The following is a 449127-nucleotide window of genomic DNA, read 5'->3' on the forward strand; positions in this document are numbered from 1 at the left end:
GAGTCCGCGTCCCGTGCGGTCGTCTGGACCGATACGGGCTCGGACGGTGCCGTGCCGACTACGGATTCGGTATCACTCACCGTCGGAAAGTTACTAACCGTTGGCATCTGCGACAAGGCTACCCACACCCTTCAGTCCTATCGCAACCCGTCCGTGTCTGCGGATCTGGATTTGCGATTAATCACTGACCAGAAAGTCGCCAACCAGGTCGGTCTTGTTAACGAGGTCAAGCTAACGACTTGGCAACTTAGTGTCGCGGCGCAAACGGCAAGGAGACGGTTAAATCCGCCATCGGATCGACGGTGCGCGACCGTGCCGTCACCTTGCGCTCAACTGCCAACCCTCTGCGACGAAAGCGGCGGGGTTTCGTTCACCGTCGAGGAGTGATCGGCCGCTCTCGGTGACTTTCACACCGTCGACCGAAACACCGCGTCCCGTGTAGTTCGGGTCGGTGCTGTAACGCCAGCGGAGGCTCACCGACGCGCCCTGGGGCAGCACGCCGCTCGCCTTCCACCAGGCACGGTGTCCGTGTCCGGAGAGCGACGTCACATCTCCGGAGGGTGCACCCGGCCCGGAAACCGAGAGCGCGATCGGTTGCCAGTTCACCCCGTCGGTGGAGGTCTGCAGCTGTAATGGATCAGTGCTTCCCTCGGTGTCCACGAAGGCGTAGAAGGACACGCGCGCTTGATCACTTTGCGTAGTAAACGGACGCGTGCTCAGCGTGGCCGCGCTCGCGTTACCCAGCGTGCTCGTCCACGCGTCCTTCCCGACCTCGGGCTTCACGGCCATGGCCCTGGCCAGCGACGTCGCCCACACCTGGCGCGCGGTGTTGATCGAGCCCCAATTGCGGCTCGGGTGCACGCGGTTGGTCAGCAGGATCGCGAAGGAGCGCGACTCGGGGTCGATGACCAGCGTCGTCCCGGTGAAACCGGTGTGCCCGGCGGTGACCGGGGACGCCAGCGCGCCCATGTACCAGGGCTGGTCGAGCTCGAAGCCCAGGCCGTGCGCGTCGTCCGGGAACTGCTGGTTGTAGTTGGTCAGCATCATCTGCCGCACGGTGTCCTCGCCGAGGATCCGGTGCCCGCGGTAGCTGCCGCCGTTGAGCATCGTCTGGGCGAGGGTGGCCATGTCGTTCGCGGTGCTGAACACCCCGGCGTGCCCGGCGACGCCGCCGAGCGACCACGCGTTCTCGTCGTGCACGCTGCCGCGCACCATCCCGCGTGGCGGGTTGGCCTCGTACTCCGTCGCGGCCACCCGGTTCAGCTTCGACGCGGGCGGGTTGTACCCGGTGTCGACCATGCCCAGCGGCGCGGTGATCCGGTCGTGGACCACCTTGTCCAGCGTCTGCCCGGTCAGCTTCTCGACGATGAAGCCGAGCGTGAGCAGGTTGATGTCGGAGTAGAGGTAGGTCGTGCCCGGCTTGTTCTTCAGCGGGCTGTCGAGCACCGCCTGCCGGCGCGACGGGATGTCCGGGTAGCCGGCCCACAGCGACGGGATCGGGTCGGCGTCGAACCCGGAGACGTGCGTGAGCAGCATCTTGATGGTGATCGCGGCCTTGTCGCCGGTCGCGAACTCCGGGAAGAACTTGCTGACCGGGGTGTCGATCGTGAGCTGACCGCGTTCGACGAGCTGCAGCACGGCGATCGAGGTGAACAGCTTCGAGATCGAAGCCATGTCGAAGATGGTGTCGTTCTTCATGGGGACCTGCTGGGCGGGCGGCAGCTCGGTGCCCGCGGCGTCGGCGTACCGCACCGCGCCGCCGACGGCGTACCGGTCGACGACCACGCCGTCGTGGGCCAGCAGGCCGACCGCGCCGGAGAAGTGCGGGTGCCCGGTGGCGTCCGGCTTCGTCCAGCTCGCGAGGAAGTCCTCGGCGGCCTTGATCGGCGCCGGGTCGAGGTTCACCTCCCGGGGACTCGCGGTGCGCAGCGTCGTCCACGCCGGGGCGAAGCCCTGCTGCGGCCGGTCGAAGCGGCCCGCGTCGTCGTGGTGTCCGGTGATGGCGCTGGCTCCAGAGGTCAACGTGGTCAATGCGACCAGCACTCCGGTGGCCGCGGCGATGACCTTCCTAGCACGCACGAGTGCCCCCTCAGCGGTAGAGCAGGTAGTGGCGACGTCTCTTGTCGAACTCGGCGAGCTCGGCCCGCCAGGCCCCGGTGACCTCGTCGACGCCCGCGCCGGCGTCGACCATGGTCCGGAGCCGGTCGGACCCGGAAAGCTTGTCGATGTAGTTGTCGGGACGCCACGCGAAGACGTCCGGGTGCAGTGCCTTCGCCGTGACGAGCATGGCGACCGCGGTGCGGATCGCGTCGAAGGCCCGCGGGTCGTCGACGCTGACCTGCACACCCCCGCAGGTCTGGTTGACGAACTTGCTGAACGTCGGCACGAAATAGATCTCGCGGAATTTCGCCCCGGGCAACCGCAGGTCTTCGAGCTTCTCGCGCCAGCGCCAGTCGAGCCCGGGCGCGCCGATGATCTCGAACGGCCTGGTCGTGCCGCGGCCTTCGGAGAACACCGTGCCTTCGAACATCCCGGTGCCCGGGTAGACGAGCGCCGTGTCCGGCGTCGGCATGTTCGGGCTCGGCAGCACCCAGTTCAGCCCGGTCTGCGCGAAGAGTGTGTCGCGCTGCCAGCCGCGTACCTGGACGACTTCGAGGCGATCCAGCTTCACGCCTTCGCCGGGGAGGAACTCTTCGGCGTAGAAGCGCGCCAGCTCGCCGACGGTCATGCCGTGCTGCTGGACGATCGGCTTCTTCCCGATCCCCGACGAGAACTTCGGGTCGAGCAGCGGGCCGGCCGCCCGGCCACCGATCGGGTTCGGCCGGTCGAGCACGACGAAGGCGGCCTTGACCTGCGCCGCGGCCACCATCGCCGTGTAGAGCGACCAGATGTAGGTGTAGAAGCGCGCGCCGGCGTCGGCGATGTCGAAGACGACCGTGTCGACGCCCGCCTTGGTGAACAGCGAAGCGAGCTTCGTCGCGTCGACGCCGTACGCGTCGTACACCGGCACGCCGGTGCGCGGGTCCGTGTAGTCGCCTTCGGAGCCGCCGGCCTGGGCGCTGCCGCGGAAACCGTGCTCGGGCCCGAAGGCCGCGACCGGCCGCACGCCGGCCGCGACCATCGAGTCGACGATGTGGTCGCCGTTCAGCAGGACCCCGGTCGGGTTCGACAGGACGCCGAGCTTGCGGCCCTTGAAGGACCGCCAGCCCTGCGCGGCCAGCTGCTCGGCGCCGGTGAGGACCCTGGTGGGATGCGCTTGGGGCTCGGGCTGGGCCCCGGCGACGGCCGAGCCGCCCGCCAGGAACGGCACCGCGAGCGCGCCCGCGCCAAGGAAGTGACGCCGGTTCAGGTTCACCAGGTCAGCCCGTGGCCGAAGGAGTACTTCACGGTGTTCACGTCGGCCCCGGCGGGGATGTCGACCGGCAGCTTCCCGACCGGCTTCGTCTCGCCGAGGATGACCTTGGCCAAGGCTTCCAGCGTCGGCCCGATGTAGCCGTAGGTCGCCAGCCACGTCTTCACGGTGCTTTGGTAGCCCGCGTCGTACGGGATCTGCGCGGCGACCGCGACGACCGGCTTCCCGGTGGCCTGCAGGGCGTCGAGGAGCTTGGTCTGCAAGGGGAAGCCGCCGATGTTGTTGGTCAGCACGACGACGAGGTCGGCGTTCTTGGCGTTCGCGACCGCCTGCGCGATCTGAGCGTCGGTTGGAGCCTGACCGGTCTGGTACGCCGTCGCGGCCGTGCCGTGGGCGGTCAGCTTCTGCGCGAGCGTCGCGGTCGTCGAGACGCCCCAGCCGGTCACGAGCGCCGTGGCGGGCTTCTGCTTCAGCGGCAGGACGCCGGCGTCGTTGGCGACGGCCGTGATGCCGCGGTCGGCGATGTCCTGCGCCGTCTTGAGGTTCGCCGGCGTGCCGACGGTCTTCATCACCCGGTTCGGGTCGTTGAACGGCGAGAACAGGATGCCGCGTTCGAACTTCAGCTTCAGCACGCGCAGCACGCTCTGGTCGATCCGCTGCATCGGGATCTCACCGGACTTCACGGCGGCGAGCACGGAGTTGACGGCGACGTCGAGGTGCACCGGCATGAGCAGCTGGTCGACGCCGGCTTTGAGCGCGAGGACCGGGATCTCGGCGTCGCTGTGCATCTCGCGAACGCCCTGCATTTCGAGGGAGTCCGTGATGACGACGCCGTTGTAGTGCAGTTCGTTGCGCAGCTTGCCGGTGACGATCGGCTTCGACAGCGTAGCGGGCTCCAGCGACGGGTCGAGGCTGGGGAACTGGATGTGCGCGGTCATGATCGAGTCGATGCCGGCCTTGATGGCGGCCTTGAACGGCGGCACGTCGATGTCGCGCCACTCCTGCTCGGTCCGGTCGATCCGGGGCAGGCCGGTGTGGCTGTCGGTGGCCGCGTCACCGTGGCCGGGGAAGTGCTTGGCGGTCGCCGCGACGGTCTTGGCCGGGAAGTCGGAGTCCTGGTAGCCCTTGACCTCGGCGGTGACGAACTGGCTCGCCAGGCCGGGCTGCCCGGCGAAGGAACGTACGCCGATGACCGGGTTGGCGGGGTTCGAGTTGACGTCCGAATCGGGCGCGAAGTCCTGGTTGATGCCGACGGCACGCAGCTCGTGGCCGAGGATCGTCGCGGCCTTCGTCGCCCTCGCCGTGTCGCGGCCCGCGGAGATGGCCATCGAGTTGGGGAACTCGGTGGCCGGCGCGCCCATCCGGGTCACCGTGCCGCCCTCCTGGTCGGCGCCGATCTGCAGCGGGATGTGCGCCCCGCTGCCGATGGCGGCCTTCTGGAGGCCGTTCGACAGTTTCGCGACCTGCACGGGGTCGTCGAAGTTGTCGCGCGAGTCGTTGTTGAAGTAGATGACGCCGCCCAGGTGGTACTTCTGGATCACCTGAGCCGGGGTGTCGACGCCGAAGTCCGTCTGGTTCTTCGGGTTCACTTCGTCGGCCGACTTGCCGTTCACCCACGTGACGAACAGCTGCCCCACTTTTTGCTCGAGCGTCAGCCCGCGCAACGCCTGCGACGCGGCGGCCTCCGCCTGCGCGTCGGCGCTCACCCGCGGTGCACTCGCCGCGGTCGCGACACCCACACCGGTGAGGGCGAGCACCCCCGCGACGGGCAGGGCGAGCGCATGGAACCTCCGATTTCGGGTCGTCACGACCAGCCTCCCAGAAAGTTGCGGGCGCTCGGCGGACGTCAGAAGTCCACTCGGAAGCGCCAGTATCGGGAAGCTACTCACCGAATCCGTCGATGTCCATCGACCGACAGCACCAACGGACCGTTCGTACCCGGATCGGTAAGAAAGTCGCCGTTCGCAAGGTGCGAGAGGGGCCGAACGGGTGGTGGGGCGGTACTTCGCGCCGGGGGACTGCTGTCCACGCGACGGCGTCCCGACCCCGGGCATAAACGAGGCGGCGCCCGTGGCCAAGGGCCAACGGGCGCCGCCTGCAAAGCGCGATCCTCTCGGGCGACCAAGCGTGCAACTCTGGTCGTACCTACATGGACTCGGCGTGTGGCGTCCCACTACGCAGTCCCTAGACGACGAGCCTCCCGCGGCGCGCTGCGCGTGGGTACCCGGAGTCCGCGCACGGAGGTTTGCCGGGGTGGAACAGGCTTCTCTTCTACCTGCTCCCTGGCCGACCGAACGTCCGCACCTACTTTCTACGCCGTGAGCCCGGTCACTTCAAGTGCGCGGACGGGTGCACCGGTACAGAGGCTGGATCGGGTGACACGGGCACCCTGCGCGACGGACACTTCGGGGCTGGGGCAAGCAAAAGCGAGGCCGTACGGCCGTGTGGGTGGCGGCCGGGCGGGCTACCGGGACCGACGGCGACGATTGAGGCCGTACCAGGTCGCTCCGGCGGCAACCGCGCCGACGCCGAGGGCCACCATTCCCGCCGATCGTGTCGGGATCCGGCTGCGCAGCGACATCGGCCGGTCGAAGGCCAGGATCGGCCAGCCGCGGTCGAGGGCCTCGCGCCGCAGCAGCTTGTCCGGGTTGACCGCGTGCGGATGGCCGACGACCTCGAGCAGCGGGATGTCGGTGCTCGAATCGGTGTAGGCGAAGCACTCGGCGAGGTCGTAACCGTGGGTCGCGGCCAGCTGCTTCGCGGCGACGGCCTTGTTGGCGCCGTAGCAGTAGAAGTCGACTTCGCCGGAGTAGCGGCCGTCGACGATCTGCATCCGCGTCGCGACGCTGCGGGTGGCGCCGAGCATTTCCGCCACCGGCGCGACGACCTCCTCGCCGGTCGCCGACAGCACGATGACGTCGTGCCCGTCTTCGCGGTGCCGCGCGATCAGCTCCGCCGCCTCCACGTACACGAGCGGATCGACGACGTCGTGCAGGGTTTCGCGGACGATCGACGAAACCTGTGCGACGTCCCAGCCGGCGCACAGCGCGGAAACCTCGGCCCGCAGCCGTTCGGTCTTGTTCTCGTCGGCGCCGGCGAGGGAGAACACCAGCTGCGCGTAGGCGCTGCGCAACGCGGCGCGACGGTTGATCAATCCTTCTTTGAGCAATGGTTTGCTGAACGCCAGCGCGCTCGAGGAGGCGATGATCGTCTTGTCCAGGTCGAAGAACGCGGCCACCGCGTGCTCCGAGTCTGGCTTCCGGATGCGCGACGGCGCGCTGCTCGGTTCGGCCACGTACCCAGGATAAGAGCTTGATCGCGGCGCGTCCCGTTGATCCGGCACCCGCGTGGCGCGGTAGGCGGAAAATCCATGACAGGAAGGCACTTCCGGCGCGCCATGCCGTTATAAAACTGTATGCGTTGCCCGGCGCGCGAACCGGCCACCGGCGGAGTTACAGTGAGGGAGCCCGGTGTCCAACCGGGCCGGTTCAGTCCGACCCCCCGGGGCTGAACCCACGGCGGCCCCTGTCCCTCCCCCCTGGCAGGGGCCGCCCTCTTAACCTCCCCCTTGCCTTTCGGTTCGTGCGGTCGTTTTGCCTTCCGCTCACCTTTCTCGATTCCGTTTCCCCTCATTTGTTCGGCGCGGCCGAAATCTTCGGGTGCGGGTATTCCCCGGGTTTTCCGCCGCACGTGCGTCGCGGGCGGGCGCGACCCTGCCACAGCCCACCGACAGATCCGGTCCGCGAGCCGTCCGCGGCCGGCAGTTGTCCACAACACCCCGGTTGTCCACAGCCGGCCGTCCGGCCCGTTGCGCCCCCGAGCCGCCCACCGCGACGGTGGAACCCGGGCCACCACGGCCCGCACCGACGACGGGGAGGAACACATGACGGGGGAACGACCGATCGTGGTCGCCGCGGACGAAACCGTGCTCGACGAGATCCTGCGGGTGGCCGCGGTGGCGGGCTGCGAGCTCGACCGGGCACCGGACCTGATGGCCGCCCGCGAGCACTGGGCCCGCGCCCCGCTGGTGGTCCTCGACGAAGAAGCGGCGCGGCTTTCGCCCGTCCTGCCCCGGCGGGCCGGGATCCTCCTGGTCTGCAAGGGCAGCCCGGGCACCCGGACGTGGGAGCACGCGTTCCGCGTCGGCGTCGAGCGCGTGATCTCTTTGCCCGAGGAGGAAAGCGAGCTGGCGGGCGCGTTCGCCGACGTCGTCGAGACCCCGGCGGAGGAAGCCGGCCTGGTGCTCGCCGTGGTCGGCGGCCGGGGCGGCGCGGGCGCGTCCGTCTTCGCCGCGACGCTGGCGCTGGCGGCCGACCGGGATCCGGGCGGCGCACTGCTGGTGGACTGCGACCCCCTCGGTGGCGGTCTGGACCTGTTGCTGGGCCTGGAAAAGACGCCCGGGCCGCGCTGGTCGGAGGTGCGGCTGAGCGGCCGCGTCTCGGTACCGGCGCTGGCGGCGGCGCTCCCGCAGCGAAGACATCGCGGCGGCAGCCTGCCGGTGCTGGCTTGCGGCCGGGAGGGCGAGGGCCCGGCGGTCGAATCCCTGTCGGCGGTTCTCGCGGCCGGCCGCCGGTCGGGTCGCACGGTGGTCTGCGACCTCCCGCGCACCTTGGGCGACGCGGCGGCGGAAGCGGTCGCCGTGGCCGACCTGGTGGTGCTCGTGGTGCCGGTGGAGTTCCGCGCCTGTATGGCGGCGAAGCAGGTGCTGCGGCCCCTGTCGGAGTTGACGGCCCGTCTGGGCGTGGTCGCGTGTGGACGGTCCAGGGCGGGCGTCTCTCCCGTCCGGACGGCCGGTCTCCTCGGCCCGCCGCTGCTGGCGTCGATGGTCCTGGAACGGGGCCTACCGGTGGCGATCGAACGCGGCGAGTTCCCGACCAAGCCTTCCGGTCCCTTGACGACGGCGGCAGCGGACGTCTTGGCGGTAGCGCGTCGCGAGGCCCGGGCGGCGGCCCGATGAGCGCCCGGCTGCGCCCGCCGGGACCGCCGATCAGGGTGGCCGAGCTCCTGCTGCCCACGGTCCTGACGCTCGCCGGCCGCGGCCCGGTGAGTGCGGAGAGCTTCCTGGCCGTGCTGGCCGGCACCCGCGTGACGGCTCACCACACGCGGGCCAAGGCGGCGAACCCGTGACCACGGACTTCGTGGACCGCGTCCGCAACCGCCTGGCCGGCGACCGCCGCCAGGCCGACCCGGTCGCCGTCGCGACGGCGGTCCGCGCCGAAGCCGGCGGCGCCCTCGGCCATGACGCCGTGCTGGAGGCGGCCCGCCGGGCCCGCGACGAGTTCGTCGGCGCCGGCCCGCTGGCCCCGCTCCTCGAGAACCCGGCGACGACCGACGTGCTCGTCACCGGCCCGGCCGAGGTCTGGACGGACGGCCCGGACGGTCTCACCCGCACCGGCATCCGGTTCACCGGCGGCGAAGAAGCCGTCCGCCGCCTGGCCCAGCGCCTCGCGCTCGCGGCCGGCCGACGGCTCGACGACGCACAGCCCTATGTGGACGGCTGGCTGCCCGGTGCCGGTCCGCACGGCCGCATCCGGGTCCACGCCGTCCTCCCGCCGGTCGCGGCCGGCGGCACGTGCCTCTCCCTGCGGGTCCTCCGCCCGGCGACGCACGACCTCACGACGCTGCAGGAGCTCGGCGCGTTCGACGCGAACGGCGCGAAGCTGCTGCGGGACGTCGTCTCGCGCCGGATGGCGTTCCTCGTCACCGGCGGCACGGGCGCGGGCAAGACGACGCTCCTGGCCGCGCTGCTCGGCGCGGTCGACCCGGCCGAGCGCATTGTCTGCGTTGAAGATGCCGGTGAGCTGCAGCCCGCACACCCGCAGTTCGTCAGCCTCGTAGCCCGCCCGGCCAATGTGGAGGGTGCGGGCGCGGTGGGCCTGCCGGAGCTGGTCCGCCAGGCGCTGCGCATGCGTCCGGACCGGCTGGTGGTAGGCGAGGTCCGCGGCGCCGAGGTCGGCGCCCTGCTGACGGCGTTGAACACGGGCCACGACGGCGGCGCGTGCACGGTCCACGCGAACTCACCGGCCGAGGTACCGGCCCGCATCGAGGCCCTGGCGGCACTCGGCGGCCTGGGCCGCGAAGCGGTCCACAGCCAGCTGGTAGCAGCGATCCGCGTAGTCCTCCACATGCGACGCGAGCCAGGCGGCCGCCGACGTCTGGCGGAGGTAGGTGTGCTCCGAGCAGAACACGGCCGGGCCCGAGTAGTCCCGGTGTGGCGCGCGGGCCGCTGGACGATCGACCGCCACCTGTTCGCCACAACGGGAGCGATCACGTGCTGACTCTGCTGCTGGTGCGCATCTCGTTGCTGGTGACCATTTTCCAGCGCCGCGGAAGAAGGCCACGATGATCACCCCATGGGCCCCGCTCTGCATCGGCGCAGCCCTGGCGTGCTGGCCCACGGCCCCAACCCGCCTGCAGGCGGCGGTCGAGCAACCAGCACCGGTCCGCGTCCCGGACGTATGGGCGGTGGTCCGCTGGCTGCTTCCAGCGGCCCTGGCGGGTTTGCTAGCGGGAGTAGGAGGCGCGATCGCAGCGGGAGTACTGACGCTGGCATGGCGCCAGGAGCGGCAGGCCCACGTCAGGGCAGCAGCGGCCCTGGAAGCAGCGGCCCACACGGCAACGGCATTGCGCACAATGGTGTCCGAGCTGAGGTCCGGCGCCCACCCGGTAACAGCAGCGGAAGCGGCAGCAGAGGTAGTCCCGGCAATATCGGACGACCTCCGAGCATTGGCAACATCAGCCCGCCTAGACGGCGAGCTGCAGGCGCCAGCCCTCCCCGAGCTGGCAGCGGCCTGGACCCTGGGCAAGCGCCACGGCTTGCCAATGGCCGAAGTCCTGAACGCAGCCCGCCGCGACGCGGAAGCAAAGCTGACATTCGCCCGCCGAACCCGAGCAAAACTGGCAGGGCCCCAGGCAAGCGCGGCGGTCCTTACCGGCCTACCCGCCTTGTGCATATTGCTCGGCCAGGCCATGGGCGCATCCCCACTGGCGGTGTTGACGGAGAGCGCACCAGGCCAGCTGCTTCTGGTGGTCGGCAGCATCCTGCTCTGGGCAGGAACGGCCTGGTGCCGAGCCCTAACAGGCCAGGCGCGAATCCGATGAACCCAACAGCGCTCCTCCTCGTCGCCGCGGCTCTCCTCTCTTGGCCGAGCGACACTGCCGCCGCACAGCGCTTCACCTGGCTGGCCCATCGGTCGGATGCGGTTCCGGCGAACGCAACCGCGCTCCTTCCTCTTCCGGCGTGCCCATCAGTCGGAGGCTGGTCAGGTGAACGCGACTGCGCTCCTGCCCGGCGATCCCATCGGTCAGAGGTGGATCCGATGACCGCCGCAGCAGCCCTGCTCTTGTCCGGCGCGCCCATCAGCCGGAGGCGAGTCCGACGAGCACAGTGGCGCTCCAACTCTCCTGGCGGGCCCATCAGCCGGGGGCGGGTCCGGTGACCGCAGCGGCAGCCCTGCTCTTGTGCGGCGCGCCCATCGGCCGGAGGCGGATCCGGTGAACGCAACCTCCCTCTTCCTCTTCGCCGCGGCCCTCCTCACCTGGCCGAGCGACACCGCCGCCGCTCAGCGCTTCACCTGGCTAGCCGGCAGCACAACCCCCGAGCCACGCAACTGGCCCCGAGCAGTCCCACACATCGCGGCCACCCTGGGCGGCGTATCGACGGCAGTGCTCATCGGCGGCCTGCCCGGAATGGTCGTAGGCGCCCTGGTGACCGCCACCGGATGGTGGGCGATCCGCGGCACCCGACGGCCGCGAGCACCCGCCGTCAACCTGGCGGCCAAGCTCCGGCTCGCCGGAACGCTCGATCTCCTCGCGGCGTGCCTCCGGGCCGGACTGCCGGTCCCCTCGGCCCTCGACGCGGTGGCCGGCACCGCGCCGACCGAGGCGGGCGCGGCCCTGTGCTCGACCGCCGGCCTGCTCGCCCTCGGCTCCGGTCCGGGAGATGCCTGGGCTCCGGTGCAGGCCATCCCGGGCCTCGGCGAGCTGGCGGCCGCGGCCATCCGGACGTCCCGCTCGGGCGCGGCCTTCGCCGCGGCGGCCGCCGACCTGGCCGGACGGTTCCGCGAGGAGCTGGCCACCGACGCAGAGGAGCGCGCGGAACGAGCCGGGGTGGCGCTCGCGCTACCGGTCGGCCTGTGTTTTCTGCCGGCCTTCTTCTGCCTGGGCGTGCTGCCGGTCGTCCTCGGCCTGGCCGGCCGCCTCGGCCCGCTCTTCTGACCACCGACAAGTACTGAAGGGAAACCCATGCGCGCGTCCCACCGCCGGCCCGGCTCCGACGACGGCTCCACAACGGTCGAGTACGCGATCGTCACGGTCGCCGTCGCGGCCTTCGCGGCTGTCCTCTACACCCTCCTCACCGGCGACTCGGTGGTCTCGTGGCTGACGAACTTGGTCATGAAGGCCCTGACGGTGCCGTCGTGAGCCGCAAAGACGAAGGTGCGGTGACGGTCGAAGCGGCGCTGGGCCTCGCCGGCTTGACGGTGATGACCGTTCTGCTGCTTGCAGGCGTCACAGCGCTGACAGGCCAGCTGCGCTGCACGGACGCGGCTCGCGAGGCCGCCCGGCTCCTGGCCGGAGGCCAGCCCCACGAGGCCGCGGCAGCGGTCCACCAGATAGCCCCGGCGGGCGCGAACTTCGACATCCACCGGGAAGGCAACGAGATAACGGTCAAGGTGAGCGCTCACCCGGCAGGCGACCTGCTCCCGGCGATCAACTTGCACGCAACGGCGTACGCGGTGGCCGAGCCGGGCACGGAGGCCACCGATGCCGCCGGCTGACCCGCGCTGCGGCACCGGAGGCCAGGCGGACAGTCCCGACAGCGGCGTGGCCACGATCTGGACAGCGATGGCAGTGGCCGCACTGGCCGGGGTGGCGGTCCTCGGCTGCTGGCTGGGCGCGGCGGTCGTCGCCCGCCACCGTGCAGAGAGTGCCGCCGACCTGGCCGCGCTCGCGGCGGCATCACACGCCGCGGAAGGCCCGGCCCGAGCCTGCGAGCGCGCCAGGTGGATCGCCGACCGGATGGCGGTCAGCCTCCTGACCTGCCGATGGCAGCGGCTGGACGCTTTCATCGAGGTCCAGGCGCCAAACCTCGGCTTCGCCGGACTGCCAGGCCCCTCAGCGAGGGCTCGCGCCGGACCCACCGGCCGGTCACCATGAGCCCGGCAGCCCGGCAGCCCGGCAGCCCGGCAGCCCGGCAGCCCGGCAGCCCCGGGTCCACGGCGCACTCACGTGCCTCCAGGGCTGCGCTTACCCGGGCTTTGGCTCCCCGAGAACACTTGCGCCCAATCCCGCTTCGCAGCCCGCAGCCTCGGCGCACTCGTACGCCTTCAAGGCCGCGATCACCCGGCCCTGACCCCGAGAACACGTGCGTCTAGCCCGGCCACCACCTCGGCAGCCCGGGCACATGGCGTATTCACGTGCCGTCAGGGCTGCGGCCACCCGGCCCGGACTCCCGCGTTCACCCCGGCCCCATCCCGGCAGCCCGGGGCCCACGGCGCGCTCGCACGCCTTCAACGCCGCGATCACCCAGCCCGGGCCCCCGACAACACGCGCGTCCAACCCGACCCGGCAGCCCGCACGACAACCGGCGCCCACCCTCATCACCGCTCACCGGGACACCCCAACCGTCACCCCTCACCACCACCGACCGGCGGACGCCGACCGGTCGGTATGCCACGGTGACCGGCTGATCCGCCCGGGCGCACGATGAGCGGCCGGTGGTCACGGGCAGCGGTCGGTCGTGCACGGCGAGCGGTCGAAACCCCCGCTCACCTGGGCCGATAGGACGCCCGCCAGCCGCCGAAAGCGTGGCCGACAGCCGGTCTGTCCTGGTCATCAGCGCGACGAACGGTCCGTTGGCGGCTGCCGTTCACCGTCGATCCGCGCCGTCGGGTTCGGTCGGGCGGTAGGGACTACCGGGCGTTCATCGCCGCGTAACCACCGGTTGTCGCGTGGGGGTTCCGGGCAATGTGCAACTTGCCGTTAAGTGAGATGTGCGACACCGCGACAGGGTTTAACGGGTCGCAGAGAACCTGAACCTAAGGCAGGAAAGACAATGTTGGACGCGAATTGGCCGGACAGCTGGCGCGGCGCCTTCCGCATCGAACTGCGGGCGGAGGCGATCGGTCTCGCCTGGCGTGGCTGGCCGGTGCTCCCGGGTGTCGACCCCGCTCCGCTGGGCGGCGACGACCTCACCTGGCGACGCCCGGTCCCGGCCAGTGACAACTGGCGCGAGCAGATCGGCACCCACGCCCACGAGGTCGCCACCTGGTTCTCCGACCGCACCCACAGCCTGCTCGTCGCGACCGGCACCGTGCTCGACGCCGTCGAGGTCGACGACGAACTCGGCAAGCGCGCCTGCCGTCTGCTGCGCGCCCTCGGTCACCCGGCGCCGATCATCGCGCTGCCGAACGGCCGCTGGCTCTTCCTCACCACCGTCGCCGACCACATCCCGGCCGAGCTGGCGACCCGCTCCTCGATCCAGTGGCACGGCAAGGACAGCTACATCCCGCTGCCCCCGTCGCCGTTCCAGCACGGTGTCGTGCACTGGCGCGTCAAGCCCGAGGTCTGCGGCTGGCAGCTGCCGGACGCCGCCGAGGTGCACGACGTCCTCGTCCGCGCGCTCGCCGGCGAGCAGGTTCCGCAGCTGGTCCACACCACCGCGGCCTGAACCACCGAACCACCGCCGACGGCCGGTCCCAACCCGGCCGAGGCGGAGCAGGGCACAACTCCATGAACCACCAAAGTGGCCGTACTAGGCACCGTGTTGACGCAACGCCCCGAGCACGGTGTCCAGGACAGCCACTGCACCTGCCTTGTCCAGCGGATCGTTGCCGTTCCCGCACTTCGGCGACTGGACGCAGGACGGGCAGCCCGTCGGGCACTCGCAGGAGACGATCGCCTCCCGCGTAGCGACCAGCCACGGGACAATCGCGGCATAACCGCGTTCGGCGAATCCCGCACCCCCGGGATGGCCGTCATGCACGAACACCGTCGCCTCCCCGGTGTCTTCGTGCCACGCGGTACTCACCCCGCCGATGTCCCATCGGTCGCACGTAGCGAACAGCGGTAGCAGGCCGATCGCCGCGTGCTCGGCGGCATGCAGGGCACCGGGGACCCGTGCCGGAACCAATCCGGCACTCCCCGGTGCCCTGTCACCCTCGTGAACGGGCCCCCGACCGTTCGCCAGGGTTTCCTCTCCGGTCCCCACCGGCCCCGCAGATTCGGTCCCCACCCGATGGCCCCCGGTCCCCGCCTCGCCATCAGCCGAAATGCCCGGCCCGAGCAGCTCCGACGAGAGCGTGTACCAGACGGCCCGCGTACGCAGGCTCTGCTCCGGCAGGTCGAGCGGCGTGTGGTCCAGCACCTCACCCGACGGACGTCGCCGCAGGTAGCCGACCACCTGGGACGTCACCGCCACCTCGCCGAGGCACACGCTCACCCCGCCGAAGTCCTGCTTCTCCTGCGTGCTCAGCACCGCGATGTCCACGATCTCGCGCGGAGTCGTCGTCCAGTCCGGGTTCTCCGCGTGCACCATCGCCAGCCCCTGATCCAGGTCCAGCTCGTCGACCACGTACGACGACCCCTGGTGCAGGTACACCGCGCCGGGGTGGACCGCGAAGCACGCCGACCCCGGGTCGACCGTTCCCAGCATCCGCCCGGAGTCCGACTCGACCACCGCGATCTGTTCGCCGCCCGTCCCGCGGATCCCGACCTCGGCGTGCGGCCGGTCGCGTGATGTCCAGTACCAGCCGCTCGACCGCCGCCGCAGCAACTGCTGCTCCGCCAGTTCGGTCAGCACCTCCTGAGCAGCCGCGCCGCCGAACATCTCCAGCTCCGGGAGCGTCAGCGGCAGCTCGGCCACGGCGCACGCGAGCTGCGGCGCCAGCACGTACGGGTTCGCGGGATCCAGCACCGCCGTCTCCACCGGACGGTCTAGCAACGCCGCCGGGTGGTGCACCAGGTACGTGTCGAGCGGATCGTCCCGCGCCACGAACACCACCAGCGCTGAGTCGCCGGACCGGCCCGCCCGCCCGGCCTGCTGCCAGAACGACGCGAGCGTGCCCGGGTAGCCGGCCAGCACTACCGCGTCCAGCCCCGCGATGTCGACGCCGAGCTCCAGCGCGTTGGTCGTCGCGACGCCCAGCAGACGCCCCGACAGCAACGCCGCTTCCAGCGCCCGTCGCTCCTCCGGGAGATAGCCGGACCTATACGCCGCAACAGTTTCCGTCAACGCAGGGTCCACTTCGGACAGTATGCGACGCGCACCCAGCGCGGCCAGCTCCGCGCCCCGCCGCGAGCGGATGAACGCCAGTGACCGCGCGCCTTCGACGACCAGGTCGGCCAGGATCCGTGACGTCTCCGCGCCCGCCGAACGCCGGACCGGCGCGCCGTTCTCCCCGGTCAGCTCCTCCAGCAGCGGCGGCTCCCACAGCACCACAGTGCGGGCCCCGCGCGGAGAGGCGTCGTCCGTCACGGCGGCACAAGGCACCCCCGTCAACCGCGAAGCGAACGAAGCAGGCGAAGCCGTCGTCGCCGACGCGAGCACGAACACCGGCGAAGCGCCGTAATGCTCGGCAACGCGCCGAAGCCGGCGAAGCAGCAGCGCGACGTGCGAGCCGAAGACGCCGCGATAGCTGTGACATTCGTCGACGACCACGCAGCTGAGCTGCCGGAAGAACCGCGCCCACCGCCCGTGCTGGGAAAGAATCCCGCGGTGCAGCATGTCCGGGTTGGTGAACACCCAGTTCGCGTGTGCGCGCACCCAGTCGCGCTCCACCATCGGCGTGTCCCCGTCGAACGACGCCGCGCGGGCGCCCGGGACGTCCAAAGAGGACACCGACCGCAGCTGGTCCGCCCCCAGCGCCTTCGTCGGCGACAGGTACAGCGCGTTCGCCTTCTCGCCCGCGGCCAGCCGGGACAGCACCGGCAGCTGGTAGGCCAGCGACTTGCCCGACGCCGTGCCGGTCGAAATCACGACGTGACGACCTTCGTACGCGTGCGAAGCCGCCTCCGCCTGGTGCTCCCAAGGAGCCGAGACGCCGCAGTCACGCAGCGCAGTCACCACGGCCGGATCGGCCCACGACGGCCACTCTGCGTAGCGCGCGTTCCGACCCGGCAGGTCCGCGACGTGCGTGACCGGATCCTCGCGCGACGGGATGCCGGCGGTCACCCGCCCCAGCAGCCGCCGCCCCCGTGAGTCTTCCACCAGCCGAGCTTGGCACAGGGGTCCGACAGTTCTCGCCTCCCCGGACGATCCCCAACTGCCCCAACGGATCGGCGATCGAGTGATCGATCAAGTGAGGAGCCTCACAAGGTAACGGAATGTACCGTCACCGGGACGGCGTGAAGACGCTGGTTGCGATACCAATACACTCCCGCAATCCACACCCTCTGTGGTGAGCGTCATGTGAGACGTGCGTTGCTGCCCGGCTAGCGTGTCGCTCCGTACAGGGTCCATGCCAGCGCCGGCCGTGTCGAACCCTCGGCTTGCCGTCGACGCTGGCGATCGGCGACGTCTCCTGGAGGACGAATGTCACGGCAGTTCCTCGCGGAGGGCGCAGGCAGTATTGCGCTCACCGGAGGTGGCTACACGATTGTCGGTGTAGTCGCCGTGGTCGCGCTTGCCGCACTCGTCATCGGCTACGTCCTGCTCAAGGAGGTGCTGGCCGCGGGCCAGGGCACCGCCAAGATGCAGGACATCGCCAAGGCGGTGCAGGAAGGCGCGGCCGCTTACCTCAAGCGGCAGCGGAACACCCTCGCCATTTTCGGCGTGATCGTGTTCCTCCTGCTCTTCGCACTTCCCGCCGACGACTGGAACGAGAAGATCGGTCGTTCGATCTTCTTCCTGGTCGGTGCGGCGTTCTCGTTCGCGATCGGCTATCTCGGCATGTGGCTGGCGACGCAGGCGAACCTGCGCGTGGCCGCCGCGTCCCGTGAAGAAGGCGGCCGCGAGGTCGCCATGCGCGTGGCGTTCCGCACCGGCGGTGTCGTCGGCATGATCACCGTCGGCCTCGGCCTGTTCGGTGCCGCGGTCGTCGTGCTGGTCTACACCGGCCAGGCGCCCAAGGTGCTCGAGGGCTTCGGCTTCGGCGCCGCCCTGATCGCGATGTTCATGCGTGTCGGCGGCGGTATCTTCACCAAGGCCGCCGACGTCGGCGCGGACCTGGTCGGCAAGGTCGAGCAGGGCATCCCCGAGGACGACCCGCGCAACGCCGCCACCATCGCGGACAACGTGGGTGACAACGTCGGCGACTGCGCCGGCATGGCCGCGGACCTCTTCGAGTCCTACGCCGTCATGCTGGTCGCCGCGCTGATCCTGGGCAGCACCGCCTTCGGCGTGCACGGCCTGATCTTCCCGCTGATCGTGCCGGCCATCGGTGTCATCACCGCGGTCATCGGTGTCTACATCACGAAGGCGCGCGTCGGTGAGCCCGGCCTCGTCACGATCAACCGCTCGTTCTACATCTCCGCGGTGATCTCCGCGGTGCTGTCGGCGATCGCGGCGTTCGTCTACCTGCCGAGCAGCTTCGGCGACTTCGGCGCGGAATTCGCGGGCACCACGGGCAACCCGGCCGTCATCGCGACCATCGCGGTGATCATCGGCATCGTGCTCGCCGCGGTCATCCTGAAGCTGACCGGCTACTACACCGGCACCGAGTACAAGCCGGTCAAGGACGTCGCGCAGACGTCGGAGACCGGTGGCGCGACCGTCATCCTCTCGGGCATCTCGGTCGGTTTCGAGTCCGCCGTCTACACCGCCCTGGTGATCGGTGCGGCCGTGTTCGGCGCGTACCTGCTGGGCGGCGGCGTCGCGCTGTTCGCCGTGGCACTCGCCGGTACCGGCCTGCTGACCACCGTCGGCGTCATCGTCGCGATGGACACCTTCGGCCCGGTTTCGGACAACGCGCAGGGCATCGCCGAGATGTCGGGCGACGTCGACGAGAAGGCCGCGCAGATCCTCACGGAGCTGGACGCGGTGGGCAACACCACCAAGGCCATCACCAAGGGCATCGCGATCGCGACGGCCGTCCTCGCGGCGACCGCGCTCTTCGGCTCCTACTCGGACGCGATCACGAAGACGCTGGCCGGCATGGGCAACGGAGTGGTCACCGGCATGGACGCGGCCAAGTCGTTCGTCAACACGATCGTCAGCCCGAACACGCTGGTCGGCGTGATCGTCGGCGCGGCCGTGGTGTTCATGTTCTCGGGCCTCGCCGTCAACGCGGTGTCCCGTGCGGCCGGCGCGGTCGTCTACGAAGTGCGCCGTCAGTTCCGCGACATCCCGGGCATCATGGAGGGCACCACCCGCCCCGAGTACGGCAAGGTCGTCGACATCGTCACGCGCGACTCGCTGCGTGAGCTGACGACGCCGGGTCTGCTGGCGGTCTTCGCCCCGATCGCGGTCGGCTTCGGCCTGGGCACCGGCGCGCTCGCCGGCTACCTGGCCGGCGCGATCGCCTGCGGCACCCTGATGGCGATCTTCCTCGCCAACTCCGGTGGCGCGTGGGACAACGCGAAGAAGCTGGTCGAGGACGGCAACCACGGTGGCAAGGGCTCGTCCGCGCACGAGGCCACCATCATCGGTGACACCGTGGGTGACCCGTTCAAGGACACCGCCGGCCCGGCGATCAACCCGCTGATCAAGGTCATGAACCTGGTCTCGGTCCTGATCGCGCCCGCCGTCGTGCAGTTCTCGATCGGCCCCGACGAGAACGCCGCGGTCCGCATCATCATCTCGCTGGTCGCGGTCGCCGTGATCGTCGCGGCGATCGTGGTGTCGAAGCGGCGGGGGACGGTCCTCACGGACACCCCCACCGAGATCAAGGCCTGACGCAGTACCCGTTCCCGGGCCCGGCACGCAGCGTCGCGTGCCGGGCCCGGGGCGTGTCGGGTAATCCCACCCGGGCTCGGCGACTTGCGAAGCGGCACCGAGTCGGTACCGTCGGGCGTTCCGGGACGTCGTCGAGCAGGAGGTGTTCAGGTGCGGCCGCGGTCAACCGTCTTAGCCGCCCTATCCACGACGATCACCATCGGCCTCGCCGGCTGCGGGCAAGCCGCCACGCAGTCCCCGGCGCGCGACCAGGGTCTGTCAGTGACGACCGTGGTGCCGCAGGCCGATCCGGCGGCGAGATGGGCGGACGGCTACTGCGGCGCGGTGACGCACCTGGTCCGCACGCTGGCGGCACTGCCCGCCGTCGACCCGAGCACGCCGCAGCAGGCGTCCCGGACCTCCAGTGACCTGCTCTCCTCGGTGGTCGGCGGGCTCGACCAGAGCCTCGCCGGGCTGAACGCGCTCGGCGCGCCACCGGTGGCGTCGGCGGACGGCGGGCGCGAGGACGTCATCGGGCAGTTCACCGGCATCCGTGAGCAGGCCGAGAACGCGCGTCAGCGCATCGACGCCGTGCGCGGCGACGCGGCGGAGACCAAAGAGGCCCTGGGCGAGGCCAAGGCCACGCTGGACCGCATCGACGCGCTCGACTACCTCAAGGGCCTCAAGGACGTCCCGGCCCTGGTAGCGGCCGAGCAACGGGCCCCCGCGTGCCGGCAGCTGGATCAACCGCCTCGGTGAAGATCGGCGTGACCCTCGCCTCAAATCGAACTTGTGTTCTAGTATGGCGCGGTGGATCGGACGATCTCCCTCTTCTCCGCCGAGGCCAGCGGGCCGGGTCTGGGCGACCTGGCCGGGCTGCTGTGCTGCCACGGCCAGATCACCGGTTTCGGGCGCACGGCCGCCAGGCTGTCGGTGGTCGTCGAGGAGCCGTGGCGGGCACACCTACTGGCGCGCGAGTTCCGCTGCCGCGGCGCGGACGCCCAGGTCTCGAAGGCCGACTGCGGCAATCCACAGGTCCGGACGTCGTTCCGGGTCGATCTGCTCCCGCTGGCCCTGCGGTGGCTGCGTGAGGGCTGTGCGGGCCCGATCGAGGACGATTCGGGCAAGGCGGTGCCGGACGGTTTCCGGCTGAGCGGGGCAATGCTGCGGATGTGGGCGCTGGCCGGCGGCCGGCCCGGCACGCAGGGCTACCTGCTGGGGGTCGACCCGCTGGCACCCGGCATGCACGAGCGGCTGGTCGAGGCGCTGACGCCGTTGGGCGTCGCGGCGAAGCTGACCGGCCCGAAGGTCGAGGTCCCGGCCGTCAAGGTCACCGGGAAACGCCGGTTGGAGGCGCTGCTGGAGCTCATCGGGGAACCGCCGCCGGGCGCCGAAGCGGTGTGGCCCGGGGCGGCGCCGCGGCCGGTCCCGCACCCGGAGGCCGTCACGAGCACGGCCTGACCGGGCGCGGGCGGCGCGTCAGGGCCGGGGCAGCGTGCAGCCGGCCTGGGTGAGGGCGATTTCGTTGGCCGCGGTGAGGCACGCGGGAATGCCGTAGGTCTCCTGGCCGTAGTTCGTCTTGTAGTGGACGGTCACGTTCCCGGCCTGGTCGACCTCGCACGGGTTGTTCTCCGTGCAGCGCGCGCCGTCCTCGTTGCCGGTGTTGTTCACGCCGACGACCTTGCCGCCGGAGACGATCGGCGAGCCCGACGTGCCGCCGATGGTCTGGCAGGCGGACGTGTAGCGGATCGAGTCCTTCCAGGTCCAGCTGCCCTCCTTCAACCGGTAGACGAAGCCGTCCACGTTGCAGGAGTAGATCCGCTTCCAGTAGCCCGAGACGACGTCGATCGCGGCGCCGGCCGTCGGGTGGGCCGTGGACAGCTCCAGCGGCGAGATCCCGTAGCTCGACTTGATCTGCGCGTAGGTGGTGGTGAGCTGGTAGAGCGACACGTCGGTGTCGGTCATCGTCCCGTAGACGATCTTCTTGGCCCGCAGGGTGCCCGCGCTGCCACCGCTCGCGTTGAGCAGCGTGAACGTCCGGCTGGACGTCCGGTTGGTGATGACCTGGCCGGGGCCGGGGAAGCCGGTCTCGAGGCAGTGCCCGTTGGACATGACGAGCGCGGGTGCGGAGTCGGGGGTCGCGGCGGGCTTGACCACCGAACCCGAGCAGTTGGACAGGGCGACCGTGCCGGCGAAATTCGCCGCGGCCGCGCTCGCCGGAGTGGTACCCAGTAATACTGTGGCGGTCGCGGCGGTGAGCAGGGCGCCGAGGAGGCGTCGAGTCATGGCGGATCCTTTCGGCTGGGCGGGGAAACCAGTGAAGCGGTGACGTCCCGCGCCCACCACCGTCGAACGGAGGGTATCCGGACGGTCACGCGCTAGGCTGCGCGGGACGTGGCCGAAATCACGTGGCAGGTACGTTGGGGAAACATCGTCGAGGTCAGCGGCGATGCGCTGGGCACAGGACCGGCGGCGTGTTGGGCCACCTCCGCGCCGTCCGGGCCGGAACAGCGTGCACACTGGCAGGTCGAGACACGGGCCCGGACCCTCAGGGGGACGGGGCGCGGTGCAGTCCCGCGGCGGTGGGACGAGATGAGCGGAGAGCAGGACAGCGTGGCAGGAGCACGGACCAAGAAGAACGGAGCCTCGGCGGACAACGGCGCCGGGCACCGGCGGCTGGTCATCGTCGAGTCGCCGACGAAGGCCCGCAAGATCGCCCCCTACCTGGGCGGCGGTTACGTCGTCGAGTCTTCCGTCGGGCACATCCGCGACCTGCCTCGTGGTGCCGCCGACGTGCCCGCCCAGTACAAGGGCGAGTCCTGGGCGCGCCTCGGCGTCGACGTCGACAACGACTTCAAGGCCCTCTACGTGGTCACCCCGGACAAGAAGTCCAAGGTCACCGAGCTCAAGAGCCTGCTCAAGGACGTCGACGAGCTCTACCTCGCGACGGACCCCGACCGCGAGGGCGAGGCCATCGCGTGGCACCTCCTCGAGACCCTGAAGCCGAAGGTCCCGGTCCGCCGGATGGTCTTCCACGAGGTCACCGAGCAGGCCATCCTCGCGGCCGCCGACTCGACCCGTGAGCTGGACGCCGACCTCGTCGACGCGCAAGAGACCCGCCGCATCCTCGACCGCCTCTACGGCTACGAGGTCTCGCCGGTGCTGTGGAAGAAGGTCATGCCGAAGCTCTCGGCGGGCCGCGTGCAGTCGGTGGCGACCCGGATCGTCGTCGAGCGGGAGCGCGAGCGGATGCGCTTCACCTCGGCGTCCTACTGGGACGTATCCGCCACGATGGACGCCGGCGAAGAGGCTTCGCCGCGCAACTTCTCGGCTCGGCTGGTGGCCGTCGACGGCGCTCGCCTCGCCACGGGCCGCGACTTCGGCTCGGACGGGCAGCTCAAGGCGTCGAACAACGAGATCCGCGTGCTGGTGGAAGCCGACGCGCGGCGCCTCGCCGAGGGCCTCGAGCAGCGTGACTTCAAGGTCGCGAGCGTCGAGGAGAAGCCGTACACGCGGAAGCCGTACGCGCCGTTCATGACGTCGACCCTGCAGCAGGAGGCGGGCCGCAAGATGCGGTTCACCTCGGAGCGCACGATGCGGATCGCGCAGAAGCTGTACGAGAACGGTTACATCACCTATATGCGTACCGACTCGACGACTCTCTCGGAGTCGGCGATCTCGGCGGCGCGTAGCCAGGCCACGCAGCTGTACGGCAAGGAGTACGTCTCGCCGTCGCCGCGCCAGTACACGCGCAAGGTCAAGAACGCGCAGGAGGCGCACGAGGCGATCCGCCCGTCGGGCGAGGTCTTCCGCACGCCGGGCCAGGTCGCGAGTGAGCTGGACACCGACGAGTACCGCCTTTACGAGATGATCTGGCAGCGCACGATCGCGTCGCAGATGGCGGACGCCAAGGGCACCACGATGTCCGTGCGCATCGTCGGCACCGCGACGTCGGGCGAGGAATGCACCTTCGCCGCTTCGGGCCGCACGATTACCTTCGCGGGCTTCCTGAAGGCGTACGTCGAGGCCGTCGACACCGAGACCGGTGGCGAAGCTGACGACAAGCAGAGCCGCCTGCCGGTGCTGGAGAAGGATCAGGCGCTCACCGCGACCGAGCTGAACCCGGACGGCCACACCACGTCGCCGCCGGCGCGGTACTCGGAGCCGAGCCTGGTCAGCAAGCTGGAAGAGCTGGGCATCGGCCGCCCGTCGACGTACGCGTCGATCATCAAGACCATCCAGGACCGCGGCTACGTGTGGAAGAAGGGCTCCGCGCTCGTTCCGTCGTGGGTCGCGTTCGCCGTGATCGGCCTGCTGGAGCGGCACTTCGAGCGGCTGGTCGACTACGACTTCACCGCCGGCATGGAGGACGAGCTCGACCGCATCGCGTCCGGCAACGAGCAGCGCGCGCAGTGGCTGTCGAAGTTCTACTTCGGCGGCGACATGGGCGTCGACGGCTCGATCGGCCGGCTGGGCGGCCTGAAGAAGCTGGTCGAAGGCAGTGTCGAGGACATCGACGCGCGGGAGATCAACTCGATCCCGCTGTTCAGCGACGCCGACGGGCACACCGTCGTGGTCCGCGTCGGCCGCTACGGGCCGTACCTCGAGCGTGAGGTCAACGGCGAGTCGCAGCGCGCGAACCTGCCCGAGGACCTGCCGCCGGACGAGCTCTCGCAGGAGATCGCGGAGAAGCTGTTCGCGACCCCGCAGGAGGGCCGCACGCTGGGCGCCGACCCGGTGAGCGGGCACGACATCGTCGCGAAGGAAGGCCGTTTCGGGCCCTACGTGACCGAGGTGCTGCCGGAGATCGAGCTGCCCGAGGACGCGACGCCGGCGCAGAAGAAGGCCGCCAAGGCGAAGGCGCCGAAGCCGCGCACGGGTTCGCTGTTCAAGTCGATGGACATCGAGACCATCACGCTCGAAGACGCGCTGAAGCTGCTTTCGCTGCCGCGCGTGGTCGGCAAGGACCCGGAGTCCGGTGACGAGATCACGGCGCAGAACGGGCGTTACGGGCCGTACCTGAAGAAGGGCACGGACTCGCGCTCGCTCTCGACCGAGGACCAGCTGTTCTCGATCACCGTCGAGGAAGCGCTGAAGATCTACGCGGAGCCGAAGCAGCGCGGCCGGTCCGCCACGGCGAAGCCGCCGCTCAAGGAGCTCGGCGAGGACCCGGTGTCGAAGAAGCCGATGGTCGTCAAGGAAGGCCGGTTCGGCCCGTACGTGACCGACGGCGAGTACAACGCGACGCTGCGGAAGGGCGACGAGATCGAGTCGCTGACCGCCGAACGGGCGTCCGAGCTGCTCGCGGAGAAGCGGGCGAAGGGCCCGGCGCCGAAGCGGAAGGCACCGGCGCGGAAGCCGGCGTCGACGACGGCGAAGACGGTCAAGGCGGGCACGAGCAAGACCGCGAAGGCCGCGGCCGCGAAGTCCACCACGACGAAGCGCAGCTCGACGGCGACGAAGGCCAAGTAAGACTGCTCGTGAAGGCCTCCTGACCGGCTCTTGTGGCTGGTGAGGAGGCCTTCACGGCGTCCGGCCACACTTTCGGGTGACACCTCGAACGGATGTTCGGGAAATTGTCGGTGGTCCCGGGTTTCATGAACGCGTGACCACAACACCACGCACCGTGCACACGGTGACCACCAAGATCCTCAAGCCGGTCCGGGCGGCGGCCGCCGGCAGTTCCACCGCCACGGACCTGGTCGACTCGCTCCCCGGCTTTACGGGCACCGGCGGAGTCTGCGGCGTGGCCGTCGCGGTGTTCGGCGAGCCGTGGACATCGGCGTTCTTCGACGACCGGACGCGGTTCGGCGTCGCCGCGGACGGTTTGCGCCTGTCCGGGCCCTCGCCGGGTTCGGTCGCGGAGTTCCTCACCTTGGCGTTGACACGGCTGCCGCCACACCCGCCGGCGCCGGGCGAGGGGCTGTACCTCGACGCTGACGAGCGCGGAGTGCTCGAGCCCGAGCAGGAGTGCTTGATCCTCGACCTGATGGACGACCTGCGCCGGCCGCGGCTCGGCACCGTCCAGCTCGACATCCTCCGCGACGGGGCGCGGCAGCCGTGGGAGATGCTGGCGTTCGTCGACGACGACCGCGGCCGGCACCTGGCGGCGCTGGGCAGACGCCAGGGCGGCCACCGCCGGTTCTGGTGGCTGCCCGGAAGCGTGGACAGGCTCGGGGAGCTCGTCGAAGGGCGGGTGCCGGAGCATGCCTGAGCCGCTCGACGACCGCTCACCGAACGATGTCGCCCACTCGAACATATGTGCGAGAAATTGTCGGTGCCAGGGTGTTCAATCAAGGGGTGAACACTTCAGTCGCCGTCTTCGACGTCATCGACGAGGTCATCGCCCCGCTGTCGGCCGAGGTGCCGGAGCGGCCCTCGGTGATGGAGTTCTACGACCCCCAGTTCGAGATCCCGCCGGTGCTGGCGGACACCGAACCGCTGCCGGGCCGTCGCTCCTCGCCCGCGCGGAGCCTCGCCGACGAGGTGGAGCAGTACACCCGGTTCGTCGCCGGGATGGCCGCCATTGGCCTGGCCCCGGGCGGCGAGGTCACGCCGGAAGCAGTCGGGCTCTACCGGGCGCTGCGGGGCGGTTTCATCCGCGGCGTGGTCACCGGCGTCTTCCCGGCCCGGCGGGAGCCGTGGGAGGTGCGGTTCTTCGGCGACGAGGACTACACCACGGTGCTGCACAAGCTGGGCAACCGCGCGCGCCTGCGGTCCGGCTTCCTGAGCGAGCTGCCGGGCTGGGTGTTCGACGGCCTGCCCGACCGGCCGCCGGGGCCGGGGCAGCACGTGCGCATCGAGACCGACGAGGGCGGGCTGATCCCGCGCCGGTGCGAGCGGGCGGTCGAGCTGATCCGCGAGTGCGCGGCCCGGCCGCGGCTGGGCACGGTGCTGGTCGACCTCGCGGTGCGCGACGCGATCTTGGCCGAGTACCCGCACGGCGCGTTCGGACTGGTGGACAACGACCTGGGCCGATACCAGTTCAGCGCGGCGGTCGGCCGGACCGGGCGCTGGACGGTCACGTGGGGTCCGGCGTCGCGGAGCACGGCCGAGCAGTGGATCGTCGAGGCGGTCCAGAGCCATGCGTGAGCACGGGTCCCCGGAGGGGGTGGACGAAGAGGTGGAGCCGGCCCGGCTGGGCCTCACGGTGCGCGACGCGATCCTCGCCGCGGCCGAGCTGATCAGCGACGTGCCGATCCCGCGGAGTCCGGCGGCGGGCGGCCAGGGTGAAGCGGAACCGCGACCGGGAGAGGCGGCGCGAAGGCATGGTTGAGCGCACGGCGGCCCGGGAGCTGCTCGAGTTGGCGGCCGGCCCGGTGCTGGTGGCGATGCCGGACCGCGAGCCGGTCGACCGGCTCTACAACCCGGAGGTCAGCGACCACGACATCCTGGTGCACGGGCCGGTCTCCGACGACCCCGCGGACCTGGTCGAGGAAGTCGAACGGCACACGGCGTGGGCCGCCTGGATCGACGGCACCCCGTTCGGCGTGGACGGCGAGCTCAACGAGGTCGGCTTCGAGGTGGTGTCGCTGATGCTGCGCGGTTCGGTCCGGGCGGCGCTGTGCGGCGTGTTCGACGAAGGACCGGAGACGGCGGACATCCGCTGCTACGCGGATGGCGAGCGGGCTTTCATGATGGGTTCGCTGCCCGGGCGCACGGCGATCCACCTGGCCGACTTCGAGGAGCTGCCGGAGATGCTGGTGGCAGAGCTGCCGGAGGCCCCGTTCGGCGCCTCACCCCGCGCGATCTGGCTGTCGGTGGACGCCGACGGCCTGGTCCACGACGGCCAGGACGCCGACGTGGGAGCGATACGCGAGCTGCTGGGCCGTCCGCGCTTAGGCACGGCGGTGCTGGACATGCTGGCCTTCGGCGGGCTGTGCGCGGAGTTCCCGGACCACGGGTTCGTCCTGGTGGACACGGACCTGGGCCGTTTCGCCCTGGCGTCCCTGGACCGCGGCGACGGCCGCCGCCAGCTGGTCCTGAGCCCGTTCAGCCGCGGCATGCTCCGCGACTGGTGCCGAAAGATGGTCGACCTGGGACAGGAGGAGGTGTCCTGAGAAGAGGGTGAGGCGGTTCCGTGGGCGGAGGCGATGCGGTCCCGGCTGCGTTGGCGCTACGCGGACCAAGCTGGCCAGGTAGTGCGGCCGGTCCGGCATCGGACGGACAAGCGGCGCCGAGCGGGTCGTGCGGCCGACTGCAGCCGGGCGTGCGCGGTGTGCGGCGTGACGCGGCCGGCCAGCGTCGGGCAGTTCGGTCGCGCGGGCACGCTGGCGAGCGCAGCCCGACGAGGTCGCGCCAGCCGAGGCAGCGACTCACCGGCTTCGGCGGCATGGAAACAGGGAGTCACCACCTTCCCGCGAGCCGATGCTCCGACCGGCCGCAGCCGACCCGCCGACCGGCGCACCGCACCCACCCGGCGTCTCCAGGCAAACCCGTCCCCGACTCGACCGGAACCCGGCAAACTGGTCACCTCCGGCCCGCCGCTGGCCAGTCCCACCCGACGGCCCCTGTGACCCGACTCACTACGATCCGTCACCATCGGCGGTCGACTGAACCACCGTCGGACTGGACACTGCAGGGGGTTCGGGCACAGGCTTGCGCTGCGTGACCGACCCTCCATTACAGACAGAGCCATTGGGCGGATGCGTTATCCGCCATCGTCGCTACCCTGGAAAGGCGAGGACATTCAGTAGTGAGGTGGTCACCATGAGCGCGAACGGTGAGGCTCCCTTCTTCAATGCCCCCGAGCTCACTCAGCGCGACGGCACGTTGTCCGAAGCCCCCGGCGAGATGTTCGCCGATCCCGTTTCGGGATTGGTCACGGCGGCACCTGAACCACGCGCCGCGGTCGCCAATGGCCACGAGCCCGCTGCCTTCCCGGTAGCCGGGCCCGTGCCGCACGACGAAGAAGCCGTGCGCCGGATGGTCGAGGAAACCCTCCGGGAGGAGGGCGGCGAGACCCCGAGGGCGATCCCACCGGCCGGCACCACCAGCGGCGTCGGCGGAGACGCTGGAACGCCGATGGGGCTTCTCCCGCGTCAGCGGACCCGGCGGCGTACCTGGCCGACGCGGCCGCCGTTGCTGCAGCGGCCCGTGCGGCAGAGGGCACCCGCTGAGGACGACTTCGACGAAGACCTCGAAGTCGTGCCCGTCAAGCGGCGGAAGCTGCCGGCGATGTCGATGCCGGCCTTCAACCGGCCGTCGTCGAGTGCGGCCGGGGTCATGCTCGCCGTGGCGTTGCTGATCGTGTTCGGTTTCGTCGCCATCGAGCTGGTGTCCAGCCTGGTCAGCAGCGTGACCGGACTCTTCGACTAGCGCTCGCTCGCTGTTCCGCGCACCACCGTGACCTCGGGGCCGTCCGCGAGGCAAGGGCCGATCGGGCTACCCTGAGTTCACGGTCGGGCGACCTCATGAGGGCGCCCGGCACCGCGGTGACTAGTGGGGTGGGCGTATCAGCGAGGGCGTGCGATCGGTACCCGGGGCCGGCCCGGGTAGGTCGTCGGGCGCCGAGGCGTCCACGATCAACCGGGTCCGGCGGGTGCTGGCGATCAAACCGTTCCGGCGCCTCTGGGGCGTCACGTACCTGTGCAGCGTGGCCGACTGGCTGAACATCCTCGCCCTCACCGGCCTGGCCACGAAGCTGACGAACAACTACTTCGCGCAGAACTTCGCCTTCGTCGGCGTGGTGCTGACCGGCCTGGCGCCGGGGCTGCTGTTCGCCCCGGTCGGCGGCCTGCTCGCGGACCGGTTCGACCGCCGCAAGGTCATGATCGTGGCGGACCTGCTGCGCTGCGGTTTCCTGCTGTCCATCGCCTTCGTCAGCGCGCCGTGGTGGCTGCTGGTCGGCAACTTCCTCGTCGGCAGCGCGGCGAGCATGTGGATCCCCTCGAAAGAGGCCGCGGTCCCGAACCTGCTCCGCCGGCCCGACCAGGTCGAGACGGCCAACCAGCTCGGCATGGTGATGACGTACGGCCTGGCCGTCGTCACCGCGGCCGGCGCGAACGCGATCATCACCGGCGTCAACACGACGTTCCACCTCTTCTCCGGCGATCCGAGCCTCAACATCGCGAAGCTGGTCGTCGTCATCACCGGCCTGCTCTACCTGGCCAGCGCGATCCTCATCGCCACCCGGATCCCCGAGCTTTCGCTGCGCAACGTCCACGCGCTGCCGGAACAGAAGGTCCAGGCGGCCGACGAAGAGAAGCTCGGCATCGGCACGATGATCGCCGACGGCTTCCGGTTCATCCGCAGCACGCCGCTCGTGCGCGGCCTGCTGGTCGGCGCGTTCGGCGCGTTCGCCGCGGGCGGCGCCGTCATCGGCTCGGCCAAGCCCTACTCCTCGAGCCTGCTGGCCGGCGACTCGGCGTTCAGCCTCCTGGTCCTGGCCATCTTCGTCGGCCTCGCCTCCGGGATGGCGTTCGCGCCCAAGCTCTCCCGGCGGCTCCCGCACGACCGGCTGTTCGGCGTCTCGATCATCGCGGCCGGGCTGTCGCTCGCGCTGGTCGCGTTGTCGCCGCACCTTTCGGTCTCGCTGATCACCGTCGTCCTGGTCGGGTTCTGGGCCGGGACGGCGTTCCTCACCGGTGTCACGATCATCGGCTCCCGCGTCGAAGACGCCATCCGCGGCCGGATCAACGCGATCTACCAGCTGATGATGAAGCTGGTGCTGTTCGGCACCACGGTCACCGTCCCGGTGCTGGTCGGCGTGGTGGCGCCGCGCACGATCAACGTCTGGGGCAGCCCGGTCACGATCGACGGCACCCGGCCGATCATGCTCGCCGGCGCCGCGATCGCGCTGGTCGCCGGCATCTTCGCCTACCGACAGATGGACGACAAGCGCACCGAGCCGATCCTCTCGGACCTGCGCAACGCGCTGCGCCGCACGCCGAGGCGCGTCAACGGCTTCCTCATCGCCGTCGAGGGCACCACCGCGATCAACACCGCCATCCAGGCCGTCAACCTGGCCGACTGGATGCGGGGCGGTACCCGGCCCGTCGTGGTCGCCGCCGATCCGGCCCTCGACGACAAGCGGCTCACCGCGCTCGTCTCCGGTGCTTCGCTGACCGGAGCTCGGGCCCAGGCGCTGGCCGCCGCCGCGGTGCGGGCCGACATCGTCGAGCGGCACGTGCAGCCGGCGCTCGACGCCGGTTCGGTCGTGGTGATGGAGCGGTTCGTCGACTCGCCGCTGGCGCACCTGTCGGCCGTCGCCGGGCTGGACAGCGACGAGCTCGAAGGCCTCGCCGACTGGGCGACCGGGCGGCTGCGGCCCGACCTGACCGTCCTGCTGGACTCCGCCCCGCCCGGCGCGCCGCGCGACCGGGCGACCGTGATGAACGACCAGTGGCGCGTCCAGCACCTGCTCACCGAGATGGCCGCGGCCGACCCGGAGCGGTACGTCGTGATCGACGCCGACGGCACCGACGCCCAGGTCGCCGAGCGCATCCGCACCGCGCTGCGGGCCGTGTTCATCGGCCGCCTGTCCGCGCTGGCCCCGGCCGCCGACGCACCGACCAACGAGAACCCCGCGACCACCGACGGACCGGCGACGGACCGGCCGTCGACCCTGCCGCTGGACCTCGAAGACACGATCCCGGAAGAGCCTCGCGTGGAGGCGAAGTGACGACGACCGAACGCATCGGTGTCTGGAACCAGCTCGTCGGCCAGGAGCCGGCGGTCGAAACGCTGAGCGCGGCCGCGGCGGCGGCCGCGAAGATCGTCGCCGGCGAGCCCGCGCCGCCGGGCGCGATGACGCACGCGTGGCTGCTCACCGGCCCGCCCGGGTCCGGCCGGTCGGTGGCCGCGCGGACGTTCACCGCCGCCCTGCAGTGCAGCACCGGCACCGGCTGCGACGCCTGCCCGGGCTGCCACACGACGATGGCGGGCACCCACGCCGACGTCCGGCTCGTGGTGCCGGAAGGCCTGTCCATCTCGGTCGCCGAGATGCGTGCCCTGGTGCAGGCGGCCGCGCGCCGGCCGACCACCGGCCACTGGCAGGTCGTGATCATCGAAGACGCCGACAGGCTCACCGAAGGTGCGTCGAACGCGCTGCTGAAGGCCGTCGAGGAGCCGCCGGAGCGCACGGTCTTCCTGCTCTGCGCGCCGTCGTCCCACCCCGAGGACGTCTCGGTGACGATCCGTTCGCGCTGCCGCCTGGTGACGCTGCGGACGCCGCCGCCGGAGGCGATCGCGGACGTCCTGGAGCACCGCGACCACGTCGACTCGGAGCGCGCGCGGTGGGCCGCTTCGGTGTGCGGCGGCCACGTCGGCCGCGCGCGCCGGCTCGCCACGGACGAGGCCGCGCGGCAGCGCCGGGCGACCGTGCTGCGGATCCCGCTCGGCCTGCGCCGCCCCGGTGACGTCTTCACCTGCGCCGACCAGCTGATCAGCGCGGCGGAGGCCGACGCGGGCGAAGCGAGCAAGGGCCGCGACGAGGACGAGCGCAACGAGCTGCGGACGGCGATGGGCGGCGACGGCGTCGGCAAGGGCGTCGCCGGCGCGAAGCGGGCCGCGGAAGCGGCGGTCAAGCAGCTCGAGAAGAAGCAGAAGTCGCGCGCGACGCGCACCCAGCGCGACACGCTCGACCTGTCCCTGATCGACCTGGCCGGCTTCTACCGCGACGTCCTGGTGACGACGACCCGCTCCGGCGCGACGCTCAACCACCCCGACCACGCCGACCAGATCGCCGAAGCGGCTTCGGCGTGGACACCGGAATCGACGCTTCGCCGGCTCGAAGCGGTGCTGGAATGCCGCGAGGCGATCGACCTGAACGTCAAGCCGCGCATCGCCATCGAAGCGATGGTCACGACGCTTCGCCAGGGCTGAAACGAAGAAACCCGCCAAGAAGCTCTTGGCGGGTTTCTCCACTGCCCCCGGGGGCTGCTTCAGGTCACTCGCGCGGACGCGGTGACGGCTTGAACGGCTTCTCTTCGACCGCCACGGCCAGCGGACGACGTCGCGAGCCCGGCATCGCGGCCACCATGACCACGCCGAGCAGCAGCATCGCGGTGCCCGTCCAGAACAGCGGCACCGTGTCGTACGCGCCGCCGGTGTAGGCGAGGTTCTTCACCGGCCCCTTCGGAGCCTGACCGCCCGCGGGCGGCGTCGACGTCGTCCCGCAGATGACGCCGCCGGTCGGCGCATAGGCCCGCGCGACCTGCTCGCCGAGCGACAGCTGGGCCAGCGACGACGGCAGGTTCTTCGCCTGGTCGGCGGGCAGCAGGCTCTTGAGCTTGGTCGTGGGCAGCAGCTGCAGGTCGAACAGCCGCGCCGAGGCGCCCAGCTGGAAGCCCTTGAACGGCGTGGTCATCTGCGCGGACTTCTGGTCCAGCCCGGCGATGCTCAGCCGCAGGACACCGAGGTCCAGCACGGTCCCCGCGGTGTTGCCGACCTGCTGGATGCCCTTGGTGAGCGTCGAAACCAGGCCGCCGACCACCGGGATGTCGTTGAGCTGACCGAACTGGTCGCTCAGCCCGGTCAGCGGCAGCCCGATCGGGATGTCCTTGGTCGGGTGCGCCGCGTCCAGCGTGTACAGCGTCTTGCCGGCCGCCTCGATGGTCAGCACCGGCGCGGTGTAGTCCACTTTGGACGTCTTCGCGTCGCCGGTGGAGGTCACCTTCAGCGTCGGCTGGCTGGCCACCTTGATGCTCAGCGCCAGCGGGGTGCCCTTGAGGATCTCGATGTCCGCGGCCTGCAGCGTCGACGTCGACTGCACGGCCTTGTTCTTCGAGCCCGGGAGATCGACCAGCTTCACCTGCGAACGCGACGAGAGCGTGTTCGGCAGGCTCAGCAGCGAGCCGGTGCCGTTCGCCGCGGTCTGGCCGCCGCCCTGCAACAGCCCGCCGAGGCTCTGCAGGCCCTTGGTGAGGTCGAAGCCCTTCGCGAGCGTGCTCGGGTCCAGGGCGAGCTTGTCGAGGCCCAGGTTCGGCATCGACGGGATGACGTTCAGCAGCGACAGGCTCGCCACCGACGTGCTCGCGTCGGCGATGGTGTCGACGCACGGACCGAGCGTCGGGCTCCACCGCGCGTGCGCGCTCCCGTTGAGCAGCCCCACGTTCAGCAGCGGGTTCGGCGGCGCGTTCAGCCCACCGCTGATCGGCTGCGGGTTGTCCGGCAACGCGGTCTGCACGACGCTGCCCGGCGTCTGCGGCGCGTTCCCGCCCACAGACAGCCCGAACGGCGACGCCTGCGCGATCGACTTCTCGTAGCTCAGGTAGGCGTCGGAGTTCGCCGACGCGTTCGAGAGGCCCATCCCGGCTTCGAGCGCCGACTGCTTCGGCAGGGTGTCCCCGAACCCGGGCAGGATCGTCTTCGTCGGCACGGCGTTGGGCAGCAACCGGATGATGCCGAGCGCGGTCCCCGCATCCCCGACGGCCTGCCCCAGCGGCTGCGGCCCGATCGGCGCCGAGATCGGCGCCTGCCCCGGATTCGCCGGCTGCGGGATCGGCGTAGTCGGATAGGTCGGATCGGCGTTCGCCGGCGCCGCGCTGAACAGGAGCAACGCCGCGGCCGCGGGCAGGGCCACCGAACGGGGCAGTCTTCGCCGCATGTGCCAGAGCCTCCAGATAGGTCGATCGGGGGATGAGACCGACGTCATAGGGCCCTAACGACAGTCCCCCCGGAAAGTGACGCTGACAGCCTCCGCTACACTTGAGCCCGTCGCCAGCGCGAGCCGGAGACATGCCGCCTTAGCTCAGTCGGCCAGAGCGATTCACTCGTAATGAATAGGTCAGGGGTTCGATTCCCCTAGGCGGCTCCGCAGGTCAGGCCCCACCCGAGACACCTCGGGTGGGGCCTGACTGGTCTGGTGGGTGACAAAGTGAGTGACTAAGAGCCTGCCGCAGGGAAGCTTGGCGGGTTGTCAGGGATCTGCCTCGTGACTGGTGCCGGACGGATTGTGGGCATCGGCGGCGCCGCCAGCTCCGAAGCACAGACGCGGGTGGACAACTAAGTCCATCGGTAAGCGCCTGTCGACGCCGCGCTCGTCTGATCAAGGACGTGCCCTAGCCAGTCTATCCGGCAAAAGCATATGCCGGGCTGTGACGATGGCTCCTGATGATGCAACTGCTCAGGTGAATCGATTCACGGCTTCCATTGCTGCCTGCCGTACGTCTTCGTCTTGGTCGGTGGTGGCGCGCTCACGGAGCCAGGGCAGGGTGGCGAGGTCTGTGGGCCAGCCTGTCGCCACGGCTCGCAGCGCGGCTTGGCGTACGTCTTCGTCTTGGTCGGTGGTGGCGCGGTCGCGGAGTAGTGGGAGGGTCCCGGGGTCTGTGGGCCAGCTTGTTGCCACGGTCTGCAGTGCGGCCTGGCGTACGTTTTGGTCTTGGTCGGTGGTGGCGCAGTCGCGGAGTAGTGGGAGTGTCCCGTTGTCTGTGGGCCAGCCTGTTGCCAAGGCTTCTACTGCTGCCTGTCGCACTTGTTGATGGTGGTCGGTGGTGGCGCGGTCGCGGAGTAGTGGGAGGGTCCCGTTGTCTGTGGGCCAGCCTACGGCGACGGCCTGAAGGGCCGCTCGCCGTACGTAGTCGTCTTGGTCGGTGGTGGCGCGGTCGCGGAGTAGCGGGAGGGTGTCGGGGTTCTCCCGCCGGCCTGCGGCCAAGGCTTCTACTGCTGCCTGTCGCACTTGTTGATGGTGGTCGGTGGTGGCGCGGTCGCGGAGTAGCGGGAGGGTGTCGGGGTTCTCCCGCCAGCCTGCGGCGACGGCCTGAAGGGCCGCTCGCCGTACGTAGTCGTCGGGGTCGGTGGTGGCGCGGTCGCGGAGTAGTGGGAGGGTCCCGGGGTCTGTGGGCCAGCCTGCGGCCAAGGCTTCTACTGCTGCCTGCCGTACGTTTTGGTCTTGGTCGGTGGTGGCGCGGTCGCGGAGTAGTGGGAGGGTCCCGGGGTCTGTGGGCCAGCCTGTCGCCACGGCTTCCATTGCTGCCTGCCGTACGTCTTCGTCTTGGTCGGTGGTGGCGCGCTCACGGAGCCAGGGCAGGGTGGCGAGGTCTGTGGGCCAACCTGTCGCCACGGCTCGCAGCGCGGCTTGGCGTACGTCTTCGTCTTGGTCGGTGGTGGCGCGGTCGCGGAGCCAGGGGAGGGTCCCGGGGTCTGTGGGCCAGCCTGTTGCCAAGGCTTCTACTGCTGCCTGTCGCACTTGTTGATGGTGGTCGGTGGTGGCGCGGTCGCGGAGTAGTGGGAGGGTGTCGGGGTTCTCCCGCCAGCCTGCTGTCACGGCCTGTAGCGCGGCCTGGCGTACGTCTTCGTCTTGGTCGGTGGTGGCGCGCTCACGGAGCCAGGGCAGGGTGGCGAGGTCTGTGGGCCAGCCTGCAGCCACGGCCTGCACCGCTGCTTGTCGCACCATCCAGATCTGGTCGGTGGTGGCGCAGTCGCGGAGTAGCGGGAGGGTGTCGGGGTTCTCCCGCCGGCCTGTTGCCACGGCCTGTAGCGCGGCCTGCCGTACGCTTTCGTCTTGGTCGGTGGTCGCGCGGTCGCGGAGTAGCGGAGGGGTGTGGGGGTCCATAGGCCAGCCTGTCGCCACGGCCTGAAGGGCCGCTCGCCGTACGTAGTCGTCGGGGTCGGTGGTGGCGCGGTCGCGGAGCCAGGGGAGGGTCCCGGGGTCTGTGGGCCAGCCTGCGGCCAAGGCTTCTACTGCTGCTTGTCGCGCCCCCCAGAACTGGTCGGTGGTGGCGCGGTCGCGGAGTAGTGGGAGGGTCCCGGGGTCTGTGGGCCAGCCTGTCGCCACGGCTTCCATTGCTGCCTGCCGTACGTCTTCGTCTTGGTCGGTGGTGGCGCGCTCACGGAGCCAGGGCAGGGTGGCGAGGTCTGTGGGCCAGCCTGTCGCCACGGCTCGCAGCGCGGCTTGGCGTACGTCTTCGTCTTGGTCGGTGGTGGCGCGGTCGCGGAGTAGCGGGAGGGTCCCGTTGTCTGTGGGCCAGCCTGTTGCCAAGGCTTCTACTGCTGCCTGTCGCGCCCCCCAGAACTGGTCGGTGGTGGCGCGGTCGCGGAGTAGTGGGAGGGTCCCGTTGTCTGTGGGCCAGCCTGTCGCCACGGCTTCTATTGCCGCTCGCCGTACGTCTTCGTCTTGGTCGGTGGTGGCACGCTCACGCACCAGCGCTCCTGTGTCGGGTTCGCCGCGCCAGTTCACGGCTAGGACTTCCAGTGCGGCTTGCCGTACTTGCCAATGTTGGTTGTCGGTAGCTTGGTTCTGTAGCTGATTACGGGATGTGGAAATCCCTGCGGTGAGCACAGCATCGAGTCGCGCAGCCAACAATACGGTCGAATTAGTATACAGCGATGATTTAATAAACTGACCGCGGACGAGGAACCAATTATGGTAGCGGTCACGGCCAGACCAATTTGAACCGAGAGTGGAAAATACGGGCAACGTGGCCTGCTCGATGGCTTGAATCAATGATCGATTGCTGTCACCAAATGCACGTTTGCTGGCTGTCTCGAGCAGAGAGATGGCAACGTCGGCGACTGCCCGACTCTGGTTCGACAGTGCGCCGAGTTTGCGCACTTCGCCTATGCATCGTATTGCGAGCAGTGCGTGGCGGGGAAGCTTGGCGGAACTTAGGTGCCATAGTGGGTCGGCGTGAAGCAGATGGTTGATCGCTTTGGCGGCAAACCGCTCATTGATCATCCCAGTGATTAAGAGTAGGACTTCCTGCCAGGCGGGGTCAGGCCAGCGCCGGCCGAAAACATCGTTGATGAGCTCTTCCTCGGTCAGGGTTCGTTCATTATTGAAGCGGTTCACGATGTCTGCGGCTGCGAGGTATTCGAGGAATGCACGATGAACGAACCCATAAACTTCGGCGCCGAAGCGACTGAGGATGAAGTTGCGTTCACGGAACTGGTCGAGCATTGCTTGGGCGGCAGGTTTCGCCCGATCAGGAGGCAGCTCGTAGCGATCTCGGAGATAATTGTCGAATTCGTCGATCAGATCAGGACCGGGGATATGGTTGCCCGCAAGGCCCGCGGGCGCGTCTTGCATACGTCGGGCGACTGCCTGCAACAACTCCCTCTTATCGGCCCGATCAATGTAGGGCATCCCCTGGTCGACGCGGGTGTCGAGCAGGTGCTTGCCGGGGTCCCAGTGCTGGACTAGGACGGCTACGGCGTGGTCGTACACGTCGCGCCGGTCGCGAGGGAGTTCCCGGCTACGGCCGATGATCGCCAGGATTGTCAGCAGCATGGGATTGCCGGCCAACTCACGCACGGCCGCTGAGTCGTCGACGGCGGTGAGCAGTCTTGAACGCAGCCGGGTCGCCTCGGGCGCGTTGTCTGGGGACGCGATCTGGTACCAGGTGCTGACGAACCCGTCGATCTGGTTGCGGTCGAGGTCTTGGAGCATGTGGTGGGCGAATCCGGCGGTGTCCAATATCGTGCGACGATAGCCGATCACCCGGGAGGTCACCACGATCCGGGTCTTCGGATGTTGGGCGGCGAACCCGGTGATCCGATGGGTGATCGTTTCACGAAGCTTCGGGTCGAATACCTCGTCGAGTCCGTCGAATATGACAACGGCGCGTCCATCACGTCGCAGGAACTCTTCAACAACGGGTTTGGTTAGTCCTAAGCCCTCGGTCGCGTGCATGTGGTGGATGAGGTCCAGAAAGGTGCCATCCCGCCACTGCGGATCGGCGTAGGTGCGCAGTTCCACTAGTAGTGGCAACCAACCGGCGAAGGTGGCCAGCGCTCCGCTCGCGACTGTGTCGGTTAATTTAAGGGTCAAGTATCTTGCCAGAGTCGACTTGCCCGCTCCGGGATCGCCAAGCAGGACTACCTTCGCCTGCGTGGCTAGCACCTCCAAGACCGGTTGCGCCGGCCTGGCCTGATACTGCTGCTCAACCCTGGCGAGCGTTTCCCGGTCCACCCCGTCTGGAAGGTCGGCCGGGTCCAGTTCGCCGACTTCTGTCAACCGACGCCGCAGCTCTCTGGGTAATTCCACCGGCGGCGGGTCCGCCCTCACTGCTTGCGCGACAAACACGTCGCGCAGCTCCATAGGCGGATGCTCGTCCGGCTCTGTCAACGGGGTCAGGATCGCCAGGTCTACCCGTCCGTAGCGTTCCCGCAGTCTCGCCGTGTAAGCGGCTCGCTCCGCCGCGAAGCGGGCATCTGGCGACCGCGGACGTTGCTTCTTGGGATATGCGGTGTCGTAGCGGGTCTGCCATGCGGCCAGCTCGAACGTGCCAGGCGACATTGGCACCTTATTTGCCGTGGCGTAGCCGGTACAGGCGGTGACGAACGCCTCAACGGTGCGCCACCGCGGCTTACTCGTTCCGTAGAGCAGCGTCGTGATGGTCTGCTTCGGTAGCGAGAAGCCCCTCAGGTGGGCCTGCGTCGTCAATTCCTTGTAAGCCGGTTCGCCAAGCCTCTTGTACAGCTGTCGCAACTCGACGCGCACCTGCGCCCTCCTCATCGTCCCGACAGCCTTACGAAAGGCGCCCAATGCCCGACAAGCCTGTCCAGTCTTCCAGCTTGTCCATAACGGCGTGAACCAGACACACAGACATCGACGGTTGGCCCCTCACCGTTTCTCCGACAGCAGGGAGCCTGATGTTCTCCATGATCATCGCCGCCGCACACACGATCTGGGACTGGCTACCCCAGCTCACCACCGGCCTGCGGTTCGCCACCGCATCAATCGGGTTCTGCGCTACCGTGACCACCACCTACGGGCGCATCCGGCGCTGGATCCATCAGCGTAAGCGCGCATCCAGGTGAAGTCACAGCCCGGTACTTAACAAAAGACGGTGTGCTGGGCAAATATCGGTGACGAGTCCGGCGGCTCCGGACCCGTCACCGGAGGACGGACCGCAGGTCAGCGGTCCGGTTTCCCACCAGCCTCTCCCGCGACAGGGCACTCCTGCCGCGGGAGAAGCTGGTCCATTGCGGTTGCGCCCGACTCTACGACTGGGCGAATCTGCTTCCGGTAGACCAGCTCCGTCACGGCGGTGCTGCTGTGCCCGACCAGCCGCGAGATCTCCTCGATCGGCATTCCGCCGTCCGAGAGGATCGAGACGAAGCTGTGCCGCAACTCCCGGGGCGTCCACTGCGTCGGGTTGAGCCCAGCCGCCTTGATCACCCGGCGGAAGTCCCGCCGGACGTTGTTGACGTCCCGCTCGGTGCCGATGTTGGTTGCGAACACGAGTCCCTGTTCGTGCCAGTCGTTGCCTGCGACCGTCTTTACCGTCTTCTGGGCCTCCCGGTGCGCCTCCAGCGCCTTGACGGCTCGTTCAGGCAGTGCCAGCGTGCGCCGGGACTTCCTCGTCTTCGTCTCGCCGCGGGCGCGGACCGAACGCCACACCTTGACGTTCGGCGGGATCGCCGGCGTTGCGTCCGGCCTGCCCGCGAGGTCGACGTGGTCCCACGTGAGGGGGCGCATCTCCTCAGTCCGCGCGCCGGTCAGCAGCGACACCACGATGTAGGCACGCATCGGTGACGACTCCGCCGCCGCGAGCACCGCTTCCGCCTGTGCGAGCGTCAGCGCCTTCGAAGGCCGTCCGGTTCCCTTGCCGGCTGGCAGCTCGTCACACAGCAGCACCACGTTGTACCGAACCCGCTTGCGCACCTGAGCGCGGTTGATCGCCCGGCGGAGGATGGAGCGGAGATTGCGCAAGGTCGAGGTCACCAACACTTCGGCTTTCTCCGCCAGCCAGTCTTCGACGTCGTCGACTTCGAGCTTCACCAGAGGCCGGGCGCCGATCGCGGGCACGATGTGGTTGTTGACCAGGGACCGGACGGCCTTGACGGTGTTGGGGTCTCGCTCGCCGCGTTCGTAGCTCACCAGCCAGTCGTTAACCGTCTGCTCGACCGTGTACCCGGTCGACGCGTGAGCGGCGCCCTCTTCGACGTCACGGACCAGCTCCTTGAGCTTGTCTTTGGCTTCGGTCTTGGTCTTGCCGCTCGCCTTGCGGACGATCCGCTTCCCGTTCGGCCGGTAGCCGGTCGTCAGTTCGGCGATCCAGCGCTGACGACTCTCCGACCAGTAGAGCCCGCCGTCTCCACGGCTACGCCGTTTCGTCATAGCTGACCTCGGCTTCCTTCATCAGCAGCTCGACGTACTGCTGGATGGCGACGGCCGGCACGAGCCGGGCGCGTCCCTGCTTGACCGAGCGCAGGCGTCCCGAACGGAGCTGTTCGTAGATGACCGAGCGGCTCATCGACAGCAGGCGCATGGCCTCGGTGATCCGGTAGAGGTGCCGTTCGGGCACGGCGACCGGCATGGGTGCGGCGTTCATCGATCCCCCTCGGTGTCGTGGTCCGGCTTGGTAGGCGCGACGTCCGCGACCACCGCGACCGGGCTGGTCAGCACGGGTGCGAGCGGCTGTTGGGTGCCGCGACCGTCCGCGACCCCGGTTGCGGAGGTCGCGGCAGAACCCGGCGCCGCCGCGACGCCAGATGCGGCGTCGACCTGCGAGGTCGCGGTGGTCGCGGACGTCGCGCCCGCTTCGGGCGGTGGGAGGTAGCGGCTCCAGGCGTCGGCGAGGCCGCCGTCGCCGTCGATGCGGTAGCCCTTGAGTGTCTTGCCGCTGATCTTGAGGTCCTTCGGCCGGACTAGGTACCGGTCGAGTTCCTTCGCGAGACGTCGGCTGTCGAGGAGCTTGCCTTGGACGTCGGTCCACGGACCGTCTTCGATGGCGTGTAGCTCGCGGATCAGCTCGGCGGTGACCATGCGGTCGGTGTTCTCCGCGGCGAAGATCTGCCGGATGTCCGCCAGCAGCCGAACGCCGATCGAGGCCGGTTGCGCGGTTGCTTCGAGCACGAAGTGACGGCACGCCCTGCGTGCGGTCTCCGGCCAATGGCCGCCGGCAGCGTCGGCGATCGCCAGGAGCGGCCGCCAGATCTCGGCCGCCCGGTCGCGCACGCCGTCCGGGCGGTCGGGCCGTGCGCGGCTCACCTCGTCGCCGACGCGCCCGACCCACTCCGCCAGCTCGGCGCGCACCGGCGCCGACTCGCGTTCGACGTCCTCTTCGATGAACTCCTCGACCACCTCGTCAAAGCGGCGCTTGCGCATGTGCACGGTGATCGCCCGTGTGGTGATGGTGTCCGGCATGCCGCCGGCGATCCCGGCGAGCGCGACCGGTGCGTAGACCGGGAACCGTGTGACGTTCATGCTCTTGGCGTCGCCGACGCACCGCGTCACGGTCGCCGAGCGCTTGTAGCCCGCGTTCAGCAGCGCGCGGAGGTCCTCGTTGTTCCCGCCCGTCTTCGGGTTGAACACAGCATCGATCTCGTCGAACAGCAGCGTCATCGGCCCGTCGGCGAGCATCCGGAAGATCGCGGCCGGCGTGATGCTGATCGTCATCTCCGGCTTGGCCACGAGGTACTGCGCGACCTCCAGCACACGCGTCTTGCCGCTCCCCGGTTCCGCCGAGTCGAGGATCAGCCTCGGCGTTACGTAGAGCCGTTCGGCGACGTGGGTGTGGGCGTACCAGAGCGCCAGCGTCGGTGCGGCGTGCTCGTTGGCGAATGCGGAGAAGCGCGACACGAACGTCACGACCGCGTCGAGGACCTCGTGACCCGGCTTCGCGAAGGCGCCGGCGGGGACCGGTCCGAGCCAGGTGAGCGGGTTGACCGGCACGGTCTCCGGGAGCGACTCGCTCGGCTGGGCGCCGCCGTCCTCGGCCGGCTTCGCCGCGACGTGGCGGCCTCGCCAGACGCGCTGGCAGTTCTCCGAGCAGAAGTCGCCGGACGGCGAGTCACCACGCGGTCGGTCGCACTGCTGGCAGTTCGGCACAGGCTCTTCGGAGATCACGAAGTCGATCACGGACAGGGTGTCGTCGAATCCGGACATCAGGCAGCCACCTCCAGGCGTGCGGTCGGTTCGTCGTCGCCTCCGGCCTCGCGGTAGCGCCGCCACAGTTCGTCGAGCCGCTCGGTGTCGTCGAGCTGGTTGCGGACGATGTCCGTTGGCGAGTCGTCTTCGACGGCCTGCACCAGGCGGGCCGCGTGCTCGCGGACGGCGCGGCGGTAAGCGTTCTTGAGCACGACGGCCTTGAGCCAGGCGCCGTAGTACGGCGGCGGCAGGATCGGGCCGTCGGTGTAGGTCTCGACGATCCAGAGGCCGAGGCTGTGCAGTCGGTGCGCGCCGCCGGACCGCGGTTCGGTCGCCGTCCGCTCCCGGGCGTGATCCATCACGGCCATCGGGGTCGGTGCGTGGCCCGCGCCGGTCAGCTCGATGACCAGCTGGAACACGCGGGCGGCGATCGGCGAGCCGAAGTCGTCGGCGCGCATGCCGCCGAGCAGACGCCGGGCTCCGGTCAGCCGGACCTGCATCACGCAGCCCAGGAACTGACGCTCGGGGTCGAGCAATGTGGTCTTCATGGGGTGGCCTTTCGATTGAGCTACGCGTCAGCGGCTGTTGTCGCGGCGGTCGCGGTCGCGGAGATCGCGGTACGACCGGCGAGCACGGAGGCAGGAGTTGTAGGCGCGGCGGCCGGCGCGGAGCGTGCGACCGGTGCCGCCGCACCGCCGACAGAGCCGGATCGCGCGGAGCACCGGCGAGCGGAAAGCGCCGAAGCCCCGGCAGGAGCGGCACGGCTTGTACGGGTAGACCGCGCACGACCACGAGTAGCCGAGAGTGACGATCATGAGAAGGATCAAGAGCACGACGGTCGGGTTGCTGAGGGGGTTCAACGAAGCCTCCGAGGCTGTTTTTGGCCGCACTCGGCCCGCGCCTCTAGGTGCTAGGGCGCTGATCAGCGGTGTTGTTGTGGTCTAGGGAGGGCTCTAGGTCTAGAGGGGCGAGGCTCTAGACCTAGAGCCCTGTGGGAGCTAGCCGCTCTTGCGGTTCCGATCACGTTCGGTCAGCGCGTCGGCGATCCATTCGCGCTTGACGCCCATCCGGTTGGCGCCCTTGCCGGTGTCGAGGTCGTTGCCCCACACCTGCTTCGTGGGGATCCCGAGCGGCTTCAGTGCGGTGGAGAGCTGGGTTGCCTTCGCCGCCCCGGTCGGCAGCTCGGCCCACGGGCCGTAGACCGCCGGCCGCAGCTCGGCGAGCCGGTCCACGATCCGCTCCGACCACGCCTTCTCGGCGTCGCCGATCGCGGTCAGCACGTCGGCGAGCAAGGTGCTCGTGTCCTCGTCTTCCTCGGACGTGAGGTCGAGGCCGGCGGCGTAGCCGGTCAGCCGTCCGGCCGCCAGCCGTGCGGTTCGTGCGCGGGCGGCGAGCTTCTCGGCGTCTGGGCCGTCGATGTACACGCCGCGGGTGATGCGCGGCTCGTCGCCTTCGCCGGCCAGGTACCCGATGCCCTTGTCCCGAAAGGACAGCGTGGTGGCTCGGATGCCGTTCCGGTACGACGAGGTGCCGAGCACCATGTCGTTGGCCTGCTGGCCGGTGACCTTGAGGCAGAACCGCATCACCGCGTTGTCGCTGATCGCCGTCGGGATGCTCTTCGCGTCCGGCCGCTGCGTCGCCAGGATGATGACGATGCCCAGTGCCGGGCCGCGCTTCACGAGGTCGGTGCAGACCTCCTCGATCTCCGCGCCGTAGTCGGGGTGCTCGAACCACTTCTGACACTCGTCGACACCGATCACGATCGGGTGCAGGCCGAGCGACTTCTTGCCGGCCAGCTCCGGCGTGACCTTGTTCTCCGGGCACAGGTCCTTCGGCAGTTCCCGGATCACCTTCGCGCGCCGCCGCAGCTCGTCGGCGAGTGCCCGCAGGTCGGCGACGGCGTACGCGATGTCCTCCGGCTCGTCGCCGGCGCGGTACCGGTGCGACACCGGCGCCAGCGGCGAGAGGTCGCCGGTTCCCTTGAGGTCGAACGAGTGCAACTCGGCCCTCGGGTCCAGCGCGGCGATCAGCAGCAGCTCTCGTAGCGCGAACGTCTTACCCATCCGTGGGATCGCACCGATGATCATCGAAATGAACATCAAGGTGATGTCCACCCACCGGCCACGCTGGTCGGTGCCGAACGGCTGAGGCTTGAACAGGTCCACGGTGCCGGGCTTCCGCAGTGGCCAGGCTGCCTGTCGCGTCTTGGACAGGTCCTGATCGCCGACCCAGAGGACCATTCGGCCGGGGTGAACCTCGGCGTTGCCCTCCGGCCAGACGCAGCCGAGGGGACGGCCGAGGCCGGACGCGAGCTTCGCGCGCCGCTCGACCACTTCGGACACCGTGACGCCCGGCGGAAGGTCGACGTCGGCGCGCCAGCCGGGGCCGTCGCGAGTGATCGGTGCCGTGAACCCGATCGCGTTCGGGTTCTTGGTGAGGGCCTGGTTGATGCCCGTGATGCCGAGCACCGACAGCGCCTGAACGACGTTGTCACTCGTTAGCTTCTGGACCTGCGTTGACAGGACGGCGCGAGAGGACACCACCGGGTTGTCCCGGGTGGACCCGAGCTTTCCGAGCAGTCCTACCGCGATGGCGCCGCAGGCCCAGATCACCCACTCCGGCAGGACTTTCGGCAGCGTGAACACCAGGACCAGGCCGACCGTCGACACGAGACCGAGCTGAATCAGCCGGAGTACGACTCGCCGATCCCGCTGCTGTGACAGCTTCAGGTAGAGATCGGCTTTGTCGGCAGTGGCCGTCTCCGAGCGGGCCGGGCGCCCCTCAGCGTCGGTCACGTATCGGCCGGTCGCCGCGAGCAGGAGGAAAAGGCCGCGAGGGGAGCGCACCGCGAGCCGAAGCGCGTAGAGCGGCGACCGGGCAGCGTGGTAGCCGGCCTTATGCGCGTAGTGCTTCCCCACCCACTTCGCGGCGTCCTTCGCGTCGGCCGTCGACTTGAGGTAGCCGGGGATGATCGCCTGGCGGTTCTGTGAGCGGAGGCGGTCCAGCCAGGACGAGCCGTCCGTGACCGGGCGGTCGACCGGGACGGCCGGCGACTGCTCCGCGGCCTCGTCGCCGGACTCGGCGTCGATGACGAACGGGTCGGCCTCGACGGGGGCCGTGCTGGGGAACGCGATCACGCGGCCGCTCTGCGGTTCGTTGGTGGTGCTCATCAGTCGTTCACCTCCTGGTCGGTGGTGTCGCGTACGAGGTGTGCGAGGGCGGCGCCGCAGCCGAGGACGACCACCGGCAGGCAGGAGACGAGCGTGGTCACCGGCCAGGGAGCACGTTCGACGTCCGCGGCGGACATCAGGTGATAGGCGACCTGGCCGACCATCCCGAGGACGAGCGAGCCCAGGGCGGACCACTTCGCGAAGTTGCGGACTCGGTGGGTCCGGGTCGCCGGGGACAGCCAGACCCGCAGGGCGAACGCCGCGTAGGTCTCGACCCCGATCGGGAGCGTGATCGCCGAGTTGATCGTCAGGTGGTCCCAGATCCCTGGCAGGAGCTGGATCGGGCCGAACCCGGTCAGCCTGCCGAGACCGACCCAGCCGCTCCAGACGGCGACGAACGCCGGCAGGGCCAGGAGGAGCACCGGCCAGAGCTTGATCCGCCGCACCTTCTCCGGCGTCACGCCCGGGTCTGCGGTGACGTTGACCTGCGCCTCTGCGTCATCCGAGGCCGGTTCTGCCGGAATCTCGGACTCCTGATCCGAGTCCTCGACCTCGGCGGGTTCCGTCACCGCGTGCAGCTTCCGCACGGGCTCGGTGTCGGCCTCCTCGTTCAGCGCGGCGAGGATGGCGCGGGCCTTCGGCGCACCCACCTTGAACTCGGTCATGATCCGGTTCCGCGAGGGGCACTCGCCCAGGTCCGCGGCGAACTCACGGACACGGGGCAGCAGGTCGGTGACCGAAGGCGGGTACGCGCTTCGGGTGTTCGTGGGCGTGTCGAGCCCTACCATGGGTGTTCTCCTGACTGGCTTGGAAGTGGTTGGGAGAAGCCCGGTCCGGCGGGTGGTTCTTGGCGGTTCCGTGCGCCGGGCCGGGGCGGCTTCAAGCGGCCGCGCCGGGGCTGTCCAACCGGCCCCGGAGAGCCGAGCTGACGGTCTGGCGGTTGATGCGCCGGACGTGTCGATGCGTCGCGGCCCGGTCCGTGCTCGGCGCCAGGCTGGCGCTCTCCGCTTTCTGGTCGTGAGCCGTCACGAAGTACTCGGCGATCATCGCGTCGATGTCCGACTCGGTCAGTCCGTCCGGGGCGTAGCTGGGCAAAGGGATGAGGTCATCCATTGGTGTGAACTCCAACGACTTGTAGGTCTCCCGCTCGGGAGCGGCCGGTGTCGGCCGGAACTCAACGTAAGTCCTGTCTATTAACTCTGTCAACTGACATGGGAGAACTGACTTAGCCAACTGACTTGGCCTACGCTGGTGGTATGGCATCCCTGAACCCGGACGACCCGCGCGCGCCGTTCTTGCAAGTAGCCGGCGGTCTCCGGGCCGCGATCCTCTCGGGGGAGTACGCCCCCGGAGCGCAGCTGCCGACCTACCAGGAACTGGCCGATTCCTGGGGAGTCGCGGTGAACACGGCCAAGAGCGCCGTTGCCCACCTCAGGGAAGAGGGCCTGGTGGTGATCCGGCACGGCAAGGGCTCGTTCGTGCGCACCCAGCCGGCCGAAGGTGACTCCGGGGTTCGCTCCGAGGCCTCGGGAGACGAGCGGGTCTGGCAGGCCATTGCCGAGATCAGGAAGCGTCTCGGCGAGATCGAGCGGAAGCTGGGGGAGAACTAGCCGAACAGGGCGCGGAGGAACGTCACGACGCCGTCGATCACTGCGCCGACGCCGTGAGCCGCTCCGCTGGCCCAGCTCGCCGAGTCAGCCGGGTACTTGACGATCAGCACGATGATCGCGAGCCCGATCACCAAACCGATCGCTTTCCCGACCAGGCCGCTCCCGCTCTTCATAACCGGGAAGTTGCTCTTCGCCATCACGGTCTCCTTTCGCTCTGCGACGGGCCTGGAGGCCGATCCGGATCGGGGTTTCGATCCGGCGTTGTCGCTGATGAACTCAGGAAACCGCGCAGGGGCGGGGGTGCAGCAGCGTGCACGCGGGGGTGCATTTCTGCACGTGGGGGGTGCACGGGGGGTGCTTTAATGACCTTCGGAGGTACCGGTGGTCGACAAGGGGAAGCAGCCGAACGCACTTCTAGCTGCGGTTATGCGACAGGCGGGGGCGACTAACAAGGGCTTCGCTCGCCGTGTGCGCGAGCGCAGCCAGAGAGACGGCGGCGGGCTTGTCAGCGCGGATCACGTGTCGGTCAAGCGCTGGCTCGACGGCACGAAGCCGCACCCGCGCACCTGCCAGCTGATCGCCGGCGTCCTCGGCGAGCTGCTAGGTCGGCCTGTCAGCTTGGAGGAGCTCGGCTTTGGCGGTGGCACTGAGACCACCTCGGACGACGTCGGCCTGGAGTACCCCGAAGAGATCGCGCACAGCCTGGTCGCGCTGGGCGCGATCACCGAACTCGAGCTGCGGACGCCGAAGCGGGTCGGTCCACTGGCCGTTGTGCCGGAAGCATGGAGCGGCCTGGTCATCCGGTGGCTGACCGACTCCGACAACGAAGGATCGCGGCCGCCAGCCGAACCGCGCTCGATCACCGTCGTGGACGTCGAGGCGGTGCGTGAGGCAACCGCGATGTTCAGCAGCTTCGACTACAAGTACGGCGGGGGCCGGCCGAAGTCGCTCGTGGCGTCGTTCCTCGACCAGGAGATCTTGCCGAACATCGGGCACGTGTCCCCGCAAGACCCGGTCGGACGGGAGTATTTCCGAGAGGTCGCGGCCCTGACGCGGCTCGCCGGCTGGACTGCGTACGACACGGGCGCGCACGGGCTCGCGCAGCGGTACCTGACGCAGGCGTTCCGCTTGGCGAAGGCGGCCGGCGACAAGCCGCTGTGCGGTCGAATCCTCGCGGGTATGTCTCATCAGGCGAACTTCCTCGGACACTTCCAACGCGCCGTCGACCTGGCACGAGCCGCGTACAAGGGCGCCAACGGCTACGCCACTCCGACGACGATGGCGCTCTTCCACGCGATGGAAGCAAGGGCGCTCGCGTCGCTCGGTCGTCAGGAGGACGTCACGGCCGCGCTGCTCACGGCCGAGCGTTGGCACGGCCAGGGCAACCGAGACAACGACCCCGAGTGGATTCACTACTTCGACGAGGCCGAGCTACACGCCGAGTTCGCGCACTGCTTCCGCGACATCGGAAACGCCGAGTTGGCGAACCATCACGCCGCCGCGTCGATCGCGGCCTCGGAGTCGACCTACGTGCGGAGCCTCTCGTTCTGCCGGACCGTGCTCGCCACGTCGCACCTGCAAGGCGGGAACCTTGAAGAGGCGTTGGACGTGGCCAGGGCCGTCGTCGAGACCGCGGCCAAGCTGAAGTCCTTCCGCGTCATCTCGTACCTCGACGACTTCCGCGGACGGCTGGGCGGACATGCCGGCGACCCGCTGGTGAAGGAGTTCCTCGACTTCGCCAGCATCCACCTGCCGTCAGAAGACCTTCCAGTGGCGGGGCGCCTGGTCGTCGCGTAGGTCGGCGATCCGCTTCTGCACCTCGGCCTTGACCTCGGTGGACTCGTCGACGGTCTGCGAGAGCCACATGGTCATGTTCAGCTCACGGGTAGCCCTGACCACGGGGAACCCGTCCCAGCTGATCGGGTCGAACCCGTACGCCTCGGTGTACGAGTCGTACTCGGCCTCGGAAGCCCAGCCAAACGCCTGGTGACGGACCGAAAGCACGGCCGCGTCCCACTCGCGCGGCCCGTAAGCGAAGTCCTCGAAGTCGATCAGGTTCAGCGTCCCGTCCGGGGCGCGCATGACGTTCCCGGGGTGTGCGTCGCCGTGCACGGGGCCGGCGGGGAGCGGGAACTCAAGATCTTGGAACTTCTCGGCGAGTTCTTCGTATCGCTCGCGCAGGAAGTCGAGGTCAGCCTCAGGGAGCTTGCCCTTCAGAGCCTGCAGGCGCGGTTCCACCTTCGGCATCGGGGAGAACGCCGGAAGGCGGAAGTCCTTCGGATGGGGGAGCGCGTGCAGGTCGTGGAGCAGCTTCCCGAACTCCGCCGGCGTGATTGGGGTGTCGTCCTCTTCGAGGCAGTTCCAAAACGTGACGGGTAGCCCGTCCTCGATGAACGGCTGTTCGGCACTGCGTAGCGACGTGGCCGCGGGGAACGCGTTCTCCGCGAGCCAGCCGGCGACAAGCACTTCTTTCGTCGCCGCGGGGATCGAGCGTCCGACGCGGACGACGGCCGAGCTGTCGGCCAGGCGGAAGATGGCGTTCTCCCCGAACCGGACCCGCTTCGCGCCGGCCGCGTCCAGCCCGGCGAAGGCGCACGCTGCCTCGAAGACGGCTTGTGTCCGCTCTGACGTGAAGGCCTTCGTCGTGGTCATCAGACTCCTCTATCGGGGTGCCTCAGCCAGGCTAGAGCTTCGGCGGGAACGTGTGCGCGGCGAATGACGCGTGGGTGGAACCCGGCCAGCGCGCCGCCTGGAGGAAGGTCAGGACGCGCTGGCCGGGAGCTGGTTAACGCCATCCGGTGTCGGTGGCGTGGCGCTGTAGCGCCTTAGCGGTCTTCCTGTAGGCCGTCACGGTGTCTTCGTGCGTGATGAAGACGGCTCCGCGGTGGTGCGGCACGGCGACCGTGAAGGCACCAGCACGGTTCTCGTACAGGGTGAATCGCTCGACCAGGCCGGGCGGGCACTCGACTGCCGGAACGAGACGGACGGACACACACGGACGGCGTGTCAGAGCGACCACCGCGTCGAGCTGGGCGCGAAACTCGTCCGCCGAGCCGAAGTCGGAACGAGTAGCGGCCTCGCCGATCAGGTAGGTGCGTCGCGGCTCCGTGCCCGACGGCGAAGTGAGTTCCTGGACAGTTTGGGCGAGCGATCGGCGACCGGCGTCGGAGCTGGGCTCGACCAGTCCAGTATCCCGCAGCGCGCGGGCGTACTCGACGGTCTGCAGAGCCTCCGGAATCAGGGTCGGCGACCACTCGAAGACGTGCGTCGACCGCTGCTCATACGTCGTCCGCAGGAGGTCTTCGGCGCGCCCGGCGTGGTCGATGAAGTCTCGTTCGTGGGCTCGACGGGCGAGGTCGACGAGCTGATCGCACACGGCGTTCGGCGAGCGTAGGACGCCGAGGATGTGCGCCACGGTCGTGTCCGGCGGTACGCGTTTGCCAAGTTCGAAACTCGACAGCACTCCCGGGTGAAGATTGATCATGTCGGCGAGCCGGCGGAGGCCGACGCCGCGGCGCGTACGGGCGTCGCGGAGGCCGTCTGCGAGCGCGATGAGGGCAGGTCGGGGTGCAGCGTCGGTCACGGTTCAACCCGCTCCGTTCAGTCGTTGAGCGTCTTCGCTCGGGGCGTCCAACAGCTTCACGAGATCGACGTCGCCGCCGTCCAACTCGCCGGCGCGCCGAGCCAGCGCGGCGCCGGCTTGCGCCAGCTGACAGGCGAGTGTGCGCAACGCCGCCGCATAGCGCGCGTCGTTGGGCTGGAGGGTCAGCAGCTCGACCGTCACGCTCCCGATCCTGGAGTTCATCTTCGAGAGGCCGGCCAGCAGTTCGCGATCACGCGCGTGCACGCGGCACCTCGATTCGCCGGTGCTCGTTCTGGCTCGCACAGACGGGGCATATCCGGCCGGGTTTCGGGATCACCCGACCGCGGCTGACGCTCGGGCGGTCGTGCTCCAGCGGAAACGGATCGTTGATCAGACACCAGGGCAGCAGCAGCACGAGCCGCGGGTTCGCCATCTCCGAGTGCAGGTACAGGTGCGCCCAGCCGTCGCCGTCGGTGAACTCGTGCCACTCCCAGAAATCTCGCCGATGGCCGGCCGTTTGCCTCACCGGGCGGTCTTCCAACGTGGTCATCGAAGTCCCCGCTCGACCTCGAACGTCCGAAGCGCAGCGGCAGCCTGCTCCCAGTCGGCATCGGTCATGTCAGCGTGCGTCTTCGGGTGCTGGTTCGTGTTCCAGTCGATCTCGTTGAGCCGCTGACCGCCGGTGTTGAACAGCGAGCCGCCGCACCAGAACGTCGGCCGGTCCTCGCGTCCGGTCGAGCCCCCGTCTTGTGCCGTCACCTGATCAACTGTCGTCGAACTTGGACACCCAAAACACAGCCGGTAACCACGATTTCAGCAGGTCAACGTGCACGAACTAGGCGTGAAAGGCATAGATCAGCGGGACGTCGCTCGCCGCCGGTAGCCTCGCCTCGTGGACTTGCTCCCCTTCGACGAGTACGTGCGCTCGCTCAACCGCAAGCGCATGTCCGCAGGCGTCCTCTTCCGCGACGAGGCCGACCGTGTGCTGTTCGTCGAGCCGTCGTACAAGCCGCACTGGGACATCCCGGGCGGTGCGTGCGAGGAAGGCGAGCCGCCCTGGCGTACGGCAGCTCGGGAGGTCGCTGAAGAGGTCGGCATCGATCGGCCGCTCGGCAACCTGCTGGTGATCGACTACATCCCGGACGACTCGCGCATGCCGGAGGGGATGGCGTACGTCTTCGACGGCGGTCTGGTCGCCGAGGCCGAGATCAAGGCCCTGACGATCACGGACCCCGAGATCCTGTCGGTGGAGCTGCTGCCGCTCGACACCGCGGCATCGCGCCTGAAGCCGATCCTCGCGCGCCGCATCGCGGTGGCCCTCGACGCCGCACGCGCCGGTGAGCTGCTGATATGTGAAGACGGCAGGCGCATAGCGCAGTAGTCTGGTTACTGTGTGCACACAGTCGGAGGACGGATGACCGCTCGCAACCCGCTCGCCGAGAACCTGACGCGCATCCGCAAAGCCCGCGACTTCTCCCAAGAGGGACTCGCCGAGGCTGCGTCGGTCGGCGTCGACACCGTGGCGCGCATCGAGCAGGGCACTCGGACGACCAGCCGACCCGCCACCCTCCGCAAGCTCGCGGCCGCGCTCGGCGTGCCGGTCGAAGTTCTGCTCGGCACGCTGCCAGCGCCACACTCACGCGACGTCGATGTGGCTCCTCTTCGCCGGGCGATCACCGCGGACGCGTCTATCCCCGGTCTTGACGACCTGGCCGACACCCGCGAGCTGCTGCCGCTCCCGGAACTCACGGCCAGCGCGCATGCGGCCTGGAGGGCGTACGTCGACGGCCGCCACACCGAATTGCTGCATGCGCTGCCGGTCGTCCTGGCCGACGCCCGTCGAGGCGTCCGCGACACCCGCGACGAGGAGCGCGCCGGCGCGCACCGTGTCCTGTCGACCGCCTACCGACTCGGCGCCGGCATCGCAGGCCGACTCGGCTTCGACGACTTGGCGTACACCTCCGCCGCCAGGGCGATCGCGGCCGCGGCCGAGTCGGACGCTCCCGAGGTCGAGGCTGCGATCTCGCTGCGGTACCTCGCGTGGACGTTGGTCCGCCAGGGCCGGGCCGAGGATGCTGAGCGCGTCGCTACGCAGGCCGCGGCCGCGATCGAACCGCGGATGCTCGACCGCGACCCGGTACGTGCGGGCGTCTTCGGCAACCTGCTGTTCAACGCCGCAACCGCAGCCTTGCGTACTGGTAGCGCTGGCCGCGCCGAGGACCTCCTCGCAGCGGCGCATGCGGCTGCGATCCGATCGCGGGGCGACACGGCTTCGGAGGCCGCAATCTTCGGCCCGCGCGTCGCGGCACTCCAGAACGTCGAACTTGCGGCGCGGGCAGGCGACCCCGAACAAGCTCTCCGCCTGGCGGCCGCCGTACCGGACACTGCGGGCGACGTCCCTGCCTTTTGGGAGGCTGGCCACAGGCTGCTTCTGGCGGCCGTGGCGACGGACCTTAGGCGTGACCGTGATGCGCTCGGTTGGCTCGCGGAGGCACGAGATCTCGCGCCGGACTGGGTGCGGTACCAGCCGCTCGGCAAGAAGACGATGCGGTTGCTAATTGATCGAGCGACTCGTCGTCAAGGTCAGCGGTTTGCCGAGCTTGCTACTCACTACGGTGTAGTCGCCACAGCGAGCATTTGATGTTTAGCCTGCGCGCCCGATAAGTTTTGCGACTGCGTCCAAGCGATCCGCGACAACCCGATTCTGGCGCGAGGTGTGTGAACGGGACTTGTCTCGGCTCAAGTTATCGCGGACGTGAGCGGGAATCATTCGGTGCAACTCTTCAAGGGCGGACTTCTTCTGGCTCGCGGATTCATTGGCGGCACTTTTGCTTGTCCTAGCCACTTTCGCTGCACCCTTTCTGTGTCGATTAACCTCGAATTAGGCCTAGTAAACCGCAGTTTTGATTATACCACTGTGTGTCAAGGCCCAAGACGGGTTCAATTCCGCAGGGAAGTAATGCTTGCGCTTGAGCCAGACGAAGCCGTCTCCCTTGGATATCAGTGCAACGTCGATCGCGCCGCCTACGGTCTGCACCTCGTGAATACTCATTCGCTGTTTCAGGGATGTCAGGTTAACTAAGCTTTCGGCTACGACGGCAATCTCATCTTTGGGTAGCAACGCTATGCTCTGCCAGATTGGCGCGAGCAGTTCTCTGTCCTGGTGCTTTTGCATCTCGGCAAGGAACTTGTGCACATTCTCGTGAGCGTGTTCAAAGAAGGACTCTGCTAGCTTGCCTGCAAGCTCGGCTGATACTCCGTCTACGTTTAAGGCTGCTTCTAGAGCATTCTCTCGCGCGCTCTTCATCCAATTCTGCCAGTAGCCAATTATTCTTTCTCGTACTGCGGAGTTCGCTCCGCTGAGGTAAGCCTTGGCTTCTTCGTCTTGGGCAAAAGTCTGCACGTGAGAGGGGTTAGAGACGGAAATCTTGCCGTCATCCCCCTTGAGTGTCATCAGGTGATTGTCGAACCTGCCTCGCAGGGTGATTTCGTAGCTGCTTGGTAAGTATTCTGTGCTGCCGAAGCCTGCGACAACGAGGCCTGTTTCGGCGGGGTCGATAACGTCTTTCGTGAGATACATCAGACACAGGTTGACCAGACGTCCGATTAACTTATTTGTCAGGTCGAACGCTGAAAATAGCTCCTTGACGAGAGTCTGTATCTGAGGTGTGCACTGCTTCGATATGGTGTCGATTCCGAGAGTGGTAGCCCAGGTTGAGTCGTCTACCTGGCTGAGCTCGCTCTCGGCTTGGTCGATTGCTTCGGTTAGAACGGCCTTAACTCGACTTTTAACGATCCGACCGGTCGACTGAATGCATTCCTCGGAGTGGTCGTCAAAGTGACGAAAGACGGGAAGTAGTGCATTATAAGCACCGTTGTTGATGGTGTAGCTATCTGTCTCGTCGGGAAACATCGACGTATTGGATTCAATGTACTTCTTGAGATCTTCGACGTAGTCGGAAAGCTGAGGGAGGGCTTTGTGATTCCGGTCTTCCCGGTAGCCTTTGATGATAGTTTCCCAAGGAATTCCATTTAGCTCGGCATTGGCGTAAATCATGACTCCGACAGGTTGCCCTTTAGCAAGTTCGAAGAGTTTGTTGACCGTGTCGTAGGTTTTGGCCCCTCGCGGTCCGCCGGAGATTGTGACCGCACTATCAGCCGCCATGGCGATTGCCGACTTGTTCATGACGATTGCTTCGGCGGTCACGGAAGCCTCCAAACGTACGAAATGCTTAGATCAGGAGTCGCGAGTCAGGGGCTCCGGGTTACGCGCGGTTAGTAACAAATTGGTTACCGTGTGAACAGTTCACCGATGTTGCAGAGGGTGACCGAAGTCAATCGAGCATGTGGTAACTCTGTGTTACAGGCTGACCAAGTCTGTCGAGGGTGGCTGAGTGCGAGGTCTATGAGTGCGACCTGAGGTCGTAGCTGGTCAGGGCTCGGTAGCCTCGCGAGAGCGACTGCGGCCGGAGTTGGAACACGATGTCTACTCGCGGCCGGCGTTCACGGTAACGCTGCCATGGTGATCATGGCGGTACTCTGCGGTGGAATCCCTTGTCCGACGGCGCGTGTGTACGCGTCCGGCCCCGGATCTTCGGTCTCTGCGATGCGAGGTTGGTGAGTGTCAGTCTGAGTGACAACTGGCCTAACTGATCATGGACGTTCATGGACGCTCATGGACTGCGTACCTGCAGGTCGACGGGTTGCAGCCAAGGTCAACAAGTGACGAATTGCGCTCGTAATGAATAGGTCAGGGGTTCGATTCCCCTAGGCGGCTCGACAAGGTGCTAGGCCCTTGCCCCCAGTGGGCGGGGGCCTTTTTCCTTGTCTCGCGTATCTTGCGGGGCTCCGCCCCGCACCCCGTCCGGCGGGCTCCGCCCCCGGCCCCCCGTCGTGGTTACGTTCGCGTTGTGGGCGCGGATTTTGTTCTTGGGAACCACCCTTATGGGTCAAATCCGCACAGCGAAGGCCGCCTCCCGCGGGGAGGCGGCCTTCGCTGGGGGCTGGGGTCTTACTTCGGTGGGGTTACCTTCAGCACTGTGGCCTTGGCGTCGCCTCGGGGGGTTCGGTAGGTGATCTCGTCGCCCGCCTTGCGGCCTACCAGGGCCAGGCCCAGGGGGCTGTCGGACGTGATCGCGTCCGCGTCCTCGCCTGGGACCGTCACCACCTGGAACGTCTCTTCGTCGCCGTCCGAGAAGCGGAGGGCCACCGTTGTGCCGTCGGGGAGCTGGGCGTTGCCGTAGCCGCCGTGTTCCATCTTCGCGGCCAGATCCGCTATCTGGCGGTCGAGCCGGGCCGCCGACTCCGCGCGGTCGATCACGTCCGCCTGGTCCGCCGCGTCGCCGGTGCGCTCCTGCTCGCCGGGTTGCGGCGCGAGTGCTGCCCGTTGCGCGCGCAAGTTCGCGATTTCCTTCTCCAGCTGGCTGCGCGCGGCCGAGCTGAGCCCCTTGTCCCCTGAGATCACCATGCGCGCATTGTCCGCTGCGCGGACCGGGGTGGCCAATCCGGTTTTTCACCCGAAGGTCATCCGCAGGACGTCTGCCCTAGGATTCGGGGCTGCCGTCCAGGAAGAAGGTAACGAGAATCACCGTGAGCGCAGTCCCCGGTCGCAGCGAGCGGCTCTCTCCCAACCAGCTGGCCAAGCAGGAACAGATCGTCGAAGCCGCCCGCGTCGTCCTCGCGCGCGACGGCCTCGCCGGGTGCACCGTGCGGGCCATCGCCGACGCCGGACCGCTCACCAAGAGCGCGATCCACTACTACTTCGCCGACATCGACGTCCTCATCGACCGCGCCATGGCCGCGCACATCACCGCCTTCGCCGCGGGGCTGCGCGAGGTCGCCGCGAAGCACGACGAGCCCCGTCGACGCCTCTTCGCCGTCCTCGAGGAGTACCTGAGCGTCTTCGCCGCCAACCCGAACGCGGCCTTCCTCTGGTTCGAGTACTGGATCGCGGCCGGGCGCGCGCAACACCCGCAGGCCATCGACGTCATGCTCACCTCGCTCACCGAGCTGCTGGCCGAGCTGCTCGCCCCGCTGGACGTCGACGACCCGCGCGCTCGGGCTCGCGCACTGCTGTCGTACCTGCTCGGCACGGTCGTCCAGCAGCGGGTGCGCCCGCGGCCGTTCGCCACGCTGCGTGCCGACATCGAGGCGCTCTGCTTCGCCAACTACGGCTAACAACGCCCTATAGATCCGTAGACGTACGGATTGCGCACTACGTCCGGCTCCGGCCACTCTCGATGGACCCCCGAGAGCAGGAGACGTGATGCGCTCACGAACGTGCCTGGCGGCGGCCGCGGCCGCCCTCTTGATGCTCACGACCGGCGGCGTCGCCGTCGCCCAGCCCGACGCCGGGCCGCAGGTGTACGAGGTGACCGGCACCGGCACGGCCCAGCTGCGGACCGAAGTCGCCCGGACCGGCGCCGACATCCTCGACAGCACGAACGGCACGACGACGGTCATCGCCAACCCGGGCGAAGCGGCTCAGCTGCGCGCGCTCGGCTTCGGCGTTAAGGCGCTCGGCGCGGTCAACCGGCCGCAGGGCACCGCGACCGTCGAGGACTTCCCGGCCGGCTACACCGGCTACCACACCTACGCCGAGACCCAGACGGAGCTGCAGAAGGCCGTCGCGAACTACCCGTCGCTGACGAAGCTGGGCAGCGCCGGGACGTCGTACGAAGGCCGCGCGCTGTCGCTGATCAAGATCTCCGACAACGCCGCGACCGACGAGAACGAGCCCGAGGTGCTGTTCACCTGCAACCAGCACGCGCGCGAGCACCTCACCACCGAGATGTGCCTGCGCATCGTGCAGCGGCTGACCAGCGGGTACGCGACGGATCCCGCGATCAAGCGGCTCGTCGACAGCACCGAGATCTGGGTCGTCCCGAGCGTCAACCCGGACGGCTCCGAGTACGACATCTCCGGCGGCACGTTCCACAGCTGGCGCAAGAACCGCCAGGGTCCCGGCACCGACACCAACCGCAACTGGGGCTACAAGTGGGGCTGCTGCGGCGGCTCGTCGGGCTCGACGTCCAGTGAGACCTACCGCGGCACGGCGGCGTTCTCCGCACCCGAGGCCAGGGCCGTCTCGAACTGGGTGAACTCGCGCGTGGTCGGCGGCGTCCAGCAGATCAAGACGCACATCGACTTCCACACCTACTCCGAGCTCGTGCTGTGGCCGTTCGGCTACACCTACGACCGGACCGCGCCCGGGCTCACCGCCGCCGAGGCGACGAAGTTCGAGACGCTCGGCAAGCAGATGGCCGCGACCAACGGCTACACGCCGCAGCAGTCCAGCGACCTCTACATCACCGACGGCAGCGTCAACGACTGGATGTGGGCGACGCACAAGATCTGGAGCTTCACCTTCGAGATGTACCCGAAGGGCAGCAGCCCGGGCTTCTACCCGCGTGACACCCAGATCGTCCCGCAGACCACGCGCAACGACAAAGCCGTCGACATCCTGATCAACGCGGCGATCACCGGCTGAGCGCGCGGGGGCGGTTTAGGGTGCGGGCATGCCTCTGTTCTCGTTCGAAGGGCTCAGCCCGCAGGTCCACCCGGACGCCTTCATCGCCCCCACCGCCACGCTCATCGGCGACGTCGTCGTCGAGAAGGACGCTTCGGTCTGGTACGGCGCCGTGCTGCGCGCCGACTTCGGCAAGATCATCGTGCGCGAAGGCGCCAACATCCAGGACAACTCGGTCGTGCACGTCAACATCGGCAAGGTGTGCGAGATCGGCAAGAACGCCACCGTCGGCCACCAGTGCCTGGTGCACGACTGCACGGTCGGCGAGCAGGCCCTGATCGGGAACGGCTCCACGATCCTGGACGACGCGAAGATCGGCGAGCGGACGCTGGTCGCGGCCGGCGCCACCGTGACGCCGGGCACCGAGGTGCCGTCCGAGGTGGTCGCGATGGGCAGCCCGGCCAAGAAGTTCGTGCCGCTCACCGACTCCGCGCGGCTGTGGGTGGAGCACAACGCGCCCGTCTACCAGGACCTGGCGAGGCGGCACAAGGCCGGCGCCAAGCCCCTGGATTGAGTTTGACTCTCCAGTAACTGGAGACTCTAGCTTCGGGGCATGGCTCCGAAGAAACTCACCCACCAGGCCACCCTCGAACTCGCCGCGGGCAACGCCCCGGTCGTCGACCTCGGCAAGATGCTGGGGCAGACCGGGGTCAACCTCGTCGAGATCAAGAAGGCCTACGACGCGGCGACGGCGGCCCAGCGCGGCGACATCGTGCCGGTGGTCGTGTCGGTGTTCGAAGACCGCTCGTTCGCGCTGCGGCTCAAGACGCCGCCGACGGCGTTCCTCATCAAGAAGGCTTTGGGGGACAAGGGTTCCGCGCGGCCGGGGCACGAGGTCGCCGGCAAGATCACGACGCAGCAGCTGCGGGAGATCGCCGAGCGGAAGCTGCCGGACCTCAACACCGCCGACGTCGAGATGGCGATGCGCACGATCGCGGGCACGGCCCGGTCCATGGGCGTCGTGGTCGTCGACTGACGTGCGCAAGCACGCGATCGTGCCGCCGTTCCACGCGCTCGACCCCGAGCTCGGGGTGGCGGAACGGTTGCTGCGCAAGGGAAACCCGCGGCTGTGCGGGATCGTCGCGCAGCTGCCCGACGAACACGCGGCCGCGCGCCGCCTCAACGCCGTGCTGGCGGAGGCCGGGGCGCGGCCGCGGCTCGTCGACACCGGCGCGGCCTGGCGGATCGTCTACGTGACGCCGCGGCCCGGCGCGAGCGAGCTGGCCGCGGCCGCCGCGGGGCTGGCCGAACTGGTGACCGTCGGCGGCTGGCGGCGGGTGAAGCGCTGCGCGACCTGCGACCGGCCATTCTGCGACCGGACGTCGGGCTGCACCCGCAAGTGGTGCGCGGAACACCGTCGAGCCTCGAGCGCCGTGGACTAGGCTCTTCCCGCAGCAGCGACTGGCGCCATCGAGGTGGAGCACCACCGGGAAGCGACGACGAGGCCGGCACCGCGCGCCTGGGTGAAGGCCACTCCAGAGCCGGAGTACGCCATGACACACCAGCCGAAACTGAACGCACTCGCCGCCGCCGACCCCGCCATCGCCGGGCTCGTGGAGGACGAGGCGAAGCGCCAGCACGACAAGATCCGCCTGATCGCGTCGGAGAACTACGTCTCGCAGGCCGTGCTCGAGGCGACCGGCACCGTGCTCACCAACAAGTACTCCGAGGGGTACGCGGGCAAGCGCTACTACGAGGGCCAGCAGTTCATCGACCAGGTCGAGCAGCTCGCCATCGAACGCGCGAAGGCCGTGTTCGGCGCCGACCACGCGAACGTCCAGCCGTACTCCGGTTCTCCGGCGAACTTGGCTGTGTACCTGGCCTTCGCGCAGCCCGGCGACACCGTGCTGGGCATGGCGCTGCCGGACGGCGGCCACCTCACGCACGGCTGGAGCGTCTCCGCGACCGGCAAGTGGTTCACCCCGGTGCGCTACGGCGTCGCGAAGGAGACCGGCCGCGTCGACCTCGACCAGGTGCGCGACCTCGCGCGTCAGCACCGCCCGAAGCTGATCTTCGCCGGCGGCACGGCGATCCCGCGCACGATCGACTTCCCGGCGTTCGCGGAGATCGCGCGCGAGGTGGACGCGGTGCTCGTCGCCGACATCGCGCACATCGCCGGGCTCGTCGCGGGCGGCGCGCACCCGTCGCCGGTCGGGCACGCGCAGGTCATCACGACCACGACGCACAAGACGCTGCGCGGCCCGCGCGGCGCGATGATCCTGTCCGACGCGGACCACGCGAAGGCCGTCGACAAGGCGGTGTTCCCCGGCCTGCAGGGCGGCCCGCACAACCACACGACGGCTGCGATCGCCGTCGCGCTGGGTGAAGCGCAGCGCCCGGACTTCAGCGACTACGCGCACACGATCGTCGCCAACGCGAAAGCGCTGGCCGACGCGCTGCTCGCGCGCGGCTACGACCTCGTCTCCGGCGGCACGGACAACCACCTGCTGCTGATCGACCTGACGAACAAGGCGGTCGCGGGCAAGCCGGCGGCGCAGGCGCTGGACCGCGCGGGCATCGAGCTGAACTACAACACGGTGCCGTTCGACCCGCGCAAGCCGTTCGACCCGTCGGGCATCCGGCTCGGCACGTCCGCGATCACCACGCGTGGCCTCAAGCCGGAGCACCAGGCCCAGGTGGCGGAGTGGATCGACCGCACGGTGACGGCCGCCGCGGCCACCGACGAGTCGAGCCTGGACTCGATCGCCGCGGAGATCCGCGAGTTCCTGGCGCCGTTCCCCATCCCGGGTTATTCCGCCTGATCCTCGCCCGTTGAAGGCCACTTCCGCAGGTCGGAGGTGGCCTTCAGCGCGTCCGGGAGCCGGGAGACGCGGCTCACAGAAAACTTGATTGCACCATGCAAGCTTCCGAGGAATACTTGGTCGAGGCAAGTAGTTGAGAGGTACAAGCAACTACAGCGAAGGCTGACCGAGGGAGACCACCATGAGCGACACCACCACGGCGGAAGGAGCAGCCGCTACGAACGGCAAACTGTCCCACCGCCAGATCCTGACCGTCCTGTCCGGGCTGATGCTCGGCATGTTCCTCGCCGCACTCGACCAGACGATCGTCTCGTCGTCGATGCGCACCATCGCCGATGAGCTCCACGGCCTGTCACTGCAGGCCTGGGCCACCACGGCGTACCTGATCACCGCGACGCTCTCGACGCCGCTGTACGGCAAGCTGTCCGACCTCTACGGCCGCAAGCCCATGTACCTGACAGCCATCTCGCTGTTCCTGGTCGGTTCGCTGGCCAGCGGTATGGCCACGTCGATGTACGAGCTCGCCGCGTTCCGCGCCTTCCAGGGCCTCGGTGCCGGTGGCCTCATGTCGCTGGCGCTGGCGATCATCACCGACATCACCGCGCCGCGTGAGCGCAGCAAGTACCAGGGCTACTTCATGGCCGTCTTCGGTGTCTCGAGCGTTCTGGGCCCGGTCGTCGGTGGCTTCTTCGCCGGGGTCGACTCCTTCGCCGGCATCACCGGCTGGCGCTGGGTCTTCCTGGTCAACGTCCCGATCGCGCTCGCCGCGCTGGTCGTCGTCACCAAGGTGCTGAACCTCCCGCACACCCGCGTGAACCAGAAGGTCGACTACTGGGGTGCCGTCGCGCTGGCCACCGGGCTGGTGCCGCTGCTGATCGTCGCCGAGCAGGGCCGTGAGTGGGGCTGGGGCTCCGCCGCCTCGATCGCCATGTACGTCGTCGGCGGGCTGGGTGTGGCCGCGTTCGTCTGGATCGAACGCCGGATGGGCGACGCCGCCCTGCTGCCGCTGCGCCTGTTCAAGCGCCCCGTGTTCCGGATGGCCACGCTGGTCACCGTCGTGCAGGGTGCCGGGATGTTCGGCGCGATGATGTCGCTGCCGCTGTACCTGCAGATCGTCAAGGGCGCGACGCCGACCCAGGCCGGCCTGCAGATGCTCCCGCTGACGCTGGGCATCATGGTCGCCAGCCTGACCAGCGGCCGCCTGATCTCGAAGACCGGGCGCTACAAGATGTTCGCGGTGGCCGGGATCGGCCTGATGGCGGCCGCGCTGTTCGCGCTCTCGACCATCACCGTCGACAGCTCGCTCGCCCTGGTCATGGTGATCGCCTTCGTGATCGGCCTCGGCCTCGGCGCCTCGATGCAGACGCTGGTGCTGGCCGCGACCAACGACGTCCGCCCGCAGGACATCGGCGTCGCCACCTCGGCGGCGACCTTCTTCCGGCAGATCGGCGGCACGGCGGGCACCGCGGTGTTCCTGTCCATCCTGTTCGGCACGGTCGGCGACCGGATCGCGAACGCCATCCGCTCGGCGATGACCACCCCGGCCTACGTGTCGGCGCTGGCGCAGCACCCGGAGTTCGCGAAGCAGATGCAGAGCGGCCTGGACGTCAACGACACGTCCTTCCTGTCCTCGCTCGACCCGACGCTGGCCCGGCCGATCCTGCAGGGCTTCGCCGAGTCGATGAGCACGGTGTTCCTGGTCGGCGGGATCGTCCTGACCGTCGGGTTCGCCCTGGTGTGGTTCCTCAAGGAGAAGCCGCTCTCGGACAAGTCGGCGATGGAGCAGCGCGCGGACGCCGAAGCGGACGGCGCTCCGGCCCTCGCCCTGGCGCACTGACCGCGTGAAAAGGCCCCCTCGGGAGATTCCCGAGGGGGCCTTTCACGTGCGGGCTAGTGGGCCGAGCCGCCGTTGGCCGCTTCCTTGGCCAGGCGGTCGGTCTCGCGCTCGTACGACCGGGCGATCTCCGCCTCGGCCTCGGTGCGGCCGACCCAGGAGGAGCCTTCGACGCTCTTGCCGGGCTCGAGGTCCTTGTAGACCTCGAAGAAGTGCTGGATCTCCAGCCGATGGAACTCGTTCATGTGGTGGATGTCGCGCAGGTGTTCCAGGCGCGGGTCGGCGCTCGGAACGGCGATGACCTTGTCGTCCGGGCCCTTCTCGTCGGTCATCCGGAACATGCCGATCGCGCGGCAGCGGATCAGGCACCCGGGGAAGGTCGGCTCCTGCACGAGCACCATGACGTCGAGCGGGTCGCCGTCCTGGCCGAGGGTGTCGTCGATGAAGCCGTAGTCGGCCGGGTACTGCGTGGCCGTGAACAGGGTCCGGTCCAGCTTGATGCGGCCGGTCTTGTGGTCGACCTCGTACTTGTTGCGCTCCCCTTTGGGGATTTCGATCGTGACGTCGAACTCCACGGCGTCCTCGCTGCTTCTTTATAGATCCGGGCGTGCCCGCACGTCGCGGGCGGCAACCTTAGCGACTGTCTTGACGTCTCCTAGTGTGGACTACGCCCTGCCTCGGGGCCGCATCGATGTCGGCCCGGGGGCATGTGAGCTTGGCCCCTCCTGGGGCAGGTGAGAAGGAGTGGTGGGTGCCGGAAAACGACCAGCCGATGTGGCCTTCGTCGGACGAAGACCGCTCGTCGTCGGGCGCGCGGAAGACCACCCCGATGTCGCTGCCCGACCCGCCGGCGAGCGCTTCGGAGCCGTCCGGCGTGCCCAAGGTCACAGGCAGTGAGGCGCCGAAGGGATCGTGGTTCGCGCCGAACGTCGAGCCCGAACTGGTCCCCGGCCTGAACGTGCCCGCCGAGGAGCCGCCGCCGTCGCCGCCCCCGGCAAAGCAGGACCTCGCCGACCGGCTCGGCTCGCGCGAGCCGAAGCCGAAACCGGCCGAGCCCGAGCCCGAACCGGCGCCCGAGCCGGCACCGGTCGCGGAGAGCACCCAGTACATCGACGTGAAGAAGGCCGAGCTGAAGCCGGACGCGCCGGCCGGGGAGAGCACGCAGTACATCGAGGCGAAGCCGGACACCCAGAGCACCCAGCAGATGGAGCCGTCGAAGGTGCCGGTGGTGCCGGTCGAGCGCAACGTCTGGCCCGGTGAGCAGAAGGACCGTCACGACGAGCCCCAGCCCGACAAGCCCGAAGCGCAGCCTTGGCGGGAAGAGCTGCAGCTGTGGCGCGAGGAGCAGTCGCGCCGCGAAGAGCAGCTGAAGCGCTCGGAGTCGCAGCGTCGTGAGGAGCCTCCGCAGCAGCCTTGGGCCCAGCGCCTCGACGTGCCGGACGACCGCCGTCCCGCGTTGCCGCCGGAGCCACCGCGCGGGGTCGTTCCGCCGGCGTCCGCCGGGTCGCTGGCCCGGCCGATGCGGATCGAGCCGGACGGCCAGCGGTTCGACGCCGAGGCGACCGTCGGGATCGAGCGGCCCACCCAGTTCCCCGGGGCTTTCCGGCAGCAGCCGCAGCCGCGCACCGAGCCGCCCGCGGAGCCCCCGCCGCCGCCGGCCCAGCCCGCGGCCGCGTCCGCCGAGGAGCCGCCGAAGAAGAAGCGGCGCAAGGGCAAGATCATCGCGCTCGTCGTGGTCGTCCTGCTGGTGCTGGCCGGTGGCGGGATCGCCGCCGCGATGCCGAAGGTGTCGAACCGCCTCGGCCTGCCTTGGGCGCCGAACGCGCCCAAGGGCGACAGCCCGGAGCCCGTCGCCGCCACGCGCCAGCTGCAGGGCCCGGACACCGCCGGGCAGGCGCCGACCGCGAACGGCGTCAAGTCCGTGCTGACCGGCCCGGCCGGGAACAGCGCGCTCGGCCAGCTCAACGGCAGCGTCGTCGACCCGGTCAGCGGCACCACGCTGTGGGACCACAGCGCGGGGACGGCGGTGACCCCCGCGTCGACGACGAAGGTGCTGACCACCGCGGCCGCGCTGCTCGCGATGGACCCGAACACGCGGCTGTCGACGAAGGTCGTCCAGGGCGCCGACCCGGGCACGGTGATCCTGGTCGGCGGTGGCGACGTCACCCTGACCTCGCTGCCGCTGGGCACCGAGTCGCCCCTGTACCCGGGCGCCGCGCACGTCGACGACCTCGTCGCGCAGGTGAAGAAGGCCAACCCGAACGTGAAGAAGGTGCAGGTCGACCTGAGCCTCTTCAAGGGCGCGACGACCGCGCCGGGCTGGGCCGCGGGCGACGCGCCGTCGACGTTCGCGACGCAGATCGGGTCGGTGATGGCCGACGCCGGGCGCCAGGACCCGAAGAACAACAACTCCATGCGCGTGCCCAACGCGGGCAGTGCGCTGGCCTCGACGATCGCGTCGAAGCTCAGCGCCTCGGGCGGCGGCCAGGCGTCCGCGCCGAAGGACGCGAAGGTCCTCGCCGAGGTCAAGTCGGCACCGCTGACCGAGCTGGTGTCGGACACGATGGAGCTGTCCGACGACGTCCTCGCCGAGGCCCTCGCCCGCCAGGTCGCGCTGGCGACCGGCCAGGAGGCGACCTTCGCCGGCGGCGCCGCGGCGACGATCAAGGTGCTCAAGGACCACGGCTTCGACACCAGCGGCGTCAAGCTGTCCGACGGCAGCGGCATCTCGGGGGAGAACAAGATCCCGGCCAAGCTGCTGACCCAGCTCATGGCGGCCGCGGCGGCGCCGGAGGGCAAGAACCCGAACACCGCGAAGCTGCGCGCGATGCTGGCCGGCCTCCCGGTGGCGGGCGGGTCCGGCACGCTCGCGGACAAGCGGTTCGAGACGGCCGCGTCGCAGGCCGGGCGCGGCTGGGTGCGGGCGAAGACGGGCACGCTCACCGGCGTCAACACCCTCGCCGGCCTGGTCCTCGACCAGGACGGCCGGGTGCTGGTGTTCGCGTTCATGTCCAACGGCTCCGACCAGCAGCCGGGCCGGGACGCGATCGACGCCCTCGCGACGAGCCTGCGCAAGTGCGGGTGCTCGTAGCCGTGCACTGCTCGGACGCCGAACCGTACGAAGATCGTGGCCGGAAACCCACCACGGGCAGGTAGCGTCGGAAGGGTGAGTCAGGAAACCGAGACCCGGCCCATGGTCGACTGGGCGCTCGCCGCGCAGACCGGCGCGCTGCTGGTGCGCGGCGGCCCGCAGGTTCCGCGCGAAGAGGCCGAGTCGGCCGTCACCGATCTGCGCGAGCTGACCATGGAGGCCGAGGGGCACGTCCGGGAGCTGACGAACCTCGGCCTCGACCTGCCGCTGCTGCCCGGCGAAGTCGTCGACCGCCCCGGCTGGGTGCGCTCGGCCGCGGCCGGGCTCGACGCGCTCACCGGGCGCGCGCTGCCGCAACAGGGCGGCCCCTTCGGGCCGATCCTGGCCGGCGGCGCCGGCGTGCAGACCGGGCTGGTGCTCGCCTTCCTGGCCAGCCGCGTGCTCGGCCAGTACGACCCCTTCGGCGGCCCCGACCGGGAAGGCAGGCTGCTGCTGGTCGCGCCCAACGTCGTCGCCGCCGAACGCGCGATGGACGTCCCGGCCCGGGACTTCCGGCTCTGGGTCTGCCTGCACGAATGCACCCACCGGCTCCAGTTCACCGCGGTCACCTGGCTGCGCGACTACTTCGCCGACGAGGTCGAGCGGCTCGTCTCCGGGCTCGCCGGCGGCGGCAGCGACGGCCTCGCCGACCTGGTCGGCCGGCTGCCCGAGGCGATCAAGCAGGGGCCGAAGCTGAACCTCGCCGAGCTGCTCCAGTCGCCGAAGGAGCGCGCGGTCTTCGACCGGCTGCTGGCGCTCTCGACGCTCCTCGAAGGCCACGCCGACTTCGTCATGGACGCCGTCGGCCCGCGGGTCGTGCCGAGCGTCGACACGATCCGCGCGCGGTTCACCGCCCGGCGCAAAGGCGGCGGTGTCTTCGACCGGCTGCTGCGCGCGCTGCTCGGCGTCGACGCGAAGATCCGTCAGTACGAAGAAGGCGCGAAGTTCACGAAGCACGTCGTGGACGCCGTCGGCATGGAAGGGTTCAACGCCGTCTGGCGGTCGCCGAACACCCTGCCCTCGCGCGCCGAGATCGCCGACCCGGCCGCGTGGGTCCGGCGCCTGCACGGATGACCGGGCCGGCCGTCGCGGCCGTCCGCCGGGCCGTCCGCGCCTTCCTGGACGCCGTCGAGGCGCCGTCCGAACTCTGCGTCGCGGTCTCCGGCGGCGCCGACTCCCTCGCGCTGGCCGAGGCCACGGCGTACGTCGGGCACCACCGCGGCCACCGCGTCCGCGCGCTGGTCGTCGACCACGGCCTGCAGGAGGGCTCGGCGAAGATCGCGCTCGACGCCGCCGCGGCCGCGAAGTCCCTCGGCGCCGACGAAGCCGAGGTGCGCCGCACCGACGTCACCGGCCCGGGCGGCCCGGAAGCGGCCGCGCGCAAGGCCCGCTACCGCGCGCTAGGCGGTCACGACCTCGTCCTGCTCGGGCACACCCTCGACGACCAGGCCGAAACGGTCCTGCTCGGGCTCGGCCGCGGCTCCGGGCCCCGCAGCGTCTCCGGGATGCGGCCGCACGACCCGCCGTGGGGCCGGCCGCTGCTCGCCGTCGCGCGGGCCACCACCCGCGCCGCCTGCGCCGAGCTCGGCGTCGAACCCTGGGACGACCCGCACAACGCCGAGCCGCGCTTCACGCGGGTCCGGTTGCGGACCGAAGTCCTGCCATTGCTGGAAGACGTCCTCAACGGCGGCGTCGCCGGCGCACTCGCCCGCACGGCCGCGCAGCTGCGTGAGGACAGTGAGGCGCTGGACACAATGGCGGACATGATCTTCACCCGCGCGGGCGGCTTCGAAGGTCTGGATGTCGGCATCCTCGGTGCCGAGCCCGCGGCCGTCCGGCGGCGGGTTATCCGCAGGTGGCTGCTGCAATCGGGTGTGCGCGAGCTCACCGACGCGCACCTCCGCGCGGTCGACGAGCTCGTCGCCCGGTGGCGTGGTCAGGGCGGTGTCTGGTTGCCCGGCAACTTGGAGGCGCGGCGGGCGCATGGCAGGCTCTGCCTCACCTCCCAACCCACCACCCGAGGGGAATGACCCGTGTACGAGGGCGAAATCGCCTCCGTGCTCGTCACCGAGCAGCAGATCAAGGACAAGATCACGGAGCTGTCGGCGCAGATCGCCGCCGACTATCCGGCCAACGGGCAGGGTGAACTCCTGCTGGTGGGTGTCCTGAAGGGCGCGGTCATGTTCATGACCGACTTCGCCCGTGCGCTGCCGCTGCCGACGCAGCTGGAATTCATGGCCGTCTCCTCCTACGGCTCGTCGACGTCGTCGTCCGGCGTCGTCCGGATCCTCAAGGACCTCGACCGCGACATCGCGGGCCGGGACGTGCTGATCGTCGAGGACATCGTCGACTCCGGCCTCACGCTTTCGTGGCTGCTGAAGAACCTCGCCAGCCGGAACCCGGCGTCGCTCGAGGTCGTCTCGCTGCTGCGCAAGCCGGAGGCGGTCAAGGTGGACGTCCCGGTGAAGTACATCGGCTTCGACATCCCCAACGAGTTCGTCGTGGGCTACGGCCTGGACTACGCCGAGCGCTACCGCGACCTGCCCTACATCGGGACGCTGGACCCGAAGGTCTACACGTCGTAGTGCATCGGTCGAGTTCACCGACCGTTCACCGCAACTACCGCTTTTGCGGAACCCCGGCATCGCGGATTGCGTCATAGGCTCTGATCACGTGCGTTAACCTATGCGAAGACCATTCGTGCCCGCGGTGACCGGGTCGGGGGAACGGGAGAGAGCTCAGATGGCGAACAGCAGCGCTGCCGACGCGAACGCCTTCAAGGCCGCGGCCGTGGCGGGTCAGGTCGGGATCGACCCCGACGCCGCGCAGACCGTGCTGAACAAGATCCGCACGGGCAAGGACGCCGTCGAGGCCCTGCTCAGCGGTGCGGGCACCCTCGCGCAGCCGCCGAAGCTCGGGGACAACCCGGTCGGCAACGCGATGGCCGCCAAGTTCGTCCAGCGCGCCGACGGCGGGAACGACTCCTACGCCTCCGCGCTGCAGAACCTGCTCGACCAGTACACCGCCGCCGAAGAGGGCATCGTCACGGCGATGTCCCGGTACCACGAGATCGACCAGGCCGCGGCCGACCCGTTCCGCAACGCCTGAGCCCAGAGGGGGATTTCGAATCATGGCTCCGAACCACAGCGACCAGCCGTCGGGCTCCACTGACCCGGGCTCGATCGTCCCGCTCGGCGACAACTCGGCGTCGCAGAACATCGTCGCGGACGCCCGCGGCCGTTCCGACGGCTTCGACATGGGCAGCGACCGCGCGATCGCGAACCCGCCGAACTGGAACGCGCAGGCCAGCCAGCAGCTGTACGAAGGCGCGGTCAACAACAACGACCCCGGCACGGCCGAGGCGACCGGGCACGCCTGGACGCACCACGGCACGGAACTGAAGCAGGCGTCGGACCACCTGTACAACTCGATCGCCGAGCTGGGCAACGCGTGGGTCGGCCGGGGTGCCGCGGGCGCGCAGGGCGCGCTGGTGGCCATCGCCAACTCGGGCTCGCAGGCGTCCGAGGCCGCCCACACGATGTCCGACCGGCTCGCCCGGCAGGCCGCGGCGGCCGCCGAGGTCAAGAAGATGCCGGCCCCCAAGGACTACGACCCCAAGCAGGCCATGGCGGCCGCGCTGGCCGGCGGCCCGGCGGCGCTGGTCGCCGACCAGAAGGCGCAGGCGGACGCGGCCAACGACGTCAAGGCGCAGCAGGTCGCGTTCTTCAACGCCTACACCCAGGCGATGAGCGAGGTCGACGGCTCGACCCCGAGCTTCGGCCCGGAGTCGCTCGGCATGAAGCCGACGGGCACGCACAACTCCATCTCCTTCAGCGGGATCAGCAGCGTCGGCAGCACGGGCCCGGTTCAGGGCCTGTCGGGCGCGGGCGGCGCGGTGTTCGCTTCCGGCGGCTCGGGCTTCGGCGGCCACGGCGGCGCGTTCGACGCGCAGCACGCGGGTGTCGGCCCGAACGGCGTCCACGGCGCCGCGGCCGGCGGCTTCGGCCAGGACGCGGCGGCGTTCGGCGGCGACGGTTCCGTCCCGGGCGCGGGCCAGGGCACGGGTGCGGGCACGAGCACCGGTGCGGGCCACGTCGGCTCGGGTGCCGGGCAGCCGAGCGGCAGCAACCCGCTGAGCAAGATCGGCATGGGTCTCGGCCTCGGCGGTGCCGCCGGCGGCCTCGGCGCGCTGGCGTCCCGTGCGCTGGGCAAGGGCAACCGGTCCGGCGCCAAGTCGGAGAACGAGACGTCGCTGGCCTCGGCCGACGGCCAGGGGCAGAGTGCTGCGTCGGCTCAGGCGCCGCAGCAGGGTCTCGTCTCGTCGGCGGGCACCATCGGCGGGCAGACCCCGCCGCCGATGAACCCGGGCGGCATGGGCGGCATGGGCGGCATGGCCCCGCAGGGTGCTCAGGGCGAGCAGGACGAGGAGCACACGCACGCGTCGTTCCTCATCGAGGCTGACCCGGACGCGGCCTTCGGCGCGAACCAGGCGACCCCGCCGCCGGTCATCGGCGCGTGGTCCGAGGACGACGAAGACCGCTGATCCTTCGGGCCGGGCACGCCGAGGCGGGCCCGGCCCGGTTTCTCTTGGGGGTGGCTCGATGCCGAACGCTGAGCTGCTCACCCCGGTCGAGGTGGACTTCCTGTGGGAGTCCGCCGGGCTGGGCGAGCTGCCGTACCCGCTGCGCATCCGTTCGCACGGCGAGACCGTGGACGAGCGGTCGTTGCTGCGTCAACGCACGTTGGAAGGGCTGGCCGCGCGCGGGCTGGCCGACGGCCGCGGCCGGCCGGAACCGCACGTCGAGGACTACTTCGGCGTGCTCGCGCAGGCCGAGCTGAGCCTGGACGCGGTCCAGCTGATCGCTCCGGACGCCGAACCACTGCTGGCGATCGCAGGCGTGCTGGGCGGGCAGGGGCTGCTGGCGGTGCAGGACACGCGTGGTCTCCACCTGCAGCCGTGCCCGGTGGACGGGCTGGCGAGCGCGATCGTCTCGCTGCTCCCGGGCGCCCCGCGCGGTTCGGAGAAGTCGGTCACGGTCCCGCTGGAGCAGCTGGTCGGCGCCCACGGCGTCGATTTTCTCTCGCGCCGGGGCAATGGTGACGAGCGCTCGTCGGCCGACGAGGACCGCAAGGCGCTGGCGAAGCTGCACGCCCAGCCGCGGCTGCGCGGGGGCCAGATCGCGGCCAACGCGCGTTCGCGCATGGGCGGCCGCACCCGGACGCCGGTGCTGAGCTGGTTCGACACGGAGACGGGCCGCTACTTCACCCAGGCGACCCGTGGCCGCGACGGCCGCGACTGGATCAGCATCGCCCCGGCCGACGCGGCGACGCTGCGCCACCGGCTCGGCGAGATGCTCGCGGGAGCGACGACGACCAGCACGGTCTGACGCCGCGGCCGTTCGCGCTCTCTGCCAAGATCGGGCTCCGGTTTCTCCGAGCGTGCCCACTCGATGATCACTTTTTGTCGGTGGTGCGGGCTACGCTGAGCAAGAGTCTGATCCGGGAGAGTAGTGATGCAAGAGTTCTTCTCGCCGCTGGCGTTCGACTTCCTCTGGGAGTCGGCGCAGGTCGGCGAGCTGCCGTACCCGCTGCTGGTCAGGTCGCACGGCGCGACCGAAGACGAGCGCGTCTCGCTGCGCCACCGCGTCGACGCCGAGCTGAAGGCCCGCGGCATCCGCGAGTCGCGCGGCAGGCTCGCGCCGCCGATCGAGGACGCGCTGCAGCTGCTCGCCTTCGCCCCGCTGACCATCGACGCCCTGCACATCCCGCAGTTCGAGGCGCCCACCATCGGCGTCCTCGCGGCGGCCGACGACACTAAGGGCGTCCTCGCGGTGCAGGACGCCGACGGCATCTGGCTGCGGGACGTCCCACCGGACGGCCTGGTCTCGGCCGTCGTCGGGGTGCTCCCCGCAGGCCCGCGCGGGAGCGAGGCGTCGGTCACACTTCCGCTGGACGACGCCCTGCGGACCGCTCCGATCCGGGTGCCCGTCTCCCTGCCGTCGAACGCGGCCGAGGAGCGGGGGAAGGCCCGCCGGACGCCGCTGAGCGAACGCATCACGGCCGACCCGCGGGAGGCCTACGGCCGCATCTCCGGGCAGCCGCGGCAGCGGGGCGGTCAGCTGGCAGCGAACAGCCGTTCGCAGGTCGGGGCCAAGCAGCGGTCCCGGGTGCTGGCCTGGTTCGACACCGCGACCGGGCGCTACCTCAGCCTCTCCCGCGCAGGTACGGACGGCCGTGAGTGGGTCACGGTCGCCCCGGCCGACCCGGCGACGCTGCGGACCCGGCTGGGCGAGATGGTGAACAGTGTGTCCGACGGCACGCGATAGCGTGACCGCTGTGGACGCCGGGCGGGAACCCGGGCGCGGTATCGCCCGTTGACCTGCGAGAGGCTCACAGGGGATGAACGCGGCAGCGGACGGTACCCTGATGGGACGGGTGTCCAAGGCACCGCGGGTTTGTCAAGATCGTGATGGCGGGTATCACAGGAGCCGCCCAACCAGGGAGGGTCGAGGCCACCAGGGCCGAGTCGTATGAACCGGAAGAGCGTGCTCAGGAACCCACTGCTGTGGATCGTCGCGGGGTTGCTGGCGTTGTTCGCGTACAACACGATCTTCGACAGTGATCGTGGGTACACCCAGGCACCCATCTCGGTGGCGAACTCCCAGATCTCCTCGAACAACGTCAAGGAAGCCAGCCTCGAGGACAAGGAACAGCAGCTCAAACTGCTGCTGGCCAAGCCCATCGACGTGGACGGCCAGCAGGTCACCCAGATCATTTCGCAGTATCCGGCGGATGCCACCCGCCCGATCTACGACTCGCTGACCGCGGCGAAGACCGGCGGCCAGCCGATCAAGTTCACCACCAAGGTCACGCAGCAGGGCGTGCTGACGCAGATCCTCATCTTCGCCATCCCGCTCGCCCTCGTGCTGGGCCTGCTGATGTGGATGATGAACAACGCCCAGGGCGGCGGCAACCGCGTCCTCAACTTCGGCAAGTCCAAGGCCAAGCAGCTGAACAAGGACATGCCCAAGACGACCTTCGGGGACGTCGCGGGTGCCGACGAGGCCGTCGAAGAGCTGTACGAGATCAAGGACTTCCTGCAGAACCCGGCGCGCTACCAGGCGCTCGGCGCGAAGATCCCGAAGGGCGTCCTGCTCTACGGGCCGCCCGGTACCGGTAAGACGCTGCTCGCGCGAGCCGTCGCCGGCGAGGCGGGCGTGCCGTTCTACACGATCTCCGGCTCGGACTTCGTCGAGATGTTCGTCGGTGTCGGTGCGTCGCGAGTGCGTGACCTGTTCGAACAGGCCAAGCAGAACGCGCCGTGCATCATCTTCGTCGACGAGATCGACGCGGTCGGCCGCCAGCGCGGTGCTGGCCTCGGCGGCGGGCACGACGAGCGCGAGCAGACGCTGAACCAGCTGCTCGTCGAGATGGACGGCTTCGACGCCCGCGGCGGCATCATCCTGATCGCGGCGACCAACCGGCCGGACATCCTCGACCCGGCACTGCTGCGCCCGGGCCGGTTCGACCGGCAGATCCCGGTGTCCGCGCCCGACCTGCGCGGCCGCAAGGCGATCCTCGAGGTGCACTCCAAGGGTAAGCCGATCGCCCAGGGCACCGACCTCACCAGCCTGGCCAAGCGGACCGTCGGCATGTCCGGCGCCGACCTGGCGAACGTGCTGAACGAGGCCGCGCTGCTCACCGCCCGCAAGAACGGGCACGTGATCGGCGACGTCGAGCTCGAGGAATCGGTCGATCGCGTCGTCGGCGGCCCCGCTCGCAAGAGCCGGATCATCTCCGAGAAGGAGAAGAAGATCACGGCCTACCACGAGGGCGGGCACGCGCTCGCCGCGTGGGCGATGCCGGACATCGAGCCGGTCTACAAGCTGACCATCCTGCCGCGCGGCCGCACGGGCGGGCACGCGCTGCTCGTCCCCGAGGACGACAAGGACCTGATGACCCGCTCCGAGATGATCGGGCGGCTGGTCTTCGCGATGGGTGGCCGCACGGCGGAGGAGCTCGTCTTCCACGAGCCCACCACCGGCGCGTCCTCGGACATCGAGCAGGCGACGAAGATCGCCCGCGCGATGGTCACCGAGTACGGCATGAGCGCGCGGCTCGGCGCGGTCAAGTACGGCCAGGAGCAGGGCGACCCGTTCCTGGGCCGCTCGGCCGGCCGTCAGGCGGACTACTCGCTCGAGGTGGCGCACGAGATCGACGAGGAGGTGCGCAAGCTCATCGAGACGGCGCACACCGAGGCGTGGCACGTGCTCAACACCTACCGCGACGTGCTCGACGAGCTGGTCATCGAGCTCCTGGAGAAGGAGACGCTGACCCGCAAGGACCTGGAGCGGATCTTCGCGACGGTCGAGAAGCGCCCGCACATCACCGTGTTCAACGAGTTCGGTGAGCGGACGCCGTCGGACAAGCCGCCGATCAAGACCCCGGGCGAGCTGGCGATGGAGCGCGGCGAGCCGTGGCCGCCGCCGGAGAAGGAGAAGCCGGTCCTGAAGCCGGAGCCGACCCCGGTCGGCACCGCCCAGGGCGCGGGCGACCTGCCCGGCGGCCCGCCGTACCCGGCGCCGGTCGACCCCAACGCCAACCCGTACGCCGCACCGCAGCCGGGCGCCTACCCGAACGGCGGCCGTCCCTACGGCGGCTCGAACGGTGGCCCCAACGGCACGGCGCACTGGCCGCAGAACCACGGCAGCCAGCAGGCCGGCGGTTACCCGGGCGGTCCGGCGGGCCAGAGCGGTCCCCCGAACTACGGTGCCCCTCCGGGCTGGACGCCCGCGACCTCGCCGGGCGGTCAGCCGGGCCAGTCGTGGCGGCCCGGTGGTGAAGAACGCTCTCGCGAGCACGGCTGGTTCGCCGACCAAGCCGGCAACCAGCAGAGCGAGGGGGAGCGTCGTGACGTGGATGGACCAGAAAAGCCCCAGTGACGCCGACCGCCCGGTCTTCGACCACGACCGGGCGGAGAAGGCGATCCGCGAGCTCCTTCTGGCATGCGGCGAAAACCCGGAGCGGGATGGTCTGAAGGACACTCCCGCCCGGGTCGCCCGGGCCTACCAGGAGATGTTCGCCGGGCTGTACACCGAGCCGGACTCGGTGCTGGACAAGACGTTCGACGAGTCCCACGAAGAGCTGGTGCTGGTCACGGACATCCCGATGTTCAGCCAGTGCGTGCCGAGCAAGCAGACGGTGAACGCCGTCGGCGGCCGCAAGCAGGCGGCCGAGGTGCGAGTGGGCGACAAGCTCTGGACGCTCGTCGGCGGCAACGTCGAGGAGACCGAGGTCACCGAGATCAGCTCGCACCAGACGCGTGAGCTGGTCGAGGTCAAGACCTCGGTGGGCAAGTTCCAGGTCACTCCCGACCACCCTTTGGCCACGCCGGAAGGCTGGAAGGAAGCCAAGGACGTCGAGGGCTCGTTCATCGAGTGGACCCATGCGAAGAAGCTCTGCCGGGACCGCTGGCGGCCGACCCTCGGGTACGACTTCGGCTATGTCGTCGGCACGGTCTGCGCCGACGGCACGGTCGCCGAGCGATATGTGTCGCTGGTCGTGAACGACCGGGACTACGCGAAGAAGTTCGCGGAGTCCCTGCACCGTGCGTTCGGGATCGACGCGAAGATCGAACCGATCTCGCGGCCGTCGGGATATCTCGGCCGCGACCTGCCCGGCTTCCGGGTTCGAGTGGTGTCGTCGTTCCTCGCCGACTTGATGCGGCAGTACGTCGGCGGCGACGCACACCATCAGCGTCAGCGGTTCCCGATGGTCGTCCTCAACGACTTGTCGACCTTCAACGGCTTCCTCGACGGATACGTCGACGGGGACGGACACCGCAGCAAGCATTCGGCGGGGCGCATCATCGCCAGCGCGAACACACCGTTCCTCGAGGACTTGGCGACGGTGATCGGTGCCCGGTTCACCGCTCGCACGGGTGAAACCGCCTCGCGGTTGTACGTCGCGGACAGCTGGTTCCGGAAGCACGGCTTCCCGCAGGACGACTACGCGACCGACCTCATCGAGTCGGAGTACGTGCAGGTCGAGTCGGTCACGCCCGTGATCGCGTCAGGAACCAAGCCCTATACCGTCTACAGTTTCAAATGCGATCCGCATCCGACTTTTTTGATTGCGGGACATTTAACGCATAATTGTGAACACCATCTGGTGCCATTCCACGGCGTCGCGCACGTCGGGTACATCCCGAACGCCGCCGGGAAGGTCACCGGGCTCTCCAAGCTCGCCCGGCTCGTCGACCTCTACGCCAAGCGTCCGCAGGTCCAGGAGCGCTTGACCTCCCAGGTCGCCGACGCCATTGTGCGGAAGCTCGAACCGCGCGGTGTGATCGTCGTGATCGAGGCCGAACACCTCTGCATGGCCATGCGTGGCATCCGGAAGCCCGGCGCGCGCACGACCACCTCCGCCGTGCGCGGGCAGCTGAAGAACTCCGCCTCCTCCCGGGCGGAGGCGCTCGACCTGATCAGGGCGCGCCGGTGAGCGTGGGGCTTCCCGCGCCCGGCCGTTGCGTCGTGATGGGCGTGCTGAACGTGACGCCCGATTCCTTTTCGGACGGTGGCCGGTACCTCGGGATCGAGCAGGCGCTCGAGCACGCCCGCGAGATGTGGGCGCGTGGGGCCGACCTGATCGACGTCGGGGGTGAGTCGACCCGGCCGGGGGCGGCCCGGGTGGACGCCGAGACCGAGCTGGCGCGCATCCTGCCGGTGATCCGGACGCTCGCCGGTGAAGGGGTCGCGCTGTCGGTCGACACCACGCGTGCCGCCGTCGCCGCCGCGGCGCTCGAGGCCGGGGCGAACGTGATCAACGACGTCTCCGGCGGGCTGGCCGACCCGGACATGGCGCGCGTCGCCGCGGAGTCCGGGGCGCCGTGGGTGCTGATGCACTGGCGCGGTCACAGCCGGGACATGCAGGCCCTCGCCGAGTACGAAGACGTCGTCGCCGACGTCCGCGGCGAGCTGCTGTCCAGAGTGGACGAAGCGCTGGCGGCGGGAGTCGCCGAGAGCGCGATCGTGCTGGACCCCGGGCTGGGCTTCGCGAAGAACGCCGGGCACGACTGGGCGTTGCTGCGTGGCCTGGATTCGCTGCTCTCCCTGGGTTTCCCGGTGCTCGTCGGCGCTTCGCGCAAGAGGTTCCTCGGCCGGCTGCTGTCCACAAAGGACGGCACGCCGCGTCCGCCGGACGGCCGTGAGGACGCCACCGCCGCCATCTCCGCGCTCGCCGCGGCCGCGGGGGCGTGGGGCGTGCGGGTGCACGAGGTCGGGGCGTCGCTGGACGCGGTCGCCGTGGCCGCCGCTTGGTGGAAGGGATCGCCGGATGTCTGACCGGATCACGCTGACCGGCCTGCGGGTGTTCGGCCGCCACGGCGTGTTCGAGCACGAGAAGCGGGACGGTCAGGAGTTCGTCGTCGACGTCACCGTGTGGCTGGACCTCGGGCCGGCCGCCGCGTCGGACGACCTGACGAAGACCCTGCACTACGGCGAGCTGGCCGAGCTGGTGGCGGGGATCGTCGCGGGCGAGCCGTACGACCTCATCGAGAGCGTCGCGGGCAAGATCGCCGACGAGGTCATGCGTGACGAGCGGCTGGGCGCGGTCGAGGTGACGGTGCACAAACCTTCCGCGCCGATCCCGCTGACCTTCGACGACGTCGCGGTCACCGTCAAGCGAGAGCGATGAGCCGCGCCGTCCTTTCCCTCGGGTCGAACCTCGGCGACCGGCTCGGCTTCCTGAAGCTGGCGCTGGACGCCGTGCGGCCCGCGCTGGTCGCCGTCTCGGGCGTGTACGAGACCAAGGCGTGGGGCGTCGAGGACCAGCCGGACTTCCTGAACGCCGTCTGCGTCGTCGACGACCCGGCGCGCGATCACTGGGCGTGGCTGCGCGCGGGCCAGGCCGCCGAGCAGGCCGCCGGCCGGGTGCGCGAGCTGCGCTGGGGCCCGCGAACCCTGGACGTCGACGTGGTCACGGTGGACGGCGTCACGTCCGACGACCCGGAGCTGCTGCTGCCGCACCCCGGGACGCCGGACCGCGCGAGCGTGCTGGTGCCGTGGGCGGAGATCGAGCCGGCCGCGGTGCTGCCGGGGCACGGCCCGATCGCCGGGCTGCTCGCCGCGCGCCCGGCGGACGAGGTCGCCACGGTCCGCCGGACGGCGCTCATCTTGAGCTGATCGCGTCAAGCCCCGGGATCGGCGGATCGCCGAGTTGTCCTCTCGGCTCGGCGAGTGCCGGGCCCGGTCAGCCTCGCAGGGCCGCGATCATGAAGCCGACCGCCGGCCGGGTGGTCGGGAACGGAGGCCAGCCGTTGATGATCCCCAGCAGCCTCCAGTAGTGCTCGGCCCGCGGGTCGCCGCCCGCGGCGAAGCGGTCGGCCAGTTCGCGGCGGAACTCCGGTGACGCCGGGTCCTGGTCCGGCCGGGCCGAAGCCGCCGCGATCTCCGTCGCAAACGCTTGCCCCACCGTTGACGTCGGGCTTTCCCCCGCGTCGACGGCTTCCTGGGCGCGGGCCATCCACGCGTTCCAGTGCTCCCGCCAGGCCGAAGACGGCTGCTCGAACTCGCCGTCACGGATCTGCCGGGACTGGGTTTCGCTCATGCCGCGGATCAGCGCCCGGAAGTCCGGGTCTCGCACCAGCTCCGCGAACTCGATCCAGGCTTCGAGCTGCTCGGGCGTCGGGTCGTCGGGCAGCTCCGGCTTGCCCGCCCGCATGCGCTGGTAGAACTGCTCGTCGACCTCCAGCCCGGCGACCATCTCGTCCCAGAACTCGTCGACCAGCCGTTTGCGCTCCTCGTCGGACATCGACGCGAGACGGTTCATCAGCTTCACTTCCTCCAGTTCGGATCCACGCTTGGCCACCGCGCGCAGCACCGCCCGGCGCAGCCGCAGCCGCCGGATCTGCTCGTCCAGCGCCTCGACGTGCCGGGTCGCCAGCTCGCCGACGGTCGCCGGCTCCGTCAAGGCCGCGGAGACGTCGGTGAGGCCCAGGCCCAGCTCCCGCAGCGTGCGGACCAGCTCGAGCCGGGCCATCGCCGCCGCGTCGTAGAGCCGGTAGCCGGCGTCCGTCCGGTCGGTCGGGGGCAGCAGGCCCTCGTCCGAATAGAAGCGGATGGTCTTGACCGGCAGACCGGTCCGCCGGGCCAGCTCGCCGATGGTGAAGGTCGCGGTGGTGCCCACAAGACGCATGGTGAACTCTCCAGTCGGGGGAGAGTCAACCCTCCCACGGTACGGTTGACGTATGCACTTCACCCGGCCCCGTGACCTGGTGGTGGCCGGGCTGCTCGGCCTCGTCCTCGGCTACCTGCTCTTCCTGGCGGCGTACGGCTCGCTGCCCCAGCTGCCGACGTTCGCCGGCGTCACGTTCGCCGTGCTGGCCGTGGTCGAGGCCGGGATCGCGTTCTCCATTCGCTCCCGGATCAAGAACGGCCGCGTCGTTGCCGCTATCGGGATCGCCCGATCGGTGGCTCTCGCCAAGGCCTCGTCACTCGCCGGAGCTTTCATGGGCGGCGCCTGGCTGGCCGCGCTCGCCTACCTCTTCCCGCGACGTGACGAACTCGTCGCCGCCGTTCTCGACACCCGGGCCGGCGTGGTCGGCGTGGTGTCGTCCGCAGCCCTGGTAGCAGCGGGTTTGTGGCTCGAGCACTGCTGCCGGACCCCTCGTGACCAAGAGCGTGAGCGCACCCGGGGGTCGACCGGTTAGCGCTGGAATCCCACCGCTCAAGGGACCGAGTAGGTCTCGTTCGGATTACGAGCAGGTACGGTGTCAGGCATGACCGGCGTGGGTGACGACTCGCGCGGCCGCCTACTGGGCAGGCCGTGGCTAGTCGTCGGATTCGTCCTCGCCATCGGAGCCACCCTCGCACTGGTGCTCAGCGACGATCTCCGCTATCTCAGGCTCGGGATCGTCGCGGCCCTCTGGGCTGCCCTGATCGGCGCTTTCCTCGCCGTGAAGTACCGCAAGCACGCGGCACAGAGCGAGGACGCTGTCTCCGAGGCGCAGGCTGTGTACGAACTGGAGCTGGAACGCGAGATCGCGGCCCGGCGCGAATACGAGCTGGAGGTGGACGCGGAGAACCGCAACGAGTCCGACTCCCGCAGCCGCGAGGAGCTGGAGGCGCTGCGCGCCGAGGTTTCCGCGCTGCGCGACAGCCTCCAGTCGCTGTTCGGCGGCGAGGTGCTGCTCGAACGCGTCGCGCTGACCGCGCAGGCGACCCGGATGCGCAAGGTCTCCGACGACAACCGGATGATCCCCGACGCCGCGCCGAAGAAGAAGCCCGCTCAGCTGATGGCCGGGAAGAAGCCGGCCGAACAGGGCGAGCGCCCGACCGAGCTGATCGACCGCGTGCTCGACGAGCGCCGCCGGAAGGCGTCGAACGGGAAGCCCGCGAACGGCAAGGGCCTCGGCAAGGGCAAGGGCTTCGGCGGCAAGCCGGCCCCGAAGAGCCCGGCGAACGTCAACGCGCAGAGCACCCAGCAGATCGCCCGGCCGGCGCCGCTGAGCGAACGCCGTCCGCCGGTGCCGGCCGTCGACCCGGCCCTGAACGCCGCGCAGCGTGAGCTGAAGGCCGCCGAGCTGCGCGCCGAGGCGGCTCGCCGCCAGGCCGAGTCGCAGCCGATGCGGCTGCCGGACCCGGCCGAGGTCGCGAAGCAGCCCGAGCGCCGTCCCGAAGCCGCGGCCGAGCCGACGCGCCAGGTGCCGCGGCCCGACCCCAAGACCGAGATCCGCCGCGCCCCGGAGCCGAAGACGGAGATCCGCCGTCCCGAGCCGCCGCCCGCGCGCCGGGCGGAGCTGTCGCGGCCCGCGATGCGGCCCGCCGAGGTGTCGCGTTCGGACATTCCGCGGGTCGAGCGGTCGATGCCGGCCATGCGCCCGGCCGAGGTCTCGCGCTCGGACATCCCCCGCGTGGAGATGTCGCGTCCGGACATCCCGCGGGTGGAGCGGTCGATGACCGACATCCCACGGGTCGAACGCTCGATGCCGGCCATTCCGCGCGTCGAGATGTCGCGTCCGGACATCCCCCGTGTGGAGATGTCGCGGCCCGACATCCCGCGCGTCGAGATGTCCCGGTCGGACCTGCCCCGCGTCGGCGGCCAGCCGAACGGTGCGCGTCCCGAGCCGCGCAAGGCGCCCGAGCCGCCGCGGCCGGCACCGCCTCGCCCGGCCCCGCCGGTGAAGCCGTCGGAGATGTCCCGGTCGGACCTGCGGCCGGTGACCGATCTGAGCGCGGCGTTCCAGAACCGTGACGACTTCGCCGAGCGGCAGCGGCCGAACCGGCCGAAGCCGCCCGAGCCGAAGGCCCCGCCGATGCCGAGGGACGCCTCCGCGTCGCGTCGCGACCTGCCCCCGATCATCCCGCCGACGACGCCCGTGCCGAACAACAGGCCGGCCGTGGGGCCGCCGTCGCGCACGAACCTGCCGCCGGTGGTGCCGCCGACCACGCCGGTCCCGGCCGCCGACGGCCGCCGTCCGTCGCGGCTGGAGCAGTTCTCGCGGGCGGACATGTCGCCGATCCTCGACGAGCCGGCCTCCCGGCACGGCGGCTCGCACCGCGCGCCCGCCGAGGCCGCGCAGGCCGCCGGGCCGATGGCGAACCCGACGCTCCCGGAGTCGGTCCGCGACTACCAGGGCCGCTCGGGTGGCCGTCGCCGCAAGCCGGACGAGTCGCAGCAGATGCCGGCGGTGCCCGCCCCGGAGCCCACGGGCGGCGGGCGTCGCCGTCGTCCGGACGGCGAGCCCCCGGCGTGGGAAGGCATGGTCGCCGAGCGGGCGTCGATGTCGCGCCGCAACATGGCCCCGGTCGACCCGGCGGACGTGCCGCAGAACGGTCACAACGGCAACGGCCACAACGGCGCGAGCAACGGCCACGCCCGCAACGGCCACCGTTCGCCCGAGGCGGCGCCGCCACCGGGCAGCGGTTCGCACACGGCGGGCCGCTCGGTGAGCGAGCTCCTGGCGGCCAACGGCGGCACGGGCTCGACGCCCCGCCGTCGCCGTCGCGCGGAGGACTGAGCCCGGCCCGCGCCGCCCCAGCTGCAGGCTGCGCGCGTGGACCGAGGCTCGGCGCGCCGTGTGTGCCAGGTGGCGTTCCGGTTCCTGTCCGGTCTGCGTAGGGTGACCGGCTGTGAGCGGAACCCTCTCGCCCGCGACGGGACTCGATCGCGGACGGCGGCCTCGCCGGATCACCGTGCTGCTGCCGGTGCTCGGGCTGATCGTGGTCGCCCTGTGCGGCCTGTTCCTGTTCGGCCTCGCCACCGCGCGGGTCGGCCCTCTCGCCGTCACCATCGGGGTCCTCGCCGCGCTCGTGCCGGTCGCGGGCGTGGTCGCCGGGTTCCTCTGGGTCGACCGCTGGGAGCCCGAACCGGCGAAGTTCCTGCTGCTCGCCTTCGCCTGGGGCGCCTGCATCGCGACGATCACCGCGCTGCTCATCAACACCACCGCGGAAGCCGTGGGTGACGAGCTGCTCGGCAAGGGCAGCGGCAACACCGTCGCCGCGCTGGTGTCCGCGCCCATCGTCGAGGAGGCCGCGAAGGCCCTCTTCGTCGTCCTCATCCTCTGGCGGCGGTCCAGCGAGTTCGACGGCGTCGTGGACGGTGTCGTCTACGCCGGGTTCAGCGCCGCCGGCTTCGCGTTCACCGAGAACATCTACTACTTCGGCCGCGCGTTCGCCGATTACGGCTTCGGGGACGGCCACAGCCAGGGCGTCATCACGGCGTTCTTCCTCCGCGGCGTCCTCGCGCCGTTCACGCACCCGCTGTTCGCCGTGCTCACCGGCATCGGGATCGGCATCGCCGCGCGGACGACGACGAAGGCGCTGAAGGTCCTGGCGCCGATCGCCGGCTACCTGGCCGCCGTCTGCCTGCACGCGCTGTGGAACAGCGCCGCGCTGCTCGGCGGGTCGAAGTTCCTCACCGTCTACTTCCTGATCATGCTGCCGCTGTTCCTCGGCGTGGTCTACCTGGTCGTTCTCCAGAGACGACGTGAGCAGCGGATCATCGCCACCGCCCTGCCGCACATGGCCTCCGCGCGCTGGATCGCGCCGTCGGAGGTCGACCTGCTGGCCAGCCTGCCCGGCCGTCGGGCCTGGCGGCGGCAGGCGAAACGCCAGTCCGGGAAGCGTGCTGCCCGCGCCGTCGCCGTCTACCAGGCGAGCGTGACGGAGCTCGCGTTCCTGGACCGCCGCGAGCTCACCACCGACTCCGACCGGCAGCGCCAGCAGGAGCTGCTGCGCACGCTGAAGGCCGCCCGGGCGGAGGCGACGCGCCTCGCCGACGAGGCCGTCCGAGGGTGACCCGGTCCGGGTGAAGCTGGTCACCGGGTTCAACGCGGCGCGCCCAATCGAGTTAGTCTCGCGCCGTTCGTCCGGTACCCGGAGCGGGACTGGAACGAGAGCAGAGGGAGTCTGCGAACCATGAGCGTCCACAGGCGCACGCCATGATGAGGCCCGCTCGCCTCGCGGTCGGTGTCGTTTCCGCCGGCCGGGTGGGCAGTGTGCTCGGTGCCGCGCTGGCCAGGGCGGGACACACCGTGGTCGCGGCGTCGGGGCTGTCCGCCGCGTCGCTGGCCCGGGCCGAACGCCTCCTCCCCGACGTGCCGCTGCTGCCGCCCGACGAGACCGTCCGCTTGGCGGACCTGGTGCTGCTCGCCATCCCCGACGACGCGCTGGCCGGCATGGTCCGCGGACTCGTCGCGACCGGGTCGCTGCGGCCGGGTCAGATCGTCGTGCACACCTCCGGCGCGCAGGGCATCGACGTGCTGGCGCCCGCGGCCGAGGCCGGGGCGCTGCCGCTCGCGCTGCACCCGGTGATGACGTTCACCGGCCGCGAGGAGGACCTCGAGCGGCTGACGGCGTGCAGCATCGGCGTCACCGCGGCGGCCGACGACGACGCCGCCTGGAGCGTCGGCGAGGCTCTCGCGGTCGAGATGGGGGCCGAGCCGGTGCGCATCCCCGACTCCGCGCGAGCGCTCTACCACGCAGCGTTGACCCACGGCGCGAACCACCTGATGACACTGGTCGCCGACTGCGCGGAAGTCTTGCGCGAAGCGGGAATCGCACATTCCGAACGCCTGGTGGCGCCACTGCTTTCGGCGGCGTTGGATAATGTGCTCCGACACGGCGACCGCGCGCTCACCGGCCCGGTCGCGCGTGGCGACGCCGGCACCGTCCGCAAGCACCTCGAGGTGCTGGCGGACCGGGCGCCGGACGTGGCGCCGGCCTACCGAGCGTTGGCCAGGCGCACGGTGGCGCGTTCGTCGGCTGCCGGGCTGCTGGACACCGCGGCCGCCAAAGACCTCACCGAACTCCTCGACGATCCCGCCGAAGGGCACCAAGACCAGTGACCACACCGAAATTCAGCCGCGGCACGCTGAACACCTTCGCGTCGCCCGAGCAGATGAGCCAGGTCAGCAAGGCCCTGCACGGCGTCGGCCGCAAGCTGGCGCTCGTGCCGACCATGGGCGCGCTGCACGCCGGGCACCGCGAGCTGATCCGCCGCGCGAAGCGGCTGCCGAACAACGTCGTGGCGACCTCGATCTTCGTCAACCCGCTGCAGTTCGGCGAGGGCGAGGACTTCGAGGCGTACCCGCGGCCGCTCGACGCCGACCTGGCCGTGCTGACCGAGGACGGCGTCGAAATCGCGTTCACGCCCAGCGCCGACGCCCTCTACGGCGAAGGCGCCATGGTGACCGTGCACCCGGGCAAGCTCGGCGACGAGCTGGAGGGCGCTGTCCGGCCCGGCCACTTCGCCGGCGTGCTCACAGTCGTGGCGAAGCTGTTCAACCTGCTTCGCCCGGACTACGCGCTCTTCGGCGAGAAGGACTACCAGCAGCTGGTCCTGATCAAGCGGATGGTGCGCGACCTGAACATCGACACGCACGTCATCGGCGTCCCGACCGTCCGGGAGCGCGACGGGCTGGCGCTGTCGTCACGCAACGTCTACCTGACGCCTGAGCAGCGTGAAGACGCCGTCGTCCTGTCGGCCGCCCTCACCGCGGGGGCGTTCGTCGGGCGCGACGGTGCGGACGCGGTCCTCGAGGCCGCGTGGAAGACCCTCGCCGCGCGTCCCGCGGTCGAGGTGGATTACCTGGAGTTGAGGGGAACCGACCTCGGGCCCGCGCCCGTCGATGGTGAAGCACGACTGTTGATCGCGGCCCGGGTGGGGAGTACCCGGCTGATCGACAACGTTCCGGTGCTGCTCGGCGCGGCTGTCGAGCACCCGGCGCGGCTGGACGCAGGGGAATAGGAGTCCACTATGTACCGCACCATGCTCAAGTCGAAGATCCACCGGGTCACCGTGACCCAGGCCGACCTGCACTACGTCGGCTCCGTGACGGTCGACGCGGACCTGATGGAGGCCGCGGACCTGCTGCCGGGCGAACAGGTGTCCATTGTGGACGTCACCAACGGCGCGCGGCTGGAGACCTACGTCATCAAGGGCGAACGCGGCAGCGGCGTCCTCGGCATCAACGGCGCCGCGGCGCACCTGGTGCACCCGGGCGACCTGGTCATCCTCATTTCGTACGGCCAGATGGACGACGCCGAAGCCGCGACGTACGAGCCGCGCGTGGTGTTCGTCGACGCGGACAACCGGATCGTCCACCGGCACGCCGACCCGGGGTACGCGCCCGAGGGGTCGGGGCTGCTGTCCGGCACGGTGACCCTGCCGCCGGAGGAGGAGACGGCGGTGTTCCCGGTCGCGGAGACGGCGGACGCCCGCCGCCTCGACGCGCTGCTGCACGCGGAAAGCTGACCCGCTTGCTGCTCACCGTCGACGTCGGCAACACGAACATCGTGCTGGGGCTGTACTCCGGCAGCTCGCTCGTCGGAGATTGGCGCATGCGCACGGACGCGCGCATCACGGCCGACGAGCTGGCGTTGACGGTGCGCGGCCTGCTGGGCCCGCACGCGGACTCCGTGTCCGGGATTTCCGCTTTGTCGACGGTGCCGGCGGTGCTGCGCGAGCTGCGGGTGATGCTCTCGCGCTACTACGACCGGGTTCCGAAGATCGTGGTGGAGCCGGGAGTCCGCACGGGCGTGGCGTTGCTGGTGGACAACCCGAAGGAGGTGGGCGCGGACCGCCTGGTGAACACGCTGGCCGCGCACCACCTCCACGACACGGCGTGCGTGGTGGTCGACTTCGGGACGTCGACGAACGTGGACGCCATTTCCGCCCGCGGCGAGTTCCTGGGCGGCGCTTTTGCCCCGGGCATCGAGATTTCCGTGGACGCGTTGGCGGCGCGCGCGGCGGCGTTGCGGAAGGTCGAGCTGGTACCGCCCCGGTCGGTGATCGGCAAGAACACTGTGGAGTGTCTGCAGTCCGGGATCCTGTACGGCTTCGCGGGGCAGGTGGACGGGTTGGTCCGCCGGATCGTCCGGGAGCTGTCCCCGAGCGGGACGGAACCGGTGGCGGTGCTGGCCACCGGAGGTTTGGCGCCCCTGGTGATCAGCGAGTCGGAGACGATCACGGACCACGTGCCGGATTTGACGCTGCTCGGGTTGCGGCTCGTCTTCGAGCGCAACATCCGTTCCTGACCGGGCCGGTTGTCCACAGCCGGGTTCGGATGTGGATGAACGGGGGCCGGGCGGGGCTTTTCGGGTCTCTTCGTCGTGCGCCGCGGATACGCTGGAGACGGGGCGGCCCCCAAGGGGAGGGCGGGCCGCGCTCCCGGGCGGATGTGTGGCTTGGTGCTTGCTCGGTGAGCTCGGGTCGGGACGCCGAAGAGTGACGCCAAGGTCGCCCCGCGTCGAGACCTTCCCGGCCCGAAGGCCGGCGCCGCAGCTGCCACCGGCTCGTGACCTCGGCGCGAGTCCCAGGCTCAGCGTTTGCCTGACAAAAAATGTCTTATCGACGCCGCGCGCGCAGTGCCCACGTGATCAGCGGCAGGTCGAACTCGCCGTCCGCCGTCGCCGGATTCGTGGCGAGGAACTCGCGCATCCGCGTCAACAGGGCCGCCGACTTGTCCGGTGCCGACACGATCACCATCGAATACGTGCCGATCGTTTCCAGCAGGCTCTCCGCCGTCCGCCGTTGCACATGGCGAAACCGGTCGTTTTCGAACGCGTCGAACCCCGGGTGCGACACCTCGCGCAAATCGTCCGTCCCGACCGGCTTGCGCGCCCCTTCGCGACCCAGCGCGGTGAACTCCGCGACCCACGGCACCGAATCGTCTTCGTAGTTCCACATCGGCACCAGCACGCCGCCCGGGCGCAGCACGCGGGCGATCTCCGTCATCGCCGCCGGTACGTCGAACCAATGGAACGCCTGGCCGACGAAAACCGCGTCGACATCGGCGTCGGGCAACGGGATCCGTTCCGCCTGGCCCGCCAGAGACGTCGCCGAAGGCACCTTCCGCCCCAGTTCGGCGCGCATTTCCGCGTCGGGTTCGACCGCGGTGACGTCGAGTCCGAGGCCGGCCAGGCCGAGGGTGAGCTTGCCCGTTCCGGCACCCAGGTCGAGCACGCGCCGAGGTGTGTCGCGAGCGCCCGAAAGGCCCCATTCGATCGCTTCTCGCGGGTAGTCGGGCCGGTGCTCGGCGTATGCGGCGGCTCGGCTGCCGAAGGAAGAGGCCCGCTGGGCGCGTGTGGGGTCACTCACCGGGCCAGGTTAATGGACGGAAAGGAAAGGTAATCCGGTTGGCGTAGCGCGTGGCCGGGTTCGTACCCTATGGGCCATGACCGAAAACCCCGCTTCCACCAGCGACCCCGCCGAAGACGAACTGCCCGAGCAGATGCGGGTGCGCCGGGAGAAGCGCGACCGGATCCTCGCGGAGGGTATCGATCCCTACCCGGTCGAGGTCCCCCGCACGCACTCGCTCGCCGAGGTGCGCGCGGCTCATTCCGGTCTGCCCGTCGACACCGCCACGGGTGAGACCGTCGGCGTCACCGGCCGGGTGATGTTCCTGCGCAACACGGGCAAGCTGTGCTTCGCCAGCCTCCGCGAGGGCGACGGCACCGAGCTCCAGGCCATGATCAGCCTGGCGAAGGTCGGCGAGGACGCGCTGGCGGCGTGGAAGTCCGACGTCGACCTCGGTGACCACGTGTTCGTGCAGGGTGAGGTCATCACGTCCAAGCGTGGCGAGCTCTCCGTGATGGCCGACGCCTGGCGCATCACGTCGAAGGCGCTCCGCCCGCTGCCGAACGCCCACAAGGAGCTCGCCGAGGAGACGCGGATCCGGCAGCGCTACGTCGACCTCATCCTGCGCCCGCGCGCGCGGGACGTGGTGCGCACGCGCGCCGGCGTGGTCCGGTCGCTGCGGGAGTCGTTCCACCGCCGCGGGTTCACCGAGGTCGAGACGCCGATGCTGCAGACGCTGCACGGCGGCGCCGCGGCTCGCCCGTTCGTCACGCGGTCGAACGCGTTCGACATGGAGCTGTTCCTGCGGATCGCGCCGGAGCTCTACCTCAAGCGCTGCGTCGTCGGCGGCATCGAGAAGGTCTTCGAGATCAACCGCAACTTCCGCAACGAGGGAAGTGACTCCTCGCACTCGCCGGAGTTCGCGATGCTCGAGTATTACGAGGCCTACGCCACGTACGACACGAATGCGGTGATGACGCGGGAGCTGATCCAGGAGGCCGCGCAGGCCGTGCTGGACACCCAGGTCATCACCCTGCCCGACGGTTCGGAGTACGACCTGTCCGGCGAATGGACCACACTCGGAATGTACGAGTCGTTGTCCGATTCCCTCGGCGAAGAGGTCACGCCGGAGACACCCGCCGCCAAACTGCACGGATTCGCGCAGGCCAGGGGCCTGGAAGTGGATCCGAAGCTGGGTCACGGCAAGCTGGTCGAGGAACTGTGGGAACACCTCGTCGGGGATCACCTGCACGCCCCCACGTTTGTCCGTGATTTTCCGTTGGAGACGTCGCCATTGACGAGGCAGCACCGCTCGCGGGCCGGGGTGGCCGAGAAGTGGGACCTCTACGTGCGCGGATTCGAACTCGCCACCGGATACTCCGAGCTGGTCGATCCGGTCGTCGAACGGGAACGGCTCACCGAACAGTCGCTGCTGGCCGCGCAGGGCGATAGCGAAGCCATGCGCCTCGACGAGGATTTCCTGAGGGCCCTGGAGTACGGAATGCCGCCGAGCGGCGGCGTCGGAATGGGGATCGACCGGCTCCTCATGGCACTGACCGGTCTCGGTATCCGGGAGACGATCCTCTTCCCGCTCGTGCGACCCGAATAACCCGGGTGTGTCGTTTACCGCAATGAGATTTGCGCTGTCCTCCAGAAGCGGGTACTAATGTTCTAGACAAAGACTTCTGTCCCGGGGCTCGCCCCGTAACCAGATCATTGAGCAAGTCCCCGCAGGAGGAATCGGATGGCACAGAAGGTGCTCGTCTCGCTGGTCGACGACCTCGACGGCAGTGAGGCGGAAGAGACCGTCGAGTTCGGTTTGGACGGCGTCAGCTACCAGATCGACCTCTCTTCGGATAACGCCGAGGAGTTGCGGGACGCCCTCGCCCAGTATGTCGAGCACGCGCGTCGCGCGGGTGGCCGGAAGCGCGCTTCGGTGCGCCCGGTCGCGGGCAAGGGCCCGTCGCGGCCCGCCGCCGTCGACCGCGAACAGAACCAGGCCATTCGGTCGTGGGCGCGCAAGAACGGGTACGCCGTTTCGGACCGGGGCCGGATCCCGTCCGAGGTCGTCGAGGCCTACCACAAGAAGAACTGAGGATCCTTCAGCTGTCCGGGTGTCCGCAGGCCACCGGGGCGGCTGGGGAATCTCCTCGAAGCGGGGCTCCAAGCCGAAGCCGCCGGGCGAATTCGCCCGGCGGCTTTGTTCATGTCCGATCACTGTCCGGTGTTCGCCCGGCCGTCCGGGCGTACTCGGCCGGCGGCTGACCCGTCACCGTGTGGAAATCGCGGATGAAGTGCGACTGGTCGCTATAGCCCAGTCGAACCGCCAGTCCGGCGTAATCCGGCTCTCCTTCCGCGGCGATCCGCTGTGCCGCGTCGTTGAGGCGGTATATCCGGATCGCCCACTTGGGTGTGCAGCCGACGTGTTCGGCGAACAACCGCTGTACGGACCGGGTGGTCAGTCCAGTATCCGCGCACAGTTGCGCCACCCGGGTAATTCCCGGATCCCGCGCGATTGATTCCACGGCCTCGGCGGCCCGCCGCGCGGCCGCCGACAAGCCGACGGGATTTGCGATCAGCAAGTTGTCGATCGCGTGGACCATTTGCGCGTCGTCGGCGGCGGTCTGCACCGATTCCGCGGCTTCGATCGCCGTCGGCCCGAAAACGTCCGTGAGCGGGACAGCGCGGTCGGCGATGTCACTTACCGGGCCATCGAGGAACGCGCGGAAGCACCCGGGCCGGAAACGCACGCCCAAGCCCTGGACGCGGCCGTCGAGGTGGTGGGAAAAGACGTCGTGGGCCGGGCCGTACACACCGGACGCGCGGGGGAAGAACGTCGCGTGCACGGCGAGGTTCGGCAGCACGCGCTGTTCGTGGGGCGGTTTGCCGCGCAGGTCCCAGCGCAGCACCCAGTGGTACTCGACGAGCTCCGCCAGCTCGGGCGCGGGTGCGTGCCTGGTCAGCGTGAACATCGTGCGCGCGGTGGCCTCGGCCACGATGCCGCGCGGGATCCGGTGCTCGCCCACGCGTCCACGGTAGCTGTCGCGTTCCTTCAAGACGGCTCCTCCGGCCGGAGGATTGGATCGCCGGATGACTGCCGAGCTCATCCGGCCCGCCGCGGCCGAGTTCCTGCGGGTCGCCCACGCCGTGGCCGACCTGACCGTCCCGACACCCTGCGCCGGCTACGACGTGCGCGGGCTGCTCAACCACCTTCTCTACTGGGGCCCGTGGCTCGTGGCCGCGGGGCGCCGCGAGGACCCGCCGTCGCCGGGTGCGGGCGAGGCGGAGGCGGCGCTGGTCACCGAGGACTGGCACGCGGCGCTGGAGAAGCAGACGGAGACGCTCGTGGACGTCTACGGGACGCCGTCCGCGTGGGCCGGCATGACGGCGCTGGGGACGGCACGGATGCCGGGGTCGGTGGTCGGCGACATGGCGCTGGGCGAGTTCGTCCTGCACGGCTGGGACCTGGCCCGGGCGAGCGGCCAGGAGCTGCGGTGCGCGCCGGAGGCAGCGACGGCGGTGCACGAGTCCGCGGTGGCGATGGGCGAGCAGGCGCGCTCGATGGGGGTTTATGGGCCGGCGGTGGCGGTGCCTTCGGACGCTTCGGCGTTGGAGCGGGCGTTGGGGGCTTCGGGGCGCGATCCGGGCTGGGCGCGCTGAGGGCCGGCTAGCGGGCGCAGGTGCGGGGGCAGCCGTCGCACTCGGGCTCGGCTGGGAGCAAGTACGAGAAGCAACAGCTCTCACGGCGCCTTGTCCACTCGCGGTCCGCTAGACGCAGCGTCGAGGCCGACGTCAACGGTGGGTACCGCTCGTCGAGCACCAAAGCCGCGTCGGCGACGCCCGCGCCCTCCGCGTCCGGGGTGCCTCCCGCCCGGCCCGCTCCCCACAGTGCGTTCTCCAGCGCGTCGGTCGCCGCGGCCCAGAGGGTGCGGCTGCCGAAGCGGCTGTGCGGCCCGTACGCCTGGATGAACCACGCCGCGTGTCCCGTGTAACGGGCACGCAGGACCGCTGCCAGCGCTCGCTCGTCACGGACCGCCGTTGCTCCCGGAGCCGCCGAGGCCGGGTCCGTCGGCAAGCAGCAGAACTCGTCGCCGAGTACCGACAGCGCGTCCGGGTACGGCTGGGCCGCTCCGATGCGGAAGGCCAGGTCAGCGGGCCGGAGTGCGGGCACCCGGCGCTCGTGGTGCAGTAGGAGCGCGCCGATCTGGGCCGGGATGTGCAGGTACCACGCGATCAGGTACGCATCGACCGTTCGGGGCGGTGCCTCGCCGTACTCGCGCCGCAGCCAGCCGGTCAACCGCGTGCGCCACTCCTCGAAAAACCCAGGGGCCGTCGAGCAGCGGATCCAGCCCTCCGGGACGTCCCGTCGCAGGTCGAGCCGTCGCAGGGACGGCGCGAGGCCGTCCGCTGTCTCGCGGGTGCTCGGCTGCGTCAACGGTGTCCTCCTTAGGTCTGCCTAACCTAACAGGACTCCGCCGATCGGGTGGCAGTCGGCTCGGTCACTCTCAGGGTGCGGACCTGTTCGCGGTGAGCGGACACCGCGCGGATGGCGGAATCCGGGTGGCCGCTCGCACGTTGGGGTTGACGTAAAGGTGCAGGGCAACCTGATGATGGAACCATCCGGAAGTCGTCACGTCCGGGTGCGGAAAAGGCCGCGAACAGCCGTAGTGGTACGCCAGCGCGACCGCTTGGCTACTAGAGTGGTCTCACGGTGCTGAATCCATCGCGGTGAAAGCACGATGGATAACGGGCCGCCGGCGCAGCAGTCGAGGGAGTGCACATGTTTGAGAGGTTCACCGACCGCGCGAGGCGGGTGGTCGTTCTGGCTCAAGAAGAAGCCAGGATGCTCAACCACAACTACATCGGCACCGAGCACATCCTCCTGGGTCTGATCCACGAGGGTGAGGGTGTCGCCGCCAAGGCGCTGGAGTCGCTGGGCATCGCCCTGGAGGGCGTGCGCCAGCAGGTCGAGGAGATCATCGGCCAGGGTCAGCAGGCGCCGAGCGGGCACATCCCGTTCACGCCGCGGGCGAAGAAGGTGCTGGAGCTGTCGCTGCGCGAAGCGCTGCAGCTCGGCCACAACTACATCGGTACCGAGCACATCCTGCTGGGCCTGATCCGCGAGGGCGAAGGCGTCGCCGCGCAGGTCCTGGTCAAGCTGGGAGCGGACCTCAACCGGGTCCGTCAGCAGGTGCTGCAGCTGCTCTCGGGCTACCAGGGCAAGGAGTCCACCGAAACCGGTTCCGGCGGTCGTGGTGAAGGCACCCCGTCGTCGTCGCTGGTGCTGGACCAGTTCGGCCGCAACATGACCGTGCTCGCCCGCGAGGGCAAGCTGGACCCGGTCATCGGGCGCGGCAAGGAGATCGAGCGGGTCATGCAGGTCCTGTCGCGGCGGACCAAGAACAACCCGGTGCTCATCGGCGAGCCCGGCGTCGGCAAGACCGCCGTCGTCGAAGGCCTGGCCCAGAGCATCGTCAAGGGCGAGGTGCCCGAGACGCTCAAGGACAAGCAGCTCTACACCCTCGACCTGGGCTCCCTGGTCGCCGGCTCCCGCTACCGCGGTGACTTCGAAGAGCGCCTGAAGAAGGTGCTCAAGGAGATCAAGACCCGCGGCGACATCATCCTGTTCATCGACGAGCTGCACACGCTGGTCGGGGCGGGTGCCGCCGAGGGCGCGATCGACGCGGCTTCGATCCTGAAGCCGATGCTCGCCCGCGGTGAGCTGCAGACGATCGGTGCGACCACGCTCGAGGAGTACCGCAAGTACATCGAGAAGGACGCCGCCCTCGAGCGCCGGTTCCAGCCGATCCAGGTCGGCGAGCCGTCGCTGGAGCACACGATCGAGATCCTCAAGGGCCTGCGCGACCGGTACGAGGCGCACCACCGCGTCTCGATCACCGACTCGGCGCTGGTCGCCGCCGCGACCCTGGCGGACCGGTACATCAACGACCGGTTCCTCCCGGACAAGGCGATCGACCTGATCGACGAGGCCGGCGCCCGGATGCGCATCCGCCGGATGACCGCGCCGCCGGACCTGCGCGAGTTCGACGAGAAGATCGCGAACGTCCGCCGCGACAAGGAGTCCGCGATCGACGCGCAGGACTTCGAGCGGGCCGCCCGCCTGCGTGACGAGGAGAAGACCCTCCTCGGCCAGAAGGGCGAGCGGGAGAAGCAGTGGAAGGACGGCGACCTCGACGTCGTCGCCGAGGTCGACGACGAGCAGATCGCGGAGGTGCTGGCCAACTGGACCGGCATCCCGGTGTTCAAGCTGACCGAGGAGGAGACCACCCGGCTGCTGCGCATGGAGGACGAGCTCCACAAGCGCATCATCGGCCAGGAGGACGCGGTCAAGGCCGTCTCGCAGGCGATCCGTCGTACGCGTGCCGGTCTGAAGGACCCGAAGCGCCCGTCGGGCTCGTTCATCTTCGCCGGCCCGTCCGGTGTCGGTAAGACCGAGCTGTCGAAGGCGCTGGCGGCGTTCCTGTTCGGCGAGGACGACGCGCTCATCCAGATCGACATGGGTGAGTTCCACGACCGCTACACCGCTTCGCGGCTCTTCGGTGCCCCTCCGGGCTACGTGGGCTACGAAGAGGGCGGCCAGCTGACGGAGAAGGTGCGTCGCAAGCCGTTCTCGGTGGTGCTGTTCGACGAGATCGAGAAGGCGCACCAGGAGATCTACAACACGCTCCTGCAGGTGCTGGAGGACGGCCGCCTGACCGACGGTCAGGGTCGCACGGTCGACTTCAAGAACACGGTCCTCATCTTCACGTCCAACCTGGGTACGTCGGACATCTCGAAGTCCGTCTCGCTCGGGTTCGCCGGTGGCAACGACACCGGTACCCGGTACGAGAAGATGAAGCAGAAGGTCAACGAGGAAATGAAGAAGCATTTCCGCCCGGAGTTCCTGAACCGGATCGATGACATCATCGTGTTCCACCAGTTGACCAAGGAACAGATCATCATGATGGTCGACCTGATGATCAACCGGGTGGAGAAGCAGCTCAAGGCCAAGGACATGGAGCTGGAGCTGACCGAGAAGGCCAAGTCCTTGCTCGCGAAGCGCGGCTTCGACCCGGTGCTGGGTGCGCGGCCGCTGCGTCGCACGATCCAGCGCGAGATCGAGGACCAGCTGTCGGAGAAGATCCTGTTCGGCGAGGTCGAGCCGGGTCAGATCATCCTGGTCGACGTCGAGGGCTGGAGCGGCAACCCCGAGGACAAGGACGACCAGGCCAAGTTCACCTTCCGCGGTGAGCGCAAGCCGTCGTCGGTCCCGGACGCCCCGCCGGTCAGCATCGGCGCGGGCCACGAGGAGCAGGGCGGCGAAGCCGAGAACGAGTGATCGGCTGAGCTAGAACGCAGGTAGGGCGGTTCCCCGGAAGGGGAGCCGCCCTTCTGCTTTCCTGCCGCATGAGACGATGCCCGCGGGGCTTGGGAGGGGAATCCGCGTGGACGTGCTGTCGATCGACTTCGGGACTTCCAGCACCGTCGGTGTCCTCTCCGCCTTCGGGCGGGGGCCGCGGGCGGTCGAGGTCGATGGGTCCGTCACCCTGTCCTCCGCCGTCTTCGCCGGCGATGATGGCCTGCTCGTCGTCGGGCAGGACGCCGAACGGCGGGCGCGGCTCGATCCCAGCCGCTTCGAACCCAATCCCAAGCGGCGCATCGACGAAGGCGTCCTGCGGCTCGGTGATTCCACGGTGGACATCACCGATGCCTTCGCCGCCGTCCTGCGCAGGATGGGCGAGGAAGCCGAACGACAGCTCGGCCGGCCGCCCGGGCAGACGCGGATCTCGCACCCCGCCGGCTGGGGCGTCACGCGGCAGGAGGCGATCCGGACCGCCGCCGCCAAGGCCGGGTTCACCGACGTCCGGCTCATTCCCGAGCCGGTCGCCGCGGCCGCGCACTACGCCAGTGTCGGCCACCGTCACCTCGGCCCCATCGGCGTCTACGACCTCGGTGCCGGCACCTTCGACTGCGCCGTCGTCGGCGTGTCCCGGCAGGGCTTCGCCGTGCTCGCCGAGGGTGGCCTGCCCGACCTCGGCAGCCTCGACATCGACCAGGCGCTGCTCGTCCACATCGGACGCTCGGTCTCGCACGCCGATCCGGCGCAGTGGCAACGGCTCCTCCGCCCACAGTCCACAGCGGACCGCCGCAACCGGCGCGCGCTGCTGCAGGACGTCCGGGACGCCAAGGAAAGCCTTTCCCGGCACACGCAGACCCACGTGCCGATGCCCGAGCCGTTCGGTGACGTCCTGGTCAGCCGCGACGAGCTCGAAGCGCTCGTGCGGCCCAGCCTGCTGCGCAGCGCCGAACTGCTCGCCGCGACGATCCACCGCGCCGGCCTGACCCCCGCGCAGCTCGCCGGCGTCTACCTCGTCGGCGGGCCGAGCCGGATGCCGCTGCTGGCCACGCTGCTCGAGCGCCAGCTCGGCGTCGCGCCGACCACGCAGGACCAGCCCGAGACGGCCGTCGCGTTCGGGCTCCACCACGTGCCGCTGGAGAACACCGCCGACCTCACCGTGCCCGCGTTCGCGCCGGTCCGCCCGCCCGTGACGCCGCCGCGTCCCCAGCCCTGGCAGCAACCGCAGCACCAGCCGGTCCCGCCGCCTCGGTACGCGCCGCCGCCGGAGCCGGAGACGAACACCAAGCTGTGGTTCATCGCGCTCGCGGTGCTCGTGGTCGTCGCGATCACGGTGACGGTGGTCGTGCTCGTCGTCTGACGGCTTACCAGGCCTGGTCCATCCGCGGGCCCTGGCGGTAGAAGTCGTCATCGGCCAACGGTCCCGGCGGCGGTGCGACGGCCGGGGCCTCGGCCGAACGGTCCTGAAGCACCGCGTCGTCCCGCTCGGCACGCCGCGGCGCGGGAGACGGCGCCGGTTCGAACTGCGCCCGCCAGCGCAACCGGTCCATCAGGTAGCCGCCGCTGCCCAGGGGCGCCAGCAGCTGCCCGGTCCGCTTCGCCGAGTCCCGCTGCGCTTCGACGTAGGTCCGCAGCACGGCCTCGGCGATCTCGTCCGGCGACATCCGTGAGACGGCGTCGCTGAGCCGCAGGCGGGTCAGCACGCCGTCGGTGTTGACCGACAGCGAGACGGCGCCGTCGGCGGACGTCGCAGTCGCCGTCAGTGCGGCCAGCTCGCTCAGGAGGGACTCGCGGTCCGGTTGGTCAGCCATCGTCACCTCTTGTTCCGGGCGGGAGTCTCGCCATGTAAACACCGTTCAGTCGCCCGTCAGGGTGATTCACGGATGGTGTGCCTCAGATCACGGAAACGGCCGCCGTACCGCCGAACGGGCGAATGTCGTACGTGTCAGGGGTGGCCGGCGCTCCTACCTGCATGAGCACACTCACGAAGCCCCGCGCGCCGACCGTGCGGAGGCAGCTGCGCGAGGCGAAACGCTTCTCCTGGACCGGGTTCGGGGTCACGGTCGCGGCGTCGCTGCTCGGCACGCTCGTCCCGGCGGCGATCGGTGCCGGGACGACCGCGACGCTGGTTTCGACGCTCGTGGTCACCGTGCTGGCGGCCGGCGGGTTCACCGCCAAGGACGGCAGCGCCGCCCGCGGGATCAAGGCGATCGCGATCGTGCTGCTGGCCGCGGGCGCGCTGGTCCTGACGATCACCGGGGTGACCGTGCTCGACGTCGTGCGCGGCGGCCCGGCGACGTTCCCGGTGGTGCCGGCCGCGGACCCGGCGGCGGTGCTGGTCCCGGAGTCGGTCGCCTGCGGCACGACGCCGGTGCACACGACGACGACCTGCGCGGTGGCGGTCCGCAGTGTCGGCGCCGGCCCGCTGCGGGTCAGCGGGACCACGCTGGACAGCGAGGAGTTCGCGGTGGACGCGAGCGAATGCGTCGGCGCCGAGGTGGCGCCGGGCAGGCGGTGCACGCTGGTCGTGAGCTTCACCCCGGCCGGGAGCGGCGACCGGGTGGCGGACCTGACGGTGCACCACAACGTCCCGGGCCCGGCGGCGTTCGTCGAGCTCACCGGCCGCGGTGGCTAGTCGACGCCGATCCGGGCCGTCCGCGCCACCCAGACGTGCAGGAGCGCGGAGACGGCCGCCAGCAGCAGGATCCGGTAACCGCCCAGGATGCCGGTGACGTTGTAGACGACCGCCAGCGCCAAGGGCGCCAGCGTGGCGGTCAGCACGATCGGCACCTTCGGCCACATGCGCGTCAGGCTGACGACGAACCAGGTGACCAGCGCTGACCCGGCGACGGTCGCGAGGAAGATGACCAGGCCGAACAGCCAGATGGCGAACGCGCACATCGAGTTGCCGTCGGCGCACAACCCGTCGTAGCGGCCGGACATCGCGACCCAGAAGACGCCGGTGGCGGCGCCGGTGAGCAGGCCAGTCACCCCCACCGCGACGAGTACCCGCGAGTCGGCGGGCCGGGTGGTCAATGCTCCGCGCCCGCGCTGACGGCGAGGTCCTCCGAGGTCTTCAAGGCCGTGTCCACCAGCACTTCCAGCGCGTCGGCGATGCGGTCCACCCCCAGTGACGGCGCGGCCTTGCCGGACGCGGCCACCTGCTCGGGGCTGAACGGGACGTGGACGAACCCGCCGCGCACGTCCGGCAGTGTCGACAGCAGGTGCATCAGCCCGTAGAAGACCTGGTTGCACACGTACGTCCCGGCGGTGTGGGACACCGAAGCCGGCACCCCGGCCGCGCGCATCGCCGCCACGCACGCCTTCACCGGCAACGTCGTGAAGTACGCCGCCGGGCCGCCGTCGACCACCGGGACGTCCACCGGCTGCGCGCCCGCGTTGTCCGGGATGCGGGCGTCGAGCAGGTTGATCGCGACGCGCTCCGGCGTCACCTCGAGACGCCCGCCCGCCTGGCCGACGCAGACCACCAGCGACGGCCGGTGCTCCTCCACCGCCTGCCGCAGCGTGGGCAGCGACGCGGCGAACTCGCACGGCAGCTCCACCGCGGCGACGTCGTCCCGGCGCGCGCCGAGCAGCGAAACCGCCTGCCACGACGGGTTCACCGACTCCCCGCCGAACGGCGCGAACCCCGTCAGCAACACCCTGGCCATTCGTCCTCCCCAAAACGCCGTGAAGGCCACCCTACGACCGCGGGGTGGCCTTCACGAAGAGACGAACTCAGGCGGCGGGCTTCAGGTCGCCCGGGAATAGGTACTGGTCGGCGGGCTTGCCGGCGCCGTACACCCACGCGTCGAAGAACCCCTGGAGGTTCTGGTGCGCGACCTTCTCGGTGTACCGCTGGAACTCCTGCATGCTCGCGTTCCCGTCCCGGTGCAGCGACGGCCAGGTCTTGATGACCCGGTTGAACGCGGCCTGGCCGACGTAGCTGCGCAGCGCGTGCAGCATCATCGGGCCCTTGGAGTAGACGGACGTGAACTCCTTGCCGGCGCCCATGTCGTACAGCTTGCCGTTCCAGAAGTTCACGGAAGCCTTCTTGACGTCGTCCGCGTACTGCTTGTTCAGGTCGACGCCCTCCTTGGCCTCGTCCCACAGCCACGTCGCGTAGGAGGCGAAGCACTCGTTGAGGCAGACGTCGCGCCAGTGCGACACGGCCACCGAGTCGCCGTACCACTGGTGGGCGTTCTCGTGGACGATCGTCGGCACCGTGCCGGCCCAGCCCGCGGAGTAGATCGGCCGGCTCATCGTCTCCAGCGAGAAGCCGATCTGCTCGTTGAGGAAGATGCCGCCCGCCGCGTCGATCGGATACTTGCCGAACTTCGACTCGAGGAAGTCGAGGATCTCCGGCAGCTTCGCCTCGGCCTGCTTCGTCGAGTCGGGCACGCCAGGGGCGAACGCGCTGACGATCGGGGTGCCGTCCTTGCGCTTCTGCTTGTCGAAGGTCCACTTGTCGATCGCGACCGTCGTCATGTACGGCACGATCGGCGTTTCCTCGGCCCAGACGTGCGTGGTGCCGCCGCCCGGTGCCTTGAAGGACGGCTTCTCGCGGCCGTTCGCGATGACGCCCCACTCGTCGGGCACGGTGATCGCGAGGTGGAACGTGGCCTTGTCGAGCGGGGTGTCGTTGACCGGGTACCAGGTGGCGGCCGACTTGGGCTCGCCGGCGGCGAACGCGCCGCCCGCCTGGGCGTACTGCCAGCCGTTGTTGCCGAGCGACGGGTCGTCGATGGGCTCGGGCACGCCGTGGTAGTCGATCTTGACCTCGAAGTGCGCGCCGCGTCGCAGCGACCGCGACGGCGTGATGACCAGCTCGTGGTCGCCGGTCCGGCTGAACTTCGCGCCGCGGCCGTCGACCTTCACCGAGTCGACGGTCAGGCCGCGCAGGTCGAGGTTGAACGAACTGAGCGACTGCGTGGCCCGCGCGGAGATGTCCTGCGTGCCCTTGAGCTGGTGCGACGCGGGGTCGTAGCTCACCCGCAGGTCGTAGTCGGCGATGTCGTAGCCGCCGTTGCCGTCCTGCGGGTAGTAGCTGTCGCCGGCGCCGTCACTGCCCGGCTGCGCGGCGCCCCAGTCGTTCCCGGCGGCCGCGACTCCGCTGCTCAGGCAGATGCCGGTGAGCAGCGCGGCGGCGAGGACGACCGGTTTCTTGCCCCTCATGAACGCTCCTGTCCGTCTGGGTGGCCCTGGAACCGCAACGTATCGTCACGTACGTGCCACGCGGCGGTGTGACGTCGCATTTGTCCGGATAATCAACACTTCCGTCGGTGCCGCTCCGGCCATCCGCCCCCGGCACTCAGGTGCGGTCTGGAAAGCTGGACGCATGCGCGTTGCGCTGCTGGGCCCGTTGCGGGCGACCCACGACGAAGGCACGCCGATCGACATCGGCGGTGCCCGCCTCCGCATGCTCCTGGCCAGGCTCGCGCTGGACGCCGGACGGGCCGTCCCGGCCGACGCGCTCGTCGACGGCCTCTGGGGCGCCGAACCGCCCGCCGACGCCGCCAACGCCCTGCAGTCGCTGGTCTCGCGGCTGCGGAAGGCGCTGCCGGTGGCCGTCGAGTCGGGTCCGGGTGGCTACCGGCTCGCTGTTGCGCGCGAAGACGTCGACGCCGAGCGGTTCGAACGGCTGGCCGCCGACGGCCGCCGGGAGCTCGCCGCGGGCCGGGACGCCCGCGCGGCCGAGCTGCTCGCCGAAGCTCTCGCGCTCTGGCAGGGCGGCGCGCTCGCCGACGTCCTCGACGCGCCCTTCGCGCCCGCGCCCGCCCGCCGGCTCACCGAGCTGAAGGCCGAAGCGGCCGAAGACCGCTTCGAAGCGCTGATCCGGCTGGGCGAGCACGCCGGCGTCCTCGCCGACCTGACCACCGCGGCCGACGCCGACCCGCTGCGCGAGCGGCTGGCCGGGCTGCGGATCCGCGCGCTGTGCGCGGCCGGGCGCCAGTCGGAGGCACTCGCCGTCTACACCGGAATCCGCCACACCCTGGCCGACCAGCTCGGCGTCGACCCGTCGGCCGAGCTGCAGGAGATCCACCTGGCCGCGCTGCGCGGCGAGTTCGCGCCGCCGTCGCCGGTGACCGACCGGCTGCCGACCCGCCTGACCACGTTCGTCGGCCGTGACGACGAGCTCAAGCTGCTGGCCGAGCTGCTCGGCGGTGCTCGCCTGGTGACCCTGGCGGGCCCGGGCGGCGCGGGCAAGACGCGGCTGGCCACCGAGGCGGCGTCGCGGCACCCGGCGCACGCGCGCGGCCGCGTGTGGTTCGTGCCGCTGGCCGGCGTCCGCGACCCCGGCGACGTCGGCGGCGCGCTGCTCGCCGCGCTGGAGGTGCGCGACATCCGCAGCGCCGAAACCGAGGTGCGGCGGCGGCCGGACCTGCTCGGCCACGCCGTCGAGGTGCTGGCCGGCGGCGAAGCGCTGCTGGTGCTGGACAACTGCGAGCACGTCATCGACGCGGCCGCGACCCTGGCCGACGAGCTGCTGGGCCGCGTGCCCGGGCTGCGGATCCTCGCGACCAGCCGGGAGCCGCTGGCCATCACCGGCGAGGCGCTCTGCCCGCTCGGGCCGCTGCCCGTGCCCGCCGAACGCGCGGCGCCCGCCGAAGCCGCCGAGCTGGATTCGACGCGGTTGTTCCTCGACCGGGCGAGCGCGGTCCGGCCGGACTTCGTGCTCGACGAGTCCACTGTGGACGACGTCGGCCAGATCTGCCGTCGGCTCGACGGGATGCCGCTCGCGCTGGAACTGGCCGCCGCGCGGCTGCGGTCGATGACGACGGCCCAGATCGCCGCCCGGCTCGGCGACCGGTTCCGGCTGCTGACCTCGGGCAGCCGCACCGCGCTGCCGCGGCAGCGCACCCTGCGCGCGGTCGTCGAATGGAGCTGGGACCTGCTCACCGAGCCGGAGCTGGTGCTCGCGCGGCGGCTCGCGGTGTTCCCCAGCGGTGCGCCGATGGAGGCCGTCGAGCGGGTCTGCGCGGACGAGCTGCTGCCCGCCGCCGACGTCCCGTACGTGCTCGGCACGCTGGTCGAGAAGTCCATCGTGGACACCGTGAACCGTGGCGGCGAGCCGCGGTACCGGATGCTGGAGACCCTGCGGGCCTACGCCGGCGAGCGGCTGGCCGAGTCGGGCGAGCAGGACGCGTTCCAGCGGGCGATGGCGAACTACTACGTCGGCCTCGCCGAGTGGGCGGAACCGTTGCTGCGCACCGGCGACCAGCTGTCCGCGATCGACCTCTACGAGGCGGAGTCGGCCAACCTGACCGGCGCGCTGCGCACGGCGATCGAGCGGTCCGATGTGGACACTTCGGTGCGGTTGCTGAACGGGATGTTCTGGTACTTCACCATCCTCGGGCAGGGCGAACGGGCCGAGGAGTTCATCGACGCGGTGCTCGCCTTCGGCGACCGGCTGCCGCCGGACGTCAACGCGGCCTACCGCGCGATCGCGCGGCTGTTCAACCAGGTGCCGTCCCGGCTCCCGCTCGAAGGCATCCGCGAGCTGGTCGACGACTGCGTCCGCACCGGTGCGGTGGGGAAGTACCCGGGCCTGGCCGTGGCGCTGCCGATGCTGGCGTTCCTCGGCGGCGACCGCGAGCTGGCGATGCGGGAGGTGCACCGCGCGCAGGCCGACGAGAACGTCTGGATCCGCTCGGGCGGCTACTGGGTGGAGAGCTTCCTGCTCGACGACACCGGGGACGTCGAGGGCGCGGACCAGGCCCGTGACCGGGCGTACGCGGGATTCCGCGAGGTCGGTGACCGCTGGGGCACGGCGATGACGTTGAGCTTCAAGGCGAACGCGCTGTCCCAGGCCGGCGAGGGCGAGAGTGCGATCGAGGTGTACCAGCAGGGCCTGGCGCTGTCGATGGAGCTGCGGTCGACCGAGGACGTCGTGCAGCACTGGTGGCGCCTGGCCGTCGAGCGCAGCCGCCTCGGGGACCTCGAGGGCGCGTGGCGTGACCAGGAGGCCGCCGAGCGCTACGCGCAGGGCAATGAGAACCCGCAGCAACGGGCGTTCCTGCTGTTCGGCCGGATCGAGCTGTACCTGCGCGGTGGGCAGCTGGCCGAAGCGCGCGGGGCGCTCGCTCAGCTCAAGGCGCTGACGTGGGAGGTCGCGTTCCCCGAGGGCATGGGCGAGGAGTGGGTCGGCGCGTTCGAAGGGCGGCTCGCGCTGGCCGAGCACCGGCCGGACGCGGCCGCGGCGCACCTGACCAAGGCCATCTCGGCGACCGGCGACCGCGGTGACATGCCGGACCTCGCCGGCGCGGTGGAGCTGCTGGCGCTGGTGCGCGGGCAGCAGGGCCGGCCGGTCGAGGCGGCCCGCATGCTGGGCGCGTCGGCGCTGATCCGCGGCCGGTTCGACATGGGCAGCCCGGAGGTGCGCGAGCTGATCGCCCGGCTGCGCGCGGAGCTTTCCGACGCGCGGTACGAAGAGCTGATCGCCGAGGCACGCGCGATGTCCAAAGAGGACGCCATCGCGGCCGTCCACGCCGGAATGGGCTGAAGGGGACGTCCGCGCGGACGTCCCCTTCAGCTCCCCTGGCGCGGGACACCCCCGTGCCCCCGCGCCTCACACCCGCCGGCGGTAGGCCCAGGTGGCCAGCGGGAAGAACACGATGACCGCGCCGGCCATCCAGGCGAGCGCGCCGGCCAGCGGACCGGCGACGGCGCCGCCGTTCATCAGGCCGCGCAGCGCGTTCGCCATCAGGCTCACCGGGCTGATGTCGGCCCAGGCCCGCAGCCAGCCCGGCATCGTGGACGTCTGGACGAACACGTTGCTGCCGAAGGTCAGAGGCATGATGAAGACGAACATCAGCGCCTGCGCCGCGCCCGGCGACTTCATGATCATGCCGACGAACACCGAGCCCCAGCAGAAGCAGAGCCCGAACGCCAGCGCCAGCAGGATCGCCACGGCGAACTCGCCGGGGCTGGTCGCGATCCGGTAGCCCATGATCGTCGCGACGACCATCAGGACGGTCAGGCAGACGACGTAGCGCACGACGTCGGCCAGTACCGCGCCGATCAGTGGTGCCGACCTCGCGATCGGCATGCTGCGGAAGCGGTCGAACACACCCTTGGTGATGTCGGTGTTGAGGTTCGTGCCGACCGTGAGGCAGGCCTGCAGGATGTTCATCACGATGATGCCGGGGACGACCATCTGCAGGTAGGCGTCGGTCGAGCCGGACAGCGCGCCGCCGAAGAGGTACACGAACATCACCAGGAAGATGATCGGCATCAAGGTGACGTCGGCGAGCTGCTCGGGGTTCTTGCGGATCTTCAGGATGCCGCGCCAGGCCAGCGAAAGCGCGTGCTGGAAACCCTTGGCGGGGCTGATGTGCCGCGGCGGGGCCGGGCGGTCGAGCGCCAGCGTCGTCATGCCAGGCTCCCTTCGAGGGTCTTGTCCTCAGTGGACTGTTCGGCGGTGTGCCCGGTCAGGGCGAGGAACACCTCGTCGAGGCTGGGCAGCCGCAGCGCCAGCTCGTCCGCGGTGATCCCGGCTTCGTCCAGCTTGCGGACCAGGGTGGACAGCAGCACCGGGTCGTTGACCGGCGCGGTGAGCAGCCCGGTCGCGTTGTCGCGGGTCGGGTGCACGCCGGTGAGGTCGCCGAGGATCCGGTTGACGGCGTCCATGTCGGACAGCTGGGTCGGCCGGACCTGCAGCGTCTGGCCGCCGACGCGGCGCTTCAGCTCGTCGGCGCGGCCGTCGGCGACGACGCGGCCGTGGTCGAACACGGTGATCTTGTCGGCCAGCTGGTCGGCCTCCTCGAGGTACTGCGTGGTCAGCAGCACCGTCGCGCCCTCGGCGACGAGGTTGCGGACGACGTCCCAGACCTCGTTGCGGGCGTGCGGGTCGAGCCCGGTGGTCGGCTCGTCGAGGTAGAGCACCTCGGGCCCGCCGACGAGGCTGGCGGCCAGGTCGATCCGCCGTCGCATGCCGCCGGAGTACGTCCGGATCGGCCGCTTGGCCGCGGCGGTCAGCTCGAACCGCTCGATCAGCTCGACGGCGCGCGCCTTGGACTGCGCACGGGAGTGGCCGTACAGCCGTCCGATGAGGACGAGGTTCTCGATCCCGTTGAGGTCCTCGTCGACCGACGCGTACTGCCCGGTCAGGCCGATCAGGCTGCGGACCCGCATCGGGTCGGTGACGACGTCGAAGCCGCCGACGGTCGCTCTGCCGGAGTCGGGTTTCATCAGCGTCGCCAGGATGCGGACGGCCGTCGTCTTGCCCGCGCCGTTGGGCCCGAGCACCCCCACGACCTGCCCGAACGGGACCTCGAGGTCCACCCCGTCGAGCGCCTTGGTGTCCCCGAAGTGTTTGACCAGGCCCTCGGCCTGGATCGCGTGCGACATGGGCGTTCCTCCTTCGCTGTCGCTTCCTGAGGATGACTTTGGACGACGGCGCTGGTAAGCCGCGCACAGCTCGCTGGCAGCGGCTGGCAGGCGCTGGTGGAGATCTTGTGGAGGTGTCGCCGGCACTCGGGTGGGGCGGCCGTCACATCGGCATACTCGGCACATGACCGTTGCGGAAGAGACGCGCGTCCGGCGGAAGTATCCGCTGGTCACGGCCCTGCTGGTGGTGCCGCTGGTACTGCTGGCGGCCCTGGTCGCGCTGCGCCTGATCGGCTACGACGGCGACTGGTACACCCTCGTCGCGCTGTCGCTGACGCCGTACGTGGCGGCCGCGGGTGCGCTGCTCGGCGGGCTGGCACTGGCCCTGCGGCGCTGGTGGGTCGGCGGGACCGCGCTGGTACTGGCGATCGTGCTGGCCGTCCTCGTGCTGCCCCGGCTGTCGGCGAGCGACCAACGCGAAGTGCACGGAAAGACACTGCGTGTACTCGCTTCGAACCTGCTCTACGGCCAGGCGGACCCGAAGGCCGTCGTCGACCTGGTGCGCGAGCAGCGGATCGACGTGCTGAACCTGGTCGAGCTGACACCCCGCGCGGTCGACGGCCTGACCGCGGCCGGGCTGTTCCAGGCCCTGCCGTACCGGGTGCTGCACCCGGCGCCCGGCGCGTTCGGTTCGGGGATCGTGTCGCGCTTCCCCCTGAAGGAGGTCAACCTGACGGGTGATTCGGCGGCCAAGCAGCCGGGCGCGCAGGCCGACCTCGGCGACGGCGTGGTGGCCGAGATCGTCGCCGTGCACCCGATCTCCCCGGACGTCGACACCCCGCAGTGGGAGCGCGAGATCAAGGACCTGTCCCGCGCGGCCGGCGAGCACGGCTTGCGCATCCTGGCGGGCGACTTCAACGCGACGCTGGACCACGCGGCGTTCCGCACGGTGCTCTCCCGCGGCTACAACGACGCGGCGGAGGAGCACGGCTCGGCGCTGACGCCGACGTGGCCGTCGTCATCGCCGGTGGTGACGATCGACCACGTGGTGGTCGACAACCGGGCGGCGGTCCAGGACTACCGGGTGTTCGACGTCGCGGGCAGCGACCACCGGGCGGTGTTCGCCGAAGTCCGGTTGCCTTAGCCCTGCGGTTCAGACGCCTCGGGCTGCGCTACGACCGGACCGAACGCAGCCGTCGGTGGGGCCGCCCCTTCAGAGGCGTTCGATGCGGTCGGCCTGCGGGCCCCGGTCGCTCTGACGCACCGCGTACCGGACCCGGTCACCCTTCTGCAGCGGCTCCGACCCCATGATCACGGACGCGTGGGCGAAGAGATCGTCGCCGCCTGCGTCCGGGGTGATGAAGCCGAAGCCGCGGTCGCTGTCGTAGCGCGCGACGACGCCCTCGCCGCCTCGTGCGGGCACGTCCCGCGCCGGCGGCCCCGCGGCCGCGGCAGGTGCCGACCGCTGCGGCGCCGTCTGGGGCTCGGCGCCCCGGACCAGGTGCACGTCGCGGGCCTGCGGGCCCTTGTCTCCACTGGCCACCTCGTAGGCGACGCGGTCGCCCTCCGCGAGCCACGTCAGCCCCTCGGCCAGGGCCCGGGCGTGAACGAAGACGTCCCCGGCGCCGGAGTCGGGGTTGATGAAGCCGAAGCCCTTGTCCTCGTCGTACCAGGCCACCGTGCCGTCAGCACCGTCCGCGACACCGGCCGCAGCGGGTGAGCCGGCCCCTGCTCCCAGCGGGATCACGTGCTCGGCCTGCGGGCCGCGCTCGCCTTCGACGATCAGGAAGGCCACCCGCTGCCCCTCGGTGAGCACGCCGCCGGTCACGATGGCGGAGCTGTGCACGAAGATGTCGGCGCCGCCGCCGTCCGGCGACGCGAAGCCGTACCCCTTGCCCGGCTCGTACCAGTTGACGGTGCCGAGCAGGCCCACGGCGCTGCCGGTGGCCGCATCGGCGGTGACGCGAACGCGCAGCGCCTGGGGCCCGCGGTCGTTCTCGCCGACCTCGAACACGACGACCTGACCCTCGCGGAGCAGTTTCGCGCCGCCGTCCCCGACGATCTCGGAGGCGTGCACGAACACGTCCGGCGAGCCGTCCTCGGGCGCGAGGAAGCCGAAACCCCGTTCGGCGTCGAACCAGCGGACGGTCCCTTGCGGCATCAAAGTCTCCAGGTCGAGAGGGCGGGCACTGGCCCCCAGTCTCTCTGACAGACCTCCGGTCCGTCGCGCCGGGCCCACCGGCGGGCGGTGCGGAGCCAGGGGCGGGCCGTTGGTTCACCTGGCGACACGCCGAGTTTTGAGACCAGGTCTTAGCCGAGGAGCGCGGTGAGCGTTTCCAGGGCGCCGGCCGCGATCGAGACGCCCCGGTTGTGCCGGATCTCGGGTTCGCGGGGGTTGATGCGGATCAGCGCGCCGCTCGCCGCGCTCGCCAGTTCGGCGTAGCGGCGGACCGTCGGGATCGCCTGGCCCGCGCCGATCTCCACCACCACGAGGTCACGGGCCGTGCGGCGCCACGCGGTCAGCTCGTGGAGCTGGGCCTGGCCGCGGTCCGGGACCCACGCGTCGTCGCCGAACATCAGGATGTTGGGGCGCGCCAGGCCGCCGCAGCGGGGGCACGACGGCAGTGGCGGTACCGCGCGCATCGTCTCTTCGTCGATCACGACGTCTTCGGCGGGCGCCGGCCAGATCTCGCGGGTGCACTCGCTGAGGCACTGCAGGTGGTGGATCGAGCCGTGCACCTCGGAGACGAGCCCGAAGCCCGCCTCCTGGAACTGTCCGTCCACATTGGACGTGAACACGCCGGTGCCGCCGGGCAGGCGTGAGCCCAGCTCGAGCAGCAGGCGGAAACCCTCGTGCGGCACCGTCTTCCGGTAGAGCGCGAGCCGGTGGCCGTAGAACCCCCAGGCCAGCTCGGGATCGTCGGCGAAGTGCCGCGGGTCGGCCAGCTCCTCGAACCGCAGCCCGAGGCGCGCGTACGGCGGATACGCGCGCCAGAACCCTTCGCCGCCGCGGAAATCCGGCAGCCCGGAGTCGACGCCCATGCCGGCGCCGGCGCAGATCAGCAGCGCGCCGGCGCCGTTCAGAAGCTCCGCGGCCCGCCCGAGAGCGTCACTCACCCGGCTGCGAACCGAGGACGACCTCGAACTCGAGCAGGTTCGCCCCGGTGGACACCGGCTTGGCGCGCTCGCCCGAGTGCGCCGCCGCGGCCGGGCCGCCCTTCGCCCACGCCTGGTACGCCTCTTCGGTCTCCCACTTCGTGTAGACGAAGTAGCGCGTCTCGCCGGAAACCGGGCGCAGCAGCTCGAACCCGAGGAAGCCGGGCTGCTGGTCGACGGCGTGCATCCGCCCGGCGAACCGCTTCTCCAGCTCGGGGCCGGCGCCTTCGGGGACCTCGATCGCATTGATCTTCACGACACTCATGGGTCCCACAGTAGTTGGACTGGAAGTGTGACCCGTGCCACTGTTGATGTCATGGGGAGTACCGAGCGCGACCTCGCCACCGATATCGCCCGGATCGTCCGAGCCACCGCCGACGAAGTCGCGGACGGCCAAGCCAACGAGCTGATCGAGCGGGTGACCGGCCACCTGGGGGCACCGCTGCCGGAAGTGGTGGTCGTGACCCGCAACTGGCCGATGTGGGAGCACGCCAACATCCAGCGCGGGGTCGACGCCTACCTCGCCGCGCACGGCACGGCCGTGGGCTGGTTCGGCATCGCGGGCGGCCAGCGCACGCACGAAGACCTCATCGGGATGCTCGCCACCGCGCGCAGCAGAGGGATGTACGAGCTCGGCTCGGTGGACTACACCACCACGGCGACCGGCCCGCACGACGCGACCGAAGCCGTCCAGCTGGGGCTGGTCGGCACGAGCGCGCCGGACGGTGAGCCGGTGCTGCTCGCCATCCGCGGGGCGACCCCGCAGTGGGGGCTCGAGCAGTGCCGGCTGGAGGTCCTCGCGACGTCCCGGGCGGTCGCCACCGAAGTCCGCAACCACGTCGAGCTGCTGATGGCCGAACACGACCTGCTGCGGGGGCAGGTGCTGGCCTTCGGCACCAGCGAGCACCGCGCGAACGAGCTGCTCACGTTCCTCCCGCGGCCGGCGTTGACCGGCGAGGAGGTCGTGCTGCCGGACGGCGTGCTCGACGCGATCGAGCGCCACACGGTCGGCATCGCCGAACACGGCGAGCGGCTGCTGGCCGCGGGCCAGCACCTCAAGCGCGGGCTGCTGCTGCACGGCCCGCCCGGCACCGGCAAGACGCACACGGTCCGCTACCTGATGGGCCGCCTGCCGGAGACGACGGTGATCATCCTGACCGGCACGGCGATGCGGTTCGTGGGCAAGGCCGCGGAGCTGGCGCGGCGGCTGCAGCCGAGCGTGGTCGTGCTCGAGGACGTCGACCTGGTCGCGCAGGACCGCAGCTACGGGCCCCAGGTCCAGCCGCTGCTGTTCACCTTGCTCGACGCGATGGACGGCGTGGGCGGCGACGCGGACGTGACGTTCCTGCTGACGACCAACCGCGCGAGCGAGCTGGAGCGGGCCTTGGCCGACCGCCCGGGCCGCGTCGACCTGGCGGTGGAGATCCCGTTGCCGGACGCACCGGGCCGGCTGGCGCTGCTCCGCCTGTACTCGCGAGGGCTGAAGCTGACGGCGGACCTGGCCCCGATCGTGGCGGCGACGGAGGGAGTGACGGCGTCGTTCGCGAAGGAGCTGTTGAGGCGGGCGTCGCTGCTGTCGCTGGCGGCCCGCCCGGACGAGGACGTCGTGGTGGGCGACGAGGAGCTGACGAGGGCCCTGCGGGAGATGCAGGACGCGCGAAGTGCGCTGACGCGGTCGTTGCTGGGCGGCTCAGCTGCGCAGTGAGCCGGGGAAAAGATCAGCGTCCGCGGGGAGCTTCGTCCCGCGGAACCACTCGTCGAAGAACGCCTTCAGGTTCTGCCCACTCACCTGCGTGGCCATCTTCTCGAAGTCGGTCCAGGTCGCGTTGCCGTGGCGGTAGTGGGATGGCCAGTCGTGCAGGAGGTGGTTGAACGCCGGGTCGCCGATTCGGCGGCGCAACGCGTGCAGCGCCAGGATTCCCTTGTTGTACACGCCCTCGAACTCGTGGCCCTGTCCCATGCCGACCAGCTTCTGCGCCCAGAAGTCCGTGCTGCCTCGGGTGATCTCGATCGCCGCTCGGTAGCGGTCGTCCAGGGTCTGGCCCTCGCGCTCGGCCCACAGCCACTGCGCGTACGACGCGAAACACTCGTTCAGGCAGATGTCCGACCAGTTCGTCAGCGACACCGAATCGCCGAACCACTCGTGGGCGTTCTCGTGCACCAGCGTCGGCAGGTCCGCCCACTTCGCGTACGTCGGCCGGGTCTGCGTCTCCAGCGAGAAGCGGACGTCCTCGTTCAAGAAGATCCCGCCGGCCGCCGACTGCGGGTACGGGCCGAACTTGCTGCTCAGGAACGTGAGCACCTCCGGCAGGCGGTCGCCGATCGCGCGGCGGGCCTCGGTGCCGGGTGCGTACGCCGTGACCACCGGGGTGCCGTCCGGCAACGTCGACCTGTCGACACCGAACTTGCCGATCGCGATCGTCGTCAGGTAGCTCGCCACCGGGTTCGGCTCGGTCCACGTGCCCGGCGGGCCCTCGCGGCCGTTCGAGATCACCGTCCACCCGGCCGGGACGTGCGCGGTGAGCGTGAACGACGCCTTGTCGCGCGGGGTCTCGTTCACGGGGTACCAGAACGCCGCCGAGTGCGGCTCGCCCACCATGTACGCGCCGCCGTCGGACGAGTGCTGCCAGCCGTTCTCGCTGCCGCCGTCGTGCGGGGTCTTTGCCGGGTCGCCGCCGTAGCGGACGCGGGTGCGGAACGTCGTCCCGGCGCGGATCGGCGCCGCCGGCGTGATGACCAGCTCGAACGCCTTCTCGCGGGTGAAGCGGGCCGGCTGCCCGTCGACCTCGACGCTGTGGACGTCGAGCCCGCGCAGGTCGAGGTCGAACCGGCTGAGGTCCTGGGTGGCTTTCGCGGTGACCGTCGTGTCGCCGTCGAGGTGGCCGCTCGGCGGGTCGTAGGTCGCGTCGACGTGGTAGTTCAGCGCGTCGTACCCGCCGTTGCCGTCCTCCGGGTAGTACGGATCACCGGCGCCGGACGCGCCCGGCGCCGGGTGCATCGGCGCGGGCGGGGGCGGCGCCGTGACGGCGTCACCGCCGCAGGCCGCGGCGACGATCACCGCGGCGCAGACGGCGAGGGCAGTCAGTCGGCGGCGCATACCGACCACCTTAGGTGATGGATTGCGATCACTTGGTCACGTTCCGCACCTGCGGTTTTGTGGTTAGGTGGCCGCGTGCTCTGTTTCGGCGGCACCGGCGTGCCGATCGTTCTGCTCCACGGACTGATGGGCCGCGCGCGGACGTGGAGCCGCGTCGCGGAGTGGCTCCGGCCGTACGGCGCGGTGTACGGCCTCGACGCGCGCGGCCACGGCAGCGCGCCGCGCGTCGGGCCCTGGACGACCGAGCGGTTCACCGACGACGTCGCGGACGCGCTGCGGACGCTCGACGCCGGCCCGGCGGTGCTCATCGGGCACTCGATGGGCGGCCTGCACGCGTGGACGACCGCCGCGAAGTACCCGGAGCTCGTGCGCGCGGTGGTGTCCGAGGACTTCGCGCCAGACCAGCGCGGCCGGACCGTCGAGACGTGGCGCGGGTACTTCGAGAGCTGGCCGGTGCCGTTCAAGTCGCTCGACCACGTCCGCGAGTTCTTCGGCGACGCGGGCGAGTACTTCGCCGACTGCGTCGAGGAGCGTTCCGACGGGTTCCACCTGGTCGCCGACCTCGAGGACCTGTACGTCATTGCCGCCGAATGGGGGCGCCGGGACTACTGGGACGTCGTCGACGCGATCCGCTGCCCGCTGCTGCTGGTCGAGGGCGAGCACACGGCGATGCCCGCCGGTCAGCAGGCGGCCGTCGCGGCGCGGGTGCCGGGCGCGAAACACCTGGTCGTGCCCGGGTCGGCGCACCTGCCCCACGACGAAGCCCCGGAGATCTACCGGGGTGCCGTGGAAGCCTTCCTGAGCCAGGTCCTGGCTCGCTAGGCGCGAGACAGGTCCGCCCGCCAAGCCGCCGTCGAACGGTCCGAGGGCACGATCAGCGGCCAGACGTCCGCGCCGAGGAAGCCGGTCTCGTCCGTCGCCTTCGTCGCGGTGCACGTGTGGCGCGGCAGCCCGGCCTGAACGGACAAAGCGGCCACCGCGTCCTTTGTGGACTTACCGAACACGCCGTCGGCCGGCACGTCGAACCCGGACGTCCGCACGAACCGCTGGGCCAGCTGCACCTGACGACCCGCGTCGCCCGGCTTCAGCAGCGGCCACTCGGCTTCGGCGCGGGCCACCGAGACGCCGAGGACGCGGCCCACCGCCGTCCGCAGCTCCGGGAGCCGGTTGTAGAGCACCGTGCCGGGGCACTCGGTCGAGTTGAAGTCGCGGTGGCCCTTGATGAACTCGGGCGCGATGCCGTACTGGTGCGCGATGTAGGCGACCAGGCCCACCAGCGAGTCCCACAGCGCCTGCGGCACGTCCACCGTGCTGTACAGGCCCTCGTTCTCGATGCCGATGACTTCGCTGTTGTGGTTGCCGACGTTCGCGCCCTGCACGTGCTGCGTGCCGCCGCGCAGGATCTCCAGGCTGCGGTGCCTGCCTTCGGTGACGAACCCGCCGCGGCTGTTCGTGAACTGCTGGCCGCTGTCGATCCAGCCGTTCTTGTCCATGTGCAGGTCCTGGATGAACTTCGCGACGTAGAACGCGCGCGCCAGCGAGAAGTCGTTGTTCATCGGCGGATCGACAGCGTGGTGCACGACGATGTAGGTCGGCTTGTGGTTCTCCACGACGATCGGGCCGGTGGCAGCCCGCGCGCCCCACTCGGAGGTGGGGTGGATCGTCGGCGTCGGCACGGCCGCGGCGGCCGTACCCGTGGTCGTCATCCCCAGTGCGCCGGCCGCGGTCGCGGTCATCCCCGCCTTGAGCAGGGTCCGGCGGTCAACAGTGACCATGCGGGAAAAGGTAGCTCCGCATCGCGCCGATGACAACTATTGACCAACTTTTGTTGTAGCGCGTTAGTGTTCGCCCGGTAGTGCGAAGAGCCCGTCGCGGGTCTGTTCGAGCAGGCCGTCGGCGAGCAGGGAGTCCAGGCAGCGGTCACGCTGGCCGCCGTCGTGCCACACCAGGTCGAGCCGGGCCTTCTCCACCGGGCCCTCGGAACCGCGCAGGACGTCCAGCAGCAGCCCGCGGACCTGACGGTCGGTGCCGGCGAACTTCTGCACGGGCTTGGCCGGGCCCGCGTACTCCGGGCGGCCGGCGAGCTGCCACGCGCATTCGTCATAAACCGGGCAATCGGCGCACCGCGGGCTTCGCGCGGTGCAGATCAGCGCGCCGAGCTCCATGATCGCCGCACTGAAGCGAGCGGCGGGCGCGTCGTCGGCCGGCAGCAGCGCCTCGACGTCGTTCATGTCCCGGGTGTTCGACGCGGGACCGGCGTCCCCGGCCCCGTGCACGGCCCGCGCGACGACCCGCCGCACGTTCGTGTCGACGACCGGCGCCCGCCGCCCGTAGGCGAACGCGGCGACGGCGCGGGCGGTGTAGGCCCCGATCCCGGGCAGCGCGAGCAGGGTGTCCACATCGGACGGAACGACGTCGCCGTGGTCCCGCGCGATCACCCCGGCGGCTTCGTGGAGCCGCAGCGCGCGCCGCGGGTAACCGAGCTTGCCCCAGGCCCGCACGACCTCCCCCTGCGACGACGCGGCCAGCGCCGACGGAACCGGCCAGCGCGCCATCCACTCGTGCCAGATCGGCTGTACCCGCGCGACCGGCGTCTGCTGCAGCATGATTTCGCTGACCAGCACGCCCCAGGCCGAGCAGTCCGGCTCGCGCCAGGGCAGGTCCCGGCCGTGCGCGGAGAACCAGTCGAGCAGTACGTCAGCGTCCACAGCCACGCCGGGAGGCTACTTCGCGTGCTTCGGCAGCGCGCGAGCGACCTCGCCCGGCGACGGCATTTCCGCGATCTCCGCGGCGAGGGCGCGGGCCGCGTCGCGGCAGGAGGAGGTCTTCCTGGCCTGTTCAGCGACGGCGTCCGCGGTCAGCTCGCCGGGCAGGAGCCGCAGCGCGGCACCGGCGGCGACGAGCGCGTCGGCGTTCGCGAACTGGTCGGCGCCTTGGGGCAGGACCAGCTGCGGGACGCCGGCGGCGAGCGCACCGAGGGTGGTGCCGCTGCCGCCGTGGTGCACGACGAGGTCCGCCTGCGAGATCGCCGCCGCCTGCGGTACCCAGGCCCGGGCCGTCACGTGGGCCGGCTGCGGCCCGAGGGTCACCCCGCCGGTGGCCACCACGACGCGCGTGCCGAGCGCGGCCAGCCCCTCGATCGCCGTCTCGAGCACTTCCGGGGTGCCGAACGCGGTGCCGAGCGTCAGGTAGATCAGAGGGCGCCGGAAGTCGCCTGGCTCGGCGAAGGGCACCGGCCGCAGGGTGATCCGCTCGGCCGTCGCGAGGAAGTCCTTGTCCTGCAGAGAGGGCGGGCAGATGTCCAGGTGCGTCCCGCCGGCCGGGCGTTCGAGTCCGATCCCTTCGGGGAACAGCCTGCCGAACCCGTGCCACAGGGCGGGGATCCCGGCGCGCCGCGCGGCGACGGCCACCTCCGGGACGCCCCACCCGTGCACGACGAGATCAGGCCGCAGCCGCTTCAGGTCCGGCTCGAGGTCTTCGGCGTAGATCTCGTAAAACGAGTCCGCGGGCCGGAACGGGCTGAGCCCGAGCCGGTCCAGCGGCGCGTGGACGTGCTCGCCGGCGGCGAAGTGCACCTCATGCCCGGCGTCCCGCGCCGCGACCGCGAGCGGGATCATCGGGTAGGTGTGGCCGGCCGACGCGAGCGCCGAGAAGAGGACGCGCAACGCCTACTTGACCTCGGTGAGCTTCCCGGTCTTCACGTCGTAGACGAACCCGCGGACGTTCTCCGTGTGCGGCAGGTACGCGCTGCGCCGGACCCGCTCCACCGACGTCCGGACGCTGTTCTCCACGTTGCGGAACGCCTCGACCGCCCAGGTCGGGCGCAACCCGGTCGCTTCCTCGAGCTCGTCCTTGAAGTCGTCCTCGGTGACCGTCGAGAGGCCGCACTCGGTGTGCTGGACGATCAGGACCTCGCGGGTGCCCAGCTTGCGCTGCGAAAGGGCCAGCGAGCGGATCATGTCGTCGGTCACCACGCCGCCCGCGTTGCGCAGGACGTGTGACTCGCCCTGGAGCAGGCCGAACAGCTCGAACACCCGGATCCGGGCGTCCATGCAGGTGAGGATGGCCACCTGCAGCGACGGCTTGGCCGACGAGCGGTCGCCCGGCGTCACTTCGCCGAGTTCCTGGTTGCGCTTGAGCAGAACGTCGATCGAGGTCATCGGTCACCTTCCGGCCAGTGGCCCCGCGGCGCGGGCGTACCACTTCATTTGACCTGGTGAGTACCCGTTCGAGCAATGCACTACGAGCTATGTCACGGGTCAGCCCCCGAACCAGGGCTCCTCGACCGTTCTAGGGGGTGCCGATGTGCGCCCGACGCGCAGCTCGGTCGGCAGCGTGATCACCTTCGGGGCGCTTCGCTCGCCCGAGCTGAGCAGCAGCCGTCCGGCCGTCTTGCCCTTTTCCAGCACCGGCTGGTGGACCGTGGTGAGCCCGATCCGCTCGGCCTCGGCGATGCCGTCGAAGCCGGTGACGGTCAGGTCCTGCGGCACCCGCAGCCCCCGCCGCTCGGCCTCGGCCATGGCGCCGAGCGCGAGGATGTCCGAGGTGCAGATCACCGCCGTGATCTGCGGATACGCGTCCAGCAGCTGGCGGGCGGCGGACGCGCCGTCGTCCACCGTGTGGTCGAACCGCTCGACCACCGGGACGCCCGCCCAGTCGACGCCGGCCGCCGAGAACGCCACGGCGAGGGCCTCGAGCCGGGTGCGCTGGACGTGGAAGTGCGCGCCGCTCTGGCGCGCCGGGGAGACGAAGTCGTCGTTGCGCTCGCGGGCCAGCCGCATGCAGATGACGCCGACCTGGCGGTGGCCGAGGGACACCAGGTGCTCGGCGATCTTGCCGACCGCCGCCGCGTCGTCCGGGCCGACACGGTCGATGCCCTCGATGCTCGGCTGGTCGATGATCACCGTCGGCACCGGCCGTTCCAGCACGGCGGCCAGGTGCGGGTCGTCGTCCGGCACGGAGTAGACGACGAAGCCGTCGACGCCCGCGCGGTGCACCGCGGCGACGTCTTCCCGGCCCGGGCTGGCCGGCACCAGGTGCAGGCCGACGCTGGCGTCTTCGCAGGCCAGGGCCAGTCCTTCGAGCACGCCGACGGCGGCGGGGTCGCGGAAGGCGTAGGAGAGGTTCTCGGTGAGCAGCAGCCCGACGGCGCCGGCCCGGCGGGTGCGCAGCGAGCGGGCGACGGGGTCGGGACCGGGGTAGCCGAGGCGCCGGGCGGTCTCGAGGACGCGGCGGCGCAGTTCCGGGGACAGCTGGTCAGGCCGGTTGTAGGCGTTGGACACCGTGGTCCTGGACACACCGAGCTCCGCCGCGAGCGACGCCAGTGTCGCCTGCCTCCGGGTGCGAATAGGACGTCCCATCAGCAAACCGTAACGGTTCAGATCGAATTCATGAAGAGACACCCCGGGTGGTCGATGTCTCGATCCGCATGCACGAAGACGCATACACCAAAACGCGATCGGATGGCCAGGAAGTCATCCGGATGGGGTAAGGTGAATCTGACAACGGTTTCCATTAGCGTTTCAGCGTTCAACCCAGGAGTCCTCGCATGAGTTCCCGCCGCACCAGGAGCGTGTTCGCCGCCGCTTCGGCTCTGTCCGTCCTCGCCCTGGCCGGGTGCTCCGGGGGAACATCCGGTTCCGACGGCGGCGGGCAGTCCGGCGGGTCCGACAAGATCAAGGTCGTCGCTTCGACGGACGTCTGGGGCAGCGTCGCGAGCGCGGTCGGCGGCGACAAGATCGAGGTCAAGTCGATCATCCACGACCCCTCGGCCGACCCGCACTCCTACGAGACGACGGCTGACGACGCGCTGGCGGCGAAGGACGCGAAGCTGCTGCTGTCCAACGGCGGCGGCTACGACGAGTTCTTCGACAAGCTCACCGCTCAAGCCGGCGACGCGAAGAAGCTCGTCGCCTACGACATCGCCGCGACCGGCGACGAGAACGAGCACGTCTGGTACGACCTGCCGGGCGTCGACAAGGTCGCCGACCAGGTCGCGGCCCAGCTCGGGGAGCTGCAGCCCGCGTCGAAGCAGGCGTTCACCGACAACGCGACGGCGTTCAAGGCGAAGGTCGACGCGCTGGAGAAGCGCCTCGGCGAGTTCGGCGCGGCGCACCCGGGCGCGAAGGTCGTCGTCACCGAGCCGGTGGCGCACTACCTGCTCGAGAGCGCGAAGCTGACGGACGCGACGCCGAAGGCCTTCTCGGACGCCGTGGAGAACGACACCGACGTCCCGGCCGGCGCGGTCAGCGAATACAAGCAGCTCATCGCCACCAAGCAGGTCAAGGCGCTGATCAACAACGCCCAGACGGTGACCCCGCTGACCCAGGACGTCGTCGGCCAGGCGAAGGCCGCCGGGATCGGCGTCGTCGACGTGACCGAGACGCTGCCGCAAGGTGTGACGGACTACATTGGCTGGATGACCGGGGAAGTCGAAGCGCTGGCAGGAGCGTTGAAGTAGGCATGACTCCTGTTTCCGTCTCCGACGACGTACGCCCCGCGGTCCGGGTCCGCGGTGCGGGACTCGCGTTCGGCCCCCGGACCCTCTGGTCGGGGCTGGACCTCGTCGTCGAGCCGGGGGAGTTCCTCGCCGTGCTCGGCCCCAACGGCTCCGGCAAGAGCAGCCTGCTCAAGGCGCTGCTCGGCATGCAGGGCCTGTCGGCGGGCGCGGTCGAGATCGCCGGCGGCCGCCCGGGCGGCGCGAACCGCAAGGTCGGCTACATCCCGCAGCAGCGCGCGATCGACGAGTCGCTGACGCTGCGCGGCGTCGACCTGGTCGGGCTGGGCCTCGACGGTCACCGCTGGGGCCCCGGCCTTTTCGGCATGGCCGCGCGTCGTCGTCGAGTTTCCGAAGCCATCGAAGCGGTGGGGGCGACGAGGTACGCGAAGCAGCCGGTCGGACGCCTCTCCGGCGGCGAGCAGCAGCGGCTGCGGGTGGCGCAGGCCCTGGTCGGCGACCCCGAGGTGCTGCTCTGCGACGAGCCGCTGCTGTCACTGGACCTGGCGCACCAGCGCGCGATCAGCGAGCTGATCGACTCGCGGCGGCGCACGGCCGGCACCGCGGTGCTGTTCGTGACGCACGAGATCAACCCGGTGCTGCCGTTCGTGGACCGGGTGTTGTACCTGGTCAACGGCTCGTTCCGGATCGGCAAGCCGGACGAGGTCATGACCACCGAGACGCTGTCGGAGCTGTACGGCACCCGCGTCGAGGTGCTCAAGGTGGGCGGGCAGATCCACATCGCCGGCGCGCAGAGCGCGTTGTGCGAGGAAGAGCCGCACCACCACGAACACGACGTCGAAGAGCAAGTGGGCTGAGTCTTGGATCTGTTCGACTTCGGCAAGACCTGGGAGCTGATCACCGAGCTCGACGGCGTCCAGACGGCGCTGCTCGCGGCGGCGATCCTCGGCCTGGTGGCGGGGGTGCTGGGCCCGCTGATCGTGATGCGGCGGATGTCGTTCGCGGTGCACGGGACGTCCGAGCTGGCGTTCACCGGCGGCGCGGCGGCCCTGCTGCTGGGCATCGGCGTCGAGTACGGCGCGCTGATCGGCGCGGTGGTCGCGGCCCTGCTGCTGGGCATCCTCGGCGCGCGTGACGCCGACCGCGACTCGGTGATCGGCGTGATCCTGTCGTTCGGGCTGGGTATGGGTGTGCTGTTCCTGTCGTTCTACAAAGGACGGTCCGGGAACAAGTTCGGCATCCTCACCGGCCAGATCATCACGATCGACTCGACGAACCTGACGTTGTTCGTGGTGTCGTCGGTGGTGGTGCTGGCGGTGCTGGCGGTGGTCTACCGGCCGCTGTTGTTCGCTTCGGTGGACCGGAACGTGGCTGTCGCGCGCGGGGTCCCGGTGAAGACGCTGACGGTGGTGTTCGCGCTGCTGGTGGGCGTCTCGACGGCGTTGAGCGTGAAGGTGGTCGGGTCACTCTTGGTCGTCGCCTTGATGGTGACGCCCGCGGCCGCCGCGGCTCGCGTGACGGCGTCACCGTGGAAGGCGACGGTGCTGTCCGTGGTCTTCGCCGAGGTGTCGGCGATCGGCGGGATCGTGCTGTCGCTGGCCCCCGGGCTGCCGGTGAGCGCGTTCGTGACGGCGATTTCGTTCCTGATCTACGTGGTCTGCCGGATCATCGCCTGGCAGCGGGACAGGCGGACGCGGGTGAGCGCGGTGGAGCCGGCGCTCGTCGCGGCGGCCTAACCCAGCATCAGCAGGACCTGCAGCTCCCCGACCAGGAACCCGATCACCCCGCCGACCGCGATCAGCTTCCACTCGTCCTGGCGGAACGCCGGCCGTAGCAGCCCTTCGAACTCCAACGGTGTCAACGCCAGCATGCGCTGCTCGATCATCTTCGCGACGTCCATCGCCTCGGTCAGGTAGCCCTCGGCGTACCGGGCCGTGTCCGGCAGCTGTTCCAGTGCCTTCACCGCCGCCGCGTGCTTCATCTCCTTCAGCCGCGTGCCGCCCACCGCGAACGACAGCGGCATCTGCCTGTCCACCGCCGACGACACCATCTGCTCCACCATCGCGGCGAGGCGGTCGGCGCGCGGGCCCCGCAGCACCGCGTCCAGGAGGTTCTGGACCGTGAGGACCTCGTTCGCGATCAGCTCGCCGTACTGCCGCGCCACCTCCGCGCGCCGGCGCTGGAACTTGCCCTGGAAGATCACGCGCCCCACGCGGACCGGCTCGCGGGGGACGAAGATCAGCTTGATCGCCAGCCAGTCCGTGCACAGCCCGATCACGCCGCCGAACGCCGGGAGCACCCACGGCTCGCGCGTGAACGCCCACACGATCGTCTGCACCAGGCCGAGCCCGAAGCCGAAGTAGATGCCCATCCGCGCGATGAACGCCATCTCCGGCCGGGACGTCTCGCGGATCAGCCGGACCAGCAGCGCCTTGTCGCGGGTCAGGCGCTGGACCGTCATGTGCTGGACGTCGAGGACCTCGTCGAGGTTCTCCCGGACGTCGTCGAGGAACTCCCGGACCAGCCGCGGCGCCGACGCCTGGACCTGCTTGATCAGCATCTCCTGGGCCAGCGTCGGCATGACCTCCCACAGCCGCGGGTGGTGCTCGGCGAGCACCTCGCGCGCGATGTGGTCGACCGCGCGCAGCAACGGCTGCTCCAGCTCGCTCGTGATGATCACCGGGTCGATCCGGCCGAAGACCTCGCGCAGGTCCAGCAGGTTCGCGGTCAGCAGCTCGGTCGCCACCGCCGCCATCCGCCCGCCGTGCTTCGGGACGACGCCCTGCCAGCCGAGCAGCGGCGGGATCCCGAGGAAGTCCAGCGGCCGGAACATCATCTCGATCGCGACGCGCTTGGTGACGTACCCGATCAGCGCCGCGACGAACGGCATCGCCGCGTAGAGCGGCCAGTGCAGGGCGAGGTCGTGCAGGACAGCGTCCACCCCGACCTCCCTCGCACACCCGAGAGCGAAACCGTACCGGCTACCCGAGCAGGGCGAGCACCTGCAGTTCTCCGACCAGCCCGCCGATCACCGCGCCGACGGCGATGAGCTTCCACTCGTCCTGCCGGAACGCCGGCCGCAGCAGCTGCTCGAACTCCAGCGCGCTCAGCTTCTTCATCCGGTCGACGATCGTGTTCCGCACGTCGAGCGCGTTGATCGCGTAGTTCTCGGCGTACCGAATCGTTTCCGGGACGCGCTCCGCGGCCTTCGCCGCCGCCGTCTGCTTCATCTCCTGGAACTTCCGCGTCCCGACGGCGATGGCGACGAACGGCTTGACGACGCTCGCCTGCGCGTCGATCGTCTTCTGCACCTCACGCGTGATCATCGCGAACAGCCGGTCGGACTTCGGCCCGCGCAGCACCGCTTCCAGCAGGTTCGGGATGGTGATGATCTCGCGGGCGATCATGTCGCCGTAGTCGGCGGCGACCTGGTCACGGCGCTTCTGGAAGATGCCCTGCCAGGTGTAGACCCCGAAGAACCGGCGGGGCTCCCGCGGCAGGAAGATCATCTTCAGCGCCAGCCAGTCGGTGAGCCAGCCGATGCCGAGGCCGAACAGCGGCAGCACGACCGGCGACCTCGTCAGCGCCCACACCACCAGCTGCACGCAGCCGAGGATGAAGCCGAACCCGATGCCCGAGCGGGCGATGAACCGCATCTCGGGCCGGGAGATGTCGCGGATCAGCCGGTTGAGCAGCGCCTTGTCGCGGACCAGGTTCGTCACGACCATGTGCTGCAGGTCGAGGACGTCCTCGATGTTGCCGGCGATCTCCCGCATGATCTTGGTGATCGCCTTCGGCGCCTCGGCCTGGACGCGCTTGAGCAGAAGCTGCTGCGCTCCGTTCGGCAGCACTTCCCACAGCCGCGGCTGGTAGGTCTCCATCACCTCGCGGGTGACGTCCTCGACGACCCGCAGCAGCGGCTGCTCGATCTCCTTCGCGACCTGCTCCGGGTCGAGCCGCGCGAAGATCTCCTTGGGGTCGACGAGGTTGGTCGTCAGCACCTCGGTGGCCGTCGCCGCCATCCGCTCGGCGTTCGCCGGCAGCACGCCCTGCCAGCCGAGGAACGGCTTGATCCCGGTGAACTCGAGCGGCCGGAACATCATCTCGATGGCGACGCGCTTGGTGACGTACCCGATCAGCGCCGCGATGAACGGCATGGTGACGTACACCTGCCAGTGCGAGCTGAAGTCCACTCGCGCACGCTATCGGCACTTGATCAGTGCAGCAGGAGCAGCACCTGGAGTTCACCCACCAGCCCGCCGATGACCGCGCCGACGGCGATGAGCTTCCATTCGTCCTGCTTGAAGGCCGGCCGCAGGATGCCTTCGAACTCGAGCGGCGTCAGCTGCTGCATCTTGTCGACGATCGTGTTGCGGACGTCGAGCGCGCCGGTGGCGTAGCTCTCGACGTGCTTCACCGTTTCGGGGAGGTAGGCGATGGCCTTCTCGGCCGCCGCGCGCTTCATCTCCTGGTACTCGCGGCCGCCCATGGTGAGCGCGACCAGTGGCTTGGCGATGCTCGCCTGCGCGTCGATCGTCCGCTGCACCTCGCGGGTGACCAGCGCGAACAGCTTGTCCGCGCGCGGCCCGGTCAGCACGGCCTCCATGACGTTCCGCACGGTGAGCACCTCGTCGGCGATCAGCGCGCCGTAGTCGGCGGCGACCTCCTGACGGCGCTTCTGGAACATGCCCTGCCAGCGGAAGAACCCGAAGCCGCGGGGTTCACGCGGGTAGAAGATCATCTTGAGGGCGAGCCAGTCCGTGACGAAGCCCGTGACGAAACCGAAGATCGGCATGATCAGCGGCTCCTTCGTCAGCGCCCAGGCGACGAACTGGACGAGCCCGATCACGAACCCGAACCAGATGCCCGAGCGCGCGATGAACTTGAACTCGGGCGCGGCGACCTCGCGGATCAGCCGGCACGTCAGCGACTTGTCGCGGACCATCGCGCCGATGAGCATGTCGTTGACGTCGAGGACGTCGTCGATGTTGGTCGAGACCTCCCGCAGCAGCCGCTTGACGACTTCGGGTGCCTGCGCGCGGACCTGGTCGACGAGCAGCCGCTGCGCCCGCGCCGGCAGCAGTTCCCACAGCCGTGGCTGGTAGGTCTCCATGACCTCGCGGGTGACGTCTTCGACGGCCTTGAGCAGGGGCGCTTCGAGCTCTTTGAGCATTTCCTCCGGATCGAGCCGGGCGAAGATCTCCTGCGGGTCGACGAGGTTGCGGGTCAGCAGATCGACGGCGGTGGTGGCCATCCGCCGCGCGTTCGCCGGGATCACGCCCTGCCAGCCGAGGAACGGCCTGATGCCGCGGAACTCGAGGGGCCGGAACATCATCTCGATGGCGACGCGCTTGGTGAGGTAGCCGATCAGCGCGGCGATGAGCGGCATGGTGGCGTAGACGTGCCAGTGCTCGCCGATGTCCGCGAGGACGGCCTGTGTGTCCAAAGTGGCCTCCTCGCGTCAACCGCTGGTCAACACCGGTCAGGATGCCATGCGTCACCGGGGGTTCCCAAATTCGTGATGCATCCGTTTGGCGGTACGTCCTGAAGGTCCCTTGCTCATTAAGGTGGCCCGATGGTCGCGCCTGAGAAGCCCCGCTCCACCCCGAAGACCGCCCAGTTCGCCGTCGGTGTCCGCGGCTACAACCAGCGCCAGGTCGACGAACACCTCGCCGGCCTGAGCAAGGACCTGCGCGAGACGTCCCGCAGCCGCGACGAAGCCGTCGCGACGTCGTCGGACCTCTCGAAGGCCCTCGCGTACGCGCAGAAGGAGCTGGCCGAGACGAAGGCCGCCCTGGCCAGGATGAGCTCGAGCCCGTCCGGCGCCGGCGCCATGGCCGAGCGCGTCCGGATGATGATGCAGCTGGCCGAGGAGGAGATCGCCGACCTGCGCGCGGCGGCGGAGGCGGACGCGGCGTCGACCCGCGACCAGGCGGACAAGTACGCGCACGAGACCCGCCGCACGGCCGACAAGCTGGCGAAGGACGCGGAAGAGGAGCGCGCGCGCCTGCGGTCCGAGGCGAAGGGCGAGATCGAGAAGCTGAACGCGGCGGCGGGCGCGAAGAGGGTCGAGCTGGCCGCGGCGGCCGAGCGGTCGCGCAAGGAAGCGGACGCGAAGGCCGAAGCGGCGGCGGCGGAGGCGCGTGCGGAGGCGGACCGCGTCGCGGCGGCGGAGCTCGCCGCGCGGAAGAAGAACTTCGACGAGGAGAACGCCCGGAAGAAGCAGGAGACCGAGGCGGCGCTCGCGTCGGCGAAGGCCCAGCAGGCGACGGCGGACCAGAACCGCAAGCTGGCGCTGGACCTGCGCACGAAGGTCGCCGAGCGGATCGCGGCGACGGACGTGGCGGTCCAGGAGGCCATGCGGTTGCTGGCCCCGGTCGACGAGGCCCCGGCCGGCGCGAACGGCGACCGGAAGCCGGCTCCCGCCCCCGTCGCGAAGGCTCCCGCCGCTCCGGTGAAGGCTGCTCCGCCCGCTGCCCCGGCGAAAGCCTGACCTTCCCCCAGACGCCGGCGCCTCCCGGATCTTCGGGAGGCGCCGGGCCAAACTCACACATATCCCCCGGCCGGGGAGGTGGCCGAAGCTCGTGGGTGGCTGGCAGTCTGCATGGCAGCTGCTTGATCACCCACGAGACGGGACCCGCGCATGATCCTCGAGACCGAGCGGGCCGCCGTCTGCGCCTACGCGCGCCGGATGGTCGGGGACGGCCTGGTCGTCGGCACCTCCGGGAACGTCTCCGTGCGGGCCGGGGACTTCGTCGCCGTCACCCCGACCGGCGTTCCCTACTCGAGCATGACCCCGGCCGACGTGGCCGTCGTCGACCTCGGGGGCCAGGTCGTCGACGGCTCGCTCAAGCCGACCAGCGAGCTGCCGGTGCACCTGTCGGTCTACTGGGACGTGCGCGATCCCGACCGGGAGCCCGTCACCGCCGTCGTCCACACGCACGCGCCGCACGCCACCGCCGTGTCGACCCTCGTGCGCGAGGTCCCGCCGATCCACTACATCATCGCCACGATCGGCCCGTCCGTGCGCGTCGCGCGCTACGCCACCTACGGCACGCCCGAGCTCGCGGCGGCCGTCCTCGAGGCGTTGGAGGGGCGCCGCGGCTGCCTGATGGCCAACCACGGCACCCTCACCTACGGCGACGGCCTCGAGGCCGCCTACCACCGGGCCCAGCAGCTCGAGTGGGCCTGCCGGGTGTGGCTGCTCGCGCAGAGCGCCGGCCGGCCGAGCCTGCTGCCGCCACCCGAGGTGGCCAAGGTCGTCGACCGGCTGCGCGGCTACGGCCAGGGTTAGTGCCCGGACTCCGCGCCGACTTCGGCCACGGCCCAGACGACGCACCGGACGCCGGGCTGCTCGGTCGCTCCCTGGGCCAGCATGGCTTCGTGGTAGCGGCGCGCGTTCGCCTCGTCGGCGTACACCTGCACCATGTGGCCGTCGAGCGTCCAGGTCCCGTGCAGGAAGCCCGGCGTGCCGACCTTGCTCGACGCCATCAGCGGCACCTGCGCCCGCAGCTCGTCGAGCTTCTCCGGCGCGATGTCCCAGACGCCGATGACGGCCCACATCAGGACGCCAGCGCGTCGACGGCGTGGACGGCGTCCAGCAGCTCCGCGACCGTCGGGTCGTCGACCGCCTCCTTGATGCACTGCCACAGCTGGAGGTTCGCCATCGCCCAGCGCGAGTACGTCGCCGCCGCGTCGGGGTTGTAGAAGTAGTACCCCTCGTCGTGGACGTCGCACTGCTCGCCGACGATCTTGTTCGCCAGCTCGCGCAGGCTCAGGCCGTTCTCGCGCAGGTACCGGTGCGCGAGCACCACCGGCGTCACCGGCAGTGCCTTGAACAGCGTGTCCGCGTCGCTCAGGGCCTGCGCCTCCAGCGAAATGTCGCGGCCGCGGGTGGCCATTTCGGCTTCGTCGACGATTTCGTCGATCCAGTGCGCCACTCGCGACGGGACCTCGCACTCCGCGAGGATCTCCAGCCGCAGGCTCCGGCCCGCCGCCGCGGGCGAGTTGCGGAGCACCAGGTAGTTGACGTCGTGCACCAGCGCCGCGACCTCGACGACGGCGCGGTCGGCGCCGTTGTGCTCCGCGAAACCGGCCGCCTTCGCGCGGACGAAGCTCACGTGGTGCCAGCCGTGGAACTGCAGCCGTTCGGCATAGCGGCGGCATAGCCGGTGAACCCGGTTTTCGACGGCGTCGACGATGACATGGTCGATCGTGCTTTCCTGCGTGCGCATACACCTCTCCGATCCCGGCCGTGGTGTGCAGACGGGTGGAGTAATGGTAAGCGCCGCTGACGCCGGTGTGTAGCTAGATGCGTTCGGCCAATTCCCCCAATCGGACCTCTGCCGGAACGTGACGATGGCCGATTCCCGTGGCGGGATCGAAAGAAAGGCTGAAACTGCTCACCGGACGTGATTTCACGAGGAACGTCATCGTCCCTTCGGCCGCTTGGGGGATCCGGTGGAATTCGTCGGCCAGCATGCGGGCGCAGGACCCGGCCTGGCACAACGTCCGTCTGCGCCGCCGCACGGACGCGATCAGCCCGGTGCCGGGGTCGAGCGTCGTCTCGTACCTTTCGTGCAGGTAGTCACCGCGGAGAATGGTGGTGCAGAAGTGGTACCTGTGGTTGTGCACGGAATCCGCGTAGCCCTCCCGCCAGTCCTCCTGCGCCTTGTATTCGTGCAGCCAGAAGGAAAACGGGTCGGCCGGCGAATCGAGCAGGCACCAGGCGAAGTGCGTGGTCGTTTCCCGGGACGAGCGCAGCACTTTCGCGGCCTGCGCGGTGGTCAACGTGCGGAGTTGCTCGCGCAGCTCGTCGCGCAGGCCGGGCTGGGCGGCCCACGGCCGGAACCAGCCGTCGACCGCGCGCCAGCCGGCGGCGAGGGGGAACTCGGCCGCACGCAGGCGCATGGCCAGTTCGGACAGGGGGGACAGGCGGGTGAGCAAGGTCAGCTCCCTAGCTCGGCGACTTCGGAGAACTCCGCGCGGAAGGCGTGGAACTTGCTTTCCAGCTCGTGGAACTGCTCCTCGGACAAGGGTGATCCGGTGATCTTTTCGAACAGCGCCAGGAAATCCGTCCGCGTCGTGGCGGACGTGATGCGGAAGTGGCGGCCGGTCCGGGACTGCGAGACGCGCACGAACTCGGCGCGCTCCATGTTGTAGAGGAAGGAACCTTCGGTGAACCTCAGGGTCCGCGGGTACAGCTTCGTGGCGCCGCGGACGTCGCTGTAGAGCGACACCCACACGCTGTCGTCGAACATCTCGAGCCGGTCCAGCGGCGGGTCGGCGACCACGGTGATGTCGACCTGCGCGCAGCGGCTGCGGGCCAGGAAGAGGCCGGCGAGCCCGATCCGGATCTCTTCGTCGAGCCGGGTCTGGATCTGTTCGGAGTCGACGTCGCCGGCTTCGCGGCGCAGCAGGTAGCGGGCGCGCCCGCTGATCGCGCTGGCGTCACGCGGATCGGCGATGACGGCCCGAAGTTCGCGTTCCGTGCGGGACAGCAACAGGCGCGCGGCCGCGTGCCGGCCGGAGAAGCCGCGGAAGAAGTACTGCCGGGTCGCGTCGAGGTCGGCCATCAGCGCTCGGTTGAACGCGGGATCGGGGTCGGTGGTCGCCTCGAACACGTCGGTGGGGAAGAACTCCTTGTTCAGCGCGCGGTATTCGGAGCTCAGGTCCTCCAGCGCGCGCCTGCTTTCCTCGATCACCGGGGTCACCAGCGCCTTCTGCGAGGCGCTGGCGGTGATCAGCGTGGTGCCGAACCCCACGATCGCGGAGATCAGGGTGCCGGTGCCCAGCGACGTCACCAGGTTCTTCCCGGTGCCGGGGTCCATCAGGCCGGCGAGCCACAGGCTGAGGCCGGCGACGACGACGAGCACCGTGAGGAGCAAGCTCGTCCTGGTCCAGAAGATCTCCTGCAGTGGGGTACGGCGGCGGGATCCGCCCTCCGCGGCCACTTGCTTCACCTCCCTCGAACCACCCGAACGGACGAATGCGTAAAGTGTCTGTTCGAGCGCGGGGAGTCACTTTACGCGCCTGACGGGACGTGCGAAATAAGAAGTTCGGGGGACAAGGCTGACGGACAGACGTCACTCTCGGCAATAATTAACCGGCTTGCCGAGTTTTCCGAAAATCACGGAAAACCTGGGTCAAAGTGCCGCCGGGAGACCGTTTTCGTACCAGCGCGGGCCGGGTTCGGCCGTCATCAGGAAATCCACGACGACCGGTGCGGGCGCCGGATGGATCTCCGGGTGATCGCGTTCGCCGCGTGCGGTGTCCACCGGCCAGGGCCAGTTTCTCCTCGTCGAGCGAAAACTCCCCGCGGGCACCCGTCCGGTTGCCGCGGGCGTCGAGACGTGACCACTTGCCGTGCAGGTACACGGCATTCAGCCCGTGCAGCGCGGAGAGCTCCTGGTAGCAGAACCCGGCCGGGATCCCTTGTGCGCGCAGCAAAGCCGCGAGCAAGTGCGCTTTCGCGTGACAGATCCCGACGCGCTCGCGCAGAACGTCCGACGCCCGCCAGGTGATGCGCGGATCCCGCGCGTCGATCACGTGCTCGATCTCGTCCCGGACGAAGAGGAAGGCGGCTTTCGCGCGCTCGAAAGGATCTTCGCCCGCGGACGCCAGGGTCTCGGCTCGCTCGCGGATCGTGGGCTGCCCGTGATCGACGACGGAGTCGGCCGCGAGGTAGTCACTCAGCCGAACGGACGTGGGCGAGGGAACGGGACTCATCCGGCCATCCTGACAGGTTCGGCCATTAGGGCGAGCGCCTTTTCCTCGGCGGCGACGCTCCGCGTTCACCGATTACGGAACGTAGAAGTCGGGTGGGAAGCCGGTCCAGCGCAGTTCGGCGGGAAGGTGGCTCAGGTCGTTGTAGGTCAGCAGCGCGGCCGGCCGGTTCGGCGAGTAGCGGATGACGGTCAATCCGGCGTTGGCGTGGTTGAGCGCGAGCCACCGCCACCGCGGCGCGTCCTGCGAGGCGCTCACGAGCCAGCCGACGAGGAAGTTGTGCGTCACGAGCACTTCGAACCGAGTCTCGGTGCCGGGCACGGGCCCGGTGAACCGGCGCTCGGCCTCGGCGGCGAGCTCTTCGTCCGCCGGCGGGTGCTGCCGGGCGAAGGCGAGCAGGAGGTCGCCGGACGTCTCGGGCAGCTCCTCGCGCCTCGGCAGGTACGGGACGAAGTCGCCCGCGGCGTCGTCTTCGTGGACCGCGACCCCGGGCAGCTGGGCGGCGATCAGCCGCGCGGTCCCGGTCGCGCGCGGGAGCGGCCCGTGGTGGACGGCGGTGACGGGGACGTCGCGCAGGCGCCGCCCGAGGAGGACGGCCTGGCGCTGCCCGGCTTCGGTGAGCGTGCCGTCGGGCCCCGCCTCGCCGTGGCGGGTGAGGAAGAGGTATCGCGTTGCGAGCACGGAGTCAGCCAATGGGAACGAGCGCGCCTTGCGGGCCTTGGCTGGGCGCGAACTGGGCGACCAGCCGCATCGGCGCGGGATGCGGCGGCAGGATGGTCGAGGCGAACGGGGTGATGGTGTGGTCGTGCCCGCTGTTGGTCTGCAGGTGCACGCTGACGTGCACGTTCCGGTCGGCGGGGATCTCGAAGGAGACGGACCCCCAGGAGACGACGTACTGCCGTCCGTCGATGCTGGCGATCGGGAAGTAGGCGCGGACGGTGTGGCCGAGGTGGGGGATTTCGACGGCGAGCAGCCGCCGGGGACCGACGTGGTGGTCGACGTAGGGGATCACGCCCGGCACCTTGGCGAGGTCGGTCGGCTCGGTCATGCGCTGCCTTTCTGACTGGTCGCCGATCATGGTGCCAGGTCGGCACCAGCCGCGTGTGCGTTCCCTGCCAGTCCGCGGCGCGACGCTCGGCACATGACGATCAAGCTGAAGGCTGGGAGCACGGTCCTGTTCGCGGGCGATTCGATCACTGATCTTTGGCGTCCGCCGGGTGAGGAGCGGTGTGGGTATCCGCTGCTGGTCGCTGGTTCGTGGTGCTTCGAGCATCCGGATCGGCCGGTGCGGTGGGTGAATGCCGGGCATGCTGGTGACAAGGTGATGGATCTCGAGGCTCGGTGGCGGCGGGATGTGCTCGAGGTGCGGCCGGATGTCGTTTCGATCCTTGTGGGGGTGAATGACATGGGGTGGCACACGCTGGATCCTCGGGGGCGGGCGATTCCCGTGGAGGAGTTCTCAGCCGGGTATGAGCGGCTTTTGGCGCCGCTCGCCTCGGCGGGGGTCGAGGCGATCCTGGTCGAACCTTTTCTGCTGCCGGTCAAGGGAGTTGTCGAGCGGGTGCTTCATGTGGGTGGGGAAGAACGGGTTGTGGTCATCGATGAGGCTGTGCGGGAGGAGTGGCGTGCTGACTTGGACGTGAAGATCCAGGTGGTTCGGGAGTTGGCTGATGAGTACGGCGCGCATCTTCTTGCCGCGGATCGGACTTTCGCCGAGCTGGGGGAGGCGGAGCGGTGGTCTGAGGATGGGATTCATCCGACTCCGGCTGGGCATGCTGTTCTTGCTGAGGGTTGGCTTCGGCTTGTTGCCTGAGTAACCCCATCGACCCGAACGCTTGATTGTTCAACGGCCGTCACACCGCGTCAAGGCGGGAAAGCGTGCCTTGACCCGGTGTGACGGCCGCTGAAGTCGCTGCGTATCGGTTCGGTGGGGTGGTGTGGTTGATGGCCTGTGTTTGGTTTGCTCGCTCGGCTTTTAGAACTGGTAGTACAAGAAGGGGCTGAATGTTCCTGTTGCGATCAGGATTGCCGCGTACAGCAGGCCTACCGTCATCACGCCTATGCGCAGGGCTGTTGCCGGCTTGCTTCGGCTCGACTCCAGCAGTGGGCCTGTTACCGGGTGGGCTGGTAGGAGGAATACCGCCAACGCTGCCAGTAGCAATACCAGCCTCTGGTTTGTGAATGCCTCTGCTACGCCCGCTCCCAGGCCGTCGAAATCCGGGATCAGCATGTGGCCGATCATTGATAGTGCGTGGCCCAGGTCTGCTGATCTGAAGAACACCCAGCCGAATACCACCAGGAGCATGGTCAGTGCCCTGCGTAGGTAGCGCTTCCAGCGCACTGCTGGGTCCAGGTCCAGGCCGAAGCGGCGCTCGATCACCAAGAGCGCTCCGTGGTAGCAGCCCCAGATCAGGAATGTCCACTGCGCTCCGTGCCAGAAGCCCGTCAACACGAACACTATGCACAGGTTGCGGTATGTCTGGGCCGCTCCGTTCCTGTTGCCGCCCAGGGGGATGTACACGTAGTCGCGGAACCAACGACTCAGGCTCATGTGCCAGCGGCGCCAGAACTCCGTGATCGTCACCGCTGAGTACGGGCGGGCGAAGTTCTCCGGCAGCCTGAAGCCCAGCATGCGGCCCAGGCCGATTGCCATGTCCGAATAGCCCGAAAAATCGAAGAACAGCTGGAGCGTGTAGCCGATCGCGCCTAACCAAGCCGTTGCGAACGTCATCTGGTCGGGCGGCACCTTGAAGCACGCCTCGACCAGGGGGCTCAGCGAGTCGGCGATGATCGTCTTCTTGCACAGGCCCAGTGCGAACCTCGGGAAGCCTGCCGCCAGGTCGTCGAGGCGATGAGACCGCAGCTGGGGGAGCTGGTCGGCGATCTCTCGATAACGGACGATCGGGCCGGCCACCAGTTGCGGGAACATCGCGATGTACGCCGCGAACGACACCGGGTTCCGTAGCGCCTGACGCTCGCCGCGGTAGATGTCCACCACGTACGAAATGTGGTGGAACGTGTAGAACGAGATGCCGATCGGCACCACCAGGCTCGCCACCGGCACGCTTCCGCCGAACCAGTGCGCCACCGCCGCGATCTGCTGGGTTGCGAACCCCGCGTACTTCCAGATCAGCAGCACCGTGACGTCGAGCGACACCACCGCGATCAGGATCTTGCGCCGGCGCGCGCCGTTGAGGTCGAACGGGTTCGGTGCCAGCAGGGGGCCGGCCAGGAAGTTGACGATCATGCAGCCGAGCAGCAGGAACACGAACGCGCCCGCGCCGATCGTGTAGAACAGCAGGCTGGCGGTCGCGACGATGCCGTTTCGCCACGTCCGCGGGCACACCAGCACGGCGATGAGCACCGCCGGCATGAAGTACCACAGGAACAGTGGCGAAACGAACGACATCGGGTCCCCTCGAGTTATCCGACGGTGACCTTAACCCGACTGGGTGGTCGTGTCAGACCCGACCGGCGACACGACGCCGTCGCGCCACCTCGGCCAGCAGCACGCCCGCCGCCACCGATGCGTTGAGCGACTCCACGCCCGCCGCCATCGGGATCGACACCGTCGCGTCGCACGTCTCGCGGACCAGGCGGGACAGGCCGCGGCCCTCCGAGCCCAGCACGATCACCAGCGGGTCCGCCGCCAGCGCGAGCTCGTCGATGTCCACCGAACCGTCCGCGTCCAGGCCGACCAGCATCAGGCCGTCGTTCGCCCACGCCTTGAGCTGGCGGGTGAGGTTGGTCGCCACCGCGATCGGCAGCTTCGCCGCCGTGCCGGCGCTCGTCCGCCACGCCACCGCCGTCATGCCCGCGCTGCGCCGCTCCGGCAGCAGCACGCCGTGGGCGCCGAACGCGGCCGCCGAGCGGATCACCGCGCCCAGGTTCCGCGGGTCGGTGACGCCGTCGAGCGCGACGAACAGCGGGATCTCACCCGAGTCGCGGGCCGCCGCCATCAGGTCGTCCGGGTGGGCATACTCGAACGGCGGGACCTGCAGGCCCAGGCCCTGGTGCACGGCCCGGTTCGTCTTGCGGTCCAGCTCCTCGCGCGGGATCTCCAGGATCGAGATGCCCTTGTCGCCGGCCAGCCGGACGGCGTCGTTCACGCGGTCGTCGATCTCGATGTTCAGCGCGACGTACAACGCCGTCGCCGGGACACCCGCGCGCAGCGCCTCGACCACCGGGTTGCGCCCGGCGATCAGCTCCGGCTTGTCGGCCTTCTTCTGCCGCGCCTGGTCGCGCTTCGTCGCGGCGTTGGCCGAGCGGTAGGCCTTGTGCCCGGGGCGGTCCTCCGCCTTCGGGGTCGGGCCCTTGCCCTCGAGGGCCTTGCGGCGCTGACCGCCCGAGCCGACGACGGCGCCCTTCTTGGTGCCCGTCTTGCGGATCGCGCCCTGGCGCCGCGAGTTGCCTGCCATGGTGAAAGTTTCCTTGCGTTGTTGCCGAGATCAGTCGGACTTGACCGTCCACTGAGGACCATTGGGGGTGTCCTCCACCACGATGCCCGCCTGCTGGAGACGGTCACGGGCAGCGTCCGCGCGGGCGAAGTCCTTCTCGGCGCGGGCCTGCTGACGTTCGGTCAGCAGCCCTTCGACGATCCGGGACAGAGCCTCTTTGGTGGGCGAGTCGGAACCGCCCGCCTCCGACCAGCGCGCGGACAGCGGGTCGAGGCCGAGCACGTCGGTCATCGCGCGGACGGCCGCGGCGAATTCGAGTGCCTTGGAGGTGTCGCCCGCGTCGAGGGCGGCGTTACCGTCCCGCACCGTGGTGTGGACCACGGCGAACGCCTGCGGGGTGGCCAGGTCGTCGTCGAGCGCGGCGGCGAACTCCGCCGGGACCGTGCCCAGCGTCACCTCGCCCGACTGCGCGGCGCGACGCAGGAACGTCTCGATCCGCCGGTAGCCCTGTGCGGCTTCGGACAGCGCGCCGTCGGAGTACTCGATGGTCGAGCGGTAGTGCGGCTGCACCAGGTAGTAGCGCAGCTCCGGCGCCCGGTAGCGCTCCAGCATCGACGGGATCGACACGGTGTTGCCGAGCGACTTCGACATCTTCTCGCCCGACATGGTCACCCAGGCGTTGTGCAGCCAGAACCGCGCGAAGGCGTCGCCCGCCGCGTTCGACTGGGCGCGCTCGTTCTCGTGGTGCGGGAAGACCAGGTCGATGCCGCCGCCGTGGATGTCGAACTCCGCGCCGAGGTAGGACGTCGCCATCGCCGAGCACTCCAGGTGCCAGCCCGGCCGGCCGGCGCCCCACGGCGTCGGCCACGACGGCTCGCCCGGCTTCGCGCTCTTCCACATGGTGAAGTCGCGCGGGTCGCGCTTGCCGCGTGTCGGCGTCTCGCCCTGCTGGACGTCTTCGAGGACCTGGCCGGACAGCTTGCCGTACTCGTCGAACGACTTGACCGAGAAGTAGACGTCGCCGTCCGCGACGTAGCCGTGGCCGCTCTCGATGAGGCGTTCCATCAGCTCGACCATCTGGGTGACGTGCCCGGTGGCGCGCGGGTTGACCGACGGCGGCAGGCAGCCGAGCCGCTCGTACGCCTCCTCGAAGGCGCGCTCGTGCGTCGCGCCCCACTCCCACCAGGGCCGGCCGGCTTCGGCGGCCTTGGTGAGGATCTTGTCGTCGATGTCGGTGACGTTGCGGACCAGCAGCACGTCGAGTCCACTGTGGACGAGCCAGCGGCGCAGGACGTCGTAGTTCAGGACGCCGCGGACGTGCCCGATGTGCGGAACGCCCTGCACGGTGGCACCACACACGTAGATCGACGCCGTTCCGCTACGGACGGGGTGGAACTCCCGCACGCTCCGGGTCGCTGTGTCGAAAAGGTGAAGGGCCACCCTCAAAGGGTACGGGGTGGGCGTGAGCGAGGTCGCAGGCGGTTAGGCGACGCCGTGGGTGCGCAGGGCCGTGAGCAGGGCGTCCGGCCGCTCCGCCGTGGGCAGCGGGTCGACCAGCGCGAACTCGCAGCCGAGCGCGCGGGCGCCGCCGTCGGCTTCCTCGCTGTCGCCGACCATCAGCGTCTCGGTGGCCGGGACACCGAGGGCCTGCACGGCCTTGCGGAAGATCTCCAGCTCCGGCTTGATGGCGCCGACCTCGAAGGACAGCACGAACTCGTCGACGTAGGCGTCCCAGCCGCGCGCGGTGAAGGCCGGCCGGATGTCGAAGGCGATGTTGCTCAGCACGCCCACCTTGAGCCCGGCTTCGGACGCGGCCTTCAGCGCGGCCTCGGTGTCCGGGTACGGCGTCCACTGGCTCGGCGTGATGAGCCGGTTGTAGAGGGCTTCGGCCTGGTCGACGTGCGGGACGCCGGACTTCTTGAGCACCTCGAGGTAGACCTTCCGGTGCAGCCCGGGGTCGCGGTCGCGGTTGTGCCAGGCGTGCACGTGCTCGGCATCCAGCTCGACGACCTGCCCGACGGGTGCGGTCATCCGGCGCATCAGCTCGGCCTGCGCCTCGATGTCGAGCGGCGTGCCCTCGTGGTCGGTCAGTTCGGCGAGCCACGACTCGTCTTGCTCGAGCCGGAAGAGCGTGCCGGAGAAGTCGAACAACACCGCCCTGATCGTCATGGTTTCCAGCCTAACGGGACCGTCAGGCCGAATGCCCTGTGATGTGTTCGGGAACAACGCGGACGAGCACGCGCACGACCTCCGGCGGCTCGGCCGGGAAGTCCGCGCCGGTGTACTTGTGGGCCAGCTCGTGGTTCAGCTCGGGGCCGCCTTCGACGGTGACCTCGGCGCGGCCCCGGATCTCGACGTAGTTCTCGGGGTCGGCCAGGTCGAAGACGGAGAGCGAGACCCGCGGGTCTCGCTGGATGTTGCGTTCCTTGCGCCGTCCCTGGACGGTCACGAAGACGACGGTGTCGCCGTCCCGCTTGGCCCAGACGACGGAGCTCTGCGGCGAGCCATCGGCGTTGGTGGTGGCGACGACCGGGTAGTTGCGGCCGTCGAGGAGGGCCTTGGTGGCTTCGTTGAACATGGTCCGGACCCTATTTCACGTTGCCGGCGACCTTCTCGACGTGGAGGCGGACGACCACGCGCTCGGTGCTCTCGTTTTCCGGCGGCGGGTCCTGGGCGAGGTACTTGTGGCTGAGGGTCTTCGGGAGGGTCTTGCCGGGATCGGGCTCGATGGTGACCCGGCCGCGCAGCTGGGTGTGCCGGTACGGGTTCGCGGCGTCGGTGATGGAGACGCTGACGCGCGGGTCGCGGCGCAGGTTGCGGACCTTCCGGCGGTCCTCGGTCGCGCTGAAGACGAGATCCCCGCCATCGAGCCCGACCCAGACGACGGAGGTCTGCGGCCCGCCATCGGGATCGAGGGTGGCGACGGTGGCGAAGTTCTTCCCGTCGATCAGCGCGCTGACATCGTCCGAGAGGGTGAGGGCCATATCACGCCGAACGGGCCCCGGCGCGGGGCTATTCCGCGGTTCGGGGCCGGGGGCGTGCGGGTCGCAGAAGTAGACCGTCGGCCCAGCTGTGGACAGCCGCCGCCAGAGTGGCTATTCCGCTGCCAGCAGCAGCGCCGTCGCGAAGGCCGCGATCCCCTCGCCCCGCCCGGTCAAACCCAACCCATCCGACGTCGTCCCCGACACGCTCACCGGGCCGCCCACCGCCTCCGACAGCACCTTCTGCGCCTCCTCGCGCCGCTTTCCCACCCGCGGTGCGTTGCCCACGATCTGCACCGACGCGTTGCCCACCCGCCAGCCCGCCGCTTCGACCAGACCTCGGACCTCCGCGAGCATGTCCGCCCCGTGCGCGCCGTCCATCCGGGGGTCGCCGGTGCCGAACACCGCGCCCAGGTCCCCCAGCCCCGCCGCCGACAGCAGGGCGTCGCACAGGGCGTGGGCTGCCACGTCGCCGTCCGAGTGGCCCGCGCAACCGTCCACGTCCGGCCACAGCAGGCCCGCCATCCAGCACTCGCGGCCCGCTTCGACCGGGTGGACGTCGACTCCGTTGCCGATCCTCACAGCGTCTCCTCGTTCTTCGGTGCCGCCGCGATCGCCTCGGCCAGTGACAGTTCGAAATCCGTCGTGACGCGCATCGCGTCCGGGTGCCCTTCCACCGTCGCCGCGCCGGTGACGTCCCACGGCTCGGCCGCCCGGAACGCCTCGAGCGTGTAGCCGATCGGGGTCTGGGCCGTGCGCAGCCGCGTGCGGTCCTCCGTGCCGACGATGAACGAGGCGTCGGTCACCTTCACCGTGTCCGCCATCGGCAGCACCGGCACGACGATCGGAGCGTCACCGACCGCGTCGATGACAGCACGCACGGTCGCCGCAGGAATGAAGGCTCGCAACGCGTCGTGGAGGAGTACAACTGAGTCACGGGCAAGATCGGGCTCGACGGTGGCGAAAGCCTCCCGGAGCGAGCCGGGCACGACCCGGCACCGGAGACCAGGCTGTTCGAAGACACGGAGGGCCTCCGAAAACAACGAAGCACACCGCTGGGGGGCCGCCACGAGAACCAGATCGATCTCCGGTACTCCGAGCAGCCCCCGCACGGTGTGCGTGAGTAGCGCCTCACCATGGACCGGCGTGAGAGCGAGCTCTCCGTCGGAGGCATGATGTGCGACGGTCACGATCACGACGACGTTCATCGGTTCGCGATCGTAGAGGCACTCACCCGCCCGTCGGGTGAGACGCCCTGGGCTCAAACCGTCGCGGTTTCCAGAACTTCGTCGAGGAGGACTTCAGCCTTGTCCTCGTCGGTGCCCTCCGCGAGCGCGAGCTCGCTGACCAGAATTTGCCGCGCCTTCGCCAACATGCGCTTCTCGCCGGCTGAAAGTCCGCGGTCCTTCTCTCGCCGCCAGAGGTCGCGCACCACTTCGGCCACCTTGTTCACATCGCCGGAGGCGAGCTTCTCGAGGTTGGCCTTGTACCGACGAGACCAGTTCGTTGGTTCCTCGGTGTGCGGAGCACGCAGCACATCGAAGACCTTGTCCAGTCCCTCTTGCCCGACGACATCGCGTACGCCTACGATCTCGGCGTTGTCAGCGGGCACGCGAACCGTGAGATCCCCTTGCGCGACTTTGAGGACGAGGTACTTCTTTTCCTCGCCCTTGATCACGCGGGTCTCGATGGCTTCGATGAGTGCGGCACCGTGGTGCGGGTAGACGACGGTCTCTCCGACCTTGAAAACCATGTGTCCTCTGCCCCTTTCGCTGACTCCATCCTATCACGGTCCGCCAGTGCCCACCTAGCGGGCCGGACTCGTCCTCGCAGGTCAGCGGCCTGAGCGGGGGTTGACAAACGTCCGACCCCCATGCTCACGCAGGTGGCCGGGGCGGGTGTCAACGGGCACAACGAATTCCTTTGTGGACGGTTGATCTTGGGCGCAACGCGGACCGGTTCGGTGCGGGAGATCGCCCCCGGCTAGTCTTCGCGGGGACGAGGCCGTGAAAAGGGAAGGACTGCGACGTGAGGCTGCAGAATCGTCGCGTGCTCGGCGCGGGCGTGCTGGCGCTCGGTGCCGCGCTCGCGCTCGCCGGGTGCGGGGCCGGCCAGATCACCCAGACCGACTCGCAGCAGCCCGCGGTCAACGGCACGTATGGCCAGGTCAAGACCATCGTCCTGCGCGACGTCGCGGTGCAGTACCCGACGTCCGGCCCGGGCTACCCGGCCGGCGCGACCCCGGCGCTGACGCTGACGATCGTGAACCAGGGCTCCCAGGACGACTCGCTCGTCTCGGTGACGACCGAGGACGGCGCGCAGGCGACCGTCGGCGGCTCGAAGACCATCGTCGCCGGGCACTCCCTGGTGATCGGCCCGGACGACGCCGTCGAGTCCACCAACGAGGTGCAGACCACACCGCCGGCTTCGTCTTCGGAAGCGCCGACGGCGACCGGGACCGCGACGGGCACCAGCTCGACGGGCACCAGCTCCACCGGCACCGCGACGTCGTCTTCGTCGGCCGAGGCGCCGTCGACCAGCGCGACGCCGACCGCCGCCCCGGCGACCGTCGGCAAGGGCACCGTGACGCTGCCCGCGCTGAAGCAGCCGCTGTGGCCGGGCCAGACCATCAAGGTCACCTTCGTCTTCCAGAACGCGGGCCCCGTCACCGTCGAGGTGCCCATCGCGGCTCCGGCACACGTCAAGGAGTAGGTCCCCGGTTTTGTCGGTGGTCGCCGATAGCCTCGCGGGGTGAAGAAAGGGACCACCTACCGCTGCGCGAGCTGCGGGTACGAAGCGGCGAAGTGGCTGGGCCGGTGTCCGGAGTGCCAGGAATGGGGCTCGCTCGAGGAGCGCGGGGTGCCGGCCAGGCCGGCCATCCAGCGCGTCGCCGCCGGAGCGCCGAGCGCGCCCGCGCGGCCGATCGGCGAGGTCGACGTCGAAGCGGCGCGCGCCCGCCACACCGGGGTTTCGGAGCTCGACCGGGTGCTGGGCGGCGGCCTGGTGCCGGGCGCGGTGGTGCTGCTCGCGGGTGAGCCCGGCGTCGGCAAGTCGACGCTGCTGCTCGAAGTCGCTTACCAGTGGGCGAAGACGGTCGACCGCTCCTTGTACGTCACGGGCGAGGAGTCCGCGGGCCAGGTCCGGCTGCGCGCCGAGCGGACGGGCAACGTCCACGACCGCATGTACCTGGCCGCCGAGAGCGACCTTTCGGCCATCCTCGGGCACATCGACGACGTCAAGCCGGGCGTGCTGATCGTCGACTCGGTGCAGACGATGGCGTCTCCGCAGGTCGACGGCTCACCGGGCGGCGTGACGCAGGTCCGCGCGGTGACGTCCGGGCTGGTCGCGGTGGCGAAGGAGCGCGGGCTGCCGGTGGTGCTGGTGGGTCACGTCACGAAGGACGGTTCGGTGGCCGGCCCGCGCGTGCTGGAGCACCTGGTGGACGTCGTGCTGCAGTTCGAGGGCGACAAGCACTCGACGTTGCGGATGCTGCGCGGCATCAAGAACCGGTTCGGCGCGTCCGACGAGATCGGCTGCTTCGAACTGCAGGAAGAAGGCATCGTCGGGGTGCCGGACCCGTCGGGGCTGTTCATCAGCCGCACGGCGGAGCCGGTGCCGGGCACGGCGATCACGGTGTCGATGGAGGGCAAGCGGCCCATGCTGGGCGAGGTCCAGGCGCTGGTGTCGTCGACGTCGGCACCCCAGCCGCGCCGCGCGGTCAGCGGGCTCGACTCGGCGCGGGTGGCGATGGTCCTGGCGGTGCTGGAGAAGCGCGGCGGCCTCAAGCTCGGCGACAAGGACGTGTACACCGCCACGGTCGGCGGCATGAAGATCACCGAGCCGGGGATCGACCTGGCGCTGGTGCTGGCGTTGACGTCCTCGTTCGAAGACGTCGCGCTGTCGCCGCGGCTGGTGTCGGTGGGCGAGGTGGGGCTGGCGGGCGAAATCCGCCGGGTGCCGAGCGTGGGCCGCCGCCTGGCGGAGGCGGCCCGGCTGGGGTTCACGCACGCGCTCGTGCCACCGGACTCCGGCAAGCCGCCGGCCGGGATCCGGGTCCTGGAGGTGGCGAACGTCGCGGACGCGTTGAACGCGGCCAGTCACGCCCGCTGATCACCCCGACGTCCGGGTGATCGCGTAGGAGTACTCCGCGTTCCGGTCACCCCACATCTGCGGTGTCGTCGGGGCCGGCGGGATCTGCGATGACATCGTGATCGTCGTCTCCGGGATCGAGGCGGAGCTCGGCGGCTTCTGGGACGTGCTCAGCGGGGCGTCGTTCCGGTGGATGATCGCGGAGCTGTCGGTCGCGGCCAGCAGCTGCACCGTCGCGGGGTCGAAGTACAGGCGGTCACCCGTCTCCATCGACACGACGACCGTCGCCGGGCGGCCGTCGGGGGCTTGCGACGGCTTGGTGAAGATCCCGGGCAACGTGCTGATGGCGTCTCGCAGGGCGATCCGGACGTCCTTGCGGAGCAGGCCCAGCGCGAACACCGAACGAGCCATCGGCAGTGCCTCGAGCGACGGCGACGCGGTGGGCCCGCGGAAGTCCCGCGACAGGTCCTTGGTCAGCTGCACAGGGTCCGGCACGAGCGACGCGACGAACGCCGCGTCGGGTACCAGCCAGTTCGCGGGCGGCCGGCCGGGGAAGACGCCGGCCGGGCCGTATTCGTCGACGGGTGTCCGGTCGACCTTGAGCTTGGCCTGCGTGTCGGCGTCCGGTCCGTTCACCCCGCCCGTCCACCGCGTGCGGCGGTGCCAGACGCCGGTGGGATCGGCCGGGATCCACAGCTCGACCGACTGCTGGAGCTTCACGGGCACCCCGAAGGTCGTCTGGGAGACCCAGGCGAGCTTCTGCGCGTAGTGGAACTCGCCGGGCGCGAGCGGGCGCTCGGGGTCGGCGAGCTGCGCGGCCGGGTGTGCCGGCTCCGGCGCCGGCGGCCGCAGCGAAACGACGATCCCGAGCCCGCCCACCACCGTGACGACGGCGGCGGCCACCGCGATCCACCGCCAGCTCCTGCGGCGGGGCGTGGCCGGCGGTGTCTCCGCGGTACCCGCCGCGGCCATGAGGGACGCGCGGGCGAAGGTCAGCCCGTCGTCCTCGTCGACGTCGGCGTGCAGGTCCGCCAGCGCCGTGTCGAGTTCGGCGTCGGACCAGATCTTCCGGACGTTGTCTTCACGCAAGGTCCTGCACCTCCTCTTGAGCCGGGGCGTTCGTCCTGAGCCAGCGTCTGATCCGGTGCAGCCGGGACCGCACGGTACCGGGCGGGATGCCGAGCGCCTCCGCGACCTCGGCCGGTTCCAGCCCGGCCCACGACACGAGCAGCAGCGTGTCGCGGTCGGCGGGGCTGAGCTCGGCCAGCGCGCCGGCGAGCTGGGCGGCGCGGACCTGGGCGTCGACCTGCTCGGCGACGCGGCCGTCGTGGCCCGCGTGGCTGGTGTCGCCGGCGCGGGCGAGCCGCGCGGTGGCCTGCAGCCCGCGCATCTCGGACCGCACGTGGTGGCGCAGCAGGTTGGTCGCGATGCCGTAGAGCCACGACCGGGCGGTGCCGAGCTCGGGCCGGTAGCTCTCGCGGCGCCGCAACGCGACCAGGAACGTCTCGGCGACGAGGTCGTTCGCCGGTTCGGCGCCGACCCGCCGCGCCAGGTATCGGCGCAACGCGACGGCGTGGGCGTCGAAGAGCCGGCCGAACGCCGGCCCGGGCTCGGCTCCGCCCAGGTCAGGGCGGTCGTGCCCCCAGATCTCCGATCCCTCGTGGATCACCTGCATGCCCCCAGTTGCCCGCAGCCCCCGCGAGCGTTCACGGGGCGAACCTACCTTTGTCGTGATCCATCCGGGGTCGGGTGAGAGACGGCGGGTGAATTCTGCCGGGATCATGCCTCGGTGAGGCGTTGGCCAACCGACGTCACAACTGGGGAAGGATCGTCATGCGCAGATTCCGGCTGGGATTCGTCACGCTCATCGCCGCCATGGGGCTCGTCTCGCTGCCCGCGGTCGCCGAGGCCACCACCGAGGCCGTGCTCAACATCCAGTACCAGGTGCAGGAGACCGGGTACTGGTGCGGCCCGGCTGCCACGCGCATCGCGATCTCCGCGCGGACCGGGAACGTGCCGAGCCAGGGCACCCTCGCGGCGCAGCTCGGCACGACCACCAACGGCACGGACTGGGTCGGCCAGGTCACCGGCGTCCTCAACGCCGACCTCGGCACCTCCTGGTACGAGACCAAGGAGATGCCGAACGACCCGCCGACCCAGGCCCAGCGCGACCTGCTCTGGAACGACATCGTGCTCGACATCAACAACGGCTATGCGATCGTCGCCAACATCGTCGCGCCCGCGAACAACCACCCGCCGGGCTACCCGAACTACACGATCTACCACTACTTCACGGTGATCGGGTACGACAGCTCCGACCGGACGGTCAAGATCGCCGACCCGGCGAACTTCGGCGGGAACCAGCTCTACTGGCTCAGCTTCGACCAGCTCGCGACGCTGATCCCGCCGAAGGGCTACGCCGCCTAGATCGCCAGCAGTCCCCAGTAGACCGCCCAGGGGACGAACACCACGCCGCCGGCGAGCAGGACGCCGAGCCGCGGGGTGCGGTGCCGCCACCACGCCACCGCCGTGCCGATGGCGGCGGCCACCGCGCCCAGCGACAGGAGCTGCAACGCCAGCCACGGCAACGGCCGTCCGGCGACCACCGGGCCCAGCTGCCGGCCCAGGGTGACCTGGATCAGTACGTCCACGACCAGGAAACCCACCACCGCGAGCAACCCGGTCGCCGCCAGCCAGCGAGCCGGGCGCGCCGCGCCGCGGCCCAGCCCGAAGCCGAACGCCACCAGCAGGAACACCAGCGCGGCGAGCTGCAGCCAAGTCGACTCGTACCAGCTCAACGGGGTCAGCTCGAAGCTTTGCCGGTCCTGCGCGGGCGGCGCGTCGGCGCTGGACGCGGCGGGCGGGTGGTTCACCCACGTGCCCACGAGCTCCAGGTACCCAGGCGCGTACCCGGGCAGCTTGTCGTAGCCGTCAGTGGTCCGGCGCAGCTGGTGCTGCGCGTCCGGGAAGACCCGCAACGTGTGGTGCGCCAACGAGTCCTGGAAGATCCGGAGGGCTTCTCCCGGCGGCGTCAGGACATCCTTCGCGCCCCACAACCCGAGTACCGGCTGACGCAGGCTCTTCAGCACCGCCACCGAGTCGTGGTGCGCCTCCGGGAACACTTCGCTGTCGACAAGCTGACGCATCATCGTCGACGACGCCATCTTCACCATCGAGCCGTCCATTCCCAAGCGCCGCAACTGGTTCTCGATCGCCCACGCCTGCTGCCGCGCCGGCTCGACGCCGTTGGCGCCGACGGTCACGACAAAAGCGACGTGGTCGGGTGACTTCGACGCCGCCAGTGGCGCGACCCAGCCGCCCTCGCTCACCCCCCAGACACCGACCCGCGCCGGATCGACGTCCGGCCGTGCGCGCAGGACCTCGACCGCCGCCAGCGCGTCGTCCGCGAGTGTCGAGTAGGAGCGCTCGAGCAGTGAGTAATCTTCGGTGCGCTTGTCGTAGATGAGTGTCGCGATGCCTTGCCGTGCAAAGGCTTCCGCCTGTTCGCGGAATTCCTCGCGAGTGTGCGCCCCCGAGCCGTGGATCATCACGATGCCCGGCAGCTTCGTGCCGCCGGAGGGTGCGATGACGGTGCCGTGCAAGGTCACCCGGCCGTTCGTGAAGGTCACCTCGCTGTCCGCGGCCGAAGCCGGTGGTGCCCACGCGGTGACCGCCAGGATCACCCCGGCCAGTAGTAGAGCCCCTCTTCGCATGTGAATCCCCCTGTCATGGTCATTCCCCTGGTTCCGGGAACGCGAGCAGGCGCACGAGCACGCGCCGCGCTTCCGGTGACCGGTCGTCCTCGGCTCGCCAGTACCGGCGGAACAGCTCCATGTAGTCGTTCCAGAACTGGTGCAGCTCTTCGGCGGTGAGCCAAGTGCCACCGCGTGCGTAGAACAGTGCGTCCGGCCAGTCGCCGGGAAGCTCGTCACGCTTTTCCGCGAACCGGTTCAGCTTTTCGAGGTCGTCCTCGAACCCCTGGCGCTGCATGTCGTCGAACAGCACCTGGGACTCGGCGCTCTGCTCGCTGCGGCGCGGCCAGCGGATGTCCCGCGGCCGCGTCCGCCACCACCGTTCCTTGCCCCGCGCGAGCTCCGGGACGTCCTCGACGAACCCGAACCGCGCCAGTTCCCGCAGGTGGTAGCTGGTCGCGCCGCTGTTCTCGCCCAAGGCTTGGGCGAGCTTCGTGGCTGTCGCCGGCCCGGCCGACAACACGCCGAGGATCCGGCGGCGCAGCGGGTGCGTGACGGCCTTGAGGGCGTCCGGGTCGAGCTCTTCCGGTGGTGGAGCGCTGGTCATGACGCCACTGTAGCCATGCAAAGGAAATTGTGCAAAGAAATCTGTGCACGTCAGGCCAGGCGGGTGCCAGGGGTGAATTACTCCACTGTGGACGGTCAGGCCGGCGGGCGGCTCACCAGATCGGGTGGTCGCTGAACTTCCGGAGCGTCTGCACCGACGGCCGCACGTAGAACATCCCCGCCAGGAAACCCATGGTGGCGAAGGCGAGCGTGGCGAACGTCGTGAGCAGGTCCGGCGCCCGGAACTGCGGGCTGTCGCGCCACACCCGGAACACGATCGGGACCGCGAACGACCCGAGGATCAGCACGAGCGTCAGCACGTACGTGAACACGAGCGCGTTGCGGGCCGACGCCGCACTGGCGACCACGAGGTAGTTGCCGCGCAGGCACCGGCGGCTGCTCAGCACCAGCATGGAGATCGCCAGCACGCCCAGCGGGGGCAGCACCGCCGCGGCTTTTCCGACCAGGGTGTCGGGAAAGGCGTGACCGTGGACGATGCCCTGCAGGAACGTCGTGAGCCCGAACAACAGCACCATCCCGGCGATCATCGAGCACCCGACGACCACCGAGCCCCAGCGCACCCGGTCGGCGAACCGGGGCGGTAGCGGCACGAACTCGACCTGACCGAACGTCCCCTGCATCCACCACCTCCGAATGCCGTCAAGGCCACCTTACGGGCGACGGACGCCCGCAAGGTGGCCTTGGCGGCACTTCAGTACGAAAGGGCTAATTCGCGGCCAGCAAGTTGGCGCACCGGATCAGCCCGATGTGCGAATAGGCCTGCGGATGATTGCCGAGGGACCGTTCCGCGATGGGGTCGTACTGCTCGGGCAGCAGCCCCGTCGGGCCGGCGGCCGCGACGATCTGGTCGAACAGCTCCTGCGCCTCGGTGCGCCGCCCGGTGAGCAGGTACGCCTCGATCAGCCACGCCGCGCAGATGTGGAAGCCGCCCTCGCCGCCCGGGAGGCCGTCGTCGCGGCGGTAACGGTACACAGTGGACCCACTGCGCAGCTCCGCCTCGATCGCGGTCACCGTCTGCTGGAAGCGCTCGTCGGCCGGGTCGATCAGGCCGGTGAGCCCGACGAACAGCGACGCCGCGTCCAGGTCCGTGCCGTCGTAGGCCGTGGTGAAGGCCTGTACCTCGTCGTTCCAGCCGTGCTCGAGGACGTCGTCCTTGATCTCGTCGCGCAGGGTCGGCCACGCGCCCGGGACGCCCCGGCCGTACTGCTCGCCGAGCTTCACCGCCCGGTCGATGGTCACCCAGCACATGACGCGGGAGTAGACCCGGTGGCGCGGCACGTGCCGCTCCTCCCAGATCCCGTGGTCCGGCTCGTTCCAGCGCCGGGTCACGGCCTCCGCCATCGCGCGGACCATCTGCCAGTCCTCGTCGCGGAGCTCGCCGCGCGCCTCGGCGAGCGTGCCGACCAGCTCGACGACCGGGCCGAAGACGTCCAGCTGCACCTGGTGGTTCGCGAGGTTACCGACGCGAACCGGGCGAGAACCGGCATAACCGGGCAGGGACTCGATGACCGCTTCGGCGCCGATGACGCCACCCGCGAGGGTGTACAGCGGGTGGAGCCGCTCGGGGCCGGCCAGCGTGGCGAGCACGCCGTGCAGCCACTTGAGGTAGCCCTCGGCCTCTTCGATCGAGCCCAGGTGCGCGAGCTCCCGCACGGTCATCGCGGCGTCGCGGATCCAGCAGTAGCGGTAGTCCCAGTTGCGGACGCCGCCGATCTCCTCCGGCAGCGACGACGTCGCCGCGGCGAGGACGCCGCCGGTGTCGGTGTTGACCAGGCCGCGCAGGGTCAGCGCCGAGCGCAGCACCAGGTCGGTCTGCACCCTCGGCAGCTGCAGCTTGGACGTCCACTCGCTCCAGTAGCGGCCCGCGCGGTCGCGGCGTTCCACTTCGGACAGTTCGTGCTCGCCGAGGTCCGTGGTGCCGCAGCGCAGTTCCAGCACGACGGACTGGGTCGGCGTCGGCTGGACCAGCGCGGTGGCGGTGTCGTGGAGGCCGTCGGAGGTGAGGGTCCACTCGACGCCCGGCGAGTAGAGCACGAACGGCTCCGACGTCCCGAGCACCCGCAGGCCGCCCTCGGTGATCTCCAGCTTGACCGGCACGCCGCCGAACTCGGGGCGCGGCGCGAACTTGACGCTCGCCACCGCCTCGCCCGAGATGACGCGGATCAGGTCCGTGCGGTGCTGCGGGCTCTCCGGCTCGAGGTAGTCGGTGACGAGCAGGCGCGACCAGCGCGTCTCGACCGTCATCGTGTTCGGCAGGTAGCGCTGGCCGAGCGGGAGGCCGTTGCGGTGCGGCTTGATGGAGAAGTGGCCCGCGCCTTCGCCGCCGAGCAGGTCCGCGAACACCGCGGGCGCGTCCGGGCCGGGGTGGCAGAGCCAGGTCAGCTTGGCGTCCGGCGTGATCAGCGCGACCGAGCGCTCGTTGGCCAGCATCGACAGCCGCTCGATGGGCGGCGCCGACTCGCCGTAGAGCCAGTTGCGCCGCTCCTCCAGCAGGAAGCCGAGGACCAGTGCGACGTCGACGGTGTCCGGCACGCGGAACCCGGCGAGCGTCTCGCCGTCACCGACCTTGATGCCCAGGTCCGGGCCGGACAGGCGGGCGAAGGCCTTCTCGTCGGTGACGTCGTCGCCGAGGAAGATCGCCGCGGTGGCACCGACCTGGTGGCGCAGGATGTCGAGCGCGCGTCCCTTGTCCGTCTGGACGACCGCGAGCTCGACCACCTCCTTGCCGTCGGTGGTCGACACGCCCTCCCATGTGGACGGTCCGGAGTGGACGGACGCGAGCACGCGCCGCCCGGCCTCGTGCTCGGCGCGGCGCACGTGCACCGCGATGCTCGCCGGCTTGACCTCCAGCGACACGCCGGGGACGTCCAGCACGAGCTGCTCGAGCTCGGCCTCCAGCCGCCGGTGCAGCTCCCGCGCCTTCTCGTCGAGGGCGTGGATGAAGCCGATGTCGAACTCCGAGCCGTGGCTGCCCACGAGGTTCACCTCGGACGGCAGCCGGGAGAGCGTCGCGAGGTCACGCAGCGCGCGGCCGGAGATGACCGCCGTGGTGGTCTCGTGCAGACCGGCGAGCGATCTGAGGGCCCCGACGGACTCGGGCAGCGGGCGTGCCTCGTCCGGGTTGAGCGTGATGGGTGCCAGCGTGCCGTCGTAGTCGCAAGCGACCAGCAGACGCGGAGTACGGGCGATCTGGACGATCGCGCGCCGCAACTCGGCGGGCAGGGCCTCGGCAGTCAACACTCCTCCTCAGGAGCTCGTGCGTGGTCGTTCGGGCTAATCGACCGCTTCGGCACCCAGAGCCTGTAGGAAAGAGCGCGCCCAACGATCGACATCGTGCGTGAGGACCTGGCGACGCATGGCGCGCATCCGGCGACGGCCCTCAGCCGGGTCGAGCGTAATGGCAGCTACTAAAGCGTCCTTCACCCCGTCCAGGTCGTGGGGGTTGACGAGGAATGCGCTAGAGAGCTCGGCGGCCGCGCCGGCGAACTCGCTCAGCACCAGCGCGCCCCCGAGGTCGTGCCGGGCGGCGACGTACTCCTTGCAGACGAGGTTCATCCCGTCACGCAGCGGCGTCACGACCATGACGTCCGCCGCCGTGAAGAAAGCGGCCAGCTCGGTGCGATCGACCGACTGGTGCAGGTAGTGCACGACCGGGTGGCCGACGCGGGAGAACTCCCCGTTGATCCGCCCGACCATCTGCTCGATCTCGCCGCGCATCCGCTGGTAGTGCTCGACGCGCTCGCGGCTGGGGGTGGCCAGCTGGACGAACGTGACGTCATCCGGCTGCAGCCTGCCCTCGTGCAGCAGCTCGTGCAGCGCTTGCAGCCGCAGGTCGATGCCCTTGGTGTAGTCGAGGCGGTCGACGCCCAGCAGCACCGTCTTGGGGTTGCCGAGGTCGCGCCGCAGCTGCGCGGCCCGCTCCTGGACGCCCTTGGTGCGGGCAAGGGTGTCGAGCCCGGCGGCGTCGATGGAGATGGGGAAGGCGCCGACCCGGACGGTCCGGTCGCCGACCTGCATGGTGCCCGGCCGCGACCGGACGCCGACCGCGCCGCGCGTCGACTCGAGGCCGATCAGCTGGCGGCACAGCCAGAGGAAGTTCTGCGCCCCGCCGGGGCGGTGGAAGCCGACGAGGTCGGCGCCGGTGAGGCCGCGGATGATCGCGGCGCGCCACGGCATCTGCATGAACAGCTCGACCGGCGGGAACGGGATGTGCAGGAAGAAGCCGATGCGCAGGTCCGGTCTGAGCTCGCGCAGCATCGCCGGCACCAGCTGCAGCTGGTAGTCCTGGATCCAGACGGTCGCGCCCTGGGCGGCGACCTCGGCGCTGGCCTTCGCGAACCGCTGGTTCACCTTGACGTAGCTGTTCCACCAGACCCGGTCGAACACCGGGCGCTCGACGACGTCGTGGTAGAGCGGCCAGAGCGTGGCGTTGGAGAAGCCCTCGTAGTAGTCGCGGACCTCGTCCGCGCTCAGCGAGACCGGGTGCAGCACGAGGCCGTCGTCGTCGAACTCCTCCACGTCGACGTCGGGGATGCCCGGCCAGCCGACCCAGGCACCCTTCCGCGATCGCAGGAACGGCTCGAGGGCGGACACCAGACCGCCCGGGCTGGCCGTCCAGCGGCGCTCGCCGTCGCTGCTGCGTTCGAGGTCGACCGGTAGCCGGTTCGCCACCACGACGAAGTCAGCCTGGTTCCCGTTCTCCTGTTCAGTCACGTCTGATGCTCCTCGCGTCCCGGGTCGCGGCCCCAGAGTGAAACCCTATCGCGTGAGCGATGAACAGCCGGTGACCGTCGGGTTACTCCAAGCGTCGATCGGCGGCTTCGAGCGGACCAGCCATGCGTGGTCCGGCGAACCGTCGCTCGAGCCTGCCCAGGCCGGTCCGTACCGGCTGGGCGAGCCATTCGCCGAGTACCACGCCCGCTGCCAGCGCAAGCCCGATCGCGACGGCCGTCATGAGCGTCGAGATGTTCCCGCCGGGCTCGACCCCGATCTGATACAGACCACGGTAGGTCGAGAGCCCCGGAAGCAGCGGAGTGATCCCGGACACGGCGACCACCAGTGGAGTAACCCCGAGCCGCCGGGCGAGCACACCACCGCAGAAACCGACGAGCGTCGCGGCGATCGCGGACGAGCTGACGCCGTCCAGCGTGGACAGCATGAGCGTGCCGTAGACGGCGGCGCCGATGGTCCCGGCCGCCGCCGCGACCAGCATCGCGCGCATCTTGGAGTACGAGGCGAGCGCGAAGCAGGCCGAGGCGCCGGCGCCGCCGATGATGACCTGCGGCAGGTGCTGCGGCGTCGAGCTGGCGACCTCCGGCAGCGGCGTGAGCGGCAGTTCGAGCAGGACGGCGATCCGCAGGGCCAGCACGACGCCGGCGATCAGCCCGGCCGACATCAGCGCGGTTTCCATGGTGCGGCCGGCGGCGGTGACGTTGTAGCCGGTGATGGCGTCCTGCACCGCCGAGACGGTGGAGAGCCCCGACAGCAGCACGGTGACCGCGGCGGCGACGACGAGCGTCGGCCGGTCGGTCGTGAGGAGGCCGCTGCTCACGATGGCCATCGCCGACAGCGTCGCGAACAGGCCGCCGACCACCTGCTGGAAGAAGAACGGCAGCGAATAGCGGTTGAGCAGCCGGCCGAGCCGGTCGATCCCGGCGCTGATCACGCCCGCGACCAGTGCGACGTCGAGGCCGCCGCCGAGCAGGACGGTGATGAAGACGGCGAGGCCGCCCCAGGCGAGCGTCGCGACCCAGCGCGGGTACGGGTGCTTCGCCGAGGTGATCCGCTCCAGCTCGGTCTGCGCCTGCTCGGCACCGACGTTCCCGCGCACGATCTGCCGGATCAGCTTCTCGGTCTCGGTCAGGCGCGTGTAGTCGAGGCTCCGGCTCCGCACGACGCGCAGCGCCGTGACGGGCGAGAGGTCACTGCCCCGGTGACAGGTGACGGTGATCGAGGTGAAGATGACGTCGACCTCGCAGTGCGGCAGCCCGAGCGCGGCGGCGATGGCGATGATCGTCGCGGTGACGTCGGAGGCGCCGGCGCCGCTGGCCATCTGGACCTCGCCGATGCGCAGGCTCAGGTCGAGGACGAAGTTGACGGTGGCCTCGTCGGGCAGCTGCGGCCCCATGGCCGCGTCGGCGTCGACGGCGGGGAACTCACCGGTGGGTGCTTCGAGGACGTGCCAGGGGCGGCGCTTGAGGAGGTTCGGGCGGTGGGCCCGGGGCCGTTGTTCGGGAGGTTCGAGGAGGGGCCATCTGGTCGTGGTGCCCCCGTTGGTGCGCTCGTTGATCTTCAAGATCCACCTCCTCGCTCTACGTCTCTCTCCCGGACCATCGACGCGGGTGTGTCCACTGTTGCAGTGGCGTGCACCACGTTGCTCCATAGTGGCCTGGAGCTGGGGATCATGCCTCTCGGGGAGATCTTCCGGATGGCCCGATACACTGGCTGCGGCGCTTCGCGCGCCACGCCGCTATAGCTCAGCTGGTAGAGCATCTGTCTTGTAAACAGAAGGTCAGGGGTTCGAGCCCCCTTGGCGGCTCCGAACGCCCGTGAATTCCGGGCGACCTCATCGACCGGTGTGAAGCGAGCCCGGATCCGATCACGCGGAGTGTCCGAATCGAAATTATCGATGGCGATCGAGCGTGCCGGCTGTCTCGCTGAAATGTCCGAAGTGCTCACCGGCCGGTGAAATCGATCCCGCTGGTGTGACAGCGTGAGCACCCTTGTCGCGCTCGTCCGGTCGGGTCAGTTCTTGTCATCTCATATTCCAGATCTGGGTCCTACGCTGGGTGAACGGCTACGACGTGTGGAGTAGCCGGCCTAGACCAGAGGCCAAAAGAGTGATGCGAGTCACCCTCTTGGGTGTTGATCGCACCCGTTGTGAGCAAGCGGTCACCTTCTCTACAGTGGCCCGCGTGACTCCGGAGATCGAGTCACGCACTTCCATCGGATTCGGTTCACGAACCGTCACCTTTTTGAACAAGGAGCAGGCCTTGCTTGGAAACGCCATGAGCAGTGGCCGGGTGCGCACTCGCCGCGCCGCGCTCGGGCTCGCCCTCACCGTCGCAGCCGCCACTGCCCTCACCGGCTGCAGCGCGCTCGGCTCGAGCGACTCGAACGCGTCGTCGACCGGCGGCGGCTTGGAAAAGACGAAGATCAAGGTCGCGATCCTGCCCACCGTCGACACCGCTCCGTTGTGGCTCGCCCAGGACGCCGGCTTCTTCAAGGCCGAAGGCCTCGAGGTCGAGGCCGTCATGGCCGCGAGTGGCCAGGCGGCACTGACGAAGGCGGTTTCCGGCGAAACCGACATCGCGATCTCGAGCTACATGCCGTTCTTCGTCGCGAAGAGCACGGGCGCGGCCGACATCCAGCTCGTCGCGGACGCGACCTCGGTCAGCCCGAAGTCCGTCGCGATCGTCACCGCGCCGAACTCGCCGGTGAAGACGGTCAACGACCTCGCCGGCAAGCGGATCGCGATGACCGCCCGCAACACGGCGAGCGACCTGCTGGCCAAGTCGCTGATGAAGGACCACGGCGTCGACATCGAGAAGGTGAACTGGGTCCCGATGCCGTTCCCGAACGTCGCGGCGGCGCTGGCGCAGGGTCAGGTCGACGCGGCCCTGCTGCCCGAGCCGTTCCTCTCGCAGGCCGCCAAGACCGCGGGCGCGATCCCGGTGATCGACGTCAACACCGGCGCGACGCAGGACTTCCCGCTGTCGGGCTACGGCGCGTCCTCGAAGTGGGTGCAGGCGAACCCGAAGACCCTCGCGGCCTTCCAGCGCGCCCTGCAGAAGGCGACCAGCGAGACGAACCGTGACCGGTCCAAGATCGAGCCGCTGCTGGTGAAGTACGCGAAGATCGACGAGGACTCGTCCAAGCTGCTCAGCCTGCCCAGCTTCGGTGCCACGCTGGACGCCCGGCGCCTGCAGCGGGTGCCCGACCTGATGCTCCAGATGGGCGCGATCACGACCAAGGTCGACGCCGCGGCGATGATCGCCCCGCAGGCGACCACCTGATCCACCGCTAAAACGTTCCACGGCCTGGCCGGCTCCCTCTCGCTCCGAGAAGAAGCCGGCCAGGCTTTTTCGTTGCGGGGCTTGGTCAGTAGGGCGACTTCTCCGACGAGACGACCCGGATGTGCACCAGCGTCGGGCGCTTGTCGTCCAGTGCCGCGGTGAGGCCCGGGATCAGGCCGGACGGCTCGGTGATCGTCACGCCCTGGCAGCCGAGGCTCGAGGCCAGCGCGGCGAAGTCGATGCCGCCGAGCGCGGTGCCCGGCAGTTTCGCGACGCCGATCGAGTCGCCGAAGAGGCGGACGGCCGCGTACTCCGTGTTGTCGATGATCACGATGGTGACGGGGAGGTCCTGGCGCGCGGCCGTCCACAGTGCCTGGATGCCGTACATGCTGGAGCCGTCGCCGACGACGCCGACGACCTTGCGGTCCGGGCGGGCGAGTGCCGCACCGACCGCACCCGGGACGCCGTAGCCGAGCGTGCCGCTGGCGATCGTCAAGAAGCCCGTGTCGGTGTGCGTGATCGGCAGGTGGTCGTGCAGGATCCCGCGGTGGCTCGGCGCCTCTTCGACGACGATCGCGTTGTCCGGCAACAGGTCCGCGAGTGTCGAGTAGACGTACTCGCCGGTGAGCGTCTCGCCGGTGGGCTTCGCGGGACGTTCGCGCGGGGCCGGCGCGGGCCGTTCGCTTTGGGGAACGGCGTCGAGCAGGGCGCGGATGCCGAGCTTCGGCGTGGTGCGGATGCCGGTGCCTTCGGCGGCGCGGGCGAGGATCTGCTCGTCGTCGCTGACGATGAACAGCGGCGGCAGCGGAGCGTCCCCCCGTCCGCGGTCGACGTGGTAGGTGAAGGCGGGCGCGCCGAGCACGACGATGAGGTCGTGGGCGGCGAGCTTGTCGGAGATCGCGCCGCGTTCGGGATCGAGGAAACCCTGGAACAGCGGGTGGTTCTCGGGGAAGGAGCACCGGAACGACATGGGCGCGACGAACACACCGGCGTTCAGCCGTTCGGCGAGCGCGACGGTCTCGACGACGGCCGAGTCCTGGTCGACGGCGCCGCCGACGACGATCGCGGGCCGCTCACTCGCCTCGAGCGCGGCCACGAGCTCGTCGACCGCCTCGGGATCCGGTGCGTAGCCACGGATGCGCGGCCGGGAGATGGCGGGGCGTTCGGTGGTGGCGGTCCAGTCATCGGCGGGAACGGACAAGAAGACCGGCCCGGACGGCGCCTGCGTCGCGACGTGGAAAGCCCGGGAGAGCGCGGCCGGGACGTCTTCGGCGGTGGCGGGTTCGATGGACCACTTCACGTACGGCTTGGGGAATTCGGGGGCGTCGACGGCACCGAGGAAGGGTTCGTGCGGAAGGAGAGCGCGACTTTGCTGTCCGGCGATGATGATCAGCGGCGTCCGGTTGCGGTAGGCGGTGTAGAGGCTGCCGAGCCCGTGGCCGACACCGCCGGCGGAGTGCAGGTTGACGAGGACGGGGTGGCGGGTGGCCTGCGCGTAGGCGTCGGCCATGGCCACGACCGAGGATTCCTGAAGGCCGAGGACGTAGTCGAAGTCGTCGGGCCAGTCGGTGAGGAAGGGGACTTCGGTGGTGCCGGGGTTGCCGAAGACCGTGGTGAGGCCGAGTTCTCGGAGGAGTTCGCGAGTGGCGTCCAGGACCGTGCGCTTGATCATGCCGACAGATTAACGCTTAGTCTTGCGAAGCAAATCCCCCAAAGGGCCGCCGCCGGTCAAGACGCCGTGCGTTATTGCGTTGACTTGCCTCGACGGGGTGAGCGAGGATGCTTTCACGCCAAGCGAGTCGAGGAGCCGTCGTGATCTATATGTGGGAACACAAGGGCCCTCCGTCGTGACGTAGCGCGTCATCGTGCTCGCGGAGCCGCCCATCGGGAAACCGGTCCGGGCGGCTTTCTCTTGCGTGCCCGGCGATCCGGTGGAGACGGAGCTGTGGAGCTCCAGCCGGCTGTAACCCGGACGTCCTTGTGGCACAGAGGGTTCGACTCCCTCCTCCACCACTCAACGCGCGCGGTTCGGCAACCAGCAGGGCCTCATGAGCCCCGCCCACGTGGATCGACACCACGGCGCGCGACCAACCCTCCACTGTGCGGAACGCCGGAATTGTCGGTACCCCGGTTTACGCTTCCCCCGAGTCCCGGACCAGGGGAGGAACCATGACCACCACGCACGTACTGGAAACGCCCGAGGCCGACGTCGTCTACGACATCCGCGGGCCCGCCGACAGCTCCGGGCCACCGCTGCTGATGGTCGGGCAACCCATGGACGCGAGCGGGTTCACCACCCTCGCCTCGTACTTCCCCGACCGGACCGTCGTCACCTATGACCCGCGCGGGCTCGGGCGCAGCGTCCGCAAAGACGGGCGGGAGGACCATGTGCCCGCCACCCAGGCGGGTGACCTTCACCGCGTCATCCAGGCTCTCGGCGCCGGCCCGGTCGAGGTGTTCGGGAGCAGCGGGGGCGCCATTGCCTCGCTCGCGCTCGTCACCGCCTATCCCGATGACGTCAGCACCCTCGTCGCGCACGAGCCGCCGCTTGTCAGGGTGTTGCCCGATGCTGCCGCCGCCGAGCGGGCCGGGAAGGCCATGCGGGACGCCTACCTGGCTCGGGGCTTCGGCGCCGGCATGGCGGCCTTCATCACGATGACCTCGTGGAAGGGCGAATTCACCGACGACTACTTCGCGCTGCCCGCGGCGGACCCGGCCCAGTTCGGCATGCCGACCGAGGACGACGGCCGCCGCGACGACCCGTTGCTGTCCGACCGCTCCTTGGCCGTCACGGCCTACCGGCTGGACGTCGACGCGCTGAACGCGGCGCCGACGCGGGTCGTGATCGCGGTGGGCGAAGAGTCCGTCGACGTCATGACCGGACGCACCGCGCTCGCCACCGCCGAACGCCTCGGCCAGGAGGCGGTGGTGTTCCCCAGCCACCACGGCGGCTTCCTCGGCGGCGACTACGGCTACGCCGGTCAGCCCGAAGCCTTCGCGCAGAAGCTCCGGGAGGTCCTCGAAGACTGACGGTCTCACCTCGACGACTGACCCAATCAAACAACTAGTTGACAGAGTAGGTCGACTGGCTGATTATTGCTGCGTCGGGTACGCCGGTGGAGCAAGGGGGACGTCGTGGAGAAGCACGCGCTCAGGTGGTGGGCACTGGCGGTCGCCGTGCTGGCCGTCCTGGTGGACATGATCGACAACCAGATCGTCGCGGTCGCGCTGCCGACCGTCCAACGCGAGCTCGGCACCGGAGACGCCGCGCTGCAGTGGATTTCGGCCGGGTACGCGCTCGGGTTCGCGCTGACGCTGATCACCGGCGGCCGCCTGGGCGACCGCCACGGCACGAAGAAGCTGTTCGTGGCCGGGATGCTCGTGTTCACCGCCGCGTCGCTCGCCGCCGGGCTCGCCGGGCACGTCGGCGTGCTGATCGCCGCGCGCGGGGTGCAGGGCGTCGGGTCCGGGCTGATGGTGCCGCAGGTGCTTTCGTTCATCCACGCGGAGTTCGACGAGCGGGAGCGCCCGAAGGCGATGGCCTGGTACGCGGGCGCGTTCCCGGTCGGCGGGCTCGCCGGACCGCTGCTCGGCGGCGCGCTGACCCAGGCCGACCTGTTCGGCACCGGCTGGCGCGCGATCTTCCTGGTGAACGTGCCCGTCGGCGTGCTCGCGCTGGCCGGGGCGGCCGTCACCATGCCGAGCCGGCCCGGGTTCCTCCGGCGCCGACTGGACCTCGGCGGCCTCGCGTTGCTGACCGCGGCGCTCTTCGCGGTGTTCTACCCGTTGGTGCAGGGGCGCGAGCTGGGCTGGCCGGCCTGGTCCATCGGACTGCTGGTCGCCGCGGTCCCGCTGTTCGGCGTTTTCGTGCTGCACCAGCGGATCCAGGCTCGCCGCGGCGGCGAACCGCTGGTCCCGCCGGACCTGGTGAAGCGGCTCGCCGGCAGCCAGGCGGTCCTGTTCTGCGTCAATACCGGGGTCGGCGTCTTCTTCATCCTGACGCTGCACCTGCAGCTGGGCCTCGGGTTCTCGCCGTGGGAGGCGGCGCTGACGTTCGCGCCGTCGACGCTCGGCATCGTCGCGGGCAACGTTCTCGCCATGCGGCTCGCCCCGGCGCTCGGGCGGAAGTTCGCCGCGGGCGCCGTCGCGGTGTTGCTGGTGAGCCTGGTCGCCGTCGCCGTTCTCGTGGTGGAGCAGGGCACCGCCTTGAGCGGGTGGGCGCTGCTGGTGCCCGTGATCGGTGTCGGACTCGGCATGGGTGCGGTGCTGAACGCGCTGTTCGGCACGGCGATGGCGGAGATCCGGCCGGAGCAGGCCGGCGCGGCGTCCGGCGTCGTGAACACGACCGTCCAGCTCGGCACGGCGACCGGGATCGCGGTGTTCGGCACGGTGTTCTTCGGCCGGCTGGACGGCGGGTACGCGTCCGCGACGGCGGGCGCGCTCGCGGTCAGCGCCGGGGTGCTGGTGCTGGCGCTCGCGCTGACGACGGCGCTGCCGGCTCGTCACCCTTCTGTTCCGCAGAGTCAAGCGGTTGGTTGACGTATAGTCGCGGCGTGACCGCCTCGAAGCCTCGCCGTTCGCCGAAACCCCAGGAGCGGCAACGGGATCCGGAGCGCACCCGCCGGCTGATCCTGGAGGCGGCTGGGGCGGAGTTCGCGGCGAAGGGTTACGCGGGCGCGCGGATCGCGTCGATCGCGGGCCGCGCCGGGGTGAACCAGCAGCTGATTTCGTACTACTTCGACGGCAAGGAAGGCCTGTACCGGGCGTTGTCGGAGCAGTGGACCGAGCGGCAGCGCGAGCTCGTCGCACCCGACATGCCGCTGTCGGAGCAGGTGCGGCAGCACGCGCTGGAGGGCGTGACGGGCCGCGACGGGATGCGGCTGGTGGCATGGTCCGGCCTGGAGTACGAGAACGCCGAGACGGATCCCGACAACGAGCCGAGGACGCGGCGCCTGGCCGGGACGGTCGAGCAGATCGCGGCCATGAAGGCCGCCGGGAACCTGCCCGAGTGGGTCGACCCGGCCTGCCTGACGGTGCTGCTGATGGCGGCGGCGATGGCGCCGGTGACCCTGCCGCACATCGCCGAGGGGCTGACCGGGGCCGCCCCGGACTCGCCCGACTTCGTGCGGCGGTACGCCGACCAGCTGGCCAAGCTCGTCGAGCACCTGGGGCAGTAGGGGACCGCGCCGCGCATCAGTGCTCGACGGGCTCGGAGGTGGCGACCGCCGGCCCCTGACCGGGCGTGCTCGCCGGCGCGCTGGGGCTAGCCAGCGCCACACCGGCGACCAGCGCCAGCCCGACAAGGAAAAGCGCGGCGCGGACAAGAGCGGAAAAAGAACAGACGACCATCATGGCAGGCTCCTCGAAATGGGGATTTCGCGTTTCGCGGAATTCGGGACTGCATCAATGGTGCGCGCCGGAAGTCTGTTGCTACAAGGCGTTTCCGTTGCCCAAGAAGGTCGGAAACGCTGATCACGCGTGGGCGTCGATGGTGAGAATCCGACCGGTAAAAGGGTTGGTTCCTGCTGAACGCGTCAGAAGCCCGACAATGCGCGGGCCTTGGCAACGCGTTCCGCCGGCGCGGCGACTGCAAGGCAGAACGCCGAATTCGCCCCCGAAGAGGAGACGCCATGAGTGCGGAAGCGCAGTCACCCACCGGCCGGACCGCGGAAGTCCGGCCCTACAGCGAGGGCCGTCGTGTCGGCTACGGTCTGCTGTGGACAGCCTGGACCGTCGTCCTGACGATCGGCGGTTTCGTCCTGCTCGGGCACGGCTCGGTCTTCAGCGGGCTCATCGGCCTGGTCCTGGCCGGACTGGCCCTCCGCTACGCCTGGAGAATCTGGACCTGGCAGGCGAAACGGCTCATCTTCTTCGTCGTCTTCTGATCACGCCGCGTCGGCGAGGCGATTCCGGTATGCGGCCTCGCCGAGCACGGTGGGGTCAAGCGTGACCCGGTATTCGGCGGCCTCCGCCCACCAGCGGGCCGCCGCCTGCCCATCGCCGCGGCCTGCTGCCGTGTTGCCCAGGCCCGTCAACGCCCGCGCGCGCTCGTACTCGCTGCCCGCGTCGTCCGCCAGCTCGGCCGCTCGGCGATAACCGCGCTCGGCGTCGTCCCACTGTCCGGCGCGGAAGTGCACCCACGCTTCGCCGTTGACCGACATCGCCCGGTCGACCGGCAGCTGAGCGAGCTCGACGGCCTCGCGTGCGCTGGACAGCGCCTCGGGAAACCGGTCCAGCGCCGCCGAAGCGAGGGCGATGCCGCGCAGGGCGATGACCACGTTCCGGGTGCGGCCGGTCCGGCGGTAGACGTCCAGCACCGTCGTCAGGTCGGTCAACGTCGCTTCGGCCTCGCCGCGGTACAGGCGCGCCCACGCCAGGCTGGACAGTGCGTCGATCGCGCCGCGGTCGTCGAGGGCCTCGGCGAAGCACTCCTGGGCCTGCTGGTGGAATCGGATCGCTTCATCGACGCGACCCGACTCGATGTGGGCCATGCCCAGGTTGTTGAGGATCATCCCGGTCGCACTCAGGTCGCCGGTCGCCCGCGCGGCCTCGAGTGCGCGCTCGTGCGTCCGGATCCACGGCTCGAACAGCTTCTCCCGGAAGAAGAACGCGCGGAGCACGAAAGCGAGCTGCCAGCAGCGGTCGTGGAACCCGTGCCGGAACGCCGAATCGACGATCTCGGCCAGTGTCGGCCATTGCGCGGCCAGCCAGGCGAGCGCGCCCTCCGCGTCGGTGAACGGAACTTCGGCCGGCGCCGGGAGACCGGTGGCCGGGCGGAACCGGTAGGGCTCCGCGAGTTCGTCAGCGGCGAGCGTCGTCATGAGCGCGTGGTCGACCAGCCGTCCCACGGCGACTTCACGGTCTGCCGGCTCGACGTCGGGAAGCGCGTGCGTCGAGGCGAACATGCGCATCAGGTCGTGGAGCTCGACGTACCCCCGTTCGTCGCGGACCACCAGGTGCGCGTCGTGCAGGCGGTCCACCAGCCGGTCGGCTTCGCCGGGGCTGAGGCCCGCGAGCGCTTCGACGGCGGCGATCTCCGCGGCGGTCGCGGGGTGCAGGGCGAGCAGGCCGAGCAGCCGCCGCTGGTCGCCGGGCAGGGATTCGTAGGAAACGGTGAACGCCGTCGCGACGCTTCGCTCGCCGTCGTCCAGCGCGGCGAGCCGGGTCTTCTCGTCGGCGAGCCGGTCACGCAGTCTCGTCGCCGTCCAGCCGCCGGCGACGAACCGGGCGGCCACGATGCGAATCGCGAGGGGGAGCCGTCCGCAGTGCCGGACGAGCTCGGTCGCGACGCTTTCGTCGTCCGGCGCGTGCTCGCCCGCGACGGACCGCAGAAGCCGCACGGCGTCTTCGAGCGGCAGTACGTCGACCGGGAAGTGCCAGGCGTCGTCGAGCGCGGGGAGCCGGCCCCGGCTGGTCACCAGGATCCGGGAGGACGTCTCACCCGGGACGATCGCGCGGATCTGCTCGGCGGACCGCACGTTGTCCAGCACGAGGATCATCCGCCGGTTGCGCAGCTGGTCGCGGACCAGGTTGGCCAGGCCGTCCTCGTCGGCGGGCAGCTGGTCGGCCGAGACGTCGAGCAGCCGCAGCAGCCGGCCGAGGGCTTCGCCGGGCGAAAGCTCGCTCGCGCCCGGGGTGTGCCCGCGGAGGTCGAAGAAGAGGGAACCGTCGGGGAACGCGCTCTCGACTCGGCGGGCCGCGGCGACGGCCAGCGCCGTCTTGCCCGCTCCCGCCATTCCGTGCACCACGCCGACGCGGGCGTCGTCCGGGTCCAGCAGCAGCGCGGAAAGCGCGTCGAGCTCGGTTTCCCGGCCGACGAACCAGCGGCCGCCGTCCGGCAGCCCGGCGATGCCGCCCGCTCTGCGGCGTGCGGGTGATCCCGGTTCCGCGGCGAGGGCGAGCAGTTCTCCCTTGGCGTCGAGCGCTTGGTCGCAGGCCTTGGCCAGCTCCCGGTTCACCCGGACCTTGCCGTTCTCCACCTTGCTGAGATAGCCCTTGGTGAAATGCACGGCGGTCGCGAGGCCGGTGAGTGACATGCCGACTGACGTCCGTCGACGTTTCAATTCAGCTCCAAATTCCTGCATTGGTCAATCATCCTGTATTGGGGGATCGGGGGGAAGGACGGCCGGCGGCCCGGGCCCGCCGGCCTGTTCCTGGTCAGCCCAGCAGGGAGACCAGCTGGCCGAGCACGATGATGAGGTGCGTGTGCATCGCGTTCACCTTTCCGGATCGAATTGCTTGTTCTGCCGAGGTATTTCGGCGTCACCAGCTTCACCCGGTGAATTCGACGAGAAAAGGCGTTTCCTGTTGCCATTCAGGAGGAAACGGTGCTGACCAGTTCGACCTGCGCTGTTTCCCGGTTACGGAAACAGGTCGGAAACAGGTGACGGCTCCGTGGCGGGAGGCGGACGATGAGTACACTTCCCCGCAGCGACCAGGACGGAGGTGGCGGCTTGGCTCAGGAGGCGGCCGGCGCGAAGATCATCGCTCTCTCAACGGAGCTGAAACTGCTTCGCAAAGGTCTGGGTGTCCAAGCGAAGAACCTGCCCGGTGAGGTCGGCGAAGAACTGCGCGCGGTGTGCGGTGTTCGTGAAGACGACAGCCCGGGAACCGTCCGCGCCAAGGTCGTCGCCCGGCTGCGCGCCCTGATCGAAAAACTGCCCGAATCGCAGCGGAAGACCGCGCGGATCGTGCTGGGCATCGACACCGGCGCGAACGAGCGCTACACCGCGCGCCTCGAACTGCTGGGCAGCGGGGCCGACCGCAACATCCGCACGATGCAACGTCGTGCCGACGACGTCCTCTACCTCATCGCCGAAGCCGCGTACGAAGCGCCCGCGGCGTTCGGGGGCACGCCGGTGACCAGCCAGGGCCCGTGGCACACGTCGGCGCTGGCCGTCCGGCTGACCCTCGCCGGCGCCGCCGCCGAGGTCTTCGAAACGCGGCAGATCGTCAGCCACGTCGCCGGGCTCGCGGAAATCGAGCACGGGGTCTCCCTCGCGCGCCCGGTCAGCACGACCGGTGAGCCCGACCTCCTCGGCCTCGGCATCGACGTCGTCTCGGGCGGCGAGGTGCATTCCGTGCGCATGGTCTCGTCCACCCGGGTGGCGTTCCGCCTGCGTCCCCCGCGGCCTTTGGACGCCGGTGACCAGCACGAGTTCTTCTTCCGCGTCCGGCTGGAAGAGCTGCCGGCGCCGTTCTACTGCTGCACGCCGGAATTCCCGTGCGAGAGCTTCGAGCTCAATGTCCGGTTCGACCGGAACGAGCCGCCGCAGCGGATCTGGCGCATCGACGGCGACCTCTCCAAGGACGCGGGCGACCCGGTGCCGGCCCGCAAGCCGCTCTTCCTCGACAACGCGGGCGAAGTGCACACCGGTTTCCACGACCTCCAGCCCGCGAGGTCCTACGGGGTGGGCTGGCAGCCGGCCACCTGACCGGCCGTGCGGGGTGCGCGCCATGCTCCTCCTCGCGTGAGCGCCTTCTTCCAGCGTGCCGTATCCGGCCGGGGAAAGCCGCGTCGGAAACACGACAAAAACGCGACGCTTCCGGCCAGGCGCCCGGCAATGGTGACGATCTGGTCAAGCGCGGTGTCGCCGGTAACGTGCTGAGCTGATCCGGCGACTGGGAATGATATCCGCCGTCGATCGGCGGTACCGGAAAAACGCAAAGCGCTCTTCCGGGTAACGGAAACCATTCTTCTGCCGACACCGGTGGACGTCGTGAATGCACGCGTCGTCACCGGTGAATTCTCGGCGACCGAGGAGGAAAAATGGGCGTGAGCCTGAGCAAGGGTGGCAACGTTTCGCTGACCAAGGAGGCGCCCGGGCTGAGCGCGGTCACCGTCGGCCTCGGCTGGGACGAGCGGACCACGAGCGGCGAGGAGTTCGACCTCGACGCGAGCGCGATCGCGCTCGGGACCGACGGCAACGCGTTGTCCGAAAAGCACTTCGTCTTCTTCAACAACCTGACCACACCGGACGGTGCGGTGCGGCACACCGGCGACAACCTCACCGGCGGCGGGGACGGCGACGACGAGCAGATCACCGTCGACCTCGCGAACCTGCCGGCCGAGATCGACAAGATCGTGTTCCCGGTTTCCATCTACGAAGCCGAATCGCGCGGCCAGGCCTTCGGGCAGGTGCGCAACGCCTTCATCCGCGTCGTGAACCAGGCCGACAGTGCCGAACTGGCCCGGTACGACCTCTCCGAAGACGCGTCCACGGAGACCGCGATGGTCTTCGGCGAGCTCTACCGCAACGGCGGCGACTGGAAGTTCCGGGCCGTCGGCCAGGGCTACACCTCGGGCCTGGCCGGAATCGCCAAGGACTACGGGATCAACGCGGTCTGACCGGCTCACGGACACGGGAGTGAAATCGTGCTGAAGACATTCGGCGGATCGCTGGCGATCACGGCGGCCGGCCTGCTGCTGGCGTTCTGGTACGGCGGAACGCTCGGGCTCGCCGTCGTCGCCGTGCTCGCGGTGCTGGAGATCTCCCTGTCCTTCGACAACGCCGTCGTGAACGCCGGCGTGCTCGGGCGGATGAACCGGAAGTGGCAGCGGCTGTTCCTGACGGTCGGCATCCTGGTGGCGGTCGTCGGGATGCGGTTGCTGTTCCCGGTCGTGGTGGTGTGCCTGACCGCGAAGCTGTCGCCGGCGGCGGCCTACCACCTCGCGATGGCCGGCGGCGACATCCACACCCCGGGTACGTACGCCTTCGTCCTGCACGAAGCGCACCCGGCCATCGCGGCCTTCGGCGGTGTCTTCCTGCTGATGCTCTTCCTGAACTACATCTTCGAGGAGCGCGAGCTCACCTGGCTGTCGTGGCTCGAGCGCCCGCTCGCCCGGATCGGCCGCCTGAAGCAGATCTCGGTGGTCGTCGCGGCCGGCGTGCTCCTGCTGACCGCGGACTTCCTCGCTCCGGCGGGAAAGCCGGTCAGTGTCCTCGTCTCCGGCGCGCTCGGCCTCATCACCTACCTGCTCGTGAGCGGGCTGAGCGAGCTGTTCGAACCGGACGAAGGCGGTGGCCATCCGGTGGTCGTCGCCGGCAAGGGCGCGTTCGTCCTGTTCCTCTACCTCGAGGTGATGGACGCGAGCTTCAGCTTCGACGGCGTCGTCGGCGCGTTCGCGATCACGTCCGACCCGGTCGTCATCGCGATCGGGCTCGGCATCGGCGCCGCCTACATCCGCGCGCTCACGGTGTTCCTCGTCCGCAACGGGACGCTCAACGAATACGCCTACCTCGAACACGGCGCGCAGTGGGCGATCGGCGCGCTCGCCGTGCTCCTGCTCTGCACCATCCGCTACGAGGTGCCCGAGATCGTCACCGGGCTGGTCGGCGTCGGGTTCATCGGCACGGCACTGCTGTCGTCGGTCGTCCGGAACCGGCGGCTGGCCCTCACCCCTTGAGAAAGGACACGAAAATGACTGTGACACTGAGCAAGGGCGAGCGCGTCTCGCTGACCAAGGCCGACGGGCACACGCTCACGCGGGTCCGGATGGGACTCGGCTGGGACGCGATGCGCAAGCGCGGCCTGTTCGGCAGCCGGGCGCAGACCATCGACCTCGACGCGTCGGCGCTGCTCTTCGACGCGGGCGACAAGCTCGTCGACCAGGTCTGGTTCAAGCAGCTGAACAGCACCGACGGCTCGGTGCGCCACACCGGCGACAACCTCACCGGTGAGGGCGAGGGCGACGACGAGTCGATCCGCGTCGACCTCGGCCGGGTCCCCGTGCAGGTCACCACGATCGTCTTCACCGTCAACTCCTTCACCGGCCAGGACTTCTCCCAGATCGAGAACGCCTACTGCCGGCTCGTCGACGAGACGAACGAGGGCGAGATCGCCCGCTACGACCTCTCGGGGTCCGGCCGGCACACCGCCCAGATCATGGCGAAGCTGACCCGCGAACCCGGCGGCTGGGCGATGACCGCCATCGGCGTGGCCGCCACCGGCCGGACGTTCCGCGACCTGCTGCCCGCCGTGTCCCGGCACCTCTGACGGCGACCGGCGACCCAGACCCAGAACCAGGAGGTGTTCCGATGTCGGATCTCGAGCTCGGCGGGCCACCGTCGCAGCCGGTCATGCAGCAACCGGCCGGGAGCGGGCTGTTCCTCGCGCCGCCGGCCCCGGTCCGGGTCGTCGAACAGCAGGACGCGGCCGGCGCCGTGCCGATGGACCCCGCGAAACGCGCTGAGCTGCAGCGGAAGGCCCGCGCGTTCGTCGCGGAACTGGCCGAGCTGGACTTCCACTCGCCGGTCTACGCCCAGAAGATCCAGGGCATCACGTCGATGGGCGACCGGGACATGCGGGCGGCGGCGGGGATGTCGAACCGGATGCTCGACCGGCCCGCCGCCAAGCTGCCGGGCAAGGGCGTGCCCCGCGACGACGCGCAGGCCCGCGTGTCGGCGACGCTCATCGACCTGCGCTCGACGATCACCGAGCTCGACCCGAACCGGGCCGACCTCAAGGGCGTGCGCCGGCTGCTGAAGTTCCTGCCCGGCGGCGACCGCGTCGACCGGTACTTCGCCAAGTACCAGACCGCGCAGTCGCACATCGACGCCATCATCCGGTCGCTCGACTCCGGCCAGGACGAGCTCCGCAAGGACAACGCGAGCATCGACACGGAGAAGGCCAACCTCTGGGCCACGATGGGCAAGCTCACCGAGTACAACGAGCTCGCCGGCGCGCTCGACGCCGAGATCGAGCGGAAGGTCTCGGACCTCCAGGCGCTCGGCCGGACGGAAGAAGCGGACACGCTCAAGTCCGACGCGCTGTTCGGCGTCCGCCAGCGGCGGCAGGACATCCTGACCCAGATGGCGGTCGCCGTGCAGGGGTACATGGCCCTCGACCTGGTGCGCCGCAACAACATCGAGCTCATCAAGGGTGTCGACCGGGCGCAGACGACCACCATCTCGGCGTTGCGCACCGCGGTCATCGTCTCGCAGGCGCTGGCCCGCCAAAAGCTCGTCCTGCAGCAGGTCACGGCCCTCAACGCGACGACGTCGGACCTGATCGAGGCGACGTCGCGCCAGCTCCAGCAGCAGGGCGCCGAGATCAACCAGCAGGCGGCGTCGTCGACGATCGAGATCGGGAAGCTGCAGGCGGCGTTCGACAACGTCTTCGCGACCATGGACGCGCTGGACACGTTCCGGGCGCAGGCGACGGACTCGATGGCGGACACGGTGGCCGCGCTGCAGGGCCAGCTCGACCGCGCCAAGCCGTACCTCGAGCGCACCCGCCGGCACGACGGCACGAGGTGAGCCGATGGCCTGGCTGCGCAGGGAAACCGGGCTCGTCCCGGTGCTCGCCGACGCACCTCCGGACGACACGCCGGAGGCGCTGCGGGCCGAGCTCGCGTCGCTGATCCGGTTCGTCAACGCGCGTTCGGGCCGGCTGCCGCCGTCCGCCGTGGTCACCGCGCGGGAGATCACCGACGTGCTGGCCGAGCTCCTCGGCGACGGCGAGGCGCCGGACATCCACACGCGCGTGGCGATCGCCGGAATCGTGACCGACCACCTGCCGACAACCCTGGAAGCGGTCATCCGGGCCGGCGACACCGCGAACGGATCCCTGCTCGAAGCGCTGCTGGACGAGGCGATCTCGCTCCAGGACGCCGAACGCGGCCGGGCCACGGACGCCTTGCGCACCCAGGAGACGTTCCTCCGCAGCAAGTTCTCGAACTCCGACTTGGACCTGTGATGGCTGCACTCAGACGCGGCTCGAACGTCGAGCTGACCCGCGAGATCCCGGATCTGCCCGGCATCGTCCTCGGCGTCCGGTGGGAGGCGGGCCCGGAACCGGCACTGGCCGACAGCCTGGTCATGGCCGCGATCCTCTGCGACGGCGCGCGGCGGGCCCGTTCGGCCGAGGACTTCGTCTTCTTCAACCAGCTGACCGAGCCGAGCCGATCGGTGGCACTGACCGGCGACGACGCCGAGCAGGTGGAAGTCGTCTTCGGCGCGGTCCCCGACGAGGTGTCGCGGATCGTCGCGGTGTTGTACGTCAACGAGGGCAACGGCCTGCGCCGCGGCCTCGGCCGGCTGCGGACGCTGACGGTGCGCGGGCTCGACCCCCGCGACGACCGCGAGCTGGTCCGATCGGAGAACCTGGCGCCCGCTCTCGACGGTGAGACGGCGCTGGCGCTGGGCGAGGTGTACCGGCACCACGGCGGCTGGAAGTTCAAGGTGCTCGGCGAGGGTTACCGGGCGGGGATCGCGGAGCTGGCCGGGGATTACGGGGTTTTGCGATGACTCTGGATTTTACGGCGCCCGCTGGGGCGGGGGTGCGGGCGGATCTGCCGTTCCTCCGGCGGCGGCGCGGGGTGGCTGCGCCGGTGGTGGGGGGTGCGTCGGTGGACCTTGGGGCCGAGCCGGTGGTGGGTGCTTCGCTTGACCTCGATGCCGAGCCGGCGGTGGTGGGCGGCGCTTCGCTGGATCTCGCCCGATCCGCGTCGCCGGACGCCCGGCCCGCGCCGGCTCGGCGGGCCGGGCGGCCGGTGGTGGCTGGCGATGCGTTGCCGGATCTCGGTGGTGCGCCGGTCGATGCGTCGCTGGATCTAGATGCCGAGCCGGTGGTGGTGGGCGGCGCTTCGCTGGAGCTCGACCGATCCGCGCCGCCGGACGCCCGGCCCGCGCCGGCTCGGCGGGCCGGGCGGCCGGTGGTGGCTGGCGATGCGTTGCCGGATCTCGGTGGTGCGCCGGTCGATGCTTCGCTGGACCTCGATGCCGAACCGGCGGGGGTCGGCGGCGCCTCGCTCGACCTCGATGCCACACCGGCGCCCCTCTCACGGGAGAGCACCGTCCTCGACAGTGCGTCGCTCGACCTCGCCACCCGCCCGGCGCTACCGGTTCACCGGGCCGGGCGGCCCGGACGGCCCGTCGTGCGGCTCGGTGCCGGCCGGCGGCTGCAGCTCGGCGCGAAGACGCCGGCCGTCACCCTGGATCGTCGGCAAAGCGCAATCGGGCTGCTGACCGTCGAAGCCGTCAGCGGGGCCGCAACACTCGGCTGCGCCTACGAACTGGCCGACGGCCGGTCCGCCTACCTCGGCTCCGGGACGACCGCGTCGCGCACGCCGTTCCTCGCCGTGCGGCGGCGGTCGGTGGCGGCCGATCTGCGGCAGGTCCGGCAGCTCGTGCGGCTCGTCGTGATCGCGGTGTTCCCGCCCGCCGCGGCACCGCCCGGGCTGCTTGTCGTGTCCACTTGGGACGGTTGCCGCATCGAGCTTCCGCTCGGGAAGGCCGGCCGCGTGACCGTGCCGCTCTCCGTCCACAACGTCGGCGGTGAGCTGGTCCTGCGGGCGGAAACGCCGGAAGCTCTCAGCTCACCACGCGCCGCCGTCGAAGCGTTCGGCTTCCGGCGGATCAGCTGGCTGGACGACTTCACCTGCTCCGGAGGTGCGGCTTGACCTACGACATCTTCCTCAGCTTTACCTGGGCGGACAGCGTCGAGGTGATCGCGCTGCAGAACGCCCTCGAAGCCGCCGGCCTGCGGGTCTTCCGGGACAAGGACATCCAGCGGTTCGAGGGCATCACCGAACGGCTCGACGCCGCTCTCGCCGAGTCGAAGGTGCTGCTCGCCTACTACTCGCGACGGTTCCCGACGCGGTACGCCTGCCAATGGGAACTGACGTCCGCCTTCCTCGCGGCGCAACGCCTCGGCGATCCCCGGCGCCGGGTGCTCGTCGTCAACCCCGAGACCGACGGCAACCACATCGCTCCGGTCGAACTGGAGGACGGCGCCTACGCGTCGTGGCCGCAGAACGATCAGGAACGCGCGGCCACCGTCAAGCGGATCGCCGAGATGGTCCGGGCCGCGGGTACTCCGCTGGGTTCGGCGCGCAGCACGGCACCGGTGCTGCCCCGGCTGCTGCGGCCCCGGCGGTTCGTCGGCCGGTACCGGCAGCTCTGGGCGATCCACAGCGCCCTGCACGCCCGCGAGCTGCCGGCCACCACGCCGCGGACGCCGGCGGCGCTCGCCGTCGTGCGGGGGTTCGCCGGGCTCGGGAAGACCAGCCTGGCCGAGCAGTACGCGTTCCTGTTCCGGGATGCCTTCCCCGGCGGGGTGCGGTGGCTGGGCCTGTTCGGCCAGGACGACCCCGTCGGCGCGCTCACCCGGTTCCACGAGCACCTCCGCGCGCTCGCGGGGGACCTCGGCGACCTGCCGCCGGACCAGGTTCGCGACGCGGTCGCCCGGCGCGTCGAAGCCGCCGGGGAACCGCAGCTGTGGATCATCGACGACGTCCCGTCGGAGCTGCCGGCCGACGTGCTCGACCAGCTCGTGATGCCGACGTCGTTCGTCCGGACGGTGCTCACCACGCGGTCCGGCAACCCGGACTGGCCCGCTCCCGTCGTCGACCTGACCGGCTTGTCCGCGGACGAAGGTTCCGTGCTGTACACGGAAATCGCCGGGTCCGACGACCCCGAAGAGCTCGCGGCGGTGCGACGGCTCGTCGAACGGTGTGGTGGCCACCCGATCGTCCTCACGAGCGTGGTCACCGCGTATCGCGACCGCCGGGGTGCGGTCGGCTTCGCCGAGGCCCTCGACTCCGTTCCGGACACCGCCGCGGACGTCCTGCGGCAGGCGGTCGGCGAGTGCACGCCGACCGCGCGACGGATCCTGCACATCGCGGCCGCGATCTCCCGGGCACCCGTCCCGGCCGACCTGGTGCGACGCGTGCTGCCGGGCGAACCGGTCGCCGACGCGGTCGCCGAGCTCGCCCGGCGCGCGCTGCTGATCCACCTCGGGACCGAGTGGGACATCCACGCCCTGATCCGTGACGCCGCGGGCGTCGACGACGACCTCACGCGCGCGACCGCGACGGCCGTGCTCGAGCTGACCGAGGACGCCGGACGCCTCCACCGGCACGCCGCGGCGCTCGCCGGGCACGACTGCGTCCCCGCCGGTCAGCGTGCCCGCTTGCTGCGGATCGGGCTGGACTGGTTCCGCGGACGGGGCGACGTCGTGGCCGCGCGGGAAGCGGCCCAGCGGATCCTGGCCGCGGACGCCGGGCCGGCCGACCGCGTCGCCGCGGCCGAGGCGCTGGTCGACGCCGGTGACTTCGAGGAGGCCGTCAAGGTTTGCCGCCCGCTCGTGGACTCCGGGGACGCGTTCCGCGCCCGGCTCACCTGCGCCCGCGCGCTCGACCAGCTGGGGCGGTTCGCGGAAGCGGACCCGATCTGGCCGGACTCGGTGCCGGACGGCGAAGAGCCCGAGGCGCGGGTGCACCTGGCCGTCGCGAAGCGGATGCGCGGACGCTTCCGGGAGGCGCTCGCCTTCATCGAGGTCGACGACCCGGATCCACGGGCCCGGCTCGAACTGGCCCGGTTGCGGATCATCTTCGGTGAGCTCAAGCAAGCGCGGAAGACCGCCGAAGCGATCGTCCACGAGTACGACACGCCGGACCACGAGCGGCATCCGCTGCGGCTGGAGGCGATGGGCGTGCACGCCGAAGCCGAGATGTCGCTGGAGCTCACCGAACTCAAGCTGCGCGACGAGAACTGGGACGCGCTGGAAGCTCAGCTGCGGTCCGCGCGGGACGAGCTGATCGGGTTGCTGGGGAAGGAGAGCCCGCTCGCCTTGGCGGCCGGTGTCCGATGCGCGCGCACGTCGGTCACCCGTGGTCGCCCGAACCGGGCGTTGCGGGAGTTCGCGGAACTGGAAAAGCCGGTGCGGGACGTGTTCCACGAGCACCACCCGCTGCACCACTGGCTGCGCTACTCCACCGCGCAGGCACACGGGCAGCTCAAGCAGTACGACAAGGTCGCCGGCATCCTCCGGCCGCTGCTGGAAAAGCAGCGGGAGTCGATCGGGCCGTTCCACCCGGACACCATGCGGACCCAGCTCGACCTCGGCATCGCGCTCGCGATGACCGGCCACAAGGACGAAGCGGTCCCGCTCGTCGCCGAGGCCGACCGGAGCATCGGCGGCTCTCTCGGCTGGCAGGCCGAACTCCGGAACCGCGCCGGCGTCACCCGGGCGCTCATGAACCTCCCGCCGTTCGCGTGGCGGCTCTTCTCCGGTTTCGACGGACTCTTCGGGAACAAGCCCGAAGACTGAGTTTCTTTTGGAGGTCCCGCAGATGGAAAAGGCGTTGGGCAGCCGGTACCGGCTGGGCGACCAGCTGGGCACGGGTGCGATGGGGCGGGTCTTCGCCGGCTCCGACGAGCAGGGGAAGGCCTACGCCTTCAAGGTGCTGCGCGACGAGCTCGTCGAGGATCCCGAGCTGGTGGCGCGGTTCCTGCAGGAACGGTCCATCCTGGTCGGGCTGCGGCACCCGAACCTCGTCGGCGTGCACGACCTGGTCGTCGAGGGCGAGACCGTCGCGATCGTGATGGACCTGGTCGGCGGCGGTGATCTCCGGGCCCGGCTGACGGCGGAGAAGTCGTTGCTGCCGGCCGAAGTCGCGCGCATCGGAGCCGGGGTGGCGGCGGCGCTCGCGGCCGTGCACCGGGCCGGCGTCGTGCACCGCGACGTCAAGCCGGAGAACGTCCTGATGGACGGGACCGTGCCGCGCCTGACGGACTTCGGCATCTCGCGGCTGGCGACCGCCACCGACCTGGGCCGCCGGTCGCTGCTGGTCGGGACCCCGCAGTACCTCGCCCCGGAACTGGGCAAGGGCCTCGAAGCGACGCCCGCGTCGGACCTGTACTCGCTCGGCATCCTGTTGTACGAGCTGTGCTGCGGGGTGACGCCGTTCGCCGGGCAGTCGACGTTCGCCGTGATCCGGCTGCACGAGAGCGCGTTGCCGGGCCGCCCCGCCGGCGTGCCCGACCAGCTGTGGGACGTCCTTTCGTGGCTGATGGCGAAGCGGCCGTCGGACCGGCCCGACTCCGCCCAGCAGGTCGCGACCATCCTGGACGCGCTGGTGCTGGAGCTGATGAAGGAGCCGCTCGTCCTCCCGCTCGCCACCCCGCCGCCCCCGGTGGCCCTCAACGAGACGGGCCTGGGTACGCAGACCGTGTACGGCACCCCGGCGCCGCCGCCCCGCCGTCCCGTCGCGACCGCTTCGCCCAGCATGCCGACAGGAGTCAACGTGTCCCCGCCGAAACGCCGTCGCCGCGGCCGGGTCGTACTGACCCTGTTCGTCGTGCTCGCCCTGCTGGCCGGTGGCTGGTTCGCCTTCCGACCCTCATCGAACGCAGGTCCGGCGCCGATCGCGGCGCCGACGACCTCCGCGCCGGCGAGTGTCGCGCCCGCCGTCGACTCGCCTTCGGTGACCACGACGGCGAAGCCCAGCGTGATGCCGGACGTGGTGGGCAAGAAGCTCGCGGACGCCCAGGACGTACTGCCCGGCATCCAAGTGACCACAGTGGACAAGATCGACGCGACGGCCGATGACGGCAAGGTGATCGAGCAGGACCCGGCCGCCGGAGCGGCGATCGGCGGAACGGTGAAGCTCACGGTCGCACGCCAGGCCCAGCTGGTCTACCTCGACTCCGTCCGTCCCGCGTCCGGCGACTGGAACAGCAGCGTCCAGAACACCAACATCGCCGGCAAGAACTACCTCCACGCCCTCGGCAGTTCGGTGGAGGTCAGCACTCAAACGCAAGGCGTCGAGTACAACATCGCCAAGGGTTTCCGCCGGTTCACCGCCACGGCGGGCATCGACGACAACGCGGGCGATTCTTCGTTGAAGATGCAGCTGGAGATTTTCGCCGACGGCCGCGAGGTGTTCAACGGGGCGGTGCCGTACGGCAGCCCGGTCCCGATCGACTTGGACATCAGTGGGGTCCTCAGGCTGCGGATCCAGTGGGAGGGCGTGACAGGAAACCGACGGGCTTGCTGCAACGCCAGCTATCTCGTGCTCGGTACCGCCGAACTGCTGGGCCTGCCCGGCGAGGTGCCGACGTCCCCGACCACGACCGGCTGACCGGCGTGTGGATCGGCAACCGGGTCCGGATCACCATCGGCCGGGCCTCCGACAACGACATCGTGCTGGGCGACCTGCAGGTCTCCCGCCGGCACGCCCGGCTGGAACGCGTCGGCGGGGCGTGGCGGCTGACCGACCTGGGTAGCCGGAACCCGACGCTGGTCAACGGCGTCCCGGTCGCCGGGCGCTCGCCGATCGCCGACGGTGACCGGATCACCGTCGGGGCCACCGATCTCCGCGTCGACGGCGACAACCTCGTCGCGACCGGCGGGGAGCGGACCCGGCTCGTGGCCGACGACGTCGGGTTCGCCGTCGGGGGCCGGTCGCTGCTTTCGGGCGTCTCGCTGGACCTGCGCCCCGGGCAACTGGTCGCCGTCGTCGGGCCGTCGGGCGCGGGGAAGTCGACGCTGCTCAAGGTGCTCTCGGGCGAGGTCGCGCCGACCAGCGGACGCATCACCTACGACGGCTACGACATGCACCGGCAGCGGTCGGCGGTGGCGCGGCGGGTCGGGGTCGTGCCGCAGGACGACGTCGTCCACACGCGGCTGACCGCCCGGAGCGCCCTGTCCTACGCGGCGAAACTGCGCCTGCCCGACGACACCGGTGCGGCGGCCCGCCGGCGCCGGGTGGCCGAGACGCTCGCCGAAGTCGAGCTGACCGAACACGCGCGCAAGCCGATCCACCGGTTGTCCGGCGGACAGCGCAAGCGCGTGTCGATCGCGCTCGAACTGCTGACCGCGCCGTCGCTGCTGATGCTGGACGAACCGACGTCCGGCCTGGATCCGGCCCTCGACAAGCAGATCATGGGCCGGCTGCGCGAGCTCGCCGACGCCGGGCGGACGGTCGTGGTGGTCACGCACAACGTCACCCACCTCGACGGCTGCGACCTCGTCCTGCTGCTCGCGCCCGGTGGCGTCCCCGTGTTCAGCGGGCGGCCCGCGGAACTGCGGGCGCGGTTCGGCACGGCCGACTGGGCCGACATCTTCCACCGCGTGGTCGCGGGGACCGCGCCGCCGCACCAGCCGGCCCCGGTGAGCCCGGCGCCGCCGCCCGAGGCGTCCGCCGAACCACCGCCGGTGCACGCCGGGCTGGGGCACCAGGTCGGCACGCTCGCCGCGCGGCACCTGCGGCTGATCTTCGCCGATCCCGGGTACGCCCTGTTCCTGCTGCTCGTCCCGGTCGTGCTGGCCGTGCTCGCGTTGGCCGTGCCCGGGCACGAAGGGCTGCGGCGGTCGCTGCCGGAGCATCCGACGGAAGCCGCGCAGATGCTCGTGCTGGTCTTCGTCGGCGCGGCGTTCATGGGGGCGGCGGCGTCGGCGCGGGAAGCCGTCGCCGAGCGGGCGATCTTCCTGCGTGAACGAGCCGTCGGCCTTCGACCCGGCGCGTACGCGCTCGCGAAGGCCGCCGTCTTCACACTGGTCGCGGCCGTGCAGTCCGCGGTGCTCGTCGGCGTCGTCACGGCGGTCAAGCCGGGGCCGGTCGACGCCGTCCTGCTGGCCCGGCCGGTCGCTGAGCTCGGAGTCGCGGTCTGGCTCACCGCGCTGGCCTCCTGTCTGCTGAGCCTGCTCGGGTCGGCGCTCGTGCGGTCGCTCGAACAGACGACGCCCGTGCTCGTCGTGACGGTGATGGCTCAGCTTGTGCTCTGCGGGGGGATGATCCCGGTCGCCGGGCGGCCGGTGCTGGCTCAGCTGTCCTGGCTCGCGCCCGCTCGGTGGGGGTATGCCGCCGGGGCTGCCACCGTGGATCTTCCGCAGGCCGGGGCGGCGGATCGGCTGTGGACGCACGACTGGCCGTGGTGGCTGGGCTCGGCCGGTGCGTTGCTGCTCACGGCCGCGGCCTGCACGGCGCTGTTCGCGGTCCGGACGAGGAGGCTGCGCCCGGAGCGGTGAAGCGGCTGAGTGGCGCCCTGCGTGCCATCATCGGGCATGGCCACCCTTCGCGACGCCCGCGAGCCGGAGCTCAACAGCGGGATCCTGCCCGGGAACGTGCGCGCCGATGACTGGATCATGCTCGTCCTCGCCGCCGGGTCGGTCGGGTTGCTCGGGTTCATGGTGCTCAGCCCGCCCGCGCGGGACGTCGGCCTCGTGATCTTCTACGTCGACTGCGGGATCTGCGGGCTCTTCCTCCTCGAGTTCCTCTGGCGGTGGCGGAAACGCCGGTGGGCCAAGAAGTTCCTCGTGCGCAACTGGTACGAGCTGTTCGCCATGATCCCCGTCGCGCACCCGGCGATGGTCGCGCACAAGTTCGTCAGCGTCGTGCTGCTGCTGGTGCGGATCGGGCGGGCCGCGGACCGGGCGCTCGGGGAGCAGTTCACCTACCGGCTCGTCGACAAGCTGTCCGAACCGATCGTCAAGGCCATCAAGAAGCCGATCACCATCGCCGTGCTCGACGAGGTCGTCAAGGTGCTGGAAACCGGCAACTACCCCGAAAACCTCGCCAAGTCGCTCGACGCCAACAAGGCCGAGCTGCGGACGATCATCGCCGAGAAGATCGCCGAGGACCCGCAGCTCGGGAAGCTCAAGCGGCTCCCGTTCCACGACGAGATCGTGCGGACGGTCGTCGACACGTCGTTCCGCGTGCTGCTCGAAGTGCTCGTCGACCCGCGGATCGACGACTTCTTCTCCGCCGTCGTGCGCGACAACCGCGAGCAGATCCGCCAAGCCGTGCAGCTCGGGCTCAACGAGGTCGACGACGACGAGAAGGAGAAGTCCCTGCCCGTGCGCACCCAGCACTCGGCCGCGCTCGAGTACGACCGGCTGCACCCGAAGTCACGGCTGTGAGGCGAGGTACTCGCTGAGCCGCGCGGCCGCGTCGAGCATGGCGACGCCGCGCGCCGTGAGCCGGTCCTGCCAGGTCTTCAGCGCGCCGGCCAGCGACTCGGTGCCGCCCGCGGTGCGGACCTGCCCGATCACCGTCGCGATGTGCTCCAGCGGGTAGCCGCCGCGCCTGAGCAGGTGGGTCAGCTCCGCGTCGCGGATGTCCGGCGCGTTGAACACGCGGTAGCCGGTGGCGGGGTCGCGCGACGGCGTGAGGATGCCCGCCCGCTCCCACGCCCGCACCGTCGCCGCGGTGACGCCGAGCCGGTGGGCCAGCTCGCCGATCGACCAGCCGGTCCCGGCCGGCGCCGAGGCCGGCTCGGCGGTCAGGTCGCCGATGGCCTTCCGGACCGTGTTGAGGGTTTCGCGGTCGCGCAGCAGCTGCGCGTGCCCGCGATCGACGAGCGTCAAAGCGCGATCCAGGCTTCCGGAGTGGACCGCGTGCATGATCCCGCCGGCCGTCGCGTGCCCGTACGCCCGGACCGAAGCGAGGAAGGTACGCAGTGCTGCCGCGTGCACCGGGGTGTAGATCCGGTAGCCGCTCTCGGTGCGCGCAGCGGGCGGGAGGAAGCCGTCCTGCTCGTAGTTGCGGACCGCCTGCGTGGAGATGCCGTGCTCGCGCGCGAGGTCGGCAGGTCTCAATAGAGCGTTCAAGGATACGATTCAACCACATGGACCTCACGGACTTCACGGCCGAACTGCTCGCGTTCGGCGAGCCGACGCACTTCGAACCGGCCTTCGGGCGGATCCGCAACGACCTGTTCGCCCGGCTCGCCGGGCACGGCTTCCGGTCGATCGCGCTGGAGACCGACCGCGTCGCCGCGCTCGACGGCGGGTTCTCGCACGGCTTCGGCGAGGTGGCCGCCAACCGGCAGCTGATCGAGTGGATCCGCGAGTACAACGAGACCGCCGACGCACCGCTGGCCTTCCACGGCTTCGACGCCCCGACCGAGATGTTCAGCGCGCCCAGCCCGCGCACCTACCTCGAGCACGTCCGCGACCACCTGGGCCTCGACGTCGACATCGCGGCCCTGACCGGGGACGACGAACGCTGGAGCCGCTCCGAAGCGATCCTCGACCCGGCCGCGTCGCCCGGCGCGTCACCCGAGGCCCGCGAGCTGCGGGTCATCGCGGACGACCTGCTCATGGCCCTCGACGCCCGCGTCGAGACCGCGGAGTCGAGCCGCGCGCGGATCCACGCGAACGCCGGGCTCGACCTGCTGCGCTACCACGCGGCGTCGGCGCTGCCCGGGGACCGGGACACGCGGATCGCCCGCCTCGCGAGCGCCCGGGCGGTCATCATGGCCCGGAACCTCCTGGACATCCACGGTTCGGCGCCCGGCCGGACCCTGGTGTTCGCGCACAACGCCCACCTGGGATCCGGCGCGGGGGCGATCGTCGCGTCGCGGCTCGGCGACCGGTACGCCTTCGTCGCCGGCAGCCTCGGCCACAGCGAAGCCATCGGCCTCGGCGAGCCGGCCCCGGACACCTACGAAGGCCTGCTGCAGCGCGAAACGAAGACGTGGAAGCTGACCGCCGAGATCCCGGCCGGTCGCACCCGGGATGACAACGACTACCGGTACGCGCCGCTCACCCGGGAGCTGCTCGAGAACGCCGACGCCGTCCTGCACGTGGCTTGAGAAACACAGCGGCCCCCGCACCGGGGTCGGGTCCGGTGCGGGGCCGCTGGTTCACCCGGTTACGGGTAGCTGACCACGTTCACCGGCACCGTGCCCGTGGGCGTCACGGCCCCGGTGTCGTTGATGACGTGCGTGATCGTGCCGCGGTAGTTGAGGGACACCGACAGCAGGCTGTGGAACTTGACGCCGCTGGTGTTCGGCACTTCGAACGCGTGGTAGCTGGACACCGCCGGGTTCGTGTCGAAGAAGCAGTAGCTCCCGAGACCCCATGCCTCATGGGACGTCACGTTCGACGCGACCTTGTAGGCGGCGTACCCCGCGACCCCCGATGGAGCGTTCCACGACGCCTGGTTCGGCACGTCGTAGGGCATCTCGTTCTGGAAGAAGATCGTCCTCCCGCCCTGGCCGTTCCAGATCACCTGGTACTTCTGGTAGTGCTCGACGAACAGGCCGGTGGCCAGCACGTTCGCGCCGTTCACCACGAGCCCGGTATCGGCCGTGTTCGTGTTCCAGCCGTACGTGCCCGCGTTGCCGTGGTCGGCGCGCCACGCCCAGATGTGGTCGATGATCGTGTTGGCGCTGTTGACGATCAGGCTGTTCGTCGCCTTGCCCGCGATCGCGCCGCCGATCCGGAAGAACACGTCCTGGACCGTCGTCGGGTTCGAAGCGTGCGATGCCGACGAGCCGGACTGGCCGACCGTGAGCAGTGCCTGCGAGTTCGTCGTGCCCGCGTCGAAGAGCAGGCCCTTGAGCCGCACGCCGTCCACATCGGACACCTGCATCGCGTTGACGCCGTTGTCCGGCACCAGCGTCGGGTAGCCGATACCGAGGATGGTGGTACCGGCCTTGGTCACGTTGAGCGTCTGGTTGAGGTGGTAGACGCCCGGCGTGAAGAACAGGTTGCAGTCCGCGGCGAGCGCGTTGTTGATCGACGAGGCCGTGTCACCGGACTTGACGACGTAGAACTGGCTCATCGGTGCCGACGTGCCGGGGGTGCTGCCGTTCGCCCAGCTCGGGCCGGACGCGTTGGTGCGCAGGGAAGGCAGGAACACGCGGTACTTGCCGGTGCCGTCAAGGTAGAGGTAAGGCACGTCGCGCGAGACCGGGGTCGTCGAGAGGGTGGTCTCGGGCGGGTTCGGGAAGGTGTTCGCCGGCGCGCCGCTGGTGCCGGAGAAGACCATGTTCCAGACGCCGCCGTTCCAGCTGCCGAGCTGCGAGTCGCGGGTGTACCACTGCTGCTGCGACACCGACGCGGCCTGGCCGGCCACCTTCGTGTCGGCGATGTAGCCGCCGCTGGCGAAGCCGTAGCTCGCCGGGTACAGCTGCAGCCCGCCGCGGACGTCCATCCGGCGGAACGGCGCGGCCTGCGCGACCGCCCAGCGCTCCTGGCCACCGGACGGGTTGACCGCCATGTTCTCCGCCGAGCGCCAGAAGTTCTGCAGCGCGACGCCGTTGTCGGAGGCGTTGAAGGCGTCGACCGTGACGTCGCCGTTGATCAGCACGTCGCCGGGGTTCTGGCCGAGGCCGGCGACCGAGGTGTAGAAGCCGACGTTGTCGTGCACGTTGTTGTACGTGCCCGGCTTGAACAGGTGGGCGACGCGCCGGTCCGCCATCTGCGCGGTCAGCGTGTCCTTCTGGTTGTTGAAGTCGGTGTCGAGCTGCGCCTGGATCGTCGCCGCGGACATGCCCGGGTCGAAGATCCGCACGTTCGAGCCGAAGTTCGGCGTGTCCGACTGGGTCGGGCAGCCGGCCTGGGTGCCGATCGTGTAGCTCGCGCTGGACACGGGGGACGTCGTCGAACCGGACTTGAGCGCGATCGCGTTGACCGTGCGGGAGTTCGGGACGCTGATCGGTCCGCTGTAGAGCGTCGAGGACGCGGTCGGCGTCGAGCCGTCCACGGTGTACCGGATGGTCGCGCCGGAGGTGGCGCTGCTGATGGTCACCGTCTGGGCGCTGGAGTACGTGCCGCCGGGCGGGCTGAACGTCGGCGCCGCGACCGTCGTCGTGCTGCCGCCGACGGTGTAGGTGAAGTGCGGGGTGTCGTACTGCGGGCCGCTCTTCTCGTAGGTGAACCAGTAGTCGAGCGTGTTCCCGGTGCTCAGGCCGTTGACGGTGGTCCGCCAGGTGCCGGAGCCGTTGACCATCCGCACGTTCTGCTGGCCGACGCCCGGGACGCCGGTGTAGTGGACGTCCACGTACACCGCGGGGGTCGTCGGGGTGAAGTCGATCTGCAGCTGCGTCGAGCTGAGCTGGGTGACGCTCTGGGTGTAGTCGTCGGCCGCGAGGGCGGCGGGGGCGCTGAGCCCGGCCGCCACCAGCAGTGCCGAGGCGACGAGCGCGAACCTCGGGCCGCGTCGTCGAAGCTTGTTCAGGGTCCGGTTCACGCCGTGACACCTCCGCCGTTGGGGATCCACGAGCATTCGTTGTGAGTCACAACAAATTAGCTCCCGGTGAGCGGTGCTTCGATCTCTTTTTGGTAACACTTGTCTGGACCAATGTCTCGCCAGGGTGAGTGGGTTCGTGACCATTCGTCCGATTGGCGGTGCGGTGGGCGAATGACTGAACCGAGAAACATCCATCGAGCGGGTGACCACGAACGAGTGACATGCGACGATCCCGTGCCACACCTCGTCCCCTACCGAGGAGTAGGCAATGGCGCCTCCACGGTTGCTCCGGTCCCTCGTCGTCCTCTCCCTGATCACGGCCCCGCTGACGGTGGCCACCTCGACCGCCGAAGCCACGCCGCTGCAGAGCGGCGGTGTCGTGAACTTCGGCTGTGCCACGTCCGGCAAGATGCACTGCCTCGGCAAGGCGATCCGCTCGCCGAAGGGCAACGGCCCGCTGCTCACGTCCACCCCGGTCGGCTACGGGCCGGCCGAGATCCAGGCCGCGTACAACCTCGGCGGCCTGCACGCGAACGGCCGCACGGTGGCCATCGTCGACGCCCAGGACGCGCCCACCGCGGAGGCCGACCTGGCCAAGTTCCGGTCCGCCCGCGGGCTTTCCGCGTGCACGACGGCCAACGGCTGCTTCAAGAAGGTCAACCAGAACGGCGCGGCGAGCCCGCTGCCGGCGCCCGACTACGGCTGGGCCGAGGAGATCAGCCTCGACCTCGACGCGGTGTCGGCGACCTGCCCGGACTGCAAGATCCTGCTGGTGGAGGCGAACTCCCCGGACACCGACCCGCTGATGACGGCGGTCGACACGGCCGCGGCGACGCCCGGCGTGGTGGCGATCTCCAACAGCTACGGCGGCACCGAGGACTCGACGATCCTCGCCGCGGACGCGCACCTCAACCACCCCGGCATCGCGGTCACGGCGTCGTCCGGTGACTCCGGCTACGGCGTCAGCTGGCCGGCGTCGTCGCCGTACGTCACGGCGGTGGGTGGCACGACGCTGAAGAAGTCCACGAGCACCACGCGCGGCTGGACCGAGACGACGTGGAAGGGCAGCGGCAGCGGTTGTTCGGCGCTGGAGGCGAAACCCGCGTGGCAGCACGACACCGCGTGTGCGAAGAGGACGGTCGCGGACGTCTCGGCGGTCGCGGACCCGGCCACCGGGCTCGGGGTCTACGACACGTACAACAGCTGCGGCAGCTCGTCGTTCTGCGACCTGCTGCTGTCGCTCGGGCTCGCGCAGGGCGCGGACGGCTGGGTCCAGGTCGGCGGAACGAGCCTGTCGTCGCCGGTGATCGCGAGCGTGTACGCGCTGGCGGGCAACTCGGTGACGTCGGGGTCGTACCCGTACGCCCACAGCGGCGGCCTGTACGACGTGACGTCGGGTTCGAACGGCAGCTGCGGCGGGACCTACCTCTGCACGGCGGGTGCTGGCTACGACGGGCCGACCGGTCTGGGCACGCCCAACGGGACCTCAGGGTTCTGACCGCCGGAGCGGCTCGCCGAGCGCTACGGTCAGCTCGGCGTCGATCCGCGTGAGGAGCTCACCCCACACGCAGACGGTCTCTTCCCACGGGTGCCCGAAAGTGCCCAGGCGGAGGTCCTGCGTGAGGTAGATGTGGTAGTCCCCGTCCGGGAAGACGGCGCCGGGCCGGCGCGGCCCGGCGCCGTCGACGCGGGCGGGGTCGAAGCGGTAACCGACGTGGTGCCAGTCGAGCCAGTACAGCTCTTCGCCGACGGCACGCAGTCCCTTGTGGACGACGTCGGACAGGGCGTCCAGCTGCGCGTCGCCGAGGTCGCCGACGTGCCAGGTCGCCGAGCCCGGCGGTTCGGTGATGCCGGGGAACGTCCTCGTGTCGGGCCGGAAGGCGAACTTTTCGGAGAAGCGGGCCCAGATCTCGTCGTGCTCCGGCTCGGAGAACAGCCGGCGGACCGGCCGGGTCCGCGCGGGCTCGCCGGGGGACGGCAAGCGGTACCGGGTGACGGTGGTGGTCTCGCGCATCCCGGCCGCCTCGAAGGCTTCGCGCAGTTCGCCGTCGGCTTCCGCGAGCAGCGACCGCACGCCCGGATGGGCCTCGCCGACGCGGGGCATCGCCCGCCAGTCGTGGCCGGCGACCGTCGCCGCGAAGCCGGGGTCGGTGATCCCGCCGACGACCATGCGGTCACCGATTTCTTCGAGCCACGCGGCCCGATCGCCGTCGAGGACGACCTCGGACGACCGGTCCAGGTGGGCCGCGTCGGCGAGGAACTCGGCGTACGGACGGCGGTGCGGGCCGGTCTCGGCGGCCAGTTCGGAGACGCGCTGGTGCGCGGGCCAGTCGTGGCCGATTCGGGGAAGCGGGGTGGTGTCGGTCCCGATCGGACAGACGAGCAACGCGCGTTCCGGCTCCGCCGTGAAACCCGCGGCGAGCAGGGCTTCGGCGAGCCGCGGGTCGCCGTACACCGGCCACTCCACCGGTTCGTTCCGGTGCCCGAACGCCTCGACCTGCCGCGCGACGAGCGCGTCGAGATCACCTTCGGGCAGCGGCCCGTGGCTCACCTCGCCGTGGGTGCCGTAGTGCGTCCGGACGATCGGCCCGTCCCGCTCGATCACCGCGCCCACCGGCGGGAGCCGGCGCAAGTCGTTCAGCATGCTGTCCATTTTCCACGGACGGGTGACCTTCGTGTACGGGCTCTCGGTGCGGGGTAAGGATCACTGCATGCTGGACACCGAAGTCCTGTCACGGACACCTCCGCGGGCGCTCGATGTCGTCACTCCGCTCGGTGATGTGCGGTTCGCCGTCCGGGTCGGTGGGTGGGACGTGCCCGCGAAACCCGAACACACCTGGGGCCTCGACTCGGGTGCGCGGCTGTGCCGGTGGCGGCACCGGTCCGTCCGGCTCGACGTGCTCTCCGGGGCCACCGCCGCCGAGCAGTCCGGTGTCACCCGGGAGACCACGATCTTCCGCGTCCTGGCCCGGGAAACGCTCAGCGAGTTCGCCGTCCAGGCGGAGCTGGACGCACCACCCGAGGACGTCCGGGCCGGCGACGGCACCTTCACCGTCGGGACCGCCGACGCCGTGGTGAGCGTCGGCGGTCCCGATGCCGAAAAGCTGCTTCGCTGTTCCCGGGACGGGCAGCACGTGCCGCCCTACTGGTCGGGGCAGCTCGCCGATGCCGTCGAGGCCGATGGTGCGCGGCTCACCTGGCAGCTGCCCGGGGTCGAGCGAGGGGACTACGCCGAGCTGTGGGTCTCCGTCGCCTGGAGTGCGGCGGGCGGGGACCCGGGCCGTGCCGTCGACGTCGACCCGGCCCGGGTGCTGAGGGAGCTAACCCAGTGAAATCCGGTCCAGGTCCGGAGCGCCCGCGCGGTCGTTGCCGATCCGGATCGTATTGGCGCCCGCGTTCAGCGTCACCGGGACCGACGTGGTGTACGGCGTGCTGTTGCCGACGCCGCTGACCTTCACCTCCACCGGCGCGCCGCCGTTCACCGACACGAAGTACGACCGGTCGCCGTTGACGGTGAAGTCGAGGTAGAGCGTGTACTGCCCGGCCGCGGCCACCGTCACCGCCGGGAACGTCACCGCCGCCCCCGCGCCGCCGCCGATGTTGCGCACCTTCTGCCCGCCCGAGCACGGCGAACAGCTCGTGACGCCGGCGTCGCCGATGTCGTTGGCCGAGTCCTCCGCCTCGCGCATGAACACACGGCCGGCCGGGCGCTGCTTCACCTGCACCGGCTTGCTCACCGTCTTCGCGCGGCCGAGTGTCGTGAACGACGCCGTCACCGGGATGGTCACGTCCTGGGCGGCCGGGGCCGTCACCGTCCACGATCCACTCAGGACCTGACCGAGCCGCAGGTGCGACGCGGTCACGGGGGCACCCTCGAGCGTCCAGCCCGCCGGGACGACCGGGGCCAGCGAGACCTGGTCGAGCGGGTCGTCGACGTCGAGCCGCAGGGAGGCGGTGACCTTCAGCGCTTGCTGACCCGGCGAAACCCATTGCACACCAGCGGGTTCCACGGTCAAGGTCGTCTTGGGCGTGTACGACTCGGGTGGCAGCGGTGCCACCGCGATCCGGTCGAGACCCACGGTCCCGGACACCTTGATCGTGTTGGCGCCGGCGTTCAGCGGCACGGCGATCGCCGCCGGAGCGCTGACGGTGATCGGCGCGGCGCCGTTCACGCTCACCGCGAGCGTGCCCGGCCCGGTCGTGTCGAGCTGCAGCCGGGACGGACCCGACGCCTGGACGCCGCGGAAGGTGACCGCGCCGCGGTCGAGCCCGGTGACCGCGGCCGTGCCCGAGCACGCCTCGCACCACACCGGCGACGCCTTGCCCTCGAAGCCGTTGCGCCACGACTCCGCTTCCAGCGGCACCTCGCCGCGGGGGTCGGGGTAGCCGTAGGCGACGTCGATCTCGTCGAGCGCGAGCTGGTGGAAGAACGGCTTGGCCTGCGGGCCGGACCACGTGTTCAGCACCTCGAGCTTGAGGTACCGCGCGTGCACCTCGCCGACGTCGACGAACTGCACGCCGCGGGTGCTCGGCAGGGCGCCGGTGCGGACCGGCGTGCCCCAGTTCGTCCCGTCGTCACTGGCGTAGACGCGGTAGTCCTTGATCCGCGCGGAGTCCTCGGCGCGGCCGAAGGACTCGCGCGCGGCCGTCGGCGACGACTCGCGCTCGTGCACTGCCAGGTACGCTGTCGACCGCTTCTTGCCCAGGTCGAGCGTCACGGACACCGGCTGCTGCCCGCCCGCGTCCCAGTAGTTCAGGTAGCTGCCGTCGGTGAGGTTCGACGCGGGGTGCCCGGGTGCGGACGCCGACGCGGTCGCCTTGATCGTGCTCTTGTCGTAGAAGTACTGCTGACCGGCAGTGTCCACTTTGAACACCGTGTCGTAGGTGTCCCAGTCCTTGATGTCCAGAATGGACAGATAGCCGCCGGACTGGGCGAACTTCATCGGCTTGCCAGTGCGCACGTCGGACACGCCGGTGACGCGGTATCCGTTGTCGCGCAGGCGGACCAGGTTCGTCGACGGCCGCGTGACGACGTGCACGTACTGCGTCTTCGCGCCGGGCTTGACGGTGATCACGCCGTGCGCGCCGTCGTTCCAGAAGCCGGGCTGCATGCCGCCGTACATGTAGCCGCCGCCTTCGGTGCCCTGCAGCGACTCCTTGATCGGCTGCGTCCAGGACGCCATGAAGGTGTTGAACGCCTCCTGCTGTGGCGGGAACTTCCCGTTCAGCATGGCGGTTTCGGCCATCAGCGACTTGATCGACGAGCCCGCGTTCGTGATGTAGCGGCCGGTGGAGAGCCGGACATCGACGGCCTGGTCGCCGCCGCTGTACCACCAGTCGCCGTTGGTCGGCAGCTTGTAGTCGGCCTCGGTGAGCCGCGGCATCGGCGTGTAGATCGCCTGCGGGTAGTCGTACGACGGCGTCATGCCGGTCTTCTGCTCGTTGCTGACCGTGTCCATGATGGGCGTGTCTTCGTTGTTGTTGCTCAGCAACCAGGACGGCCGCTTCTCGCGGATGTGCTCGTAGAGCCCGTGCTGCTCCCAGTACTCGTTGTCGTTGTCGATCCAGAAGCCGGCGAGGTCGGAGTAACGGTCCATGACCTCGTCGAACAGGTCGTAGCTGAACTCGCCGAAGCCCGGGCGCGTCGTCAGGTCGACGGGGTGCCCCTTGTACGCCGAGTAGCCGGCCGAGTCGAGCGACTCGTGGCCGGTTTCGTTGTGCCACTGGGGGTCGTCGGTCATGTAGAGCATCACGCGGACGCCCTTGGCCTTGCCGGCGGCGATCAGCTCGCCGAGGAAGTCGCGCTGCGTCGAGCAGCTGCCGGGGACCTTCGACGGCCACGGCCGCGCGTAGCCCAGCCGGCTGTGGAAGGTGGTGAGGACGACGTAGGACGCGCCGAGCTTCGTCGCCTCGTCGATCCAGTAGTCCGGCGTCCAGCCGCCGGCGGTGACGTCGTGCTCCCAGGCGGCGCAGTCGGTGTGCCGCGGCGCGGTGAACATCCCCCAGTGCAGGAACAGCCCGGCCGTCGACGCCCGCAGCCAGTCCTGGCGCGGGTTGAACAGTTCGGCGTTCGCGGGGGTGACCAGGCTCGCCAGCAGCACGATGACCGCGGCGAGGCAGGCTCGGACTCTCATGGCCACTCCTTCGTCGGAGAGGTCCGATGATTATGCGGTCATATATCGTACGTCAAGGGTGGATACCGCTCAGCGGTACCCAGTCGTCCGATCTGTCACAATCCTCCGGCGCGAGACGTCAAGGTGGTGACGTACGCGAAAGGACGACCCGTGAACGACGATCTGCTGGCCGAGAGCTTCGAGACGCACCGCGACCACCTGCGGTCCGTCGCCTACCGGATGCTGGGTTCGCTGACCGAGGCCGAGGACGCCGTCCAGGAGTCGTGGCTGCGCCTGAGCCGGAGCGACTCGGCCGCCGTCGAGAACCTGGGCGGCTGGCTGACCACGGTCGTCGGGCGCGTCTGCCTCGACATGCTGCGTTCGCGCAAGGCCCGGCGCGAGGAGCCGTGGGACGTCCTGGTGCCGGATCCGATCATCAGCCGCGACGACGTCGGCCCCGAGCACCAGGCGCTGATGGCGGACTCGGTCGGGCTCGCGCTGCTCGTCGTGCTCGACACGCTCACGCCGGGCGAGCGGCTGGCGTTCGTGCTGCGGGACATGTTCGCGATGCCGTTCGAGGAGATCGCGCCGATCGTCGGCCGGTCCGAAGCGGCGACCCGGCAGCTCGCGAGCCGGGCCCGGCGGCGGGTCCAAGGCGCCCCGGTGGCGCCGGACCCGGACCTCGCCCGGCAGCGCGAAGTCGTCGACGCCTTCCTGGCGGCGGCCCGCGGCGGTGACTTCGACGCGCTGGTCTCGGTCCTCGACCCGGAGGTCGTGCTGCGCGCCGACCGCGGTGCGACGGGCGGCTCGGTCGAGGTGCGCGGCCCGGCGGCGGTGGCGAACCAGGCGCTGACGTTCTCCCGCCTCGGCGCGGGCGGCGGGACGGTCCGCCGGGCGCTGGTCAACGGCGCGGCGGGCGTGGTCGGCACCCGCGACGGGCGGCCGTTCTCGGTGCTGGGCTTCACGGTCGCCGGCGGGCGCATCGTGGAGATCGACATCCTCGCCGACCCGGCGCGGCTCGAGCGGCTCGACCTGGCGGTGCTGGACTGAGGCTGTCGTGAGTGGGAAACAGTGTTCTAACCCTGTTTCCCACTCACGACCGCGCCGGTCTCGTCGGTGACCAGGGCGATGGTGTCGGCCGTGTCGAAGTGCAGGTGGTGCCGGCGGTCGTCCGCGTAGCGGCGGACCGTGCCCGCCACCACCGCCACCAGCTCGCCGTCCTCGACCGCGTACAGGTCGTCCGGGGTCAGGACCTCGTGGATGCGCGTGCCGTTGGTGATCAGCGTGCGGACCCGGCGGCCGCTGTGGTCGTAGCCGTACAGCGCGTTGACGCCGTCGTCGCCGTGGACCCCGCGCAGCCGGCCGAACGCGTCGCGGATCTCGCTGCCCGCCCGCGGTTCCCCCGGCTCCCGCGCCACGACCTCGTGCAGCAGGCCGCCCGGGCCCGTGATGACGTGCACCGGGGCGAAGAGCTCGCTGACACCGTTCGCGTGGTGCACCGCGGTGCGGCGGCCGTGCAGGTCGTACTGGACGGAGTCGATGAAACCGGGCACGCTGACCAGCCGCCCGACCTCGTCGTACTGGTGGTGGACGGTCAGCCGCCCGTCGCCGGCGTCGGGGTAGACCACTTCGGACAGTCGCCCGTCCGCGCGGCGCACGACGTCCAGCCGGTACTCGACGGCCACGTGCGCCGGCCGCCAGCGCCGCTCGACCGGGTGGCCGAGCGCGTCGTAGCCGAACAGCGTCACGCCGGATTCGTCGGCGACGCGCACCAGCCGCCCGCAGCTGTGCGGCCCCGCTTCGAGCGGCACCGGGAGCCCGCCGTCGTGGTAGGTGAACGTCGTGACCGGGGTACCGCCCGGGTCGTCGACCAGCACCGCCACCACGCGGTCGGCCGCGTCGTGCACGCGGTACACCGTGTGGCCGCCCGCCGTCCGCGTCTCGACCGGGTTGCCGGCGGCGTCCCGCGCGTGCACCGCGCCCTCGGCGTCCCGCAGCTCCCGCCCGAGCAGGTCCCGCACACCGTGAGGGTGCTCTTCGGGGCTTTCGCCGTTCAGCGGACGGCCCAGTGCGTCGTAGCGGAATTCTTCGTGAGCGACCGGGCGCTCGCCGTCGCGGAAGGCCCGGCTCGTGCGGCACACCAGGCCGCGCGCGCAGTACTCGTGGTGCTCGTCGACGACGTCGCCGAGCAGCTCGGCGTGCCGGCGCTGCAGCAGCCGGCCCGCGCCGTCACGCAGCTCCGCCGTCACGAGCACCTCCGCCTCGCCGGACACGGCCCGCTGCTCGGTGGTGACCCGCGCCCCGTCGTAGCGGTACCGGACGGTCGGCAGGTCCGCCGAGTCGCCCGGCCGCACCACGGTTTCGGGACGCCCCAACGGATCGAGCGTCACCGTGGTCACCGCGCCCGCCGGGTCGACCACCTCGCACACGCGCGCCGTGCGGACGTCGTACCGCGTCGACGTCACGTTCCCGAGCGGGTCCGAGACGACCTCGGGGAAGCACCGGTCGGCGGAGTAGCGCACCTCGTGGGTGTGGCCGTGCGGGCCGGTCGTCGTGGTGCGCAGCCCGGCGACCGTGTCGAGCCGCCCGTGGAACGTCGTCGTCCACCAGCCGTCCTCGCCGGGCCTGCGGTGGTAGCCGTGGTGGCGGAAGTCCGGCGGGTGCGAGCCGTAGACGTCGGTGACGAGCGCGTCGGTGAGCACCAGCTCCTCCCGCGCGGTGAGCAGGCCGTGGGACCCGGCGTGGCCGTCGGGCCGCTCGTCGTAGCGGAACACCTTGTCGGACCGCACTTTCCCGCCGCCGTCCAGCTCGCGCACGCGGGCGGGCAGCGCGATGAACCGGCGCTCGGGGGCGGTCGCGTACGTCGTGCGCGTCTCGCGGACGGCCGGTTCGCGGCCGGGCCGCTTGGTCGTCTCGACCTCCCGGACGGGGTTGCCGGCGGCGTCGAAGGCCGTCTCCGTCGTGGTGACCGAGACCGGCCGCTCCCGGCGCTCGAAGACGGTCGCGACCGAACGCGTCCACTGAGGACGGCGAGCGTGCTCCACCCGGCGGTACGGCCGATCCTCTTCGTCGGAGCCGTCGAGGCCGTAGATCTCTTCCTTGTCCAGCAGGCCGCCGTCGCCGAACCAGCGCACGGTCCGCAGCGTGGGCGCGTACTCGTCGCCGAGCTCGTCCTGGACGACGCGGCCGAAGCCGGCGGTCCGGCTGTCGTGGTACTCGAACTCGGTCACGCCGGCCTGCCCGGTGACCGTTTCGCGCCGCGTGACGCGCCGGACGACCGGAACCGTCTCGACGGTCGCGTACTCGACCGACGTGCGCAGCCCGATCCCGTTGTCGATCTCGCTCAGCCGCCCGGTGCGCGGCAGGCCGGCGGCCTCCAGGGAGAAGTACGGCACGGCGTCGTCGAGCAGCAGCACACTGCCGCCGGTCCGCGCCTTCGCGGCGCGCTGGACCCGCTGGGGGGCCGGCGGTTCCGTGCGGGCGTAGGCCAGCCGCAGCATCGGCGCGGCCGCCTCGCCGCCGTGCGCGTCGAACCCGGTGAGCGCGACCGACGTCAACAGGGACGCGCCGGTGAAGTCGTCTTCGTCGTAGCCGAAGCGCCAGCGCCGGACGAGCGGCCGCGCGTCCGCGGGCACCCGCAGGTCGACCCGGGCGCACCGCAGCGCCGTCGTCACGAGGGTGCCGCTGCGGCCCCAGCGCAGGACGTCCGGCCGCGGCTCGTACGTGAAGTCCACTTCGTACGGTCCGTAGGACACACGCGCGAGGTACGCCTGCCCGGTGTGGTGCGCCCAGTCGAACGCCACGGCGTTGCCGAACGCGTCCTCGGTCCGTTCGAGGTACCAGGCGGAACCGGCGGCCCGGCCGCCGTCGGTCGTGCCGAGGACGTGCCGGACCCCCGACCGGGTGGTCAGCACGAAGCCGTCGCCCCGGCGGGCGAGCCGGCCCTCGTCGCCGGCGCGAGCGTGGCCGCCGGCCAGCCGGACGTGCGGCAGCGGCAGCGCGAACCCGCCGCCGAAGGCGCCGTTCGGCGCGCCGGTGGTGTAGCGCAGTGCCAGCGCGGGCGCGACGCCGCCGGGACCCGGTGGCAGGTCGAGCGGCACGGCGAAGCTGCCCCCGCCGGTCGCGGGTTCCGGCGTGAACACACCGCCCAGCCCCCGCGCCGGCGCGGGCCGGCTTGCCTCCTGCGCGCTCACCCGGAGCGGAACCATGCTGATCTCCCCGACTCGATCCGTTCGATCCGTGACCTACGGACGGCCAAGTGGGTGAGGTGGTCCCGCCAGATACGTCGTCACCCGTTTGCCGTCGTCGTTACCCATTCGTGATGTCAGTGTCGTATCCCGGTGGCGGCTCACCGGTCTTTCCCGGGTGCCATCAGTGATCAATGGCGGAGGGTGGACCCGATGGTCGTCAAGTTCGTGCGAGACGAGACCGCGGCAGCGGCAGCAGCGGCAGAGGACGCGAGCACGCTCAACGAGCTCCCGACCCCGCCCAGGCAGCTGCTCGACCGCCACGGCGCGCGGGTGCTCGACCCGGCGACGGCGGTCGTCGCCGCCGGGCAGCCGGTCCCGCGCACCACCGTCTACCGGCCGGGCACCTTCCTGCTCCCCAACCGGTACCTGCGCGACCAGGAGAGCCTGGGCGCGATCAACCGCGTGCTCGCCCGCATCGGCATCTACGCCGTGCCGGCCGACCGCAGTGACGACAGCAAGGGCTACGGCCGCGCCCGCCAGCTCGACGACCTGCCCGTCCGCGCCCTGCTGCAGGTCCGCGAGGACTCCGACCCCGTCGTCGTCGACTGCTGGAAGGCGCTGCAGCTGCTGCGGTCGGCCGCTTCGGGGGAGAAGCCCGAGATCGACCCGGAGATCGTCCGGAACGTCTCCGTCGAGCACCTGCTCTTCACCTCGCCGGTGTTCGGCGGGGTGCCGTGGGAGACCAGCGGCCTCGGCGGCACGCCGTGGGAGACCAGCGGGTTCGGCGCGGGCAGCTCGTACGGGCGCACCCACGGCGCCAACCGGATCCCGGTGACGCTCGCCGCGGACCCGCCCTACCGCAGCAAGAAGCCCGCGCACCGGCGCCCGGTCGTCGCCGTGCTCGACACCGGCATCGGCCCGCACCGCTGGTTCGGGATGGCCGACCGCGGCGGCCCGCCGCCCGCCGGCTCCGGCCTCACCGTCGCCCCTGGCATCCAGGCCGCGATCCTGCAGGCCGAGCAGGACTCCGGCACCACGCTGCCGACCCAGTTCCTCGAGGACTACTGGGACGCGCCGACGACCGGCCAGCCGCTGATCGGCGACGTCGACACCGACACCGGGCACGGCCTGTTCATCGCCGGCATCATCCGGCAGGCCTGCCCCGAAGCCGACACGCTCGCGATCCGCGTCGTGCACAGCGACGGCGTCGCGTACGAGGCCGACGTGCTGCTGGCGCTGCACCTGCTCGCCGACCGCGTCCGGAACGCGCAGGCGAACAACCGGCCCCAGGACATGGTCGACGTCGTCTCGATCTCGATGGGCTACTACGTCGAAGACCCGGCGGACGTCGCCTTCACCGGCCAGTTCGGCGCGGCCATCGCGGACCTGCTCGGCCTGGGCGTGCTGGTCGTCGCGGCCGCGGGCAACGACGCCACCACCCGCCGCTTCTACCCGGCGGCCTTCGCCGACCAGCCGCTCGGCAGCGGCTGCGGCCCGCAGGTGATCAGCGTCGGCGCGCTCAACCCCGACGTCGGCACCAGCAAGGCGCTGTTCTCCAACGAAGGCCCGTGGGTGAAGTGCTGGGCGACCGGCGCCGGCGTCGTCAGCACCTACCCGACCGACGTCCGCGGCAGCGCGGCCGCCGACCACGAGCTGCCCGGCCGCAACTCCTTCGACCCGGACGACTACAGCGCCGGTTTCGCGGTCTGGGACGGGACGTCGTTCGCCGCGCCGCTCGCCGCCGCGGAGATCGCCAAGGCCCTGTTCCAGTCCGGCGATCTGGCCACGGTCGACCGCGACACCGTCGTCAAGCGCGCTTGGACCGCGCTGGGCTCGCTGTGACCGTGGCCAAGACCGACCACAGCCGGGTAGCGGCACTGTTCGACGCCGCGCGGGAGGGCGACCGCGCGGCGCTGGACGAACTGGTTTCCCTGCTCACGCCGCTGCTCTGGCAGGTCGCGCGTGATCAGGGTCTGGACGCCGATCAGGCCGCCGACGTCGTGCAGACGACGTGGCTGCGCCTGCTCGGCTCCTTCGCGGAGATCCGCTCGCCGGTCGCGCTGACCGGCTGGCTGATCACCGTGACGAAGCGGGAGGCCTGGCGGGCTGGGGAAAAACGCCAGGTCGAGCGGCCGCTGCCGGAGCTTCCGGAGCGGCTGTCCGAAGCGTCACCGGCACCCGAGGAGGGGGTGCTGCGCGACGACCAGCGCGCTCGTTTGTGGCGTGCGGTCGACACCTTGCCCGAACGCTGCCGCAGCTTGCTGCGGATCGTGGCGTTCGTGCACCGGCCGGACTACGCCGAAGTGGGCGCCCGGCTGGGAATGCCGAGGGGGAGTATCGGCCCGACAAGGGGACGTTGCCTCGCGCGCCTGCGCGAGCAGCTACTCGCCAACGGCGAAGGAGATTGGCTGTGACCACCGTCGAACCACCCGGCGCGAACGAGCCCTTGGACGAGCTCGACTTCCGGCTGCTGACCGGATTGCGCGAGCTGTGGGAAGACGCCGACCCGATGCCCGCCACGCTGGTGGAGCAGATCCGCTTCGCGATCCAGCTGGAGGACGTCGACCTCGAAGTGATGCGCATCCGGGAACAGGAGGGGATGCCCGTCGCGCGCAGTGCGGCGGAGCAGGGGCGGCTCATCACGTTCGACAGCGAAAGCTTGACGATCATGGTGAACGTGAGCCCCGAGCCCAGCGGGACGATGCGCCTGGACGGCTGGCTGACCCCGCCGGCCGAGCACCCGATCGAGGTCCGCACCGCGAACGGCCCCCTGACGACCACATCGGACTCGGAGGGGCGGTTCGCGGTGAGCGCGGTACCGCACGGGATGGTGCAGGTGCTGGTGCGGACCGCGGGCCGGTCGAGGACGGTGAGCACGCCGGCCATCGAACTCTGACGGCGGCGGGGTTCGGTTGTCGGCGGGTCGCGGCTTCGCTGCGCGAGGGGCGCCGGCCGGTTCGTGCTGGTCTCGGTTCGACGAGTGCGAGCGGCCGCCGGTGCTCTTGGGCCCGGCGGCCCGCACCTCGGCCGGTCGGGGGTGGTGAGCACGGCCATCGAGCCGCGAGCCTCGGTCCGGTTGCGGCGCGGGGCTTGGCGGCGGCGAGCGACCACACGGCGATCGAACTCTGAGTCTTCCGCGGCTGGTCGTGAGTGAGAAACAGGGTTAGAACACTGTTTCTCACTCACGACCAGCAGCGGCAGTCTGCCCATCCGGCGAGAACTCCCGGACCACCCGAGCCCGGAGGTACGATCCGGGACGTCCTTCTCGGCCGAGGAGGACGGCCCCGGCCGGAAGGGCAGCTTGTGGTCGCGTCGCCGAGGGCGGAAGACCGGGTGCGCGACCTGCATCGGCGTGCGGTCGCGGCGACCAACAACGGCCAGCCCGTGGTCGGCGGCCGCCTGATCCGGTCCGCCGCACGGCTTCTCGGGCTGCCGGCCACGCGTCCGCCGCCGGAATGGCCGTCCTGGCCCGACCTCGCCACGCGCGTGCTCGGCACGTACGCCGCCGTCGAAACCGCGCTGGGCAACAGCACCCGCGGGCTCGCGCTGCTCGACGAAGCCGACGTCCTCGTGTCCGACGCCGGGCGCGGGATCCTGCGTCAGCAACGGGGTCTCGTCTTCATCCTGATCGGCCGGATGGACGAAGCCCTCACGTGCTTCGACGAAGCGATCCCCCTGCTGCGGCAGGCCGGCGAGTTCGTCGTGCTCGCCCGGACGCTGCTCAACCGCGCGATGCTGCACCAGTACGCGGGGCGCGTCCGGCTCGCGCTCGCCGACCTCGACCAGTGCGAGCAGATCGGTGCCGGCCAGCCCGAAGAAGACGGCCTGGCCCGGATCTTCGCCAAGGCCGCCCACGGGCGGGGGCAGGCCCGCGTGCTCACCGGCGACATCCCGGGCGCGCTGCGGGACTTCGACGCGGCGAGCGGGTTCTACGCCGAACAGAGCGTCGGGATGCTGCCGGTGCTGGCCGTCGACAAGGCCCGGGCGCTGCTCGCGGGCGGGCTGCCGCAGGAGGCCGCCGCCGAGCTCGACGCCGCGCTGGAACTGTTCCCGCGGCTGCGGATGAACCAGGAACACGCCGAAGCCGAGCTGACCCGCGCCCTGGCCGCGCTGGCGAGCGGCGAGCCGTCGACCGCGCGGAGCTGGGCCGGCCGCGCCGAACGCCGCTTTCGTCGCCGGGGCAACGAAACCTGGGCGGCGGTCGCGCAGCTGACCGTGCTGCGCGCGGACTTCGCGGCCGGACGGCGGATCGCCCGCGTCGCCACCGAAGCGACCGCGCTGGCCGGCCGGCTCACCGGGCTGGGCCTGCGCAACGACGCCGAAATCGCCGCGCTCCTGGCCGCCCGCGCGCGCATCGTCCTGGGCGACCTCGACGGCGCCCGCGCGGGCATCGCCGCGCGCGACCGTCGGGCCGCGCCGCTGGAGAACCGCCTGGTGCGGCGGCTCGCGCTGGCCGAGCTCGGTGCCGCGAGCGGCGACCGGCGCATCACCTTCGCGAACGCGCGGGCCGGGTTGACGCAGCTGGAGCGCCACCGCGGCCGGTTCGGCAGCATCGACCTGCAGACCGCGACGACGTCGCTGGGCAAGGAGCTCGCCGACGCCGGCCTCGCCGCCGCGCTGGCCCAGCGTTCGCCCGGCGTCGTGTTCCGGTGGCTCGACCGCTCGCGCGCGCAGGCGTTCCGCTTCCGGCCGGTGCGCCCGCCCGCGCACCCCGAGACCGTCGACGCCGTCGCCGAACTGCGGTACCTCTCGATGCAGATCCGCGCGGGCGAGCTGTCCGGGAAGCCGGACACCCAGGCCGTGAAGCGTTGTGCCGCACTGGAACGCGAGATCCGCGCCAAGGGCTGGCAGGCCGAGGGCACCGACATCGACCACCCGGAAGCGAAGCTGCGCGAGGTCGGCGACGAGCTCGCGGAGACCGGCAGCGCGATGGTCTGCTTCCTCGCCGACCACGGCGCGTTGTGCGCGCAGGTGATCGCGAACCACCGGGTCGCGCTGATCGAGCTCGGCCCGGCGTCGGCCGTCGCCGAACCGGTCGCGCGGTTGCACAGCGACCTCGACGCGTTGTGCGGGCGCCAGCTGCCGCCGCAGCTCGACCAGGTCATCCGCCGTTCGGTGCGCACGCAGGTCACCGCACTGGACGGGATCCTGCTGGCACCGCTGGCTTCCCGGCTCGGCGACCTCGACGTCGTCGTCGTGCCGACGGGTGCGCTTTCGGCGATCCCGTGGGGCCTGCTGCCGACGTTGCGCGGGCGTCCGGTGACGGTCACGCCGTCGTCGTCGGCCTGGCTCGACGCCGGCCGCCGTCCGCGCCGGGCGGCCGGGGCGCCGCTGCTGGTGGCGGGCTCGGACCTGACCCACGCCGAGGACGAAGTTTCATTGCTGGCGCCGTTCTACCCGGAGGCCGAGGTGCTGACGGGTGCGGACGCGACGGTCTCGGCGACGCTCAAGGCGTTCGACGGCTGCCGCCTCGCGCACTTCGCCGCCCACGGCCACCACGAACAGGAGAACGTGCTGTTCTCCCGGCTGAACCTGGCCGACGGGCCGCTGATGGCCTACGACGTCCAGCAGCTTTCGACGGCGCCCGAGCAGGTGGTGCTGTCTTCGTGCGACGTCGGCCAGGCGGTGGTCCGCGACGGCGACGAGGTCCTCGGCTTCACGGCGGCGCTGCTCTACGGCGGGAGCCGGACGGTCGTCTCGAGCGTGGCGCGGGTCGACGACCGCACGGCCGGCGGCGTGATGCTGGCCTACCACCGGGCGCTCTCGGCGGGCACGCCCCCTGCGCGTGCCCTGGCCGACGCGGCCCAGGCGGAACCGCTGATGCCGTTCGTCTGCTTCGGCCGAAGCTGACATCTGTTTTGACGTCTGGCCCCCGCCGGGGTTGCTTTCGGGTGATCGACCCCATCGCGGCGCATCCCCGGGCGGCCCCCGGGCATCTCTCACTGTGAGTCCAGTTGATCACGGAACGAGGGAGGATGACCATGAAGCGAACTGTCACCGCGCTGATCGTCGGGGGTCTGGCGGCCGGCGGGCTGGTCCTGGCGGCCGGGGCCGCGAACGCCATGCCGAGCGACACGCCGTGCGGGGCGTCGGACGTCCACGTGACCGTGGCGCCCGACCCGTCGAACGCCGCCGGCCACGAGGCCTACGTCCTCACCTACACCGCGGCTTCGCCGACGACGAACTGCAAGCTCGAAGGCGCGCCGACCGCGTTGACCTTCATCGCCGGCGGGCAGCGGCTGCCGGTCACCGCGACCCCGGACGGAAGTGAGTCCGTGCCGGTGAACCTGCGCGAGGGGCACCCGGCCGTGTCGCGGATCGTGCAGCGCTCGGCGGCCGCGCCTTCTTCGCCGACGTTCGTGACGTTCGACCTGCCGACCGGCCCGTTCGGCCAGCCGGTGAGCGTCGAATGGCCCGCCGGGGCGCCGCTGAAGGGCGACACGGTGCAGGTCACGCCGGTCAGCAGCTGAGCTTTTCCGACACAGGGAGGAATGTCATGAAGCGCATCTTGATGGGGATCGGCACGGTGGCGGGGGCCTTCGCGCTGGCGGCGTGCGGTAGTTCGACGTCGGCGAGCCCGGCTCCGGCTGGAGGCAATGCGCCGGCTCAGGCTCCGGCCGCGGCGCAGGGGGCGTCCGGTGGCGGGGTGGCCACGGCGTCGACGAGCACGCCGCGCTGCACCACGGCGGACCTGGAGGTCCTGCTGGGCAAGCCGGCCGAGAAGAACGACGCGCCGGGCCAGTTCGACATCCCGCTGACCTACCGCAACACCACGGACCACACGTGCGGCTTGTACGGCGTGCCGGGCGTCGACCTGGTCGGCCCGGACGACGCGACGTTCGGCCCGGTCTACCACCTGCCGCGCGTCGACAACGGCGTGAAGTACAACGAGGTGACCGCGGGGACGACGGCGTCGGCGACGATCACGGTCGTGAAGCCGGCCGCCGGTGAGCCCGCGTGGACGCCGACGAAGCTGAACACGATCCCGCCGGGCTCCACCACGGCGCTGACGGCAAAGTGGCCGTCGGACCTGCCGGTGCTTCGCCAGGACGCGGCGACCCACCCGGGTTCCTACGTGAACGGCATCCTGGCCGATCCGGCCTAACGGCCCAGTCCGTCACTCGATCGGGTGAAGCGGGGAGCCACGCGTCATTCCGGGCGTGTGGCTCCCTCTTTCTCGGTGCGGCGGTAACCGGCCGGCACGCCCCCCGACTGGCCGGTTACCGCTGCGGCCTTTCTACGCACGGTGGAGCAGCACGACGGAGTCCGTCTCGTCGACGCGCCGGTAGCCCGTGCTCTTCAGCCCTTCCAAAGCGAACGCCTTCGTGGCCAGCGTCGTCGGCCAGGACTGCTCCGGCTTCGCCACCACCACCCACTCCGGCCGCTCCTTCGTCACGCCGTCGAAGAACAGGACCGTGCAGCGGGACGTCAGCCGCGGGGCCAGCCGGTTCGACGCCAGCACCGTCGCGCCGTCGGGGATCCGCGCCAGGACCGTGTCGATGCCGGCCCGCTGCGACGGCGTCCAGACGCCGTCCGTCAGGTGCGCCGCCTGCAGACCCAGCGAAGCCAGCCCCGCCACCAGCGCGCACGCCGGGAGCAGCCGGGCGAGCCGCCGGGCGCCGTGGACGCCCGCGAGGAACACGATCGGCATCAGGACCGCGCTGTAGTGGTAGCCCATGCCCCAGTAGCGGTCGTTCGCCGAGACCAGCCGCCACAGCAGCGTCGGCACCGCCAGCAGCAGCACCGGCGATCGCAGCGCGGTGAACGCCGTCGGCACCACCAGGGCCAGCAGCATCGACACCTTGACGATCGACCCGCCGAAGGGGTTGAGGCCGCCGCTGTGCGCGTAGGCGCCGGCCGGATTCAACGCCGGCAGCACGACCGTCACCAGCAGCGCCGACGTCGCCACGCCGAAGACGACCACCGCCCAGCCGAGCCGTCGCTGCCGGTTGAGCACCAGGACCACGCCCACCGCGGCGAGCGTCAGCGGCAGGTCCTCCTTGACCAGCACCAGCGGCAGCGCGCACCACACCGCCGCCCGCCACCGTTCGCGCAGCAGGTGTTCCGCGGCGAACGCCACCATCGGGACGGCGAAGCAGACCTCGTGGAAGTCGAAGTTCACCGCGGACAGCAGCCCCCACGACAGCACGTACCCCACGGCCACGACCGCACCGCGGCGAACGCCCAGCACGCGAACCGCGCAGCGCGTCACGGGCACCGCGGACAGCGCGAACAGGAAGGCCTGCGCGACCAGCAGGCACGCCGGCGACGGCCAGAGCAGGTAGAACGGCGCGAGCAGCGCCAGGATCGGGTGGAAGTGGTCGCCGAGCGTCGGGTAGTCCGCGCCGAGCAGGTCCGACACCGGCCAGTGCCCGTGCGCGTAGGACCGCACCGCCTGTTCGAAGATCCCCAGGTCGAACCCGCTCGCGTCGAACGTCCGGAGCCGCTGCAGCGACCAGGCGGCGTACCCGGCGAAGGCGACCGCGGCGACGACGTAGGGGATCGCGCGGGTGTCGCGCGTGCGCGCCGGAGCCGGCGCGAGGTCGATCAGCATGGCGGGATGCTCTTGACGCCACGCTGAGCCGGAGCTTAAGAGAGCTGAAGACGTCTTCAGGCAAGCGGAAGACGCAGCTCCAGCCGCGCGCCGGACTCGCCGTCGGCGACGCGCAGGGTGCCGCCGTGCGCCCACGCGATCTCCGCGGCGATCGCCAGGCCGAGCCCGGAGCCGCCGTCGTCTTCGCGGGCACGGTCCTCGTCGAGCCGCACGAACCGGTCGAAGACGCGCTCCCGCTGCTCGGGCGGGATGCCGGGCCCGTCGTCCTCGACCGTCAGCACGCTCTGGCCGCCGGACGCGGTGAGCGTGATCGTCACGCGGCTCTTCGCGTGGCGCTCGGCGTTGTCGACGAGGTTGCGCAGCACGCGCTCGAGCCGTCCGGCGTGGCCGCGCACCACCGGCGACGCTTCGAGGTGCAGTTCGACGCCGTCATGCGGGACCCGCGCGGCGACGTGTTCGGACACCAGATCGGCCAGCACCACCGGCTCGGTGCCGACTGGCTGGTCCGCGTCCAGCTTGCTGAGCAGCAGCAGGTCCGCGGCCAGCGTCTCCATCCGCGTCACGTCGAGCACGGCGTTTTCGCAGCTGCGGCGCCAGTCGAGCCGGTCGGGGTGGGCGAGCTGCACCTCGAGCTGCGTGCGCAGCGACGCCAGCGGCGTGCGCAGTTCGTGCGACGCGTCCGCGGTGAACTGGCTCTGCCGCCGCACCGAGCGGTCGAGCCGGGCCAGCATCTCGTTCATCGTCACGGCGAGCTCGGTGATCTCGTCGCCGGAGTCCGGGACCGGGACGCGGCGGCCGAGGTCGCCCGCGCGTACGCCGTCGACCTCGGCGCGGATGCCGCCCACCGCGCGCAGCGACCGCCGCACGGCGAACCACGCGACGCCGCCGACGAGCAGCGCGGCCGCGGGCACCCCGCCCCACAGGATCCGCTGGGCGGTGGCGACGGTTTCGAGACCGACGGGGTCGATCGGCACCGACGCCCGGACGAAGTGCTTGTCGTCGAGGGTCCCGGACTGCGACACGACGGTGTTCTCGCCGCCGAAGGGCCAGCCGAGCACGCAGTCGGTCCCGTAGACCACGGCCTGCCCGACGTTCGTGCGCGGGGCGTCCGGGCAGCTGTCGGACTTGTCGGGGCTGATCCAGTAGCCGCTGTAGTCGAGCTGCTTGGCGACGTCGACGGGCTTGACCCCGGCGTCGAGCAGGCCGGCGACCGCACCGGCCTTTTCACTGGCGAGCTGGTTCGCGGAGCTTTCCAGGCCGCTGCGCAGTGCCTCGACGAACCAGTAGGAACCGAGGCCGAGGACGAGCGCCGAGGCGAGCGCGGCGAAGAGGGCGACCCGCCACCGGGTCGACCGGGGCAGGAGCCGGATCATGACCAGAAGATAACCGCACCTTCGGAGACCCCGGACGCCGTCCGGGCTCCTACCGTCGATAGCCGTGACCATCGCACCTTCGCAGTGGCAGGCGGTGCGCGCCGCGCTGCCGGAGACCGGCGCCCGGTTCGCGGACCTGCTGACGGGCGTGCGGGACGCGCACGCGACGTCGCTCGGCGAGTGGACGATCGCCGAAACGGCGTCGCACGTCGGGATGATCGCGCTGATGTACACGTCGATGATCCGCTGCGACGGCGGTCCGCTGCCCCTGCCGGGCCTCGCCGAGCGGATCGACTCGGCCAGCGTGGACACGATCTCGCGGATGAACGCGCTCGCGCTCGAGCTGTACCCGGAACGCGATCCCGGCCGGCTGGCCGAGCGGCTGCGCGCGGACATCGCCGAGGTGCTGCTGGTCAGCGCGGACGTCGACCCCGAGAAGCCGGTGTGGTGGCTGGGCGGCTCGCGTGTGCCGGTGGCCGGCTTGCTCGCGCACCTGGTCAACGAGATGCTGCTGCACGGCCTCGACATCGCCCGCGCGATCAGGCGGCCGTGGCCGATCCCGGCGTCGCACGAGGCGTTGTTCCTGGAGCTGTTCCTGTTCGGCATGGTGCGCAACGACATGGGCCGCCTGCTCGACGACGCGACGCCGTCCCCGCGCCGGATCGCGGTCGAGTTCCGGTCGGCTTCGACGGCACCCGCGGTGCTGGCACTGCAGCACGGCGCGCTCCGGCTGGAGGCCCCGGACGGCCGCGCCGACGTGCGGCTGACGTTCGACCCGGCGGTGCTGGTGCCGATGATGTTCGGCCGGATCTCCCGCCATCGGGCGGTGCTGGGTGGCGGGGTCCGGATCGGCGGCCCGCGGCCGTGGCGGCTGCCCGCGTTCCTGCGGACCGTGCGGATGCCCTAGCGGTCAGTTCGCCGACCAGCCGTCGCCCCACTCGGCGTCGCGGGCCGCGCGGTAGCGAGGGCCTTGCTTCTTCGAGACGGCGACGCCGGGCTTGAGCCCGTCCGACGACGTGCACAGGTCGAGCGCGACCCAGCCCTTGTGCTTCTTCGGGTGCCGGATGATCCGCGCGTCCGGCCGTTCCGGCGCGGACCGCGACGCGACGACGTAGGCGAACTTCTCGTCCTCGAAGCCGAGCGTCCCCGCCTTGAGCCGCCGGTGCAGGCCCGACCGCGGCAGCCGCGCGGAGAAGTGGCACCAGTCCTCGCCGGGCACGATCGGGCAGGCGGCGTCGTGCGGGCACGGCGCCACGACGTGCAAGCCGAGGCCGATGAGCTGCGCGCGGGCGGCGCGGATCCGTTCGTAGCCCGCGGGGGTGCCGGGTTCGATGAGCGCGACGGTCTGCGCTTTGGCGGCCAGCCAGCGCACGACGTCGTCACGGGTGGCGTCCGGCAGCTCGCCGAGGACGTAGGACAGCGTGACGAGGTCGGCTTCCGGCGCGGGCGCGGCCGGGTCGACGAAGCCGCGCCGCCACTCGGCGCCCCGGACGGCGGCGTTCCGGGCACCCGCGGCCAGCCGCTTGCCGAGCCCGATGGCCCCGGCGACCTGCTCGAGAACCGTGCACTTGGCCAGCGACGGCCACACGGCGGCGGCCGCCCACACGGCGGCACCGGTGCCACCACCGACGTCGACCTGCGTCCGCGGCTCGAAGCCAGGCACGCGCGAAGCGGCTTCGGCGAGCACAGCGTGTACGGCGGCGTAGGTGGCCGGCATGCGATAGCCGGCGTACGCGGCGACGTCGGCTTCGGAGCTGAGGATGGGCGAGGTCGCCGCGTCACCCTGGCGGTAGCGCGTGCTGAGCCGGTCGACGGACTGCGCGAGCCGCGGCACGGGGTGCCGGGCCAGCTCGTCGTCGAGCGCGGAGGAGAGGTCGTCGGGGAGTACCGCCACGGCTGACGATTCTCCCCTGTCCGATTTGCCCCGCGGAAGCCGCCCTGAGCTGCTAGTTTTCCGTCGCGAAAGATTTTTGGCGGAAGCTGTCGATCCGGGACCCCGCCGTTCGACGCGTAGGCAGACCGAGCGAGAGGAGACCGCGATGCGGTTCATGGTGATCGTCAAGACGAACGAGGCCACCGATGGCAAGGCCCCCAGCGCCGAGCTGCTGGCCGAGATGGGGAAGTTCAACGAGGAGATGGTCAAGGCCGGCATCCTGCTGGCCGGCGAGGGCCTCGCGCCGAGTGCGGAAGGCGCCCGGGTCGTCTTCGACGGCAAGGAGACCCCGAAGGTCGTCGACGGCCCGTTCACCGAGTCGAAGGAGCTCGTCGGCGGCTTCTGGATCCTGCAGGTCCGCGACCGCGACGAGGCGATCGAGTGGATCAAGCGGATGCCGAACCCCGAGGGCGAGGCCGGCGAGGTCGAGATCCGGCGCGTCGCGGAGGCGTCCGACTTCGAGAACATGACGCCCGAGGTCGAAGAGCTGGAAGGCCGGCTGCGCGCGCAGAGCGCGCGGAAGGCGTGACGCGATGCGGTTCATGGTGATGGTGAAGGCCAGTCCCGAATCCGAGGCGGCCGGGTTCCAGCCCAGCGCCGTCGCGCTCGCCGAGATGTCGAAGTTCAACGAGCGGCTGCTGAACGAGGGCCGGATCGTGCTCGCCGAGGGCCTCACGTCGAGTGCGGAAGGCGTGCGCGTCGTCTTCGAAGGCGACACCGAGCCGAAGGTCATCGACGGTCCCTTCGCGGAGACGAAGGAGCTCGTCGCCGGGTTCTGGGTGCTGAACGGCGAGTCGCTCGGGGAGGTCGTCGAGCTGATGCGGCAGGCGCCGAATCCCGAGGAGCAGGGCGGCGTGATCGAGATCCGCACGATCAGCGGCTAGTGGGTTGCACCGCGCCGGATCACCCTGTCTGATGGCCGGGTGACGGTTGCGGACGCCCGAAGCACGGTCGAGACGGTGTGGCGGATCGAGTCGCCGCGGCTCATCGCGGGTCTGGCCCGCATGGCCCGCGGCGACGTCGGCCTCGCGGAGGAGCTGGCGCAGGACGCGCTGGTCGCGGCGCTTGAGCAGTGGCCGGAGTCCGGCGTGCCGCGCAACCCCGGCGCGTGGCTGATGACCATCGCCAAGCGGCGCGCGGTCGACCAGTTCCGCCGCAACGAGCGGTACGCGGAGAAGCTCGAAGAGGTCGGGCGCGACCAGCAGCTCGGCGAGGGCGTCCTGCCCGACTTCGACGCGGCCCTCGACGACCACATCGAAGACGACCTGCTGCGCCTGCTGTTCGTCGCCTGCCACCCGGTGCTGAACACGCAGGCCCGCGTCGCGCTGACGCTGCGGATGCTCGGCGGGCTGACCACCGACGAGATCGCGCGCGCCTTCCTGGTCAGCGAGTCGACGATCGCGCAGCGGATCGTCCGGGCGAAGAAGGCCCTCGCGGCGGCGAAGGTCCCGTTCGAGGTGCCGGAGGGCGACGAACGCGTCGCGCGGCTGTCGTCCGTGCTCGAGGTCATCTACCTGGTGTTCAACGAGGGCTATTCGGCCACCCGCGGCGACGACTGGATGCGCCCGGCGCTCTGCGACGAGGCGATGCGCCTCGGCCGCGTCCTCGCCGGGCTGATCCCCGGCGAGTCCGAGGTGCACGGCCTGGTCGCGCTGATGGAGCTCCAGTCGTCGCGCTCGAAGGCCCGCACCGGCCCGAACGGCGAGCCGGTGCTCCTGCTGGAGCAGGACCGCGCCCGCTGGGACCGCCTGCTGATCCAGCACGGCCTGGCGGCACTGACCCTGTCGGAACAGATCGCCGAGGGTGCGTACGGCCCGTATTCGGCCCAGGCGGCGATCGCGGCGTGCCACGCCCGCGCCCGCACGGCGGACGAGACGGACTGGACGCGCATCGCGGCGTTGTACGAGGGCCTCGGAAAGCTCCAGCCGTCCCCGGTGATCGAGCTGAACCGCGGGGTGGCGGTGTCGATGGCCCGGGGCCCGGCGGCGGGTCTGGAGGTGGTCGACGCGGTGGCCGACGAGCCGGCGTTGAAGGACTACCACCTGCTCCCCAGCGTCCGCGGCGACCTGCTGGAGAAGCTGGGCCGGCTGGCGGAGGCGGAGCAGGAGTTCAGAAGGGCGGCGGAGATGACGGAGAACGCCCGCGAACGAGCGCTGCTCTTGGACCGCGCGACGGCGGTGGGGCGCTGACGCTGTGCTCGCGTCGCTGCTGCCCGGCTTCCGGGACGTCCGCAGTGCGCTGGTGGCGGGCTACATGTGGTTCTGCGCCGGCTGGCTCCTGATCGGCCACTACCACCCACCGCAGGCTGGGTTGCTGGGGAAACCGGCGCTGGAGCTGCTGGAGCTGTTCGGCACGGGCGGCCGGCTCGTCGCGATCAGCGTGCTGTGCCTGCTGATCGGGGAAGTGACGGGAGCGCTCGTGCAGTCGGCGTTCTTCCGGCTGAGCGTCGCCTGCCTGCGGCGGCTCGCGCCCGAGGATTTCGGCCACCGGCCGCGCGGTCCGTTGTCGGTGTTCCGGCCGTTGAGCGGCCGGGCGATCGACCGCGTGCGCGGCCGGATCAGCCAGGAGCTCCACCGGCGCCAGGAGAGCGCGGGGTCCGACGCAACCCCTCGTACATGTCACCGCGGCTGATCGTCGCCAAACCGGAGCTGTACGCCGAATTCAGCCGGATCAAGGGCGAGAGCGAGTTCCGCGACGCGATCCTGCTGCCGCTCCCGGTGCTCGCCGTGGCGGTCTGCGTCGACCTTTCCGTACCGTCCTGGCTCAAGGTCCTCGGCCTGGATGGACTAGCGGTCCCGCCAGGCCATCGGTGACAGCGTCAACGCCGCTTCGGCGATCTTCCGGGCCGTCTCCGTCGTGAGGCCCTTCGTCGCCGACCCGATCCACTCGTCGACCCGCTGAACCCCGATGTCCCGGTACTCCAGCGCCTGCAGCAGCATCTCCAGCTTGTCGGCATCCTTGGCGCACAACGCCTCGGCCGACGAGCGGGTCTCGTATTCGTCGACCGCGTCGCGCACCAGCTCGCGGGACCGCGCGGGCAAGGCAGCCGTCTGGTCCGCCGTGATCTGCCGCGGCTCCGGCTTCTTCAGGTAGTCCACCGCCGTCAGCGGAAGGTCACCCGTCCGGGTCTCCTGCGTGTCGTGCCACAGCGCCAGGAACGCCGCCCGCTCCGGCGACGCTCCCTCCTCCGTCGCGATCAACGCCGCGAGCTGGGCCGCCCGCAGGCTGTGCTCGCCGACCGACTCCGGGTCGCGGACCCCCGCGTGCCACCAGCCCGACCGGCGGACGCGCTTCAGCAGGCCCAGCTCGTACCCGAAGGACGCCAGCGACTCACTCATGCGCCCCAGCCTAGGGCGACGGGATCATCGCCGTCAGGATCGTCGCCTGCAGCAGGGAGATCACGCCGACCACCCCGGTCAGCAGCAGCGACCACAGGAACGTCTGGCGCAGCAGCGACCCCTCCTTGCCGCTCTGCCCGATCGCCGTCGCGCCGATCGACAGGTTCTGCGGCGAGATCATCTTGCCCATCACGCCACCCGACGTGTTCGTCGCGCCCGCCAGGATCGGGTTCAGGTTCAGCTGCTGGGCCGAGATCACCTGCATCGGGCCGAACAGGCTGTTCGTCGACGCGTCCGAGCCCGTCAGGAACACGCCCAGCCAGCCGATGTACGCCGAGAACAGCGGGAAGACCGCGCCCGTCGTCGCCAGTGCCAGGCCCAGCGTCTGCGTCGCGCCCGAGTAGTTCATCACGAACGCGATCGCCAGGATCATGAAGATCGTCGCGAGCGCCCAGCGCATCTGGAACAGCGTCTCCCGGTACGTCTTCACCAGCAGCCCCGCCCGGCCACCCATCGCGAAGCCGGCGATGACCGCCGCGACCAGGGCGACCGTGCCGGGCGAGAACAGGAAGTCCACGGTGAACGTCGCCGCGTACGGCGCGTTCTTCGCGGTGATCGGCGGGTGCTGGACGACGTGGTTGTGCAGCCCCGGCCACGCGAAGATCCAGTCCGCCTTGTGCAACAGCTTCGTCAGGTCGAGCCAGGTGGGCAGGTTCTTGAAGATCGTGCCGATCCGCGACAGGAAGATGGCGAGGATCAGGATGATGTAGGGCATCCACGCGTAGAGCGCGCCGCGTTCGGACTGCGCCGCGCCCAGACTCTTGACAGCGCTTTCTTCACCCTCGAAACGCCACACCGTCGCGGGCTGCCAGAACCGCGTCAGTATCCACAGCGCGGCCATCGCGGTGAGCGCGGCGAGGACGTCGACCAGGCTGGCGCTGATGTAGTTGGACGCGACGAACTGCATGGCCGCGAACGCGAGCCCGGCGGTCAGCACCGCCGGCCACACCTCGAGCATGCGCTTCCAGCCGGCGAGCACGACGACCAGGAACGCCGGGATGATCAGCGCGAGCACCGGCACCTGACGGCCGACCGCCGCCGAGAACAGCTCGGTCGCCTGGTCCTGCTTGAGGTGCATGATCGGCGCGGTCAGCCGGCCGAGCACGATCAGCGGGTTGCCGAGCCCGCCGAACGCGACCGGCGCGGTGTTCGCCAGCAGCGCCAGCACGACTGCCTTCACCGGCGGGAACCCGAGCGCGGCCATCATCGCCGCGGTGATCGCGATCGGCGACCCGCCGCCCGCGACGCCTTCGAGGAGCGCGCCGAAGCCGAACGCGATGAGCAGCGCCTGCAGCCGCCGGTCTTCGCTGAACCCGGCGAGCACGCGCTTGATCGCGTCGAACCGGCCGGTGGCGACGGTGACGTTGTGGAAGTACACGGCGTGGAAGGCGATCCAGGCCACCGACCACACGCCGAACACGACGCCCATCGCCGCGGAGTCGAACGCCAGCGCGGCCGGCATCCGGTACAGCAGCAGGGCGACGCCGAGCGCGGTGACCAGTGCGAGGGCGGCGGACAGGTGCGCGGACAGGCGGACGACGCCGAGCGCGACCAGCAGCACGATGATCGGGAGCGCGGCGAGCAGCGCGGAGACCCACAGTCCGCCCGCCGGCTGGTAGTCCTGGAGCCAGGTCATCCCCGCTGCCCCCGGACGTATCCGAGCCGCAGCGACAGGGCGGCGGCGGTCCCGGCGACGGAGGCACCGAGCTCGTCGAGGCGGCGCAGCACGCGCGGCGCCGGCCCAGCGATGGAGATGGCGGCGATCGGCCGTCCGGAGTGATCGCGCACGGCGGCGGCGACGCACCCGACGTCGGGCTCGTTCTCGACCTCGTCGACCGCCCAGCCGCGACGGCTGGTCCGCGCGAGGTCGTCGAGCAGCCGGAGCGGGTCGTTGATCGTCTTGAGCGTGAGGGAGTCGAGCTTCATCCGCCGGACGCGCTCGGCCCGATCGGCTTCGGGCAGCGCGGCGAGCCAGGCTTTCCCGAGCGAGGTGGCGTGCTGCGGCCGCCGCGTACCGAGCCGGCAGGCGAGGGTGACGGCGCTGGCACTGCGTTCGGTGGCGACGTAGACCATGGTGTCGTTGTCGGGAACGGCGAGGTAGGTGGTCTCCCCGGACCGTTCGGCGAGCGACGCGAGGTACCGGGGCGCACACCGGTGCAGATCGGTGGCGGCCATGGCCCGCGCCCCGAGTTCGACGAGCCGCGTGCCGAGCCTGACCCGCCCGGTGACCTGGTCGGCTTCGAGGTATTCGAGGCTCTTCAGGGTGCCGACGATGCGGTAGGCGGCACTGCGGGAAAGCCCCAGTTGCCGCGCGATCGCATTGGTGGAAATCTCCTGGTGCCGACCCACGTGCTCGAGCACCGCGAGCCCGCGTTCGAGAGTTCCGCTGTTCTCCAGTACGCGCTCCGGTCCCACGATGCCCTCCGTTGGACGTTCCCGTTTCCGCTCAGCGGTACGCATTTCCGCTGGGTGGGGTTGGACGGTAACACCTCCGATGTATGTGGGGAAGATCTTGAAACGTCTCACAAGAATGCGGTTAGTTGCGCAGGCTAATTGGTACAACCTCCGATGGTTAAGTTCCCTACCTATGGCGGTTGTGGAGGCGTGGACGGGGTTGTTCGACAAGTTCGACAGTGGGTGGTTCATATCCGTGAATGGGCCGTGAAGGGAGTAGAGGAGTTGTCCCCAGGGTGGCCGTAATGTGGACAAACCGGCTCGGGTGGTGGCTTTTCGCGTTTTTCGTCGGTGGGGGTCGATACGCTGGAACAGGGACGCCCCCCAGGGACGGGCGGGGGCTGTGTCGGCGGGGGCTGTGTCGGCGGGGGCTGTGTCGGCGGGGGCTGTGTCGGCGGGGGCTGTGTCGGCGGGGGCTGTGTCGGCGGGGGCTGTGTCGCCACGGTGTCGTGGACGACCCGTTCACCTCGCCCGGCCATGCACGAAGTCGTTCACGACATTCAGGTCGGCTAACCCCGCGCGCTGCCTTCCGTGCGCCGAGCGGTGGTGTCGCCGATGACTCATTCGTGACCTCACCCGACCTGCCCACTGGCGCGCCGGTGACCGAGCGAGCCGGGCCGCGACTTCGCCGGCGCCTGCCGGCCGCAGCGAACCCGGCCAGGGAGGCCCAGCCAGGGAGGCCCAGCCAGGGAGGCCCAGCCGGGGAGGCCCAGCCAGGGAGGACCGAGCATCCCCGGCCGAGACCCGGGTCACGGACTCAGCGAAATCACAGCGCCCCCCGAGCACCATCCACCCGGTGACCGCCCGCAGCCCCCTCCGTACCCGCGCGTCCGTGACCGCCGGGCGGGTCTCCGCCTGGCTCTCCCGGCGGGCCGGCCTCGGCAAAGGCGGTGTCATCGGCGGCCGCGTCACCCTTGCCCTCGATCCGAAAGCTCTGCGGCGGCTCGGCCGGGACCGCACCGTCGTGCTCGTCACCGGCACCAACGGCAAAACCACGACCGCCCTGATGATCACCCGGGCCCTCGAAGCCCTCGCCGAGGTCGCCGCCAACAGCGACGGTGCCAACATGCCCGACGGCGTTCTCGCCGCCCTGGCCGCGAGGCCCGACGCGCCCTACGCCGTTCTCGAAGTCGACGAGAACTACCTGCCCTGGGTCGCCGACCAGCTGGAACCCGCGGTGCTCGTCCTGCTCAACCTCAGCCGCGACCAGCTCGACCGCGTCGGCGAAGTTCGTTCCACCGAAAGGGATCTGCGCAAAGCGATCGAAAACCATCCCGGAACCACGATTGTCGCCAATGGTGACGACGTTCTCGTCACCTCCGCGGCCAGCGTGGCCGCGAAGCCCGTGTGGGTCGGCGCCGGCCGTCGCTGGACCGGGGACTCGACCGCCTGCCCGCGCTGCGACGGCCCGATCACCCACACCAAAGACCACTGGAGCTGCGCCTGCGGCCTCGCCCGCCCCGAGCCCACGTGGACCCTCGACGGCGATCTCGTCGACACCCCTGGCGGCCGCCAAGTCGACCTGGACCTGCGTCTTCCCGGGGACGCGAACCGGTCGAACGCCGCCTTCGCGCTCGCCGCCGCGCACCGGCTCGGCGTTCCGCCGCACACCGCCGCCGCTCGGCTGCGGACCATCACCGACATCGGCGGCCGCTACCGGACGATCCGCCGGTCGCGGCACTCCGTGCGGCTGATGCTGGCCAAGAACCCGGCCGGCTGGGTCGAAACGCTGCGGGTGCTGGACGAGGACACCCCCGTCGTCGTCGCGGTCAACGCCCAGGAGGCCGACGGCCGCGACCTGTCGTGGCTCTGGGACGTGCACTTCGAACGGCTGCGCGGCCGTCAGGTCGTCGTCACCGGCGAGCGCGGGGCCGACCTCGCCGTCCGGCTCTGCTACGCCGAGGTCGCGCACTGGGCCGAGTCCGACCCGGTCGCCGCGATCGACGCGCTGCCGCCCGGTGGCGTCGAGCTCGTCGCCAACTACACCGCGTTCCGCGACCTCGTGGGCAGGCTGCCGGGTGCGTGACTCGATCGTCCACATCGGACTCCTGCTGCCCGAGGTGCTCGGCACCTACGGCGACACCGGCAACGCGCAGGTCCTCTGCCAGCGGCTGCGCTGGCGCGGGCTCGACGCCGAGGTCGTGCCGGTCGGGCTCGGCGAGCCGGTTCCGTCCACTTTGGACCTCTACCTGCTCGGCGGCGGCGAGGACGGCGCACAGGCGCTGGCCGCGGCCCACCTGCGGAAGTACCGGCGGGCGCTGACGCCCCAGGCGGTGGTCTTCGGTGTCTGCGCGGGCCTGCAGGTGCTCGGCACCCGCTTCCGCGGCCTCGACGGCGTCGACCACGACGGTCTCGGCCTGCTCGACGTCGTCACCGAGCCCGGCGAGCGCCGCGCGGTCTCCGAACTGGTCGCGACGTCCTCGGAAATCCTCGGCGGAGCGCCGCTCACCGGGTTCGAGAACCACCTCGGCGTCAGCAAGCTCGGCGCCGACAGCGAGCCGCTCGGGCACGTCGTGCGCGGGACCGGCAACGGCGACGGCACCGAAGGCGCGGTGACCGACCGGATCGTCGGCACCTACCTGCACGGTCCCGCGCTCGCCCGCAACCCCGTGCTGGCCGACCTGCTGCTGACCTGGACGGCCGGGCACCCGCTGCCGGCTCTCGAACTGCCCGAGGTCGACCGCCTGCGCGTGGAGCGGCTCACCGCCACGCGCCGTCGGCGGACGTCGTGACGGCGGCCGTCCGTGGTTACGCTGAGTTCGTGAAACTGGGCAGGGTGATCGCCGCGACCGGCGTCCGGATGCGGACCACGGCGGTGGCCGTCTTCGCGCTCGCGCTGGCCATCGCGGCCGCGCTCGCCGTCGTCGTGGTGCTGCTCGAAGAGTCGCTCGACCGCAGCGTGACCGAGAGTGCCCGCAGCACCGGCCGCCAGGTCGCCATCCAGCTCGTCCGTGAGGGCGCGCGCGACCTCAGCGCGTCCGACGTCGCCAGCACCGGCGACACCGAGGCCGTCACCCAGGTGCTCAACGCGCGCGGCGTGCCGATCGCGAGCGACCCGGCGATCGTCGGGCACCCGCCGCTGACCACCGCGCGTCCCACCGTCGGGCACGAAAGCATCGAGACCCTCCCGCTCGGGCTCAACGGCGACAGCGACGACTACCGCGTCGTGTCGCAGCAGGTCAACGGGCCGGGCGGGCCGTACACGGTGATTTCGGCGCGGTCGCTGGAACCCGTGACCGAGGCGTCGACGCGGCTGACGCTGCTGCTCGGGCTGATCTCGATCCCGCTGCTGGCGATCGCCGGGCTCGCGGTCTATCGCGCGGTCGGCTCGGCGCTGCGGCCGGTCGAGCGGATGCGCCGGACCGTCGCCGAGATCTCGACGCGCGACCTTGCCGCCCGCGTCCCGCTGCCGCCGGGCGGCGACGAGGTGCACCGGCTGGCCGTGACGCTCAACGAGATGCTCGGCAGGCTCGCGTCGGCGCAGGCGGCGCAACGCCGGTTCGTCGCGGACGCCAGCCACGAGCTGCGTTCGCCGCTGTCCACGATCAGCACCGCGCTCGACGTCGCCGGGCGGCACCCGGAGAGCACCGAGGACCTGGTGCCGGTGATCGGCCGGGAGGCCGCGCGGCTGCGTGAGCTCGTCGACGACCTGCTCGTGCTCGCCCGCACCGACGACACGACCGACCGGCCGTCGCGCACGGAGGTCGACCTCGACGACATAGTCCGCGCCGAGGCCGAGCGGGTCCGCGGTGAGTGCGCACTGGACGTCGAGGTCCGGGCCGGGCCGGCGAAGGTGCGCGGCAGCGAGGCGCAGCTGCGGCGGGCGGTGCGGAACCTGGTCGACAACGCCCGCGGGCACGCGCGCTCGCACATTCGCGTCGCCAGTTCGGTGCGCGGCGACCTCGCCGTCGTCGAGGTGAGCGACGACGGCCCCGGCGTCGCGGAAGCCGACCGCGAGCGGATCTTCGAGCGGTTCGTCCGCCTCGACGCGTCGCGGCAGCGCGGGCACGGCGGCACCGGGCTGGGCCTGCCGATCGTGGCGGGCATCGCGGCGCGCCACGGCGGCCGGGCGCGCTACAGCGAGCCGGCCGAGCCGGGCGCGCGGTTCGTGCTCGAGCTGCCGGTGCTCGAACTGCCGGAGGAGGAGTAGTGCGCCTGCTGATCGTGGAGGACGAGCGCGAGTTCGCGGAGACGCTGCGGCGCGGCCTGGTCGCCGAGGGGTTCACCGTCGACGTCGCGCACACCGGACGCGAGGGGCTCTGGCGGGCCACCGAGCAGGAGTACGACGTCGTCGTGCTCGACATCATGCTGCCCGAGCTGTCCGGCTACGAGGTGCTCAAACGCCTGCGCGCGGCCGAAAACTGGACGCCGGTGCTGATGCTCACCGCGAAGGACGGCGAGTACGACGAAGCCGACGCGTTCGACCTCGGCGCCGACGACTACCTGTCGAAGCCGTTCTCCTTCGTCGTCCTCATCGCCCGGCTGCGGGCGCTGCTGCGCCGCGGCGCGCCGGCCCGTCCCGCCGTGCTGGAGGCGGGCGACCTGCGGCTCGACCCGTCCGCGCGAACCGTCCACAGAGGACAGCAGCGGATCGAGCTGACCGCGCGCGAGTTCGGGTTGCTGGAGTTCCTGCTGCGCCGGCCGGGGACCGCGCTGACGAAGAACGAGATACTGGGCCACGTCTGGGACGCGCACTACGACGGCGACGAGAACGTCGTCGAGGTCTACATCGGGTACCTGCGGCGCAAGATCGACGTCCCGTTCGGCACCCGCACCATCGAGACCGTCCGGGGCGTCGGCTACCGGCTGGTAGACGTTACTCGATCGTGATATACCGGGCGGAATCCGGGAATTGGTTCCGCTGGGCGTTCCGCAGTGGTCCGTTTGCCGCCGCCGGTTGCCGCAGAGAGCCCATTCGTTACCGCGAACCGGTGAAAAATACCGTGTCTTAGCTCATCTGCGGGCGGTTGTGCCCGTTGCTACGGTGGGCACCCACCCGAGATCAGGAAAGCGATGACGGAATCGCAGCAACCGTTCCCTGCCTACGATAACACCGTTCAAGAAGACTCCGAGAAATCCGTTTCCCGGCTTCGTGCCGCCGACGCCATTCGCGAAGGGACGGCCCAGTTCGGCGTGGTCACGGGGCTGACCCCGCACGCCGTGACCGGGCTCCGGACCCGCGCCGACGGCGGCTGGTCGGTGCTCGTCGACGTCGTCGAGCTGGCCCGGATCCCGGATTCCACCAGCGTGATGGCCACCTACCGGGTGGACCTCGACGCCGCCGGCGAGCTCGCCGCCTGTGAGCGGCTCCGGCGGTTCACGCGGGGCGCCACCGATTCCTGAAAGGAAGAGTGACACTTGGCCGCTTCGTCCGATTCATTGGCGGACATTCTGGAACGCGTGCTCGACAAGGGTGTCGTGATAGCCGGTGACATCGGCATCAGCGTCGTCGACGTCGAATTGCTGACACTGCGGATCCGGCTGTTCATCGCCTCGGCCCAGACCGCCCGGGAAATGGGCATGGACTGGTGGACCGGCGACCCGTTCTTCTCGCCGAACGCCCACCGTGAAGAGCTGGCGGCCCGCGTTTCCGAACTGGAGGCGCGGCTGCCCGCGCCGATCGGGACGGGAGAGCCGCGGTGAGCGACTGGCTGTCCGCGTACGCGATCACCCGCAACCGTCCGGCCACTTTGGACATCGGGCCGCCGCGCCTGATCGGCTACCGGGACCTCGGCGTGGTCGTCTCGGAGGCGGAGCCGGCGCGCTTCGACCGCATCGACACGCTCGACCCGGTCGACGGCGCGCTCGCCGAACTGGCCCGCGAGCACGACGCGGTGGTGCGCGCGGTGTTCCGGCACGAACCCGTGCTGCCGCTGCGGTTCGGCACGGTCCTCGACGGCGAAGACGCCGTCCGCCGGCTGCTGGCGGCCGCCTACGACCAGGCCCGCGACTGCCTCGACGAGGTGGCCGGGCACCGGGAGTGGGGCGTCCGCGTGCGGCACGCCGAACCGGCGACGACCACGCGGCCGGACGCCGCGGGCCTGACCGGCACGCAGTACCTCGTCCGCCGCCGGGAACGGTTGAAAGCGGTCCAGCGCGCCCGCGAGGACGTCGTCGGAGCGGCCGGACGGCTCGAAGGCGCGCTGCGCCGGCACGCCGCCGACAGCATCGGGCGGGCCCTGCCGCACGGCGTGCTGGTCAACACCGCCTACCTGGTCGAAACCGGCCGGGAAGCCGCGTTCCACGCCGAGTTCGAGTGGTTCGCCCGCGAGCTGCGCACGGTGGGCGCGACGGTGGAGACCTCCGGCCCGTGGCCGCCGTACTCCTTCACCGACATCGAGCTCGGGGTGGCGGCCGATGGCTGACGCCGCGGTGGAAGCCGTCGCCGACCTGCTCGACCGGGTCGTGCACCGGGGCGCTGTCGTGACCGGTGACGTGATCATCTCGCTCGCCGGCATCGACCTGGTGCGGCTCGACCTGCGGTTGCTGCTGCTCGGGCTCGAAGGGTGAGCGGGGCCGTCCGGATCCCCGCCGACGCGGGCCGCGGGCTCGGCCACCTGGTCGTCACCGTGCTCGACATCCTCCGCGAAGTGCTCGAACGCCAGGCGCTGCGGCGGATGGAAACGCTCACCGACGACCAGGTCGAAGACCTCGGCCAGGCCCTGATCGCGCTGGAGCTCCGGTTCGCCGAGATCCGCGCGGCCCTCGACGAAACCATGGAAGGACCGAGTTGACCAGACCGGGACAGACCGGCGGCGGCCTCGCCGACACGCTCGACATCCTGCTCGACAAGGGACTCGTGATCGACGCTTCGGTGCGGGTGTCGGTGATCGGGATCGAGCTGCTGGCGATCGAGGCGCGGATCGTGATCGCCAGCGTCGACACCTACATCCGGTACCTCGAAGCGATGCAGCGGCTGCAGAACACGCCCGTGCCCGGGCAGATCTCCCAGGGACTCGGCCAGACGACCGGGCTGATCCCGCCCCCGCCGCCGACCCCCGCCGTGGCGGTGCCGGTGGAACCGGTGATCCCGGTCGAACAGCCGTGACGCTGCAGCTCTACGGCGTCGTGCGCGCCGGGCACCCGCGGGCGCCGCGGACGGTGTGCTGGGAGGACCTGGCCATGGTCGTCGGCGAACCCGAGCCCGACCCGGCGGTGCACCTGGCGGTGGTGTCCGCGCTCGTCGAGGGCGGGCCGGTGCTGCCGGTCCGGTTCGGCACCGTGGCCGACGACGAGGACGCCGTCCGGCAGGAGGTGCTCGCCCCGGCCGCCGACACCTACCGCGCCGACCTCGACCGGCTCGACGGCCTGGCCGAGGTGCACGTCTGCCTGCGGTTCACCGAACCCGACTCCGCGTGGCGCGCGGCGCGTTCCGACGTGCTGCTGAGCGAGGTCGCCGAACGCGCCCGCGATTCGGTGTCGCTGCCGGCGGGCGAGTCCGCCGACGAGCGGTGGGCGTTCCTGGTCGGGATGGGCGACCTGCTCGTCGTCCGCGACGCGGTCACCGGGCTGGCCCGCGGCGGCGGTGTCCAGGCCGACTGGGTCGGGCCGCTGCCCGCGTACAGCTTTCTGGAGCGGCGGACGTGCTCACGGTGGACGTGGTGAGCGACGGCCGAACAGTCGCTGAACACTCTTTTCGGTACTGGCCGCCGTGGCTCGCGGTCGGCGATCCTGGCAGCGTGGCCACCAGTGAAGTCGCGGCGCTCCCGCGTGCGTTCGGCGGGCCCGGCTCGGGGCCGGGCCAGTTCCGCGCGCCGTCCGGCCTCGCCGTCGACGTGCGCGGCCGGGTGTGGGTGGCGGACACGGGCAACGACCGCGTGCAGGCGTTCACCCACGACGGCGCGCTGGTGCGCGTGCTGTCCGGGCGGCTCAAGGCACCGGAAGGGGTCGCGGTCGACGCGGCGGGCAACGTCTACGTCGCCGACACCGGCAACCGCCGCGTGGTGCAGTTCTCATGGTGGGGCGGGTTCGTGCGCGAGTTCGGCGGGCTGGACCGGCCACGCGGGCTGACGCTGGACCCGGTCGGCCGGCTGCTGGTCGACGACACCGGCCGCGTGGCCCGCTTCGACACCCGAACGGGCGCGCCGCTGACCGACACGACCGAGCCGATCAGCGCACCGAGGCACATGGCCGACGACGGGCTGGGCGGGGTTTGGGTGGCCGAGACCGGGAACCACCGCATCGTCCACTTCGGAGCGTCGGCCTAGGTGTTGTCGGCCGGCAGCGGCAGCAGGCGATCCCAGTGGAGCCGGACCGCCGACGCAGTAGCCGGGCCCGATTCCGAAGCCGTCGGGGTACATCAGCACCCTGGGGTGCGGCCCGCCCTCGCCGGGGAAGGCGGCGAAGGCATCGGCCTCGCCGTCCTCGGCGGGGATTCTCGCGTCTCGGTGAGGAACGTCGTCTCGGTGGTCATCGTCTCGGAGCATAGGCCGCCGGACCCGAGGCGCCGCCTAGTTCTTCGAGATCGCGGCCGTCGCGCGGACCACGGCGGTGCAGCGGTTCTCGACGTACTCGAGTCCGCCCTCTTCGGCGATGCGGCGCGCCTCGGCCGAGACGATGCCCTGCTGCAACCACAACGCCTTCGCGCCGATCTCCACGGCTTCACGTGCGATGCCCGGCGCCTCGGGGGACGGCCGGAAGACGTCCACGACGTCGACCGGCTCCGGGATGTCCTTCAGTGACCGGTAGACCTTCTCGCCGAGCAGCTCGGTCGCGGTCGGGTGGACCGGGATGATCCGGAAGCCGTGCGCCTGCAGGACCGCCGGTACGCCGTGCGCGGCCTTGGCCGGATCGCGGCTCAGGCCGACCACGGCGATCGTCTTCGCGCCTTCGAGGATTTCCTCTGCTTTCATACCGGGGGAACGCGCGGCGGGCGTCAAAGCTTCCAGAGCCGCAGGCCGCGGACGCGGTACACGGGCCAGATCACATGCCACGGCTTGCGGTGGGCGAAGGTCGCGGCACACGTCAGGATGTTGCGGGCGGACGTCGTCGTGACTTCGTGGCGGTCCGGCCAGACCTCGCCCTTGGCGCCGACCGCGATGCGGAACACCGTCAGCAGGCCGCGGCCCTGGAGGTCGTACTTCGCGCCGGTGTCCCCGGAGCCGGGCGCGAGCTCGGCGATCTCGGCGCCGAACGCGCGGGCCGCCTGCGGTGCGACCTCCGCGGGCACCACGCCGACACTGCGCGTGATCGCCTTGCCGTGCAGGCGCCGCGCGTACCGGTGCAGCAGCGAGCGTTCCCACCACGGGAGCAGCCGGTGGTGCGCCAGCAGCGTGGCGCACTCGCCGTGCCCGATCGCGAAGATGCTCGTGAGCTCGTCGTAGGCGCCGTTGGTCATCGGCTCGTTCAGGTGCAGCCGGACCTCGAACCGCGTGCGCGCGGTGAGCTCGTCGAGCAGCTCGCGGTGATCGAGGCGCGCCTTCGCGCGGGAGAGCGACCAGTCGGACATCGGACCTCCAGGCGTCGCGCACAGGCTAAACGGCGCGCGGCGCCGGGAACACGGTTTCAGCCGATCTTCTCGCCGTACATTTCGCCGAGCGGGTCGGAGATCAGCTCGACGCGGGCACCGTCCGGATCGGACAGGTAGATGGAGGTCTTGCTCTCCAGCAGGTACTTCACGCCGGCTTCGTCGAGCTTGTCCTTGATCACGCTCCACCGTTCGGGCGTGACGGACAGGGCCAGGTGGTGCAGTCCACCGAGGACTTCCGTGTACGGGCCGAGGTCCAGACCGGGCAGGTCGAAGAAGGCGACGGCGTTGCCGTTGCCGACGTCGAAGAAGAAGTGGCTGGAACCGGGGTAGTCGCGGTTCTCGATCAGCTCGGTGAGCGGGAAGCCCAGGATGTCCTGGTAGAACCCGATGGTCCGCTCGACGTCGCTGGAGATCAGCGCGGTGTGGTGGATGCCGCGCCCGTTCGTCGCCGGGCGTTCGGCGGCGGGGTGCAGGTGGCGCTCGCGCAGCTCGTCACGGATCTCGGCGAGCTTGGTGACCTCGGCCTGGGTCGGTGCCATGTCCCTCACGTCCCTTCCTGGTGGTGCCTCGAACGGTACGCCCAGATTGTCTCGCGCGCAAGAGATTGCCTGGCGAGAGTTCCGTTGGGTGGAACGTCGAGGCTTGTGCCCGGGGTGCCCCCACGGCAGAGTCGCCGGAGTGGACGTCAGCAAGGTGCAGGAGGCCGCCGCCGTACTGGCGCGGGCCTACGCGACGCGTGAGCCGGTCGAGCCGTTGATCAAGACCTACCCGGACGCGGAGGTCGAGGACGCGTACCGGATCCAGCAGGAGCAGGTGCGCCACTGGGTCGAGGGCGGCGACGCGGTCCGCGGGCACAAGGTCGGGCTCGCGTCCGCCGCGATGCAGCGGCAGATGGGCGTCGACCAGCCCGACTACGGGCACCTCACCGGCAGCATGTTCCACCTCGAGCACCAGGCGATCCCGACGTCGGCGTTCCTGCAGCCGCGGATCGAGCCGGAGATCGCGTTCGTGCTCGGCTCGGCGCTGCGCGGCCCCGGCGTCACGGTCGCCGACGCGGTGCGCGCGGTCGACTTCGTGCTGCCGTCGCTGGAGATCGTCGACTCGCGGATCCAGGACTGGAAGATCTCGCTGTTCGACACGATCGCCGACAACGCGTCGTCCGGCGGGGTGGTGCTGGGCAGCAGCCCGACGGCGCTGGGTTCCGTGGACCTGCGGCTGGCCGGTTGTGTGCTCTACCAGAACGGCGCGGTGGCGGCGACGGGCGCGGGCGGCGCGGTGCTCGGCTCGCCGCTGAACTCGCTGGTGTGGCTGGCGAACACGGTGGGGCCGCTGGGCGTCACGCTGGAACCCGGGCACGTCGTGCTGCCGGGGTCGATGACCCGGGCGATCCCGGTGTCGCCGGGCGACACGATCGTCGCGACCATCGCCGGCCTCGGCAGCGTCACCGCCGTCTTCGCCCCTGCTTCGGAGGAATCGTGAACGTGCGTGAGGCGGCCGCGGCGCTGCTGGGGACGGTTTCGGAGCGGGCGCCGCTCTCGGAGGAGTGGCCCGGGCTGGACGTCGACACGGCGTACGCGATCCAGGACGAGGCCCTGCGGCTGCGGCGGGCCCGCGGCGAGACGCTCGTCGGGCTGAAGCTGGGCCTGACGTCCCGGGCGAAGCAGCAGCGGATGGGCATCGACTCGCCGTTGCTCGCCTGGCTGACGGACGCGATGGTCCTGCCGGCGGGCGTCCCCGTGCCTTCGCTGATCCACCCGCGGGCCGAGCCGGAGCTGGTCTTCGTGATGCGGGATCGCTTGACCGGCCCCGGTGTCACGGCGGCGACGGCGCTGGCCGCGGTCGACCGCGTGTACGGCGGCATCGAGGTCATCGACAGCCGCTACACCGACTACCGCTTCACGCTCCCGGACGCCGTCGCCGACAACGGCTCGTCGGCGTACTTCAGCGTGGGCCCGGTCGGACTGCCGCCCGCGTCTCTCGACCTTTCGCTGGAAGCGGCCCTGCTGGAGGTCGACGGCCAGATCGTCGACACGGCGACCGGCGCGGCGGTCCAGGGCCACCCGGCGGAGGCACTGGCCCTGGCGGCGAACGCCCTGGGCGCGCGAGGCCTGGCGTTGGAGCCGGGCTGGCTGGTCCTGACCGGCGGCATGACGGACGCGGTCCCGGTCCGCCCCGGCTCCCGCGTCGCGGCCCACTTCTCCCACCTGGGCTCGATCACGCTCGCCGGCTGACCCGTGTCGACCCCCCAATCACGCGTGATGCCCCTTCAATCACGCGTGATGCCCGCTCAATCACGCGTGTGCGCCACTTCCGCACGGTCGGCGATGCGCGTGATGCCCCGGATCACCCGCGGCCAGATCGCGCGGGGCAGGTCGTGGCCCATGCCGGGGACGATGTCGAGGTCCGCGCCCGGGATCGCGCGGGCCGTCGCGCGGCCGCCGGACACGTTGACCAGCGGGTCTCGGGCGCCGTGCACCACCAAGGCCGGTACTCGCACCCTGCGCAGCCGCGGCGCGCGATCGCGTTCGGCCATGATCGCGGCGAGCTGACGCACCGTGCCGCCCGGGTGGACGCCGCGGTCGAACGTGCGCTCCGCACGGTCTCGCATGCGTGCCTCGTCGAACGGGTAGCCCGGCGAGCCGATCAGCCGGAACGTCCGCACGAGCAGCTCGACGTAGTCCGCGCGGTTGCGCGGCGGCGGGCTGAGCAGCATCGACATCGCCTTGCCGCTCGGCCGGCCGACCAGCCGGCCGCCGGTGCTGGACATGATCGACGTCAGCGACAGCACCCGCTCGGGGTGCCGGATGGCCAGGGTCTGCGCGATCATCCCGCCCATCGACGCGCCCACGACGTGCGCGGCCGGGACGCCCAGCACGTCCAGCAGGCCCGCGGCGTCGCCGGCCATGTCCGCGAGCGAGTACGGCGCGCTGTGCAGCAGGTACGCCTGCGCGAGGTTGGCCCGGCCCCGCATCCGGCTCGACCGCCCGGCGTCCCGGTTGTCGAACCGGATGACGTGGAACCCTTGCGCGGCCAGGGTTTCGCAGAACTCCTCGTCCCACCAGATCATCGGCGCGCCGAGCCCCATGACGAGCAGCAGCGGCCGGTCGCCCGCGTCTCCGAAGGTCTCGTGGCACAGCTCGACGCCGCCGACCGCCGCGACGCGCTCCGCCATCAGGCCTCCCGGGTGTGCTCGGCGGCCAGCTTGGTGAGCTCGGCCAGCGCGTCGTGCAGGTGGTCGATCAGGTCCCAGACGTCCGGGATCAGCTCGCGGCAGGCGACGAACCCGAAGTCCAGCTTGCCGTCGTAGGACATCACGGTGATGTTCAGCCCGCCACTCGCGTCGGTGATCGCGGACACCGGGTAGTTCGCGAGCAGCCGCGCGCCCGCGAGGTACAGCGGGCTCTGCGACCCGGGGACGTTCGACACGACGAGGTTCACGACCGGCGCGGTGGCCCCGAGGAAGAGCATGGTGGCGCGGGCGGCGAGCCCGCCGAGCGCGGCCGGGAGCATCCCGCTGAAGTCGACCAGCCACGACGCGGGCAGCGGCTGGTACCGCTGCTTCGCGGCGACCATCGCCGTGGTGACCTCGGCCAGCCGCGCGGCGGGGTCGGCGAGGTGCGTCGGCAGCGGCGCGAGCATGACCGACACCTGGTTGCCGGCGTCCTTGGCCTGCTCGGGCGTCCGCACCGAAAGGGGGACGAGCGTGACGAGCGGCTGGTCGGGCAGGGCGTCGTGGTCGACGAGCCACCGGCGCATCACGCTCGCGCACAACGCCATCACGACGTCGTTGACCGTGACGCCGAAGACGTTCTTGACGTGCTTGACCTCGTCGAGGGGCAGCGAGCCGTACGCGAAGCGGCGGTGCGGGCTGATCGGCCCGTTGAACGGCGTGTCCGGCGCGACGAGCCGCGGCCGGTCGGCTTCGTGGCGGCCGGCGCCCTGGCGCGTGACGCGGTTGAGCACGCTGCCGGCCTTCGCGAGCAGCCCGACGCCGGGGTAGCGGCCGAGGCCGGGGACCTCGTCGATGTGCTGCAGCAGTTTCGGCACCTGCAGCGCGGCTTTGACGGGGTGCAGCACGAGCTTCTTCGTCCCGTTGAGCGCGAGCGCGACCGGCGTGGGGATGGGCTCCTTCTGCGGTTTCTTCGGCGGTTCGACCGGCCTCGGTTCGGCCGTGGTGTCCATGAGCACGCCGATGAGCTCGGCCCCGGAGACGCCGTCGATCGCGCTGTGGTGGACCTTCGTGTAGACGGCGACGTTGCCGTCCTGCAGGCCGTGGACCAGGTAGGCCTCCCAGAGCGGCCGCCGCCGGTCGAGCGGCCGCGCGGTGAGCCGGGCGATCTGCTCGGCGAGCTGCCGCTCGTCGCCCGGCGCGGGGAGGGCGATCTCCCGGACGTGGTACTCGAGGTCGAACTCGGGATCGTCGATCCAGTACGGGTGGTCGAGCCCGAGCGGCACGGGCAGCAGCCGCCAGCGGAGCGGTTTCGCGAGGTGCAGCCGCGAGCCGATGAGCTCACGCAGGTCGTCGAGGGTGAGTTCGCCGCCTGGCGCGGTCGAGGGGTCGAGGATCGAGAGACCACCGACGTGCCCGGTCGTGGTGGTCGACTCGGCGTTGAGGAACTGCACGTCCAGGGGGGTGAGCTGACGCATCGTGCCTCCACGGGCTGGGCAGGTCAGTGTGCCTCGTGAGGTGGCGAGGGTAAATCCGCTGCCCGGGTGCGCGTGCCGCGCGGAACGGGAACGTCGGTGCCGTTGCGGTAGGCGCGGGCCTGGATTTCGTACAGCTCGTGGTACACCCCGCCCTCGCGGATCAGCTCTTCGTGGGTGCCCTGCTCGATCAGCCTTCCCTTCTCCAGCACCAGGATCCGGTCGGCCGAACGGATGTTGGCCAGCCGGTGCGTCACCAGGACCGTCGTGCGGCGGCCGTCGTGGGACGTGCTCGCGTGCTGGAGACCCGCGAACACCCGGGCCTCCGCGCGGGCGTCCAGTGCCGCCGTGGGTTCGTCGGCCACCAGGACCGACGCGTCCCGGTAGATGCCCCGGGCGATGCCCATGCGCTGCCACTGGCCGCCGGACAGGTCGTGGCCCTCGTCGAACTTCTTCGACAGCATCGTTTTCTCCTTGGCGGGCAACGACTCGATCACCTCGTCCGCGCCCGAGTAGTCCACCGCCTCACGCCACGCCCGGCCGTCCGGGTCCGGGCGCCCGAGACGGCCGACCGTGATGTTGTTCGCCGCCGTCATCGGCCACTCCGCCGGTTCCTGCGCGATCACCGCGATGTTCGCGTGCACCGACGCCGGGTCGGCGTGCGCGAGGTCGACGTCGTCCCAGCGCACCACGCCTTCGTCCGGTGGGTAGAGCCCGGTCAGCAGCTTGCCGAGGGTGGTCTTGCCCGAGCCGTTCTCACCGACGAGCGCGACCACCTCGCCGCGCCGGATCGTCAGCGAGATGTCCCGCAGCGCCGGGCTCTTCCGGCCCGGGTAGGTGAACGTGACGTTCTCCAGCCGGATCTCGGCCGGGTCGGCGGGCGCGGACAGCGCCGTCGGCGGCGGCTGCAGCTTGACCGACTCCCGCAGCAGCTGGTTGTAGAACCCGATGTAGAACGAGTCCTCGTACAGCGAGTTGACCGCGCGCATGGTGTTGGACAGCGCCGTCGACGCCGTGCGCATCGCCAGCACCGCCGTGCCGGCCAGCGCCAGCTCCATCCCGCCGGAGTAGAGCAGCCAGCCGAGCACCAGGTACGCGACGGCGGTGCCGAACCCGGCCGCCGCCCGGCCGGTGGTCCGCACCAGGTTGCTCCGGTGCGCGAGCCGCACCTCTTCGCGCGTCAGGCTGCGCGAGATGCGCCGGTACTCGCCGAGCAACGGTTCCTGCAACGTCAGCGCGTGCCGCTCGAGGGCCATCGACCGCCAGGTGGCCACCTCTTCGACGACCGACTTGCGGATGTTGCGCCCGACCGTGTCGATGAAGTGCCGGTAGTTCAGCTTCGCGATGCGCGCGGCGGCGAAGCCGTCGGCCGCCGCGGCGAGCAGCAGCACCGGGGCCAGCCACGGGTTGAGCAGGCCCGCGGTGAGCATCGCCGCCGCGAGCGAGATCGCCGACGACGTCAGGTCGGCCACCCGGCGCAGGCTCGTCTCGATCGCCCGGACGCCGAACCGCGCGCCCTGCCGCGCCAGCTCCCGGAAGTCCGCGTCCTCGAACGCGATCAGCCCGACGCGCACGACCGCCGCCGTCACCGCGTCGTCCGCCGCCGCGGTGACGCGCGGCCGCAGCGCCCCCTCGACGGCCGCGACGGCGGCGTCGAGCACCGCGCGCGCCGCGTACGAACCGGTGACGATCGCGATCGCCGGCAACGACTGCAGCACGCGGTCCGGCGTCGGGCCCTGTTCGAGCAGGGCGGTGAAGACGTTCGCGGTGGCGAGCAGCCCGAACGCCGTGACGCAGCCCGAGACGACGTGCACGAAGCCGGCCAGCAGCGTCAGCCGTGACGACGTCCGCCAGGCCAGCCGCAGCACGACGGCGACCGCGGCCGGCAACGCGCGCACGGCCTGGCCGAACCCGGCGTCGGCCACGCGTTCGTCGACGCGCGCCCACTCGGGCATCTTCAGGTTCTCGACCCCGATCAGCGGGGGCGGTTCCGTGGTGTCCTGGGGTGTTCCGGCGGATCTGCGCACGCCTCCATCTCTACTCCGGGGGTCCGACAATTCCGGCCGCCCGCGGGTCGGCGGGCTCCCGCTGGGCGGGTGCCGACGCTAGGCCGTTCGGGTGAAAGTAATCGTTTTCCCTGGGCCTTCGAGAGCATCGGGGACACACTCGCTGGACGGCCTGAAAACGAGCAACACGGAATAACTAATATCTGTTGTGTAATTGACCCATCGCCGGATCGCCCGCGTCGGCAGGTCCGCGAATGTGGTGGCACAGACCGGAAACAGGCGACGCCCTCATGCCAAGGGGGGAGGGGCGTCGCCTGTTTCCTCCTGCCCGTTTTCCCGGGTGTACCGAGCGCGCAGAAATGGGCTGAATTCGCGGTCTTCGCCCATCTTGACGTCGATTTCGTGGGTCAGGGTGTCACCGTCCGGGGTGAGCCGGTGCCGGGCGACCCCGCGGGCGGTCTTCTTGTCCAGGACGAGCGTCCCGCCGCTCCAGCCGCCGCGGGCGGGTGACTCGGGCGGGAAGCCGTAGCTGTCGAAGCCGTACCACAGCGTTTCGCCGGTCTGTGGGTCGACGGTGAAGACGTTGTGCCCCAGGAACTCTGTGCCGTCTTCGCGGCGCTGGCGGTAGTGCTGGACCAGCGCGAAGCCGTTGAGCGCCAGGCGGTATTCGCAGCCGGCGCGCGCGGTCGACGCGGGCGCCCACGGCGACGCGGCGAGGTCTTCGGTGCCGGTCCAGTCGCCGGTGAACGCCTTCAGTGCGGCGTGCGCGGGGCCGAGGGTGGGCATGTCCATGGTCGTCTCCATTTCGACAGGTGCCTGTCGATGTGCGAGACTAGCACGCATGTGGTCCCTCCGAGCCGAGACGTTCACCCGGGTGATCGACGCGGTCTTCGCGTGCAACGGCGGCTTCCTGGCGGCGGGCGACGCGCTGACGGAACCGGTCGGGCTGACGGCGGCGCAGTGGCAGGTGCTCGGCTTCCTCGAGGACGGCCCGGCGACCGCCGCGGAGGTGGCGCGCCGCCGCGGGCTGCGGCGCCAGAGCGTGCAGGAGACGGTGAACCGCTTGCTGCGCAACGGAATGCTCGACCGCCTGCCGAATCCGGCCGACGCGCGGGCGCCGCTGTTGTCGGTGACGCGGCGGGCGAAGGAGGCGCTGCGCGAGCTGGGGGCGGCGCAGGTCGACTGGGCGGAGGACGTCGCGCGATCGGTGTCCCAGGAGGATCTGGAGACGACGCTGCGGACGTTGCGGCGGCTGCGCGAGGTCGTGGCCCAGCCGCGGTTGCGTTGAGGGTTACTTCGCCGCGCCGGGGCCGGGGAGCACGTCGATGTCGCGGGCGTGCATCGACTCGCCGCACTGGGTGCAGCGCAGGTCGACGGTGGTGATTTCGCCGCACGCGTGGTGCCGGTAGAGCACCGGCGGGCCGGCCTCGCCCGCGAGCCACTTGTCGCCCCAGCGGGTCATGGCCATGAGCATGTCGACGAGCTCGGTGCCCTGTTCGGTCAGGACGTACTCGTAGCGCGGCCGCCGGTCGTACGGCCGCCGTTCCACGATGCCCTGGTCGACGAGGTGGTTCAGGCGTTCGGTCAGGACCTTGCGCGAGATGCCGAGGTCGGCCTGGATCTGTTCGAACCGGCTGATGCCGACCCACACGTCCCGCAGGATCAGGGGTGACCAGGGTTCGCCGATGACGTCGAGCGTGCGCGCGATCGAGCACGCGGCCAGTTCACTGAAGTTCGTGCGCTGCATGACACCACTTTAGCATTCGGGGTTCCCTGAGGGAACTCTGACTGCTACGGTCATGAAGTCTCCTCAAGGAACTCCGAAAGGATCGCGACGATGAGCAAGGTCTTCGCCGCCCACGCGGTGTCGGTGGACGGGTACATCACCGGCCGCGACGCCGGCCCCGGGCACGGTCTCGGTGACGGCGGAACGCTTTTCGACTGGTACACCGACGGCGACACGCGGAGCCGGGTGTTCGACTTCTTCACCCTCAGCGAGCCGAGCGCCCGTGTTTTCGACGACCTGGCCGGCCGCGTCGGCGCGATCGTGGCGGGCCGCAACACCTACGAGGACTCGGACCACTTCGGCGGCGGCAGCCCGCACCCGGACGCCCCGCTGTTCCTTGTAAGCCACCGGCCCGCGCCGGAGCTGACCGAGCGCCAGACCCTGTTCGGCGACGTCAAGGAAGCCATCGAGGCCGCCCGCGAGGCGGCGGGCGGCAAGGACGTCGGCCTCATGGGCGGCGGCGTCCTGACGTCGGCGCTGGCGGCGGGCCTGGTCGACGAGGTCGTCCTCCACCAGGTGCCGGTCCTGCTCGGCGGCGGCCGGTCGTTCTTCCAGGAGCTGCCTTCGCACGTACGGTTGCGGCTCGTCGAAGCCGTCGCCGCGCCCGGTGTCACCCACCTCCACTACGCGATCGCCTAAAGGAGAAAGCCATGATCGACGCCACCATCCGCCGCATCCTCGAGACCGCCGTCGTGGGTCACCTCGCCACCGTCCTGCCCGACGGCGCCCCGCACTCGATCCCGCTCTGGGTCGACCCCGAGGGCGAGTACATCGCGATCATGACGGGCCCGGACTCGCGCAAGGCCAAGAACCTTCAGCGCGACCCGCGGGTGGCGCTCTCCCTTACCCCGGCGGACAACCCGTTCGAGCCGGTGATCATCCGCGGCCGGGTGGTCGAGTGGGTCGACGGCGACGCGGGCTGGGCGATCGTCGACCGGATCGCGACCAAGTACATCGGGCAGCCGTACCCGCGGGAGCAGGAGCGGGTCGTGGCGCTGATCGAGGTCGAGCGGCAGAGCGTGGGCATGGGCTGATTTGTAGGCCGAGCGTCAGTCCGGCTTGATGCCCAGCAGCGTCAGGAACGTGCGGAACCCGGCCGGCATGTCGACCTTCTCCGGGTCGAGGAGCCATTGCAGCTGCAAGCCGTCCAGGACCGCGATCGCGATCGGTGCCAGCTGCTCCGGGGTCGCGCCCGGCGGCAGCTCGTCACGGTGGCGTTCGAGCATCTGGGTCATGCCCGCCCGCACCCGCTCGTAGCGGTCGTGGAAGTACTCGCGCGCCGGGTGGTCCTCCGTGACGCTGTCCGCCGACAGCACCGTGTACGTCTGGACGATCCCCGGCCGGGTCGTGTTGTAGTCGACCAGCTCGGCCAGCTGGTTGACCGTCATCGACGACTCGTCGCCCTGCGGGGCGTGGCCGAAGTGCAGCAGGTCCCACTCGTCGCGGGTCTCCAGCACCGCCGCCAGCAGGTCTTCCTTCGTGGGGAAGTAATGCATTAGCCCCTGCTGGGTCAGCCCGACGCGTTCGGCCACCGCGGCCAGCGAAGTGCCGCGATAGCCGCGTTCGGCGATCACTTCGAACGCCGCTCGGACGATGCTCGCTCGGCGGTCGGCGCCCCTGGCCCGGGTCATGATCCCGAGCCTACGGGACAAGCTGTCACGGAACCATAACGTTCACTACCCATCGCCAGGTAGAGTACGGGCCCATGAGCTTCGACGTCGACGCGCTGCTGGCCGAGCTCGACCTGGACACCAAGGCGAGCCTGCTCGCCGGCCAGGACGTCTGGAGCCTGCCCGCGCTCCCGCGGATCGGGCTCCGGTCCCTGGTGCTCTCGGACGGCCCGGTCGGCGTCCGCGGGGTCCGGTGGAGCCCGGACGACCCCTCGGTGACGCTCCCCAGCCCGACGGCCCTCGCCGCGAGCTGGGACCCGCGCTTGGCCGTGCGCGCCGGCCGGCTGCTCGCGCAGGAGGCCCGCCGCAAGGGCGTGCACGTCCTGCTCGCCCCGACGGTCAACCTCCAGCGCTCGCCCCTGGGCGGCCGCCACTTCGAGTCCTACTCGGAAGATCCCCTCCTCACCGGGATGATCGGCGCCGGCTACGTCACCGGCGTGCAGGACGGCGGGGTCGCCGTCACGGTCAAGCACTTCGTCGCCAACGACTTCGAGACCGAGCGCTTCACCGCCGACGTCCACGTCGGCGAGCGCGCACTGCGCGAGCTCTACCTCGCGCCGTTCGAACTCATCGTCCGGCGGGCGAAGCCCTGGGGGATCATGGCCGCCTACAACAGCGTCAACGGCACCACGATGACCCAGCACGCCGAGCTGCTCAACGGCGTGCTGCGCGACGAATGGGGTTTCGACGGCTTCGTGGTCTCCGACTGGCTGGCCGCGCGCGACACTGTCGCCTCGGCCAACGGCGGCCTCGACGTCGCGATGCCCGGCCCCCGCACGGTTTTCGGGGAACGGCTCGCGGAAGCCGTGCGCGGCGGCGAAGTCGACGAAGACGTCGTCGACGAGATGGTGCGCCGCGTGCTCCTGCTGGCCCACCGGACCGGCGCGCTCGGCGACAGCCCCGCCGCCAAACAGTCCACTATGGACGGCGACGCGATCGCGCGCGAGGTCGCGCACCGGTCGTTCGTGCTGCTCAGCAACGAAACCGGCCTGCTTCCCCTGCGCGAACCGCAGAGCATCGCCCTGATCGGCGCGCTGGCCGAGGACCCCAAGATCCTCGGCGGCGGCAGTGCCACCGTGTTCCCCGACCACATCGTCTCCCCTCTCGACGGCCTCCGGAAGGCCGTTCCCCCGGGCACCGACCTGGCTTTCGCCATCGGTGCCGATCCGCGAACGACGCTACCGCCGGCCACCGACAATTTCCGGCTCCGCGCGACCGCCAAAGCCGCGGACGGCACCCGATTGGCTGAATTTCCGCTCAGGGAAGCCAAAATCAACTGGATCGGCGAGCTGCCGCGAGGGCTCGACCTCGCCACGCTCGCGTCGGTCGAGATCGAAGGCACCTACCTGCCGGAACGAACCGGGACGCACACCTTCGCCGTCACCGGCCCCGGCGACCTCCGCCTCGCCGTCGCCGGGCAGACCCTCTTCGACGGCGTCAACCTGCCCGAAGGCGGTGACGTCTTCACGTCGATCATGCAGGTGATCGAGCAGCGCCGGGAGATCGAGCTGACGGCGGGCGAGCTCGTCGACGTCAGCCTGACCTACTGGATCCCGTCGGAGATGGCGGAGTTCGCCCGCGGCACCTTCGCCTGGGTCACCTTCGCGCTCGGCCACCGCGGCCCGGTGCTCGACCCGGACGCCGCCCTCGACGAAGCCGTTGCCCTGGCCGGGAAGTCGGACGTCGCGATCGTCGTGGTCGGCACCACCGCCGAGGTCGAGAGCGAAGGCTTCGACCGGACTTCCCTGGCACTGCCGGGAAGGCAGGACGAACTGGTCGCCAGGGTCGCGAAGGCCAACCCGAACACCGTGGTCGTCGTCAACGCCGGCTCCCCGGTGGAACTGCCGTGGCGCGCCGACGTCGCCGCGGTGCTGCTCACGTGGTTCCCCGGCCAGGCCGGCGGCGACGCGCTCGCCGACGTCCTCCTCGGCCTCGAAGAACCCGGCGGCCGCTTGCCGACGACGTGGCCCGCGAAGCTCGAAGACGCCCCGGTCACCGACGTGACGCCGGAAGAAGGCGTTCTCGAGTACGGCGAAGGCGTGTACATCGGCTACAGCGCCTACGCCAAGACAGAGACGCAACCCGCGTACTGGTTCGGCCACGGCCTGGGCTACACGACCTGGGTCTACGAAGAGCTCGACGTCTACCCGGACGACGAAGGCGGCGCACGCGTCCGGGTCCGCGTCCGCAACTCGGGGACGCGCAAGGGCCGTGAAGTCGTGCAGCTCTACCTGGCCCCGACCGAGCGCGGCGACCGGCCGCCCCGCTGGCTGGCCGGCTTCGCGAGCGTCGAAGCGGGACCCGGCGAGTCCGTCGAGACCGACATCGTCATCACGCCGAGGTCCGTCGAAGTCTGGCGGGACGGCTGGCAGCACATCGCCGGCGAGTACGTCCTGGAGGCTTCGCACTCCTACGCGCAGCCCCGGCTGAGCACGCGGGTCGTCCTCCAGAAAATACGTTGACGCCCGCCGCGGGAGCCCCTAACTTCAGCCGCGCACCCCGGAACGAGCGAAAGGGAGGTGGGTCCGATGATCACGCAACCGATCACGCGCTCCCACCTCGCCTCGAGGGTGCCGGGTTTCTGACCGGGAGCGCGTACTCCCGGAAGGACTTCCATGACCGATCTGGTCGTGCGCCCGCTCGAAGCGGGCGAAGAATCACTGTTCACCTCCCTGCCCGACCGCGGTCTCGTCGGCCGCAAGCTGTTCGGCAACGACTTCGCCGAGATGGCGGCCAAGGGCGAATACCGGCCCGAGTGGGTCTGGGTCGCGCTGCGCGACGACGTCGTCGTGGCGCGGGCCGCGTGGTGGGGCACGCCCAAGGACGAGGAACCGATCGCGCTCGACTGGTTCGACTTCACCGACTTCGACGCGGGCGTCGAGCTGCTGAAGAGGGTCCCGCTGCGCGCGGAGTACGCCTTGACCACGCCGCCCGGCTGGCAGGACGACCCGGACGTCGCGCACGAGGTCACCATCCGCGTGGAGGCGGCCGAGAAGGCGGGCTACCGCAAGCTCGTCGAGCGTTACCGGTTCTGCTGGACGCCGGAAAACGGCCTGCCGGCGCGGACCGGCCGGCTCGTCTTCCGGCCCGAGCCGGACGACGACGTGATCCTCGACGTCTTCAAGAAGGTGCACGTCGGCAGCCTCGACGCGCACGTCCGGAAGACGGTCGAGGAGCACGGGCTCGACGCGGCCGCGCGCGAGGACCTCGACATCATGCTGTGGATGCCGGCGCCGCGGGACTGGTGGCGGCTGGCGTACACGCCCGAGGGTGAGCTGGTCGGGTTCGTCCTGCCGAGCCGCAACGCCTACGACCCCGTGGTCGGGTACGTCGCCGTCGTGCCGGAGCAGCGCGGCCACGGGTACGCGTACGACCTGGTGGTCGAGGCCACGCACGACCTCATCGGGTACGGCGCGGAAAAGATCGTCGCGGGCACCGACGTCGGCAACATCCCGATGGCCAAGGCGTTCGCCAAGGCCGGCTACCCGGTGACGCAGCACCGCATCGACCTGGTGTGACCCCGGCGGCGGCCGCGTCTTGCCCGGCGCGGCCGCCGCGGGGTACCGTCGCTAGAGCGATCTATCAAATCGGCAAGGGGGCCCGAGATGGACGTTCTGCGGGACAAGGGGCTGGCGACGCTCCGCGTGATCCTCGGCTTTTCGCTGGTCAGCACGACAATCCACTACGCGCACAACGCCATCCGCGTCGCCGATTACCCGCAGCTGCCCGGCGTCCCGGCCACGGTGGCGGGGATCGTCGTCGCCTTCGGCTGGGTGCTGTTCACGACGTTCGGCTGGCTCGGCTACCGCGCGTACGTGCAAAGGCGCTATCCGCGGGCGCTGGCGTTCCTGCTGGTCTATTCGCTGGCCGGGATGATCACGCTCGGCCACTTCCTGACCGGCGTGCCGCAGATCCCCGGGTTCTTCTTCGCGACGATCTTCACGGATGCCGCAGCGGGGCTCGCGCTCTGGGCTTTCCTCACCTGGGCGTGGGCGACACTCAACCGGGTGACCTCGCGAGATCAAGTTTCTACACAACATTGACGTTCGTCGGAACTATGTAGACACTCGGATGAGTGACCACCACCACACCGGTGACCTTCGACCGCCGTCCGGACGAGTACCGCCACTGGCGCCTCCAGCTCGACGGGGAGGTGGCGTGGCTGGAAATGGACGTCGACGAGCAAGGCGGGCTCGTCCCGGGCTACGAGCTCAAGCTCAACTCCTACGACCTCGGGGTCGACATCGAGCTGTACGACGCCACGCAGCGGCTGCGGTTCGAGCACCCCGAGGTCCGCGTGGTGGTGGTGACCAGCGCGAAGGACAAGGTCTTCTGCGCCGGCGCGAACATCCGGATGCTCGCGGCGTCCGAGCACCACTGGAAGGTGAACTTCTGCAAGTTCACCAACGAGACCCGCAACGGCATGGAGGACGCCACCGCGCACTCCGGCCAGACCTACGTCGCCGCGGTGAACGGCACGTGCGCCGGCGGCGGCTACGAGATCGCGCTGGCCTGCGACAAGATCCTCCTGATCGACGACAACTCCTCGACCGTCGCGCTGCCCGAGGTGCCGCTGCTCGGCGTGCTGCCCGGTACCGGCGGGCTCACCCGGGTCGTCGACAAGCGGCGGGTGCGCCGGGACCTCGCCGACGTCTTCGCGACCCGCTCCGACGGCGTCAAGGGGAAGACCGCGGTCGACTGGCGGCTGGTCGACGAACTGGTGCCGCGCCAGGGGTTCCGTGACGCCGTGGCGAAGCGGGCCCGCGAGATCGCGCGCGAGTCCGACCGGACCGGCGAGGGCGGCATCGAGCTGACCCCGCTCGAACATCGCTATGTCGACACGGACGTGACCAAGGACCAGGTCACCATCACCGTCAAGGGCCCCGAAAACGACCCCGGTGACCTGCACGAAGAAGGCGCGAACGGCTGGTTCCTCGCCATGACCCGCGAGCTGGACGACGCCATCCTGCGGCTGCGCACCAACGAGGTCGAAGCCGGCACGTGGATCCTGAAGACCGTCGGCGACCCGGAGAAGGTGCTCGCGCACGAACAGGCCGTGCTGGGCGCGAAGGACTGGCTGGGCAACGAGATCACGCAGTACTTCAAGCGCACGCTCAAGCGCCTCGACGTCACCAGCCGCACGCTGATCGCGCTGATCGAGCCCGGCAGCTGCTTCGCCGGCTCGCTGCTGGAGCTCGCGCTCGCCGCCGACCGCCAGTACATCCTGGACGGGCCGCCGATCGACGACGAAGATTCCGACGAACGGGCGATGATCAGGCTCAGCGAAGCCAACTTCGGCCCGTTCCCGATGGGCAACGGCCTGACCCGCCTGCAGACGCGCTTCTACGGCGACGAGGACCACCTCGCGTGGCTCGCGCGCGAAAAGAACCACGAGCTGAGCGCGGCCGAAGCCGTCGAGCTCGGCCTGGTCACCGACGCCCCGGACGACCTCGACTGGGAGGACGAGATCCGGATCGCCCTCGAAGGCCGGGCGTCGCTCTCCCCGGACGCGCTCACCGGCATGGAGGCCAACCACCGGTTCGTCGGTCCCGAGACCGTCGAGACCAAGATCTTCGGCCGCTTGGCGGCTTGGCAGAACTGGATTTTCACCCGGCCGAACGCATCCGGGCCGGACGGCGCGCTGCGCCGATACGGTACGGGTCAGAAGGCCGTCTTCGACAGGAAGCGGGTCTAGCGCAGATGCCCGAGAAGATCGACTACGACGCCAAGATCCCCAACAACGTCAACCTCTCGGAGGACCGGCGGCTCCAGCGCGCGCTGGAGGGCTGGCAGCCGAAGTTCATGCACTGGTGGGGCGAGATGGGCCCGACGCTGGAGACCCAGGGCGTCTACCTGCGCACCGCGGTCAGCGTCGGCCGGGAGGGGTGGGCGCACTTCGACCACGTCAACGTCCCGGACTACCGGTGGGGCATCTTCCTCGCCGAGCGCGACCCGGACCGGCGGATCGCCTTCGGGGAGCACAAGGGCGAAGAGGTCTGGCAGCAGGTGCCCGGCGAATACCGCGCCGACCTGCAGCGGCTGATCGTCATCCAGGGCGACACCGAACCGGCGTCCGTCGAGCAGCAGAAGCTCCTCGGGCTCACCGCGCCGAGCCTCTACGACCTGCGGAACCTGTTCCAGGTCAACGTCGAAGAGGGCAGGCACCTCTGGGCGATGGTGTACCTGCTGCACGCGTACTTCGGCCGTGAAGGCCGTGACGAGGCCGAAGGGCTGCTGCTGCGCAACTCCGGCAGCCCCGACGCGCCCCGCATCCTCGGCGCGTTCAACGAGGAGACCGCCGACTGGCTGGCCTTCTACATGTTCACCTATTTCACCGACCGCGACGGGAAGTACCAGCTCGGCACGCTCAAGGAGTCCTCCTTCGACCCGCTCTCGCGCACCTGCGAGTTCATGCTGAAGGAGGAGGCGCACCACATGATGGTCGGCACCACCGGCGTCGACCGCGTGGTGATCCGCAGCGCCGAGCTGATCCGCGAGCACGACACGCTCGACATCGGCCCGCACGGCGGGATCCCGCTGACCCTGATCCAGAAGTACATCAACTTCCACTACACCGTCTCGCTCGACCTGTTCGGCAGCGAGACCTCGACCAATGCGGCGAACTACTACACCGCCGGGCTCAAGGGCCGCTGGCAGGAGACGCGCCGCAAGGACGACCACAAGCTCACCGACGACGCCCGCACGCTGGAGAAACCGGCCGGCGACGGCACCTGGACGGCGGAGGAGATGCAGGCGATCCTGCTGCTGAACCTCGACCTGCGCAGCGAGTACGTGACGGACTGCCAGACCGGCTTGAAACGCTGGAACAAGATCCTCGCCGACGCCGGGATCGACTTCACGTTCCGCTTGCCGCACCCTGGCTTCAACCGCGAAGTCGGCATAAACTCCGGCCACCACGTCACTCCCGACGGCACCATCGTCGACGAGGCGACCTGGCAGGCGGGTAAGAGCAAATGGCTGCCCACCACCGAGGACCTGACGTTCGTCCGCTCGCTGATGCACCCGGTGTACGAGCGGGGGAAGATCGCGAGCTGGGTGGCCCCGCCGCGGCAGGGCATCAACGGGAAGCCCTTCGACTACGAGTACGTCTACCTCACGTAGGAGGTCTGGGTGGCGACAGGGTTCAATGCCGCGGAGTACCTGCTTTCGGCCGGGCGCCCGGACGCGACCGCGGTCGTGTCGCCCCGCCGCACGCTCACCTACGCCGAGCTGGCGGCCGAGTCGCGCCGGGTCGCGGGCGGGCTCGTCGAGCTCGGTGTGCGGCCCGAAGAGCGCGTCATGTTCTGCATGGTCGACGACGTCGAGCTGCTCACCGGCATCCTCGGCGCGATGCTGGCCGGCGCGGTCGCCGTTCCGGTGTCGACGATGGTCACCGGGCTCGAGCTGGGCAAGATGCTGGCCGACTCGCGGGCGCGCCTGCTGTGCGTGTCCGGCGAGTTCGCCGAGCAGGCCGTGACCGCGCTCGGGTTCGCGCCGGAGGTCACCGACGTCCTGCTCGACCGGTCGGACGGCGCGGGGTTCGGCGTCCGGACGCACGAGTGGTCGTCGCTGGCCGGCTCGTTCCGAAGTGGACAGACGTGGGAGGACTCGCCCGCGTTGTGGCTGTACACGTCCGGGACGACGGGACAGCCGAAGGGCGCGATGCACCGGCACGCGAGCATCCGCGCGGTGTGCGAGACGTACGCGCGCGGGGTGCTCGAGACGACGCCGGCGGACCGGTTCCTGTCGGTCCCGAAGCTCTTCTTCGCCTACGGGCTGGGGAATTCGTGCTTCTTCCCGCTCGGGGCGGGCGGGACGGCGCTGCTCGAGCCCTCGCGTCCGACGCCGGCGTTGTTCGCCAGACGCGTCCGCGAAGAGCGGCCTTCGCTGTTCTTCGCCGTTCCGACGTTCTACGCGGCGTTGCTCGCGAGCGACGTCCCGGATGACTCGTTTTCCTCGGTGCGGCAGGCGGTTTCGGCCGGCGAGCCGCTGCCCGCGTCCCTGTTCGAACGGTTCCGGGCCCGCTTCGGGCTGGAGATCCTCGACGGCATCGGGTCCACCGAGGCGCTGCACATCTTCCTGTCGAACCAGCCCGGGTCGGTGCGGCCGGGCAGCACCGGCGTCCCGGTGCCCGGGTACTCCGTGCAGATCCGCGACGAGGCGGGCGCGGTGATCGACGCCGTCGGCAAGCCGGGCGAGCTGTTCGTGGCCGGGCCGTCGACGGCGACCGGCTACTGGGCGCGGTACGACGCGACGAAGCTCGTCTTCCAGGGCGAATGGCTGCGGACCGGCGACAGCTACGTCCGGAACGAGGACGGCACCTATTCGTGCCTGGGCCGGTTCGGGGACATGCTGAAGGCGGGCGGGATCTGGGTGTCGCCGTCCGAAGTGGAGGAACGGCTGCGGCAGCACCCGGCGGTGGCCGAGGTCGCGGTCGTCGCGGCACCGGACGCCGACGGGCTCGACAAGCCGGTGGCGTGCGTCGTCGCCGCTCCCGGGGTTACGGTGGACCCGGACGAGCTGATCGAGTTCTGCCGCGAAGGTCTCGCGGCGTTCAAGCGTCCGCGAGGAGTGGTCGAACTGGCGGAACTGCCGAAGACGGCGACGGGCAAGATCCGCCGGAACGTGATCCGTGAGCAGGTCCGCGACGTCCTGCGGGTGGTGCCCAGCACGTGATCGACGGGCACTTCGTGGTGGACGCGCACGTCCACACCCCGCGGCTGCCGACGCTCAAGCCTGCCTGGACGCAGTGGGCGCACGACTTCGCGGGTTCGTACCCGTGGCGTTCGGTGTACTCCTCGGACGGTGCGGTGATCCCGTCGGCGATGGACGAGCTGATGGAGTCCGAGGGCGTCGACCGGGTGCTGCTGTTCTGCGAGTACAGCCCGCGGGCGACCGGGATTCAGCCGATCGAGGACAACTTGCCTTTGGTGGCGCACAACCCCACGCGGTTCCGGCTGGTCGCGAACGTCAATCCGTATCTGCACCACCCACCGGCGTCGGAGGTGGCACGGCAGCTGGACCTGGGCGCGGTGGCGTTGAAGATCCACCCGGTGCACGGGGCGTTCTCTCCGGCGGACAAGGAGCTGTACCCGGTCTACGCGCTCTGCGCCGAACGTGGGGTGCCGGTGATCCTCCATTCGGGAACGTCGAGCTTTCCGGGCTCTCGCACCAGTTTCGGGAACCCCGAGCTGATGTCCGATGTGGTCGAGGACTTCCCGTCGCTGCAGTTCGTCTTCGCCCACGGTGGTCGCGGGTGGTGGTACGACGTCGCGGCTTTCCTCGCACTGGCGCGCGAGAACGTCTGGCTGGACCTCGCCGGGTTGCCGCCGAAGAAGCTGCCGGAGTACTACCAGCGGTTCGACCTCGCCCGGCTGGCCGGGAAGTTCGTGTTCGGGACGGACTGGCCCGGGGTGCCTTCGGTGGCGGCCAACGTGCGGAAGCTGGCCGGGCTCGGCCTGCCCGAGGACGTCTTGACCGGCGTCCTCGGGGGCAACGCGGTGAAGCTGATGCCGGGCCTAGCCTAGGACCTCGTGCAGGCAGAGCACGTTGCCTTCGGAGTCGGTGAACCAGGCGGCCCGCTCGTTACCCAGCTCCGCGATGTGGTCGACCGTCTTCAGTCCCTCCACGTCGAAGTCCTGGAAGCGCACCCCGCGGCCCTCCAAGGCTCTGATCTCGGTCGAAAGATCCGAGACTTCGAAGCTCAACGCCGTGTTCTCGCTCTGCGCTCCGGCCGGCATGGTCCGGAGCCCGATGGCCCCCGCACCCGCCGCGAAGTACAGCGTTCCGTCTTCGCCCTTCCCCGTCTGCTTCAGGCCCAGGGAGTCCGCGTAGAAGTGGCCGGCGCGTTCGCTGTCGGTCACCGGGAGCATGGTCGTGATGGTCGATTCGGTCAGCATGGTTTCCATGGTGCGCCGCGACGCGCACCGCTGTGACCTCGACTTTTTCAACCTCAGGCGTTGAACGCGCGGAGTGTTCGCATCGCTTCCGCGAGTGCCGGCGCGTCGTCACCCAGCGGGGTCAGCACGATGCGGCGCAGGATCTCCGCCGCCGTGGTCCTGGCCTTGTTCGCCATGTCCAGGCCGTGGTCGGTCAGCGCCGCGAACGTGACGCGGCGGTCGTCCGGGCTCGGGACACGGCAGATCAGGTCCGCCGCCACCAGGCGGTCGGCCACCTTCGTGAAGCCGCCGCTGGAGAGCGCCGCCTCCGTGGCCAGCTTGGTCATCGGCATCCGGTGGTCGGGCGAGCGGACCAGGCGCAGCAGGATGTCGAACGACGCGGGTGCGAGGCCGAGGCGGTCGGCGATCTCGCCCATCAGCTTGTCCTGCGTGGCCAGGTAGCCCTCGATGACCAGGCCCCACCACGTGACGATCTCATCGTCGTCGGTCTTCGGATCCACCGGCTCAGCCTACCGGAAAGTCTGTACGGAATATATCTTGCTCGCAAGAGGTTCTGCGGTTACCTTGAAACCAGGAGGCAACCATGGCGATCAAGACGTCCGGCCTGCACCACGTCACCGCGATCGGCGGCGACCCGCAGCGCAACGCCGACTTCTACCTGCGGACCCTGGGCCTGCGGCTGGTGAAGACCACCGTGAACTTCGACGACCCGGGCACCTACCACCTCTACTACGGCGACAGCGCCGGCAAGCCGGGCTCGCTGATGACCTTCTTCCCGTGGCCGGACGCGCCGAGCGGCCGTCACGGCACCGGTCAGGCGACGACCACGTCGTTCTCGATCCCCGAATCCTCCCTCGGCTGGTGGAAGCAGCACTTCGCGGCGAACGGCGTCGAGACCGGCGAAGTCCGCAACGCCGACAACGAAGACACGCTCACCTTCCGTGATCCCGACGGCCTGAAGCTCGCCCTCGTCGCGCACCCGCAGGGCGACCCGCGCGACCCGTGGGACACCGAGCTGGTCCCGGCCGAGCACGCGGTCCGCGGCCTGCACTCGGTGACGCTGTCGGTGAACAAGGAGGACGCCACCGCCGGCATGCTCACCGACGGCCTCGGCCTCAGCTTCGCCACCCAGGACAGCAATCGTTTGCGGTTCGCCGCCGGCGAGGGTGGCCCGGGCGCGCTGGTCGACGTCCTCGTGACGCCGGACGCGCCGCGCGGCCTGGTCGCCGCGGGCACCGTGCACCACGTCGCCTGGCGCGCGCCCGACGAAGAGACGCAGAAGACCTGGCGCGAAGAGCTCGTCGACCAGGGCGTGCACGTGACGTCCATCCTGGACCGCCAGTACTTCCGCTCGATCTACTTCCGCGAGCCGGGCGGCACGCTGCTGGAGGTCGCGACCGACGAACCCGGCTTCGCCATCGACGAGCCGCTGCTGGAACTCGGTCGCGCGCTCAAGCTGCCGCCGTGGCTCGAGCCGCGCCGCGACGAGATCCAGCACATGCTGCCCAAGCTCAACCTCCCCGCCGAGAACAACCCGGAGCTGTCATGACGCTGGCGCACAAGTACGTCGAAGGGGTGCCGGACGCGCCGCTGCTGCTCCTGCTGCACGGCACCGGCGGCAGCCCCGACGACCTGCTCGGCCTGGCACGCGAGCTGAGCCCGGACTCCGCCGTGCTGGCCCCGGCCGGCCCGGTGTCCGAGTACGGCGCCGCGCGCTGGTTCCGGCGGCTGGCCGAGGGCGTGTTCGACCACGAAGACGTCGTCAAGCGCGCGAACGAGCTCGCCGACTTCGTCCTCGAAGCCCGCGAGAAGTACGGGCTGGGTGACCGGCGGCTCGTCGCCGTCGGCTTCTCCAACGGCGCCAACATCGCGGCCGCGGTGACGCTGCTGCGGCCGGAGGTCGTCCGCGAAGCCGCACTGTTCGCGGCGATGTCGCCGGTGCCGGAGCCGCCGTCGCACGACCTGTCCGGCTCCCGCGTCTTCCTGGCGAACGGCGAACACGACCCGATGGCGCCCCTGGCGTCCACGGAGGAGCTGATCGGGCTGCTGCGGGAGCGCGGGGCCGACATCGTCACGCAGCGCCACCCCGGCGGGCACCAGATCACGGTGGACGGCGTCCGCGCGGCCGCGAAGTGGATCGCGCCCTGACGTTTGTACGGAGCGTATATCGGCTCGCCCTACGATCGGGCGATGACTAACGAGGCACTACAGCGTGCTACGAAACTGCTGGACGGCGTCATCCTCGCCGACGGGCACAACGACCTGCCGTGGGAGCTGCGGCAGCACGGCGGCCCGAACCCGGTCGAGGCGGCCGCGTCGCTCGACCTGACCGTCCGGCAGCCTGCCCTGCACACCGACTTCCCGAAGCTCGCCGACGGGAAGCTCGGGATGCAGTTCTGGTCGGTGTACGTGCCCTGCGAGTTCGAAGGCCACAGCGCCGTGACCGCGGTCCTCGAGCAGATCGAGGTCGTCCACCAGCTGGCCGAGCGCTACCCCGGCCGGCTCCGGCTGGTCGACACCGCGGACGAGGCCGAAGCCGCGTTCGCCGACGGCCGGATCGCGTCGCTGCTGGGTGCCGAGGGCGGGCACAGCATCGCCGAGTCGCTCGGCGTGCTGCGGATCCTGCGCCGCCTGGGCGTCCGGTACATGACGCTGACGCACAACTTCAACACCACCTGGGCCGACTCGGGCACCGACGAGCCCGAGCACGGCGGGCTCACCGAGTTCGGCCGCGACGTCGTGCGCGAGATGAACAAGATCGGGATGATGGTCGACCTCTCGCACGTCGCGCCGTCGACGATGCGGGCGGCGATCGAGGTCAGCTCGGCGCCGGTGATCTTCAGCCACTCCTCCTGCCTCGCGGTGAACGACCACCCGCGCAACATCCCCGACGACGTCCTCGCGCAGCTGCCCGGCAACGGCGGCGTCGCGATGACCACGTTCGTGCCGGCGTTCATCTCGCCGAAGGTCACCGCGTGGGACCACGAGCTGAAGGCCGCGATGGAGGCCGCCGGCAAGGAGTACCGGAACCTGGCCCAGCGCGGCGAGTTCGTGAAGGAGTGGGACGGCCCGGTCAAGCCGAAGGCCACCGTCGACGACGTCGTCGCGCACGTCGAGCACGCCCGCGAGGTCGCCGGGATCGACCACATCGGCCTCGGCGGCGACTACGACGGCGTCGGCACGCTGCCGGAGGGGCTGGAGGACACGTCCAAGTACCCGGTGTTGTTCGCGGCGCTGCTCGAACGCGGGTGGAGTGACGAGGACTGCGCGAAGCTGGCCGGGAAGAACACGCTCCGCGTACTCCGGGAGGTCGACGGCTTCGCCCGTTAGGGGGTTTGGCTCAGCGCTCCCCGCGTCCCGGACGGACACTGGTCACATGACGCACGCGCGCGGGGGCGCGGCCGACCGCCCCACCGGCCCGACACACCACGACCTGCCCGGGAACGAGGTGCCCGAGGGCGCCCTCGAGCCCGCCGAACTGCGCGCCGGCGACGTCCGGCCCGGCGCCGAGGAGGTCACGCCGGTGCGCCCGGCCCCGGCCCGGACCAGCGCGGCCACCAAGAAGCGCTCCCGGCCGACGCGGATCAGCGGCACCTGGGTCGCGGTCATCGCCGGGCTGGTGGTGCTGGTGGTGCTGCTGGTCTTCATCCTGCAGAACCTCGACCCGGCGACGGTGCACTTCTTCGGCGCCGAGGGCAGCCTGCCACTGGCGATCGCCATGCTGTTCTCAGCCATCGGCGGCGCGGTACTGGTCGCCCTGATCGGCGGGGCCCGGATCCTGCAGCTGCGGAAGCAGGCCCGTCGCCGCTAGACGATGATCGAGGTCATCGTCAGGACCTGCGCGCAAACGTTTTCGTCGCCGGTCGTGCGGACGCGGCCGACGTCGGCGGCGCTGCGGGTGCAGAGCCGCCAGAACGTGTCCAGGTCCGTCGTCACGGTGGCCAGCGGGGTGCGGGACGGCGGTGCGCCGCGGTCGAGCGTCCAGCCGTCGCGCTCGCGGCGGGCGTACCACCTGCCGGCGCCGGTGACCGTGTAGCCGACCTGCTTGCCGACGCGCGCGTCGACGTCGCGCAGGGTGTGCGGCAGTGCGCGGACGAACGTGTCGGCGATCGGCTCGGCGTACTCGGCCTCCAGCGACGTGTGCTCCAGCGCTTCGCGGATCTGCACGTGGTGGACCCAGAACTCCGAATAGTCGCGGGCCGCGTCGAGCCAGCGCGGAGCCGGCTCGTCGCCCGCCCAGCTCACCGGCCCGTCGAGCACGTCGAGGTCCAGCTTCGCCCAGTACTCGGTCGTCTGGCCCATGAACTCGTACATCATCGTGAGCAGTACGTCCGTCGAGAGACGGCGGCACGCGACGACCCATTCTTCGTTGATCCGGTCGATGAACCGGGGGAACGCCTCACCCGGGCGGGGGGCTTCGGAGGCGTGCCCGTCGCGGCCGCGGGACAGCCGGCCGACCTTGTCGCCGAGCAGGTGGGCGGCGAGGTCCTTGACCGTCCAGCCCGCGCACATCGTCGGACGCTCCCAGTCCTCGGGGGTCAGCGCGCCGAGCAGCGTCATCAGCGCCTGTTCTTCTTTTGAGAAGTACGGGAGGACGTCGATCGGCGGGCCCCAGCGCGTCGGACTCATGTGGGCATCCAAACACCTCCATCCGGCCTACCCGCAGGTAGCATCAGCCCGGACGCAGAGGGGAGTGGGCTCGTGAACGCAGAGCGACCGAACGGCCGGGGCACCGGGGACGAGGTGGCCGACCTGGCGCGGCGCGCCGGGCAGCTGGCCGGCTGGGCCGCGCGCACCGGGTTCGCGCTGGGCCGCAAGCTCCCCGGCGTCGAGACCGCCGAACGCGGGGTGCGGCAGGTCGAGCGGCAGCTGCTGGCCGAGCTGCGCCGCCGTCTCGACGAGGTCGACGACCCGTACCACGCGGCCCTGACGGCGGCGTCCGCGATGAACCGCCCGGCGGTGCCCGGCAAGGTCGAAGCCACCGTCACCATCGTGCCCGCGCGCGACAACCACGCCGAGCCGCTGCGCGCCGCGATGGCCGAGCTGCTCAACCACTCCATCGGCTTCGGCCGCGAGCGGGCGCGCGAGTACTTCTACGCGATCATCCTGCGTCAGCTGACCCCGGACGAGGCGCGCATCCTGTCCGCGCTGTCGGACGGCTCGCCGTTCCCGGTGATCGACGTCGTCGAGCGCACCGGCCTCGGCGGCAGCGGGCGCGTCGCGCTGCGCAACGCCTCGACGGTCGGCAAGGCGGCCGGGGTGTCGCTGCCCGACCAGGTGCCCGGGTACGTCACGCGGCTGATCGGGCTGGGGCTGGTCGACCTCGACGAAGAGGTGCCGTCGCTGGAGACGCAGTACGAGATCCTGCTGACCGACGAGACCGTGCGTGACGCGGAGAAGCACGTCAAACGCGCGAAGTACGTCCGGCGGACGATCCACGTCTCGCGCCTGGGGGCGCAGTTCTGGCAAGCCTGCGACCCGAGCTTCGGCTGACCGGGGATGGGGTCGTTCCTCGCCGGCATCGTCGCCGACTTCGCGCAGCACTGGCCCCTCTACGTCTCGATCCCGATCGTCGCCGCGCTGATCGGCTACGGCACCAAGCTCGTCGCGATCCGGATGATGTTCCAGCCGGTGGAGTTCATCGGGATCAAGCCGTTCCTCGGCTGGCAGGGCATCGTGCCCAAGCGCGCGGCGCGGATGGCGAGCATCGCCTGCGACACGATGACCGAGCAGCTGATCAAGCCCGCCGAGGTCGTCGCGCGCCTGGACGCGTCCCGGATCGCCCAGGAGATCGAGAAACCGCTGCTCGCGGGCGTCGAGGACATCGTCCGCGAGGTGGCCGGGCACTACCAGCCGGGGCTGTGGGAGTCGCTGCCGGTGCGGGTCCAGCGGCTGGTGATCGAGCGCGTCCAGCACGAGTCGCCGCGGATGGTCGCGGCCGTGCTCGACCTGATCAAGTCCGATGTGGACAGTGTGTTCGACCTCAAGGGCATGGTCGTCACCAGCCTGGTCAAGGACAAGCGGCTGCTGAACCGGATCTTCCAGGAGGCGGGCGCGAAGGAGTTCAAGTTCATCGCCCGCTCCGGCCTGGTCTTCGGCGGCGCGATCGGCGTGATCCAGATGGTCGCGTGGGTGCTGTTCAAGTTCCCGCTGATCATGCCGCTGTTCGGCCTGTTCACCGGCTGGTTCACCGACTGGCTGGCGCTGCGGATGATCTTCTACCCGATCGAGCCGCGCAAGTACTTCGGCGTCACGTGGCAGGGGCTGTTCCTCAAGCGCCGCGCGGAGGTCGCGGAGGCGTACGGCTCGTTGATCGCCCAGGAGATCATCACCCCGCACAACGTCATCGAGGCGATCCTCCACGGCCCGCTGTCGGACCGGGTGCTGGCGCTGATCCAGCGCCAGCTCGACCGCGAGCTCGGCAGCGTCGCGAGGCCGTTGCTGGTCTTCGCGGTGGGCAGCCGGAAGTACCAGGACGTGAAGCTGGCGATCGCGGAGCAGATCATGAACCGCCTCCCGGAGACGATGCGGTACATCGAGGACTACGCGACCGACGCGATGGACATCCGCAACGTCCTGGTGTCGAAGATGAAGGAGCTCTCCCCGCACGAGTTCGAGCGGCTGCTCCGGCCGGCCTTCGAACAGGACGAGTGGATCCTGATCGCGACGGGCGCGGTGCTGGGCTTCGCGGTCGGTGAGGGGCAGGTGCTCTTGCTGGAGCACCTCGCGGCCTGACGGCGGAACAACTCCACCCGAACGGCCGTACACCCGGACGTATCCCTGCGCTCACCTTGCGCCTCTACTCTGCGTCAGTACGACGACGGGCGGGGGAGCCCATGGCTGAGACGACGGAGACGCAGGCGGATGTGCTGCCCAGGCAGGAGATCCGGCTCGCGATGACCATGGTCGGCGGTGCCAGCCTCGCCGTCTGGATGGGCGGCATCGCGACCGAGACCTCCCAGCTGCTCCGAGAGGCACGAGGCAGTGTGGCCCCCGGCAAGTACCGGAAGCTGACCGGCCTGCTCCGGGCGGACGTCTCGGTCGACGTCCTGACCGGGACGAGCGCCGGGGGCATCAACGCCGCCTGCCTCGGCCTCGCGGAGGCGTACGACTCCAGCCCGGAGGTCTTGCGCGACACCTGGATCTCGACGGGCTCGCTCGACAACCTCACCCGTGACCCCGCCGAGCCCGAGCCGCGGTCGCTGCTCGACGGCGACCGCGTCCTGCTCGACGGCGTCCGCTGCGCGCTCGACCAGATCAAGGGGAACGGCCCGGGACCGGCGGCGGGCACGCCGGATCTCACCGTGCTGCTCACCGGAACCATGATCGACGGCGAGAGCGCCCGCTACCAGGACGCGCTGGGCAACCTGGTGCGGGACACCGACCACCGCATGCTGTTCCGCTTCCACGGCGAGCAGTGGCGGTCGGGGCAGGTCCTCGGACCGCTCGCGCTCGCCGCCCGGTCCACCGCCTCCTATCCCGGTGCGTTCGAGCTGTCCCGGGTGCCGATCGGTACCGGGCAGGTGGACGAGAAGCACCCGGACATGAAGCCGTACACCAAGCTCAGCCGCTCGCACTGGGTGACCGACGGCGGGGTGTTGCTCAACAAGCCACTCCGGCCGGCCCTGGAGGAGATCTTCGCCCGGCCCGCCGCTTCCGACGTCCGGCGGCTGCTGCTGTACGTCGTCCCGACCGGGGAGCGGGAGGCCGTCGCGAAGCCGTGCGACGCCGACGACTTCCCGATGCTGACCAACACGATGGGCAAGGTCGTCACCGCGGTGATGAGCCAGTCCATCAGTTCCGAGCTCGAGGAGCTCTCCCGGCACAACGCCGGTGTGGTGCGGACCAGGGACACCCGGGTCGTCCTGGCCGGGCTCGGGCTGCGCGGTGGCGCCGAGTCGTTGATCGACGAGCAGCTGTTCCGGGCCTACCTCGAACGGCGGACGGCCGACGACGCCGCGAAGCTGGTCGAGCTCGCCGCCCTCCGGTACGCGCAGTCCCGTGTGGACAGTCCGGAGCTGCAGTGGTCCACCGGGATGTCGGCGACCCTGCGCGACAAGGCCGCCGAGGCGCTGACGAGCGCGATCAAGCTCGATCCGCCGCGGATCCGGATGCCGGTGGAAGCGCTGCTGACCTACCGCACTTCCGCCCTCGCCGACGCCGTCGCGACCGGACTCCAGCTGATCAACGCGGCTTTCCTGCTGGGCCCGGACACGGCCGACGCCGCAGTGTTGAACGACGCCAAAGCGAAGCTGCACGATGCCCGGAAGAGCGCTGCCCGGAAGCAGGGGCTGGACGAGTGGCTCTCGGCGCAGCCGAAGCCGAAACCGGAGCGGACGCTCGAAGAGTGGGTCGGAGAGCTGGCCGGAGGATGGGCCGCGGCCGTCGACGTGGACGGCCTCGCCCGTGCCTGGTCTTCCGTCGTCGACGCGCTCCGGACCACGGCACCCGCCTTGCGCCGCCGGGTCGATGCCCGCCCCGACGAACACGAGGTCGTCAAGACACTGCTGGACTGGCTCGAACTCGAAGGGGAAACCGGCGACGAGGTCGTGCAAGCGCGGTTGCTCGCCCTGCACGTGGCCGGCCGAGGGCTGCTGGCGGACGCACCCGCCGTCGACCAGCGAGCCGATCTCGTGCAGGTGAGCGCCGACTCGCGGACGCTGCTCGACATGGAGCGGCGGCGCTCGTGGGAGAAGCTGACGGGGATGCAGGCGGGCTACTTCGGCGCCTTCTACAAGGCTTCCTGGCGCGCGAACGACTGGATGTGGGGCCGGATCGACGGAGCGGGCTGGCTCATGCAGGTGCTCCTCGACCCGGCCCGGCTGCGGAACCTCGCCGTCCTCGCCGGTGAGGACGTGTTCCGCGAGCAAGTGCGCGAGACCTTCGACGAGATCGGTTGGTGCCCGCCGCGCGAGGCGGACCACCTCAGCCCGGCGGCTGTCGCCGAGCTGAAGGCCCAGCTCGGCGTGGAACTGGGCTTCCTCGGGCTCGACGCGCAGCTGAAGCCGGTCGAGTACGCCGCTGAAGTGCCCGAAAGCATGCCGGTGACCGCGCTGGTCCTCGCCAGGGCACGGCAGCTGGAGATCGCCCGCGCCGAGCTTCCGGTCGTGTGGCGGCACGCGGACGCCGACGTCGTCACGGCGAAGGCCGGCGCCAAGAAGTCGAAGGCTTTCCGCGCCATGGCCGAACCGGACCCGAAGACCGGGAACGCGGTGTTCCCGCTGGACAGCGACGACCGGACGCAGGGAGTGTTCCAGGCGTGCCGCGTCTCGGCCGAACGGATCTCGGACGAGCGGGGCACTCCGCTGCTGGTCAAGACCGTGATCAAGCTGGCCGCGGCCGGGGTCAACGCGGCGGCCGCGACCGTGCCGCCGTCGACGCCGAAGGCCGCGCGGTCGATGGTCGCCGCCGTCCGCGCGACCGCTCGCAGCACCTGGCGGATCACCAAGGGCGCCATGGCGCTGAAGACACCGGGAACGATCGCGGCCGCGGTCCTCGCCCTCGTCGCGGGGGTGCTGATGGGCGGCAACGGCAATGCGATCGTGGGGCTGATCGGGCTGCCGGTGCTGGCCGGCGGGGTGGTCTTCGTCGTCGTCAACGTGCTGCTGATGGCCAAGAAGTCCCCACTGGTCGTGCTCTACCTGCTGGGCCTGCTCGTGGTGCTCGGCCTGGTGCTCGCCCCGTTCCTGCCGGTGCTCGCGCAGCCGTTCTTCGGCTGGCTCGCCTCGGTGGCCGACGGTTGGGGCCGGGGCCGCGCGGCGGTCGCGTGGGTCGTCTTCGTGGTCGTCCTGCTGCTGCCGTGGGTCGTCCCGCCACTGGGCGCGCTGTGGCGGCGCATCCGCCCGGGCGACCGTCCGGCTGAGCCCGCGATACCGGCGAAGACGGCGTCGGTTGCCGGGGTCGTCCTGACGGCCCAGGCCTCCGTCGCTCGTCCGGACACCGCACCGGCGGCCCCGGACCCGGCCGCCGAATCCTCGTCGTGAGCGCTGCTTCGGCGAGCTGGTGGTCATCCGAGATGCCGATCCGGTGGGGGAGTGCATGCCTGAGACCGCGGAACCGTGGCAGCAGGAGATCCGCCTGGCGATGACGATGGTGGGCGGCGCCAGCCTCGCCATCTGGATGGGTGGCGTCGCCACCGAGACGTCGCAGTTGCTGCGCGAGTCGCGCGGTGACGCGGAGCCCGGCCTGTACCGCAAGCTGCTCGACCTGCTGCGCGCCTCCGTGTCGATCGACGTGCTGACCGGGACCGGCGGCGGCGGCATCAGCGCCGCCTGTCTCGGCCTGGCGGAGGCCTTCCGCTCCACACCGGGTGTGCTGCGGGACACCTGGATCGAGGTCGCCTCGCTGGAGAACCTCGCGCGGGACGCCAGGGATCCCCAGCCCCGATCGGTGCTCGACGGCGATCGGGTCCTCCTGGGCGACTTGGGATCGGCCCTGCGCGACATCACCGGCAGCGGCACTCTGCCTGCCGAGCCGCCGGACATCACCGTGCTCCTCACCGGCACGGTGATCGACGGCGAACCGAGGCGACTCGACGACGCGTTGGGAAACCTGGTGCGCGACACCGAGCACCGGATGCTCTTCCGCTTCGACGGTCCATTGTGGACCAAAGGCGTGGAGGGGCCGCTGGCGCTCGCCGCGCGCTCCACCGCGTCGTTCCCGGGTGCTTTCGAGCTGTCCCGGGTACCGATCGGAAGCGCCGGTGTCGACGAGCTGCACCCCGACATGTCGGCGTACACCGAGCTGGTGCGTTCGCATTGGCTCACCGACGGAGGAGTACTGCTCAACAAGCCGATCCGACCGGCGCTGCGAGAGATCTTCGAGCGGCCCGCGCACGCGGACGTCCGCCGGCTGCTGCTCTACGTCGTGCCCACGGGCGAACCGGAGGCGGTCGCGCTGGGGGCCGATCCGCTGAGCCCGCCACTGCTGTCGACCGCGCTCGGAAGAGTCGTCGCCACCGTGATGAGCCAGTCGATCAGTGCCGAGCTGGACGAGCTGACCCGGCACAACGACGCCGTCGTCCGGGCGAGGGACTCCCGGGTATCACTGGCGGCCATCGGGTTGCGCGGCGAGCCCGAGGAGCTGGTCGACGCGCGGCTCGCGGTCCAGTACCTGGAACGGCGGACCGCCGAAGACGCCGTCGAGCTCGTCCGGGTCGCCACCCGGCGTTTTACCCTGTCCGCGGTGGACAGCCCGGATCCGGCGTGGGTGTCCGGCCTGTCGTGGCAGTTGCGCGCGGCCGCCGTGGCCGGGTTGGTCAGCGGCGTCCCGATCGAGCCCCCATCGGCGAGCATGGCCGTGGCGGACCTCGTCGGCTACCGGACGAGCGCGCTCGACGACGCGGTGGCGACCGGCTTGCAGCTGATCAACGCGGGTTTCCGGCTCCAGCCGGCACTCGCACAGGCGCAGGCGCTCAACGACGCGCGGGCGATGCTGCACACCGCACGGCGGGAGGCGGCACGGAGCGTACGGCTGGCGCCGTGGGTCATCGCCCACGAAGGGCCGGGTGCGGGCACCACCCTCGAATTGTGGATCCGTGAGCTGGCCCAGGAGTGGGCCGGGCTCGGCCGCTCCGCCGGGCTCGTCCGGGCCTGGCCGATGGCCGTCGCGGCGTTGCGGGCCGCGGCTCCGACGTTGCGGTCGCTCGTGGACGAGAGGACGGAGTCGTCCCCCGGCACGGTCACGACGCTGCTGGACTGGCTGGAGCTGGATTCCGGCGGCGACGACGTCGTCCAGGCCCGGCTTCTCGGCCTGCACGTCGCGAGTCGCGGGCTGCATGCCGAGCTACCGTCGGTGGATCAGCGTGTCGATCTCGTGCAGGTCAGCGCGGACTCCCGGACGTTGCTCGACCTGTCGCGGCATCGAGCGGCCGACAAGCTGACCGCCATGCAGGCGGGCTACTTCGGCGCGTTCTACAAGTCGTCGTGGCGCGCCAGCGATTGGATGTGGGGGCGGGTCGACGGCGCCGGTTGGCTGGTGCAGTGTCTGCTCGATCCGGTGCGGCTGGAAACCCTGCGTGACTTCGTGGGGCCAGAGGCGTTCCGGGGTGAGTTCAAGGCCGCGTTGGAAGACCTCTGGCGCAAGCCGGAAGCGACGGACAACTGCTCCCCGGAAGAGGTTCAGCAGCTCTGCCTCCAGTTGGCCGCGGAGCTGGCGTTCCTGGGGCTCGACGCCGATCTGAACCCCGTCGAGTTCGGGGCCGAACGGCCGGTCAGCCTCCCGGTGACCGCGATGGTGCTGGCGCGAGCGCGCCAAGCGGAGATCGCGGCGGAGGAGATCCCGGTCGTGGCGCAACGGGCACTGCACGACGTCAAGTACGGCGGAGCGAGCGGGACCGCGTCGGCGGCCTTCCGGTCGAAGGCCGCCCGCTTGCCCGCCGATGCGGCGACCGCTCAGCAGCTGTTCCAGGTGTGTCAGGTCTCGGCGGAAACGCTCGCCGGCGAGCAACGGACCCAGCAGCTGACGCGGACGCTGCTGCGCCTGGGCGCGGCCTCGGTGAACGTGGGCACCCTCGCGTTCCGGCTCCCCGAGGGGTGGCCCGAGAAGGTCGGCGGCGCACTGCGAGCTCTTTTCAAGATCGTCGCGACGATATCCGCGAACGCGGTTCGGCTCGGCTCGCAGGGGCCGATCGTCGCCGCCACGTTGGCTCTGCTGGCAGGGCTGGCGCTCGGGAACAACGGTGGCCTCGTGTTCGAGCTGATCGGCTTGCCGGTGCTCGCGGGCGCCGTCGTGTACCTGGCGACGGCCCTGCTGACGATGGGCAGGACCTCGCGCCGGGTCTTCGCGGCCCTGGGCGCACTGGTGGTGACGGCGCTGCTGCTCGCCGCTTTCCTGCCGCTGCTCAGGCAGCCGCTCTTCGGCTGGCTGGGGAACGTGGTCGCCGGCTGGCGGCGCGGGGACGCCCCGGTGTGGTGGCTCGTCGTCTCCGGCGTGGTGGTGCTGCCCGCCGTGGTGATACCAGTGCGAAGGATCTGGCGCCGGCTGCGACACCGGCGCGGCGCCTGATCCGGACGATCCACCGTCGCGGGGGCCGCTGAGCGGGAGACGTCCGGTCAAGGGCGCCGCTCGTGCGGACTCGTGCGGAATACGGCCCGTCGCCTTGCGATCACGGGCTCGAAGGTTCAGGGTGCGGGTAGGTCGCGAACCACGGGTGCGCGACCCAGCCGCGCGTATGCCCCGGGACCGTCCACTTCAAACAGGTTTGTGGGACTCCTCACCGGGTACCCCGCGTCGCCCCAGGTCATTGCGGGGTCGGTGAGCTGCGTCGCTGGCAGGTCGAAAATTCTCTGTTACGTTTCCTGAGTATGTCCGTAACGCACTTGATCGAATCGCCGACCAAGGCGGACGGCGCGGAGCTGTGGCGAATCGCGCGCGATTCCGCCAAGCTCGATCTCAACTCGCCGTACGCATACATGCTGTGGTGCCGCGATTTCGCCGAGACTTCGGTGGTCGCGCGTGAAGACGGCAAGGCGGTCGGATTCGTGACCGGCTACCGCCGGCCGCAGGAACCCGGTGTCGGGTTCGTCTGGCAGGTCGCGGTCGACGCGTCGCAGCGGGGAAAGGGCCTGGCCGGCACGCTGCTGGATGCGCTGTACACGCGGCTGGTCGCCGACGGGGTGCGTTACCTCGAGACCACCATCACCCCGGACAACGAAGCGTCCATCCGGCTGTTCACCTCCTTCGCGAAGCGCTGGGAGGCGCCGGTGGAAACCACGGTGCTGTTCGCCGGTGCGGATTTCCCCGGCGACGGTGAACACCTACCGGAAGAGCTTTACCGCATCGGTCCGCTCACGGCACGCAAAGATCCGGGCGAGTAGGAGAAAAGAAACGTCATGAGCATCTTCGAAGAGCTCGAATCCGAGGTCCGCAGCTACAGCCGCGGCTGGCCGGTCGTGTTCGACCGCGCCCAGGGCAGCCATCTCTACGACGAGAGCGGGAAGTCCTACCTGGACTTCTTCGCCGGAGCCGGCGCGCTGAACTACGGGCACAACAACCCGCGGCTCAAGCAGGCGCTGATCGACTACATCCAGCGTGACGGCGTCACCCACGCGCTCGACATGTTCACCGTGGCGAAGCGCGACTTCCTGCAGACCTTCCGCGACAAGATCCTCGACCCGCGCAACCTGAACCACAAGGTCGTGTTCCCGGGTCCGGGTGGCGCGAACGCGGTCGAGGCGGCGCTGAAGCTGGCGCGGAAGGTGACCGGCAAGGAGTCGGTCATCAACTTCACCAACGCCTTCCACGGCATGACGCTGGGCGCGCTGTCGGTCACCGGCAACTCGATGAAGCGCGGCGGCGCCGGCGTCCCCCTGGTGCACGCCACCCCGATGCCGTACGACGCGTACTTCGACGGCGCGATGCCGGACTTCCTCTACTTCGAGAAGCTCCTCGAAGACTCCGGCAGCGGGCTCAACGAGCCGGCTGCGGTGATCGTCGAGGGCGTGCAGGGCGAGGGCGGCATCAACGCCGCGCGCCTGGAGTGGCTGAAGGGTCTCGACGACCTCTGCAAGCGCCACAACATCCTGCTGATCCTCGACGACGTCCAGATGGGCTGCGGCCGCACCGGCCCGTTCTTCAGCTTCGAGGAAGCCGGGATCACGCCGGACATCATCTGCCTGTCGAAGTCCATCAGCGGCTACGGCCTGCCGATGGCGCTGACGCTGATCAAGCCGGAGCTCGACGTCTGGGAGCCGGGTGAGCACAACGGCACCTTCCGCGGCATCAGCCCCGCGTTCGTCACCGCGACCGAGGCGATCAACGCCTACTGGAGCGACGACGAGCTCGAGAAGTCGACCAAGGCGAAGGGCGAGCGCATCGCCGCCGCCTTCTCCGGCATCGTCGAGGCCTACCCGGACGCGAACCTGGCCGCCAAGGGCCGCGGCCTCGCGCGTGGCCTGGAGTTCGAGAACGGCGACCTGGCCGGCCGGGTCTGCGCCGAGGCGTTCGCGCGCGGCCTGCTGATGGAAACCTCCGGCCCCGACGGCGAAGTCATGAAGCTCCTGCCGCCGCTCACCCTGACCGACGACGAACTGACCCAGGGCCTCTCGATCATCGACGAATCGATCAAGGCCGTCCTCAAGAAGTAAAGGAGTACGACGTGCTCGTCCGCACCCTCGACGACGTCACCGACACCGACGCCGACATCAAGACCCCGAACTGGCGCAGCAAGCGCATCATCCTGGCCAAGGAGGGCGTCGGCTTCTCGGTGCACGAGACCACGCTGTACGCGGGAACTGTCAACGACTTCTGGTACGCGAACCACATCGAAGCCGTGTTCATCACCTCCGGTGAGGGCGAGATCGAAGACCTCGCCACCGGCAAGGTGTACGAGCTCAAGCCCGGGACGCTGTACCTGCTCAACGACCACGACAAGCACCAGGTCCGGCCGCGGACCGAGATCAAGTGCGTGTGCGTGTTCAACCCTCCGGTGACCGGCCGCGAGGTGCACGACGAGAACGGCGTGTACCCGCTGGTCGTCGAGGAAGCGTAAGAGCAGCGAGGAAACAGGAGGCGAAGCCGTGACGCTGACGGACACCCGGGTCGACGACGGTTACCCGACCCGGATCACCGGTACGCCGGCCCACCTGCCGCGCGTGCACCCCACGGTGTGGGGCACCGAAGCCGACGGTCCGATCGACGCCGCCACGCTGGCGAACCACGAGACCAACGGCTACACCGTGGTCGACGACCTGCTCTCCGTCGGGGAGGTCCAGGCGTACTGGCAGGAGCTGGTGCGGCTGTCCTCCGACAAGGAGCTCGCCCGGGACGAACGCGTGATCAGCGAGGCGCGCACCGGTGAGGTCCGGTCGATCTTCGACGTCCACGAGATCTCGGGCCTGATCGCCGAGCTGGTGCGCGACCCGCGCGTGCTGGACCGGGCCCGGCAGCTGCTCGGTTCCGACGTGTACGTGCACCAGAGCCGCGTCAACTACATGCCGGGGTTCAAGGGCACGGGCTTCTACTGGCACTCGGACTTCGAAACCTGGCACGCGGAGGACGGCATGCCGTCGCCGCGCGCGGTCAGCTGCTCCATCGCGCTCACGGACAACTACCCGTTCAACGGCGGCCTGATGATCATGCCGGGCTCGCACCGGACGTTCGTCCAGTGCGCCGGCGAGACGCCGGACGACAACTACAAGGCGTCGCTCAAGGACCAGCGGGTGGGCGTGCCGAGCGAGGACGACATCACGAAGATGGCGGCCGAGCACGGCATCGACCAGTTCACCGGCCAGGCCGGCTCGGCCCTGTGGTTCGACTCGAACATCATGCACGGCTCGGGCAACAACATCACCCCGTACCCGCGCTCGAACATCTTCCTGGTGTTCAACAGCGTGGAGAACGCGTTGCAGGAGCCGTTCGCGGCGAGCACACCGCGGCCCGCGTTCATCGCCGGCCGCGACTCGACCCCGATCTCGCGCTAGGTCACAACCCACCGGTGACGGACTCGGTGCGCTTTGTTACCGTGTCGCCACCGTGCGAGCGTGTGGCCCGCGCGACAGACGTCTTCGCGGACGATCGGCGGGTGCTTCGCTCGGGGTGAGCTCACCCGCCCGGTCGCCTTCGAAGACGACGGGTGGACCGCGCCCCCTGGCGGCCCAGCCGGGAGTTTTACGACGACCCCGTACCAGCGGATCGGGACCGCTGGTACGGGGTCGTCTCACGTCCCGGGTGACGCTCCGCCGGTGGATGTCGCACCCCGTCCCACTCGGCGCTGCGGAATCCGCAGAACGGCCAAAACTCCTGGTACCGGCCCCCTTCGACAACCCGTCACCACGGTAGGTTGATTTCGCGCGAGGGAGACCCCCGGGGAGGTGGGCGCGAGCATGGCCGAATGCCGGTTCCAGCTGCTCGGGCCCGTCCAGCTCTTCGACGGCGACGTCGCCGTCCCGATCGGCGGCCCCGGCGTCCGCGGGCTGCTCGCCCTGCTCGCGCTCAAGCCGGGCAAGGTCGTCGGGCTCGACGAGATCATCGACGCGCTCTGGGGCCACGACCCGCCCGCCACCGCCCGGACCATCGTCCACGGCAACGTCTCCCACCTGCGGCGCATCCTGCGGGACATCGACGGCCCGAGCATCCTGACCACCCCGCCGGGCTACCGGCTGGACGTCGACCCCGACCGGATCGACGTCCACCGGGCGCGCACCCTGCTCGACACCGCGTCGCCGGCCAGCCCGGAGGTCGCCGCCGCGCTGCTCGCCGAGGCACTCGCGCTCTGGCAGGGCCCGGCGCTCGGCGGCGTGCCCGACTCGTTGCGGGCGCCCGAGCTGGAGGACCTCCGCCTGGCCGTGCACGGTGCCCGCGTCGACGCCGACCTCGACCTCGGCCGGCACGCCGAGCTGATCGTCGAGCTGAGCCCGATCGTCCGCGCCGATCCCCTCGCCGAGCGGACCGCCGGCCAGCTCATGCGGGCGCTCTACCACGCCGGGCGCCGCGGGGACGCGCTCGAGCTGTACCGGACCGTCTCGCGCGCCACCCTCCGCACGCTGGGCGTCGAACCCGGCGCCGAGCTGCGCTGGCTGCACGAGCGCGTGCTCAACGACGACCTCCCGGCGCGCGGCTCCGCCGCCACCCCGGCCACGGCCGCCGAGCCGGGCAAGCCGATCTCACAGCTGCCCGCCGCGGTGCCGAGCCTGGCCGGGCGCGCCGACGAGCTGGCCTGGCTCGACAGCTTGGTCACCCGCGCCGAGGCCGGCGAGACGACGATCGCGATCGTCACCGGGACCGCCGGGGTCGGCAAGAGCAGCCTCGTCGTGTGGTGGGCGCACCGCGTCGCGGCGCGGTTCCCGGACGGCGTCCTGTTCGCGTCGCTGCGCGGCTTCGACCCGCACCACCCGCCGCTGGAACCCGCCGAGCTGCTGACGCAGTTCCTGCTCGGCCTCGGCGTCGAGACGGCCAAGATCCCCGAGCTGCTGCACGAACGCGTCGCGCTCTACCGGTCGCTGATCGCCGGGCGCCGGATGCTGGTGCTGCTCGACGACGCCCGCACCGCCGAGCAGGTGCGCCCGCTGCTGCCGCCGAGCGCGCGGACGATGACGGTGGTGACCAGCCGGTCGCGCCTCGACGGGCTGGCCGTGTCGAACGCGGCCAAGCAGCGCGTGCTCGGCACGCTCGCGCCCGAGGACGCCGTCCGGCTCATCGAGGAGCTCGCCGGCCCGGCCGGGCACAACCACACGCTCGCCCGGCTCTGCGGCTACCTCCCGCTCGCCCTGCGGATCGCCGGCGCGCGGCTCTCGGCGAGTCCGCAACGGACCGCGGAGGAGCTCGTCGACGAGCTCGGCAACGAGCGGACGCGGCTGGCCGGGCTGCAGGTCGACGGCGCCGACGACGGCGTGCGCGCCGCGTTCGACGTCTCCTTCCGCGGCCTGCCGGGCGAGATCGCCGAGACGTTCCTGCAGCTCGGCGCGGTGCCCGGGGTGATGGTCGGCCCGCACCTGATGGCCGCGGTGGCGCAGATCCCGGTCGTCGAGGCCCGGCGGCGGCTGCGCGCGCTGGCCGCGCACAACCTGATCGCCGAGACCGCGCGGGACGTCTTCGCCCCGCACGACCTCGTCTGGCTCTACCTGCGCGAGCTCGCGGAACAGGAGCTCGGCGAGAAGGAGCGCGACGAGACGGTCGGCTGGACGGTCCGCTACTACCAGGCGGTGGCGGACCGCGCGCGGCGCCGGCTGGGCCACGTCGCCGACCCGCTCGACTTCACCGGCGTGCTCGCCGACGAGGCGATGCCGCCGCTGGACGGCTTCGCCGCGGCGCAGGACTGGTTCGCGACCGAGTGGCCGAACCTGCTCGCGGCCCTCGACGCCGCGTACGCCGCGGGCCGCTACGACGACGTCTGGCGGCTGGCGCGGATCGGGCACGGCTACCGCGTCGCGTGCCCGCTGCTGGACGAGTGGTCGCGGATGGCCGACCTCGGTGTCGCCGCCGCCGAAGCCGCGGGCGACGTCGCCGGGCAGTGCTGGCTGCGGCTCGCGCGGTGCGAGATCGCGCTGACGTTCGACCTGCCGGGCTTCGGCCTGGCCGACGCCGAGCGGGCGCTGGAGCTGTCCGCCGGGCAGGCGGACGAGCGGCTGGTCACCTCGGTCGACCTGCACCTCGGCCGCGCCCTGAGCCGGCGCGGCGAGCACGAGAAGGCCATCGACCGGCTGGCCAAGGCGATCGCGGAGGCTTCGGACGTCACTTTGCGAGGCCAGGCTCTCGGCAGCTGCGCGCAGGCGGAGAAGCGGGCGGGCCGCCTGCCCGACGCGATCGCCCACCAGCTCGCGGGACTGGCGATCGACCGCTCGCTCGGCGACGACCACCGCGTGGTCGTCTCGCTGGACAAGCTGGCCGAGCTCAGCCTGCGGGCGGGCGACCTGGAGGCGGCGGAGCGGTACGTCTGGGAGGCGATCGACCTGGCGATCAGCCGGGAGTTCGCGGCCCGCGAGGGCGCGCTGCGGCTGACGCTGGGCCGGGTGCTGCGGGCCCGCGGTGATCTCGACGGCGCTCGGGAGCAGCTGGCGTTGTCGGTGCGCATTTACGAGCGGGTGCACCCGAAGCTGGTCGGTGAGGTCCGGACCGAGCTCGCCGAACTGCAGTGAAGATTTCGCGTGACAACTTTCCGGCGGTGATCCACATTCATGGGGATAAATGCCGGTTGCGAATGGATCACGACCCGGCTTCCGGGGTCGATCCTTAGTGGATTCTTAGTGGCCCCGGGCGGCGTCCGCGTAGGTTCGGCAGTGCCGGCTGAGCCCTAGGGGAGGGGCAGGCTGAGACGCCGGCGCCGGGCCCCGTGCGGGAAAACCCCGCCGGGGCCGGGAGCCGCCAGGAGCGGCTCGTGACGGCCCGGCCGGCCGACTTGGGGGTAGGCCGGCCGGTCGTCAGGCTCCCGGTCGTCGCAGGTCAGCTCACGTTCGCCGTGCAGAGCGCGATCGTCGTCCCGCTGTTTTCCGCGACCTTCTTGCCGTCGACCAGAATGGCGCAGCTGATTTCGTTGTTGAGCTGTGAATTGCGGGTGTCGGCGGTCAGCGTCAACAGGTACGAACCATTGTTGTAGGACGCCGCGCCCTCCCACGCGTCGGTGCTGGCCGGCGCGTTCTCCGTCCGCTGGTCCGACAGGCTGCCGAAACGCACGGTCGCGCCGCCGGCGGAGGTCACCTGGAACGTCACGGTGTGCTTGTCCCCGGCCGTCGCGGGCAGGTGCAGCCCGGACTCGCCACCGCCGAGGAAGGTCGAGTACGCCAGCATCCCGCCCGTCGAGAGCAGCGCGGCGACCGAGACCGCGGTGGCGGTGATCGCCAGCCCGCGATCGCCCGCCGTCCCCTTCTTGACCTGGGTCAGCCCGACGACCGCCAAGACCAGCCCGATCGCGCCCAGCGGCCACGCGACGAACCCGATGTCCGGGACGAACGCGACGACCAGGGCGGCCACGCCGAGCACCAGGCTCACGATCGCGAGGATGTTCCGCCCCGGCTTCGCGTTCGCCTGACGACGCTCCGTGGCCGTCACCGGTGGCGCGGGCCGTCCGTGGCGCGCGGCGGTCGGCGGCGGGTACTGCGGGTCGGTCATCATGCGGACCCCTTCGGGTGGGAGTGCGACGACGTTAACCCATAAGAGTGCCCCCGAACGAAATTGTTACATTCTGGAAAAAGTCATTGTCCCACCATTTCGCGGCAGGTGTCGGTATTTCCTGACAACGTGCGCAGGGTGTGGCCGGGTGATCAATGGGAAGAATATCGGGGTTCCCACTGTTTCCGTGGCCGGGCGGCCTACGACGACCGTCGGTTCCGGTGTTCAAGACGAAAGTCGCAAGCCGGACTTCTCAGTCGAAAAGGCTCACTTCGGGAGTGATTTCGAGGAGCTCGAAAACGGGACGGCCGCGGCGGCCGTCGATCGTCGTCGTGCGCACGACGCGCAGCCGGGCGGTCACCGGGCGGTCGAGGTTCTCCTTGATCTCGTCGAGCAGGTCGGGCGCCACGGCGCCCTGGATCGTCCCGCCCGACTCGCGGTCGAGGTAGAAGATCCGGCGCCGGGTGCGGACGCCGTCGAGCCGCCCGCGCACCGTCTCGTAGCCGACCTCCTCGCGCGACTCACGGAGGCTGCCCTGCAGGATCCGGGCCTGCTCGGTGGTCATGCTGCGGGTGACCTGCTCGCCCGACGTCGGCGTCAGCGCCATCCCGATGCCGGCGTTCTTCGCGACGGCGTTGACGATGTCGCTCACGGCGTTGCGGACGGTGTCGCGCTGCAGCAGCACGGCGTCGAGCGCGCCGTCGTCCGAGCCGTTCGCCGGCAGGAAGTCGCACAGCTCCTTGACCGCGCGCTCGGACAGCGTCTCGATGCCGTCGACGATCAGCGCGTCGTCGACGGCGTCGAGCTCGGGGAAGCCCAGGAAGATCGCGTTGCCCGCCTGGCCGCGCTGGATCAGCGGCGCCTTGTCGCGGTCGGCCTGCTGGACGATCGTGACCTCGCCGGACGGGTTCCGGATGATGTGCCCGATCTTGGCCGTCGCGTCCTGCAGCGCGCGGCTGATGTCGGAGAAGGTGTAGGCGTCGATGCTCTGCTCGCCGATCACCGAGACGTGCAGCAGCGGCGAGCGGGACGTCCGCTCGAACTTGGCGTTCGCCGCCATCGCCGAGGCGCGCGCGAGGTCGTCGAGCCACGTGCCGCCGGGGATCTCGTCGGCGATGCGCCGGAACTCGTTCCTCACCAGATCATCTCCGGGTAGCCCCTGCCGCCTTCGGCCCAGACCTCGGCCCAGACGTCTTCGTCGCCGGGACGGCACAGGAAGCCGTCCAGCATCCCACCGACCGGCTGGACCTGGTCGAGGTACATCGCGGGCTGCCCGACGATCACCCCGCGCAGGGTGAGCAGGCCGTACAGCGCGGACCGGCCGGCGTCGTCGAGCCGCTTGAGCGCGCCCCACTCGTCCGGGATGAGGACGACGTCGAGGCCGCGCGGCGGGTGGGCGGTCCGGGTGATGAGCTCGCCGCCGACCCAGGCCCGGCCGGTCGGCATGATCCGCCGGGCGACGCCGAGGTAGCTGTTGAGCGCGCTGAAGAGGATCTCGCGCTCGTTCTGGTGCGGGGCGTCGAAGACCAGGCGTTCGTAGACGTCGGCGAGGTCGCAGGCGTGGCGGCCCGGCGGCAGAACCTGCTGGGGCGTCCAATGGGGGAGCGTCACGCCACCCCCTCCTCGGCCTCGCTCACAGTGCGTAGCCGAACTTACCAGGATGGGTGTCAGCCACCGCGCCCAGGCTGGTGTGGCCACTGCGGGGTGACCTCGTCGGCTTCCGGCCAGGCGGGTTCCTCTTCGGTCGGCCAGTCCTCGGCCTGCGCGCCGCGCTGCGGGGGCAGCGGCAGCCGGCCTTCGCGGTGGCCCGCGGGCTCCGGTTCTTCGTCGTCCTGGACGGGTTCGTGCCGGTCGCTCTCGGGCTGCATCCAGGCCGCGGGGATGAACTGCGTCTGCTCGGCGGCGAGCGGCTCGGGCTCGTCGTAGGCGTCCACGAACTCGGGCTCGGGTTCAGGCTGGGGCCGGCGGGTGCGGAGGAGGAGCCACGAGGTGAGCGCGCCGAGGGCGAAGGCGATGATCAGCCACAGCCAGATCTGCCCGAACAGCCACACCATTCGCCATCACCCCTTAAACGACCGTGATCTCGACGCGCCGGTCTTCATCGCCGCCGCCGGCGGGGCGGGTGTCGCCCAGCCCCCGGAAGGTCACGCGGTTGGCTGTCAGCCCGTTGGTGGTGAGGATCCGCGTGACGGCTCTGGCACGGTCCCGGGAAAGCTTCAGCGAGCCGCTCGCGCTGCCGGACCCGCGGGCGGCGTGGCCGGTGACGCGGTACCGGAAGGTGTCCGGCGACTTGGCGAGGGCGATCGCGACGGTGCGGGCGGCCTGTTCGCCTTCGGGGGTGAGCCGGGCGGTGTCCGGCACGAAGGTGATCGGCGCCTCGGCGAGCATCCGGTCGATCTCGGCCTGCACCCCGGCCTTGTCGGTGGGCGGCGGCGGAGCAGTGGCACTGGTGGTCGGCGGCGGCGGGCTGCTGGTGGGCGGCGGCGCGCTGGTGGTGGCCGGGTTCGGGTTCGGGGCCACGGGGGTGACGTCGCCTTGCAGCTGGGCCGCCCGCACCCCATCGACGTTCTGGACGACCTCGAGGGCTTTGAGCGCTTGATCGGGGGCGAAGCCGGTGAGGGTGGCATCCCGTCCGTCGAAGGTGACGTTGCCCTTGGTCAGCCCGGCCTTGGCGAGCGCGGCCTGGGCGTCTGCGGTGAGCTCACGCTGGATGCTCCCGCCTTGCGCCCAGGTGACGACCCCCGCCAGCAGCGCGGTGACCAGCACCGCGATCGGGACCACGAGGATCCAGCGACGTCCACCGGACATAAGGGGACTGTAAGCCGGGTGGAGCGGGTTGGCGAGCCGGAGAAGGGGTGGTGGTCCACAAGTTGTCCCCAGGCAAGTCGACATGTGGACAACTGGCCGACCTGTGATCACCCGGGCACTGGCGGTCGTGAGTGAGAAACAGTGTTCTAACCCTGTTTCTCACTCACGACCCGTCTCAGCTGGCCTGCTGCCGCGCCTGGGCGTTGTCCGGTACCTCGAGGACGTCCATCGGCAGCAGCGGTGCGAGCTGGGGCCGCTTCGGCGACAACCCGTCCCCCATCGACTGGCCGCGCAGCTGCCTGCGGATCCACGGCAGCAGGTACAGCTTCGTCCACGTCAGGTCCGACCGCCGCGAGTCGATCCAGCGGTTCGGGACCGCTTCCGGGGGCCACGGCTCGCTCCAGTCGCCCGCCGTCGGGACGCCCAGGACCTCCGCCGACTTCATCGCTATGCGGCGGTGGGCCTCCGGTGAGAAGTGCAGCCGGTCGTCGCTCCACGCGCGGCGGTCGTGCAGCGGCTCCATCGTCCACAGGTCGACCATGCGGGCGCCGTGGCGCTCCGCGATCGCCCACAGGTGGGCGTTGTAGATCCCCACCTTGCCGCGCAAAACCGACATCACGGACAACACCTTCGTGTCCGGGCCGTTGAAGATGAGCACCGGGATGCCCGCCGCGCGCAGCTTGGCCACGCCCTCCTCGAGCCGGGCCGCCACCGCGTCGACGTCCGCCCCCGGGACGATGATGTCGTTGCCGCCCGCGCACAGCGTGACCAGGTCGGGCTTCAGTTCCAGCGCGATCGGGAGCTGCTCGTCCATGATCTCGTCGAGCATCTTGCCCCGGAGGGACAAGTTGGCGTACTGGAAGCCGCTTCGCCCCCCGGCCAAGATCTCCGCGAGCCGGTCGGCCCAGCCGCGGAACGAGCCGTCCGGCAGCTCGTCGTTGAGCCCCTCGGTGAAGCTGTCCCCGATCGCCACATAGCTGTCGAATCCGTACACGCTGGGTCCCCTTCCCGTCCTGCGACCGACTCCCCGACATGTAGTTGTACACCCCAACTAACCATCCGGGCCCCACCGGTGTTCAGCCTGCGGTAACAGTGTCTTATCTTGTCGGCCTTCTCCGCCTCTCTATTACGTAGTTTTCACCTACCGCATGCCGTGAGACCGCACACTCGAAGGCAATCACCAGACTCTTGTGGCGTAAATCTCCCTGCCGGCAGCCTCCGCGGCGCCATCCGGCACGCTGGACACGTGTCCGCAGAACCCCGTGAGTCGCTCGCGCAGATCCTCGGTGGCCGCCGGGGTGCGCTGGACGCCAGTATCCCGCCCGCCGGCTTCGTCGTCGGCTGGCTCGCGGCCGGGCAGTCCATCGCCTGGGGCGCCGGTGTCGCCATCGCGGTCGCCGTGGCCCTCGGGATCTTCCGGATGGTCCGCGGCGGGAAGATCCGTGCGCTGGTCGTCAGCCTGGCCGCCGTCGTCGCCGCCGCGCTGATCGCCCTGCACACCGGCCGTGCCCAGGACTTCTTCCTGCTGCAGCTGATGTCCAATGTGGCCAGCGCGCTGCTCTGGGCGGCCAGCATCGTGATCCGCTGGCCGCTGCTCGGCGTCGTCGTCGGCCTGGTGCTCGGCCAGAAGACGCGCTGGCGGCGCGACCCCGTGCTGCTGAAGGCCTACTCGCGCGCCAGCTGGGTGTGGGTGTTCGGCCAGTACGTGCTGCGGGTGGTCGTCTACGGCCTGCTGTGGTGGTCCGGCCAGGTGATCGCGCTCGGCGTGGCCCGCACGGTGCTGTCGTGGCCGCTCGTCGCGCTGACCGTGGCGGTGAGTGGCTGGGTGCTCTACCGGGCGTTGCCCCCGGAGCATCCCGGCCTGCGACTGGCCCCCGAAACCGGCCCGGACGACGTACCCGGGACATAAGGCGGCCCCCGGCGAGGGGGGAGGGTCCGGGGGCCAGGGACTACGTTACCCGGCCGACGGGGGTCGAGTCGACGTTTTGGCGTCTTCGCGTCGCGTTTTACTCAATTTTTTAGGGAAATACTGGTCTAACCACCCCTTCGCCGAAAGCGTCCACGGCCGCGAGCCAGGCCGCCCCCAGCACCCCATCCGAGCTGGTCAGCACCTCGAGCCCGGCCAGTCCGCGGCGCACGAGAGCGCCGACCGGGCTGGTTCCGGTGAGCACCGAACCCACGAGCACGACCGGGGTCGACTCGCCGGGCTCGCGCGCGGCGAGGGCGTTCGAGACCAGAAGTCCGGCCGCTCGGGTGACGATTTCGCCCGCCGCGGGCTCGCCCGCGGCGTGCGCGGCACTCACCAAAGGGGCGAATCGGGCGAGCCGGACCGGCGCCTCGGCGTTGGCGGTCGTGATCAACGCGCGTGCTGCCGCGAGCCGCTCCGCGTCCGTCCGTACGTCCAAACCGGACGGTCCGAGTGCCTCGGTGAGCACCGCCGACGGGAGCCCGGCGAGGGACAGGCCGCGCCCGAGAGCCTCCAAAGTGGATCGGACGGCTTCGCGGCCGAGCCAGAACGCGGAGCCTTCGTCGCCGAGCAGCCAGCCGTAGCCGCCCGCGGTGCCGGCCAGCCGGCGCTTGCGGATCCGGCCCGCGATGGAACCGGTCCCGGCGACGAGCACGGTCCCGTCCGGCGCCGACGTCGCGGACGCGTACGCCACTTCGGCGTCGGCCACGACCCGCACGCCCGTGAGCCCTATCCGCGCCCACGCCGCGTCGAACACCGCCGCCACGCGCACGTCGCTGAGCTTGCTGACCCCGGCCATGCCGACGACGCACGCCCGCACGTCGCCCGGATCGCGGGTGCCGAGCGCTTCGGCGATCGCGTCGGCGATCCGCCCCGCGGCGACCTCGGGCGCGTGCGCGTTGGGGTTGGCGCCGTCGCCGCGCCCGGTGCCGAGCACGACGCCGGCGGCGTCGACCAGTGCGGCCCTGGTCGACGTGCCGCCGGCGTCGACGCCGATCGCGAAGGTCACCTGGTCTTGGTCACCTTCAGCAGGCCGCGCGGGCTGTCCGGGTCGCCGCCGCGGGCGAGGGACAGGCCGAGCGCGATCCGCTGGATGGGCAGGATCTCCAGGATCGGCGCGAGCTCCTCGACCGTCGGCGCGACGTCGATGCGCAGCGCCGCCGGCACCTCCGAGGCGGCCGAACCGACGGCGAGGACGTCCGCGCCGCGCTTGCCGACGGCCTCGAGGACCTCGTGCATCGCCTGGCCGCCCTGTCCCTTGCTGGTCACCGCGAGCACGGCGGTCTCGCCGTCCACCGCCGCGACCGGGCCGTGCAGCAGGTCCGCGCCGCTGTACGCGCGGGCGGCGAGGTAGCTGGTCTCGGCCAGCTTCAGCGAGCCCTCCAGCGCCGACGCGTACGAGTAGCCGCGGCCGGTGGTGAGGACGCGGTCCACGAAGCGGTACCGGTCGACCGCGCGCTGGACGCCCTCGGCCGCACCGTCGAGGGTCTGCTGCGCCAGCTCGCCGATCTTCTCGGCGTCGGCCGCCTTGCCGCCGCGCACCGCGTCGATCAGGAGGTAGAGCGCCATCAGCGTCGCCGAGTACGTCTTGGTCGCGGCGACGGCCTTCTCGAGACCGGCGCCGATGTCGACGCCCAGTTCGGACGCCGCCCGCAGCGGCGAGTCCGGGGTGTTGGTGACGGACACCGTCAGCGCGCCCTGGCGGCGCGCCGTTTCGGTGACCTCGATCAGGTCGGGCGAACCACCGCTCTGGCTGACCGTGACGAACAGCACGTCCCGCAGATCGGGCCGCGCGCCGTACAGCGTCGCCGTGGACGGGGAGACAAGACCAGCCGGAAGGCCGAGCAGTACCTCGATCAGGTACTTCGCATACAACGCTGCGTGGTCACTCGATCCACGCGCGGCGAGCAAAGCGAAGCGCGGGGGCCGTTGTGAGATCTTTTCCGCCACCTCGGCGATTTCCGCCTGACGCCCCACCAGTCCGGCCAGGACGTCCGGTTGCTGGGCGATCTCCGCGGCCATGTGCTCGCCGGGCCGTTGTTCGGTCATCATTTTCCTCTCCACCTCCGGCATTATGTACCGGACTCAGGCGGCGTCGGTCAGGTCTAGACCAATCTTAGTGGGGCGGCGCGTTTGGGGAAAAGGGTACGTTTCTTCTGGGGACGTGGCGCGCAATGAGGGAAGACATAGGGAGTCGGGCATGTTGGAGACCACCACCACGGGCGAGGCGAGTGCCGTCGCCGGGATGCGCGGGCAGCGCGAGCCCAAGTACTGGGCGCTGAAACAGCACCTCCTCGACCTCCTGGACGTGCTGCCGCCCGGGTCGCCGATCCCGACCGAACGCGCGCTCGCCGGGGAGTTCACGGTTTCCCGCACCACCGTGCGCCAGGCGCTGGCGGACCTCACCGCCGAGGGCCGCCTGCACCGTGTGCAGGGCAAAGGCACCTTCGCGGCCGAGCCGAAGCTCGCGCAGCGGCTGCAGTTGTCCTCTTACACCGAGGACATGCGGCGCCAAGGCCTGAAGCCGTCTTCGAAGCTGCTGGAGCTCGAGGAGCTCCCGGCCGAGGGCGATCTCGCGAAACTGCTCGGAATCCGTACTGGTGCGAAAATTCTTCGCCTTCGACGGCTTCGACTGGCGGACTCGCAGCCGATGGCGCTGGAGACTTCGCACCTGCCGGCCGGCCGATTCCGCGGGCTGCGCAAGCACGTCTCGGCGGGCGGTTCGTTGTACGCCGTTCTGCGCGAGTACTACGGCGTGGAACTCGAACGCGCGGAGGAGTCGATCGAGACGTCGCTCGCCGGTCCGGAAGAGGCGGAGATGCTCGGCGCCGACGTCGGCATGCCGGTGCTCCGGCTGACCCGGCACTCGTTCGCCACGGACGGCAAGCCGGTCGAGTACGCCCGCTCGGTCTACCGCGGCGACCGGTACAAGTTCGTCACGACGCTGATGCCCTGACCCGGTGTTGACGGCGATCACCGCGCAAGGTGGAGTTGCGGGGTGACTGCCACCGAAGACACCGGGATCCGATGGGGGACGCACGCCGCCCGCGGCGTGCTCGCCACCACGATCCTCGGCTCGGGCATGGCGATGCTCGACGGCACCATCGTCAACGTCGCCCTGCCCCGCATCGGCGCCGAGCTGAACGCCTCCGTCGCCGGGCTCCAATGGATCCTCGACGGCTACCTGCTGGCGCTCGCCGCGCTCATCCTGGTCGCCGGCTCGCTCGGCGACCGCTACGGCCGGCGCCGCGTGTACCTCATCGGCGTCGTCTGGTTCGGCGTCGCCTCCGGGCTGTGCGCCGCCGCCGTGTCCACCGAGATGCTGGTCGCGATGCGGATCCTGCAGGGCATCGGCGGCGCGCTGCTGACGCCGGGGTCGCTCGCGATCCTCCAGTCGTCCTTCGCGCACGACGCCCGCGCCCGCGCGATCGGCGCCTGGTCCGGGCTCGGCGGCATCGCCGCGGCCGCCGGACCACTGCTCGGCGGTTTCCTCGTCCAGGTCTGGTCGTGGCGGCTCGCGTTCCTCATCAACGTCCCGATCGCGGTCGTCGTCGTGCTGATGGCCCGGAAGTTCGTCCCCGAGTCCCGCGACCCGGAGGCGACCGGGCACCCGGACTTCGGCGCCGCGGCGCTCGGCGCGCTCGGCCTCGCCGGGATCACCGGCGCGCTGGTGGAGGCGCCGGGACGCGGCATCGGTGACCCGATCGTGCTGGTCGCGGGCCTGCTGGGGATCGCCGGGCTGACCGCGTTCGTCGTCGTCCAGCACCGCTCGCGCGAGCCGCTGGTGCCGCCGTCGCTGTTCCGCGACCGGACGTTCACCCTGGCCAACGTGCTGACCTTCGCCATGTACGCGGCGCTCGGCGGCGTGATGATGCTGCTGGTGATGCAGCTGCAGGTGTCGCTGCACTACTCGCCGACGGCGTCCGGCCTGGCCGGGCTGCCGCTCACGGTGGTCATGCTGCTGCTGTCGGGCCGGTCGGGCGCGCTGGCGCAGCGGATCGGGCCGCGCGCGCAGCTGGTGGTCGGCCCGATCGTCGTCGGCATCGGGATGCTGCTGATGCTGCGCATTGCGCCCGGCGCGTCCTACCTCGGCGCGGTGCTGCCGGCGGTCGTCGTGTTCGGGCTCGGCCTGGCGACGGTGGTGGCCCCGGTGACCGCGACGGTGCTCGCCGCGGCCCCGGACCGCTTCGCCGGCGTCGCGTCCGGGGTCAACAACGCCATCGCGCGGTCCGGCGGGCTCTTGGCGGTGGCGGTGCTGCCGGCGGCGGCCGGGCTGACCGGCGAGGCGTACGCCGACCCGGTGGCGCTCACCGCGGGCTGGCGGATGGCGCTGGTGATCTGCGCGGCGCTGGCGATCGCCGGCGGGCTGATCGCGCTGGGCATCCACAACGGCGTGCTCGCGCCCCCGACTCCTCCGCCCCCGGCCGCCGACGAGTCTCCGCACCTGGGCGAGTGCTACCACTGCGGTGTCGAGGGCCCGCCGACGCACGTCCGCGGCGGCGGGACCCCGGTCGCCGGTTCCTAGCCCGCGAGGATCTCCGCGAACATCGCCGGGTCGGCGTTGCCGCCCGAGACGACGGCGACCGTGCGTCCGGCCGGCAGCTCTTCGGCGTGGAACAGGTACGCCGCCGTCGCCACCGCGCCGCTGGGCTCGGCGACCAGCCGGGCCTTGCGGGCGAGCGTGCGCATGGTCTCGCGGATCTCGTCCTCGGAGACCGTGACCATGGCGTCGACGACCTCCTTCAGGTGTGCGAAGGTCAGCTCCGACGGCTGCGCGCGCAGGCCGTCGGCGATCGTCCGGGCGCGGTCCGCCTGCGGCCAGTCGACCTGACGGCCCAGGCGCAGCCCCTCGGTCGTGTCGCCGGCCAGCGCCGGCTCGACGCCGATGACCTTCGCGTGCGGGGCGCGGGCCCTGATGGCGGTGCCGACGCCGGACGCCAGCCCGCCGCCGCTGACCGGCACCAGCACGACCTCGACGTCGGGGAGGTCCTCGGCGATCTCGAGGCCCGTCGTGCCCTGTCCGGCGATGATCGCCGCGTCGTCGAAGGGCGGGACGAGGGTCAGCCCGCGTTCGGCGGCCAGTTCGTGCGCTTTGGCCTCGTGCTCGCCGATCGGCACCTCGATCACCTCGGCGCCGTACGCGCGGGTGGCCTCGACCTTGATCCGCGGCGCGATGTCCGGCACGACGATCACCGCGGGCACGCCGTACTGCTGCGCGGCGTAAGCGACGGCTTGCGCGTGGTTGCCGCTCGAGTAAGCGATGACGCCACGGGAGCGCTGCAGCTCGTCGAGGGAACCGATCGCGTTGAACGCGCCGCGCACCTTGAACGCGCCGACCGGTTGCAGGCTTTCGGGTTTGAGCCACAGGGTTCCGCGGGGGTCCCACGTCTGGAGCAGCAGGGGCGTGCGCACGGCGACACCCTGGACGCGCTTCGCCGCGGCCTCGATGTCTGAGATCGTCACCAGTTCCATGTGCCGAGTATGTCAAGAAAGTGTTCGGCCCGGAGTGTCTATTGTGGACAGACGGAGTGGTCCTCCTCACGTCACGGCAACGCGGGGAGTTCCTCGCGCGCCTTAGACGTTGGACAGGGGAGAAGACTTACTACCGGATCGGGATCATGAGCAAGGAGAACGCAGCGGCTTCCGAAGCGAAGGAAGAGAAGTCAGGCCTGCGGATCGCGCAGGTGATGGCAGCGGCACTGGCGGCGGTGACGGCGGCACTGCTGGGATCGACGCTCGGCGTGGCGGGGACCGTCGTGGGCGCGGGCGTGGCGAGTGTGATCACGACGGTCGGCGGCGAGGTGTACCTGCGCTCGCTGCAGCGCACGCGCGCGGCGGCGGCGAGGGCCCGGCAGCTGGCGACGTCGGGGATCCGCCGGCGTGGCGGGACCGGTTCCGAGGGCGAGCTGGCCGAGCAGCCGACGGTGCGGCTGCCGCGGCCGGAGTCACCGCCCGAGGAAGAGCCTTCGCGGCTGCGGAAGCTGCGCTGGCCGTTGATCATCGGCACGAGCGTGGTGGCGTTCGCGGTGGCGATCCTGGCGATCGTCGGCGTCGAGGCGGCGACGGGCGGCAAGGTGGCGGCGGGCACGGGCTCGAGCATCGGCAAGATCTTCGGCGGCGGGTCGGGCACCACGGACCCGACCCCGTCGACAACGCCGTCGACCTCGACGAACGACACGCAGGACTCACCGACGAACACGCCGTCGACGACCACGGAGACGACCACCCCGCCGACGACGTCGTCGCAGTCCCCGACGACCACCCCGACGACCCCGAGCACAACGGCCCAGCAGCCGACGACGTCGGCCCCGCCGACCAGCCAGGGCGCGGCGACCACCCCGACCCCGTAGGTCAGGGAAGGCGGGCCCGCAGCTCTCGCGCGGCGGCTTCGGGGTCCTCGGCCTCGGTGATCGCCCGGACGACGACGATCCGCGACGCTCCCGCCTCGAGAACCTCCGGGAGCCGCGGGCCGTCGATTCCGCCGATCGCGAACCACGGCCGTGCGGGAGCCGAAGACGCGGTCGCGCGGACCAGGTCCAGCCCCGGCGCGGTGCGCCCGGGCTTCGTCGGCGTGGGCCAGCACGGGCCCGTGCAGAAGTAGTCCACGCCCGGCTCCGAAGCGGCGGCCGAAGCCTGCGAGACGGAGTGCGTCGAGCGTCCGATGACCACCTCGTCGCCCAGGATGCGGCGGGCCAGGGGGACCGGGATGTCGTCCTGGCCCAGGTGGAGCACGTCCGCGCCGACCGCCAGCGCTACGTCCGCGCGGTCGTTCACCGACAGCAGCGCTCCGTGGCGCGCGCACGCCTCGGCCAGCACCTCCAGCGCCGCGATCTCGGCCGCGGCCTCGAGCGGAGAGCCGCCGGTCTTGTCGCGCAGCTGGATGATGTCGACGCCGCCGGCCAGCGCCGCGTCGGCGAACGCGGCCAGGTCGCCGCGGGCTGTGCGGGCGTCCGTGCACAGGTACAGGCGCGCGGCGTCGAGGCGGGCGCGGATCTTGTCACCGGAGAGGGCGGGCATAGCGGCGACCGTACCTCGGCGGTTGATAATCCGACCAAAGCAGGCAGGCCGTCGAACGGCAAGTGCCGTTGCCGCGAAAGTCATCCGGCCGTGGCTGCGGTTGGATTATCAACCAACGGCACAGTAGGGTGGACGGGTCCGCACGGGAGCCCGAGGGACGGGCTGAGAGGGAGCTGCCGCTCCGACCGTGGAACCTGATCCGGGTCATGCCGGCGCAGGGAGCGTGATTCCCATGACGAACACCCTGGCCGTCGTCGGTGGCGGCGTCATCGGCCTGTCCGCGGCCTGGCGAGCCGCGCGCACCGGCCGCGAAGTCACCCTCTACGACCCTGAACCCGTCCGCGGTGGCGCGTCCTGGCTGGCCGGCGGCATGCTCGCCCCGGTCACCGAGGCCTGGCCGGGCGAGGAGGACGTCCTCACGCTCGGCGAAGCCTCTTTACGTCGCTGGCCCGGCTTCGCCAGCGACCTCGCGCAGGAGGGCGTCGACCCCGGACTCGCCGAGCACGGGACGCTCGTCGTCGCGTTCGACAGCGCCGACGCCGGGCACCTCGACATCCTCGCCGCCCACCTGCACTCGCTCGGCCGCGCGGCCGAACGGCTCACCAGCCGGGAGACCAAGCGGCTCGAACCCGGGGTCGGGTCCGTCCGAAGTGGACTCCACGTGCTCGGCGACCTGGCCGTGGACAACCGGAAACTGCTCCACGCCCTGTACGCGGCCTGCGTCAACCACAAAGTCCGGTTCGTCCGCGAGCGCGTCGAACGGATCCCGGACGCCGACGCCGTCGTGCTCGCCGCGGGTGCCTGGACCGGGCGGCTGCACCCGCAGCTCGCCGACGCCGTCCGCCCGCTCAAGGGCGAGATCCTGCGCCTGAAACCGCGCCGCGGCTGCCTGCCGCCGCCGTCGCGCACCGTGCGGGCCGTCGTCGAGGGGCGCCCGATCTACCTCGTCCCGCGCGGCGACCAGGAGCTTGTGCTCGGCGCGACGCAGTACGAAGCGGGCTTCGACCGGGCCGTCACCGCGCGCGGCGTCCGCGAGCTGATCGAGGGCGCCGAGCGCGTCTTCCCCGCGATCACCGAGTACGAGCTCGTCGAGACCGCCGCGGGCCTGCGGGCCGGCAGTCGGGACGTGCTGCCGTACGTCGGTGTCCTGGACGACGGCGTCTTCGCCGCCACCGGGCACCACCGCAACGGCTTGCTGATGGCCCCCGTGACCGCGGACGCCGTCCTCGCCTGGCTCGAGGGTGAGAAGCCGCCCGAAGGCGTCGAAGCGGCTTCGCCCGCCCGCCTGCACCAAAAGGAGCACGTGTGATGGAGATCAAGCTCAACGGGACGTGGACGGAGTTCCCGGACGGCGCGACCGTCGCCGACGTCCTCGACGCGTCGGGCGGCCAGCGGCCCGGCATCGCCGTCGCGGTCGACGGCGTCGTCGTCCGCCGCGGCGACTGGGCGGCCACCGCCGTGCCCAAGGGCGCGGCACTCGACGTGCTCACCGCGGTCCAGGGAGGCTGAAATGGACGAAGAACCGCTGGTCATCGGCACGCACAAGCTGTCGTCGAGGCTGATCATCGGCACCGGCGGCGCGGCGAACCTCGCCGTGCTCGAACGCGCGCTGGTCGCGTCCGGCACCGAGCTGACCACCGTCGCCATGCGCCGCGCCGACGCCGAGGGCGGCTCCGGCGTCCTCGAACTGCTGAAGAGGCTCGGCATCGAGCTGCTGCCGAACACCGCGGGCTGCCGCACGGCCGCCGAAGCCGTGCTCACCGCGCAGCTGGCGCGCGAGGCGCTCGGTACCGATCTCATCAAGCTCGAGGTGCACGCCGACGACCGGACGCTGCTCCCGGACCCGATCGAAACCCTCGACGCCGCCGAACGGCTGGCCGCCGACGGGTTCACCGTGTTCGCCTACACGAACGACGATCCGGTGCTCGCGCTGCGCCTCGAAGAGGCCGGCTGCGCCGCGGTGATGCCGCTGGGCGCGCCGATCGGCACCGGCCTCGGCATCCGGAATCCGCACAACATCGAGCTGATCGTTTCGCGGGCGGGCGTCCCGGTGATCCTGGACGCCGGAATCGGCACGGCGTCCGACGCGACGCTGGCGATGGAGCTCGGCTGCGACGCCGTCCTGCTGTCCACCGCCGTCACCCGGGCGACGGACCCCGAACGGATGGCCGCGGCGATGCGCTCGGCCGTCGTCGCCGGTCACCTGGCCCGCAGCGCCGGGCGCGTGCCGCAGCGGTTCTGGGCGCAGGCATCGAGTCCACCCCGGTGAACACGGGTGCCTTAACGCCGAACGTGCACCGCGAACCCGTAAGGTTGTCGGCACTTTCCGGCGCACCCGCGGCGGGGCAAGGGCAGAAGGAGCCAGCCGTGACCAGCACCTCCGTCCAGGACGTCTCGGGCAGGTTGTACCTCGCCGTCGGCAGGCTGTCCCGGTCACTGCGGCAGGCCGGGGTACCCGGCCCGGGCCACGGCGCCATCTCGGCCCTCGCGACGCTGGTGATCTCCGGTCAGCTGCGTCTCGGCGACCTCGCCGCGAAGGAGGGCGTCGCCGCGGCGACCATGTCGCGGATCATCGCGTCGCTCGTCGAGGCGGGCTACGTCAGCCGCGAGTCCGACCCCGTCGACCGCCGCGCGTGGCTGGCGAAGGCGACCGAGGAGGGCGAGCGGCTCGTGTCCGGCGTCCGGTCGACGCGGGTGCAGGAGCTGAACCGGCGTCTCGACCGCTTGACGCCCGAGCACCGCGAGGCCCTGACGACGGCGCTCCCGGCGCTGGAGGCGCTGATCGCGGACGAGGACCGCTAAGCGGCCTGCTCCCGCCTCAGCTCGGCCAGCTCCGCGCGGACGGCGCGCAGCTCCTCGAGGATCTCCCGGTTGGCTTCGGCCTGCGTCGCGGCCTGCTTGGCCTCTTCCTCGCGGATGTCCTGGCGCAGCTCGTCCTCCATGCCGCTGACGACCACGGCGATGAACAGGTTCAGCACGGCGAAGCTCGACACCAGGATGTAGACGACGAAGAAGATCCAGGCCATCGGCGCCTGGACCATGATCTCCTTCGCGATGTCCGGCCACGCCTCGCCGGTCATCACCTGGAACAGCGTGAACAGCGACGTGCCGAGGTCACCGAAGTTCTCCGGCGAGATGACGCCGAACAGCTTGGTCGCCATCACCCCGGCGACGAAGATGATCAGCGCGAGCAGCGCGGCGATCGACGCCATGCCGGGGATCGCCGCGAGCAGCCCGGACACGACCTTGCGCATCGACGGCACGACCGAGATCAGCCGCAGCACCCGGAGCACGCGCAGCGACCGCAGGACGGCGAACGGCCCGGTCGCCGGGATCACCGCGATGCCGACGACCAGCAGGTCGAAGACGTTCCAGTTGTCGCGGAAGAACGCGCCGCGGTAGGCGTAGAACTTCGCGAGCAGCTCGGCGACGAAGATGCCCAGCGCGATGTGGTCGAGGACGTGCAGGAGCGTCCCGTAGCCGTTCATCAGGGACGTCGACGTTTCCATGCCGAGCGTGGTCGCGTTGAACACGATCACGGCGATGATGAAGTTCTGGAAGCGGCGGTCCTCGAGGACCTTCGCCACCCGCTCGCGCCCGGTCAAGGCCGCCCCCTGCTCAGTTCAAGGATGAGTAAACGCAGGGATGGTAACCGGGCGGGTGCTCAGCGCTCTTCGGGTGCCAGCCGCCAGAAGGCCGAGACGGGTCCGACCTTGGCGCCCATCGGGTAGGCGTGCTCGACGGCGTGGGAGACGAACCACTTGCCGTACCGCGCCGCCTCGACCACCGGCATGCCCTTGGCCAGGCCCGCCGTGAGCGCCGACGCCATCGTGTCGCCCGCGCCGTGCGTGTGCGGCGTCGGATACCGCTCGCCCGGCAGCTCCACGAACGTCGAGCCGTCGAAGAGCAGGTCGACGCATTCCGGGTCGGACTGCAGGTGGCCGCTCTTGACCAGGACGTACTTCGGGCCCATCCGCTGGAGCACCACGGCCGCGGTGTGCATGCCCTCGCGGTCCTTCACGGTCATGCCGGTCAGGAGGCGGACCTCGTCCAGGTTCGGGGTCAGCACCGTCGCGCGCGGCAGCAGCTCGTCGCGCAGGGCGTGCAGGCCGGCGTCGTCGAACAGCGGGTGGCCGTGCATCGACGCCGCCACCGGGTCGACGACGAACGGGATCTTCTCGTCGCGGCCGATCCCGGCCTTGTCACACGCGGCCGCGACGGCGTTGATGATCTCCGCGGACGCCAGCATGCCGGTCTTGGCCGCCCCGACGCCCATGTCCGCCGCGACGGCCTCGATCTGCCCGGCCACGATGTGCGGCGGCAGGTCGGCGCGGTCGTGCACACCCAGGGTGTTCTGCACCGTGACGGCGGTGACCGCGACCAGGCCGTGCACGCCGCAGGTCAGGAAGGTGCGCAGGTCCGCCTGGAGCCCGGCGGCACCGCCGGAGTCCGACCCGGCGATGGTCAACGCCGTGGGAGGGCTCGTCGTCATGGTGGTTTCCCGACTTCTGGTCTAGGCCAATCGGCCTCTTTTGCTTCATCAACAGTCAACCACGGTGAGACATTGTGAACGTTACTCACGTTCGAAGGAGCCTGGATGAAGCTCTTCTCGGTGGTCCTCCTCGCGGCAGCTCTCACGTTCTCGGGAGCGACTGCTGCCAACGCGGACAGCCCAAAGCTCTCCCATGTCACCACGGTCGGCGTGCACAACACGTACGACCCGGCGGCCTACGGCTATCTGGCCCAGGCGCTCGACGCCGGGTCGTCGCTGATCGAGCTCGACGTCTGGCCGGACTTCTTCACCCACGAGTGGAAGGTCAGCCACTCGAACCCGTTGGGGAACAACAACAACTGCGTCGCGGCCACGTCGGCGTCGCAGCTGTACACCGGCGGCAAGAACAAGAACCTCGAGTACTGCCTCGACGACATCCGGATCTGGCTGGCCGCCCACCCCGGGCACACGCCGATCACGCTCAAGCTCGAGATGAAGACGGGCTTCTCGGACAACACCGGCATGGGCCCGGACGAGCTGGACGCGACGTTCCGCTCGCACCTCGGCAGCGTCGCGTTCCGCCCGAGCGAGCTGCTCGGGAGCTACGCCACCCTCGACGACGCGTCCAAAGCGGACAACTGGCCGTCCGTGGACGCGTTGCGGGGCCGTGTGATCACCGAGATCATCCCCGGCACGGTCGAGGAGCAGAACCCGACCGACACGCTCAAGACGGACGTCGAGTACGCGCGCTACCTGGTCGGCCTCAAGAACGCCGGCAAGCTCGGCGACGCGAACATCTTCCCGACCGTCCACGGTGCGGCCGGCGGTGACCCGCGGGACAAGTACACCGCCGACCTCAAGCCGTGGTTCGTCGTGTTCGACGGCGACGCGAACGCGTGGGTGACGCAGACCGGGCCGTGGTGGTACGACGCCAACCACTACTACGTCGTGATGACCGACGGGCAGAACGTCGCGCCGGCGATCGACGCGCACAACCCGACGGTCGAGCAGGCCAACCAGCGCGTCGCCGACCTGGCGAAGCAGCACGCGTCGGTGATCACGTCGGACTGGACCGGGCTCACGACGGTGCTGCCGCAGGTGCTCGCCCGGGGTTAGACGGTCAGCACGAGCTTGCCGGCCACCCGGCCGGACTCACCCAGCTCGTGCGCCTTGGCGGCGTCTTCCAGCGGGAAGGTCTGCTCGACGCGGACCTTCAGCTGACCGGCCTCGATCAGCTCGACGAGGCCGGTCAGCCCGCCGCGGTCCGGCTCCACGAGGATCCGTTCGGTGCGGACATTGCGCTCGGCGGCTTTTCGGGCAACCTGGTCCGCGACGCCGCTGGGCACGCCGATCAGCAGGCCGCCCTCCTTGATCGCGGGGAGCCAGCGCAGGTCGCTGTCCTCGCCGACGAGTCCGAAGTAGACGTCCACATCGGACGTGGTGGCTTCCTTTTCGTGGTAGTCGATCGGCTCGTCGACACCGAGTTCGCGCAGGAAGTCGTGCTTGCCGGCGCTGGCCGTGCCGATGACGTACGCGCCGCGTGCTTTCGCGATCTGTACCGCGAGGTGGCCGACCCCACCCGCGGCGGCGTCGACGAAGACGCGCTGTCCCTTGTGGACATCGGCGACGTCGACGAGGCCCTGCCAGGCGGTGAGCCCGGCCAGCGGCAGTGCGGCGGCCTCGGCGAACGACAGTCCGGCCGGCTTGCGCACGAAGTGCCGCGAGGGCGCGGTGACGTACTCGGCGTAGGCGTTGCCCGGGCGCGGGAACCACGGCATGCCGAGGACTTCGTCGCCTTCCCGGACACCGGTGGCCCCGAAGCCGACCTCCTCGACGACGCCGGCGACGTCCCACCCGACGGTGAACGGCGGCTCGCCGAGGAACCCACCGCCGGCCCGCACCTTCCAGTCGACGGGGTTGATGCCCGCGGCCTTCACCCGCACCAGGACCTCCGTCGGCCCGGGTTCCGGGCGCGGTGCTTCGGTGACGCGGAGCACCTCCGGTCCGCCGAGGGTCTCCTGGGTCACGACGCGCATCTCTGCTCTCCTTCTTCCTGGGTGTCCCCCTATACTCGGAGCGTTCGTCACTTTTCGCCAGAAGGCACTTGTTCGTAAAGTAGGTACCTCGTGGAAACTACCTGTGACCAGGACGGAACCTGGGACGTCTACCTCCGCAGCTGTCCGTGCCGGGACGTGCTCGACCTGCTGGCCAACAAGTGGACGGCCCTGATGCTGGGCGCACTGGCCCGCGGCCCGCACCGCTTCGGCGAGCTGCGCCGCGCGGTCGACGGAATCAGCCAGAAGATGCTGACCCAGAACCTCCGCCAGCTGGAGCGCGACGGCTTCCTGACGCGCACGGTGTACCCGACAACGCCCCCGACGGTGGAGTACGCACTGACGGAGATGGGCACGGAGGTGGGGGCGCACCTGGTGGCGCTGAGCACGTGGTCGCAGGCGAACTTCGACCGCATCCGCTCGTCACGCGAGGAGTACGACGGCCGGGAGCTGCAGCCGGTCCGTTAGCCGCTGAGTTCGGCCAGACCGGCGAGCGGTTCAGTGGTCCAGCACCCAGAACGGCGACACCGGCCCGACACCCGCACCGAGCGGGTAAGACTCGGCGACGCAGCGCTCGATGAACTTCTTCCCCGCTGCCACCGCGTCCGGCACTGACGCGCCCTTCGCCAGTGACGCCGTGATCGCCGAGGCCATCGTGTCGCCGCCGCCGTGGGTGTTCTCCGTCTTGAACCGCGGGCCGCTCAACGAGATGAACGACTTGCCGTCCGACAGCAGGTCCACGCACTCGGACGTCCCCTGCATGTGGCCGCCCTTGACGAGAACCCACTGCGAGCCGAACTCCAGCAGTGCCTCCGCCGCCGCGCGCTGGGATGCCTCGTCGGAAACCGAGATGCCGGTCAAGAGCCCGACTTCGTCCAGGTTCGGCGTGATCAGCGTCGCGCGCGGGAACAGCTCTGTGCGGATCGCCTCCAGCGCGTTCTCCCGGAGCAGCGCGTGGCCGGTCATCGACGCCGCCACCGGGTCGACCACCAAGGGGAAGCCCATCCCCAGCTCATCCAGGGTCTTCCCCACCGCGCGGATGATCTCCGCGGTCGCGAGCATGCCCGTCTTCGCCGCGTTCACGCCCATGTCGGACGCCACCGCCTTGATCTGCGCGGTGACGACGTCGGCCGGGATCTCCGTGAAACCCTGCACGCCCAGGGAGTTCTGCACGGTCACCGCGGTCAGCGCGACGAGCCCGTGTACCCCGTTCGCGAAGAACGTCCGCAGGTCCGCCTGGATGCCCGCACCACCGCCGGAGTCGGATCCGGCGATGGTGAGGGCGGTGGGCGGTGTCACGGCTGCACCACGGGCAGGTAGACCTTGCCGCCGGACTCGGTGAACTCCGCCGACTTCGACGCCATGCCGGCCTCGATCGCCTCCACTGTGGACAGACCGTGCTCCTCGGCGTACTTGCGGACGTCCTGCGTGATCCGCATCGAACAGAACTTCGGCCCGCACATCGAGCAGAAGTGCGCGGTCTTGGCGGCTTCCACGGGCAGCGTCTCGTCGTGGAACGAGCGGGCGGTGTCCGGGTCGAGCGACAGGTTGAACTGGTCGTTCCAGCGGAACTCGAAGCGCGCCTTCGACAGCTCGTCGTCCCACTCCTGGGCGTACTGGTGGCCCTTGGCCAGATCGGCGGCGTGCGCGGCGATCTTGTACGTGATCACGCCGGTCTTGACGTCGTCGCGGTTCGGCAGGCCGAGGTGCTCCTTCGGCGTGACGTAACACAGCATCGCCGTGCCGTACCAGCCGATCTGCGCCGCGCCGATGGCCGACGTGATGTGGTCGTACGCCGGCGCGATGTCCGTCGCGAGTGGACCGAGGGTGTAGAACGGCGCTTCGCCGCAGAGCTTTTCCTCGAGCTCGACGTTCTCCTTGATCTTGTGCATCGGCACGTGGCCGGGGCCCTCGATCATCACCTGGACGTCGTGCGAGCGCGCGATGTGCGTCAGCTCGCCGAGGGTCTCCAGCTCGGCGAACTGGGCGCGGTCGTTGGCGTCGGCGATCGAGCCGGGGCGCAGGCCGTCGCCGAGGGAGAACGTGACGTCGTACTGCCGGAGGATCTCGCAGAGCTCCTCGAAGTGCGTGTACAAAAAGGACTCTTGGTGGTGCGCGAGGCACCACGCGGCCATGATCGAGCCGCCGCGGCTGACGATGCCGGTCACGCGCCGAGCGGTCAGCGGGATGTAGCGCAGCAGCACGCCGGCGTGCACGGTGACGTAGTCGACACCCTGTTCGCACTGCTCGACGATGGTGTCGCGGTAGACCTCCCACGACAGCTTTTCCGGTTCCCCGTCGACCTTTTCCAGCGCCTGGTAGATCGGCACGGTGCCGACCGGGACCGGTGAGTTGCGGATGATCCACTCCCGCGTCTCGTGGATCCGCTTGCCCGTCGAAAGGTCCATGATCGTGTCGGCGCCCCAGCGGGTCGCCCACACCATCTTGTCGACCTCTTCCTCGACCGACGACCAGACGGCCGAGTTGCCCATGTTGGCGTTGATCTTCACCAGGAAGTTCTTGCCGATGATGGTCGGCTCGGACTCGGGGTGCTTGCGGTTGACCGGGATCACCGCGCGGCCGCTCGCGACCTCGGCGCGCACGAACTCCGCGGAAACCCGTTCGCGGGCGGCGACGTACTCCATTTCCCGCGTGATGACACCCTGTTTGGCCCACCCGAGCTGGGTGTTGTGCTCACGCCCGTCGGCCCAGCCCGCGCGCAGCCGGTGCAGTCCACTGTGGACGTCGATCGATGCTTCGGGGTCGGTGTACGGGCCGGAAGTGTCGTAGACGTCGAAGTGTTCGCCGTTCGAGAGGTCGATCCGGCGTGCGGGAACACGCAGGCCGGATTCGGTCTGGTGATACACCTTGTGTGAACCGGTGATCGGTCCGGTGGTGACGGAGACGTCCTTGTTTTCGAGCGTCGTCAACGACTTTCACTCCCTACGCCGGCATTACCCGGTCAGGTTCATGCGGTCGGTGACGCCTGCGAAACGCAAGTCACCCTCTCAGCCCGCCATGGCGCGAGCTCCCGCGTTGGTGTTGTGCCACCGACCATGCCACGCCGGAGCGCGATACTCAAGTCACCCGACCAACTCGGCCGGAGTGGCGTACACGTCGACCATGGCTCCGTTGCGCAGCACGGTGATCGGCAGTGCGGTGCCGATCACTTCCGCGAACAGCTGGCGCTGGATCCCCTGGGCGTCCGAGACGCGGGTGCGGCCGACGGTCAGCACGAGGTCGCCCGCCTTGAGGCCCGCGCGGTCGGCGGGACCGCCGGAGACGACCTCGTGCACCCTCAGCCCGGCGCTCTGCCCGGTGCGCTCGGCGATGTCGTCCGGCAGCGGCGCCGGGACGCCGACGACGCCGAGGTACGCGCGCCGCACCCGGCCTTCGACGACGAGGGTGTCGATGATCCGCCGGGTCGTCGCGTTGATCGGCACCGCGAGGCCGAGCCCGAACCCGGCGACCGCGGTGTTGATCCCGACGACGCGGCCGGCGGAGTCGGCGAGCGCGCCGCCGGAGTTGCCCGGGTTGAGCGCGGCGTCGGTCTGGATGACGTCTTCGATCACGCGCCCCGCGCGGCCGTGGCGCACCGGCAGCGCCCGGCCGAGCGCGCTGACGACGCCCGCGGTGACGGTGCCGGAGAAGCCGAGCGGGCTCCCGATGGCCACGACGAGCTGCCCGACGACGAGCTGGTCGGCGTCGCCCAGCTGAGCGGCCGACGGTGTCTCGCCGCGCGCCCGCAGCACCGCGAGATCGGACAGCGGGTCGGCGCCGACGACGTCGAACGGCACTTCGCTGCCGTCGGCGAAGGTCGCGACGCCTTTTCGGTTGCCGTCGACGACGTGCGCGTTGGTCAGCAGGTGGCCATCGGCAGCGAAGACGACGGCCGAGCCGCTGCCGCGCGCGAGCTGGACCCCGGCGACGTGCGGGGTGACGGTCTTCGCGACCGTGCTGACGGCACGCGAGTAGGCGTCCATCGCGTCTTCCATGAGCACCTCGATTACACCGTTGCAGGTACTACAAGTCTGCGCCGGAAAGCGCTCGAAGTCCGTTCGCTGCTGGAGAACCGGCCGGGCGGACCAGTGACGGTCAGTGGTTCACCGGATCGGACCATGCGCCGGTGAAGGATCGGCGAGACACTTCCAGGCGCTTCTGTAACGGTGCAGAAGTGACTTTCTGTGGGGTTGATATGCGAAAACTCATGTTCGGCGCCCTCGCCGGGCTGCTGGTCACCGGTCTGGTCCCGGGGATCGCGGCGGCCGCGGGAGAGGCTCCCGGCGCTCCGGGGACCCATCCCAGCTGGCTGCCCGCGAACAAGACCGGCTTCGGCACGGCTCACGACCGGTCCAGCAACGTCTGGTTCACGCTCCAGGGCGGCCAGATGTCCGAGGTCTACTACCCGGACCTGTCGACGCCGAGCGTCCGGTCGATGAACTTCGTCGTCACGGATGGCCGCGGCTTCGCCGACCTCGACTACGCCGAGAAGGCGCAGCAGGTGCGGCGGACCGACGACGACAGCCTGACCTACGAGCAGACGATCACCGACGACCAGCACCGCTGGCGGCTGCGCAAGACCTACGTCACCGACCCGGCCGCCACGACCGTGCTGGTGGACGTCGACTTCCAGTCGCTCACCGGGCGTCCGTACCAGCTCTACGCGGTCGCCGACCCGGACCTGACCAACGACGGCTCCGACGACTCGGCCGCGCGCAAGGGCGACGCCGTCACCGCGCAGGACGCGACGAACGCCGCCGCGCTGACCGCCAAGCCCGCGTTCACGAAGACGAGCGTCGGCTACGCGGGCTCGTCCGACGGCAACACGCAGCTCACGAAGACCTTCAAGCTGGCGCAGTACGACACCGCCGCCAAGGGCAACGTCCTGCTGACCGGGCAGACGAGCGCCGACGGCGTCCGGAACCGGCACGTCACCCTCGCCCTCGGCATGGGCGCGAAGGCCGCCGACGCGCTCGGCAGCGCGCAGGCGTCGCAGCGACGCGGCGTCCGCGACATCACCCGCGCGTACGACCGCGGCTGGGAGCAGTACCTGCGCGGGGTGAGCAAGCCGCCGTCGTCGCTGAAGACCGACGCCGAGCGTGACCTCTACAAGGCGTCGATGCTGACGCTCGCCGCGAGCGAGGACAAGCACCACCCTGGCGCTTTCATCGCGTCGCCGAGCATGCCGTGGCGCTTCGGGAACAACGACCCGGAGTGGTCGCCGTCCGGCACCTACCACCTGGTCTGGCCGCGTGACCTCTACCAGATCGCGACCGGCCTGGCCGCCGGCGGCGACACGGCCGCCGCGAACCGCTCGGTGTCGTACATGTTCGGCACCCAGCAGCAGGCCGACGGGCACCTGCCGCAGAACAGCCGGGTCGACGGCGTGCCGTACTGGACGTCGATCCAGCTCGACGAAACCGCTTTCCCGATCGTGCTGGCCCAGCAGCTCGGCCGCAACGACCTGTGGCCCGGCGTCCGCAAGGCCGCCGACTTCATCCTCGGGTACGTGGGCCCGAACGGGCAGCGGGCGCCGTACACCCAGCAGGAACGCTGGGAGGAGCAGGACGGCTGGTCCCCGTCGACCATCGCGTCGGTGATCGCCGGGCTCGTCTGCGCCGCGGACATCGCTTCGCACAACGGAGCTCCGGCGGACGCCGCGCGCTACCTCGCGGCGGCAGACAAGATGAAGGCCGACCTGCCGAAGCAGACGATCACCACGAACGGGCCGCTGTCGAAGGACCCGTACTTCGTCCGGCTGACCAAGGACGCGAACGCCAACGCCGGGACGACGTACAACCTCGGCAACTCGAGCGTCACGATGGACCAGCGCGCCGTCACCGACGCGGGCTTCCTCGACCTGGTCCGGCTCGGCATCTACCGCGCGGACGACCCGGTGGTTCGCAACAGCATCAAGGTCACCGACAAGGACATCGCGTTCACCACGCCGACCGGCCAGTTCTGGCACCGCTACACGAAGGACGGCTACGGCGAGCAGGCCGACGGTTCGCCGTGGGACTACACGTTCCCGGCCGAGAGCCGCACGACGTTCGGCCGGCTGTGGCCGCTGCTGGCCGGCGAGCGCGGCGAGTACGAGCTGACGCTCGGCGACCGGGCGTCGGCCGCGCGGCGGCTGCGTGACCTCGGCCGGGTGAGCAGCTCGGCGGAGACCATGCCGGAGCAGGTGTGGGACGAGAACGCGCCGTCGGGGCAGCCGGGCTTCGCGACGGGCACGCCGAACAACTCGGCGACCCCGCTGGCCTGGACGCACGCCCAGTACGTCCGGCTCGCGCAGGACGTCAAGGCGGGCTCGACGCTGGAGACGCCGCAGGTGGTCCGCTGCCACTTCCTCGGCTGCTGAACCCCGTCGTGAGTGAGAAACAGTGTTCTAACCCTGTTTCTCACTCACGACCGGGGCGGGTCAGAGGACGGCGCCGTCGTCCTCGGGGGTCTTCGGCGGCAGCCACGAGTTGCCCGGGACGCCCCACTTGTTGGACTTCAGCATCTTCTTCGCCGCGCGCGCGTGCCGGCCGACCAGGCGGTCGAGGTAGATGAAGCCGTCGAGGTGGTCGGTCTCGTGCTGCAGGCAGCGCGCGAAGTAGCCGGTGCCCTCGACCTCTATCGGGTTGCCCTCGACGTCGGAGCCGGTCACCTTCGCCCACGTCGCGCGGCCCGTCGGGTACGACTCGCCGGGCGCGGACAGGCAGCCCTCCCAGTCGTCGTCCGGGTCCGGCATGGTCTCCGGGATCTCCGACGTCTCGAGCTTGGGGTTCACGACGAGGCCCTTGTGCCGGACGCCCTCGTCGTCCGGGCAGTCGTACACGAACACCCGCAGGTCGAGGCCGATCTGGTTGGCCGCGAGACCGACTCCTTCGGCGGCGTACATCGTCTCGAACATGTCGTCGGTGAGCGTGCGCAGCTTCTCGTCGAACTCGGTGATCTCCCGAGTCGGCTGGTGCAGCACGGGTTCGCCGGCGATCACGATGGGGTGGATGGTCACGACCACGCAGTTTAGTCGGACCCCTCTGGTAGACCTGCATCAGACCGTGACGCGCCGACGCGGATGCCCACGTCGGCGTGCGCTTCCGTGGTTGAATGGCGCCCGCGGAAGAGCTAGGTCTGATTCGCCATACGCCCGATTGAGAGGGACTCGGATGGACGCCGCGGAGTCGATGGCTGAGCCGCAGCCGTCGCCGCCGAAGCCCGTGCCCGGCCTGACCGAACGCGAGGTCGAGATCCTCGTCTTCGAGCGCCAGTGGTGGCGACATGCCGGGGCGAAGGAGAACGCCATCCGCGAACGCTTCGATTTGTCCGCGACGCGCTACTACCAGCTGCTCAACAAGCTGCTGGAGAAGCCGGAGGCGATCGAAGCCGACCCGATGCTGGTGAAGCGGCTGCGCAAGACGCGCGCCGCCCGCCAGCGCAAGCGTGGCGCCCGGCGACTGGGGATCGAGCTGAAATGAGTGTGTTTTCGGGAATGTCCCGGCCGATGAAGGCCGCGGGCGTCGTCCTGATCGGGGTGGCCATCATCGCCGCGGTCATCGGCGGCGTGTCCGCGTTGAGTGGTGACGGGTCGAACGAAGCCGGGCCGAGCGGGGCGCCCAGCTCGCCGGGCAGCTCCACCGGGTCGCAGCCCCCGCCGGGGTCGACCTCGACGACGCCGCCGTCCTCGACTTCGACGAACCCGACGTCGCCCACCCCGCCGTCGCCTACTACGCCGACGCCGGGCCAGCCGACGTCCGGCCAGCCGGGGCAGCCCGGTGACCACCAGGCGGGCAACAAGTGGGTGACCGTCCGGGTGTTCAACAACTCGACGATCAAGGGCCTGGCGGACCGCGCGGCGGAGGACTTCCGCGGGAGCGGCTGGACCATCAACGAGGTCAGCAACTACTCGCAGGGCACCATCCCGACGACGACGGCGTTCTACCGCCCGGGCACCGACGAGGAAGCCGCGGCCAAGCAGCTCGCGCAGGAGTTCGGGATCAAGGCGGAGCCGCGCTTCCCGGGGATCGAGGGCGCGAGCCCGGGCGTGATAGTGATCGTGACGAAGGAGTACCAGGCCGGCCACAAGGGCAGCTGAGCTTGGGAGAGCGGCCGTCACCCGGGGGTGACGGCCGCTTTTTCATTCGCCGACCTGGGTTTTCGCGTAAGCCTCCAGCGCCGCGAGCTGGGCCGGGTCGAGGCTCGGCCGGACCGTCTTGCGCGCCGCGTCCAGGTGCGCCGCCGTGACTTCGCGGGCCTCCAGTGACTCGCGCATCGCCGTCAGCGCCGCCTCGCGGATGAGCGCCGCGCAGTCGGCGGCCGAGTAACCGTCCAGAGTGGACGCGACCTCGGCGAGGTCGACGTCGGCGGCAAGCGGCGTGTTCTTCGAGCTGGCCACCAGGATCGCGGTCCGCGCTTCGGCGTCCGGCGGTGGCACGTAGACGCGCCGCTCCAGCCGGCCCGGCCGCAGCAGGGCCGGGTCGACCAGCTCCGGCCGGTTCGTCGCGCCCAGGACGACGACCTCGCGCATCGGCTCGACGCCGTCGAGCTCGGTCAGCAGCGCCGCGACCACACGGTCGGCGACGCCGGAGTCCGACGACTGGCCGCGGCGCGGGGCGAGCGCGTCGATCTCGTCGAGGAAGATCAGCGACGGCGCGGCCTCGGCGGCCCGGCGGAACAGCTCCCGCACCGCGCGCTCCGACTCGCCGACCCACTTGTCCATCAGCTCGGCGCCCTTGACCGCGAAGACGTTCAGCGCGCCGGTGCCGGCCAGCGCCCGCACCAGGAAGGTCTTGCCGCCGCCGGGCGGGCCGTAGAGCAGCACGCCGCGCGGCGGTTCGACGCCGAGGCGGGCGAACGAGTCCGGGTAGCGCAGCGGCCAGAGCACCGCCTCGGTGAGCGACTGCTTGACGTCGACCATGTTGCCGACGTCGTCCAGGGTCAGGCCGCCGGTGGCCAGGTTGTCCGAAGTGGACATCGAGACCGGGCGGACGGTGGCCAGCGCGTCCAGCAGGTCCTGCTGCGAGATCCGCGGCTCGTCGGCCTCCCGCTGGCGCAGGGCCGCGCGCAGGGCCGCGTCCCGCCGCAGGGCGATCAGGTCGGCGGCGACGAACCCCGGCGTCCGCTCGGCCAGGACGCCGCAGTCGATGCCCGTGTCGAGCGGGACGTCGCGGAGGAGGACGTTCAGCAGCTCGCGGCGCGTTTTCGCGTCCGGCAGGGCGAGGCCGAGCTCGCGGTCCAGCAGGTCGGCGGCGCGCAGCCGCGGGTCGGCGGACTCCGCGCGGGCGGTCGTCGCGACGACGGCGAAGCGTTCGCGCCGCAGCGCCGTCCGCAGCTCCTCCAGCACGACGGTGGCGACCGGCGGCGGCGTGGCCGCGGGCAGCAGCGCGTCGACGTCGGTGAGCAGCAGGACCGTGGGCCCCTCCGCCGCGCGGATGGCCTCGCGCAGGCGCGCGACCGCGACGTTCGGGTCCAGGACCGCGAGGTTCGGCGCGGCCACCGGCACCACGCGGATGTCGGACTCGCTCGCGACGGAGTGGACGAGCGTCGCCTTGCCGACGCCCTCGGGGCCGGACAGCAGGACGCCGAGGTGGGCGGGCGCGCCCAGCCGGGCCAGCAGCTCGGGCCGGTGGAACGCCAGGTCGAACCACTCGGCGAGCTTGCGCGCGGTCGCTTCGGCACCGATGAGGTCGGCCAGCGGCACGACCGGCTCGACGGCCTCCGCGAGCACCACCTCGTCTTCGACGATCTCCGCGTCGATCCACTCCTCGGCCGCGGTGACGGCGGAGGTGCGCACGAGCGCGGTCGCCGTCCGGGGCGCGGCGGGCTCGGGCGCGGGGCGTGCGCCGTCGCGCCAGACGACCACAGTGGACGGTCCGACCGCGACGGGGCCGGCCGGCTCGGTCGCGGTGACGGTGAGCAGCTCGTTCGTCCAGGTCGCGCCGATCGCCCGGGACAGCTGGCCGCGCAGGCCGGCCGGGTCGGACCCCGGCGTCGGCGCGAGGTCCTGCGGCAGCAGGGAAACGGCGTCGCCGACGGTGAGCACCTTGCCGATCAGGGCGAGCCGCAGCATGTGCGGGCTGACCGAGACGCTGGCCAGCCGCGACCCGGCGACGGTGACCGTCTTGGCCGCGGCGACGTCGGCGGGCGCGACCACGATCTCGGCGCCCTCGGTGACGCCGAGGTTCGACATGGTGACGTCGTCGGTGAGGACGATGCCGGGCACGTCGGCCTCGTCGGTGGGCGCGGCGAGGGCGGCGCTGACCCGGGCCCCGGTGAGGTGCACGGCGTCCCAGGCCCGCAGGCCGAGCGCGTCGAGGACTTCGGGGTGCAGCCGGACGACGCCGCGGCGCGTGTCCAGCGCGGACGGCGTGTGCCGGACGGTCAGCGTGATCTGCGGGTGGCTCACGCCGTTCACCCTAGCGATCCGGCGGCCGTCCAGGAGCCGAGAACCCGTGTCGTCCGTTCAAGTACGCGTGTCGACCGCCTGATCACGCGTGATGCCCCTTCAATCACGCGTGATGCCCCGCTGATCACGCGTGAACGCCGTACCGGCCCGGTCGGCTCGCGTGACCAGGAGGGCATCTCGCGTGATTGGGAGGGCATCTCGCGTGATTGGGAGGGCATCTCGCGTGATTGGGGAGGCATCACGTGTGATTGGGAGGGCATCACGCGTGATTGGCGGGTCGACACGGCTACTTGCGGCGGAGGCCGATCTGGCGCCAGGAGCGGCGGCGCTGGCCGTTGCCGTTCTGGGAGGTTTCGCGGGGGGTGCGCATCGGCTCGCCAGTGCGGGGGAGGCGGACCGCGCGCATCGCCGCGCCCGCCACCCGGCGGCGCAGCGGGCGTCGCAGGCCGAGACGGCGCGGGGAGGCCCGGCGGATCGCGCGGCGCTCGCGCGGCGGGACCGTCCAGGCCTCGGGGTGCGCGGCCAGCCAGCGGTGCCGGTAGACCGAGTACGGGATGTGCGCCAGGTAGAGGATCATCGCCGCGATCAGCGCGACCAGCGGGAACTGGATGATCGCGGCGGCCAGCAGCGCGACGCCGAGCAGCAGCGGCGCGATCGCCTTGGCCGGCGCCTTGACCGTCTTCAGCGACAGCGTCGGGATGCGGCTGATCAGCAGCGCGGCGATGGCGACCGTCCACGCCCACACGACGTACTGCGAGGACCACCAGCCCTCGCCCCACTGCAGCCACGCCACCAGCGGCAGCATCGCCAGCAGGCCGCCCGCCGGCGCCGGGACGCCGACGAAGAACTCGCTCGCGTACGCCGGCTGCTCGGTGTCGTCCAGCAGCGTGTTGAAGCGGGCCAGCCGCAGGATCATGCAGACGGCGAAGATCAGCGACGCCACCCAGCCGATCCGGTCCGCGCCGGTCTGCCACACGTAGATGACCAGCGCCGGCGCCACGCCGAACGAGATGCCGTCGGACAGCGAGTCCAGCTCGGCGCCCATCTTCGACGTCGCGTCGAGCAGGCGGGCGATCCGGCCGTCCAGGCTGTCGAGCACCGCCGCGATGCCGATCGAGGCGATCGCCATGGCGAAGTTCTTGGTCAGCGCGAACTGCACGGCCGACAGGCCCGCGCACAGGGCGAGCACGGTGATGGCGTTCGGGAGCAGCCGGACGCCCGGGGTGGTCACGCGGACCATCGATCAGCCTTCCGAAAGGGACGCAGGCAGTGCGGGGAGCTCCGCGATCACCGTCTCGCCGCCGACCGTGCGCTGGCCCTTGGCGACCAGCACGCGCGAACCCGGCGGGAGGTAGAGGTCGACCCGCGAGCCGAAGCGGATGATGCCGTACGTCGAGGCGGCGCCGACCTTGTCGCCCTCGCGGATCTCGCAGAGGATGCGGCGCGCGACCAGCCCGGCGATCTGCACGACGACGAGCTCGTGGCCGTCTTCGGTGCGCATCAGCACGGAGTTGCGTTCGTTGTCGTCGCTGGCCTTGTCCAGGTCGGCGGAGAGGAACTTGCCCGGCCGGTAGGCGACGCGCTCGATCACGCCGTTCGCCGGCACGCGCTGGACGTGCACGTCGAACACCGAGAGGAACACCGACACGCGCATCCGCGGCTCGGCCGGCAGGCCCAGCTCGGCGGGCGGGACGGCTTCCTCGATCAGCGACACGAGACCGTCGGCCGAGGCGAGCGCGACGCCGTCACGCGGCGGCGGGACCCGCTTCGGCTCGCGGAAGAACGCGGCCATCGCCACGGTCGTCAGCGCGCCGAGGACGCCCAGGCGCTTGGAGAACCGGCGGGCGACCAGCGTCGCGGCCACGCCGCCCGCCACGAACGGGCGACCGGCCGGGTGCATCGGCGGCAGCGTCTCGCGGGCGAGCTGAAGGGCGTGGGCGACGGGATTGCCGGCGGGTTCCGGCCGGGTGCCGCTCATGGTCGGGTCCCCTGGTTTCGTGTCGGAAGGACGCGTCGGCGCCGGGGTCCGGCGGCCGCGTACGGGCGCCACCACGCTACCGCTGCCCCAGGTGAGGGTCGGCGCGCGCCCCTGGTCGGCTCCCTCGTGAGGGTGTCCCCGCAGCGGGTGGGAGCGGCCACATCCCGGTAACACAAGGTCGAATTCGGCGACAACACTGAGTAGTCGACGCCGTTCGGGGCGCTGCCGAGAGACCTTGTGAGGGGACGATGACCGATCACCGCGATACCGCCGAAGCTCGTCTCGACGAGCTCCTGGGCGCGTGGTGCAGGGAGATCGACGAGGTGCCGGTGCCGCGGCTGGTGGACCCGGTGCGCGCCGTCGACGTCGTCATCGAGGCGAAGAAGCGCGGCCGGGTGCCTGCGCCCCCCGACGGCGCAGGCACCCGGCCACCGGGCGATGCGCGTGAGGAAGCATTTTAACGTCCGGAACGGCACCGCTCGGGATTCGTCCGGCAAAAGTTACGAATGGTCGCTCGGTCGACGGCCGAGACCGTTCACGAGCCGCAGGATCGCCAGCAGCACGACGGCGCCGAGGACGGCCACGCCGAAGCTGGGGAAGTCGAAGTCGAACGTCTTGGACTGGCCGGTCGCGAGCCGGTAGACCAGCCCGCCGAGCGCCGCGCCGACCACGCCGACGAGCACGCTGACCAGGCAGCCTTGCCGGCGCCGGTCCCGGCCGCCGACGACGAGGTTCCCGGCCCAGCCGACGATCGCCCCGAAGATCACCCATGCGACGAAACCCATGGCGCGAGCTTACCCGCGCAGTTGTACAAGAGTCATTGCACAACACCCCTTGTACAACTACTCTTGTGCTTCATGAGCGACGACGTCCGGGAGATCCGGGATTCGAAGGTGCTGGCGGCGGTTTCGCACCCGCTGCGGCGACGGCTGATGGAACTGCTCCACCTGGACGGCCCGGCGACGGCGTCGATGCTGGCGGGCAAGACCGACCAGGCGGTGGGCAACATCAGCCACCACATGAAGGTGCTGGCCGCGGCCAAGCTGGTCGAAGTGGCCCCCGAGCTGGCCCGTGACCAGCGGGAACGCTGGTGGAAGCGGACAGCGAAGACGCTGCGGTGGGCCGCGGCGGACTTCCCCGACGACCCGGTCGCGGAGGCCGCCGAGGTGCTGACCCTCGACCACCAGATGGCGGTCGCGCGCGAGTGGCTCGCGACGCGCGAGACCTACCCGCCGCAGTGGCGGGGCGTGGCGTTCAGCACGGACACCTGGATGCGCCTGTCCGCCGCCGAGCTCGAAGAGCTGAACGAGCGGGTCCTGCTGCTGCTGGCCGAGTTCGAGGACCGCACCGAACCCGGTGACGGCGTCGAGCGCCGTCCGGTCTTCTTCGTCGCGCGGACTTCGCTGGGCAAGCCGTGAAGGGGCTCTGGGGGAACAGGGACTTCCGGCTGCTCTGGACCGGCGAGACCACGAGCATGCTCGGCAGCATGGTCGCGAGCACGGCGTTGCCGCTGGTCGCGGTGCTGACGCTGCAGGCGAGCACCTTTCAGGTCGGGGTGCTGACCGCGGCCGCGTGGCTGCCGTGGCTGGTGGTCGGCCTGCCCGCCGGCGCGTGGGTCGACCGGCCGCCGAAGCGGCCGGTGATGCTGGTCTGCAACACGGTGTCGATGGTCGTGTTCGGCAGTGTCCCGGTCGTGGCCGCCTTCGGGGCGTTGACCATGCCGTACCTGCTCGGCGCGGCCCTGCTCGGCGGCGCCGCCAAGGTCTTCTTCAGCCTCGCCTACCGCGCGTACCTGCCGGCGCTGGTCGGCCAGGACGAGCTCCTCGGCGCCAACGCCAAGATCCAGGGCAGCGAGTCCGCGACGCAGGTCGCCGGGCCGGGCCTGGCCGGGCTGCTGGCGCAGGCGTTCGGCCCGGTCAGCGGGATCCTCGCGGACGCGGTCAGCTTCGGGATCTCCGTGCTGTGCGTGCGGGCGATCCGGGTGCGCGAGACCGTCGTCCCGGCCGAGCGCACGCCGTTGCGCAGCCAGATCGCCGAAGGACTGCGGTTCGTCGCCGGCGACCGGTACCTGCGGTCGATGATGGCCTTCGCCGCCGCCTCGAACCTCGCGCTCACGGGGTACACGTCGATCCAGATCGTCTTCCTGTCCCGCACGCTCGGCGCGGGGCCCGGCCTCGTCGGCCTGGTCCTGGCCCTGGCCGCGACGGGCGGGGTGCTCGGCGCGGCACTGGCCGGCCGGCTCGGCGCGCGCTTCGGCGCCGCGAGGGCGTTCCTGCTCTGCGAAGCCTTCGCGGCGCCGATGATGCTGCTCGGCCCGCTCGCCGGTCCGGGCCCCGGCCTGGTGCTGTTCGTGCTCGCGGACTTCGGCGTCTGCGCGGGTGTCGTCGCTTCGAACGTGCTGACCGCGACGTTCCGGCAGCGCTACTGCCCGCCCGAGCTGTTCGGCCGGATCACCTCGAGCGCGTCCCTCGTCGCCTACGGCACGATCCCGCTGGCCGGGGTGCTCGGCGGCGCGCTCGGCGAGGTGATCGGCGTCCGCAAGACGCTCTGGGTCGCGTCCGTGCTGCTGATCGCCGCGTTGCCGCTGCTCGCGCCGTACCGGAAGCTGCGCGACTTCCCGGTCAGAGCAGCAGGACGTCCACTTCCTCGCCTTCCGCAGCCGATGTGACGTCCTCCGGCAGCACGATCAGGCAGTTGGCCTGCGTGAACGCGGCCAGCAGGTGCGAACCGGGGCCGCCGCGGGGCCCGACGACCCCGGTGACCTCCCGGTCGGACGGCGTGAACACGCCCCGGCGGTACTGACGGCGTCCGCCCGGCGACGACATCGCCTCGGTCAGCCGGGCCCGGACGCGGCGGCGCGAGACGTCGGTGTGCCCCAGCGCCGTCAGCAGCGCCGGGCGCAGGAACGCCTCGAACGACACGAGGACGCTGACGGGGTTGCCGGGCAGGGTCACCACCGGCACGCCCTGCCAGCGCCCGCAGCCCTGGGGCCCGCCCGGCTGCATCGCGATCTTCGCGAACTCGACGCCCTGGCCGGTCAGCGCGTCCTTCACCACTTCGTACGCGCCCGCGCTGACCCCGCCGGAGGTGACCAGCAGGTCGGCGTCGGCCAGCTTCGGCTCGATGACCTTGCGGAACTCCTCGACGTCGTCGACGACACTGCGGACCACTTCGACCTCGCAGCCGAGCTCGCGGACCGCCGCGGCGAGCATCACGCTGTTGGACTCGTAGATCTGGCCGTGCCGCAGCGGCGCCGGCGCGTCGATCAGCTCGGTGCCGGTCGAGGCGATCAGCACCCGCAGCGGCCGGTGCACCCGCACCTCGGCGAGCCCGACGGCGGCCGCCAGGCCCAGCTGCGAGTGGCCGAGGACGGTCCCGGCGTGCAGCGCGATGGTGCCTTCGAGGACGTCTTCGCCGGAGTGCCGGATGTGCGCGCCTTCCTTGGCCGCGGCGGAGATCGTCACGGTCTCGGTGCCGCCGTCGGTGTCCTCGACCATCACGACGGCGTCCGCGCCGGGCGGCAGCGGGGCGCCGGTCATGATCCGGTGCGCCGTGCCCGGTTCGAGGGTCCCGACGTCGACGCGGCCCGCCGGGATGTCGTCGGCGACCGGCAGGGTCACCGGCGTCCGCGAGACGTCGGCGGCGCGGACCGCGTAGCCGTCCATCGCCGAGTTGTCGAAGGGCGGGAGGGAAACGCCGGCCCGCACGTCCTCGACGAGGACGAGGCCGGCCGCGTCGGCCAGGGGCAGGGCGGTGGCGGGAGAGGTGCCCAGGAGCGCGGCAACCCGGTCGCGGTAGTCGTCGACGGAGATCACCGGACCATCCTCCACCCCCGTGAAGGGCATGCAAGACTCTCGTCGTTCGAGAGCACGCCACAGGGGAGCACGCATGCAGGTCCAGGTCCGTCAACAGCCCTCGTTCGCCGTCGCCAGGATGATGCTGGCGCCGGGCGAGCCGTGCCAGGTGGAGTCCGGCGCGATGATGGCCACCAGCTACGGCGTCCAGGTCCAGTCCCAGTCGCAGGGCGGGATCATGAAGGGCCTCGGCCGCGCGTTCCTCTCCGGCGAGTCCTTCTTCATCTCCACCTTCACCGCGCCGCAGAACGGCGGCTGGGTCGACGTCGCGGCCAACCTGCCCGGCGACATCCAGGTGATCCCGCTCGACGGCCGGACCGGCTGGGCCGTCACCCGCGGCTGCTGGCTCGCGTCGTCGCACGGCGTGCAGACCGAGACCAAGTGGGGCGGGATGAAGAACCTGATGGGCGGCGAAGGCGGGTTCCTGACGCACGCCACCGGCCAGGGCCAGCTGCTCGTCGCCTGCTACGGCGCGGTCGAGACCATCACCCTGCAGCAGGGCGAGATGGTCACCGTCGACACCGGGCACGTCGTCGCGTACGCCGACACCGTGCAGTACCAGATCCGGAAGGTCGCGACGGGCATCATCCAGTCCATGAAGAGCGGCGAAGGCCTCGTGTTCGACTTCGTCGGTCCCGGCCAGATCATGACGCAGACGCGCAACCCGTCCGCGCTGGTCAGCTGGATCATCTCGCACGTCCCGTCCCGCTGATGCGCGTCCAGACCCGGCACACCCCCGGGTTCGGCGTCGCCCGCGTCCTGCTCGACCCGGGCGAGTCGGTGCAGGCCGCGGCCGAGACGCTGCTCGCCAGCCGCTTCGGCGTCACCGAGGCGGCGGCGGGCCGCGGCGGCGTCCGCGCGGGCAAGGCCACGGCGGTCGTCTACACCGCGCCTTCGGACGGCGGCTGGATCGACTTCGCGCCGCTGCGCCCCGGCGACGTCTACCCGCTCGACCTGGGCGGCGGCACGGGCTGGTCGGTGCACCGCGACGCCGTGCTCGTGCGGCCGTCGTCGGTCCGGCACGACCCGAACTGGACGCCGTTGCAGCAGCTTTTCGGCGCCGACTCGGGGTTCCTCGAGCACTACAGCGGAACCGGCCCGCTCGTGCTGGCCGCGCCCGGCCCGGTGGACGCCTTCGAGCTCGGCAAGGGCGAGCTGGTCACGGTCCGGCCGGACTACCTGCTCGCCTACCCCGACACCGTGCAGTGCCGGTTGCGGGCGCTCGATCCCGGCGGACCGCAGTCGCTGCGCACGGGGGAAGGGCTCGCGGTCGACTTCGCGGGTCCCGGGACGGTGCTCGTGCAGGCGCGCAACAGTCGCCTTTCCCGCGCGTGATCTTCAGACGAATTGCCCATTGCCGAGGGGAATAATTCCGGTAGCGTGATTGACACTTCCGCCGCTGGCATCCGCTCGGGCCAGCGGATCCTTTGTGCTGAGGGAGGGCGCCGTGGCTGTCGGCACCGTCAAATGGTTCAACTCGGAAAAGGGCTACGGGTTCATCGAATCCACCGAAGGACCGGACGTGTTCGTTCACTATTCGGCCATTCAGGCCGACGGATTCCGCACTTTGGACGAAGGAGACCGCGTCGAGTTCGAAGTCCAGTCCGGGCGCGACGGTCGCAGCCAGGCAGCCGACGTACGCAAGGTGTCGTAACGACCTCCATCACCCGATTGGCGAACCCCCGGCAGGCTCGGAACCAGGGACGTTAGGCTGCCGGGCGTGACAGGCGATGTGTCGGGGGACCTCACCGGTCGCCGGCTGGGCAACTACCGCATCGACGGGGTGCTCGGCAAGGGCGGCATGAGTGTGACCTACAAGGCCACCGACGTGCGGCTCGGCCGGAAGGTGGCGCTGAAGGTCATCGGTGACCACCTCGGGGCCGACGCCGAGTTCCGCGAGCGGTTCGTCGACGAGGCGCGCAACACGTCCGCGATCGACCACGCCAACGTCGTGCCGCTGTACGACTTCGGCGAGCTCGACGGCATGCTCTACATCGCCATGCGCATGGTCGACGGCGGCGATCTCGCCGACCTGATCGCGGCCGGCCCGATCGCGCCCGCGCGCACCCTGACGATGCTCGACCAGGTCGCGGACGCCCTCGACACCCTGCACAACCGTGGTCTGGTCCACCTCGACGTCAAGCCGGCCAACGTGCTCGTGACGAAGAAGGAGACCTCGCGCGAGCACGTGTACGTCGCCGACTTCGGGCTGACGCGCCGCGGCGCGACGGGACACCGGACGCGCGGCGGCGACTTCCTCGGCTCGCCGACGTACGCGGCGCCCGAGCACCTGCGCGGCGAGCCGCTGGACGGGCGCACCGACCAGTACGCCCTGACTTGCGTGCTGTACGCGTGCCTGACGGGGAGCCCGCCGTTCAAGGGCGACGTGCCGACCGTGATCAAGGGCCACCTCAACGGCGAACCGCCGGCGATCTCCCGCGCCGTCGCGCTGCCGCCGGCGATCGACGAGGTCATCCGGAAGGGGATGGCCAAGAGTCCCGCGGACCGCTACCCCAGCTGCGTCGAGCTGATCGCGGCCGCCCGCCGCGCGCTCGGCGCCCAGGCTGCGTCCGACACCCCACCGGGCCCACCCGGGTCCAATTCGGGTGGAATCCCCGCGCCGCAGCGCCCCGGTCAGGTACAACAGGGGCCGCACCAGAACAGCGCACCGCAGGGAGAGGGGGCCCCCGTGCATCCGTACGGAGGACAGCAGCAGCCCGGCTACGGCCAGCAGCCCGGGCCGCAGGGGCCACCCCAGGGCATGCCGCCGCAAGGCATGCCGCCCCAAGGAATGCCACCCCAAGGAATGCCGCCGCAGGGCCCGCCGCCCGGTTACGGCTACCCTCAGCAGGGCCCGCCCCCGGGCTACGGCTACCCGCAGCAGCCGGGCATGCCTCCGCAGGGCATGCCCCCGCAGGGCTACGGCCCGCCGGGCGATCCGATGCGGCTGCGCCCGCCGATGCCCGCGAGCGGCGCGGGCGCGTTCCACCAGCCGAAGAGCAGCGGCAAGAAGTGGATCTTCATCGTGCTGGGCCTGGTCGTCGTGGCCGGCCTGGTGGTCGGCGCGATCTTCCTGTTCAGCGACGGTGGCAGCGGCGGCGGTGGCACGACGACCGCCCCGAACATCCCCGTCGGCCCGGGTGACTCGCAGACCAACCCGACGTCGTCGCTGAACGCCCCGCCGACGTCGATCTCCATCAAGCCCGGCAACTGACCGCCGCTTGATCGTGCCGCGCTGAGCTGGCCTTCTTGCACTCTCCCCCGCAGAGTGCTAAACACGGAGTTGGCACTCGACGCCGTCGAGTGCCAAAGGTCGGGACGGTGAGGCTGGCCCCCACCCGGGTCCAGTCGTCCGTCGCGGGCACCGAGCCTGGCCGAGGAAAAGAGTCCTGCTGCCGCCGCTGCAACGCAAGACAGCGCGGCGGTGGCGCCCAATACCGGAGGACCACACCGCAATGGCCAAACTGATCGCGTTCGACGAGGACGCCCGCCGCGGTCTCGAGCGTGGCTTGAACATCCTCGCCGAAGCCGTCAAGGTGACCCTCGGCCCGCGGGGCCGGAACGTCGTGCTCGAAAAGAAGTGGGGCGCGCCGACCATCACCAACGATGGTGTCTCCATCGCCAAGGAGATCGAGCTCGAGGACCCGTGGGAGAAGATCGGGGCCGAGCTCGTCAAGGAAGTTGCCAAGAAGACCGACGACGTCGCGGGTGACGGCACCACCACCGCCACCGTGCTCGCCCAGGCCCTGGTCAAGGAAGGCCTGCGCAACGTCGCGGCCGGAGCCGACCCGATCAGCCTGAAGCGCGGCATCGAGGCGGCCGTCGAGGCCATCACCGAGCAGCTCCACAAGGCCGCCGTCCAGATCGAGACCAAGGAGCAGATCGCTGCTACCGCCTCGATCTCGGCCGCTGACCGCACCATCGGCGAGCTGATCGCCGAGGCGCTGGACAAGGTCGGCAAGGAAGGCGTCGTCACCGTCGAGGAGAGCAACACCTTCGGTCTCGAGCTCGAGCTCACCGAGGGCATGCGCTTCGACAAGGGCTACATCTCGGGCTACTTCGTGACGGACCCGGAGCGTCAGGAAGCCGAGCTGGAGGACCCCTACATCCTCCTCTTCGGTTCCAAGATCTCCACCGTCAAGGACGTCCTGCCGCTGCTGGAGAAGGTCATCCAGTCCGGCAAGCCGCTGCTGATCATCGCCGAGGACGTCGAGGGCGAGGCCCTGGCCACCCTCATCGTCAACAAGATGCGCGGCACCTTCAAGTCCGTCGCCGTCAAGGCCCCGGGCTTCGGTGACCGCCGCAAGGCGATCCTGCAGGACATCGCGATCCTGACCGGTGGCCAGGTCATCAGCGAGGACGTCGGCCTCAAGCTGGAGAACGCCGACCTGTCGCTGCTGGGCAAGGCGCGCAAGGCCGTCATCACCAAGGACGAGACGACCATCGTCGAGGGTGCGGGCGACGCCGACCAGATCCAGGGTCGCGTCAACCAGATCCGCGCCGAGATCGACAACTCGGACTCGGACTACGACCGTGAGAAGCTGCAGGAGCGGCTCGCGAAGCTGGCCGGCGGCGTGGCCGTCATCAAGGCCGGCGCCGCGACCGAGGTCGAGCTGAAGGAGCGCAAGCACCGCATCGAGGATGCCGTGCGCAACGCCAAGGCCGCCGTCGAAGAGGGCATCGTCGCCGGTGGTGGCGTCGCTCTCATCCAGGCTGCCGAGGCTGCCTTCGCCGGTCTGAAGCTCGAGGGCGACGAGGCCACTGGTGCCAACATCGTCAAGGTGGCCGTCGAGGCCCCGCTCAAGCAGATCGCGATCAACGCCGGCCTCGAAGGCGGCGTCGTGGTGGAGAAGGTCAAGGGCCTGCCGCAGGGTCACGGCCTCAACGCCGCCACGGGTGTCTACGAGGACCTGCTCGCCGCCGGCGTGCCGGACCCGACGAAGGTCACCCGCTCCGCGCTGCAGAACGCCGCTTCCATCGCGGCGCTGTTCCTGACCACCGAGGCCGTCGTGGCGGACAAGCCGGAGAAGGCTTCGGCCGCTCCCGCCGACCCGTCCGGTGGCATGGGTGGCATGGACTTCTGATCCACGCGCTTTCCGGGAAAGCCCGGTCCGCTTCGGCGGGCCGGGCTTTCTTCATGGCCGGGTGAAGAACCAGACCGCGAAGGCGCCGACGATCACGACGCCCAGTGCGAGCACCCCGAGGCCCCCGAGCCACGCGGTGCTCGCTTCTTCCGCCTCCATCGCGACGACGATCGCACCGATTCCGGTGAGCAGGACCCAGATCGCGAATCCGGCGGCGGTGTACAGGACGGTCTTCGTGACGCTCGTGCTGCCGGTGTCGTTGAAGGCGAGCGCGAAGAAGGCGGCGAACGCGGTCAGTCCCAGTCCCGCGATCAGGTAGAGCCCACCCAGGACCCCGACCACGATCTTGGCGGCCTGCCTGCTTCCTTGATCCACGACCGCGAACCCTAACCCCTCGTACGGGGTTCACGGTGTCCTTTTGGGCCGGTCGGCCCACGGCACTACGCCGAACGGCCCGGACGTCCCCTTGGCGTCCGGGCCGTTCATCGGTGCACCCCCCGATCATCCGGCGGGCGCCGGCTCCCCCTGCGAGCCGGCGCCCGCCCGGGTTCAGGAGCCTTCTTCGGGCGTCAGGATCGCGGCGGCGATGTAGACCGGGATCGCGACGCCGACCGACAGGAACACGGCGGCGACCATGCCGATGCGCAGCACGCTGGCGTCGATGCCGAGGTAGGTGGCCCAGCCACCGCAGACGCCGGTGAGCATCTTGTCGCTGGTGCTGCGGCGGAGCTTCTTGGTGGTTTCGGGGGTGTACACGCTGTTCGTCATGGCTCAATACTGACTTCCGGGGACCCCCGCCCACATCGGGAACGGCCCGGACCCCGACCCTGAACTCGCCCTCGGGGAAAACCACGTACTCGCGAGGGTGCGGGCCTACGACAGGGCGCGCACTCGCTCGAGCCGGGCTTCCCACGCCGCCCGCACTTCGGCTGACGCCTGATACGCGTCCGTCGGCACCGGAGCTTGGCGCGGCACCGGCAGATAACCGTCCACAGGGGACAGTGACGCCGCACAGACGTCGCCGTCCAGCAACGAAATCGTCCCCAGTCCACAAGCGAATTCCAGCTCCGGGAGCGCGCCGGCCAGTGCCAGGCCCGCGGCCAGGCCGATGCTCGTCTCCACCGCCGACGACACCACGCACGGCAGCCCGCACGCCTCCGCGACCTCCAGCGCCCGGCTTACCCCGCCCAGTGGGGCCACCTTCAGCACCGCGATGTCCGCCGCCCCCGCGACCGCCACCTCCAGCGGGTCCTCCGCGCGGCGGATCGACTCGTCGGCCGCGATGCGGACCGGCACGCGACGGCGGACCGCCGCCAGGTCCTCGATCGTCGGGCACGGCTGCTCGGCGTACTCCAGGCCGCCGGCTGCCTTGTCGAGGTCCGTGATCGCGCGGACCGCCGTGTCGACGTCCCAGGCCATGTTCGCGTCGATGCGCACCGCGCCGGCCGGGCCGAGCGCGTCGCGGACCGCCGCCACCCGCTCGCAGTCGTCCGCCGGCGACGAACGCGGGTCCGCCACCTTCACCTTCGCCGTCCGGCAGCCGGAAGCGCGGACCAGTTCGTACGCCTTCTCCGGGCCGACGACCGGCACCGTCGTGTTCACCTCGACCCGGTCGCGGACCGGCGCCGGCCAGCCCGTCTCGCTCGCTTCGAGCGCCGCGTGCAGCCAGGGGACGCTCTCGGCGTCCGAGTAGTCGGCGAACGGGCAGAACTCGCCCCAGCCCGCCGGGCCGGGCAGCAGGACGCCTTCCCGGACCGTGATGCCGCGGAAGCGATTGCGCAGGGGGATCGCGTAAACCTTCATCGTCGCCGATCATGCCATCCCCGACTTTGGCAAACGGGTGCCGAACAGCGCGTTTCCGGCCAGAATGACTCCGTGGTCCTCGACTTCCGCGTGCTGGGTCCGGCCGAGGTCACGGCAGACGGCCACCCGGTGCCGCTCGGGGGCAGCCGGCCGCTGATCGTCTTGGCCGGGCTTTTGCTGCGCGCGAACCGGGTCGTGCCGGTCGACGAGCTCGGCCGCTGGCTCTGGGACGACGACCGCCGCCGCTCCAAGGGCGCGCTCCAGACGTACGTGCTGCGCCTGCGCCGCGCCCTCGGCGACCAGGTCGCGATCCGCACCGAGAGCGGCGGCTACCTGATCGAGCTCGAAGACGACCTGCTGGACCTCTCCCGGTTTCGCGCCCTCGCGATCCGGGGCAAGGCCGCGATGGACCGCGGCGAAAGCCGTCGAGCGGCCGCGCACTTCGCCGAGTCTCTCGGGCAGTGGCGTGGGGCGGCGCTGCTCAACGTCGAGTCGGACGCGCTGCACCGCGACGAGGCCGGGCAACTGGCCGAAGAACGGCTGCGCGTCCGCGAGCAGTGGGCGGACGCCCTGCTCGACGTCGGCGAGTACGGCACCGTCATTCCCGAGCTGGCCCGGCTGACCAGGGAGAACCCGCTTCGGGAGCGGCTGCACGAGCAGCTGATGGTCGCGCTGTACCGGTCGGGCCGGCAGGCCGAGGCGCTCGACGTCCACCGCCGGATCAGCACCGTGCTGGCCGAGGAGCTGGGCCTCGACCCCGGGCCGTCGCTGCAGCGCACCCGCCAGGCGATCCTCACCGGCGCCGACAACGGTCACGCGCCGCCGCGGTACCGGCTCGGCGTCGAACCGCAGGTGCCGCACCAGCTGCCCGCCGACCTGCGGGCCTTCTCCGGGCGCGAGTGCGACCTCAAGGCGTTGCACGCGCTGCTGCCGGAGGCGATCGACGCCGACACGTCGACGCCGATCGCGTCCGTCGAGGGCATGGGCGGTATCGGCAAGACGACCCTGGCCGTGCACTTCGCGCACGAGATCGCCGACCGGTTCCCCGGCGGGCAGGTCTACCTCAACCTGCGCGGCTACGGGCCTGGCGAGCCGGTCGAGCCGTCCGCGGCGCTGGAGGCGATGCTCACCGCGCTGGGCGTGCCGTGCGACCAGATCCCGGGCGACCTCGACGGCCGCGCGGCGAGCTGGCGGACGCACACCGCGGGACGGCGGCTGCTGGTCCTGCTCGACAACGCCAACCGCACCGAGCAGGTGCGGCCGCTGCTGCCCGGGCCGGGCTGCCTGGTCGTGATCACGAGCCGCTGGCAGCTGCGCGCGCTGGTCGCGACGCACGGCGCGCGACGGATCGCGCTGGAGGAGCTCGGCGAGGAGGACGCCGTCGAGCTGCTCGCGTCGGCGATCGGCCTCGACCGGGTGGCGCGCGACCCCGGCGCGACCGAGCGGTTCGTGCGCCACTGCGGCGGGCTGCCGCTGGCGATCCGGATCCTCGCCGTGCGGGCAGCGCAGTTCCCCGACCTGGCGCTCGACGAGTTCATCGACTCGCTCGAGGCCGACCTGCTCGGCTCGTTCGACCTCGCCGACGGCGAAGGGACGAACATCCGCTCGGTGTTTTCGTACTCCTACCAGGCGCTGGAGCCGCGGGCGGCGCGGTTGCTGCGGCTGCTCGGGCTGCCCACCGGCGTCGACTTCACCGCGCCGGCGGCGGCCGCGGTCGCCGGGCTGGACGTCGCGGCGACGCGGCCGATGCTGGAAACCCTCGCCGCCGCGCACCTGCTCGCCCAGCCGCGGCCGGGCCGCTACCAGTTCCACGACCTCATCCGGGCGTACGCGGGCGAAGTCGCTTCGCAGGTCGACTCGGCTTCGCAGCGCGCCGCGGCGTTGGACCGGCTGCTGGACTGGTACCTGGCGTCGGCGTTGAACGCGTCACGGCGGATGCGGCCGGAGCGCTACTACCGGCTGCTGGACCTCGACGACCCGCCCGGCGGCCTGACCTTCGCGTCGTACCACGACGCGCTGGACTGGTTCGGCGAGGAAGCCGGCAACCTGATCGCCGCGGTGCACCTGGCGCGGCGCCGGCGTGACGACGTCTGCTGGAAGCTGGCGTGGCTGCTGCAGAGCTACTTCGTGACGCGCTCGCGGCTCGACGAGTGGCGTTCGGTGTTCGCGGTGGCGCTCGAAGCCGCGAAGGCCGGCGGCCACCGGCCGGGCGAGGCGGGCATCCTGAGCGGGCTCGGCGTCGTCAACGGCGTCGCGCGGCAGTACGACGAGTCGCGGCGGTTCCTGGAGCAGGTGCTGGCGATCCAGCGCGAGCTCGGCGCGCGGGAGGGCGAGGCGCGGGCGCAGTACAACCTGGCGATGGCGGCGCACAACCTCGACGACTACGCCTGGGCGTACGAACACGGCATGCAGGCGCTGGAGATCGTCCGCGAGCTGGGGCTGGGTGCGTTCGAGGCGAGTGTGCTGCGGGCGCTGGGCGACATCTGCACGTCGATGGGCGACCACGAGCAGGCGCTGCGGCTGGCCGACGCGGCGCTGGCGGTGCTCGGCCCGGACGGCGAGCCGGTGGACACGCGGTTCACCCAGCACACGCGCGGGCTGGCGCTGGTCGGGCTGGGCCGGGTCGACGAGGGGATCGCGTGCATCCGCGCATCGGTTTCGATGTTCTTCGAGATGGGCGAGCAGTACGAGGCGGCGGACGTACTGGCCCAGCTGGGCACGATCCACCTGCGCTACGGCGATCGGGCGGTGGCCAGGGAGTGCTGGGTCCGCTCGGTCCGGCTGCTGACGGAAATCGGCCACCCGGACGCGGACGACGTCCGGGCGAAGCTGGCGGCCCTGGTCGGCGCGGCGAGCTGACGCGGGGAGTGTGTGCGGCGGACCGCCCGCGTGCCGACCCCCAGTGACAGCACGCAAGCCGGTCCGCCCGCGTGGTTACTCAAGCCGATGGCGCTCACTGTCCACTCACTGTCTTGTTCGGTGAAGCGATGCCGAGCAGTTCGGCGAGGGTCTCGGCGTTGCGGGGTGCCTCGACCTTCACGTCGTTGTCGAAGTAGACGTGGACGTCCCGCTTCCCGCCGTCGTGCCAGGTCCGGATCTTGTCCGCCCAGCCTCGGAGGGCCTCGTCGGAGTAGCCGCTGACGTAGAGCTCCTTGTCGCCGTGGAGGCGGACGTAGGTGAAGTCGGCGGTCTGGTCTTCGAGGAACGGCCACCGGCCGGCGGTGTCGGCTACGACCAGCGCGATCCCGTGTTTTCGCAGCAGTTCCTTCGCCGCGGGTTCGGCGAAGGACGGGTGGCGGACTTCGAGGGCGTGCCGCAACGGTTTGCGCGGTCCGGCTTCGAGGTGGGGTGTGCCCTTCAGCTTGTCGTCGTGGTTCTTGGCGAGTTCTGCCGCGTCGGTCGTCGTGCGGGGGAGGAGGGCGAAGAAGTTCGCGAGGCGGTCGGGGTCGAACGTCAGCCGGGGTGGGAGCTGCCAGAGGAATGGGCCCAGTTTCGCTCCGAGGGCGAGGACTCCGGAGGCGTAGAAGTTCGCCAGTGCTGTCTCCACGTCCCGGAGTTGCTTCATGTGGGTGATGAAGCGGCCGCCTTTGACTGCGAAGAGGAAGTCGGCTGGGGTCTCGTCGAACCACGCTCGGTATCGCTCGGGGCGTTGGAGTGAGTAGAAGGAGCCGTTGATCTCCACGGTGTTCATTCGGTGGGACAGGTGCTCGAGCTCTCGCCGCTGGGGGAGTCCGTGGGGGTAGAACACGTCGCGCCATGGCGGGTAGCGCCAGCCCGATGTGCCTATGCGGATTTCGGCGATTGTTCTCACCGCCTTTCCGCGGGGGGTGGTTCCCGGTCTACGGGGTGGCCAAACTCGGCTGTGTGGGTGGTGCCCGGACAGGTGGGCTGTGGGGTGGGACAGGTGACCTGATCTTGGGGACGGGCGTCTTATGGGGCCCTTGAGGTGTTTGCTCATGGTTTTGGGTTGTCGCTTTTGTCCTCGCCGGACGGGCAGGCTTCTGGGATGGCCTGGGGGTTGCTTTTGTCGTTGGGTTTGTTTTGGGGTCGCTGGGTGGTCATCCCGTCGCCTGATTGAGGCCTATCACTTCGAGCCAGGCCCGCAAGGTTGCGCTGTTGTCCTGCCTTGGTGGGGTGGTTGCGGGCCTGGCTCGAAGTGATTTGACGGCCTCAGGCGACGGGATGACCTCCCAGCTCTTTTTCGGTCTTCGGTTTGTTTGTTTGCTGGCGGTTGGTGGTGGGCTGGGTTGCGGTGGTCTCGGGCCGCTGGTGGCTTGCGGGTCTGGCCCGGCGCCCATGGCCCCGCTTGCCCGCCTGGCAGGCCCGTGCCCTGCGGCCTGCCTGCCAGCCGCCCCGCGGCCCTCCGGCCGGCTGGCCGGCCGCGGCTCCGGCCTGCCGCTTCGCGCCCGCCGCCCGGCCCCTCCAGCCCTGGCCCGTCCGGCTGCCTGCAGCTCCGGCCTCGCGGCCCGCCGCTTCGCGGCTGCCCGCGGCTCCGGCCCCTCCGGGCCGGCCCCCGCTTCCCTACCGGGCCCGGCCCGCCTTGCGCCCTGCGGGCCGCCGCCCCGTGGCCCGCCGCCGCCGGCGGGCCGCCGGCCTGCGGCCCGCCGCTTCGCGGCCTGCGGCCCGCCGCCCGGCAGCTCCGATCCCTCCACCCCGACTCAAGCCCAGGAGAACCGCCACACCCTCGACTGCACCAACCCCGACGCGTACTCCCTCAAGTTCCCCGGCTGCCCCGCGAAGGTCGGCAGGCTGAACGCCCGGTGCTCCGCCGCCACCGTCAATGCCCTCGCCTGGTTCCTCGGTGGGGCCGATACCGACAGCTCCAGCGTGTCGAACCCCAGCACCACCAGCGTTGCCCCGAAACGGTCCTCCCAGCTGCGCAATACCGCCGACAGCTCGGCCACCTGGTCCGTGCACTTGATCATGCCCGTCCAGCCCAGCAGGGCCGGGATGTCCGCCGGGCGCTCGGTCTGGACCAGGCCCAGCCTGTGCGGGGCGCGCGCCGACAGGATCGAGCCCGTGTTGCCCGCCTCGGCCAATGGGTCCGACCTGCGGGGGCTTCGCTTCGCCAGGCCCGGGAACCGGGCGCCGAATGGGCGGAGGCATGCGCCGTCGCAGCAGGATGTGTCCCACCAGCGGCTCAATGCTCCCGCCGGGTCTGCCGATCCCACTCGGTGGCCTGCCGGGGCCAAGCGGCCTCGGTCGTCGATCCAGTCTTCGCCGTTGGCCGCGAAACGCTGGTCGTGGGGGATCAGCACCGGCCACAACCCCGACCGCTCGAACTCGGCCACGCAGCCCAGGTAGCGCTCGGGCCGGGTCAGGGGCAGGTCGGACACCCACAGCCGGCCGTGCCACGAGCCCGGTGGCAGGGTCTGGACCGGCGGTGCGGGCGTACCGGGGCGGAGCGGTGCGATCGTCATGGACGTCCCCTCGAACTTGTGTTCGGCTACTGCACCTCGAACAGTAGTTCGAGGGTCCGACAATTTCCAGCGATCCGGCCGCTCATCCGTTCGAGTGAATCCGCAAAAGTGCAGGTCAGAGCGTTGCTGATACTCGTGTGACACAAGGTGTTGCTGAGACACGCCGTTGGGCCGAAGGGGTGGCCGGGCACGACGAGACGAACCCGACAGACCGGTCACCGGTGCGGATCTTGCCTGGGCGGTGATCGATTGCCAGGCTCGTCCAGGACGAACGGGCAGCGGAGAGGGTGCATGGAGTTCCACGTGCTGGGGCAGGTCGAGGTGGCGGTCGGCGGCCGGGTCATCGGCCTCGGCGGCCCTAAGCCGCGCACCCTGCTCGCGCTGCTGGCCGTGCACGCCGGGCACGTCGTCCCGCTCGAGCAGGTGATCGACGCCATCTGGGGCGAGGATCCGCCGGACCGGGCCCGCGCCACCGTCTACACCTACGTCTCCGCCCTGCGGCGGGCGCTGGCGGGCAGTGGCGACCCCGACGTCATAGCGCGCAGCGGGGGTGGCTACCGGCTGGCCGTCGACCTCGACCAGGTCGACCTGCACGCCTTCAACCACGACCTCTCGGCCGGCCGCCGCGCGCGGGCCGCCGGGGAACCGGACCGCGCGGTCGCCCTCATCCGGCACGCCCTCGCCGCGTGGCGGGGGACCGCGCTGGGCGGCACGCAGGGCCGGTGGGCGGACAACGAACGCGCCCGGCTGGACGAACTGCGCGTCGCCGCGCTGGAAGACTGCGTCGACGTCGAACTCGAGACCGGCGAAGGGGATTCCCTCGTCCCGGAACTGACCGCGGCCGTCGCCGCGCACCCGCTGCGGGAACGTCTGCGCGCCCAGCTCATGCTCGCGCTGCACCAGAGCGGCCGCCGGGCGGACGCCCTCGCCTGCTACCAGGACGGCCGGGCGGCGCTCCTCGGTGAGCTGGGCCTGGAACCCGGCCCGGTGCTGCAGGCCGCCCACGAGCGCGTCCTGCGCGACGAACACGAGCGGCCGGCCGGACGTTCGCGGCGAGAGAACCAACGGGTCCCGAGCCAGCTCCCCTTCGACATCGCCGACTTCACCGGACGCGCGCGCGAAGTCGCGGAGCTGACCCGGGCGCTGGCCGAACCGGACGCCGGGTCGCGGCTGTGCGCCGTCTACGGCAAACCTGGCGCGGGCAAGAGCACCGTCGCCGCGCACGTCGCGCACCGCGTGCGCGAGCACTTCCCCGACGGCCAGCTCTACGCCTCGCTGCGCGGCGTGCAGGTCGTCCGCGGCGACCCGGCCGAGGTGCTGGCCGGGTTCCTGCGCGCGCTCGGCGTGCCGGACCAGGACTGCCCGGCGCGCCTGGAGGAGCGTGCCCAGCTCTACCGCACGCTGCTCGCCGACCGGCGCATCCTCGTCGTCCTGGACGACGCGTCCGACGAACGCCAGATCCGCCCGCTGCTGCCCGGCGGCCACACCTGCGCCGCGCTGGTGACCAGCCGGGAACGCCTCGGCGCGGTCGGCGGCGCCACCCACCTGCACCTGCCCGTCCTGGACGAGGCGGAAGCGCTGGAGCTGCTGAGCCGGGTCGCCGGCGGCACGCGGGTGGCGGAGCAGCCCGAGGCCGCCCGCGAGCTGGTGCGCCTGTGCGGCAACCTGCCGCTCGCCGTGCGCATCGCCGGCGCCCGGCTCGCCGCCCGGCCTCAGTGGCCGGTCGGCAAGCTCACCGAACGCCTTCGCGTGCAGCACCGCATCCTGGAGGAGCTCACCCTCGGCGACCTGGAGGTGCGCGGCAGCCTCGCCCTCAGCTACGACGACCTGGGCGAACGGGAACGCACCACGTTGCGCCGGCTCGGACTGCTCGATGTCTCCTCGTTCGGCGCCTGGGTCGCCGCGCCGCTGCTCGACTGCGCCGCCGACGAGGCGGAGGAAGCCGTCGAACGGCTCGTCGACGCCCAGCTGCTCGACCTGTCCACAGTGGACGACGGCGGTGCGGCGCGCTACCAGATCCACGACCTGACGCGCGCTTTCGCCCGCGAACGCGGGGAAGCGGAGGAGTCCTCGGCCGACGTCAAGGCGGTCACCGCGCGGGCCGCCGAGTGCTGGCTCGAGCTGGTCGAGCTCGCGGGCCGCCGGGCGCCGCACGTCCCCGCGGAGACGGGCGCGCTGGTCCGGTACCTCGACCCGGCGCGGATCGACGAGATCCTGACCGACCCCGAGGCGTGGTTCGACGCCGAGCAGACCGGCCTCGTCGGCGTGGTCGAGCGCGTCAGCGGGCTGGACCTCACCGACGTCGCCACCCGGCTGGCCGCGGCGCTGTGCTCGTCGGTGTTCGCCGTGCGCAACCTGTTCGGCCAGTGGTGGCGCACGCACAACGCGGCGCTCGCGGCCGCGCGGCGGACCGGTGACCGCACCGGGGAGGCCAGGCTGCTGTCGGGCCTGGGCTGGCTGCGCTACGAGCAGGACCGCTTCGACGAGTCGATCGCCTACCACGAGCAGGCCCTCGCCGCGTACGAGCTCGGCGGCGACCGGCACGGGCAGGCCGTCAGCCGCCTCGACCTCAGCACCGTGCAGTGCGAGTACGGCCAGTTCGCCCAGGCGCGGCACTCCCTCGACCTCGTCCTGCCCGTGCTGCGGGAGCTGGGCGAGGAACAGGCGGAGGTCGAGGCGCTGCACGGGCTCGGCCGCGTCCTCACCGAACAGGGCGAGCTGGCCGACGCGCTCGTCGCCGCCGAAGCCGCGGTGGCGGGGTACGCGGACGCGACCAGCCGGGCGGTCGCCCTGCGCTCGCTGAGCCTCGTGCACCGCGCCGCCGGACGGCTCGGCGAAGCGGCCCGCTACAGCCAAGAGGCGGTGGACCTGCTGCGCGGCGCCGACGACCCGCTGATGTCCGCGTACGCCGTGCAGGCGCTCGTCAAGGTCCGCATCCGCCAGGGACGCGGTGACGAGGTGCGCGACGCCATGCTCGCGTGCCTCACCACGTGCCACGAGATGCAGGACGGCTTCGGCCAGGGCCTGATGCTGCGCACCCTCGGCGAGCTCGAGCTGGCCGCCGGGCGGTTCCCCGAAGCGCGCGCCCACCTCGAACGGTCGGTCCAGTGGTGGGACGCGCTCGTGCTGCCGGTCTGGCGGGCCCGCGCCCTGCGCGATCTCGCCACGACGCTCGAAGCCCTCGGCGAGACCGCGGGCGCCGAAGCGGCGTGGACGGAGGCCGAGGGCCTCTTCCGGCTGCACGGCAGCCGGGAGGCTCAGGAACCACGCCGGCTCGCGACTGCCGTCCGCCCGGTCGGCAGCTGAAGAACGGCTTTCAGGTTTCTTTGACCCCGCCGGGAGAGGCTCGTCCCGTCCCGAAGGAGAACAGGGGACGGTGCGGATTTCCCATGGTGAAGAAGGGATCGACCATGTCTTCGGTCAGGATCACGGTGACCACCGCGGCGCTTGTCGCGGGCCTCGCGATCGGCGGGCTGCAGGCGACGGCGTCGGCCGGGGAGCTGCCGCCGGGCGCTCAGCGCATCGGCGTGCTGGCCGACGGCAAGCTGCTCGTGAAGGAGGGGAACCTCTACGACTCCTGGGTTCCCGAGATGGACGGGGTGCGGAAGTTCGAGATCGCGGGTGACCGGATCGGCGTGCTGACCACGGATTCGCGGCTCTTCGTCAAGGAAGGCAACCTCTGGACGAACTGGGTCGAGGAAGCGGGCGGTGTCCGCGACTTCCGGCTCGCCGGCAACCGGATCGGCGTGGTGCGCGACGACACGACGGTCGCGGTGAAGGACGGCGCGCTGGACGCGCCCTGGGTGGAGGAGACCAGCGGCGTCAAGGACCTGGAGCTGACCCCGACCCGGGTCGGCGTCGTGTTCGAGAGCGGCCTGGCGACGGTCAAGGAAGGCAACCTCTACGCGCCGTGGGTGGACCAGATGGGCTCGGTCGCCGACCTCGAGCTCTCCGCCGACCGGGTCGGCGTCCTGCGCACCGACGGGACCGTGGCGGTCAAGGAGTCGAACCTGTGGTCCTCCTGGGTCGAAGAGGTCTCCGGGGTCAAGCAGCTGGAGCTGTCCGGCAGCCGCATCGGGGTCGTGCTCGGCAACGGGCTCGCGACCGTCAAGGAGGGCAATCTCTACGCGGGCTGGGTGAACCAGCTCCCGGGCGCCGCCAACCTCCAGATCGCCGGTGACCGCATCGGCGTGCTGCGCACCGACGGCAGCGTCACGGTCAAGGACGGCGGCCTCTACGGGACGTGGGTCGAGCAGACCGGCGGCGTCCAGCAGCTGGCCCTCGCCGCCGCCGGCGCGCCTTCGACGGGTGGCCAGGTTTCGCTGGCCGACATCACCGCCGTCTACGGCTCCACCTACGCTACGGACACCGTCGCGGCCGGGCTGCCGAGCCTCAACGCCGAGATGACGGCCGGGGGCATCACGACGCCGAGCCGCAAGGCCGCGCTGCTCGCCACGCTCAAGCACGAGAGCGGTTTCCGCTACAACGCGGGCGAAGCCGGGAACTCCGAGCTGTACCGGGGACGCGGTTTCATCCAGCTGACCAACGACTTCAACTACCGGTCCGCGGGTACCGCGCTCGGCTACGACCTCCTGGGCAACCCGGACGCCGCCGCGTCGCTCGACTGGAGCGCCAAGATCGCCCGCTGGTACTGGAGCTCCCACAACATCAACGCGGCCGCGGACAACTACGACATGGGCGCGGTGGGCCGCGCGATCGGCTACTCCTACGCGATCGACCCGGCCGAGTCGCTCAACCGGTGCGCGGACTACAAGAAGGCGCTCGCCTACTTCAACGGCGGCTCGCTCCCCGTCGCCGACGGCGCCATCAACTGCACCCGCTGATTCCCTTCAAGGAGAACGTCATGTCGCTCAAACGCGTCACCACGACCGTCCTCGCCGCCACCGTCCTCGCACTGCTGGGCGCCGTCCCGGCCCACGCGGACACGCGCACCGACGTCCGCGACCTCGCCGCGGCCAACCTGCACAAGCAGACCTGCAGCACCAACAGCCTCGGCGGTACCGGGTTCATGGACAGCTGCCGGATGCAGTGGGCGTGGTGCGCCGACTTCGTCAGATGGGTGTGGGGCAACCGCAACCTCGACGTCGACCGGCTCACCGCCGCGGCGGGCAGCTTCTACCTGTACGGCCAGCAAAAGGGCACGCTGCACACCGACTCCGGCTACGTCCCGCAGGTGGGGGACGCCGTCGTCTTCAACTACCAGGGCAACGGCTACGCCGACCACGTCGGGATGGTCGACACGGTCAACGCCGATGGCACGATCCGCACGATCAACGGCAACTGGGGCAGCGGCGGCCCCGGCACCACCAGCGTCGAGTTCGGGTCCGGGCCCGGCCGGGTCGGCCAGTACCTCGCCGGCCAGCAGATCTCCGCGTTCGTCAGCCCGGTCGGGCTGTCCGAGCCGCAGAAGCCCGTGACCGCGCGTCTCGGCGTGCGGTTCGGGGACAGCTCGGTGCAGGTGAAGGAAGGCAACCTCTTCGAGGGCTGGACGAACGTGTACGGCGGCGGCGCGGTCAAGTCCGAAGTGCACGGTGACATGGTCGGCGTGCTCACGGGCAACGGCGACCTGTTCGTCAAGCAGGGCAACCTGTACCAGCAGTGGGTCCACCAGGCGAGCGGCGTCAAGGACTTCGCGCTCGAGTCGGCCGCGGGTCGCATCGCCGTCCTGCGCACCGACGGCACCGTCGCTGTGAAGGAGGGCGGCCTGCAGGGCGGCTGGGTCGAGGAAACCAACAACGCCAAGGAAGTCGAGCTTTCGGGCGACTACATCGCCGTCGTCGACAACAACGGCAAGGTGTTCGCCAAGCAGGGCAACCTGTACGCGGGCTGGGTCGACGAACTGCCCGGCGCGGCCGACGTCGAAGTGGACGCGAGCACCGGCCGGCTCGCGGTCGTGCGCACCGACGGCTCGCTGACGGTCAAGGAAGGCGGCCTCTACGGCGCCTGGGTCGAGCAGACGTCCGGGGTGAAGCAGGTCGACCTGTCCGGCGACTACCTCGGGGTCGTCTTCACCGACGGACTCGCCTCGGTCAAGCAGGGCAACCTGTACGCGGGCTGGATCAACCAGCTTTCGGGCGCGGCCGAGATCGAGGTCGACGCCCCCACCGGCCGGGTGGGCGTGCTGCGCGCGGACGGCTCGCTGACGGTCAAGGACGGCGGCCCGTACGGCACGTGGGTCGAGCAGACCGGTGGGGTGAGCGGCTTCCAGCTCACGAACTACTGATCCACGCGGAAGTGCGGGCCACGTCGAGGGGGCGTGGCCCGCACTGCCGTGTCGGGATCAGGGCGCCGGGTGCCACGGGACGGCGCGGCCGGTGAAGGCCGCCAGCCGGTCGAGGACCGGCGCGTGCTCCGCCACCGGCCGCGGTTCGGCGAACCGGCTGCCCCGCTGCTGCGCGGGCAGCTGGGCCCGGGTGAACGAAAGTGTCCGCTCGGCCAGGTCCGCCGGCACGTCCGCCGCCGATCCCGTGGCCTGCGCGAGGTCCCAGCAGTGGGTGAGCAGGTCGGCGATCCGCCACCGGACCCGTTCCCCGCCGGTCGTGGTGCCCACCGGCGTCGTCTGGACGCGGTCGAGGACGTCCGGCACCGAAGCGGCGGCCAGCAGCGCCGCGGACGACCGGCGGAACGCCCCGGCCGGGTCGGCGCCGAGGTGGTCGACGTCGCGGGAGGGCGGCGGCTGCTCGGCGAACATCGCGGTGAGCACGAGGTCCATGCCGACCAGGTGGCCCGTCAGGTCCCGCACGGTCCACTCGTCGCACGGGGTCGGCGCCGTCCACTGCCCGGGCTCGACCCGGTCGAGCAGCGCACCCGTGGCGGTGGACGCCAGCGCGAGGTCGTCGAGCAGGGCCATCAGAGCGGCCGGAGCAGGTCGTCCGCGTCGACGATGTGGTACGCGTACCCCTGCTCCGCGAGGAACCGCTGGCGGTGCGCCGCGTACTCCGTGTCGACCGTGTCGCGCGAGACGATCGAGTAGAAGTGCGCCTGGCGGCCGTCACCCTTCGGCCGCAGGAGCCGGCCGAGGCGCTGGGCCTCCTCCTGGCGGGAACCGAACGTCCCGGAGATCTGGATCGCGACCGACGCCTCGGGCAGGTCGATCGAGAAGTTCGCGACCTTCGACACCACCAGCGTCTTGATCTCGCCCCGCCGGAACTTGTCGAACAGCTCCTCGCGCTCCTTGTTGCGGGTCGCGCCCTGGATCACCGGGGCGTCGAGCTCGTCGCCGAGCATCTCCAGCTGGTCGAGGTACGCGCCGATCACCAGCGTCGGCTCGCCGGCGTGCTTCTCCACGATGGACTTGATCACCGGGGTCTTCGTCTGCGCCGTCGCCGCCAGCTTGTACCGCTCGTCGGCCTCGGCCGTGGCGTACCCCAGGCGCTCCGCGTCGGTCAGCGTCACGCGGACCTCGGTGCACTCCGCCGGCGCGATCCAGCCCTGCGCCTCGATGTCGCGCCACGGCACGTCGTAGCGCTTCGGCCCGATCAGCGAGAAGACGTCGCCCTCGCGGCCGTCCTCGCGCACCAGCGTCGCGGTCAGGCCGAGGCGACGGCGGGACTGCAGGTCCGCCGTCATCCGGAACACCGGCGCCGGCAGCAGGTGGACCTCGTCGTAGACGACCAGGCCCCAGTCGCGCGAGTCGAACAGCTCCAGGTGCCGGTACTCGCCCTTGGTCTTGCGCGTGACCACCTGGTACGTCGCGATGGTGACCGGCCGGACTTCCTTCTTCTCGCCGGAGTACTCGCCGATCTCCTCTTCGGTCAGTGACGTCCGCGCGATCAGCTCGCGCTTCCACTGCCGCCCGGCGACGGTGTTCGTCACCAGGATCAGCGTCGTGGCCTGTGCCTTCGCCATCGCCGCCGCGCCGACGAGGGTCTTGCCCGCGCCGCACGGCAGCACGATGACACCGGAACCGCCCGCCCAGAACGCGTCCGCGGCCATCCGCTGGTAGTCCCGCAGGTGCCAGTCCTTCTCGTCGAGGGCGATCGGGTGCGCCTCACCGTCGACGTACCCGGCGAGGTCCTCGGCCGGCCAGCCGACCTTCAGCAGCGCCTGCTTCAGCCGCCCGCGCTCGGACGGGTGCACGATGACCGTGTCGTCGTCGATCCGGGCGCCGAGCATCGGGCTGATCTTCTTGTTCCGGGAGACCTCGGTCAGCACCGCGCGGTCGGTGGTCGACATGACGAGGCCGTGCGCCGGGTGGTTGGCGATCTGCAGCCGGCCGAACCGGCCCATCACGTCGACGACGTCGATCAGCAGCGGCTGCGGCACCGGGAAGCGCGAGTACGTCGTCAGCGCGTCGACGACCTGCTCGGCGTCGTGGCCCGCGGCACGCGCGTTCCACAAGGCCAGGGGGGTGATCCGGTAGGTGTGGACGTGCTCCGGGGCGCGTTCTAGCTCGGCGAACGGCGCGATCGCGACGCGCGCGTCACCGGCCTGGGGGTGGTCGACCTCCAGGAGCACGGTCTTGTCGGACTGGACGATCAGCGGGCCATCAGTCACAACTACTGTTATACGTGGCTCGCTCCGGCCCGCTCCCGTCGCGGGTCGCCGGTGGGACGATTTGCCGAGGGGATCACTGGAGGGCACGTTGACCACACCACCGTTCGACGACAACCCGTTCCGGTCGCCGGACCACGCGACGGCGCCCCCGCCGATGCCGCCGCCGGTGCCCGGCCGGCAGCCGATCCCGCACTGGTTCACCACGAAGGTGAAGATCACGCTCGCCGCGTGCGTCGTCCTGGCGCTGGCCCTGGGTTCGCTGGGCGCGATGACCATCTACTGGGCCGACCGCAGCGGCCCGCCCGGCGAGGGCGACTGCCTGTACCTGACCCGCGAGACCGGCGGCTCGCTCGCCTACCACCGCGTCGGCTGCGGGACGGACAGCGCGACCTACAAGGTCGACGACAGCTACACCGGGACGTTCCGCTGCGGCTCCGGCGACTACGTGCGGTTCCAGATCACCGGGACCGCCGCGACCGCCCGGCGCACGCTCTGCCTGGCGCTGAACGTCAGCACCGGCGAGTGCCTGCGCGACGTCGACGACCAGGCCACGATCGGCAAGGTGAGCTGCAACGACCCGGCGGCCAAGGAACGCGCCGAGGTGATCACCGGCTACCGCGGCGAGGAGAGCTGCCCGGACGCCGACCAGGTGCTGAGCTACCCGGGCCCGCCGCGCCGGACCGTGTGCCTGGCGCCGCCGGGCGAGAACATCTAGCCGAACCAGCGGACCAGGTCGGCGGGGTCGGCGGCGTAGCCGTCGGGGCGGATCAGCAGGAGCCGGCCGCGGTAGGCGTCGTCGTCGGTGGCCGCGCGGACGACGTCGACCTGCCCGCGGAAGCCGGGCGGTGTCGAGTGGTCGCCGAGGTCGAGGAGCAGCCCGCGGCCGTCGTGCAGCAGCGACGAAAGCCGCGTCGGGCCGTCCGCCGTGGTCAGGTCGAGGTCGGGGACGCGGTCCGGGTGGCCCAGCCCGGAGAGCAGCCCGCTGAAGTAGCGGTTGCCGTCCGGCGTCCGCATGAGGTCGACGACGATCTCGCGCAGCGCTTCGACGTTCTCATCGCGGTCCGGCGTCGTGAAGACGCGCTGCGCCGCCGTGTGCCGCAGGACGCGCGCCGCGGCCGGGTGGCGTTCGTCGTGGTAGCTGTCGAGCAGCCCGGACGGTGCCGTGCCGCGGACCGTCGCGGCCAGCTTCCAGCCGAGGTTCATCGCGTCCTGGACGCCGAGGTTGAGCCCCTGGCCGCCGAGCGGCGGGTGGATGTGCGCGGCGTCGCCGGCGAACAGGACCCGGCCGTGCCGGTAGCGCTCCAGCTGCCGCGTCGCGTCGTTGAAGCGCGAAGCGCCGTACACCTCGCCCAAGCGCGTCTCGGGGCCGTACAGGGCTGTCAGCGCTTCGGTCACTTCGGCGTCCGACACCGGCGCGTCGCGGCCTGGCTGCTTCGTCGTGGAGCCGAACACGAAGCGGTGAGCGCCGTCGCCGAGCGGGGTGAGCATCGACCAGTGGCCGTTCGCCTGCCGCGTCACCTGGCTGAAGTGCGCGGCGCGAGCCGGGACGAGCTCGGACGCGGCGGCGAGCCGGATGTGGGTGAGCGTGGCGACGTAGGTCTCGGTGCGGCCGGGGAACGGCACCCCGAGCAGCCGCCGGACGGTGCTGTGCGCGCCGTCGCAGGCCACGAGCCAGCGGGCCCGGCGGCCGTCGACGGTGACGCCGTCCGCGTCGGTGTCGACGGTGGTCACCTCGTGGCCGCGCTCGATGACGGCACCGTGTTTCACGGCGTGTTCGGCCAGCATCGCCTCGACGTCGTCCTGCGTGCGGTTGAGGACCCGGGGGTGTCGGGTCCGCCAGACGCTGTGGTCGAGCGCGACCGGCAGACCGGCGAAGTGCCCGCTGGGGCCGTCGAGCTCCGGGCCGGTGTCCAGGCCGCGCAGGTCGAGCAGTTCCGCGGTGCGGGGCTGGAGGCCGACGGGCCGCGGCAGGCCAGGGCCCTCGCGGCGTTCGAGGACGGTCACGTCGACGCTGGCGAGGGCGAGTTCGGCGGCGAGCATCAGTCCGGTCGGGCCGGCTCCGGCGATCAGGACGTCGGTCATCATGCACTCCTCAAGTAGACTGAGTGCAAAAGTAGACCAAGTGCAAGTTTGGTGACAGCTAATAACTGTTCTGGTCGGGGAGCAGCGACTGGACGTCGAGGCGGTCCGCGAGCTGGCCCGAGTTGTGCATCAGGTCCGCGACGCGCTGCAGGCGGATCCCGTTGAGCGACGCCGGGTACGAGCCGAGGGAGATCAGGGCTGCCGTGGTCGTGTCGATGTCCGAGAACTTCGGGAGGGCGTCGCGGACGATGGCCGGGTCGGTCGCGCTCTGCTGGGCCGCTCCCAGTGCCTTGCGGAACGCCGCCAGGGTGCGGGGGTTGGCCTGGGCGAACGGCTTGGCCGACGCGTACGCCGACAGCGGGAAGTCGAGCGTCGCGCCGCGGGCGCCGTCGGCGAGGATGTGGGCGCCGAGGTCCTTCTCGGCGCGGGTGATGTACGGCTCGATCATCAGGGCCGCGTCGACGTCGCCCGCCTGCAGGGACTGCGGCATCCCGTCGAACGTCACCTGCTTGAACTTGATCTTCGCCACGTCGACGCCCGCCGTGCCGAGCACCGAGCGGGCGGCCAGCGCGCCGACGTCGTCGAGCATGTTCACCGCGATCTCGGGCGCCTTCTTCGACGTCGGCACGGTGTAGTCGGAGCCGGGCAGGGTGACCAGCGCCATCGTGTTGGGGCCGGACGTGTACGCCTCGCCCTGCAGCTGCAGGGTCGACCCGCCGGCCGCGGCGCGGAACATCGCGACGTCGGAGGTGAAGGTGACGTCGAGGTCACCGGCGGTGACCTTGGCCAGTCCGTCTTCGCCGCCGAGCTCGACGAGCTGCACGTTCAGGCCCGTGGCACCGAACTTCCCGGCCGCGACGGCGATCCGGAGCGGGGCCGTGTCGATGGCGTTGCCCACACCCACGCGCAGGGTGGTCCGTTCCAATGGCGGCGGAGTGGCGGTCGCGCCGGAAGAGAACACGCTGCACCCCGCGGTCGCCAGAAGCGCCGCTACCAGCGGAATCGTCCGTCCGCGTCTGATCATGAACCTTCACCTACCGCGAGAATCTGGTTCTCGTGCTGGATCGTATGGTCCGCGCCCCATACGATCGCGGGCAGGGCCGTATCGCGCCAGCGCGGCTTTCGGATCTTCATCGAGCGGGCTACCGTTCAGTAGGTTCGAGTGTCGTCAGGTACGCGGGTTCCCGCCCGCGGTGGAAGAGGAAACCAGGTGACCCGTCGCGATCAGCGTCCCCCCAAGGGCGACGCGGCGGATCCACGTCCGGCCGGTGGCCGGTGGCGGCTCCGGAACTGGCGTCTCGGCACGAAGCTCTTCGCCGTCCTCCTCATCCCCGCGCTCGCGGTGATCGCCCTCGTCGGCCTGCGGATCAGCTCGGACCTGCGCGACGCCCGGCAGCTCGCGGAGTTCGCCACCCGCGGCCGCGTGGACAGCACGGTCGCCGAAGCCCTGCACGAGCTGCAGCGCGAACGCGACCTCACCGTCCGGTTCGTCGCCCAGGACCGCCAGGGCGACACCGCCGACCTCACCGGTCAGCGCAAACGCGTCGACCAGGCGATCGGCACGTTCGAACGGACCCTCGCCGACAGTAAACCCCGGCTCGACGCCAAGGCGGCGGAAAGCCTGCAACAGACCGATGACAGGTTGCGCGTCCTCGGCGGTCTCCGCTTCTCCGCGGAGCACTCGGCGTTCCCGGCCGACGCCGTCCTGCGCTCCTACAGCGAGCTGATCTCGGGTCTGCTCGACATCAGCGACTCGGCCGCCGCCGACGTCTCGGACCCGGAGCTCGCGCGGCTGCGCCTGGCCGGCAACGCGCTGGCCCGGATCAAGGACCAGATGTCGGTCAAGCGCGCGGTGCTGGCCGAGGCGCTCGCCGCGGGCAGCCTCAACCGCGACCGCACGCGCGCGCTGCTCGGCGCCGAAGCCGAGCTGGCCGCCGCGCGCAACGACTACCGCACCTTCGCGACGCCCGAACAGCAGCGGATGTTCGACGACACGGTGATCGGCCTGGTCGTCGACATCGGCAACGACATGGTGGAGTCCGCGCTCACCCGCACCGAGAACGGCCAGAACCTCAACGGCCTCGACGCGAACCAGTGGGACGTCTCGGCGACGCACACGGTGAACCTCGCCCACCAGGTGCAGCAGGCGCTGCTGGTCCAGTTGCAGCAACGCACGGATGCCCTGGCGGCGCAGGCACGCGCGGCCGCGATCTGGGACGGCGGCGTCGTGCTCGGCGTCCTGCTCGTCGCGGGCGTGCTGTCGGTCGTCATCGCGCGGTCCCTGTTGCGCCCCTTGCGGATCCTGCGCCGGACCGCCCTCGAAGTCGCCGAGCACCGGTTGCCCGCGGCCGTGCAGAACCTGCTCACCGATCCCGAGCCCGCGCCGGAGAACCTGCGGAAACGGCTCGCCGTCGCCCCGGTCCCGGTGTTCACGCGCGAAGAGCTCGGCCAGGTGGCGCGCGCGTTCGACGCGGTGCACGGGGAAGCCGTCCGGCTGGCGGGCGAGCAGGCGATGCTGCGCGAGAACGTCAACGCGATGTTCGTCAACCTCTCGCAGCGCAGCCAGGACCTGGTCGAGCGGCAGCTGTCGGTGCTCGACCGGATGGAAGCCGACGAGCAGGACCCGGACACCCTCGCCGGGCTCTTCGAGCTCGACCACCTCGCGACGCGGATGCGGCGCAACAGCGAAAACCTGCTGGTCCTGTCCGGTCAGGACTCGGCGCGCGAGGACGCCGGCGCGGTCGCGGCCGACGAGATCGTCGGCGCCGCGCTCTCGGAGGTCGAGCACTACCAGCGCATCGAGCTGGGCCCGGCGCCGCAGGTCGCGGTCCGCGGCGAGGCCGTCAACGACCTCGTGCACGTCGTCTCGGAGCTGCTGGAGAACGCGACGCGCTACTCCGGCAACACGACCGTCACCGTCGCGAGCGCCGAAACCCACGACGGCGACTGGCAGATCGAGATCATCGACCACGGCGCCGGCATGCCGCAGGCCGAGATCGACCGCACCAACGCGCGGCTGGCGAACCCGCCGGACGTCGACGTCGAGGTGTCCCGCCGGATGGGCCTGTTCGTGGTCGCGACGCTGGCCACGCGCCACCGCATCGACGTCAGCCTGAGCGCGGGCCGGGACGGCGGGCTGATCGCGACCGTGCTGGTGCCGGCCGGCCTGATCGTCGAGCTGCCGCCGATGCCGGGTCCGCCGCCGCCCTCCGCCGAGCCCGCCGCGGCCCCCGAGCCGGAGCTGCTGGCCCCGCTGGCCCCGCTCACGCCGCCGGAACCCGAGCCCGAGCCGGAGCCGGAAGAGCTGACGCCGCCGTCGATCGAGGCGGGCCCGCCGCGCCGCGCCCCGGTGGTGGCCCGCGACCACGGCCCGGAGTGGCCGACCACGGACGACGACTCCCACCTGGACCTCGACGCCCCGACCGAGCGGATGCCGGCCTACCGCGACGTCCTGTCGCGCTGGTTCGACGCGTCCGCGGCGCCCGGGGCGGCCGCACCCGAGACGCCGCGGCGGCCGGTGGAACCGCTCCCGGTGGCGCAGGAACCCCGGCCCGTCCAGCCCGAGCCGCGGCACGCGCTGTCCGCGGGCCCGCCACCGCCGCCACCACCCCCGCCTCCGCCGCCGCCCCCGCTGCCGGCGCCCGAGCCGAACCCGGACGACGAGGACACCGAGCCGCGGCTGACGCCCGTCGCGCCGCCGGCCGCGATCGAACCCGACTACGAGTGGCCCACACCGGCCGAGCTGGAGCAGGAGGACGGCGCCGAGGACACCTGGCCGTTCCTGAAGGCCGCCGATTCGGCGGCGAGCCCCGGAGCGGTGCCGGAGCAGCGGCCGATACTCTCTCTTTCCCCGGAAGCGGTGCGCGAGCGGATGACGAGCCTTCAAGGCGGCTTCCGGCGAGGGCGGCACGCGAGGGGAGACGACACCCGGAACCAGTGAAACGGATGAGGCATGAGCTCGAAGACGCCCCTGCTGGAAGTGATCGCGCTGGACGCGGCGGACGCCGAAGGCGCGCAGGCGGGCGGGGCCGACCGCCTCGAACTGGTGACGGACATGGCTCAGGACGGCCTGATGCCGTCGATCGAGACGCTGCGTGACGTGCTTTCGGCGACCGACCTCCCGGTGCGGGTCATGCTGCGGGACAACGGTTCGTTCGCCATCGGCGACCTCGAGGGGCTGCGCGCCGACACCGCCCGGCTGATCGACGCGGGCGCGCGCGAGTTCGTCTTCGGGTTCCTCAACATCGACAGCGAGATCGACCTGGACGCCTGTGAGGCGCTCATCAAGGAGGTCGACGGTCTGCCGTGGACGTTCCACCGCGCCATCGACCGCACGCGGGACCCGTTGCGCGCCTACGACCAGCTGGCCGAGCTGGGCTGTGACACGGTCCTCGCGGCCGGGCACCCGAACGGGGTAGGCAGTGGGCTTTCCGTGCTGCAGCGGCTCGCGCAGCGCGACAGCGGACCGGACCTGCTCGTCGGCGGCGGCCTGCGCGCGCAGCAGGTGCACCTCTTGCGCGCGGGCGGGGTACGCGGGTTCCATGTCGGGAGTGCGGTCCGGCCCGGCGGCTGGCAGGCTCCCGTGGACGCCGAATCGGTGCGCACCTGGGTCGAACTCGTGAAATCCTGATCGACTTCCGGAATTCCTCGGAACATCGGCGGGATAAAACGATTTCCGCCGATGTTTTCGGGTGCGGGTAATCACCTCCTTTACGGTGAAATTGCATTCGGCTCGTGCAGGAGCCGAGCCGGCTCCGCGCGTGCGGCTGCACGCGCATTTCGGGATATGACCTGGTTGGTGGCTGATTTCGGGGCGATCGGCTGGCTACGGTGGTCCGGCATTTCACGATCCGGGCGATCATCAGGAATCGATCTGCAGTGCGGGAGGCGGCGCCGTGTGCGCGCGTATTCAGTTCGAGAACTCGTGGCGTGGACAGCAGGAAACCAGGACTTCGACCATGCGGTGGATTTCTGTCGCGCGGCAGCGGTTGATTCTCCGCGGCTGTCGCCCGACTGTGTCCGGACCGAGCCGGAAGGCCGGATCGTGACCGGCGCGCTACCGCGTCAACGCGCGAACGGAACCTCCGAAGACGAGTTCGTGAAACTGGGGCTCGGCGGTTCGCTCGCCCTCACGGGCCTGCTGGCCGCCGTCAAGATCGCGGAAACCGCCACGGGAGTGGTGCTGACCGCCGCCGGGGTGCTGCCCGGCGCCAGTCCTTCGAAGGAGCAGGCTCCGGCCTGGCCCGGCGGGGAATGAACGGGGGTCGCCCATCAGCGGCCCTCTACGGACGGAGGGCTGCCATGGACGGCAGTGCAGGGCGGGATGACCGGCGTGGCGCACGCGTGGGTCTCGCCGACGTGCGGCGGCTCGAGGACGTCGTCGCCGAGCTCAGGGGCCTGGACTACCGCTACGGCGGCGGTGCCTGCCGGGTGGCGGTCGAGTCGCGGCTGCCCGCGGCCGTCGCGCTGCTGGAAGGCGTGACCAAGACCGTCGTGCTGGGGAGGCTCTGCACCGCCGTCGCGGACCTGTACAACCTGGCCGGCTGGACGAACTTCGACCAGGACCGCCCCGCCGCCGCGCTGGCCGCGTTCAAGCGGGCGCTGGAGCTGGCCGTCGAAGCCGGGAACGACGACCTCCAGGCCAACATCCGGTACCGCACCGGGCGGCTGCACCTGCACTACGGCGCCGTCGACGCCGCGCTGGCGGAGTTCGCGCTGGGCCGGGAGGCGGCGTTGCTGGCGCACTCCAAGCTCGCGCAGGCGCTCCTGTCGGCCAACCAGGCGTGGGCGCACGCCAAGAAGGCCGACGTCACCGAGGCGCTGACCTACCTGCGGCGCGCCCGCCGGGAGTTCGCGGAGGCCGAGGGGCGCGACCCGTCGCCGTGGGACGCGTTCTTCGGGCCTACCGACATGGCGGCGATGGTCGGCACGGTGCACGGCGAGCTGGCGCAGATGGTCGACATCCGGCACGGCCGCGACGGCATCCCCGCGCTCACCGACGCGATCGCCGGGTACGGCGGGGGCATGACGCGCAGCCGCTCGCTCACGTTGATCTGGCTCGCCACCGTGCACGCGCTGGACGGCGACCTCGACGTCGCCGCGGCCGTCGGCGAGGAGGCGATCCGGCTGGCGGTCGCGCTGCGGTCACCGCGGACGCGGCAGCGGCTGCACTCGCTGTCGGCGGCGGCCGGCCGGTTTTCCGGCAATGCGGACGCAAGGGAGATCGTCGACCGGATCGACGATCTCGGGCATTCCGGACGATAATCGAATGTCCATGGCGAGGTAAACCACCCGGAAAATGAAAATGGGAACCGCGAAAGGGCAGACAAAAGTAGGTTCCTCGGCGCGTCGGCGGCTTCTTATGCTTCTCGGCAACCTGCGGCGACCATTCCGCGCAGGCCCGGTCCCCACCGCCGAGAGGAAATCCTCCCATGCGCTTGCGCAAGCTCGTCGCGGCCGCCGTGCCGCTGCCGGCGTTGCTCGGCCTCGCCGTGGTCGTCCCCGCCGCCGCGGCGACGGAACCCCTGGTCACCCTGGCCGACAGTGCCGCTCCACTCGTCAGCAGCGCCCGCACCGGCGACGTCGCGGGCGGGCAGCGGATCACCGCCGCCCTCTCCCTTAAACTGCACAACCAGCAGGCGCTGGAAAAGTTCCTCGCCGACGTGCAGAACCCCGCTTCTCCGCAATACCACCACTTTCTGACGCCTGAACAGTTCAATGCGCAGTACGGTCCGACCCAGGCCGACGTCGGCAAGGCCGTCTCATTCCTCGAGAAATCGGGCGTCACCGGGATCGAGGTTTCCGGAAACCGTCAGGCCATCACGTTCACCGGCTCGGCCGCGCAGCTCGAATCGGCGTTCCACACCCGGATCGGGACCTACCACGACCAGTCGTCCGGCCGGAACTTCTTCGCCAACGACGCCGCGCCGACCGTGCCGGCGGACGTCTCGAGCGTCGTCGGCAACGTCGTCGGCCTCGACAACCACGCGCTGCGGACGCACGCGCAGGCCGTCGCGAAGCCCAACGTCGTCAAGGCGGTGACCCCGCCGGTGCTCAAGACCGCCTACGGCACCAGCGGTCTCTCGGCGACCGGCAGCGGCGTGAAGGTCGGCTTCGTCGAGTTCGACGGCTACCAGAAGTCCAACATCACCAAGTACGACAGCACGTACGGCCTCTCGGCGGGCTCGGTGACCACGGTCCCGGTCAGCGGCGCGAACTACGACTCGGCGCCGGGCGACGGCCAGATCGAGGTCGAGCTCGACATCGAGGTCGTGCACGCGCTGGCGGCCGCGGCGAACGACTACGTCTACGAGGCACCGAACAGCAACGCCGGCGAGCTGGCGATGTACCAGAAGATCGCGTCGGACCACACGGTCAACGTCGTCTCGATCTCTTGGGGCGCTTGCGAATCCGCGGAAGGATCGAGCGCGGCGAAGAGCGTCAGCAACGCGATCGCGACCGGCACCGCGGAGGGCATCTCGTACTTCGCGGCGGCCGGCGACGACGGCACGACCGACTGCTACCGCCAGACGGGTTCGACGGCGAAGGCCGTGGACTTCCCGGCGTCCAGCCCGAACGTGACGGGCGTCGGCGGTACGCAGCTGACGGTGACGTCGGCGAACGCGTACAGCAGCGAGAAGGCGTGGAACGACGGCGCGTCCAACGGCTCGACGGGCGGCGGCATCTCGACGGTGTTCACGGCGCCGTCGTGGCAGTCCTCGCAGAGCACGACCTACCGCAAGGTCCCGGACGTCTCGGCCGACGCGGCGAGCGGCTCGGGCTACTACATCTACACGGCCGGTTCGTGGGAGACGGTGTGGGGCACGTCGGGTGCGGCCCCGCTGTGGGCGGCGTTCGCGACGCTGCAGAACCAGGTCCACGGCGGCGGCCTGGGCAACCTGAACCCGAAGTTCTACTCGATCGGCAACGGGTCCTCGTACGGCACGGGCTTCCACGACGTGACGACGGGCAACAACACCCTGCACGGGACGACCGGTTTCACCGCCGGGACCGGGTACGACCAGGTGACGGGCTGGGGCTCCTTCAAGGGGAGCGGCTTGTCCGGCCTGATCGGCTGAGTTCTCCCGGGGCCGCCGGTGCCGTGCTCGTCACGGTTCCGGCGGCCCTTTGGGGGCTTTCCTTCGCAAGACTAAGCATTAGGCTGAGCGGATGAACAAGCGCACGGTCCTGGACGCCAGCCGCGACCTCCTCCGCGAACTCGGCCTCACCACGGTGTTCGGCAACCCCGGCACCACCGAGGTCCCCTTCCTCACCGACTGGCCGGACGACTTCTACTACATCCTCGGCCTGCAGGAGTCCTCCGTCGTGGCGATGGCCGACGCCTACGCCCAGGCGACGCGTCAGGCCGTGCTGGTCAACCTGCACTCCGCGGGCGGGGTCGGGCACGGGCTCGGCAGCCTCTTCACCGCCTACCGCAACCGGACGCCGCTGATCATCCTCGCCGGGCAGCAGAACCGCGCGCTCCTGCCGCACGATCCCTTCCTGGGGGCGATGGACGCGCCGGAGTTCCCCAAGCCGTACGTGAAGTGGTCCATCGAACCGGCCACCGCCGAAGACGTCCCGGCCGCGCTGTCGCGGGCTTATCACGTCGCGACGCAGGCGCCGTCCGGGCCGGTGTTCGTGTCCGTCCCGGCCGACGACTGGACCGTCACCACCGAGCGTCCCCACATCTCCCGGCCCCGCATCCGCGGCTACGCAGCGGATCCCGAAGCGATCGACGAGCTCGCCGCCGCGCTCGAGGCCGCCGAACGGCCGGCGATCGTCGTCGGGGGAGCCGTCGACCAGGACGGTGCCGTCGTGGAGACCGTCGCGCTGGCCGAGCGCCTCAACGCCGGCGTGTACGCCGCGCCGATGTCGTTCCGCTGCTCGTTCCCGGAGAACCACCGGCTGTTCCAGGGTTTCCTCGACCCCGAACGCGGCGCCGTCTCCGACAAGCTGGCCGCCCACGACCTCGTCGTCGTGCTCGGCGCCCCGGCCTTCACCTACCACGTCGACCGCGGCCGCGACGCGGCTCCGTTGCCGCCGCTGTTCATCGTCAGCGACGACGAGCAGATCCTCGCGCGCGCGTTCGAGGGCACCGGCATCCGGGCGACGCCGAAGCTCGGCATCCGCGCCCTGCTCAACGCGGTCAGCAAGAGCACGCGGCCCGCACCGGCGCCGATCGAGCGGCCCGCGAAGCCCAGCGGCGAGAAGCTGACCGCCGAGTACGTCTACTCGACGCTGTCGGACCTGTTGCCGGACAAAGCGATCGTCGTCGAGGAGGCACCGAGCCACCGCGGGATCCTGCACGACCACCTGCCGATCACCTCGACCGACACGGGGTTCCTGACGATCGCGAGCGGCACCCTCGGCTACGGCGTCCCGGGCACGGTCGGCGCGGCGCTCGCCTGCCCGGACCGCAAGGTCGTCGGCGTGGTCGGCGACGGGTCCAGTATGTACGGCATCCAGGCACTGTGGACGGCCGCGCGCCAGGAGCTCCCGCTGACGATCGTGATCATGGACAACAGCGAGTACGCGGCGGTCCGCATTCTCGGCGAGACGATCGGCGGCGAGAAGCTCCCGGGCACGGAGCTGGGCGGCATCGACTTCGCGGCGCTGGCGTCGAGCATGGGCTGCCAGAGCGTGACGATCACCGAGGCGGCCGGCCTGGTCCCGGGCCTGACGGCCGCCCTGGACGACAAGCGCCCGACGTTGGTGCACATCCGGGTGACCCCGTCGGACCGGACGCTCTACTGACTTGTCGACAACCGAAGAGCTGAGAGAGGCGGTGACCCGGCTGATCGGCTGCCGGGTCACCGAGTTCTCCCGGACAGTGAACATCGCCATCGTGGGCTTCCGAGGCGAGGACGTCGAAAAGCGCCTCCACGCGCAGTGCCCGTTCCGCGTGACGTACCGCGAGCAGATCCTGTTCGGCTCGGTCGACATGAGCTACCGGGACACCGGGGACGCGGAGACGGCGTTCGACGAGTACCGGACGAAGTACGACCGCCAGGCCCGCCAGCTGACCGGGATGGTCACGGAGCACGAGTGCTTCGTCGAGTCGGCGGCACTGGGACGAGCGGGGATGCTGTCGCTCGAGCTCAGCGGCCCCATCGTGATCGAGGTCTTCCCGGCGTGCGCGGGCCGCGACGTCGAGCAGTGGCGCCTGTTCGACTGGCACACCGACCGGCACGTCGTCTTTCCCGACTCAGCGGACCGCTAGCCGAAGGGCCCTTCCTCCCGTCACCCGGGAGGAAGGGCCCTTCGATTCGTCCACAGTGGACCGGTCAGCTCCCGGTCTTCGACCGCGTCCCGGTCTTGGCCCGCTCGGCCAGCTCCCACTCGGCGGCGTCCGAGGCGGCCACGACCGCGTCCGCCGGAGTGCCGCCCTGCAGGAGCCGCGCCACCTCTCCGCGCAGCGTCACGAACTCCGCCGACTCGCGCGTCGTGATCTGGTTGCGCTCGGACGGCAGTCCGACGCGGAGGTCCGCCACGATCGATGCCGGCGACTTCGACAGCACCAGCACCCGGTCGGACAGGTAGACGCTCTCGTCGATGTCGTGCGTGACGACCAGGATCGTGCTGCCCTGCTCGCGCTGCACCCGCCGGGTCAGGTCTTCGAGCTCGAACCGGGTCTGCGCGTCGACCGACGCGAACGGCTCGTCCATCAGCAGCAGCGACGGACGGCTGGCCAGCGCGCGGGCGATCGACACCCGCTGCTGCATGCCGCCCGAGAGCTGCCACGGGAACTTCCCGCCCACCGCGGACAGCCCGACCTGCTCCAGCGCCTCGGCCGCGCGTGAACGCCGTTCCGCGCGGGAGATCTTCCGCCAGCGCAACGGGAACTCGACGTTCTTCTGCACCGAAAGCCACGGGAACAGCGACCGGCTGTAGTCCTGGAACACGACGGCGAGGTCGTCCGGCACGCCGGAGACGCGGTCGCCGTGCAGGCTCACCGTGCCGTCGGTCGGCGGGGTCAGCCCGGCGACGCAGCGCAGCAGCGTCGACTTCCCGCAGCCCGACGGGCCGACGATGCTGGCCAGCTGCCCGGCCTCGACGGTGAACGACAGGTCGTTCACCGCGGTGTGCGCCTTGGGGCCGCTGCCGTAACGGTGGCTGAGGCCGGACACTTCGAGCATGGTTGACATGGGAGAGGCCTTTCCAGCGTCAGTCGCGGCCGAGGCGGGTCGGCTGCCAGGCCAGCACCCGTCGTTCCGCGGCCAGGAAGATCGTGTTGAAGACGTAGCCGAGGATGCCGAGCAGCACCAGCCACGACCACATGGTCGGGAAGTCGAAGTCCTGCTGGGCGTTCATCAGCGAGCGCCCGATGCCGTTGTACGCGCCGACCAGCTCGGAGACGACCATCAGCAGCAGCGAGATCGACAGGCTCACCCGCAGCCCGGCGAAGATCTTCGGCGCCGCCGCGGGCAGCACCACCATCGTGATCCAGTACCGCTTGGGCGTGCGGAAGGAACGCGACGTCTCGACCTTCACCTGGTCGACCGAGCGGACCCCGTCGACCGCGTTGAGCAGCACCGGCCACACCGCGCCGAAGATGATCGAGCCGATCTGCATCCCCGAGCTCAGCCCGAACAGCACCGCGAACACCGGGATCAGCGCGGGCGGCGGGATCGAGCGGAAGAACGCGAACAGCGGGCCGACGTAGTCCATGCCCCGCGCGGACCGGCCGACCAGCACGCCGAGCGTGATGCCGACGATCGCGGCCAGCGCCCAGCCGCCGAGCATCCGGCCGAGGCTGGGGAACACGTTGTCGAACACCGCGTCGGTGAGGAACAGGTGTGACGCGGGCCCGGTGAACCACAGTTTCGCGGCCGCGACCGCGATCTCCGTCGGTGGCGGGAAGAACTTGCTGCCGCCCGCGCGGGCGGCGAACTCCCAGACGACCACGAGGACCGCGAAGAGCAGCCAGTTGCGGGCGACGGTGGCGGCGCCGCGTGCGGCCCGCCTGCCCACCCGGCCGGAAAGAGTCGCCGTGCTCACGCGATCGCCTCCCGGTCGATGCTGCTCCAGCGGAACAGCCGCTTGCCCAGCTGTTCGAGGCCTTCGTTGATCAGGTAGCCCAGCACCCCGGCCACCACGGTACCGGCCAGCACCAGGTCGAACCGGGTCGAACCGGTGCTGGCGACGAGGATGAAGTTGCCGAGCCCGAGTTCGGAGCCGGCCAGGAACTCCACGCTGACGACCGCGATGAGCGCGATCGTCGCCGACAGCCGGAGGCCGGTGAAGATGAACGGCGCGGTCTGCGGCAGCGCGACCGACGACAGGATGCGGAACCGGCTGGTCCCGCACGCCCGCGCGGTCTCCATCAGCACCGGGTCGATCTCGCCCATGCCGTAGATCGTGTTGAACATGATCGGCCACAGCGAGGCGTACACCGCGAGGGAGATCTTCGCGTCGGGGCCGGAGCCGATCACCAGCAGCACCAGCGGCACCAGCGCGGTGACCGGGATCGGGCGGAGGAACTCGACGATCGCGGCGGTGGCGGTGCGCAGCACCGGGACACTGCCCAGCAGCAGCCCGGCCGGCACACCGACGGCGATCGCGATGAGGACGGCGATCAGCCAGGCGAGCATCGTCGCGACGACGTCGCGGATGAAGTCGGGGTCACCGAGCAGCTCCCCGACGCTGACCAGGACGACGCTCGGCGGCGGGATGAACGTCTTGCTGACCAGGCCGACCTGGACCACGAGCTCCCAGAGCAGGAGGAAACAGACCAGGCCGGTCAGCCCACGAAGCAGTTTCTTCACGTCAGTTGGTCGCCTGCGGAGCGATCATCGCCGCGGCGTCGACCTTGCTGGTGATGACGCCCATCTGCAGCAGCAGGTCGGGCACCCGCTGCAGGCGCCGGGCGTCCAAAGTGGACCCGTAGCCCGGCAGGGTCAGCAGCTTGGCCGTGTCCTGGTCGATCTTCGCGTACTTGATCAGCAGCGGCTCGACCTTCGCGCGGTCGTTGATCGCCTCGACGGTCGCCTTCTTCATGGCGCGCTGGAAAGCCGCGAGGGTCTTCGGGTTCGACTGCACCCACTTCGTCGTCGCGCCGTAGCCGGTCAGCGGGAAGTCCTGGGTGGCGCCGGTGTTGATGTCGATGACCGGCGTCGCGCCGGCGATCTTCGCCGCCTGCGAGAGCTGCGGTTCCGGCATGTAGGCCGCGTCGACCTGGCCCTGCTGCAGCGCCGCCGCCATGTTCGGGAGCGGGATCGGCACCCAGTTGACGCCGTTGTAGTCGACGCCGTGGTCCTTCATCACCGACTTGGTGAGGATGTCGGACGCGGTGTTCTTGGCGGTGATCGCGATGCGCTTGCCCGCCAGGTCGTTCACGGTCTTCACCGGGGAGTTCGGCACGGTGACGATCGCGTTGCTCTTGGCGTTCACCGAAGTGCCGTCGGCGACCAGCTGCACGTCCGCGGCGCCGGTGCTCTTGGCGACGAAGAACGGCGTGTAGGTCGAAAGGGCGATGTCCGCTTCACCGGAGATCGCCTTCGTCATCGACGCCTGCCCGCTCGGTGCGATGACCTGCTCGACCTCGAGCCCTTCGGCCTTGAAGTAGCCACTGTCCTGGGCCAGCCAGAACGGCGCCAGGTCGGTGGTCGGCAGGATCGAGACCTTGATCTTCGTCTTTTCCAAGCCGCCCCCGGCCGACGTCGCGTTCGAGTCGTCCGAGCCGAGCGCGCTGCAGCCCGTGAGGGCAGTCGCGGCCGCGACGGTGAGGGCGAGCCCGAGCGCGGCGCGGCGAGTGCGAACCCGGCCACTGCTCATGGCGTTTCCAAGCAAGGCCTGCTCCTAGCGTGAACATCGACGTTTGGTGGACCGGATCCCGGGTAAGTGTGTAACTCACTTTCGGGGGTACGCGGGTCACTGTAGAGAAGGTGACAGCTCGCTCACAACGGGTGGGATCAATCCCCACCGGAGTGGTGCAAGTCACTCTTTCGGCCTCTGGTCTAGACCCGCTGCTCCACTCGCCGTAGCTGTTCACCCAGCGTAGGGCCCAGTTCCAGATTAAGAGATCACCAGCTGTGCGCCGACTGAGCGAACGCTGTGCAACATCGTGCACGAAGCGTCGGGAGGGTTACATCTTCTCCGGGCGTTCGCTACCCTCTGCACCTGCGGGGAGGTATCAACCTCCGATGTAGTGAGAGAGAGTGCCTGGATGGCCGATCAAGTCGATCCCCGGTTTACCAGGGCACGCTGTGCTTTTCCTGAGAGAATCTCCCCCGCGGAGACCACTGCTTCGCCGGGCTCAGCCGCCGTACAAGCAGGCTAGGCCGGACCAACAGACCAATGCAGGACCAGCGCAGGGACCGGACCGTGATGCTCGAGCTGAACCGATTCCGCCCGACCGGGCGGGGTTCAGGGACCCCCAGGGCCGACACTGAAGACGATCTTTTCACCCGTACGGGTAGCGTCTCGCGCTGGGCTCCTGCCGATCGGCCGATGAGCCGGAAGGCCGGGAGCGTGCTGACGAGTGGCTGAGGAGAACACGATGCGCCCTGGCGGGCGCTGGGCCGACCAGGGTTTCACGAGCACGAACGATGATGGTGGTGCGGCGGTGCCGAACGAAGACGCCGCGGGGGTAGGAGGGACCCCCGCGCAGTCGCCCGGAGATGCTCCGGGCCGGAAGGCCGGGCTGTTCTCCGGCATGCGTGACTGGAGGGTGCGGTCCAAGCTGGCCGCGATCCTCCTGATCCCGACTCTGACCGCGCTCGTGCTCGGCACGTTGCGCGTGGTCGACGACGCTCAACAGGCTGCCGAGTTCCAGCAGACCGCCGACCAGGTCGCGTTCGCGGTCAAGGTCACCACGGTCGTGCACGAGCTGCAGAACGAGCGGTCGCTGGCGGTGGCGCGGATCTCGTCCGCGAACCCGTTGCTGCAGACCGGGCTCGACTCGCAGATCGCCAAGGTCGACCGCGAGGTCACCAACCTGCGCAACGCGGCGTCGACCCTCAGCTACGACGACGACGCGACCAAGGACCGCTACGCACGCGGTATCCAGCGCCTCGACGCCCTGCGTCCGCTGCGAGCGGCGTTCAACACCGCGAACGGCCTGCCCGACATCACGGTGATGACCGCCTACTCCGGCATCCTCGACGCGCTGATCGAGCTCGGCCGCGAGGTGACCACCTCGGTCACCGACCGCGACGTGCTGCGGCTCGGCACGAGCACGCAGGCGATCAGCGAGGCCAAGGAGTTCACCACCCGCTCCGACGCCGAGCTGCAGATCGCCGCGTTCCGCGGGAGCTTCCCCGGTGACCTCCTGGACCAGACGCGTGCGTCGGCCTCCAGTGCGGACGCCTCGGTCTCGGCCTTCCTCGCGAACGCCGACGACGACCAGCGCCAGCTCTACAACGACACCTACTCCGGCCCGGAGGTCGACGACCGCCGCCGGATCCAGACCGCGGCGTTCTCCTTCGCCCAGCTGGGTGCGGCGCCGAGCATCGACACGACGGCGCTCGGCAAGGACAGCACCGTGTCGGCGGACAAGCTGCACGCGGTCGAGTCGAACCTGCTGGCCCAGCTCAAGACCCGCGCCGACGACCTCGCCACGGCGGCGGTCAACTCGGCCTGGGTCGGCGGTGCCGTGGTGCTCGCCGCGCTGGCCGCCGCGATCGCGCTGATGCTCCTCGTCGCCCGCCTGATGCTGCGCCCGCTGCGGGTGCTGCGGAAGAGCGCGCTGGACGTCGCGTACACCCGGCTGCCCGAGACCGTGCAGGCGATCCTCGACGACCCGGACCCGGTCGGCGCCTCGAAGCGGGCCGTCCAGCCGGTGCCCGTCACCTCTCGCGACGAGATCGGCGAGGTCGCGCGGTCGTTCGACATCGTTCACGAGCAGGCGGTCAAGATGGCCGCCGAGCAGGCGCTCCTGCGCGAGAACGTCAACGGCATCTTCGTGAACCTCTCCCGGCGGTCGCAGCGGCTGGTGGAACGCCAGCTCGGCGTCATCGACCGCCTCGAGGCCGACGAGCAGGACCCGGACCACTTGGCGAGCCTGTTCGAGCTCGACCACCTGGCCACCCGGCTGCGGCGCAACGGTGAGTCCCTGCTGGTGCTCTCCGGCGCCGGCCTGGCCAAGTCCGTGCCCAAGCCGGTGCCCGCCGCCGACGTCATCGGCGCCGCGGTGTCCGAGATCGAGCAGTACGCCCGGATCGAGGTCGGCATCGTGCCCGACGTCGCGGTCCAGGGCCTGGCGATCCACGACCTCGTGCACGTCCTCGCGGAGCTGCTCGACAACGCGACCTACTTCTCCGAGCCGGAGACGAAGGTCATCGTGCGTGCCGTGGTGACCCGCCGGAAGGCGCTGGCCATCCAGGTCACCGACCACGGTGTCGGCATGAGCGACGAGCGGCTGGCCGAGGTCAACGGCCGGCTCGCCGAGCCGCCGGACCTGGACGTGTCGGTGACCCGCCGAATGGGTCTGTACGTGGTCTCGCGGCTGGCCAAGCGGCACGGCATCGAGGTCCGGCTGCGCGAGAACGAGGACATCGAGGGTGGCGTGATCGCCCGCGTCGTCGTCCCGGCCGAGCTGCTCACGCACCTCCGCCCGGGCATGGCGCGGCAGACCCCGCTGCCGCCGAACCGGTCCGAGACGTCGATGTCGATGCCGAGCATCCCGATCCCGGCCGCGCGGTCGGACTTCGACCAGACGTCGGCGCACACGCCGATCCCGCCGTCGGCTCCGCCGCCCCCGCCTCCGCCGGTGCACGAACCGGTGGCGAACCAGGGCGGCCTGGTCCCACTCGACCAGCCGATCAGCCTGGACGACCTGGTCAGCGGCGGTCGCGCGGCGGGCCCGTTCCTGTCGCCCGAGCTGCCGAAGCCCGAGACGCCGGCCTGGCCGACGGCCGAGGACCTGGCCCCGCTGACGCCGTCGACGAACGGCGAAGGTGCCAGCTCGAGGGCGCACGACACGCAGTTCGCGCCGCTGGTGCTGCCGAAGCGCGAGCCGAAGTACGTCCCACCGGAGGAGTCGTCGCCACAGCCCCCGCCACGCGCGGAGGAGGTCGGTTCGTCGGCTCTCGAGGACGATGTACCCACCCGGCGGCTGCCCATTTACCAGTCGGTGCTGTCACGCTGGTTCAGTGAGGGCGACGACTCCACCGGCGACCCGGTTGCGCCGCAGAGCGAGGGTGAAGACCCGAACCTGCCGCCGCTCACCGGCACCGCCGAACCGGTCGCGGAGCGGACGGTCATCGCCGAACCGGTCACCCGGCGTCACGAGCGCGAACCGGCGGAAGCCCGGCACCCGGAACCGGCGGACGAGCTGCTGCCGACCGCGGCGACCCGGCACCCGCTCCTCCCACCCGACGACGGCTGGCACAGTGCCTCCGACGACGGCTGGAGCAAGGCGCAGTCGCTGCTCGAGGCCAAGAACGAGGAGATCACCACGGCCGGGCTGCCCAAACGCGTCCCGAACGCCTACCTGGTGCCGGGGTCGATCAACAGTCCTTCGGCCGACGCGCCGGCGCAGAACAACTTCGCGGACAACACCGCGGGCATGCCCGGAACGGGTGCGATCACCCGCTCGGCGTCCGCGGCGCGGAGCAGGATGGCAAGCTTCCAGCGGGGCTACACCTCGGGACGGCACGCTTTGAAGGAGCTCCCGGCCGAAGATCAGCTGGAAAGCAGCAGGGTTCCGGGGCGTGGCAACACCACAGACAGCAGTGAGGAGTGAAAGTGACACGGGCGGGTGCAATGCAGCCGGGTGGCTCCGCGCAGCCGAACGGCCAAGCGCATGCCAAGACGAACAATGCCGGCAGCTTCGCTTGGTTGATCACGGATTTCGTGCACCGGGTGCCCGGCGCGGCCCACGCGGTCGTGGTGTCGGCCGACGGCCTGCTCCTGGCGGCTTCGCGAGGCTTGCCGAAGGACCGGGCGGACCAGCTGGCCGCGGTGGCGTCGGGGCTCACGAGCCTCGCGCGTGGCGCGGCCAAGGTGTTCGAAGGTGGCACGGTCGCGCAGACCGTGGTCGAGATGGCCAACGGCTTCCTCTTCCTCATGCAGGTTTCCGACGGTTCGTGCCTGGCGGTGCTCGGTTCGCCGGAGAGCGACATCGGCTTGGTCGTCTACGAGATGACCCTGCTGGTGGAACGGGTCGGTCAGCAGCTGACTCCGGAGATGCGGGCCCAGCTGCAGGGCTCGGCAGTCCGCCGCTGAGGACCCGGGAACCGAGGAGAGAGCCGTGGATGACGGGCGCTTGAGGGGCGATGGCCGGCTCGGTGACGACTTCTCCGGCGGGTGGTCCGAGCAATCGGACGACGGCCGGGAGGACTGGCAGTCGTTCCGGGAACGGGTCGACCGCGAATGGCGGTCACGCCGGGTGCAGGCGTCCGACAACGACCCCGTGCGAGAACCCCCGAACTGGCTGACCGACAGCAACGCCGGTCAGGAACCGATCCGGCCGATCCAGCCCGGCAGCGGCGAATACCGCGACCGGCTGCTGGGCGGTCCGGGAGCGGAGCTGTTCGGCGGGTCGAGCGGGCCTTTGTACGACGCGCACGACTTCGCCGCGTACAGCAACGGACGCGACCGCGACTACTCGCAGGGGCCGGACTCCGGCGAGTTCGCGGCGGCGCTGCCGCGGCAGGCCAACCAGGAGTACGTCGACGAGCCGGCGGCGACCGAGATGGAGACGTCGGGCCTGGTCCGGCCGTACTTCCGGACCCGGGGCCGCACGAAGGCGACGCTCGACCTGGCGATCGAGGCGCTGATCTCGACCAGCGACCAGGGCCGGATGCTCGACCGGGTCCGGGTGCCCGAGCACCGGTCGATCTGCGACCTGTGCCTCGACACGAGGTCGGTGGCCGAAGTGGCCGCGCTGCTGCGGCTGCCGCTCGGCGTGGTGCGGGTGTTGATTGGTGACGTGGCGGGCCTCGGGCTGGTGCTGGTGCACTCCAGCAGCCCGACCGTGGGCGACCGCCCGAGTATCGAGTTCATGGAAAGGGTGCTCAGTGGGCTTCGGAGAATTTGACTCCGACGCGAACGCGCCGCAGGTGACGGGTCCGACCTCGTCGGCCAAGATCGTGGTCGCCGGCGGGTTCGGTTCGGGGAAGACAACAATGGTCGGGGCGATCTCCGAGATCGACCCGCTGACCACCGAGGCCATGATGACCGAGGCCAGCGTCGGACACGACGACACCTCGGCGACGCCCAACAAGACCACCACCACCGTGGCGATGGACTTCGGGCGCATCTCGCTGGACTCGGACCTGGTGCTGTACGTCTTCGGCACCCCTGGTCAGCATCGGTTCTGGTTCATGTGGGACGACCTCGCGGTCGGTGCCATCGGGGCGGTCGTGCTGGTGGACACGCGGCGGCTCGCCGACGCGTTCCCGTCGATCGACTTCTTCGAGAACCGGAAGCTGCCCTACGTCGTGGCCATCAACTGCTTCGACCGGCTTCTGCACCACCAGATCGAGGACGTGCGGCACGCGCTCACCATCGCGCCGTCGGTCCCGATCATGGCGTGCGACGCGCGTGAGCGCGACTCCGCCAAGCAGGTGCTGATCTCCGTCGTCCAGCACGCGATCGCGCACGATTCGGCTTTGCGCGCGGGCTGAGGGTATGGCTCCTCGAACCGGATGCGGCCGTTGGAGTGAACTCCACGCGCTTCACCCACTTCGGGGAGCCTTGCCGCCGTCCGGAGGACGGAACGGTCGCCGCGATTGGGTAACGTCGAAGATGACGTCGCCCGCCCGGGCCGCCGTCCACCGGGCTGACCTGCGCGGACACCCCGCCACCGCGGGCCGCGGAGTGAGCTCCGCCCGCACCGTCCGGACCGGGTCGGTGCGGAGCGCGGTCGCGCGCACACGTAGGGTGCGCGGCGACCGGCCGGTGGTCGACTCGACACCACCGGCGGGGCGAATACGCTGGACCGTGGTGTCGCCGACCGGCCGTGCCGGCCACTCCGGGGTGCGGCGTGCGGCGCCGCACGAGCGAGGAGGGGCAGTAGTGACGGCTTCCGGCCAGCAGGGCACATTCGGCTGGATCATCACGGACTTCGTACGCCGGGTGCCCGGCGCCGCGCACGCTGTTCTGGTGTCCGCCGACGGGCTGCTCCTGGCGCCGTCCGAAGGGCTGCCCCAGGAGCGCGCCGAGCAGCTGTCCGCCGTCGCGTCCGGGCTGATCAGCCTGACGCACGGGGCCGCACGCTGCTTCGAAGCGGGCGGCGTCAACCAGACCGTGGTGGAGATGGAGCGCGGCTACCTGTTCCTGATGTCCGTTTCGGACGGTTCGTCGCTGGCGGTGCTGGCCGCGCCGACGTGCGACATCGGCACGGTCGCGTACGAGATGACCCTGCTCGTCGAGCGGGTCGGCCAGCAGATCACCCCTGAGCTGCGCGCGCAGCTCCAGGGCGGCGTGCGTGGGTAGGGCGAGATGAGGATTTCGGGATTCGACGATCCGGACTCCAGCGGCTGGGACGCACTGCACCGCGGTACCGAGCGCGAGGGTTTCGATTCGCCCAGCAAGTTCGACATGTCGACGCTGTCGACGATCATGCCCAAGCGCAAGCCGGCGCGGCCGCAGCCGGATCCGCAGGGCTACACCGACGAAGACACCCGCGAGTGGGGTTCGTCGTCGGCCGACTTCGACGAGGGCTACGAAGACGGTTACGACCCCGCCGAGCCGGAGTGGCAGGACGAGGAGACCTACGAGCCGGAGCCCCCGCCGCTCGAGCCGGCGTGGACGCCCCCGCGCGGCGCGCGTCCGCCGGCTCCGCCTCGCCAGCAGGCCCCGCCCCGTCCGCCGGCACCTCCGGCGCCCCGGCACCCGGCGCCGCGGCCGCCGGTGTCCAGACCTCAGGCGGCGCCCCCGCCTTCGTGGGCCCCGCCGATCGACCCGCGGACCGGCTGGACGCCCCCGCCGGACCCGGAAACCCGCTGGATCCCCCAGCCGGAGCCGTGGCAGGAACCGGCCCGCGTCCTGAGCCCGCCGCCGGTCGCCCCGGTGCGCTCCCGGGTGCGCCCGTACACGCGCACCGGCGGTCGCACGCGCTCCGACCACAACCTGGCGCTCGAGGCACTGGTCTCGACGTCCGACGACGGGCGCCGGTACCGCGGCGTCCGGTCGGTCGAGCACCGCCGGATCTGCGACCTGTGCCTGGACACGCGCTCGGTGGCCGAGATCGCGGCCCACCTGCGGCTGCCGCTGGGCGTGGTGAAGGTGCTGGTCGGCGACATGGCCGACATCGGGCTGGTGCTGATCCACCAGACCGAGCTGATCCTCGGGGACCGTTCGTCCCGCGAGTTCATGGAGCGAGTCCTGGCCGGCTTGCGGGCCCTCTAGACCCGAGCGCCGGGGCCGAGGTGGTCCCCGGCCCCGCGCGTCGTCAGGCCTGGGGCCAGGTGAGATCCAGCGCCAGGGTGTTGCCGGGGCCGGGCACGGCCGCGTTGACGAAAGCCGTCGCCGACCCGCAGTTCGCGAAGTCGCCGATGGTGTACGTCGAGGTCAGGTGGCCGCCCTTGTCGAGCTGCCAGTCGGTCGACGTCAGCTCGGTGGTGACCGGCTCGGCGGTCCCGCAGGCCGCGCCGACGTCGTGGGGCGAGCCGTTGACGGTCACGTCCGAGACCTTCACCGGCCACTTCGCGGTGGCGGTGAACCCGCCGAAGGCCTGCCCGGTGACGGCGCCGGGGCCCAGGGTGAGCTTGCCGCTGACGGTTCCCACGCCCGGCACGGCCCGGGTGATCGTCACCGGCGGCAGCGTGACCGTGCCGTAGAACGTGTACGGGCCTATGTCCGTGTACAGCTCGGCGATCCCCGGCCCGAGCGTGACGTTCGCGGCCGGCTTGGCCACGTGGGTGGTGCCGTTGACGTCGTACTTGGTGTAGACGGGCGGTCCGATCGCCTCAGCCGCCCCGGCGAACCCGACCCCGCCGACGATCGTCGCCGCGGCCAGCGCGGTGACGCGCGTTCCCCACTTCATGGTCCCTCCCTGGTTCCCGAAGATCCGGAGAACCAGGCTTACCACGTGGTCAGGCGTTCCGTCGGTGATTCACCGAATCCCGCGACTACTCCTCGACCAGCGCGGCCGAGGTGATCCGGTGCAGCGAGTACCGCTGGTTGTCGTCGCCTTCGAGGATCCCGCCGCCGACGCGCACGGGCCGCACGACCCGCTGGCTGGCGGTGCCGCGCGAGTCGACGAACCCGATCCAGACCTCACGGCGTTCCAGCGTCGCCCGCGACAGCAGCTCCAGCGTCGCCGACGTGTCCGCGCCGCCGCCGACCGGCGCCCGCACCGCGGATCCCCGGCGTCGCGCGGACGCGGCGTCGCCCGCCCGCAGGTTCGAGACGATCCGGGTCGCCTGGTCGGACGTCAGCACCGCCTGCTCACCGGGGCTCCGGCGAGCGGCCCTGGCCTTCGCCGGCAGCCGGCGTCCGCCCGGCCGGATGTCGACGACGCGGCCGTCCGGGCCTTCCGCCGCCGGCGCGAACCCGGCCGCGCGCAGGCCGGCGAGGACCTCGTGCAGCGGATCCGGGCTGATCACGACCGTCGGCGCGATCAGGCGGAGGTCGTGCTCCGCCGCGACCGGGTGGGCCAGCACCTCCGCCAGCAACGCTTCGTCGTCACACCGCAGGAACGACGCCGCGACGCCGCCGCGCAGCCGGCCGTGCCGCCGGGCGACGTCGTCGACCAGGTAGCTCAGCGACTGCGGGACCGGCGTCGCGGACTTCTTCTTGAACAGCGCGTGCAGCTCGTCCGCGGTCCGGCCGGTGTCCAGCGCGCGCCGGACGGAGGTCTCGGTGATCCGGTAGACCGTCGCGTGGCCGGCCGACTCGACGTTCGCCACGGCGTTCATCTCCGCCGCCAGCTCCGGTTCCAGGGGGCCCGGCGCGACGACCGTCAGGTCGGCCTGCAGCAGCACGTGGTCCACCGGCGCGGGCAGCGCGTCCATGATCGCCTCGACGGCACCCGGCCGGTCTTCGGCGAGCAGCGCCCGCGTCGCCGTCGTGAGGCCGCCTAGCCCGACGATCCCCAGCGCGGACGCCTCGGCCATGGTCCAGCGGACGGTCTCGTCCCGCAGCCGCCCGCCGCGCCGCGGGGCCCGCCAGGCCAGCACCGCGACGAGCTCGTCCACGCTCTTCACCCCGGCGCCCGGGGGCAGGTCGGCCAGCGCGGCCAGCACCCGCCGCCGCGCGACCGGCGCCAGCGGGCGGCGCAGCTCCTCCGAAAGCGGCGCGATCGGCTTGTCCTTGGCGTCACGCCCGCCGGCCATCCCCGGCAGCCGCGGCAGCTCCAGCCACGCCTGGGCCAGCGTCATCCAGCGCTGCGCGGTCGGCGACGCGAGCCACGAATCGGTCAGGGTCGTCGGCACCCACTCGGGCACGGTCGACTCGCTGTCCGCGACGAGCCCGGCGCCCACGGCCAGCTCGGCCAGCAGGATCGCCTGCGTCTCGTCGATGTCGAGGTCTTTGGCCAGCTTCTTCAGCTCGCGCACGCCGAGGCCGCCCGACTTGAGCACCGGCGGCGGCGCCGCGGACCACGAGCGCAGCAGGGATTCGGTGTGGCGCAGGAACTCCATCGCCTCACCGGCCGCAGCTTCGTCCAAAGTGGACGACCGGTGCGGGTGCACCGGCAGCTCGGGCTCGGTGAGCGCGCCCGGGGCGAAGACCCCGCCCCGGACCGCGACGCCGAGCTCGCGCGGCAGCTCGACGGTCTGGTCGTCGCGCCGCAGCAGCAGCCCGCGGGCCAGCAGCTTCTGCACCGGTGTCCCGGCCTTCTCGAGCGTCAGGTCGAGCCCCGCGTCGCGGGTGCGGCCGATCGGCGGGCCCGCGGCGAGGGCGCTCAGCACGCCGCGCTCGTCGTCGGACAGCTCGGCGAGCCGCGCCCCGAGATCCTCACCGGCGAGCGACGGCGACGACGCGCCCAGCCCCGCCGGGAACGGCCCGAGCGCCTCCCGGACCGCGGGCGGCACGCGCAGCGCGTCGTCCGGGCCCCAGGCCAGCACCCGGGCGCGCAGCCGGGCCAGCGGGACGGCGATGTCGGTGCCGACGAGGCCCTCGACGTCGGCGACCGGCACCGGATCGCGGTCCGCGCCGGCCAGCAGGCACGCTTCGAGCACGGCCAGGGTGACGGTGTCGAGGTCTTCGCAGGCGCGCGCGACGGAGCCCGGCGTGCCGGCGCGGGTGGCCAGCACCGTGCTGTCGGAGGGCGGCGGCGTGGACAGGTCGCGCCGCGTGCGGAGCAGCTCTTCGAGAGCGGCGTCCGACTCCGCGCGCAGCCAGTCCGCCAAGGAGGTCGCGGGCATAGAAGGCCAGGGTACCGGGCGGTTGAGACAGGTCGCCCGGGCTCAGGCAGACTGTCTCCCGAGAGCATGAACACGGCTGTGGAGGACGTTGTGGCCAAGGGCGAGAAGAAGAGCAAGGGCATCGACCCGACCTGGCCGGGCGAGGCCGGTGAGCACCCGGTGACCGAGCTGTCGTCGGACCGCCAGGGGTCGCTGTCACCGTTCGGCGACATCACCTTCCCCCTCGACTCGGTGCCCTACGTGCACCCGGAGACCGAGATCAACCGCTAGACCCGGTTGCCACCGCGGCCAAAAGCAGGCCGCCCCCGGAGCGGCACGTAACCGCTGCTACGAAGCCATGCGGCCGTGACTGTGGTCGGGGTGGCGACCAGCGGCAGAGTTACTGGTCAGTACCGGTATCGGGGCCTCGTGAGGGCGGTCACGGGAGTAGGTTTTCTCCCGTCCCACCCGACCTTTCCCATGCGGGGGTAAGCGCCATGCCGGTTCCCGGTCCCGGATATTCGATCACCGTCCGGGTCGAGGCCCCGGCTTCGTCCAGCGCGGCCGGTGACCTCACCACGGCCGTCGGGCGCGTCGGCGGCGTCCTGACCGCGTTCGACGTCGTCGAGTCCCACTCCGACTCCATCGTGGTCGACATCAGCGCCAACGCGCTGTCGGAGAACCACGCGAACGACATCACCCAGACGCTCGACTCGCTGCCCGGCGTCAAGGTCCGCAAGGTCTCCGACCGGACGTTCCTGATCCACCTCGGCGGCAAGATCGAGGTCACGCCCAAGGTCGCGCTCCGCAACCGTGACGACCTCTCCCGCGCCTACACGCCCGGTGTCGCGCGCGTCTGCCAGGCCATCGCCGCGAACCCCGAGGACGCGCGCCGGCTGACCATCAAGCGCAACACCGTCGCCGTGCTCACCGACGGCTCGGCCGTGCTCGGCCTGGGCAACATCGGCCCGGCCGCCGCGCTGCCGGTGATGGAGGGCAAGGCGGCGCTGTTCAAGAAGTTCGCCGACGTCGACGCCTGGCCGGTCTGCCTGGACACCCAGGACACCGAAGAGATCATCCTGATCGCGAAGGCGCTGGCCCCGGTGTACGCGGGGATCAACCTCGAGGACATCGCCGCGCCGCGCTGCTTCGAGATCGAGAAGCGGCTGCGCGAGCAGTTGGACATCCCGGTGTTCCACGACGACCAGCACGGCACCGCGATCGTGGTCGTCGCCGCGCTGCGCAACGCCCTGCGCGTGGTCAAGAAGAACATCGAGGACTGCAAGATCGTGGTCAGCGGAGTCGGCGCGGCCGGCTCGGCGATCATCCGGCTGCTGCTGCGCAAGAACCCGGGCGACATCGTCGCGGCGGACATCGACGGCATCGTCCACTCCGCGCGCGGCAACCTCGACGACAACCTCGCGTGGATCGCGTCGCACACCAACAAGGAGCAGGTCAGCGGCACCCTGCACGAGGCGCTGGTCGACGCGGACGTGTTCATCGGCGTCTCCGCACCCAACCTGTTCGGCGCCGAGCAGGTCGCGACCATGAAGTCCGACGCCGTCGTGTTCGCGCTGGCCAACCCGGACCCGGAGATCGACCCGCTGGAAGCGCAGCAGCACGCCGCCGTCGTGGCGACCGGCCGCAGCGACTTCCCGAACCAGATCAACAACGTGCTGGCGTTCCCGGGCGTCTTCCGCGGCCTGCTCGACGCGCACGCGAACAACATCGACGACAACATGCTGCTCGCGGCGGCCGACGCGATCGCCGACGTCGTCGACAACGGCAAGCTCAACGCGTCGTTCATCGTGCCGAGCGTGTTCGACAGCGCCGTGGCACCGGCGGTCGCCGAGGCCGTGCGGAAGGCCGTGCGCGCGGAGCGCTGAGTCGTCCGTCCGGCGGAAGCCGAGGACACCGAAGTCCCCCTACGCTGAGTTTTCGGCTCGCGTGGGGGGAGTTCGGAATGCGCAGGATCATGCTGGCCGCCGTGGTGGCGGCCGTCGCGGTGACCGTCGCGCCGGGGGTGGCCTCGGCGGCGCCGGACGCGGTGACTTGGGGAGCGTGCCCGGCGGACGTCACGGCGCCGGGGTTGCGGTGCGCGACGCTCGAAGTCCCGCTGGACTACCGGAAGCCGGACGGGACGAAGATCCAGGTCGCGATCTCGCGCCTGGCGAGCACGAACCCGGCCAAGCGCCGCGGCGTGCTGCTGACCAACCCGGGCGGCCCCGGCGGGCCCGGGCTCGACCTGCCGGCGGCGCTGGCGCAGCTCGGGTGGCCGAAGAGCGTGCTGGACACCTACGACGTCATCGGGTTCGACCCGCGCGGTGTCGGCCACAGCACCCCGGTGACGTGCGACCTGACGCCGGCGCAGCTGCGGAGCAACGTCCCGCCGTACGCGCTCGGCCCGGCGGATGTCGCGGCCCAGGCGGAGTACGCGAAGGGCGTCGCGCGGCAGTGCGGCGCGTCGCGGACGGCGTCGATGCTGCCGTACATCACGACCGCGAACACCGCCCGCGACATGGACCGGATCCGCGCGGCGCTGGGCGAGCCGAAGCTGTCGTACTACGGCGTTTCCTACGGCACGTACCTCGGCGCCGTGTACACGACGCTGTTCCCGCAGCGAAGCGACCGGATTGTGCTGGACAGCAACCTGGCGCCGGGCGGCCTGGACGTCACGGCGTCGCGCTTGCTGGCCCAGGGCTTCGACGACCGCTTCCCGGACTTCGCGGCCTTCGCCGTCGCGCACCCGGAGTACGACCTCGGCCGGACGCCGTCGGAGGTGAAGGCGAAGTACTTCGACCTCGCGCGGCGGCTGGACGCCCGGCCGAACTCCCAAGGCGTCGACGGAAAGCTGTTCCGCCAGATCACGTTCGGGATGCTCTACTACGACGCGACCCTGCCGTACCTGGCGTCGGCGTGGCACGCGCTGGACACCGGGGCGCCGATTTCGCAGCCACCGGGCGGCACGGTCCCCGACGTCGAGAACCTGCTGTCGAGCCAGCTGCACGTGGTGTGCGGCGACGCGAACTGGCCGGAATCGGTGTGGACGTACCAGAAGAACGTGGCGATCGACCGCGTTCGCCACCCGATGTTCGGCGCGGCGGCGGCCAACGTCTGGCCGTGCGCGTTCTGGCCGTCGGAGCCGGTGGAGCCCCCGGTGCGCATCGGCGACCGCGGCCCGTCGGACATCCTGATGCTGCAGAACCTGCGTGACCCGGCGACGCCGTTGACGGGAGCGCTCCGGCTGAGGCAGGCGTTCGGTGACCGGGTCCGGCTGGTGACGGCGGACCAGGGCGGCCACGGAACGTATTTGTTCGGCGGCAACAGCTGCGCGAACAACGCGGCGACGGCGTTCCTGGCGACGGGAATGCGGCCGCAGCGGGACCTGGCTTGCGCGGCCGAGCCGGCCGGCCGGGCACCAGGGACGAGAATCGACTCATGGACACCACGGAGCTTCTTCGACGTGCTGCCGGCCTAGTCCCGGACGATGCGAGGAGCGACGCCGGCCTCGGAGCCGCCGACGTCGACGACTACCTCCGGGAAGACGAGTGGGAGCTCGCGCTCGACATCCTCGGGGACTTCGACGGCGTCCAGTGGCAGACCGTCGAATACTGGGACCTCCTCGCGGAGGCCGCCCGGCAGATGTACCTCGAACGGAAGGCCGCCTGGTGCGATTGGCGAAGATATGAAACTCGCCACGGCATCATCAGGGCCGACCTCCAGCTGGTGGCTCCCGAAGCCGGCGGCCGTCGCATCCCGCTTCCCGGGGAGGGGCAGCTGCGGCCGATGTGGGCGATCGGCGAGTCCGCCTCCGATGGCCTGCACGTCGCGAAGATCTGGGTCGAGTGCGCTCCCGGCATCGAGCCAGGTGGACGAGGGTCGGTCCGGCTCGCCCCGCTCACGCCGCCGAGCTGGCGCCACCTCGCCCCCGGGGACTCGATCACCATGCACGAACGACCGCCGGTCGCGGGCACCGCGACGATCACCGAGGTGCGGCGCCATGGTGGTGACACCGTCCGCCGCTCCCGGAAGTAGCCTCGGCGTGTGAGTGAACTCAGCCACGTCGACGAAACCGGCGCCGCCCGGATGGTCGACGTCTCCGGCAAGACCGCCACCGCGCGCACCGCGCTCGCGGCCGGCACCGTGCGGACCACCGCCGAGGTGCTCCGGCTGCTGGCCACCGACGGTCTGCCCAAGGGCGACGCCCTCGCCACCGCCCGCATCGCCGGGATCATGGGCGCCAAGCGGGTGCCCGAGCTGATCCCGCTGTGCCACCAGATCGCGTTGTCCGGGGTCAAGGTCGAGTTCACTCTCGGCGAGGCCGAGGTCGGGATCCGCGCGACGGCGAAGACCACCGACGTCACCGGCGTCGAGATGGAAGCGCTGACGGCGGTCGCGGTGGCCGGGCTCACCCTGCACGACATGATCAAGGCCGTCGACCCGGCGGCGACACTGGACGACGTCCGCCTGCTCCGCAAGGACGGCGGCAAGACCGGGACCTGGGAGCGGCCGTGAAGCGCACCGCACGTGTGATCGTGGCGTCCAACCGCGCCGCGAAGGGCGTCTACGAGGACAAGACGGGCCCGGTGATCGTCGCCTGGCTGGCCGGGCGCGAGTACGACGTGCCGGCTCCGGTCGTCGTCGAGGACGGCGACCCGGTGGGTGTCGCGCTGCGAGCCGCGCTGGCCGACGGCGTCGCCGTGGTGCTCATCACCGGCGGCACCGGCATCTCGCCGACGGACCGCACCCCGGACGTCACCCGCGCGCTCCTGGACCACGAGCTGCCGGGCGTCGCGGACGCGATCCGCGCGGCCGGGCTGCCCAAGGTGCCCACAGCGGTCCTCTCGCGCGGTGTGGCGGGGGTGGCGGGGAGGACCCTCGTGGTGAACCTTCCGGGCTCCAGCGGCGGCGTGAGGGACGGTTTGGGGGTACTCGACGGCATCTTGGACCACGCGGTCGACCAGCTGGCCGGCGGCGACCACCCGCGTCCGGCCGCGACGGCGCCTTCGGTGACAACCGGAGCTTCGCTCCGGGCCGGGGGCTCCGCCACCCGGACCCCCGAAGAGCCTGTGGTGCGCGTCGCGCGGGCGCTGGTGACCGAGGAGACGCTGTCGGTCGAGGAGCACGCCCGCCTGGTCGAGGACGACGCGGCGGGCGCGGTGGTGACGTTCGCGGGGGTGGTCCGCGACCACGACGGCGGCAAGGGCGTCCGCGACCTGACGTACGAGGGCCACCCGAGCGCGAGCGAGGTGATCGCGGAGGTGGTCGCGGACCTGGCGACGCGCTGGGTCGGCGTCCGGGCGGTGGCGGTGAGCCACCGCATCGGTCACCTGACGATCGGCGACGTGGCGCTGGCGTGCGCGGTGGCGGCCGAGCACCGCGGCCAGGCGTTCTCGGCGTGTTCGGACCTGGTGGACGAGGTCAAGGCGCGCCTGCCGGTCTGGAAGCACCAGCACTTCACCGACGGCACGGACGAGTGGGTCAACTCGCCGTGATCCGGAAGACGGCGACGCGCTCGGCAGCCGCGGCGAACTCGTCTTCAGTCCCGCTGCCGACGAGGCCCAGCCGGACGAACATCGGCACCCCGTGCGGAACCTCGCGCGGGAAGGCCCGCATGACCGCGGCGCGGACCTCGGGATCGGTGACCTCGTCGAGTGTCACGGCCTGGGTCCGGCGTCCGTGGGCGAGCTCGCCCCGGCCGGCCGCGCGGACGTTGCGCGCCCAATCGCCCTGGGGAACGCCGGCGATGACGTAGCGCCGGCCGTCGACGGTCAGCGGCGAGACCGGGGTGGGCCGCGGCGCGCCCGAGCGGCGACCGGGGACGGTCAGGACGTGGATGGTGCCGAGGCGCAGCCCCAGCCGCGTCAGCAGGCGGACGAACCGGTTGGCGGGGCGGAGCCAGCGAGGCAGGGCTGGGCGGGTCACCACGGCACAATCCTTTCGACTATCGAAATATATGCCGTCACGGTAGACTCTTTCGAGTGTCGAAGCAATCTCTGGTCACCGAAGCGACCCAGGCCGCGGCAGCCTCCGGCGCGGCGAACGACGTGGTGGACGAAGCCGCGGCGTCGGCGTTCGGCGTGAACCGGACCGACCTGCGGATCATCGGCCTGGTCGCGGCCGCGGGAAGCCTGACGGCGGGCGGGCTGGCCACGCGGGCGGACCTGAGCCCGGCGGCGACGACAACGGCGATCCAGCGGCTGACGCACGCGGGGCACCTGACCCGCCGGACGGCGACGGACGATCGCCGCCGGGCGGTGGTGGAGCTGACCCCGGAGGCGGCGACGCTGCTGGAGGAGATCTACGCGCCGATCGAGCGTGCGGGCCGGGAGATTCTGGAGGACTACTCGGCGGAGCAGCTGGCGCTCGTGGTCGAGGTGCTGCGCCGGGGCGAGCGAATGCAGCTGAGGGAGGCGGAGAGGATCCGCGCGCTCTGAGAGGCGGTCCGCAGGCTCAGCGGTGCTCGGCAAACCGCCGGCTCGCGCGCCGCGGGTGGGAAACGCACAAGCCCTCCACCGCCCGGGGGATTGGCGGTGGAGGGCTCGCGGTGTCACGGCACGAGGCCGGACCTACGCATCACTGCGCGATCGTCACTTGGTGGCGATCTTCTGCCCGACGAGGATCATGTCCGCGTTCGGGATGTACTTCGCGTTCAGGTCCTGCAGCTTCTTGTAGCCGCCATCGACGTTGAACTGCTTGGCGATCTTCGACAGGGTGTCGCCCGCCACGACGGTGTAGTCACCGGCCGGGTTCGAGCTGGACACACCGGTCGCCGCCGGAGCCGCCGCCTGCTTCGGGGCGGTGCTCTTCTTCGGCGTGGTCGACTTCTTGGTGGTGCTGGTCGACTTGTGGGTGGTCGCGGCCTTGGGAGCGGTCGAGCCGCCACCCTTCTTGCCGCAAACCGGCCACGCGCCGATGCCCTGGCCCTGCAGGACGCGCTCGGCGACGGCGATCTGCTGCTCGCGCGAAGCGTTCGCCGCGCTGCCGGTGCCGCCGTAGGCCTTCCACGTGCTCTGCGAGAACTGCAGGCCGCCGTAGTAGCCGTTGCCGGTGTTGGTGTTCCAGTTGCCGCTGCTCTCACACTGCGCGACGGCGTCCCAGTTGGTCGCCGACGCGGGGGTCGCGGCGATAGCGAGGGGCGCGCCGACCGCAATGCCCGCGATGGCGACGCGAGCGACGGTGCGGGTGGCAGCGGACATCTTGCGGTGCTTGCCTCGGTAAGACATCTGAATGCTTCTCGCTCCCTGCGCCTACGAGCCTGTGCTGAGGGTCAGGATCGGGGTCCTGGCGCCGGCCGTCTCAGGCCCGGCAGACGAGTCCGACGCACGGCGCGTCTTCTTCGTCCCCTCGTCCCTGTCCGGAAATGCTTTCGCTCGGGGTATGGGTCCGGGGATCCGTTGGACAGGGCTAGGCGCTACGGATTCCCGGTGTTGCGTGACTGGTCGGGGCCAGCCGATTAGCGACGGTACGTAACGAGAGCCGTGATCGGAAATTATTCGGGCCGTGACCTACGTCACAGTAACAGCACGCAACCGCTGTCGATGTGGGTGTTTGCGCAGGTCAGCTGGCCGTTATCTGGCCGTTTCCTAGTCGAGATAAAACACGGATCGTGAGGCTTGCATCACGTGTTTTGCGTAGCGAATGGACCATTCGCGACGTCCTCTTGGGGATTGAAGCGCGCATCTTATGACGACGCATCGGACGGCGCCAGACTTGACAACCACGCCCCACGTGCCCCTTGAGTCACAGCAGTCCCACCTCTTCGAGGGGTTTGAAGTCACACCTGGAGCGGCTCCGGCCGGTGCCGGGGCCGAGTCGGGGCAACGCACCGCGACGGACCAGGCGAAACACGTCACCGGATCGCGTGGCGGCGGGACGCGATCAGCTTCTCGCGAACATCCGGAACCGGCGATGCGCCACGCCGGAGGGCCGCGAACGGCTTCGCCGAGCGGTCGGCTGCCGTACTCGAACGGCAGCCCGCATATAGAGAGGACGAACTCGCGTACCCAGCCGGACGGCACGCGTACCCAGGAGGACGACACGCGTACCTGGCCGGACGACACACGTGATCGAGAGGTCGACACGCGTGTCTGGGAGGTCGACACGCGTGATCAGGGGGTCGACACGGGCAAACCGGGGCACCTACCGCCGTGTCGACCCTTCAAGCACGCGTGTCGACTCCTGGATCACGCGTGTCGACCCTCAGAGCACGGCGGGTCAGCCGCCGGCGAAGGGCGGGAGGACGTCCAGCTCGGCGCCGTCCCGCAGGGGGCGGGTGAGATCGCGCACCGCGAAGCCGTCGAGCAGGTAGCTGGCGGCGTCCAGGACCCGCGGCAGGCCGGCCGGGTGGAGGCGGCGCAGCTCGGCCACGGCGTCGCCGACGGACGCGCCGGCCGTCAGCTGCACCTTCTCCTCTTCTTCTCCCGCCGCGGCCCGCGCCGAAGCGAAGTACCGCACCACGATGGTCAGAGTCGACATCTCAGCCGCCGATCGCGCTCATCGGCCGGATCGGCTGCGCGAACCCGGCGTCGTTGATCTCGTGTCCCGCGAGCTTGCCCCACATCGTCGCGCGCCAGGCGTCGGCAATCTCTTCATCGCGCGCGCCCGCGCGCGCGAGGGAGCGGAGGTCCGTCTCGTCGTTGCTGAAGAGGCAGGAGCGCACCGCGCCGTCCGCGGTCAGCCGCGTCCGCTCGCACGCCGCGCAGAACGGCCGGGTCACCGACGCGATCACGCCGACGTCGCCGGGCCCGCCGTCGACCAGCCAGCGCTCGGCCGGCGCGCCGCCCCGGGCCACCGGGAACGGCGTCAGCGTGAACGCTTCGCCCAGCATCTCCAGGATCTCGGCGGCGGTGATCATCTCGCCGCGGTTCCAGCCGTGCTGGGCGTCCAGCGGCATCTGCTCGATGAACCGCAGGTGGTAGCCCTCGTCGAGGCAGAACTTCAGCAGCGGCACGGCTTCGGTCTCGTTGAGCCCGCGGATCAGCACGGCGTTGACCTTCACCGGCGTCATCCCGGCGTCCCGCGCCGCGGCCAGCCCGGCCACGACGTGCGAGAGCCGGTCGCGCCGGGTGATCGTCTTGAACGTCTCGGGGTCGATGGTGTCGAGCGAGACGTTGATCCGGTTCAGCCCCGCCGCCGCGAGGCCGGCCGCGCGCTTGGCGAGGCCGATCCCGTTGGTGGTCATGGACAGCCGGGGCCGCGGCGACAGGGCCGTGACCCGCCCGATGATGTCCTCGAGGCCCGGCCGCAGCAGCGGTTCGCCGCCGGTGAGCCGGATGTCGGTGACGCCCAGCTGCTCGACGGCGATCCGCATCAGCCGGACCAGCTCGTCGTCGGACAGGACTTGGTCGCCCGGCATCCAGTCGAGGCCCTCCGCGGGCATGCAGTAGGTGCACCGGAGATTGCACCGATCCGTCAGGGAAACCCGCAGATCGGTGGCCACCCGGCCGAACGTGTCGATGAGTCGGGTGTTCTCGGGCCGGGGCACGCGAGATGAGCCTCGTGTACCGGGGACGCGAGGAAACCCGAGATCCACTGCTGTCATTACGCACAGGGTAGCTCCGGAACGGGGGAACTCACCGTGCCCAGTAGGATACTTTGCAGAGTAAGTGGTTCAGTTGCCGAACTAACGAGGGCCCGTGACGGAAAAGACTTACCCGGTCACCGATGAGGAGCTGTTCCGCTTCGCGGAATTGGGTCGCCAGGGCAGCACGTTCACCGTCCTCCGGCACGCCAGGATCGCCGAGCGGATGGGCCTGTCCGGGACCGACCACAAGACGTTCGACCTGGTCATCCAATCGGGCGGACCGTTGACCGCGGGCCGGATCGCCGAGCTGACGGGCCTGTCGACCGGCGCTGTGACCGGGGTCATCGACCGGCTGGAGAAGGTCGGCCTGGTCCGCCGGGTCCGCGATCCGGAGGACCGCCGCAAGGTCCTCGTCGAGGTCGTGCCCGGCGCCGAGCAGCGCTTCGCACCGCTCTTCCAGTCGGCCTTCGACAACCTTCGTGAGACGCTCGCGCAGTTCTCCCCGGCCGAGCGAAAAGCCATCGAGCGTTATCAGAATGTCATCCTCGAACAGCTGCGCATCGAGATCCTGCACAATTCACGCCCCGCGTAGCTTTTCCTCAACTGCGGAGATAATGTCTGCGGCATGCCGCAATTTCGGTTGTCCGAGGCCGCGCGCCTGCTCGGAGTCAGTGACGACACCGTCCGGAGGTGGGTGCGCGCGGGGCAGCTGACCGCGACCGACGACGCCGCCGGCCGCAAGGTCGTCGACGGCGCCCAGCTGGCGGGGTTCGCCCGGGACCAGGCCTCCGGCCCCGAAGATCCCTCCACCGTCGGCCGCTCCGCCCGCAACAGGTTCGTCGGGCTGGTCACCGAGGTCGTCGCCGACAAGGTGATGGCCCAGGTGGAACTGCAGTGCGGGGCGCACCGGGTGGTGTCCCTGATGAGTACCGAAGCCGTCCGTGAGCTGGGCCTGCGGCCCGGGGTGCTCGCGGTCGCCGTGGTCAAAGCGACCACTGTCGTGGTGGAAACACCGGAAGGAAGTCGATGAAGAAGCTCGCTCTGGCTGTCGCGGCCGTCGCCCTGTTCGCGGGCGCGTGCAGCAGCTCGGACCAGCCCAGCACGCAGTCCGGCGGGTCGTCGGCCAGCGCTCCCGCGCCGAAGGGCAGCGGCGACGCCGGGACCGGCACGCTCACCGTGTTCGCCGCCGCGTCCCTCACCGAGTCGTTCACCGCGCTCGGCAAGGAGTTCGAAGCCAAGCACCCCGGCGTCACCGTGAAGTTCAGCTTCGCGGGTTCGTCCGGCCTGGTCCAGCAGCTGACCAACGGCGCGAAGGCCGACGTCTTCGCCTCGGCCGACCAGGCCAACATGGACAAAGCGGTCCAGGGTGGCGTGATCGACGGCCAGCCGACGGTCTTCGCCACCAACAAGCTCGCCATCGCGGTCGCCCCGGGCAACCCCAAGGGCATCAAGACGTTCGCCGACCTGAACAAGGCCGGCCTGACCGTGATCACCTGCGCCCCGCAGGTGCCGTGCGGCTCGGCGACCAAGAAGGTGGAGACCGCCACCGGCGTCACGCTCAAGCCGAAGAGCGAAGAGCAGGACGTCAAGCAGGTGCTGAACAAGGTCCAGTCCGGTGACGCCGACGCGGGCCTCGTCTACGTCACCGACGCGATGTCGGCCGCGGGCAAGGTCGACAAGGTCGACTTCCCCGAGGCGAGCGGCGCGATCAACAACTACCCGATCGCCGTGGTCAAGGGCGGGCAGAGCGCGCTCGCCAAGGAGTTCGACGACTTCGTCCTCGGCGCCGAGGGCAAGGCCGAGCTGAGCAAGGTCGGGTTCGGCCCTGCGCAGTAAGCGCCTCTCGAGCGGCCGGCCGGGATCCGTCCCGGCCGGCCGCTCGCGCGTCCCGTGGGTGCTCGCGATCCCGGCCACGCTGGCGCTGGCGCTCGTCGTGCTGCCGGTGGTCGGCCTGCTGGTGCGTTCGGACCTGACGCGGCTGCCGTCGCTGATCGTCTCGCCGTCGTCGTGGCACGCGCTGCGGCTGTCGCTGATCACGGCCGGTTTGTCCACTTTGGCCTGTGTGCTGCTCGGCGTGCCGCTGGCCGTGGTCCTCGCGCGGGCCCGGTTCCGCGGCGTCCGGCTGCTGCGCTCGATCGTGTTGCTGCCGCTGGTGCTGCCGCCGGTCGTCGGCGGCCTCGCCCTCCTCTACCTGCTCGGCCGCAAGGGCTTCCTCGGCATGCTGATCACCACGCTGACCGGGGAGTCGGTGCCGTTCACGACGACCGCGGTGGTGATCGCGCAGACGTTCGTCGCGATGCCGTTCCTCGTGGTCAGCCTCGAAGGCGCGCTGCGCGGGGCCGGCGACCGCTACGAGCAGGTCGCCGCGACGCTCGGCGCGCGCCCGTGGACCGTCTTCCGGCGCGTCACGCTGCCGCTGCTGCTGCCCGCGCTCGGCTCCGGCGTCGTCCTGAGCTTCGCCCGCGCGCTCGGCGAGTTCGGCGCGACGATCACCTTCGCGGGCAGCCTTGAAGACGTCACGCGCACGCTGCCGCTCGAGGTCTACACGCAGGCCGAAGTGGACATCGACAGCGCCGTCGCGCTCTCCCTGCTGCTGATCGTCGTCGCGGTCCTGGTCATCGCCGTCGCGCGCCCGCGCTCGTGGGAAGGCGGCCTGCGGTGAGCCTGACCGCCCGGATCGAGGCCGTCCGCGGCTCGTTCTCGCTGGACGTCGACCTCGACGTGCCCACCGGGACGGTGCTCGCGCTGCTCGGCCCGAACGGCTCGGGCAAGTCGACCGTGCTGGGCTGCCTGTCCGGGTTGATCACGCCGACGTCGGCGGAGATCACCGTCTCCGGGCGGGCGCTGGCCGGCGTGGCGCCGCACCGCCGGGGGATCGGCCTGCTGTCCCAGGACGCGCTGCTCTTCCCGCACCTGTCCGCGGCCGAAAACGTCGCTTTCTCGCCGCGGTCGACCGGCGCCGGCCGCCGCGTCGCGCGGGAGCGCGCCTTCTACTGGCTGGCCGAAGTGGACGCCGTCGCCCTCGCCGACCGGCGGCCCGGGCAGCTGTCCGGCGGCCAGGCCCAGCGCGTCGCGATCGCCAGGGCACTCGCCGCCGAGCCGGACCTGCTGCTGCTCGACGAGCCGTTCGCCGCCCTCGACGTCGACGCCGCCCCGGCGATCCGAGGGCTGCTGCGGCGCGTGCTCAAGACCGGGCCGACGACCGTGCTCGTCACGCACGACCCGCTCGACGCGCTCGCGCTCGCCGACCACGTCGCGGTGCTGAACGACGGCCGGATCGTCGAACGCGGACCGACCCGTGAGGTGCTTTCCGCACCGCGGACGGCGTTCACCGCGCGGATCGCCGGGCTCAACCTCGTCGCCGGCACCGCGGTCGCCGACGGCCTGCGGACGGCGTCCGGCTCGATCGTCAGCGGGATCCCGGCGGCCGACGTGGTGCCGGGGGAGCCCGCGGTGGCGGTGTTCCCGCCGAACGCGGTCGCGGTCTACCCGCACGACGGCGACCACCGCGGCAGCCCCCGCAACACGGCCGACGCCGTCGTCTCGGCCCTGGAACCGCACGGCCCGGTGATCCGCGTCCGAGCCGAGAGCGACGGCTGGGCGCACGGCCTGACCGCCGACCTGACACCGGCCGCCGTGGCCGAGCTCGCGCTGGAGCCCGGCTCGGCGGTGACGCTGTCGGTGAAGGCCGCGACCGTGGCGGTGCACCCGGCCGCGGCCTCCTAGCCGACGGGGTCAGCCGTCGTGGTGGTGGCCGCCGCCCGGGTGGACGTGGAACTTCGCCACCTCCGGCGGGTGCACGACGAACGGCCGCATCATGCCTTCGTCCTCGTGGTCGAGGATGTGGCAGTGGTACATGAACTCGCCGGTGCCGCCGCCGAACTGCCCGGCGACGCTCACCCACTGGCCCGGGTTCACGATGATCGTGTCCTTCCAGCCCTCCTCGTACTTCTCCAGCGGGACGTCGGTGAAGCCGTCGATCGGCTTGGTGGTCCGCTCCGACGCCTGGTCGAACGTCGTGGTGAAGCTCCGCCGGAACAGCGCCTGGAACTCCGTCAGGTGGATGTGGACCGGGTGCGCCGGGCCGCCGTTCGCGACGTGCACGATGTTCCACACCGCCCACCGGTCGTGGTCGATGAAGATGCCGGTCGTGTCGTCGAAGAGGCGCCCGATCATCCGGAACGTCTTCAGCCCGCCGGCCGGGTCCTGGACCTGGATGATCCCCTCGCCGCCCGGGTCGGCCTCGACCTGTTCGAGGTCCCACATCTCCGGGTGGCCGTCCTTGTTGAGCAGCAGCGCGATCCAGACGTGGTCGTGGTCCTCCGGCAGCGTCGAGCCGTGCACCAGCCGCGTGTAGGACGTCGAGACCTTCTCCGGCAGCGTGAAGGAGTCGTGCTTCGCGCGGCCGTCGACGCGGAACTCCATCACGTCCGGCTCGATCCCGCCCAGCCGCGGGTCGGCGTTGCGCAGCTTGAGCTTCTGCCCCTTGAAGCGGCTGAAGTCGATCAGCACGTCGAAACGCTCGGCCGGGGCGACGGTCAGGCCGTTGGCCGGCAGCTTCGCCGGCGCGGGCAGCAGGCCGCCGTCGGTGCCGATCAGGCGGACGGCGTCGTTGACCGGGTTGTTGTTCTCGTCGACCAGGTTCAGCGTGAAGAACCGCGAGTTGGCCGCGTTGAGCAGCCGGAAGCGGTACCACTTCGCGTCGACGTCCAGGTGCGGCCAGATCACGCCGTTGACCAGGGTGAAGGGCCCGGAGAACGGGATCATCGGGCCGTTCGGGACGTACGGGAACTTGAACAGCAGCTGCCCGGTGAGCGCGCCGGTCGCGTCGGTGTCGAGGTTGCGGTCGGTGAGGATCAGCGGGAGCTCGCGGTCGCCGTGGGGCAGGTCGAGCGCGTCCTCCTCGTCGTCGCGGATCAGGTACATCCCGGCCAGGCCCGTGTGGACGTTGAAGCGCGTGATCGCCATGGCGTGGTCGTGGTACCAGAGCGGCATCGCCTGCTGCCGGTTCTGGTACTCGGCCAGCTGCGACGTGCCCTTGAGACCCGCGTTGTGCGCCCAGCCGTCGTTGCCCGCGTTGGTGCGCGCGCCGTGCAGGTGCACGACGGTCCACGCCGGCAGGTCGGCGACGCCCTCGACGATCGAGTAGCCGGGCTTGGCCAGCTCGCTGCCGGGGCGGCTGGTCGGCGCGTCCGTCACCGGGCCCTGAACGGCGACCAACGGGAACTCGCCGTCGATTTCGTTCGACCACGAAATCCGCAGCTGCTTGCCGCTGCGCACTTCGATCGTCGGACCCGGGAAATGACCCGCATACGTCCACAACGTACTTTCGGGCAATTGCGAGTGCAGCCGCTGGTGCTTGACCACCATCGGCACGGTGATCGTTTCCCGGCTCCGGGGCCGGAGTACCGGCGGAATCGGCAGTGGGTCGAGGAACTTGGTGAGTCCCCAGTTCGGCCCGGTGATGGCGTCAGCCGTGGCCGGCCGCTCGATGATTTCGGTCATGCGATTTCCCCCTCCATGTCCGGGGGCAGGACGAATTGCGCCCCGGCGATTACGCCGGTGACGTCGAAAAGAATTCCCCCGAACCCCCTCGGTGGCCGGGCACGCGACTCCCCTCGCGATACCGGCAATTCCCACTGTAGCCTTTTTCGTCGTGGACCGCAGGTGCCTCGCGCGCGTGATAGGTTCCGCGCATGAACGAACGCCGGTGGACGTATCTCTCCGACATGGACGGCGTCCTGGTCAAGGAGGAGCACCTCGTCCCCGGGGCCGACGAGTTCCTCGCCGAGCTGAAGGCGAACGGCATCGACTTCCTGGTGCTGACCAACAACTCGATCTACACCCCGCGCGACCTGCGGGCCCGGCTCGAGCGCACCGGGCTCGACATCCCGGAGGAGTCGATCTGGACGTCGGCGCTGGCGACCGCGAAGTTCCTCTCGTCGCAGCGGCCGAACGGCTCGGCGTACGTCATCGGCGAAGCGGGCCTCACGACGGCGCTGCACGAGGTCGGCTACGTGCTGACCGAGCGCGACCCGGACTACGTCGTGCTGGGCGAGACCCGCACGTACAGCTTCAGCGCGATCACCCGCGCGATCCGGCTGATCGAAGGCGGCGCGAAGTTCATCGCGACCAACCCCGATGCGACCGGCCCGAGCGTCGAGGGCTCGATGCCCGCCACCGGGTCCGTCGCGGCGCTGATCGAGAAGGCCACCGGGCGCTCGCCGTACTACGTCGGCAAGCCGAACCCGCTGATGATGCGCTCGGCGCTGCGCCGGTTGGGCGCGCACTCGGAGTCGACGCTGATGATCGGCGACCGGATGGACACCGACGTGCACTCGGGCATCGAGGCCGGGCTGCAGACCATCCTGGTGCTCACCGGCATATCCACCCGGGAGTCGGCCGAACGCTATCCGTATCGGCCCACCCTGGTGCTCGACTCCGTCGCCGACCTGATCGGGCGAACCGGCGACCCGTTCGGCGAAGGCTGACGGTGGGCCGGGTGGCCGGAGGGCTTATCGTCACCGGATGAGCAAGTCCACGTACGTAGTGGGCGACGTGCACGGCCACCGTGACGAACTGGCCGACGCACTACGCGCCGAAGGCCTGGTCGACGACGAAGACAACTGGTCGGGGGAAGAAGACCAGCTGTGGTTCCTCGGTGACTTCGTCGACCGCGGCCCGGACGGCGTCGGCGCGATCGACCTGGTCATGCGGCTGGAGGAGCAGGCCGCCGAGGCCGGCGGCCAGGTGCAGACGCTGCTGGGCAACCACGAGATCCTGGCACTGGGGATGTACCACTTCGGCGACGAGCCGGTGCCGTCGGACTTCGGCCCGCGCAGCTTCGCCCGCAGCTGGGAGATCAACGGCGGTCTCCTGTCGGACCAGGACCGGCTGACGCCCGAGCACATCGAGTGGCTGGCGGCCCGCCCGCTGGCGGCGGTGGCGGCCGATCACCTGCTGCTGCACTCCGACACGCTGGAGTACCTCGACTGGGGGTCGACGGTCACCGAGATCAACGAGGCGGCGGCCGAGATCCTGACCGGCTCGGACATCGAGGCGTGGTGGGACGTGTGGCGCCGCATGACGACGCGCTACGCGTTCCGCGGCCCGGACGGCGAGGAGAACGCCCAGAAGCTGATGGACGCGCTGGGCGGGTCCCGGATCGTGCACGGGCACAGCGTCATCGCCGACCAGCTCGGGATCCACCCGACGCAGATCGAGGGTCCGTTCCTGTACGCGGGCGGCAAGGCACTGGGCGTCGACGGCGGGTTGTTCGTCGGCGGGCCGTGCCTGGTGGTCGAGCTGCCGTACGAGCCGGAGTCCTAGGGGATCTCGACGATCTCCTTGCCGAGCGGCATCAGGGACACCGGGATCATCTTGAAGTTCGCCACGCCCAGCGGGATGCCGATGATCGTGATGCACAGCGCGATGCCGGTGAAGACGTGGCCGATGGACAGCCAGAGCCCGGCGAAGAGGAACCAGATGACGTTGCCGATGAAGGACGCGGCACCGGCGTCGCGGCGTTCGATCACCGTCCGGCCGAACGGCCAGAGCGCGTAGTGCGCGATCCGGAACGACGCGAGCCCGAACGGGATCGTGACGATCAGGACGCAGCAGATCACGCCCGCGAGCAGGTAGCCCAGTGCCATCCAGAAGCCGCACAGGACGAGCCAGATGATGTTCAGCAGCGTGCGCATCAGACGTGCAGCTCCCCACTCACGATGGTGACGGCCTGGCCGGCGAGGTGGACGCGGTCGCCGTCCTGACGGGTCCGGACGATCCCGCCGCGTGCGGAGATCTGGTGTCCGGTCAGTTCTGTTTTCTGGAGTTTTTCGGACCAGTAGGGCGACAGGATGCAGTGCGCCGAGCCGGTGACCGGGTCTTCGTCGATGCCGACGCCGGGGGCGAAGAATCGGCTGACGTAGTCGTCGCCTCGCGCGGTGACCAGCAGGCGTCCGGTCCAGGTCGCCTTGAGCTTCGCGAGGTCGGGTTCGAGGTTTTTGACCGTTTCGGCGTCTTTGAGGACGGCGAAGAGGTTCTCGACGCCGCGTCCGACGTACTCGATCTCGACCCCCGGGAGGATCTCGGACAGATCGTCGTCGGTCGGTGTTGGTGGATCCGAGGGGAAGTCCAGCTCGACCCAGCCGCCGTCGGCCTTGGCGCGCAGCTCGCCGCTTTTGGTGGTGTAGGTCTGCTCGCCGCCGAGGACGTGCGTGACGGCGACGGTGGCGTGCCCGCACAGGGCGACCTCGACCGCGGGGGTGAACCAGCGAAGCGACTTGGGGCCGGCCGCGGTGGTGACGACGAAGGCGGTCTCGGCGTGCTTCATCTCAGCGGCGACGGCTTGCATCCAGGCGGGGTCGGCGGGTTCGTCCAGGAGGACGACCCCGGCGGAGTTGCCGGCGAAGGCCCGGTCGGTGAAGGCGTCGACGACGAAGAAGCGCATGCTCCCAATGTAGCCCGTGACCTGGGTATGTTGATCTTTTATCAGGGAGATTCAGGGGTTGTCCCTTACGACTCCCCGATGGTGGGCTTGACGATCTTTTCCCCGTCCGGCCCGCGCTCGGGCTTGAGGTCGAAGACATCCTCGTCGACGGTGTACTTGTTCTTGTGCTCTTTGTCGTCTTCCTTCTTCTTGCCGGCCGCGCCGGCCCCACCCGCTGAGGTTCCACCTTTGCCCTTCGCGGCCGCGGCGGCGGTGGCCCCGCGTTCGAGCCGCTCACCGGGCGCTTTCCCACCGGTCTTGGCATTCTCACCGGCGATTTCCTTCGGGCCACCGGTGTAGCCACCCCCGGAGACGCGTGATCCGGCGAACCCGCTCCCGGCCCGTCCGACGCCGGACTTGCCACGGGTGATGTCGCCGCTGCCACTGGTGCCGCCGCCGGCCGTTCCGGGCATGGCGAGGCCGTCCGGGGTCATCCTGGGGAAGGCGCTCGGAGCGGGACCGCCGCGGAGGCCGGGGTTGCCGCCACCACCGAAGTTCCCGGTGCCACTGGTGACCCCGGGCTGCACGAAGTTCGGCGGCGTGGTGCCCGGTGGTGTCACGCCGGGCGGAGTGATGCCGCCACTGGTTCCCCCGGGGACGAAGCTCCCGCTCGTGCCGCCGGGGCCGGTACCGCCGACGGTGGGGGTGCCGGTGAAGGAGGTGCTGCTGGTGCCGTGGAAGCCGGAGACGGAGGTGGAGTCGTTCCCCCCACCCAGCTGCGGCGGCGGCGCGTAGGTGGGCTGGGAGCTGGCGGTCTCGTGGTAGGTGCCGTCGAGGTTCTGCAGAACTTGAACGGCCTGCTGGTGCGCGGCGTCGGCTTGTTGTTGCTTGGCCTGGATGCCGGCCATGGTGCCGCTCATGCCGATGAGATCGCCGGAGTTGTACTGCTGCTTGGCTTTGTCGAGCTCGGCTTGCTGGTTGAAGCCGGTGGGCTCGGGCATGTTTGTTTTGGCGTAATGGGCGGCCGCGGATTGCTGGGAGTAGTGGTTCGACGCCAGCTGCATCGCGTTGCCGGTTTGTTCGGTGTGGCCCGCGGTGCTCTGGAAAAAACCATTCGCCTGGTCTGCCGCCGGCCCCTGCCACGATCCGCCTGCCGCCGTGGCGGCGTCACGGAACTGGTTCGATGCGTCGGCAAGCCAGTTGCCGTAGGTGTTGGCGACCCTGCTGCGGTCGTTGAGGTCCTCGAGGTTCATGTTCTTGTGGACCATGTCGTACAGCACTTCGTGTGGCTGGTTCGCGTAGTTCTCGTCAGGCGCTGGAGCCCCCGCGCGCAGGGTTTGCCCTTCTTGCAGGAGCTTTCCCTGGGCAACCGAATAGTCCGACGCCGCTTTCTGGGTTGTTCCCTGTGCGTCGGCTCCGTGGCCTTGAAGCTTCTGCTCGGTGGCCGCGTAGTAGTCACCCTCGGACTGGCGGTGCTGCGCCCGGTGTGGCTGACTCATGGCTGGACTCCGTATCAGTTGTTCTTCGGCAGCAGAGGCTCGACTTTCGGAGCGAGGGCTTCGATCTGCTGGCAGGCGCCGGCGGTATCCGATCCGAAGGTGAGCGACATCAGGGCCCGCGAGTCCCGCACCTGGAACCGGACGGCACATTGGCCCTTGACGTTCAAGGGTTCCTGCTCCTCGATCGCCGGGCGCTCGTTGACCTTCCCTTCGCTGGCCTTGGCCGGATTGTTGACGTTGTCCTTGTAGTTTCCGCCGGCCTGGAGGAACAGGCCGACATCCACGGCGGGGATGTCGCCGGACCTGGGTTTCTTGGCGTGGCAGCCGTGATCCGGGTCCGCGACCGTCTTCTCGGCTTGGGGAAAGCCTTGCGCGGCAAGGGCCTGATCGAGAATCGTGCAAGGGCTCAGACCCGCGAAGGGATCGCCCGAATCAGCCGGTGTGCTGTTCGTGGCGGAAACCTGCGAACTCGGGTTCGCCTGTCCGCCGACCTGGCTCGTGCAGGCGGTGAGGCCGAGACCCAGGGCCAGGGTGGCGAACGCGACTGGAACGCGTCGTGCGATCACTACTCCTGCAGCCCCTCGTTCAACTTGGCAAACGTCATGCTGTGCGCATCCTCGGTCTCGCGGTAGTTCTTGCGCGCGATCACCATGGCCTCGCGAGCCTGCTCGACACCGTCTCGCATCTTTTCGAGGTTGGGTATCAGCGACTCCGGGTCGCCGTTGGCGACCTGCACGTTGAAGCCGGCGACAGCTTTGGCGTAGTTGCTGCCGCCCATCTGAGCCGGATTCGCCAGTTTGTAGACGTTGGTGAGCATGTCGCTGAAACCATCGATGAAGAAGTCACAGGCTTTGATGTACGCCTGGAAACCTTCCTCATTCACCGCGAACTGGCCGTTCTCCGCGAGAGACTTCAGATGGCGGCCACCTTCGCCGACCTGCTGGGCGGCTTGGTCGTTCACCGGACCGGCAAGCAGCCCCGAGAGGAAGTTCGACCCCGCGTCACCCTCACCGGCCGGGGGCGTGAACGAGCCCGGCGCGCCGAATTGTGATCCGCCCATGATGCCCTCCCCGTCGTCCGGCACCACCCTGCGTGGTCCCTCCGCACTGTACTAGTGACGAACCGGCCGCGTCAGTGGTTCCGGCCACGCTCCAGGAGCCACGTTCGCAGGTGAGAACCATCCGATGGGGTGAACGTCACGCGGGTTTGGCCGCCGGGTAGGGACTCGCTGAACATCAGGAACCGGCCGCCCGCGTTGTCGACGAATGTCACCGTTCCCACCGGGTGCAAGGATGCGCTGCGGACCGACAGCTCGAACGTCCCGTACCGGTGCAGGGGCCAGGATGAGAACTCCGTCGCCGCGTCCGCGTCGCGGCGGGTGCCCGGCTCGATGAAGCTCAGCTCCGCCAGCGGGACCGGGCGGTACGCCGGGAGCATGCCGACCACCAGGTCCGCCAGCCGGTCCGGGCGGGACTGCGCGAACAGGATCTCTTCGCCCACCAGCTCCGAAAACACCCCCAGGCCGTGGCCGATGGCCGCGCGGTAGAACACCTGGCGGCCCTCCTCCACCGCGCGGACGATGATCAGCACGTCCGGCTGGGTCCACGCCCGGAGCGTCTGCTCGACCTCGATGTCCAGTTTGTCCGGACCCGCCAAGCCCCGCGCCCGCATCGACTCCCACGACGCCGCCGCGATGCGCTCGTTCTCCGACAAAGTGCGGCCGGGGCTGCGGATCTCGAAGGGGTGCCAGTTCGCCGGAAGACCGGTACGCCGGACCGCCGCGTCGACCTCAGCCAGGCCCAGTGAAAATTCCTCCGGCACGTCCCCGAGCGTAGCGGAACGGCCACCCCGCGCTCAGATGTCGAGCTGCCGCACACCCGTCTCGCGCAACACCACCCGGCCGGCCGTCGCCCGTTTGCGCAAGCGGACGATTTCGTGTGGCTGCAACCCGATCGCGACGCCGAACGCCTCCACGTCCGGGAACCCGCCCTGCCGCTGACGCAGCTCCAGCGCCTTGGCCACCTGCTCCGGCGAGAGCAGCCGCGCCAGCTCCGGCCCGGAAGCCGCGTTGACGTCCACCAAGTCCGCCAGGCCCGCCAAGTCCGCCAAGGCCACCGGAGCAGCAGGCGGCGGCGCCAGCGGAGCCACATCGGCCGGCACGTACGCCTCGATGACGTCGTTCTGCCGCAGGTCCCGGAACGCCAGCCCGACGGTGAACGCCCGCACCCCGCCGTTCGTCCGCACCGCCACCCCGTCCCGGGCCAGCGAAAGGATCCGCAGATCCGACGCGATGACCGTGCTCTGCTCGTTGAACGTCGTCCCCGCCGGCCGCAGCACCCGCGCCCGCGTGCCCACCGTGAACACCGCGCCGCGCCCCTCCGGGATCTCGACCGCGGCCACCACCGAACCGTTGCCGAGGTCGTTCAGGCCGTGCACGACCGCGACGCCTTCTCGCAGCTCCAAATGGTCGTGCGAAGGCTCGTGGAACGCCGTCAGCGCGTCGCCCGCCATCGGCGGCACGTCGCACTGGAAGCCGAGCAGCACCGTGCCCCGCTGCCCGGCCGGCAGCTCTTCGACGGAGCCCGCGGGACCGAACAACCCGAGCACCCGCATCGGCTGGCCGCCGCGCGACAGCGCCGTCAACGCCCCGAAGCGCAGCACGCCCTCGCGAACGTGCACCTGCACGTGGAACCCGGTGAGCTGGTCGTACGCCGGCGCGACCACCTGCGCCAGACCCTCCTGACGGCTCAAGTCGGGCCCGACGGTGTCATCGGTGTACAGCTCCAGCGCGTCGCCCTTCACGAGGTCGTGCCGCCCCACCGCGACGAACACGTCCTTGAGGAACCCGGCGTCGGTCACCGGCTCGACGTCGCTCGAGAAGAACTTCTTGCGCACCATGATCCCGAGGCGCAGGTTGTCCGCCAGGATCCGGTCGGCGCGCTTCAGCCGCGCGCGGGCGCCACGGACCGCGCGCCCGAGACTCACCTGGCCGCCGGGCAGCTCGCCGAGGCCGGGCAGGGTGACGGAGTCGTTGAGCGCCTTGCCGAACTCGATCAGCCCGACCCTGACCTCGGTCACGACGTGGCGGCCAGCGTGACGCTGATCGACTGGTCGGCGTTGATGCGCTCGGACTCGACGACCATCCCGTTCGACGCCGCCCGCTGCTTCAGCCGCGCGAGTACCGCCTGCTGCACCTGCGCGGCGTACGCCTCATCGACCGACAGCACGAGCCGCTGGGCTTCGGCTTCGGCGAGCCCTGGGCCGTCGACGTGCGCCATCTGGACGCCGTCGGGGCCGTAGACGAACGTGATCCGCCGTCCTTCCCACGCGGCGACGACGGAGTTGCCGTCGTCGGTGACCTGCGCGCGCAGCCCGGTCAGCGCGCGGGCCAAGAGGTCGCGGTGGCGCATCCGGGTCCGCACGGTGACCACGCCGGCCTGCGTGTGTGCCGCGATGGTGGCGGCGTTGAGCTGGGCCAGCGCCTCACTGCGCAGCTTGAGCGTGACACTCATCGGTGATCCCCTTCGAGCAGCGCTTCGAGTACTTCGGTGGTGGCGAACCCGTTCAGCTCGATCGCGCCGTCCGGGGCGATCGTCAGTTCCAGGCGGTTCGGGGTGGTGAAGATCGACTCGTCGTAGCGGTCGGTGAGGAAGTGGAACCGCTGGTTCACCGACCCGACCCACGGCCGTGACGGCTCCGGCCGGTCGGCCAGGAAAGGCCCGTCCACCAGCAGATCCGTTGAGTCCAGGAGCTTCGACGGCGGCAGGTCCTCGAGAACGTGCCCGGTGAACGTCATCACCGAGAGCCCTTCCGCGCGCACAGCGGCCGCGAAGAGCCCCAGCGGCTCCGGCTGGTCGAACGGCTCGCCGCCGAGCAGCGTGACGCCCTCGATCCCGGAAATCGCGAGGACGCGCGAAACCAGGTCCGGCCACGGCAGGAGAGTGCCGCCGCGGGTCGTCCACGTCTGCGGGTTGAAACAGCCGGGGCAGAGCACCGAACAGCCCTGCGTCCACACCGCGCACCGCAGTCCCGGGCCCTCGGCCGCGGTGACGTCGACGATCCGGTGGAGGTTCAGGAGTTCCATTGCGACTGCTGCTGCGACGCGGTGTTCTCGTCGGAAGCCGACGTCCGCCGGTAGTCCTCGGTGAACTCCGACGTCACGGTCTCCGCGCCGAGCAGGTCCTCCAGCATGGGGATGTAGTCGAGGCATTTGGACCCGGTCACGCCGTGCGTCTCGGCGCTGATCGAGCCGTCCTTGCCGATGGTGACGGTCACGCGGTGCGTCATACGTCGATCGTCCTTCCCCTCGGGGACTCCGGCGGCGGTGGTGCGACGGGAGCCTCGACGACGTCGTCGGAAGTGTCCGTCGCCGCGACGGCCCGGGTCTCGGCCCAGTTCCGGATGGCCAGGATTTCGTCGGCCTGGGTGACCGACAGCGGCACGGTGGACTTCACCGCGCGCACGAGGTCGTCGCGGCGCAGAGGCCGCTTCTCGGCGAACGCGTCGACCAGGCCGGCCAGCACGGCCTGCTCGATCTCGGCGCCGCTGTAGCCCGCGCTGACGTCGGCGAGCTCGGTGAACAGCGCGTCGTCCATCCGCAGCTCGCTCGCCACGAAGTCGTCGGTGACGCGCCGGCGCAGGTGAATCCGCCAGATCGCGACGCGCTCGGGCCCCGACGGCAGGTCGACGAAGAAGATCTCGTCGAAGCGGCCCTTGCGCAGGAACTCCGGCGGCAGCGAGCCGACCTGGTTCGCGGTGGCCATCACGAACACCGGCGCGGTCTTCTCCTGCATCCACGACAGGAACGTGCCGAACACGCGGCGCGCGGTGCCGCCGTCGCCACCGCCGCCCGCGCCCGCGAGGCCCTTCTCGATCTCGTCGACCCACAGCACGCACGGCGCGATGCCCTCCGCGGTGCGGATGACCGTGCGGATGTTCTTCTCGCTCGAACCCACGAGCCCGGCGAAGACGCGCCCCAGGTCCAGCCGCAGCAGCGGCAGCCGCCACATGTTCGCGACGCACACCGCGGACAGGCTCTTGCCGCAGCCGGGGACGCCGGTGAGCAGCAGGCCCTTCGGTGCGGCGAGGTTGTACGCCGACGCCGCGGGCGTCCAGGTGCCGGTGCGCTTGGTCAGCCACCGCTTGAGCCGGTCGAGGCCGCCGACGGCGTCGAAGCTCGTCTCCGCGGGAACGATGTCGAGCATCCCGGACCGGCGGACGGCCTGGCGCTTCTCGGCGAGGATCAGCTCGAGGTCGCTGGGGTCGAGGCCGCCGCCTTCGACGAGCGCCCTGGCGAACGCGTTCTCGGCCTCGGGCAGCGTGAGGCCGCGCGCGGCGGTGACGATCATGTCCCGGTCGTCGCGGTCGATGCTGATCCGGACGTTCTGCCGGTGCGCGGCGACCATGCCGTCGAGCAGCTCGCCGATCTGACGCCGGTCGGGGAGCGGGAAGTCGACGACGGTGGCGTCGTGCTCCAGCTCCGGCGGCACGGGCAGCGACGGCGACACGAGGATCAGGCTGAGCGGCACGGGCCGGGTCTTGAACGCGGCGGCGAGCTCCCGCAACCGGCGCACGACCTCGGGATCGGGCCGGTGCCCGCCCTCGGAGACGAGCTGCGGGTGCAGGTCGGCGAAGACGAAGACTGCGGGCTCACCCCAGCCGTAGACGCGTTCCAGCGCGGCCGACGCGGCGCGGGTGTCGCTGATCGGCGGGCCGCCGGCGGGAGCGAGCCCGGTGGTGGACGACCAGACGTACACGCGGCGCGGCGTGCGGAGCCGTTGCTGGTCTTCGGCGACGGCGCGGATCTCCCGCAGCACCCGCTGCTCTTCGTGCGTTTCGACGACCAGCAGCGGGTAGCGCGCCTGCAGCAACTGGGTCAGCTCGTCGCGGAATCCGGCCATCGGTCGCCCCCTCGAAGTCCGTTCGGACACTACCAACTCACGCGCCGACGACGAGGACCTCGTAGGTGGGGCTGGTGGGCGGGTAGCCGCTGAAGATGTGGGAGTTGACGACCGCGAGCCGGTTGCCGACCTTGATCGCCGAGACCGGCTGGTCGAACAGCGGGTCGGTGATCGTGCCGGCCGCGGTGCCGTGGCTCAGGTCGCCGTCGAGGCGCCACCGGGTGATCTTGTCGTCGAGCTGCACCGCCCAGAGCCGGTGCCCTTCCAGCACCAGGCTGACGACGCTGGGTGCGGTGACCCCCGCGATCTCCGTGCTGACTCCGGTGCGCGGGTCGATCTTGTACACCTTGCTGGGCGTCGTGGCGGCCACGAGCAGGGTGTCGCCGGACGGCGTCGCGATGATGTCGTTCATGAAGAAGTCGCCGGGGGAACCGCCGGCCCCGGGTCCGCTCAGCGGCAGGGTGCGCGGCGTGCCGAGCCGGCCGCCCAGGTCCGGCACGAAGAACAGCTGCGGGTGGTAGGAGTCGGTGAACCAGGCGCCGTACGGGGTCACCACCACGTCGTTGACGTACGACGTCTGCGGGTCGCCGAAGGTGAAGTCCGCGACCTTCGCCTTGGTGCGGACGTTGTAGACGTAGGCCTTGCCGCCGTTCCCGCCGGCGACGAACAGCAGGTCGTGGCGCCGGTCCAGGTCCACCCCGGCCGCCGTCGCCCCGGGCGGCGCCTCGATGAAACGCTCGGCGGTTCCTCGCTTGAGGTCCTCGCGGAAGATGGTGCCGGCGACGAGGTCGCCGGTGTAGTAGGTGCCGCCACCGGCGGCGGTGATGCCCTCGGCGGAGGCGGCGCCGGGCAGCACGATCACCCGCGTCGCCGCCGACGCCGGCGCGGCCACCGCCAGCGTGAGCAGCAGGGTCGCCGCGGGCAGAGCCAGGATTCTTCGCATCGGTTCCTCCCCAGTCGTCGCTGCCGGGCATCTTCCCACCGAACTGGCTCCCGGGTGCCGCGGTTCTTAGACTCGGCGGCAGTCACAGCCGACTTCAGGAGGCACCATGCCTGACGCGCCCGCCCTGCCGAGCTACGCCTCGGGGATTTCCGAGGTTCCGCTGCTCGGGGACACCATCGGTGACAACTTCGATCGGACGGTGGCCGCGTTCGGGGAGCGGGATGCCCTGGTCGACCGGACCGCCGGCCGCCGGTGGACCTACCGGGAGCTGGCCGCCGAGGTGAACGCGCTGGCGCTGGGTCTCGTCGCGCAGGGCATCGGGAAGGGCGACCGGGTCGGGATCTGGTCGCCGAACCGGGCGGAATGGACGTTCCTCCAGTACGCCACGGCGAAGATCGGCGCGATCCTCGTCAACATCAACCCCGCCTACCGGTCGCACGAGCTGGAGTACGTGCTCAACCAGGCCGGGGTGAAACTGCTCGTCGCCTCCGACAAGTTCAAGACCTCCGACTACCCCGCGATGGTCGAGGAGGTGCGCGAGAAGTGCGCCGCGCTGGACCACGTCGTGATCCTCGGCGGCGAGAGCTGGCAGGCGCTGGTGGACGCCGGCTGGCAGGGCGACCCGGCGTCCTTGGCCGAGAAGCAGGCCGCCCTCTCCGCCGACGACCCGATCAACATCCAGTACACCTCGGGCACGACCGGCTTCCCCAAGGGCGCCACGCTCAGCCACCACAACATCCTGAACAACGGCTACTTCGTCGGCGAGCTCTGCAACTACACCGAGCAGGACAAGGTGTGCATCCCGGTGCCCTTCTACCACTGCTTCGGCATGGTGATGGGCAACCTCGCGTGCACCAGCCACGGCTCCTGCATGGTCATCCCGGCGCCCGCGTTCGACCCTCGCGCCACGCTGGAAGCCGTCGCCGAGGAGCAGTGCACGTCGCTCTACGGCGTGCCGACCATGTTCATCGCCGAGCTGAACCACCCGGACTTCGCGAGCTTCGACCTGTCGTCGCTGCGGACCGGGATCATGGCGGGCTCGCCGTGCCCGGTCGAGGTGATGAAGCAGGTCATCGACCGGATGGGCATGAGCGAGGTGTCGATCTGCTACGGCATGACCGAGACGTCGCCGGTGTCGACGCAGACGCGTTCGGACGACTCGATCGAGCGCCGCGTCTCGACGGTCGGACGGGTCGGCCCGCACCTGGAGAGCAAGGTCGTCGACCCGGAGACCGGGCTGACCGTGCCACGCGGCGTGCCGGGTGAGCTGTGCACGCGCGGGTATTCGGTGATGCTCGGGTACTGGGAGCAGCCGGACAAGACGGCCGAGGCGATCGACGCGGCCCGCTGGATGCACACCGGCGACCTCGCGGTGATGGACGCCGACGGGTACGTCAACATCACCGGCCGCATCAAGGACATGGTCATCCGCGGCGGCGAAAACCTGTACCCGCGTGAGATCGAGGAGTTCCTCTACACGCACCCGGACATCCTGGACGCGCAGGTCATCGGCGTCCCGGACGAGAAGTACGGCGAAGAGCTGATGGCGTGGGTCCGGATGCGCGAGGGCGCGACGCCGTTGACCGCGGAGAAGGTGCGTGAGTTCTGCGAAGGCAAGCTGGCGCGTTACAAGGTCCCGCGGTACGTGCACGTCGTCGAGGAGTTCCCGATGACGGTGACCGGCAAGGTCCGCAAGGTCGAGATGCGCGAGAAGTCGATTTCCCTGCTGGGACTGGAGAAGGCGGCCTCGACCAAGCACGCGTGACGGCGGGTGGGGGCCACGAAGCCGGCCCCCACCGGCCGGTCGTCAGGAAACGGCCGCCGCCGCCTCGGCGATCGCCTTCGCGTCTTCCTCGCCGAACGTGTCCTCGAGGTGCTCCGGCGAGTAGTCCAGGTCGATCTGCTCCACCGGCATCCCGCGGGCCGACTCGATGGCGCCCAGGCGGCGCTGGGCGCGGTCCGCCGCGTACTGGATGATCTCCTCCGGGTCGTTGTCGAAGGGGACCTCTTCGAACTGGTCCTGCACCCACTGGATCATGCTGAGCGCGTGCGGCAGCAGCTCGCCCATCCGCTGCTGGACGGCGTCCCACAGCGAGTCGTCCGCGGCGACGTGGCGGCGGCACGTGAACGTCCCCCACGCCATGTGGCGGCGCTCGTCGTCGCCGATGCGGCGGACCAGCTCCTGCATGCCCGGCAGGATGTCGTTCTGCGTGCAGATCAGCTGCCACGAGTAGTAGCCCGTCAGCGCGAGGCTGCCTTCGATCACGTGGTTGTACGTCACGCTCGCGCGGATCTGGTTGAGCGGGCTGGGATCGTCCTCCAGCGCCCGCAGCGACTGCGGTAGTTCTTCGTAGAACAGCTTGCGGTAGTGCGGGTTCTCGGCGACGTACGGGTGGAGGTCCTCGGTCAGCCCGACCGCGTCCATCCAGCGCCGGAACACTTCCGTGTGCTTGGCTTCCTCGAAGCAGAACTGCGTCAGGTACATCTCGTCGCCGAAGCGGCCGGTCGCCGACATCGCCCGCATGAACGGCTGGATGTCCTCGGTGACGGCCTCTTCGCCGGCGATGAACTGCGCGACCAGGTACGTCGTGCTGCGTTTCTGCTCGTCGTTGAGGCTGTCCCAGCCTTCGCGTTCGCGGCTGAAGTCGATGTCGGCCGGGTTCCAGAACTTCTTGTTGCCCTTGGCGAACAGGCGCAGCGGGAACGAGTCCCAGTTCAGGCCGCCCTTGCGCAGCGAGGAGAAGCCGGTCCGCAGCTCGGAGAGGGTGTCGGTCATCGTTTCACTCCATTGTGGACGAATTGGCGGATGGTGGGTTCGAGCACGGCGGTGACGGAGTCGGCGGCCTCGGTCGCCGAGTGCGTGGGAAGCACCAGGTGCGACAGGGAAAGCCGCACCACGGTCTCCGCGAGCAGCGCCGCGGATTCGGCCGAGAGGCCCGGTTCGAACTCCCGGTACTGCTCGGCGGCCAGTTCGGCGGCCGCGCTGAGGATCGGCTCGCCCTTGGTCGTGAGCAGCGGCAGCAGGTCCTCGCCGGCTTCGGTGCCGAGCGCCGCCGCGACCAGGCGGTTCTCCCGCGCGTGCTCGATCGTGTAGACGACGGCGTGGTGGATGCCCGCCAGGAGCCCGTCCGCCGTTTCGAACCGCTGCCGGATCCCGTCGAGGAACTCCGACGCGGTGCGCAGCGCCACCGCCTGGGTCAGCGCCGCCTTGTTGCCGAACTCGTTGTAGACGGTCTGCCTGCTCACCCCGGCTTTGGCCGCCACGTCGGCCATCCGCAGCCCCGCGTAGCCGGCCTCGGGCAGGAGGTCCGCGGCGGCGTCGAGCAGGGCTTCCCGGAGGGACGCCTTCGTCCGGTCAGTGAAGCTGGTCACACCCTTACCTTGACATAGTTCGATCCGCTGTCAAGACGCTGTACATGATCGGTTGATGTGTAAATCTGTCGGTGGTGGCGGCTAACGTGTCGAGCGTGGGCATAACGGTGGGGTTCGACCTCGACATGACACTGATCGACGCGCGGCCGGGCATGGCCGCGGCGATGAACGCGCTCGGTGCCGAATCCGGCCTGCCGCTGGACGGCGACGCGTTCGCGGCCAACCTCGGCCCGCCGCTCGACGACATCCTGCGCGGCTTCGAGGCGCCTGAGGAACGCATCCCCGGCCTCGTCGACCGGTTCCGCGCGCTGTACCCGGACATGGTCGTGCCGAGCACGGTCGCGCTGCCGGGCGCGGTCGAGTCGCTGCGGGCAGTCCGGGCGGCGGGCGGGCGCACGCTCGTCGTCACCGGCAAGTACGGGCCCAACGCGCAGCTGCACGTCGACGCGCTCGGCCTGGACGTCGACGAGGTCGTCGGCGAGCTGTGGTCGACACAGAAGGCCGAAGCGCTTCTCGCGCACGACGCGCGCGTGTATGTCGGAGATCACGCCGGCGACATCCGCGGCGCGCTGGCCGCCAAGGCGATCGCGGTCGGCGTCACGACGGGTCCGTGCGATCGCACGCTCCTGCTGAGCGAGGGCGCCGAAGTGGTGTTCGACTCGCTGACGGAGTTCCCGGACTGGTTCGAGCGGACCTTCGCGGGGGTGCCCTAGTCCGTTTTCTTGGCCCTGGCCTCGAAGACCAGCGCGAGCAGGCCGAGCAGCAGCCCCAGCGGGGTGATGACGCCGGCGGCGACGGACAGCCAGATCGGCAGGTTCTCCAGACCGGCGGCGAACATGATGAACACGGCGAGCACGGCCAGCATGCCGATGCCGAACAAGCCGATGCCGAGGCGCATCAGGAACGGTTTGCCGGGGGCGGCCACGCCTGCCTCCTTCGTCGCGGTCTTCATGAACCAGAGCGTATCCGCCGGTATCGATCCGACCGGAAGCAGGCCGACCCCTCAGCGGTAAGAAACCGCTGGTGCGAGCGCCATCGGCCGTGGCTGAAGTCGGATCGGTACCGAACGGCAGAGTATCGACTTCTCCCCAGGGCAGGTGGCGAGATACCCTTTCAGGAGCGCGCCCTGGGTACGCCCCCGGGCGCGTTCGTCGTGAGCGGGACAGCAGAAGGATTGGTGAGGGAAGTGCCGACCGGCAAGGTCAAGTGGTACGACGCGGAGAAGGGCTTCGGGTTCGTCACGCAGGATGACGGTGGCGCCGACGTCTACATTCGCAAGGCCGCGCTGCCGCAGGGCGTCGAGGGGCTCAAGGCCGGGCAGCGGCTCGAGTTCGGCGTCGCCGACGGCCGGCGCGGGCCGCAGGCGCTCTCCGTCCGGCTGCTCGACGCGCCGCCGTCCGTCGTCGAGGCGCGCCGTCGTCCGGCCGAGGAGCTGCACGGCCTGATCGAGGACATGATCAAGCTGCTCGAGCTGAAGGTGCAGCCGGACCTGCGGCGCAACCGCTACCCGGACCGCAAGCACACCAAGCAGATCGGCGAGATCATGCGCGCGGTGGCCAGGGACATCGACCCCTAGGCCTCGAGCCGCAGGCCCCACACGGCACTGGGCAGCAGGCCCGACTCGCCGGTGCCCGCGTTCAGCACGGCCGTGTACTTCTGCACGTCGACCGCCGAGATGCGGTCGGCGGGCGTCGGCGGCGTGACGGTGTAGGCGTAGCGGTCCAGTGACGTGAACGGGATCGGGTCGCTCTGCTTGTACTCGCCCTGCGGGGTGACGTACTCGTAGACGATCTGCCACGGCGCGTCCGCGACCTCGCCGGGTACCGAGATCTGCACGGGCTTGCCCGGGCGGACCTTCAGCGTCTGCGTGTCGCCCTTGGCGCTGCACGGCTGCGCGAGCTGCTGGGAGTAGTCGCACGAGAGCACCGGCGCGGTGTTGATCGTGTGGCCGTCGGCGTAGAAGGTGACCTCGGCCGGGCCGGGCGCCGAGCACCCGGCCACCGCGAACCCACCGGCCGCAAGCAGGGCCACCACCCGGGAACGTCGCATGTGCGCAGAGCCTACCGGCGGGCCGACCGGTCCCTGGGCAGGCCCTGGGCCGGGAAGCTGCCGGTCGGCTCGGGGCGCAGCGGCCGGTCGCCGCCGAGGCCCGGCACGAGCGAGCCGCCGCGGCGCACCAGGTACGTCTGGGTCGTCCCGACCGCCAGCAGCACGGTGATCACGAGGAAGCCGATCCAGTACGTCGGCGGCAGCAGCAGGCCGACCGCGCCGCCCATGCACCAGGCCAGCTGCAGCACGGTTTCCGAGCGGCCGAACGCCGACGCGCGCGACTCCTCGGGCAGGTCGGTCTGGATGACGGCGTCGAGGCTGATCTTCGCCAGCGCGCTGGCCGTCGCGCCGACCAGCCCGACGATCGCGGCCGTGGCCAGGCCGGGCAGGATCGTCGCGACCAGCGCGGCCAGCACACAGCCCGCCACGCACCCGACGATCACCTGGTCGGGGTTGCCGAAGTGCAGGCGCGAGCCCAGCGCGTTGCCGAGGAACCCGCCGGCCCCCGCCGCGGCGCCGATCACGCCGAGCAGCAGCAGCTGCATGAACGGCGTCTGCCCGCTGCCTTCGGTCTGGGCCTTCACCGCGAACGCGGCGAACATCATGAGGAAGCCGGTGAGCACGCGCACCGAGCCGTTGCCCCACAGCGCGACGACGATCTGGCGGCCCATCGGCTGGCGCCGCTTCTTCTCCGTCGGGTGCGCCGAGAGCGACGTCGGCACCTCGCCCTCGGTCGCCTCGACCCAGGCCGGGATCCGCATCGACTGCACGGCGGCCGCGACGCAGATCAGCGCCGTGAACCACAGTGCGCCGGCCGAGCCGGAGATCGCGTTGATGCCGCTGGCCACCGCGCCGAACGCGCCCGCGGCCACCAGGCCGAACGTCGTCAGCCGGGCGTTGGTCTTGGAGAGCGTGATCTCCGAGGGCAGCACCCGGGGCGTCACCGCGGCCTTGAGCACGGTGAACGACTTCGAGAGCACCATCATGCCGAGCGCGGCGGGGTAGAGCAGCCAGTCGTCGAAGTGCAGCGCCATCACGACGGCCATCAGCCCCTGGCCGATCGAGGACGCGCACATCGCCAGCCGCCGGCCCCGCTGCACCTTGTCGAGCGCAGGCCCGATCACCGGCGCGACCAGCGCGAACGGCGCGATCGTGATCAGCAGGTAGAGCGCGACCTTGCCCTTGCTCTCGCCGCTGGTGGCGGCGAAGAACAGGGTGTTGGCCAGCGCGATCGCCATGGCCGCGTCGCTGGCGTAGTTCAGCATCACGGCGTAGGTCAGCGAGGTGAGGCCCGACTTCTCGGCGCCGTCGGCCTTCGTCGCGCGCTGGAAGGCGCCGACGGCCTGGCCGGTCAGCTGCCGGCTGCGCATCGCCGCGACCCGCGTGACGGTGATCTTCTTCGGCAGCTTCGGCGTGCCGCCCGGGGTCAGCGGTTCCTCCCGCGGCGGCAGGGGCTCCGGCTCGGGCGGCCGCGGTTCGCCCGCGTAGCCGCCGGTGTCGTAGTGCTCGTACTCACCGCTGCCGGGACGGCGTTCGCCCTGGTAGAAGCCGGGCTGCTCGCGGCGCACCGGCTCGGTGCGGTTCGGGTCGTACGGCCGGGCGCCGCGCGGAGGCGGCGGCGGCCGCTGTCCCATCGGCGCGGCGGCGGTCGGGGCTTCGTTCGCGTTCGGCACGGGGTCGCCGTAGTAACCGCCGCGCGGGGGAGGCGGAGGCGGCGGGACGGGCCGTTCGACGCGGGTCGGTGGCGGCGCGCTCCGGTGCTCGACGCGGGTGTGCTCGGCCCGGGTGGGGGCGGCGGCCTCCCGCCACGGCTTGGCCTGCGCGGCGCCCGGCTCCGGCGTCCAGCGTCGCTTCGACTTCCGGCCGCGCGGCTGCGAGCCGGAGCCGTCGGAGCGGGAGCCGAAGAGTGCCACGTTCTCAATCCTGCCTTACCGGGGGTCGGTTCCGCCTGCTCATCCGTGCTTTACGCGTTTCTCGGGACGAACCTCACCCGGAACGTGACCTGCCACTGCTTGCCGGTGAGGAGGAACTCGTCCGTCCCGGGCACGGCGGCGATACCGTTGAGCACGTCTTCTGCGCCGGTTATGTTCAGCTGCGCGCGCAGCTGACCTGCGTCGATCGTTCCGGTGACGTGTCCGGTGGCGGCATCGATGCGCAGGATGGTGTCGGTGTGCCAAACGTTTGCGTAGACGTCGCCGCCGACGCACTCGAGTTCGTTGAGCTGATCGCGCCCGACGTCGACGCCGCCGGTGACGGCGAAGGTCTTCGGGTCGCGGAAGGTCAGCCGGGACGAGCCGTTACTCATGACCAGCCGGCCGTCGGCCTGGTGGCAGAGCCCCCAGCCTTCGCCGTCGTACTTGACCCGGCGCAGCTCGGCGAGGGTCGTCGAGTCGCGTTCGATGGCGAAGCCGTCCTGCCAGGTGAGCTGCCAGAGCGTCGGGCCGAGGACGGTGACGCCTTCGCCGAAGAGAGGTGCGGGGAGGGTGGCTGTGGTTTTCGGCGGCCCGCCGGCCGGGCCCGCGGTGAGCGTCGACCGCCCTTCGAGGCCGGTGCTCTCGTAGAGGGTGTCGCCGGCGAACTCGAGGCCTTCGGTGAAGGCGGCGGGGTCGTGCGGCAGGGTCGAGACCACGTCGACGGTCAGCTGTTCGGGGCTCGTCTCCTGGCCGGGGGCACTGGCGCAGCCGCCCAGCGCGGCGGCCACCAGCAGCGTGGTGATGATCGGCGTGCGCACATGAACAGCCTGGCACGGGCGCCGAGGATGCGTGCGGCACAATTGGCCGCATGACGCTGCTGCTGACCCTCGATGACGGTTCCGTGCAGCGCAAGCTCGCCGATGCGGTGGAGTTCGCGCGCGCGGCAGTGCTCGACGAAACGCCCGGGGAGCAGATCGGCGCTCATGTGGGTGTTTCCCGTGAGGACGCGGTCACGGCGAGTCACCTGTTCGAGGCCCAGGTACCCGGCCACCGCGGCTGGCGCTGGTGCGTGACGGTCGCCTTGGCGGGCGACGACGAGCCGGTGACGGTCAGCGAAGTGGTGTTGGTACCGGGCCCGTCGGCGCTGGTCGCGCCGGCGTGGGTGCCGTGGGAGCGCCGGGTGCGCGCGGGCGACCTGGGCGTCGGCGACATCTTCCCGACGGACGAGAACGACCCCCGCCTGGCCCCGGCGTACTTGCAGTCGGACGACCCGGCGGTGGAGGAGGTCTCCCGCGACGTGGGCCTGGGAAGGGTCCACGTGCTGTCCCGTTTCGGTCGCACGGACGCGGCGGCCCGCTGGCACGGCGGCGAGTTCGGCCCCCGCTCGGACATGGCGCGCAGCGCGCCGGACGTGTGCGGGACGTGCGGGTTCTTCGTACCGTTGGCGGGCTCGCTGCGCGGAGTGTTCGGAGTGTGCAGCAACGACATCTCCCCGGCGGACGGCCACGTGGTGGACGTGGAGTACGGGTGCGGAGCGCACTCGGAGGTCGAGGTCGAGGTGACGTCGTCGATCCCGGTGGCGGAGCTGGTGTACGACGATTCGCTGTTGGACTTCACGCCTTCGGAGGTGGCGGAGGTCGCGGCGGCGGAGCCGGAGACGGCGGTCGCGGAGGCGGACGTGTCGCCGGCGGAGGTGGAGCCGGCGGTCGCCGAGGCAGCGGTGGCTGACGTGGCGGCGGCTGGGTCTGAGGCGGCTGGTGCGGTTGCCGAGCCGGCGGTGGTTGAGGCGGCCGGCGTGGTTGCCGAGCCGGCGGTGGTTGAGTCTGCCGACGTGGTCGCGGAGCCAGTGGTGACTGAGCCTGAGGCGGCTGAGCAGAGTGCGGTCGCTGAGCCGGTTGCAGCCGATGCGGCGCAGGCTGAGGCTGCCGGCGTGGTTGCCGAGCCGGTCGCCGCTGAGGCCGAAGCGGCTGAGCAGAGTGTGGTGGCGGAGCCGGTTAGGGCTGGTTCCGAGCCGGCGCAGGCTGAGGCTGCCGGTGTGGCTGCGGAGCCGGAGGCGGCTGATGCCGGATCGGCGCAGGTCGATGCGGCTGGTGTGATCGCCGAAGCGGTTGCGACCGAGCCTGGCTCGGCGCAGGGGCAGTCTGCCGAGCCGGTCGTGGCTGAGCCCGAGGTGGCCGGCGTGGTTGCCGAGCCGGTGGCGGCTGAGGCCGAAGCCGTTGAGCAGAGTGCCGTTGTCGAGCCGGTTGCGGCCGATGCCGAGGCGGGCCCGGCGCAGACCGAACCAGTGCAGGCCGCGGCCGAGTCTGGGTCGGCTGAGACTGCTGATGTGGTCGCCGAGCCGGTTGCGACCGAAGGTGAGGCGGCGGAAGCCGAGCCCGCCGGGGTGGTTGATGTAGCTACCGGTGCGGTGGACTCCCCGCCGACCGACGCGACGGTTCCCGAGACCGAGCAAGCCGCTGCCGCCGAGCCGCTGGTTGCCGAGGTGGCTCCTGTCGAAGCCGAGCCCGCTCAGGCTGAGGTCACCGATGCGGTTGAGGCCGCCGAGTCCGGCGAGGCGGAGGCCGCTCAGGACGAGGTTTCTGCGAGCCGGGACGCCGCGCCGGTCGATGAGTTGCCTGCCGCTGCTCTCGCCGACAATGTGGTCACCGAGACCGCCCCCGTCGACGATGTGCGGGCCGATGGTGAGCAGCGGCGCCTCTGAGCCGCACGGGGCCGATCCCTTCGGCACCGCGCGGCTTCGGGACTCCACCCTGCGTGCCTGGCAGGACTCGCCCACTCGGCTTCTCGAGGACACCAACGTCGAGCAAGACCTGCGCGTTGGTGCTTATCGGGATCGGCTCTTCGTCGAGCTTGCCCAGAATGCCGCCGATGCCGCCATGGCCGCCGGGCGGCCTGGGCGGGTTCGGGTGTCCCTTGTGGACCGGGAACTCAGGTTCGCCAACACCGGCGCTCCGCTTGACGCTCGTGGCGTTGCTTCCCTTGCCTCGCTGCGGGCGTCCGGCAAGACCGGGGACACCGTCGGGCGCTTCGGTGTCGGATTCGCCGCCGTTCGCACCGTTTCCGACGCCCCCAGCGTCGTCTCCACGACCGGTGGCGTCGCCTTCTCCGCCCAGGAAACCCGCGCTGCCGCCGACATCGACGGTGACGTTCCCGTCCTGCGGCTGCCTTGGCCGGTCGAAACAAGCCCGCCGGCTGGCTTCGACACCGAAGTGCGGCTGCCGCTCCGGGATGACGTCGATGGACGGGCTCTTCTCGATCAGCTCGGTGACGACATCGGGGACCTGCTTCTCGCTCTGCCGTGGCTGGCCGAGGCCGATGTGGACGGTCGCGTTTGGACGCGAACGTCCGACGGCGACTTCGTCGATATCCGGGGTCCGCAAAAGGAAACCCGGTGGCTGACTCATCGTGGTGACGTCGTCTGGGCGGTGCCGGTCGACTCCGAGGGTGTCCCGAAGCCGCTTGAGGAAGACGTTCTGCACGCACCTACCCCAACCGACGACGGGCTCTCGCTGCCCGCCAGGCTGCTCGCCTCCTTGCCTGTAGAGCCTTCGCGCCGCCGGGCTTTGCCGGGGGCTGAGCTGAACAAAGCCCTCGAGAACGCCGCCGCAGAGTACGTCCAGCTGGTCAGGTTGCTGCCGGCGGAACAGCGGTTCGCGCTGGTTCCTGTGCCGGGATTTCCCAAGTCCACTGTGGACGCGAAGCTGCGCGACGAAGTGCTTGCCAGCCTCAGTGCCGAGCCTTGGCTGTCCACTCAGGACGGCGGGGAGGTCGCCGGGCGGCAGGCCAAGGTGCTCGACGTCGATGTCCCCGGTTTGCCCGAGCTGATCGCCGACGTCGTTCCCGGGCTGCTCAAGGGCGCCGCGCCGGCCAGTGTGCTGAAAGCCGTTGCCGTGCAAGTCATCAGCATCGAAGAAGTGCTCGAGACACTGACCGGCGTCGCCAGGGAACCGAGCTGGTGGCACGACGTCTACGCGGCGCTCGGCCGGGCTGTCGAGTCGCACGCTCTCGCGAGTGAACGGCTGGACGGGCTGCCGGTTCCTCTTTCCGACGGCCGGACGCTGCCCGGTGCGCGGGGTTGCCTGCTCGTCGAGGGTTCGGCTGAACTGCTCGAACTTCTGTCCGATGTGGACATTCCGGGGCTGCGGCTGGTGCACCCCGCCGCGTCGCACCCGTTGCTGGAACGCTTGGGTGCCAAGCAAGCCGACGCTCGTGAGCTGCTCAACGCCGACCAGCTGCGAGATGCCGTCGAACGCAGTGTCGAAGACGTCAAGTCTGGATTGGACGGTACGACGCTCGCGGGCGCCGTCCTCCGGCTGGTCGCCGACTGCGGGGACGACGCCCCGCGGTGGGTCGGGGCCCTCGCCCTGCCCGCCACCGACACCTGGCGGCGGGCCGACGAGCTCGTGCTTCCGGCGTCGCCGCTGCTGGACGTCTTCGATGAAGAAGTCTTCGACGAGGACGGTGCGCTCGACGTTCTCGACGAGGACTTCGCCGAAGACTGGCCTGATGACACGCTCAAGGCCGCCGGTGTCCTCGACTCGTTCGCGGTGATCACCGACGACGAGCCGCACGAACCCGACCACGACCTGCCGGACGAGGAAGCCTGGTGGGACTCGCTCCCCGCGCCGCCGTCGACGCTCGTCGCCATTCGGGACCTCGATCTCGTCGGCGATGACGCCTGGCCCGCCGCGCTCAAGCTGCTCGCCGCGCGTCCGGAAACGTTGCACGCCCTGCGTGTGCCGAACGGGCACGCGGCCTGGTGGATCGCGCAGTACGCCGTGCTCGGCGGGCTCGCCCCGAGCGAGTGGCGCCTGCCCGGCGCCGACCTCGCCGGGCTTTACGACGAGGTTCCCGAGCTCGGCCTGAGTGAGGATCTGCTCAAGACCGCCGGGGTGCGGACCGACCTGACGCTGTCCAGTGTGGACGAAGCCGAGGACGTCCTGAAGCGGCTCGCCGATCCGGATCGGACGATCTCGACCGGACTGGCCACCCGCGCTTACGACGCCGTCGTCGAGTCCGGGTTCGGACCCCGGCCGCCGGAAGCGGTCCGGGCCGCCGATGGGTCCGTTGTGGACGGCGCGCTGGTTCTCGACGTGCCCTGGGTCGCCGGCGCCCTGGAGCCCGACCAGTACGTCGTCGCGCCCGAGGAGCCGGAACGCCTCGCGGACCTGCTCGACCTTCCGCTGGCCAGTACCGAAGAAGCCGCGGTGACCAGCGAAGGCGAGTACGCGCCCTGGGCCGAGCTGCCCGCGCTGAAGCTCGTCGCCGATCAGCTCGGCATCCGGCTGCCCGCGGGGGGCGTCCTGGTGCACGACCCGCTGACCGTGTCGATCCAGGGCGGTGACCACGACGTCCAGTGGTGGTCCGACGGCCGGCTGCACGCGGCCGACACGTCCGAGGGCTTGGCTCGCGCGTTCGCCTGGGCGGCCGAGCGCTGGCCCGACCGGCACCTCATCACCGCGCTGCTCGACGACCCGTCACCGCGGACGCTGCTGGCGTAAGCGCGAACAGCGTCAGAGCGGACAGCCTCAGAGCCGCTGCGCCGACTTCGAACCCCGGCGGGCGGCGGCGCGCTGCCAGCCGATGATCGCCAGGCCGATGAACCCGAGCACGAACCCGGAGAGCGCTGTCTCCACCCAGAGCCCCGAAGTCGTGAAGAAGAGCACCACCAGCGCGACAGCCCAGATCGAAGTGCCTACGATCACCACCGGCGTCAGGTCGGTCAGCTTCTTGGGCAGCTCCGGCGTGTGCCGCAACGAGCCCGTAACCTCCGGTGGATTGCTCGGATCACTCACGAGGTGCAGGGTACTCCGCAGCAGCGAGAGAATGGGCAGGCGAATGGCGGAGCAGGAGACGACCCGCACCGGGACGTCCACACTGGACCGGTTCTTCAAGATCACCGAACGGGGGTCGACCGTCCCGCGCGAGCTGCGCGGCGGACTGGTCACCTTCGTCACGATGGCCTACATCGTGGTGCTGAACCCGCTGATCATCGGCAGTTTCTCGGCCGGTGACGCGGGCGCGCACAAGGACCTCCTCGGCGGCATCCTGCCCGTTTCGCAGGTCGCCGCCGTGACGGCGCTCGTCGCCGGCGTGATGACCATCCTGATGGGGCTGGTCGCGAACTACCCGTTCGCCATCGCCACCGGCCTGGGCATCAACAGCCTGGTCGCGGTCACCATCGCCCCGCAGATGACCTGGCCCGAAGCGATGGGCCTGGTCGTCATCGAGGGCGTCATCATCGTCGCGCTCGTGCTCACCGGGTTCCGCACCGCGGTGTTCCGGGCGGTGCCGGCGTCGCTGAAGTCCGCGATCGCCGTCGGCATCGGCGTGTTCATCTGCCTGATCGGCCTGGTCGACGCGGGGTTCGTGCGCCGGCTGCCGGACGACGCCCACACCACCGTCCCGGTCGGCCTGGGCATCAACGGCTCGATCGCCTCCTGGCCGACCGCGGTGTTCGTCGTCGGCCTGCTGATCACCGGCGTCCTGGTCGTGCGCAAGGTCAAGGGCGCGATCCTCATCGGCGTGCTGTCCTCGACCGTGCTGGCCATCGTCGTCGAGGCGATCGTCAAGGCCGGGCCGTCGCAGGGCACGAACCCGAAGGGCTGGAACCTCGGCTACCCGGCGCTGCCGGACCAGGTCGTCGGCCTGCCGAACCTCTCGCTGGTCGGTGACGTCTCGTTCGGCGCCTGGACGCGGCTGCCGATCATCACCGTCTGCCTGCTGGTGTTCACGCTGGTCCTGGCCGACTTCTTCGACGCGATGGGCACCATGACCGGCCTCGCGAAGGAGGCCGACCTGCTGCCGAAGGACGGGCAGCTGCCCAACGTCGGCAAGGCGCTGTTCGTCGAGGGTCTCGCGGGCGCGGCCGGCGGCTTCGGTTCGGCCAGCTCGAACACGGTGTTCGTCGAATCGGCGGCCGGCATCGCCGAGGGCGCGCGGACGGGCCTGGCGAACATCGTCACCGGCGTGCTTTTCATCGCCGCGATGTTCCTGACGCCGCTCTACCAGGTCGTGCCGGTCGAGGCGGCCGCGCCGGCGCTGGTCGTCGTCGGCGCGATGCTGATGGCGCAGGTCCGCGACATCGACTTCACCGACTACTCGATCGCGCTGCCCGCGTTCCTGACGATCGTCGTCATGCCGTTCACGTACTCGATCGCCAACGGCATCGGCGCCGGCTTCGTCAGCTACGTCGTGATCCGCGCGGCGACCGGCAAGGCGCGCCAGGTGCACCCGCTGATGTGGGTGATCGCGGTGGCGTTCGTCGCGTACTTCGCGGTCGGGCCGCTCCAGGCGGCGTTCAGCTGATCAGCCCGGGGCACTGACGTGCATCGCGGCGTCCAGCACGCCGCGGTTGCTGTCGAACTCCTCGGGTGGCGCCTCGTAGCGGATGGTGACGAGGCTGTCGCCCGCGCCGAGGCCGATGACGGTGACCCGTTCCGGATAGCTGCCGTCACGGAGGTAGGTGTAGTCCCATTTCGCCGCGTCCCCGTTCCCGAAGTCGCCGGCCGCCACGGGCGTGACGACCGAGCCGTCTCGGTGCGCCTTCGCGGCCAGGGCCTGGAGTCCGCTCAGCGCGTCCTCCTGCGTGATCGGCACCTTGTCGGTCTCCAGCAGGAGGTGGCCGCTGCGGTAGCTCGCGCGGTCGTTCTCGTGGGTGACGGTCCAGCCCGAGGGGACCGGGATCTGGATCGACCAGCCGCGTCCGCCGGCGACGTCGGGGAAGTTGTAGGCCTCCATCGACTGCTGGGTGATGTACGGCGTTGTCGTCGTCGTCGGCGCGGGCGGCGGTGGGGCGGCCGCCGGAGCGTCTTCGCCGCCCCAGAACTGCGCCGCCACGATCGCCACGGCGGCCGCGCCGACCACGGCCGAGCCCACCAGCTTCTTGTTCATCGAACCCCCAGTCTCCGAGGAGAGGACGCCTGGGGGTCGCGGGGGTTGCGGTGGAGATCACCCGTGCGGGCGAAGTTTCGTAAGGTATGCTAACTATATGTCCGGCGACACGCACGAACGCTCCTTGGCGAGCCGTCTGCGTCTCGCGGTGGTCCGGCTCAACCGCCGGCTGCGGGCACAGCGCGTCGGGGACGACCTCACGCTGACTCAGGTCGCCGCGCTGTCCACCCTGCACAAGTGCGGTGCGCTGACCCCGGGTCAGCTCGCCGCGAAGGAAGGCGTCCAGCCGCCCTCGATGACGAGGGTGATCGCCGCGCTCGAGGAGATGAAGTTCGTCGAGCGGCGCCCGCACCCGACCGATGGCCGGCAGGCCATCGTCGAGCTGTCCGCGAGCGGACTGGCCTACGTGCAGCGGGCCATCTCCGTGCGGGAGGCGTGGCTGGACAGGCAGCTGGCGGAACTCGGCGACGAAGAGCGCGAAGTGCTCTCAAAAGCCGCCGAAATCATAGACAGGATGGCGGGGAACTAACCACGGTGACGGCCACGGGTAGCGAAATCACACGTTCCATCGAGACCACTGCTACCCGGGACACGGCACCACCGCCGTCCGCCTCGCCACCATCCCCTTCGAAGCGCGGCAGCATGTTCGCGTCGCTGCGGATCCGCAACTACCGGCTGTTCTTCACCGGCCAGGTCATCTCGAACATCGGCACCTGGATGCAGCGCATCGCCCAGGACTGGCTGGTGTTCACCCTCAGCGGCAACAACCCGATCGCCCTCGGCATCGCGGTGGCGCTGCAGTTCGCGCCGACGCTGTTCCTCTCGCTGTGGGCCGGCGTCCTCGCCGACCGCGTCGACAAGCGGCGGCTGCTGATCTGGATCCAGGCCGCGGCGTGTTCGCAGGCCGTGGTGCTCGGCGTCCTCGACATCACCGGGCTCGTGGCGCTGTGGCAGGTCTACGTCCTGTGCTTCACGCTCGGCATCACCGCGTCGCTCGAAGTGCCGACGCGGCAGTCGTTCGTCGCCGAGATGGTCGGCCGGGACCAGATCGCCAACGCGGTCGCGCTGAACTCGTCGATCTTCAACATGGCGCGGATCGTCGGACCGGCGATCGCCGGGTTCGCGATCACGTGGATCGGGACCGGCTGGTTGTTCATCGCGAACGCGGTCAGCACGGTCGCGGTGATCGCCGGGCTGATCCTGATGAACCCGGACAAGCTGTTCCGCGTCGCCGCCGTGCCGCGCGAGAAGGGGCAGCTGGCCGAGGGTCTGCGGTACGTCCGGCGGCGCTCGGACCTGATGACGGTGATGGTGCTGGTGCTGTTCGTCAGCACGTTCGGCATCACCTACTTCAGCTCGCTCCCGATCGTCGCGGCGAACGTCTTCCACACCGCGGCCGACGGCTACGGGCTGCTCTCGACACTGGTCGCGGTCGGCACGTTCACCGGCGCGATCATGTCGGCCCGCCGCGGGACGAAGGGCCGGCCGCGGGTGCGGCTGATGCTGGTGTCGGCGTTCTTCCTCGGCGTGTTCGAGCTGATCACGGCGTTCATGCCGACGTACCTGACGTTCGGCCTCGGCCTGATCCCGCTCGGCTTCGCCACGATGACGTTCCTCAACACGGCGAACGCGCTGGTGCAGACCTCGGTCAGCCCCGAGATGCGCGGCCGCGTGATGGGGCTGTACGTGCTGGTGCTCATCGGCGGCAACCCGATCGGCGGCCCGATGGTGGGCTGGATGGCGCAGGCCTTCGGCGGGCGTTCTCCCTTCTACATCGGCGGCGCGGTTTCGGCGCTGGCCGCGGTGGTCTGTGCGGTCGTGCTGATCCGGCGAGGTGGGGTTTCCTGGCCGGTGCAGCGGGGGTTCGGGCTCCGGGTGCTCAAGCGGGCGAAGGTCTAGCGGCCGAGGAGCGGTGGCACCACCTTCTCCGCGAGCTTCCGGATCCCCGGCGTGGCCCGGTCGAGGTCGTACAGCCTGACCACGAGGGTCTGCTGGGAACCGTCGACGAGCTGGACTTCGATGACGCCGCCCGGCTCGCTCACGTCCGCCGGGCGGCCCGCGAAGCTGTCGCCGAAGGTCTTCGTCGTGCTGTCCGCGCTGTACGAGAGCTGGGCTTCGGCTCCATTGCTCTTGTGCTTGCACGTGCCCGGCCAGGCGGGCTCGACTTGGTCGAGAGGGACCGCCAGACCCCGGGCCAGCTGGGTGCAGAGCTGCCGCATGATCACCGGATAGGCGGCATCGGCGATACCCGTGCCGGGGATCGGGGCCATCTCGGGTGGGTGCAGCCGCTCCGCCTCGTTCGGCAGTGATGGGCCCGGAGTGGTGATCGCCGCGACCATCGCGGTGCCCAGCTCCTCCGCCATCCCCCGGAAATCACGTTCGTCGCGGCCGCTCGCCTTGCTCGCGACCCGGAGCTGGAGTTCGGGTGCCGCCCACTCGTCGTCGATGTCGGCGAGCCGGACGTTCAGCATCGCGTCGAAGGCGGGGCTGACGGGGCTCTTGGCCATCGTGCCCCGATGCCCGGCGACCGTGACTTCGGCCGGTTCGACTCCGGGGGCCGGAACCCGGTCCCAGGTGTTCGCGCTGACGTCCAGGTCGGCGGTGACCACGTGGCAGGCCCCGGACGACACCTCGCGCAGGACCGGGCCGCCCAGCACCCTGCGCCAGGTCTCTTCCGGGACGGCGTTGCAGAGCACCTGCCCCGAGCTCCTGAACGGCAGCGTCGCGGCCAGCTCGCCGGTCGGCATCGGGACCGGCCGGAGCGCCTCGCCCTGCGCCGTCGGCCAGACGGGTGGCAGTGCCCTCGGCGCCTCCTTCGGTGAGTCGTGGGTCGAGAACCAGGTCAGCCCGACCAACAGCGAGAAGACCGCCGTCAGCGAGACGGCGATCAGCACGGTGCGGTCTTTCTTCATCCCCCTCATGTTCACGGCGTAACCGTATCGGCACGCACCGACAGAAAAGGGCGCTCAGCTCACCCGGACGAGTGAGATCCGGGTCTCGCACGCAGACCTCTTGTCCGAGAGGTGAGGTTAGGCTAACCTCATGCATGTCCGCTTCGTGGTGGGAGCGGCAGTCAGTTCGGGAACGGACGGAGCCCCGGCCCTGGGAACCCCAGGCCGGGGCTTCGTTCACTTCACGGCAGTGTCGGGCTGAGTGCGCCGCTCGTCAAGGGACTCTCACCCGGTGGCGTGGGCAGTCGCGTCAGCGGGAGGCCGAAGTAGACCCGGTACGCCATGCGGACCGCGGCTTCCGTCGGCAGCGCGACCTCGTGCCGGACGCCTTCGACCGTCTCGATCAGCCGGTCGCCCGACAGCGTCACCCGGCCCTGGGACGTCGGACGGGAGCACGTCAGGGACTTCGTGAAGTGGGACTCCGGGGACGTCGCCTGCCACCACGCCATCGGGACGAAGTCCGAGAGCGGCCGCGGACGGCGCTCCAGCCGGTACTGGGGCTTGCCGTCCTGCACGACGTCGATGTCGCCGTGGGGTGCGTCCAGGAGCAGGAACTCGCCGTCCGGATCGGACTGGGCGTCCACGCCGGACAGTCGCAGCGGGTGCCGGGAGAACCGGCCGAAACCGACGTCGACCAGCCACGGCTCGTCGAGCTCGACGATGATCGCCGCGTGGTCCAGGGGCGGGCCGAGGGTGCCGTCCGGGCGGAAGACCTGCGCCGCGTGCAGGGAAGCGGCGAACCCGAGTTCGCGCAGCAGCGCCGCGAAGAGGCCGTTGAGCTCGTAGCAGAAGCCGCCCCGCCGGCGTGCCACGATCTTGTCCGCCAAGGCTTCTTCGGTCAGCACGACGGGCTCGCCGAGGTGGATGCTCAGGTTCTCGAAGGGGACCGTGGCCAGGTGGTGTTCCTGCAGCCGGCGCAGGGTGGCCAGGTCGGCCGCCGCGGGCCACGCGACACCGAGGCGGGCCAGATACGCGTCAACGTCCATGGGTTCACTCTCACACCTCGACCGCACTCGAGGTCAAGCGATTTCACCCGGTGACGAAAAACGGGGCCCTCCCGTGAAGGAGAGCCCCGTTGCCGGAAGAACTCAGCCGAGCAGCAGGCCGTTGCCGCCGGCGACGGCGTTGTCGAAGCGCTTGGAGATCTCGGCCCAGTTGTAGATGTTCCACAGGGCCTCGACGTACTTCGGCTTGACGTTCTTGTAGTCCAGGTAGAACGCGTGCTCCCAGACGTCGACCAGCAGGATCGGCACGGTCGGCAGGACCAGGTTGTTGTGGTGGTCGCGCAGCTGCTGGGTGATCAGCGTCTTGCCGATCGGGTCCCAGGAGAGCGCGGCCCAGCCGTTGCCCTGGATCGTCGTCGCGACGGCGGTGAACTGCGCCTTGAACTTGTCGAAGGAGCCGAACGCCTCGTCGATCGCGGCCGCGAGCTCGCCGGTCGGCTTGTCGCCGCCTTCGGGCGACAGGATCTTCCACCAGACGACGTGGTTCGCGTGGCCGGCGAGGTGGAAGGCCAGTGTGGTCTGCAGGCCGACGATGTCGCCGAAGTTGCCGGCGTCACGGGCTTCCGCGATCTTGTCGAGCGTGTCGTTCGCGCCCTTGACGTAGGTCGCGTGGTGCTTGCTGTGGTGCAGCTCGTTGATCTCGCCGGAGATGTGGGGCGCCAGGGCGCTGTAGTCGTAGTCGAGATCGGGGAGCTCGTAGCGGGCCATTGGCCCTCCTTCTGTCTTCGACACAAGTTTCCGGTATCGAACCTAGTAGCACACCGCCCTCCGCGGCGAGCGGGGGCGCGTGGGTCGTCACTGCGTGGGACGACCGGCTCGATAGTGGCGTACCCGAGGGTCCGCCACCCGAAACCGAGCCTGCTACCTGGACCTAACTGGAGGTCAACGACCTGTGACGACGATCATTCAGGCGCGGTACTCGTTCAGCCGAGAGGCCAGCTCCTCGAACACCGCGACGTTGCATTCGAACGCCACCAGCGTCTCGTCGATCACCCGCGCGCGCTCGGCCTCGTCCCACGGCGCGCTGTCCAGCTTCGCGCGGTACCGGTCGCGGAAGCGGGGCGCGCTGCCGATCCCGTCGAAGTGGTAGAAGAGCGTGCCCGCCTCGGCGACGTCGTACGCCTTCTCCAGCAGCCGTCGGATCGCCTGGCCGCCCGCGATGTCGCCCAGGTAGCGCGTGTAGTGGTGCGCCACGTACCCGCCCGCCCACGAAGACGCTTCGCCGACGCGCGCGACGTACGCCTGCGTCGAGGCCAGCGGTGCGATCGCCGTGCGCCAGTCCGGGCCGACCAGGTGGGCGAGGTCACGCTCGAGGTGGGGCAGCCGCCGCAGCTCGTCGAACACGAACTCGCCGCCGATCGGGTGACCGGCCATGCGGTCGCTCGCCGCCTCGATCGCGCTGTAGATGAAGTAGTACTGGATCGCCAGCTGCGTGTAGCCCTCCTGCGTCAGCTCACCGCCGAGCAGGGCACGCATGTACGTCGAGTAGTTCGCCTTTTCGTGCACCTGGAGCGTCGACGCGCGCAGGGTCGCCGAGAACGGGCGAGCGTCCGTGGTCACCGACATGGGGCAGCCTCCCGGCGATCGATCTGACACGCTGTCAGAAAGATCGTAGGGCATTTCGCCGGCTTAGGCTACCCTAAATCGCAGCTCCGACCGCTCGGAGCACGAATCGCACCGCGGCCTCGACGACGTCTCCCAGCTGCTCAGGGGGCCCGTCGACCAGCGTGCGATTGCCCAGCGCCGCGGTGATCATCGGGATCAGGACGTCCGGGTCCTCGGCCGGCCAGCGCCCCAGGTCGACGCCGCCGGCCAGGATCGCGCGCAGCCGGTCGGTGATCGGGTCGGCGTGCGCGCTGATCCGCCGGTAGGCCGCGGGTGCGAGCGCCGACGCGAGCGCCGTGCCGGGCGGCATGTGGTATTCGGCCAGCACGCGCAGCTGCAGCCGGACGAACGTGGCGAGCTGCTCGACCGGGTCGGCGTGGGCCTCGACGGCTTCGGTCAGCCGTGTGACGTACCGCGCGGCTTCGTCCTCGACGAACGCGACGAGCAGGCTTTCCTTGTCGGGGAAGTGGTTGTACAGCGCGGTCCGGCCCACCCCGGCCGCCGAGGCGACCCCGGCGAGCGTGATCGCGTCGAAGCCGCGTTCGTAGAGCTGGGCGCGCAGGACTTCGAAGACCCGCGTGCGGACCTCGCGCCGGTGGGCTTCGAGCGACTCACCGAGAATCTTCGGCATCGGCTCAGGCTAGCGCTCAATCACCCAGCTGCCAGGTGTGCACCGGCTCGCCGGACTCCGACAGCTCCAGGTAGCGCCCGAGCATCCGGGTCAGCGCCGTCTCGCGGTCGAGCCCGCGTTCCTGCGCGCGCAGGACGTAGTCACGCTGCCAGGTCGCCCCGGTCCGCCGTGCGAGGCATCGGCGCTCGATGATGCCGAGGTAGCGCTCGCGGGCCTCGTCGGAGACGTCGGAGCGGCGCAGCCCCTCGTGGGCGAGCGGCAGCAGCACGCGCAGCGCCAGCTCGTCCGGCGGGATCCAGCCGATGCCCGGCCAGTACAGCTGCGCATCGAAGCCGCGCCGCGCGCCGGCGTACAGGTTTTCCTCCGCGGCCTGGAAGGACATCTGGCTCCACACCGGGCGTTCCGCCTCGGCGAGCGCGCGCTGGGCGCCGTAGAAGAACGCCGCGTTCGCGACGGTGTCGACGACCGTGGGCCCGGCCGGCAGCACCCGGTTCTCGATCCGCAGGTGCGGCAGGCCGTCGACGACGTCGTACACCGGGCGGTTCCAGCGCCAGATGGTGCCGTTGTGCATGCGCAGCTCGGTGAGCTTCGGCGCCTGGCCCGCGTCGAGCGCCTCGATCGGGTCTTCGACGTCGGTTTCCGGGAGCAGGCCGGGGAAGTAGCGGACGTTCTCCTCGAACAGGTCGAAGATCGACGTGATCCAGCGCTCGCCGAACCACACCCGCGGCCGCACGCCCTGGTTCTTCAGCTCCTCCGGCCGGGTGTCGGTCGCCTGCAGGAACAGCGGGATGCGCGTCTCGTGCCAGAGCGCCTTCCCCAGCAGGAACGGCGAATTCGACGCGAGCGCGATCTGCAGCCCGGCCAGGCACTGCGCCGCGTTCCAGTGCGCCGCGAACTCTTCCGGCGCGACCTGGAGGTGCAGCTGCACGCTGGTGCAGGCGGCCTCCGGCAGGATCGACTCCGCGTAGCTGCGCAGCCGCTCGGGCGGGTGGCCCGCCAGCGGCGCGCCTTCCATCGCGAGCACCGTGCGTTCGCCGCGCGCGGCGAAGATCTGGTCGTTCAGCGTGGCGTACCGGGTCTTGTTGGTGAGCCACTTCTGGTCGAAGTGCTCGTGCTTCAACGTCGGCAGGATGCCGATCATCGCCAGCGACGACCCGGTGTCTCGGGCCTTCGACGCCGCCGTCGCGAGGTACGCGCGAAGGTCGTCTTCGAGCTGGAGCGCCGAATCGCCGGCCAGCGGCCGCGGCGGCACGTTCAGCTCGATGTTGTGCTGGCCCAGCTCGGTGGTGAACGACGGGTCGTCGAGCGCCTCCAGCACGGCGGTGTTCGTCATCGACGGGCGCAGCTCGCGGTCGACCAGGTTCAGCTCGACCTCGAGGCCGATGTTCTTGCGGGGGAAGGAAAAACTGCCGTCGGTGAGCATGCGGGCCAGCGTGTCCAGGCATCGCTGCACCTTGCGGCGGTACCGTCCCCGGTCGAGCGTGTTGAACGGTTGAGCCGCGAGGTCCATCCCCATGACCATCCCTGCTTTTCGTCGGCGTGGAACTAGGACGTGTTTCAGGTCCCGGCGGACAACCGTTACACAGCCGATGCAACCGGGCTAGCGGCCAAACTGGTGCTCTCTGTCACGGGGGGTTAACCGAAAGCAAAATACCCCCGTTCGTACCACCCCCGGCTCGACGTTCGGACCAGTGAAGCGCCCGGCAAGCGGATGACAGACTGGACGGATGGGCCTGATCCACATCGCCGAAAGCGGCGACCCCAGGGTCGACGATTTCCGGCACCTGTCCACAGCGGACCGGCGCCCGGACCGCCCGGGCGGCAAGGGACTCGTCATCGCCGAAGGCACCGTCGTGGTGTCCCGGCTGCTGGCGTCCCGGTACCCGGTGCGGGCGCTGCTGGGCGTCGAACGGCGGTTCGCCGAGCTGGCCGACGACCTCGCCGGGCTCGACGTGCCCCGGTACGCCGCTTCCGCGGAGACGATGGCCGACGTCGTCGGCTTCCACCTCAACCGCGGGATCCTCGCCGTCGCGGACCGGCCGGCGCCGCTGACGGTTTCCGACGTCGTCGCGGACGCCGGCACGATCGCCGTCCTCGAAGGGGTGGGGGACCACGAAAACCTCGGCTCGCTCTTCCGCAACGCGGCCGCGCTCGGCGTCGGCGGGGTGCTGCTCGGGCCCGGCTGTTCCGACCCGCTGTACCGGCGCAGCGTGCGCGTGTCGATGGGACACGTCCTGCGCGTGCCCTTCGGGTACCTGACGGACTGGCCGGGCGGGCTCGACGACCTGAAGGCGCGCGGGTTCGCCGTCGCCGCGTGCACACCGCGGCCGGGCTCGGTCCCGCTGCGCGAACTGCGGGCGCACGCGCCCGGCCGGGTGGCGCTGCTGTTCGGCGCGGAAGGTCCCGGACTGACCGAAACGGCGCTGGCGGCGGCTGATCACGCGATCCGGATACCCATGCCGGCCGGAGTCGACTCGCTCAACATCGCGACGGCCGCCGCCGTGGCCTTCTACGAACTCGCCCGGGCCGACTAAGGTTTCGATTCGAGGCGAAACCGGCGCGAAAGGACACCATGGAGCTGCGGATCCGCGGTGAGCGCGCGGTGCTCGCCGGACCCGGCGGGGAGCAGGCGCGCGAGGTCGACCCGCACAAGCTCGCGATCGGCTCGGACCTCGCGCAGGCCCTGCACGAATGGGCGCGCGTCGCGTCCGCGGTTTCCGCCGACTCCGGGGCCGAAGCGGGCGCCGTCGTCTCGCAGCGCGGCCGTCAGCTGGCCGGCCGGCTCGCCTCGGTGATGGGCACGACCGTGCGGTTCGTGGACCCGGTGACCGGCGCCGACACGGTCGTCGAACCGCCGCCGCGGCCGGAAGCACGCGGCCACCGGCTCGTCCGGATGGTGCTCGGCCCGTCGGACCCGCCCGGGGAGCCGACGCCGTGGCTGACCGGCCTGACCGTCTCGGCGTTCATCGCGGCCGTCGTCGTGGTGGCCATGCTGGCGCTGGCCTCGACGCTGGCCCGCGAGACCAGCGGCTGGCTGGCGCTGGTGGCGTCGGTCGTCGTGACGGCCGGGATCACGCCGTCGCTGTGGCTGATCCGCCGCACCCCGATCCTGCGCTGGGCCGCGTACGGCGCGGCGGGCGGCGTCGTGATCGCGTGGGTCGGCGTGCTGGTGATCGCCTTCTAGCGGTACCGGACGTAGGTGACGAGCGTGCCCTGGGCGCGCGTCGCGGTCTGGGAGCGGAAGGCGTAGCCGTGGTAGCCGGCGATCCGGGCGACGAGCTCGGGGGAGACGTCGAACTGGCCGGTGAAGAAGCTGACGCTGGGCCGCCCGGTGAACTCCCCGGCCAGCCACCCGACGCGCGTGGACCGGGGGAAGACCCGCAGCACCCACAGCAGCGGGGGCACGCCGAGCACCGTGAGGCTGAACCCGATGGCCGAGAGGTGGGTGTCGCCGGTGATCGCGGCCGTCACGACGCTGCCGCCGAGGCACAGCACGATCCACACCGCCGGGGCGACGAAGCCGGCCAGCGACATCCGGAACCGCCGCGGGGCCGGCGGGGCCGCCGAGGGGCGGCGCAGCAGCAGGATCAGGTCGGTGGGGTCGGTGAACTCCGCGACGGGTGAGAAGCCCTCCTCGCCGGCGATCGCGGCGATCCGGGCCGGCGGCAGCTTCGCGTGCCGGACGCTCACCCACAGCTCGGCCCGGCCGTCGAGGTGGTTGCGCAGCCACTGCTCCCGGTTTGGCGCGCCGGCCGGCGGCTCGAAGCGGGGCGGGGTGAGGAGAGCGTGCGGCGTGCCGAACACCAGGCCGGGACGGCACTTCACGAAGAGGTGCGACGTCTCGTTGCGCCCGGTGATGACCGGGCCGCCGTAGAAGTAGCCGTACCGCGAGGCGACCTCGGCGAGCAGCTCCGTGGACAGCGAGACCGGGTAGGGGACGGCGGCTCGCGGCCGTCCGTCGAACTGCGCGTCCAGCCAGGGAAGGCGCGGGGAGCGGCCGGCGACGACCCGCGTCGCCACCGAGCCGATGACCATCGCCAGCAGAGCGCCGGAGATCAGCAGCAACGGCCCGAGCGCCCACCGCGTCAGCTGTCCCCAGACGACCGCGGTGAGCATCGAGGCGGCGAACAGGGTGCCCAGTGCGAACCAGACGTGCTGCCGGGTGATCCGCCACGCGGTGCGCGGCCGCAGCTCCTCCTCGGGCAGGCCGGTGCGGCGCAGCAGCAAGAGCCGGTCCGTGGGGTCGGAAGCCTCGGCCACCACGGCCATCCCGGCGGCCGCCGCGACGTCGCCGACGTCCGCCCGGCTCAGCCGCAGCCTGCGCAGGCTCGCCCAGAACTGGTCCTGCCCGGCCAGCAGCTTCCCGAGCCGGCGGCGGCCGGCGGCTGTGCCCGGGCCGCGGTCGAAGTGCGGCGGGAACCAGCCGGGTGCGAACTCGAACCGCAGCGTGCCGGACTGGTCGGGCGGGGTCTCGCGGTACCGGCGGGCGGCCGCGACCTGCCGGACGACGGCGGGCTCGAGCGCCCACAGCAGCGGCGAGACCTCGACCACCGGCGCGCCGGAGAACGCCCCGAACTTCAGCTCGCCCTGGCGGAGCAGCCAGGCCTGCTCGCCGGGCGACGCCGTCGCCGTCACCACCGGACATCACGCTGCATGACCGATTCCTCCCTCAGCGTGACATCGTAACCTGGCGGCATGCGGCAGCTGGACGCTTTGCGGAAGTTGTGCCTGGCCCTGCCCGAAGCGACCGAGCGGCTCAGCCACGGGTCGCCGGCGTGGTTCGTGCGCGGCAAGAAGACGTTCGTCATGTTCGCCGACGACCACCACGGCGACGGCAGGCTCGCCTTCTGGTGCCCGGCGCCGCCCGGCGCGCAGGAAGAGCTGGTGCGCACCGAGCCCGGACGCTTCTTCCGGCCGGCGTACGTCGGGCACCGCGGCTGGCTGGGCGTGCGGCTGGACGTCGACGTCGACTGGGGTGAGATCGACCGGATCGTCCGCGAGGCCTACCGGCAGGTGGCCCCGAAGACGCTCGCGGCGCAGGTGGAGCAGGCCTAGCCGCGCTGCGAGCGGACCCCGAGGAGCACGTCCTCCCAGGACGGCACGATCGGGTGGTTCTTCTTGGCCTTCGGCCGCGGCTGGTCGGTCGCGGTGTCCTCTTCGGGATCCGCCGGGACGCGGGGGATCTCGCGGGTGTCGTCGTCCGGGTCCGGCTCGGCGGCCGGCAGCTCGGCGTGGTCCTGCGGTGGCACCGAGTCCAGCGTCGGCTGGAACTCCGCGTCGCGGGCCGGGTCGAGGGCGCGGACCGTGCGGGGCGCGCGGTAGGCGTTCGGGTCGAGCAGGACCTCGGCGTTCTCGTCGAGCGCCACGACCGTGCCGCCGTGCGCCCCGGGTGCGAACGCCCAGTGCGCGCGGTTGTCCGACCGCCCGGCCTTCCAGCTCAGCACGACGACCCAGCGGCCGTCGTCGCCCTTCCAGGCGTCCCAAGTGGCCTTCGAGTAGTCGTGCCCGCGGACGCCGAAGCCGTACGCGACGACCTCGCCGAGCGTCTGCACGTCGGGGCCGTCTTCACGGACCGGGTGCGCGCTCTGCGCGAGCTCGGCGGTCCGGGACCGCTCGAGGAGCACGGGGTAGGCGTAACGCTCGACGCGCTGCTCCGAAATCCCGGCGCCGCTCGCGACTTGCTGGACTGATTCGCCGGCGCGGATTCGCGCCTGGATCTCGCGTGGCCGCATCTGGCTCTCCAACTCGATTTCGATCTGGCCGAGGCGGGTGATGTCTCCCCGCGCCGCCGCGCGCAGTCTCTCATCGGCCGGGAGGAGGAAGCGCGTACCGCTCGCCGAGTCTTCGCACACGATGGACTTACCGTCCTCGTGCAACCCGACTACCCGAAGCGTGCGCATTGTTCGCCTTCCCCGATGCTTCACCGTTGTGGGTGCCCACGTTAGAACGGCGCGTCGGCTTGACGTGCGAGGCGCGCCGAGTCCATGCAGAACTGCCCACTGTTCAATTCGCGACGTCCGCATCATGGATCACCCAGGTCAGCGGCCGCCGGGTGACACGCCGGACACGGTCAGTCACGATCGAGTGGATCACGACGGCGGCAGGCGGACCAGCACCGTCAGACCGCCGCGACGGCCCGGCTGAGCCTCCGCGTACCCGCCGTGCGCCTGGGCCACCGAGCGCACGATCGACAACCCGAGCCCCGCGTTGCGCGTGTCGCCGGTCCGCTCCGAACCGACCCGGCGGAACGGCTCGAACAACGTCGGGACGGCTTCGGGCGGCACCACCGGTCCCGAGTTCCGGACCTCCAGCGCCGGGTCGCCGCGGACCTCGACGTACACCCAGCCGCCCGACGCGTTGTACGTGATCGCGTTGACCAGCAGGTTCGTCACCAGGCGCTCGAGCAGCACCGGGTCGCCCGCGACCACCCGGGGCCGCAGCCGCGTCTCCACCTTCACCCCCGCCGCGGCCGCCTGGGCGGACGTCGCCCGGACCACCGAGGCCACCACGTCGTCGAGCCGGACCGGGGCGCGCGCGGTGAGGCCGCGGTCGCTGCGGGCCAGGACCAGCAGGCCCTCGATCATCCGCTCGCTGCGCTCGTTCGTGTGCAGCAGGTGCGTGCCGAGCTTCCGCAGCTCAGGCGTCACTTCGGGGTCGGCCATCGCCACCTCGACCAGCGTCCGCTGCACCGCCAGGGGCGTCCGCAGCTCGTGCGACGCGTTCGCGACGAACCGCTTCTGGCTGTCGAACGACTCCGCGAGCCGGTCGAGCATGCCGTCGAACGTGTCCGCCAGCTCCTTCAGCTCGTCGGGCGGCCCCTTCAGGTTGATCCGCCGGTCGAGCTTGCCCGCCTCCAGCCGCCGCGCCGTCGACGTGATGTCGTGCAGCGGCCGCAGCGCGCGGCCCGCCATCAGCCAGCCGAACAGCACGGCCAGTGCCGCCGTCGCCACCAGCGCGATCGCCGAGCCGACGACCAGCGTGGACAGCGTCGAGGAGCGGTATTCGTCGAGTGAGCCGCTGACCAGCCGCATCGCGACGCCGGCCGCGGGCACCGTCTGCGCCGGGACGCCGTAGGTCAGGTCGGCCGAGCCGACCGTCGACAAGGCGACCCGGGCCGGGTCCGGCAGCGTGCTCTGCACCAGCAGGTAGTTGATCACCACGAGCACCAGCCCGGCGAGCAGGAACAGCGCGCCGTACCAGGCGGTGAGCTTCGCGCGGACCGAAAAGCCGTTCACGGCGTGCCGAACCGGTAGCCGGCGCCCGGCACGGTTCCGATCACCGGCGGGTCGCCGAGCTTCCGGCGCAACGTCATCACCGCGACGCGCACCGCGTTCGTGAACGGGTCCGCGTGCTCGTCCCACGCCTTCTCCAGCAGGTCCTCGGCGCTGACCACCGCGCCCTCGGCCCGCATGAGCACCTCGAGCACGGCGAACTCCTTCGGCGAGAGCAGCAGGAACCGGCCGTCGCGGGCGGCCTGGTGACGCGGCAGGTCGAGCACGACGCCGTCGCGTTCCAGCACCGGCGGCAACGCGGGCCGCGCGCGCCGCGAAAGCGCCTGCACCCGGGCGACCAGCTCGGCGAACGCGAACGGCTTCGTCAGGTAGTCGTCGGCGCCGAGGCCCAGGCCCGCGACGCGGTCGGTGACGTCGGCGGCCGCGGTCAGCATCAGCACGCGGGCCTCCCCGCCCGCCCGGACCACCGCCGCGCACACGGCGTCGCCGTGCACCTTCGGCAGGTCGCGGTCGAGGACCACGACGTCGTAGCCGTGCACGCCGACCCGCTCCAGGGCCTGCTCGCCGTCGTAACAGACGTCGACGGCCATCGAAAACCGCCGCAACCCCTCCGCCACGGAGTCGGCCAGCAGCCGTTCGTCCTCCACCACCAGCACCCGCACCCGCCCAGTCTGCGCAGGGAGGCCATAAGGACCGCATAAGCGACGTCGCTTAGCGCGCCCGAATCCCCCGATCCGTAGACCTGGCACCCAAGCGAAGGAGAGAGGAGCGAGCCATGCGGACACGGATCGTCGTCGCGGCGCTCGGGGCGGCCCTGCTGCTCGGGGGCTGCGGCGCGAAGGGGGACGACGGCGACAAGGTCGCGTCGATCTCGACGCCGCCGAAGTCGGGCGGCCCCACGGCCGCCGACAACAGTGGCAAGAGCGACGAGGACAAGATGCGCGACTTCGCCAAGTGCATGCGCGAGCACGGCGTCGACATGCCCGACCCCAAACCGGCGGGCGACGGCGGCGGCATGGCGATCACCCTGGGCGGCGACGGCGCCGACGCGTCGAAGATCGAAGCCGCGCAGAAGGCGTGCAAGAGCCTCATGCCCAACGGCGGCGAGATGAAGCCGCCGAGCGCCGAGGAGCTCGACAAGATGCGCAAGGACGCGAAGTGCATGCGCGACCACGGCATCGACATGCCGGACCCCGACCCGAGCGGCAAGGGCATGACCCGGGCCGGGAGCGTCGGCGATGACCAGAAGAAGTTCGAAGAGGCCGCCAAGGCGTGCGGGCTCGGCTTCGCCTCCAGCGGCCGTGCGGAGGCCGGGAAGTGAATGAGGTGACCCACCTGAAACCGCGCCGCCGCGGCCGGACGCGCTGGTTCATCGCCGGTGCGGTCCTCGTCGTGGTGCTCGGCACCAGCTCCGTCGTGATCCTGACGCGCGTCTCGGACGCGACGACCGTCAAGGAGGCCACGCCGCCCGCGGTCGAGACCGCCGAGGTCGTCAAGACCGACCTCAGCGAGGAGGAAGAAGCCGACGGCACTCTCGGCTACGGCGACGAGGAGACCGTCCAGGGCCGCAAGCCCGGCACGATCACGTCGCTGCCCGCCGCCGGCGCCACGATCACCCGGTGCAAGCCGGTGTACGGAGTGGACGCGAAGCCGGTGCCGCTCTTCTACGGCACGCTGCCGTTCTACCGCGACCTCGCCACCGGCGCGGACGACGGTGCCGACGTCAAACAGCTCGAAGAGAACCTCAAGGCGTGCGGTTTCGGCGGCTTCGGCACGCCGGACAAGAAGTTCACCTCGGCGACGGCGGCCGCGCTGAAGAAGTGGCAGAAGTCGCTGGGGCTGGAGCAGACCGGCGCGTTCGGCCAAGGCGACGTCGTGCTCGCGGCGGGCGAGGTCCGCGTTTCGGCGCTGTCGGCCAAGCCCGGTTCGCCGGCCCAGGGCGAGGTGCTCAAGACGACCGGGACCGTCCGGTCGGTGCAGGTGAAGCTCGACGCGGCGAAGCAGGGTCTCGCGGAGCAAGGCGCGAAGGCGTCCGTGACCATCAACGGGAAGACGACGCAGGGCACGATCACCGACGTCGGGCGGTCCGCCGTCGAGGGCAAGGACGCGGCGGGGCAGGACGACGGCAAGCCCAAGATCACCGTGGCCGTCAAGCTGGACGACCCGGCGGCGGGCGGCCCCCTCGATTCGTCCCCGGCGACCGTCCGGTTCACCAAGGACGTCCACCAGGGCGTCCTCGCGGTCCCGGTCGGCGCGCTGCTCGCGCTCGCCGAGGGCGGCTACGCGGTCGAGGTCGACGAGAACGGCCGGCGCCGGCTCGTCGCCGTCCAAACGGGACTGTTCAGCGGCGGCAAGGTCGAGGTCACCGGCGCCGGCCTGAGCGCGGGCATGCGGGTGGTGACGACGTCGTGACGCCCGTGCTGCGCGTCCACGAGGTCACGCGCACCTACCCCGGCGGGGTCGCCGCGCTCGACGGCGTCTCGCTGGCCCTCGAACAGGGAGAGATGGTGGCGATCGTCGGGCCGTCGGGCTCCGGCAAGTCCACGCTGCTGCACCTGATGGGCACGCTCGACCGGCCGTCGTCGGGCCGCGTCGAGCTGCACGGCCACGACGTCGCCGTGCTCCCGGACCGCAAGGTCTCCGCGCTGCGGTCGCGCTGGATCGGGTTCGTGTTCCAGCAGTTCTTCCTCGACGAAGGGATGAGTGCGGTGGACAACGTGTGCACCGGGCTGCTCTACGCCGGGGTGCCGCGGCGACGGCGTCGCGAGCGGGCACTGGCGGCGCTCGACCGCGTCAAGCTGGGGCACCGGGCGTGGCACCGGCCCGGTGAGCTCTCGGGCGGGGAACGCCAGCGCGTCGCGATCGCCAGGGCGGTCGTCAACGAGCCGTCGATCCTGCTGGCCGACGAGCCGACCGGCAACCTCGACACCGGCACCGGCGCGTCGGTGCTCGCGCTGCTCGGCGAGCTGTCCACCGGCGGCACCACGATCGTCGTGATCACCCACGACCGCGAGATCGCCGGCGGCATGCCGCGCCGGATCGAGCTGCTCGACGGGCACCTCCGCCTGGACACCGGTCTGGTGGGGGCGCGATGACCCTCGTGACGCTGCCGGAACCGGCCCGGCTCAAGCCGCCGGACGTCGTCGCGCTCGGTGCGCACGGCATGCGCACCCGGCCCGTGCGCGCGGTGCTTTCCGCGCTGGGCATCGCGATCGGCGTCGCGGCGATGGTCGCGGTGCTGGCGATCCCGGCGTCCGGCGCGCAGGCCCTGCACGACCGGCTGGCCGCACTCGGCACGAACCTGCTCACCGCCGGGCCGGGGCAGACGCTGTTCGGGAAGGACGCCGTGCTGCCCGACGACGCCGTCCCGATGGCCAAGCGGATCGGCCCGGTGCAGGCGGCCAGCGGCACCGGGAACACGTCGGCCAGCGTGCGGCGCAGCGACAAGATCGCGCCGGACGACACCTCCGGGCTCGCCGTGTACGCGGCGAAGCCGGACCTGCTGGGCGTGCTCGGCGGGAAGGTCCGGGCCGGGGCGTTCCTCGCGGCGGGGAACCAGGACTACCCGGTGACGGTGCTCGGTTCGCAGGCCGCGGCCCGGCTCGGGATCGACCACATCGACCCGGCCCGTCCGCCGCAGGTGCTGATCGGGACGCAGTGGTTCACCGTCGTGGGGATCCTCTCGCCGATGCCGCTGGCCCCGGAGGTCGAACGGTCGGTGCTGGTCGGCTGGGACGTCGCGAAGCGGCTGCTCGGGTTCGACGGCCATCCGTCCACTGTGTACGTCCGGGCGCAGGAGTCCCAAGTGGACGGTGTCCGGTCGGTGCTGGGCGCGACGCTGAACCCGCAGGCGCCCAACGAGGTCGAGGTGCGCCGCCCGTCGGACGCGCTGGCCGCGCAGAAGCTGACGGACACGACCTACAGCGCGCTGTTCCTGGGTCTCGGCGGGGTCGCGCTGCTGGTCGGCGGGGTCGGGGTGGCCAACACGATGGTCATCTCGGTGCTGGAACGGCGGCGCGAGATCGGCCTGCGCCGCGCGCTCGGGGCGACGAAACGCCAGATCCGCGGGCAGTTCCTGGCCGAGTCGGTGCTGCTGTCCGGGCTCGGCGGGCTCGCCGGGGTGCTGGTCGGGGTGCTGGTGACGGCGGGCTACGCACTGAGCCAGGGCTGGCCGGCGGTGCTGCCGTGGGCGACGCTGCTCGGCGGCGTCGGGGTGGCGGCACTGGTGGGGGCGATCGCGGGGGCCTACCCGGCGATGCGGGCCGCCCGGCTGGCGCCGACGCAGGCGCTGGCCTGACGCGCTTTCCCGGGGAACGTGCACTTCCCCGGGAAGGCGGGGCCTCGCGGTACCTCCGAGGATGCGCAGTGGGAAGAGCGCACGCTGGGAGATTCGCGGCCGCCGTCCGGCGGGTTGAATGAGCCGCACCAGCGATTAGGGGGCGGCCGTGGTGCGGGTCGAGGCGAACCGGCGTGACTTCCTCCGCTGGCTGGCGGTCGCCGGGGCGGGGCTCGCCGCCGCGGGCATCGCGCCCGCCCTGTTCGCCCAGGAAGCCGCCGCGGCCGGCTCCGACGTCGTCGTGGTGCTCGGGGCCACCGTCGTCGACGGCACCGACGCCCGGCCCGCCCCGGACGCGGCGGTCGTGCTGGTCGGCGACCGGATCGCCTGGTCCGGTCCCGCCGCGGACCTGCCGCCCCTGGCCGGCGTCCGGGTCGTCGACGGCCGGGGCCGCTACCTCGTGCCCGGGCTCTGGGACCTGCACACGCACGGCCTCGACTACGAGGCGATCTTCCCGCCGCTGTACCTGGCCAACGGCGTCACCGGGATCCGCGAGATGTGGGGTTACACGGAGAACCGCGCGGCGCGCGACAAGATCGTCCGCGGCGAGCTGGCCGGACCCCGGGTGGTCATGGGCAGCTCGATCGTCGACGGCCCGGTGTCGATGCTCGGGCCGCCCGTGACGCGGGTGACGACGGCCGCGGAGGCCCGCGCGGCCGTCCGGACCGCCGAGGCCGAGGGCGCGGACTTCGTCAAGGTGTACTCGTACCTGGGCGCGGAGGCGTTCGCGGCGCTCGCCGCCGAGTGCCGCCGCGCCGGGCTGCCGTTCGCCGGGCACTGGCCGTACCGGGTCTCGCAACCGGCGGCGAGCGACGCGGGCCAGCACAGCTTCGAGCACCTCTTCGGCGTCCCGGTGTACACGTCGGCGCACCGGGACGAGCTCCTCGCGACGCTCGCCGCGACGCCGTTCGACCCGGCGAACCCGCGCGCGTTCTTCACCATGGCCCGTGACCTGGACCGGCGGGCGACGGAGGCGTACAGCCCGTGGCGGGCCCGGGAGTTCTTCGGCGGGCTCGTCCGCAACGGGACCCGGCTGACCCCGACGATGGTCGTGAACAAGGTGATGTGCTCGCCCGCGGACACGTTCGCGCACGACCCGCGGCTGAAGTACGTGCCCGGAGCCGTGCGGGACCTCTGGGCCGAGCTGGTGCGGACGCGCACGCCGGTCACGCCGGCGGAGATCGCGGAGCAGGACGCCTACTTCCACGCGCAGGTGGAGCTGGTCGGCGCGGCGCACCGGGCGGGTGTCGGCCTGCTCGGCGGCACGGACTGCCTCAACCCGTACGTCTTCCCGGGTTTCAGCCTGCACGACGAGCTCGCGTACCTGGTCGAGGCGGGGTTGTCGCCCCACCGGGCGCTGCAGGTGGTGACCCGCGACGCGGCGGCGTTCACCGGCCACGGCGCCACGGCGGGCACGATCACCCCGGGCAAGGTGGCGGACCTGGTGCTCCTCGACGCGAACCCGCTGGCCGACATCCGCGCGGTCGGCCGGATCGACACGGTGGTCGCGGCGGGGCGGGTGTTCGACCGCGCGACGCTGGACCGCATGCTCGCCGGCGTCGAGGCGGCGGCCGGCGCCACCGCGAACGCCAGGTCAACGCGGTTGCCGGTGCACAGCTGCTGCTGAGCGCCCGGTAATCTCGGCCGGTCGGAGACCTGGGTTCGAGGGGGCGCGTTGACTGGGCGGAAGCTGGCGTGGGCGCTCGCGGCGCTCGAAGTCGTCGCCGTTGTGCTCGTGCTCCTCCTCAAGCGGTTCGACGGCCTGGACCTGGAGGTCTACCTCGGCGGGGCGAAGGCGCTGGCCGAGCAGGGCTCGCCGTACGACGCCTGGGTGCCGACCACGCACCAGATCCTGCTGCCGTTCACCTACACGCCGTTCGCCGCGGCCGTGTTCCTGCCCGGCACGCTGCTGCCCTTCGCCGCGACGATGAAGCTGCTCAGCATCGCTTCGATCGTCGCGACCGGCGTCGTCGCCTACCTCTACGTCGCGACGCTCAACGGCTCGCTCACCGACCCGTCGAAGGTCAACGGCCGGGCGGTGGCCGCCCTGGTCGCGATCGGCGCGCAGCTCGCCGGGGCCCTGCTCGAGCCGGTGCGCTCGACGCTCGGCTTCGGGCAGATCAACGCGCTGCTCATGGTCCTGGTCGTGCTCGACGTCCTGCTCCCCGGCGACCGCAAGCGCACCAAGGGCCTGCTCATCGGCGTCGCCGCGGCGATCAAGCTGACGCCCGCGGTGTTCGTCGTCTACTTCCTGTTCCGCCGCGACTTCAAGTCGGCCGCGCGGGTCGTCGCCGGGTTCGTCGCGGCCGGGGCGCTGCTGTGGCTGGTCCGGCCGTCGGCGTCCTTCACCTACTGGACGAAGCTCGTCTTCGACGCGGGCCGCATCGGCGGCGTCGACTACGTCGGCAACCAGTCGCTGCACGGCCTGACCGTGCGCGCCGGCTGGCCGGAGTTCGCCTGGGTGCTGGCCGCGCTGGTGGTGATGGCCCTGGTCGCGGTGATCGTCGCGCGCGCCGAGCCGGTGCTCGGGCTGACCGCCTGTGCGCTCGGCGGTCTGCTCGTGTCGCCGATCTCGTGGACCCACCACTGGACGTGGTGCGTGCCGATCCTCGTCCTCGCCGGGTGGTACGCGTGGCGCTTCGGCCGGGCGATCCGGTGGGCGGCGGCCGGGGTCGTCGTGGCCGGGCTGGCGTTGTTCATCGTCGGCCCGATGTGGTTCGCCCCGCGCCCGGCGCCGTCGGTGGGCTGGTGGCTGGCGACGGAGTCCTACGAGCTGTACGGCCTCGCGCTGCTGGTCCTGGCCGCGTTCGCCGCCCGCCGCCTGAGCACGGAAAAGGGGACCTCCGCCACCGAAGCGGCGAAGGTCCCCTCGAAGGAACCTCAGGTCAGCTGAGCCGCTCGACGACGTACTCGATGCTCTGCGTCAGCTTGGTGACGTCGTCCGGGTCGATGGCCGGGAACAGGCCGACGCGCAGCTGGTTGCGGCCCAGCTTGCGGTACGGCTCGGTGTCGACGATCCCGTTGGCGCGCAGCACCTTCGCCACCGCGGCGGCGTCGACCTCGTCGGCGAAGTCCACCGTGCCGACGACCTGCGAGCGCAGCTCCGGGTCCTTCACGAACGGCGTGGTGTAGCTCGTCTTCTCGGCCCACTCGTAGAGCCGCGACGACGAGTCCTTCGTGCGCGCGGTCGTCCACTCGAGGCCGCCCTGGCCGTTCATCCACTCGATCTGCTCGGCGAGCAGGAACAGCGTGGCCACGGCCGGGGTGTTGTACGTCTGGTCCTTGCGGGAGTTGTCCAGCGCGGTGGTCAGCGACAGGAACTCCGGGATCCAGCGGTCGCCGCCGCCGATCTCGCCGATGCGCTCGACCGCGGCCGGCGAGGCCAGCGCGATCCACAGGCCGCCGTCCGCGGCGAACGACTTCTGCGGCGCGAAGTAGTAGACGTCGAAGTCCTCGGCCTTGACCGGGAGACCGCCGGCGCCGGACGTCGCGTCGATCGCGACGAGGGCGTCACCACTGCCTTCGGGGCGGCGGACCGGCACCGCGACACCGGTCGACGTCTCGTTGTGCGCCCAGCCGACCAGGTCCGCGCCGGCTTCGTAGGCGATGTCCGGCGCGGAGCCCGCGTCGGCCTTGACGACGATCGGGTCGGCCAGGAACGGCGCGCCCTTGGTGACACTGGCGAACTTCGAGGAGAACTCGCCGTAGGTGAAGTGCTGCGAGCGCTCGCGGACCAGGCCGAACGCGGCCGCGTCCCAGAACGCCGTGGTGCCGCCGTTGCCCAGGATCACTTCGTAGCCCTCGGGCAGCGAGAACAGCTCGGACAGGCCCGCCCGGACGCGCCCGACGAGGGACTTGACCGGCTTCTGCCGGTGCGACGTGCCGAGGTAGGTGGAGCCGGACTCCGCCAGGGCGCTCAGCTGCTCGGCGCGGACCTTCGACGGTCCGCAGCCGAAGCGGCCGTCGGCCGGCTTGAGGTCTGCGGGGATGGTCAACTCAGCGTCGGTCATGTGGCCAGTCTCTCAGGTCGGGATGCGGCTGGTGATGGCGGTTCGCCAGTGTCCGCTATGTGGGACAAGGGGTGTTCGGGGCGTCGCGGTGCCCCCGCCCGACTCTAGGCGGCCGCGCCGACCGGCGGCGAAACTCGCTGTCCGCCCGCCCGGCCGCTCGGTAGCTTCACCGCGGATGAGAGGGAGGCAGTGGTGGAGGCGGAGGAGCGGTGGCGGCCGCGGTGGTGGCTGTGCTGGAACCTGGTCGCGCTCGCGGTCGTGCACCTGGTCGCGAACGGCGGCTGGACGTCGACGACCACGGTGGCCCTGCCGATCGCACTGGCCGTGACCCTGGTGCTCGTGTTCGTCCGGCGGCTGCCGTGGTGGCTCACGGGTGAGCTGCCCGCGGGGCGCCGGGTGCTCGTCGTGGCCGGTGTCGCGGGCCTGCTCCTGGTGGACGCCGTGGTCGTGGCCGCGCTGGTGGTGCACCCGCCGCACGGCGCCGACGTCGTCAACGCCGCGGTGTTCGCCGCGATCTTCCTGGGCGGATCGGTGTTCGGCCTGTCCCGGCTCGTGCCGAAGCGGCCGTTGACGCGGCGCGCGGCGCTGCGAGTGCGGTTGTGGCTCGTCACGGCGGCGGTGTGGGCGGCGGGCGCGTTCGTGCTCGCGCTCGAGGTCGCGGCCATCGTCCTGGTCGGCGGCTGGCTGCCGTGGTTCGTCCCGGTGGCCGGCGGCGTGGCCGTGCTCGCGCTCGCCGGCCGGCGAGCGGACCTCGCCGGCCCGGCGCGGTGCCTCGCGAGCGACACCTGGACGCCGGTCGCGGCCGCGTCGGCCGACGTGCGCCCCGGCGAGCCGGTGGACGGCTGGGCGGTGCTGCCGGGCGACGTGCGGATCCGGTTCCACCTGCCCGTCGCGCCGCCCGACGTCGCCGCCGAGCTGGCGGAACGGCGGCGGCTCTGGCTGGCCGGCTGGCCGTCGGAGTACCTCGTCGCAGGCCTTCCGGACGGTGGCAGTTACGCCGTCGGGGTCATCGGGCACCGTCGCCATGGGGGTAAAAACACGGTTACCCGGCCGGCGGACCCCTGGTTGGCTCATCGGTCATGAAAACTGTGCAGCAGAGCTTCCCGGCGCCGCCCGAGGCGCTGTGGAACGCGCTCCCCGCCGGGGTCGCGGCGATCGGCGGGCAGGGCCCGTTCTACGACTCGCAGCGCGGATTCGTGTCGTTCCGGACCGGGATGAGCCTGCTGAGCTGGGGCCAGGAGATCACCGCGACCGTGGCGCCGGCCTCCGGCGGATCGGTGCTCACAGTCATGACGAACCTCAAGTTCGGTCTCTTCGACTGGGGCGAGGGCAAGCGCATCGCCACCCGGTTCGCCTCCGCCGTCGCCTTCTCGGCCGGCACCGCCGCGCAGGCCTAGGGCCCCGCTCACCACCACCCTGGGGGTGTGAGCGGGGCCCGGCACGTCACCGCCAGCCGTCGACGCCGCCCGGCACCGGCGCGGCCGGGTCGTACGGCGTGCGGGTGAAGATGAACGTCGCGAGGTCGAGGTGCGTGGCGACGCCGTCGGAGTCGCGGCCCACTTCGAGCGTCTCGCCGGCGTAGTAGCCGTCGAGGCCGACGTAGGTGTCGCGGCCGGTCGCGCGGAAGCGGGAGCTACGCCCGGCGCCCTCGGCCGGGGCCAGCAGGAGCAGGCCGTCACCCTGGATCCGCAGGTGGTACGGCGTCGGGCCCCAGTGCCAGAGCCCGGTGAGGGCGAGCAGCGCGGGGTCGACGGCCGACGGCTGCCACTCGGCGGGCAGCCGCGGCTCCCGCTCGTCGGTCATCGTGATCAGGTCCAGGCAGAGCTGCGTGATGCCGACGCCGGACGTCGAGTTCGTCAGCACGAGCGCGCCGGTCTGCGCGACCGGGTCGACCAGCGTGACGGCGAGGAAGCCGGGCATCGAGCCGGTGTGTCCGGCCAGCCGGCGGCCCTGGTAGCGCACCAGCATCAGGCCGAGGCCGAAGCCGGTCGTCCAGACGTCGGTGTCGTCGACGGTGACCATGGTCCGCATCTGCTCGATGGTCTCCGGCGCGAGCACGCCGCCGCCGTGGCCGCCGAGGAACGCCGTCCAGCGGGCGAGGTCGGTGGCGGTGGACCACAGCTGCCCGGCCGGGGCCATCGCGCCGGCGTCGGGGCTCGGCTCCGGCAGGAGGACGTCGGCGAAGGGGTGCACGGCGAAGCCGTCGGCGTGCGCGCCGACCGGGTGCGGGGTGGTGCGGGTCATCCCGAGCGGGCCGAGGACCTCCTCGTCGAGCACGGAGAGCCAGCCCTTGCCGCGGTGGCGCGAGATCAGCTCGCCGAGCACGCCGTAGCCGACGTTCGAGTAGTGGAACCGCGCGCCCGGCCGATGCTTGGTCGCGCCCTCGGCGAGGCTGCCGGCGAGCGCGTCCCAGTCGGCGCCGGGGGTGCGCTCCCACCAGAGGCCGGGCGACTCCGACGTCAGGCCGGAGGTGTGCGACAGCAGCTGGGCGACGGTGGCGGCACCGAAGGGCGTGCCGGGGACGTGCTGCTCGAGGGCGTCGTTGAGGTCGAGCAGGCCTTCGTCGCGCAGCCGCATGACGGCGGTGGCGACGAGGGTCTTGGTGATCGACCCCAGCCGGTACTGGGTGTCGGTGCCGGGCGGCCGGTCCCCGACGCGCCCGCGGCTCCCGGACCAGACGATCTCGCCGTCCCGCACGACAGCGGCGACGAGCGAGGGAGCGCGGCAGGCCGCCTGCTCGTGGGCGATCCGGCGGAGCAGGGCGTGTTCGGTCGACTCAAGCATGAGAGGCATTCTGCCGCGCTCCGGCCGGCGGGGCAGGCCTCTTCGCCAGACCTCACACCCACCCGCGTGAGCCGAGAGGCATCAGGCGTGTCCGGAGAGGCATCACGCGTGATTGGAGGGGCATCGCGGCTGATGCCCCTGGGATCACGCGTGATGCCCGCTCAATCACGGGTGATGCCCCTCGGGACACGCGTGATGCCCGCTGGATCACGGTCAGGTGAGGAGGTTTCGGGACATTGCTGTTGTTACTGCGGCGGTGCGGTCCGAGACGCCGAGCTTGCCGAACACTCGCAGGAGGTGCGTTTTGACCGTTGCCTCGCTGATGTGCAGCGCGCGGCCGATGTCGGCGTTCGTGCCGCCCTTCGCGACCAGGCGGAGGACCTCCACCTCGCGGGCCGACAGCGACTGCGGCTCCGGGTTGCGGACCCGGTTGACCAGCTTCCCGGCCACCGACGGCGCCAGCACCGTCTCCCCGCGCGACGCCGCCCGGATCGCGTTCGCCAGCTCCGTGCGGGACGCGTCCTTCAGCAGGTAACCCGACGCCCCCGCCTCGACCGCGCGCAGGATGTCGGCGTCCGTCTCGTAGGTCGTCAGCACGACGATCCGGCGGCCCGGCTGCTCGCGCAGGATCCGCTTCGTCGCGCCGACGCCGTCCAGCCCCGGCATGCGCAGGTCCATCAGCACGACGTCCGGTAGCGCGACGCGGTCGAGCGCGACGGCTTCGTCGCCCGAGCCCGCTTCGCCGACCACCGTCAGGTCGGGTTCGGCTTCGAGCATCCCGCGGAGGCCTTCGCGGACGACGGGGTGGTCGTCGACGAGCATGATGCGGATCAAGCCGGCACCTCCAGGGTGAGTTCGGTGCCGCGCGGGCCACTTCGGACGCTCAGTCTGCCACCCACCTGCTCGGCGCGGGACCGCATGCCGCGCAGGCCGAAGCCGTTGACGCCGTCGGGGTCGAAGCCGGTGCCGTCGTCACGGACGGACAGCCGCACCGCGTCGTCCACAACGGACAGCCGGACCGACACCGACGACGCCGCCGCGTGCCGCCGGACGTTGTTCAGCGCCTCCTGCGCGCCCCGCAGCAGGACCACTTCGCCCGCCATGCCGATCGCCGGGAGCGCACCGTCCACTTCGTACTCGACCGACACGCCCGTCTCGTCGGCGAGCCGGTCGGCCTGCCGCCGGACGGCGTCCACGAGGGACCCGGACGCGAGGTCGGCCGGCGCCAGCGCGGCGACCATCGTGCGGGCCTCGGCCAGGTTCTCCCGCGCGGTGCGGGCGGCCAGCTCGACGTGCCGCCGCGCCGCCGCCGGGTCGGTGTCCAGTTCGGACTCGATGGCCTCGGCGAGCGTGACGATGCTGGTGAAGCCCTGGGCCAGCGTGTCGTGGATCTCGCGTGCGAGCCGCTCGCGTTCGGCCGCCGTGCCCGCCTCGCGGGAGAGCCGCGAGACCTCGGCCTGGCTCGCTTCGAGCTGGTCGATGAGGTCCGCCCGCGCCCGGCTCTCCTCGATGACGTGCAGGATGAACTTGCCGGACAGGATCCCGAACACGACGAGGATCGCGGTCATCGGCAGCAGGATGTGCAGCGCCGGCCCCCGCAGCCCGTCCGCGGCGATCGCCGAGAGCGGGCTCATCAGGATGACCAGCGTGGTGAACACCGCGGCCGGCCGGAACTCGAGCGTCGAGAACAGCAGCGGGCACACCATGAACAGGATGAAGCTGGCCGTCGTGTTGGCGAACATCGCGACCGCGACCAGCGCCACCACCACGAGGGCCAGCGTCCACCGCTGCTTCAGGTGCCCGTCGTCGCGCACCACCCGCCGTCCCCACAGCAGGTAGGTCAGGGCGAGCGCGGTGAGCGCCCCGACCGCGACGACGCTGCGGACCGGATCGGTCTCGTCCAGCAGCACCAGCGTCGTCGTGGCCAGGTAGGCGACCGCGAAGAGGATCTCCCAGAGCCAGTTGAACCGGTCCCAGGCGTCCTTCACTTCGTGTCGGTCCACCGGAAGCTCAGCCGCGCCAGCACCGCGCCCACCACGCACCAGATCCCCAGCACCAGCGCCACCCGCGGGAGTTCCCATGACCCAGCCATCTCCATTCCGACCGCGCCGTCCGGGAGGAACACCGACCGGAAGCCCTGGCAGATCCACTTCAGCGGGAAGAACGACGCGATGTCAACCATGATCTTCGGCAGGTTCGTGATCGGCGTGACGAACACGCCGGAGATGAACTGCAGCACCAGGTACAGCATCTGCACGACGGCGACCGCGCCGGTGGTGGACTTCGCGAGCGAGCTGAGCGCGATCCCGAGCAGCGTGCACGAAACGATCCCCAGCGCGAACACCCACAGCAGCGTCAGCCACTTCTCCGGCTCGGTCGGCAGCTTCAGCCCGAAGAGCAGCACGGCGACCGCGGCCATCAGCACGGTCTGCGCCAGGCTGGACACCGCGACCAGCACCATCTTGCCGATGAAGTAGGACGACGAAGGCATCGGCGTGCCGCGAAGGCGTTTGAGCGCCCCGGTTTCCCGGTCGGCCGAGACACCGGTCGCGATGCTGTTGAACGACGTCGAGACGATGCCGGAGCCGATCATCCCGGCCGCCAGCAGCTGCCCGGACGTGACGCCGGCGAGTGCCGTCGGACCGTCCAGGATGGACCCGAGCAGGATCATCAGGACGGCGGGCAAGGAGAAGGTGAAAACCACCTGTTCCTTGTGCCGGAAGAACTGCCGCAGCTCGGTGCCGCCGCGCGCTAAGCCCAGCGACAACGGGCCGGGGAGGGCGAGCGTGGTCATGCCTTGTCTCCGATCAGGTCCAGGTAGATGTCCTCCAGGCTCGGCCGGGTCACGGTCAGTCCGGCGAGCTCTCTACCCCCAGCAGAGAGCTCGTTCACGAGCTTGGTCGGGTATGCGGTGCGCTCGACGTGCTCACCGCGGTCGTCGGTCCACCGCACGGTGGCCTCGGCGGCGGCGCGGCCACCCAGGTTCTGCGGGGTGTCCTGCGCGACGATCTCGCCGCGCGCGATCACCGCGACGCGGTCGGCGAGCGCTTCGGCCTCGTCGAGGTAGTGGGTGGTGAGCAGGATGGTGGTGCCCTCGGCTGCGAGGTCGCTGATCAGCTTCCAGAACTGCCGCCGCGCTTCCGGGTCGAAGCCGGTCGTCGGCTCGTCGAGGAAGAGCAGCTCGGGCCGTCCGATGATGCCGAGCGCGACGTCGACGCGGCGACGCTGCCCGCCCGACAGCGACTTGACCCGCGACTTGGCCTTCTCGGCGAGCCCGACCTTCTCGATGACCTCGTCGGGATCGCGCGGGTCCGGGTAGTACTTCGCGAAGTGCCGCACGGTCTCGGCGACGCTCAGCTCGGCGGCGTCGTTGGCGGTCTGCAGGACGATCCCGAGGCGCGAGCGCCAGGCGCGGCCGGCCTTGCCGGGGTCCTCGCCGAGGACGCTGACCTCGCCGGCGGTCCGCTGCCGGTGGCCTTCGAGGATCTCGACGGTCGTGGTCTTCCCGGCGCCGTTCGGGCCGAGCAGGGAGAACACCTCACCCCGGGCGATGTCCAGGTCGATCCCGGCCACCGCGAGGTGACCGGGGTACTGCTTGCGCAGGCCGCGCACGCTCACTGCTGTGGTCATGGAAGAAGCTTGCTCGCTCGCGGCGGCCCGCGGGAGCGACACTCAGCTGAATCCGGCTGTCCACCGATCGGTGGACAGAGTCGTCAGCCGGGACCCGCTGGTTTCCCGTGGAACCACGAAAACGCTGTCATACAAGCAAAAACGCGACGGATGCATGAACGACATCCGGCCACCAGCCGCCGCGCGGGTGAATCACACTGTTGACAAGTTGTCTAACATGACAGAATGTCTCACAAGTGGGTGACCGCCAGCGACGGTGTCCGCCTCTCGGTCCACATCGAAGGCCGCGAAGACGGGCCCACGGTCGTGCTCGTGCACGGCTATCCCGACAACAGCTCGATGTGGGGCGGGGTGGCCGCCGAGCTGGGCGCGAAACACCGCGTCGTCACCTACGACGTCCGCGGGGCCGGACAGTCGGACAAGCCGCCGGGACGCGCGTCCTACCGGCTGGACCAGCTGGCCGACGACCTCCGGGCGGTCGTCGACGAGGTGCGGCCGCGCGGCAAGGTCCACCTCCTCGCCCACGACTGGGGCTCCATCCAGACCTGGCACGCCGTCACCGGCGACGCCCTGCGCGGGCGGGTCGCGTCCTACACGTCGATCTCCGGCCCGAGCCTCGACCACGCCGGCGCGTGGTTCCGCGCCCAGGTCACGCGCCCGACGCCGAAGCGGCTCAAGAACGCGCTGAGCCAGTTCCTGCACTCCTGGTACATCCTCGCGTTCCAGATCCCGCTCGTCCCGCAGCTGCTCTGGCGCACCGGCCTGCTGGGCGCGCAGATCCAGCGCATGGAGCCCGACGCCGCGAAGCCGGACAAGAGCGACGGCATCCACGGCCTCGAGCTCTACCGCGCCAACATGTTCACCCGGCTGTCCCGGCCCGCGCCGCGCGCCGCCGACGTCCCGGTGCAGGTCCTGGCCCCGACCGGCGACGCCTACGTCACGACGCCGCTGCAGACCGAGGTCACGCGCTGGGTGCCGGACCTGCGGATCCGCCCGGTCGTCGGGACGCACTGGGTGACCCGGGCGAAGCCGAAGGTGGTCGCGGGCGCCGCCGCCGAGCTGATCGAGTACGTCGAAACCGGCGTCGAGAGCCGCGCCCTGCGCCAGTCCCGGGTGGGCGCCGGCCGGTTCGAGCACAAGCTGGTCGTCGTCACCGGCGCCGGCAGCGGGATCGGCCGGGCCACCGCGCTCGCCTTCGCCGCCGAGGGTGCCGATGTCGTCATCACCGACATCGACCCGGCGGCGGCCACCGAAACCCTGAAGCTCCTGGAAGACCACGGGGTCGCGGAGTACACAGTGGACTCCAGCGACGGTCCCGCCGTGCACCGGTTCGCCGAGGACGTCCGCACGAACCACGGCGTCCCGGACATCGTGGTCAACAACGCCGGCATCGGGATGTCCGGCCCGTTCCTCGACACGTCGGTCGAAGACTGGGAACGCGTCATCGACGTCAACCTCTGGGGCGTGATCCACGGCTGCCGCGCCTTCGCGCCGATGCTCGCCGAACGCGCCCAGGGCGGCCAGATCGTCAACCTCGCTTCGGCCGCCGCCTACCTGCCGTCGAAGATCCTGACCGCCTACGCGACGACGAAGTCCGCGGTGCTGACGTTGAGCGTCTGCCTGCGGGCCGAGCTGGCCGAGCACCACATCGGCGTCACGGCGGTGTGCCCGGGCATCGTGAAGACGAACATCACGAACACCACGCGTTTCGTCGGGGTGTCCGATGAGGAGCAGCGACGGCGTCAGCAGCAGAGCTCGAAGCTCTACGCCCGGCGCGGGTTCGGCCCGGAAGGCGTCGCGAAGGACATCCTGCGCGCCGTGGAGAAGGACACCGCCATCGCACCGTCCACACCGGAGGCCAAGGCCGCGCTGGTCCTTTCGCGACTGACGCCCGGACTGCTGCGCCAGGCGGCGAAGCTGGACCTGACGCCGTGAGCCGCCCGCGGCGGATGTCGCCGCAGGCGCGCCGCGACGACCTGATCCGCGCCGCGCTCGACCTGTTCGGCTCGCGGGCGCCGGAGCTGGTCACGGTGGACGACATCGTCGCGCGCGCCGAGGTGTCGCGGCCGTTGTTCTACCGGTACTTCTCCAGCCTGCGCGAGCTGCAGGTCGAGGCACTGCGGACGGTCACCGACGGGCTCATCGACGGACTGGCCGGGCTGGAGGAGGGGCCGCCGGAGACGCGGCTGCGGGCCGCCGTTCGCGGCCTGGTCGACGTCGCCGACCACTACCGCGCGGGGTACATCGCCTTGCTGCGCAGTGGTTCGGTGATCGCGACGTCCGAAACGGACGCGGCGATCGACGAGGTCCGCAACCGAGCGGTGGCCCTGATCCTGGACGCGCTCGACGTCACGGATCCCTCGCCGTTGCTCTCCCTCACGCTGCGCTGCTGGACCGCGGTGGTGGAGGGGGCACTGCTGAGCTGGCTGCAGGAGCGCAGCGTCGCGCGTGACGACCTCGACAGCTGGCTGGTCGACCAGCTCACCGCCATGCTCGAGGCCACCGCGAAGCACGAGCCGGCCGATCCCGTGAAGGCACCGGCCGGCTCGTAGCGGGTCAGTGCTTGGTGACCAGTTCCCAGCCTTCGACGTCCTCGGGCGTGCGCGGCGCGGGGCCGACGTACTTGGCCGAGGGCCGCACCAGGCGTCCGGTGCGCTTCTGCTCCAGGATGTGCGCGGCCCAGCCGGCGGTGCGCGCCGAGCTGAACATCGCGGGCATCATGTGCGGCGGGACCTGCGCGAAGTCCAGGATGACCGCGGCCCAGAACTCGACGTTCGTCTCGATCGGGTGGTCCGGACGCCGCTCGCGCAGCTCCGCCAGCGCGGCCTGCTCCAGCGCCGCGGCGGCCTCGAAGCGGGCCGCCCCGAGCTCCTGGCAGGTGCGGCGCAGCACGCGCGCCCGGGGGTCCTCGGCCCGGTAGACGCGGTGGCCGAAGCCCATCAGGCGTTCCTTGCGGTCGAGGATGCCCTTGACCAGACCCGCCGGGTCGCCGGTGCGCTCGACCTCTTCGATCATCGGCAGCACGCGCGCCGGGGCACCGCCGTGCAGCGGGCCCGACATCGCGCCGATGGCGCCCGACATGGCCGCCGCGACGTCGGCGCCGGTGGACGCGATGACGCGGGCGGTGAAGGTCGACGCGTTGAGGCCGTGCTCGGCGGCCGACACCCAGTACGCGTCCAGCGCCCGGACGTGCGCCGGGTCGGGCTCGCCGCGCCAGCGGACGAGGAACCGCTCGGTGATCGAGTGGGCCTCGTCGACGCGGGTCTGCGGCACGGCGGGCTGGCCGACGCCACGCGCCGACTGGGCGACGTAGGACAGGGCCATCACCGAGGCGCGGGCCAGCTGCTCACGGGCCTCTTCGTCGGTGATGTCGAGCAGCGGGCGGTAGCCCCAGATCGGCGCGAGCATGGCCAGCGCGGCCTGGACGTCCACCCGGACGTCACCGGTGTGCACCGGCAGCGGGAACGGCTCGGCGGGCGGGAGGCCGTGGCCGAACCGGCCGTCCACGAGGAGGCCCCATACGTCACCGAAGGTCACCTTTCCGGCGAGGTCCTCGATGTCGACGCCGCGGTAGCGCAGCGCACCGCCGTCCCGGTCGGGTTCGGCGATCTCGGTGTGGAAGGCGATGACGCCTTCCAGACCCGGTCGGAAGCCGTCGTCGGGTTCGCCGGACGGCTGTGGCTTGGTGATCGTGGAGGTAGTCACTGTTTCGCGGGACCTTTCGGTGCGCTTTTTTCCCCGTCTTGGTGTGGTGCTCGCGCGGACGGAATAGCGCGGGAAAGCGCGCACCATCGCACGGATGGATAGACCTTGCTCCCTCGATCGCCGGGGGGCAATCGAAAGAAGCGGTGGTTTCGGTCACGATTACGAGAACGATTCAGTCACCGAGGCCGTCCGACCGGAGAATTTTCACCACGCAGTGTGACGAAGGCCAGGTTAAAGGTATGTTTCCGAACCAGGCGGTGCCGTGGTCCGGGTGATAAACCTGAGCGATGCACCTCAGTCCGCAGGAGCGCGACAAGCTGCTCGTCCACGTGGCGGCCGACGTCGCGCGGAAGCGGCTGGACCGCGGCGTCCGGCTGAACTACCCGGAAGCGGTCGCGCTGATCACCGACCACGTCCTCGAAGGGGCCCGAGACGGGCGCACGGTCAGTGAGCTCGTGGCCAGCGGCCGGAGCGTGCTGAGCCGGGCGCAGGTGCTCGACGGTGTCCCCGAAATGGTGGACTCCGTGCAGGTCGAAGCCACCTTCCCGGACGGCACCAAGCTGGTCACCGTGCACGACCCGATCGTCTGAGGAGGGCCGGATGCACCCAGGTGAGATCATCCCCGGCGACGAACCGGTCGAGCTGAACCCCGGCCGCCCGCGCGTCCGGCTGCTCGTGCGCAACCTCGGCGACCGGCCGGTCCAGGTCGGCTCGCACTACCACTTCGCCGCGGTGAACCCCGGTCTCGAATTCGACCGCGACGCCGCCCGCGGTCACCGGCTCGACGTCCCGGCGGGCACGTCGGTGCGGTTCGAACCGGGCGTCGAACGCGAGGTCGATCTTGTTCCGCTCGCCGGCGCGCGCCGCGTTCCGGGCCTGCGGTCCGAATTCTCGGGAGAGTTCTGAAATGCCGCAGATCGACCGCGAGCGCTACGCCGAGCTGTTCGGCCCGACCACCGGCGACCGGATCCGGCTCGCCGACACCGACCTCCTGATCGAGGTCACCGAAGACCGTTCGATGGGCCCCGGCGGCTCGGGCGACGAGGTGCTCTTCGGCGGCGGCAAGGTCATCCGCGAGTCGATGGGCCAGGGGATGGCGACCCGCGCCGAGGGCGCGCCCGACCTGGTCATCACCGGCGCCGTCATCCTCGACCACTGGGGCATCGTCAAGGCCGACGTCGGCGTGCGCGACGGCCGGATCGTCGGCATCGGCAAGGCCGGCAACCCGGACACGATGGACGGCGTCGACCCGGCCCTGGTCATCGGGCCGTCGACGGAGGTCCTGGCCGGCAACGGCAAGATCCTCACCGCCGGCGGCATCGACTGCCACGTCCACTTCATCTGCCCGCAGCTCGTCGACACGGCGCTGGCCGCGGGACTGACCACTTTGGTCGGTGGCGGCACCGGGCCCAACGAGGGCACCAAGGCCACGACCGTCACGCCCGGCGCGTGGAACCTCGGCCGGATGCTGTCCGCCATGGACGGTTATCCGGTCAACGTCCTGTTGCTGGGCAAGGGGAACACCGTCCGGCACGAGGCGTTGCGCGAGCAGCTGGCGGCGGGTGCCGGTGGCTTCAAGCTGCACGAGGACTGGGGCACGACCCCGGCCGCCATCGACGCGTGCCTGACGGTCGCCGACGAGTCCGGCGTCCAGGTCGCGATCCACACGGACACGCTGAACGAAGCGGGCTTCCTGGAGTCCACTGTGGACGCCATTGGCGGCCGCTCGATCAACGCGTACCACACCGAAGGCGCCGGCGGCGGGCACGCGCCGGACATCATCGAGGTCGTCTCGCTGCCGAACATCCTGCCGTCGTCGACCAACCCGACCCGGCCGCACACGGCCAACACCCTCGACGAGCACCTCGACATGCTGGTGGTCTGCCACCACCTCAACCCGTCGGTGCCCGAGGACCTCGCGTTCGCCGAGAGCCGGATCCGGCCGTCGACGATCGCCGCCGAGGACGTGCTGCACGACCTGGGCGCCATCTCGATGATGAGCTCGGATTCGCAGGCGATGGGCCGGATCGGCGAGGTGATCATCCGGACCTGGCAGACCGCGCACGTGATGAAACGCCGTCGCGGCGCGCTGCCCGGCGACGGCGCGGCGGACAACCTGCGCGCGCGTCGGTACGTCGCCAAGTACACGATCAACCCGGCCATCGCGCACGGGATGGAGACCGAGATCGGCTCCGTCGAGGTCGGGAAGCTCGCCGACCTGGTGCTGTGGGAGCCGAAGTTCTTCGGTGTCCGGCCGCACGTAGTCCTGAAGGGCGGCTTTCCGGCGTGGGCGGCGATGGGTGACGCGAACGCGTCCATCCCGACGCCGCAGCCGGTCATGGCGCGGCCGATGTTCGGCGCGAACATCGGTGCGGCGCTGAGCCTGCACTTCGTCGCGCCGTCCGCTTTGGACAGTGGCCTGCGCGAGACGTTCGGCATCACGCGGCCGCTGGTCGCCGTGTCGAACACGCGTGCGCGAACCAAGGCGGACATGGTGCTCAACGACGCCACGCCGGATGTGCGCGTCGAGCCGGACAGCTTCGCGGTGCACGTCGACGGCGAGCTGATCGAGCCGCAGCCGGTGACGGAGTTGCCGATGGCCCAACGCTACTTCCTGTTCTGATGGACCTTTCGGCGCTGATCCTCGCGGACTCCCGCTTCCCCGGCGGCGGGCACGTCCACAGTGGCGGGCTGGAGGAGGTCGTCTCCCGGCGGTTGGTGACGTCCGTGCGTGATCTGCCGGGATTCCTTTCCGGACGGTTGCGCACGGCGGGCTACCTCGCCGCCGTTTTCGCCGCTGCTTCGGCGCACGCGGCCGTCGCCGGCGGGAGCTGGTCGCTTTTGGACGGTGAGCTCGACGCGCGAACTCCGTCGCTCGCGCAGCGCGAGGCGTCCCGGGCGCAGGGACGTGGCACCGCACGGGCCGGGCGGATCGCTTGGCCGTCGCCCGTGCTGGAGGCGTTGCTGAGCGAAACCCCGCGTCCGCACCACCCGATCGTGCTGGGCGCTTTGGTCGGCATCGCGGGCGGCTCGCCGTACGACGCCGCGATGGCCGTCGCCTACCTGTCGGTGAGCGGGCCGGCGAGCGCGGTGGTGCGGCTGCTGGGGCTGGATCCCTTTGCCGTCAACGCTGTTGTCGCGCGGCTCGACCTCCGCTCGGTGGCGGAGGAGGCGGCGGCCGTGGCGGGGGACGATCCGGTGTCGCTGCCGTCGCCGGGCTCGCCCGCGTTGGATCTGTTCGCCGAGGCGCACGCCCGGCACCACCAGGAAGAGGTGCGTCTCTTTGCCAGCTGAAGGTCACGGCCACGGTCACTTCCACGAGGTCAACTTCGACCCGACGGCCGCCGAACCCGACCACTACGACGCGGCGCCCACCGCGGGGCGCGCGTACCGGATCGGCATCGGCGGCCCGGTCGGCTCGGGCAAGACGGCGCTGACCGCGGCCCTGTGCCGCGCGCTCGGCGACGAGGTGAACCTCGCGGTCGTCACGAACGACATCTACACGACCGAGGACGCGGACTTCCTGCGTCGCGCGGGAGTCCTGGACCCGGCCCGGATCGAGGCGGTGCAGACGGGCGCGTGCCCGCACACCGCGATCCGCGACGACATCACCGCGAACCTGGACGCGGTCGAGCGGCTGGAGGAGAAGTTCCCGGGGCTGGACCTGGTGATCATCGAAAGCGGCGGCGACAACCTCACGGCGGTGTTCAGCCGCGGGCTGGCCGACAGCCAGATCTTCGTGGTCGACGTCGCGGGCGGCGACAAGGTGCCGCGCAAGGGCGGCCCCGGCGTCACGACGGCGGACCTGCTGGTGATCAACAAGATCGACATCGCGCACCTGGTGAACGCGGACATGGCCGTGATGACGTCGGACGCGCACCGGATGCGCGGCGAGCTGCCGGTCATCACGCAGTCCCTTGTGGACACTCCGGACGCCCCCGATGTCGCGACCTGGGTCCGTTCCCTGCTGTGAAGGCCCACGCCCGGCTGACGGCGTGCTTCGACGGCACGCGCACGGTGCTGCGCGAGCTGCGGTCGATGGCGCCGTTGACGTTGTTCCCCCGCCGGGCCCGCGGCTCGACGGCGGTGGTGCACTTGGTCAACTCGGCGACCTCGCCGCTGGGCGGGGACGAGTTGCTGCTTTCGATCCACGTCGGCCCCGGCGCGTCCCTGCGCCTTTCCGGAGTGGCGGCGACCCTTGCCCTGCCCGGTCTGCACGGCGAGGGCTCGACGTCGACGGTTTCCGTGGTCGTCGAGGAGGGTGGCTCGCTGGAGTACCTGCCGGAGCCGACCGTGATCACGGCGCGAGCCCGGCACTCGGCGGTGTTCCGGGCTTCCCTCGCCGCTGACGCCCACCTGCACACGCGGGAGGTGCTGGTGCTGGGCCGGGCCGGGGAGCGCCCGGGCTCGCTGACGACGTCGTCGCAGGTCACGCGGGGGTCCGTGCCGGTGCTGCGGCAGACGTTGACCGTCGGAGATCCGGGGCTGGACACGAGTTTGGCGGTGCTCGCGAGCCGCCGGGTCCTGGCGACGGACCTGGTGGTGGGTGGCCCGGACCTCCCGGCGGCCTCGGGCGAATGGTGGTCCCGCACCCCTCTCGCCGCGGGCGGGACGCTCACGACATCACTGGCGCCCGACGCGGTCACGGCGTTGAAGGGGCTTGTGGAAAGCTGATCCGCTCACCGGAGAAGACCCCCTGCGGCTTCTCCGGCGAGCGGATCACCGCACCCCAGAGCCTTTGGTAATCACAATTTTCACAAAGTAGCCATGCGGGTAGGATCTGGCAATCCCTCAGAAGGAGGAGAGAACCGGTGGCTCGCACGTACGGCGGCGTCGCACCCGAGCAGCGCCGCGCCGACCGTCGAGCGCGTCTGCTCACGGCCGGCCTCGAGCTCTTCACCTCCACGGGCTTCCGGCACACCAAGATCACCGACATGTGCGCCCGTGCCGGCGTGTCGACGCGCAACTTCTACGAGGAGTTCACCGGCAAGGAGGACGTGCTCCGCACCCTCCACGACCAGATCAACAGCCTGGCGCTCGCGCACGTCTCCGCCGAGCTCGACAAGGTCGCCGACGCCGACGCGCTCACCCGCATCTCGACGCTGCTCGACGTCTTCATCGCCACGGTCACCGCGGATCCCCGGATGCCGCGCCTGACCTACGTCGAGGCCGTCGGCGTCAGCGCGGAGCTGGAGGCGCAGCACCAGGTGTGGGTCGACCGCTGGGCGAACTTCATCGCCGCCGAGGCGAGCCGCGCCGCCGAGCACGGTGTCGTGCCGGTGCGGGACTACCGGCTGACGGCGATCGCGCTGGTCGGCGCGGGCACCGGGCTGCTGCGCGAATGGCAGGCGCACGACCCGCCGCTGCCGGTCGAAGAGGTGGGCGCCGAGTTCCGCGCGATGATGCTGGCGGCCATCATGCGGCCGGAAAAGATCTTGGAAATCCCAGGCAACCGCAGTGCCCCTTCCGACGTGGAAGAGTCGAGCCGGGCGGGGGCACAGGGGGGAACCCGGCGAACGTGACGGCCCGGTACCTGCGGCGGACGCAGGTACCGGGCCGTCACGGACATTACGCCTGGCGGGGCGTCGGCAAGCCCAGCGAAACCGGGCCCGTCGTGCGGCACACGTCGTGGCAGGTGCTGTCGAGAGTGCAGCACAGCGAGCAGATCGGGCCGTCCTGCTTCGCGCAGTCGGCGACGTCCGGCAGCTCGTACGGGTCGCCGCAGACCGAGCAGGTGTGGGTCGCCCGCAGGTCGGCGTCGACGTCCGGCCCGGCGACCGTGTTCGGCCGGACCAGGTAGTACTTCCCGCGGGTCGCCACGGCGAGCGTCGGCACCAGGACGATCGCGATGACCAGCGCGAGCAGCGGGCTGAACGCGGCGAGGAACGGGCCGAACGCGCCGAAGTAGGCCGCGATCGACACCGCCGACGCGACGACCATCGAGCCGAACCCCACCGGGTTGATCTTGTGCAGGTAGGCCCGCTTGAACTCGATGTAGCGCGGCGAAAGCCCGAGCGGCTTCGCGATCACCAGGTCGGCGCAGACCGCGCCGATCCACGCGATCGCGACGTTCGAGTAGAAGCCGAGGATCTTGTTCAGGAAGCCGAATGCGCCGAACTCCATCAGCGCGAGCGCGATCCCGCAGTTCACGAGCACGTACCAGACGCGGCCGGGGTGCTTGTGGAGCACGCGGGAGAAGAAGTTCGCGAACGACAGCGAGCCGGAGTAGGCGTTCGTCGTGTTGATCTTGATCTGCGAGACGACGACGAACAGCGCGGCGAACGTCAGCGCCACCGGGCCGAGCGCCGGCTTCACCGCTTCGAGGTACGGCGCGATCGGCTCGAGCGCGGCCGTCTTGCCGACGACGCCGAGCGCGAGGAACGCCAGCAGCGCGCCCCCGATCTGCTTCGCCGCCCCGAGGATCACCCAGCCGGGCCCGGCGGCGAGCACCGCGGCCCACCACGACCGCTTGTTCTCCGCCGTCTTCTCCGGCATGAACCGCAGGTAGTCGGCCTGCTCGCCGATCTGGCCGATCAGCGAGAGCGCGACGCCCATGCCGAGGCCGAACCCGATCGCGGAGAACCCGGACCCGGCGCCCTCGGTACCTCCGAAACGGGCGAACTCGGCGAACTTGCCCGGCTCGCGGACCAGCACGACCACGAACGGCAGCACCAGCCCGGCGATCCACAGCGGCTGCGTCCAGGTCTGCATCTTCGCGACCGCGCCCATGCCGTAGAGCGCGAAGGGCAGCACGATCAGCGTCGCCAGCAGGTAGCCGATCGGCAGCGGGATGCCGAGGGCCAGCTCGAACGCCTGCCCCATGATCGAGCCTTCGAGCGAGAAGAAGATGACGGTGAAGCTCGCGTACACGAGCGACGTCAGCGTCGACCCGAAGTAGCCGAAGCCGGCGCCGCGGGTCAGCAGGTCCATGTCCACGCCGGACTTCGCGCAGGCGGCCGCGATGGGCACGCCGGTCGTGAAGATGACGACGGCGGCGGCGAGGATCGCGAGGATCCCGGACGTGAAGCCGTAGGAGAGGACGATGCTGGCGCCGATCGCGAAGTCGGCGAGGTAGGCGATGCCGCCCAGCGCCGTCGTCGCGACCACGAAAGGTGACCATTTCCGGAACGAATGGGCGGCGAAGCGCAGTGAGTAGTCCTCGCGGTTTTCGTTGGCCGCGAGCGGGGCGTACCGGCGTTTCGGGGGAGCGGTTTCTTCGGCGTTGGACAGGATCTCGGTCATGCCTGCCTCCGGAGTGGTGGGGAACGGGCCGAAGGTAGAGCCGTGCTGTATCGATCCTGGTCCGGTGGGTGACGCGCGGGTTACGGCTTGTTGTCCAGCAGTTACGTCACGGTCGTGTCGGGTGTCACCGTTCAGTGGGTTCCGCCGCAGCTCGGAAGGCCCTAACGTGCCTAGGGCCGAAGTCGACTGATGCCCCGACCGGGCGTGGAGGTTTGGCGATGACGCCGAGGATCGAGCACCAGGTGGAAGACGCCGTAGTACGCCTGCCCGGGATGCGGGTCGCGTACGACGGTGCGGCGTTCGACGAGTCCGCGCTGGCGGCCACGTGGACCGACCAGTTGCAGGGGTGGCTGAACCAGGCCGTCGCGGCCGGGATCGCCGAGCCGAACGCGATGGTGCTGGCGACGGCGGACGCCGAAGGCCGCCCGTCCTCCCGCACGGTCCTGTGCAAGGGCCTCGACGACCGTGGCGTGGTGTTCTACACGAACTACACGTCGGAGAAGAGCCACGACCTGACCGCGACGCGCTACGCGTCGGTGACGTTCCCCTGGTACGCGCTGCACCGCCAGGTCCACGTCCGCGGCGAGGTCGAGAAGGTCGGCGTCAAGGAGACGGCGGAGTACTGGGCCCAGCGGCCCCGCGGTTCGCAGCTCGGCGCGTGGGCGTCCCCGCAGTCCCGGGTGGTCGACGGACGCCGGGCGCTGGACAACGCGCTGAGCGGGATCGAGCGCCGGTTCGCCGACGTCGAGCAGATCCCGGCCCCGCCCCACTGGGGCGGCTGGCGCATCCGGCCCGACCTGGTCGAGTTCTGGCAGGGGCGCGAGGACCGCATGCACGACCGGCTCCGGTTCGTCCGCAACGACGACGGCTGGAACATCGAGCGCGTCGCGCCGTAACCGCTTTCCGAAGGTGGCCCCTTGCCTCGGCAGGGGGCCACCTTCGCAGGCGACGGAAATCACGCGACCCGAGATAGTTAGCCGAGCTAAACTCGTCCGTTGTGACCTCTGAGCCTGAGACCTTGCCACCCCGTCCGGGTGGTGTTCGCAAGCTCCTCGGCCGCATCATCGTCGATACCCGGCCGCTGAAGATCCCGGCCTTCCGGCGGCTCTGGCTGTCCACTGTGGTCACCGCCGTCGGTACGCAGCTGACCGCCGTCGCCGTGCCGAAGCAGGTCTTCGACCTCACCGGGTCCTCCGCCTACGTCGGCCTCACCGGGCTCGTCGCCCTCGTGCCGCTGCTGATCTTCGGGCTCTGGGGCGGGGCCGTCGCCGATGCCGTCGACCGGCGGAAGCTGCTCGTCGTCACCAACGTCCTCGTCGCGATCACCTCCGCGCTGCTGTGGCTGCAGGCCTTCCTGAACTTCGGCTCGGTGTGGCTCGTCCTCGCCCTGCTGGCCGTCAACCAAGCCCTCTTCGCGATCAACATGCCCACGCGCGGTGCCGTCGTCGCGCGGCTCGTACCGGGCGAGTTGCTGCCGGCGGCCAACGCGCTGAGCTCGACGATGTCGACCTTCGGCGCCGTCTTCGGCCCGCTGCTCGCCGGTGCGCTCATCCCGGTCCTCGGCCTTTCGACGCTCTACCTGATCGACGTCGTCGCCCTCACGATCACGCTGCTCGCCGTCTGGCGGCTGCCGGCGCTCCCGCCGCTGAACGGCCCGTCGCGGCGCGCGGGCGTCAGCGACGTCATCGAAGGCTTCCGGTACCTCGCGACGAAGAAGGTGCTGCTGGCCTCGTTCGTCGCCGACATCATCGCGATGGTCTTCGGAATGCCCCGCGCGCTGATCCCGGAAATGGCCGAACGCACGTTCGGCGATCCACCCGGCGGCGGCCCGGCGCTGGGCTGGCTCTACGCCGCCCTGCCCGCGGGCGCCATGCTGATCGGGCTGTTCTCCGGCTGGCTGACGCGCATCCACCGCCAGGGCGTCGCGGTCGTCGTGGCGATCTGCGCCTGGGGTGCGGCGGTGGCGGCGTTCGGGCTCGCGCACTCCCTGTGGCTCGCCGTCGTCTTCATGGCGCTGGCCGGCGCCGCCGACATGGTCAGCGCCGTCTACCGGATGGCGATCCTGCAGGTCGCGACCACCGACGAGATGCGCGGCCGGCTCCAGGGCGTGTTCACGGTGGTGGTCGCCGGCGGCCCGCGGATCGCCGACCTGGTCCACGGCTGGGGCGCCGCCGCGTTCGGCACCGCGGCCGCGGCGAGCGTCGGCGGCCTGCTGGTGATCGTGTCGGTCTGCGCGTCGATGTTCCTGCTCCCGGCGTTCTGGCGGTACCGGGCGCCGACGGCGTAGGCCGTTCGGGCTAGGGTGCCGGACATGCGTACCCTCGCCGTCGTTTTGGTCGCTTTTGCCGCTTTGACCGCCTGCTCGTCGGGCGACGAACCGTCGAAGGCGCCGTCGTCGTCGGCCGCGCCCAAGCCGAGCTCGAGCGCCAGCGCGAACCCGGCCGCCGCGGCGGCGCTGGACCCGTGCAAGCTGCTGCCCGCGGCCGCCGTGTCGAAGGCGCTGTTCCTGGACAACCTCCAGGCGGTGGCCGGCCCGGTCCAGGACACCACGGCCAACGGCGGCAAGGCCCGCAGCTGCGAGTACCAGCTGAACGGCAAGGCCGCGGGCGCGCTCGCGGTGACCCGCTACGAAGGCCGCCAGGGCAAGCCCGCCGAGATGGTCGCCTCGATCAAGAAGGGCAAGCCGGGCGCGAAGGACGTCGCCGGCTTCCCGGACGGCGCCGTCTACTACGTCGACGAGCAGAAGACGGCCACCCTCGCCTCGGCGGAGCTGGTCGCGGGCACGCCCGTGCTGGTCAACTACACCGGCCCGGCGAAGATGACGCCGGAGCAGATCGCGCCGCTGGTCAAGCAGGCTCTCGACGCCAGCTGATCACGCCCAGCCGACGAGCCGCCGCTCCGACAGCGTCCCGGTGGGCTTCAGCTGACCGAGCGCGGGCTGCGCGATCGCGCCCGGCGTGACCGGCGACTGGAACCACTCGTCCTGGTCGGTCTGGAACAGCACGGTGGTCTTGTCCGGGGCCGCCGCGGTCTTGGCGATCATCGGCTCGGACCGGTCGACGAGCTTGGTCGGCCGCGGCGTTCCGCCGGCGAGCGACAGGCGCATCAGGACGCCGTGCTCGTCCGAGCCGGTGACGGCGGACATCAGCACGGTCGTCGCGTCGAGCGCCGTGACGAACTGGTAGACGGCGCCGGGTTCTTCGTAGAAGGCGTAGGCGATCGCGCCCGCCGAGTCGGTCAGGTACGTCAGGCCCTCGCCGGCGTGCCGGGCGTCCTTCCAGGTCAGCACCTCGCCCCGCGGGCCGATCGCCCAGTCCTCCACGTGCTGGTCGGAGCTGCTGTTCGGCACGATCGTGGCTTCCACGACCGGCCGCCCGAGCTGCCGGTAGTCGACGGAGTACACCGCCTTGTCGTCGTCGAAGTACAGCTTCGACCCGACCGGCCCGAACCGCGGGTTCCGGAACCTGGCGGGCTTCTCGCTCATCGACCGCTCCGGTTCCGGCACGGTGCCGGTGCGTTCGTACCGCCGGTCGTCGGCGTTGAGCTTGAACACGTCGACGCCGTCGTCGGTTTCGAGCGTCGCGTACCGACCGTCGGGCGAGATGAGGTCCAGCTTGGTGGCCGGCCCGTCGAACCGGTTCAGCGAGCTGTCGTACCCGGGCAGCGACAAGGTCGTCTTCGCCGCGCCGGTGGCGGGATCGGCGAAGACGACGTCGTCGAGGCCGGTCTGCGTCGAATGCTGCAGCAGGACGACCCCGGAGAGGTCGAGCGGCGGCGCTTCCGGCGCCGCGGCGGCGGCCGGTGCGGGAGGGCCGCTCCCGCACGCCGTGACCAGCACCGCGACCGCCCCGGTCAAGGCCGCACTCCACCACTTCTTCGTCACCGCTGAGCCTCCTTCGTCGCGGCTCAGATGCGACGGGAGATCATCCGGTTCCCTCAGCGGCGCAGGGCGGCCAGTTCGACCGGGCTGTGCGCCGAGAACACCGTGACCTCGTCCGGGTGCTCGCGGGCCAGCTCGTGCAGCCGCGCCAGGTTCTCCAGACGGGCCTTGCGCTCGGTCTGGACGAGGTTCTGGAACGCCGTCATGCCGGGCGGGCAGTGCGGCGCGACGGGATCCAGCTGCCCGTGGAAGAAGTACGCGTCGCCCGCGTGCAGCAGCCAGCCGTCGCCCGTGTCGACCGCGACGCCCGTGTGGCCGCGCGTGTGGCCGGTGAGCGGGACCAGCAGGATCTCTTCCGGCAGGCCCTTGAGCGCCCGGACCGCCTCGAAGCCGAACCAGGGCTCGCCCAGCTCGTCGTAGGTGCTCCACAGCGGGCGGTGGGCGAACTGCGCCGCGCGGTAGCGGTTCTTCTCGGCCGCGTTCGACGGCGACGTCGCCGCACGGTGCTCCTCGGAACGGACGTGGACGACGGCGTTCGGGAAGTCGGCCAGCCCGCCCGCGTGGTCGACGTCGAGGTGCGTCGCGATGATGTGCCGGACGTCGGCGGGGTCGAGCCCCAGCGCCTTGATCTGCGCGACGGCCGTCTCGGCGGTTTCGAGCCGGGCACCGACCATCGCCATGAACGGCCGGCCCAGCCACTCGCCGGGGCGGGCCACGGCCTGGCTGCCGAACCCGGTGTCGACCAGCACCAGGCTGTCGCCGGTCTCGACCAGCAGGCAGTGCGCGACCAGCTCGGCCCGCCGGAGCAGGCCGGGCTCGCCGTCGAGCAGCTTGCCGCCCGCCGGGCGCATCGATCCGCAGTTCAGGTGGTGCACCTTCATACAAGGCTCCTGGAGCTCAGCCGGAGGAACTCGGTCTCGTCGTGCGCGGCGAAGACGGTCACCTCACCGCCGTGCTCCTGAACAAGCTGGCGCAGGCGGCCGTGATTGTCCAGCCGGGCGCCCTTCACCGTCTCCATGTGGCCCTCGAACCACTTCAGGCCGGGCGGGCAGTGCGGGGTGGCCTCGACCTGCCCGTGGAAGAAGTACGAGTCGCCGGCGTTGAGCAGCCAGCCGTCGCCCGTGTCGACGGCGACCCCGGCGTGGCCGCGTGTGTGGCCGGAGAGCGGGATGAGCAGGATCTCCGGCGGCAGGCCGTCGAGCTGCCGGACGGCGTCGAAGCCGAACCACGGTTCGCCGGTGTCCGCATAGGACGTCCACTGTGGACCATGGGCGAACTGGATCGAGCGGTAACGCCCGCGTTCGGCGGCGTCGCGCGGCTCCTGGAACGCCCGCAGCTCTTCGGCGTAGACGTGCACGCGGGCCCACGGGAAGTCGATGAGCCCGCCCGCGTGGTCGAGGTCGAGGTGGGTCAGCACGATGTCGCGGACGTCGGCCGGGTCGAAGCCGAGCGCGCGGATCTGGGCGATCGCGGTCTGCGCGGGATCTTCGACCGGGTTGGACTGGCGGACGAAACCCGCGCCCAGCCAGGCGTTCCGGTCGACGGCGGCCGGCGTGCCCATGCCGGTCTCGACGAGCACGAGACCCGTATCCGTCTCGAGCAGCAGGCAGTGGCAGACCATGGTGGCGCGCCGGAACAGGCCCGGCCTGCCGTCGATCAGGCCGCCGCCGAGCGGGCGCATGGTGCCGCAGTTCAGGTGGTGGACGCGCATCAGGAGAACTCCCTCTCGAGGGTGGCGTGCAGGTGGGTGGCGACGGCGCGCAGCGGCGCGAGGTCGCGGCGGGTGCGGGCCAGCAGCAGCCCGCCTTCGATCGCGGCGAGCACGATGGTCGCCAGCTCGTCCGCGCGTTCCGCGGAAAGCTGTTGTCCCGCAAGGTAGTCACGAAGGATCCCGTGCCACGACGAATAGCCGTCGGCGCAGGCTTCACGGATCGGCTCGCTCTCCGCGGCCGCGTCGAGCGCGACCGTCGCGAGTGGACACCCGCGCTGGAAGTCCGACTCGGTCAGGAAGGCCGCCAGCGCGTCGACGGTCCAGTCGACCGCGGTCGGCGCGTCGGGCGCGTCCCGCAGGACCGCTTCGAGCATCGCGCCGGTGCGCTCGCTCGAAAGCCGGACGGCTTCGGCGGCGAGCTGCTCCTTGCCGCCGGGGAAGTGGAAGTAGAGCGACCCCTTCGGCGCGCCCCCGGCCGTGGTCAGCTGGGTGAGGCCGGTGGCGTGGTAGCCCTGCGAGTGGAACAGGTCGGCGGCGGTGTCGAGCATCCGCTGCCGCGTGTCGGTGCGACGGACCATGGCGCCGACTGTAGCTCAAACTATGACGACCGGTCTAGTGAGTATGAGTCTCGGTAAGGTCGTCGCATGGGCAACCCGACCGGTCAGCAGTTCGAGATCACCCGCGGCAACGCGCGCGCCGTCGTCACCGAGATCGGCGCGGGGCTGCGCGCGTTCGAGGTCGGCGGAGTGCCGTACGTCGAGGAGTTCCCCGAAGACGCGAAGCCGCCGAAGGGTGCCGGGCAGGTGCTGCTGCCCTGGCCGAACCGGACCAAGGGCGGCAAGTGGACGTTCCAGGGTGAAGAGCAGCAGCTCGAGATCACCGAGGAGGCGCGCGGCAACGCGATCCACGGCCTGACCCGCCACCTCGAGTGGGAGCTGCTGGAGCACGCCGAGTCGTCGATCACGATGGCCGTCGACGTCGAGGTGCGGCCGGGCTGGCCGGTGCCGCTGCGCGCGACCGTCACCTACGAGGTCGCGCCGCGCGAGCTGACCATCACCCACGAGATCCGCAACGAGGGCGAGCAGCCGATCGGCGTCGGCGTCGGGACGCACCCGTACTTCCGGATCGGCGACGTCCCGACCGACGAGCTGACCCTCACGCTGCCCGCGAGCCGCGTCCGGCCGTACCGGGGCGACGAGCAGATGCCGTACGCGCCGGAGCAGGACGTCGAGGGCACGGAGTACGACTTCCGCGCCGGCCGGGTGCTGGCGGGCGTCGACCTGGACACGGCGTTCGGGGGCCTCTCGGCGGCTTCGGATGGTCAGCACCACTTCGTGCTGTCCCACGGGGAGCAGCAGCTGGTCGTCTGGACCGGCCCCGACTTCCACTGGGCGCAGGTGTTCACCCCGGACGACCTGGTCGGCCGCGGCCGCGCGGTGGCGATCGAGCCGATGACCTGCCCGGCGGACGCGCTGAACACGGGCACGGACCTGATCGAGCTCGAGCCGGCGACGTCGTGGTCGGGCAGCTGGGGCATCCGAGTCGGGTGAAGCGGCTGGGAGTCGCCGACGCGGGCGAAGTGCTGACGCTGCAGCGAGCGGCGTACATCACCGAAGCCCGCGCACACGACGACTGGGATTTGCCGCCGCTGCTGGAGACCTTGGACGAGACGCGGGCGGCGCTTTCGTCGTGTCTGTCCTGGGGCATCCGGGAGAACGACCGGTTGGTGGCGTCGGTCCGTCTCACGGTCGAGGGGAACGTGGGGATGATCGGCAGGCTGGTCGTGGCCCCCGACCGCCAGGGAGCGGGCCTCGGCGGCGGGTTGCTGACCGCGGCGGAGTCGGCGGCCCCGGCGTCGGTGACCGTGTTCCGCTTGTTCACGGGCTCGAAGAGCGTGGGGCCGCTGCGTCTGTACGCGAAGCACGGCTACCGCGAGACCCACCGGACGCCAGAGAACAACCACGAGCTGGTGCACTTGGAGAAGGCCCGTGTGGAGGAGCCCGGCGCAGTTCGTTAGCGTGGCGAACTATGGCGAAGGCAATTGTCGGGGGCCATGTCGTCCCCATCGACGGTGATCCCATCGAAGGCGGCACGGTCCTGATCGACGACGGCAAGATCGTCGCGGTCGGCGCCGAGGCCGATGTCGACATCCCGGAGGACGCCGAACTGGTCGACGCGGCGGGCACCTGGGTGCTGCCCGGCTTCATCGACGCCCACGCGCACCTCGGCGTGCACGAGGAGGGCGAGGGCTGGGCCGGCAACGACACCAACGAGATGACCGACCCGAACGGCGCCCGCTTCCGCGCCATCGACGGCATCGACCCGTACGACTCCGGCTTCGACGACGCACTGTCCGGCGGCGTCACGAGCGTCGTCATCAAGCCCGGGTCGGGCAACCCCATCGGCGGCCAGACGATCGGCGTCAAGACCTGGGGCCGCAGCATCCTCGACATGGTCTTCGCGGAGCACGTCAGCGTGAAGAGCGCGCTCGGCGAGAACCCGAAGCGCGTGTACGGCGAGAAGAAACAGACGCCGTCGACCCGGCTGGGCGTCGCCGCGATCCTGCGCGAGGCGTTCACGAACACCCGCAACTACCAGGCGAAGCGCGCGCACGCGGAGTCCGAGGGCAAGCCGCACGAGGTCGACCTGACGATGGAGACGCTGTCGAAGGTCCTCGACGGCGAGCTGTACTGGGACCAGCACGTCCACCGCGCGGACGACATCGTGACAGCGATCCGGCTGGCCGACGAGTTCGGCTACAAGCTGGTGGTCAACCACGGCACCGAGGGCCACCTGATCGCGGACCTGCTGGCCGAGCGCGACATCCCGGTCATCCTGGGGCCGCTGTTCACCACGAAGTCCAAGGTGGAGGTGCGCAACCGGACCCTGCGTTCGGCCGGCATCCTGACGCGGGCGGGGGTGAAGATCGCGATCACGACGGACCACCCGGTGATCCCGATCAACTTCCTGGTCTACCAGGCGGCCCTGTCGGTCAAGGACGGCCTCGACCCGGTGACGGCGCTGCGCTCGCTCACGATCAACCCGGCGTCGATGCTGGGGCTCGACGACCGGATCGGCTCGCTGAAGCCGGGCCTGGACGCGGACGTCGTGCTGTGGAGCGGTGATCCGCTCGATGTGATGAACCGTGCCCTGCGCGTGTTCGTCCGGGGCGACGAGGTGTTCCACTTCGACGAGACTCTCGGCGAGGGCGTGTCGAAGGACCGCCGCTACCGCGAGTCCCGCTGAGTTTCGGACGGCACGCCGGTAACCGGGCGGTTCCGGCGTGCTGTCCGATCAGCCGAGCGCGTTCAGGTCGATCTCGACCGGGAACGGGACGTCGGCGATGAAGGTGCCGGTGACGGCGGCGGTGCCCTGGTGGCCGGCGTACGCGGTCAGCGAGACCGGCTCGCTGATGTCGACGATCCAGTAGTGCGGAATGCCGGCGTCGGCGTACTCGTCGCGCTTGACCCGGTAGTCGGTGCGCTTCGAGCCCGGCGCCACGATCTCGGCCACGACGAGCACTTCGTCGGCGCGCAGCAGGCCGCCGGTCCTGGCGAGCGCCGCCCGGCCGAAGACCAGCAGATCCGGCCGTCGGGAGAACCCGGGTTCGCCCGTGGGAACCAGGCACAGGTCGAGGTCGGTGGCCACGGCGAACGCGAGCCCGCGCGGCAGCTGCCGTTCGACCTGCCCGGCCAGCAGGCACACCGCCATGTCGTGCGCGCGGCCGGAACCGGGGCAGGTCACGACGCGGCCCTCGGTCAGCTCGGTGAAGCCGGAGCCGGTTTCCCCGAGTGCCGCGTACTCCTCGATGGTCAGCAGATGGCCGGGCATCGCCCCACCGTATCCGTCGCGAGCGGGGGACAGTCCCCGCTCGATCGGGGCTAAGCCTTCTTCAGCTCCCGGGCGATGACCACCCGCTGGATCTGGTTCGTGCCCTCGAAGATCTGCGGCACCTTCGCCTCCCGCATGTACCGCTCCACCGGGAAGTCCCGCGTGTACCCGGCTCCGCCGAGCACCTGCACCGCGTCGGTCGTCACCTTCATCGCGCCGTCCGTCGCCACCAGCTTCGCGATCGACGCCTGCCGCTGGAACGGCAGCCCGCGGTCACGTCGCCGGGCCGCCTCCAGGTAGGTCGCCCGCGAAGACTCCACGGTCGCCGCCATGTCGGCCAGGAGGAACTCGACCCCCTGGAAGTCGATGATCGAGCGGCCGAACTGCGACCGGCCCTTCGCGTACGCCACCGCCTCGTCCAGCGCCGCCTGCGCCAGGCCCACCGCGCACGCCGCGATGCCGAGCCGGCCCGAGCTCAACGACGACAGCGCGATCCGCATCCCGTCGCCGGTCGAACCCAGCAGCCGGGACGCGGGCACCCGGGCGCCGTCGAAGATCAGCTGGGCCGTGGGGGAGCCCGTCAGGCCCATCTTGCGTTCGCGCGGGGCCGCCGACAGGCCGTCGGTCGCGGAAGGAACCAGCAGGCAGGAGATCTCGTCCGGGCCCGTCCGGACCATCGTCGTGTAGAAGTCCGCCACCCCCGCGTGCGTGATCCACGCCTTGGTGCCGTTGACGACGTAGTCCGTGCCGTCGAGACGCGCGCGTGTCGACAAAGCGGCCGCGTCCGAGCCCGCCTGCGTCTCCGACAGTGCGTACGCGCCCAAGAGCGAGCCTTCGAGCATCTCCGGCAGCCACTCGCCGCGCTGCTCGTCCGTGCCGTACTCCGACAGCGCGTAGCAGGACATCGTGTGCACCGACAGCCCGACGCCGACCGTCATCCACGCCGTCGCGATCTCCTCCAGGACCTGCAGGTAGACCTCGTACGACACCTCGCCGCCGCCCCAGCGCTCGGCGTACGGCAGGCCCAGCAGGCCCGATTTGCCGAGCAGGCGGAACTGCTCACGGGGGAACTGCTCGGCTTCCTCGGCCGCCGCCGCTCGGGGCGCCAGCTCGTCACGGGCGATCTCCCTGGCCAGCGCGACCAGGTCCTCGGCGTCCGAATCCGGCAGCAGGCGTTCGGCGGGCATCGGTGTCCTCCAAAGCGGTACTGAAAACAGTACTGTGGGCCCGCTTAGAGTACAGTACGACGGGCCTGGGGTGGCCGGAAGACGTAGGAGATAGTGAGCCGATGCCCCCCGAACCCCGCCGCAGGCCGACCGCGCGGCAGCGCGCCCTGCTCGGTGACCTCGAGGCGCTCTTCCTCGCGGAGGGGTTCGCCGACTTCACCCTCGACGACCTCGCCGGCCGTCTGCGCTGCTCGAAGTCGACGCTCTACGCGCTCGCGCCGAGCAAGGAACAGCTCGCCGTCAAGGTCGTCACGCACTTCTTCCGGGGCGCCGGCGAGCGGATCGAGGAGCGGATCGGCGGGATCGACGACGCCCGCAAGCTCATCGGGGAGTACCTGGCCGGCGTCGCCGAGCACCTGAACCGGGCGTCGCCGTCGTTCATGCGCGACCTCGCCGAGTTCGCCCCGGCCCGCGAGGCCTACCAGGTCAACAGCCGGTTCGCCGCCCAGCGGCTGCGGCAGTTCATCGACCGGGGCGTCGCCGACGGTGTCTTCCGGGACGTCCACGCCCGGCTCGTGGCCGAGATGACCGGGCTGATCATCGAGGGCATCCAGACCGGCGTGCTCGGGCAGCGGATCGACGTCTCGGACGCCGAAGCGTTCACCGCCCTGGGTGAACTGCTCCTCGGTGGGCTGAACAAATAGCGGACAGGAATTGTCAGCCTGAACTCCACTAAACTCCCGGCGTGATCGTCGTAGGCGGAGAAGCTCTGGTCGACCTGGTTCCCGGCGACCCCTTGGATTCCACTGTGGACGGTGGGCTGCGCGCACTGCTGCCGCGGCTCGGCGGCGGGCCGTACAACGTCGCGCTGGCGGCCGGCCGCCTCGGCGTGCCGACGGCCTTCCTCTCGCGCGTGTCCACCGACCGCTTCGGTGCCGCGATGGTCGAGCGCCTGCACGCTTCGGACGTCGACACGTCGCTGCTGCAGCGCGGCGAGGAGCCGACGACGCTCGCCGTCGTCGCGCTCGACGCGAAGGGCGCCGCGCACTACACGTTCTACGTCGAGGGCACGGCCGACCGGCTCGTCGCCGACCCGGGGCCGCTGCCGGACGCCGTGACCGCACTCTCCCTCGGCACCCTCGGGATGGTCCTCGAGCCCGGCGCGTCGGCGTACGAGGCGATGCTGCGGCGCGAGGCCGCCCGCGGCGTCCTGACCGTCCTCGACCCCAACATCCGCGAAGCGCTCATCACCGACCCGGCCGCCTACCGCGCCCGGTTCCGGTCCTGGCTGCCGGACGTCCGGCTGCTCAAGATCTCCGACGACGACGCCGCGTGGCTCACCGAAGGCGCCGACCCGGTCGCCGCCGCGAAGACGTGGATCGAGTCCGGTGTGGACGCCGTGGTGCTCACCCGGGGCGCCGACGGCGTCGCGGTGATCACCGCCGCAGGTGAGCTGGCCCACGTGCCGTCGCGGAAGGTCACCGTGGTCGACACCATCGGCGCCGGCGACACCGTCCAGGGCGCGCTGCTGGCCTGGCTGCACACCCGCGAGGTCACCGACCTGGCCTCTCTCGGCGCGGAGGCGTGGCGCGAGGCGCTCGAATTCGCGGCGAAGGCGGCTTCCATCACGGTTTCGCGGAGCGGGGCGGAGCCGCCGACATCCGCCGATATGGCGTCCAGCGTGTGAACCTGGTCCCAAAGGGGGCCCCATGAGCAACGCCACCGCTGCGCGAACGCACGTTTCTCGACTAGCGTAGAGGGGCATTCTTCATACCCCAGCGGGGCGGTGTGCAGCGAGGCGCCAGTGTTTCCTCGCGTGAACACTTGGCTACCTGTGGAACCCGCAGGCGCCGCCGGCCCGTGCCGAAACGTGAGAGGGACTTGCATGTCCGACGCGACGACTGCGGGGCAGTCCGGCGGCGAAACCGCGAAGCTGACCCTGCCGAGTGGCGAGCACGAGTTCAAGATCGTCCACCCGGTCGAGGGCGCGCCCGGGATCGAGCTGGGGAAGCTGCTGGCGCAGACGGGGTACATCACCTACGACCCGGGTTTCGTCAACACCGGTGCCGCGTCGTCCGCCATCGCCTACATCGACGGTGACGCCGGGATCCTCCGCTACCGTGGTTACCCGATCGAGCAGCTGGCCGAGAAGTCGACCTTCGTCGAGGTCTCCTACCTGCTGATCTACGGCGAGCTGCCGACCCAGGCCCAGCTGGCCGACTTCACCGAGAAGATCCAGCGGCACACGCTGCTGCACGAAGACCTGAAGGCGTTCTTCAGCGGCTTCCCGCGTGACGCGCACCCGATGCCGGTCCTGTCCAGCGCGGTGTCGGCGCTGTCGACCTTCTACCAGGACTCGCTCGACCCGTTCGACGAGCCGAACGTCGAGCTGTCGACCATCCGCCTGCTCGCCAAGGTCCCGACCCTGGCGGCGTACGCGTACAAGAAGTCCGTCGGCCAGCCGCTGCTGTACCCGGACAACTCGCTCGGCCTGGTCGAGAACTTCCTGCGGATGACGTTCGGCTTCCCGGCCGAGCCGTACGAGGTCGACCCGGACGTCGCGAAGGCGCTCGACCTGCTGTTCATCCTGCACGCCGACCACGAGCAGAACTGCTCGACCTCGACCGTGCGCCTGGTCGGCTCGTCCGAGGCGAACCTGTTCGCCTCGATCTCGGCCGGCATCAACGCGCTGTTCGGCCCGCTGCACGGCGGCGCGAACGCCGCGGTGCTCGACATGCTCGAGGGCATCAAGAACGACGGCGGCGACGTCGCCAAGTTCGTCGAGCGGGTGAAGAACAAGGAAAAGGGCGTGAAGCTGATGGGCTTCGGGCACCGGGTCTACAAGAACTACGACCCGCGCGCGAAGATCATCAAGAACACCGCGGACGAGATCCTCGGCAAGCTGAAGGGTGGCGACCAGCTGCTCGACATCGCCAAGAAGCTCGAAGAGACCGCGCTTTCCGACGACTACTTCGTTTCGCGCAAGCTGTACCCGAACGTGGACTTCTACACCGGCCTGATCTACCGGGCGCTGGGCTTCCCGACGAAGTTCTTCACGGTGCTGTTCGCGCTCGGCCGCCTGCCGGGCTGGATCGCGCACTGGCGCGAGATGATCAACGACCCGGCCACCAAGATCGGCCGCCCGCGGCAGATCTACACCGGCCACGCGTCGCGGGACTACACCCCGATGTCGGAGCGCTAAAGGCTCACCCTGGTAACCGCCCCGTCGTGCACCCGCACGGCGGGGCGCTTATCGTTGGGCCGCGTGACCAAAGAAGCACCCGTCGTCCTGTGGTTCCGCCGCGACCTGCGGCTGGGCGACCACGCCGCCCTGCTGGAAGCCTCGAAGCACAGCAAGCACGTCCTCGCGCTGTACGTCCTCGACGAGGCGCTGCTGAAGCCGGGCGGGGCGCCGCGCGAGGCGTTCCTCTACGGGTGCCTCGAGAAGCTGAACGAGCAGCTCGGCGGCCGGCTGATGCTGGTGCGCGGCGAACCGGCGGCCGAGGTCGTGAAGGCCGCGAAGAAGATCGGCGCCGCGGCCGTGCACGTCAGCGCGGACACCGGGCCGTACGGCCGGCGCCGGGACGCCGAAGTCGCGAAGGCGTTGGCGGACAACAACATCGACTGGGTCGAGACGGGCTCGTCGTACGCCGTAACACCCGGCCGCGTCACCAAGCCGGACGGCGACCCGTACCGCGTCTTCACGCCGTTCTTCCGGGCCTGGACCGCACACGGCTGGCACTCTCCCGCCGACACCGGACCGTCCCTTGTGGACTGGGTCGAACCGCCGCGCTCACTGAAGATCCCGAAGCCGCCCAAGGTTTCCGCGACGCTGCCGGAGCCGGGTGAGCAGGCCGCGCTGGACGCCTGGCACGCGTTCCTCGACGACGGCATCGAGACCTACGATTCCGATCGTGACCGCCCGGACCGCGAAGGCACGACACGGCTTTCGCCGTACCTGCGCTGGGGTTGCGTCCACCCGCGGACGCTGCTGGCCGACCTGGCGGGTGACGACCGCGTCGGCGCGAAGTCGCTGCGCAGCGAGTTCTGCTGGCGCGAGTTCCACGCCGACGTCCTGTGGCACCGTCCGGAGACCGCGCGCAAGAACTACGACAAGCGGTTCGACGGCATGAAGCACGACGACGACCGCGAGGCCTTCGAGCGGTGGTGCGCGGGCAAGACGGGCTACCCGATCGTCGACGCTGGGATGCGGCAGCTGCTGGCCGAGGGCTGGATCCACAACCGCGTGCGGATGGTCGTCGCGAGCTTCCTGGTGAAGGACCTGCACCTGCCGTGGTGGGTCGGCGCGCGGCACTTCATGAAGCACCTCGTGGACGGCGACCTCGCGTCGAACCAGCTGAACTGGCAGTGGGTCGCCGGCTCCGGCACGGACGCGGCGCCGTACTTCCGGATCTTCAACCCGACGACGCAGGGCGAGAAGTTCGACCCGAACGGCGACTACGTCCGCAAGTACGTGCCGGAGCTGCGGCCGGTCGAGGGCAAGGCCGTGCACAAGCTGAAGGAGCGTCCGAAGGAGTACCCGGAGCCCATGGTCGACCACGCCCACGAACGCCAGGTGTCCTTGGAGCGGTACGGAAAGATCACTTCGTAGCGATCTCGTCGAGGACCAGCTTCGCGCCGTCGGTGCGGATCGAGGCGGCGACGGCTTTCGCCCGCGCGGTGGCTTCCAGCGCCGTCTCGAGCGCGGCGGACAGGGATTCGACGGTCGGCACCGGGCCGTCGTGCGCCGCGCCGATGCCCAGCTCGGCGACCCGGCCGGCCCAGGTCCGCCCGGCCTTGGCCGACGGCCCCGCGCCCGGATCACCTCGAGGGCGACGCGCGTGGCGTGCTGCGAAGCACGCATCGGCATGCTGCCGAAACCCGCGTATACCGGTGGTTCGCCCGCGTTCAGGAACGCTTCCAGCTCGGCGGGCAGCGGGCGGTCGCCGAGGACGCGGCCCACCGGCGGCAGGCCGTGCGCCGCCCGCTGGTGTCGAGCGCGGACTTGAACAGGCCGTCGATGTTCCGCGCTTCCAGGTCCCACAACGCCCGGTTGCCCGTCTCCGGCGGGAGCGACAGGCCCGCGTGCGTCAGCCGCGGCGGGTGGCGCGGCGTCGGCAGGGTGAGCTGCTGGAACGTCGCGTACAGCCCCGCAGCTCGGCCACCGACCGCGCGCCGGCCACGGCGGGTACCAGGACCGTCGCCACGACCGCGTCGCACCCTTCGGCACCCGCGGCGAACTGCGCGGCGATCAGCTCGGCCGCGCGCTCGGGAATGCCCTTCGCGGTGGGCGGCTTCGCCCCGGTCACCAACGGCCGCACGGCCTGGCCGACCGGCACCACCTCCACGCCGGCGCCCGCCAGCCGCCGCGCGAACTCCTCGTCGGGCGGCGCGCACACCCGTACCTCGACGCCGTGCTCCCGCACCTTCATCGCGAGCGCCACCAGCGGCTCGACGCCCCCACGCGAGTCGTACCCGGACAACAGAACACGCACTCGGCCGGCTCCCCAGTTCAGCCCCGGAGGGCTTCCGACAGCTTGATGCGGCTGCCGATGCGCAGCACGCTGTTGCCGTAGATCTTGCCGCCCAGCCAGGTGAGCAGTGCGACCAGCGCGGCCGTCAGCCCGAGCGACAGCGCGATCTCCCAGCCCGTCGCCGCGCCGGTCGCGATCCGGGCCGGCATCAGGATCGGCGAGAACAACGGGATCAGCGAGATGACCTTCGTCCCCGTGCCGTCGGGGTCCTGCAGCAGCAGGTTGAACCCGGTGACGAACCCGACGATCAGCACGATGTTGAGCGGCCCGACCACCGACTGCGTGTCCTCCTGCCGCGACACCAGCGAGCCCAGCGCGCCGTAGATCGTGGCGTACAACAGGAATCCGAGCAGGTACCAGAGCAGGCCCCACAGCATCGCGCCAGTGGCGAAGCCGGACAGCGTGAACACCCCGGTCACCGACGCCGCGACCAGCCCGGCCGCGGCCAGGATCACCAGCTGCGTCAACCCGACCAGGCCGAGCCCGATCACCTTGCCCAGCAACAGCTGCCACGGCCGCACGCTGGCGAGCAGGATCTCCACGACCCGGCTCGACTTCTCCTCGACGACGCCCTGGGCGACCATCATCCCGTAGGTGATGATGCTGATGTAGAGCAGGAACGCGACGATCAGCCCGACGACGAGCCGTTGCGTCTGGTCCGCGGGCTCCGGCGAGATCGGGTCGTCCTGCACGTGGGTGCCGTCGACCTGGGCCATCACGTCGGCCGGCTCGAGCTGCGCGGACGACAGCACGCCGTCGAGGACCTGCTGCTGCGCGACCTGGTCGAGCACCTTCCGCAGCTGATCGTCCAAAGAGGACTTGTAGGTGGCGGTCAGCTTCGCCGCGCTGCCCGAGACGAGCGCGTCGAGGTCGCCGTCTTCGACCTTCTCGCGGCCGTCGGCCGGGTCGGTGATGGTGACGGTCGAGATCTGCCGGCCGGACTGCGCGGCTTCGACCTGCAGCTGCCGCGCGATCCCGGTCGCCTGGCCGGTGAGCCCGACGGTGCTCTTGTCCGCCGACCCCGCCAGCGACGTCTGGAAGCCGACGTAACCCAGCAGCAGCACCAGCATCACGACGGTGCCGATGACGAACGAACGTGTGCGCAGCCGCGTGTTCAGCTCGCGCTTCATGACGAGCCAGACGGCGCGCCGGCCGCTCAGCGTCTTCATCGCGGTTCCCCCTTGTCCGAGACGGCGTCGCGGAACAGGTCGGTCAGCGACCGGCGACGGCGGCTGAACTCCGTGACCGGCCCGGTGGCCAGCGCCGCGGCGAGCACGGCCTGGTCGTCCGCGCTCGGTTCGAGGTCGAGCACGGTGGTTGCGCCGTGATTTTCCAGTACGCGCACGCCGGGCAGGCCCGCGGCCCAGCCGCCGGGCGCGCCCGGGGCGGTGACGACGAGCTTGCTGCTCGCGCCGGCGGTCAGCTCGCCGACGGTGCCGACGGCGACCATCCGGCCGCCGCGGATGATCCCGACGCGGTCGCACAGCCGCTCGACGAGGTCGAGCTGGTGGCTGGAGAACACGACCGGCACGCCGGCCGCGGCCTTCTCGCGCAGCACGCCGCTCATGACGTCGACGGCCAGCGGGTCGAGGCCGGAGAACGGCTCGTCGAGCACCAGCACGGCCGGGTCGTGCACCAGCGCGGCGGCCAGCTGGACGCGCTGCTGGTTGCCGAGGCTCAGCTTCTGCACCTCGTCCTTGCGGCGCTCGGTCAGGCCGAGCCTGCCGATCCAGTTCTCCGCGTTGCGGTGGGCCTCGTTCGCGCTGAGGCCGTGCAGCTCGGCGAGGTAGATCAGCTGCTCGAGGACCTTCATCTTCGGGTAGAGCCCGCGTTCCTCGGGCATGTAGCCGATGTGGGTGCGCGCTTCGTGCGTGATCTTTTCGTTCTTGAAGCGCACTTCACCGCTGTCGGCGGCCAGCACCCCGAGCACGATCCGCATGGTCGTGGTCTTGCCGGCGCCGTTGCTGCCGACGAACCCGAAGAGCTCGCCGCCGCGGACGTCGAAGGTGACGCCGTCGAGCGCGACCTTCGTGCCGTAGCGCTTGGAGATCCCGTCGATCTCCAGCGTCCCCTCGGTCATGCCCCCATCCCTTCTTCGAAATCCTCGGGGTCGTCGTCCGGCAGCGACCAGCCGAGCAGCAGCGCCGGGACGGTCGTCCCGGTGACCAGCAGCGCGGAGATCATCATGACGCCGCGGAAGGCCCCGTCTTCGGTGCGGGCGACGACGAGCGTGTAGACCATCGCGGCGATCATCAGGTAGCTGAGGACCTGGAAGCCGATGTAGGTGACGCGGTGGCGCCACTCGCGCTCGCGTTCGTCCAGCAGCCGCGAGAAGCCGCCGCTCATCCGGCCGGTGAGGATCCGCAGCAGCAGGAACGCGGTGCCGCCGACCAGGGCGCTGGACAGCCAGAGCGCACCGAAGAGCCAGTCGCTGCCGGTGGTGAAGATCGAGGCGCCGGCGACCAGCCCGAGATCGCCGAGCGCCAGCACGGCGGTGAGGGTCCGGCGGCGCCGCCGGGTGCGCCAGCCCGGCAGCCGCCGGGAGTGCCGCAGTTCGCGCTCGTCCATCTTGTCCAGCTGACGTTCCCAGTAGGCCGCGAGCCGGCCCGGTTGCTCGGTCATGCTCCCCCCTCGCGGTAGACCTGAGTGGACAGTGGCGTGAACGGCGCGCGGCTGAACACCGCTTCGACCGGCAGGTCGAAGACCGCGCAGATCCGGAAGGCCAGGTCCAGGCTCGGATAGTGATCGCCCCGCTCGAGAGCACCGATGGTTTGAGGATTGACCTCGACGGCATTCGCGAGCGCGGCCCTGCTCAACCCGCGCTCGGCTCGGAGCACGGGAAGCCGGTTGTAGATCGGCAGCTCTTTGCCGCGTCTGACCGGACTCATGAACGTACTGTTGCAAAAACCCAACGGGTCGTCAAGTTAAGTGCACATCAAGTCTGGTTGTGCACAGGGTCGGCGTGATGTGGACAGAGTCGGGTCGCGGCGTGAAAGACGATCTTGCTGTCGGTGGGTGGCGGTAGACTGGACGTGGGCACGCCCCCCAGGGAAGGGCGGGGCTGTGTCCGGCGGGGGCTGTGTCGGCGGGGGCTGTGGCAAAGTCGGCGGACCCGGCTCGCTTGGCCACTGGCGAGCAGGGTGGGCGGGCTTGGGCGAGGTCGCGAATGACTCGTCGAGGCACCGCAGTCGCTGCTCGGTGCGCGGGAGGCAGGGCCCGGAGGCCGACGGCACGACATCTCGGCGGCGTGCCACGCTCCCCAGACAGCGCGCCGGACCTCGTCGAGATGACCCGGCTCAGGTGAGGCCGGCAAGAGACTTGTCGACAAGCTCCGCGACCCGCCCCGCCGCGGCTTCCGCGTCCGACGGGATCAACGACAGCCGCGTCCGGCGCTCCAGTACGTCCGCCACGTCCAAAGCCCCCTCGTTGCGGACCGCCCACACGACCTCCGCCGCCGTGATGTCCGATCCCGGGGCCACCGGTGCCGCGAACTCCGCGTCCAGCTCGCCCAACGCCGCGACCCGCGGGGCCTCCGTGCCATAACGAGCCACCAGCCTCGGCGCGGCGTCCACAAGAGACAGATCCGACCGCGAAGCCGCTCCCAGCAACGGCAACCGGGCAGTCCGACAAGGCGAAGTACTCAAACCGGCCAAGCGAACCGCCGAGTCGACCGCGTCCTCCGCCATCCGGCGGTACGTCGTCAGCTTGCCGCCGACCACCGTCAGCAGGCCGTCCGAACCCGCCAGCACCGCGTGCTTGCGGGACAGGTCGGCCGAACGGCCGCCGCCTTCCACCAATGGCCGGAGGCCGGCGAACGATCCGGCCACGTCAGCACGGGTCAGCGGCCGGGCCAGTACCGTCGAAGCCAGCTTCAGCAAGAAGTCCACATCGGACTCGGGAACCACTGGTACGTCGGGGATCGATCCTGAAACCGGCTCGTCCGTGAGTCCCAAGTAGACGCGGCCGTCCGGTTGGGGGAGCAGGAACACGAACCGGTTGGTCTCGCCCGGCACCCCGATGTTCACCGACGTCGTGCCCATCGGGACCGTCCCCGGCGCGAGCACCAGGTGCGATCCCAGTGACGGCCGCAGCCGGACCGAGCCCGTCAGCGTGCCCGCCCACACCCCCGTCGCGTTGATCACCTGGCGCGCGTGGATCTCCACCGTGTCACCGGAAACGCCGTCGAAAGCCGTGACGCGGTCCGCGGAGACCGCGGAAGCCGAAAGCCGCGTCAGGATCCGGGCGCCGAACGATGCCGCCGTCCGTGCCAGGGAAACCACCAGGCGCGCGTCGTCGACCAACGCGCCGTCGTACGCCAGCAACGCGCCGCGCAAGCCGGCCGGCGAGAGTCCGGGAACCAATGCCAGTGCTTCCGCGACCGGGATCGAACGCGGCCGCGGCAGCACCGACGACGGTGTGCGCGCCGCCCGGCGGAGGCCGTCGCCGGCTCGGAGGCCGGCCGCCACCAGTGCCTGCTGTGCGCGGGATGTGCTGGGGTACAACGGGAACAGCTGCGGCATCGCCCGCGTGAGGTGCGGCGCCGTGCGCGTCATCATGATGCCGCGCTCGACCGCGCTCTCGTGCGCCAGGCCGAACTCGCCGTGCGCCAGGTAGCGCAGGCCGCCGTGCACGAGCTTCGACGACCAGCGGGACGTCCCGAACGCCAGGTCCCGCGCCTCGACGAGCGCCACCGACAACCCGCGCGAAGCCGCGTCCAGGGCGATGCCCGTGCCGGTGACGCCGCCGCCGACGACAACGATGTCGACGCGCTCGCCCGCCGCCAGCTCCGCGAGCTCGCGTTCGCGGCGCCGCGCGTTGAGCGAGCCGGACGTCACGGCTTCAGCGCCGCGTCGAGCACGTGGGTGAACTCCGCCAGCAGTGCCGCCTCGCCGACGTCCGCCGTCGCCGGGCGCAGCGAGAACGCGAAGGACTGGACCACCAGCAGCACCGACCGGGACTGCGCCGCGACCGGCGCCCGCCGGATCGACCCGTCCTGGTGCCCGGCCTCCAGTAGCTGGTGCAACGCCGCCTCGGCGAACTTCTGCGTCGCGCCCAGCCGCTCCACGATGTACGGGAGGACCAGCTCGGGGTCGACGTCGAGCAGCGTGCGGAACAGCGGGTCGGCCGACAGCGAACGGACGCCGGCCGACGCGATGAGCACGAGCCGCTCGCGGCTGTCCGAGGCGTCGGCGCCGCGTTCGCTCGCCGTGCGCAGCAGCCCGCTGAACTCGCGGGTCATCAGCGCGGCGAGCACGCTGCGGACGTCGGGGAAGCGGCGGTAGACCGTCATCCGGCTGACGCGCGCGGTGCGGGCGATTTCGGCGAGTGTGGTGCGGCGCACACCGACGGCCAGTACGCACGAGCGCGCGGCGTCGAGCAGCACGTCATCGGCCACTCGGGTCGCCGTCTGGCGGTTGCGGGTGTCCGCGAGCGCGGATGATCCCGCGGTCTCCATAGTGTGACGTTTCACGTCCATGTGTCACACTGTATCGGTGAACGCGCTCATTGACCACCGCCTTCGACGGTCCTGGACTCCGGAAGCCGCCGACGCCGCCCGGCTGCCCGCGCGGGCGGCCAAGTGGCTTGAACAGCGTATAGGCCAGACGGCTCCCGGTGCTGCCCCGGCGGGTGATTTGCCGGTGGAAATACCGTCACCGAAACTGGACGAATCTGCTGTCAAAGCGCTGTCAGGCGTCGTGGGCACGGAAAACGTGCTGGTCGACGACGCGGCCCGGCTGGCGCGCGCGACGGGACTGTCCTACCTCGACCTGCTGCGCCGCCGTTCGCCCTCAGTGGACTTCCCGGTGCCCGACGCGGTCGTGCTGCCCGCCGGCCCGGACGAGGTCCAGTCGGTGCTCGACGTCTGCGTGCGGCACGACGTCGGGGTGGTGCCCTTCGGCGGCGGCACCTCGGTCGTCGGCGGGGTCGCGGCGCTGCGCGGCGAGAAGGCGGCGGTGATCGCGCTCGACCTCGTCCGCCTCGACGCATTGGTGTCGGTCGACGCCGAGTCGCGCCTCGCCGTGCTGCAGGCCGGTGTCCGAGGGCCCGAGGCCGAGCGCCTCCTCGGCGAGCACGGCCTGACGCTCGGGCACATCCCGCAGTCGTTCGAACGGGCCACGATCGGCGGCTTCGCGGCGACGCGCTCGGCCGGCCAGGCGTCGTCGGGCTACGGACGCTTCGAAGACATGGTCAAGGGTGTGCGCCTGGCGACGCCGCGCGGCGAGTGGAAGCTCGGGATCGCGCCGGCGTCGGCCGCCGGGCCGGACCTGCGCCAGCTCGCCATCGGCAGCGAAGGCACGCTCGGCGTGATCACCGAGGTGACGCTGCGGGTGCGCCCGGCGCCGCCGGTCAAGCGGTACGAGGGCTACGCGCTGCCCGGCTGGGAGGCGGGCCGCGAGGCCGTCCGCGACCTCGCGCAGCACCACGCGCTCGCCGACGTCACCCGGCTGTCCGACGGGGACGAAACCGAAGTTTCCCTGGCGCTGAACGCCGGTCTCAAGACGACGGCGTTGCGCAAGTACCTCGCCGCGCGCGGGGTGGCGCGGCCGTGCTTCCTCATCGTCGGCTGGGAAGGCACGGCGCACGACGTGGCCCTGCGGCGCCGCGAGACGGCGCGCCGGCTGAAGGCGTCGGGTGCGGTGCGCGTCGGCAAGGCGCTCGGCGAGTCCTGGCGGCACGGCCGGTTCGGCGGCCCGCGGCAGCGCGATGCCCTGATGGACCAGGGTGTCTGCGTCGAGACGCTGGAGACCGCGGCTTATTGGTCCACTGTGGACGAACTGCGGGACGACGTCCGGGCGGCGCTCACGGCGTCACTCGGCCCGTCCATCGTGATGTGCCACATCTCGCACGCGTACGAAACGGGCGCGTCGCTGTACTTCACGGTGCTGACGGCCCGCGACGAGGCGAACCCGGCCGGCCAGTGGCAGCGCGCGAAGGCGGCGGCGTGCGAGGCGATCACCGGGCTGGGCACGATTTCGCACCACCACGCCGTCGGCGTCGACCACGCGCCGTACCTGCGGGCGGAGATCGGCTCGCTCGGGGTCGAAGTGCTGCGCGCGGCGAAGTCGGCGGTCGACCCGACCGGGATCCTCAACCCGGGAAAGCTGGTCTGAGCACTTCGCACGGGACGCCGTGGCCGTCCGCGGCGACGCCGTCGAGCTTCGCCGCGGCGGCCTGCGGGACGTCGGCGGTGCGCACCGGCACGCCGTCCACCAGCAGCGGGTAGCGGATCGGCGCGGCGCCGACGTACGTGTGGACCTCGGTCAGGCGGGTGCCGTCTTCGAGCGTGATGTCGGGTTCGGTCAGCCGGGCCAGGTCGTAGCGCGTGCCACGGCCTTCGCAGCGGTCGAGCACGGCGAGCTGGTCCGGCGTCACGAACCAGATGGCGTGCTCTTCGACGCCGTCGAGCGCGGTGAGCGTGGCCGGGCGCTGGTCGTCGACGACGCGGAAGCCGGCGGCCCACACCGCGGCGAGCCCGCCGCACCGCGCGTGCGCGACGACGACCGGGCCTTCGAGCCCGAGGCGTGCGCGCAACCAGGTGATCTTCGACGGGTTCGCGTTCGAGCCGTACGCCAGCACGGCCATCCGGTCGCGCCAGCCGCCGGGCGCGGTGTCGAGCGGGTGCCCGACGCCGTCGACGTGCACGAACGAATAACCCGGCCGGGTGCCCGGGTAGGGCTCGGCCGGGTATTCGTCGTCGGTGAAGAGGGTCAGAAGGTCACCACGCTGCGCAGGACGTCACCGTGGTGCATGCGCTCGAAGGCCTGCTCGACGCCGTCGACGCCGATGCGCTCGGTGACGAACTTGTCGAGCGGCAGCCGGCCCTGCAGGTAGAGGTCCACGAGCATCGGGAAGTCGCGGCTGGGCAGGCAGTCGCCGTACCACGACGACTTGAGCGAGCCGCCGCGCGAGAAGAAGTCGATCAGCGGCAGGTCGTTGAGGCGCATCTCCGGCGTCGGGACGCCGACGAGCACGACCGTGCCGGCGAGGTCGCGGCCGTAGAAGGCCTGCCGCCAGGTCTCCGGGCGGCCGACGGCGTCGATGACGACGTCCGGGCCGAAGCTGTTCGTGGCGTCCTGCATGGCCTCGACGACGGCTTCTTCGCTGAGGTCCGTGCTGTTCACGGTGTGCGTGGCGCCGAAGTCCTTGGCCCACGCCAGCTTCCGGTCGTCCCGGTCGATCGCGACGATCGTGGTGGCACCGGCCAGCTTCGCGCCCGCGATGGCGGCGTCGCCGACGCCACCGCAGCCGATGACCGCGACCGAGTCACCGCGCGTGACGGCGCCGGTGTTGATGGCCGCGCCGAGCCCGGCCATCACGCCGCAGCCGAGCAGCCCGGCGACCGCGGGCTCGGCCTCGCGGTTCACCTTGGTGCACTGTCCGCTGTGGACGAGGGTCTTCTCGAGGAAGGCCCCGACGCCGAGCGCGGGCGACAGCTTGGTGCCGTCGGCGAGCGTCATGGGCTGGGCGGCGTTGAAGGTCGAGAAGCAGTACCACGGCTTGCCGCGCTTGCAGGCGCGGCAGGTGCCGCAGACGGCGCGCCAGTTGAGGATGACGTAGTCGCCGGGCTCGAGATCGGTGACGCCGTCGCCGACCGCCTCCACGACACCGGCGGCCTCGTGGCCGAGCAGGAACGGGAACTCGTCGTTGATCCCGCCCTCGCGGTAGTGCAGATCGGTGTGGCAGACCCCGCAGGCCTGCACGTTCACGACGGCCTCGCCCGGCCCGGGATCGGGGACGAGGACGGTCTCCAGCGAGACGGGCTCGCCCTTCGCTCGCGAAACGACCCCCTGGACCTCGTACGGCATGCGAATCCACCTTCCGGCTTTGCTGGCTCTGCCCGCAGCTAATCACGGATCATGCGGAGATGGCGACATCCGCATGAGTGAGGTTCGGTGATCGATGCGCAACATGTTGCGCTTCACGCAACTCTCATCCGGCGGCGGCGAGTGTGGGATGGTTCCTGCCATGGCGTTTGTGATCGGGCTTCCCTGCGTCGACGTCAAGGACCGCGCGTGCGTCGAAGAATGTCCCCTGGACTGCATCTACGAGGGGGCCCGGAGTCTCTACATCCATCCGGACGAGTGCTTCGAGTGCGGTGCCTGTGAGGCGGCCTGCCCGGTGGGGGCGGTCTCGTACGTGGAAGACCCCGCGCTCGCGCCGGACAACGGCCTGTTCTTCAGCGAGATCCTCCCCGGGCGCGACGCACCACTGGGTTCTCCGAACGGTGCGGCCGCGGTCGGCCCGCTGAACGCGGACACGGTCCAGGTCGCGGCGCTGCCGCCGCAGCGTCCGCCCGCCCGGCGGCCACCGCGGGAGAAGTCTCCGGACGGCGGCTGTGGCTGTGCCGACGATTCCGGCGGTCGGCGCGACCCGGGCTGAAGCGGGGCGTGCCTCCGGCCCCCGGATTCCACGCTACCCGGCGGTACCGACAGTTCCGGGTGGCTCAGGCAGGTCCATCGACGCCAGCCGCGCCGGGTCCGCCACCGCCGCGATCGCCGCGATCCGACCTTCCAGCACGGTGAACGCCACGACCGACAGCGGGGAGCCGTCCGGACGCCACGCCACCACGCCCGGCAGACCGCCGACCAAGACCTCCCGGCCGTCGTTGGCCCCGCCGAAGCGGGCTCCCGCCGCGACGTTCGTCGCTCCGAGGACCACCACCACGCCGTCCGGGGTGTCGACCGTCAGCCGCACGTCCGGATCCAGCACACGCAGCAGTTCCTCGAAATCACCGTCGCGGGCCGCCCTCAGGAACGCGTTCACCACCTCGCGCTGTTCCCGGCTCGCGGCAGGCGGTGACGGCGTCCGCACCTTCCGGCGGGCGCGGCTGGCCAGCATCTTGGCCGCCGCGGTCGACTTGCCGAGGATGCGGCCGATCTCCTCGAACGGCACCGCGAACAGGTCGTGCAGCACGAACGCCAGCCGCTCGCTCGGCCCGAGCGACTCCAGGACCACCAGCAGCGCGAGCCCGACCGAGTCCGCCAGCGCGACGTCGTCCTCCGGCCCTTCGTCGACCGTCACGACGATTTCGTCGTAGAGCGCCTCGGGCCGGGCTCGGCGCGAGCGCAGGACGTCGAGGCTGATCCGGCCGACCACCGTCGTCAGCCAGCCGTCGAGGTTGTCGATCGTCGCCGCGTCCTGGCGCGACAGCCGCAGCCACGCCTCCTGGACCACGTCCTCGGCGTCGGCGTGCGAGCCGAGCACCCGGTGGGCCACCGCGCGCAGCCGGTCGCGCTGCGCTTCGAAGGCCTCGGTCACCGTGTCGGGCATGTCGTTACCTTCTTCCGTTCGGCTCCGTCGTGGGGATGACGGGCCCGGAGGGGCACAGGTAACAAAGGGAGGACCGATGGAAGCACGGCTCAAGGACTCGGGGAACCCCGAGGTGTTCGGCGCGATCCAGCAGATCATCAAGGCGGTGCACGCCGGCGGCGTCGACCCGCTGGTGCTGGAGCTGGTCCACCTGCGGGCCAGCCAGATCAACGGCTGCAGCCCGTGCGTCTTCGGCGGAGTCCAGTCGGCGAAGAAGCACGGCGAGACCGAAGAGCGGCTGCACAACGTGGTCGCGTGGCGCGAGACGCCGTTCTACACCGAGCCGGAGCGAGCGGCGCTCGCGCTGACGGAGGCCGCGACCCGGCTCCAGGACGGTGAACCCGGCGTCACCGACGAGATCTGGGCGGAAGCCGCGAAGCACTTCGACGAGCGGCAGCTGTCCGCGATCACCTTGAACATCGCGCTCACCAACTTCTTCAACCGGATCAACCGCACGACGCGGCAGCCGGCCGGCCAGACCTGGTAGAAGCCGGCCGGTCGCCGCGCCGGTCCCGGGTCAGGCCGGGGTGATGATGTACGCGATGCCGCCGGGGCCGCTCGCCACGGTCCCGTCGGCGCGGTACCGCTTGGTCCGCTGCCAGATCTTCTCGAACTGGTCGCGCTTGTAGATGTTGCGCACGCGGTCGTTGCTGCTCGACGCCGGGTCGTTCGCGATCACGTCGCCGTCCTTCGTGAAGCCGACGACCACCATGATGTGCCCGGCCGTCCCGTAGCCCGCGCCGTCCAGCTCCGAAGCCAGGAACGACTGCGACGTGATCACCGGGATGCCGCGGGCGATGTAGCCCTCGAGCTCGTTCAACGAGTGCAGCCGCGTGATGTGCCCGCGCAGCCCGCGCGACGCCGCGTACGCCGTGTTGAACGGCCAGTTGCCGGTGCCGTCGTAGGCGTGGTCGTAGGTGTAGCGCGCCGCGAACGCCACCGACGGGTCGACGTAGTCCGCCGGGATCCAGGACATCTCCGCCGCCGACGGCTTCTTGCCCCAGTATTCGGCCACCATCTCGGTCGACGTCGGGCTGCACCACGCTTCGCCGCCCCCGCCGTACTGCGGGAACTGTCCTTTGTGGAGGTTCTGCGCGTACGCCGGCACCTTCAGCTCGATCCCGGTGGCACGGCCCGGCTTCGTCGTCCGCACATCGAAGCGGTCCGGCACGGCGGACGTCATCGCGCCCAGCGACGTCACCGACGGCGTCGCGCGCGAGCCCTTTTCGCGGTAGAGGCTGATCCGCAGCTTGTACGACTTCAGCGTCACGCCCGTCTTCGTCACCAGCGTGTCGACGTCGACCAGGGCGTTCGCGTCGTCCTGGCCGTCGACGCTGGTGCGCAGGATGTCCGTGTCGCCGCTGGCCCAGCGGCCCATCACGTACCACGCGGTTTCGGCGCCCGCCGGCGTCTTGCCCTGCGCCTCGACCTGCAGCCAGGTGTTCGCCGGCGTCCGCGCGTTCCAGGACGAGACCAGCTGCGTCGCGCCGAAGCCCTGCCGGTACGACGGTGACGTCCACTGGCCGTACTCGTACGTTCTCGTGGTGCCCAGCTCCGGCTCGATGTGCTCGACCGTGCCGGCCGGACGCGTGATGCGCAGGCCGTCGTGGGTCAGTGCGAGCCCGGCGAAGTGGCCTTCGTAGAAGCCGCCGCCGTTCCACTCGTGGTAGTCGATCGACTCGTCTTCGCCGGGCCGGGCGGGCGAGGCCTCGGCGACCTGCGCGGTTACAGCTGTTAACACAACCACTGACAATAAGGTGAACAACTTGCGTGCGCGCATCCCGGCTCCCTGATCGACCCACCCAGTAGGCAGGGATTTTCGCCGGTCGGGCCGGGTATGTAAACAGGTACCTACAGGACGGCCTGCGTCTGTGTCACTTTCGCGACCAACTTGCCGCCGTCGTCGTGGATCTCCGTCTCCACCACGACGAACTTGCGGCCGGCGTGCAGTGGTCTGGACGACGCAACGGCGTAGCCCGAACGCACGGCACGCAGGAAGTTCGTCTTCGACTCGACGGTCGTCGTGCCCTGCGCGCCCTCGGGGAGGTTGAGGAACGCGCACACGGCACCGGTCGAGTCGGCCAGCGCCATGAGCGCGCCCCCGTGCAGCACGCCGCCGAGCGTGCAGAGGCTCTCGTCCCACTTCAGCCGGGTGCGGACGAGTGCCTTGCCGTGCTCCAGCACCTCGACGCCGAGGCGCTCGGAGAACGGCATGGTGCGGTGGAAGAGCTGGGTGCCCTCGGGATCGGTCATGCCCCGCAGCCTGCCCGAAGACCGGCCGCGGGGCGATTACCTCCGGGGTAACGCGCTCAGCTCAGCGGGTTCACCAGCAGCAGCTCGGTGTTGTGGTCGGTGGCGGCCCCGACGCGGCCGAGGTCGACGTGGATGTCGTTGTACGACAGCTCGCGGTACAGCGACGCAAGCGCTTGCGGGGTCCGGGCGCCGTAGTCCACCGCGTACGGTGCCTCGGCCTCGATCAGCGTCGTGAACAGCGACAACGTGCCGTCCGCGTTGTCCGCGACCTCGACGATCCGGGCCTGCTGCGGGAAGTCGACGTGCGACGCCGTGTTGATCTCCCAGAAGCTCTGCTGCGGCGTGCTTCCGGCGTGCGGGGTGATCTTGTTGAGGTGCGTGTGGCCGTTGACCCACGCCAGCACGTTCGGGAACCGCTTGAGCAGCGCGACGAACGCGTTGCCGTCCAGACGCGGGTCGAGCAGGTGGCGCGAGTCCGGCAGGACGTTGCCCATCGAGCCGCTGGTGTGGTGGCTGAACAGGAGGAACAGCTCGTCGGTGACGGCGTGGGTGGTCTTGCGCCCGAAGAAGTCGTAGTACGTCGAGCTGTTGCGCTTCAGCGTCGCCTCGACCCAGTTGTACTGCGCGAGGCCGATCGAGCCGTCGGCGAACCCGGCGTCGGTCGTCGTGTCGAGGCTGATCCCGGTGATGCCCGGCGCGATCCGGAACGTGTAGTAGACGTTCTTGCCGTCGGCGTTCGAGCTGCTGAAGCCGTGCCCGACGGGACCGGGCCCGGTGTTGGCCGAGTCGAGGTGCGCGCGGACGAACTCGCCGGTGTCGAACGGGCGACGCCGCGCGTCCGGCGTGATCTCGCGGATCGTGCCGCTGCCGCCGAACAGCTCGGCGATCGGCACGCTCGAGCCTGGCTTCTTGATGGCGTCGGCGAGCTTCTTCGCGGTGCTCTCGTCCTTGCCGATGACCTTGTACTTCCCGGTGTACCAGGCGTCGATGCCGGGGATCTGCGCCGGCAGCGAGCCGACGATGCTGTCGTCGTGGTTGCCGAAGGTGCAGAACCACGGGACGTCGAGGCCGGGCGCGGTGAACGTCCCGATGCCCGCTTCGAGCAGGCCGGGAATCTGCGGGAAGCCCTTGGCCGTGTAGTCGTCGGTACCGGGCTTGCCGGGGTTCCAGAACTCGTGGTTGCCGGAGTTCTGGACGCCTTCGTAGGCGTTCGTGGCGCCGGAGTTCGGCGTGACGGTCCCGCCGTTGAGGACCTTGAGGAACCAGTCGAGCTCGATCAGCTCGTGGTTGTCGGTGTTGTCGCCGGTGGT

General features: G+C 70.7%; 430 protein-coding genes, 3 tRNA genes, 4 pseudogenes and 3 riboswitches (2 of these 440 running past the window's edge). Of the genes and pseudogenes, 239 read left to right on the forward strand and 198 right to left on the reverse strand.

The window, feature by feature from the left end; genetic code table 11:
- The 5 genes from ACZ7OU_RS09260 to ACZ7OU_RS09280 form a co-directional block, all read right to left on the reverse strand.
- A protein-coding gene (locus ACZ7OU_RS09260; RefSeq protein ID WP_470240671.1) for a MurR/RpiR family transcriptional regulator crosses the window boundary here: on the reverse strand, positions 1–80 show its beginning. Its footprint begins 895 nt before the window's first position; only the first 80 of its 975 coding nucleotides appear in the window; its start codon is at positions 78–80; its stop codon lies beyond the left edge, outside the window.
- A gap of 238 nt (positions 81–318) precedes the next feature.
- Positions 319–2043: a serine hydrolase domain-containing protein gene (locus ACZ7OU_RS09265; RefSeq protein WP_470255901.1), complete on the reverse strand. Its 1725-nt coding sequence runs from the start codon at positions 2041–2043 to the stop codon at positions 319–321.
- 46 nt (positions 2044–2089) lie between these two features.
- Positions 2090–3355: an exo-beta-N-acetylmuramidase NamZ family protein gene (locus ACZ7OU_RS09270; RefSeq protein WP_470254733.1), complete on the reverse strand. Its 1266-nt coding sequence runs from the start codon at positions 3353–3355 to the stop codon at positions 2090–2092.
- Positions 3352–5109, reverse strand: coding sequence for a glycoside hydrolase family 3 protein (locus tag ACZ7OU_RS09275; RefSeq protein WP_470255902.1), 1758 nt, complete (start codon positions 5107–5109; stop codon positions 3352–3354). Before ACZ7OU_RS09275 ends, ACZ7OU_RS09270 begins: the two co-directional genes overlap by 4 nt.
- 707 nt (positions 5110–5816) lie before the next feature.
- On the reverse strand, positions 5817–6647 hold the full coding sequence (locus tag ACZ7OU_RS09280) for an HAD family hydrolase (protein ID WP_470240673.1): 831 nt from the start codon (positions 6645–6647) through the stop codon (positions 5817–5819).
- A 588-nt stretch (positions 6648–7235) separates the two neighbouring features.
- On the opposite strand from ACZ7OU_RS09280, the gene ssd reads away from it, so the two are divergent.
- The 9 genes from ssd to ACZ7OU_RS09325 all read left to right on the forward strand — a co-directional run bounded on the left by ssd (position 7236) and on the right by ACZ7OU_RS09325 (position 14021).
- Positions 7236–8309 carry a septum site-determining protein Ssd gene (gene ssd, locus ACZ7OU_RS09285; protein WP_470254734.1) on the forward strand — a complete coding sequence of 358 codons (1074 nt, stop codon included), beginning with the start codon at positions 7236–7238 and terminating at the stop codon, positions 8307–8309.
- Positions 8306–8479 carry a hypothetical protein gene (locus tag ACZ7OU_RS09290; RefSeq protein ID WP_470240675.1) on the forward strand — a complete coding sequence of 58 codons (174 nt, stop codon included), beginning with the start codon at positions 8306–8308 and terminating at the stop codon, positions 8477–8479. The genes ssd and ACZ7OU_RS09290 overlap by 4 nt, the downstream gene beginning before the upstream one ends.
- Positions 8476–9630, forward strand: coding sequence for a TadA family conjugal transfer-associated ATPase (locus ACZ7OU_RS09295; RefSeq protein ID WP_470254735.1), 1155 nt, complete (start codon positions 8476–8478; stop codon positions 9628–9630). The genes ACZ7OU_RS09290 and ACZ7OU_RS09295 overlap by 4 nt, the downstream gene beginning before the upstream one ends.
- Positions 9631–9694: 64 nt before the next feature.
- On the forward strand, positions 9695–10453 hold the full coding sequence (locus ACZ7OU_RS09300; protein WP_470254736.1) for a type II secretion system F family protein: 759 nt from the start codon (positions 9695–9697) through the stop codon (positions 10451–10453).
- Between the two features lie 393 nt (positions 10454–10846).
- The gene (locus tag ACZ7OU_RS09305; protein ID WP_470254737.1) at positions 10847–11569 is read left to right on the forward strand and encodes a type II secretion system F family protein; all 723 of its coding nucleotides are present in this window, start codon (positions 10847–10849) and stop codon (positions 11567–11569) included.
- A gap of 27 nt (positions 11570–11596) precedes the next feature.
- Complete coding sequence (locus ACZ7OU_RS09310; protein WP_470240679.1) at positions 11597–11773, forward strand: DUF4244 domain-containing protein; 177 nt, start codon at positions 11597–11599, stop codon at positions 11771–11773.
- Positions 11774–11793: 20 nt separating this feature from the next.
- Positions 11794–12129, forward strand: a complete 336-nt coding sequence (locus ACZ7OU_RS09315; protein WP_470255903.1) for a TadE family type IV pilus minor pilin — start codon at positions 11794–11796, stop codon at positions 12127–12129.
- Positions 12116–12508 (forward strand): Rv3654c family TadE-like protein, encoded by a 393-nt coding sequence (locus ACZ7OU_RS09320; protein WP_470254738.1) that lies wholly within the window; start codon positions 12116–12118, stop codon positions 12506–12508. The genes ACZ7OU_RS09315 and ACZ7OU_RS09320 overlap by 14 nt, the downstream gene beginning before the upstream one ends.
- Before the next feature lie 898 nt (positions 12509–13406).
- Complete coding sequence (locus ACZ7OU_RS09325) at positions 13407–14021, forward strand: bifunctional DNA primase/polymerase (protein ID WP_470240681.1); 615 nt, start codon at positions 13407–13409, stop codon at positions 14019–14021.
- Positions 14022–14105: 84 nt separating this feature from the next.
- On the opposite strand, the gene ACZ7OU_RS09330 is transcribed toward ACZ7OU_RS09325, so the two are convergent.
- Positions 14106–16523, reverse strand: coding sequence for a DEAD/DEAH box helicase (locus ACZ7OU_RS09330; RefSeq protein ID WP_470255904.1), 2418 nt, complete (start codon positions 16521–16523; stop codon positions 14106–14108).
- A 360-nt stretch (positions 16524–16883) separates the two neighbouring features.
- On the opposite strand from ACZ7OU_RS09330, the gene ACZ7OU_RS09335 reads away from it, so the two are divergent.
- The 3 genes from ACZ7OU_RS09335 to ACZ7OU_RS09345 all read left to right on the forward strand — a co-directional run bounded on the left by ACZ7OU_RS09335 (position 16884) and on the right by ACZ7OU_RS09345 (position 20624).
- The gene (locus ACZ7OU_RS09335; protein WP_470240682.1) at positions 16884–19184 is read left to right on the forward strand and encodes a sodium-translocating pyrophosphatase; all 2301 of its coding nucleotides are present in this window, start codon (positions 16884–16886) and stop codon (positions 19182–19184) included.
- Positions 19185–19445: 261 nt separating this feature from the next.
- Entirely contained in the window at positions 19446–19922 is a 477-nt protein-coding gene (locus ACZ7OU_RS09340) for a hypothetical protein (RefSeq protein ID WP_470254739.1), read from the forward strand.
- A 51-nt stretch (positions 19923–19973) separates the two neighbouring features.
- Complete coding sequence (locus ACZ7OU_RS09345; RefSeq protein ID WP_470240684.1) at positions 19974–20624, forward strand: hypothetical protein; 651 nt, start codon at positions 19974–19976, stop codon at positions 20622–20624.
- Positions 20625–20642: 18 nt separating this feature from the next.
- On the opposite strand, the gene ACZ7OU_RS09350 is transcribed toward ACZ7OU_RS09345, so the two are convergent.
- Positions 20643–21449: a S1 family peptidase gene (locus tag ACZ7OU_RS09350; RefSeq protein ID WP_470254740.1), complete on the reverse strand. Its 807-nt coding sequence runs from the start codon at positions 21447–21449 to the stop codon at positions 20643–20645.
- 306 nt (positions 21450–21755) lie between these two features.
- Between ACZ7OU_RS09350 and topA the strand changes: the two genes are divergently transcribed.
- The 8 genes from topA (at position 21756) to ACZ7OU_RS09390 (ending at position 31988) form a co-directional block, all read left to right on the forward strand.
- Positions 21756–24635 carry a type I DNA topoisomerase gene (gene topA / locus ACZ7OU_RS09355; protein ID WP_470254741.1) on the forward strand — a complete coding sequence of 960 codons (2880 nt, stop codon included), beginning with the start codon at positions 21756–21758 and terminating at the stop codon, positions 24633–24635.
- 133 nt (positions 24636–24768) lie between these two features.
- Positions 24769–25377, forward strand: a complete 609-nt coding sequence (locus ACZ7OU_RS09360) for a hypothetical protein (protein ID WP_470254742.1) — start codon at positions 24769–24771, stop codon at positions 25375–25377.
- Between the two features lie 86 nt (positions 25378–25463).
- Positions 25464–26255, forward strand: coding sequence for an ESX secretion-associated protein EspG (locus ACZ7OU_RS09365; RefSeq protein WP_470240688.1), 792 nt, complete (start codon positions 25464–25466; stop codon positions 26253–26255).
- Positions 26248–26439 carry a hypothetical protein gene (locus tag ACZ7OU_RS09370; protein ID WP_470254743.1) on the forward strand — a complete coding sequence of 64 codons (192 nt, stop codon included), beginning with the start codon at positions 26248–26250 and terminating at the stop codon, positions 26437–26439. Before ACZ7OU_RS09365 ends, ACZ7OU_RS09370 begins: the two co-directional genes overlap by 8 nt.
- Positions 26432–27223, forward strand: a complete 792-nt coding sequence (locus ACZ7OU_RS09375; protein WP_470254744.1) for a hypothetical protein — start codon at positions 26432–26434, stop codon at positions 27221–27223. Before ACZ7OU_RS09370 ends, ACZ7OU_RS09375 begins: the two co-directional genes overlap by 8 nt.
- Positions 27224–27872: 649 nt before the next feature.
- Positions 27873–28481: a hypothetical protein gene (locus ACZ7OU_RS09380; RefSeq protein ID WP_470240691.1), complete on the forward strand. Its 609-nt coding sequence runs from the start codon at positions 27873–27875 to the stop codon at positions 28479–28481.
- Between the two features lie 148 nt (positions 28482–28629).
- A complete protein-coding gene (locus ACZ7OU_RS09385) occupies positions 28630–30786 on the forward strand; it encodes a bifunctional MFS transporter/dTMP kinase (protein ID WP_470254745.1) in 2157 nt (718 codons plus the stop codon).
- A complete protein-coding gene (locus tag ACZ7OU_RS09390) occupies positions 30783–31988 on the forward strand; it encodes a DNA polymerase III subunit delta' (protein ID WP_470254746.1) in 1206 nt (401 codons plus the stop codon). The genes ACZ7OU_RS09385 and ACZ7OU_RS09390 overlap by 4 nt, the downstream gene beginning before the upstream one ends.
- Positions 31989–32052: 64 nt before the next feature.
- Here the strand turns inward: ACZ7OU_RS09390 and ACZ7OU_RS09395 are convergent, their stop codons facing one another.
- A complete protein-coding gene (locus ACZ7OU_RS09395) occupies positions 32053–33711 on the reverse strand; it encodes a hypothetical protein (RefSeq protein WP_470240694.1) in 1659 nt (552 codons plus the stop codon).
- A gap of 133 nt (positions 33712–33844) precedes the next feature.
- Here ACZ7OU_RS09395 and ACZ7OU_RS09400 point away from each other — a divergent pair.
- Positions 33845–33918, forward strand: a tRNA-Thr gene (locus ACZ7OU_RS09400).
- Between the two features lie 312 nt (positions 33919–34230).
- On the opposite strand, the gene ACZ7OU_RS09405 is transcribed toward ACZ7OU_RS09400, so the two are convergent.
- Positions 34231–38544, reverse strand: a complete 4314-nt coding sequence (locus ACZ7OU_RS09405) for a HEAT repeat domain-containing protein (RefSeq protein ID WP_470254747.1) — start codon at positions 38542–38544, stop codon at positions 34231–34233.
- A gap of 152 nt (positions 38545–38696) precedes the next feature.
- Here ACZ7OU_RS09405 and ACZ7OU_RS09410 point away from each other — a divergent pair, with 152 nt between their 5' ends.
- On the forward strand, positions 38697–38864 hold the full coding sequence (locus ACZ7OU_RS09410) for a hypothetical protein (RefSeq protein WP_470254748.1): 168 nt from the start codon (positions 38697–38699) through the stop codon (positions 38862–38864).
- A gap of 97 nt (positions 38865–38961) precedes the next feature.
- On the opposite strand, the gene ACZ7OU_RS09415 is transcribed toward ACZ7OU_RS09410, so the two are convergent.
- The 8 genes from ACZ7OU_RS09415 to ACZ7OU_RS09450 form a co-directional block, all read right to left on the reverse strand.
- Positions 38962–40167, reverse strand: coding sequence for a site-specific integrase (locus ACZ7OU_RS09415; protein WP_470254749.1), 1206 nt, complete (start codon positions 40165–40167; stop codon positions 38962–38964).
- A complete protein-coding gene (locus ACZ7OU_RS09420; protein ID WP_470254750.1) occupies positions 40151–40381 on the reverse strand; it encodes a helix-turn-helix domain-containing protein in 231 nt (76 codons plus the stop codon). The genes ACZ7OU_RS09415 and ACZ7OU_RS09420 overlap by 17 nt, the downstream gene beginning before the upstream one ends.
- Entirely contained in the window at positions 40378–41937 is a 1560-nt protein-coding gene (locus ACZ7OU_RS09425; protein ID WP_470254751.1) for a DUF3631 domain-containing protein, read from the reverse strand. Before ACZ7OU_RS09425 ends, ACZ7OU_RS09420 begins: the two co-directional genes overlap by 4 nt.
- Positions 41937–42467: a hypothetical protein gene (locus ACZ7OU_RS09430; protein ID WP_470254752.1), complete on the reverse strand. Its 531-nt coding sequence runs from the start codon at positions 42465–42467 to the stop codon at positions 41937–41939. Before ACZ7OU_RS09430 ends, ACZ7OU_RS09425 begins: the two co-directional genes overlap by 1 nt.
- A gap of 27 nt (positions 42468–42494) precedes the next feature.
- On the reverse strand, positions 42495–42734 hold the full coding sequence (locus tag ACZ7OU_RS09435) for a hypothetical protein (protein ID WP_470254753.1): 240 nt from the start codon (positions 42732–42734) through the stop codon (positions 42495–42497).
- 183 nt (positions 42735–42917) lie between these two features.
- On the reverse strand, positions 42918–45089 hold the full coding sequence (locus tag ACZ7OU_RS09440) for a P-loop NTPase family protein (protein WP_470254754.1): 2172 nt from the start codon (positions 45087–45089) through the stop codon (positions 42918–42920).
- Complete coding sequence (locus ACZ7OU_RS09445) at positions 45089–45877, reverse strand: ABC transporter permease (RefSeq protein WP_470254755.1); 789 nt, start codon at positions 45875–45877, stop codon at positions 45089–45091. The genes ACZ7OU_RS09440 and ACZ7OU_RS09445 overlap by 1 nt, the downstream gene beginning before the upstream one ends.
- A gap of 91 nt (positions 45878–45968) precedes the next feature.
- Complete coding sequence (locus ACZ7OU_RS09450; protein ID WP_470254756.1) at positions 45969–46202, reverse strand: hypothetical protein; 234 nt, start codon at positions 46200–46202, stop codon at positions 45969–45971.
- A gap of 143 nt (positions 46203–46345) precedes the next feature.
- On the opposite strand from ACZ7OU_RS09450, the gene ACZ7OU_RS09455 reads away from it, so the two are divergent.
- The gene (locus ACZ7OU_RS09455; protein ID WP_470254757.1) at positions 46346–46699 is read left to right on the forward strand and encodes a GntR family transcriptional regulator; all 354 of its coding nucleotides are present in this window, start codon (positions 46346–46348) and stop codon (positions 46697–46699) included.
- Here ACZ7OU_RS09455 and ACZ7OU_RS09460 read toward each other — a convergent pair.
- The gene (locus ACZ7OU_RS09460; RefSeq protein WP_470254758.1) at positions 46696–46896 is read right to left on the reverse strand and encodes a hypothetical protein; all 201 of its coding nucleotides are present in this window, start codon (positions 46894–46896) and stop codon (positions 46696–46698) included. The two genes, ACZ7OU_RS09455 and ACZ7OU_RS09460, sit on opposite strands and share 4 nt — an antisense overlap.
- A gap of 271 nt (positions 46897–47167) precedes the next feature.
- On the opposite strand from ACZ7OU_RS09460, the gene ACZ7OU_RS09465 reads away from it, so the two are divergent.
- A complete protein-coding gene (locus ACZ7OU_RS09465) occupies positions 47168–48496 on the forward strand; it encodes a hypothetical protein (RefSeq protein ID WP_470254759.1) in 1329 nt (442 codons plus the stop codon).
- Here the strand turns inward: ACZ7OU_RS09465 and ACZ7OU_RS09470 are convergent.
- The 5 genes from ACZ7OU_RS09470 to ACZ7OU_RS09490 form a co-directional block, all read right to left on the reverse strand.
- Entirely contained in the window at positions 48455–49351 is an 897-nt protein-coding gene (locus ACZ7OU_RS09470; RefSeq protein ID WP_470254760.1) for a phosphotransferase family protein, read from the reverse strand. The two genes, ACZ7OU_RS09465 and ACZ7OU_RS09470, sit on opposite strands and share 42 nt — an antisense overlap.
- A gap of 133 nt (positions 49352–49484) precedes the next feature.
- Positions 49485–50282 (reverse strand): helix-turn-helix domain-containing protein, encoded by a 798-nt coding sequence (locus tag ACZ7OU_RS09475; RefSeq protein ID WP_470254761.1) that lies wholly within the window; start codon positions 50280–50282, stop codon positions 49485–49487.
- 3 nt (positions 50283–50285) lie between these two features.
- Entirely contained in the window at positions 50286–50546 is a 261-nt protein-coding gene (locus tag ACZ7OU_RS09480; protein ID WP_470254762.1) for a hypothetical protein, read from the reverse strand.
- Positions 50533–50832 (reverse strand): hypothetical protein, encoded by a 300-nt coding sequence (locus ACZ7OU_RS09485; RefSeq protein WP_470254763.1) that lies wholly within the window; start codon positions 50830–50832, stop codon positions 50533–50535. Before ACZ7OU_RS09485 ends, ACZ7OU_RS09480 begins: the two co-directional genes overlap by 14 nt.
- Complete coding sequence (locus tag ACZ7OU_RS09490; RefSeq protein WP_470254764.1) at positions 50829–51041, reverse strand: hypothetical protein; 213 nt, start codon at positions 51039–51041, stop codon at positions 50829–50831. Before ACZ7OU_RS09490 ends, ACZ7OU_RS09485 begins: the two co-directional genes overlap by 4 nt.
- A gap of 133 nt (positions 51042–51174) precedes the next feature.
- Between ACZ7OU_RS09490 and ACZ7OU_RS09495 the strand changes: the two genes are divergently transcribed.
- Both ACZ7OU_RS09495 and ACZ7OU_RS09500 read left to right on the forward strand, forming a co-directional pair.
- Positions 51175–51663 (forward strand): NUDIX domain-containing protein, encoded by a 489-nt coding sequence (locus ACZ7OU_RS09495; RefSeq protein ID WP_460437917.1) that lies wholly within the window; start codon positions 51175–51177, stop codon positions 51661–51663.
- 33 nt (positions 51664–51696) lie between these two features.
- Complete coding sequence (locus ACZ7OU_RS09500) at positions 51697–52923, forward strand: helix-turn-helix domain-containing protein (protein ID WP_470254765.1); 1227 nt, start codon at positions 51697–51699, stop codon at positions 52921–52923.
- 246 nt (positions 52924–53169) lie between these two features.
- Here the strand turns inward: ACZ7OU_RS09500 and ACZ7OU_RS09505 are convergent, their stop codons facing one another.
- Positions 53170–54489, reverse strand: a complete 1320-nt coding sequence (locus tag ACZ7OU_RS09505; RefSeq protein WP_470254766.1) for a hypothetical protein — start codon at positions 54487–54489, stop codon at positions 53170–53172.
- An 804-nt stretch (positions 54490–55293) separates the two neighbouring features.
- Entirely contained in the window at positions 55294–55749 is a 456-nt protein-coding gene (locus ACZ7OU_RS09510) for a GreA/GreB family elongation factor (RefSeq protein ID WP_470240703.1), read from the reverse strand.
- A 122-nt stretch (positions 55750–55871) separates the two neighbouring features.
- Between ACZ7OU_RS09510 and ACZ7OU_RS09515 the strand changes: the two genes are divergently transcribed.
- From ACZ7OU_RS09515 to ACZ7OU_RS09545, 7 genes are all read left to right on the forward strand, one after another.
- On the forward strand, positions 55872–56459 hold the full coding sequence (locus ACZ7OU_RS09515) for a TetR/AcrR family transcriptional regulator (RefSeq protein WP_470240704.1): 588 nt from the start codon (positions 55872–55874) through the stop codon (positions 56457–56459).
- Between the two features lie 106 nt (positions 56460–56565).
- On the forward strand, positions 56566–57771 hold the full coding sequence (locus tag ACZ7OU_RS09520; RefSeq protein WP_470240829.1) for a M14 family metallopeptidase: 1206 nt from the start codon (positions 56566–56568) through the stop codon (positions 57769–57771).
- A gap of 28 nt (positions 57772–57799) precedes the next feature.
- Positions 57800–58324, forward strand: coding sequence for a gamma carbonic anhydrase family protein (locus ACZ7OU_RS09525; RefSeq protein WP_470240705.1), 525 nt, complete (start codon positions 57800–57802; stop codon positions 58322–58324).
- Between the two features lie 39 nt (positions 58325–58363).
- Entirely contained in the window at positions 58364–58786 is a 423-nt protein-coding gene (locus ACZ7OU_RS09530; RefSeq protein WP_470240706.1) for an uL11 family ribosomal protein, read from the forward strand.
- A gap of 1 nt (position 58787) precedes the next feature.
- A complete protein-coding gene (locus ACZ7OU_RS09535; RefSeq protein ID WP_470254767.1) occupies positions 58788–59192 on the forward strand; it encodes an ABATE domain-containing protein in 405 nt (134 codons plus the stop codon).
- A 5-nt stretch (positions 59193–59197) separates the two neighbouring features.
- Positions 59198–59282, forward strand: a riboswitch (ZMP/ZTP riboswitch).
- A 21-nt stretch (positions 59283–59303) separates the two neighbouring features.
- Positions 59304–60572, forward strand: coding sequence for a serine hydroxymethyltransferase (locus tag ACZ7OU_RS09540; RefSeq protein WP_470254768.1), 1269 nt, complete (start codon positions 59304–59306; stop codon positions 60570–60572).
- Between the two features lie 181 nt (positions 60573–60753).
- On the forward strand, positions 60754–62409 hold the full coding sequence (locus ACZ7OU_RS09545) for an MDR family MFS transporter (protein WP_470254769.1): 1656 nt from the start codon (positions 60754–60756) through the stop codon (positions 62407–62409).
- A 53-nt stretch (positions 62410–62462) separates the two neighbouring features.
- On the opposite strand, the gene ACZ7OU_RS09550 is transcribed toward ACZ7OU_RS09545, so the two are convergent.
- Complete coding sequence (locus ACZ7OU_RS09550) at positions 62463–62981, reverse strand: inorganic diphosphatase (RefSeq protein WP_470240710.1); 519 nt, start codon at positions 62979–62981, stop codon at positions 62463–62465.
- Between the two features lie 176 nt (positions 62982–63157).
- On the opposite strand from ACZ7OU_RS09550, the gene dacB reads away from it, so the two are divergent.
- From dacB to folK, 14 genes and pseudogenes are all read left to right on the forward strand, one after another.
- Positions 63158–65497 carry a D-alanyl-D-alanine carboxypeptidase/D-alanyl-D-alanine endopeptidase gene (dacB, locus tag ACZ7OU_RS09555; protein ID WP_470254770.1) on the forward strand — a complete coding sequence of 780 codons (2340 nt, stop codon included), beginning with the start codon at positions 63158–63160 and terminating at the stop codon, positions 65495–65497.
- 102 nt (positions 65498–65599) lie between these two features.
- Complete coding sequence (locus ACZ7OU_RS09560; RefSeq protein WP_470255905.1) at positions 65600–66610, forward strand: zinc-dependent metalloprotease; 1011 nt, start codon at positions 65600–65602, stop codon at positions 66608–66610.
- Complete coding sequence (gene tilS, locus ACZ7OU_RS09565; RefSeq protein ID WP_470254771.1) at positions 66607–67566, forward strand: tRNA lysidine(34) synthetase TilS; 960 nt, start codon at positions 66607–66609, stop codon at positions 67564–67566. Before ACZ7OU_RS09560 ends, tilS begins: the two co-directional genes overlap by 4 nt.
- A 3-nt stretch (positions 67567–67569) precedes the next feature.
- Positions 67570–68121 (forward strand): hypoxanthine phosphoribosyltransferase, encoded by a 552-nt coding sequence (gene hpt / locus ACZ7OU_RS09570; RefSeq protein WP_072475819.1) that lies wholly within the window; start codon positions 67570–67572, stop codon positions 68119–68121.
- 157 nt (positions 68122–68278) lie between these two features.
- The gene (locus ACZ7OU_RS09575; protein ID WP_470254772.1) at positions 68279–68644 is read left to right on the forward strand and encodes a hypothetical protein; all 366 of its coding nucleotides are present in this window, start codon (positions 68279–68281) and stop codon (positions 68642–68644) included.
- Between the two features lie 22 nt (positions 68645–68666).
- Positions 68667–70079: a hypothetical protein gene (locus ACZ7OU_RS09580; protein WP_470254773.1), complete on the forward strand. Its 1413-nt coding sequence runs from the start codon at positions 68667–68669 to the stop codon at positions 70077–70079.
- A gap of 58 nt (positions 70080–70137) precedes the next feature.
- A complete protein-coding gene (locus ACZ7OU_RS09585) occupies positions 70138–70923 on the forward strand; it encodes an ESX secretion-associated protein EspG (protein ID WP_470240714.1) in 786 nt (261 codons plus the stop codon).
- 123 nt (positions 70924–71046) lie between these two features.
- Positions 71047–71862, forward strand: coding sequence for an ESX secretion-associated protein EspG (locus tag ACZ7OU_RS09590; RefSeq protein ID WP_470254774.1), 816 nt, complete (start codon positions 71047–71049; stop codon positions 71860–71862).
- 204 nt (positions 71863–72066) lie between these two features.
- On the forward strand, positions 72067–74478 hold the full coding sequence (gene ftsH, locus ACZ7OU_RS09595) for an ATP-dependent zinc metalloprotease FtsH (protein WP_470254775.1): 2412 nt from the start codon (positions 72067–72069) through the stop codon (positions 74476–74478).
- A pseudogene (locus ACZ7OU_RS09600) lies at positions 74456–74719 on the forward strand (GTP cyclohydrolase I); the annotation flags it as partial. The gene ftsH and the pseudogene ACZ7OU_RS09600, both read left to right, overlap by 23 nt.
- 972 nt (positions 74720–75691) lie before the next feature.
- A pseudogene (gene folE / locus ACZ7OU_RS09605) lies at positions 75692–76036 on the forward strand (GTP cyclohydrolase I); the annotation flags it as partial.
- Between the two features lie 35 nt (positions 76037–76071).
- A complete protein-coding gene (gene folP, locus ACZ7OU_RS09610; protein ID WP_470240831.1) occupies positions 76072–76878 on the forward strand; it encodes a dihydropteroate synthase in 807 nt (268 codons plus the stop codon).
- Positions 76871–77230 carry a dihydroneopterin aldolase gene (gene folB / locus ACZ7OU_RS09615; RefSeq protein WP_470254776.1) on the forward strand — a complete coding sequence of 120 codons (360 nt, stop codon included), beginning with the start codon at positions 76871–76873 and terminating at the stop codon, positions 77228–77230. Before folP ends, folB begins: the two co-directional genes overlap by 8 nt.
- Positions 77227–77718 (forward strand): 2-amino-4-hydroxy-6-hydroxymethyldihydropteridine diphosphokinase, encoded by a 492-nt coding sequence (folK, locus tag ACZ7OU_RS09620; protein WP_470254777.1) that lies wholly within the window; start codon positions 77227–77229, stop codon positions 77716–77718. Before folB ends, folK begins: the two co-directional genes overlap by 4 nt.
- Before the next feature lie 67 nt (positions 77719–77785).
- On the opposite strand, the gene ACZ7OU_RS09625 is transcribed toward folK, so the two are convergent.
- The gene (locus tag ACZ7OU_RS09625; protein ID WP_470255906.1) at positions 77786–78721 is read right to left on the reverse strand and encodes a helix-turn-helix domain-containing protein; all 936 of its coding nucleotides are present in this window, start codon (positions 78719–78721) and stop codon (positions 77786–77788) included.
- 61 nt (positions 78722–78782) lie between these two features.
- Here ACZ7OU_RS09625 and ACZ7OU_RS09630 point away from each other — a divergent pair, with 61 nt between their 5' ends.
- The 7 genes from ACZ7OU_RS09630 (at position 78783) to ACZ7OU_RS09660 (ending at position 86073) form a co-directional block, all read left to right on the forward strand.
- Positions 78783–79244 carry a DUF3180 domain-containing protein gene (locus tag ACZ7OU_RS09630; RefSeq protein WP_470240719.1) on the forward strand — a complete coding sequence of 154 codons (462 nt, stop codon included), beginning with the start codon at positions 78783–78785 and terminating at the stop codon, positions 79242–79244.
- A gap of 69 nt (positions 79245–79313) precedes the next feature.
- Positions 79314–81554 (forward strand): DUF6779 domain-containing protein, encoded by a 2241-nt coding sequence (locus ACZ7OU_RS09635; RefSeq protein ID WP_470254778.1) that lies wholly within the window; start codon positions 79314–79316, stop codon positions 81552–81554.
- Positions 81555–81729: 175 nt separating this feature from the next.
- Positions 81730–82833 (forward strand): PrsW family intramembrane metalloprotease, encoded by a 1104-nt coding sequence (locus ACZ7OU_RS09640; protein WP_470255907.1) that lies wholly within the window; start codon positions 81730–81732, stop codon positions 82831–82833.
- Positions 82834–82922: 89 nt separating this feature from the next.
- Positions 82923–83882 carry a Rossmann-like and DUF2520 domain-containing protein gene (locus tag ACZ7OU_RS09645; RefSeq protein ID WP_470255908.1) on the forward strand — a complete coding sequence of 320 codons (960 nt, stop codon included), beginning with the start codon at positions 82923–82925 and terminating at the stop codon, positions 83880–83882.
- Complete coding sequence (gene panC, locus ACZ7OU_RS09650) at positions 83879–84784, forward strand: pantoate--beta-alanine ligase (protein WP_470240721.1); 906 nt, start codon at positions 83879–83881, stop codon at positions 84782–84784. Before ACZ7OU_RS09645 ends, panC begins: the two co-directional genes overlap by 4 nt.
- 9 nt (positions 84785–84793) lie before the next feature.
- On the forward strand, positions 84794–85291 hold the full coding sequence (gene panD / locus ACZ7OU_RS09655) for an aspartate 1-decarboxylase (RefSeq protein ID WP_470240722.1): 498 nt from the start codon (positions 84794–84796) through the stop codon (positions 85289–85291).
- 5 nt (positions 85292–85296) lie between these two features.
- On the forward strand, positions 85297–86073 hold the full coding sequence (locus tag ACZ7OU_RS09660; protein WP_470254779.1) for a type III pantothenate kinase: 777 nt from the start codon (positions 85297–85299) through the stop codon (positions 86071–86073).
- Positions 86074–86383: 310 nt separating this feature from the next.
- Here the strand turns inward: ACZ7OU_RS09660 and ACZ7OU_RS09665 are convergent, their stop codons facing one another.
- Entirely contained in the window at positions 86384–87136 is a 753-nt protein-coding gene (locus ACZ7OU_RS09665; RefSeq protein ID WP_470254780.1) for a class I SAM-dependent methyltransferase, read from the reverse strand.
- A gap of 76 nt (positions 87137–87212) precedes the next feature.
- Between ACZ7OU_RS09665 and lysS the strand changes: the two genes are divergently transcribed.
- A complete protein-coding gene (gene lysS, locus ACZ7OU_RS09670; RefSeq protein WP_470254781.1) occupies positions 87213–88724 on the forward strand; it encodes a lysine--tRNA ligase in 1512 nt (503 codons plus the stop codon).
- A 135-nt stretch (positions 88725–88859) separates the two neighbouring features.
- On the forward strand, positions 88860–89210 hold the full coding sequence (locus tag ACZ7OU_RS09675) for a histone-like nucleoid-structuring protein Lsr2 (RefSeq protein WP_470240728.1): 351 nt from the start codon (positions 88860–88862) through the stop codon (positions 89208–89210).
- A 109-nt stretch (positions 89211–89319) separates the two neighbouring features.
- Here the strand turns inward: ACZ7OU_RS09675 and ACZ7OU_RS09680 are convergent, their stop codons facing one another.
- Complete coding sequence (locus tag ACZ7OU_RS09680) at positions 89320–90171, reverse strand: AraC family transcriptional regulator (protein ID WP_470254782.1); 852 nt, start codon at positions 90169–90171, stop codon at positions 89320–89322.
- Between the two features lie 34 nt (positions 90172–90205).
- Here ACZ7OU_RS09680 and ACZ7OU_RS09685 point away from each other — a divergent pair, with 34 nt between their 5' ends.
- Positions 90206–90775 carry a TIGR03086 family metal-binding protein gene (locus ACZ7OU_RS09685; protein WP_470254783.1) on the forward strand — a complete coding sequence of 190 codons (570 nt, stop codon included), beginning with the start codon at positions 90206–90208 and terminating at the stop codon, positions 90773–90775.
- 7 nt (positions 90776–90782) lie between these two features.
- Here the strand turns inward: ACZ7OU_RS09685 and ACZ7OU_RS09690 are convergent, their stop codons facing one another.
- Positions 90783–91550, reverse strand: coding sequence for a (2Fe-2S)-binding protein (locus ACZ7OU_RS09690; RefSeq protein WP_470254784.1), 768 nt, complete (start codon positions 91548–91550; stop codon positions 90783–90785).
- 345 nt (positions 91551–91895) lie between these two features.
- Between ACZ7OU_RS09690 and ACZ7OU_RS09695 the strand changes: the two genes are divergently transcribed.
- Both ACZ7OU_RS09695 and ACZ7OU_RS09700 read left to right on the forward strand, forming a co-directional pair.
- Positions 91896–94454 (forward strand): ATP-dependent Clp protease ATP-binding subunit, encoded by a 2559-nt coding sequence (locus ACZ7OU_RS09695; RefSeq protein ID WP_470254785.1) that lies wholly within the window; start codon positions 91896–91898, stop codon positions 94452–94454.
- Positions 94455–94560: 106 nt separating this feature from the next.
- Positions 94561–95823 (forward strand): annotated as a pseudogene (locus ACZ7OU_RS09700) (Hsp70 family protein); the annotation flags it as partial.
- A gap of 13 nt (positions 95824–95836) precedes the next feature.
- On the opposite strand, the gene ACZ7OU_RS09705 reads toward ACZ7OU_RS09700, so the two are convergent.
- Positions 95837–96283, reverse strand: coding sequence for a YbaB/EbfC family nucleoid-associated protein (locus tag ACZ7OU_RS09705; protein WP_470242366.1), 447 nt, complete (start codon positions 96281–96283; stop codon positions 95837–95839).
- 161 nt (positions 96284–96444) lie between these two features.
- Here ACZ7OU_RS09705 and ACZ7OU_RS09710 point away from each other — a divergent pair, with 161 nt between their 5' ends.
- Positions 96445–97107, forward strand: a complete 663-nt coding sequence (locus ACZ7OU_RS09710) for an Ig-like domain-containing protein (protein ID WP_470254786.1) — start codon at positions 96445–96447, stop codon at positions 97105–97107.
- On the opposite strand, the gene ACZ7OU_RS09715 is transcribed toward ACZ7OU_RS09710, so the two are convergent.
- The 3 genes from ACZ7OU_RS09715 to ACZ7OU_RS09725 form a co-directional block, all read right to left on the reverse strand.
- A complete protein-coding gene (locus tag ACZ7OU_RS09715; RefSeq protein WP_470242364.1) occupies positions 97104–97508 on the reverse strand; it encodes a hypothetical protein in 405 nt (134 codons plus the stop codon). The genes ACZ7OU_RS09710 and ACZ7OU_RS09715 overlap by 4 nt on opposite strands.
- Positions 97505–98143 carry a pyroglutamyl-peptidase I gene (pcp, locus tag ACZ7OU_RS09720; RefSeq protein WP_470254787.1) on the reverse strand — a complete coding sequence of 213 codons (639 nt, stop codon included), beginning with the start codon at positions 98141–98143 and terminating at the stop codon, positions 97505–97507. Before pcp ends, ACZ7OU_RS09715 begins: the two co-directional genes overlap by 4 nt.
- Before the next feature lie 67 nt (positions 98144–98210).
- On the reverse strand, positions 98211–99647 hold the full coding sequence (locus ACZ7OU_RS09725) for a M1 family metallopeptidase (RefSeq protein ID WP_470254788.1): 1437 nt from the start codon (positions 99645–99647) through the stop codon (positions 98211–98213).
- Between the two features lie 163 nt (positions 99648–99810).
- On the opposite strand from ACZ7OU_RS09725, the gene ACZ7OU_RS09730 reads away from it, so the two are divergent.
- Positions 99811–102975, forward strand: a complete 3165-nt coding sequence (locus tag ACZ7OU_RS09730; RefSeq protein WP_470254789.1) for an AfsR/SARP family transcriptional regulator — start codon at positions 99811–99813, stop codon at positions 102973–102975.
- Positions 102976–103041: 66 nt separating this feature from the next.
- On the opposite strand, the gene ACZ7OU_RS09735 is transcribed toward ACZ7OU_RS09730, so the two are convergent.
- Both ACZ7OU_RS09735 and ACZ7OU_RS09740 read right to left on the reverse strand, forming a co-directional pair.
- On the reverse strand, positions 103042–103848 hold the full coding sequence (locus ACZ7OU_RS09735; protein WP_470242360.1) for an ABC transporter permease: 807 nt from the start codon (positions 103846–103848) through the stop codon (positions 103042–103044).
- Positions 103845–104822, reverse strand: a complete 978-nt coding sequence (locus ACZ7OU_RS09740) for an ATP-binding cassette domain-containing protein (RefSeq protein ID WP_470254790.1) — start codon at positions 104820–104822, stop codon at positions 103845–103847. The genes ACZ7OU_RS09735 and ACZ7OU_RS09740 overlap by 4 nt, the downstream gene beginning before the upstream one ends.
- 163 nt (positions 104823–104985) lie before the next feature.
- Here ACZ7OU_RS09740 and ACZ7OU_RS09745 point away from each other — a divergent pair, with 163 nt between their 5' ends.
- Positions 104986–105945, forward strand: a complete 960-nt coding sequence (locus tag ACZ7OU_RS09745; protein ID WP_470254791.1) for an endonuclease/exonuclease/phosphatase family protein — start codon at positions 104986–104988, stop codon at positions 105943–105945.
- 69 nt (positions 105946–106014) lie between these two features.
- Here ACZ7OU_RS09745 and ACZ7OU_RS09750 read toward each other — a convergent pair whose 3' ends face one another.
- From ACZ7OU_RS09750 to ACZ7OU_RS09760, 3 genes are all read right to left on the reverse strand, one after another.
- Entirely contained in the window at positions 106015–106962 is a 948-nt protein-coding gene (locus tag ACZ7OU_RS09750) for a cold-shock protein (RefSeq protein ID WP_470254792.1), read from the reverse strand.
- 149 nt (positions 106963–107111) lie between these two features.
- Entirely contained in the window at positions 107112–107918 is an 807-nt protein-coding gene (locus ACZ7OU_RS09755; RefSeq protein ID WP_470254793.1) for an SIR2 family NAD-dependent protein deacylase, read from the reverse strand.
- A complete protein-coding gene (locus ACZ7OU_RS09760; RefSeq protein ID WP_470242355.1) occupies positions 107911–108222 on the reverse strand; it encodes an antibiotic biosynthesis monooxygenase family protein in 312 nt (103 codons plus the stop codon). Before ACZ7OU_RS09760 ends, ACZ7OU_RS09755 begins: the two co-directional genes overlap by 8 nt.
- Positions 108223–108273: 51 nt before the next feature.
- On the opposite strand from ACZ7OU_RS09760, the gene ACZ7OU_RS09765 reads away from it, so the two are divergent.
- Entirely contained in the window at positions 108274–109662 is a 1389-nt protein-coding gene (locus tag ACZ7OU_RS09765) for an AAA family ATPase (RefSeq protein ID WP_470254794.1), read from the forward strand.
- On the opposite strand, the gene ACZ7OU_RS09770 is transcribed toward ACZ7OU_RS09765, so the two are convergent.
- Positions 109648–111054: a M1 family metallopeptidase gene (locus ACZ7OU_RS09770; protein WP_470254795.1), complete on the reverse strand. Its 1407-nt coding sequence runs from the start codon at positions 111052–111054 to the stop codon at positions 109648–109650. The genes ACZ7OU_RS09765 and ACZ7OU_RS09770 overlap by 15 nt on opposite strands.
- A 75-nt stretch (positions 111055–111129) precedes the next feature.
- On the opposite strand from ACZ7OU_RS09770, the gene ACZ7OU_RS09775 reads away from it, so the two are divergent.
- A complete protein-coding gene (locus tag ACZ7OU_RS09775) occupies positions 111130–111876 on the forward strand; it encodes an alpha/beta fold hydrolase (RefSeq protein WP_470254796.1) in 747 nt (248 codons plus the stop codon).
- On the opposite strand, the gene ACZ7OU_RS09780 is transcribed toward ACZ7OU_RS09775, so the two are convergent.
- The 5 genes from ACZ7OU_RS09780 to ACZ7OU_RS09800 form a co-directional block, all read right to left on the reverse strand.
- Positions 111873–112829 (reverse strand): peptidoglycan recognition protein family protein, encoded by a 957-nt coding sequence (locus tag ACZ7OU_RS09780; protein WP_470254797.1) that lies wholly within the window; start codon positions 112827–112829, stop codon positions 111873–111875. The genes ACZ7OU_RS09775 and ACZ7OU_RS09780 overlap by 4 nt on opposite strands.
- Positions 112830–112892: 63 nt before the next feature.
- The gene (locus ACZ7OU_RS09785) at positions 112893–113768 is read right to left on the reverse strand and encodes an HhH-GPD family protein (RefSeq protein ID WP_470254798.1); all 876 of its coding nucleotides are present in this window, start codon (positions 113766–113768) and stop codon (positions 112893–112895) included.
- 9 nt (positions 113769–113777) lie between these two features.
- Positions 113778–114719: a glycosyltransferase gene (locus ACZ7OU_RS09790; RefSeq protein ID WP_470254799.1), complete on the reverse strand. Its 942-nt coding sequence runs from the start codon at positions 114717–114719 to the stop codon at positions 113778–113780.
- A 3-nt stretch (positions 114720–114722) separates the two neighbouring features.
- Positions 114723–115214, reverse strand: a complete 492-nt coding sequence (locus ACZ7OU_RS09795; RefSeq protein ID WP_364609734.1) for a beta-class carbonic anhydrase — start codon at positions 115212–115214, stop codon at positions 114723–114725.
- Between the two features lie 99 nt (positions 115215–115313).
- Positions 115314–116414, reverse strand: a complete 1101-nt coding sequence (locus ACZ7OU_RS09800) for a LacI family DNA-binding transcriptional regulator (protein WP_470242348.1) — start codon at positions 116412–116414, stop codon at positions 115314–115316.
- A 188-nt stretch (positions 116415–116602) separates the two neighbouring features.
- Between ACZ7OU_RS09800 and ACZ7OU_RS09805 the strand changes: the two genes are divergently transcribed.
- Genes ACZ7OU_RS09805 through ACZ7OU_RS09815 form a run of 3 tightly spaced genes read left to right on the forward strand, consistent with a single transcriptional unit; the run spans position 116603 to position 119247 of the window.
- Entirely contained in the window at positions 116603–117514 is a 912-nt protein-coding gene (locus ACZ7OU_RS09805; RefSeq protein ID WP_470254800.1) for a metal ABC transporter solute-binding protein, Zn/Mn family, read from the forward strand.
- 2 nt (positions 117515–117516) lie between these two features.
- Positions 117517–118368 carry a metal ABC transporter ATP-binding protein gene (locus tag ACZ7OU_RS09810; protein ID WP_470254801.1) on the forward strand — a complete coding sequence of 284 codons (852 nt, stop codon included), beginning with the start codon at positions 117517–117519 and terminating at the stop codon, positions 118366–118368.
- A 3-nt stretch (positions 118369–118371) separates the two neighbouring features.
- Positions 118372–119247: a metal ABC transporter permease gene (locus ACZ7OU_RS09815; RefSeq protein WP_470242345.1), complete on the forward strand. Its 876-nt coding sequence runs from the start codon at positions 118372–118374 to the stop codon at positions 119245–119247.
- Here ACZ7OU_RS09815 and ACZ7OU_RS09820 read toward each other — a convergent pair.
- The 3 genes from ACZ7OU_RS09820 to ACZ7OU_RS09830 are packed head-to-tail and all read right to left on the reverse strand — an operon-like array spanning position 119244 to position 122957.
- On the reverse strand, positions 119244–120452 hold the full coding sequence (locus tag ACZ7OU_RS09820; RefSeq protein WP_470242344.1) for a DUF445 domain-containing protein: 1209 nt from the start codon (positions 120450–120452) through the stop codon (positions 119244–119246). The genes ACZ7OU_RS09815 and ACZ7OU_RS09820 overlap by 4 nt on opposite strands.
- 40 nt (positions 120453–120492) lie before the next feature.
- Positions 120493–121668, reverse strand: a complete 1176-nt coding sequence (locus ACZ7OU_RS09825; protein WP_470255909.1) for a DUF445 domain-containing protein — start codon at positions 121666–121668, stop codon at positions 120493–120495.
- 59 nt (positions 121669–121727) lie between these two features.
- Entirely contained in the window at positions 121728–122957 is a 1230-nt protein-coding gene (locus tag ACZ7OU_RS09830) for a DUF445 domain-containing protein (RefSeq protein WP_470254802.1), read from the reverse strand.
- Between the two features lie 129 nt (positions 122958–123086).
- Here ACZ7OU_RS09830 and ACZ7OU_RS09835 point away from each other — a divergent pair, with 129 nt between their 5' ends.
- Both ACZ7OU_RS09835 and ACZ7OU_RS09840 read left to right on the forward strand, forming a co-directional pair.
- Positions 123087–124004 (forward strand): coiled-coil domain-containing protein, encoded by a 918-nt coding sequence (locus ACZ7OU_RS09835; RefSeq protein ID WP_470254803.1) that lies wholly within the window; start codon positions 123087–123089, stop codon positions 124002–124004.
- Positions 124005–124154: 150 nt separating this feature from the next.
- Positions 124155–124805, forward strand: coding sequence for a class II aldolase/adducin family protein (locus tag ACZ7OU_RS09840; protein ID WP_470242341.1), 651 nt, complete (start codon positions 124155–124157; stop codon positions 124803–124805).
- Here the strand turns inward: ACZ7OU_RS09840 and ACZ7OU_RS09845 are convergent.
- From ACZ7OU_RS09845 to ACZ7OU_RS09875, 7 genes are all read right to left on the reverse strand, one after another.
- Complete coding sequence (locus tag ACZ7OU_RS09845) at positions 124802–125074, reverse strand: hypothetical protein (RefSeq protein WP_470254804.1); 273 nt, start codon at positions 125072–125074, stop codon at positions 124802–124804. The genes ACZ7OU_RS09840 and ACZ7OU_RS09845 overlap by 4 nt on opposite strands.
- Positions 125074–125745, reverse strand: coding sequence for an HD domain-containing protein (locus ACZ7OU_RS09850; RefSeq protein ID WP_470242339.1), 672 nt, complete (start codon positions 125743–125745; stop codon positions 125074–125076). Before ACZ7OU_RS09850 ends, ACZ7OU_RS09845 begins: the two co-directional genes overlap by 1 nt.
- A 73-nt stretch (positions 125746–125818) precedes the next feature.
- Positions 125819–126457: a hypothetical protein gene (locus ACZ7OU_RS09855; protein ID WP_470242338.1), complete on the reverse strand. Its 639-nt coding sequence runs from the start codon at positions 126455–126457 to the stop codon at positions 125819–125821.
- A 2-nt stretch (positions 126458–126459) separates the two neighbouring features.
- Positions 126460–127473, reverse strand: coding sequence for a hypothetical protein (locus tag ACZ7OU_RS09860; protein ID WP_470254805.1), 1014 nt, complete (start codon positions 127471–127473; stop codon positions 126460–126462).
- 139 nt (positions 127474–127612) lie between these two features.
- Positions 127613–128239 carry a transglutaminase-like domain-containing protein gene (locus tag ACZ7OU_RS09865; protein ID WP_470254806.1) on the reverse strand — a complete coding sequence of 209 codons (627 nt, stop codon included), beginning with the start codon at positions 128237–128239 and terminating at the stop codon, positions 127613–127615.
- 72 nt (positions 128240–128311) lie between these two features.
- Positions 128312–128917, reverse strand: a complete 606-nt coding sequence (locus ACZ7OU_RS09870) for a histidine phosphatase family protein (protein ID WP_470254807.1) — start codon at positions 128915–128917, stop codon at positions 128312–128314.
- Between the two features lie 4 nt (positions 128918–128921).
- Positions 128922–129284, reverse strand: coding sequence for a hypothetical protein (locus ACZ7OU_RS09875; protein ID WP_470254808.1), 363 nt, complete (start codon positions 129282–129284; stop codon positions 128922–128924).
- A gap of 93 nt (positions 129285–129377) precedes the next feature.
- Between ACZ7OU_RS09875 and ACZ7OU_RS09880 the strand changes: the two genes are divergently transcribed.
- On the forward strand, positions 129378–130049 hold the full coding sequence (locus ACZ7OU_RS09880) for an SGNH/GDSL hydrolase family protein (protein WP_470254809.1): 672 nt from the start codon (positions 129378–129380) through the stop codon (positions 130047–130049).
- A gap of 162 nt (positions 130050–130211) precedes the next feature.
- Here the strand turns inward: ACZ7OU_RS09880 and ACZ7OU_RS09885 are convergent, their stop codons facing one another.
- From ACZ7OU_RS09885 to ACZ7OU_RS09925, 9 genes are all read right to left on the reverse strand, one after another.
- On the reverse strand, positions 130212–131645 hold the full coding sequence (locus ACZ7OU_RS09885; RefSeq protein WP_470254810.1) for an MBOAT family O-acyltransferase: 1434 nt from the start codon (positions 131643–131645) through the stop codon (positions 130212–130214).
- Between the two features lie 52 nt (positions 131646–131697).
- A complete protein-coding gene (rlmB, locus tag ACZ7OU_RS09890) occupies positions 131698–132654 on the reverse strand; it encodes a 23S rRNA (guanosine(2251)-2'-O)-methyltransferase RlmB (protein WP_470242331.1) in 957 nt (318 codons plus the stop codon).
- 30 nt (positions 132655–132684) lie between these two features.
- Positions 132685–134073: a cysteine--tRNA ligase gene (gene cysS / locus ACZ7OU_RS09895; protein WP_470242330.1), complete on the reverse strand. Its 1389-nt coding sequence runs from the start codon at positions 134071–134073 to the stop codon at positions 132685–132687.
- A 42-nt stretch (positions 134074–134115) separates the two neighbouring features.
- Positions 134116–134802, reverse strand: coding sequence for an HAD family hydrolase (locus ACZ7OU_RS09900; protein ID WP_470242329.1), 687 nt, complete (start codon positions 134800–134802; stop codon positions 134116–134118).
- A gap of 22 nt (positions 134803–134824) precedes the next feature.
- A complete protein-coding gene (locus ACZ7OU_RS09905) occupies positions 134825–135211 on the reverse strand; it encodes a PPOX class F420-dependent oxidoreductase (RefSeq protein ID WP_470254811.1) in 387 nt (128 codons plus the stop codon).
- Between the two features lie 10 nt (positions 135212–135221).
- Complete coding sequence (locus ACZ7OU_RS09910; RefSeq protein WP_470254812.1) at positions 135222–135617, reverse strand: PPOX class F420-dependent oxidoreductase; 396 nt, start codon at positions 135615–135617, stop codon at positions 135222–135224.
- A gap of 111 nt (positions 135618–135728) precedes the next feature.
- Complete coding sequence (gene ispF / locus ACZ7OU_RS09915) at positions 135729–136196, reverse strand: 2-C-methyl-D-erythritol 2,4-cyclodiphosphate synthase (RefSeq protein ID WP_470254813.1); 468 nt, start codon at positions 136194–136196, stop codon at positions 135729–135731.
- Positions 136193–136822 carry an IspD/TarI family cytidylyltransferase gene (locus tag ACZ7OU_RS09920; protein WP_470254814.1) on the reverse strand — a complete coding sequence of 210 codons (630 nt, stop codon included), beginning with the start codon at positions 136820–136822 and terminating at the stop codon, positions 136193–136195. The genes ispF and ACZ7OU_RS09920 overlap by 4 nt, the downstream gene beginning before the upstream one ends.
- A 53-nt stretch (positions 136823–136875) precedes the next feature.
- Positions 136876–137367 carry a CarD family transcriptional regulator gene (locus ACZ7OU_RS09925; RefSeq protein WP_004559016.1) on the reverse strand — a complete coding sequence of 164 codons (492 nt, stop codon included), beginning with the start codon at positions 137365–137367 and terminating at the stop codon, positions 136876–136878.
- 275 nt (positions 137368–137642) lie between these two features.
- Here ACZ7OU_RS09925 and ACZ7OU_RS09930 point away from each other — a divergent pair, with 275 nt between their 5' ends.
- Positions 137643–138326 carry a copper chaperone PCu(A)C domain-containing protein gene (locus ACZ7OU_RS09930; protein ID WP_470242324.1) on the forward strand — a complete coding sequence of 228 codons (684 nt, stop codon included), beginning with the start codon at positions 137643–137645 and terminating at the stop codon, positions 138324–138326.
- A 39-nt stretch (positions 138327–138365) separates the two neighbouring features.
- Positions 138366–139724 carry a DNA repair protein RadA gene (radA, locus tag ACZ7OU_RS09935; protein ID WP_470242323.1) on the forward strand — a complete coding sequence of 453 codons (1359 nt, stop codon included), beginning with the start codon at positions 138366–138368 and terminating at the stop codon, positions 139722–139724.
- Here radA and ACZ7OU_RS09940 read toward each other — a convergent pair whose 3' ends face one another.
- Both ACZ7OU_RS09940 and ACZ7OU_RS09945 read right to left on the reverse strand, forming a co-directional pair.
- Positions 139725–140792 (reverse strand): CU044_5270 family protein, encoded by a 1068-nt coding sequence (locus ACZ7OU_RS09940; protein WP_470254815.1) that lies wholly within the window; start codon positions 140790–140792, stop codon positions 139725–139727.
- Positions 140785–141378 (reverse strand): RNA polymerase sigma factor, encoded by a 594-nt coding sequence (locus ACZ7OU_RS09945; protein ID WP_470242321.1) that lies wholly within the window; start codon positions 141376–141378, stop codon positions 140785–140787. The genes ACZ7OU_RS09940 and ACZ7OU_RS09945 overlap by 8 nt, the downstream gene beginning before the upstream one ends.
- A gap of 158 nt (positions 141379–141536) precedes the next feature.
- Here ACZ7OU_RS09945 and ACZ7OU_RS09950 point away from each other — a divergent pair, with 158 nt between their 5' ends.
- On the forward strand, positions 141537–142130 hold the full coding sequence (locus tag ACZ7OU_RS09950; RefSeq protein WP_470242320.1) for a C39 family peptidase: 594 nt from the start codon (positions 141537–141539) through the stop codon (positions 142128–142130).
- Here the strand turns inward: ACZ7OU_RS09950 and ACZ7OU_RS09955 are convergent.
- The 6 genes from ACZ7OU_RS09955 to ACZ7OU_RS09980 form a co-directional block, all read right to left on the reverse strand.
- A complete protein-coding gene (locus ACZ7OU_RS09955; RefSeq protein WP_470255910.1) occupies positions 142127–143386 on the reverse strand; it encodes an alpha/beta hydrolase family protein in 1260 nt (419 codons plus the stop codon). The genes ACZ7OU_RS09950 and ACZ7OU_RS09955 overlap by 4 nt on opposite strands.
- A 49-nt stretch (positions 143387–143435) precedes the next feature.
- Positions 143436–144002, reverse strand: coding sequence for an ArsR/SmtB family transcription factor (locus tag ACZ7OU_RS09960; protein ID WP_470242319.1), 567 nt, complete (start codon positions 144000–144002; stop codon positions 143436–143438).
- A 112-nt stretch (positions 144003–144114) separates the two neighbouring features.
- Positions 144115–144642 carry a hypothetical protein gene (locus ACZ7OU_RS09965; protein WP_470254816.1) on the reverse strand — a complete coding sequence of 176 codons (528 nt, stop codon included), beginning with the start codon at positions 144640–144642 and terminating at the stop codon, positions 144115–144117.
- An 85-nt stretch (positions 144643–144727) separates the two neighbouring features.
- Complete coding sequence (otsB, locus tag ACZ7OU_RS09970; RefSeq protein ID WP_470242317.1) at positions 144728–147259, reverse strand: trehalose-phosphatase; 2532 nt, start codon at positions 147257–147259, stop codon at positions 144728–144730.
- 36 nt (positions 147260–147295) lie between these two features.
- A complete protein-coding gene (locus tag ACZ7OU_RS09975; RefSeq protein ID WP_470242316.1) occupies positions 147296–148735 on the reverse strand; it encodes an alpha,alpha-trehalose-phosphate synthase (UDP-forming) in 1440 nt (479 codons plus the stop codon).
- An 82-nt stretch (positions 148736–148817) separates the two neighbouring features.
- Positions 148818–150317: a threonine/serine exporter family protein gene (locus ACZ7OU_RS09980; RefSeq protein ID WP_470242315.1), complete on the reverse strand. Its 1500-nt coding sequence runs from the start codon at positions 150315–150317 to the stop codon at positions 148818–148820.
- Positions 150318–150487: 170 nt separating this feature from the next.
- On the opposite strand from ACZ7OU_RS09980, the gene ACZ7OU_RS09985 reads away from it, so the two are divergent.
- Both ACZ7OU_RS09985 and ACZ7OU_RS09990 read left to right on the forward strand, forming a co-directional pair.
- Positions 150488–150560: transfer RNA gene (locus ACZ7OU_RS09985), tRNA-Thr, on the forward strand.
- Positions 150561–151029: 469 nt separating this feature from the next.
- Positions 151030–152037 (forward strand): ABC transporter substrate-binding protein, encoded by a 1008-nt coding sequence (locus ACZ7OU_RS09990; protein ID WP_470242314.1) that lies wholly within the window; start codon positions 151030–151032, stop codon positions 152035–152037.
- 85 nt (positions 152038–152122) lie between these two features.
- Here the strand turns inward: ACZ7OU_RS09990 and mdlC (ACZ7OU_RS09995) are convergent, their stop codons facing one another.
- Positions 152123–153709 carry a benzoylformate decarboxylase gene (mdlC, locus tag ACZ7OU_RS09995; RefSeq protein WP_470254817.1) on the reverse strand — a complete coding sequence of 529 codons (1587 nt, stop codon included), beginning with the start codon at positions 153707–153709 and terminating at the stop codon, positions 152123–152125.
- Positions 153710–153967: 258 nt separating this feature from the next.
- Here mdlC (ACZ7OU_RS09995) and ACZ7OU_RS10000 point away from each other — a divergent pair.
- From ACZ7OU_RS10000 to ACZ7OU_RS10015, 4 genes are all read left to right on the forward strand, one after another.
- A tRNA-Tyr gene (locus ACZ7OU_RS10000) sits at positions 153968–154050 on the forward strand.
- A 156-nt stretch (positions 154051–154206) separates the two neighbouring features.
- Positions 154207–155067 (forward strand): alpha/beta fold hydrolase, encoded by an 861-nt coding sequence (locus ACZ7OU_RS10005; RefSeq protein WP_470254818.1) that lies wholly within the window; start codon positions 154207–154209, stop codon positions 155065–155067.
- A 105-nt stretch (positions 155068–155172) separates the two neighbouring features.
- Complete coding sequence (locus tag ACZ7OU_RS10010; RefSeq protein ID WP_470254819.1) at positions 155173–156576, forward strand: MFS transporter; 1404 nt, start codon at positions 155173–155175, stop codon at positions 156574–156576.
- Between the two features lie 14 nt (positions 156577–156590).
- Positions 156591–157214: a TetR/AcrR family transcriptional regulator gene (locus ACZ7OU_RS10015; protein ID WP_470254820.1), complete on the forward strand. Its 624-nt coding sequence runs from the start codon at positions 156591–156593 to the stop codon at positions 157212–157214.
- A 16-nt stretch (positions 157215–157230) separates the two neighbouring features.
- Here ACZ7OU_RS10015 and ACZ7OU_RS10020 read toward each other — a convergent pair whose 3' ends face one another.
- The gene (locus ACZ7OU_RS10020) at positions 157231–157389 is read right to left on the reverse strand and encodes a hypothetical protein (protein ID WP_470254821.1); all 159 of its coding nucleotides are present in this window, start codon (positions 157387–157389) and stop codon (positions 157231–157233) included.
- A gap of 278 nt (positions 157390–157667) precedes the next feature.
- Here ACZ7OU_RS10020 and ACZ7OU_RS10025 point away from each other — a divergent pair, with 278 nt between their 5' ends.
- A complete protein-coding gene (locus ACZ7OU_RS10025) occupies positions 157668–157922 on the forward strand; it encodes a hypothetical protein (RefSeq protein WP_470254822.1) in 255 nt (84 codons plus the stop codon).
- Here the strand turns inward: ACZ7OU_RS10025 and ACZ7OU_RS10030 are convergent, their stop codons facing one another.
- The gene (locus ACZ7OU_RS10030; protein WP_470254823.1) at positions 157923–160121 is read right to left on the reverse strand and encodes a helix-turn-helix domain-containing protein; all 2199 of its coding nucleotides are present in this window, start codon (positions 160119–160121) and stop codon (positions 157923–157925) included.
- A gap of 327 nt (positions 160122–160448) precedes the next feature.
- On the opposite strand from ACZ7OU_RS10030, the gene ACZ7OU_RS10035 reads away from it, so the two are divergent.
- The 12 genes from ACZ7OU_RS10035 to ACZ7OU_RS10090 all read left to right on the forward strand — a co-directional run bounded on the left by ACZ7OU_RS10035 (position 160449) and on the right by ACZ7OU_RS10090 (position 174684).
- Positions 160449–161471, forward strand: coding sequence for a hypothetical protein (locus ACZ7OU_RS10035; RefSeq protein WP_470254824.1), 1023 nt, complete (start codon positions 160449–160451; stop codon positions 161469–161471).
- 335 nt (positions 161472–161806) lie between these two features.
- The gene (locus tag ACZ7OU_RS10040; protein WP_470242305.1) at positions 161807–162385 is read left to right on the forward strand and encodes a TerD family protein; all 579 of its coding nucleotides are present in this window, start codon (positions 161807–161809) and stop codon (positions 162383–162385) included.
- Positions 162386–162412: 27 nt separating this feature from the next.
- A complete protein-coding gene (locus ACZ7OU_RS10045; RefSeq protein WP_470254825.1) occupies positions 162413–163444 on the forward strand; it encodes a DUF475 domain-containing protein in 1032 nt (343 codons plus the stop codon).
- A 14-nt stretch (positions 163445–163458) separates the two neighbouring features.
- Positions 163459–164034 (forward strand): TerD family protein, encoded by a 576-nt coding sequence (locus tag ACZ7OU_RS10050; protein WP_470254826.1) that lies wholly within the window; start codon positions 163459–163461, stop codon positions 164032–164034.
- A gap of 41 nt (positions 164035–164075) precedes the next feature.
- Positions 164076–165296 (forward strand): toxic anion resistance protein, encoded by a 1221-nt coding sequence (locus tag ACZ7OU_RS10055; RefSeq protein WP_470254827.1) that lies wholly within the window; start codon positions 164076–164078, stop codon positions 165294–165296.
- A gap of 4 nt (positions 165297–165300) precedes the next feature.
- Complete coding sequence (locus ACZ7OU_RS10060) at positions 165301–165735, forward strand: hypothetical protein (RefSeq protein WP_470254828.1); 435 nt, start codon at positions 165301–165303, stop codon at positions 165733–165735.
- Complete coding sequence (locus ACZ7OU_RS10065) at positions 165735–166286, forward strand: TerD family protein (RefSeq protein WP_470242300.1); 552 nt, start codon at positions 165735–165737, stop codon at positions 166284–166286. Before ACZ7OU_RS10060 ends, ACZ7OU_RS10065 begins: the two co-directional genes overlap by 1 nt.
- The gene (locus tag ACZ7OU_RS10070) at positions 166283–167440 is read left to right on the forward strand and encodes a hypothetical protein (RefSeq protein ID WP_470254829.1); all 1158 of its coding nucleotides are present in this window, start codon (positions 166283–166285) and stop codon (positions 167438–167440) included. Before ACZ7OU_RS10065 ends, ACZ7OU_RS10070 begins: the two co-directional genes overlap by 4 nt.
- On the forward strand, positions 167437–170091 hold the full coding sequence (locus tag ACZ7OU_RS10075; protein WP_470254830.1) for a tetratricopeptide repeat protein: 2655 nt from the start codon (positions 167437–167439) through the stop codon (positions 170089–170091). Before ACZ7OU_RS10070 ends, ACZ7OU_RS10075 begins: the two co-directional genes overlap by 4 nt.
- 22 nt (positions 170092–170113) lie before the next feature.
- The gene (locus ACZ7OU_RS10080; protein WP_470254831.1) at positions 170114–171904 is read left to right on the forward strand and encodes a protein kinase domain-containing protein; all 1791 of its coding nucleotides are present in this window, start codon (positions 170114–170116) and stop codon (positions 171902–171904) included.
- 5 nt (positions 171905–171909) lie between these two features.
- A complete protein-coding gene (locus ACZ7OU_RS10085) occupies positions 171910–173793 on the forward strand; it encodes an ATP-binding cassette domain-containing protein (protein WP_470254832.1) in 1884 nt (627 codons plus the stop codon).
- Positions 173794–173829: 36 nt separating this feature from the next.
- On the forward strand, positions 173830–174684 hold the full coding sequence (locus ACZ7OU_RS10090) for an ion transporter (protein WP_470254833.1): 855 nt from the start codon (positions 173830–173832) through the stop codon (positions 174682–174684).
- Here the strand turns inward: ACZ7OU_RS10090 and ACZ7OU_RS10095 are convergent.
- A complete protein-coding gene (locus ACZ7OU_RS10095) occupies positions 174673–175362 on the reverse strand; it encodes a TioE family transcriptional regulator (protein WP_470254834.1) in 690 nt (229 codons plus the stop codon). The genes ACZ7OU_RS10090 and ACZ7OU_RS10095 overlap by 12 nt on opposite strands.
- 29 nt (positions 175363–175391) lie before the next feature.
- Between ACZ7OU_RS10095 and ACZ7OU_RS10100 the strand changes: the two genes are divergently transcribed.
- Entirely contained in the window at positions 175392–176360 is a 969-nt protein-coding gene (locus ACZ7OU_RS10100; RefSeq protein ID WP_470254835.1) for an erythromycin esterase family protein, read from the forward strand.
- 59 nt (positions 176361–176419) lie between these two features.
- On the opposite strand, the gene ACZ7OU_RS10105 is transcribed toward ACZ7OU_RS10100, so the two are convergent.
- Positions 176420–178744, reverse strand: a complete 2325-nt coding sequence (locus ACZ7OU_RS10105; RefSeq protein ID WP_470254836.1) for a chitobiase/beta-hexosaminidase C-terminal domain-containing protein — start codon at positions 178742–178744, stop codon at positions 176420–176422.
- Between the two features lie 268 nt (positions 178745–179012).
- Here ACZ7OU_RS10105 and ACZ7OU_RS10110 point away from each other — a divergent pair, with 268 nt between their 5' ends.
- Positions 179013–180242, forward strand: coding sequence for a S53 family peptidase (locus tag ACZ7OU_RS10110; RefSeq protein ID WP_470254837.1), 1230 nt, complete (start codon positions 179013–179015; stop codon positions 180240–180242).
- On the opposite strand, the gene ACZ7OU_RS10115 is transcribed toward ACZ7OU_RS10110, so the two are convergent.
- Positions 180231–181388: a DUF2716 domain-containing protein gene (locus ACZ7OU_RS10115; RefSeq protein ID WP_470254838.1), complete on the reverse strand. Its 1158-nt coding sequence runs from the start codon at positions 181386–181388 to the stop codon at positions 180231–180233. The two genes, ACZ7OU_RS10110 and ACZ7OU_RS10115, sit on opposite strands and share 12 nt — an antisense overlap.
- A 67-nt stretch (positions 181389–181455) precedes the next feature.
- On the opposite strand from ACZ7OU_RS10115, the gene ACZ7OU_RS10120 reads away from it, so the two are divergent.
- Positions 181456–182076: a hypothetical protein gene (locus ACZ7OU_RS10120; RefSeq protein WP_470254839.1), complete on the forward strand. Its 621-nt coding sequence runs from the start codon at positions 181456–181458 to the stop codon at positions 182074–182076.
- Here ACZ7OU_RS10120 and ACZ7OU_RS10125 read toward each other — a convergent pair.
- Positions 182065–184878, reverse strand: coding sequence for an alpha-L-fucosidase (locus ACZ7OU_RS10125; RefSeq protein WP_470254840.1), 2814 nt, complete (start codon positions 184876–184878; stop codon positions 182065–182067). The genes ACZ7OU_RS10120 and ACZ7OU_RS10125 overlap by 12 nt on opposite strands.
- 150 nt (positions 184879–185028) lie before the next feature.
- Here ACZ7OU_RS10125 and ACZ7OU_RS10130 point away from each other — a divergent pair, with 150 nt between their 5' ends.
- On the forward strand, positions 185029–185907 hold the full coding sequence (locus ACZ7OU_RS10130) for a sigma-70 family RNA polymerase sigma factor (RefSeq protein WP_470242287.1): 879 nt from the start codon (positions 185029–185031) through the stop codon (positions 185905–185907).
- A 26-nt stretch (positions 185908–185933) separates the two neighbouring features.
- On the opposite strand, the gene ACZ7OU_RS10135 is transcribed toward ACZ7OU_RS10130, so the two are convergent.
- Positions 185934–189065: a SpvB/TcaC N-terminal domain-containing protein gene (locus tag ACZ7OU_RS10135; RefSeq protein WP_470254841.1), complete on the reverse strand. Its 3132-nt coding sequence runs from the start codon at positions 189063–189065 to the stop codon at positions 185934–185936.
- Positions 189066–189257: 192 nt separating this feature from the next.
- Here ACZ7OU_RS10135 and ACZ7OU_RS10140 point away from each other — a divergent pair, with 192 nt between their 5' ends.
- From ACZ7OU_RS10140 to ACZ7OU_RS10165, 6 genes are all read left to right on the forward strand, one after another.
- Entirely contained in the window at positions 189258–190889 is a 1632-nt protein-coding gene (locus ACZ7OU_RS10140) for a S8 family serine peptidase (RefSeq protein WP_470254842.1), read from the forward strand.
- Positions 190886–191461: an RNA polymerase sigma factor gene (locus ACZ7OU_RS10145; protein WP_470242275.1), complete on the forward strand. Its 576-nt coding sequence runs from the start codon at positions 190886–190888 to the stop codon at positions 191459–191461. Before ACZ7OU_RS10140 ends, ACZ7OU_RS10145 begins: the two co-directional genes overlap by 4 nt.
- Entirely contained in the window at positions 191458–191943 is a 486-nt protein-coding gene (locus ACZ7OU_RS10150) for a hypothetical protein (RefSeq protein WP_470242274.1), read from the forward strand. The genes ACZ7OU_RS10145 and ACZ7OU_RS10150 overlap by 4 nt, the downstream gene beginning before the upstream one ends.
- 437 nt (positions 191944–192380) lie before the next feature.
- Positions 192381–194897 (forward strand): CHAT domain-containing protein, encoded by a 2517-nt coding sequence (locus tag ACZ7OU_RS10155; RefSeq protein WP_470254843.1) that lies wholly within the window; start codon positions 192381–192383, stop codon positions 194895–194897.
- A gap of 131 nt (positions 194898–195028) precedes the next feature.
- A complete protein-coding gene (locus ACZ7OU_RS10160) occupies positions 195029–195517 on the forward strand; it encodes a DUF4232 domain-containing protein (protein ID WP_470254844.1) in 489 nt (162 codons plus the stop codon).
- 26 nt (positions 195518–195543) lie between these two features.
- A complete protein-coding gene (locus ACZ7OU_RS10165) occupies positions 195544–196152 on the forward strand; it encodes a DUF4232 domain-containing protein (protein ID WP_470254845.1) in 609 nt (202 codons plus the stop codon).
- Between the two features lie 132 nt (positions 196153–196284).
- On the opposite strand, the gene ACZ7OU_RS10170 is transcribed toward ACZ7OU_RS10165, so the two are convergent.
- On the reverse strand, positions 196285–197601 hold the full coding sequence (locus ACZ7OU_RS10170) for a DUF2079 domain-containing protein (protein WP_470254846.1): 1317 nt from the start codon (positions 197599–197601) through the stop codon (positions 196285–196287).
- Between the two features lie 56 nt (positions 197602–197657).
- Positions 197658–198974, reverse strand: coding sequence for a sensor histidine kinase (locus tag ACZ7OU_RS10175; protein WP_470254847.1), 1317 nt, complete (start codon positions 198972–198974; stop codon positions 197658–197660).
- A gap of 64 nt (positions 198975–199038) precedes the next feature.
- Here ACZ7OU_RS10175 and ACZ7OU_RS10180 point away from each other — a divergent pair, with 64 nt between their 5' ends.
- Positions 199039–199881: a maleylpyruvate isomerase N-terminal domain-containing protein gene (locus tag ACZ7OU_RS10180; protein ID WP_470254848.1), complete on the forward strand. Its 843-nt coding sequence runs from the start codon at positions 199039–199041 to the stop codon at positions 199879–199881.
- Between the two features lie 3 nt (positions 199882–199884).
- Here the strand turns inward: ACZ7OU_RS10180 and ACZ7OU_RS10185 are convergent, their stop codons facing one another.
- Positions 199885–200868 carry a small ribosomal subunit Rsm22 family protein gene (locus tag ACZ7OU_RS10185; protein WP_470254849.1) on the reverse strand — a complete coding sequence of 328 codons (984 nt, stop codon included), beginning with the start codon at positions 200866–200868 and terminating at the stop codon, positions 199885–199887.
- A 145-nt stretch (positions 200869–201013) separates the two neighbouring features.
- Between ACZ7OU_RS10185 and ACZ7OU_RS10190 the strand changes: the two genes are divergently transcribed.
- Genes ACZ7OU_RS10190 through ACZ7OU_RS10210 form a run of 5 tightly spaced genes read left to right on the forward strand, consistent with a single transcriptional unit; the run spans position 201014 to position 203720 of the window.
- Positions 201014–201436, forward strand: a complete 423-nt coding sequence (locus ACZ7OU_RS10190) for a YciI family protein (protein ID WP_470242266.1) — start codon at positions 201014–201016, stop codon at positions 201434–201436.
- Positions 201437–201440: 4 nt separating this feature from the next.
- Complete coding sequence (locus ACZ7OU_RS10195; protein ID WP_470254850.1) at positions 201441–201791, forward strand: YciI family protein; 351 nt, start codon at positions 201441–201443, stop codon at positions 201789–201791.
- A gap of 39 nt (positions 201792–201830) precedes the next feature.
- On the forward strand, positions 201831–203096 hold the full coding sequence (locus tag ACZ7OU_RS10200) for an RNA polymerase sigma factor (RefSeq protein ID WP_470254851.1): 1266 nt from the start codon (positions 201831–201833) through the stop codon (positions 203094–203096).
- 4 nt (positions 203097–203100) lie between these two features.
- Positions 203101–203538 (forward strand): hypothetical protein, encoded by a 438-nt coding sequence (locus tag ACZ7OU_RS10205; RefSeq protein ID WP_470254852.1) that lies wholly within the window; start codon positions 203101–203103, stop codon positions 203536–203538.
- Positions 203523–203720, forward strand: coding sequence for a hypothetical protein (locus ACZ7OU_RS10210; RefSeq protein ID WP_470254853.1), 198 nt, complete (start codon positions 203523–203525; stop codon positions 203718–203720). The genes ACZ7OU_RS10205 and ACZ7OU_RS10210 overlap by 16 nt, the downstream gene beginning before the upstream one ends.
- On the opposite strand, the gene ACZ7OU_RS10215 is transcribed toward ACZ7OU_RS10210, so the two are convergent.
- From ACZ7OU_RS10215 to ACZ7OU_RS10225, 3 genes are read right to left on the reverse strand one after another with little or no spacing between them, the layout of a single operon-like run.
- Entirely contained in the window at positions 203694–204245 is a 552-nt protein-coding gene (locus ACZ7OU_RS10215) for an HD domain-containing protein (protein ID WP_470254854.1), read from the reverse strand. The two genes, ACZ7OU_RS10210 and ACZ7OU_RS10215, sit on opposite strands and share 27 nt — an antisense overlap.
- Before the next feature lie 10 nt (positions 204246–204255).
- Positions 204256–205941, reverse strand: a complete 1686-nt coding sequence (locus tag ACZ7OU_RS10220; RefSeq protein WP_470254855.1) for an L-lactate permease — start codon at positions 205939–205941, stop codon at positions 204256–204258.
- Positions 205938–206720 carry an IclR family transcriptional regulator gene (locus tag ACZ7OU_RS10225; protein ID WP_470242260.1) on the reverse strand — a complete coding sequence of 261 codons (783 nt, stop codon included), beginning with the start codon at positions 206718–206720 and terminating at the stop codon, positions 205938–205940. The genes ACZ7OU_RS10220 and ACZ7OU_RS10225 overlap by 4 nt, the downstream gene beginning before the upstream one ends.
- 835 nt (positions 206721–207555) lie before the next feature.
- Between ACZ7OU_RS10225 and ACZ7OU_RS10230 the strand changes: the two genes are divergently transcribed.
- From ACZ7OU_RS10230 to ACZ7OU_RS10285, 12 genes are all read left to right on the forward strand, one after another.
- Positions 207556–208785, forward strand: coding sequence for a MurT ligase domain-containing protein (locus ACZ7OU_RS10230; protein WP_470254856.1), 1230 nt, complete (start codon positions 207556–207558; stop codon positions 208783–208785).
- The gene (locus tag ACZ7OU_RS10235) at positions 208778–209491 is read left to right on the forward strand and encodes a type 1 glutamine amidotransferase (protein WP_470242258.1); all 714 of its coding nucleotides are present in this window, start codon (positions 208778–208780) and stop codon (positions 209489–209491) included. The genes ACZ7OU_RS10230 and ACZ7OU_RS10235 overlap by 8 nt, the downstream gene beginning before the upstream one ends.
- Before the next feature lie 29 nt (positions 209492–209520).
- Complete coding sequence (locus tag ACZ7OU_RS10240) at positions 209521–210909, forward strand: sensor histidine kinase (protein ID WP_470254857.1); 1389 nt, start codon at positions 209521–209523, stop codon at positions 210907–210909.
- The gene (locus ACZ7OU_RS10245; protein WP_155547547.1) at positions 210909–211589 is read left to right on the forward strand and encodes a response regulator transcription factor; all 681 of its coding nucleotides are present in this window, start codon (positions 210909–210911) and stop codon (positions 211587–211589) included. The genes ACZ7OU_RS10240 and ACZ7OU_RS10245 overlap by 1 nt, the downstream gene beginning before the upstream one ends.
- Positions 211590–211772: 183 nt before the next feature.
- A complete protein-coding gene (gene gvpO, locus ACZ7OU_RS10250; RefSeq protein WP_470242256.1) occupies positions 211773–212102 on the forward strand; it encodes a gas vesicle protein GvpO in 330 nt (109 codons plus the stop codon).
- Between the two features lie 57 nt (positions 212103–212159).
- The gene (locus ACZ7OU_RS10255) at positions 212160–212402 is read left to right on the forward strand and encodes a gas vesicle protein (RefSeq protein ID WP_470254858.1); all 243 of its coding nucleotides are present in this window, start codon (positions 212160–212162) and stop codon (positions 212400–212402) included.
- A complete protein-coding gene (locus tag ACZ7OU_RS10260) occupies positions 212399–213124 on the forward strand; it encodes a GvpL/GvpF family gas vesicle protein (RefSeq protein WP_470254859.1) in 726 nt (241 codons plus the stop codon). Before ACZ7OU_RS10255 ends, ACZ7OU_RS10260 begins: the two co-directional genes overlap by 4 nt.
- Positions 213117–213269 carry a gas vesicle protein GvpJ gene (gvpJ, locus tag ACZ7OU_RS10265; RefSeq protein ID WP_470242253.1) on the forward strand — a complete coding sequence of 51 codons (153 nt, stop codon included), beginning with the start codon at positions 213117–213119 and terminating at the stop codon, positions 213267–213269. Before ACZ7OU_RS10260 ends, gvpJ (ACZ7OU_RS10265) begins: the two co-directional genes overlap by 8 nt.
- Positions 213266–213493: a gas vesicle protein K gene (locus ACZ7OU_RS10270; RefSeq protein WP_470254860.1), complete on the forward strand. Its 228-nt coding sequence runs from the start codon at positions 213266–213268 to the stop codon at positions 213491–213493. Before gvpJ (ACZ7OU_RS10265) ends, ACZ7OU_RS10270 begins: the two co-directional genes overlap by 4 nt.
- Positions 213490–213807 carry a gas vesicle protein GvpJ gene (gene gvpJ, locus ACZ7OU_RS10275; protein ID WP_470242251.1) on the forward strand — a complete coding sequence of 106 codons (318 nt, stop codon included), beginning with the start codon at positions 213490–213492 and terminating at the stop codon, positions 213805–213807. The genes ACZ7OU_RS10270 and gvpJ (ACZ7OU_RS10275) overlap by 4 nt, the downstream gene beginning before the upstream one ends.
- Positions 213804–214364, forward strand: coding sequence for a GvpL/GvpF family gas vesicle protein (locus ACZ7OU_RS10280; protein ID WP_470254861.1), 561 nt, complete (start codon positions 213804–213806; stop codon positions 214362–214364). Before gvpJ (ACZ7OU_RS10275) ends, ACZ7OU_RS10280 begins: the two co-directional genes overlap by 4 nt.
- A 74-nt stretch (positions 214365–214438) precedes the next feature.
- Complete coding sequence (locus ACZ7OU_RS10285; protein ID WP_470254862.1) at positions 214439–214966, forward strand: NHL repeat-containing protein; 528 nt, start codon at positions 214439–214441, stop codon at positions 214964–214966.
- A gap of 243 nt (positions 214967–215209) precedes the next feature.
- Here ACZ7OU_RS10285 and ACZ7OU_RS10290 read toward each other — a convergent pair whose 3' ends face one another.
- Genes ACZ7OU_RS10290 through ACZ7OU_RS10300 form a run of 3 tightly spaced genes read right to left on the reverse strand, consistent with a single transcriptional unit; the run spans position 215210 to position 216767 of the window.
- The gene (locus ACZ7OU_RS10290) at positions 215210–215611 is read right to left on the reverse strand and encodes a CoA-binding protein (RefSeq protein WP_470254863.1); all 402 of its coding nucleotides are present in this window, start codon (positions 215609–215611) and stop codon (positions 215210–215212) included.
- 23 nt (positions 215612–215634) lie between these two features.
- Positions 215635–216207, reverse strand: a complete 573-nt coding sequence (locus tag ACZ7OU_RS10295) for a hypothetical protein (RefSeq protein WP_470242247.1) — start codon at positions 216205–216207, stop codon at positions 215635–215637.
- A 56-nt stretch (positions 216208–216263) separates the two neighbouring features.
- Positions 216264–216767 (reverse strand): VOC family protein, encoded by a 504-nt coding sequence (locus tag ACZ7OU_RS10300; RefSeq protein WP_470254864.1) that lies wholly within the window; start codon positions 216765–216767, stop codon positions 216264–216266.
- 139 nt (positions 216768–216906) lie between these two features.
- Between ACZ7OU_RS10300 and ACZ7OU_RS10305 the strand changes: the two genes are divergently transcribed.
- Both ACZ7OU_RS10305 and ACZ7OU_RS10310 read left to right on the forward strand, forming a co-directional pair.
- On the forward strand, positions 216907–217707 hold the full coding sequence (locus tag ACZ7OU_RS10305) for a 2-keto-4-pentenoate hydratase (protein ID WP_470242245.1): 801 nt from the start codon (positions 216907–216909) through the stop codon (positions 217705–217707).
- Positions 217704–218459 (forward strand): 2-keto-4-pentenoate hydratase, encoded by a 756-nt coding sequence (locus tag ACZ7OU_RS10310; protein WP_470254865.1) that lies wholly within the window; start codon positions 217704–217706, stop codon positions 218457–218459. The genes ACZ7OU_RS10305 and ACZ7OU_RS10310 overlap by 4 nt, the downstream gene beginning before the upstream one ends.
- Before the next feature lie 56 nt (positions 218460–218515).
- Here ACZ7OU_RS10310 and ACZ7OU_RS10315 read toward each other — a convergent pair whose 3' ends face one another.
- The 4 genes from ACZ7OU_RS10315 to ACZ7OU_RS10330 form a co-directional block, all read right to left on the reverse strand.
- Entirely contained in the window at positions 218516–219400 is an 885-nt protein-coding gene (locus ACZ7OU_RS10315) for an alpha/beta fold hydrolase (protein WP_470254866.1), read from the reverse strand.
- Complete coding sequence (locus tag ACZ7OU_RS10320) at positions 219400–220875, reverse strand: WS/DGAT/MGAT family O-acyltransferase (protein ID WP_470254867.1); 1476 nt, start codon at positions 220873–220875, stop codon at positions 219400–219402. The genes ACZ7OU_RS10315 and ACZ7OU_RS10320 overlap by 1 nt, the downstream gene beginning before the upstream one ends.
- A 23-nt stretch (positions 220876–220898) precedes the next feature.
- Entirely contained in the window at positions 220899–222827 is a 1929-nt protein-coding gene (locus ACZ7OU_RS10325; protein ID WP_470255911.1) for an ABC transporter ATP-binding protein, read from the reverse strand.
- Positions 222828–223166: 339 nt separating this feature from the next.
- Positions 223167–223670 (reverse strand): DUF1579 family protein, encoded by a 504-nt coding sequence (locus tag ACZ7OU_RS10330; protein WP_470254868.1) that lies wholly within the window; start codon positions 223668–223670, stop codon positions 223167–223169.
- Positions 223671–223719: 49 nt separating this feature from the next.
- On the opposite strand from ACZ7OU_RS10330, the gene ACZ7OU_RS10335 reads away from it, so the two are divergent.
- A complete protein-coding gene (locus ACZ7OU_RS10335) occupies positions 223720–224166 on the forward strand; it encodes a MarR family winged helix-turn-helix transcriptional regulator (RefSeq protein WP_470254869.1) in 447 nt (148 codons plus the stop codon).
- 3 nt (positions 224167–224169) lie between these two features.
- Here ACZ7OU_RS10335 and ACZ7OU_RS10340 read toward each other — a convergent pair whose 3' ends face one another.
- Positions 224170–224625 carry a winged helix-turn-helix transcriptional regulator gene (locus ACZ7OU_RS10340; protein ID WP_470254870.1) on the reverse strand — a complete coding sequence of 152 codons (456 nt, stop codon included), beginning with the start codon at positions 224623–224625 and terminating at the stop codon, positions 224170–224172.
- A 90-nt stretch (positions 224626–224715) separates the two neighbouring features.
- Here ACZ7OU_RS10340 and ACZ7OU_RS10345 point away from each other — a divergent pair, with 90 nt between their 5' ends.
- Both ACZ7OU_RS10345 and ACZ7OU_RS10350 read left to right on the forward strand, forming a co-directional pair.
- On the forward strand, positions 224716–225303 hold the full coding sequence (locus ACZ7OU_RS10345; protein WP_470254871.1) for a dihydrofolate reductase family protein: 588 nt from the start codon (positions 224716–224718) through the stop codon (positions 225301–225303).
- A gap of 11 nt (positions 225304–225314) precedes the next feature.
- A complete protein-coding gene (locus tag ACZ7OU_RS10350) occupies positions 225315–225698 on the forward strand; it encodes a TIGR03618 family F420-dependent PPOX class oxidoreductase (protein WP_470254872.1) in 384 nt (127 codons plus the stop codon).
- Positions 225699–225713: 15 nt separating this feature from the next.
- On the opposite strand, the gene ACZ7OU_RS10355 is transcribed toward ACZ7OU_RS10350, so the two are convergent.
- Entirely contained in the window at positions 225714–226295 is a 582-nt protein-coding gene (locus ACZ7OU_RS10355; RefSeq protein WP_470242236.1) for a TetR/AcrR family transcriptional regulator, read from the reverse strand.
- Between the two features lie 74 nt (positions 226296–226369).
- On the opposite strand from ACZ7OU_RS10355, the gene ACZ7OU_RS10360 reads away from it, so the two are divergent.
- The 7 genes from ACZ7OU_RS10360 (at position 226370) to ACZ7OU_RS10390 (ending at position 235861) form a co-directional block, all read left to right on the forward strand.
- Complete coding sequence (locus ACZ7OU_RS10360) at positions 226370–228796, forward strand: beta-glucosidase H (RefSeq protein WP_470254873.1); 2427 nt, start codon at positions 226370–226372, stop codon at positions 228794–228796.
- 153 nt (positions 228797–228949) lie between these two features.
- A complete protein-coding gene (locus ACZ7OU_RS10365; protein WP_470254874.1) occupies positions 228950–229852 on the forward strand; it encodes a GNAT family N-acetyltransferase in 903 nt (300 codons plus the stop codon).
- A gap of 87 nt (positions 229853–229939) precedes the next feature.
- Entirely contained in the window at positions 229940–230377 is a 438-nt protein-coding gene (locus tag ACZ7OU_RS10370) for a hypothetical protein (protein WP_470254875.1), read from the forward strand.
- Positions 230378–230409: 32 nt separating this feature from the next.
- Entirely contained in the window at positions 230410–232029 is a 1620-nt protein-coding gene (boxC, locus tag ACZ7OU_RS10375; protein WP_470254876.1) for a 2,3-epoxybenzoyl-CoA dihydrolase, read from the forward strand.
- A 5-nt stretch (positions 232030–232034) separates the two neighbouring features.
- The gene (boxB, locus tag ACZ7OU_RS10380; protein WP_470254877.1) at positions 232035–233456 is read left to right on the forward strand and encodes a benzoyl-CoA 2,3-epoxidase subunit BoxB; all 1422 of its coding nucleotides are present in this window, start codon (positions 232035–232037) and stop codon (positions 233454–233456) included.
- Positions 233457–233465: 9 nt separating this feature from the next.
- Positions 233466–235010 carry a benzoate-CoA ligase family protein gene (locus tag ACZ7OU_RS10385; protein WP_470242230.1) on the forward strand — a complete coding sequence of 515 codons (1545 nt, stop codon included), beginning with the start codon at positions 233466–233468 and terminating at the stop codon, positions 235008–235010.
- A complete protein-coding gene (locus ACZ7OU_RS10390; RefSeq protein ID WP_470242229.1) occupies positions 235007–235861 on the forward strand; it encodes an amidohydrolase family protein in 855 nt (284 codons plus the stop codon). Before ACZ7OU_RS10385 ends, ACZ7OU_RS10390 begins: the two co-directional genes overlap by 4 nt.
- Here ACZ7OU_RS10390 and ACZ7OU_RS10395 read toward each other — a convergent pair.
- Both ACZ7OU_RS10395 and ACZ7OU_RS10400 read right to left on the reverse strand, forming a co-directional pair.
- Positions 235853–236233: a VOC family protein gene (locus ACZ7OU_RS10395; protein ID WP_470242228.1), complete on the reverse strand. Its 381-nt coding sequence runs from the start codon at positions 236231–236233 to the stop codon at positions 235853–235855. The genes ACZ7OU_RS10390 and ACZ7OU_RS10395 overlap by 9 nt on opposite strands.
- A gap of 53 nt (positions 236234–236286) precedes the next feature.
- Positions 236287–236733: a MarR family winged helix-turn-helix transcriptional regulator gene (locus tag ACZ7OU_RS10400; protein ID WP_470242227.1), complete on the reverse strand. Its 447-nt coding sequence runs from the start codon at positions 236731–236733 to the stop codon at positions 236287–236289.
- Positions 236734–236816: 83 nt separating this feature from the next.
- Here ACZ7OU_RS10400 and ACZ7OU_RS10405 point away from each other — a divergent pair, with 83 nt between their 5' ends.
- The 4 genes from ACZ7OU_RS10405 to ACZ7OU_RS10420 are packed head-to-tail and all read left to right on the forward strand — an operon-like array spanning position 236817 to position 240044.
- Positions 236817–237782, forward strand: a complete 966-nt coding sequence (locus tag ACZ7OU_RS10405; protein WP_470242226.1) for a ring-cleaving dioxygenase — start codon at positions 236817–236819, stop codon at positions 237780–237782.
- Positions 237779–238381: an alpha/beta hydrolase gene (locus tag ACZ7OU_RS10410; RefSeq protein WP_470242225.1), complete on the forward strand. Its 603-nt coding sequence runs from the start codon at positions 237779–237781 to the stop codon at positions 238379–238381. Before ACZ7OU_RS10405 ends, ACZ7OU_RS10410 begins: the two co-directional genes overlap by 4 nt.
- A gap of 42 nt (positions 238382–238423) precedes the next feature.
- Positions 238424–239563: a dipeptidase gene (locus ACZ7OU_RS10415; RefSeq protein WP_470242224.1), complete on the forward strand. Its 1140-nt coding sequence runs from the start codon at positions 238424–238426 to the stop codon at positions 239561–239563.
- Positions 239564–239609: 46 nt separating this feature from the next.
- The gene (locus ACZ7OU_RS10420) at positions 239610–240044 is read left to right on the forward strand and encodes a LapA family protein (RefSeq protein ID WP_470254878.1); all 435 of its coding nucleotides are present in this window, start codon (positions 239610–239612) and stop codon (positions 240042–240044) included.
- Here ACZ7OU_RS10420 and ACZ7OU_RS10425 read toward each other — a convergent pair.
- Complete coding sequence (locus tag ACZ7OU_RS10425) at positions 240041–240862, reverse strand: maleylpyruvate isomerase family mycothiol-dependent enzyme (protein ID WP_470254879.1); 822 nt, start codon at positions 240860–240862, stop codon at positions 240041–240043. The genes ACZ7OU_RS10420 and ACZ7OU_RS10425 overlap by 4 nt on opposite strands.
- Positions 240863–240934: 72 nt before the next feature.
- Between ACZ7OU_RS10425 and ACZ7OU_RS10430 the strand changes: the two genes are divergently transcribed.
- The 9 genes from ACZ7OU_RS10430 (at position 240935) to ACZ7OU_RS10470 (ending at position 255807) form a co-directional block, all read left to right on the forward strand.
- Positions 240935–241726, forward strand: a complete 792-nt coding sequence (locus ACZ7OU_RS10430) for an Abi-alpha family protein (protein ID WP_470242221.1) — start codon at positions 240935–240937, stop codon at positions 241724–241726.
- Positions 241727–241732: 6 nt separating this feature from the next.
- Positions 241733–242968, forward strand: a complete 1236-nt coding sequence (locus ACZ7OU_RS10435) for a DUF445 domain-containing protein (protein WP_470242220.1) — start codon at positions 241733–241735, stop codon at positions 242966–242968.
- A gap of 101 nt (positions 242969–243069) precedes the next feature.
- Entirely contained in the window at positions 243070–246216 is a 3147-nt protein-coding gene (locus ACZ7OU_RS10440; RefSeq protein WP_470254880.1) for a patatin-like protein, read from the forward strand.
- A gap of 55 nt (positions 246217–246271) precedes the next feature.
- A complete protein-coding gene (locus ACZ7OU_RS10445; RefSeq protein WP_470254881.1) occupies positions 246272–249238 on the forward strand; it encodes a patatin-like protein in 2967 nt (988 codons plus the stop codon).
- Positions 249239–249537: 299 nt separating this feature from the next.
- Positions 249538–250050 (forward strand): diaminobutyrate acetyltransferase, encoded by a 513-nt coding sequence (ectA, locus tag ACZ7OU_RS10450; protein ID WP_470242218.1) that lies wholly within the window; start codon positions 249538–249540, stop codon positions 250048–250050.
- A gap of 15 nt (positions 250051–250065) precedes the next feature.
- Positions 250066–251319, forward strand: coding sequence for a diaminobutyrate--2-oxoglutarate transaminase (gene ectB / locus ACZ7OU_RS10455; protein WP_470242217.1), 1254 nt, complete (start codon positions 250066–250068; stop codon positions 251317–251319).
- Between the two features lie 11 nt (positions 251320–251330).
- Complete coding sequence (locus tag ACZ7OU_RS10460) at positions 251331–251723, forward strand: ectoine synthase (protein WP_470254882.1); 393 nt, start codon at positions 251331–251333, stop codon at positions 251721–251723.
- A gap of 28 nt (positions 251724–251751) precedes the next feature.
- On the forward strand, positions 251752–252654 hold the full coding sequence (gene thpD, locus ACZ7OU_RS10465; RefSeq protein ID WP_470242215.1) for an ectoine hydroxylase: 903 nt from the start codon (positions 251752–251754) through the stop codon (positions 252652–252654).
- Between the two features lie 402 nt (positions 252655–253056).
- Positions 253057–255807 (forward strand): AfsR/SARP family transcriptional regulator, encoded by a 2751-nt coding sequence (locus ACZ7OU_RS10470; protein WP_470254883.1) that lies wholly within the window; start codon positions 253057–253059, stop codon positions 255805–255807.
- A 304-nt stretch (positions 255808–256111) separates the two neighbouring features.
- Here ACZ7OU_RS10470 and ACZ7OU_RS10475 read toward each other — a convergent pair whose 3' ends face one another.
- The 6 genes from ACZ7OU_RS10475 to ACZ7OU_RS10500 form a co-directional block, all read right to left on the reverse strand.
- On the reverse strand, positions 256112–256780 hold the full coding sequence (locus tag ACZ7OU_RS10475; RefSeq protein ID WP_470254884.1) for a DUF4190 domain-containing protein: 669 nt from the start codon (positions 256778–256780) through the stop codon (positions 256112–256114).
- Between the two features lie 250 nt (positions 256781–257030).
- Complete coding sequence (locus tag ACZ7OU_RS10480) at positions 257031–257915, reverse strand: hypothetical protein (protein ID WP_470242212.1); 885 nt, start codon at positions 257913–257915, stop codon at positions 257031–257033.
- The gene (locus tag ACZ7OU_RS10485) at positions 257912–258388 is read right to left on the reverse strand and encodes a DUF6932 family protein (protein WP_470242211.1); all 477 of its coding nucleotides are present in this window, start codon (positions 258386–258388) and stop codon (positions 257912–257914) included. Before ACZ7OU_RS10485 ends, ACZ7OU_RS10480 begins: the two co-directional genes overlap by 4 nt.
- A 56-nt stretch (positions 258389–258444) precedes the next feature.
- The gene (locus tag ACZ7OU_RS10490; RefSeq protein WP_470254885.1) at positions 258445–258831 is read right to left on the reverse strand and encodes a hypothetical protein; all 387 of its coding nucleotides are present in this window, start codon (positions 258829–258831) and stop codon (positions 258445–258447) included.
- A 13-nt stretch (positions 258832–258844) separates the two neighbouring features.
- Complete coding sequence (locus tag ACZ7OU_RS10495; protein ID WP_470254886.1) at positions 258845–259585, reverse strand: OmpA family protein; 741 nt, start codon at positions 259583–259585, stop codon at positions 258845–258847.
- Between the two features lie 175 nt (positions 259586–259760).
- Positions 259761–260579 (reverse strand): SGNH/GDSL hydrolase family protein, encoded by an 819-nt coding sequence (locus ACZ7OU_RS10500; RefSeq protein WP_470242208.1) that lies wholly within the window; start codon positions 260577–260579, stop codon positions 259761–259763.
- A 252-nt stretch (positions 260580–260831) separates the two neighbouring features.
- Between ACZ7OU_RS10500 and ACZ7OU_RS10505 the strand changes: the two genes are divergently transcribed.
- Positions 260832–261494 carry a DUF3159 domain-containing protein gene (locus ACZ7OU_RS10505; RefSeq protein ID WP_470254887.1) on the forward strand — a complete coding sequence of 221 codons (663 nt, stop codon included), beginning with the start codon at positions 260832–260834 and terminating at the stop codon, positions 261492–261494.
- A 109-nt stretch (positions 261495–261603) separates the two neighbouring features.
- Here the strand turns inward: ACZ7OU_RS10505 and ACZ7OU_RS10510 are convergent, their stop codons facing one another.
- Positions 261604–262560: an N-acetylglucosamine kinase gene (locus ACZ7OU_RS10510; protein ID WP_470254888.1), complete on the reverse strand. Its 957-nt coding sequence runs from the start codon at positions 262558–262560 to the stop codon at positions 261604–261606.
- The gene (locus ACZ7OU_RS10515) at positions 262557–263603 is read right to left on the reverse strand and encodes an SIS domain-containing protein (protein WP_364630804.1); all 1047 of its coding nucleotides are present in this window, start codon (positions 263601–263603) and stop codon (positions 262557–262559) included. The genes ACZ7OU_RS10510 and ACZ7OU_RS10515 overlap by 4 nt, the downstream gene beginning before the upstream one ends.
- Before the next feature lie 148 nt (positions 263604–263751).
- On the opposite strand from ACZ7OU_RS10515, the gene ACZ7OU_RS10520 reads away from it, so the two are divergent.
- Positions 263752–264507: a GntR family transcriptional regulator gene (locus ACZ7OU_RS10520; RefSeq protein ID WP_470242205.1), complete on the forward strand. Its 756-nt coding sequence runs from the start codon at positions 263752–263754 to the stop codon at positions 264505–264507.
- A gap of 42 nt (positions 264508–264549) precedes the next feature.
- Positions 264550–266076, forward strand: coding sequence for an MFS transporter (locus tag ACZ7OU_RS10525; RefSeq protein ID WP_470242204.1), 1527 nt, complete (start codon positions 264550–264552; stop codon positions 266074–266076).
- Here ACZ7OU_RS10525 and ACZ7OU_RS10530 read toward each other — a convergent pair.
- Complete coding sequence (locus tag ACZ7OU_RS10530; protein ID WP_470242203.1) at positions 266073–267023, reverse strand: threonine ammonia-lyase; 951 nt, start codon at positions 267021–267023, stop codon at positions 266073–266075. The genes ACZ7OU_RS10525 and ACZ7OU_RS10530 overlap by 4 nt on opposite strands.
- A 146-nt stretch (positions 267024–267169) precedes the next feature.
- Between ACZ7OU_RS10530 and ACZ7OU_RS10535 the strand changes: the two genes are divergently transcribed.
- Entirely contained in the window at positions 267170–267901 is a 732-nt protein-coding gene (locus ACZ7OU_RS10535) for a hypothetical protein (protein ID WP_470254889.1), read from the forward strand.
- Between the two features lies 1 nt (position 267902).
- On the opposite strand, the gene thiE is transcribed toward ACZ7OU_RS10535, so the two are convergent.
- Entirely contained in the window at positions 267903–268568 is a 666-nt protein-coding gene (thiE, locus tag ACZ7OU_RS10540) for a thiamine phosphate synthase (protein ID WP_470254890.1), read from the reverse strand.
- 132 nt (positions 268569–268700) lie between these two features.
- A riboswitch (TPP riboswitch) is annotated at positions 268701–268806 on the forward strand.
- Here thiE and thiO point away from each other — a divergent pair.
- The 4 genes from thiO to ACZ7OU_RS10560 all read left to right on the forward strand — a co-directional run bounded on the left by thiO (position 268801) and on the right by ACZ7OU_RS10560 (position 271370).
- The gene (thiO, locus tag ACZ7OU_RS10545; protein ID WP_470254891.1) at positions 268801–269877 is read left to right on the forward strand and encodes a glycine oxidase ThiO; all 1077 of its coding nucleotides are present in this window, start codon (positions 268801–268803) and stop codon (positions 269875–269877) included. It overlaps the preceding riboswitch by 6 nt.
- Complete coding sequence (thiS, locus tag ACZ7OU_RS10550) at positions 269877–270077, forward strand: sulfur carrier protein ThiS (RefSeq protein ID WP_470242199.1); 201 nt, start codon at positions 269877–269879, stop codon at positions 270075–270077. Before thiO ends, thiS begins: the two co-directional genes overlap by 1 nt.
- 1 nt (position 270078) lies before the next feature.
- The gene (gene thiG, locus ACZ7OU_RS10555; RefSeq protein ID WP_470242198.1) at positions 270079–270837 is read left to right on the forward strand and encodes a thiazole synthase; all 759 of its coding nucleotides are present in this window, start codon (positions 270079–270081) and stop codon (positions 270835–270837) included.
- 98 nt (positions 270838–270935) lie between these two features.
- The gene (locus ACZ7OU_RS10560; protein ID WP_470242197.1) at positions 270936–271370 is read left to right on the forward strand and encodes a MarR family winged helix-turn-helix transcriptional regulator; all 435 of its coding nucleotides are present in this window, start codon (positions 270936–270938) and stop codon (positions 271368–271370) included.
- Here ACZ7OU_RS10560 and ACZ7OU_RS10565 read toward each other — a convergent pair.
- Together ACZ7OU_RS10565 and thiD (ACZ7OU_RS10570) are read right to left on the reverse strand one after the other, a co-directional pair.
- The gene (locus ACZ7OU_RS10565; protein ID WP_470254892.1) at positions 271367–272173 is read right to left on the reverse strand and encodes an ion transporter; all 807 of its coding nucleotides are present in this window, start codon (positions 272171–272173) and stop codon (positions 271367–271369) included. The two genes, ACZ7OU_RS10560 and ACZ7OU_RS10565, sit on opposite strands and share 4 nt — an antisense overlap.
- Positions 272174–272232: 59 nt before the next feature.
- Entirely contained in the window at positions 272233–273060 is an 828-nt protein-coding gene (thiD, locus tag ACZ7OU_RS10570) for a bifunctional hydroxymethylpyrimidine kinase/phosphomethylpyrimidine kinase (protein WP_470242195.1), read from the reverse strand.
- 105 nt (positions 273061–273165) lie between these two features.
- Between thiD (ACZ7OU_RS10570) and ACZ7OU_RS10575 the strand changes: the two genes are divergently transcribed.
- A complete protein-coding gene (locus ACZ7OU_RS10575; RefSeq protein WP_470254893.1) occupies positions 273166–274176 on the forward strand; it encodes a phosphatidylinositol-specific phospholipase C domain-containing protein in 1011 nt (336 codons plus the stop codon).
- On the opposite strand, the gene ACZ7OU_RS10580 is transcribed toward ACZ7OU_RS10575, so the two are convergent.
- Positions 274173–275096 (reverse strand): NADP-dependent oxidoreductase, encoded by a 924-nt coding sequence (locus ACZ7OU_RS10580; protein WP_470254894.1) that lies wholly within the window; start codon positions 275094–275096, stop codon positions 274173–274175. The genes ACZ7OU_RS10575 and ACZ7OU_RS10580 overlap by 4 nt on opposite strands.
- Positions 275097–275186: 90 nt before the next feature.
- Here ACZ7OU_RS10580 and ACZ7OU_RS10585 point away from each other — a divergent pair, with 90 nt between their 5' ends.
- Entirely contained in the window at positions 275187–275582 is a 396-nt protein-coding gene (locus tag ACZ7OU_RS10585; protein WP_470254895.1) for a winged helix-turn-helix transcriptional regulator, read from the forward strand.
- A 30-nt stretch (positions 275583–275612) separates the two neighbouring features.
- On the opposite strand, the gene thiD (ACZ7OU_RS10590) is transcribed toward ACZ7OU_RS10585, so the two are convergent.
- The 3 genes from thiD (ACZ7OU_RS10590) to ACZ7OU_RS10600 form a co-directional block, all read right to left on the reverse strand.
- Positions 275613–276413: a bifunctional hydroxymethylpyrimidine kinase/phosphomethylpyrimidine kinase gene (gene thiD, locus ACZ7OU_RS10590; RefSeq protein WP_470254896.1), complete on the reverse strand. Its 801-nt coding sequence runs from the start codon at positions 276411–276413 to the stop codon at positions 275613–275615.
- Positions 276410–278044 (reverse strand): phosphomethylpyrimidine synthase ThiC, encoded by a 1635-nt coding sequence (thiC, locus tag ACZ7OU_RS10595; RefSeq protein ID WP_470254897.1) that lies wholly within the window; start codon positions 278042–278044, stop codon positions 276410–276412. The genes thiD (ACZ7OU_RS10590) and thiC overlap by 4 nt, the downstream gene beginning before the upstream one ends.
- A riboswitch (TPP riboswitch) is annotated at positions 278038–278159 on the reverse strand. It overlaps the preceding gene by 7 nt.
- A gap of 38 nt (positions 278160–278197) precedes the next feature.
- The gene (locus ACZ7OU_RS10600; RefSeq protein WP_470254898.1) at positions 278198–279109 is read right to left on the reverse strand and encodes a S1C family serine protease; all 912 of its coding nucleotides are present in this window, start codon (positions 279107–279109) and stop codon (positions 278198–278200) included.
- Positions 279110–279309: 200 nt separating this feature from the next.
- On the opposite strand from ACZ7OU_RS10600, the gene ACZ7OU_RS10605 reads away from it, so the two are divergent.
- The gene (locus ACZ7OU_RS10605; RefSeq protein WP_470254899.1) at positions 279310–281475 is read left to right on the forward strand and encodes a glycoside hydrolase family 15 protein; all 2166 of its coding nucleotides are present in this window, start codon (positions 279310–279312) and stop codon (positions 281473–281475) included.
- 60 nt (positions 281476–281535) lie between these two features.
- Here the strand turns inward: ACZ7OU_RS10605 and ACZ7OU_RS10610 are convergent, their stop codons facing one another.
- Positions 281536–282114 (reverse strand): peptide deformylase, encoded by a 579-nt coding sequence (locus tag ACZ7OU_RS10610; RefSeq protein WP_470254900.1) that lies wholly within the window; start codon positions 282112–282114, stop codon positions 281536–281538.
- 154 nt (positions 282115–282268) lie between these two features.
- On the opposite strand from ACZ7OU_RS10610, the gene ACZ7OU_RS10615 reads away from it, so the two are divergent.
- Positions 282269–282577, forward strand: coding sequence for a DUF3263 domain-containing protein (locus ACZ7OU_RS10615; RefSeq protein WP_470242186.1), 309 nt, complete (start codon positions 282269–282271; stop codon positions 282575–282577).
- A complete protein-coding gene (locus ACZ7OU_RS10620) occupies positions 282574–283194 on the forward strand; it encodes a LytR C-terminal domain-containing protein (RefSeq protein WP_470254901.1) in 621 nt (206 codons plus the stop codon). Before ACZ7OU_RS10615 ends, ACZ7OU_RS10620 begins: the two co-directional genes overlap by 4 nt.
- 42 nt (positions 283195–283236) lie before the next feature.
- Here ACZ7OU_RS10620 and ACZ7OU_RS10625 read toward each other — a convergent pair whose 3' ends face one another.
- The 3 genes from ACZ7OU_RS10625 to ACZ7OU_RS10635 all read right to left on the reverse strand — a co-directional run bounded on the left by ACZ7OU_RS10625 (position 283237) and on the right by ACZ7OU_RS10635 (position 287482).
- Positions 283237–285504 carry an AAA family ATPase gene (locus ACZ7OU_RS10625; RefSeq protein ID WP_470254902.1) on the reverse strand — a complete coding sequence of 756 codons (2268 nt, stop codon included), beginning with the start codon at positions 285502–285504 and terminating at the stop codon, positions 283237–283239.
- Between the two features lie 286 nt (positions 285505–285790).
- A complete protein-coding gene (gene pssA / locus ACZ7OU_RS10630; RefSeq protein ID WP_470242183.1) occupies positions 285791–286744 on the reverse strand; it encodes a CDP-diacylglycerol--serine O-phosphatidyltransferase in 954 nt (317 codons plus the stop codon).
- Between the two features lie 3 nt (positions 286745–286747).
- Positions 286748–287482 (reverse strand): phosphatidylserine decarboxylase, encoded by a 735-nt coding sequence (locus ACZ7OU_RS10635; RefSeq protein ID WP_470242182.1) that lies wholly within the window; start codon positions 287480–287482, stop codon positions 286748–286750.
- A 248-nt stretch (positions 287483–287730) separates the two neighbouring features.
- On the opposite strand from ACZ7OU_RS10635, the gene ACZ7OU_RS10640 reads away from it, so the two are divergent.
- Positions 287731–287943 carry a hypothetical protein gene (locus ACZ7OU_RS10640; protein WP_470242181.1) on the forward strand — a complete coding sequence of 71 codons (213 nt, stop codon included), beginning with the start codon at positions 287731–287733 and terminating at the stop codon, positions 287941–287943.
- 39 nt (positions 287944–287982) lie between these two features.
- Here ACZ7OU_RS10640 and ACZ7OU_RS10645 read toward each other — a convergent pair whose 3' ends face one another.
- Positions 287983–288267 (reverse strand): GlsB/YeaQ/YmgE family stress response membrane protein, encoded by a 285-nt coding sequence (locus ACZ7OU_RS10645; protein ID WP_470254903.1) that lies wholly within the window; start codon positions 288265–288267, stop codon positions 287983–287985.
- 72 nt (positions 288268–288339) lie between these two features.
- Here ACZ7OU_RS10645 and ACZ7OU_RS10650 point away from each other — a divergent pair, with 72 nt between their 5' ends.
- Together ACZ7OU_RS10650 and ACZ7OU_RS10655 are read left to right on the forward strand one after the other, a co-directional pair.
- Positions 288340–288900: an ArsR/SmtB family transcription factor gene (locus ACZ7OU_RS10650; RefSeq protein WP_470254904.1), complete on the forward strand. Its 561-nt coding sequence runs from the start codon at positions 288340–288342 to the stop codon at positions 288898–288900.
- Positions 288897–290150 carry an MFS transporter gene (locus ACZ7OU_RS10655; RefSeq protein ID WP_470254905.1) on the forward strand — a complete coding sequence of 418 codons (1254 nt, stop codon included), beginning with the start codon at positions 288897–288899 and terminating at the stop codon, positions 290148–290150. Before ACZ7OU_RS10650 ends, ACZ7OU_RS10655 begins: the two co-directional genes overlap by 4 nt.
- Here ACZ7OU_RS10655 and moeA read toward each other — a convergent pair.
- Positions 290104–291297: a molybdopterin molybdotransferase MoeA gene (gene moeA / locus ACZ7OU_RS10660; RefSeq protein ID WP_470254906.1), complete on the reverse strand. Its 1194-nt coding sequence runs from the start codon at positions 291295–291297 to the stop codon at positions 290104–290106. The genes ACZ7OU_RS10655 and moeA overlap by 47 nt on opposite strands.
- A gap of 73 nt (positions 291298–291370) precedes the next feature.
- On the opposite strand from moeA, the gene ACZ7OU_RS10665 reads away from it, so the two are divergent.
- The 5 genes from ACZ7OU_RS10665 to groL all read left to right on the forward strand — a co-directional run bounded on the left by ACZ7OU_RS10665 (position 291371) and on the right by groL (position 296420).
- On the forward strand, positions 291371–292048 hold the full coding sequence (locus ACZ7OU_RS10665; RefSeq protein ID WP_470242176.1) for a TIGR00266 family protein: 678 nt from the start codon (positions 291371–291373) through the stop codon (positions 292046–292048).
- On the forward strand, positions 292048–292671 hold the full coding sequence (locus tag ACZ7OU_RS10670; protein WP_470242175.1) for an AIM24 family protein: 624 nt from the start codon (positions 292048–292050) through the stop codon (positions 292669–292671). The genes ACZ7OU_RS10665 and ACZ7OU_RS10670 overlap by 1 nt, the downstream gene beginning before the upstream one ends.
- A gap of 112 nt (positions 292672–292783) precedes the next feature.
- Positions 292784–292990: a cold-shock protein gene (locus ACZ7OU_RS10675; protein ID WP_005164266.1), complete on the forward strand. Its 207-nt coding sequence runs from the start codon at positions 292784–292786 to the stop codon at positions 292988–292990.
- A 66-nt stretch (positions 292991–293056) separates the two neighbouring features.
- The gene (locus ACZ7OU_RS10680) at positions 293057–294550 is read left to right on the forward strand and encodes a serine/threonine-protein kinase (RefSeq protein WP_470242174.1); all 1494 of its coding nucleotides are present in this window, start codon (positions 293057–293059) and stop codon (positions 294548–294550) included.
- A gap of 241 nt (positions 294551–294791) precedes the next feature.
- Entirely contained in the window at positions 294792–296420 is a 1629-nt protein-coding gene (gene groL / locus ACZ7OU_RS10685; protein ID WP_155540626.1) for a chaperonin GroEL, read from the forward strand.
- A 51-nt stretch (positions 296421–296471) separates the two neighbouring features.
- Here groL and ACZ7OU_RS10690 read toward each other — a convergent pair whose 3' ends face one another.
- From ACZ7OU_RS10690 to ACZ7OU_RS10700, 3 genes are all read right to left on the reverse strand, one after another.
- Positions 296472–296795: a hypothetical protein gene (locus ACZ7OU_RS10690; RefSeq protein ID WP_470242173.1), complete on the reverse strand. Its 324-nt coding sequence runs from the start codon at positions 296793–296795 to the stop codon at positions 296472–296474.
- A 174-nt stretch (positions 296796–296969) separates the two neighbouring features.
- Positions 296970–297188, reverse strand: coding sequence for a PspC domain-containing protein (locus tag ACZ7OU_RS10695; protein ID WP_470254907.1), 219 nt, complete (start codon positions 297186–297188; stop codon positions 296970–296972).
- A gap of 105 nt (positions 297189–297293) precedes the next feature.
- Positions 297294–298223: an o-succinylbenzoate synthase gene (locus tag ACZ7OU_RS10700; RefSeq protein WP_470254908.1), complete on the reverse strand. Its 930-nt coding sequence runs from the start codon at positions 298221–298223 to the stop codon at positions 297294–297296.
- A gap of 72 nt (positions 298224–298295) precedes the next feature.
- On the opposite strand from ACZ7OU_RS10700, the gene ACZ7OU_RS10705 reads away from it, so the two are divergent.
- A complete protein-coding gene (locus tag ACZ7OU_RS10705) occupies positions 298296–301082 on the forward strand; it encodes an AfsR/SARP family transcriptional regulator (protein ID WP_470254909.1) in 2787 nt (928 codons plus the stop codon).
- A 94-nt stretch (positions 301083–301176) separates the two neighbouring features.
- Here the strand turns inward: ACZ7OU_RS10705 and ACZ7OU_RS10710 are convergent, their stop codons facing one another.
- Both ACZ7OU_RS10710 and ACZ7OU_RS10715 read right to left on the reverse strand, forming a co-directional pair.
- Positions 301177–302034 carry a DUF72 domain-containing protein gene (locus tag ACZ7OU_RS10710; protein WP_470242169.1) on the reverse strand — a complete coding sequence of 286 codons (858 nt, stop codon included), beginning with the start codon at positions 302032–302034 and terminating at the stop codon, positions 301177–301179.
- An 847-nt stretch (positions 302035–302881) separates the two neighbouring features.
- A complete protein-coding gene (locus tag ACZ7OU_RS10715; RefSeq protein ID WP_470242168.1) occupies positions 302882–303643 on the reverse strand; it encodes a DUF4253 domain-containing protein in 762 nt (253 codons plus the stop codon).
- A gap of 291 nt (positions 303644–303934) precedes the next feature.
- Between ACZ7OU_RS10715 and ACZ7OU_RS10720 the strand changes: the two genes are divergently transcribed.
- From ACZ7OU_RS10720 to ACZ7OU_RS10730, 3 genes are all read left to right on the forward strand, one after another.
- Entirely contained in the window at positions 303935–306949 is a 3015-nt protein-coding gene (locus ACZ7OU_RS10720) for an AfsR/SARP family transcriptional regulator (protein WP_470254910.1), read from the forward strand.
- Between the two features lie 104 nt (positions 306950–307053).
- Entirely contained in the window at positions 307054–308487 is a 1434-nt protein-coding gene (locus tag ACZ7OU_RS10725; RefSeq protein WP_470254911.1) for a glycoside hydrolase family 19 protein, read from the forward strand.
- Between the two features lie 20 nt (positions 308488–308507).
- Positions 308508–309887 (forward strand): CHAP domain-containing protein, encoded by a 1380-nt coding sequence (locus ACZ7OU_RS10730; RefSeq protein ID WP_470242165.1) that lies wholly within the window; start codon positions 308508–308510, stop codon positions 309885–309887.
- A gap of 57 nt (positions 309888–309944) precedes the next feature.
- Here the strand turns inward: ACZ7OU_RS10730 and ACZ7OU_RS10735 are convergent, their stop codons facing one another.
- A complete protein-coding gene (locus ACZ7OU_RS10735; RefSeq protein WP_470254912.1) occupies positions 309945–310514 on the reverse strand; it encodes a TIGR03086 family metal-binding protein in 570 nt (189 codons plus the stop codon).
- The gene (locus ACZ7OU_RS10740) at positions 310514–312160 is read right to left on the reverse strand and encodes a DNA repair helicase XPB (RefSeq protein WP_470242163.1); all 1647 of its coding nucleotides are present in this window, start codon (positions 312158–312160) and stop codon (positions 310514–310516) included. The genes ACZ7OU_RS10735 and ACZ7OU_RS10740 overlap by 1 nt, the downstream gene beginning before the upstream one ends.
- An 88-nt stretch (positions 312161–312248) precedes the next feature.
- On the opposite strand from ACZ7OU_RS10740, the gene ACZ7OU_RS10745 reads away from it, so the two are divergent.
- A complete protein-coding gene (locus tag ACZ7OU_RS10745) occupies positions 312249–312875 on the forward strand; it encodes an LppU/SCO3897 family protein (protein ID WP_470242162.1) in 627 nt (208 codons plus the stop codon).
- Here the strand turns inward: ACZ7OU_RS10745 and ACZ7OU_RS10750 are convergent.
- Together ACZ7OU_RS10750 and ACZ7OU_RS10755 are read right to left on the reverse strand one after the other, a co-directional pair.
- Positions 312872–314242 (reverse strand): FAD-dependent oxidoreductase, encoded by a 1371-nt coding sequence (locus ACZ7OU_RS10750; protein WP_470254913.1) that lies wholly within the window; start codon positions 314240–314242, stop codon positions 312872–312874. The genes ACZ7OU_RS10745 and ACZ7OU_RS10750 overlap by 4 nt on opposite strands.
- A 58-nt stretch (positions 314243–314300) precedes the next feature.
- Positions 314301–315266 (reverse strand): ABC transporter substrate-binding protein, encoded by a 966-nt coding sequence (locus ACZ7OU_RS10755; RefSeq protein ID WP_470254914.1) that lies wholly within the window; start codon positions 315264–315266, stop codon positions 314301–314303.
- Between the two features lie 186 nt (positions 315267–315452).
- Between ACZ7OU_RS10755 and ACZ7OU_RS10760 the strand changes: the two genes are divergently transcribed.
- The 7 genes from ACZ7OU_RS10760 to ACZ7OU_RS10790 all read left to right on the forward strand — a co-directional run bounded on the left by ACZ7OU_RS10760 (position 315453) and on the right by ACZ7OU_RS10790 (position 324464).
- Positions 315453–318182 carry a sensor histidine kinase gene (locus ACZ7OU_RS10760; RefSeq protein WP_470254915.1) on the forward strand — a complete coding sequence of 910 codons (2730 nt, stop codon included), beginning with the start codon at positions 315453–315455 and terminating at the stop codon, positions 318180–318182.
- Between the two features lie 12 nt (positions 318183–318194).
- Positions 318195–318872 (forward strand): copper homeostasis protein CutC, encoded by a 678-nt coding sequence (locus ACZ7OU_RS10765; protein WP_470254916.1) that lies wholly within the window; start codon positions 318195–318197, stop codon positions 318870–318872.
- A 156-nt stretch (positions 318873–319028) separates the two neighbouring features.
- Entirely contained in the window at positions 319029–319499 is a 471-nt protein-coding gene (locus tag ACZ7OU_RS10770) for a hypothetical protein (protein WP_470254917.1), read from the forward strand.
- A 44-nt stretch (positions 319500–319543) separates the two neighbouring features.
- Positions 319544–320506: a hypothetical protein gene (locus tag ACZ7OU_RS10775; protein WP_470242156.1), complete on the forward strand. Its 963-nt coding sequence runs from the start codon at positions 319544–319546 to the stop codon at positions 320504–320506.
- Between the two features lie 167 nt (positions 320507–320673).
- Positions 320674–322320 carry a S53 family peptidase gene (locus tag ACZ7OU_RS10780; RefSeq protein ID WP_470254918.1) on the forward strand — a complete coding sequence of 549 codons (1647 nt, stop codon included), beginning with the start codon at positions 320674–320676 and terminating at the stop codon, positions 322318–322320.
- 91 nt (positions 322321–322411) lie between these two features.
- Positions 322412–323998 carry a benzoylformate decarboxylase gene (gene mdlC, locus ACZ7OU_RS10785; protein ID WP_470242154.1) on the forward strand — a complete coding sequence of 529 codons (1587 nt, stop codon included), beginning with the start codon at positions 322412–322414 and terminating at the stop codon, positions 323996–323998.
- Between the two features lies 1 nt (position 323999).
- On the forward strand, positions 324000–324464 hold the full coding sequence (locus tag ACZ7OU_RS10790; protein ID WP_470242153.1) for a hypothetical protein: 465 nt from the start codon (positions 324000–324002) through the stop codon (positions 324462–324464).
- Positions 324465–324528: 64 nt separating this feature from the next.
- Here the strand turns inward: ACZ7OU_RS10790 and ACZ7OU_RS10795 are convergent, their stop codons facing one another.
- Genes ACZ7OU_RS10795 through ACZ7OU_RS10810 form a run of 4 tightly spaced genes read right to left on the reverse strand, consistent with a single transcriptional unit; the run spans position 324529 to position 328018 of the window.
- The gene (locus tag ACZ7OU_RS10795) at positions 324529–325389 is read right to left on the reverse strand and encodes an ABC transporter ATP-binding protein (protein ID WP_470254919.1); all 861 of its coding nucleotides are present in this window, start codon (positions 325387–325389) and stop codon (positions 324529–324531) included.
- 19 nt (positions 325390–325408) lie between these two features.
- Positions 325409–326242, reverse strand: coding sequence for an ABC transporter permease (locus tag ACZ7OU_RS10800; RefSeq protein WP_470254920.1), 834 nt, complete (start codon positions 326240–326242; stop codon positions 325409–325411).
- A complete protein-coding gene (locus tag ACZ7OU_RS10805) occupies positions 326239–327009 on the reverse strand; it encodes an ABC transporter permease (protein ID WP_470242150.1) in 771 nt (256 codons plus the stop codon). Before ACZ7OU_RS10805 ends, ACZ7OU_RS10800 begins: the two co-directional genes overlap by 4 nt.
- A gap of 1 nt (position 327010) precedes the next feature.
- On the reverse strand, positions 327011–328018 hold the full coding sequence (locus tag ACZ7OU_RS10810) for an ABC transporter substrate-binding protein (protein ID WP_470242149.1): 1008 nt from the start codon (positions 328016–328018) through the stop codon (positions 327011–327013).
- Positions 328019–328742: 724 nt separating this feature from the next.
- Here ACZ7OU_RS10810 and ACZ7OU_RS10815 point away from each other — a divergent pair.
- The 6 genes from ACZ7OU_RS10815 (at position 328743) to ACZ7OU_RS10840 (ending at position 335539) form a co-directional block, all read left to right on the forward strand.
- A complete protein-coding gene (locus ACZ7OU_RS10815; protein WP_470254921.1) occupies positions 328743–331928 on the forward strand; it encodes a sensor histidine kinase in 3186 nt (1061 codons plus the stop codon).
- Positions 331929–331948: 20 nt separating this feature from the next.
- On the forward strand, positions 331949–332410 hold the full coding sequence (locus tag ACZ7OU_RS10820) for a roadblock/LC7 domain-containing protein (RefSeq protein WP_155544159.1): 462 nt from the start codon (positions 331949–331951) through the stop codon (positions 332408–332410).
- Between the two features lie 25 nt (positions 332411–332435).
- Complete coding sequence (locus tag ACZ7OU_RS10825) at positions 332436–333224, forward strand: DUF742 domain-containing protein (protein ID WP_470254922.1); 789 nt, start codon at positions 332436–332438, stop codon at positions 333222–333224.
- Positions 333205–333813, forward strand: coding sequence for a GTP-binding protein (locus tag ACZ7OU_RS10830; protein WP_247017872.1), 609 nt, complete (start codon positions 333205–333207; stop codon positions 333811–333813). Before ACZ7OU_RS10825 ends, ACZ7OU_RS10830 begins: the two co-directional genes overlap by 20 nt.
- A 391-nt stretch (positions 333814–334204) precedes the next feature.
- The gene (locus ACZ7OU_RS10835; protein ID WP_470242146.1) at positions 334205–334624 is read left to right on the forward strand and encodes a roadblock/LC7 domain-containing protein; all 420 of its coding nucleotides are present in this window, start codon (positions 334205–334207) and stop codon (positions 334622–334624) included.
- 6 nt (positions 334625–334630) lie between these two features.
- Positions 334631–335539 (forward strand): DUF742 domain-containing protein, encoded by a 909-nt coding sequence (locus ACZ7OU_RS10840; RefSeq protein WP_470242145.1) that lies wholly within the window; start codon positions 334631–334633, stop codon positions 335537–335539.
- 43 nt (positions 335540–335582) lie between these two features.
- Here ACZ7OU_RS10840 and ACZ7OU_RS10845 read toward each other — a convergent pair whose 3' ends face one another.
- Both ACZ7OU_RS10845 and ACZ7OU_RS10850 read right to left on the reverse strand, forming a co-directional pair.
- Positions 335583–336176: a hypothetical protein gene (locus ACZ7OU_RS10845; protein WP_470254923.1), complete on the reverse strand. Its 594-nt coding sequence runs from the start codon at positions 336174–336176 to the stop codon at positions 335583–335585.
- Positions 336177–336261: 85 nt separating this feature from the next.
- On the reverse strand, positions 336262–338499 hold the full coding sequence (locus ACZ7OU_RS10850) for a helicase-associated domain-containing protein (protein ID WP_470254924.1): 2238 nt from the start codon (positions 338497–338499) through the stop codon (positions 336262–336264).
- Positions 338500–338589: 90 nt separating this feature from the next.
- On the opposite strand from ACZ7OU_RS10850, the gene ACZ7OU_RS10855 reads away from it, so the two are divergent.
- The 6 genes from ACZ7OU_RS10855 to ACZ7OU_RS10880 all read left to right on the forward strand — a co-directional run bounded on the left by ACZ7OU_RS10855 (position 338590) and on the right by ACZ7OU_RS10880 (position 343973).
- Positions 338590–338769 carry a hypothetical protein gene (locus ACZ7OU_RS10855; RefSeq protein ID WP_470242441.1) on the forward strand — a complete coding sequence of 60 codons (180 nt, stop codon included), beginning with the start codon at positions 338590–338592 and terminating at the stop codon, positions 338767–338769.
- A 206-nt stretch (positions 338770–338975) separates the two neighbouring features.
- Complete coding sequence (locus ACZ7OU_RS10860; RefSeq protein WP_470242142.1) at positions 338976–340364, forward strand: NAD-dependent malic enzyme; 1389 nt, start codon at positions 338976–338978, stop codon at positions 340362–340364.
- Between the two features lie 77 nt (positions 340365–340441).
- A complete protein-coding gene (locus tag ACZ7OU_RS10865; RefSeq protein ID WP_470254925.1) occupies positions 340442–341956 on the forward strand; it encodes an alpha/beta hydrolase in 1515 nt (504 codons plus the stop codon).
- Positions 341917–342513: a hypothetical protein gene (locus tag ACZ7OU_RS10870; protein ID WP_470254926.1), complete on the forward strand. Its 597-nt coding sequence runs from the start codon at positions 341917–341919 to the stop codon at positions 342511–342513. The genes ACZ7OU_RS10865 and ACZ7OU_RS10870 overlap by 40 nt, the downstream gene beginning before the upstream one ends.
- Before the next feature lie 9 nt (positions 342514–342522).
- The gene (gene moaC / locus ACZ7OU_RS10875) at positions 342523–342993 is read left to right on the forward strand and encodes a cyclic pyranopterin monophosphate synthase MoaC (RefSeq protein ID WP_285476874.1); all 471 of its coding nucleotides are present in this window, start codon (positions 342523–342525) and stop codon (positions 342991–342993) included.
- Entirely contained in the window at positions 342990–343973 is a 984-nt protein-coding gene (locus ACZ7OU_RS10880; protein WP_470254927.1) for a molybdenum cofactor biosynthesis protein MoaE, read from the forward strand. The genes moaC and ACZ7OU_RS10880 overlap by 4 nt, the downstream gene beginning before the upstream one ends.
- Here the strand turns inward: ACZ7OU_RS10880 and ACZ7OU_RS10885 are convergent.
- The gene (locus tag ACZ7OU_RS10885; protein ID WP_470254928.1) at positions 343960–344406 is read right to left on the reverse strand and encodes a nitroreductase/quinone reductase family protein; all 447 of its coding nucleotides are present in this window, start codon (positions 344404–344406) and stop codon (positions 343960–343962) included. The two genes, ACZ7OU_RS10880 and ACZ7OU_RS10885, sit on opposite strands and share 14 nt — an antisense overlap.
- 53 nt (positions 344407–344459) lie before the next feature.
- On the opposite strand from ACZ7OU_RS10885, the gene ACZ7OU_RS10890 reads away from it, so the two are divergent.
- A complete protein-coding gene (locus ACZ7OU_RS10890) occupies positions 344460–344915 on the forward strand; it encodes a MarR family winged helix-turn-helix transcriptional regulator (RefSeq protein WP_470254929.1) in 456 nt (151 codons plus the stop codon).
- Between the two features lie 153 nt (positions 344916–345068).
- Here the strand turns inward: ACZ7OU_RS10890 and ACZ7OU_RS10895 are convergent, their stop codons facing one another.
- From ACZ7OU_RS10895 to moaA, 3 genes are all read right to left on the reverse strand, one after another.
- Positions 345069–345704 (reverse strand): transglycosylase family protein, encoded by a 636-nt coding sequence (locus tag ACZ7OU_RS10895; protein WP_470242137.1) that lies wholly within the window; start codon positions 345702–345704, stop codon positions 345069–345071.
- Positions 345705–346695: 991 nt separating this feature from the next.
- Entirely contained in the window at positions 346696–346956 is a 261-nt protein-coding gene (locus ACZ7OU_RS10900) for a MoaD/ThiS family protein (RefSeq protein ID WP_470254930.1), read from the reverse strand.
- 1 nt (position 346957) lies between these two features.
- The gene (moaA, locus tag ACZ7OU_RS10905; protein ID WP_470254931.1) at positions 346958–347965 is read right to left on the reverse strand and encodes a GTP 3',8-cyclase MoaA; all 1008 of its coding nucleotides are present in this window, start codon (positions 347963–347965) and stop codon (positions 346958–346960) included.
- 151 nt (positions 347966–348116) lie between these two features.
- On the opposite strand from moaA, the gene ACZ7OU_RS10910 reads away from it, so the two are divergent.
- Genes ACZ7OU_RS10910 through ACZ7OU_RS10930 form a run of 5 tightly spaced genes read left to right on the forward strand, consistent with a single transcriptional unit; the run spans position 348117 to position 351730 of the window.
- The gene (locus ACZ7OU_RS10910; protein WP_470242134.1) at positions 348117–348596 is read left to right on the forward strand and encodes a MarR family winged helix-turn-helix transcriptional regulator; all 480 of its coding nucleotides are present in this window, start codon (positions 348117–348119) and stop codon (positions 348594–348596) included.
- Between the two features lie 33 nt (positions 348597–348629).
- On the forward strand, positions 348630–349034 hold the full coding sequence (locus ACZ7OU_RS10915) for a TOBE domain-containing protein (RefSeq protein WP_470254932.1): 405 nt from the start codon (positions 348630–348632) through the stop codon (positions 349032–349034).
- The gene (gene modA / locus ACZ7OU_RS10920; protein WP_470254933.1) at positions 349031–349840 is read left to right on the forward strand and encodes a molybdate ABC transporter substrate-binding protein; all 810 of its coding nucleotides are present in this window, start codon (positions 349031–349033) and stop codon (positions 349838–349840) included. The genes ACZ7OU_RS10915 and modA overlap by 4 nt, the downstream gene beginning before the upstream one ends.
- Before the next feature lie 58 nt (positions 349841–349898).
- Entirely contained in the window at positions 349899–350666 is a 768-nt protein-coding gene (locus tag ACZ7OU_RS10925) for an ABC transporter permease (protein WP_470242131.1), read from the forward strand.
- Positions 350663–351730 (forward strand): sulfate/molybdate ABC transporter ATP-binding protein, encoded by a 1068-nt coding sequence (locus tag ACZ7OU_RS10930; RefSeq protein ID WP_470254934.1) that lies wholly within the window; start codon positions 350663–350665, stop codon positions 351728–351730. Before ACZ7OU_RS10925 ends, ACZ7OU_RS10930 begins: the two co-directional genes overlap by 4 nt.
- A 9-nt stretch (positions 351731–351739) precedes the next feature.
- Here the strand turns inward: ACZ7OU_RS10930 and ACZ7OU_RS10935 are convergent, their stop codons facing one another.
- The gene (locus ACZ7OU_RS10935) at positions 351740–353509 is read right to left on the reverse strand and encodes a multicopper oxidase family protein (RefSeq protein ID WP_470254935.1); all 1770 of its coding nucleotides are present in this window, start codon (positions 353507–353509) and stop codon (positions 351740–351742) included.
- Between the two features lie 191 nt (positions 353510–353700).
- Here ACZ7OU_RS10935 and ACZ7OU_RS10940 point away from each other — a divergent pair, with 191 nt between their 5' ends.
- Both ACZ7OU_RS10940 and ACZ7OU_RS10945 read left to right on the forward strand, forming a co-directional pair.
- Positions 353701–354495, forward strand: a complete 795-nt coding sequence (locus tag ACZ7OU_RS10940) for an HAD-IIA family hydrolase (protein ID WP_470242128.1) — start codon at positions 353701–353703, stop codon at positions 354493–354495.
- Positions 354496–354532: 37 nt separating this feature from the next.
- Positions 354533–355333, forward strand: coding sequence for a metallophosphoesterase (locus ACZ7OU_RS10945; RefSeq protein WP_470254936.1), 801 nt, complete (start codon positions 354533–354535; stop codon positions 355331–355333).
- Here the strand turns inward: ACZ7OU_RS10945 and ACZ7OU_RS10950 are convergent.
- From ACZ7OU_RS10950 to ACZ7OU_RS11005, 12 genes are all read right to left on the reverse strand, one after another.
- A complete protein-coding gene (locus ACZ7OU_RS10950) occupies positions 355330–355704 on the reverse strand; it encodes a YccF domain-containing protein (protein ID WP_470254937.1) in 375 nt (124 codons plus the stop codon). The genes ACZ7OU_RS10945 and ACZ7OU_RS10950 overlap by 4 nt on opposite strands.
- Positions 355704–356453, reverse strand: a complete 750-nt coding sequence (locus ACZ7OU_RS10955) for a PhzF family phenazine biosynthesis protein (RefSeq protein WP_470254938.1) — start codon at positions 356451–356453, stop codon at positions 355704–355706. The genes ACZ7OU_RS10950 and ACZ7OU_RS10955 overlap by 1 nt, the downstream gene beginning before the upstream one ends.
- Before the next feature lie 65 nt (positions 356454–356518).
- On the reverse strand, positions 356519–357931 hold the full coding sequence (locus ACZ7OU_RS10960; protein ID WP_470254939.1) for a hypothetical protein: 1413 nt from the start codon (positions 357929–357931) through the stop codon (positions 356519–356521).
- A 14-nt stretch (positions 357932–357945) separates the two neighbouring features.
- On the reverse strand, positions 357946–358497 hold the full coding sequence (locus ACZ7OU_RS10965; RefSeq protein WP_470254940.1) for a DUF3558 family protein: 552 nt from the start codon (positions 358495–358497) through the stop codon (positions 357946–357948).
- Positions 358497–359018, reverse strand: a complete 522-nt coding sequence (locus tag ACZ7OU_RS10970) for a hypothetical protein (protein ID WP_470254941.1) — start codon at positions 359016–359018, stop codon at positions 358497–358499. The genes ACZ7OU_RS10965 and ACZ7OU_RS10970 overlap by 1 nt, the downstream gene beginning before the upstream one ends.
- Positions 359019–359062: 44 nt before the next feature.
- Positions 359063–359752, reverse strand: coding sequence for an ESX secretion-associated protein EspG (locus ACZ7OU_RS10975; protein WP_470254942.1), 690 nt, complete (start codon positions 359750–359752; stop codon positions 359063–359065).
- Between the two features lie 33 nt (positions 359753–359785).
- Positions 359786–361009 carry a hypothetical protein gene (locus tag ACZ7OU_RS10980; protein ID WP_470254943.1) on the reverse strand — a complete coding sequence of 408 codons (1224 nt, stop codon included), beginning with the start codon at positions 361007–361009 and terminating at the stop codon, positions 359786–359788.
- Positions 361006–361443, reverse strand: a complete 438-nt coding sequence (locus ACZ7OU_RS10985) for a hypothetical protein (RefSeq protein WP_470254944.1) — start codon at positions 361441–361443, stop codon at positions 361006–361008. Before ACZ7OU_RS10985 ends, ACZ7OU_RS10980 begins: the two co-directional genes overlap by 4 nt.
- Positions 361440–362015 carry a 4Fe-4S single cluster domain-containing protein gene (locus ACZ7OU_RS10990; RefSeq protein WP_470254945.1) on the reverse strand — a complete coding sequence of 192 codons (576 nt, stop codon included), beginning with the start codon at positions 362013–362015 and terminating at the stop codon, positions 361440–361442. The genes ACZ7OU_RS10985 and ACZ7OU_RS10990 overlap by 4 nt, the downstream gene beginning before the upstream one ends.
- A complete protein-coding gene (locus tag ACZ7OU_RS10995) occupies positions 362003–362218 on the reverse strand; it encodes a DUF2997 domain-containing protein (RefSeq protein ID WP_470242117.1) in 216 nt (71 codons plus the stop codon). Before ACZ7OU_RS10995 ends, ACZ7OU_RS10990 begins: the two co-directional genes overlap by 13 nt.
- Positions 362215–363831 (reverse strand): AAA family ATPase, encoded by a 1617-nt coding sequence (locus tag ACZ7OU_RS11000; RefSeq protein ID WP_470254946.1) that lies wholly within the window; start codon positions 363829–363831, stop codon positions 362215–362217. The genes ACZ7OU_RS10995 and ACZ7OU_RS11000 overlap by 4 nt, the downstream gene beginning before the upstream one ends.
- 37 nt (positions 363832–363868) lie before the next feature.
- On the reverse strand, positions 363869–364774 hold the full coding sequence (locus ACZ7OU_RS11005) for an SMP-30/gluconolactonase/LRE family protein (protein WP_470254947.1): 906 nt from the start codon (positions 364772–364774) through the stop codon (positions 363869–363871).
- 106 nt (positions 364775–364880) lie between these two features.
- On the opposite strand from ACZ7OU_RS11005, the gene ACZ7OU_RS11010 reads away from it, so the two are divergent.
- On the forward strand, positions 364881–366539 hold the full coding sequence (locus ACZ7OU_RS11010) for an AMP-binding protein (protein ID WP_470254948.1): 1659 nt from the start codon (positions 364881–364883) through the stop codon (positions 366537–366539).
- 42 nt (positions 366540–366581) lie between these two features.
- Here ACZ7OU_RS11010 and ACZ7OU_RS11015 read toward each other — a convergent pair whose 3' ends face one another.
- Positions 366582–367550: a R2-like ligand-binding oxidase gene (locus ACZ7OU_RS11015; protein WP_470242113.1), complete on the reverse strand. Its 969-nt coding sequence runs from the start codon at positions 367548–367550 to the stop codon at positions 366582–366584.
- Positions 367547–368146 (reverse strand): TetR/AcrR family transcriptional regulator, encoded by a 600-nt coding sequence (locus ACZ7OU_RS11020; RefSeq protein ID WP_470254949.1) that lies wholly within the window; start codon positions 368144–368146, stop codon positions 367547–367549. Before ACZ7OU_RS11020 ends, ACZ7OU_RS11015 begins: the two co-directional genes overlap by 4 nt.
- Before the next feature lie 95 nt (positions 368147–368241).
- Between ACZ7OU_RS11020 and ACZ7OU_RS11025 the strand changes: the two genes are divergently transcribed.
- Positions 368242–368859, forward strand: a complete 618-nt coding sequence (locus ACZ7OU_RS11025; RefSeq protein ID WP_470254950.1) for an HAD family hydrolase — start codon at positions 368242–368244, stop codon at positions 368857–368859.
- On the opposite strand, the gene ACZ7OU_RS11030 is transcribed toward ACZ7OU_RS11025, so the two are convergent.
- Complete coding sequence (locus ACZ7OU_RS11030) at positions 368856–369098, reverse strand: hypothetical protein (protein ID WP_470254951.1); 243 nt, start codon at positions 369096–369098, stop codon at positions 368856–368858. The genes ACZ7OU_RS11025 and ACZ7OU_RS11030 overlap by 4 nt on opposite strands.
- A 234-nt stretch (positions 369099–369332) precedes the next feature.
- On the opposite strand from ACZ7OU_RS11030, the gene ACZ7OU_RS11035 reads away from it, so the two are divergent.
- Positions 369333–369722, forward strand: coding sequence for a cold-shock protein (locus tag ACZ7OU_RS11035; RefSeq protein WP_470242440.1), 390 nt, complete (start codon positions 369333–369335; stop codon positions 369720–369722).
- On the opposite strand, the gene ACZ7OU_RS11040 is transcribed toward ACZ7OU_RS11035, so the two are convergent.
- From ACZ7OU_RS11040 to ACZ7OU_RS11050, 3 genes are read right to left on the reverse strand one after another with little or no spacing between them, the layout of a single operon-like run.
- A complete protein-coding gene (locus ACZ7OU_RS11040) occupies positions 369719–370195 on the reverse strand; it encodes a DUF2771 family protein (RefSeq protein WP_470254952.1) in 477 nt (158 codons plus the stop codon). The genes ACZ7OU_RS11035 and ACZ7OU_RS11040 overlap by 4 nt on opposite strands.
- Before the next feature lie 11 nt (positions 370196–370206).
- Positions 370207–372108 carry an MFS transporter gene (locus tag ACZ7OU_RS11045; protein WP_470242108.1) on the reverse strand — a complete coding sequence of 634 codons (1902 nt, stop codon included), beginning with the start codon at positions 372106–372108 and terminating at the stop codon, positions 370207–370209.
- A 50-nt stretch (positions 372109–372158) separates the two neighbouring features.
- Positions 372159–372926 carry a glutaminyl-peptide cyclotransferase gene (locus ACZ7OU_RS11050; RefSeq protein ID WP_470254953.1) on the reverse strand — a complete coding sequence of 256 codons (768 nt, stop codon included), beginning with the start codon at positions 372924–372926 and terminating at the stop codon, positions 372159–372161.
- 50 nt (positions 372927–372976) lie between these two features.
- Here ACZ7OU_RS11050 and ACZ7OU_RS11055 point away from each other — a divergent pair, with 50 nt between their 5' ends.
- Both ACZ7OU_RS11055 and ACZ7OU_RS11060 read left to right on the forward strand, forming a co-directional pair.
- Positions 372977–374809, forward strand: coding sequence for a DUF3027 domain-containing protein (locus ACZ7OU_RS11055; RefSeq protein ID WP_470254954.1), 1833 nt, complete (start codon positions 372977–372979; stop codon positions 374807–374809).
- The gene (locus tag ACZ7OU_RS11060) at positions 374787–377609 is read left to right on the forward strand and encodes a sacsin N-terminal ATP-binding-like domain-containing protein (protein WP_470254955.1); all 2823 of its coding nucleotides are present in this window, start codon (positions 374787–374789) and stop codon (positions 377607–377609) included. Before ACZ7OU_RS11055 ends, ACZ7OU_RS11060 begins: the two co-directional genes overlap by 23 nt.
- 27 nt (positions 377610–377636) lie before the next feature.
- Here the strand turns inward: ACZ7OU_RS11060 and ACZ7OU_RS11065 are convergent, their stop codons facing one another.
- Positions 377637–377864 carry a DUF2530 domain-containing protein gene (locus ACZ7OU_RS11065; protein ID WP_470242439.1) on the reverse strand — a complete coding sequence of 76 codons (228 nt, stop codon included), beginning with the start codon at positions 377862–377864 and terminating at the stop codon, positions 377637–377639.
- An 82-nt stretch (positions 377865–377946) separates the two neighbouring features.
- Between ACZ7OU_RS11065 and ACZ7OU_RS11070 the strand changes: the two genes are divergently transcribed.
- Positions 377947–379416 (forward strand): NCS2 family permease, encoded by a 1470-nt coding sequence (locus ACZ7OU_RS11070; RefSeq protein WP_470242104.1) that lies wholly within the window; start codon positions 377947–377949, stop codon positions 379414–379416.
- Here the strand turns inward: ACZ7OU_RS11070 and ACZ7OU_RS11075 are convergent, their stop codons facing one another.
- Positions 379417–380001, reverse strand: coding sequence for a hypothetical protein (locus tag ACZ7OU_RS11075; protein ID WP_470242103.1), 585 nt, complete (start codon positions 379999–380001; stop codon positions 379417–379419).
- 97 nt (positions 380002–380098) lie between these two features.
- On the opposite strand from ACZ7OU_RS11075, the gene ACZ7OU_RS11080 reads away from it, so the two are divergent.
- Together ACZ7OU_RS11080 and ACZ7OU_RS11085 are read left to right on the forward strand one after the other, a co-directional pair.
- Entirely contained in the window at positions 380099–380530 is a 432-nt protein-coding gene (locus ACZ7OU_RS11080; protein ID WP_470242102.1) for a MarR family winged helix-turn-helix transcriptional regulator, read from the forward strand.
- 113 nt (positions 380531–380643) lie between these two features.
- Positions 380644–381900, forward strand: a complete 1257-nt coding sequence (locus tag ACZ7OU_RS11085; RefSeq protein ID WP_470242101.1) for an MFS transporter — start codon at positions 380644–380646, stop codon at positions 381898–381900.
- Here ACZ7OU_RS11085 and ACZ7OU_RS11090 read toward each other — a convergent pair.
- The 6 genes from ACZ7OU_RS11090 to ACZ7OU_RS11115 form a co-directional block, all read right to left on the reverse strand.
- Positions 381897–382913 carry a hypothetical protein gene (locus tag ACZ7OU_RS11090; RefSeq protein ID WP_470254956.1) on the reverse strand — a complete coding sequence of 339 codons (1017 nt, stop codon included), beginning with the start codon at positions 382911–382913 and terminating at the stop codon, positions 381897–381899. The two genes, ACZ7OU_RS11085 and ACZ7OU_RS11090, sit on opposite strands and share 4 nt — an antisense overlap.
- Before the next feature lie 221 nt (positions 382914–383134).
- Positions 383135–383938 carry an arylamine N-acetyltransferase family protein gene (locus tag ACZ7OU_RS11095; protein WP_470254957.1) on the reverse strand — a complete coding sequence of 268 codons (804 nt, stop codon included), beginning with the start codon at positions 383936–383938 and terminating at the stop codon, positions 383135–383137.
- 102 nt (positions 383939–384040) lie between these two features.
- On the reverse strand, positions 384041–384664 hold the full coding sequence (locus ACZ7OU_RS11100) for a superoxide dismutase (protein ID WP_247017949.1): 624 nt from the start codon (positions 384662–384664) through the stop codon (positions 384041–384043).
- Positions 384665–384862: 198 nt separating this feature from the next.
- Positions 384863–385522 (reverse strand): biliverdin-producing heme oxygenase, encoded by a 660-nt coding sequence (locus tag ACZ7OU_RS11105; protein WP_470254958.1) that lies wholly within the window; start codon positions 385520–385522, stop codon positions 384863–384865.
- A gap of 73 nt (positions 385523–385595) precedes the next feature.
- Positions 385596–386192 carry a TetR/AcrR family transcriptional regulator gene (locus ACZ7OU_RS11110; RefSeq protein WP_470242097.1) on the reverse strand — a complete coding sequence of 199 codons (597 nt, stop codon included), beginning with the start codon at positions 386190–386192 and terminating at the stop codon, positions 385596–385598.
- A gap of 16 nt (positions 386193–386208) precedes the next feature.
- The gene (locus ACZ7OU_RS11115; RefSeq protein WP_470254959.1) at positions 386209–387708 is read right to left on the reverse strand and encodes a glutamate-cysteine ligase family protein; all 1500 of its coding nucleotides are present in this window, start codon (positions 387706–387708) and stop codon (positions 386209–386211) included.
- A 211-nt stretch (positions 387709–387919) separates the two neighbouring features.
- Here ACZ7OU_RS11115 and ACZ7OU_RS11120 point away from each other — a divergent pair, with 211 nt between their 5' ends.
- A complete protein-coding gene (locus ACZ7OU_RS11120; RefSeq protein ID WP_470254960.1) occupies positions 387920–388726 on the forward strand; it encodes a TrmH family RNA methyltransferase in 807 nt (268 codons plus the stop codon).
- A gap of 38 nt (positions 388727–388764) precedes the next feature.
- Positions 388765–389376 carry a DUF2537 domain-containing protein gene (locus ACZ7OU_RS11125; protein WP_470254961.1) on the forward strand — a complete coding sequence of 204 codons (612 nt, stop codon included), beginning with the start codon at positions 388765–388767 and terminating at the stop codon, positions 389374–389376.
- On the opposite strand, the gene ACZ7OU_RS11130 is transcribed toward ACZ7OU_RS11125, so the two are convergent.
- Positions 389373–390830 carry a hypothetical protein gene (locus ACZ7OU_RS11130; RefSeq protein ID WP_470254962.1) on the reverse strand — a complete coding sequence of 486 codons (1458 nt, stop codon included), beginning with the start codon at positions 390828–390830 and terminating at the stop codon, positions 389373–389375. The two genes, ACZ7OU_RS11125 and ACZ7OU_RS11130, sit on opposite strands and share 4 nt — an antisense overlap.
- Before the next feature lie 57 nt (positions 390831–390887).
- On the opposite strand from ACZ7OU_RS11130, the gene ACZ7OU_RS11135 reads away from it, so the two are divergent.
- The gene (locus ACZ7OU_RS11135; RefSeq protein WP_470242092.1) at positions 390888–391247 is read left to right on the forward strand and encodes an MmcQ/YjbR family DNA-binding protein; all 360 of its coding nucleotides are present in this window, start codon (positions 390888–390890) and stop codon (positions 391245–391247) included.
- On the opposite strand, the gene sepH is transcribed toward ACZ7OU_RS11135, so the two are convergent.
- From sepH to ACZ7OU_RS11150, 3 genes are all read right to left on the reverse strand, one after another.
- Positions 391244–392092: a septation protein SepH gene (gene sepH, locus ACZ7OU_RS11140; RefSeq protein WP_470242091.1), complete on the reverse strand. Its 849-nt coding sequence runs from the start codon at positions 392090–392092 to the stop codon at positions 391244–391246. The genes ACZ7OU_RS11135 and sepH overlap by 4 nt on opposite strands.
- A gap of 189 nt (positions 392093–392281) precedes the next feature.
- Positions 392282–393427 carry a sensor histidine kinase gene (locus tag ACZ7OU_RS11145; RefSeq protein WP_470254963.1) on the reverse strand — a complete coding sequence of 382 codons (1146 nt, stop codon included), beginning with the start codon at positions 393425–393427 and terminating at the stop codon, positions 392282–392284.
- The gene (locus ACZ7OU_RS11150; protein WP_400895625.1) at positions 393424–394086 is read right to left on the reverse strand and encodes a response regulator transcription factor; all 663 of its coding nucleotides are present in this window, start codon (positions 394084–394086) and stop codon (positions 393424–393426) included. Before ACZ7OU_RS11150 ends, ACZ7OU_RS11145 begins: the two co-directional genes overlap by 4 nt.
- A 113-nt stretch (positions 394087–394199) precedes the next feature.
- Between ACZ7OU_RS11150 and ACZ7OU_RS11155 the strand changes: the two genes are divergently transcribed.
- From ACZ7OU_RS11155 to ACZ7OU_RS11180, 6 genes are all read left to right on the forward strand, one after another.
- Entirely contained in the window at positions 394200–394745 is a 546-nt protein-coding gene (locus ACZ7OU_RS11155) for a hypothetical protein (RefSeq protein WP_470242089.1), read from the forward strand.
- Complete coding sequence (locus ACZ7OU_RS11160) at positions 394742–395836, forward strand: peptidoglycan-binding protein (RefSeq protein WP_470254964.1); 1095 nt, start codon at positions 394742–394744, stop codon at positions 395834–395836. The genes ACZ7OU_RS11155 and ACZ7OU_RS11160 overlap by 4 nt, the downstream gene beginning before the upstream one ends.
- Positions 395833–396519, forward strand: a complete 687-nt coding sequence (locus ACZ7OU_RS11165; protein WP_470254965.1) for an ABC transporter ATP-binding protein — start codon at positions 395833–395835, stop codon at positions 396517–396519. The genes ACZ7OU_RS11160 and ACZ7OU_RS11165 overlap by 4 nt, the downstream gene beginning before the upstream one ends.
- Entirely contained in the window at positions 396516–397721 is a 1206-nt protein-coding gene (locus ACZ7OU_RS11170; protein ID WP_470242086.1) for an ABC transporter permease, read from the forward strand. The genes ACZ7OU_RS11165 and ACZ7OU_RS11170 overlap by 4 nt, the downstream gene beginning before the upstream one ends.
- 148 nt (positions 397722–397869) lie before the next feature.
- On the forward strand, positions 397870–399387 hold the full coding sequence (locus tag ACZ7OU_RS11175) for an amidohydrolase family protein (protein ID WP_470254966.1): 1518 nt from the start codon (positions 397870–397872) through the stop codon (positions 399385–399387).
- Between the two features lie 48 nt (positions 399388–399435).
- On the forward strand, positions 399436–400653 hold the full coding sequence (locus ACZ7OU_RS11180) for a glycosyltransferase 87 family protein (RefSeq protein WP_470254967.1): 1218 nt from the start codon (positions 399436–399438) through the stop codon (positions 400651–400653).
- Here ACZ7OU_RS11180 and serC read toward each other — a convergent pair.
- Positions 400646–401770 carry a phosphoserine transaminase gene (serC, locus tag ACZ7OU_RS11185; RefSeq protein ID WP_155540707.1) on the reverse strand — a complete coding sequence of 375 codons (1125 nt, stop codon included), beginning with the start codon at positions 401768–401770 and terminating at the stop codon, positions 400646–400648. The two genes, ACZ7OU_RS11180 and serC, sit on opposite strands and share 8 nt — an antisense overlap.
- Positions 401771–401962: 192 nt before the next feature.
- Between serC and ACZ7OU_RS11190 the strand changes: the two genes are divergently transcribed.
- Both ACZ7OU_RS11190 and ACZ7OU_RS11195 read left to right on the forward strand, forming a co-directional pair.
- The gene (locus ACZ7OU_RS11190) at positions 401963–402853 is read left to right on the forward strand and encodes a hypothetical protein (protein ID WP_470254968.1); all 891 of its coding nucleotides are present in this window, start codon (positions 401963–401965) and stop codon (positions 402851–402853) included.
- Positions 402850–403167, forward strand: a complete 318-nt coding sequence (locus ACZ7OU_RS11195) for a hypothetical protein (RefSeq protein ID WP_470242081.1) — start codon at positions 402850–402852, stop codon at positions 403165–403167. The genes ACZ7OU_RS11190 and ACZ7OU_RS11195 overlap by 4 nt, the downstream gene beginning before the upstream one ends.
- A gap of 46 nt (positions 403168–403213) precedes the next feature.
- Here ACZ7OU_RS11195 and ACZ7OU_RS11200 read toward each other — a convergent pair whose 3' ends face one another.
- From ACZ7OU_RS11200 to ACZ7OU_RS11220, 5 genes are all read right to left on the reverse strand, one after another.
- Positions 403214–404554, reverse strand: coding sequence for a serine hydrolase domain-containing protein (locus ACZ7OU_RS11200; RefSeq protein WP_470254969.1), 1341 nt, complete (start codon positions 404552–404554; stop codon positions 403214–403216).
- 213 nt (positions 404555–404767) lie between these two features.
- Complete coding sequence (locus ACZ7OU_RS11205; RefSeq protein WP_155540710.1) at positions 404768–405388, reverse strand: response regulator transcription factor; 621 nt, start codon at positions 405386–405388, stop codon at positions 404768–404770.
- A complete protein-coding gene (locus ACZ7OU_RS11210) occupies positions 405385–406542 on the reverse strand; it encodes a sensor histidine kinase (protein ID WP_470255912.1) in 1158 nt (385 codons plus the stop codon). The genes ACZ7OU_RS11205 and ACZ7OU_RS11210 overlap by 4 nt, the downstream gene beginning before the upstream one ends.
- Entirely contained in the window at positions 406539–407348 is an 810-nt protein-coding gene (locus ACZ7OU_RS11215) for an ABC transporter permease (protein WP_470242079.1), read from the reverse strand. Before ACZ7OU_RS11215 ends, ACZ7OU_RS11210 begins: the two co-directional genes overlap by 4 nt.
- On the reverse strand, positions 407345–408184 hold the full coding sequence (locus ACZ7OU_RS11220) for an ABC transporter ATP-binding protein (protein WP_470254970.1): 840 nt from the start codon (positions 408182–408184) through the stop codon (positions 407345–407347). Before ACZ7OU_RS11220 ends, ACZ7OU_RS11215 begins: the two co-directional genes overlap by 4 nt.
- Before the next feature lie 240 nt (positions 408185–408424).
- Here ACZ7OU_RS11220 and ACZ7OU_RS11225 point away from each other — a divergent pair, with 240 nt between their 5' ends.
- Together ACZ7OU_RS11225 and ACZ7OU_RS11230 are read left to right on the forward strand one after the other, a co-directional pair.
- Positions 408425–410119, forward strand: a complete 1695-nt coding sequence (locus tag ACZ7OU_RS11225; RefSeq protein WP_470255913.1) for an SDR family oxidoreductase — start codon at positions 408425–408427, stop codon at positions 410117–410119.
- A gap of 14 nt (positions 410120–410133) precedes the next feature.
- Entirely contained in the window at positions 410134–410736 is a 603-nt protein-coding gene (locus ACZ7OU_RS11230; protein WP_470255914.1) for a TetR/AcrR family transcriptional regulator, read from the forward strand.
- A 4-nt stretch (positions 410737–410740) separates the two neighbouring features.
- Here ACZ7OU_RS11230 and ACZ7OU_RS11235 read toward each other — a convergent pair whose 3' ends face one another.
- Entirely contained in the window at positions 410741–411889 is a 1149-nt protein-coding gene (locus tag ACZ7OU_RS11235; RefSeq protein WP_470242077.1) for a citrate synthase 2, read from the reverse strand.
- A gap of 287 nt (positions 411890–412176) precedes the next feature.
- On the opposite strand from ACZ7OU_RS11235, the gene ACZ7OU_RS11240 reads away from it, so the two are divergent.
- The 7 genes from ACZ7OU_RS11240 to ACZ7OU_RS11270 all read left to right on the forward strand — a co-directional run bounded on the left by ACZ7OU_RS11240 (position 412177) and on the right by ACZ7OU_RS11270 (position 417411).
- On the forward strand, positions 412177–412479 hold the full coding sequence (locus tag ACZ7OU_RS11240) for an urease subunit gamma (protein ID WP_155540714.1): 303 nt from the start codon (positions 412177–412179) through the stop codon (positions 412477–412479).
- Between the two features lie 10 nt (positions 412480–412489).
- On the forward strand, positions 412490–412795 hold the full coding sequence (locus tag ACZ7OU_RS11245; RefSeq protein ID WP_470242076.1) for an urease subunit beta: 306 nt from the start codon (positions 412490–412492) through the stop codon (positions 412793–412795).
- Position 412796: 1 nt separating this feature from the next.
- On the forward strand, positions 412797–414512 hold the full coding sequence (locus ACZ7OU_RS11250) for an urease subunit alpha (protein WP_470242075.1): 1716 nt from the start codon (positions 412797–412799) through the stop codon (positions 414510–414512).
- Positions 414512–415183, forward strand: coding sequence for an urease accessory protein UreF (locus ACZ7OU_RS11255; RefSeq protein WP_470254971.1), 672 nt, complete (start codon positions 414512–414514; stop codon positions 415181–415183). Before ACZ7OU_RS11250 ends, ACZ7OU_RS11255 begins: the two co-directional genes overlap by 1 nt.
- Positions 415173–415862 (forward strand): urease accessory protein UreG, encoded by a 690-nt coding sequence (gene ureG, locus ACZ7OU_RS11260; protein ID WP_470254972.1) that lies wholly within the window; start codon positions 415173–415175, stop codon positions 415860–415862. Before ACZ7OU_RS11255 ends, ureG begins: the two co-directional genes overlap by 11 nt.
- Complete coding sequence (locus tag ACZ7OU_RS11265) at positions 415859–416563, forward strand: urease accessory protein UreD (RefSeq protein ID WP_470254973.1); 705 nt, start codon at positions 415859–415861, stop codon at positions 416561–416563. Before ureG ends, ACZ7OU_RS11265 begins: the two co-directional genes overlap by 4 nt.
- A 137-nt stretch (positions 416564–416700) precedes the next feature.
- The gene (locus ACZ7OU_RS11270; RefSeq protein ID WP_470242071.1) at positions 416701–417411 is read left to right on the forward strand and encodes a TetR/AcrR family transcriptional regulator; all 711 of its coding nucleotides are present in this window, start codon (positions 416701–416703) and stop codon (positions 417409–417411) included.
- A 46-nt stretch (positions 417412–417457) separates the two neighbouring features.
- Here the strand turns inward: ACZ7OU_RS11270 and ACZ7OU_RS11275 are convergent, their stop codons facing one another.
- Entirely contained in the window at positions 417458–419131 is a 1674-nt protein-coding gene (locus ACZ7OU_RS11275; RefSeq protein ID WP_470254974.1) for a purine-cytosine permease family protein, read from the reverse strand.
- 218 nt (positions 419132–419349) lie between these two features.
- Between ACZ7OU_RS11275 and pdxH the strand changes: the two genes are divergently transcribed.
- From pdxH to ACZ7OU_RS11290, 3 genes are all read left to right on the forward strand, one after another.
- Entirely contained in the window at positions 419350–420027 is a 678-nt protein-coding gene (pdxH, locus tag ACZ7OU_RS11280; protein ID WP_470242069.1) for a pyridoxamine 5'-phosphate oxidase, read from the forward strand.
- Between the two features lie 122 nt (positions 420028–420149).
- The gene (locus tag ACZ7OU_RS11285) at positions 420150–421418 is read left to right on the forward strand and encodes an MFS transporter (RefSeq protein ID WP_470254975.1); all 1269 of its coding nucleotides are present in this window, start codon (positions 420150–420152) and stop codon (positions 421416–421418) included.
- A 24-nt stretch (positions 421419–421442) separates the two neighbouring features.
- A complete protein-coding gene (locus ACZ7OU_RS11290) occupies positions 421443–422003 on the forward strand; it encodes a DUF3558 family protein (protein WP_470242068.1) in 561 nt (186 codons plus the stop codon).
- Here the strand turns inward: ACZ7OU_RS11290 and ACZ7OU_RS11295 are convergent, their stop codons facing one another.
- From ACZ7OU_RS11295 to ACZ7OU_RS11310, 4 genes are read right to left on the reverse strand one after another with little or no spacing between them, the layout of a single operon-like run.
- Positions 422004–423014, reverse strand: a complete 1011-nt coding sequence (locus ACZ7OU_RS11295) for a hypothetical protein (RefSeq protein WP_470254976.1) — start codon at positions 423012–423014, stop codon at positions 422004–422006.
- 53 nt (positions 423015–423067) lie between these two features.
- Entirely contained in the window at positions 423068–423892 is an 825-nt protein-coding gene (locus ACZ7OU_RS11300) for an MBL fold metallo-hydrolase (RefSeq protein ID WP_470254977.1), read from the reverse strand.
- Positions 423889–424722 (reverse strand): MBL fold metallo-hydrolase, encoded by an 834-nt coding sequence (locus tag ACZ7OU_RS11305; protein ID WP_470254978.1) that lies wholly within the window; start codon positions 424720–424722, stop codon positions 423889–423891. The genes ACZ7OU_RS11300 and ACZ7OU_RS11305 overlap by 4 nt, the downstream gene beginning before the upstream one ends.
- On the reverse strand, positions 424722–425300 hold the full coding sequence (locus tag ACZ7OU_RS11310) for a TetR/AcrR family transcriptional regulator (protein WP_470254979.1): 579 nt from the start codon (positions 425298–425300) through the stop codon (positions 424722–424724). The genes ACZ7OU_RS11305 and ACZ7OU_RS11310 overlap by 1 nt, the downstream gene beginning before the upstream one ends.
- Positions 425301–425366: 66 nt before the next feature.
- Between ACZ7OU_RS11310 and ACZ7OU_RS11315 the strand changes: the two genes are divergently transcribed.
- The 3 genes from ACZ7OU_RS11315 to ACZ7OU_RS11325 are packed head-to-tail and all read left to right on the forward strand — an operon-like array spanning position 425367 to position 427968.
- Complete coding sequence (locus tag ACZ7OU_RS11315) at positions 425367–426272, forward strand: aldose 1-epimerase family protein (protein WP_470254980.1); 906 nt, start codon at positions 425367–425369, stop codon at positions 426270–426272.
- Positions 426239–426739, forward strand: coding sequence for a GNAT family N-acetyltransferase (locus tag ACZ7OU_RS11320; RefSeq protein ID WP_470254981.1), 501 nt, complete (start codon positions 426239–426241; stop codon positions 426737–426739). Before ACZ7OU_RS11315 ends, ACZ7OU_RS11320 begins: the two co-directional genes overlap by 34 nt.
- 11 nt (positions 426740–426750) lie before the next feature.
- Positions 426751–427968 (forward strand): amidohydrolase, encoded by a 1218-nt coding sequence (locus tag ACZ7OU_RS11325; RefSeq protein ID WP_470254982.1) that lies wholly within the window; start codon positions 426751–426753, stop codon positions 427966–427968.
- A 48-nt stretch (positions 427969–428016) separates the two neighbouring features.
- On the opposite strand, the gene ACZ7OU_RS11330 is transcribed toward ACZ7OU_RS11325, so the two are convergent.
- Together ACZ7OU_RS11330 and ACZ7OU_RS11335 are read right to left on the reverse strand one after the other, a co-directional pair.
- Positions 428017–428553, reverse strand: coding sequence for a Uma2 family endonuclease (locus tag ACZ7OU_RS11330; RefSeq protein WP_470254983.1), 537 nt, complete (start codon positions 428551–428553; stop codon positions 428017–428019).
- A gap of 50 nt (positions 428554–428603) precedes the next feature.
- Positions 428604–429740 (reverse strand): acyl-CoA dehydrogenase family protein, encoded by a 1137-nt coding sequence (locus ACZ7OU_RS11335; RefSeq protein ID WP_470254984.1) that lies wholly within the window; start codon positions 429738–429740, stop codon positions 428604–428606.
- Positions 429741–429841: 101 nt separating this feature from the next.
- Here ACZ7OU_RS11335 and ACZ7OU_RS11340 point away from each other — a divergent pair, with 101 nt between their 5' ends.
- From ACZ7OU_RS11340 to ACZ7OU_RS11355, 4 genes are all read left to right on the forward strand, one after another.
- The gene (locus ACZ7OU_RS11340; RefSeq protein ID WP_470242058.1) at positions 429842–430423 is read left to right on the forward strand and encodes a TetR/AcrR family transcriptional regulator; all 582 of its coding nucleotides are present in this window, start codon (positions 429842–429844) and stop codon (positions 430421–430423) included.
- A 41-nt stretch (positions 430424–430464) separates the two neighbouring features.
- Entirely contained in the window at positions 430465–431406 is a 942-nt protein-coding gene (locus tag ACZ7OU_RS11345) for a carbohydrate kinase family protein (protein WP_470254985.1), read from the forward strand.
- 198 nt (positions 431407–431604) lie between these two features.
- Positions 431605–432921 carry a citrate synthase gene (locus tag ACZ7OU_RS11350; RefSeq protein WP_470242056.1) on the forward strand — a complete coding sequence of 439 codons (1317 nt, stop codon included), beginning with the start codon at positions 431605–431607 and terminating at the stop codon, positions 432919–432921.
- Between the two features lie 63 nt (positions 432922–432984).
- Entirely contained in the window at positions 432985–434331 is a 1347-nt protein-coding gene (locus tag ACZ7OU_RS11355) for a cryptochrome/photolyase family protein (RefSeq protein ID WP_470254986.1), read from the forward strand.
- Here ACZ7OU_RS11355 and ACZ7OU_RS11360 read toward each other — a convergent pair.
- The 8 genes and pseudogenes from ACZ7OU_RS11360 to ACZ7OU_RS11395 form a co-directional block, all read right to left on the reverse strand.
- Positions 434321–434664 (reverse strand): annotated as a pseudogene (locus tag ACZ7OU_RS11360) (glycosyltransferase); the annotation flags it as partial. The gene ACZ7OU_RS11355 and the pseudogene ACZ7OU_RS11360 sit on opposite strands and share 11 nt — an antisense overlap.
- Positions 434665–434809: 145 nt before the next feature.
- Positions 434810–435214: a hypothetical protein gene (locus tag ACZ7OU_RS11365; protein WP_470254987.1), complete on the reverse strand. Its 405-nt coding sequence runs from the start codon at positions 435212–435214 to the stop codon at positions 434810–434812.
- Between the two features lie 17 nt (positions 435215–435231).
- Positions 435232–436422, reverse strand: a complete 1191-nt coding sequence (locus ACZ7OU_RS11370; RefSeq protein WP_470254988.1) for an ABC transporter permease — start codon at positions 436420–436422, stop codon at positions 435232–435234.
- Positions 436419–437333, reverse strand: coding sequence for an ABC transporter ATP-binding protein (locus ACZ7OU_RS11375; protein ID WP_470254989.1), 915 nt, complete (start codon positions 437331–437333; stop codon positions 436419–436421). Before ACZ7OU_RS11375 ends, ACZ7OU_RS11370 begins: the two co-directional genes overlap by 4 nt.
- Positions 437330–437875: a hypothetical protein gene (locus ACZ7OU_RS11380; protein WP_470242052.1), complete on the reverse strand. Its 546-nt coding sequence runs from the start codon at positions 437873–437875 to the stop codon at positions 437330–437332. Before ACZ7OU_RS11380 ends, ACZ7OU_RS11375 begins: the two co-directional genes overlap by 4 nt.
- Positions 437872–438141, reverse strand: coding sequence for a helix-turn-helix transcriptional regulator (locus ACZ7OU_RS11385; protein WP_284742952.1), 270 nt, complete (start codon positions 438139–438141; stop codon positions 437872–437874). The genes ACZ7OU_RS11380 and ACZ7OU_RS11385 overlap by 4 nt, the downstream gene beginning before the upstream one ends.
- A 408-nt stretch (positions 438142–438549) precedes the next feature.
- On the reverse strand, positions 438550–440088 hold the full coding sequence (locus ACZ7OU_RS11390) for a glycerol-3-phosphate dehydrogenase/oxidase (protein WP_470254990.1): 1539 nt from the start codon (positions 440086–440088) through the stop codon (positions 438550–438552).
- Entirely contained in the window at positions 440085–440648 is a 564-nt protein-coding gene (locus ACZ7OU_RS11395) for a TetR/AcrR family transcriptional regulator (RefSeq protein WP_470242434.1), read from the reverse strand. Before ACZ7OU_RS11395 ends, ACZ7OU_RS11390 begins: the two co-directional genes overlap by 4 nt.
- A gap of 97 nt (positions 440649–440745) precedes the next feature.
- On the opposite strand from ACZ7OU_RS11395, the gene ACZ7OU_RS11400 reads away from it, so the two are divergent.
- Positions 440746–442365 carry an FAD-binding oxidoreductase gene (locus ACZ7OU_RS11400; RefSeq protein WP_470254991.1) on the forward strand — a complete coding sequence of 540 codons (1620 nt, stop codon included), beginning with the start codon at positions 440746–440748 and terminating at the stop codon, positions 442363–442365.
- Here ACZ7OU_RS11400 and ACZ7OU_RS11405 read toward each other — a convergent pair.
- Positions 442343–442897 (reverse strand): gamma-glutamylcyclotransferase family protein, encoded by a 555-nt coding sequence (locus ACZ7OU_RS11405; RefSeq protein ID WP_470254992.1) that lies wholly within the window; start codon positions 442895–442897, stop codon positions 442343–442345. The genes ACZ7OU_RS11400 and ACZ7OU_RS11405 overlap by 23 nt on opposite strands.
- Positions 442898–442962: 65 nt before the next feature.
- Positions 442963–444060, reverse strand: coding sequence for an S-(hydroxymethyl)mycothiol dehydrogenase (locus ACZ7OU_RS11410; RefSeq protein ID WP_470254993.1), 1098 nt, complete (start codon positions 444058–444060; stop codon positions 442963–442965).
- Positions 444061–444220: 160 nt separating this feature from the next.
- Between ACZ7OU_RS11410 and fdxA the strand changes: the two genes are divergently transcribed.
- A complete protein-coding gene (fdxA, locus tag ACZ7OU_RS11415) occupies positions 444221–444634 on the forward strand; it encodes a ferredoxin (protein ID WP_470254994.1) in 414 nt (137 codons plus the stop codon).
- Between the two features lie 33 nt (positions 444635–444667).
- On the opposite strand, the gene ACZ7OU_RS11420 is transcribed toward fdxA, so the two are convergent.
- A complete protein-coding gene (locus ACZ7OU_RS11420) occupies positions 444668–445525 on the reverse strand; it encodes a sigma-70 family RNA polymerase sigma factor (RefSeq protein ID WP_470254995.1) in 858 nt (285 codons plus the stop codon).
- Between the two features lie 76 nt (positions 445526–445601).
- Here ACZ7OU_RS11420 and ACZ7OU_RS11425 point away from each other — a divergent pair, with 76 nt between their 5' ends.
- Complete coding sequence (locus ACZ7OU_RS11425) at positions 445602–446051, forward strand: carboxymuconolactone decarboxylase family protein (RefSeq protein WP_155540748.1); 450 nt, start codon at positions 445602–445604, stop codon at positions 446049–446051.
- Between the two features lie 30 nt (positions 446052–446081).
- Here ACZ7OU_RS11425 and ACZ7OU_RS11430 read toward each other — a convergent pair whose 3' ends face one another.
- The 3 genes from ACZ7OU_RS11430 to ACZ7OU_RS11440 form a co-directional block, all read right to left on the reverse strand.
- Complete coding sequence (locus tag ACZ7OU_RS11430; RefSeq protein ID WP_470254996.1) at positions 446082–447344, reverse strand: peptidase C39 family protein; 1263 nt, start codon at positions 447342–447344, stop codon at positions 446082–446084.
- Between the two features lie 71 nt (positions 447345–447415).
- A complete protein-coding gene (locus tag ACZ7OU_RS11435; RefSeq protein ID WP_470254997.1) occupies positions 447416–447817 on the reverse strand; it encodes a PaaI family thioesterase in 402 nt (133 codons plus the stop codon).
- Between the two features lie 56 nt (positions 447818–447873).
- A protein-coding gene (locus ACZ7OU_RS11440; RefSeq protein WP_470254998.1) for a TIGR03767 family metallophosphoesterase crosses the window boundary here: on the reverse strand, positions 447874–449127 show its 3' portion. It continues 471 nt past the right edge of the window; the window shows 1254 of its 1725 coding nt (coding positions 472–1725); the start codon falls outside the window, past its right edge; the stop codon is at positions 447874–447876.

Source organism: Amycolatopsis sp. NPDC114505, assembly GCF_055633615.1.

What these genes read in the sequence shown, in the direction of transcription:
- ssd (WP_470254734.1), top strand. Translation starts at nt 7,236, where the DNA reads ATGACGGGGGAACGACCGATCGTGGTCGCCGCGGACGAAACCGTGCTC.
- ACZ7OU_RS09290 (WP_470240675.1), top strand. Translation starts at nt 8,306, where the DNA reads ATGAGCGCCCGGCTGCGCCCGCCGGGACCGCCGATCAGGGTGGCCGAG.
- ACZ7OU_RS09300 (WP_470254736.1), top strand. Translation starts at nt 9,695, where the DNA reads ATGATCACCCCATGGGCCCCGCTCTGCATCGGCGCAGCCCTGGCGTGC.
- ACZ7OU_RS09310 (WP_470240679.1), top strand. Translation starts at nt 11,597, where the DNA reads ATGCGCGCGTCCCACCGCCGGCCCGGCTCCGACGACGGCTCCACAACG.
- ACZ7OU_RS09320 (WP_470254738.1), top strand. Translation starts at nt 12,116, where the DNA reads ATGCCGCCGGCTGACCCGCGCTGCGGCACCGGAGGCCAGGCGGACAGT.
- ACZ7OU_RS09325 (WP_470240681.1), top strand. Translation starts at nt 13,407, where the DNA reads ATGTTGGACGCGAATTGGCCGGACAGCTGGCGCGGCGCCTTCCGCATC.
- ACZ7OU_RS09335 (WP_470240682.1), top strand. Translation starts at nt 16,884, where the DNA reads ATGTCACGGCAGTTCCTCGCGGAGGGCGCAGGCAGTATTGCGCTCACC.
- ACZ7OU_RS09350 (WP_470254740.1), bottom strand. Translation starts at nt 21,449, where the DNA reads ATGACTCGACGCCTCCTCGGCGCCCTGCTCACCGCCGCGACCGCCACA.
- topA (WP_470254741.1), top strand. Translation starts at nt 21,756, where the DNA reads ATGAGCGGAGAGCAGGACAGCGTGGCAGGAGCACGGACCAAGAAGAAC.
- ACZ7OU_RS09370 (WP_470254743.1), top strand. Translation starts at nt 26,248, where the DNA reads ATGCGTGAGCACGGGTCCCCGGAGGGGGTGGACGAAGAGGTGGAGCCG.
- ACZ7OU_RS09375 (WP_470254744.1), top strand. Translation starts at nt 26,432, where the DNA reads ATGGTTGAGCGCACGGCGGCCCGGGAGCTGCTCGAGTTGGCGGCCGGC.
- ACZ7OU_RS09380 (WP_470240691.1), top strand. Translation starts at nt 27,873, where the DNA reads ATGAGCGCGAACGGTGAGGCTCCCTTCTTCAATGCCCCCGAGCTCACT.
- ACZ7OU_RS09395 (WP_470240694.1), bottom strand. Translation starts at nt 33,711, where the DNA reads ATGCGGCGAAGACTGCCCCGTTCGGTGGCCCTGCCCGCGGCCGCGGCG.
- ACZ7OU_RS09410 (WP_470254748.1), top strand. Translation starts at nt 38,697, where the DNA reads ATGTTCTCCATGATCATCGCCGCCGCACACACGATCTGGGACTGGCTA.
- ACZ7OU_RS09415 (WP_470254749.1), bottom strand. Translation starts at nt 40,167, where the DNA reads ATGACGAAACGGCGTAGCCGTGGAGACGGCGGGCTCTACTGGTCGGAG.
- ACZ7OU_RS09420 (WP_470254750.1), bottom strand. Translation starts at nt 40,381, where the DNA reads ATGAACGCCGCACCCATGCCGGTCGCCGTGCCCGAACGGCACCTCTAC.
- ACZ7OU_RS09425 (WP_470254751.1), bottom strand. Translation starts at nt 41,937, where the DNA reads ATGTCCGGATTCGACGACACCCTGTCCGTGATCGACTTCGTGATCTCC.
- ACZ7OU_RS09430 (WP_470254752.1), bottom strand. Translation starts at nt 42,467, where the DNA reads ATGAAGACCACATTGCTCGACCCCGAGCGTCAGTTCCTGGGCTGCGTG.
- ACZ7OU_RS09435 (WP_470254753.1), bottom strand. Translation starts at nt 42,734, where the DNA reads ATGATCGTCACTCTCGGCTACTCGTGGTCGTGCGCGGTCTACCCGTAC.
- ACZ7OU_RS09440 (WP_470254754.1), bottom strand. Translation starts at nt 45,089, where the DNA reads ATGAGCACCACCAACGAACCGCAGAGCGGCCGCGTGATCGCGTTCCCC.
- ACZ7OU_RS09445 (WP_470254755.1), bottom strand. Translation starts at nt 45,877, where the DNA reads ATGGTAGGGCTCGACACGCCCACGAACACCCGAAGCGCGTACCCGCCT.
- ACZ7OU_RS09450 (WP_470254756.1), bottom strand. Translation starts at nt 46,202, where the DNA reads ATGGATGACCTCATCCCTTTGCCCAGCTACGCCCCGGACGGACTGACC.
- ACZ7OU_RS09455 (WP_470254757.1), top strand. Translation starts at nt 46,346, where the DNA reads ATGGCATCCCTGAACCCGGACGACCCGCGCGCGCCGTTCTTGCAAGTA.
- ACZ7OU_RS09460 (WP_470254758.1), bottom strand. Translation starts at nt 46,896, where the DNA reads ATGGCGAAGAGCAACTTCCCGGTTATGAAGAGCGGGAGCGGCCTGGTC.
- ACZ7OU_RS09470 (WP_470254760.1), bottom strand. Translation starts at nt 49,351, where the DNA reads ATGACCACGACGAAGGCCTTCACGTCAGAGCGGACACAAGCCGTCTTC.
- ACZ7OU_RS09485 (WP_470254763.1), bottom strand. Translation starts at nt 50,832, where the DNA reads ATGACCACGTTGGAAGACCGCCCGGTGAGGCAAACGGCCGGCCATCGG.
- ACZ7OU_RS09500 (WP_470254765.1), top strand. Translation starts at nt 51,697, where the DNA reads ATGACCGCTCGCAACCCGCTCGCCGAGAACCTGACGCGCATCCGCAAA.
- ACZ7OU_RS09510 (WP_470240703.1), bottom strand. Translation starts at nt 55,749, where the DNA reads ATGGTGATCTCAGGGGACAAGGGGCTCAGCTCGGCCGCGCGCAGCCAG.
- ACZ7OU_RS09525 (WP_470240705.1), top strand. Translation starts at nt 57,800, where the DNA reads ATGCCTCTGTTCTCGTTCGAAGGGCTCAGCCCGCAGGTCCACCCGGAC.
- ACZ7OU_RS09530 (WP_470240706.1), top strand. Translation starts at nt 58,364, where the DNA reads ATGGCTCCGAAGAAACTCACCCACCAGGCCACCCTCGAACTCGCCGCG.
- ACZ7OU_RS09540 (WP_470254768.1), top strand. Translation starts at nt 59,304, where the DNA reads ATGACACACCAGCCGAAACTGAACGCACTCGCCGCCGCCGACCCCGCC.
- ACZ7OU_RS09545 (WP_470254769.1), top strand. Translation starts at nt 60,754, where the DNA reads ATGAGCGACACCACCACGGCGGAAGGAGCAGCCGCTACGAACGGCAAA.
- ACZ7OU_RS09560 (WP_470255905.1), top strand. Translation starts at nt 65,600, where the DNA reads ATGGTCGACTGGGCGCTCGCCGCGCAGACCGGCGCGCTGCTGGTGCGC.
- tilS (WP_470254771.1), top strand. Translation starts at nt 66,607, where the DNA reads ATGACCGGGCCGGCCGTCGCGGCCGTCCGCCGGGCCGTCCGCGCCTTC.
- ACZ7OU_RS09575 (WP_470254772.1), top strand. Translation starts at nt 68,279, where the DNA reads ATGGCGAACAGCAGCGCTGCCGACGCGAACGCCTTCAAGGCCGCGGCC.
- ACZ7OU_RS09580 (WP_470254773.1), top strand. Translation starts at nt 68,667, where the DNA reads ATGGCTCCGAACCACAGCGACCAGCCGTCGGGCTCCACTGACCCGGGC.
- ACZ7OU_RS09585 (WP_470240714.1), top strand. Translation starts at nt 70,138, where the DNA reads ATGCCGAACGCTGAGCTGCTCACCCCGGTCGAGGTGGACTTCCTGTGG.
- ftsH (WP_470254775.1), top strand. Translation starts at nt 72,067, where the DNA reads ATGAACCGGAAGAGCGTGCTCAGGAACCCACTGCTGTGGATCGTCGCG.
- folP (WP_470240831.1), top strand. Translation starts at nt 76,072, where the DNA reads ATGGGCGTGCTGAACGTGACGCCCGATTCCTTTTCGGACGGTGGCCGG.
- folB (WP_470254776.1), top strand. Translation starts at nt 76,871, where the DNA reads ATGTCTGACCGGATCACGCTGACCGGCCTGCGGGTGTTCGGCCGCCAC.
- folK (WP_470254777.1), top strand. Translation starts at nt 77,227, where the DNA reads ATGAGCCGCGCCGTCCTTTCCCTCGGGTCGAACCTCGGCGACCGGCTC.
- ACZ7OU_RS09630 (WP_470240719.1), top strand. Translation starts at nt 78,783, where the DNA reads ATGCACTTCACCCGGCCCCGTGACCTGGTGGTGGCCGGGCTGCTCGGC.
- ACZ7OU_RS09635 (WP_470254778.1), top strand. Translation starts at nt 79,314, where the DNA reads ATGACCGGCGTGGGTGACGACTCGCGCGGCCGCCTACTGGGCAGGCCG.
- panD (WP_470240722.1), top strand. Translation starts at nt 84,794, where the DNA reads ATGTACCGCACCATGCTCAAGTCGAAGATCCACCGGGTCACCGTGACC.
- lysS (WP_470254781.1), top strand. Translation starts at nt 87,213, where the DNA reads ATGACCGAAAACCCCGCTTCCACCAGCGACCCCGCCGAAGACGAACTG.
- ACZ7OU_RS09675 (WP_470240728.1), top strand. Translation starts at nt 88,860, where the DNA reads ATGGCACAGAAGGTGCTCGTCTCGCTGGTCGACGACCTCGACGGCAGT.
- ACZ7OU_RS09685 (WP_470254783.1), top strand. Translation starts at nt 90,206, where the DNA reads ATGACTGCCGAGCTCATCCGGCCCGCCGCGGCCGAGTTCCTGCGGGTC.
- ACZ7OU_RS09695 (WP_470254785.1), top strand. Translation starts at nt 91,896, where the DNA reads ATGTTTGAGAGGTTCACCGACCGCGCGAGGCGGGTGGTCGTTCTGGCT.
- ACZ7OU_RS09705 (WP_470242366.1), bottom strand. Translation starts at nt 96,283, where the DNA reads ATGGCTGACCAACCGGACCGCGAGTCCCTCCTGAGCGAGCTGGCCGCA.
- ACZ7OU_RS09710 (WP_470254786.1), top strand. Translation starts at nt 96,445, where the DNA reads ATGAGCACACTCACGAAGCCCCGCGCGCCGACCGTGCGGAGGCAGCTG.
- pcp (WP_470254787.1), bottom strand. Translation starts at nt 98,143, where the DNA reads ATGGCCAGGGTGTTGCTGACGGGGTTCGCGCCGTTCGGCGGGGAGTCG.
- ACZ7OU_RS09725 (WP_470254788.1), bottom strand. Translation starts at nt 99,647, where the DNA reads ATGAGGGGCAAGAAACCGGTCGTCCTCGCCGCCGCGCTGCTCACCGGC.
- ACZ7OU_RS09730 (WP_470254789.1), top strand. Translation starts at nt 99,811, where the DNA reads ATGCGCGTTGCGCTGCTGGGCCCGTTGCGGGCGACCCACGACGAAGGC.
- ACZ7OU_RS09735 (WP_470242360.1), bottom strand. Translation starts at nt 103,848, where the DNA reads ATGACGACGCTGGCGCTCGACCGCCCGGCCCCGCCGCGGCACATCAGC.
- ACZ7OU_RS09740 (WP_470254790.1), bottom strand. Translation starts at nt 104,822, where the DNA reads ATGTCGCACGCGATCCAGGCCGAGGGCCTGGTCAAACACTTCGGGGAC.
- ACZ7OU_RS09745 (WP_470254791.1), top strand. Translation starts at nt 104,986, where the DNA reads ATGACCGTTGCGGAAGAGACGCGCGTCCGGCGGAAGTATCCGCTGGTC.
- ACZ7OU_RS09750 (WP_470254792.1), bottom strand. Translation starts at nt 106,962, where the DNA reads ATGCCGCAAGGGACCGTCCGCTGGTTCGACGCCGAACGGGGTTTCGGC.
- ACZ7OU_RS09760 (WP_470242355.1), bottom strand. Translation starts at nt 108,222, where the DNA reads ATGAGTGTCGTGAAGATCAATGCGATCGAGGTCCCCGAAGGCGCCGGC.
- ACZ7OU_RS09765 (WP_470254794.1), top strand. Translation starts at nt 108,274, where the DNA reads ATGGGGAGTACCGAGCGCGACCTCGCCACCGATATCGCCCGGATCGTC.
- ACZ7OU_RS09770 (WP_470254795.1), bottom strand. Translation starts at nt 111,054, where the DNA reads ATGCGCCGCCGACTGACTGCCCTCGCCGTCTGCGCCGCGGTGATCGTC.
- ACZ7OU_RS09780 (WP_470254797.1), bottom strand. Translation starts at nt 112,829, where the DNA reads ATGGTCACTGTTGACCGCCGGACCCTGCTCAAGGCGGGGATGACCGCG.
- ACZ7OU_RS09795 (WP_364609734.1), bottom strand. Translation starts at nt 115,214, where the DNA reads ATGACCTCGATCGACGTTCTGCTCAAGCGCAACCAGGAACTCGGCGAA.
- ACZ7OU_RS09800 (WP_470242348.1), bottom strand. Translation starts at nt 116,414, where the DNA reads ATGGGACGTCCTATTCGCACCCGGAGGCAGGCGACACTGGCGTCGCTC.
- ACZ7OU_RS09805 (WP_470254800.1), top strand. Translation starts at nt 116,603, where the DNA reads ATGAGTTCCCGCCGCACCAGGAGCGTGTTCGCCGCCGCTTCGGCTCTG.
- ACZ7OU_RS09810 (WP_470254801.1), top strand. Translation starts at nt 117,517, where the DNA reads ATGACTCCTGTTTCCGTCTCCGACGACGTACGCCCCGCGGTCCGGGTC.
- ACZ7OU_RS09825 (WP_470255909.1), bottom strand. Translation starts at nt 121,668, where the DNA reads ATGCCGTTCATCGCGGCGCTGATCGGGTACGTCACCAAGCGCGTCGCC.
- ACZ7OU_RS09835 (WP_470254803.1), top strand. Translation starts at nt 123,087, where the DNA reads ATGGTCGCGCCTGAGAAGCCCCGCTCCACCCCGAAGACCGCCCAGTTC.
- ACZ7OU_RS09840 (WP_470242341.1), top strand. Translation starts at nt 124,155, where the DNA reads ATGATCCTCGAGACCGAGCGGGCCGCCGTCTGCGCCTACGCGCGCCGG.
- ACZ7OU_RS09845 (WP_470254804.1), bottom strand. Translation starts at nt 125,074, where the DNA reads ATGTGGGCCGTCATCGGCGTCTGGGACATCGCGCCGGAGAAGCTCGAC.
- ACZ7OU_RS09850 (WP_470242339.1), bottom strand. Translation starts at nt 125,745, where the DNA reads ATGCGCACGCAGGAAAGCACGATCGACCATGTCATCGTCGACGCCGTC.
- ACZ7OU_RS09865 (WP_470254806.1), bottom strand. Translation starts at nt 128,239, where the DNA reads ATGAGTCCCGTTCCCTCGCCCACGTCCGTTCGGCTGAGTGACTACCTC.
- ACZ7OU_RS09875 (WP_470254808.1), bottom strand. Translation starts at nt 129,284, where the DNA reads ATGACCGAGCCGACCGACCTCGCCAAGGTGCCGGGCGTGATCCCCTAC.
- ACZ7OU_RS09880 (WP_470254809.1), top strand. Translation starts at nt 129,378, where the DNA reads ATGACGATCAAGCTGAAGGCTGGGAGCACGGTCCTGTTCGCGGGCGAT.
- ACZ7OU_RS09885 (WP_470254810.1), bottom strand. Translation starts at nt 131,645, where the DNA reads ATGTCGTTCGTTTCGCCACTGTTCCTGTGGTACTTCATGCCGGCGGTG.
- rlmB (WP_470242331.1), bottom strand. Translation starts at nt 132,654, where the DNA reads ATGGCAGGCAACTCGCGGCGCCAGGGCGCGATCCGCAAGACGGGCACC.
- ACZ7OU_RS09900 (WP_470242329.1), bottom strand. Translation starts at nt 134,802, where the DNA reads ATGACGATCAGGGCGGTGTTGTTCGACTTCTCCGGCACGCTCTTCCGG.
- ACZ7OU_RS09905 (WP_470254811.1), bottom strand. Translation starts at nt 135,211, where the DNA reads ATGTTCAACGAAGCCACCAAGGCCCTCCTCGACGGCCGCAACTACCCG.
- ACZ7OU_RS09910 (WP_470254812.1), bottom strand. Translation starts at nt 135,617, where the DNA reads ATGGCCCTCACCCTCTCGGACGATGTCAGCGCGCTGATCGACGGGAAG.
- ACZ7OU_RS09920 (WP_470254814.1), bottom strand. Translation starts at nt 136,822, where the DNA reads ATGAACGTCGTCGTGATCGTGACCGTCGCACATCATGCCTCCGACGGA.
- ACZ7OU_RS09925 (WP_004559016.1), bottom strand. Translation starts at nt 137,367, where the DNA reads ATGGTTTTCAAGGTCGGAGAGACCGTCGTCTACCCGCACCACGGTGCC.
- ACZ7OU_RS09945 (WP_470242321.1), bottom strand. Translation starts at nt 141,378, where the DNA reads ATGCAGGTGATCCACGAGGGATCGGAGATCTGGGGGCACGACCGCCCT.
- ACZ7OU_RS09950 (WP_470242320.1), top strand. Translation starts at nt 141,537, where the DNA reads ATGCGCAGATTCCGGCTGGGATTCGTCACGCTCATCGCCGCCATGGGG.
- ACZ7OU_RS09960 (WP_470242319.1), bottom strand. Translation starts at nt 144,002, where the DNA reads ATGACCAGCGCTCCACCACCGGAAGAGCTCGACCCGGACGCCCTCAAG.
- ACZ7OU_RS09965 (WP_470254816.1), bottom strand. Translation starts at nt 144,642, where the DNA reads ATGCAGGGGACGTTCGGTCAGGTCGAGTTCGTGCCGCTACCGCCCCGG.
- ACZ7OU_RS09990 (WP_470242314.1), top strand. Translation starts at nt 151,030, where the DNA reads ATGAGCAGTGGCCGGGTGCGCACTCGCCGCGCCGCGCTCGGGCTCGCC.
- mdlC (WP_470254817.1), bottom strand. Translation starts at nt 153,709, where the DNA reads ATGATCAAGCGCACGGTCCTGGACGCCACTCGCGAACTCCTCCGAGAA.
- ACZ7OU_RS10005 (WP_470254818.1), top strand. Translation starts at nt 154,207, where the DNA reads ATGACCACCACGCACGTACTGGAAACGCCCGAGGCCGACGTCGTCTAC.
- ACZ7OU_RS10020 (WP_470254821.1), bottom strand. Translation starts at nt 157,389, where the DNA reads ATGATGGTCGTCTGTTCTTTTTCCGCTCTTGTCCGCGCCGCGCTTTTC.
- ACZ7OU_RS10025 (WP_470254822.1), top strand. Translation starts at nt 157,668, where the DNA reads ATGAGTGCGGAAGCGCAGTCACCCACCGGCCGGACCGCGGAAGTCCGG.
- ACZ7OU_RS10030 (WP_470254823.1), bottom strand. Translation starts at nt 160,121, where the DNA reads ATGCAGGAATTTGGAGCTGAATTGAAACGTCGACGGACGTCAGTCGGC.
- ACZ7OU_RS10035 (WP_470254824.1), top strand. Translation starts at nt 160,449, where the DNA reads ATGAGTACACTTCCCCGCAGCGACCAGGACGGAGGTGGCGGCTTGGCT.
- ACZ7OU_RS10040 (WP_470242305.1), top strand. Translation starts at nt 161,807, where the DNA reads ATGGGCGTGAGCCTGAGCAAGGGTGGCAACGTTTCGCTGACCAAGGAG.
- ACZ7OU_RS10050 (WP_470254826.1), top strand. Translation starts at nt 163,459, where the DNA reads ATGACTGTGACACTGAGCAAGGGCGAGCGCGTCTCGCTGACCAAGGCC.
- ACZ7OU_RS10055 (WP_470254827.1), top strand. Translation starts at nt 164,076, where the DNA reads ATGTCGGATCTCGAGCTCGGCGGGCCACCGTCGCAGCCGGTCATGCAG.
- ACZ7OU_RS10060 (WP_470254828.1), top strand. Translation starts at nt 165,301, where the DNA reads ATGGCCTGGCTGCGCAGGGAAACCGGGCTCGTCCCGGTGCTCGCCGAC.
- ACZ7OU_RS10065 (WP_470242300.1), top strand. Translation starts at nt 165,735, where the DNA reads ATGGCTGCACTCAGACGCGGCTCGAACGTCGAGCTGACCCGCGAGATC.
- ACZ7OU_RS10070 (WP_470254829.1), top strand. Translation starts at nt 166,283, where the DNA reads ATGACTCTGGATTTTACGGCGCCCGCTGGGGCGGGGGTGCGGGCGGAT.
- ACZ7OU_RS10080 (WP_470254831.1), top strand. Translation starts at nt 170,114, where the DNA reads ATGGAAAAGGCGTTGGGCAGCCGGTACCGGCTGGGCGACCAGCTGGGC.
- ACZ7OU_RS10090 (WP_470254833.1), top strand. Translation starts at nt 173,830, where the DNA reads ATGGCCACCCTTCGCGACGCCCGCGAGCCGGAGCTCAACAGCGGGATC.
- ACZ7OU_RS10100 (WP_470254835.1), top strand. Translation starts at nt 175,392, where the DNA reads ATGGACCTCACGGACTTCACGGCCGAACTGCTCGCGTTCGGCGAGCCG.
- ACZ7OU_RS10110 (WP_470254837.1), top strand. Translation starts at nt 179,013, where the DNA reads ATGGCGCCTCCACGGTTGCTCCGGTCCCTCGTCGTCCTCTCCCTGATC.
- ACZ7OU_RS10115 (WP_470254838.1), bottom strand. Translation starts at nt 181,388, where the DNA reads ATGCTGAACGACTTGCGCCGGCTCCCGCCGGTGGGCGCGGTGATCGAG.
- ACZ7OU_RS10120 (WP_470254839.1), top strand. Translation starts at nt 181,456, where the DNA reads ATGCTGGACACCGAAGTCCTGTCACGGACACCTCCGCGGGCGCTCGAT.
- ACZ7OU_RS10125 (WP_470254840.1), bottom strand. Translation starts at nt 184,878, where the DNA reads ATGAGAGTCCGAGCCTGCCTCGCCGCGGTCATCGTGCTGCTGGCGAGC.
- ACZ7OU_RS10135 (WP_470254841.1), bottom strand. Translation starts at nt 189,065, where the DNA reads ATGGTTCCGCTCCGGGTGAGCGCGCAGGAGGCAAGCCGGCCCGCGCCG.
- ACZ7OU_RS10140 (WP_470254842.1), top strand. Translation starts at nt 189,258, where the DNA reads ATGGTCGTCAAGTTCGTGCGAGACGAGACCGCGGCAGCGGCAGCAGCG.
- ACZ7OU_RS10160 (WP_470254844.1), top strand. Translation starts at nt 195,029, where the DNA reads ATGAAGCGAACTGTCACCGCGCTGATCGTCGGGGGTCTGGCGGCCGGC.
- ACZ7OU_RS10165 (WP_470254845.1), top strand. Translation starts at nt 195,544, where the DNA reads ATGAAGCGCATCTTGATGGGGATCGGCACGGTGGCGGGGGCCTTCGCG.
- ACZ7OU_RS10170 (WP_470254846.1), bottom strand. Translation starts at nt 197,601, where the DNA reads ATGCTGATCGACCTCGCGCCGGCTCCGGCGCGCACGCGCGACACCCGC.
- ACZ7OU_RS10175 (WP_470254847.1), bottom strand. Translation starts at nt 198,974, where the DNA reads ATGATCCGGCTCCTGCCCCGGTCGACCCGGTGGCGGGTCGCCCTCTTC.
- ACZ7OU_RS10190 (WP_470242266.1), top strand. Translation starts at nt 201,014, where the DNA reads ATGCGGTTCATGGTGATCGTCAAGACGAACGAGGCCACCGATGGCAAG.
- ACZ7OU_RS10195 (WP_470254850.1), top strand. Translation starts at nt 201,441, where the DNA reads ATGCGGTTCATGGTGATGGTGAAGGCCAGTCCCGAATCCGAGGCGGCC.
- ACZ7OU_RS10210 (WP_470254853.1), top strand. Translation starts at nt 203,523, where the DNA reads ATGTCACCGCGGCTGATCGTCGCCAAACCGGAGCTGTACGCCGAATTC.
- ACZ7OU_RS10215 (WP_470254854.1), bottom strand. Translation starts at nt 204,245, where the DNA reads ATGAGTGAGTCGCTGGCGTCCTTCGGGTACGAGCTGGGCCTGCTGAAG.
- ACZ7OU_RS10220 (WP_470254855.1), bottom strand. Translation starts at nt 205,941, where the DNA reads ATGACCTGGCTCCAGGACTACCAGCCGGCGGGCGGACTGTGGGTCTCC.
- gvpO (WP_470242256.1), top strand. Translation starts at nt 211,773, where the DNA reads ATGACGGAATCGCAGCAACCGTTCCCTGCCTACGATAACACCGTTCAA.
- gvpJ (WP_470242253.1), top strand. Translation starts at nt 213,117, where the DNA reads ATGGCTGACGCCGCGGTGGAAGCCGTCGCCGACCTGCTCGACCGGGTC.
- ACZ7OU_RS10290 (WP_470254863.1), bottom strand. Translation starts at nt 215,611, where the DNA reads ATGAAAGCAGAGGAAATCCTCGAAGGCGCGAAGACGATCGCCGTGGTC.
- ACZ7OU_RS10295 (WP_470242247.1), bottom strand. Translation starts at nt 216,207, where the DNA reads ATGTCCGACTGGTCGCTCTCCCGCGCGAAGGCGCGCCTCGATCACCGC.
- ACZ7OU_RS10300 (WP_470254864.1), bottom strand. Translation starts at nt 216,767, where the DNA reads ATGGCACCGACCCAGGCCGAGGTCACCAAGCTCGCCGAGATCCGTGAC.
- ACZ7OU_RS10315 (WP_470254866.1), bottom strand. Translation starts at nt 219,400, where the DNA reads ATGGCGGAGCGCGTCGCGGCGGTCGGCGGCGTCGAGCTGTGCCACGAG.
- ACZ7OU_RS10320 (WP_470254867.1), bottom strand. Translation starts at nt 220,875, where the DNA reads ATGCGTCAGCTCACCCCCCTGGACGTGCAGTTCCTCAACGCCGAGTCG.
- ACZ7OU_RS10325 (WP_470255911.1), bottom strand. Translation starts at nt 222,827, where the DNA reads ATGCCCGAGTGGGCGCGCGTCGACGAACGCGTGGCCGACGCCGGGTTC.
- ACZ7OU_RS10330 (WP_470254868.1), bottom strand. Translation starts at nt 223,670, where the DNA reads ATGGACATGCCCACCCTCGGCCCCGCGCACGCCGCACTGAAGGCGTTC.
- ACZ7OU_RS10335 (WP_470254869.1), top strand. Translation starts at nt 223,720, where the DNA reads ATGTGGTCCCTCCGAGCCGAGACGTTCACCCGGGTGATCGACGCGGTC.
- ACZ7OU_RS10340 (WP_470254870.1), bottom strand. Translation starts at nt 224,625, where the DNA reads ATGCAGCGCACGAACTTCAGTGAACTGGCCGCGTGCTCGATCGCGCGC.
- ACZ7OU_RS10345 (WP_470254871.1), top strand. Translation starts at nt 224,716, where the DNA reads ATGAGCAAGGTCTTCGCCGCCCACGCGGTGTCGGTGGACGGGTACATC.
- ACZ7OU_RS10350 (WP_470254872.1), top strand. Translation starts at nt 225,315, where the DNA reads ATGATCGACGCCACCATCCGCCGCATCCTCGAGACCGCCGTCGTGGGT.
- ACZ7OU_RS10355 (WP_470242236.1), bottom strand. Translation starts at nt 226,295, where the DNA reads ATGACCCGGGCCAGGGGCGCCGACCGCCGAGCGAGCATCGTCCGAGCG.
- ACZ7OU_RS10360 (WP_470254873.1), top strand. Translation starts at nt 226,370, where the DNA reads ATGAGCTTCGACGTCGACGCGCTGCTGGCCGAGCTCGACCTGGACACC.
- ACZ7OU_RS10365 (WP_470254874.1), top strand. Translation starts at nt 228,950, where the DNA reads ATGACCGATCTGGTCGTGCGCCCGCTCGAAGCGGGCGAAGAATCACTG.
- ACZ7OU_RS10370 (WP_470254875.1), top strand. Translation starts at nt 229,940, where the DNA reads ATGGACGTTCTGCGGGACAAGGGGCTGGCGACGCTCCGCGTGATCCTC.
- boxB (WP_470254877.1), top strand. Translation starts at nt 232,035, where the DNA reads ATGCCCGAGAAGATCGACTACGACGCCAAGATCCCCAACAACGTCAAC.
- ACZ7OU_RS10395 (WP_470242228.1), bottom strand. Translation starts at nt 236,233, where the DNA reads ATGCTGACCGAATCGACCATCACGACCATGCTCCCGGTGACCGACAGC.
- ACZ7OU_RS10405 (WP_470242226.1), top strand. Translation starts at nt 236,817, where the DNA reads ATGGCGATCAAGACGTCCGGCCTGCACCACGTCACCGCGATCGGCGGC.
- ACZ7OU_RS10410 (WP_470242225.1), top strand. Translation starts at nt 237,779, where the DNA reads ATGACGCTGGCGCACAAGTACGTCGAAGGGGTGCCGGACGCGCCGCTG.
- ACZ7OU_RS10415 (WP_470242224.1), top strand. Translation starts at nt 238,424, where the DNA reads ATGACTAACGAGGCACTACAGCGTGCTACGAAACTGCTGGACGGCGTC.
- ACZ7OU_RS10420 (WP_470254878.1), top strand. Translation starts at nt 239,610, where the DNA reads ATGACGCACGCGCGCGGGGGCGCGGCCGACCGCCCCACCGGCCCGACA.
- ACZ7OU_RS10425 (WP_470254879.1), bottom strand. Translation starts at nt 240,862, where the DNA reads ATGAGTCCGACGCGCTGGGGCCCGCCGATCGACGTCCTCCCGTACTTC.
- ACZ7OU_RS10435 (WP_470242220.1), top strand. Translation starts at nt 241,733, where the DNA reads ATGGGGTCGTTCCTCGCCGGCATCGTCGCCGACTTCGCGCAGCACTGG.
- ACZ7OU_RS10440 (WP_470254880.1), top strand. Translation starts at nt 243,070, where the DNA reads ATGGCTGAGACGACGGAGACGCAGGCGGATGTGCTGCCCAGGCAGGAG.
- ACZ7OU_RS10445 (WP_470254881.1), top strand. Translation starts at nt 246,272, where the DNA reads ATGCCTGAGACCGCGGAACCGTGGCAGCAGGAGATCCGCCTGGCGATG.
- ectA (WP_470242218.1), top strand. Translation starts at nt 249,538, where the DNA reads ATGTCCGTAACGCACTTGATCGAATCGCCGACCAAGGCGGACGGCGCG.
- ectB (WP_470242217.1), top strand. Translation starts at nt 250,066, where the DNA reads ATGAGCATCTTCGAAGAGCTCGAATCCGAGGTCCGCAGCTACAGCCGC.
- ACZ7OU_RS10470 (WP_470254883.1), top strand. Translation starts at nt 253,057, where the DNA reads ATGGCCGAATGCCGGTTCCAGCTGCTCGGGCCCGTCCAGCTCTTCGAC.
- ACZ7OU_RS10475 (WP_470254884.1), bottom strand. Translation starts at nt 256,780, where the DNA reads ATGATGACCGACCCGCAGTACCCGCCGCCGACCGCCGCGCGCCACGGA.
- ACZ7OU_RS10490 (WP_470254885.1), bottom strand. Translation starts at nt 258,831, where the DNA reads ATGGTGTGGCTGTTCGGGCAGATCTGGCTGTGGCTGATCATCGCCTTC.
- ACZ7OU_RS10495 (WP_470254886.1), bottom strand. Translation starts at nt 259,585, where the DNA reads ATGTCCGGTGGACGTCGCTGGATCCTCGTGGTCCCGATCGCGGTGCTG.
- ACZ7OU_RS10515 (WP_364630804.1), bottom strand. Translation starts at nt 263,603, where the DNA reads ATGATGACCGAACAACGGCCCGGCGAGCACATGGCCGCGGAGATCGCC.
- ACZ7OU_RS10520 (WP_470242205.1), top strand. Translation starts at nt 263,752, where the DNA reads ATGTTGGAGACCACCACCACGGGCGAGGCGAGTGCCGTCGCCGGGATG.
- ACZ7OU_RS10530 (WP_470242203.1), bottom strand. Translation starts at nt 267,023, where the DNA reads ATGGAACTGGTGACGATCTCAGACATCGAGGCCGCGGCGAAGCGCGTC.
- ACZ7OU_RS10535 (WP_470254889.1), top strand. Translation starts at nt 267,170, where the DNA reads ATGAGCAAGGAGAACGCAGCGGCTTCCGAAGCGAAGGAAGAGAAGTCA.
- thiE (WP_470254890.1), bottom strand. Translation starts at nt 268,568, where the DNA reads ATGCCCGCCCTCTCCGGTGACAAGATCCGCGCCCGCCTCGACGCCGCG.
- thiO (WP_470254891.1), top strand. Translation starts at nt 268,801, where the DNA reads ATGACGAACACCCTGGCCGTCGTCGGTGGCGGCGTCATCGGCCTGTCC.
- thiS (WP_470242199.1), top strand. Translation starts at nt 269,877, where the DNA reads ATGGAGATCAAGCTCAACGGGACGTGGACGGAGTTCCCGGACGGCGCG.
- thiG (WP_470242198.1), top strand. Translation starts at nt 270,079, where the DNA reads ATGGACGAAGAACCGCTGGTCATCGGCACGCACAAGCTGTCGTCGAGG.
- thiD (WP_470242195.1), bottom strand. Translation starts at nt 273,060, where the DNA reads ATGACGACGAGCCCTCCCACGGCGTTGACCATCGCCGGGTCGGACTCC.
- ACZ7OU_RS10575 (WP_470254893.1), top strand. Translation starts at nt 273,166, where the DNA reads ATGAAGCTCTTCTCGGTGGTCCTCCTCGCGGCAGCTCTCACGTTCTCG.
- ACZ7OU_RS10580 (WP_470254894.1), bottom strand. Translation starts at nt 275,096, where the DNA reads ATGCGCGTCGTGACCCAGGAGACCCTCGGCGGACCGGAGGTGCTCCGC.
- ACZ7OU_RS10600 (WP_470254898.1), bottom strand. Translation starts at nt 279,109, where the DNA reads ATGGAAGACGCGATGGACGCCTACTCGCGTGCCGTCAGCACGGTCGCG.
- ACZ7OU_RS10605 (WP_470254899.1), top strand. Translation starts at nt 279,310, where the DNA reads ATGCGAAAACTCATGTTCGGCGCCCTCGCCGGGCTGCTGGTCACCGGT.
- ACZ7OU_RS10615 (WP_470242186.1), top strand. Translation starts at nt 282,269, where the DNA reads ATGGACGCCGCGGAGTCGATGGCTGAGCCGCAGCCGTCGCCGCCGAAG.
- ACZ7OU_RS10620 (WP_470254901.1), top strand. Translation starts at nt 282,574, where the DNA reads ATGAGTGTGTTTTCGGGAATGTCCCGGCCGATGAAGGCCGCGGGCGTC.
- pssA (WP_470242183.1), bottom strand. Translation starts at nt 286,744, where the DNA reads ATGGTCCGCGTGACCACCCCGGGCGTCCGGCTGCTCCCGAACGCCATC.
- ACZ7OU_RS10635 (WP_470242182.1), bottom strand. Translation starts at nt 287,482, where the DNA reads ATGAGCGGCACCCGGCCGGAACCCGCCGGCAATCCCGTCGCCCACGCC.
- ACZ7OU_RS10640 (WP_470242181.1), top strand. Translation starts at nt 287,731, where the DNA reads ATGACCGATCACCGCGATACCGCCGAAGCTCGTCTCGACGAGCTCCTG.
- ACZ7OU_RS10645 (WP_470254903.1), bottom strand. Translation starts at nt 288,267, where the DNA reads ATGGGTTTCGTCGCATGGGTGATCTTCGGGGCGATCGTCGGCTGGGCC.
- ACZ7OU_RS10650 (WP_470254904.1), top strand. Translation starts at nt 288,340, where the DNA reads ATGAGCGACGACGTCCGGGAGATCCGGGATTCGAAGGTGCTGGCGGCG.
- ACZ7OU_RS10665 (WP_470242176.1), top strand. Translation starts at nt 291,371, where the DNA reads ATGCAGGTCCAGGTCCGTCAACAGCCCTCGTTCGCCGTCGCCAGGATG.
- ACZ7OU_RS10670 (WP_470242175.1), top strand. Translation starts at nt 292,048, where the DNA reads ATGCGCGTCCAGACCCGGCACACCCCCGGGTTCGGCGTCGCCCGCGTC.
- groL (WP_155540626.1), top strand. Translation starts at nt 294,792, where the DNA reads ATGGCCAAACTGATCGCGTTCGACGAGGACGCCCGCCGCGGTCTCGAG.
- ACZ7OU_RS10695 (WP_470254907.1), bottom strand. Translation starts at nt 297,188, where the DNA reads ATGACGAACAGCGTGTACACCCCCGAAACCACCAAGAAGCTCCGCCGC.
- ACZ7OU_RS10700 (WP_470254908.1), bottom strand. Translation starts at nt 298,223, where the DNA reads ATGAAGGTTTACGCGATCCCCCTGCGCAATCGCTTCCGCGGCATCACG.
- ACZ7OU_RS10715 (WP_470242168.1), bottom strand. Translation starts at nt 303,643, where the DNA reads ATGACGATCGCACCGCTCCGCCCCGGTACGCCCGCACCGCCGGTCCAG.
- ACZ7OU_RS10720 (WP_470254910.1), top strand. Translation starts at nt 303,935, where the DNA reads ATGGAGTTCCACGTGCTGGGGCAGGTCGAGGTGGCGGTCGGCGGCCGG.
- ACZ7OU_RS10725 (WP_470254911.1), top strand. Translation starts at nt 307,054, where the DNA reads ATGTCTTCGGTCAGGATCACGGTGACCACCGCGGCGCTTGTCGCGGGC.
- ACZ7OU_RS10730 (WP_470242165.1), top strand. Translation starts at nt 308,508, where the DNA reads ATGTCGCTCAAACGCGTCACCACGACCGTCCTCGCCGCCACCGTCCTC.
- ACZ7OU_RS10735 (WP_470254912.1), bottom strand. Translation starts at nt 310,514, where the DNA reads ATGGCCCTGCTCGACGACCTCGCGCTGGCGTCCACCGCCACGGGTGCG.
- ACZ7OU_RS10750 (WP_470254913.1), bottom strand. Translation starts at nt 314,242, where the DNA reads ATGACCGACGTCCTGATCGCCGGAGCCGGCCCGACCGGACTGATGCTC.
- ACZ7OU_RS10755 (WP_470254914.1), bottom strand. Translation starts at nt 315,266, where the DNA reads ATGATCAGACGCGGACGGACGATTCCGCTGGTAGCGGCGCTTCTGGCG.
- ACZ7OU_RS10765 (WP_470254916.1), top strand. Translation starts at nt 318,195, where the DNA reads ATGAGCTCGAAGACGCCCCTGCTGGAAGTGATCGCGCTGGACGCGGCG.
- ACZ7OU_RS10770 (WP_470254917.1), top strand. Translation starts at nt 319,029, where the DNA reads ATGACCTGGTTGGTGGCTGATTTCGGGGCGATCGGCTGGCTACGGTGG.
- ACZ7OU_RS10775 (WP_470242156.1), top strand. Translation starts at nt 319,544, where the DNA reads ATGGACGGCAGTGCAGGGCGGGATGACCGGCGTGGCGCACGCGTGGGT.
- ACZ7OU_RS10780 (WP_470254918.1), top strand. Translation starts at nt 320,674, where the DNA reads ATGCGCTTGCGCAAGCTCGTCGCGGCCGCCGTGCCGCTGCCGGCGTTG.
- mdlC (WP_470242154.1), top strand. Translation starts at nt 322,412, where the DNA reads ATGAACAAGCGCACGGTCCTGGACGCCAGCCGCGACCTCCTCCGCGAA.
- ACZ7OU_RS10795 (WP_470254919.1), bottom strand. Translation starts at nt 325,389, where the DNA reads ATGTCAACCATGCTCGAAGTGTCCGGCCTCAGCCACCGTTACGGCAGC.
- ACZ7OU_RS10810 (WP_470242149.1), bottom strand. Translation starts at nt 328,018, where the DNA reads ATGAGCAGTGGCCGGGTTCGCACTCGCCGCGCCGCGCTCGGGCTCGCC.
- ACZ7OU_RS10815 (WP_470254921.1), top strand. Translation starts at nt 328,743, where the DNA reads ATGCGCCCTGGCGGGCGCTGGGCCGACCAGGGTTTCACGAGCACGAAC.
- ACZ7OU_RS10820 (WP_155544159.1), top strand. Translation starts at nt 331,949, where the DNA reads ATGCAGCCGGGTGGCTCCGCGCAGCCGAACGGCCAAGCGCATGCCAAG.
- ACZ7OU_RS10840 (WP_470242145.1), top strand. Translation starts at nt 334,631, where the DNA reads ATGAGGATTTCGGGATTCGACGATCCGGACTCCAGCGGCTGGGACGCA.
- ACZ7OU_RS10845 (WP_470254923.1), bottom strand. Translation starts at nt 336,176, where the DNA reads ATGAAGTGGGGAACGCGCGTCACCGCGCTGGCCGCGGCGACGATCGTC.
- ACZ7OU_RS10850 (WP_470254924.1), bottom strand. Translation starts at nt 338,499, where the DNA reads ATGCCCGCGACCTCCTTGGCGGACTGGCTGCGCGCGGAGTCGGACGCC.
- ACZ7OU_RS10860 (WP_470242142.1), top strand. Translation starts at nt 338,976, where the DNA reads ATGCCGGTTCCCGGTCCCGGATATTCGATCACCGTCCGGGTCGAGGCC.
- ACZ7OU_RS10865 (WP_470254925.1), top strand. Translation starts at nt 340,442, where the DNA reads ATGCGCAGGATCATGCTGGCCGCCGTGGTGGCGGCCGTCGCGGTGACC.
- ACZ7OU_RS10870 (WP_470254926.1), top strand. Translation starts at nt 341,917, where the DNA reads ATGGACACCACGGAGCTTCTTCGACGTGCTGCCGGCCTAGTCCCGGAC.
- ACZ7OU_RS10895 (WP_470242137.1), bottom strand. Translation starts at nt 345,704, where the DNA reads ATGTCTTACCGAGGCAAGCACCGCAAGATGTCCGCTGCCACCCGCACC.
- ACZ7OU_RS10900 (WP_470254930.1), bottom strand. Translation starts at nt 346,956, where the DNA reads ATGTCGACTCTGACCATCGTGGTGCGGTACTTCGCTTCGGCGCGGGCC.
- ACZ7OU_RS10915 (WP_470254932.1), top strand. Translation starts at nt 348,630, where the DNA reads ATGCCGCAATTTCGGTTGTCCGAGGCCGCGCGCCTGCTCGGAGTCAGT.
- modA (WP_470254933.1), top strand. Translation starts at nt 349,031, where the DNA reads ATGAAGAAGCTCGCTCTGGCTGTCGCGGCCGTCGCCCTGTTCGCGGGC.
- ACZ7OU_RS10935 (WP_470254935.1), bottom strand. Translation starts at nt 353,509, where the DNA reads ATGACCGAAATCATCGAGCGGCCGGCCACGGCTGACGCCATCACCGGG.
- ACZ7OU_RS10940 (WP_470242128.1), top strand. Translation starts at nt 353,701, where the DNA reads ATGAACGAACGCCGGTGGACGTATCTCTCCGACATGGACGGCGTCCTG.
- ACZ7OU_RS10945 (WP_470254936.1), top strand. Translation starts at nt 354,533, where the DNA reads ATGAGCAAGTCCACGTACGTAGTGGGCGACGTGCACGGCCACCGTGAC.
- ACZ7OU_RS10950 (WP_470254937.1), bottom strand. Translation starts at nt 355,704, where the DNA reads ATGCGCACGCTGCTGAACATCATCTGGCTCGTCCTGTGCGGCTTCTGG.
- ACZ7OU_RS10955 (WP_470254938.1), bottom strand. Translation starts at nt 356,453, where the DNA reads ATGCGCTTCTTCGTCGTCGACGCCTTCACCGACCGGGCCTTCGCCGGC.
- ACZ7OU_RS10960 (WP_470254939.1), bottom strand. Translation starts at nt 357,931, where the DNA reads ATGAGTCAGCCACACCGGGCGCAGCACCGCCAGTCCGAGGGTGACTAC.
- ACZ7OU_RS10985 (WP_470254944.1), bottom strand. Translation starts at nt 361,443, where the DNA reads ATGAGTGTCACGCTCAAGCTGCGCAGTGAGGCGCTGGCCCAGCTCAAC.
- ACZ7OU_RS10990 (WP_470254945.1), bottom strand. Translation starts at nt 362,015, where the DNA reads ATGGAACTCCTGAACCTCCACCGGATCGTCGACGTCACCGCGGCCGAG.
- ACZ7OU_RS10995 (WP_470242117.1), bottom strand. Translation starts at nt 362,218, where the DNA reads ATGACGCACCGCGTGACCGTCACCATCGGCAAGGACGGCTCGATCAGC.
- ACZ7OU_RS11000 (WP_470254946.1), bottom strand. Translation starts at nt 363,831, where the DNA reads ATGGCCGGATTCCGCGACGAGCTGACCCAGTTGCTGCAGGCGCGCTAC.
- ACZ7OU_RS11005 (WP_470254947.1), bottom strand. Translation starts at nt 364,774, where the DNA reads ATGCGAAGAATCCTGGCTCTGCCCGCGGCGACCCTGCTGCTCACGCTG.
- ACZ7OU_RS11010 (WP_470254948.1), top strand. Translation starts at nt 364,881, where the DNA reads ATGCCTGACGCGCCCGCCCTGCCGAGCTACGCCTCGGGGATTTCCGAG.
- ACZ7OU_RS11015 (WP_470242113.1), bottom strand. Translation starts at nt 367,550, where the DNA reads ATGACCGACACCCTCTCCGAGCTGCGGACCGGCTTCTCCTCGCTGCGC.
- ACZ7OU_RS11030 (WP_470254951.1), bottom strand. Translation starts at nt 369,098, where the DNA reads ATGAAGACCGCGACGAAGGAGGCAGGCGTGGCCGCCCCCGGCAAACCG.
- ACZ7OU_RS11040 (WP_470254952.1), bottom strand. Translation starts at nt 370,195, where the DNA reads ATGCGACGTTCCCGGGTGGTGGCCCTGCTTGCGGCCGGTGGGTTCGCG.
- ACZ7OU_RS11055 (WP_470254954.1), top strand. Translation starts at nt 372,977, where the DNA reads ATGACGCTGCTGCTGACCCTCGATGACGGTTCCGTGCAGCGCAAGCTC.
- ACZ7OU_RS11060 (WP_470254955.1), top strand. Translation starts at nt 374,787, where the DNA reads ATGGTGAGCAGCGGCGCCTCTGAGCCGCACGGGGCCGATCCCTTCGGC.
- ACZ7OU_RS11070 (WP_470242104.1), top strand. Translation starts at nt 377,947, where the DNA reads ATGGCGGAGCAGGAGACGACCCGCACCGGGACGTCCACACTGGACCGG.
- ACZ7OU_RS11075 (WP_470242103.1), bottom strand. Translation starts at nt 380,001, where the DNA reads ATGAACAAGAAGCTGGTGGGCTCGGCCGTGGTCGGCGCGGCCGCCGTG.
- ACZ7OU_RS11080 (WP_470242102.1), top strand. Translation starts at nt 380,099, where the DNA reads ATGTCCGGCGACACGCACGAACGCTCCTTGGCGAGCCGTCTGCGTCTC.
- ACZ7OU_RS11085 (WP_470242101.1), top strand. Translation starts at nt 380,644, where the DNA reads ATGTTCGCGTCGCTGCGGATCCGCAACTACCGGCTGTTCTTCACCGGC.
- ACZ7OU_RS11090 (WP_470254956.1), bottom strand. Translation starts at nt 382,913, where the DNA reads ATGAAGAAAGACCGCACCGTGCTGATCGCCGTCTCGCTGACGGCGGTC.
- ACZ7OU_RS11095 (WP_470254957.1), bottom strand. Translation starts at nt 383,938, where the DNA reads ATGGACGTTGACGCGTATCTGGCCCGCCTCGGTGTCGCGTGGCCCGCG.
- ACZ7OU_RS11100 (WP_247017949.1), bottom strand. Translation starts at nt 384,664, where the DNA reads ATGGCCCGCTACGAGCTCCCCGATCTCGACTACGACTACAGCGCCCTG.
- ACZ7OU_RS11105 (WP_470254958.1), bottom strand. Translation starts at nt 385,522, where the DNA reads ATGTCGGTGACCACGGACGCTCGCCCGTTCTCGGCGACCCTGCGCGCG.
- ACZ7OU_RS11110 (WP_470242097.1), bottom strand. Translation starts at nt 386,192, where the DNA reads ATGCCGAAGATTCTCGGTGAGTCGCTCGAAGCCCACCGGCGCGAGGTC.
- ACZ7OU_RS11115 (WP_470254959.1), bottom strand. Translation starts at nt 387,708, where the DNA reads ATGGGGATGGACCTCGCGGCTCAACCGTTCAACACGCTCGACCGGGGA.
- ACZ7OU_RS11120 (WP_470254960.1), top strand. Translation starts at nt 387,920, where the DNA reads ATGGGCCTGATCCACATCGCCGAAAGCGGCGACCCCAGGGTCGACGAT.
- ACZ7OU_RS11125 (WP_470254961.1), top strand. Translation starts at nt 388,765, where the DNA reads ATGGAGCTGCGGATCCGCGGTGAGCGCGCGGTGCTCGCCGGACCCGGC.
- ACZ7OU_RS11135 (WP_470242092.1), top strand. Translation starts at nt 390,888, where the DNA reads ATGCGGCAGCTGGACGCTTTGCGGAAGTTGTGCCTGGCCCTGCCCGAA.
- sepH (WP_470242091.1), bottom strand. Translation starts at nt 392,092, where the DNA reads ATGCGCACGCTTCGGGTAGTCGGGTTGCACGAGGACGGTAAGTCCATC.
- ACZ7OU_RS11155 (WP_470242089.1), top strand. Translation starts at nt 394,200, where the DNA reads ATGCGGACACGGATCGTCGTCGCGGCGCTCGGGGCGGCCCTGCTGCTC.
- ACZ7OU_RS11170 (WP_470242086.1), top strand. Translation starts at nt 396,516, where the DNA reads ATGACCCTCGTGACGCTGCCGGAACCGGCCCGGCTCAAGCCGCCGGAC.
- serC (WP_155540707.1), bottom strand. Translation starts at nt 401,770, where the DNA reads ATGACCGACGCTGAGTTGACCATCCCCGCAGACCTCAAGCCGGCCGAC.
- ACZ7OU_RS11195 (WP_470242081.1), top strand. Translation starts at nt 402,850, where the DNA reads ATGAAAACTGTGCAGCAGAGCTTCCCGGCGCCGCCCGAGGCGCTGTGG.
- ACZ7OU_RS11200 (WP_470254969.1), bottom strand. Translation starts at nt 404,554, where the DNA reads ATGCTTGAGTCGACCGAACACGCCCTGCTCCGCCGGATCGCCCACGAG.
- ACZ7OU_RS11215 (WP_470242079.1), bottom strand. Translation starts at nt 407,348, where the DNA reads ATGACCACGCTCGCCCTCCCCGGCCCGTTGTCGCTGGGCTTAGCGCGC.
- ACZ7OU_RS11220 (WP_470254970.1), bottom strand. Translation starts at nt 408,184, where the DNA reads ATGACCACAGCAGTGAGCGTGCGCGGCCTGCGCAAGCAGTACCCCGGT.
- ACZ7OU_RS11230 (WP_470255914.1), top strand. Translation starts at nt 410,134, where the DNA reads ATGTCGCCGCAGGCGCGCCGCGACGACCTGATCCGCGCCGCGCTCGAC.
- ACZ7OU_RS11240 (WP_155540714.1), top strand. Translation starts at nt 412,177, where the DNA reads ATGCACCTCAGTCCGCAGGAGCGCGACAAGCTGCTCGTCCACGTGGCG.
- ACZ7OU_RS11245 (WP_470242076.1), top strand. Translation starts at nt 412,490, where the DNA reads ATGCACCCAGGTGAGATCATCCCCGGCGACGAACCGGTCGAGCTGAAC.
- ACZ7OU_RS11250 (WP_470242075.1), top strand. Translation starts at nt 412,797, where the DNA reads ATGCCGCAGATCGACCGCGAGCGCTACGCCGAGCTGTTCGGCCCGACC.
- ACZ7OU_RS11255 (WP_470254971.1), top strand. Translation starts at nt 414,512, where the DNA reads ATGGACCTTTCGGCGCTGATCCTCGCGGACTCCCGCTTCCCCGGCGGC.
- ACZ7OU_RS11275 (WP_470254974.1), bottom strand. Translation starts at nt 419,131, where the DNA reads ATGACCGAGATCCTGTCCAACGCCGAAGAAACCGCTCCCCCGAAACGC.
- pdxH (WP_470242069.1), top strand. Translation starts at nt 419,350, where the DNA reads ATGACGCCGAGGATCGAGCACCAGGTGGAAGACGCCGTAGTACGCCTG.
- ACZ7OU_RS11290 (WP_470242068.1), top strand. Translation starts at nt 421,443, where the DNA reads ATGCGTACCCTCGCCGTCGTTTTGGTCGCTTTTGCCGCTTTGACCGCC.
- ACZ7OU_RS11300 (WP_470254977.1), bottom strand. Translation starts at nt 423,892, where the DNA reads ATGAAGGTGCACCACCTGAACTGCGGATCGATGCGCCCGGCGGGCGGC.
- ACZ7OU_RS11305 (WP_470254978.1), bottom strand. Translation starts at nt 424,722, where the DNA reads ATGCGCGTCCACCACCTGAACTGCGGCACCATGCGCCCGCTCGGCGGC.
- ACZ7OU_RS11310 (WP_470254979.1), bottom strand. Translation starts at nt 425,300, where the DNA reads ATGGTCCGTCGCACCGACACGCGGCAGCGGATGCTCGACACCGCCGCC.
- ACZ7OU_RS11315 (WP_470254980.1), top strand. Translation starts at nt 425,367, where the DNA reads ATGGGCAACCCGACCGGTCAGCAGTTCGAGATCACCCGCGGCAACGCG.
- ACZ7OU_RS11325 (WP_470254982.1), top strand. Translation starts at nt 426,751, where the DNA reads ATGGCGAAGGCAATTGTCGGGGGCCATGTCGTCCCCATCGACGGTGAT.
- ACZ7OU_RS11330 (WP_470254983.1), bottom strand. Translation starts at nt 428,553, where the DNA reads ATGCCCGGCCATCTGCTGACCATCGAGGAGTACGCGGCACTCGGGGAA.
- ACZ7OU_RS11335 (WP_470254984.1), bottom strand. Translation starts at nt 429,740, where the DNA reads ATGCCCGCCGAACGCCTGCTGCCGGATTCGGACGCCGAGGACCTGGTC.
- ACZ7OU_RS11340 (WP_470242058.1), top strand. Translation starts at nt 429,842, where the DNA reads ATGCCCCCCGAACCCCGCCGCAGGCCGACCGCGCGGCAGCGCGCCCTG.
- ACZ7OU_RS11350 (WP_470242056.1), top strand. Translation starts at nt 431,605, where the DNA reads ATGTCCGACGCGACGACTGCGGGGCAGTCCGGCGGCGAAACCGCGAAG.
- ACZ7OU_RS11370 (WP_470254988.1), bottom strand. Translation starts at nt 436,422, where the DNA reads ATGAAGACGCTGAGCGGCCGGCGCGCCGTCTGGCTCGTCATGAAGCGC.
- ACZ7OU_RS11375 (WP_470254989.1), bottom strand. Translation starts at nt 437,333, where the DNA reads ATGACCGAGGGGACGCTGGAGATCGACGGGATCTCCAAGCGCTACGGC.
- ACZ7OU_RS11380 (WP_470242052.1), bottom strand. Translation starts at nt 437,875, where the DNA reads ATGACCGAGCAACCGGGCCGGCTCGCGGCCTACTGGGAACGTCAGCTG.
- ACZ7OU_RS11385 (WP_284742952.1), bottom strand. Translation starts at nt 438,141, where the DNA reads ATGAGTCCGGTCAGACGCGGCAAAGAGCTGCCGATCTACAACCGGCTT.
- ACZ7OU_RS11410 (WP_470254993.1), bottom strand. Translation starts at nt 444,060, where the DNA reads ATGCCGTACGAGGTCCAGGGGGTCGTTTCGCGAGCGAAGGGCGAGCCC.
- fdxA (WP_470254994.1), top strand. Translation starts at nt 444,221, where the DNA reads ATGGCGTTTGTGATCGGGCTTCCCTGCGTCGACGTCAAGGACCGCGCG.
- ACZ7OU_RS11420 (WP_470254995.1), bottom strand. Translation starts at nt 445,525, where the DNA reads ATGCCCGACACGGTGACCGAGGCCTTCGAAGCGCAGCGCGACCGGCTG.
- ACZ7OU_RS11425 (WP_155540748.1), top strand. Translation starts at nt 445,602, where the DNA reads ATGGAAGCACGGCTCAAGGACTCGGGGAACCCCGAGGTGTTCGGCGCG.
- ACZ7OU_RS11430 (WP_470254996.1), bottom strand. Translation starts at nt 447,344, where the DNA reads ATGCGCGCACGCAAGTTGTTCACCTTATTGTCAGTGGTTGTGTTAACA.
- ACZ7OU_RS11435 (WP_470254997.1), bottom strand. Translation starts at nt 447,817, where the DNA reads ATGACCGATCCCGAGGGCACCCAGCTCTTCCACCGCACCATGCCGTTC.